This is a genomic window from Mesorhizobium sp. LjNodule214 (genome assembly GCF_964252735.1).
Taxonomy (GTDB): Bacteria; Pseudomonadota; Alphaproteobacteria; order Rhizobiales; family Rhizobiaceae; genus Mesorhizobium.
This window is the reverse complement of record NZ_CAXUPE020000002.1, coordinates 1,401,852-1,846,758: the sequence shown is the minus strand read 5'-3', so window position 1 is coordinate 1,846,758 and position 444,907 is coordinate 1,401,852. Positions and strand designations below refer to the sequence as shown.

Here is a 444,907-nt window from a genome sequence, read left to right as displayed (position 1 = left end):
CAAAGGTCGTGTTGGTGTCGCCGCCGCTCGGCGCTGAGGTGAAGGCGATCGGCGGCGGCGCCGATACGGAAAAGCAATCCAGCAGATTGAGTATGGAGCAGAGCAGGGAACTCGCGGTGATCGTGGCGCCGGCGCTCGACCCGCCCGCCTGCTTGGAGCCGAAGATGTTGATGGCGGGGTTCGGCGTCATCGTTCCCGAGGCGCCGATCATGATCGTGCAGGTGCCGATGATCGCCGAATGCGCCGGAAGGCAGAAGCCGGCAAGCGCAGCCATCGCAAGCAGCGCCCGGTTATTTCTTGTTCTTTTTCCTGCCATTGCCGTTTCCGGTTCTGATGCTCCAGCCTTCGTCGGCCCATCCGGGTGATGTGGCGACGGGGGCGGGGGCCACGCTTGCCGTCTGGCCGTCGGCGCCGAGGCCCATCTTCAGCAGCTTCAGCTCAAGCTGCAGGCGCTCGACCTCGAGCTCGTAGAGCCGCGCTTCGGCGTCCGCCCGATCGGGATCACCACGCGGCCGTAAGTGGCGAGGTCGCTGTTCGACTGGCTGTTGCTGTTGCCTCTGATGACGCCGACGTCGAGATAGGCGCCGCTGCCGGAAACGGCGGAGCGGCAGGTCGTGCCGTCGGACGCATGAACTTCGTCCTGGCCCTGGGGCAAGGTGACGCCGGGCAGAGTGAAGCCCGTCTGGTTCTGGGTTCAGGTTCAGGATATCCTCGGCAAACCCCTGACTTACGATCGCCCAAGCGGGCAGCAAGGAAAGGGTCAGAACCTGCGATGCCCGAAGAACTTTCCGCATATCTGTGCCCTTATTTGCGTCTGCGCGCTTGGAAAGGGGATACTCTCGGTACAGATACGCACTTTACGCTCGGTCGCGCCGTCGAACGGCACGACCACCAGAACCGGTCTTGATGCCTGGCCAGCCAGCAGGAAGGTGCTCGGCGTGATCCTGGCATCGACGGGTTGGAAATTCTGGTCATAGACGTGGACCTCGACGCGTATGCGCTGGTCATACGGATTGCCCGGGAAGACCCTGACGGCGAAGGCGTCGGTGAAGGACCTGACCTCGCCGCGCATCGGCGTCATCGACTGGGTCGACGCGGCAATGGGAACGAGCGCGACAGCCAGCGCCGCCGCCAGAATTCGACCTTGAGTCAAAGCTCCCTCCTTTCGCGAGGGTGTCATTCGCAGCGAAGCGTGACCGTTGCCTGATAGTTGCCGGCGGAGAAGCGGTTGCTGCCGCCTTTGGTGCCGTCGAGATTGACCGCGACGGTCGAAGTACCGGGTGCCGCCAGCGCGGTCGTGGTGCCGGTTTCCGCAATGGTGTGGGCACCGGTGGAGGCGAAGGTCGGTGTCCAGGTGATGGCCGTGACATCAGAGGCCGGCACGGTGGTGGAGGTGACCGGATCGACGCTGAGCGAAAACACCGCCGGTGGGTGTCGAGCTGGACGCTGCCGGCCGAACCGCCGGCATTGTGGGAGCTCAGCGACTGGAGATTGGTGCTGACCGTCATCGTGCCGTTGGAATTCACCGTCAGCGTGCAGGTCGCGGTTATGGTGCCGTTGAACAGGACGTTTCCGGTAGCGGCCGATGCGGTCTGGTCGATACAGGCGACCAGACCAGCTGCACCAATGGCAGCGCGGAAGAACTTCATCGAGACCTCCTATCAAGCCGGACAGCCCGACCTAACACAAAGGTATTCTCGCTTTATCGTGGTTAATTTAGGGTAAAATTAAATAGTAATGCCCTGGTATAACAAAGAAAACCGGCGAAACCACAGGTTGTCATCGTTTGTATCGTTCCTAGTCGGCGGAGAATAATTATAGGAATACTTATCGATACTGTTATATGCGCTTTTGTGCAACAAAAACAGAAAAAATCGACGTTTCAGGACGCGACCTGCCCCGCCTCCCAGCCGAGGATGGCGCGCTTGCGCGTCAGGCCCCAGTGATAGCCGGTGAGCGCTCCAGATTTGCCAAGCGCGCGATGGCACGGCACGACGAAGGACATCGGGTTGGCGCCGACCGCCGCACCCACTGCCCGGCTGGCGTTCGGTGCGCCGATCCTTTCGGCGATCGAGGAGTAGGTGCAGGCCTTGCCCATCGGGATGCGCAACAGGGCTTCCCAGACGCGCAGTTGGAAGTCGGTGCCGATCATCACCACGCGCAGTGGCTGGTCGGGGCGCCACAGCGTCGGATCGAAGATGCGCGCCGCATAGGGCGCGGTCGCGCTCATGTCCTCGACATAGGTGGCGTTCGGCCAGCGGCCGGACATGTCGGCGAAGACTGCCCGCTCGCCGCCCGGATCGTTGAAGGCAAGCCCGGCCAGCCCGCGGTCGGTGACCATGATCAGGGCAATGCCGAAGGGCGAGATGTGATAGCCGTAGCGGATGGTGAGGCCTGCGCCGCGCGTCTTGTAGTCGCCCGGCGACATCGCTTCGTGGGTGACGAAGAGATCGTGCAGCCGGCCGGGTCCTGACATGCCAAGCTCGAACGAGGTTTCCAGCAGCGGCATGCCGGAATCGAGCAGCTTGCGCGCATGGTCGAGAGTGACCGCCTGCAGGAAGGCCTTGGGCGACAGGCCGGCCCAGCGGGTGAACAGCTTTTGCAGGCCGGTCGGGGTCTCGCCGACGTCCTCGGCCAGAACTTCGAGCGAAGGCTGGTCGCGATAGTCGAGACTGATCTTCTCGATGGCGCGGCGGACCACTTCATAGTCGCTGCCTTCGGGCGTGATGTCGTTCTCAAGGATCGCGGTCGGCTTCATCTGGGTATTCATGGTCATCTGGGCGTTCATGGCAATATCTCCTTGACCGCGAATATCGTTCCTCCTGCCCTTTGCCACCACCCGAAACTTGCCTTCCTGCCGCGCTTACCCAGATAGAATTGGCTTCGAACTGAGGACACCATCTTGGCTGGTGAAAAAGGCTGCGCAAGATCGGCAGGCTGCTGCGATATCGTTTCTGACGGAGCGAATTCAACGCGTCTTTGCGGTCGCCAATGCTTGTGAAAAAGCCGTCGCGAAACTCTCGCGGTCGTCGGGATTGAGGAAGCTGCCGATCGAGACGGTTTGTCCCTGCGCCTCCACCGCCATCCTGGTGATGCCGATCTCGGCATGGCGGGCGATCGAGAAACGAGACCAGGACGGATTGAAGCGATGCGCTTCCGATTTGCCTGACGGCGCCGTCTTGCGGATGTCGAGGCTGGTTCGGGAGACCGACACCTCTTCGCGGGCGCGGGCGGCGCGGTAGTTGGCGCGGAAGGCGATGTAGACGCCGATCACGTCGAGGCCGAAGAAGCCGAACACCGGCCATGCGCCGCGCGACAGGAAGAACGCCCCGGTCACCAGCCAGCCGAACAGCAGCGCGCCCATGAGCACGAAAAAGCCGGTGCGGCCGAGCGAGCGGTGCGGTGTCAGCAGGGCGTGGAAGAAGGGCTCGTCGGCCTGGAAAGAGGCGTTTGTGTCGCTCATGCCGGGATATTATAGGAAGGGTATGGCGAGCCCCAAGTCCAAAAAATCTTCGATGCCCAAAAATTCCCCGATGCCCAAAAAAAAGGAATTGCCGCCCGGCCGGCGCGACGGCTCGAACGCAAAGCCGCGACCGAGGCCGGCGCGGTCCCGTTCGCTCTACAGCGCGGCCGAAGTGCACGAGATCTTCCGGCGCTTTTCCGTGCAGCGGCCAGAGCCGAAGGGCGAGCTCGAGCATGTCAACGCCTTCACGCTGCTGGTGGCGGTGGTGCTTTCGGCTCAAGCCACCGATGCCGGCGTCAACAAGGCGACGCGGGCGCTGTTCAAGGTCGCCGACACGCCGCAAAAGATGCTGGCGCTGGGCGAGGCAAAGGTCGGCGATTACATCCGCACGATCGGTCTCTGGCGCAACAAGGCCAGGAACGTCATTGCGCTGTCGCAGGCGCTAATCGCCGACCATGGCGGCGAGGTGCCCGACGACCGCGAGCAACTGGTCAAGCTGCCCGGGGTTGGGCGCAAGACCGCCAATGTCGTGCTCAACATGGCCTTCGGCCAGCACACGATGGCGGTGGACACGCATATACTGCGCATCGGCAACAGGCTCGGCCTGGCGCCCGGCAAGACGCCGGAACAGGTCGAGCAGGGGCTGCTGAAGATCATTCCGGACGAATACATGCGCCACGCGCATCACTGGCTGATCCTGCATGGCCGCTATGTCTGCAAGGCGCGCAAGCCGGATTGTCCGGCCTGCGTCATTGCCGACATCTGCAAGGCGGCGGAGAAGACGACCGACGTGCCGGCGCCTTTGGTGCCGATCGGGCCACTCGGCGCAGCGGACGAAGTGGCTTAATTCTCCTCCACAAACACCTCTTCGCGCTTCTTCTTGACCGCGGGCAGGAAGACGATGACGAGCACGGCGAGCGCAATGAAAAGCAGGCCGGCGCTGATCGGTCTCGTCACGAAGGTGCTCGGGTCGCCGCGCGAGAGAATCATGGCGCGGCGCAGGTTTTCCTCGAGCAGCGGGCCGAGCACGAAGCCGAGCAGCAGTGGCGCAGGTTCGCAGCGCAGTTTGGTCAGGAGGTAGCCGAGGACGCCGAAGAAGGCGACCGCGTAGAGGTCGTAGACGTTGGTGTTGACGCTGTAAACGCCGATCGAGCAGAACGCCATGATGATCGGGAAGAGCACGTAATAGGGGATCGTGAGGAGCTTCACCCAAAGCCCGATCAGCGGCAGGTTCAGGACGATCAGCATCAGATTGCCGATCCACATCGAGGCGATGATGCCCCAAAACAGCGCCGGCTGTTCGGTCGCGACATTGGGGCCGGGTACGATGCCCTGGATGATCATCGCGCCGATCATCAGCGCCATTACCGGGTTGGCCGGAATGCCGAGCGTCAGCATGGGGATGAAGGAGGTCTGGGCGCCGGCATTGTTGGCCGATTCCGGTCCGGCGACGCCTTCGATGGCGCCTTTGCCGAATTCCCCCGGATTTTTCGATACGCGCTTTTCGACCGTGTAGGAGGCAAAGGCTGCAAGGATCGCGCCGCCTCCCGGCAGGATGCCGAGCGCCGAGCCGATGATCGTTCCGCGCACGATGGGCGCCGCCATGCGCCGAAAATCCTCGCGGGTCGGCATCAGGCCGGAGACCTTGCGGATCAGCACGGAGCGCTCATGCTCGTTCTCGAGGTTGCGCAGGATCTCGGCGACGCCGAAGACGCCGACCGCCACCGCGACGAAATTGAGCCCGTCCGCATATTCGGGGATGTTGAGCGTGAAGCGCGGCGTGCCGGTGTAGATGTCGGTGCCGACAATGCCGAGCAGCAGGCCGAGCACGACCATCGCCAGCGCCTTGACGATCGAGCCGTGGGCGAGCGCGACGGACGAGACGAGCCCGACGATCATCAGCGAAAAATACTCGGCCGCGCCGAATTCCAACGCTATCGCCGTCAGCGGTGGGGCAAAAATGGCGACGAGGAAGGTCGACACCGTGCCGGCAAAGAACGAGCCTATCGCCGCGATCGCGAGTGCCGCCCCGGCGCGGCCATTTTTGGCCATCTGATAGCCGTCGATTGCGGTGACTGCCGACGAGGATTCGCCGGGCATATTGATGAGAATGGCGGTGGTGGAGCCGCCATATTGCGCGCCGTAATAGATGCCGGCGAGCATGATGAGGGAGGACACCGGATCGCCGATCTGGAAGGTGATCGGCAAGAGCATGGCGATGGTTGCGGTGGCTCCGATGCCGGGCAGGACGCCGATCAGCGTGCCGAGAAGGACGCCGATCAGGCAGAAACCGAGATTTGTCAGCGATGTGGCCGTCGAAAAGCCGAGCGCCAGATTGGCGAGGAGTTCCATGGTCATCTCCTCACAATGGCAGCCACGGACCAAAGCGCCGGAACGGTAGGCCGAGTGCGTAGCTGAAGACCAGGAACGCAAACAGCGTCAGGCCGGCCGACAGCACGAGCGCGGTCAGCGGCTTCATGCGGCCGCTGGCAAATGATGCGATCAGCGCCGTCAGGAAGATCGACGGGATGAAGCCGAGGCCGCGCACCGTCAGGCCGAAAAAGATCGGAGCGGGAAGGATGAACAGCATGCCACGCCACGCTATGTGGCCGATCGGCTCGCTCTCGAAGCGCACCGCCTGGACGAGGATGACAACGCCAAGCAGGATCAGCACGACCGCCAGGACCAGCGGGAAATAACCCGGCCCCATGCGGAAGGCGGTGCCGATTTCGAGGCCGAGCGACTGAGCTGCGAAAAATGCGCCGAAACCGATGAACAGCGCGGCGCATAGGCCGTTGGTCCTGTCGATTGCGAAAGGTTTCATGACGTTCCTCCCAGGCCCGCGTCTGGAGCGCGACACGATGCAATGCGAAAACGGAGCCGAAGCGAAACGGGGCGCTGGTAGCGCCCCGTTCGAAACCTCAGTCGGCGTACTGGCCGGCGGCTTCGATGATCGGCTTCCAGCGCCCGATCTCGCCTTCCAGCTTTGCCTTCAGCGCCGCCGGCGTCGCGTCGGCCTCGGATGACGGCTTGGTGCCGAGTTCTGCGAAGCGAGCGGCGACGTTCTGGTCCTTCAGCGCGACCTGCAGCGATTTCGACAGCCGTTCGGTGATCTCGGCCGGCGTGCCCTTGGGTGCATAGATGCCGTGCCAGATGCCGACCTGCACCTCGGGAAGGCCGCCTTCCGTCGTCGTGGGGACGTCCGGCAGCACATCGAGGCGTTCCGGCGAGGTCACGGCGTAGGCCTTGATCGTGCCGCCCTTGATCTGCTTCGTGGTATTGGTCGTCTGGTCGCACATGATGTCGACCTGGCCACCGAGAAGGTCGGTCATCGCCGGGCCAGTGCCCTTGTATGGCACGGTGACCAGCGGCGTCTTGATGCCGCTCATGAACAGCATGCCGCACAGATGCGAGGCCGCACCTATGCCGGCATTGGCGACGGTGATGCTGTCCTTGTTGGCCTTGGCGTACTCGACCAGCCCCTTCAAGTCGGTCGGCTCGAGGTCCTTGCGGCCAACGATGGTCATCGGCACCTCGGTGACGAGGCCGACATATTCGAAGGCGTTCAGCGTGTCGTATGCGAGTTTCCGGTATAGCGTCGCGCTGGTCGCCATGCCGATATGATGGAGGAGCAACGTATAGCCGTCCGGCTCCGCCTTCGCGACGCGACCGGCGCCCAGCGTGCCGCCGGCGCCGCCGACATTCTCGACGATGACCTGCTGGCCGAGATCCCTCGACATGGCTTCCGCGACGAGACGCGTGACCGTGTCGGTCGGGCCACCGGCCGCAAACGGCACCACGACAGTGATGGTGCGTTCGGGATAGGTCTGGGCGCCTGCGGCGAACGGATAAAGGGTGATAGCAGCGGCGGCAGCCAGAGCGGCGACAAATCTTCTCATCGTGGTTCCTCCCAGAAATTCTAATCTCCAACCACTGCGCGGAGTTCCTCTCAACACCGGCTGCGGATAGAGCAGTAACTAGTGCAAGCTAGCAGATTGCAATCGGACTGAAACGGCAAACAGCGATTATCCGCAACTGTCCGCACCCAATGGGTGGAAAGTGTTTGGGCCGGGAGATGGGCGCGGGATTCGCAATGGTCGAAATCTGTCGGTCGTGCGTAGGCGAATACTGGTTGCGGACCTCTCGGCCCCTCCTCCGAACTATTCCACTAGCTGTAGCCGCGCGCCGACCACACAAATTTTTATACCGAATAGTTAAAATGCCTTCCTTCGCCGTAGTCGTACAACTGAACGGATCTGCCCAAAATTCGACCGGAAAAGTGCCCCCCACTCTCGTAGTCATATCCGGAAAAATTGGCACCGGTCACGCGAAGGCTGACGTGAGCGCCCAATCCATAGTGATACATGTTGCCTGAATTTACTCCGCTCAAATGGGAGCCACTATCATAGTCGTAGTTACTCGACATATGGCTGTGCCGGGCCTTCTCATAGCTGTAGATTGAACTTGTGGCCTTCTTCAAAGCGCGGGCCGCCGCTGCATAGGCTACTGCGCGTCGGATTTCTTCCTTCATGGCAAGGCTCCGAATGATTCGAAGAACAATTGTAGAACATTCGGTTGCAAATGGCGAGTCGAGGTTCAGCCTCAGTAGCCGTAGCCGCGTGCCATCGCTGCCGCGAAGACCGGGATCAGCAGGAAGATGAACGCCTCGGCGCGCACATAGCTGCGCACGGATGCAAGTTCCGCCGCCGGCACCTGGAAGCCGGGGCTGGCGGCGGCCTGCCTGTTCCAGGAGATGAAGCGGATGGTCGGGATGATCGACAGCAGGCCGACAATGGCGAAGGCCGCCATCTTCGCCCAGAACATCCAGTTGTAGACATAGAATTCCCAGCCTTTCAGGCCATAGAAGACCCGGCCGATGCCGACGACGATGATCAGCGCGGCGATGATGCCGTAGTGACGATCGATGCCGGCGAGCCGCTTGAGCGTCGCGGCGGGCAAGTCGCTGCGGATCAGCACAAATTCGGCGCCGATGATGCCGGCCAGCGAAAACACCAGCAGATGATGGACGATGGCCAGCACGAGGTCGGTGGTATCCATGCTTTCTCCCTTCGATCGGACGCCGCGGCAAGGAGCGCCTGAATCGGCACCGGCCGAAGAGTAGCATCGTCGATCAAAATTCCCAGATACGCCGGTGGTGGACATCTGGCCGTCGGCGCTATTGACGCCATCTGCTGACAGTCCGGTCGTCCTGGAAGATGATCCATGCTGTCGTGGCTCTTGCCCCACGCAAGCCATTTGCTAGGCGCGGGACAACTCAACCGAGGCAAATTCCATGGCCAGTCCAAAGGCAGCCGGCGTACCGGTCATCGAAACGGCGCGCACCATTCTCAGGGCGCACCAGCTGGATGATTTCGACGCCTATGTCGCCATGTGGGCCGATCCCGGCATCACCCGTTTCATCGGCGGCAAGCCGCGGACGCGCGAGGAAAGCTGGATGCGCTTCCTGCGCCATGCCGGCCTGTGGTCGCTTCTGGGCTACGGCTTCTGGGCGATAGAGGACAAAGCCACCGGCCGCTTCATCGGCGAGGCCGGCTTCCACGACCTGAAGCGCGACATCGAGCCGTCGATCGAAGGCGTGCCGGAGGCCGGCTGGGCGCTGGCGCCGCGGGCGCACGGCCAGGGCCTGGCCAGCGAAGTCGTGAGACGGGTTCTCGCTTGGGGCGACGAGACATTCCAGGGTGCAAGAACGGTCTGCATCATCGATCCGGAAAACACCGCTTCGCTGAATGTCGCGGCAAAGTGCGGCTACCAGGAAGTGCTCAGGACCACCTATCACGATGGTGCGACGATCCTCCTGCAGCGGCAGCCTTAGAGCAATTCCAGGAAAGTGCGCAGCGGCCCGTCATCCGGCCTTGCGCAACTTGCGCGTAAGGTCGCTCCACGGGTCGTCGTCGGTGCCCGGTGCCGTGCCAGGTTTCAGCAGGGGCGTCGAAGCGTCGAAAGGTTGCGGCCGGGCAATCGCATAGCCCTGGGCGTAATCGACGCCGATCGCCTTCAGCGCCTCGACGATGCTGTCGTTTTCGACGAACTCGGCAATGGTGCGCTTGCCCATCACCTTGCCGATATGATGGATCATCTCGACCATGGCGCGGTCGATCCGATCCTCCAGCATGTCCTTGACGAAGCTGCCATCGATTTTCAGATAATCGACGGGCAAGTGCTTGAGATAGGCGAAGGACGACATGCCGGAGCCAAAGTCGTCGAGGGCGAAGCGGCAACCCAGTTTGCGCAAGTCGGCAATGAAACGCATGGCGTTGGTGAGGTCGGCAATCGCGCTGGTCTCCGTGATCTCCAGGCAGATCATGCCGGGCGGAATGCCATGGACATCGAATTGTTCACGCAGGAAGCCGAGGAACGTGTCGTCGCCGAAACTTGCTCCCGATAGATTGATCGCGCAGGTGGCGATGGGAGCGGCCTGAGGGTTGGCAAGGCGGACAGCCAGGACGCTGAAAGTGTTGCGCACGACCCAACGGTCGATCGACGGCATCAGGCCGTAGCGCTCGGCTGCCGGAATGAAGCTGGCCGGCGAAACGATGAGGCCATCCTCGTCGGTCAGCCGCAGCAATATTTCGACATGAGCACCGGCCTCGGCCGCGGCGGCGTTGAGCGGCCAGATCTCCTGGACGTGAAGCTTGAAGCGGTTTTCTTCCAGCGCCGCATGCAGGCGCTGGACCCAGGCCATTTCGCTGAAACGTTCGCGCAAGGCCGTGTCGCTGTCGCTGTGCAGCTGCACGCGGTTGCGGCCTTTCTCCTTGGCGATATAGCAGGCGACATCGGCTGCCTGCAGGGTATCCTTGAGCGTGATTTCGGCATCGGTGATCTCGACCATGCCGATGCTGACGCTCATGTTGAAAGGCCTGCCGCTCCAGGCAAAATGCAGGTCCTGAACGGTCGCGCGCAGCCGTTCGGCGATCTCGGACGCGAGATCCGGACCGCAATCGAAGAGCAGGACGCCAAATTCGTCGCCGCCCAGGCGAGCCAGTATGTCGTCGGGCCGCAGCTCGTTGCCGAGCAGCATGGAAACCTGCCGCAACAACTGATCGCCCGCCGCATGACCACAGGTGTCGTTGACGAGCTTGAACTGGTCGAGGTCCAGGAACATCAAGGCATGCTGGCGCGGCCGGTAGTGCAAGTCCGCGATCGTTTTTTGCAGGCTGCTTTCGAATGTGCGCCGGTTGGTGAGCCCAGTCAGCCCGTCATGCGATGCCTGCCATGACAGGCGCTCGATGTAATCCTGTTCGCGCGTCATATCGTGGAAGGCCAGCACCGCGCCGACGACCTGGCCGGAAACCAGCAGCGGCGCGCCTGTCAGCGCGACAGGAACGACGGAGCCATCGGCGCGTCGCAACAATTGCGGCCGTTCATTGGAGTGCAGTGGCTCGCCTGCCAGCAGGCGTTCCATCAGTCGGTGCTCCTCGATGCCGCTGTCCCTGTCGACCAGCTTGAACAGCGACGCGATCGGCTGGCCTCTTGCCTCGCTGAACGGGCGTTCCAGCAGACGCTCCGCGACTGCGTTCATGTAATCCAGCCGTCCATCAGCTCCCGTGCTGATGACAGCCTGGCCAATCGAGGCCAGCGTGATCTGAGCGCGCTCGCGCTCGGCGTTGAGGGCGATCTCGAAAGCCTGTCGCTGCGCCAGGAGTTTGCGGGTGCGCCACACGGCAAGCAGGATGAGCAAGGCGGCGGTGGCAAGGTTCGCCAGTGTCAATGCCATCTTGATGAAGCGGGATCCCTCGCCGAGGCTTTCGGAGAAGGACTTTGACAGCGGTCCGATCTGATGGTTGAGGCTGTGAATCTCCGCCTTCCAGACGGCGATCTGCGCCGCCGTCGGCGGACCCTCTTCATACTTCTGGTGTATCGCGGTGCCGAGGCGGTCGAGCGCGAGGATCATGCCGTCGGCGGCGGTCCAGTGCTGGATGGCGATGTCGAGGTAGCTCACATCACGAAAGTTCTGGAACAGCCAGATCATGCCCGGCACGTCGTCGGGGTGATTTCTGCCGTGCAGGAAGCCGGCGCGCGCCGCGCCGATGTCGGGTTCGGGCTGCTCGAGGGCAAGCCGCGCCGAATGATCGGCGAGCGGGACCGCTATGGCGCCGCGGTATTCATCGAAGAAGTCCTGCCTGCCGGTGTCGGCATAGAGGCTGAGAAAATAGATGGCCTGCTTCTGTCCCTTCGACCAGTGGCTCTCGCCGCCGACATAGGCGCGTACCGCCGACAGACTGTAGAGGCTGCCGCTGGCCAGCAGCGCCTGGACGAGAACCACGAGGACGAACGGCCAGACCAGCCCGAGCAGACGGGGGCTGGTATCTGCCGGTGACAGCCTCATCAAGCTTCCATGGGAATAGCCATGGCCCCCGTGAATTTGCCCTGCCGGCTGATCAGCATGCCGGCCAAGTGTCGCGTACTCCCCCATGCCGCGCTGCAGTCCGCGACTGAAGTTCGACTAGCATACTGGCCTTAACAGCCGATAAACTCTTCGAATATTTTGCCTTGAGTGCCGCGTACTGCTGCAGAAACAGATTACGCCGCCTTATGCATACGACTTTCTGACAAGTTTCATTGCATTCGATTGGTTCCGTATCCTCTTTCACTGTCCGCGTCTGCGATGCGGAAGAGCAGGCAAGGACGAGAACCCGTGGACACGCCGGTGCTTTACGAGTGGGGATCGGCTTTCGATCGGGCGTGTTCGAGCATCGAGGCATCTTCCCCGAAAGCGCGCGTGGCGCGGGCTGCCGCCTCCAGCAGGGATGGCGTCATGCGCTGCAGGAAGGCCGCATCGACACGCGTGCTCGGGCCGGCCAGCGTCAGCGCGCCAAGCAGGGTGCGCCCCGGACCGAACACCGGTGCGGATACGCCGGCCGTCTCGGGGTCGCGGTCGCCCACCGACAGATGATGATAGGTTGCGCGGATGGTTTCGTAGGGTTCGCCCTGTTCACCGGAGAACGCCGCTAGCACGCGACCTCCCGAACCCAGCAGCAGCGGCAGCACATCGCCTTCCCTGATGGTGTAGCGGATCGGATGCTTGGACTCGACGCGGTAGAGGCACGTGCGGACATCGCCCGAGCGGACGTAGAAGGCGACGCTTTCCCAGCTCTGCTCGGCCAGGTCGCGCATGATCGGCAGCAGGATGTCGACCGCCGCCACCGAACGCTGGTAGATCGCACCGAGCCGGAAGGTGGCTGGGCCGACACGGTAACGGCCATCGTCGAGACGCTCCAGCAACTGGCCGCGCAGCAGCGAGCCCGCCAACCTTAGGATCGTGCTCTTGTAGAGACCGGTGCGGGCGGCGATTTCGGCCAGGCTGAGCGACTTGTCAACCGAGGCGAAGGCGTCGAGAATGGCGATGGCGCGATCGAGCGCGGCAACGCCGTCCGCTGGTGCGGATCTGGACCGTATGTCATTCATCGGCTTGACGATTTCGTTTCGGTTCCCGGTTCGGACGAAGACCCCAACCGGGCAAACTATGCCGGATGCCATGCATTCTGTCTAGTAGAATGCTGTTCCTGTTGACAGAACGCGGTAACATCTGCTTGAACTTGATCGCGGTCTGAATTCAGGCCACGTTTCTGGCAGGCACCGGAGGAGGTGTCGCGATTTGGAGGAATCCCATGCTGAACAGACGCAAATTCCTAACGAGCACCGCCGCGGCAGGCGCCGCCGGTTTCGCCGCACTGCACTTCACACCCGCTTTCGCACAGGACGCACCGCAGATCCAGATCTTCGTGCCGGCGGCGCCCGGTGGTGGCTGGGACCAGACGGCGCGCACCATTGATCAGGTGCTGCGTTCTGAAAAACTGATTTCCGGCTCGCAGATCACCAATGTCGGCGGCGCCGGCGGTACGGTCGGCCTGCCGCAGTTCGTCAACCAGTGGAACGGCAAGGGCAATTCACTGATGGTGGCCGGCATGGTCATGGTCGGTGCCATCATCGCCAACAAGTCGGCCAACAACCTCACCGAGGTGACGCCGATCGCGCGCCTCACCGGCGAATTCGAAGCGCTGGTGGTGCCGGCCGCCTCGCCGTTCAAGACGGCCGCCGATTTCGTCGCCGCGCTGAAGGCGGATCCGACCAAGGTGCCAGTGGCCGGCGGTTCCGCCGGTGGCTCGGACCATATCCTCTTCGGCCTGATCGCCAAGACGGCCGGCGTGCCGGCGACCAACCTCTCCTACGTGCCGTTCGCCGGTGGTGGCGAGGCACTTTCGGCACTGCTCGGCAACCAGGTCGCGGCCGGCATTTCCGGCTATGGCGAGTTCGCCGAACAGGTCAAGGCGGGCGCGCTGCGACTGCTCGCGATCTCGGCCGACAAGCGCCAGGATGGCATCGACGCGCCGACGCTGAAGGAGGCCGGCATCGACGTCGAACTGTTCAACTGGCGCGGCGTCTTTGCACCGCCCGGTGTCTCCGACGCCGACAAGGCCGCCATGGTCACCCTGATCGAGACCATGGCCAAGAGCGATGCCTGGGCAATGGAGTGCAAGAACCGCAACTGGACGCAGATCCTGCTGACCGGCGACGACTACGCCAAGTTCCTCACCGAGGACACTGCCCGTATCGCTGCGATCCTCAAGGATCTCGGCCTCGCCTGATGCTTCCGAAGGGGGCGGCCGCGCCGCCCCCTTTTTGGAGGCTCCGCAACCGCATGGACATGCGATCCATCGCGGGTGAGACTGCGGTCAGGGCCGGCCGTGGGAGGCTGGCCATCTTGGGAGGACATTCATGAGCACCAGCGACCAGCAGGCGCCGCCGCGGCACCTTGCAATGCCTGAATTGTTGATCGGCATCGGGCTTCTCGCCTGCGCCGCGGCCGTGGCCTGGCAGACGTTGGCGATCCCGGTATCGCCGCTTTACTCCAAAGTCGGCCCGACCGTCTTTCCCTATCTTACCATGACAGGGATGTTGGTGCTTTCCCTGCTCCTCATCGTCGCCGCGCTGAGGGGCGGTTGGCAGCCGGAGGAGGAAAAGGAAACGCCGACCGACTGGAAGGCGATGGGCTTCGTGGCCGCTGGGCTGGTCGCCAACCTGCTGCTGATCCATCCGCTGGGCTTCACCGCCGCCTCGGTGATCATGTTCGTTCTCATCTGCTACGGGTTCGGCAGCAAGCATCCGTTGCGCGATGCGCTGCTTGGACTGATCCTGGCGCTTGCTGCCTATTTCGGTTTCGCCAGGGCGCTTGGTGTCAACATCGGCGCCGGCTTCATCGAGAACCAGCTGAACGCGGTCATCAACGCGATCATCGGCATGGCGAGGGGCTGAAGCGATGGAAACCCTCAATCAGCTCGCACATGGATTTTCGGTCGCTTTCACGCCAGTCAACCTCATGTGGTGCCTGCTCGGCACGACATTGGGAACGGCGATCGGCGTGCTGCCCGGCCTCGGGCCCGCGCTGACCATCGCTTTGCTTTTGCCGATCACCTACCAGGTGGCGCCGGAAGCCTCCTTCATCCTGTTCGCCGGTATCTACTACGGCGCCATGTATGGCGGCTCGACGACGTCGATCCTGCTCAACACGCCGGGCGAAAGCGCCACCATCGTCACCGCGCTCGAAGGCAACCGCATGGCCCGTTCCGGCCGCGGCGGCGCGGCATTGGCGACGTCGGCGATCGGCTCGTTCGTTGCCGGCACTATCGGCACGCTGGGCGTCGCCTTCCTGGCGCCAATCGTGGTCAAGTTCGCGCTGGCCTTCGGCCCGGCCGAGTATTTCTCGCTGATGGTACTGGCCTTCATCACGGTTTCGGCGGTGCTCGGCTCGTCGTCGGTGCGGGGGCTCACCAGCCTGTTCGCCGGCTTCGTCATCGGCATGATCGGCGTCGACCTGCAGACGGGCCAGCCGCGCTTCACCTTCGGCATGGGCGAACTGCTCGACGGTGTCGACGTCATCATCGTCGCGGTCGGCCTGTTCGCGGTCGGCGAGACGCTCTACATGGCCTCGCGCCGCTACGCCGGCAAGGACGAGATCGTGCCGCTGAAAGGCTCGCTCTACATGACCGCGGCCGAATGGGGACGCTCGTGGAAGGCGTGGCTGCGCGGTGCGGCGATCGGCTTTCCGATCGGCGCCATGCCGGCCGGCGGCGCCGAAATCCCGACCTTCCTGTCCTACGCCATCGAGAAGAAGCTGTCGAAACACAAGGAGGAGTTCGGCACGGTCGGCGCTATCGAAGGCGTTGCCGGTCCGGAAGCCGCCAACAATGCCTCGGCCGCCGGCGTGCTGGTGCCGATGCTTACGCTCGGCCTGCCGACCTCGGCAACGGCGGCGATCATGCTGTCGGCCTTCCAAAGCTACGGCATCAATCCAGGGCCGCTGCTTTTGACGACGCAGGCCAACCTCGTCTGGGGCCTGATCGCCAGCCTGTTCATCGCCAACGTCATCCTGGTTATCCTCAATTTGCCGCTGATCGGGCTCTGGGTGCGGCTGTTGAAGATCCCGGCACCGCAGCTTTATGCCGGCATCTTGGTCTTCGCCACCGTTGGCACCTACGGCATCTCGCAGTCGCCGATCGACCTCGTCATCCTCTATCTGCTGGGTGCCGCCGGTTTCCTGATGCGGCGCTTCGATTTCCCGACCGCGCCTGTGATCATCGGCATGATCCTCGGGCCACTCGCCGAGACGCAGTTCCGTCGGGCGATGACCATCTCGAACGGCGACTGGTCGGTGTTCTACACGCACAAGCTGTCGCTGACGCTGCTGACGCTGGCCTTCATCGGCCTGGCGGGGCCGCATATTTGGGCCTTTATCGAGCATCGCCGGCGGCGCGGGCCGGAGCATGTGCCTGGCGATGCCTGACCTGTCTGGAGCATCATGACCGACCTGCTTTCCGGCATCCGCGTGCTCGACCTGACCAATGTGCTGGCCGGCCCGTACTGCGCCTACCAGCTGGCACTGCTCGGCGCCGACGTGATCAAGGTGGAGGCGCCGCGGGGCGGCGACCTGGCACGCCAGCTCGGTGCTTCGCCCGCGCTCAACCAGGCCGGCATGGGCGCCTCGTTCCTGGCGCAGAACGCCGGCAAACGATCGGTGGTGCTCGATCTCAAGAAAGACGCCGATCGCGAGCGTTTCCTCGATCTGGTCGCCTCCGCCGACGCGCTGGTCGAGAATTTTAGGCCTGGCGTCATGGATCGGCTGGGCCTCGGCTATGAGAGGTTGAAAGAGGTCCGCCCCGGCCTCGTCTATTGCGCGATATCGGGGTTTGGCCAGACCGGGCCGATGCGCGACAATCCGGCCTATGACCAGATCATCCAGGGTCTCTCCGGCATCATGAGCATCACCGGCACGCCGGAGACGGCGCCGCTGCGCGTCGGCTACCCGGTCGCCGATACGCTGGGTGGGTTAGTCGGGGCGTTTGCGATCGCCGCCGCGCTGGTGAAGCAGAAACTGTCCGGCGAGGGGGCCTTCCTCGATGTGTCGATGCTCGAATGCACGCTCTCGGCACTCGGCTGGCCGGTGTCCAACTATCTGACGGCTGATGTCGAGCCGCAGCCGATGGGCAATGAGAATATGACGGCCGCCCCCTCCGGGGCGTTTCGCACCGGGGACGGCCTGCTCAACATCGCCGCCAACAAGCAGGAGCAGTTCGTCACGCTTTGCCAGTTGATCGGGCTGCCGGAGCTGGCGTCGGATCCACGCTTTGCCGAGCGCGAAACGCGCAAGCAGAACCGCGCTGCGCTGAAGGGATTGATCGAGGAGGCCCTGGCGGGCGCCTCGGCGGCCGAATGGGAAGAGAAGCTGAACCGCGCCGGCGTGCCGGCAGGACGGGTGCTGACAATCCCGCAGGTGCTTGGCGAAGCGCAGGTGACAGAGCGCGACATGACCACGCGCTTCGACGGCCTGCCCGGCATGGACAAGCCGCTGACCGTCGTGCGCGGCGGGTTCATGGTCGACGGCGCGGCCCCCTTGCCGACCAGGGCGCCACCGGTGCTGGGCGAGCACATGGACGAGATTTTCGCCGACCTGCCGCCGCGAGCCAAGACAAGGGCGCGGGCATGAGCGGTCCGGAGAAAAAGACCGGCCGCGAGCGTGGCGAGGAGTGGTGGCAGACCGATATCATCGAGATGCGGCCAGGCGTGATCCGGCTGCGCGGCTATGAGATCCAGGACCTGATCGGCCGCATCAGCTTTCCGGCGATGATCTGGCTGATGCTGCGTGGCGAACTGCCAGACGAGGAGCAGGCGACGCTGCTCGGCATTGCGCTGGGCGCCGCCGTCGACCACGGCCCGCAGGCGCCTTCGATCGCTATTGCCCGCATGGCGGCAACCTGCGGCGTCGGTATCAACAGCGCCATGGCCTCGGCCATCAATGTGCTGGGCGACGTGCATGGCGGCGCCGGCGAACAGGCGCTTTCCTTCTATGGCGATATTGCCGCGGCACTGGATCAAGGCACGGCGCTTGCCGATGCCGTGGCGGCACGGCTCGACCGTTTCTTCGCCGAGGAAGAGGGCTATGTGCCGGGCTTCGGCCATCGCTTCCATCCGGTCGATCCGCGCGCGCCGCGCCTCATTGAGGTGACGCGTGATTTTGCCGCGCGCGGGATCATCGGCGGGCGCTTCGCCGACATCGCCGAGGCGATCGAGGCCGAGCTTGCACAGCGCAAGGGCAAAACCATCCCGCTCAACATCGATGGCGCTACCGCCGTGATCTATGGCGAGCTCGGTTTCCCGCCGGCGCTGACGCGCGGCCTGTTCGTCCTGTCGCGCTCGGTCGGCATATTGGCGCATGCGTGGGAGCAATCGCAGCAGAGCGACCGCAACAAGGGGCCGCTGCCGCGCGAATGGCTGTGGGCCTATACCGGGATGCCTGTGCGGCCATTTCCCGGGCGCGACGAGGAAAGCAACTGAGGCGTCGCCTCAGAGTCCGCCGGCGGACTCAGGCTGAGAGAACTTCAAATCCCTGAGCAGCGTCGACAGATCCGGCTCGTCGATGAGCAGCGCCGCGTCTTCCGGCGCCAGCCATGCCCGCTGCCGGCTTTCGGCCTCCTGCCAGTTCGCCAGTTCCTCAGTCGCCTCCAGCAGGTAGACAATGACGTCGACACGGATGAAGCCGTTCTCCAGCCTTTTCCAGTAGGAATAGGTGCCGGCCGGGTCTTTCAATGTCTTGCCGAGAACGCCGGCTTCTTCCTGTGCCTCGATCGTGGCTGCCTTGCGCCCGCTCTTGCCCTTCATCGGCCAGCCCTTGGGCACGATGAAGCGCCTGGTCGTGCGCGACGTCACCAGCATCACCTCGATATCGCCATCCGCGCCCAGCCGAAAGGGAATGGCCGCGACCTGGCGGATCCGTTCACCGTTCTTTGCCTTGCGTACCGCTTTCTTCTTGATCGTCGCCATTTGCTCAAAAACCGGTCGAGACAGCATCTCCGTTGCGCGAGAGAGCTGCCGTCGTGCAAACCCCAAACCCGCCCTCGATGCAATGTGACATTTCCGGCAGATAAGTCGGCTAAATAAATCGAAAATGCCGGCTTGTCAGCGGCAACCCGTCAGAATTGCGTTGCCCAGCACCTGACAAGGCGGCTTGACGACCGGCACCTGCGGTCGAGGCTGCGGCACGATTTGACGATCCTGGGCGCGATATTGCTGCTGCTGTTGCTGGAATTGCTGCCGCTGCAGCCTGTTCTGCAAGGCCTGCAAGTCGTTCTGCTGGATCAGAATATTACGATTTGTTGGAGTAACGGCTTGCGCCAAGGCATACGGGGCTGCAACCGGTAGCATCGCTGTCGCCAGCATGGCCGACATGAAAACCGTCGATAAACGAAGCTGCGGCATCGATCCGCTCCCGCGTGAAAACCTGCCATTTATATAGGGCATTTGACCGGCGGTGCCATGGTCATCTCGCTCAACGGCTTCGGCGGCGCGCTGGCCAGGACGGCGGAGCTGTCGGCCGACTGAGCGATTTCTACGAAACGCTGAGCAGGCGCGCCTGCTCAGTCGACCTCGCGCAAGCGGTATCCCACGCCGGTCTCGGTGGTGATGTAGCGCGGCTGGTCCGGCGTCTTCTCGATCTTCTGCCTGAGCTGGCGAACATAGACCCTGAGATATTGTACGTCGGTGGAATCGCCCCAGACCTGCTTCAGCAGGAAATGGTGGGTCAGCACCTTGCCGGCATGCTGCACAAGGATGCGCAATATGTCGTATTCCTTGGGCGAGAGTTTTACCTCCTTGCCTTCCACCTTGACGATGCGCTTGACCAGGTCGACCATGAGATCGCCGGTGTGGAACACCGGTTTCTCGCCCTGCTGCTGGAACTTGTGGCGCAATGCCACGCGGATGCGCGCGACCAGCTCGTTCATGCCGAACGGCTTGGTGACATAGTCGTCGGCGCCGAGCTCGAGCGCCTGGACGATGCCTGCCTCGTCGGTACGGCTGGACAGGATGACCACGGGAATGTCGAGGCCATCGTCACGCCATTTGCCAAGCAGTTCGTGGCCGCTCATGCCGGGCAGGCCGAGATCGAGCAGGATCAGGTCCGGCTTCTCCGTCTCCACAAGCTCTATCGCCGCCTTCGCGTTCGGCGCCTCCGAGACCGCATAGCCCTGGCTGCCGAGGCCGACGCGCAGCAGTTTGCGGATCGGCGGTTCGTCGTCGACGACCAATATGGTGACGTTCTGATGCGTCATGCTACATCACCGACAGTCTGGTCGTCCGCTTTGGGCTCGTTCACGTCCGGCAGCTCCGTCGGCACCGGCATGCGAATGGTGAAGATCGCGCCTGGGCGATCGGTCCGGTTTGCCGCCGTGATCGTGCCGCCCATCCCTTCGATGAAACCACGGCAAATCGACAGGCCAAGGCCGGTGCCGGCGCGCACCTGGTCGCGCTTGCGCACCCGGTAGAAGGTATCGAAAATCCGCTCCAGATCGGCAGGTGGAATGCCCAGACCCTCGTCCATGATCTGCAGGATGACAAAGCCATTGTCGACCCAGCCCTGCAGCCGGATGGTCGAGCCGGGCGGCGCATATTTCGCGGCGTTGTCGAGGAGATTGAACAGCGCCTGCTCGAACAGGACGGGGTCGAGCCGCAGCATCGGCAGATCGGACGGGATGTCGATCTCGGTCTTGTGCTCCTCGGTGATCTTGCGCGCCCGCCGCAAGGCCGAACCGACGATGTCGCCGACAAAGTGGAAGGCGAAGTTCGGCTCCATCGCGCCGGATTCGATCTTGGTCATGTCGAGCAGATTGGCGATGAAGCGGTTCAGCCGCTCCGATTCATCGAGCACGGTCGACAGCAGTTCGGCCCGGTCTTTCTCGGGCAGCGCCGGCGCGAATTCCCTCAGCGTGCCGGCAGCGCCCATGATGGCGGCGAGTGGCGTTTTCAGGTCATGCGAGATGGACGTCAGCAGCGCCGAGCGCAAACGGTCGGCCTCGGCCGCGAGCTTGGCGCGGTCGACGTCGGCAACAAGCTGGATGCGCTCGATGGCGACCGCCGCCTGGTCGGCGAGCGCATCGAGCAGGCGCTGCTGCTCGGGCGTCAGCAGCGGCCCCTGCTTGTCATTGTCGAGGCCGACGACGCCGACAGCCGTGCGCCCAGTGCGCAGGGGAAGATAAAGGCGTTTTGCGCCGGGCAGCGTGTCGGCGCCGCGCCCGGCGGCGCGGTCGTGCTCCCAGGCCCAACGGGCGGCCGCGATGTCGGCCTCGGCCAGCGTGTCGTCGGGCGGATAGCCGGCCTTGACGGTGATCGTGCCGTTCTCGGGCAGAAGCAGCACGACCCGCAGCTTCAGCATCGAGGCGATCTGGAAGGCGGTGGCCCACAGGACGTCGTCGAGCGTGCCGGCGCCGGCGAGCTTCTTTGAAAAGAGATAGATGTCTTCCGTGGCCCGTGCGCGGGAACGGGCGGCGACCGCCTGGCGCTGCACGCGCGCCGTCAAATTGCTGGCGATGACGGCGACAACGAGGAAGACGGCAAGCGCAACAATGCTTTCCGGGTCCCTGATCGTCAGCGTGTAGCGCGGCTCCAGGAAAAAGAAGTTGAAGGCAAGGGCGCTGACGAAACAGGCGTACAGCGCCGGCCAGAATCCGCCGGTCACCGCCGATGTCAGCACCGCTATGAGAAAAATGATCGCGAGATTGCGGACGTCGAGAAACTGGTCGAGAACCGCGCTGAAGGCGAGCGAGCCCGCGACATAGGCCGTGGCAAACAGATAGGGCCAAACCTCGAACGGCCTCTGCTCGGTCGCCGCCCTGACGTTCCTCGACGTCGCTTCGCTGCCCCGCTCGGTTCCCGAAATGACATGGACGCTGATGTCGCCGGCATTGCGGATGAGATCGTAAGTGAGCGAGCCTTCGATCAGTTCGCGCCAGCGCGATCGGGTCGGCCTGCCGATCACGATATGGGTGAAATTGTTCGCCGTCGCGTGGCGGACGATGTCCTGCGCGATGTTCTGGCCCGGAATGGTCGTCACCTCGGCGCCGAGCTGCTCGGCAAGGCGCAGCAGCGTCGCCAGCCGATCCTTGTCCTCCTCGGACATGGCGGCCGAGCGTGGCGTGTCGACATGAAGCGCCGTCCAGGGGGCGCGGAGCCGGTCGGCCAACCTGCGCGCATAGCGGACGCGGGCCGCCCCGCCGGGACGCGCGTCGACGCAGACGAGCACCCTTTCGCCAGCCGCCCACGGTCCCGGAATGGCATGCGCCTGCATGTGGTTGAGCAGCTGCTCGTCGACGCGCTGGGCTGTGCGCCGCAGCGCAAGTTCCCTGAGCGCCGTCAGATTGCCCGGCGAGAAATAATTCTCGATGGCGCGCTGGGCGGTGTTGGGGAAATAGACCTTGCCTTCCTTCAGCCGCTGGATCAGGTCGTCGGGGGTGAGGTCGATGATCTCGATGTCGTCGGCCTGGTCGATGATGGAGTCGGGGACCGTCTCGCGCACCCTGACATGGGTGATCTGCGCCACGACATCGTTCAGGCTCTCGACATGCTGGATGTTGAGCGTCGTGTAGACGTCTATGCCGTTCGCCAGGATTTCCTGCACGTCGAGATAGCGCTTGGGGTGGCGGCTGCGCGGTGCATTGGTGTGGGCGAGTTCGTCGACGAGAACCAGCTTGGGGCGGCGGGCAAGGATGGCATCGATGTCCATCTCGTCCAGCATGCGCCCCTTGTAGTCGACCTTCTGGCGCGGGATGACCTCGTAGCCTGTCACCAGCGCCAGGGTTTCCTTGCGGCCGTGCGTCTCGACGACGCCGATCACCACATCCATGCCGTCGGCCAGCCTGGCGCGGCCCGCCATCAACATCTCGTAGGTCTTGCCGACGCCGGGTGCGGCGCCGAGGAATATCCTCAGGCGGCCGCGCTCCTCCCGCTCCGCATGCTCGAGCAGCGCGTCCGGAGAGGGTCTGGTATCGTTGCTTCTGTCCTCTGGCATTTGATCCCAGAGCAGTTCAACGTTCACGGAAACGCTGGACCGCTCTATCTCTTTGTTTTCACGCAATTCCGGACGGAAAACCGCTGCGCACTTTTCCTTGAATTACTCTAGATATGGACGGCGCCGGGGAGGCTGTCGACCCCGGCCGGTGCCATTCACTGCTTCGTGGACGCGTCCAGCGCCAGGTTGAGGGCCAGCACGTTGACCACGGGCTCGCCCATGAAGCCGAGCTCGCGGGCCTCGACATGGCTGTCGACAAGCGCCTTGATCTTCGCTTCATCGACGCCCCTGGCCTTGGCCACCCTGGGAACCTGGAAGTAGGCCGCTTCCGGGCTGATATGCGGGTCGAGGCCGCTGCCGGAGGTCGTCACCAGATCCATCGGAACCGGCTGGCTCGGGTTCTCCGCCTTCAGCTTCTCGGCGTCGCCCTTGATGCGGTCGATCAGCTTCTGGTTGGTCGGGCCGAGATTCGAGCCGCTGGAGGCGGTGGCGTTGTAGCCATCGCCGGCGGCCGACGGGCGGCCGTGGAAATAGTGGTCGCTGGCGAAGGCCTGGCCGATCAGTTCGGAACCGACGACCTTGCCGTCCTTCTCGATCAGGCTGCCATTGGCCTGACGCGGAAACAGCGCCTGGGCAATGCCGGTCACGCCGATCGGATAGATGAGGCCGGTCAGCACGGTGAAGAAAACGATCATGATGATCGCGGGTCTGATTTGCGTGAGCATGGACGTGGTTCCTTAGGCAAGGCCGATGGCGGTGATGATCATGTCGATCGCCTTGATGCCGACGAACGGAACGATGATGCCGCCGAGGCCGTAGACGAGAAGGTTGCGGCTGAGCAGCGCGCCGGCGCCGATGGCGCGGTATTTGACGCCCTTCAGCGACAGCGGGATCAGCGCGATGATGATCAGCGCGTTGAAGATGATGGCCGACAGGATGGCGCTTTGCGGCGTTGCCAGATGCATGATGTTGAGCGCCTGCAGCGGCCCGGTGGTCTGCCCCGGTGCGATGTAGAAGACGGCGAACATTGCCGGGATGATGGCGAAGTACTTGGCAACGTCGTTGGCGATCGAGAAGGTCGTCAGCGAACCACGCGTCATCAGCAGCGCCTTGCCGATCTCGACGATCTCGATCAGCTTGGTCGGGTCGCTGTCGAGGTCGACCATGTTGCCGGCTTCGCGCGCGGCGACCGTGCCGGTGTTCATGGCGACGCCGACATCGGCCTGGGCGAGCGCCGGTGCGTCGTTGGTGCCGTCACCGCACATGGCGACCAGCTTGCCCTTGGCCTGTTCGTCGCGGATCAGCTTCAGCTTGTCCTCGGGCGTCGCCTGGGCAAGGAAGTCGTCGACGCCGGCTTCCGCCGCGATCGCCGCCGCCGTCATCGGATTGTCGCCGGTGATCATAACGGTGCGAATGCCCATCTTGCGCAGTTCGGCAAAGCGCTCCCTGATGCCGCCCTTGACGATGTCCTTGAGGTGGACGACGCCGAGCAGGCGGCCGTCGCGCTCGACCGCCAGCGGCGTGCCGCCGGATTTGGCGATCTCGTCGGCGATCGCCTGCAGGTCGCGGACGGCGTCGCTGCCGGGCCGCGTGCCGCTGCTGGCGAGCGTCGACTGACCGACGTGGGCGAGTACGGAATCGACCGCGCCCTTGCGGATCGACGAGCCGTCGATATCGACACCGCTCATGCGGGTCTGCGCGGTGAAAGGCACGAAACTGGCATGCAATGTCGCCATGTCGCGGGCACGGATGGCGTATTTCTCCTTGGCCAGCACGACGATCGAACGGCCTTCCGGCGTTTCGTCGGCAAGCGAGGCGAGCTGTGCCGCATCGGCCAGCTCCTGCTCGGTGACGCCCTTGACTGGGCGGAACTCGGTGGCCTGGCGGTTGCCGAGCGTGATGGTGCCGGTCTTGTCGAGCAGCAGCGTGTCGACGTCGCCCGCCGCCTCGACGGCACGGCCCGACATGGCGAGCACATTGAAGCGCACCAGGCGATCCATGCCGGCGATGCCGATGGCCGACAGCAGCGCGCCGATTGTGGTCGGGATCAGGGTCACGAACAGCGCGACGAGAACGGTCACCGAGATGTAGCCGCCCGAATAGGAGGCGAAGCTCGGGATGGTCGCCGTAGCCAGCACGAAGATCAGCGTCATGCCGACGAGCAGGATGTTGAGTGCGATCTCGTTGGGCGTCTTCTGGCGCGCGGCACCCTCGACCAGCGAGATCATGCGGTCGAGGAAGGTGTGGCCCGATGCAGCGGTGATGCGCACGCGGATCCAGTCGGACAGCACCTGTGTTCCGCCGGTGACAGCCGAACGGTCGCCGCCGGATTCGCGGATGACCGGTGCGGATTCACCAGTGATCGCGGCCTCGTTGACGGAGGCGACGCCTTCGACCACCTCGCCGTCGGACGGGATGATGTCGCCGGCCTCGACCAGCACGATGTCACCGACCTTCAGGCTGGTGCCGGGCACCAGCTTGAACTTGCTGCGACCCTCGCCGTTCAAAAGCTTGGCCTGGGTCTCGGTGCGCGCCTTGCGCAGCGAGTCGGCCTGCGCCTTGCCGCGGCCCTCGGCGACGGCTTCGGCGAAGTTGGCGAACAGCACGGTGAACCACAGCCAGATGATGATCTGCAGCGTGAATCCGAAATCGCCGCCGCCGGTCACCAGGTCCCTGAGGAAGAGGACCGACGTGAGCAGCGACACGATGGCGACGACGAACATCACCGGGTTCTTGACCAAGGTACGCGGGTTCAGTTTCTTGAAGGCCCCGCCTATTGCGGGCCAGAGGATGCGAGCATCCATGATGCTCGCGGATTTGGACTGGCTCATTTGGTGGCTCCAGTATCGATGTTGTTGGCAGGCACCGATCGATCGGATGCCGAAGGAAGATGCGGCGGCCCGTAGACCAGCAACCAGATGACGATCATGACTGCCGCAATGCCGAAGAAGGTGGACAAGGTCGGGAAGGCAGGGGGAGTTGCCTCCCCCTCATTGTCGGCCCGGGGCCGAGCCTTGCGACGCTTGATGTTGAACCAGGACATGACGTTCTCAGAATGTCTGACCATGGATCATCGCCAGATGCTCGACGATCGGTCCGATCGCCAGCGCCGGGAAGAAGGTGAGGCCGACGACGATCAGGATGACGCCGACCAGCAGGCCGACGAACAGCGGACCGTCGGTCGGGAAGGTGCCGGCCGAGGCCGGGACCGACTTCTTCGCCACCAGCGAGCCGGCGATGGCGAGCGCCGGGATGATGACGAGGAAGCGGCCCATCAGCATGCCGATGCCGAGCGTGATGTTGTACCAGGGCGTGTTGCCGGTGAGGCCGCCAAAGGCCGAGCCGTTGTTGGCCGCCGCCGAAGTGTACGCATAGAGCACCTCGGAGAAGCCATGCGGGCCGCCATTGGCCATAGAGGAGACGCCGGTGGGCAGCACGACCGCGATGGCCGTGAAGATCAGCATCGCCAGCGGCAGGCACAGGATGGCGAGCATCGCCATCTTGACCTCCTTGGCCTCGATCTTCTTGCCGAGATATTCGGGCGTGCGCCCGACCATCAGTCCGGCAACGAAGACCGCGACGACGATGAACATCAGGATGCCGTAGAAGCCTGCGCCGACGCCGCCGACGATGACCTCGCCGAGCTGCATGTTGACGATCGGGATCAGGCCGCCGATGGCGGTGAAGCTGTCGTGCATGGCGTTCACCGCGCCGCAGGACGCAGCCGTGGTGATGACGGCGAACAGCGCCGATAGTGCGATGCCGAAGCGGGTTTCTTTGCCTTCCATGTTGCCGCCGTCGATGCCCAGCGCATGGACGAGCGGATTGCCTGATGCTTCGGCCCAGTAGCAGACGGCGACGCCGGCGACGAACAGCACGCCCATCGCGGCCAGGATCGCCCAGCCCTGGCGCTGGTTGCCGACCATGCGGCCGAAGACGTTGGTGAGTGCCGCTCCAAGGGCAAAGATCGTCACCATCTGGATCAGGTTGGAGATTGCGTCGGGGTTTTCGAACGGATGGGCGGCGTTGGCGTTGAAGAAGCCGCCGCCATTGGTGCCGAGCATCTTGATGGCGACCTGCGAGGCGACCGGGCCGAGTGCGATTGTCTGCTTCGCGCCCTCGAGCGTGGTGGCATCGACATAGGGGCCGAGCGTCTGTGGCATGCCGAGCCAGACATAGACGAGGGTCAGCACGATGCAGAGCGGCAAGAGGATGTAGAGGGTGCAGCGGGTCATATCGACCCAGAAATTGCCGATCGATTTCACCGAGGCGCGGGCGAAGCCGCGGATCAGCGCCACCGCAATGGCAATGCCGACCGCAGCCGACATGAAGTTCTGCACGGTGAAGCCGGCCATCTGCACGAGATAGGACATCGTGCTTTCACCACCATAGTTCTGCCAGTTGGTGTTGGTCGGGAAGCTGACGGCGGTGTTGAAGGCGAGCCCGGGTTCGACAGCGGTCATGCCGGCCGGATTGTAGGGCAGGACCCCTTGTGCGCGCTGCAGGACATAGAGCAAGAGGAAACTGGCCAGGCTGAAGAACATGATGCCGGCCGCATAGGTGGTCCAGTGCTGTTCCTCGTTCTCGCTGGTTCCCGAGATGCGGTAGAGGCCACGCTCGATGGGGCCGAGGACAGGCGAGAGAAGCGTGCGCTCGCCGCTGAAAACGCGGTGCATGTAACCGCCGAGCGGCTTCACCAGCAAAACGACGATCCCGCAATAGACGAGGATCTGTATCCATCCGTTGAGAGTCATGAGATTGGCTTTCCGTGCCTGGCGCCAGCAGCGATCAGAAGCGTTCTGGGCGAACGAGGGCGTATGTCAGGTAGGCGAGGAGGAACAAGGTCACACCACCGCCGAGGATATAGTCGAGAAGCATTTTACTGTCCTTCGCTCAGAGAATGTCGCAGGCTTTGATGTAGGCGAAGGACATGGCGAAGAACAAAACCCCTATCCCGAGAACGATGATATCCATTGTATTTTCCTTGCTTGCGCCTTGTGCTTGTGATTGCAGCCGGCAACGTCGAAATCCACGGGGAACGGCACGCGTACCTTGATTGGCGACGACGTCCGGAGCTTCAGCTCGCGATGGAATATGGACCCGATCGCCATAAAGGTTCGAGACGGGGCGGGGAGGAAAGAAATAGGAATCCTATAAAGGTTTTTGCGCGCCCTGAGTTCAGGGCTGGCTTCGAAGGCGCTGCGCTCCGTTTCGCGACGTCGTCGCTTGGATAGCCGTTCGATCGTGTCTGTCAGCCATGAAGTGATCGGAGCTGCAGCGTGACAGATCGCCTCGAACTATCCTATTTTGCGACGAAGCGGCGACCGAGCATTCTGTCGGCGCATCGGGAACAGACGAAGGAAGACAGATGCTCGACATTGCACCATCGCAACAGGCTGCCACCTGGCTCGGCTCCTTTGGCAGGGCACTCGAAGCGGGCGATGTCGACGCCGTGACCAACCTCTTCGTCGAGGATTGCTACTGGCGTGATCTGCTGACCTTCACCTGGAACATCAAGACCATGGAAGGCCAGGCGGCTATCCGCGAGATGCTGGAGGCGACGCTGGCGACCGCGAAGCCGTCTCACTGGCACCTGTCCGGCGAAGCGAGCGCGGACGAGGGCCTTGTCGAGGCCTGGTTCACCTTCGAAACAGCCGTGGCACGCGGCGAGGGCATTCTACGCCTGCAGGACGGCCGCTGCCGGACGCTGTTTACCGCGATGAGCGAATTGAAGGGCTTCGAGGAGCAGAAGGGTCCGGCGCGGCCGCTCGGCATCCGACACAAGGCCGATCCTGATCGCGAGACCTGGGCGGAGGCGCGGGCGCGCGAGGCGCGTGACGTAGGCGTACGCGAGCAGCCCTATTGCCTGGTCATCGGCGGCGGCCAGGGCGGCATCATGCTAGGCGCCCGGCTGAGGCAGCTTGGCGTGCCCTCCCTCATCATCGAGAAGAACGCGCGGCCCGGCGATTCCTGGCGCAACCGCTACCGCTCGCTCGTGCTGCACGATCCGGTCTGGTACGATCATCTGCCCTACATTCCGTTTCCGGAAAACTGGCCGGTGTTCACGCCCAAGGACAAGATGGGCGACTGGCTGGAGATGTACACGCGGGTCATGGAGCTCAATTACTGGGTTGCCACGAAATGCGTCAGCGCCAGCTATGACGAGGCCGAGAAGGTCTGGACGGTCGTGGTCGATCGTGTCGGGCAGCGCATCACGCTGAAGCCAAAGCATATCGTCTTCGCCACCGGCGCCTACGGTCCGCCCCGGCAGATCGCGCTGCCGGGCGCCGAAACCTTCAAGGGCGAATTGCTGCATTCCAGCCAGTACTCCAGCGGAGAGAAATTCCGCGGCAAGAAGGTTGCGGTCATCGGCGCGGCAAGTTCGGGGCACGATGTCAGCGTCGACCTCTGGGAGAGCGGTGCCGAGGTGACCATGGTCCAGCGTTCGCCGACGACGGTGGTCAAATCCGACACGCTGATGGACGTCGGGTTCGAGATTTTCTCCGAGAAGGCGCTGGCGCGCGGCATCTCCACCGACAAGGCCGATATGATCGTCGCCTCGACCCCATTCGCATTGGTGCCGAAAGGCCAGCGGGCGCTCTACGATGTCATCAGGGCGCGTGATGCTGCGTTCTACGACCGCTTGCGAGCCACGGGCTTCGCCATCGATTTCGGCGAGGACGAGACCGGGCTTCTGATGAAGGCCTATCGCACCGGTTCGGGCTTCTACATCGATGTCGGCGCCTGCGAGCTGATCATCAATGGCGAGATCGGCGTGCGCAGCGGTGTCGGAATCAAGTCGCTGACGCCGAGCGGCATTCTCTTCGAAGACGGCACCGAGCTTGCCGCCGACGCGATCATCTCCTGCACCGGCTACCAGTCGATGAACGAGAACGTGGCGGCGATCGTCTCGCGCGAGGTTGCCGACAACGTCGGCCCGTGCTGGGGGCTGGGTTCGGGTGTGAAGGGCGATCCCGGCCCGTGGCAGGGCGAACTGCGCAACATGTGGAAACCGACGGCGCAGGACGCACTGTGGTTCCACGGGGGCAATCTGGCGCTGTCGCGCTTTTATTCGAAATATGTGGCGCTGCAGATCAAGGCGCGGATGGAGGGGATTGCAACGCCGGTCTATGGGGCGCCGGGGCGCTGAAGATTTGCGATCTCCCCCCTCGTGGGGGAGATTGGCTCATCACCGATGCCCGAAATGCCGGGCCGCAACCTCGACATGGGTGTGGTGGGCGTGTGCTTCGAAACGTTCGGTCTCGCTGATATCGCCGGCTGCCTCGTTCGGCCACCAGACACCGCCGATGGCGATGCCATCCGAGACCAGCCGCTGATCGGCGACCAACGAGGCGCCGACGGCGTCGACGAAGGTGAAGCGCCCTGGTACCTGCCTGAGTACCGCGACGTCGCCGACGCCGCCGACCTTCAGCGTGCCGAGGTCGGGCCTTGCGATCGCGTCGGCAGGCCCCTGTGTGGCGGCGCGCAGCACCTCCACCAGCGGCATGCCGAGCGCCAGCAATTTCGACATGCAGACCAGGATGTCGAAGGCTGGGCCGTCGACGCAGTAGAGATGCACGTCGCTGCTGATCACATCTGGCGCCAGCCCGTCCCTCAGCATGGCTCTCGCCACCTCGAAGTCGAACGAACCCATACCGTGGCCGATGTCGAAGATGACGCCGCGCTCGCGCGCCAGCCGCATGTCGGGGCGCACCGCGCCGGAGGCAAAGACCGGCGCGTTGGGGAACGGCCGGAAGCAGTGGGTGAGGATGTCGCCCTTGCGCAGGCGCGGCAGCACTTCGGAGCGGGCGGGCGGCGGCTCGTCGATATGCGCCATCAGCGGCATGCCCGATTTGTCGGCGGCCTCGAGCGCGAGATCGACCGGCGCGATGCCGCTTGTGCCGCCGGCGTGGCGTCCGGAGCGCACCTTGACGCCGACGACCACGTCTGCGTGCTCGCGCACCGCCGCCACGACCTCTCGCGGCTCGCAGAGCCTCAGGTCGCTGCATTCGCCGACAGAGACGGTCTGCGAAAATCCGAATATGCCGGCAAAGGAGATGTTGACGTAAGCGAGGATGCGGACCTTGGAGCGCTCGATGACGTGGCGGCGAAAGCCCAGAAAGTTGCCGGCGCCGGCGCTGCCGGCGTCGACGAAGGTGGTGGTGCCGCTCTTGGCGGCAATGCGGTCGGCGTCGACGCCGAGCGAGGTGCCGCCCCAATAGACATGGCTGTGCAGATCGATCAGGCCGGGCATGACGATGCAATCCCTGGCATCGATGACTTGTCTGGCGTGCTCGGCATCGATGGCGGCGTCGATCGCGGCTATCCTGCCATCGGCGATGGCAAGATCGCGCTGCGCGTCGAGCCCGGAGGCCGGATCGATGACGCGGCCGCCTTTTACCAGGAGATCGAATTGCATCGGCCAGCCTCCGTTGCGTTGCACTGTCCGGTCAGACCGGTCGGTAGGCGACGGCTTCGACCTCGATCTTGATGTCGATCATCAGCCGCGATTCGACCGTGGTGCGGGCCGGCGGATCCTTCGGAAAATGCCGGGCATAGACCGCGTTGAAAGCGCCGAAATCGCGCGCATCCTCAAGCCAGACCGTGGTCTTGACGACGTCGTCCATGGTGCAGCCGGCCAGCGCCAGTGCCGACCTGATGTTCGAAAGCACTTGCTCGGTCTGTTCGGTGATGCCGCCCGTGACGACCACGCCATCGCTGCCGACCGGCACCTGGCCTGAGACATAGACGAAATCGCCGGCGCGCACGGCGGGCGAGAGCGGCACATGGGATGTTCCAAAACACTGCTTGGGCAAGAAAAAACTCCTGTTCAGACATGGCAGTTGGTCGCGCCGTTGCCGACCCTCTACGCCGATCAGCGCAATCCTCATAGAGGCCCGGTTGGAAAGCAACATTTTCGAAATCCCATGTTGCTTTGCTGCAGGCGGCCCAGCATCTTGCGCCGCCGATTGCGATCGCCTTGGTGAATCAAGTCGGTGCGTGCAGACGCGTTTCCAGCCAGGAGAAAGAAAATGACTTTCGACAGGAACCCATTTCCGGCCGGCGACGCCGATCGGCACGCGCTGTGGGAGATGCTGGTGCGGCGCGACATCGACGCGTTCCTTGGCCAGGACTGGTCGATGGTCGAGGATGATTTCGTCGCCGAAAGCTTCTTCGGCATGCATGCGCATTTCCTCAGTGATGCCGACGCCTGGCGGCTGCAGTTCCCGACGCTTGCCGCCTATCGCGATGAATGGCTGCGCCAGGCCAAGGAGACCGCGGCTACAGAATTCGCCGAGCCGCTGCGCGAGGCGCTGTTTCGCGTCACCAACATGCGCGACATCGATGTCGACGGCGACCGGGCCGTGCTGCACAAGAAGTTCAACGGCTCGGTCGCCAAGGCCGACGGCAGCGTCGAGAAACTGAAATGGCAGACCCTCTATTTCTGCACGAAACTCGGCGGCCGCTGGAAGATAGCGGGCTTTGTCGGCTATATGCCGCATCCGCTGGGCAGCTAGCAGCGTCGCCGCCGATCAGCCCTACGATCCCTTGATGCTCTCGGCCAATTCATGCAGCACCTTGCGATCGGTGCCGTGCCGTTTGATGAGTGTCCGGGCCTGCTCCGGCGTGATGCCCGCCTCCTCGGCGAAATGCCGGACCTCATAGTCCTCGTCGCGGGTCATTTGCGAACGGTCGCGGTTGTCGGTCCTGGTCTTGTCATCGGCCATGACTGCGTCCCTCGTTTCAACCGAGAGCATAACGAGCAAGATTTCCAGGAGTTCCCAGGCGCTATCCAAGCAACGCTAGTGTCGGCCTTCGCCGACGAAAACATGCGCCTCCCTGGCGGCAGCAGCGAACGCCCGCTGCGCGGTGCCAACCGCCCGCCGCTGCTCCATCGCATCCATCATCGCTTTCAAGGCCGAGCGGTATTTCGGCCCGCGCTTTGCCTGCGGCCATTTGTCGACCAGCAACGAGGCGGCCTGGACCGTGCCGGTTACCGTCAGGAGCCGTCCTCTTCGTTCACTTTCGATGATGATAGGAACGTCGAATTGTTCATCACGCATTGACGCCACTCCTCGATTCCAGCGAATCGAACGGCGCAACAAGTTATTCGTTCCCGGTTGGAACTGCTTCTCTTCGCTTAACGCAATTCCGGACGGAAAACCGCTTCACACTTTTCCTGGAATTGCTCAGTGGCTTCGGTGATCGAACACCACCCCCATGGTCTTACCAATTGCCGCCATCACGATCAGTTCGACGAGATCGTCGTCGCTGTCCTCGCAGGCCGGGCTGATCCGGCGGATCGCCTCGATTGCCGCCCTGGTCGAAATGGTGTCGCCGGCGCGGAATTTTGAAAGCGCAGAAGAAACAAGTTCTTGCGCCGTCATGTCGATGACAGGCACGTTCAGCACGACGTTCATTGGCCTCCTCCTGCCATGAACCCTCCCGAAAAGGATGATACGCCGAACGGCAATTTCCGCCAGCGAAATGGTGGTCCGACCAGTTGGCAAGGCACGTTGTCGCCTGGCCGAACAAGAGAGGAGGCTGGCGCAATTCTGCGTGTGATAGGGTTCGAGCCGATCCCCATCCAGGACCGTCATTCGAGATGAAACTGTTCTTCAGCCGCAATCCAAATCCTCGCCTCGCGGTCGCGGTGGCGCGCACTCTCGAGGCGAAGGTCGAGTTTGAATTCGCCGCACCCATGGCGCCTGGGCAGGCCGAGCGATTTCGGCCGCTCAATCCGAACCTTACCTTGCCGATATTGGCAGGCTCGGAAGACAGCCTCTGGGAGGCCGACGCCATAGCCTGCCGGCTTTCACGCGACATGCGCTCGGATTTCTGGCGCAGCGGCGACGACGAACCCGACATGATCCGATGGCTGAGTTGGGGCAAGGAGAACTTCGTGAGGGCTTGCGACACCGTGCATTTCGAGCGCGGCACCAAGCAGCGCTATGGGCTTGGCCCGATCGATCCGGAAAAGATCGAGGAGGGGCTGGGAGAGTTTCGCAAGGCGGCTGCGATCCTCGAGGCGGAGCTCTCCCGGCGGCAATGGCTGGTCGGAAATTCCGTTTCCTATGCCGATTTCCGCATGGCGACGTTCCTGCCCTTCAACGATGTCGCCGGATTGCCGCTCGATGATTATCCCTCTGTCCTCAGCTGGTATCGCCAGCTCGAAGACATCGACGCCTGGCGTGATCCCTTCAAGGGGCTGGATGCGCCGCAATTGCCGCCGGTCAAGCCAGCGTGAGGCAGTGCCGAAGAGGGCAAGCCGGCCGGCATCTGGGGTTTGCTGCCCATCTCGGCTGATGGCGATCGCCCAGCTTGTGCGCAACATCGAGCGGCCGACCATGGGCGCTCGACTGGCTGCCATGCGGTTGATAAGCCCGTCTGCGAAGGAGAGCCTTGAGTCGACATGACCGTTGCGATCGAGATGGGACACACGACGGCGGGCGCGCCGGCGGCCCTCGACCTTGAGGAACTGCTGGCAACCCGCCTGCTGGTGCAGGGCAATTCGGGCTCCGGCAAGTCGCATCTGTTGCGCCGGCTGCTGGAGCAGAGTGCGCCCTGGGTGCAGCAGACAATCATCGACCCGGAAGGCGACTTCGTGTCGCTGGGCGAGCGTTTCGGCCATCTGGTGATCGATGCCGAGGAGCATACCGAGCGCGGCCTGCAGAGCGCCGGCGAGCGCGCGCGCATCCATCGCGTCTCCACGGTGCTCAATCTCGAGGGGCTCGACGCCGAGAACCAGATGCGGCGCGCCGCCGCCTTCCTCGGCGGGCTGTTCGAGGTCGCCCGCGACCACTGGTACCCGATGCTGGTGGTTGTGGATGAGGCGCAGCTGTTCGCGCCGGCGGTCGCCGGCGAGGTTTCGGACGAGGCGCGCAAGCTCTCGCTCGGCGCCATGACGAACCTGATGTGCCGTGGCCGCAAACGCGGGCTTGCCGGGATCATCGCCACCCAGCGGCTGGCCAAGCTCGCCAAGAACGTCGCGGCCGAGGCATCCAATTTCCTGATGGGCCGGACTTTCCTCGATATCGACATGGCGCGCGCGGCCGATCTTCTGGGCATGGAGCGGCGCCAGGCGGAGGCGTTTCGCGACCTGGAGCGCGGGCAGTTTATGGCGCTTGGCCCGGCGCTGTCGCGGCGTCCGCTGGGCCTGCGCATCGGCCCGACCGATACAAGCCCTCGCAACGGCACGCCGCGCCTGATGCCACTGCCGGAAGCGGCTCTTGAGGACGCCCGCGCGATCATCCTGGCGGCCCCGCCGCCCGAGCCTGTGCGGCCGCAGCGCCGGGCGGCGTCGCCGGACCTGCTCGACCAGCTGATGGCGGCGAAGTCGGCGGCGCTGGACATCCGTCTCGAACCGGCGGAGCCGCCGATCAGCGCCGAGGATTTGGCGCAGCGCCGCGAGCGGGTGGACCGTGTCCTGCGCGCCGTGCTGGCCGAGCCCGATGCGGGCTTCCGCGTCATCGGCGTGCTCTATCAGGAATTCGTGGTTCGCTGCCGCATCGAGGGCCTCGCATCGGTCGTGCCGGACTTGCCGGCGTTCCGCCGCATGCTAACGCGCGCCCGCGCCGGGCTCGGCTCGGATGTGGCGCAGGATGACGCGTGGCGGGACGTCTCGGTCCGCGCCTCGCTTCTGCCCGAAGAGATGCAGGGCGTGTTCATGATGATCGCGCGGGCGGCGAAGGAGGGCTGGCCGTGCCCGAGCGACGCAGCGATCGCCCGCGCCTATGGCTCGCACTCGCTGCGCCGTGCCCGGCGCCTGCTGACCTATATCGAGGAGCAGGGCCTCATCGTCTGCCAGCTCGACGGTACCGGCCGGCGCACCGTCACGCTGGTCGAACTCGCCTGGGCAACGGCCCCGGGCGACCCCAATGCCGAGGAGGCGGAGCAGGGGAGTTTGGCGCTGTGATCGATGACACGCGCTAAACCAGAAGTGTTTCGCCGATTGGCGCGAGGTCTTTTATGCTAACGCCGCGATGATTCGCAGAACGGCTTTGGCAGGAGAATTGATCCGGTGCGGTTGAGATCTGTTCCGCTGGGCGTCGTCGCTCTCCTCAGCTTGCTCGTCGTCGTCATCGCCCTGACGGCGTCGGCCCGGTCTTTCGGCGCACGATCCGATGTCCCGGCCTGGCTGCAGGCCCATGTCGGCAACGGCGACGGTCAGATCGCGCAAGTGGTGCTGGAGCGGGCCCGCGCGCTTTACCTGAAGAAGGTGGCCCAAGGCGCCGTTAAAAACTCATGCTACTTTGCCATGGACGCGACGCGCCCCGGCGATATGGGCAATGGCGTGCTGGGGCGCCGATACTACGTCATCTGCGAAGCCGAGCAGTCGTTTCGCGCGATTTCGTCGGGTCACGGCAGCGGCCGGAATCTGAAGGGCGTCGTGAATTTCGCGAACGGAAGACGCTGCGCGAAAAACTTTGGCAATGCGTTGGATTCTTCACTGACGGCCGGCGGCGCCTACATGACCGGCGAGGCCAAAACCTCGTTCAAAGGCTATTACCGCGTCGGCGCGAAACAGGACACGGTGTTGCTGCGCACCTTCATACAGTTCGACGGCGAAGGCGAAGCCGCCAACGCCAGGCAGCGGGTGATCGGCGGGCATGCGGCGCAGGTGCTGAGGGGAATGTGCCTTCGCAAAAGTCCGAAAAGCTCCTACGCCGACCATGACGGCTACGTGCCGTTCGGCAAGCTGGTGGATTACGCCGGCGGGCGCAGCAATGGCTGCACCAGCTGGTCGCCGGCGGATGCACGGCAGATGATCGCGATGGTGAAGAACAACCCGACGACGCTCTACATCTATCCGGAATCACGCGACATCGCCGCCGTCGCGAAAGCAGGCGCCTATTGGAATGCGTCGTGCCTGAAGGAGATCGGCACGCCGAAATTCTGGCCGAGAAAAACGCTCGAGCCGATCATCGCCCAGTACAAAAAGGATCATCCGGAACCGCCGCCACAGCCGGTGCCAATCTGCAAGGGGTCGTGATTTTAGCTGTTGCCTGCCGGCATAGCCGACAGGCCGACGGCGCTGCCCTCCTGGTTCGAAATTGCAGTTGATGGCATCGTGTTCCGACGCACTGTCAAGTTGCGCGTGCTATGGAGACGGCAGCGCTAGAGCGGTTCAGCTTTTGATAGAATCGCCGACCCGCTCCAAGTATTGTTTTTACGCAATTCCGGACGGAAACCGCTGCGCACTTTTCCTGGAATTGCTCTAAGCGGAGCAGGAAAACATGACCCTGACCAATCGAGACATTGTCGAGCTGACGGCATGGCGCCGTAGGCTGCACCAGCATCCGGAAATCTCGAATGAGGAAGAGAAGACCGCGAGCGAGGTTGTCGGCTTCCTCGCCGACACAGGGCCGGACAAGGTGCTGACCGGATTGGGTGGCCACGGTGTGGCGGCGGTATATGAAAGCGGCAAAGCCGGACCGACGGTCTTGTTCCGGTCGGAACTCGATGCGCTGCCGATTTACGAGCTTTCAGGCGTTTCTCATTCATCGCTGGTGCCGGGTAAGTCGCATATGTGCGGCCATGACGGACATACCGCGATCCTTGCCGCACTTGGCCGCCAGTTCGGGCGCGAAAGACCGGCGCGCGGCCGCGTCGTGCTGATGTTCCAGCCGGCGGAAGAAACCGGCAATGGCGCGGCCGGCGTCGTCGCCGATCCGCGCTTTGGCGAGATCGCGCCGGATTTCGCCTTCTCGCTGCACAATCTGCCGGGCGTGCCGTTCGGTGAGGTGCGTATCAAACCCGGCGTGGTCAACTGTGCTTCACGCGGCATGCGGATCGTGCTGGAGGGCAAGACCGCGCATTCGTCGATGCCCGAAACGGGCGTCTCGCCAATGATGGCGGTCAGCCAGCTGATGCCGGCACTGCCTGCGCTCGGGCACGGAACCTTTGCCGACGACGACTTCAGCATGGTGACCGTCACCCATGCCCTGATGGGCGAAGCCGTGTTCGGCATTGCGCCGGGAAATGCAGAGGTGTGGGCGACGCTGCGCACAAGGCGCGACGAGCGCATGGCGGACCTGTGCGCCGCCGCGCAAGCGCTGGCCGCAAGGATCGCGGGAGAGCATCGCCTTTCCGCCCACTATGACTATCACGAGATCTTCGTTGCCAGCGTCAACGCGCCGGATGCCGTGGACCATCTGCAGCGCGCGCTGGATGAGGAAGGCGTGCCACGCACGGAGGAAGCCCTGCCGATGCGCGCTTCGGAAGATTTTGGCATCTTTGGCCACAAGGCCGCGTCCGCCATGTTCTTCCTCGGCGCCGGCGAGCGCTACCCGGCGTTGCACAATCCCGACTATGACTTTCCGGACGATCTGATCCCGATCGGATCCAGAATATTCATGCGCACGGCGCGCAACCTTCTGGGCTGAACCCTGACGCAGTACGCTGGTGCTGCTAGCCGTGCAAGGCGAGGTGCTTGGCCGCACCATGCTCGTTTCAGCCGACCTCGCCACAAGCAGGCTGGTGCGGCCTTTCGACCACGCGCTGAAAGCCGTCTCCAGCTTCTGCCTCGTCTACCCCCAGAGGCCATCCGCCAGCGCAAGGTGAGGGCGTTTCGGATTGGCTGTTTTCGGAGATGGCGGTGGGAGCCCAGCGGAAATCGAGGCAGGGGCCGCGTCGCGGGCGAAAGTGATCAGCTACGCGGATAGTGGACGGCGACTGAAAGTCAGGAACGCACCAAAAAGCGGTCATCCGCCGCCAGTTCTCGGATGACCGCAGTGGGCCGAGAACAGACCGGCAGCTTCGGTCTGCGGATCGTCCAGAGCGGACATTTAGCTTGGGCGCGGGCATCGTCGTGACCTGACCCAACGCGGACCTTCGCGGTAACGGAGATGACCGTCCTCCTTTAGGAGCCAAGCGGTCGTTGGACGCTTCCCCAAAGCCACGGCAGCAAATCTCTGGTAAGAATGAAGTCCAGTCTGTCGATCGGATCAAAAGGGAGGAACCGATGTCGAATAGCGTCTACAAGATTATCGAACTGGTTGGCACGAGCACCAAATCCTGGGACGACGCTGCGCGCGCCGCTGTGGAACGCGCCTCGAGTAGCTTGCGTGACCTGCGCATCGCCGAGGTAGTGAAACTCGACCTCCAAATCAAGGACGGGAAGGTCGAGGCCTACCGCGCCAAGGTCAGCGTATCCTTCAAATACGAGGACAAAGCGTAGCGAGACCGCGCCCGCGCGACCTGGCCCGGCTTGTCCGCGGGCGCTCGAAACCGACAGGAGATAAGGCACGCGCCGTAACCCCAGGGCCACCCTCGCTCGAGCAGGCATCTGATCGCCGAGCGCCCCACCGCGGCAGGAGGAAGCCTGTCATGATGAAACGTGTCACGGTAATATTTCTCTCAGCAGCCGTGCTTTCTTACGGTGCCGTTCTACATGCCGGGGAGATTGAGTTTCTGAAATCCATGAACGGTAGTTGGAGAGGGAATGGTACGGTCAAAATCCGCGTCAATTCTCTGCCACTGAACATCTCTTGTAAATTTACCTCGGGCGCTACCGACACTTCGCTTACACTGGCAGGCAAATGTACTGGTTTCATGGGCCTTTCCCGAGCCATTGGTGCAGACATAAGGACGAATGGGTCAACTTACACCGGCTCCTACGTTGGAGCGGGCACGGGCATCGCTGGCGTGAACGGCAAGCGCTCAGGCAATGCCATCAAGCTCGCCATCCGTTGGGCCAAGGATGTCAATGGTGATCGCAGCGCTAGAATGACAATCGAGAAAATCGGAAGCGATGGCATGCGTCTGACCACAGTCGATACCGATCCGAGAACCGGCAAGAGCGTGTCACCAGCCAGATAAATCTGCGCAGAGGCCCCTAGCCGTTTACGCTGACGATATTTGCCCTATCCCGATTCAAGTGGCTACCAGGCCCTGGGCATCCGCCCCCCTTTTGATCCGTGCCAGCACGGCGAGCATGTCGTCGAGCACGCCCATCTCAATCCAGCGGTAATAGCGCCGCTTGGAGCTACTTTCCGATCGACGAGAGGAATGGCAGCATTCCACATCCAAAACAGAAGTTCGTCCGACGGCGGTCGAATTCACAACCGTGACCCAACTCGGACATTCGATCAGCTCACGCCCAATGGTAGCCAATGACCCATAGCAGTCGTCGCGAATACGCTACCTGAACGTCGCGAAAGGATGGGAATGCGGTCGTTTGGCAGCCGGTACCTGCCAGGCCGGCACCTGTAACCCCGGCCGCACCACCGTCTGAAGGTCTAGCTCGCATCCACGGCGCTGTTTCTTCTTTGCAACAGGTCAGCCAATTCCGCGCAGCGGCGCCTCACGGCGTAAGCTTTGTGCTTTGTCTTTTGGATCTATTTGATGGAAATAATACCTGATCTGCAAGCGGGGAGGCGCCAGCATCATGTTTGATGAGGAGCGCCAAAATGAAGATCGAAGAAGCAGTTGCAGCAGCGACAGCCGAAGCGAGCGCGCTGCTGTCTTGCCTCGGCCAGCCTGTTGTCGCCTACCACGTCACGGCAATAATGAGAGAGGCAGACCTAGAACACGCTCGGGAGATGCAGCTCGCGTTGATGCGACGAAGCATTGAGGCTCTAGTCGATGATGGCCTGGAGGACGTCGCTGCCGAACATTTTGCATCTCTGTTCCACGGTCGTGTTGGCTTGACCTGGAGACTTCTGCACCTACCCGACGGCGCGTCGCACTGATATCGACCGAACCGGCCTCGCTCAGGCAGAGACATTTCTAATGTCAGCTTCTGATGCTGTGGACGGCTCTCCGACAACCGTTCAGCCTGTTTGGGCTGAAGAGGATGGAGGAGAGCCATGGAAGCGGCAGTTACGATCGGATTGGAGAACAAGGTATGGCGGTAATGAAGAAAACCTTGGATTGGGTGTCTAGGGTAGCTCCTATGCTAAGGACGCGGGGCCGAGCACCGCTCGAAGCCCTGGATCGTTCTGGCGGAGGCGTTCCTCAATCCATTGCGTCGTCTGGTCGTAAGCGTCCGAAAACAACTCGGAATGCCGACTCCAATCCATGAAGCCGATCGTGCTCGAAACCTGCGGACAGACCAAGACATCCTCGTCGCCGGCGGCAATGTCCTGCGGCCCGTGTGCCAGCATACTCGCGGCAATAACCTGAAGCATGCTTGGAACCTGCGGCAAGCGGGCACGGCCGAAAGGGTTCAGCAGGGCGACCGCCAGTTCCGATCTTCCGGGGAGGCGGTCATAGTCGATGTGGTATTTTTGCGGTTCACTGGACCCAAAGCTTACGATGACATTGGGGCCGGTCTTGAGTTCCCTCATCTGTTCCAGCGGCAAATTGTTCATGATGGCGCCGTCCACCAGCATATCGCCGTCAGCCGTAAAGAACGGCGGCAGGACACCCGGGAGCGAGCCGGATGCCCGAACGGCTTGCCAGAGTTTTCAACGACGGTGGACATGGGGTTGACGGCTGCTCAGATTGGTCGAAAGCGCAAAGAACGGAAGCCAAAGATCTTCGATCAGAACGTCGCCGTATTCCTCCTGAAGGGCACGATCGAAGGCTTTGTGATCTAGAAGCGCGAAACGCGGCAAGGTGGGGCGCCGAAACGCCCGACTCTTGACAAATACGTTGTGCGTGCCGCGGTCGATCTGCTCCGCGTCCAACCCTCTTGCGAAGCCGGCCATCATCGCCGCTCCGGAACTCGTCCCGCCGAGATAGTCGAAGCGCCCGCCCGCCTCGACGAACGCCTTGTAGACGCCCAGATGGGCGCTGCCCAGGGACCCACCCCCGCCGCCACGAAGCCACGTGCCTTGCAGGAAATAAATCGGACCAGGCGCTGGATATCGGACCCGTCCTCCAGCGCAACATGATGATGCTGGCCGACATGGGGACGCTCATCGAGCCACGCAGAGGTGCCGGAGACCGCAGCCGAGCGATTGTCGTGAATTAGGACAAGCCGACCGGTCGATGGTGGATGGACCGATAGCGCCAATTCCTCGGACGTGTTCAAGCGAGGCGAGCAGGACGCGTTCGCTAGCAACAGGACGGTATCGGCCTGGCGAATGCAGACTCGTGTCCATTCATTAGGTTCTTCATCGGCGACGTAGACAACGAATTCAGCTTGCGCCTCCAGTTCGTTCAACCAGTTCAGGACCGGCTGGTCGTCGATCGGACGACCTGCGAACTTCGCGTGGACGTCAAGCCGGGAAACGAACTGAGCGCGCGTGACCGCGCCGAACTCTTGCTGTAGGTGCCCGATGAAAACCGGTGAGATGCGACTTCCGCCGGCTGCAATGATGGCAAGCGTTCGGATCTTGGCAGGTTTCTGGAGACGTGACAAAATTGGAGATTGCGTGGCGAACCGGCGCGCCAGAGATATTGTGACCGCCTCTCTCAGGTTCGGCAAAGCCTCGGCCGCCTTCTCGAAATGATTACGACTGATTTCAAGGACGATCGAATCGCGCGCTGCAAGGACAGTGGCCGTACGGGGCAGCCCTGCAAAGAAACCAATTTCGCCGACTAGTTCGCCCTGTGCGATCTCGGCGACCGAGCCAATCGGATCTCCTTTGTGTACCGTAAAGCGACCGGACAGCACGATGAAAAATGTGTCCGAGGGATCGCCTTCGCGAACCAGAACCTCACCGCGTCTCAGGACCCGACGGTCGGATTCGGCAGCCAAAGCCTCGAGCGCCAGCAACGACGCCCGATCGAACATCAATGTCGCCGACAACAATTTCGCCGCGACAGAATCGGCTGAGGACATCTGAGTCACCACTTCGCTCTCACTGTAACCTTTGCCGATTGTGTTTGCAGCTTCGCGGCGTTTGGCAAACTGTTGCGCATTGCGACCGCCGAACCCGGCTGACGCGAGGTTTGGAGCTCCAATGCGTCGCTTCAACCAGCGGCGTCAGAGTCCGTGTTCCGGTACGGTGAACAGGCTCACAGGGTCAGGGATACCTCGGATGGGGAAGTCGCCCAGTTCCTCGACGGGCTCTCCGATCAATTCAGCAACCTTGTCGGACAGGAGCAAGCGCCGCCCGGTCGTTTTCGATAGCGGTTCGATCCGCGCCGCCAGATTGACAGTGCGCCCAATGGCGGTGAAGTCGAGCCGATCCCTGGAGCCGATATTGCCGAAGAATACGGGACCGCGATGCAGCGCAATTCCCATGCTGAGCGGCCGCCAGGAAAGGTCGCGCGACGGCTCGTCGGACTGAGCCTCGTTCAGGCTGTCCACCGCAACCAAACCGTTCCGAGCAGCGGCGAGTGCCGCAGCGGCGGCGGCCGGTGCCGACTGCGTGCCGAAAATGGGGAAGGCCGCCAGCATGCCGTCACCGACAAATTTCAGGACCTCACCGCCTTGTTCATGCACCGCATCCACGAGACCTTCGAAAAAGGCGTTCAGCAGCCGGATCATCTCGGCGCTATCGATGCGATCCGAGAGGCTGGTGAAGTTGCGCATGTCGGATACCCAGATGACCGCCTCGATGGTCTCGCCAAATCCGCGCCTTATGTCACCGGCGAGGACCCGCTTGCCAATGCGTCGGCCGAGATACGCATCGAGCACGTGCTCCGCAATCTTGCCACGCGAGACGATCTCGACATTGAGCGCCAGAGCCGGGCGCAACGCCTCGACGGCTTCGATGGTGGCGCGAGAAAAGCCCCCTGCTTGCCGTGTGGCAAGCGTCATCAGCGTAAACTGGCGGTCGTCCCGCTTCAGCGCGAAGCCCCAATAGTCCGTGTATCCAGCCGCCGCGAGGGTCTGCATGATCGGGTATGTCGACTGCGCCACTGGATCCTGGGGGTTCACCCGAATTGACCGGCCCTCCTCGATGATCGGCCTGAGGGGGCTGGTCAGGTAGTCGGTTGTTTCGCGGACATGCGCGTTGACTTCCACCTCATCACAGACACCGAGATCTCCGCGCCAGTTCGCCGTGATGCCCAGAAGCTGCGGATGCAGCGTCGACATGAGCAGCGTTGCCCGCTCGATCGGCTGGCCTGCCGCAACCAGTCGGGCGATGACGCCGTCCAGCAGCTCTGCCGGTCCGGCGGATGCTGCCGTCCCCGACATCAGCCAGTCGAGCGCCGTGCCGTCATCTATCGTTAATCGCGAAACAGGCCGGCGCTGAACCAGCCGGACATCAGGCGGGTATTCCAAGCCCACCGGACCAGTCGACAGCGATGCTTCAGCGAGTTCGGATCGTTGAGCCGGCATCATTCCTCGCGGCGTCATTCAAACGACAGATAGGCTTCCGAGGGGCAATCGCCAAGCTCCTATCATACGGCCTTTGAGCCCATCACTGTCTGTACAGGGTCAGGAGCTACGTCAAATCTTCACTATGGAATCTCCCTCCTGATCTACGCGGTAGCAATACGTCTAATCTTCGCGATCGAGGGTTGGACCGTATGGCGGCCTTTCCTCAGTTCGTGGGCTGGCGACCGTTGGGAACACAAAAACGTTCTCGAAACGATCGTCACAATGATGCTGACGTTCATAGTGTTCACCTTTGGCTCGCTTCTCGTGGCCGTTCAGATCGCCGGAGGACAAATGACGCCGCGGATCATGGCGGCCACGCTTCTGCGCGACAACGCGATCCGATTTTCAGTTGGCGCTCGATCAGCTTCAGCGTCTGCTGAGCATGGTCGGCCAGCGGCATCTTCACCGTGAGGAGAACTGAACAAATCCGGCGAGCTGCGGGTGGTTTTCCACACACCGAACTGGAATGATTTTGTGCAAGTGATTTTTAGCGAAATCCGCCTTTATGGCGCGGAGAACTTCCAGATAGCGCGGCGTCTGCGTGCTGTGATTGAGCATCTTGCCCGGACTCTTCCGGAGCGTCGTCGCCCGGCCTTGCACGCAGAGCTTGACCTACTTGATCGCACGATCGTGAAGCTCCATGCCCTCGCAGAAGACATTGCGCTTGCTCGTGTTCCCGATACTCAGGGGCTCGGAGGTTCATCCCCTCGATAGGCGGCTACCAAATCGGACGCCGATGTGAGCACCAGCACGCAGCACTCCACCGCAACTACGAGCAGAGTTTCGAGGTCCCCACGCGTGGGAGGGAGGATCGGCGTCAAGACGACCTGGTAGGGCGATTGGCCGGAGCTGACTGAAGGGCCGCTTCTTCAGCAAGAACCGGTCATTGCCCTCGTATTTCCTGATGGTCCTTTGATGGCGCAACCACGACCTCCACCGTGGTCGCCGGCAACGTCTGCTATCGGGCAACAGCAAAGATCACCTCAACGGCCGACATGCGGCGCAAAGCTGCCGTTCGCGCCGTCGAGGACGTACGTCGGCTTCGGGTCAGAACCAGCACTCACGCCAGCCCCTACCTCTCCTCCACAATCCGCAAATACGCCGCCGTCACGAACAGCACGATCAGCCCGAACAGCATCCGCCTTGCCCCTTCCGGCATTTGCAGGATCGTCAGCAGCGTCGTCAGAACGGTGAGGATCAGGGCGCCGATGATGGTGCCGGTGTAGCCGCCGCGGCCGCCGAAGATGGAGGTGCCGCCGATCACGGCGGCGGCCACCGAAGGCAGCACTAGCGGTTCGGCCAGCGACAGTGACGGCGCCTTGATCAGGCCGATATAGAGCAGGCCGGTGATGCCGGCGAGCAGGCTGGAGATGACGTAAAGCGCGGTGATCACCTGCCAGTAGCGCACGCCCGACAAGCGCGCCGCGCGTTCATTGTCGCCGACGGCGTAGAGCAGGCGGCCGAAGCCGGTGCGGCGCAGCGTGAAGACGATCAGCACCGCCAGCGGCACGAACAGCAGCAGCGCGTTGGGGAAGCCGTAGGTCAGGCCGGTGCCCAGCCAGTTCAGGAAATCCGGGATTTTTGCGCCGGAAGCGATCACGGTGCGCTGGTAGACCTGCAGGCAGCCGGTGCCGATCAGGCTGGTGCCGAGCGTCATGATCAGCGGGTGGACGCGGAAGACGCCGACGCCGATGCCGTTGATCAGGCCGATCAGCAGCGCCGGCATCATCGCCAGCAGGAAGGCCACCGCCGGGTCCTGGTTGACGATCTGCGTCGCCATGATGAAGGCGCTCATCGTCGCCACCGTGCCGACCGAGAGGTCGATGCCGCCGGTCAGCATGGTCATGGTCTGGCAGCCGGCGAGGATTGCCAGCGGGATGGCGAACTTCACCGTGTTGGCGAGCCAGCGCTCGTTGACGATGCCGGGGCGCAGGATCTGCAGGATCACCACCAGGATGACGAGCAGGATCATCAGCGGCACCAGCGGCCGGTCGGCCATGAAGCGCTTGAGGCGGCGGCCGAAGGATACCGGCTGGGGCATTGTCGCGCTGCTGCTCATGGCATTGCTCCTGCCGGGCGGCCTCTTATCGTGATGAAGGCGCCGAACATCACCACGGCGACCATGATGGCGCCCTCGATGATGGCGGTGACGTTGGGATCGATGGCGAGCAGGGTGAGATCGGTGCGCACCAGCCGCAGCACGAAGACGGCGACGATCGGGCCGAGCAGGCCGCCCTTGCCGCCGCCGAGCGCGACACCGCCCAGCACCACGGCCGCGACGCTGGCCAGCAGATAGGGGCCGGGAATGGGGGCGCCGATGCCGGTGCTCATGGTCAGCGCCAGCCCGCCCATGGCAGCGAACAGGCCCGACAGCGCATAGGCGATGATGCGGGTGCGGGCGACCGGCACGCCGCTGCGGAAGGCGGCCAGCTCGCTCGAGCCGATGGCATAGATCGAGAGGCCGAGCTTCGAGCGCCTGAGCGGTATCCAGATGATGCACAGGCACACGACCAGCAGCACCAGCGCCTTCGGCACCCAGGCGTCGATGTTGTCGGGCACGCCGGGTATAGGCAGCGTGCCGACGATACTGGCCTTCAGCCATTCGGCGGCCGCACCGCCCGGCGCGCCGAGCACCAGCAGGGCCGCACCTTGCAGCACGAACAAAGTGGCCAAGGTGACGACGATGTCGGGCACGCGGGTGACGACGATGAGGATGCCGTTCAACGCGCCCAGCACCAGGCCCATGGCAAGCACGAAGGGCACCACGAACAGCGCATATTCCTCGCTGGCGCCGTTCATCATCGCGGCGGCGGTGACGCTGGTCAGCGCCATCATGGCGGCGACCGAAAGGTCGATGCCGCCGGCGATAACGACGATGGTCTGGGCGGCGACCGCGAAGGCGTAGGGCAGCACGGCGCGCACCAGCGAGCCGAAATCGCCGCTGCCATAGCCCGGCTGGATCAGCTTGGTGAGCACGAACAGCAGCACGAAGAGGGCGAACAGGCCGGCGACCCAGCCCTGATTGCGGAAGAAGCGGGTCAAGGGGCTGCCTCCGGGGTCGAAGATTTCGACGTCGGATCGGCCAGGATGCCGACATCGACGCTGACGCCGCGCGGCAGGCCATAGGCAGCGCGCATCAGCGTCGGCTCGTCGGCCTCCTCGACCGGGAAGATGTCGACGACATGCCCGCCGAAGATGACGATGACGCGGTCGCAGACGCGTTGCACCTCTTCGAGTTCGGAGGTGTAGAACAGCACCGACTTGTCCAGGCCGGCGAGTTCGCGCAGCAATTTGTAGATCTCCTGCTTGGTGCCGACATCGATGCCGCGCGTCGGGTCGAAGCACAGGATGGTGCGCGCGTTGGCGGCGATCCAGCGGGCGATCGTCACCTTCTGCTGGTTGCCGCCGGAGAGGCGCTGCACCTCGCCTTGCGCGCGGGTGTCGATCTGCAGGCGGGCGATGGCGCTGGCGACCACCGTACGCTCCTTGTTCACCCGGATCGGACCCCATTTGCGGAGTGCGGCGCTGAAGGGCAGCGCAATGTTCTCGTGCACCGAGCGCTGCATGGCGAGTGCCTCGGTGCGATCGCCCGGCACATAGGCGATCCCGGCGCGAATGGCGTCGCTCGGGTGCGTGAATTTCACCGGCTGGCCGTCAACCTCGATCGAGCCGCCGGAGGGCCGGATGGAGCCGGCGAGCGCGGCAAAGAGTTCGTCCTGGCCTTGTCCTTCAAGCGCGACGACGCCCACGACCTCGCCATTGGCGAGCTCGAAGGAGACGTCTTGGAGCTTGGTGCCGACGCGCAAATTGCGGACGCCAAGGCGCGGGCGGCTCGCCGCGGTCGAAGCGGCCTGACCGGCGGGGCGCGCAGCCATTTGGGTCTTGACGATCCTGGCGCCGAGCATCAGCTCGACGATCTTCTCCTCGACGCCGGGCTCGATGTCGACGACGCCGACGGTCTCGCCGTCGCGCAGCACCGTGGCGCGATCGCACAGCGCCGAGATCTCGACGAAACGGTGCGAAATGAAGATCACCGAGCGGCCGCTGTCGCCTTGCCGGCGCACGACTTCCAGCACTTTTTCGGCGAGGTTGGCGGGGAGCGCTGCCGTCATCTCGTCGAGCAGCAGCACGTCGGGCTCGACGGCCAGCGCCCGCGCCAGGTCGAGCACGCGCAAAACGGCGAGCGGGATGTCGCGCGCGGTGTCGCGCAGGTCGAGGTCGGGAATGCCGAGCTCGCGCACCCAGGCGCGGAACGGCTCGACCGGCGTGCCGGTCAGGCGAAGGTTGGACAGCACGTCGAGATCGGGGATCAGCGACGGCTCCTGGTAGACGGGCAGCAAGCCGGCACGGCGGGCGGCTGCGGGCGAGCGTATGTCGCGCGTTTCGCCGCGGATCAGGACACGGCCGGCGTCCGCGTGGATGGCGCCGGTCAAGATCTTCACCAGCGTCGACTTGCCGGCGCCATTGGCGCCCATCAGCGCATGGACCTCGCCCGGTAGCACCGACAGCGATGCGTTGCGAAGTGCCGCAACCGCACCGTAATTCTTGGCGACGCCGGTGGCGTCCAGCAATGGGCTTTCTGGCAGAGGGTTCGTCGTCAAACGGGCGTTCCCAATCATTCAGCGAGGACGGCAGACCGTTGTCCGCCGTCCTCGTGGTTTAGCTCAGGCAAGATTACTCGCCCGGACCCTTGCAGGCGACGATCTGCTCTTTCGTGTAAGTGGTCCAGTCCGGGATCGAGATCGAGACCGGCCATTCCGGGCTGAGCGACGGGTCGGCGGCGGCCTTGAGCTTGGCCTTGCCTTCCTCGGTGGCGTTCTCCCAGAGCTGCGGCTCGACCAGCACGGTCTGCTGCGCCGGCTTCTTGCCGTTGAGGATCTGCAAGGCCAGTGTGACGCCGGCGCCACCGATCGAGCCGGGGTTGGTGACGGCCGCGCCGACCAGACCCTTGACCGAGCTCAGCTGGCCGACGAAGCCGGCATTGTCGGCGCCGACCACCGGCACCAGCGGCGCCTGCGATTCGACCAGCGCATCGACGATCACGTTGTCGATGCCGGACGTCCAGATGCCGTTGAAGGGCGCTCCCGTGGCGAGGAAGGAGAGGATCTGCTGCTTGCCCTGATCCTGCTGCCAGCCGGTGAAGACCTCCTGCGCCACCTTCACGTCCGGGAATTCGGCAAGCGCCTTCTTGAAGCCCTTGTCGCGATCGCTGTCGGCCGAAGCGCCGGCGGCGCCGCGCATATAGACAACCTCGCCCTTGCCGCCCATCTGCTGGAACAGCCATTTGGCGCCGAGATAGGCGTACTGCTCCTGGTTGTTGGAGATGATGTAGGCGGACGGCTCGGTGACCGCCTGGTCGACGGCGACGACGACGATGCCGGCCTTGGTGGCCTCCTCCAGGCCGGCCTTGATGCCGGCCGGGTCGGCCGGGTTGACGACGATGGCGTTGACCTTGGCGCTGATCAGGTTGCGGATGTCTTCCAACTGGCCGGCCGCGTCGGTGTTGCGGTGGGCGATGTTGAGTTTCGTCACTTCGCCGGAGGCGAGCGCCTGCGCTTTCATCGCGCAGATCATCTCCTCGCGCCAGCCATTGCCCTGCACGGTGTTGGAGATGCCGATCGTGTACTTGCCCTCGGCGGACGAGGCGCCCACCGAGGCCAGGAAGGCCGCGCCGGCAAGTAGCGGGACCATGGTCAGGTATTTCTTCATTTCAGTACTCCTCCACATTGATCTTTAGTTTCAGTCTTAAAGCTGTTTCTCCGTCATTTCACGAACGGGCGCAGCACGTCGCGAGCGAGCAGGAACCCTCGCTTGATGTTGTTATCGCTCCCCTCGAACCGCCGGTCCTCGTGCTCGATGATGACGGATCCGTCGTAGCCGGCCCCGTAGAGGCCGGAGAAGATGATTTTCCAATCGACATCGCCGAGCCCCGGCATGCGCGGCACTTGCCAGCCTATGCCGGCCGAAAGGATTCCGCGCTCATAGAGTCCATCATGATCAATCATCAGATCCTTGGCATGGACATGCAGCATGTAGGGACCGAACTCGCGGATGAAACGCTCCTGGTCGATCATCTGCCAGACAAGGTGCGACGGGTCGAAATTCATGCCGATATCGCCGCCGAAGGCTTCGAGGATGCGGCGCCAGATCTGCGGCGAATAGGCGATGTTGTGCCCGCCCGGCCATTCGTCGTAGCTGAAGATCATCGGACAGTTTTCGAAGGCCAGCCTGACGCCGTTGTCGCGCGCATGGGCGATGATGGCGGGCCAGACCTTGAGCGCCGCTTCCCAATTGACGTCGACCGGCTTGGAGGCATCGCCGCCGCAGAAGGTGTTGACCAGCGAAACGCCCATCCGCCCTGCCAGCACGATCACCTGCTTCAGATGATCGATGACAGCCTCGCGATGGCCGGCATCGGGGTGCAGCGGGTTGGGGTAATAGCCGAGAGCCGAGATCGAGAGTTGCTTCCCGGCGATCGCAGCGGCGATTTCCTTCGCCTGAGATGCTGAGGTCCCAGCGGCATCGATATGGCTGGTGCCGGCGTAGCGGCGACTGTCGCCCGAGGATTTCGGCCAACAGGCGATCTCCAGCGCCTCGAAGCCGGCCGAGCTTGCCCAGTCGGCGACCCCGGCGAGTGGAGTATCCGGAAATGGTGCTGTGAGCAGTCCAAGCTTCATGATGCCTCCCTTGTCGTACTATGCAGATCGTATCGGTCGCTTCAACCGCGTATCTATTGGCTCAGTGCAGGCATGTCTGACAAAGGCCAGCGGATTGTCTGAGAGCAGGCCATCGAGCCCGGCGATGACATTTGCACGGAACATAGTGTTGGCGGCCAGTGACGGATCGAAGATCGCTTCTATCGCAAGAATGGCGTCGGCGAGGCCCTTGGTGTTGGCGCCGATGCGATCGGCGATGGCCGAGATCCTTCCGGCAAAGGGGTCGGACACCTGCCAGCACTTGCCGAAGCGCGGGGCGGCCTTGATCAGATAGGCCATCCAGCCGACGACGGGCACCGACAGCAGCGTGATGCTCCCACCCTGCCGCAACCGGTCGCGGATCGGGTTGAGCAGACGCTGCACGATCTTCTGCGAGCCGTCGGTGGCGATCTGGTGGTTGCGGTGGCGGATCGCGGTGTTGGCGAGACGTGCCAGGCTTTGCTCGACATAGGCAGGCGGTGAAATGCCAGGCACTAGCGCCAGCGTCGGCATCGTCTCCTCGGTCAGCATGCGGCGGACGAACGTGGCGAGCAGCGGATCGGCGATCGCATCCGACGTGTGCTCGAAGCCGCCGAGCACGCCGAGGTAGGCAAGCGTCGTCTGGGCGCCGTTCAGCACCCGCATCTTCAGGTGCTCGAACGGTGTGACGTCGTCGACGAAGCTCGCCCCAACGAGGTCCCAGCGCGGTACGCGGCCGGCGAATTTCTGCTCGATCACCCATTGCCGGAACGGCTCGCTGACCACCACGGCGGCATCGCGATAGCCGAAGCATTGCTCGACGGTGTCGATGTCGGCTTGCGTGGTCGCCGGTGCGATGCGGTCGACCATGGTCGAAGGGAAAGCGACATTGGCGGCGATCCAGTCCGAAAGGCCATTGCCGCGCCGTTCGGCCATCGCCCGCACGACTTTGCCGAGGATGACACCGTTGGTCGGGATGTTGTCGCAGGAAAGCAGTGTCATCGGCCGATCATGCGACGCCATTCGAAGCTCCAGCGCCCGCGCCAGAATGCCCGGCACACTGCGCGGTGTATGCGGGTTGGCGAGATCGTGGACGATGTCAGGGTGGTCGAGGTCGAGCGCGCCGGTGGAGGGGACGTGGCAATAACCCTTCTCGGTGACCGTCAGCGTGACCATTTCGATGTCGGCCGAGGCCAGCATCGCCAACGCCGGCGCGGCGCTGTGCTGGCTGTCGACAACGCGGATGATGCTGCCGATGACGCGCGCCTCGACCTCGTCGTCTTTTCGGATGAGCCGCGTGTACAGGCCGCGCTGGCTGCCGAGCGTTTCGGCTAGCAGGGGCGGGCGGATGTTGATGCCGACCACGCCCCATCGATCGAACTGCCGGGACAAAAGATCGTCGGTGTATTCGGCCTGGTGGCAGCGATGGAAGGCGCCGACACCGAAATGCGCCATGCCAGGCATGAGGGCAGCACGGTCATAGGAAGGTGTGCGGACAGTGGCTGGAAGCCGGCTAAGCAATGCCGGGCCGAGGGTGTCTGGCAATGCGGCAGCGGCGCTCACCGGTTCGCCCCGATCACCGACTGTTCCTGGTCGATCACCGCGCCGGTCATCGGCCCGGCCGCGTCGGAAAGCAGGAAGACGGCGAGGTAGGCGATATCGTTCGGCGTCAGCAGCCGCCCGAATGGCTGCGCGGCGTTGGCGGCGTCGAGCCAGCCCGGGCCGTGGCCCAGCGTTTGCGCCTGCATCACGCGTTCGGCGGGTGTGTCGGTCCAGCCGACATTGATGCCGTTGACGCGGATGCGGTCGAAGCGGTGGGCGTTGGCGGCATTCTTGGTCAGCGTCGACAGCGCGCCTTTGGTGGCGGAATAGACGGCAAGCTCGGGTGAGCCGCAATGGGCGTTGATCGACAGGATGTTGACGATGGCGCCGCCTTGGCCGCGCTTCCTCATGTCGGCGATGGCCGCTTGCATGAGGAAGAAGGGGGCGCGGGCGTTGACGGCAAACAACGCTTCCCAGTCGTCGAGGCCGGCATCGACGAAAGAGGCGCGGTCGGTCAAGCCGGCGGCGTTGACCAGCCCGTCGATGCACTCGAAACGGGAAAGGCATGCCGCGACCAGTTGGGCCGGCGCCTCGGGGTCCCCGAGATCAGCGGCGACGAATTCTGTCGGCGTGCCCATTGCGGAGAGCGACGCCGCCGCGATCTTGCCGCGCGCCGGGTCGCGGCCGGTGATCAGCAGGCCTTCGGCGCCGGAACGCGCCAGCGTCTCGGCGATCGCCAGGCCGATGCCTTGCGTTGCGCCGGTGACCAGCACCACCTTGCCGTCGAGCCGAACCTCCATTCCTCCTCCGTGGAACAAAGTTTCTATTTTTCAAATATGGAACGACAGTTCTCCTCAGTCAATCGTTCCGGTCATTCTGTCCGGCGCGCGACCACGCCGTGGACCAACGCCATGCCGACGGCGAGCGAGGCGGCCAGCGAGCGGAAGCCGGCGAAGTCGGACTCCACCACTTCCAGCCAGGTGTCGGAAAGCTTGATCAGCGGCGAGAAGGTGCTGTCGGTGATGGTGACGATGCGCGCCTTGCGCTCATGCGCGACGGCGACCAGATCCGGCGTGATCGAATTGTAAGGGCTGAAACTCACCGCCAGCACCGCATCGCGCTTGCCGATGCAGCCGACCTGATCGAGCGCGGTGGAACCGACATTGTCGACCAGCACGTTGCGCACGCCTTGCTGCGAAAGCGTCAGCGAGAGATAGGTGGTGACGGGGAAGGCGCGCTTGCTGCCGATGACATAGATCAGGTCGGCGGCGACGAGATGATCGACCATCTTTTCGAAGCTTGCGATGTCGAAGCCGCTGTCGATGCGGCCAAGCGAGGCCTGCGACGCCCCGACCATGCCGTGCAGAAAATGCAAATCGGCGTTGGGTTCGGCCGCCGTCCGCTCCGGGCCACGTCCCTCCGGCCAGGAGCCTTTCATATGGTCCTTGAACAGGCCCTGGAAATCGGAAAAGCCAGCATAGCCGAAAATCTGCGCGAAGCGCACCAGCGTCGAAGGCTGCACGCCGGCCTGCTCTGCCACCTGCGCGATGGTGCCCAGCGCCACATCGCTCGGATGCTGCCACAGGAAGATGGCGACCTGGCGCAGCCGCTTGGGGAAATGCACGGTGCCGGAGGAGAGCACCGCGCGCAATTCCTCATAGGTCTGCGGCTTGGTGTAGCCGAGCGCCGCCAGCGAGCGTCCACGTTTCCTGGTCGCGGCCTCGTCGACACTGGACCGTTCCGATGACATTTGCGCTCCGCTCATGGCTTCACGCTAGCGCGGTACGATCGTTTTACAAAATGGAAATTGGAAATCATGTTCGAAAATGCTAGCGGCATTTCAGGCTATGCACGCTATCGAAAATCCGGGAGGAGTTTGAAAGATCATGGTCTATGCAACATCGGACGGATCGACGCGCAAACGCCTGACGGTCGGTATGGTCGGGGGCGGCCGCAATGCCTTCATCGGCGCGGTGCATCGCCTCGCCATGCGCCTCGACGACCAGATCTCGCTGGTTGCCGGAGCGCTGTCCTCGGATCCCGAAAATGCCGCAGCATCGGCTGCAGAGATCGGCATCGCGCCGGAGCGGAGCTACGCCGATTATCATGCCATGGCAAAGGCGGAAGCGGCACGGCCGGATGGCATCGAAGCCGTGGTCATCGTCACGCCCAACCATCTGCATGCGCCGATCGCCACCGCTTTCCTCGAAGCCGGCATCGACGTCATCTGCGACAAGCCGCTGTCGACGACACTGGCCGATGCCGAAGCGCTGGTTAAGCTGGCGCGGGCGAAGAAGCGCCGGTTCGTCGTCACCCTCAACAACACCGGCTACGCCATGGTCCGCCAGGCGCGTGAGATGGTGGCGGCGGGCGAGCTCGGCAGGATCGTGTCCGTTCACGCCGCCTACATCCAGGACTGGCTGACGCAGCCGATCGACGCGCAAGGGCAGAAGCAAGCGGAATGGCGCACCGACCCGGCGCGCGCAGGGCGGTCGGCGGTGCTCGCCGATATCGGCGTCCATGCCTTCAACCTGGCGAGTTTTATCTCCGGCTGCGAGGCCGAGGCGGTTTCGGCCGATCTGTTCACCGCCGTGCCGGACCGGCGCCTCGACGACAACGCGCATGTGCTGGTGCGCTGGACAGGCGCGGCGCGCGGCACCATCCTCGCCAGCCAGACATCGCCCGGCCACTACAATGATCTCTCGGTGCGCATCTATGGCGACAAGGCCGGGCTCGAATGGTCCGGCACGCGGCCGGAAGAACTGCGCTTCTCGCGCTATGGCGAGGAGACGCGTACACTGGTGCGCGGCGGCCATGGTTCGACCGACGAAAGCCGGCGCGTGTCGCGCATGCCGGCCGCCCACCCGGAAGGCTATATCGAGGCCTTCGCCAACTTTTATCGCGACGCCGCCGACATAATCCGCGCCCATCGCTCGGGCGCCGCGGTCGATCCCGCACGCGCGGCGCAGGTGCCCGATGTCGTCGATGGCGCGCGTGGCGTGAAGTTCGTCGCGGCGGCCGTTGAATCGAACGCCGGCGGTGGGGCGTGGACGCCAGCGCGGTTTGCGTAAATCGAGAGCACCTATCCCTTGATTGCCGTGCTTTGAACGCCTCGAGGCGCACGGTCCTACAGCGTTATCCGATGATCCTTTTTGCATCGCGCATACCGGGCCTTGCCGACCTCGCGGAGCGCCATAATTCCATTCTGGGGTTGGGGTGAATCACCTGCTGGTAGGAGGCGGCCGTGAAACACCAAACACTTGACCAACTGCAAAGCGTTGCCGACGTTCACGCCGAAGCGACGCTTCTGATTGCCACTCGGGGCCAGCGCCTCGAGCGCTGGGCGCAACTTCTGGAGCAAAATCCCGACCGGTGCCTTGGGGCGCTTGCGGGCACCGAATACATAGGCGCGGAGGTCCGTGACAGAATGCGTTCCGCGGGCTCACCCATCACCGTCGCATTCGAGGATCCGATCTTTCGCGCGCAAGGCCTGAAGGAGGATACTTACGGTGAAGCCAAGCGCTTCTTCGAACTGACCGATTGGCAGTTGCACGAAATCGTCTGCCATTGCCATGTCGGCGCGACGATGCCGGCACGATGGGCCGCGACGCGCGTCCGCGCGGCACTGTCCGGGAAGTTCGGTTTCTTCGCCTGGCTGCGGGGAGTACTCATGCTTTGACGAAACAGGTTCTTGCGTAGCGGCAAGGGTTCATATCCGTGAGGCGATGGATACAGTTCACCGCCTCACGGGGCAGACGAGCGAAGCGCAACCGTCAAGGAATATCCGGCACCATCAAGTCCGCGTCGGCGCAAATGGGCGCGATATGGCGAGACCTGGCTTCGACAGTAAGGAATGTATGCGGCGCCTGCTTACGCTCCCGGCGGGCGATACCGGATCGACTTAGCCTTGCCGAGGGCTTCAATCGTTTCCTCGACGTCTAGAAGGACGGTCGTCTCATAAGAACTGAGGGCACCTCCCGCACCGATGGCAAGCACGACAGATGCCATCGAGACGTTATCTGGCGCCTCCCAAAGGTTCCAGCCATCGTGCTCTCCGAAGGCGTACCAGAACCCGTGCAGCTTTCCGCCCACCGACTCGATGTACGAACGGGCCGCCTCGCGTCGATCCTCGGGGTTTTCGATCAAACGCGCCCACGTCTGGGGCGTATAGCTGAACCGCGAGAGATACATAGGCATGGTCACCTCCAGGCCCCACCGATTCACAGCGGCTCGGCGTCGAGGGGTATCGGAGGGGGGCTGGCGCCGAGCCTAGCCGGCTTCGGGGGTAGTTCGCCAGCTGAATTGAATATGCGCCTACGCTAATGGAAGCGCAATCCCGAGGCGGGGCCTGACAGAGCCAGCACCGTTTTGACTCGCAAGACTCCCACGAAACAGTACGTTCCCTTATCCAATGGCCGGAGTTTTCACAGTGCTAGCTGTCATCTCGGAATTATGGCCTCACCCGGATCGGCAGATTGACTACGATACCCTGGCAGCGGAGTTACGTCCGCTGCTGGAATCCATCGATAACACAGGACGGAGTTAAGGCGCAGATCGAGGAAATCACACCGAAGGTGAAGAATCGCTGATGAGCAACCCGGAGGCAGCGGCGGCGAAGAGCGATCACCGGCGAGGCAGCGGCTGCTAATTTAAACATCCTCCAGAATGCCCGCCGATCGGGCCCATCCCGCGAAAGCGAGACGCAAGCAAGAGTTCGTCGCGAGTAATGCCGATGTCGCTGAGCATTTCATCCCGTGACAGGTTCAGTTCGTCCACTGCCATTAACATTGCTCTTCGCTCGTCTCGACGACGTAGCCAATCGATCAAGGAACCGATTGCGACAACAGGACCCTTCACAAGCATCGGAGTTCTCCCTCACCTCTACTGGGACTGGGAACTGGACACTTGAGCTATAACCCTCCGATGCGTCTGTGAGAAAATTCACACTTCTCCCTGCTCTGCGCTGCGACCAATCGATGATGCCGCGTGGGCGGTGTGCATCGCCGCAGGAACAATGTTCGATTCTCGGATGATCTACTAACGCCAATGGCAACGATGACAAACCCCGCTTCGGCGGGTTTTTGTTGGTTATGGCAATCGGAGAAAATGGCCTAAAAACACAATGAAATCAAAGCAGCTGGCGGAGAGAGCGGGATTCGAACCCGCGTTACGGTCTCCCGTAAACACACTTTCCAGGCGTGCGCCTTCAACCACTCGGCCACCTCTCCGTCCTTGCATGGCGCGCCGGCCGGTTTTGCCGCGCGGGTTGGGGACATGCATCCCCTTGGGAGCGGAACCTCCGCGTCGTGGGTGCCGTCAACCATCGGGCAACCCTTCCCCGCACCTGAAGCCGTCGAAGCAACAGGCGCGGGGCTCATCTAGTCGATCCCGCGGCGAATGCCAAGCCATAATGGCGCTTCGCCGGCTTTGCCGCGCACGGATCGTCGGCGATGCCGCCGGCGCGGTGCTTTTCAGCATGCCAGCGGGCAAATGATGTGCACAGGCGGTGCGGCACAGCCTGTCGTTGCTTGACTTCGCCGGCCGTCCCCTGTCGAGTCGAGGCAAGGCTTTGCGGGGGCACTGTCGGCAGATGATTTCCATCAACCAGGAGCCGGCCGGGCGGCCGGACAGCGGTCTGTCCTACGTGCCGGTGGCGTGGCTTTGCATCACCATGGCGCTTTCGGTCTATGGCCTGATCTCGTCATGGCGGGTGATCGGCGGCTACGACCTGCCGGACAGCGTCGCATACTTCGTTTACAGCGGTCTTGCCGGCGGCATCGTCACCATTCTATGGGGCCTTTACCTGCTCGGCCTTGCCTTCAACCGCTCGCCGCGCTTTCCGCGTCACTTCATCATCTGGCAGGTCGTCACCATCGTTTGGTTGGCGGCGAGGCTGGCCTATGTGCTGCTCGCGCCGGATTTCGGCTTTTCAGCGCAGGGACTTGCCCTCAGCCTGGGCGAAATCGCCATCGGCGTGCTCTGCATCTATCTATTGCGCCGCGGCTCGGGCGCTGAGACGGTCTATGCCAATCCGGAAACCCAGAGCCCGTCGGTTCTGGTGTCGGTCGTCGCCGCCTTGCTCGGCATCATCCTCGGTGCCGCACTCGGCGCCTGCGTCGGGTTCGCCGCCGGCTCGCTGATCGCTGAAATTACCGACATGAGCTGTTTCGAGGGTGCCTGCGGCTATTTTACCGTTTTCATCGGCCTGGCCGGGCTGGTTGTCGGCGCCATCGCCGGCGGGCTGTTCGCCGTCTGGCGTGTGAACCGGCGAAAAGCCAAGCCGACTTAAAGCGCATCGCGACTTTCAAATTCGCGTGTCGCGATTGCCGTCAGGGCAGGCGCGTTCTATCTCTCGGTTGGGAAGGGACGATACCCGGGTCCAAGGGAGGGGCCAGGGAGATCCTGGGGAGGAAGTCTGATGTTCCGTTTCATCTTTCGTCTCGCGGCGATGGTCGCGCTTTCGATTTCCGTCATCATGGCGGTGATCGATGCGACGCGCTCGGTGGCGGCCTCGGCGCTTGTCATGACGCCGCTCAATGCAAGCTGGTTGGCGGTCTCCACCGACACCCGCGCGGCCTTCGAAAGCTACGTGCGCGCCAAGGCCAGCCCGCTGCTGTGGGATGGCGTCATCGCCTTTGTGCTCGGCCAGCCCGGCTTTGCCGTGTTCGCGGTGCTGGCCTTCCTGCTCTATGCCGTCGGCTACCGGCGGCAACGGCGCAATGAATTCGCCGCGACCTGACGTTTGCGGACCACCAGCACGAAGAACCTTACGGCAGCTTGGCGAACGCAATGATGCGCGCTGCCGCCCACCCGCGCCATGCTTTTCCAAAAGGTCAAAATTCCGCGTGAATTTTGTTTCGGGCCGTGCCAGATTGGCCCGGAGCGGGAGGGGAGTACACTCCTGCCTGACGTCGCGTGCCTGCCGGAGAACCGGGCAGGACGCGGTGTACAACGGAAAAATAACCGACAGGGTGTGGATCACATGAAACGTATCGTTCTCGGCCTCCTGGCCGCAACTGTAATGGTTCTTCCGGCCTTCGCCGCGGATATCCAGCCAGCCATTCTTTATGATCTTGGCGGCAAATTCGACAAGTCCTTCAACGAGGCGTCCTACAACGGCGCTGAAAAATTCAAGACCGAGACCGGCATTGCCTATGTCGAATTCGAGGTCTCCAACGCCACCCAGCGCGAGCAGGCGCTGCGCCGCTTCGCCGAGGACGGCCGCAATCCGATCGTCATGGCGGGTTTCTCCTGGGCTGACGCGCTGGACAAGATCGCCGTGGAGTTCCCCGACACCAAGTTCGCCATCATCGATATGGTCGTCGATAAGCCCAATGTCCGCTCCGTCGTCTACAAGGAGCAGGAAGGCTCCTATCTGGTCGGCGTGATGGCGGCGATGGCGTCGAAGTCCAAGAAGGTCGGCTTCATCGGCGGCATGGACATTCCGCTGATCCGCAGATTCGGCTGCGGCTATGTCGGTGGCGCCAAGGCGGCAGGGGCGACGGACGTCATCCAGAACATGACGGGTGACACGCCCGCCGCCTGGAACGACCCGGCCAAGGGCGGCGAGATCGCCAAGACCCAGATCGACCAGGGCGCCGACGTGGTCTACGCGGCGGCCGGCGGCACTGGTGTTGGCGTGCTGCAGGCAGCAGCAGACGCCGGCAAGCTCGGCATCGGCGTCGATTCCAACCAGAACGGCCTGCAGCCCGGCAAGGTGCTGACCTCGATGGTCAAGCGCGTCGACGTTGCCGTGTACAACACCTTCATGGACGCCAAGAACGACAAGTTCACCAGCGGCATCAACGACCTCGGCCTCAAGGAAGGCGGCGTCGACTACGCCATGGACGACAACAACAAGGCACTTGTCGACGACGCGATGAAGACGGCCGTCGAAAAGGCCAAGGCCGACATCATCGCCGGCACGGTCAAGGTGCACGACTATATGTCGGACAACGCCTGCCCGTATTGATCGCGACCAATATCACTTGCAAACCGCCGGGCGAAAGCTCGGCGGTTTTGTTTTGGCTGGAACTGGTCGACGGAGCAACGTCGGCTAGGTCGGAACCCGGAGAAACGATGCAGCCGACAATCGGACTCATGGAAGCTCGCGATGTCGAGGCCCTTGCACGGATGCGCCTTGCCGCCTTCTTCGAGGGCTCGGGAAGGACGCTCGAGGAAGACATCGTCGGCCTCGGCAGGCTATCGGCACGCGACAGCTTCGAAGCCGCTTTTGTGGCTCGTGACGGTGACGCCGCGGTCGGTACCTGCCTGCTGGTCCGCAACGAACTGGAACCGGCGCATGATTTGACGCCCTGGCTGGCCGGGCTTGTCGTCGATGCCGGGCATCGGGGCCGGGGGATCGGCACGGCGCTGGTCGGCGCGGTCGAAACGCGTGCAAAGTCGCTCGGCGTCGACATGCTCTATCTCTACACTTGGGAAGCGCGCGACTTCTACGCCAGGCTCGGCTGGATGGCGGTCGAGACGTTCGAACAGGACGGCGGCACGATGCTTTTGATGTCGCGCAAGCTCAGCCTATAGCTGTCCGGCCAGATAGCCGAGCGCAAAGGCCGTGGCCAAGGCAATGGCGATGACGGTTCCGCGCCGCCCGCCGGGGGAATGCAGCCCGACGCCATAGGGTGGGCGCTCCAGCCTGTGGATCACGACGGGCGGTCTGGCCTCAGCCTCGCCAAGGCCGGCCAGCCGCATCTGCGGCAGTTCGGCGATGCGTTGCGAGATCAGCTGCCAGCGATTGTCGGGTGTGCCGTCCGACGGCGCCGCGCGATCGAACACATGCATCCGTTCGGCGAGCCGCAGCACCGTGTCGCGGAAAGCAGGGTCGATCTCCAGGTCGCGCTCGGCGCGCTGGCGGTCCCTGTCGTTCATCAGGCCAAGCACATAGTCGCCGGCACGGGCGATGCGGTCGCTTTCACTGGCCATGACGCTTCTCCCTCCCTCACCAGTGCGGCGGCTTGGTCACCGGCACGTCGGGCGCGGACTGTTCCTCCAGCGCCAGGAACCGGTCGGTCAGCGCATCGAGCTTGCGCTGCATGCGCTCGATCACCTTCCACTGCTCGGCGATCTGGCCGGACAGTTCCTCGATCGTCTTTTCCTGCTCGGTGGCGCGGATTTCCAGCGTCGTTAGCCGGTCGGCAGGCATGATCATTCAAAACCCCGGTAGGTTGCGCGGCTCCGAGGCCGCGTGTCCATATTAGCGAATGTGAAGGTCCCGGACACGTTCGAAATTGACAACCGCGCGGGGATTTGTCGAGAGTGGACAGCACTCCGGCCAATTGGCACGGGCGGGGTGTCATGCTAGGCGTTTTGACCAAGCGATAAAAATAAGAGTGGGACATGGCGCAAGCCGCAATCGAGCTGATCGGCATCAACAAGAGTTTTGGCGCCGTGCGCGCCAATCGCGACATCAATCTGGAAATCGTTCGCGGCACCATCCATGGCATCGTCGGCGAGAATGGCGCTGGCAAGTCGACGCTGATGTCGATCCTCTACGGCTTCTACCAAGCCGACAGCGGCGAGATCCGCGTCGGGGGCCAGCCTGCATCGATCAAGACGCCCAATGACGCGATCACGCTGGGCATCGGCATGGTGCACCAGCACTTCATGCTGGTCGACAATTTCTCGGTGCTGGAAAATGTCATTCTCGGCGCCGAAAGCGACGCGCTTTTGAAGAAGAGCATCGCCAAGGCGCGGTCCGAGCTGGAGCGGCTCGAACGCGAGTATGGGCTCGAGGTCGATCCCGACGCGATCATCGAGGAATTGCCGGTCGGCCTGCAGCAACGGGTCGAAATCCTCAAGGCGCTCTATCGCGGCGCCGAGATCCTGATCCTCGACGAGCCGACCGGCGTTTTGACGCCGGCCGAGGCCGACCACCTGTTCCGCATCCTCAAGCAATTGAAGGAACAGGGAAAAACGGTGGTGCTGATCACCCACAAATTGCGCGAGATCATGGCCATCACCGATACGGTGTCGGTGATGCGCCAGGGTACAATGGTGGCAACCAGGGAAACCAAGAAGACGACGGTCGAGGAACTGGCCGAACTGATGGTCGGGCGGCGCGTGCTGCTCAGGGTCGAGAAGGGCGAAGCGGCGGCCGGCGGCGTCAAGCTCGCGGTCAAGAACCTGACGGTGAAGGATTCGCGCGGCGTCACCATGGTCGACGACGTTTCCTTCGACCTGCGCGCCGGCGAGATCGTCGGCATCGCCGGTGTCGCCGGCAACGGCCAGTCCGAACTGCTCGAGGCGATATCCGGCATAAGGCACGCCGTGTCCGGCTCGGTCATGCTCGACGGCAAGCCGATCGACCTTACCGGCAAGGCAGATCCGGGCGAATTGCGCGATCGTGGCCTAGCCCATGTGCCGGAGGACCGCCATCATGTCGGCCTGGTGCTGGCCTTCGAGGAGAATGAGAACTCGATCCTCGGCTATCACGACGACGAGCGCTATCTGAAGGGGCCGTTGCTCGACATCGACGCCATCCGCAACGATGCCAAGGACAAGATCACCAAATACGACATCCGTCCGGCGGACTGCCGGCTGAAGACCGCCAACTTCTCCGGCGGCAACCAGCAGAAGATCGTGCTGGCGCGGGAGATGGAACAGGATCCGGGCGTGCTGATCGTCGGCCAGCCGACGCGCGGCGTCGATGTCGGCGCCATCGAATTCATCCACAAGCGCCTGATCGCCATGCGCGACCAGGGCAAGGCGGTGCTGGTTGTTTCGGTCGAACTCGACGAGATCCGCTCGCTCTCCGACCGCATCCTGGTGATGTTCGCCGGCCGCATCGTCGGCGAGCGCGGCCCCGAGGCGACGGAAGGCGAACTCGGCCTGCTGATGGCCGGTGTCGAGCAGCGGGAGGCCGCGGAATGAGCACGCCCTACGCCAAGCTGCCGGCCTGGGCCGACTACGGCCTGATCCCGGTGATCAATCTGTTCGTCGCCTTCGTCGTCGCCGGGTTCGTGGTGCTTCTGGTCGGAGAAAATCCGTTCCGCGCCGCGGTCATCCTTGTCGAAGGCGCCTTCGGCAGGGGCACGGGCATTGCGTTTACGCTTTTCTACGCCACCACCTTCATCTTCAGCGGGCTTTCGGTGGCGGTTGCGGCGCATTGCGGCCTGTTCAACATCGGTGGCGAGGGCCAAGGCTACATTGCAGGGCTCGGTATTGGTGTCGTCTGCCTGGCCTTCGACAGCGTGCTGCCGTGGTGGCTCACCTTCCCGCTGGCGATCATTGCATCCGCGGCGATGGGAGCGCTGTGGGCGTTGATCCCGGCCTATCTGCAGGCCAAGCGCGGCTCGCACATCGTCATCACCACCATCATGTTCAACTTCATCGCCGCCAGCGTCATGGTCTATGCACTGGTCGGCTTCCTGAAGCCGGCCAGTTCGATGGCGCCGCAGACGCGCACCTTCCTCGACGGCGCGCAACTGCCGAAGCTCAACTGGGTCATCGAACTGTTCGGCGCCAAGATACGCTCGGCGCCGCTCAACATCAGCTTCCTGCTGGCGCTGGTGATGGCCTATCTGGTCTGGCTGCTGATCTGGCGCACCAAGCTCGGCTACGAGATGCGAACCTACGGCCACAGCCCGAAGGCGGCACGCTATGCCGGCATTTCGGAAACCCGCATCGTCATCGTCGCCATGATGATCTCGGGCGCACTGGCCGGCATGATGGCGCTCAACCCGACAATGGGCGACCAGCACAATGTCGCGCTCGATTTCGTCTCCGGCGCCGGTTTCGTCGGCATTGCGGTGGCGCTGATGGGACGCCTGCACCCGGTCGGCATCGTGCTGGCGGCGATCCTGTTCGGAATGCTCTATCAGGGCGGTGCCGAGCTCGCCTTCGAGATGCCGGCGATTTCCCGCGACATGATCGTCATCATCCAGGGCCTGGTCATCCTTTTCGCCGGCGCGCTCGAACACATGTTCCGGCCCTACATCCAGGCGCTGTTCGCTTCGATCAGCCCGAAAGCGGTCGGCATCGAAGCGGTCAAGGGGAAGGGCGCCTGAGATGGATATCTTCATCGCCATCGTGCAGATACTCGACTCGACCATCCGCCTGTCGGTGCCGCTGCTGCTGGCCTGCCTCGCCGGCCTCTATTCGGAGCGCGCGGGCGTCTTCGACATCGGGCTGGAGGGCAAGATGCTGGTCGGCGCCTTTGCCGGTGCCGCGGCCGCGTCGATCCTGCACTCGGCCTTGCTCGGCCTCGGCACGGCGATCCTGATTTCGGTCGCTTTCGCGCTGATCCACGGCTTCGCCTCGATCACTCATCGCGGCAACCAGATCGTTTCCGGCGTGGCGATCAATTTCATCGCCGCCGGTTCGACCATCATGCTCGGCCAGCACTGGTTCCAGCAGGGCGGGCGCACGCCGGCGCTGGCGCCGGGCGAACGCTTCGAGGCGATCACCTGGCCCGGCGTCGATGCGGTGCGGGGCGTGCCGATCATCGGGCCGATCTATTCGGAGCTGATCTCCGGCCACTCCATACTGGTCTACATCGCCTTCCTGATGGTGCCGTTCACCTGGTGGGTGCTGTTCCGCACCCGCTTTGGGCTGCGGCTGCGCGCCGTCGGCGAGAACCCGGCGGCCGTCGACACGGCCGGCATCTCGGTCGCCTGGCTGCGCTACAGGGCGCTGATCTGCACCGGCATTCTCACAGGCGTTGCCGGCGCCTATCTGTCGATGGTGCAGAATGGCGGCTTCGTGAAGGACATGACCGCCGGCAAGGGCTACATCGCGCTGGCGGCGCTGATCTTCGCCAAATGGAAGCCGGTCAACGCCATGTTCGCCTGTCTTTTGTTCGGCTTCCTCGACGCGCTGTCGATCCGGCTGCAAGGCACGCCGCTGCCTGTCATCGGCAAGGTGCCGGTGCAGTTCATGCAGGCGCTGCCCTATGTGCTGACCGTGATCCTGCTTGCCGGCTTCATCGGCAAGGCGATCCCACCGCGTGCCGGCGGCGTGCCCTATGTCAAGGAACGCTGAGCGATCGCGAAGCGGAAATCGGCATCTGCCAACGAATACCGGCTTTTGAACAAGATCGTGGGAGAGAACAACTGAATGTCGCATGATCTGTTCGAGGCGGCCAAAGCGGCGATGGCCAAGGCCTATGCGCCCTATTCGAAGTTTCCGGTTGGAGCGGCGCTGCGCACCGAGGACGGTCGCGTCTTTGCCGGCGCCAACATCGAGGTGGCGTCCTATCCCGAGGGCTGGTGCGCCGAGACCACGGCGCTCGGCCATTACATCATGGGCGGCGGCGGCAAGATCACTGAAATCGCGGTCATCGCCGAGCGGATGGCGAAATGCTCGCCCTGCGGCGGCTGCCGGCAGAGGCTGGCGGAATTCTGCCGGCCGGAGACAAAACTCTATCTTTGCGACAATGGCGGCGTGGTCGAGACCGTGACGATGGGCGAGATGCTGCCCTACGGCTTCAAGGGCGACATTTTGAAATGAAGAGTTGGCTGAAATGAAGAGCTTGGTTGAAATGAAGAGCTGGCTGAAATGATCGAAAAAGCTCTGGATCATCTCGTCGAAAGGCTGGGCGGGCTGGCACCGGCGATCGCGTTGGTGCTGGGTTCCGGCCTCGGCGGACTTGTCGACCAGGTCGAGGACGCCCGGCGCATCTCCTATGCCGAGTTGCCGGGCTTCCCGAGAAGCGGCGTCAGCGGCCATGCCGGCGAGGTGGTGGCCGGGCATTTTGCCGGCACGCCGGTGCTGATGCTGTCCGGCCGCGCCCATTACTACGAGCACGGCAACGCGGCTGCGATGCGGCCGGCGCTGGAGGTATTGGCCGGCATCGGCATCACGCAATTGATCCTCACCAACGCCGCCGGCTCGATCGATCCGGAGATGGGGCCGGGCTCGGTGATGCTGCTCACCGACCACATCAATTTCTCCGGCTCCAACCCACTGATCGGCGAACCCAGCGACCGCCGCTTCGTCGGCCTCACCGAGGCCTATGATGCCGGTCTGCGCAAGGCGATAGAGAAGGCGGCCAAGGCGACCGGTACAGACTTGCACAAGGGCGTCTATATGTGGTTTTCCGGACCCTGCTTCGAAACGCCGGCCGAAATCCACATGGCGCGCATCATGGGTGCCAATGCCGTCGGCATGTCGACGGTGCCGGAAGTCATTCTCGCCCGCTTCCTTGGCTTGCGCGTCGCCGCCTGCTCGGTCATCACCAACCTTGCCGCTGGGATGACCGGGGCTGAACTTTCGCACCAGGAAACCAAGGACATGGCGCCGCTCGGCGGCGCGCGGCTGGCGACGATCCTCAAGCGCGTGTTCCAGGACGGGCTGCCGGAGAGTAAGGTCTAGGCCCTGATGCTTCCCCAGGAAATCATTCGCCGCAAGCGCGACGGCCACAGACTGTCCGCGCCCGAGATCGCCAGCTTTGTCGACGGGCTGACCGCCGGCAGCGTCACCGAGGGTCAAGTCGGCGCCTTCGCCATGGCGGTGTTCTTCAACGGCATGAGCCGCGAGGAGGCGGTGGCGCTGACGATTGCCATGCGCGATTCCGGCGACGTGCTCGACTGGTCGGACCTGCCCGGCCCGGTCACCGACAAGCATTCGACGGGCGGCGTCGGCGACAATGTCTCGCTGATGCTGGCGCCGATCGTCGCGGCTTGCGGCGCCTATGTGCCGATGATCTCCGGTCGCGGCCTTGGCCACACCGGCGGCACGCTGGACAAGATGGATGCCATCCCAGGCTACGTCAGCCAGCCGGATCTGGCGCTCTTCCGCAAGACTGTGCTCGAAACCGGCTGCGCCATTATCGGCCAGACCGCCGATCTGGCGCCCGCCGACCGCCGTTTCTATGCGATCCGCGACGTGACCGGGACGGTGGAATCGGCGCCGCTGATCACCGCCTCGATCCTGTCGAAGAAGCTCGCCGCCGGACTGGGCTCGCTGGTGCTCGACGTCAAGGTCGGCAATGGCGCCTTCATGGAGAAATCGCGCGATGCGACCGCGCTGGCCAACAGCCTGGTCGAGGTCGCCAATGGCGCCGGGCTCAGGGCCTCGGCTTTGGTCACCGGCATGAACGAGCCGCTGGCGTCCGCCGCCGGCAACGCGGTCGAGGTGCGCAACGCCGTCGATTTCCTCACCGGGCGCTTCCGCGACAAACGGCTTGAGGATGTGACGCTGGCGTTGGCCGCCGAGATGCTGCAGTCGGCCGGGCTGGCTGCGTCCAACCAGGACGGTATCAGGCGCGCAGCCGAAACGCTTGCCGGCGGCCGCGCGGCCGCCGCCTTCCAGCGCATGGTGGCCGCGCTCGGCGGCCCCGTCGATTTCGTCGACAGACCGGAAAAATACTTGCCCAAGGCACCGGTGGAACTGGCCGTGAAGGCGCCAGAAAACGGTTTCGTCACCGGCATCGCAACGCGCGACATCGGGCTTGCCGTCGTCGGCCTCGGTGGCGGGCGCACCCGGCCCGACGACAGGATCGATCATGCGGTCGGCATCACCAGGCTGTTGCCGGTCGGAGCTGAGGTGCCTTCTGGCGAGGCACTGGCGCTGGTCCATGCCCGGACAATGGCGGATGCGGAAGCGGCTGCCGCGGCGGTGCTTGCGGCCTATACGATCGGCGCTTCGAAGCCGGCGGCTGAAAAAACCGTCATGCGGCGGATCCTGCCGCGCAGATAGGGTGTCGTTGTCCTACTGGACAAGCAGCAGCGCGCCGTTTTCGACCTCATACTTCTGCAGTTTCTGCAAAAAGCTCATGCCGATCAGATTGGTGCGCAGCGCCTTGTCGTCGAGCACGACCGCCTGGATGTTGTCGACCGAGATCTTGCCGATCTGCAGGCGGTCAAGAGTGATCACCGCCGCCTTGATGGCGCCGTTGGCGGTGTTGACCTGATGGATGAAATCCGACGGATTGAGCGAGATGCCGATGCGGCGCGCCGTCGAGGTGTTGATGGCGACCAATGTGGCGCCGGTGTCGATTAGGCCGTCGACCTGACGGCCGTTGAGCTTGAAGGTCGAGGTGAAGTGGCCGCGCGCGTCGGCGTTGACCACCACCTTGCGGCCGAGCGGCAGGGGAGCGGCAGGCTTGTCCGGCACCGAGGCGAGGTTTAGGTCCGGCTGCGTCTCGACTGCCGGCTTGGAGGCCACCGCCGATCTCAGCAGTCCGTCCAGCATCTCAGGGTTCGACTGATAGACGATCGGGATCGATGCCGAGGTTCCGGCAAAGACGCCAAGGAAGAGAAGCTTGCGCAGCATGAATGGACCTTCGTGAAGGCCCTATCTCTACGCCGACATGGTGTTTTCAGCTTTAACGCGCGCGGGAACCGCGCCTTTGCGTAAACGATTGGTAAACTGTCGGCGGAAGGCCCAAGTCGCCGTCACTTCGTCCCGTACATGCGGTCGCCGGCATCGCCGAGGCCGGGCATGATATAGCCCTTGTCGTTGAGCTGGCGATCGATGGAGGCGGTGAAGACCGGGACATCCGGATGCGCCTTGATGAAGCGCTCGATGCCTTCGGGGGCCGCCAAGAGGCACAGGAAGCGGATGTTGGTGGCGCCGCGCCCCTTCAGCTTGTCGATCGCCGCAATCGCCGAATTGGCGGTCGCCAGCATCGGGTCGACGACGATCACCAGCCGGTCGGCGAGATCGCTCGGCGCCTTGAAGAAATATTCCACCGCCTCGAGCGTTTCATGGTCGCGGTAAAGCCCGATATGGGCGACGCGCGCCGCCGGCACCAGATCGAGCAGGCCTTCGAGCAGGCCGTTGCCGGCGCGCAGCACCGAGGCGAAGACCAGCTTCTTGCCCTCGAGCGTCGGTGCTTCCATCGTCTCGATCGGTGTCTCGATCTCGGTCGTCGTCAATTCGAGATTGCGGGTGACCTCGTAGCCGAGAAGCAGTGAGATCTCGCGCAGTAACCGCCGGAAGCCGGCTGTCGAGGTCTCCTTCTTGCGCATGATGGTCAGCTTGTGCTGGACAAGCGGATGGTCGACGACGGTGACGCCCTGCATGGTGCTCTCCTGGAATTCCGGCTGCTTGGCCGAACCCTAGCGACAATGTGCCGGCCAAGGAACCGCTTGCCGTCGTCGGGCCACAGCTTTTGCTGGAAATTTGCCAGTGAAGAGATCAGCGCACGGCGCCGTTGAGGCGGGCGAGGAGGGCTGTCCTTGTTTTCCGGTCGACGAAAGCCGCCTCGATCGCCGTCCTGGTGACAGCCGTGAGCGCCTTGTCGTTCATGGCGAAATGCTCGGCGGCGATATCGTATTCGCGCTTCAGCGAGGTCCAGAAATAGGGCGGGTCGTCGGAGTTGAGCGTCACCTTGCAGCCCGCCGCCTTGAGCGCCGGAAAAGGATGGTCGGCAAAACTGTCGAACACCTTGAGCGCGATGTTCGAGCCGGGGCAGCATTCGAGCACCACGCCCTCGTCGGCGATGCGGCGGACGAGGTCGGGATTCTCGATGGCGCGCACACCGTGGCCGATGCGGGACGGGCGGATGTGGTCGAGCGCTGCCTTGACGCTTTCCCAGCCCATCAGTTCGCCGGCATGGATGGTGATGCCGAGCCCTGCCTCGCGCGCGATCTCGAAGGCGCGGACATAGTCCTCGAAGTCTCCCATGCGCTCGTCGCCGGCAACGCCGAAGCCGGTCACCAGCGGGTGCCCGCAACGGGCGGCGAAGCGCGCCGCCTGCTCGATCGATTCGACGCCGACATGGCGCACGCCGGTGACGATCATGCGGCCCTCTATGCCGGTCTTGGCCTTGGCGCGGACCATGCCTTCGCCGAGCGCTTCGGTGTAGGCCTTGGGCGACAAGCCTGCCTTCTTGGCATGGTCGGGCGAGGTGAAGACCTCGGAATAGATGGCGCCGTCGCGGGCGAGGCTGGTCAGGTAGTGGTCGGCGAGGCGCGCATAGTCCTCTTCGGTACGGAACAGGTCGGACGAGAAATCGTAAGCCGCCAGGAAGGACGTAAAATCGTGCCAGACGAAGGAGCCGTCCTGGATGTAGGGCGACGTGTCCTTGCCGTATTTGCGCGCCTGGATGATGACGAGTTCGGGCGCCGCTGCCCCTTCTATGTGGCAGTGCAGTTCCGCTTTCAATGGCATTCAATCATCCCGTCACGTCGGTCCAGGTCGCATAAGCCCACCACCTGGAAGCGCGGCCGAACACCGCGCCTTAAACAATAGCGCCCGCACCATCGATCGGCTATGGTCCCGCCGGTTTTATGACGGATCAAAATAATGTCAGTTGAGAGAACCACGGCCGCGGGCGGCATGGAAACCTCCTATGGTTTCAAGCGGGTAGGGGCAGACGACAAGCAGTCGCTGGTCAACGACGTTTTCCACAAGGTGGCGAACCGCTACGACCTGATGAACGACCTGATGTCGGCCGGGCTGCACCGGCTGTGGAAGGACGCCATGGTGACATGGCTCAATCCGCCGAAACGGCCTGGCTGGAAGGTGCTCGATGTTGCCGGCGGTACCGGCGACATCGCTTTCCGCATCGTCGAGGCGAGCCACGGCAACGCGCACGCGACGGTGCTCGACATCAACGGCTCGATGCTCGCCGTCGGCCGCGATCGCGCCGAGAAAAAGGGCCTCTCCGACAACACCGATTTCGTCGAGGCCAATGCCGAGGAACTGCCTTTCCCCGACGCCACCTTCGACGCCTACACCATCGCTTTCGGCATCCGCAATGTGCCGCGCATCGATGTGGCGCTGGCTGAGGCCTATCGCGTGCTGAAGCCTGGCGGACGCTTGCTTTGCCTGGAATTTTCCGAGGTCGAGATGCCGCTGCTCGACAAGGTCTATGAGGCCTGGTCGTTCAACGCCATCCCGAAGATCGGTCAGGCGGTCACCGGCGACGGTGAGCCCTATTCCTATCTGGTGGAGTCGATCCGCAAATTCCCCAATCAGGTGAATTTTGCTTCCATGATCACCCGCGCGGGCTTCGGTCGCGTCACGTTCCGCAACTATTCGGGCGGCATCGCCGCGCTTCATTCGGGCTGGAAGCTTTGAGGCGAGTGCAGCGATGAGTATAGTCGGCGCCGCCTTTCGGCTCGCACGGGCCGGCTGGGTGCTGGTCCGCGAGGGCGTCATCGCCGCCTTGCCGGGCGAGGAGCTTTCCGGCCTGCCGAAATTCGGCTGGCGCATGGCGCGGCTGTTCACCCGACGCCGCGCGCTTGCCTACAAGCGTGGCGACCGTCTGGCCAAGGCGGTGGTGCGGCTGGGGCCGTCCTACGTCAAGCTCGGCCAGTTCCTGGCGACGCGGCCCGATGTCGTCGGCAACGATATGGCGCTCGATCTGGCTCTGCTGCAGGACAAGATGCATACGTTCCCGCAGGCCGAGGCGATCGCCGCCATCGAGGCCTCGCTGGGACGCAAGATCGGCGAACTCTACGCCGGCTTCGACGGTGCCGTCGCCGCCGCGTCGATCGCCCAGGTGCACAGCGCCGAGACCATCCATGAGGGCGTTTCGTCGAGGGTGGCGGTGAAGGTGATCCGGCCGGGCGTGCGCCGCCGTTTCTTCCACGACCTCGAAAGCTATTTCCTCGCCGCGCGCCTGCAGGAAAAGTACATCCCCTCGTCGCGCCGGCTGCGGCCGGTCGAGGTGACCGAGACGCTGGCGCAGACAACCAAGATCGAGATGGATCTCAGGCTCGAGGCGGCAGCGCTTTCGGAACTCGGCGAGAACACCAGGGACGATCCGGGCTTCCGTGTGCCGTCGGTCGACTGGGAGCGCACCGGCCGCGATGTCCTGACCATGGAATGGGTCGACGGCGTCAAGATGAACGACATTGCCGGCCTCGCCGAGGCAGGCCACGATCTCAAGGCGATCGCCGCCAACCTCATCCAGTCGTTCCTGCGCCAAACGTTGCGCGACGGCTTTTTCCATGCCGACATGCATCCGGGAAACCTGTTCGTCGAGGGGGACGGCACCATCGTTGCCGTCGATCTCGGCATTGCCGGCCGGCTCGGCAAGAAGGAGCGCCGCTTCCTTGCCGAAATCCTCTACGGCTTCATCACCCGTGACTATTTGCGCGTCGCCGAAGTGCATTTCGAGGCCGGCTATGTGCCGCGCCAGCACAATGTCTCGGCCTTCGCACAAGCGATCCGCGCCATCGGCGAGCCGATCCATGGCCAGCCGGCCGAGACCATCTCGATGGCCAAGCTGCTGACGCTGCTGTTCGAGGTGACCGAACTGTTCGACATGGCGACGCGGCCGGAACTCATCCTGCTGCAGAAGACCATGGTGGTGGTCGAAGGCGTCGCCCGCACGCTCGACCCGGCCTTCAACATGTGGAAGACGGCCGAGCCGGTGGTTGGTGACTGGATCGCCGGCAATCTCGGTCCGCGCGGCCTGCTGGTCGATGCGCGCGACGGCGCCAGGGCGATGCTGGCGCTGGCCCGCCAGGCGCCGGACCTTGCTGTCCGCACCGAGCGGCTGTCGCGCGAGATCGACCTGATGGCCGAGCACGGCTTGCGCTTCGACGAAACGACGGCGCGCGCCATCGGCAAGGCCGAAGCGCGCTACACCCGCTCCGGCCGGCTGGCACTGTGGGTGATCGCGCTGACGCTGCTCTATATTGCGTGGCGGATTTTCTAAGGTGTGTTGATATTCAGGTGATGCCGGCCTGCAAATGGCGGTTTCCTGCGCTTCCGGTGCTCACGTACTTTAAGTACGCTCCGCTCCGGTTCTTGGAAACTACCTAGTTTGGTCGGTTCGCGCCCGTCTTCGACTCCGGCCCGGCCTGACCTGAATATCAACACACCTTAGCCGCTTGTTCTGGCATGATTGCATTGCTATCATTGCTTCCAGAAATTTCGAGCAAAGTGCAATCACATGGCCAGCATCACCATTCGCAACCTCGATGACGCGGTCAAGGACCTGCTGCGGAAACTGGCGGCGGAGAACGACCGCTCGATGGAGGAGCAGGCACGGGTTATGATCCGCGCCGCGGTCGAGGGCCAACTCGGCCCGGCCGGCCGCATCGACCAGATCGAACAGACGCTGCGCGAACTGGCGAGTGCACGCAGCCCGGCGGCGCCGATCGCTGCTGCGGCGAGCAAGGTCCTGCCGCGTGGCAGCCTCTTCGGCAAGCGCATCCTGCTCATCATCGGCGGCGGCATCGCCGCCTACAAGGCGCTCGATCTGATCCGCCGGCTGCGCGAGCGAGGGGCCGCGGTGCGCGTGGTGATGACATCAGCAGCGCAGGAATTCATCACGACGCTTTCGGTCGGCGCGCTTTCGGCCGACCATGTCTTCACCGATTTGTTCGACCGCAATGACGAGCACGACGTCGGCCATATCAGGCTGTCGCGCGAGGCCGCTCTGCTGGTCGTGGCGCCGGCCACCGCCGACCTGATGGCGAAGCTCGCCAATGGCCATGCAAATGATCTCGCCTCGACCGTTCTTCTCGCCACCGACAAGCCTGTGTTGATGGCGCCGGCGATGAACCCAAAAATGTGGTCGCATCCGGCGACGCGCCGCAATCGCGCGACGCTGGGCAAGGACGGCATTGCCTTCATCGGACCGGCGAAGGGCGAGATGGCCGAGAGCAAGGAGGCCGGCGAGGGCCGCATGGCCGAGCCGCTGGAGATCGTTGCTGCCATCGAGGCGCTGCTCGACACCAGGCCGAAGCCGCTTACCGGCCGCAGGATCATCGTCACCTCCGGGCCGACGCATGAGCCGATCGACCCGGTGCGCTACATCGCCAACCGCTCGTCCGGCAAGCAGGGCCATGCGATCGCCGCTGCCCTGGCAAGGCTTGGCGCCGACGTGCGCCTCGTCTCCGGGCCGGTCAACATTGCCGATCCGGCCGGTGTCACGACATTGCATGTCGAAACCGCGGCCGAAATGAAGGAGGCGGTCGAACAGCTGCTACCGGCCGATGCCGCGGTGTTCGTCGCCGCGGTCGCCGACTGGCGCACCGCCAATGCCGCAGGGGAAAAGATCAAGAAGGTGGCGGGCGAGGGGCCGCCGGCGCTGCAGATGATCGAAAATCCTGACATCCTTGCCGGCGTCGGCCATCACAAGCAGCGGCCGGGGCTGGTCGTCGGCTTCGCCGCCGAAACGCAGGACCTCGTCAACAATGCCGAGGCCAAGCTTCGGAAGAAGGGCGCCGATTTCATCGTCGCCAATGACGTCTCGCATGAAAGCGGCATCGGTCCCTCGGGCGTTATGGGCGGCGACCGCAACAAGGTGCGGATCGTCTCCAGGACCGGCGTCGAGGAATGGCCGGAGATGGGCAAGGACGAGGTGGCGGCGCGGCTCGCCGCCCTGATCGCCGAACGCCTCAAAACCATTGTGGTCTGAAGCCTCGATCAGCCGGCTGCCTTCTCCAGTCGCGCCTCGGGGAGCGTGATCCTCAAGGCCGCCAGGCATCCGACGATGCCGAGCGGCACGAAGGCGAGGAACAGCCAACTGGCGACGCTGGCCGCCGCCTCACGGTTCAACCCTTCCGAAAAGCCGCTGGCATTGGCAATGATGCCGGCCATGGCGGCGCCCACCGCATAGCCGATGCGCTGCATGGTCGGCACGGCGGCAGAAGCGATGGTCTGCTCGCTGTCGCCGGCCGAGGCGACGATGACGCGGGTCAGGAAAGGCCAGGCGACACCGAAGCCGCCGCCTTGCAGCAGGGCGCACAGCAGGATCAACGGAATGGAACCCGCCGGGATCGTATAGGCGAAGCCGGCAATGCCGCAGGCGATCATCAGCGCGCCGATGACGATGATCGGCCGCTCGCGTTCCTGCGGTGCGTTGGCGACCAGGATCGACAGGATCGACCACGAGATCGACTCGGCGGCGATGATATAACCCGTGGTCAGGATCGGGATGTCGTGCAGGCTGGTCAGCAGCAGCGGTCCGTAGACGCCAAAGGAGATGGTCGCCACCGAAAAGGCGGCGACCATGGTCATGCCGTTGCCGACTGGCGAGCGCCACGAGAACAGCCTGGCCGGGAACAGCCGCGATTGCGGTTTCAGCGCGTCGACGCGGAAGAACAGCGCGAGGCCGATCAAGCCGAAGCCAAGCAGCAGCGACGAGCGCAGCAGGGCAATGTCGACGCCCGCCATGGCGATCAGCACGACGCTCACGGCGAGGCAACCGAGCGCGACATAGGGGAAGGGCGGCGCCGTGCCGCCGGTTGCCTGCGGCCGGGTAGCCTGTGGCGTGTTGAGCACGATGAGGCTCGCAAGCGCGACGGCGATGCCGCCCAGGGTGAAGATGCCGACGGCCCAGCGCCAGGACAAAAGCTCGGTCATGATCGCCCCGATCATCGGCCCGCTGAAAGCGGCGATACCCCAGATCGCCGACAGGATGCCGAAAAGCTGCGGCCAGATGTTGCGCGGAAACAACCGTTCGACCGAGACGAATGCCAGCGACACCAGTGCGCCGCCGCCCAACCCTTCGATCAGCCGCCCGGCGAGAAACTGGGGCATGGACGGGGCGATGGCACTGACCAGGGCGCCAGCCGCATAGAGCAAGGCGGCGACCACCATGTTGGTGCGCAGCGGAACATAGCTGACCAGCCGTCCGGCGGCGGCTCCGGCGACGATGGCGCCAAGCTCGTAGATCGCCAGCGACCAGCCGACCAGCTGCACGCCGTCCAGTTCGCCGACCATGGCCGGCATCACCGTCGCCACCATCGTCTCGTTGGTGGCGTAGAGCAGAATGCCGAGGTTGATGAAGCAGAAGCGCGCCAGATCGCCGCTCGCCCACAGTGCGCGCCAATCGACCTTGTTGCTGGTTTTCATGCTCACATCATTCTCCCGACTTGCCGGCCGTTAAAAGGGTCGGAGCGTGCGTCGAAAACGATGCGCCGTCCGTCGGGAAGCGCTTTTAGAACCTCAACCGCGGTTGAGCTCAAGCGGTTTTTTAAGACGCTTGCGCAGCCAAGCTGCGGACGGTCAGTTCGCGGTACTGCGCAGCTGGAACTGGCTGACGCCGATGGCGATGTTGATGCCGGTCTGCGTCTGCAGGCTGAGCGGCTGCAGCGTGAAGGCTTGCGAGGAGCCACCGACCAGGAGATTGGCGCCGGCGCCGACCGCCGCCGTCACTTCTGCACTGGCGCCGATATAATCGCCGGCCAGTGCTCCGGGCGCATAGATGTTCTTCAGCGGCGTCAGCACCAGCCACTGCATCACGCTCTGCTTGGTGGTGCCGATGTCGAGCCCGTATTTGTTGACGGCGCCGAAATAAGCTTCCGGCGCGAAGGTCTTGTCGGCCGGCGTGAAGGTGCAGCTCAGATCCTTGCTCGAGCCGAAGATGAAGCCGGTGCCGCCGCCGATGGCGCATTCCAGTGTGCCGAGTTCGATGCCTTGGTCCCGGGCGTGAGCCTGTCCTGTAAGCGCTGCCGCGATCGCGGCAACGGCGATGATGGTTTTGTGCAAGGCGTTCCCCCAAAAAGCATGCGGTGCGGAGACAGTAGCCTGTTCCGCGCCGCGCGTAGAGGGATCAAATGCGCTTATTTGAACGAGTGGATCAGCTGGAGCGAGGCCACGGCTACCGCCAGATTGACGCCGGTCTGCGCCTGGACGCTGAGCGGCTCCAGCATGAAGGCGCCGTCCAGCCCGCCGACCAGCAGATTGGCGCCGCCGCCGGTCACGATGCTGGCCTCGGCATTGACGCCGTAATAGCTGCCGGCGAGGTCGCCTTCATCATGGCTGCGGGTGGCTGCCAGAACTGCCCATGCCAACTGGCCCTGATGCGTCTGGCCGATATCGACGCCGAGCTTCGAGATCATCCCGGTGTACTGCTCGGACGGCCCGTGATGATAGGGACGAAATGTGCAGGACACGCCCTTGTTTGACGTGATGACATAGCCGACGCCGCCATCGATGGTGCAATCGAGCGTGCCGAGCCGGAGCGCGCCGGCGCTGACGGGAGAGGCGAGGAGCGTGATGGCCAGCGCTGAGGCACAAACAAGTATCTTGATCATCGGGAAAGGTCCCTTTCGCAAATTTCGCAAACTAGCCCCGATTAACGATCGAGGTACGCGGAGCGTTCCGCCGAAAACTTGGCGCGAACATGGCGAGAGTTAATGTGCCGTTATCGGGGCAAGGGCGACGCGTGGCGAAACGCTGCCTTGAGCCCGTACGGGCTCAAGGTCGGACTGAACAATGATTATTGCCGTTAGCTAGCGGTGGCGCTTGAGGTGCGCGACAGACCGTCCTTGGCCGGCTGGTAGGTCGGATCGAGATGGATCGCCTCGCGGTAGGACTTCGCGGCTCTCACCTTGTCGCCGCGCCGTTCGTAGATCAGCGCCTGGTTGGCCCAGGCCTCGGCGTTCTTGCCGTCGAGCTTGATGGCCATGTTGAAGTCGGAGAAGGCGTTGTCCTCGTCGTTCATGGCGAGATAGGAGAGGCCGCGGCCGTTGTAGGGCTCGGCGGCGTCCGGCGCCAGCGAGATGGCGGTCGAGAAATCCTCGATGGCGAATTTGTGCTGGCCCTGGCTCTGATAGATCAGGCCGCGATTGTGATAGGCGCGCGCATCTGTCGTATCGAGCTGGATCGCCTTCTGGAAATCGTTGAAGGCCTCGGTGGTGCGGCCCGCCTTGCGATAGAGGTTGCCGCGGCCGATATAGGCGGCGTCGTAGTTCGAATTGATCTGGATCGAACGGTTGTAGTCGGCGAGCGCGGCCTCCTGGTTGCCGAGGAAGCGCTGGATCAAGGCACGGTTCGAATAGGCCTGGTAGAAATTCGGATTGAGCTGGATGGCGGTGTCGAAATCCTTCAGCGCCGCCTGGTACTGGCCGCCACGGCCATAGGCCGAGCCGCGCACATTGTAGGCTTCCGGATCCTGGGGGTTGCGCTGGATCACGGCCGACAGCGAGGAGATGTTCTCGGTCGAGCCTTGCGCCTTGTCGATGTTGGTGAATTCGCCGGTCGGGGCCGTCTGGCAGCCGGCAAGCGCCAAGCCGGAAAGCAGGGCTGCCGTCAGGGCGAAGCCGCGCAATGCGGTTCTGCGCTCCACGGAAATTGCGTTCATGTCTGCTCTGTCCTCACTGCCCGCCGCGCCGTCAGGTCCGTTCCCTCTCCGAACCGGGTCGAAATTATCGCAAGTGCTGGAGCGTACCATGTGTGTCCAAGCGGACGCACGTCGCTCTAAATAAAAAGGTGGCGGCGATTCCGCATCGCGCCACCTTGGGTATCCTTCGAAAAGGACGAAAAATTGGCGGTATCAGCGCGGCGGACGCGCTGCACCGGCGGCACCGGCCGCAACCGGGCGCGGCGTCATCGGCAGCAGGCCTTCGCGCTGGGCGCGCTTGCGGGCCAGCTTGCGGGCGCGACGCACGGCCTCGGCCTTTTCACGGGCGCGCTTCTCGGAAGGCTTCTCGTAATGTCCGCGCATCTTCATTTCGCGGAAAATGCCTTCGCGCTGCATCTTTTTCTTCAGCGCGCGAAGCGCCTGATCAACATTGTTGTCGCGGACGAGTACCTGCACGGGCAATCCTGTCTTTCGGGTTTGATATCAACAGGCAAGCGGCCATAGCCACGAGCCTCCGCGGCGAGTTACACCACGAATTGTGGCGGCTGATAGCAGAATCAGGCCGCGCTGTCCACAGCCGAAATGAGGCTGTGCGGCCAAACCGCGACCGGTCGCCGCCAGATTGGGTTTTGACCTTTTGTTTGAGCATGATCTTTTCCGAAAACCGGTTCCCACTTTTCGGGATCATGCTCTAGGCAGTGGCCAGATGAAGCTGCTCGAAACCTTCGAAGAACTCGCCGTAGTCGCAGGTTATCTCTTCGCCAGCCGCGATGTCGCAGGTCGCGGTCGCGCCGCCATAGCGCGAGAAATCCGTGTTCGGCCTTTGCGCATGGTTCATGAAGCGGCCGTTGTCGACTTCATAGACCATGAAGCCCGGACGATCGGGGCTCGGATATCCGTAACGGTCGAGCAATTCCTTGAGGTGGGGCGGTGCCGCCTCGTATTTTTCCGTCGGGATCAGCCGGTCGAAATCCGGATCGAGGCGCCAGATCGAGGCGCCCTTGCGGATCGGCTCGGCGGCGAACACGCCGACGCCTTCGATTGCGCTCTGGGCGACATAGGTTCTGATCAGCAGCATGTTTCCCTGCCCGTTTTCGACAGGGAAACGGAATCGCCAAATCGCGCCGAAAAAGCAAGACCGGAGGGCTGCGTTGCGGCAACGAACATGCCTATTCGCCGGGAAAACTCTTCACGTCCGGTTGATCGAGACGCCGCCATCGGCAAACAGCGCGGTTCCGGTGGTGAAGCTCGACGCGTCGGAGGCGAGATAGAGCGCCGAGCGGGCGATCTCCTTGGGCTCGGCGACGCGCTTCAACGCATGCAGGTTTTCGACGAAGGCCCGCGATTCCGGTGTCTTGAATGTCGCCGCGGGCGTATCGGTGCCGCCCGGCAGCAGCGCGTTGACCCGAATGGCCTTCGGGCCGTATTCGGCGGCAAGCACCTGCGTCAAGCCGATCAGGCCGGCCTTGCTTGCCGCATAGCTGGTCATGCCTGGCATGCCGACAGTGTGGCCGACAAAGGTCGAGGTGAAGATCAGCGAGCCGCTGCCGCGCTCGACCATCGCTGGCACCTGGTATTTCGCGCCGAGAAACGCGCTGGTGAGATTGGTATCGAGCGTCTCGCGCCACCCCTCCAGCGACAGTTCGGAGATCGACCCCATCTGGCCGACCGCGCCGACATTGTTGAAGGCGATGTCGAGGCCACCGAAGCTTTCGACAGCCAGATCGACAAGCGTTTTTGCATAGGCCTCGTCCCTGACGTCGCCGGCAAGCGCGACGGCCGTTCCTCCGGCATCCTCGATCTCATCGACCAAGGCATCGAGCTCTGCCTGCCGGCGAGCCGCGACCACGACCTTGGCGCCTTCCTCGGCAAAGAGTTTTGCGGTGGCGCGGCCGATGCCGGAACTGGCTCCGGTGACGATGGCGACCTTGTTGGCGAGTGCGAACATTTTCTGCATCCTTTTCTTCGCGCCAGCATCGCCGGCAATCGGGACGGTGATCGCAGCCTGCGGCGGCGCGGGCCACCCGATACGTGCGAAGGCATCGGCGAAGATTTCTTGACGCCGGATGGACACCGGGCTACCAAGTCGCCATTCAACCTTGCGGGTGGACGCGCCACCCATTCCAATGACCCCCCAAGACATAATGAGCAAGTTGTTGGCCCCCGGCTTCGAGGGCGACAGCGAGTTGACGTTCGCTCTTCAATCGGAATTTCACAAAGGCTTTCCGCTTGAAAACCTCCGGCCGCTGCTGACGTCCGGCAATCTTCATACGCAGGCTGCCGCCGCTTTTTTGACGGCTGAAGCCAGTTCCCGGATAAGTTACAAGATGAATTGCGTTGTCGCGGAGATCGCCGATCTGCTCGACAACAAAGTTGTGCGGATCAGGTTCGATGCAATCGAGGCGCTTCTGGGATGCACGACGCCGGCAGATGGAGCCATTCTCGGCCGCGTGATGCTCAGGCTGGATGACGAGGCTTTCGGTGTCCGATGGAAGGTAGCGGAGTTCATCCGCCTTGCAGAGCGGTGGCAGCTACGCCTCGCAGTGGAAAATGCCGCCGCACTCTGCCGGGACTCAGCATTCCCGATCCTGGCAAAGGCTCACGGCCAGTACCTCAATGCGACAACCGACACAGTGCGGTGGTTGCTCGATCATCCAAATCTGCTTGTTCGGCGCTTCGGTGCAGCCGTCGCAGTCAGGCCGCGCTATGTGGTCGACGAGCAGTTCCTGGCGATGGCTGAAGCGTCGCATGACGTCGAAGTCAGGGAGATCGCGGCCGCTTCCTATCGCATCCATCTGACACCGATCTATGCCGTTTGGTCTTCTACCTTGTCTAGAAAACGGGCCTCTTCCCCATAGGCTCGTGCGTTGCATGGGTTGCGATACACCGGTCTTTTTCGCCATGGCGCAAAACGGCAAGCGCCGTCGCAAACAGTGCAAGGGTGGCAACGCCTTTTCGCTAGTGATACACCTCGCTCGTCCGGCCGATTGCTGGCCCGGCCGTCCCATCCGCGAGGCTAGAACGTGAAGAAATATTCGGTATTCGCCATCGCCCGTGAGGCCATGCGCGGCCATAAGGGCTGGGAAGAGCAATGGTCTTCGCCCGAGCCGAAGAAGGAATACGACGTCATCATCGTCGGCGCCGGCGGCCATGGCCTGGCCACCGCCTATTATCTCGCCACGGTGCACGGCATCACCAATGTCGCGGTGCTGGAAAAGGGCTGGCTCGGCGGCGGCAACACCGGCCGCAACACCACCATCATCCGCTCCAACTACCTCTATGACGAGAGCGCCGGCATCTACGACCATGCGCTGAAGCTGTGGGACGGGCTCAGCCAGGAGCTCAACTACAACGTCATGTATTCGGCGCGCGGCGTCATGATGCTCGCCCACAATGTGCACGACATCCAGGTGCTGAAGCGCCATGTGCATGCCAACCGGCTGAACGGCATCGACAATGAATGGCTGACGCCCGAGCAGGCGAAGGAATTCTGCCCGCCGCTCAATATCTCCAAGCAGGCGCGCTATCCGGTGGTGGGCGCCGCCTTGCAGCGGCGCGGCGGCACGGCGCGCCACGATGCGGTGGCCTGGGGCTATGCGCGCGGCGCTTCGGCGCGCGGCGTCCACATCATCCAGAATTGCGAGGTCACCGGCGTCAAGCGCGCTGCCAATGGCGCGGTCATGGGCGTCGACACGACGCGCGGCTTCATCGGCGCCAAGAAGGTCGGCGTGGTCGCGGCAGGTCATTCCTCGGTGATCATGAACATGGCCGGCGTGCGCATGCCGCTGGAAAGCTATCCGCTGCAGGCGCTGGTCTCGGAGCCGGTCAAGCCGGTGGTGCCTTGCGTGGTGATGTCGAACACGGTGCATGCCTACATCTCGCAGTCCGACAAGGGCGAGCTGGTGATCGGCGCCGGCACCGACCAGTATGTCTCCTATTCGCAGACCGGCGGCCTGCACATATTGCAGCATACGCTCGACGCCATCTGCGAGATGTTCCCGATCTTCACGCGCATGAAGATGCTGCGTTCCTGGGGCGGCATCGTCGACGTGACGCCCGACCGCTCGCCGATCCTGGCCAAGACGCCGGTGCCCGGCCTCTATGTCAATTGCGGCTGGGGCACGGGCGGCTTCAAGGCGACGCCGGGCTCGGGCCATGTCTTTGCACACACCATCGCCAAGGACGACCCGCACCCGATCAACGCGCCCTTCACCATCGAGCGCTTCCGCACCGGCCGTCTGATCGACGAGGCGGCGGCGGCGGCGGTGGCGCACTGATGATGACCGAGATGGCTGTCGCGGTGCCGCTGGTGCTCGCCAGCGAGCAGGGGATGTTTCATTTTCCGTCGGCTGAAGAAGTGCGCCTGCAGCCGATCAGCCGCGCCGAAAACGAGACCGGTTGGCCGTTTTCCGTCGATGCGGGGGTGCTGGCCTGCGTCTGGAGCGGCGGCCAGAAAGTGGTCAGCTTCCTGGAAAACAGACCGGCCGATCTCGAGGACGGCGAGACATTCCAGCCGCGCCACGTCATCGTGACGACCGATCCGGTACTGCTCACTTTCGGCAACATGGCCGATCGCGAGCTGTTCCGCCCGGCGGCAAGCATTGAGGAACGCATCCGGCAGGTCGCGCCCTTCGCGACCCTGGGCCAGAAGCTTTGCTACCAACCGGCCGGCGCCCATGTCGGCCACGGCGAATTGTAGGAACCAAGCACAATGCTTCTCATCCGCTGCCCCTATTGCGAGGAAGAGCGCCCGGAACTCGAGTTCCGCAACGCCGGCGAGGCGCATATCGCGCGCTCGACCAACATCGCCGGCGAAAGCGACGACGATTTCGAGAAGTTCTTCTTCATCCGCTCGAATCCCAAGGGCGTCATCTACGAGCGCTGGCGGCACATGCATGGCTGCGCGCGCTTTTTCAACGCCGTGCGCGACACCGTCACCGACAAGTTCATCATGACCTACAAGGCCGGCGAGCCGAAGCCGTCGAAGCTGCCTGGAGTTGCCAAATGAGCGGCGCGTTCCGCATTCCCGGCGCCGGGCGCCTCGAGCAGGCGAAGTCGGCCCGCTTCAGCTTCGACGGCCAGGCTTACGCCGGCGTCGAAGGTGACACGCTGGCCTCGGCCTTGCTTGCCAACGGCGTCCATCTCGTCGGCCGTTCGTTCAAGTACCACCGTCCGCGCGGCTTCCTGTCCGCCGGCGCGGAAGAGCCCAATGCGCTTGTCCAGATTGCGCGCGACGATGCGCGCAAGACGCCGAACGTGCGGGCAACCGTGCAGGAGCTCTATGACGGGCTGGCCGCGCAGTCACAGAACCGCTGGCCGTCGCTTGCCTTCGACGTCGGTGCCGTCAACGACATCGCCTCGCCATTCTTTTCGGCCGGCTTCTACTACAAGACCTTCATGTGGCCGAAGGCCGCGTGGAAAAGCCTCTACGAACCGAAGATCCGCGCCGCGGCCGGCCTCGGCGTGTCGCCGGACCGGCCCGATCCCGACCATTATTCGGCGCGCTTCGCGCATTGCGACGTGCTGGTGCTGGGCGGCGGTGCCGCCGGCATCGCCGCAGCGCTTGCTGCAGCCGAAACCGGCGCCAGCGTCATGCTGGCCGACGAGCAGGCGGAGTTCGGTGGCAGCCTGCGTTTCGAGACTGGCGCCAGGATCGACGGCCAGGACGGTTTTGCCTGGGCACAAGGCGCGATCGCCAAGCTGAAGGCGATGGACAATGTCCGCGTGCTCTCGCGCACGACGGCGTTCGGCTACTACGCGCAGAATTTCGTTGGGCTGGTCGAGCGCGTCAGCGACCATCTGCAAAATCCGGGTCGCGACCTGCCGCGCGAGCGGCTGTGGCAGGTTCGCGCCAAACACGTCGTGCTGGCGAGCGGCGCCATCGAGCGCCACATGGTATTTGCCGACAACGACCGTCCCGGCATCATGCTGGCTTCCGCCGCACGCACCTATCTCAACCATTACGGCGTTGCCGTCGGCAAGAATGTCGGCGTCTACACGGCCAATGACTCCGCCTATGCGGCGGCGATCGACCTGAAGAAGGCCGGCGTCAACATCGCGGCCATCGTCGACCTGCGCGACAACCCGACCGGGCCGGTGATCGACGAGGCGAGGGCGCTCGGCATCGAGATCAATTTCGGTCGCGCGGTGGTTCGCGCCGGCGGCAAATTGCGGGTGACCTCGATGACCGTGCAGCCGAAGAATGGCGGCGGCGAGCGCACCATCCCGGTCGACGCGATCCTGATGTCGGCCGGCTGGACGCCGTCGGTGCATCTCTTCTCGCAGTCGCGCGGCAAGGTCGCCTTCAACGACGAGACCAAGCGCTTCGTGCCCGGCACCTACGCGCAGGACTGCGTTTCGGTCGGCGCCTGCAACGGCACCGACGGGCTGTCGGCGACGATCGACGAGGCCTATGCGGCTGGCGCCAAGGCGGCGAAGGACGCAGGCGCCAAAGCCGCCAAGGGTACGAAGCCGAAAGTCGACGCCGGCGAGAGCTGGTCGCGCGGCATGCTGGGTGCGGCTCCCGGCGCCGGGCCGGATACGACGGTCAAGGCTTTCGTCGATTTCCAGAACGACGTCACCGCCAAGGACATCCGCCAGGCGGTGCATGAAGGCATGCATTCGATCGAGCACGTCAAGCGCTTCACCACCAACGGCATGGCGACCGATCAGGGCAAGACCTCCAACATGCATGGCCTGGCGATTGCCGCCGAGACGCTGGGCAAGCCGATCCCTCAGGTTGGCCTCACCACATTCCGCGCGCCCTATACGCCGGTCACCTTCGGCTCGATCGTTGGACACGCGCGGGGTCCGCTCTTCGACCCGACCCGCAGAACCGCGATCCATCCCTGGGCCGAGGCCCAAGGTGCCGTGTTCGAGGATGTCGGCCAGTGGAAGCGTGCCTGGTATTTCCCGAAGGGCGGCGAGGACATGCATGCCGCCGTCGACCGCGAATGCGTCGGCGTGCGCAAGACGGCCGGCCTGTTCGATGCCTCGACGCTGGGCAAGATCGAAGTGGTCGGGCCGGATGCCGCCAAGTTCATGGAGCTGCTCTACACCAATCCGTGGGAGAAGCTGGAGCCCGGCCGCTGCCGCTATGGCATCATGCTGCGCGAAGACGGCTTCATCTATGATGACGGCGTCGTCGGCAGGCTGGCTCCTGATCGCTTCCATGTGACGACGACGACCGGCGGTGCGCCGCGCGTCATGAACCATATGGAGGACTATCTCCAGACCGAGTTCCCGCATCTCAATGTCTGGCTAAGCTCGATCACCGAGCAATGGGCGGTCATCGCCGTGCAGGGACCGAGCTCGCGGAAGATTATCGAACCCTTGGTCGAGGGCATCGACATGTCGGACGAGGCGTTGCCGCATATGTCGGTGCGCGAAGGCAAGATCTGTGGCGTGCCGACCAGGCTGTTCCGCATGTCGTTCACCGGCGAGCGCGGCTTCGAGGTCAATGTGCCGGCGGACTATGGCCAGGCCGTCTGGGAAGCGCTGTGGGCCGAGGGCCAGAAGCATGGCGCGGTCGCCTACGGCACCGAGACCATGCACGTGCTGCGCGCCGAAAAGGGCTACATCATCGTCGGCCAGGACACCGATGGCACGGTGACGCCGAACGATGCCGGCCTCGACTGGGCAGTTGGCAAGAAGAAGACCGACTTTGTCGGCATTCGCGGCTTGGCGCGGCCGGACCTGGTCGCCAAGGGCCGCAAGCAGCTCGTCGGCCTGAAGACCAAGGACCCGAAAGTGGTGCTGGAAGAAGGCGCGCAGATCGTCAGCGACCCGAAGCAGGCGATCCCGATGAAGATGATCGGCCATGTCACGTCGAGCTACTGGTCGGAAAATTGCGGCCGTTCGATCGCGCTGGCGCTGGTCGCCGGCGGTCGCGACCGGATGGGCGAGACGCTGTACGTGCCGATGCCGAACGGGGTGATCGAAGTGGAGGTCACCGGAATGGTGTTCTTCGACGAGAAGGGGGAGCGCCTCAATGGCTAAGGCTGCCGCGAAAACCAATGCATCCGCGATGTCGTCCTCGGCAGAGCGCCGTCCAGCGCTTGCCGGGCGCAGCGTATCGGCAACGGGCGTCAAGCTCGAGGTTATGCCGCCGGCCGAGCGTATCTCGCTGCGCGCGCCGGAGGCTTCCGTGGCAGCGCTTTCGAAGGCGCTTGGCGTGACCTTGCCGACAACGCCGAAGACCTCGGCGACGAAGGCCGGCCGCACGGCGCTGTGGCTTGGGCCGGACGAATGGCTGGTCATCGACGAGGCCGGAAAAGATCCGCTCGCCGATTGCGCCAAGGTTACCGCGCTGCATTCAGCGGTCGGCATCTCGCACCGCAACGTCGCCTTTTCCGTCACCGGGCCGGCCGCCGCCGCGGCGATCAATGGCGGCTGCCCGCAGGATCTGTCGCTCGAAGCCTTTCCGGTGGGTGCTGCCTCGCGCACCATCCTGGGCAAGTCCGAGGTCGTGCTGCTCCGCAGCGGACCAGACGCCTTCCGGGTCGAATGCTGGCGTTCGTTCTCGGATTATGTCTTTACTCTGCTGTCTGAGGCGGCGAGCGACGCGGCGGCCTAACGCAGGTCAGGAACGTTTGCCGCGCAGGGTCGTTCTGCTTCCGCAGGCCGAGGGAGAATGCCGATGCCGACGAAATCCGCGCCAAAGCCGGCCAGGAAGACTGCTGCCGTCCGTTCGCTCGAACGCGAACGAGATCACGAGGTGAGCGCGGAAGAGGAACTCGAGGAAGGCCTCGAGGACACGTTCCCGGCCAGCGATCCGGTGTCGATAATTTCGACCTCCATCTCCGGCGCTCCCGCAAGACCCGGCAAGGCCAAGACGGTGGCCGGGCGAAAGCAGCGCAAGAAATAACTCACCGGCAGTGCGCCCGACATGAAAACGGGCGGTCAGGATCTCCTGCCGCCCTTTGTCTTCATCGGCAAATTCGAGCCGCCGCGGCCTCGTTCTTTGGGGAGAGCGCCGCCCAGCGGTATCAACCTTAGATTAGAACGTGCTGGGCACGATCCAGGGATCGATGTCGATGCCGAGACGCGGGCCCTTGGCGGCGTCGGTCTTGGTCGCGCCGGCCTTTTCGACCGAGCCGGTCGTGCCGCAATCGAGCTTCACATTGGCGTTGGTATGGACGCAGGCCGTAGCCGGCGCTTGCTTGGTCGGCTGGGTGGAGCCGGCGAAGGCCGCACCTGAAAACGCCAACACCGCTGCGAGGGTGAGGATTGTCTTTTTCATGGTTTGTCTCCGGTTCAATTCTTTCGTACATGTACGATACGGCGTACATATACGTCTCGGAGATCGGGACTTCAAGTCAGAAATCGTACACGTACGAACAAATTTTCTTAAAATGCCAAAATGCCGCAAGGCGCGGCAAAGCCTGCTCCATCCTGACGAAATCGCGATGGGCTCTATCTCTTTGTTTGAGCGAGATCTTTTCCGAGCCGAAGGTCGGCGCAGGCAAACGCCGGATCCCGGTTGGGGATCATGTTCCAGACGCCGGCTGGATCAAACGATGTGGGACTGCAGGACTATCAGCAGTTGACCGGCGTCTCGGTCAGCGGCGGCACGTCCTGTGTCGAGAGCGTGGCGAGCGTGAAGTCGCACATCCGCTTCACGAAAGCCTGCGGGTCGCCGAAGGGGTAGAACGGAAAGGTAATCAGCAGCGAGATCGTGCCGTGGCCGACCGCCCACAGCATGGTGGCGATGGCGCGCGGATCGCCCTTGAGCTTGCCGGCGGCAACGCAGGCCTCGACCCTGCTGATCAGCGCCTTCATCGCCGGGTTGCTCTCTTCCATCTCCTGGTAGGACCTGCCTTCTGGCGGCTTGGTCTTTTCGGTCATGAAGACGGTGCGATATTCATTGGGATTGCCGAGGCCGAAGGCGGCGTATTCGGTCATGACCGCCTGCAGCGCTTCGATCGGATCGTCGGAGGGATGCTCCTCGATGCGGCGGGCAAGTGTCTCGAATGCATCCTCGGCCAATGCGAACAGGATGTCCTGCTTGTCGGCGAAATAGGAATAGACCGACATCGGCGCATAGCCGACGCGCTTGGCCAGCTTGCGGATGGTCAGGCCTTCATAGCCTTCTTCCTGCACAAGCTTGTGCGCCGCCTCGACCAGTTCGGAGCGCAGCTCGGCCTTCTGTCTTTCACGGCGGTTCTGGACGCTAAGCGGCAATTCCTGCCTGCCTTTGTTGTTGGTTGCCTGACTAAATTATATACGCTGTACGAAAACGGACAAGGGTGGGGTAAGTTCCCCGCGTCACGTCAGATCGCGCCAATGCCGCCATCGACGGCGAGCGTGTGGCCGGTCATGAAGGAATTGGCTGGGTCGGCGGCGAACAGGATGGCGGTGATGACCTCATCCACTTCCGCGACCCGTTTCATCGGCACGCCCCGCGTCAGCTCGGCCAGCGCTTCGGCCTCGGGCGCGCCGCTGCCGCGGACAAAACCGTCGACCATCGCCGTGCGCGTATGGGCCGGGCAGATGGCGTTGATGCGGATGCCCTTGGTGGCGTATTCGGCGGCCGCAGACCTGGTCAGCCCGACGACGCCATGCTTGGCGGCGGCATAAACCGACAGTTTCGGTGCGCCGCCAAGTCCGGCGACCGAGGCGATGTTGACGATCGTGCCGCCCTTGCCGGTCGCCTTGAATTGCCGCTCCATCAGCGGGATCTGGTGCTTCATCGCAAAGAAGACGCCTAAAAGGTCGACCTCGAGCACCCGGCGCGCATCGTCGGATGCCACTTGCGGCAGGCGCACGAAGCTGTGGACGATGCCGGCATTGTTGACGGCGACATCCAGCCGGCCGAACCGTTTCGTCGCCAGCGTCACCAGGTCTTCCGACAGCTTTTCGTCGGCGATGTTGCCGGCAAGGATCGCCGTCTCGGCCTCCAACGTTTCGGCAAAGGCGGCCAACGCCTTTTCGTCCAGATCCGACAGCACCAGCCGCGCGCCTTCGGCGGCAAAGCCCTTGGCCGCGCCGCGGCCGAGGCCGCCGGCAGCGCCCGTGATCAGCACCGTCGCCCCGTCGAAACGACCCATCGCTCAGCTCTCCCAATTTTCAAGTCTTCTTGTCGATCAATCTCACCGCCAGGCCGGCGAGCAGCTTGACCGCTTCGCCGTAGGTTCTCGCCTTCTCCGGATTGGAGGCGTTGCCGTCCAGCGCGCGCCGGTAGACGCCCTGGCAGATGGCCGCCAGCCGGAAAAAGGAGAAAGCGAGGAAGAAGCTCCAGTTGCCGATGCCGGCAAGATCGCGCCGCCGGCAATAGGCGTCGACATAGGCTTCTTCCGAGGGCAGGCCGAGCGTCGCGCGGTCGATGCCGCCGAGACCACGAAAGCCCGACGCGTGCGGCAGCCGCCATTGCATGCACTGATAGGCGAGGTCGGCGAAGGGGTGGCCGAGCGTCGACAGCTCCCAGTCGAGCACCGCCAGCACCCGCGGCCCGTCCTTGGCGAAGATCATGTTGTCCAGCCGGTAGTCGCCATGCACCAGCGAGACACGGCCGTCATCGGCCGGCATATGCGTCTCGAGCCAGGCGATCAGCCGGTCCATGTCGGCCACCGTGCCGGTTTCGGAGGCGCGGTACTGGCTGGTCCAGCGGGCGAACTGGCGCTCGAAATAATTGCCGGGTTTGCCGAAGTCGCCGAGCCTGGTCGCTTCGACATCAACGCCGTGCAGTGCGGCAAGTGTCGCGTTCATGGCGTCGTAGATCGCCGCGCGCTCTTCGTTGCCGGAGGCTTCCGGCAAGGACGGGTCCCAGAAGATGCGGCCGTCGAGGAACTCCATGACATAGAACATGCGGCCGATCGGGGAGCCCTCACCGGACAGATGCAGCATGGCGGGCACCGGCACGGCTGTTCCGGCAAGCGCCTGCATCACCCTGAATTCGCGGTCGACCTGATGCGCGGATTTCAGCAATTGGCCGGGCGGCTTGGCGCGCAGCACATAGCGGCCGCTTGCCGCCGTCAAAAGATAAGTCGGGTTCGATTGTCCGGATTTGAACTTTTCGATCGCGGAAAGCCCAGCAAAGCGCGGAACATGTGCCTCGAGATAAGGCCCAAGCGCTGCCTGATCGAGCGCAAGCGCCGACTTGTCGAGCGCAAGCGCCGACTTGTCGAGCGTGTTCGAGTCGCTCATGCCGTCTCTGGCTGGCGCTCGATCAGCGTCAGGGTCAGCCAGCGGGCGGTCAGCGCCGGCTTCTTCGAACCCTCGATCTCGATGGTCACGTCATGCGCGGTCTGCACCCAGCCCGAGGGCCTGACCTTGACGTCAGCCAGCACGAAACGGGTGCGGATGCGCGATCCGGTCTTCACCGGCGCCAGGAAGCGCAGCGAATCGAAGCCGTGGTTGACGCCCATCTTGCCGTTTTCGAGCGGCGGCATGGTCTCGAAGGTCATCGCCGAAAGCAGCGACAGCGACAGGAAGCCATGCGCGATGGTGCCGCCGAACGGCGTCTCCAGCCTGGCGCGCTCGGGATCGCAATGGATGAACTGGTGATCGTCGGTGGCGTCGGCGAACTGGTCGATCATGCGCTGCGTGACGATGCGCCACGGTGACACGCCGACTTCCTTGCCGACGCTGGCCAGAAGCACATCGAGACTGATCGGTTCCACGCTGATGTCCTCCACTTCGCCTGCCGGCTTCTCCGGCCGACACATCAATCCTTGAACAATTTCAGCCCGTGCTGCACCGACTGCCCGCCATCGATCGGCAGGATGGCGCCGGTAACATAACTGCCGGCACGGCTGCACAAATAAAGCGTTGCGCCGGCAATGTCATCCGGGGTGCCGATACGGCCGATCGGAACTTGGTTGCCGACATGTTTCGCCTGTTCCTCGGTTCCAGTGGCGAAAGCGGTCATCCGGCTCTGGAAGGGGCCTGGGGCAAAGGCATTGACGGTGATGCGGCGGCCGGCGAGCTCGATCGCCAGCGTGCGTGTCAGATGGTGAACGGCAGCCTTTGAGGCAGTGTAGGAATAGGCGTCGTCGGCAAGCGGCTGGGTGCCCATCACCGAGCCCAGATTGATCACCCTTGCCGGATCGTCGTCTCTGGCGGCGGCGTCGAGCAGTGGCAGCAATTCACGCGTCAGGTGGAAGACGGCGGTGACGTTGACGCCGAGCACCTTGGCCCAGGCTGAATAGGGGAAGCTTTCCAGCGGCGCGCCCCAGGAGATGCCGGCATTGTTGATCAGGATGTGCAGTTTTTCGGTGCGCGCCTTCACCTCGGCGACCAAAGCCGCAATGCCGGCCTCGCTGGAGACATCGCCGGCAAAGCCCTCGGCGCGGCCGGAGGCCCCGAGACCGTTCAGTTCGGCGGCGACCTTGACGCAATCCTCACCCTTGCGCGAGGCGATCATGACGTTGGCGCCGGCCCTGACCAGGGCTGTCGCCGCCATGCGGCCGATACCGGTCGCGGCCCCGGTGACCAGCGCGGTCTTGCCCGCGACCGAAAACAGCTCGTCCAGATAACTCATCGCATTTCCTCCGCCTTGCCCCTGTCTCGCGGCCGGGCGAAAGGGCTCGCGTTGACAAGGCTACCCGAAGTACGGTCATCCTTGCCATGGGTAAAGGGCCTGCTGCGCGAAAGGGCCGGAGATCGATGTCGGACATGAATCTGGGCATGACCGAGCGGCTGAAGCCGATCCACGCACGCGTCGCGGCGATGGTGCGCGACGAGATCATGCTGCTCGGCGAGGAGTTTCTGGCCGAGATCGGCAAGGGCGGTGACCGCTGGGTCTACACTGACCGGCAGACCGAAATCCTCGAAGGACTGAAGAAGACCGCCAGAGAGCGCGGCCTGTGGAATTTCTGGCTGACTGGTTCCGAGCGCGGCTACGGGCTCTCAACCGTCGAGTACGCTTATCTGGCCGAGGAGATGGGCAAGGCGCATCTCGGCGCCGAGACTTTCAATTGCTCGGCGCCCGACACCGGCAATATGGAAGTGCTGGAACGCTACGGCTCGGCCGAGCACAAGCAGCAGTGGCTGGAGCCGCTGCTCGACGGCAAGATACGCTCGGCATATCTGATGACCGAACCGGATGTCGCCTCGTCCGACGCCACCAACATTTCGATGCGCTGCGAGCGGCAGGGCGGCGACTTTGTGCTGAACGGCGAGAAATGGTGGGCCTCGGGCGCCGGCGATCCGCGCTGCGCCATCTTTATCGTCATGGTCAGGACTGGTGGCGACGACGCGCCGCAGCACCGCCGGCATTCGATGATCCTGGTGCCGTCGGACGCGAAAGGCGTGACCAAGGCGCGGCCCATGCAGGTCTATGGCGACGATGATGCGCCGCATGGCCACATGCATCTCAGATTCGACAATGTGCGGGTACCGGCGGGAAACCTCATCCTCGGCGAGGGCAGGGGGTTCGAGATCGCGCAGGGGCGGCTCGGCCCCGGCCGCATCCATCATTGCATGCGGGCCATCGGCCAGGCCGAGATGGCGCTGGAGATGTTGTGCCAGCGATCGGTGCGGCGCGAGGCCTTCGGCCAGCCTCTGGCCAAGCTCGGCGCCAATTTCGACATCATCGCCGAATGCCGCATGGAGATCGAGATGGCGAGGCTGCTCTGCCTCAAGGCAGCGTGGATGATCGACCAGGGCGATGCACGCGCCGCAGCGCCCTGGATCAGCCAGATCAAGGTGATCGCGCCGCGCGTCGCGCTGAAAGTCACCGATGAGGCAGTGCAGATGTTCGGCGCGCAAGGCATCAGCCAGGACACGCCGCTGGCGCGCTCGTGGACGCATCTCAGGACGCTGCGGCTGGCCGACGGGCCGGACGCCGTGCATCGCCGGCAGGTGGCGCGTACAGAGCTGAAGAAGTACACGCAGGAAAAGGTCTGAGCCGCGGCTCGGCCAGTCACCGCTGCGAGACAAGCAAGGAGTTCCCCCGATGGCCATTCCGTCCGAGATGAAGGCGCTGCTGCTCGTTGGCGCCGGCTATACGAGAACGCCGTCCGCCAGCGCGCTGGAGGCGATGGAGCCGTATCTAGAGCAGGGCACAATCGCCGTGCCGACTCCCGGACCGACGCAGGTGCTGATCAAGGTCAGCCTCGCCTCGATCAATCCGTCCGACATCGCCTTCATCAAGGGCCAATATGGCCAGCCGCGCGCCAAGGGCCAGCCGGCCGGCTTCGAGGGGGTTGGCATCGTCGTCGCCTGCGGCGACGAGCCTTATCCCAAAAGCCTGGTCGGCAAGCGCATCGCCTTCGCCACCGGCGTCACCAATTGGGGCTCCTGGGCGGAATATGCCGTCGCCGAGGCCGTGGTCTGCATTCCGCTCCTCGACACGGTGCGCGACGAGGATGGTGCGGCGATGATCGTCAATCCGCTCACCGCGCTCGCCATGTTCGACATCGTCAAGCAGGAGGGCGAGAAGGCCTTCATCATGACCGCCGGCGCCAGCCAGCTCTGCAAGCTGATCGCAGGTCTGGCCAAGGAGGAGGGCTACAGGCCGATCGTCACCGTGCGCCGCGACGAGCAGATCCCGCTTCTGAAGGAGATCGGCGCGGCCCATGTGCTCAACGAGAAGGCGGCTGACTTCAAGGCTGCGCTGCGCGAGGTGATCAAGGCCGAGCAGCCGCGCATCTTCCTCGATGCGGTGACCGGGCCACTGGCCTCGACCATCTTCGACGCCATGCCGAAGCGCTCGCGCTGGATCATCTACGGACGGCTCGATGCCGAGGCGACGGTCATCCGCGAGCCCGGCCAGCTGATCTTCCAGCACAAGCATATCGAGGGTTTTTGGCTGAGCGAATGGATGCGCCAGTTCCGCGACAAGCGCGGCCCGGCGATCCTTGAAGCGCAGAATCGCTTTTCCGATGGGCGCTGGTCGACGGATGTGACTGCGGTGGTGCCGCTGTTCGAGGCGATGGCGAAGGTTCCAGGAGAACTCGCCAAGCCGAATGGCAAGGTGTTCATCAAGCCGTAGGCGCGGCTTCCCTTCGCCCCGTTTACGGGGGGAGGTGGCCCGAAGGGCCGGGCAGCGCTTTCGCTTGCAAGGCTGGCGCTGCCCCTCACCTGCCTGCCGGTATCCTCCCCGTATGGCGACGGGGAGAGTAGAGCTGAACCTACTCCGCCGGCTCGACGTTGGTGTAGGCGGCTTCCTCCAATTCGCGCTTCAGACGCGCTTCCTCATGCGTTTTCGGCGTGACGAAGCGGCCGAGCAGAAGATAGGCGACCGGGGTCAGGAACAGGGTCGAGACGGTGGCGAGGCCGAGGCCGCCGACGATCACCCAGCCGAGCGCGATGCGTGCCTCGGCACCCGCACCGGCGGCCAGCACCAGCGGCACGCCGCCGAGCACGGTACAGATCATTGTCATCATCACCGGGCGCAGGCGGATGATCGAAGCCTGCTCGATCGCCTCGCGCACGCCGAACCCGCGGTCGCGCAACTGGTTGGCGAACTCGACGATCAGGATGCCGTTCTTGGCCATGACGCCGACCAGAAGCACCAGGCCGATCTGGCTGTAGGCGTTGAGGCTGGTGCCTGAGAGCAGAAGCGCGAAGATCGCGCAGGCAAGTCCGAGCGGCACCGTCGCCATGATGATGATGGCGCTGACGAAGCTTTCGAACTGGGCGGCCAGCACCAGCAGGGTGATGACCAGTGCGAAGCCGAAGATGGTGATCATGGCGCTGTTGGTTTCGCCCAGCGTCGCGGCTTCGGCGAGCGGCAGGATGCGGCTGCCGGGCGGCAGCAGCGGCGTGGCGATCTCCTCGGCGCGGGACAGCGCGTCGCCGAGGGCGAAATTGCCCGACAGGTTCGAGGTGATAGCCACTGACGGTTGCTGCTGTTCACGCGTCAGCGACGGCGGCACGGCGCGTTCGGTCAGCGTCGCGATGGTCGACATCGGCACGAAGCGGCCATCGGCCGTCTTCAGGAAGATGTTTTCCAGATCGGTCGGATCGTTGATCGGATTGGTCGTCGAGACCAGCTTCACCCCGTAGCTGCGGTCGGCGATGTAGACATCGACGACGTCATTGCCGTCGAGCATCGCCTGCAAGGTGTTGGCGAGCCCGGTGATGTCGATGCCGAGGTCGGAGGCGCGCTCGCGGTCGATGGCGACCGCTAGCTGCGGCTGCGTCGGGTCGACGGAGAGCCGCGGCGACTGGAAGCCCGGGTCCTTGCGCATTTCGTCGATGACCTTGACCGCCGCCTCGCCCAGCGCCTTGCGGTCATTGCCGACCAGCGCGAATTGCAGGCCGTTGCCGGCGCCGCGAATGCCCAGGCTGTTGGGCTGCACCGGGAAGACGCGCACGCTCGGCACCTGCCGGGTCAGCTGGCTGATCTCGGCCATGATCTCGCGCTGGCTGCGCGTGCGCTCGTCCCACGGCGCCAGCGTCATCACCATGAAGCCGTTGTTGTAGGCGCCGTTCTGGCCGGCATTCTCGAAGGTGGCGCGGATTTCGCCGGAATCGCGCAGCGGCTGGATCAGTTTCTCGATCTTCTGCATCTGCTGTGTCGTGTAGTCGAGACTGACGCCTTGCGGCGCACTGATGCGCAGCAGCACGACGGCGCGGTCCTCGCTCGGCGTCAGCTCCTGGCGGATGGTGCCGAACAGGCTGAAGGCTGTGCCGGCAAACAGGAGCGCCACCAGAACGACGATCCATGGCGCGCCGAGGCAGGCATGCAGGCAGCGCCGGTAGGCAGCGTTCAGCGCGCCGCCGATGCGGGCGCCGATGCCGTTGCCGCCTTCATGGTGGAGCGAGGCGCTGGACAGCATGCGCGAGGCGAGCATCGGGCAGAGCGTCAGCGCCACTACGCAGGACAAAAGCACCGACATGGCAAGCACGAAGCCGAACTCGCGGAACAGGCCGCCGGTCTGGCCGGGCAGGAAGGAGATCGGCACGAAGACGGCGACCAGCGTCAGCGTGGTGGCGATGACGGCAAAGAACACCTCCTGCGCGCCGAGCACGGCGGCGGCGCGGGGCCCCATGCCTTCGTTGCGCCGGCGCACGATGTTTTCGAGTACGACGATGGCATCGTCGACGACGAGGCCGGTGGCCAGCACCAGCGCGAGCAGGGTCAGGATGTTGACCGAGAAACCGGCGAGATAGATCGCGGCGATGGTGCCGATCATGGCCACCGGCATCGACAGACCCGGAATGAGCGTCGCGCGCCAGTCGAGCAGGAAGGCGTAGATGACGATCAACACGATCGAGACCGACAGAGCCAGCGCGATCTCGACCTCATGCACGGCGCCGTTGACGAACACGGCGTCGTCGCTGGTGACCTTGATCGCCATGCCCTGAGGCAGGTTCTGCTGCAGCTTGGCGACGGCGGCCCTGACGCCGGTCGAGATGTCCAGCGTGTTCGATTCCGCCTGGCGGATGATGCCGAGGCCGATGCCGGTCTTGCCGTCCGAACGCAAAGTGGTCTGGCCGATGTCGGGGCCGAGCGTGACGGTGGCGACGTCGCGAATGCGCGTCTTGCCGCCGATGATGATGTTCTCGAACTCGTCGGGCGTGGTCACGTCCGCCGTCGTGCGCACGATCAGGTCCTGGTTGGTGGTGGTGATCGAGCCGGCCGGCGAATCGAAGGCGACCGAGGCCAAAGCTGCCCTGAGGTCAGCGACGGTGAAGCCGTGGCTGGCGAGCTTGTTCTGGTCGACGTCGATACGGAAGATCTTGTCGCGATCACCGGAGACCTGGACATCGGCGACGCCGGGCACGGCGGCAAGCTCATCCTCGATCTGGTCCTGGACAATCACCGTCATGTCCTGCACCGACATGGTGTCGGAGGTGACCGCCAGCCGCATCACCGGTTCGGAATTGGCGTCGGCCTTGACGATGCGCGGCGGGTCGGCGGTGTCCGGCATCTGGTTGGCGACACGGCCGACGGCATCGCGCACATCGGAGGCGGCGACATTGAGGTCGACGCCGTCGTTGAACTCGATGGTGACGCGGCTGGAGCCGAAGGAGGAGGTCGACGAGATCGACTTGACGCCGGAGACGCGGGCGACCGCGCCTTCGATCGTATCGGTCAGCTCGCGGTCGACGGTTTCGGCGGCCGCACCCTCGAAGACCGTGCTGACGGTGATGACAGGGCGGTCGACATCCGGCAATTCACGGATCTCGACACCGTAGAAGGCGGCAAGGCCGGCGACCGCGATCAACGTATTCAGCACCAGGGCCATGACCGGCCTGCGGATGAACAGCGCGGTGAAGCCGGTTTCGCTGGCGGCGTTGGCGGTGCCGGTCATGAGCCGTCAGCGTCGGCGGCGCGCTGCTCCTCGCCGGCGATGCGGACGTCGCCGCCTTCGCTGACGCTCTGGGTGCCCTCGGTCACCACCATGTCGCCGCTGACGATCGGCGCGTCGATCAGTACCGTTTCGGTGTTGCGCTGGATGATGCGCACGGCGACGCGTTTCGCCTTGCCGTCCTGCACCGCCCAGACATAGGCGCCGTCGGAGCCCCACTGGATGGCCAGCGGGCTGACGGCCGGATAGGAGTCGCCGGGAAATTTCATGCTGATCTGGAAGGACATGCCGGCACGCAACGAATCCGCCGGGTTGGCGATCGTTGCCTTGACCAGCAGCGTGCGGCTGTTCTCGTCGATGTGGTTGTCAATGGCTGAAACCGTGCCGGTATAGGCCTGCGCCGGGTTGGCGATCGGCGTCGCCGACAGTTGCGCGCCGACCTTGACGGCGGCGGCGAAGCGCTCCGGCACGAGGAAGTCGACCAGAATGCTGGAGCGATCGTCAAGGGTGGCGATCGCCGACTGATTGGTCACATAGTTGCCGGCCGATATCGGCAGGATGCCGACGGTGCCGGCGATCGGCGCGACGATGGAGCGGCGCTGCAGGGCAAGTTCGGCATCGCGAAGTACTAGTTTGGCGACCGCCAGCACCACTTCGGCATCGGCGACGGCGACCGGGGTCGCGGCGTTGGAAGCGCGCAGCGATATCACCCTGTCGAGCTTGTTTTGCGAGTCCTGTAAGACGAGCTTGGCGCGGTCCTGCGCGATCACCTCGGTGTCGGAATCCAGCGTGGCGATAATCTGCCCCTTTTCGACATGGGTCCCGGAGGCAACCAGAAATTCGGCGAGACGGCCGGAACTGTACGGATTGACCGTCACGGAGGCGTTGGCGCGGCCGGTGCCGATCGCCTGCAGACGGTCGTTGATGGTGGCTGAGGCCGCCGGCAAGGCGACGACGGTTGCGCGCTGGCCGGCGCCGTTGCTGCCGCTTGCCTGCCTTGTCGTGTCGACCGCACCTGTCGTCACATTGGGCGCCGCGGCGTAAGCCCAGTCGATCCCCCAGCGGGCCAGCACCTCCGGCGCGCCCGGAAAGAAGCGAACCCAGGCGGCGGCCGCAGCCACCAGGACCACAAGCGCAATAACGATCTGTTTCCAGGCGGCCATCGGCACTCCGGTTGGCAAACGTCTACCGGTTTTCCCCAAGCATAAAACGCAGCAACGCACCCGGTCTGTGCGAAGCCACAAAAGTATCATGGCTTTATGGCAATTCTGCCGATGCCATGCACATTAAATCTGCGTAACGTTTGGCGGTCCCGCCGCCAGGAATTCTGGACTGTCAGCGCAGGCTTTCCAGCTCACGGATGCGCTTGGCGCCATCGGTCTCGAGCTGCCGCGTGACGGCGCCGATCAGCGTTTCCGCGACGACGAAAAGCGCCGCCGAGGAATCCCAGGCCGAAGGCACGGCGGTGCGACCGGCAATGACATGACGGGCGAAGCGGGCGATCGGCGACAGCCACTGGTCGGTGAACAGCACGATGTGCACGCCGCGCTGATGCGCGGTTTCGGCGAAGCGCACCAAGCTGTCCTGGTAGCGCCTGATGTCGAAGATCACCAGCACGTCCCGCTTGCCCATGTCGATCAGCCGGTCGCGCCAGATGCTTTCCTGGCCGGCGAGGTGGTAGACGTCGGGCTGGACGATGGCGAGGTGGGCGGCCATGTAGCGCGCCAGCGGATCGGTGAAACGGCCGCCGATCAGGAAGGTCTTGCCGCGGCGATGGGCAAGGGTCGCGGCAATGTCGGCAAGCTGTCTGTCGGACAGGTGCCTGAAGGTCTCGCGCATGTTGTCGAGGGTCGCCTCCAGCATCGGCGACACCGCGCCGCCGCCGGGTGAGGCCGGGTTGAGCGTCCTCGTTGCCGGCGACTGCAATTGCGCCGCCAGCTCGTCCTGCAGCGCCGACTGGAATTCGGGATAGTTCTGGAAGCCTAGCCGGGCGACGAAACGCAGGATCGTCGGCGAGGACACACCTGCCGCGGCAGAGAATTCGGCGACCGTCTTCAGGCCGATCAGCGGGTAGTTGGCGATCAGCGTTTGTGCGGCGCGGCGCTCGCTTGCCGGCATCGCGCCTATGCGGTCCGAGATCAGTTCGGCAATGCTGGAAATCATGTTTTCCCCCACTCTTTGTCCGCACCTGTCCGCGCCGGCGCCGCTTTCTCGAAATCGCGTTTGACAAAGCCAGTCAAACTGTATGAAATCATCCACAGGGACGCAATGAGACAAAATACGTAACATACGATACAGCGCTCCCCTGGGGACTGCAGACTATGGAGACAGCACGGCCCGCCAGCCTTGCATCGCCTGAAACCGTAAGGGTAACCAACCCAGGCGGATCGAGCCCGTTCGTCTTCACCTGCGACCACGCCTCCAACTTCCTGCCCGCCGAATTCGGCACGCTCGGCCTCCCCGCCGAGGACCTTTCGCGCCACATCGCCTGGGATCCAGGCGCGCTGCCGGTCGCCCGGCGCATGGCCGAGGCGCTCGATGCGACACTGGTCGAAACCGGCATCTCGCGCCTCGTCATCGACTGCAACCGTCCGCTCGACGCGCCCGACCTGGTGCCGCCGATCAGCGAGACCACGATCATCCCAGGCAATGCCGGCCTGTCGGACAAGCAGCGCGCGGAGCGCGTCGCTTTGTCGTGGCGGCCCTTCCATGGCACGATCGCAGAGATCGTCGACAAAAGGCTGGCGCTGGGGCAGGAGACGCGGCTGGTTTCGGTGCATTCCTTCACGCCGGTTTACAAGGGCAAGAGCCGGCCCTGGCATATCGGCATCATCCATGACGAGGACCGTCGGCTGGCGGCGCCGCTGATATCAGCGCTGCAGCGTCTCGCCGGCGTCACCGTCGGCGTCAACGAACCCTATTCGCCGGCCGACCGCGTCTATTTCACGCTGGAACGTCACGCGCGCTCGCGCGGCCTTGCCTGCGCGATGATCGAAATCCGCAACGACGAGATTTCCGGCGAGACCGGGCAGCGGAAATGGGCGGATATGCTCACGGGTATTTTTCTGGATCTGGAGCCCGAGGAGGCCAAGGGCTCCCGACAACGTGCAGTGGGAAAGTCAGTTCAATCGGCCAGCTAAGAACTTAAAAGGGGACAAAAATGTCATCGCAAGACTATTCGGACGTCGACAAGACGGAGGACCTGAAGGTTCTCCACGGAATGGGCTATGCCCAGGAACTGTCGCGAAGCATGAGCCGCTTCTCGAATTTCGCCATCTCGTTTTCGATCATCTGCATCCTGTCGGGCGGCATCAACTCCTTCGCGCAAGCCACCTCGTCGATCGGCGGCGCGGGCGCCGGCATCGGCTGGATCGTCGGCTGCTGCGTGTCGGGATTTTTTGCCCTCGCCATGGCGCAGATCGCCTCGGCATTCCCGACTGCCGGCGGCCTCTATCACTGGGCATCGATCCTCGGCAACCGCTTCACCGGCTGGCTCACCGCCTGGCTCAACCTACTCGGCCTGATCACGGTGCTTGGCGCGATCAACATCGGCACTGCCTTCTTCTTCGTCGGCACCTTCGGCGGAGCGTTCGGCATTACCGGCACGGCTGGCGAGATCGTCGGATTCGTTGCCTTCATCACCGTGCTGCAGGCGCTGTTCAACCATTTCGGCATCAAGCTGACCGCCATGCTGACGGACGCATCCGGCTTCCTGATTCTCGGAGCAACGGCGGTGCTGATCGTGGCTTGCCTGGTGTTTGCGCCGGCGATCGACGTCACGCGGCTGTGGACGTTCACCAACTATTCGGGTGACGCGGGTGGCGGTGTCTTCCCGCAAACCGACTCCATGTCCTACCTCTTCCTGCTCTGCCTGCTTTTGCCGGTCTACACCATCACCGGATATGACGCGTCGGCGCACACTTCGGAAGAAACGCTCAAGGCGGCGCATTCCGTGCCACGGGCGATCGTTTCGTCCGTGCTCTGGTCTTCGCTGATCGGCTGGGCAATGCTGTGCGCCATCGTTCTGGCGATCCCGGACCTGGCTGCCGGCGCCAAACAGGGCTGGAGCGTGTTCTTCTCGACGATGGATGCAATCCTGCCGGGCTGGCTGAAGCAACTGCTCTACCTGGCAATCCTGATCTCGCAGTTCCTCTGCGGTCTGGCCACGGTGACTTCGGCCTCGCGTATGTTGTTTGCCTTTTCGCGCGACGGCGGCATGCCGGTCGGCTCGGCCGGGCTCGCCAAGGTCAGCCCGACCTGGCGCACGCCGGTCAACGCCATCTGGACTGCAGCGATCCTCGAGATCATCTATGTCTTTCTTGCCCAGTTCATCTCGATCGGCGGCACCAACATCTACACCATTGTGGTCAATTCGACGCTGGTGTTCCTGTTCCTGTCGTTCACCATTCCGATCGTGCTTGGCATGCTGGCTTTCGGGACGGCGAAATGGCCGACTCCCGGGCCATGGAACCTCGGCGCCGGGCTGTTCAAGCTGTTTTGCATCCTGTCGGTTATCGGCATGGCGATCATCTTCTTCATCGCCATCCAGCCGCCGAACGACAAGGTGCTCTACATCACGCTTGCCTTCATCGTGCTGACCGCCGTGCTTTGGTTCGGCTTCGAGAACCGCCGCTTCCAGGGCCCGCCGATCGGCGACCAGATTGCCAAGCGCCAGGCCGCGATCAAGGCAGCGGAACAGGCGGTCGGCGAGACCGGCCACTAACGTCGTCACCTCGACCATGGCCGGCATCGTGCCGGCCATGGTTTCGTTTACCCGTTTCAATCGACAAGCGCTGGAGTGCCACAAGAATGGCCGGAAATTTCTCGTTCGATCAGTTGAAGAAGGCGGTCTCCAGCGGCGAGATCGATACGGTGCTTGCCTGCATCGTCGACCTGCAGGGCCGGCTCGCGGGGAAACGTTTCCTGGCGCAATACTTCGTCGATTCCGCCCATGACGAGACGCATGGCTGCAACTATCTGCTGGCCGCTGACATCGATATGGAGCCGGTGCCCGGCTACAAGGCGGCAAGCTGGTCGAAGGGCTATGGCGACTTCGTCATGAAGCCCGACCTGGCGACGTTGCGGCGCATTCCGTGGCTGGAGAAGACGGCGCTGGTCATCTGCGACGTGCTCGACCACCATACCCATGATGACCTGCCGCATTCGCCGCGCGCCATCCTGAGGAAGCAGGTCAAGCGGCTGAAGGAACGCGGCTATATCGGCTATTTCGCCTCCGAGCTCGAATTCTATCTGTTCAACGAGACCTACGATTCCGCCCGCAAGAAGCACTGGCAGGGCCTCGACACCGCATCGCCCTATATCGGCGACTACCAGATCGGCATCACCACCAAGGAAGAAGGCGTCATGCGCCGGCTCCGCAACGAGATGGATGCGGCTGGCATCCCGATCGAGAACTCCAAGGGCGAGTGGGGACCGGGCCAGGAAGAGATCAATGTGCGCTATGCCGAAGCGCTCGAGATGGCCGACCGCCACGTCATCCTGAAGAACGGCGCCAAGGAAATCGCCGAGTCCGAAGGCAAGGCGATTTCCTTCATGTCCAAGTACAATTATGGGCTCGCCGGCAATTCCAGCCACATCCACAATTCGCTGTGGAGCGCCGACGGCAAGACGCCGCTGTTCTTCGACAAGAAGGCCGATTGGACGCTGTCGACGCTCGGCCAGCAATGGGCGGCGGGCCAGCTCAAATACGCCAAGGAATTCACCTGGTTCCTGGCGCCCTACATCAATTCCTACAAGCGCTTCCAGGCCGGCACATTCGCGCCGACCAAGATCATGTGGAGCGAGGACAACCGCACCGCTGGCTTCCGCCTGTGCGGCGAGGGCACCAAGGGCATCCGTATGGAATGCCGCATCGGCGGCGCCGACCTCAACCCCTATCTCGCCTTCGCGGCACTTATCGCGGCCGGCCTTGCCGGCATCGACGAAAAGCTGGAGCTGCAGAAGCCATTCGTCGGCGACGCCTATCAGGCGTCGCGCCTGCCGGAGATCCCCAAGACGCTGCGCGACGCGACCGAGACGCTGGCCAAGTCGAAGATGCTGAAACAGGCGCTCGGCGAGGACGTGCTCGAACACTATGTCCACACCGCGAAGTGGGAGCAGTTCGAATACGACCGCCGCATTACGGATTGGGAACTGCACAGAGGGTTCGAGCGGTACTAAGGTAGCCGGGATCGCCGGCGCCGCTCCCCACCCTTACCCCGTGAGCAACGGGCGGACGCGTCAGCGCCGGAGCTTCTTCCTTCTCCCCGTCACTCTACGGGGGAAGGTGCCGGCAGGCGGACACCAGCCATATGATTTCGATTGTTAGAACGTGCGAGGACTTAGAAAATGACCGAAACGGTCAAACTCAAATCACCCGTCGATGGCTCGATCTATGCCGAGCGTCCGATCGCCACGGACCAGGCCATCAACGCCGCGGTCGAGCGCGCCAAGGCGGCGCAGGAAAAATGGGCTGAGACGCCGATCGTCGAGCGCGGCAAGTACATGCTTGCCATGCTGGAAGCGCTGGTCGCGATGAGCGACGAGATCGTGCCGGAGATCGCCTGGCAGATGGGGCGCCCGGTTCGCTACGGCGGGGAGTTCGGCGGCGTCAAGGACCGCACCAACTACATGGTCGAGATCGCCGAAGCGGCGCTGAAGCCGGTTCTGGCTTCGAACCCGAAGGATGGGTTTCGCCGCTATGTGAAGAAGGTGCCGCTCGGCGTCGTCATGGTGATCGCGCCGTGGAACTATCCCTATCTTACCGCCGTCAACACCATCGTGCCGGCGCTGATGGCGGGAAGCGCGGTCATCCTCAAGCATGCGGCGCAGACGCTACTGGTCGGCGAACGCTTCCAGCAGGCCTTCGACAAGGCCGGCCTGCCCAAGGGCCTGTTCCAGAACGTCGTGCTGAACCATGCCCAGACCGAGAAGCTGCTCGGCTCCGGCAAGATCGACCATGTCAACTTCACCGGCTCGGTCGGTGGCGGCCGCGCCATCGAAAAGGCCGCGGCCGGCACCTTCATGACGCTCGGCCTCGAGCTCGGCGGCAAGGACCCGGCCTATGTGCTGCCGGATGCCAAGATGGACCATGCGGTGGCCAACCTGGTCGACGGCGCCTTCTACAATTCCGGCCAGTGTTGCTGCGGTATCGAGCGCGTCTACGTGCACGAGAAGGTCTATGACGAATTCGTCGAAGGCTTCATCGCCGAGACGAAGAACTATGTCGTCGGCAATCCGCTCGAACAGGCGACGACGATGGGGCCGATGGCGCAGGCGCGTTTCGCCGACCTGATCCGCGAACAGAAGGCCGAGGCGCTGCGCAAGGGCGCCACCGCGCACATCAACATGAAGGTCGCCGACGACAGAGCCGGCTCGCCCTATCTGGCGCCGGAAGTGCTGACCGGGGTCGACCACCAGATGAGCGTCATGCGCGAGGAAAGTTTTGGTCCGATCGTCGGCATCATGAAGGTGCGCAACGACGAGGAGGCGGTCGCGCTGATGAACGACAGCCCCTACGGGCTGACCGCATCGATCTGGACCGGTGACATCGAGCACGCGGTGGCGATCGGCGACCGCGTCGAGACCGGCACCGTGTTCATGAACCGCTGCGACTATCTCGATCCGGCGCTGGTCTGGACCGGCGTCAAGGACACCGGCAAGGGCGCAGCGCTGTCGGCCATCGGCTACGACAATCTGACGAGGCCGAAGTCCTATCACCTGCGCGAGGCAATTTAACGCGGCTGCGATCAGGAAAGCACACGGTCGCTTGTGGAGGTGCAATGGCGGAGACGCAGCAATCGACGGCCTTGCCGGCCCGTGAGGGGCCTGAGGGTATCGGCGGATGGCTCGTCCTGCCGATGCTCGGGCTGATGCTCACGCCGGTCCTGGGACTGATACTGATGTATGAGGCCGACTATGTTGGCATCGCGAGGAACTGGCAGGCTTACAGTTTTTCTCAAGCTGCGCTGCTTATCGCCGAACTGTTGATCGGGGGCATTCTGAATTTCACCGCCCCAGCCCTGTTGCTGTTCTTCATGTTCAAGCGCTGGGAGATATTTCCCGGCTGGTACATGATGTGGGCAATTGCGGCGCCGCTCTACGCGGTCCTTGATCCATGGGCCGCGCACCTGGTTTTCCCCGACACCTTTCCTACGCTTGAGGACGCATTCGACCGGGAAACGATGCGGACGATTTCCCGGTCGATCTGGGGCGCGGTGATCTGGATCCCATACATGATGCGGTCCGAGCGTGTGGCCAACACCTTTGTCAATTAAGGCATACGAGAATCCAAAGCAGTTAAGAAGGTCGAAATGTCCAAGCTCATCTCCAAATGGAACTACCCCACTACCGTCCGCTTCGGCGCCGGGCGCATCAAGGAACTGCCAGATGTGCTCGCGGCAACCGGCATCAAGCGGCCGCTCTTCGTCACCGATCCGGGGCTGGCCAAGCTGCCGGTCGTCGCCTCGACGCTGAAGATCCTCGACGACGCCAAAGTGCCCTATGGCGTTTTTTCCGAGGTGAAGCCGAACCCGGTGGATTCGAACCTGACCGCCGGCATTGCCGTGTTCAAGAAGGGCAAGCATGACGGCGTCATCGCCTTCGGCGGCGGCTCGGCGCTCGATCTCGGCAAGCTGATCGCCTTCCAGGCCGGCCAGACGCGCCCGGTCTGGGATTTCGAGGATGTCGGCGACTGGTGGACCAGAGCCAATTCGGATGCGATCGCGCCGATCATCGCCGTGCCGACCACTGCCGGTACGGGTTCCGAAGTCGGTCGTGCCGGCGTCATCACCAATGAGGCGACGCACACCAAGAAGGTCATCTTCCATCCGAAACTTTTGCCGGCAATCGTCATTGCCGATCCGGAACTGTCGGTCGGCATGCCGGGCTTCATCACCGCCGGCACCGGCATGGATGCGCTGGCCCACTGCCTCGAGGCCTATTGCGCGCCGGGTTATCACCCGATGGCCGACGGCATCGCGGTGGAAGGCATAAGGCTGGTGTTCGAGAACCTGCCGAAGGCCTTTGCCAACGGCAAGGATATCGTCGCCCGCGCCCACATGATGAGCGCCGCCGCGATGGGTGCGGCCGCCTTCCAGAAGGGGTTGGGGGCCATCCACTCGCTGTCGCATCCGATCGGCGCGCTTTACGACACTCATCACGGCATGACCAACGCCGTGTTCATGCCCTATGTGCTCGCCTTCAACCGTGACGCCATCGATGAGCGCATCGGCCGGCTCGCAGCCTATTGCGGCATCAAGGGCGGCTTCGATGGTTTCGCCAAGGCGATCATCAAGCTGCGCAAGGAGCTCAAGGTGCCGCATGCGCTGCCGGGCCTGATCAAGGGGCTCGACATGGACAAGAAGCGCAAGGGGCTGATCGCCGATATGGCGGTGGTCGATCCGACCGCCGGCGGCAACCCGGTCAAGCTGACCAAGAAGGCTGCGCTGGCGCTGCTCGAAAACGCCATCGCCGGCACGGTATGATGCGGATTTTCGTGCCGGAAGTGATCTGGAAAACGAGGGGAAAGGAAAGGGGAAAGGGCTGCAGGCAGGGCAGAAACTAGTTAGCCGGAAAAATAATCGCGGAGCGATTGCTACAGCCGGTCAAAAAGAGTTTACTTTTTCGCACTGCGGGGTGCCGGTTTCACAAAGCTTTCATCTGGCTGTCACACGAAAACGATACCGCATCGCAGGCGTCCAACGGCGTCAGTTCAACGGAGAGAACACATGTTCAAATTCACGGGGAAAGTGCTTTCCCTTTCGGCCGCGGCGCTTTTCGCGTCGACGGTGATTTCGTCCGCGGATTCGATGGACGATCTCGTCAAGGCCGCCAAGGCCGAGGGCCAGCTCACCACCATCGCGCTGCCGCATGACTGGTGCGGCTATGGCGCCGTCATCGACGGCTTCAAGGCGAAATATCCCGAAATCAAGATCAACGAACTCAACCCCGATGCCGGTTCCGGCGACGAGATCGAGGCGATCAAGGCGAACAAGGACAACAAGGGCCCGCAGGCGCCCGACGTGATCGACGTCGGCCTGTCCTTCGGCCCTTCGGCCAAGGCCGATGGCCTGATCCAGCCCTACAAGGTGTCGACCTGGGACTCGATCCCGGACAGCGCCAAGGATGCCGAAGGCTATTGGACCGGCGACTATTACGGCGTGCTCGCCTTCGAAGTGAACAAGGACCTGGTCAAGGAAGCTCCGGCCGACTGGGCCGATCTGCTGAAGCCGGAATTTGCCAACTCGGTGGCCCTCGCCGGTGATCCGCGCGCTTCGAACCAGGCCATCCAGGGCGTCTATGCCGCCGGACTGTCGACGGGCGCCGCCGCTGGCGAAGCCGCCGGCACCGCCGGTCTCGACTTCTTCAAGAAGCTCAATGCCGCCGGCAATTTCGTGCCAGTTATCGGCAAGGCCGCAACGCTCGCCCAGGGCCAGACGCCGATCCTGATCACCTGGGACTACAACGCGCTTTCCGGCCGTGACACGCTGAAGGGCAACCCGCCGGTCGACGTCGTCGTGCCGAAGACCGGCGTCGTCGCCGGTGTCTACGTGCAGGCAATCAGCGCCTTTGCGCCGCATCCGAATGCAGCCAAGCTCTGGATGGAATATCTCTATTCCGACGAAGGCCAGATCGGCTGGCTGAAGGGCTATTGCCACCCGATCCGCTTCAATGACCTTGCCAAGAACGGCAAGCTCCCGGCGGACGTGATGGCGAAGATGCCGCCGGCCGAGTCCTATGCGGCCGCAGTGTTCCCGACGCTCGATGAGCAGGGTAAGGCCAAGGAAGCCATCACCAAGAACTGGGATGCCGTGGTCGGCGCCAGCGTCAAGTAGGACTTGAAATCCACCGGGCGGTCGCGAGGCCGCCCGGCCTTTACTCGAAGACGGTAGCCGGCGCATGACCGATCTCTCGCTTTCCAATCAGACCATTGCGGGGAAGGCTGCGCCTCCCGCCGAAGCACGCAGCCTCAGGCTGCCGACGCAATGGCTCGGCGTGGCGCCGTTCTTCATCTTCGCCATCATGTTCCTGATCCTGCCCACGCTCTATCTGATGCTGGGCGCATTCCAGAACGATGCCGGCGAATTCACCTTCGAGAACATCGTGGCATTGGCGCAACCGTCCATCGTTGCCGCCTACTGGATCTCGATCAAGGTCAGCCTTGCCTCGGCGCTGATCGGTGCCTTCGCCGGTCTGGCGATCGCCATTGCCATCGTGCGCGGCGGCCTGCCGAACTGGATACGTTCGGCGACACTGACCTTTTCCGGCGTAGCGTCCAATTTCGCGGGCGTGCCGCTGGCCTTCGCCTTCCTCGCCACGCTCGGCCGCCTCGGCCTTGCGACAGTGATCCTGAATACCGTGTTCGGTCTCAACATCTACGCGCATGGCTTCAACATCCTGTCGTTCTGGGGCCTGACGCTGACCTATGTCTATTTCCAGATCCCGCTGATGGTGGTCATCATCACGCCGGCGATCGATGGGCTGAAGAAGGAATGGGGCGAGGCCGCCGCCACGCTCGGCGCGACCACCGCGCAATACTGGCGCATGGTGGTCATACCGGTGATCTGGCCGAGTTTTCTCGGCACCGTCATCCTGCTGTTCGCCAACGCCTTCGGCGCTATCGCCACCGCCTATGCACTGACCGGCTCGTCGCTCAACATCGTGCCGATACTGCTCTATGCGCAGATCCGCGGCGATGTGCTGCACAACGCCCATCTCGGCTATGCGATCGCCTTCGGCATGATCGTCATCACTGGCCTCGCCAACGTCTTCTACATCTGGTTCCGGACCCGTTCCGAGAGGTGGCTCAAATGAAGGGTGGCAGATTCTGGGCCTGGGTCGTCTTCATCCTCGGCGCGGCTTATTTCTTCATTCCGCTGATTGCGACCGTGGAATTCTCCATGCGCATGCGGCGCGGCGTTTATTCCTTCGATGCCTACCAGATCGTGCTGGGCGACGAGCGCTTCCAGGCGACCTTCATGTATTCGGTGATCGCCGCCATCTTCACCATCATTCTCGGCGTGCTGATCGTGGTGCCCGCCGCCTACTGGATCCGGCTGCGCCTGCCGCAGCTGAGACCAATCGTCGAGTTCATCACGCTGTTGCCGCTGGTCATTCCGGCCATTGTCATCGTCTTCGGCTACATCAGAATGTACGGCTCGAATTCGCCGCTGCCGTTCCTGGCCACCGATACCGGCACAAATGCCTTGCTGGTCATCGGCTATGCGACGCTGGCGCTGCCCTACATGTACCGTGCCGTCGACACCGGCCTTCGCACAATCGATGTGCGAACGCTGACCGAAGCGGCGCAGATCCTGGGCGCCGGCTGGGGGACGATCATCACCCGCGTCATCCTGCCCAATGTGCTGATCGCGGTGCTGTCCGGCGCTTTCCTGACCTTCGCCATCGTCATCGGCGAATTCACCATGGCCAGCCTGCTCAACCGTCCGGCCTTTGGCCCTTATCTGCAGAACATCGGCGCCAACCGTGCCTATGAGCCGGCGGCGCTCGCCATCATCGCTTTCGTCATCACCTGGGGCTGCATGTCCCTGATCCAGATCCTGTCGCGCTTCGCGCCGCGATCGGCGAACCGCCCGAACTGAAAGTCAAAGCCATGGCCGAGCCGTTCCTCTCCATCCAGCATGTACGAAAATCCTTCGGCGCCACCACCGTGGTGCAGGATTTCAATCTCGACGTGGAGCCTGGCGAGTTCGTCTCCTTCCTCGGCCCGTCGGGCTGCGGCAAGACGACGGTGCTGCGCATGGTCGCCGGCTTCGAGGAGCCTTCGGCCGGCAAGATCGTCGTCGCCGGCAAGGACATCACAAGGCTGAAGCCCAACCAGCGCAATGTCGGCATGGTGTTTCAGGCCTATGCGCTGTTCCCCAACCTGACGGTAGCGCAGAACATCGCCTTCGGGTTGAAGGTCGCCGGCATGCCGAAGGCCGACGCCGACAGGCGCGTCGCCGAGATGCTCGACATCATCAAGCTGCCGCAGATGGGCGATCGCTATCCTTACCAGCTCTCGGGCGGCCAGCAGCAGCGTATCGCCTTGGCGCGCGCGATTGCGCCGAAGCCGAAGCTGCTTCTGCTCGACGAGCCGCTGTCGGCGCTGGACGCCAAAGTGCGCGTGTCGCTGCGCGAGGAAATCCGCTCGATCCAGAAGAAGCTCGGCATCACCACCATCTTCGTCACCCACGACCAGGAAGAGGCGCTGTCGATCTCCGACCGCATCGCCGTCATGTATGGCGGCAAGGCCGAGCAGGTCGGCACGCCGTTCGAGATCTACAACCGGCCGGCAACCAAATTCGTCGCCAATTTCGTCGGCACGCTGAATGTGCTCGAAGGCACGGTGACCGACGCCGCTTCGGGCACGGTGCGCGTCAATTCGCAAGAGGTAGCGCTCAAGGGCAAGCTCAACGGTTCCAAGTCCGGCGACACGCTGTCGCTGGCGCTGCGGCCCGAGGCAATCTCGCTCGGACGTCAGCCCGGTCGCGATGCCAGCCTTTCGGGTGAGATCGCCGAAGTGCACTTCCTCGGCTCGGTCATCCGGGTCCGCGTCGGCATCGGCGGCAATACGGTGTCGCTGGATACATTCAACAGCCCAGCGACACCGCCGCCAGCGGTTGGCGAAAAGGCCGAGATTTCCTTCTCGTCGAGCGATATGCTGGTGCTGCACTGATCGCTGCGGCCCTCAGGCCGGCGGGATGAAAGGCTGCGAGATCGCCTGGAAGACGGGTAGGGCCTCCATCCGCGCGGCATGAGCCTGCAGTGCCGGAAAGTCGGCCAGCGGAACCAGGTCCGGATGGGCTTCGCCGAGAAAACGCAGCACGGCGGCAACGGCGACATCGGCATGGCCGATACGGTCTGAGAACCAGTAGGCCCCGGGCCTCGCGGCGCGGTCCGCTTCCAATGCGGCAAGGACGCTCTCAATCTGCGTCCGGCAGCGGCCGACCCAAAGGTCGGAGACCTTCTCGTGCAAGCGTTTTTCGTAAAACAGGCTGACGCTCTTGTCGCCGAGCCCGGTGGCCAGGGCAGCGACCCTGAGCGCCTGATGGCGGGCGGGCTCGCTTGTCGGGAACATCCTTCGCTCGACCGCGACCAGGCTGTCGAGATAATCGAGCATCAAATGGCTTTCCGTCAGCACCTCGCCATCGTCCAGCACCAGCGTCGGCACACGCGTCAGTGGGTTGTAGGGCCGGATCTTGTCGACGTCGCCGAAGGCCGACCATGGCCGATGCTCGAAGGGCAGGCCATAGAGCGTCAGCGCGATGCCGACGCGGCGAACGAAAGGCGAGTCATACTGGCCGATGAGGATCATGGCCGTATCCATACCCCGGCGACCCGTCCGGCGCATAGGCCAGGCCGGCCAGGCCGGCTGGACAATCAACAGCATCTAGTCATCTTGTTACTGCCGACAAACTCTGGTTCGTGGCTACGGTAGGATATGGCGCTTTTCGAACTGACCCTGGTCCTGCTCCTGATCGCCGTCGCGCTGACTGCGGTGTCGCGGCGTCTGGAGATACCCTATCCATCCCTGCTGGCTCTGGCAGGCGCCGGGATTGCCTTCGTGCCCGGCGCGCCAACGATCGAGATCGACCCGGAACTGGCACTTGCCCTGTTCATCGCGCCGGTGCTGCTCGACGCGGCCTATGACACGTCGCTGCGCGATCTCAACCGCTACCGGCTGCCGCTCGTGGCTCTGGCGCTCGGCGCCGTCATCTTCACAACCGCAATCGTTGCTTTCGTCGGCTGGAAAATGGCAGGGCTGCCGATAGCCGCGGCGATAGCGCTCGGCGCCATCGTCGCACCGCCGGACGCGGTGGCGGCGAGCGCCGTGCTCGGGCAATTCAAGGTGCCGCACCGCATCACGGCCATCCTGCAGGGCGAGAGCCTGCTCAACGATGCCACCGCGCTGCTGATCTATCGGCTGGCGGTATCGGCGGCGCTCGGCTCGATCATGCTGAGCAACGCCATTCCGACGATCCTGCTGTCAACGATCGGCAGCCTTGTCGCGGGTTATCTGCTCGGCCGCTTCTCGCTGCTGACGCTCACCCGCATCGAGGATGCGGCGAGCAGCACGGTGGTGCAATTCGCCGGAACGTTCGGGGTCTGGATCCTGGCCGACAGGCTGGGCCTTTCGGCCATCATCACCATCGTCGTCTACGCCATGACCATCGCGCGCACCGCGCCGCGCCTGATGTCGGCGAGGAGGCGCGTCAGTACCTATTCGGTCTGGGAGTCGGCGGTCTTCGTGCTCAACGTGCTGGCCTTCGTGCTGATGGGCCTGCAGGCCCGGTCGATCGTCAGCCGGTTGGCCGGGGAAGGGCAGGGCCAAGCATTCGTCTTCGCCGCAGCGGTGCTGGCCGTCGTCATCGTGTCGCGCCTCGTCTGGGTAATGAGCTACGGTGTGATCATTAGATGGCTTGCCCGCTTCGGCAGTGCCGAGCGGCGAAGGGAAGCGCCAACTGTTCGCGGCGGCCTCCTCATCGGCTGGTGCGGCATGCGCGGGCTGGTGACGCTGGTGGCGGCGTTCGCCTTGCCGGCCGACTTTCCAGGCCGCGATCCAATCGTGCTCGCCGCCTTCGCGGTCGTTCTCGGCACACTGGTGCTGCAAGGCATGACCCTGAAGCCGCTGCTGCGCCTGCTCAGCCTCGATCCGGACAGCACGGTCGATCGCGAGGTGGCGCAGGCGCGCGTCGCCATCATGCAGGCCGCATTGGACATATTGAGTGGCAAGACATCGAGCGCCGCGGCCGCGGTGCGCGAGCAATATGCCGCCCAGCGCGCGATCGCTGAAAATCCGGAGGATGCGCAGGCGGCGACCGAGCATGACCGGTTGCGCCTCTATGCCATCAAGAGCCAGCGCGACGCGCTGGAGGAACTGCGCCGCGACGGTACGATCGGCGACGAGGCCTATCACCGTCTGGAAGAGGAGATCGACTGGTCGGAACTGGCGGCCTCACCGGCTGGGCGGTTCCAGCCGCTGACAACGTAGGTGGGGCAAGCAGAGCGCTGCACACATCTGGCCTAGCCCCGGCGTCGGTGCGGTCCATTGCAAGGCTTTCGCCGAACCGCTACTGCCATCACGAAACTGAGCCGGATAAGCAATGAAGCTCGTCAGCTACAACATCCAGTACGGCTTCGGCGGCGATGGCCGCTATGACCTCGCGCGCTGTGCCAAGGTGGTAGCCGGCGCCGACATCATCGCCTTGCAGGAGGTGGAGCGGCACTGGCAGCGCACCAACGAGAACGACCAGCCGGAAATCCTGTCCCGGTTGTTGCCCGACTATCACTGGGTCTATGGCCCGGCCTTCGACATGGATGCCAGCCAGGAACGCGATGGCCGGATCGTCAACCGTCGCAGGCAGTTCGGCACCATGCTGCTGTCGAAGCTGCCGATCGTCTGGTCGCGCCTGCATGCGCTGCCGATGCGCCGCACGCTGCGGCCGCTCAACACCCGCAATGCGGCGCTCGAATGCATGATCCGCACCCCCGCCGGTCCGATGCGGGTGCTGTCGCTGCATCTTGCCCATATCGCCGCCGAGGAGCGGCTGGAGCAGATCGACTATCTGCTGGCCGAACATCGCCGGGCGCCGTCCGATGGCGGCCCGTGGAGCGGCGCCGACGATGAGCCTGATCGCAACTGGAGCAATGGCGAGCCCGAGCCGGAGAACCCGCAGGCGGCAATCTGGCTGGGCGATTTCAACATGGAGCCCGGGAGCGCCGAACACCGGCGCATCGTCGGCAGCACGCCCTACCATCGTGGGGCGGCCTATTTCGACGGCTTCGTCGATGCCGCCGCTTTCGCCGCCGAGCCGGTGGCGGATTTCCACACCCATGTGAAGGCAATCGACGGCAAAGTGACAAAGCGCCGGCTCGATCATTGCTTCGTCGGCGGCATGTTCGCCGGACGCGTACGTTCAGTCAGCGCCGACATTGGCGAGATCGGCTCCGACCATTTTCCGCTGCGGGTCGACATCGACCTCGAGACGCCGCTCGCCGCTGCTGTGGCCGGAGGCGGATGAGGCAGCGATGACCTTGTTCGTCTTCTTCGCGGTGCTTGCCGCCGCCGCCATGCACGCGATCTGGAACGCGCTGGTCAAGGTGCATCTCGACCGCTTCCTGTCGATCACGCTGATGACGCTCGGCATGGGCGCGGCGGCATTGGTGGTGCTGCCTTTTGTCGAGGTGCCCAGGGCCGAAGTGTGGCCCTATATCATCGCCTCGGTGATCTTCCACATGGGCTACCGGACCTTCCTCATCGGCGCCTACAGGGCCGGTGATTTCGCCCAGACCTATCCGCTGGCACGCGGCACCGCGCCGCTGCTCGCCGCACTCGGCGGCATGGTGGTGGTCAAGGAGGTGCCGGCGCCGCTTGCTATCCTGGGTATCTTGCTGTTGTCGGCCGGCACGCTGGTGATGTCGTTTCGCGGCGGTGCGCATCTGGAGCGGCTCAATCTGCGCGCGGTGGGTTTTGCGCTCGGCACATCGATCTTCATCGCCAGCTACACGCTGTCGGACGGCAGTGGCGCACGGCTGGCCGCCACCGCACAGAGTTATGCCGCCTGGCTGTTCATCTGCGACGCTTTTGGAGCGTTGGTGCTGTGCCTCATCTTTCGTGGCCGCCAAGCGCTGCCGGTGCTGGCGCGCGATTGGAAGGCGGGGCTGTTCACCGGCGTGCTCAGCGGTGCCGCCTACTGGATCGTCATGTGGGCGATGACCAAGGCGCCCATCGCCTCGGTGGCCTCGCTGCGCGAGACATCGATCCTGTTCGCGATGCTGATCTCGGTCTTCGCGCTGGGCGAGAAGATGACGGGCTGGCGCGGTGCCGCCGCGCTCAGCATCGTCGCCGGCGTCGTCGCGCTCAGGCTTGGTTAGCCGAGCACCGTCATCACCTGCCCACGCCGCTCCGGGCTGAAGCGGATGGCGACGATGATGCACACCGCGACCACGCCCGCGAAAAGCGCCAGCGCATAGCCGTAGCTGCCGCCCGGAGCCTCAGCGATGCCCGCCTGGTAAGGACCGCCATAGGACGCCGCGAGATTGCCGGCCTGGTAGATGAAGCCGGGCAAGGTCGCCCGCACGGCGCCGGGCGAAAGCTCGTTGAGGTGCACCGGGATGACGCCCCAGGCGCCCTGGACCGCGACCTGCATGACGAAGGCGCCGATGGCCAGCATGAAGGGCGTGGTGCTGTAGGCCCACAGCGGAATCGACGGCAAGGCGATCAGGCACGCCAGGGTGATCGCGTTGACGCGGCCGATCTTCTCGGACAGCGCGCCGAACGCCAGGCCGCCGACGATGGCGCCGATATTGGCGACGATAGTGATCCAGCTCACCGTATGCGGGTCGAAGCCGTGCTGCTTCTTCAGGAAGGTCGGGTAGAGATCCTGCGTGCCGTGGCTGAAGAAGTTGAAGAACATCATCAGCACAACCGCATAGAGGGCGACGCCCCAGTGCTTCTGCAGCGTTTCGAGAAGCCCCGGCCTGGCCGTTTTCTGCGCGTCGACGAAGGCCGGCGATTCCGGCACGTGGGAACGGATGAACAGGACGATCAGCGCCGGCAGGAAGCTGAGCAGGAACATGGACCGCCAGCCGATCGTATAGCCACCGATCGTCTGCTGATAGAGCAGGCCATAGACCACCGCCGCCAGCAGGTAGCCGGCCGGATAGCCGCACTGCAAAATCCCCGAGACCATGCCGCGCGCGCTGGGCGGAATAGACTCCATGGCGAGCGAGCTGCCCAGCCCCCATTCACCGCCCATGGCGATGCCGAACAAGGCGCGCAACGCCAGGAAGATGCCGAGATTGGGCGAGAAGGCGGCCAATGCGCCGATCACCGAATAGCTGACGATGTTGAGCATAAGGATGGGTTTGCGGCCGTATTTATCGGCAAGCATGCCGAAGAAGAATGCGCCGATGAAGCGCGTCGCCAGTGTCAGGAACAGCGCCTTGGAGACTGCCGGCACGTCAGCGTGGAATTCAGTTGCAATATCCGTGAGCAGGAATGTCAGAAGGAAGAAATCAAAGGCGTCGAGGGTCCAGCCCAGAAATGACGCCAGCACGGTTTTCTTCTGCTGCGAGTTAAGGGGCAAATTGTTCCTCCTTCCATCTTCACGGATGCGAGGAACTATCGGCCAGTTTGCGTAGGGCCGGTGGTCACTTTTTCGCGCGGCTCATGTGATCGAACGCCGCCTGGAATGACAGGAAGGCGCGACGAGAGCCGCATTGGTGACCGGTGTCAGCCGTCGGCCGGTTTGGCACGCGGCCTGAGAATTGGTTCTAGATTTCCAGATCGAAGACCATCAGGCCATCCGTGCCGCCTTCGAGCGCCGCGACCAGCCGGGCGCCGGCGCGCTGATGCGAATCGTGCACCAGATAGGCGTCGCGGCAGGCGGCGTCACGGAAGTCGATGGTAAAGCCGTGCGAGAAGCCGCGTGCAAAAGGTTCGGGGCTGACATTGGCGCTGAATTTTACCACGTCCATGCCATCGATCGCCCAGCGCAGCGCTTCGAGATCGGCGTGGATCGCCGCGCGCTCGGCGTCGGCGACATCGCTGCGGAATTTGACGAAGACACAGTGCCTGATCATTCTTTTGTCCCTCCGATCATGCCGCGCGGTTTCCAGAGAAAACAGCCGGCGGCAGCGGCTCGCGGCCAAGGATCAGGTCGGCGCCCTTTTCGCCAATCATGATCGTCGGCGCATTGGTGTTGGAGGAGGGCACGCGCGGCATCACCGACGCATCGCAGACGCGCAAGCCGTCGATGCCGCGCAGCCTGAGGTCGGGTGTCACCACGGCCATCTCGTCATGGCCCATCCGGCAGGTGCCGACCGGATGATGATCGGTCTTGGAGCTGCGGCAGGCATAGTCGAACAGATCGTCGTCGCTTTGCAGGGTAGGGCCGGGCAGCACCTCGCGCAGCACGTAAGGTTGAAGAGCCTTCTGCCGCATGATCTCGCGCGCCAGCCTCAGGCCCCTGATCGACATGTCGCGGTCGTAGGGATCGGACCAGTAGTTCGGGTCGATCAGCGGATGATCGGCCGGGTCGGCGCTCTTCAGCCGCACCGTGCCGCGCGAGCGCGGGCGCAGGAAGGCCGAGTTCAGCGTCACGCCGGGATTCCTGAGCTTCTCCACGCCGGCCTCGATGCCGGAGCCGAGGCCGAGATGGAACTGGATGTCGGGCGAGGCGGCGGTCGGGTCGGCGTACCAGAAGCCGCCGGTCTCGAACAGGCTGGAGGCCACCGGGCCTTTCTTCAGCAGAAGATACTGCAGCCCGGCCCACATCGTACGGTGCAGCTTGGCGTAGTTGTCGTAGGTGTGGTCGCCGGTGCATTCGGCGATGACGAACAGGTCGAGGTGGTCCTGCATGTTGGAGCCGACGCCAGGCAAATCATGCACCGGCGTCACGCCGACCGACTTCAGGTGATCGGCCGGCCCGATGCCCGACTGCATCAGCAGCTTCGGCGAGCCGATGGCACCGGAGGAGACGACCACCTCGCGCTCGGCGCGCAGGATTGTCTTCTCGCCGCCGGGCTTGTCGACGATCTCGACGCCGATGGCACGGCCCTTCTCGACGACGATGCGCGTCACCAGCACATCGGTCCTGACCGTCAGGTTCTTGCGTGCGCGGATCGGCTTCAGATAGGCGACCGAGGCGGATGAGCGCCGCGCATCCTTCTGGGTCAGCTGGTAGTAGCCGACGCCTTCCTGGCTGGTGCCGTTGAAGTCCGGATTGAAGGGGATGCCCATCTCTTGGCCGGCGCGGAAATAGGCCTCGCAGATCGGCAGCGGCGAAATCGGGTTGGACACGCCGAGCGGGCCCTGGTCGCCATGAAAGTCGTTGGCATAGCGCTGGTTGTTCTCGGCCCGCTTGAAATAGGGCAGCACATCGCGATAGCCCCAACCGGCAAGGCCTTCTTCCTTCTCCCAGGCGTCATAGTCGCGGGCGTTGCCGCGCGTGTAGATCTGGGCGTTGATGGAGGAGCCGCCGCCCACCACCTTGGCCTGCGTGTACCAGAAGACACGGTCCTTCATGTTTCTCTGCGGCACGGTCGACCAGCCCCAGGAGGCGATGCCCTTGGTCATCTTGGCGAAGCCCGCCGGCATGTGGATCAGCGGATGCCAGTCCTTGCCACCGGCTTCCAGCAGCAGAACCGAATTCGCCGGATCCTCGCTCAGCCGGTTGGCCAGAACGCAACCGGCCGGGCCGGCGCCAACGATGATGTAGTCGGTCATGGTCTCATCCGTTCAGAGCCTCGGCACCGACAGCGCGCCGTCGACATTGATGATCGAGCCGGTGGAAAAGCCGAGCCTGCCGCCGGCAAGGGCGGCCACCACGGCGCCGATGTCACCTACCTCGCCCCAGCGTTTTGCCGGCACCAGCCCGCCGTCGATTAGCTTGTCGTATTTGGCGGCGACGCCTGCTGTCATGTCGGTACGGATGATGCCGGGACGCAGCTCGAACACGCCGATGTTTTCGGCAGCGAGCCGCAGCGCCAGATTCTTCACCCACATGGAAAGCCCAGCTTTGGAGATGCAGTAGTCGGAACGTTCCGGCGAGGCCATCTCGGCGCTGACCGAGGTGATGGTGATGATCGATTTCGGATGGTCGCCAGGTGCCGCCAGCATCGCCTTGCCAACGGCCTGGCTGAGGAAGACGGTGCCGCGCAGATTGATGCCGAGCACGCGGTCGAAATTCTCCGGCTTCAACTCCAGCAGGTCGCCGCGCACCACGGCGCCGATACCGGCATTGTTGACCAGGCAGTCGATGCGGCCGAAGGCGCGCTTCGCAGCATCGACGACCGTGGCGTGAGCAAAAAGGTCGGCGATGTCGCAGCGGACATAGGCGAACTTCGCGCCACGCGCGGCGATGTTGGCGGTAAGCCCTTCGTCGGCCTCTTCGGCGAGGTCGGCGACGAGGATGTCGAAACCGGCATCGGCAAGCGCTTCGGCGCAGGCCAGCCCAATGCCGCGCGCGCCGCCGGTGACGATGGCCGCCGGGCGGGTCATGCGGCGAGATCCGTCTTGCGGATATGGTCGGCGACGCGCAGCGCCTGCGCGGCGATCGACAGCGCCGGGTTGACGGCCGCCGAGTTGGGCAGGAAGCCGGCGTCGACGACGAACAGATTCCGGTGGTCGAAGGCGCGGCAGAACGGATCGAGCGGCGATGTCGCGGGATCGTTGCCCATCTTCACGGTGCCGCATTGATGCGACGGGGTGCGCTTGTCGAAGGGACGAGACAGGATGATCGGATAGCCGCAGGCGCGGAAATTCTCGCGCATCACCTTGGTCAGGCCTTCCAGCGACTGCATGTTGGAGCGCCGCCACTGCATGACGATGTCCTTGCCGTCGACCATGATGCGGCTTTCGGGATCGGGCAGGTCCTCGCACATCAGATACCAGTCGACGGCGTGGCCGGCCATGAAGTCCAGCGCGAATTTCGGCGCCAGTTTCACGTTCGCCCTGAGCATGTTGCCGTCGATCTTGCCGAGAAGCTGGACGTTGCCGAGCGGCTTGCCGCCCTTGCCGTCGGACAGATAGTAGTCGTTCAGCATCAGCGTCTTTTGGTAGACGGATGTATTCCGGCGGCGCGGATCGATCGCCAGCATGGCGCTCGAATTGTGGTTCATGAAATTGCGGCCGACCTGGTCGGAAGAGTTCGCGAGACCCTTGCCGCCTCCCTTGCCATTGGGCGAGCGCAGCAGGGTGACGGCGGAATTGACCGCGCCGGCCGACAGGATGACCAGCTTCGGCGAAACTTTCTTCTGCGAACCGTTCTGGCGGTAGTGGACAGCGGCGATGGTTTTGCCATCAGCCGAGGCTTCGAGATATTCGACGTAAGCGCCGGTCTCGAGCCGGACGTTGGTGTCCGTCAGCGCCGCCGTCAGCGGGCCGGACTGCGCATCGATCTTGCCCTGGCCGGTATTGGGAAAGGCGTCCCAGCCCGTCTTGCCGTCCTTCAGCCAGGTGTCGATGTCGACGCCGAGCGGCAGCGAGGCGGGATGCAGGCCGAGGCCTTTCAGTTCGGCGCGGGCGCGGGCGATCGGCGCCTCGTCGGGCACAGGCTTGAAGGCGTAAGGGATCGAGTGGAAGGGCTCGGTCGGATCCTCGCCCAGCGTCCCGCGCACGCGAAACAGCTGTTCGGCTTTCGAATACCAGGGCTCGAATTCCTCGTAGGAAAACGGCCAGGCGGGCGAGACGCCGCCGAAATGCTCCATGGCCGAAAAATCTTCCTTGCGGTAGCGGATCAGCACCGCGCCGTAAAATTTCGAATTGCCGCCAACATAGTAGTAGTTGCCCGGATTGAAGGCTGCACCGCCGGCCTCGCGCCACATCTCCTTCGGCCGGTAATGACCGTTGACGAAGATGGCGCGGGTGTCGCGCGTCTCGGGCGTCGCCGGGAGTTTCTCGCCGCGCTCCAGCATCAGGATCGATGCGCCGCTGCCGGCAAGGCCGGAGGCGATCGTGGCGCCGCCGATGCCGGAGCCGATGATGACGATATCGGGGTTTGTCATGGCCGTCAGAGAATGCGCTTCTCGGTCGCCGGATCGAAGAACACTGCCTTGGTCAGGTTGAAGGCGAGGGGCGTCACCGTGCCCGGCTGGATCTTGGCATCGGCGCGTAGCCGCGCCACCACGGCCTTGCCGCCCAGATTGGTGACGGCGAAGGTATCGGAGCCGGCCGGCTCGATCACCTCGATATGGCAATCGGCGGTGGCGATGTTCGAGGCATTGCGCTCGGCGCCTTCCGGATCGGTCAGCGCTTCCGGGCGAACGCCGAAGATGATCGGCTTGTCCTTGAACGCCGACAGGCCAGCCGGCGCACCGGCCATCGGCAGGGAGATCGGCTCACGCCCGTCGCGCTGCAGCACCACCGACAAGGCAGAGCCATTGCCGCCGATCGTCGCCGGGACCAGGTTCATGGCCGGCGAACCCATGAAGTCGGCGACGAAGATGTTGGTCGGGTTGTTGTAGATCTCGGCCGGCGTGCCGAACTGCTGCACCTCGCCGTCGCGCATCACGGCGATCTTGGTGGCCAGCGTCATCGCCTCGATCTGGTCGTGGGTGACGTAGACGATCGTCGTGCCGGTGGTGGCGTGCAGGCGCTTGATCTCGATGCGCATGTCGACGCGCAGCTTGGCGTCGAGGTTGGAGAGCGGCTCGTCGAACAGGAACAGTTTCGGGTCGCGCACCAGCGCCCGGCCCATGGCGACGCGTTGGCGCTGGCCGCCGGAAAGCTGGCTCGGCTTGCGCTGCAACAGGTGGCCGATCTGCAGCACCTTGGCCACCTTGTCGATCGCCTTCTGGCGTTCATCGGCCGGCACGCCGCGCATCTCCATGCCGAAGGAGATGTTCCCTGCCACCGTCATGTTCGGATAGAGCGCATAGCTCTGGAACACCATGGCGATGTCGCGCTTGGACGGGTGGAGATCGTTGATCGCCCGGCCGTCGACGCGGATCTCGCCCTCGGTAATGTTTTCCAGCCCGGCGATGGTGTTGAGCAGCGTGGACTTGCCGCAGCCGGACGGGCCGACCAGCACCAGGAAGCCGCCCTTTTCGAGCTCGACATTGATGCCCTTCAGGATCTCGACCGTCCCGAAACGCTTCCTCAGCCCATCAATTTCCAGAAAAGCCATCAGATTATCCTTTGACCGCGCCGGCCATCAGCCCGCGCACGAAATAGCGGCCGGCGACGACGTAGACGAGCAGGGTGGGAAGGGCGGCGATCATCGCCGCCGCCATGTTGACATTGTATTCGACGACGCCGGTCGAGGTGTTGACGACGTTGTTCAGCGCCACCGTCATCGGCATTGCGTCACCGGTGCCGGCGTAAGCCGAGGCGAACAGGAAGTCGTTCCAGATGTTGGTGAACTGATAGATGACGGTAACGACGAAGATCGGCATCGAGTTCGGCAGCATGATGCGCCGGAAGATCTGGAAGAAGGAGGCGCCGTCGACCTGCGCCGCCTTGATCAGTTCGGTCGGGAAGGCCTCGTAGTAGTTGCGGAAGAACAGCGTGGTGAAACCGAGACCGTAGACGACGTGGACGAAGACGAGATTGACCGTCGGGTTGCCGAGCCCGAACGAGAACCCGGTCGAATTCTGCAGCGTCACGCCGAAACGGCCGAGGCTGCCCAGGATCGTCGCCATCGGCAACAGCACCGACTGGAACGGGATGAAGCAGGCAAACAGCATCAGCCCGAAGACCAGCGTGTGGCCGCGGAAGCGCCATTTGGTCAGCACATAGCCGTTGAGGGCGCCAAGCAGAGTCGAGATCAGCACCGCCGGAACCACCATCTTGATGGAGTTCCAGAAGTAACCCTTGATGCCGGCGCAGGTCAGGCCGACGCAGGTCTCACCCCAGGCCTTGAACCACGGTTCGAGGGTCGGCGATTGCGGCAGCGCCAGCATGTTGCCGTTCTGGATCTCGTCCATGGTCTTGAACGAGGTGACCAGCATGACGAAAAGCGGCATCAGGTAGAACAGCGCGAACAGCGCCAGCAGCCCGTAGATGACGGTGCGGTTGACGGTCCTGGCGCTGATGCCGGTGCTGGCCTCGCGGGCAGGTGAGGTGACGGCGCTCATCGCGGTCTCTCCCTGAGCTCGGAATAGAGATAGGGCACGATGATCGCGGTGATGGTCATCAGCATGATCACGGCGCTGGCCGAGCCGACCGCCATCTCGTTGCGCTTGAAGGTGAACTCATACATGAAGTTCGACGGCAGCCAGGCCGAGCCGCCCGGCCCGCCGCTGGTCAGCGCGACGACCAAATCGTAGGACTTGATGGCGAGGTGCGCGAGCACGATGAAGGCCGAGAGGAACACCGGCCGCAGAAGCGGAATGACGATGCGGCGATAGAGCTGGAAGGTGGTGGCGCCGTCGATCTGCGCCGCCTTCATGATCTCGCCGTCGATGCCGCGCAGGCCGGCCAGGAACATTGCCATGATGAAGCCGGAAGCCTGCCAGACGCCGGCGATGACCACCGTGTAGATGACGAAATCCTTGTTCTTGATCCAGTCGAAATGGAAGCTCGTCCAGCCCCACTGGTGCAGCGTCTGCTCGAGGCCAAGGCCGGGATCGAGGAACCATTTCCAGGCGACGCCGGTGACGATGAAGGACAGCGCCATTGGGTAAAGATAGATCGGCCGCAAGACGCCTTCGCCGCGTATCTTCTGGTCGAGCAGGATGGCCAGGAACAAGCCGAGCGCCAGGCAGATGAAGATGTAGAGAAAGCCGAAAATGCCCATATTGGTGATCGAAGTGTACCAGCTCGACGGCGGGTCGCTTTCGAAGGTCCAGCGCCACAGCCGCTGATAGGCGCGCGGCCCGGTGATGGCGTAGGACGGGAAGGTCTTGGAATTGGTGAAGGACAGATAGATCGTCCACAGGATGAAGCCGTAGACGAAGATGACAGTGGCGGCAAAGCTCGGCGCGAGCACGATCTTCGGCAGCGCGTCCTGCAGCCGCGAGCGGACGGAGGCGCTGGGGCGCGCATTGTGCTCCGGCGTCAGCTTGATCTTGGTTTCGGCAACCGTGCTCATTGGCTCATCCAGTACCGGTTCGTGCGGAGGCTCGCCGGCGCCCAAACGCACCGATCAAAGCAGCCTCAGACCCTGCATCAAGGGGACCTTCCCCGCTTGCGCGGGGAAGGTCCTTTCAAGTGGCAAATGCCTTACTTGGCGTCGTCGATCGCCTTGACCAGCTCGGTCACGGCCTCGTCCGAGGTCTTGATCTGACCGTGGACGAACTTCGAAACGACGTCCTTGTAGGCATTGGCGACGGCCGGCGGTGCGCCATAGCCCTGGGCCAGCGAGCCGAACAGCGTGCCGCCGTCATTGGCAGCCTTCAGGTCGGCCATGCCCTTCTTGCCGCAAGCGTCGAAGTCGGTGTCAGGCACGTCGGTACGGGCCGGGACCGAACCCTTGACGACGTTGAAGGCCGACTGGAAGCTCTTCGACAGCGTGGCGGTGGCCAGCGCGACCTGGGCGGCCTTGCGGTCGTCCGGAACGTTGAACATGCCGAACATGTCGGAGTTGTAGATCACGCTGCCGTCGGTGCCCGGGAAGCGATAGCACAGGAAGTCGGTGCCCGGAGTCTTTTTGGCAGCGTTGAACTCGCCCTTGGCCCAGTCGCCCATGACCTGAACCAGCGCATCGCCCTTGATGACCATGGCGGTGGCGAGGTTCCAGTCACGGCCCGAGAAGTTCGGGTCGACAAAGGTGACCAGCTTGGCGAGGTTGTCGAACGACTTCTTCATCGTGTCGGACTTCAGCGATTCTTCGTCGAGATCGTTGAAGGCTTTCTTGTAGAACTCAGGTCCGCCGGTCGACAGCACGACTGAGTCGAACATGGTGGCTTCCTGCCAGTTCTGGCCTCCGAGCGCGAGCGGGATGACGCCCGCCGCCTTGGCCTTGTCGAGCAATGCCACGAAGTCGTCGAAGGTCTTCGGCTCGGTGCCGCCGATCTTGTCCATCACCGCCTTGTTGATCCACAGCCAGTTGACCGAATGGACGTTGACCGGAGCCGCGACCCACTTGCCATCATAGACCGAGAATTTCTGCAGGGCGGCCGGAACCGACTTGTCCCAACCTTCCTTCTTCGCGGTCTCGGTGAGGTCGCCCATGACGCCGGCGGCAGCATAGTCGAGCACGGTGTAGCCGAGCATCTGCGAGGCGGTCGGGTAATTGCCGGCCGCGACCATCGCCTTCAGCGCGGTCATGGCAGCGTCGCCGCCACCACCGGCCACCGGCACGTCCTTCCAAGCAAAGCCTTCCTTGGACAGATCCTCCTTGAGGACGTTCAGAGCAGCCGCTTCGCCGCCCGACGTCCACCAATGCAGCATCTGCACTTCCTTGACGTCCTCGGCATGCGCCGAGAACACAAAGCTCGACGCAAGAGCCGTTCCGATAAGCAGTTTGCGCAACATGTACTTCCTCCCTTGTTGCATACACATAACCGGCGGATGTCCGCCGGGGTCTCCCAACTCAGCCGACCCACCATCCGGTGCGCTGGCCGCGATGAAACTGGATTGTCTTTTCCTCGGTATAGTCCTCGACGGCGCGTTTGCCGAGTTCGCGTCCGAGACCGGACTGCTTGTAGCCGCCGAAAGGCAGTTCGGGATAACCTTCCATGAACGTGTTCACCCAAACGGTCCCCGAACGCACATTCCGCGCCACCGACATGCAGGTGTCGATGCTGGCACTCCACACGCCTGCCGACAAACCATAGGGCGTGTTGTTGGCGATGTGCAACGCCTTTTCAATCGATTCAAAAGTCAGCACGGAAAGCACTGGGCCGAACACTTCTTCGCGCGCGATCGCCATGTCTTCAGTGACGCCGCGAATGATGGTCGGGTCAAGGTATTGGCCGGCATTGGACGCCAGCTGCTTACCGCCGCTGTAGACGCCGCTGCCTTCGCCCGCTGCCGCCGCTACATAGCCGGCTACCTTTGCCAGATGGTCGGACGAGATCATGGCGCCGACCTTGGTGCGGTCGTCGAGCGGATCGCCGACGGTCAACTTGGCGGTGAGCGCCTTGACCGCCAAGAGGAAGTCATCGGCGATCGCCTGATGCACGATCAGCCGGCTGCCGGCGTTGCAGCATTCGCCGGCGTTGAAGAAGCCGCCGAACACCGCTGCGTCGGCGGCCGCCTCAAGGTCGGCATCCGGGAAGACGATCTGGCCGTTCTTGCCGCCAAGCTCCATCGATACTTTCTTCAGCGAGCTGGCGGCCGAGGCCATGGTCATCTTGCCGACGCGGGTAGAACCGGTGAAGGAGACCATCTCGACCAGCGGATGGCTGACCATCGGCGCGCCGACATCGGCTCCGAGGCCGGCGAGGATGTTGACAACGCCATTTGGCAGGCCGGCCTGCATCAGGATATCGCCGAGCACGAAAGTCGAGGCCGAGGTCATCTCGCTCGGCTTGACCACCGCCGTGCAGCCGGCAGCCAGCGCGAAAGGCAGCTTCTGGCTGACGATGAGGAAGGGGAAATTCCACGGCGTGATGATCGAGACCACGCCGATCGGCTCACGCAGCACCACGCCCAGCATGGCATCGCCGAGATTGGCGTAGCTCTCGCCATGCAGCGTGCGGGCGAGGGAGGCGGCATAGCGCCAGATGTCGACGGCGCCACCGATCTCGCCGCGCGCCTGGGCGATCGGCTTGCCGGATTCCAGCGCGTCGAGCCGGGCGATGTTTTCCAGCTGGGCCTCGATCAGGTCGGCGGCCTTGAGCAGGATCGCGGCACGTTCGGAAGCCTTCATACGCGGCCATGGGCCGGTCTCGAAAGCCTTGTGCGCGGCGATCACTGCCGCCTCGACCTCGGCCTCGCCGGCCTGCGCATAGCGCGAAACGGTGAAGCCATGGCCGGGGCTCTTGCGCTCCAGCGTGCGGCCGTCGCGAGCGTCGATATGCTTGCCGTCGATCAGCAGCCGATAGGCCTTCGGTGCTGCGGATGCCTCGGCGGGCATGGCGATGTTGAGGGGCGCGTTCATCTGCGTTCGGAATCCGTTCTGCTCTAGGATCTTGAAAACACGGGCTTCTGCTTGGTCTTGAAGGCGCCGACGCCGGCCTTGAGGTCGCCGGTCACGGCGATGAAGCCGCTGGCCAGAGCCTCCGTTGCGGCAGCGCTTTCCTCGCCCTCGGCAACCGCGATCATCAGCTTGGCGGCTTCAGTCGCCAGCGGCCCGCGCTCGGCGATTTTTTCCGCCCAGGCCGTCGCTTCGGCGAACGCCTTGCCGGTCTCGACGACGCGATCGACGATACGCATGGCGAGCGCCTCCGAGGCAACAAAAACCTCGCCGCCGAGCGCCATGCGGCGCACCGCCTGCGCGCCGAAACGGCGCACAGCGCGTTGCGTGCCGGACCAGCCGGGAACGACGCCGATCGAGGTTTCCGGAAAGCCCAATTTCACCTGTGTTTCGGCGACGCGAAAGTCGCAGGCCGCGGCCAGTTCCAAGCCGCCGCCCAGCGCGTGGCCGGACAGCACGGCGATGGTCGGCTGCCTGAGCCGCGCCAGCCGGTCGAAGACGCGGTGACCATAGCGCACCCATTGCACCTGGAAATCGGCGGCGCTCATGCCGCCCCAGGCCTCGACGTCGCCGCCGGCGCAAAAGCCCTTGCCTTCGCCGCGGACGAGTACGACACGCACACCGTCGGCCATCTCGGCCTCGTCGAGCGCAGTTTCCAACGCCCGCAGCATCGGGATATCGAGCGCGTTGAACTTTTCAGGCCGACGCAAGGTGATGATGCCGATGGCGCCATCGGTTTCGAATGTAACGAGACGCTCAGCCATGCGCGCCTCCGAGCGAGGCGCCGCCATTGAGCGACAGGCCGATCGGCCGATCCTGATAGAGCGCGGACGGTGTCACCTTGAGGTCGTTGGCGACGCCGAGCGGGATCTCGGCCTGCGCCAGCACATCGCGTTCGAGGTCGATGCCGGGCGCGAGCTCCGTCACCATCAACCCGTCCGGTGTCAGCTTCATCACGCAGCGCTCGGTGACATAGGTGATGTCCTGTCCCTGCGCGACCGCGCGCTTGCCGGAGAAGGAGATGTGCTCGACCTCGCCGACCACCTTCTTGACCTTGCCCTCCTGGTCGATGCGGATGCCGCCATCGGCCAGCGAGAGTTTGGCCCCGGCATTGAAGAAGCCGGAGAAGACGATTTTTTTTGCACGCGCGGTGATGTCGACGAAGCCGCCGGCGCCGGCGGTGACATGCGGCCTTGCCGAGAGCTTCGACACGTTGACCGAGCCGTGGCGGTCGATCTGCAGGAAGGACAGCAGCGAGGCATCGAAGCCACCGGCCTGGAAGTAGATGAACTGGTGCGGCGATGGCATGATCGCCTCGGCATTCGAGGCGCAGCCGAACTTGAAGTCGAGCAGCGGCACGCCGCCGACCGCACCCTGTTCGATCACCCAGGTGACCTTGCCGTGCTGGCCTTCCTCGAGAAGGATGCGCGGCACATTGGCCGAGATGCCGAAGCCGATGTTGACGGCCATGCCGTCGCGCAACTCCATGGCGACGCGGCGCGCAATCACCTTCTGGACGTTCATTTCGGCATTGCGGAAGGTCGATAGCGGCCGGAAGATCTCGCCGGAGATCGCCGGGTCGTAAGGCGTCAGTGTCGTCTGCAACTGGTCGGGCGCGACGACGATGTGGTCGACAAGCACGCCGGGCACACGCACATCATGCGGCTTCAGCGTGCCGTTCTCGACGACGCGCTTGACCTGCGCGATGACGATGCCGCCATTGTTGCGGGCGGCCAGCGCTTGCTCCAGCCCGCCGAGATAGGCGCCCTCATGCTCGTAGGTGAGGTTGCCACGCTCGTCCGCGGTGGTGGCGCGGATGATCGAGACCTGCGGGACGATCGAGCGGAAATAGAGCCATTCCTCGCCGTCGAACTGCTGCACCGAAACGATCGGCTCGCTGGCGGCGGCGTTCATGGCGCAGCCCTGGTGGCGCGGGTCGGCGAAGGTGTCGAGGCCGACCTTGGTCAGCACGCCCGGACGCTTGGCGGCGGCCTCGCGGTGCATGTCGAACAATATGCCTGACGGCACATTGTAGGCGGCGACCGAATTGTCGCCGATCATCTTCCAGATCTGCGGCGGCTCGGACGACGAGGGGCCGGACGGATAGGAGCCGCACAGCGTGCGCTTCAGCAGGCCGGGCTTGGCCAGATGGTCGATACCCTTGATGCCGTACATGTCGCCGGCGGCGATCGGATGCAGCGTGGTGATATTCCTCGGGTGCCCCTCTGCGTCGAAGCGCTCGCCGACCGCGGCAAGCACCGCGTCCGGGCAGCCGAGGCCGCTCGACGACGAGACGGAAACGACCATGCCGTCCTCGATCAGGCTGGCGGCCTGCGCGGCGGAAACGACCTTGCTCACGCGGCGCTCCCAAGTTTCGGGTCGATTGTGACCGCCTTGCCTGATTTCGCGGACTGAAGTGCTGCCTCGGCCGACGTCAGCGACCAGACGCCGTCTTCACCCGTCGCGGATGGCTGGCCCTCGCCACGGATGGCGGCATGGAACTGGCGCAGCGACCTCGTGTAGAGATCCTCGCGGTCGAAGCTCAATTCTTCCTCGCCCTTTGCGGTGCGCAGCAGCACCGAGCCAACCGGCTTCTGCGTCATCACGTTGCTGGCGAAGAGCGAGCCTTCCGAACCATGCACCTCGAAGCCGGTGCCGGCGAATTTGGTCGTGAAGCCCTCATGCGATTGGGCAATGACGCCCGATTTGAAGCGCCAGATGCACATCGCGCCGTCTTCCAGACCACCGCCCGCCATGCCAGCGCTCTGGGTGAAGGCCGAAATCTCGACCGGATCGTCGTTCAGCACGAAGCGAAGCGTGTCGGCGTCGTGCACGGTGATGTCGAGCACCACGCCGCCGCCCGCCTCGGGCTTGCTGATGCGCCAGCCCTGCAGGATCTCGGGCAGGTAGACTGAGTGAAAAACACGGGCGGCGACCGGCTTACCGATGCGGCCGGTGGCGATCGTTTCGCGCATGGCCCGGTGCGCGCCGGCATTGCGCAGATGGTGATTGGTGCCGAGCACGATGCCGGCAGCCTTGGCGGCGGCGACCATCGTGCGCGCATCGGCGCTGGTCAGCGCCAGCGGCTTCTCGCACAGCACATGCTTGCCCGCCTTGATGGCGGCCAGTGCCTGTTCGAGATGCAATTCGTTGGTGGTCGAGATGTAGACGGCATCGACACCGGAACCGAGCAGCGCATCCAGTGTCGAGACGGCGTGCGGAATGTTGTTTTCCCGGGCGTAAGAAGCGCCGCGCTCCTGGTTGGAGCTCATCACGGCAGCGATCTCGCCATCGGTCTGCGCGCGGATGGCGCCGATCATGAATTGCCTGGCGATCGTGCTGGCGCCGATCAGACCCCATCTGACGCTCATGCCGCGTCTCCCAGTCCTGCGCGGCGATCGGGACCGCAACTGTCCCTGACGACGAGATTGACCGCGCCGATATGGTCCTCGGCGCGCGTGGTGCGCGACTGGATCATCTTCAGCATGACATGGGCGGCACGCTCGCCGAGGCCCGCCGAGTCCACCGCGACGCTGGTCAGCGCCGGCATGTAATGCTCGGCCTCGGCCACGTCGTCGAAGCCGACGACGGCAAAATCCGCGCCCGGCTCAAGCCCGCGCTTGCGCAGCGCCAGCATGGCGCCGAAGGCGACCGCGTCGTTGAAGCAGAGTGCCGCCGTCGGCGGCTCGGCCATCGCAAGGGCTGTCTCCATACAGGCGATGCCGCCCTTGCGGCTGGTCTCGCCTTCGAAGATCAGCCTGTCGCTCGTCGCAATGCCGAGCGTCTCGCAGGCCTCACGGAAACCGCCCAATCGTTCGTGATAGACCACCAGGTCGGAGGAGCCGCCGAAGAAGGCCAGCCGGCGATGGCCCTTGCCGATCAGATGGGCGGTGGCGAGCCAAGCGCCGCGATGATTGTCGGGCGCGATCACAGGGATGCGGCTTTCAGGCAAGCGGCGCATGGCGAAGACGACCGGCAGGCCTGCCGTCTCCAGGCGGCGGAAGGCGCCCGGCGTCGTGCCGCGGGCCGGCGACACGATCAGCCCGGCGACGCCCTGTTCCATCAGCGATTTCAGCACTTCCTCCTGGCGCACCGGGTTCTCCGCCGTGTTGGCGATGAAGGGCACGATGCCGGCCGACTGGAAGACACGCTCCATGCCGACCGCCAGTTCGGCGAAAAACGGATTGGTGAGATCGTTGATGACCATGCCGATGACATTGGAGTGGGCCTTGCGCAGATTGGCGGCGCCGCGGTTGTAGACATAGCCGACATCCTCGATCGCCTTGCGCACTTTGACCGCGGTTTCAGGCCGGATCAGCCCGCTGCCCTGGAGCACGAGCGACACCGTCGATTTGGACACGCCCGCCTCGCGGGCAATGTCGAGTATCGTCGCCTTGGCCCGGCTGGCCATCCAGATGCGTCCTCCCGGTGTTTTTGGTTGAATTTATTGGAACGTTCTAATCACTGCCGAGAATGGGAGTCAATCTGGATTTTTCTCGAATGCAAAAAATTGATCGACCGCGCTGAAAAATCTTTCCTCACAAGGGTTCCTGTGTTGCGATGCAGCATCCGGTCGCTCTGGGTATGAGAATCATAAAGGTTCTTGATTTATTGGAACGTTCCATTTATAGGCGCGACAAAGGGAGAGTTTCATGGACATCATTTTGCCCGAAGAGGGCGGTCGCCACTCTGGCTATCGGCTGGTCGGCCAGCCGGTGCAGCCGGTGGCCGGCGCGCGGTTTTCGCGCATCGCCTATGCCGCCGCCCATGTCGTGGCAGATCCTCTGGCCATGACCGATCCGTGGTCGCGACCCGTTGTCGATTGGAACAAGACGATGGCGTTTCGTCATCATCTGTGGGTGCTCGGCTTCCGCATCGCCGAGGCGATGGACACCTCGCAGCGCGGCATGGGCTTCGACTGGGCAAGCGCGAAGGAATTGATCCGCCGTTCGATCGCCGAGGCGAGCACCGTCGAGGGCGCCGACCTCGCTTCCGGCGCCGGTACCGACCATCTGGCGCCATCCACCGCCAGGAGCCTCGATGATGTCATCGCGGCCTATGAGGAACAGTTCGGCTTCATTGAAGGCGAGGGCGGCAAGGCGATCATGATGGCAAGCCGGGCGCTGGCGGCTGTCGCCACGGGGCCCGACGACTATGCTCGGGTCTACGACCGCATCCTCGGCCAGGCCTCTGGCAAGGTCATCCTTCACTGGCTGGGCGACATGTTCGACCCGGCACTCAAGGGGTATTGGGGCAGCAATGATTTCGAGATGGCGCTCGACACGGTCGTCGCCATTATCGAACGCCATGCAAGCAAGGTCGAAGGGATAAAAATCTCGCTGCTCGATGCCGACAAGGAGGTGGCGCTCCGGAACCGGCTGCCCGAGGGCGTCGTCATGTTCACCGGCGACGATTTCAACTATCCCGAACTGATCGCCGGCGACGGCCAGAGACATTCGCACGCGCTGCTCGGCATTTTCGACGCTATCGCGCCGGTCGCCAACGCGGCGCTGGCCAAACTGGCCGACGGCGATCGGGCTGGCTACGACGCGCTGATGGCGCCGACCGTGCCGCTGTCGCGAAAAATCTTCGAGGCGCCGACCGAATATTACAAGGCCGGCATCGTCTTCATGGCCTGGCTCAATGGCCACCAGGACCATTTCTCGATGATCGGCGGCATGCAGTCGGCGCGCGGCATCCTTCACTATGCCGATGTCTTCCGGCACGCCGATCAGGCCGGATTGCTGGCCGATCCGGAGCTTGCCGTCGCCAGGATGAAGCACCTCTGCGCCGTCGTCGGCGTCTGAGCACGCCGGCTTCGTCTCTGCCTCGGGCCGATGTTCGGATTTGCCTTGCCTGGGCAAATCTGTATTCGGTATGGCCCATGGGAGGGTACAGCAGGGCATGGCCGACAAAGTAGCTTTGATCACCGGCGTGACCGGCCAGGACGGCGCCTATCTGGCACAGTTGCTGCTGCAGAAGGGCTATGTTGTCCATGGCGTCAAACGCCGTTCTTCTTCCTTCAATACCGAGCGCGTCGACGACATCTATGTCGATCCGCATGAGCGCGGCGCCCGTTTCTTTCTGCACTATGGCGATCTCACCGACTCGACCAACCTGATCCGCCTGGTGCAGGAGACGAAGCCTAGCGAAATCTACAACCTCGGCGCCCAGAGCCATGTCCAGGTGAGTTTCGAGACACCGGAATATACCGGCAATGCCGATGCGCTCGGCACGCTCAGGCTGCTGGAGGCTATCCGCATCCTTGGCCTCGAAAAGTCGGTGCGTTTCTATCAGGCGTCGACATCGGAGCTATACGGCAAGGCTGCCGAGACCCCGCAAAGCGAGACCACGCCCTTCTATCCGCGCTCGCCCTATGCGGCGGCCAAGCTCTACGCCTACTGGATCACGGTCAACTACCGTGAAGCCTACGGCATGTTTGCCGCCAACGGCATCCTGTTCAACCATGAGAGTCCGACACGCGGCGAAACCTTCGTCACCCGCAAGATCACGCGCGCCGTCGCCGCGATCCATCGCGGGCTGCAGGACACGCTCTATCTCGGCAATATCGACGCCAGACGCGATTGGGGCCATGCTCGCGACTATGTCGAAGGCATGTGGCGCATCCTGCAGCATAGCGAGGCCGACGACTTCGTGCTGGCGACCGGCGAGATGCACTCAGTGCGAGAGTTCGTCGAACTGGCCTTCGCCGAGACCGGACGGACCATTCGCTGGCAAGGCCAAGGTGTCGATGAAGTCGGAGCGGATGCCGGTTCGGGCGCCGTTCTGGTGCGCATCGACCCGCGCTATTTCAGGCCGACGGAGGTCGAGACACTCGTCGGCGACGCATCCAAGGCGAGAGCCAAGCTTGGCTGGTCGCACACAATTGGCTTCAAAGCGCTGGTTGCCGAAATGGTGCAGGCCGACCTGGTGCGTTCGGTCGACGACATCCGGCGCAACAGCCACCAGACATAGGATGCAGCGATGACTTTCGAGCTTCGGGGAAAGCGGGTTTTTGTCGCCGGGCATCGCGGCATGGTCGGCTCGGCAATCGTGCGCCGGCTGGCAAGCGAGGATTGCGAAGTTTTGATCGTGCCGCGTGAGCAACTCGATCTTCTCGACCAGGCCGGCGTGCGGCGCTGGATGGCCGACCACAGGCCGGACGCGGTGGTGATGGCCGCGGCCAAGGTCGGCGGCATCCTGGCCAATGACAGGTTTCCGGTCGATTTCCTGTACGAAAATCTCGTCGTGCAGACCAATGTGATTGAGGCTGCCTATCAGAACGGAGTGGAGAAGCTCCTGTTTCTCGGCTCGTCCTGCATCTATCCGAAGCACGCGCCGCAGCCGATCCCGGAAGAGGCATTGCTGACCGGCCCGCTCGAGCCGACCAATGAATGGTATGCAGTCGCCAAGATCGCCGGGCTGAAACTGTGCCAGGCCTACCGTCGCCAGTATGGTGTCAATTACATTTCGGCGATGCCGACCAATCTTTACGGTCCGGGCGATAATTTCGACCTCTCCAGCAGCCACGTCGTGCCGGCGTTGATGCGCAAGGCCTATGAAGCCAAGCGCAACGGCGGCAAGACCTTGGAGATCTGGGGATCAGGCACGCCGATGCGTGAGTTCCTGCATGTCGATGACGCCGCCAACGCCCTGGTCTGGCTGCTGAAGAATTATGCCGGAGACAGCCATGTCAATGTCGGTTCGGGAGAGGACATCAGCATTGCGGATCTGGCCCGCACCGTCGTATCCGTCGTCGGCGCAGAGGCGGCGATTGCATTCGACTCGACGAAGCCGGACGGCACGCCGCGCAAGCTGATGGATGTGTCGCGCCTGTTTGCCACGGGCTGGCGTCCGGCCTACTCGCTTCGCAGTGGATTGGAACAGACCTATGCGTGGTTTCTCCAGCATGTTGAGAAAGGTGATGTCCGCCTCGGCGCGACCTGAACCTCGATCGACGCTGATCGCCGCGACGAGAGATGACGGTCTGGGTGGCCGTCTCCTGGCCATGGTCAATGCAAAGTCGCTGGCCGATGCGCTTGGCTACCGCTTCGGTTTCACCTGGAACGACAAGGCTATCGTGGACAAGACGTTCCACATTGTCGATGTGGTCGAGGCCATATTCTCTCCCGAGTTCATCGAGAGACATTGGCTGGGCAGAAAAATCAAGGCAGCCGATTTCGGCGTTCTCGACAACCGGGCATTCACGCGCTCCAGCCTGGATATCTCCACACGGCGGGGAAATTACCAGGGCTGGATCTGCAACGAGTTCAACGTCTGGAAATCCTTCCACGGCGAGGGGGCCGATCGTGTCCGGAGATCCGAAACGCTGCGGGCATTCGGGTTCTCCCAAAGCGTAAAACAGGCGATCGGCGCGGCCGACAAGAGCCCTTTTCCCGGTCCTGTGGTCGCTTTGCATCTTCGCAGCGGCGACATCGTCCGCGGCAAATTTCGCGTAAGGCTGGACTTTGGCGACAAGGTGATCCCTTCGACGCTTGCCAAGGCGATCGTGTCGAAACTCTCGTCGCAGGGTTTGACGACCCTTTTGATCGGCCAGGATCGTCCCACGCTCGAATATCTGAAATCGGAAACCGGAGCCTTGCTGACCGACGATTTTGGGGCCGATGAATTCGCGGATCAAACCCTCAAAGCGTTTTTTGAAATGGCGCTCATGGCACGCTGCCAGCAGATCTATGCGGGCAGCAGCGTCTTTGCGACGATCGCTTCGGTGATGGGTGACGTCCCTTGCAACAAGCCGAAGACGTTGTTCAGCAAGCGTCGGGCAGCCGACATCATCCTGGATGAGTTGAAGTCTCACCAGGCGGACTACCATCCGCTCGAAGCCGCCTTCGGCTATCAGGCGGCGTTTCTGTCTTTGGAGGACAAGGTCAGCCCTCGGCAAGCGAGGGAAATCCTGGAGAAGGCCCGCGAGCTTGATCCGGAAAACGACGTCTACGCGCTGAAGATCGCAGCCGCCTATTTTCGCGAAAGGGACTTTTCCTCGGGCGAGGCAGTTCTGAAATCCGTGATGATCAGCCAGTTCCGCGGCTCTGCCGACATGCCGCTGCAAATGATGCGGATTCTGACCGGCTGGACGTGGCGCGGCCATGTCATGTCCAAGGATTTTGAACGGTTCTTCGCGGCCGCGAAGGCGGGTTATCCCCATGCCGCCGCGTGCTCGGCGCATATTTTCCAGGACGCATTGAAGGATGCGGAATCTGCATCGAAAATGGCCGCCCTAGCGCTTGCGGCCGAACCGGAGAATGAGATCTTCAAGAAAATCGGGCGGCAATTGGGACCGCTCACGACAGGGAAATCCGGCGCGCTGTCGAAGCTGCGGTCGCGGCTCTGGAAAGCCGGTCTGAGAATCTGACTGTTTGTTTTTGCGCAATTCCGGACGGAAAACCGCTACGCACTTTTCCTGGAATTGCTTAGGCCTTTCTCCACATCCAGAACGGAGCGATGCGGCCGGCAATTTCGATGCACCCGTCCGCTCGTGCATCGAGAAGAGTTTCGCTGACTATTTTTTCAGTTCCTTTGAACCAACCCATCGCGGGACGCGACCAAGCGCTGCGTAACAACGTGGTTCATCAAGGAGAACGCCCATGTTTATTCGATCAAGAAACGTCTTGCTTGCCGCCATTGCCGTCTCAGTGCTGGCCGGCTGTCAGACGACGGCGCCAAGAGATTGCGACAAGACAAAGCCTGGTGTCACCCACAATGCCAAATGCTGCGGCATCGGCGACGCACCTTGCAAGGAAGGCAAGAACGGCGACAAGCACGACAACAGACCCGATCCGCGGCCGCAGTGAAGTAGGGGAATACGGGAGTAAGGAAATAGGACGAGCGGCGGCAATTGCCCTACGCCCTATTGCCTTACTCCCCACCGGGACGGGCCTCAGGTATGGCGAGATGCGATACGGCTTGTCTGGATGGTGGGCGTGACAGGGATTGAACCTGTGACCCCTGCAATGTCAATGCAGTGCTCTCCCGCTGAGCTACACGCCCATCCGAAGCCGCGCATACACCATTTTTGATCCAGCGCGTCAATAGGTCGAAAAAGGAAAGAAAGGCTCGTTTTGTCGCGCCGTCGAAGGCGCGCCGGGGTCGAGCCGGAAGTGCTTCAGGCGGCCTGCAGCATCTTTTCGACCTCGTTGACGAGGTCGCGCAGGTGGAACGGCTTCGACAGGACCTTGGCGTCCTTCGGGGCCTTGGAATCCGGATTGAGCGCAACGGCGGCGAAACCGGTGATGAACATGACCTTGAGGTCCGGATCGATCTCGGTGGCGCGGCGGGCAAGCTCGATGCCGTCCATCTCGGGCATGACGATATCGGTCAGGAGCAGCGAGAAAGGCTCCTCGCGCAGCCGCTCATAGGCGCTGGCGCCATTGTCGAAATCGCTCACCTGATAACCGGCGCGCTCCAGTGCCTTGACGAGGAACCGGCGCATATCGTCATCGTCTTCCGCCAGCAGAATGCGTGCCATCATATCCCGTCCGAATCACCCGCCCCGACATTGGCGCCGGGCAAGCCCGTTAACCATCCTGTATATGAGGAGGTGACGGTAAACATCAAGTGAACGATGGCAGCATTGTCCCGACTTTTGCCGAGCTGTGAGGGTGCTGAAATGCTGGACATGCGACCGGCGAGATGGCACTTTCAAATCATGATGCAGTGCTGTTTCCGGGTTCGCTCAAATTGAAGACGGCAGCCGAGGATTTTTCGGTCGTTCCACCCTTCGAAATCCGATCGGGCGCCGAGCAGCGCGTTCCCTTCCTCTTCAACTCGCCGCATAGCGGCCGCTACTATCCCGACCGTTTCCTGGCCATGGCGCGGCTCGACCGCAACGCCATCCGCCGGTCCGAGGATTGCTATGTCGAGGAACTGTTCGGCGGCGCAGTGGCGCTTGGCGCGCCGATGCTGGCGGCGAATTTCCCGCGCGCCTATCTCGACGTCAATCGCGAGCCCTGGGAACTCGACCCGCGCATGTTCGCCGAACCGGTGCCGTCTTTCTGCAACATCCGCTCGGCGCGGGTCGCGGGCGGGCTTGGCACCGTGCCGAAGCTGGTGGGCGAGGGGCTCGACATCTATTCCGGCCGTTTGCCGCTGGCCGAGGCCGTGGCGCGTATCGAGACCGTCTACAAGCCCTATCACGAGACGCTGAAGCGGCTTTTGACCAGAACCCATGCGCGGTTCGGCTATGCCGTGCTGATCGACTGCCACTCGATGCCCGCCAGCATCAGGGTCGGCGACAATGGGGTGCGGCCGGACTTCATCATCGGCGACCGGTTCGGCATCTCCGCCGCGGCCGCCTTGACCGAGACGGCGATCGGCCTGCTCACCGGCATGGGCTATACCGTCGCCCACAATAAGCCCTATGCCGGCGGCTTCATCACCGAGCATTACGGGCGGCCGGCGCGCCATCTCCACGCGCTGCAGATCGAGGTCAATCGCGGGCTTTACATGAATGAGCGGACGTTCCAGAAAGCCGCCGGCTTCGATGCGCTTGCCGACGATCTGGCGCGCTTCTCGGCCGACCTGATGGCGATGCCCGATCACCATTTCATCGACCTGCCGCTCGCCGCCGAATAGGTTTGGCGCCCAGGCGGCACAGGTCAACGCCGCGCCGGTGTCGCGGCGAAAAAAAGACCGCATCGTTTGCACGACACGGTCGAAGTCTAGGGAGGAAACGCCCAAGGAGGGCATGGACAGGAAGACCTGTCCGAGAACAAATCTATTGTGCGCTGCACAAATGTCAACCGACTTCGGGCTTTTTTAATTCACTATGAAGTGGAAATTGCGTTTCGATGACGCTTGCGTGACATTCAGGCAACAGTGCTCGTGGCGCCGGAGGGCTCCCAAGCCCTTGCTCCGGCGCGAAATCACCGGCAATGACGAAATGCTGCAACGCGGGAGAATCAGTTGGATATCAGCATCGACTTCATGCGGCGCATCGCCGATGCCGCCGCCGCCGAGACCTTGCCACGCTTCCGCAGCCAAGGAACCGTCGCCAACAAGGAGGCGGGCGGCTTCGACCCGGTCACCGAGGCCGACCGCGAGGCCGAGCGGGTCATCCGGGCGCTGATATCGGCGGAATATCCCGATCACGGCATTTTGGGTGAGGAGCATGGCAGCGAGAACATTTTCAGCAAGCATGTCTGGGTGATCGACCCGATCGATGGCACCCGCGCCTTCATTTCCGGCCTGCCGGTATGGGGAACGCTGGTCGGGTTCACGGTCGACGGTGATGCCGTCGCCGGCCTGATGTCGCAGCCCTTCACCGGCGAGCTGTATTACGCCAACGCCTCCGGCGCCCACTATGAGGGGCCGGGCGGACCGAGAAGGCTTTCGGCGCGCAAGACGACCGAACTCAGCAAAGCGACGCTGTTCACCACCACGCCGGCGCTGTTCAAGGGTGAGGCGCGCACGCGCTACGACCAGTTCGAGAAGCAGGTCCAGCTCGCCCGCTACGGCACAGATTGCTACGCCTTCGCCATGGTCGCGGCGGGAAGCGTCGACATCGTCGCCGATCCCGGGCTGAAGCCCTACGACATCGTGGCGCTGATCCCGATCATCGAGAAGGCCGGCGGCGTCGTCACCACCTTCGACGGCGGACCGGCGGAAAAGGGCGGCGACATACTGGCGGCGGCGACGCCGGAACTGCATGCGGCTGCCATGGCGGCATTGCGCGGCTAGGGTCCGCTGATATTCAGCTGATGCCGGCCTGCGAATGGCGGTTTCCTGCGCTTCCGGTGCTCACGTACCCAAAAGTACGCTCCGCTCCGGTTCTCGGAACCCATCATTCTCGGCTCGGCCTGACCTGAATCTCGACGAACCCTTGGCGCGGCGACAAATAGGCAACTGCCACCCAATCCTCCTGACAGGCAGGTGTCAGGATCCTTCCGCTATAGAAGGATTTCACCTGAGGGGAGGATCAGAGATGCCGACGCAGTCAACAGCCAGCCGTTCCGACAAAGACCCTGCGGACGGCCGCAGCCATTTCGATTTCTTCCACGGACGCTGGGCGGTCAGCCATCGAAGGCTGCGCAAGCGGCTGGCAGACGACACCAACTGGGACATATTTGGCGGAACATGCGACGTGCGCCCGATTCTCGGCGGTCTCGGCAATGTCGACGACAATGTGATTGAATTGCCCGGCGGGAGCTATCGCGCCGCCACGGTGCGGACCTTCGATCCGGCGACGAAACAGTGGTCGATCTGGTGGATCGACGGCCGCAATCCGCTGACCATCGACGTGCCGATGCGCGGGTCGTTCGAGGATGGTGTCGGCACATTTTTGTGCGAAGATGTTTTCGAAGGCCGCCCGATCCGGGTGCGCTTCCTCTGGTCGGGGATCACCGAAAAGTCTGCGCGCTGGGAGCAGGCCTTTTCGCCGGATGGCGGCAAGACCTGGGAAACCAACTGGATCATGGAATTCGCCCGCCAGGCCTGATCTCCGAGGGTCAGCGCCGCAGATTGCTGTCGCTCAGGCGTCGTCGCCGGTGCCCGGGATGAAGGCATCGAAAGCGGCGAGGAACTGCTCGCGATACATGTCAGCCTCCTGCAGGATTTCATGGTGTGCGCCGTCGATCATCAGCAGCGAACCGAGGCGCAGACGCCTTGCATAGGCCTCCACAGCCTTGGTCGAAACGACCTGGTCGGCGCCGGCGGCGATCACCAGCATAGGGACCTGGATCGCGGCGACAAAGTCCGGATCGCTGACGGCTTCGGACGCCTCCGCGGCGGCTTTCAGCCAGCGGATCGTCGGCCCGCCAAGCGCCAGTTGCGGATAGGCTTCGTAGATGCCGGTGTTGCGCCGGTAGCGTTCCGGATCCGATGTCACCTTGTTGACGGCGAAGGGGGTGGTCTGCTTCGGCCGCGGTCCCCATGCGGCATAAAGCCGGCCGAGGCCCAGAAGGCAAAACACCGAGCAGACACGGCGAACCGTCGATATTGAGACCGGAAGGTCCGGCAAGGTCAGGAAGGGCGCGATCAGCACCATGCGCCGCACCCGGTTGACCATGGAAGGCGAGGCAAGCAGGGCGACCACCGCTCCGGCTGAATGGGCCAGGATGTAGTAAGGTCCGCGGCAATCGGGCAGCACGATCTCTTCGAAGAACTGTTCCAGGTCGCTGGTGTAGTCACGAAAACTGCGGACATAGCCGCGCTGCCGGTCGCGGATCAGCCGGTCGGAGCCACCCTGGCCGCGCCAGTCGAGGGTGGCAACGCCAAAGCCTCTGTCGGTAAGGTTGCGGATGGTCTCAAAATATTTCTCGGTGCACTCGTTGCGACCGGTCAGCACCACTACCGTGCCCTTGATCGGGCGGGTTACGGCGCCAAAGAGGCCATAGCGGATCCGCTTGCGGTCGCGGGTGGTGAAATAACCGCCTGCCGCGTTTACCGGTGACGGATTGCCAGGAAATTCGTGGAATAGGTCCGTCATTCGGCGTTTCGTTTTTCGTGTCGCTAGCGAGGCGCAGGCCCGGTGATAGACGCCAACGCGGCAAAAGCAAAGGGCTTCCGGTTGGAAGGGGAAGGCAGGAACTTCCGGCAACGAATGAGGCCGGAAGCAGCCTGCGGCGTGCTTCCGGCCTCTGTCGATCCGGGAGGAAGGGACGTTACACCCGGTTCGGCCTCGTCGCGGCACCTCATCCCGATGCCACCTGTTCTTGATCCTGGCTGCACACTAGCGCTGCCTGGCTGAACGGGCGCCGAAGCGGCGGTTCATCTGCCGTTCATCGAAGCGCGAATTCGCCGTCCGGCAAAAATCTTGAAATGCGCTTTTGCGCTCCCCAAATGTCTGATGCGGTCGCCAATGTCGGGGCCGCTGGCCCATCCGGAACGCCGTCACGGGTTTCGCACCGGCCAAACGCAAACCTTGTTGCTCACAGGAGAACACCTCATGCGTCACGTTGATTTTTCCCCGCTTTATCGCTCGACCGTCGGCTTCGACCGTCTCTTCACCATGCTGGATTCGCTTGCCCAGCCCGAGAGCGCGCAGACCTACCCGCCCTACAACATCGAGCGCACCGGCGAGGACGCCTATCGCATCTCGATGGCGGTTGCCGGTTTCTCGGAAGACGAGATCTCGATCGAGGCCCATCGCAATGTGCTGACCGTGAAAGGTGAGCGCAAGGAAGAGGGCAATGGCGAAGGTTCCGAGCTGCTCTATCGCGGTATCGCCTCGAGGGCCTTCGAGCGCCGCTTCCAGCTTGCCGACCATGTCGATGTCGTCGGCGCCACGCTGAAGAACGGTCTGCTCTTCGTCGACCTCAAGCGCAACATCCCCGAGGAACTGAAGCCGCGCAAGATCGCGATTACCGCGTCCTCGGCCAAGGCCAAGCAGATCGAGGCCAAGACCGCCGCGTAATCGCGGATCTCTCGAACGAACAAGTCCGTCTCCTCCCGAGACGAAAGCGGCGCCGAAAGGCGCCGCTTTTTGTTTGTCTTGATGTCTGTGCCATCCCCAACCAAGGATACTGGCCCTTTCGCGGCAAGCCTCGCTGAACGAGGTTTTCGTCCTACGAACGGATCGAGGGCATGTCTGATTTTTCCCTGGCGCTGACGGGCACAATCGCCATCACCTTTCTGCTGGCCGGCATCGTCAAGGGTGTCACCGGCATGGGTCTGCCGACGCTGGCAATGGGGCTTCTCGGCACCGTCATGCCGCCTGTGACCGCTGCCTCGCTGCTGATCGTCCCGTCCTTCGTCACCAATGTCTGGCAGCTGTTCGCGGGCCCGAGCTTCGCATCGATCCTGCGCCGGCTGTGGCTGATGATGGCCGGCATTCTCATCGGCACGGTCGCCGGGGCAAGGCTGCTGGCCAGCGACAACATAAAATGGACGACCGCGGGCCTGGGTGCAGCGCTGGTGCTCTACGCCGCCTACACGCTGCTGGCACGACAGCTCAGCATTCCGACCAAGGCCGAGCGCTGGTCGTCGCCGACCATCGGCTTCCTCACCGGCCTTGTCACCGGCGGCACAGGCGTGTTCGTCGTGCCGGCGGTGCCCTACATCCAGGCGCTGGGGCTGAGCCGGGACGACCTGATCCAGGCGCTCGGTCTTTCCTTCACGGTGTCGACCATTGCGCTGGCAGTCGGCCTCGCCTCGCATGGCGCATTTCAGATCGAGCATATCGCGATGTCGGCGCTGGCCGTCGCGCCGGCCCTGCTCGGGATGTGGCTCGGCCAGTTGCTCAGGCAGAGGATCAGCCCGGCGACCTTCCGCCGCTGGTTTCTGATCTTCCTGATCATGCTTGGACTGGAGCTGCTGGCGCGGCCCTTTCTGGCCTAGCCGTTTCCTTACCGGGCCAGCAAATGGCCAAGGTGGTCGACCTCTTCCGTGGTCGTGGCGAAGCTGGCGACGAAACGGTAGATCGCTTCATTGTCGCCGAGGTGGCCGTCGAAGCCTTGGGGTACGCCCCATTCGTAGAATTTGGCGCCCGCCGCCTGCAGCCTTTCGGCACTGGCGCGATCGAGGATGGCGAAAACCTCGTTGGCCTGCGGCAGCCAGGCAAGTCGGCCGGCCGGCGCGTCTTCGATCGTCTCGGCCAGCCGCGCGGCCATCGCGTTGCTGTGGCGCGCCATCCTCAGCCAGAGGTCGTCGGTGAAATAGGCTTCGAACTGGGCCGAGATGAAGCGTGCCTTCGAGAAGGTCTGTCCGGCGCGCTGGCGCAGCAGGCGCAGATCATGCCCGATGTCGGGGTTCAGGACCACGACCGCGTCGGCCATCCAGCAGCCGTTCTTGGTGCCGCCGAAGGAGATGAGGTCGACGCCGCTCTTCCAGGTCATTTCCGCAGGCGAAATGTCGGTCGCAGCAACGGCGTTGGCGAAGCGCGCACCGTCCATGTGCAGAGGCAGCTTGTGGCGGCGAGCGACCTCAGACACGGCTTTGACATCGTCGACGGTGTAGATCGTGCCGACCTCGGTCGCCTGGGTGATCGTCACCGCCATCGGCTGGCCGGCGGGAGCGAGGTCTTGCGAATAGCGCGTGATAGCCCGGTCGAGAACCTGCGGATTGATGCGCCCCAATGGCCCGGGGACGGGCGACATGCGCGCTCCGCCGGTATAGAAGCCCGCGGCACCGAATTCATCGACGTTCATATGCGCTTCGGAATGGCAGAAGGCGACGCCGCCGATACGATTGCATGCCGCCATGGAGAGCGCGTTGGCCGCCGTGCCGGTCGCGACGAAGAACACTGCGACCTCCCGCTCGAAGATCTCGCTGAAGCGCCGGTAGACGGCGCGGTCCAGTTCGCCATCGCCATAGGCGGTCGCGATGCCCGCGGCGTGCCGGGAAAGATTGGCCGAGATGTCGGGATGGACGCCCGCCCAGTTGTCGGATGCAAAGAACATTGAGAGGTCCGTATCTGGTTTGAAAAACGGGCGGGACCATGGCTGCTTTGGTGTTTGAGGCGCAAGGGCCAAGCGCTGGAAAACCAGTAAAGCCAGCCGAGCCATGCGGCAGGGGTGGCGATTGAAGGTTACGTTTCTGCACTTCCATGCGCAATTTTCTGTCGTGAAAGGCTCGAGATTTTTGTGAATCGGTCTTGTGCACGCCTGCGATTTCTGTCATAAAAATTTAGGACAGTAGTGCTGTCTTATTTTGTCGCACAAATCAGGCTGGATTGGCGTATCATTTGGGCCTCTCCGGCTGTTGCCGCGAGCGACAGGTAGACGATCCGGCTCTGGCCTGTACGAATACCATATGCGAAGCATGCGGAAAGCCGCTTGCCTCGGCAAGGATTTCGCAAGACGTGCCGCAAGGATGAAGGGGAGGCCATACGCTTCCCGAGGCAAACCAGCGCCCGGAGGGCGCGAATGGAGGACAGGATGATGACGGCAATGACGCCCTCTGCGACGAACGGTCCGGCCGCGCAGACGAAAGCGGCAGCCGTCAAAACTGCGATCCGATCCAATATTGGCCGAACCGGCACCGGCTTTGCCGCGCAGGGTCTCTACGATCCCCGCAACGAGCACGATGCCTGCGGCGTCGGCTTCATCGTCAACATGAAGGGCGTGAAGTCGCACGGGATCGTCAAGGACGGCCTTGCCGTGCTCGAAAACCTGACGCATCGCGGCGCCGTCGGCGCCGATCCGCTGGTGGGCGACGGAGCCGGCGTTCTGGTGCAGATTCCAGACCGTTTCTTCCGCGAGGAGATGGCCGCCCAGGGCATCGACCTGCCGCCGGCGGGTCAGTACGGCGTCGGACACTGGTTCATGCCGCAGGACGCAGCACTGCGCGCCCATATCGAGGACATCATTGCCGAATCGGCGCAGTCCGAGGGGCTTCCGCTGCTCGGGTTCCGTGACGTGCCGGTCGACAATTCGTCCCTGTCGAAGGCTCCGAACATCGTGGCCTCCGAGCCGTTCCACCGGCAGGTCTTCATCGGCCGCACGGCCGACATTACCGACGACGAGGAGTACGAGGCCAGGCTCTATCTGCTGCGCAAGGTCATATCGGGCCGCATCTACGCCGAGAACGACAACAAGGACATCGGTTCCTATTGCGTGTCGCTGTCGGCGCGCACCATCGTCTACAAGGGCATGTTCCTGGCCTATCAGGTCGGGGCCTACTACAAGGACCTCACCGATCCGCGTTTTGAGACGGCGCTGATCCTCGTCCACCAGCGCTTCTCGACCAACACCTTCCCGTCGTGGAAGCTGGCGCATCCCTACCGCATGGTCGCGCACAACGGCGAGATCAACACCGTGCGCGGCAACAACAACTGGATGGCGGCGCGCCAGGCGTCGGTCGATTCCGAGCTGTTCGGCAACAACATCTCGAAGCTTTGGCCGATCTCCTACGAAGGCCAGTCCGACACCGCATGCTTCGACAATGCGCTCGAATTCCTGTTCCAGGGCGGCTACACGCTCAGCCACGCCATGATGATGCTGATCCCGGAAGCCTGGGCCGGCAACAAGCTAATGGATGCCGATCGCAGGGCCTTCTACGAATACCATGCCGCGCTGATGGAGCCGTGGGACGGGCCGGCGGCGGTCGTCTTCACCGATGGCCGCCAGATCGGCGCCACGCTCGACCGCAATGGCTTGCGCCCGGCGCGCTACATCGTCACCGATGACGACCGCGTCATCATGGCCTCGGAAGCCGGCGTGCTGCCGGTGCCGGAGGAGCGGATCGTCAAGAAGTGGCGGCTGCAGCCCGGCCGCATGCTTTTGATCGACCTGGAGAAGGGCCGCATCATCTCCGACGAGGAGATCAAGTCGGAGATCGCGACCAAGCACCCCTACAAGAGCTGGCTCGCCAACACGCAGCTCATCCTGGAAGACCTCAAGCCGGTCGAGCCGCGCGCGCTGCGCAAGGATGTCAGCCTGCTCGATCGCCAGCAGGCGTTCGGCTACAGCCAGGAAGACACCAAGCTGTTGATGTCGCCGATGGCCACCACCGGCCAGGAAGCGGTCGGCTCGATGGGCACCGACACGCCGATCTCGGCGATGTCGGACAAGTCGAAGCTGCTCTACACCTATTTCAAGCAGAATTTCGCTCAAGTCACCAACCCGCCGATCGATCCGATCCGCGAGGAGCTGGTGATGAGCCTGGTGTCCTTCATCGGACCGCGGCCGAACATCTTCGACCTCGTCGGCAACTCGCGCCGCAAGCGCCTGGAAGTGCGCCAGCCGATCCTGACCAATGGCGATCTCGAAAAGATCCGCTCCATCGGCCACACCGAGGACCGTTTCGATACCAAGACGATCGACATCACCTACGCCTCGAACGAGGGCGCGGCCGGCATGCAGGGCGCCATCGACCGGCTCTGCGAGCGCTCGGAAGCGGCAGTCGCCGGCGGCTACAACATCATCATCCTGTCTGACCGTCAGGTCGGACCGGACCGCATCGCCATCCCGGCGCTTCTCGCCACGGCCGCGGTTCACCACCACCTGATCCGCAAGGGGCTACGCACTTCGGTCGGTCTCGTCGTGGAATCCGGCGAGCCGCGCGAGGTGCATCATTTCTGCTGCCTCGCCGGCTATGGCGCCGAAGCGATCAACCCTTATCTCGCCTTCGACACGCTGCTCGACATGCACAAGCGCGGCGAACTGCCGGCCGAGGTCGACGCCTATGAAGTCGTCTCCCGCTACATCAAGTCGATCGGCAAGGGCATCCTGAAGGTGATGTCCAAGATGGGCATCTCGACCTATCAGTCCTATTGCGGCGCGCAGATCTTCGACGCCATCGGCCTGAAGACCGATTTCGTGCAGCAATATTTCACCGGCACCGCGACACTGATCGAAGGCGTCGGGCTGGACGAGATCGCGGCCGAGACGCTCAGCCGCCACAGCGACGGTTTCGGCAACGACCCGGTGCTGCGCAACAGCCTCGAGGTCGGCGGCGAATACATGTTCCGCATGCGTGGTGAGGCGCATATGTGGTCGCCCGATGCGGTTGCCACCTTGCAGCATGCCGTGCGCCAGGGTTCGTGGGATACGTTCAAGGATTATTCGGCCCAGATCGACAGCGAGACCGCGCGGGCGCAGACCATTCGCGGCCTGTTCAAGATCAAGCGCGCCGAAGAGACCGGCCGCAAGAAGGTCGCGCTCGAAGACGTCATGCCGGCGGCCGACATCGTCAAGCGCTTCTCGACTGGCGCGATGTCGTTCGGCTCGATCTCTCGTGAGGCGCACACCACGCTGGCGCGTGCCATGAACGCCATCGGCGGTAAGTCGAACACGGGCGAGGGCGGCGAGGAGTCCGACCGCTATCTGCCGCTGCCCGGTGGCGGCAAGAACCCAGAGCGCTCGGCGATCAAGCAGGTCGCTTCCGGCCGCTTCGGTGTTACGGCGGAGTACCTGGTCAACTCCGACATGATGCAGATCAAGGTCGCGCAGGGCGCCAAGCCCGGCGAGGGCGGCCAGCTGCCCGGCCACAAGGTCGACGCTACCATCGCCAAGGTCCGGCACTCGACGCCAGGCGTCGGCCTGATCTCGCCGCCGCCGCATCACGACATCTATTCGATCGAGGATCTGGCGCAACTGATCTACGATCTGAAGAACGTCAATCCCGCGGCCGATGTCTCGGTCAAGCTGGTGTCGGAGGTCGGTGTCGGCACGGTCGCCGCCGGCGTTGCCAAGGCGCGCGCCGACCACATCACCATCTCGGGCTATGACGGCGGCACCGGCGCGTCGCCGCTGACCTCGCTGAAGCATGCCGGCAGCCCGTGGGAAATGGGCCTGGCCGAAACGCACCAGACGCTGGTGCTGAACGGCTTGCGCTCGCGCGTCGCGCTGCAGGTCGACGGCGGGTTGCGCACCGGCCGCGACGTCATCATCGGCGCGCTGCTCGGCGCCGACGAGTTCGGCTTCTCCACCGCGCCATTGATCGCTGCCGGCTGTATCATGATGCGCAAGTGCCACCTCAACACCTGTCCGGTCGGCGTAGCGACGCAGGACCCGGTGTTGCGCAAGCGCTTCAAGGGCACGCCCGAGCACGTCATCAACTTCTTCTTCTATGTCGCGGAAGAGGTTCGCGGGCTGCTCGCCGAAATGGGCTTCACTCATCTCGACCAGATCATCGGCGATGCCGATCTCCTGGAAAAGCGCGACGTGATCCAGCACTGGAAGGCACGCGGGCTCGATTTCGGCAAGATGTTCTTCAAGCCGGACGCGCCGCATGAGGCCGTGCACTGGACCGAGCGGCAGAAGCATCCGATCGACGATGTGCTCGACCGTAAGCTGATCGAACTGGCGAAGCCGGCGCTGGAAGCCAAGCAGCCGGTGACCATCGAGCTGCCGATCCGCAATGTCGACCGTTCGGCGGGCGCGATGCTGTCGGGCGAAGTGGCCAAGCGCTTCAAGCACAAGGGCCTGCGCGAAGACACGATCTCGGTCAAGCTCACCGGCACCGCCGGCCAGTCCTTCGGCGCCTTCCTGGCGCGCGGCGTCTCGTTCGAGCTGGTCGGCGCCGCCAACGACTATGTCGGCAAAGGTTTGTCGGGCGGGCGCATCGTCATCCGTCCGCCGGAAGAGGCCAAGATCGTCGCTGCTGAGTCCATCATCGTTGGCAACACGGTGCTCTACGGCGCAACCGAGGGCGAGGCCTATTTCGCCGGCGTCGCCGGCGAGCGGTTTGCCGTGCGAAATTCGGGCGTTGCGGCCGTCGTCGAAGGCGTCGGCGACCATGGCTGCGAATACATGACCGGCGGCATCGTCGTCGTCATCGGCAAGACTGGCCGCAACTTCGCCGCCGGCATGTCAGGCGGCGTCGCCTATGTGCTGGACGAGGTAGGCGACTTCGCCGAACGCTGCAACATGGCGATGGTCGAGCTGGAGCCGGTCCCGGAGGAAGACGATCTGATGGAGAAGCTGCTCCATCATGGCGGCGACCTCGACCACAAGGGCCGCGTCGACGTCTCCGGCGACATGACCAGCCACGACGAGGAGCGGCTCTATCAGCTGATCTCGAACCACGTGCACTTCACGGGTTCGGTGCGCGGCCGCGAGATTCTCGACAACTGGACGGCTTTCCGGCCGAAATTCCGGAAAATCATGCCGGTCGAGTATCGCCGCGCGCTGATCGAGATGGAGCGCATGCGCATGAGCGTGGCGGCGGAATAGGCTTTGGGCGTTGCCGGGGAGCAGGGCTTCCCGGCCGACACCTCATCAACAATCCTGACCTCGGACTGAAGGTTGCCATGGCTGCCTTATGAGGTTAACGGGTGCGCCAACGAGCGTGCCTTCGGACAGCAGGGACTGGACTATGGGCAAGGTAACAGGCTTTCTCGAGATCGACCGGCAGGTGCACAAGTACCAGCCGGCCTCCGACCGCATCCGGCATTTCCGCGAATTCACGCTGCCGATGTCGGACAAAGAGGTTGAGAAACAGGCCGCGCGCTGCATGGATTGCGGCATTCCGTTCTGCCACGGGCCGACCGGCTGCCCGATCCACAACCAGATCCCGGACTGGAACGACCTCGTCTATAATGGCGACTGGGACAATGCGATCCGCAACCTGCATTCGACCAACAATTTCCCGGAGTTCACCGGCCGCATCTGTCCGGCACCGTGCGAGGAAGCCTGCACGCTGAACCTCGAGGACATTCCGGTCGCCATCAAGACCGTCGAGCAGGCCATCGCCGACAAGGCTTACGAAACCGGCCACATACGGCCCTATCCGCCGGAGAAGAAGACCGGCAAGCGCGTCGCCGTCATCGGCTCGGGGCCTGCCGGCATGGCGGCCGCGCAGCAGCTCGGCCGTGCAGGTCACGACGTTCATGTCTATGAGCGCGAAAGCCGCCCGGGTGGGCTTATGCGCTACGGCATTCCCGACTTCAAGATCGAGAAGCACTATATCGACCGCCGTATCGAGCAGATGCAGGGCGAAGGCGTGACTTTCTATTGCGGCGTCAATATCGGCGTCGACAAGCCTGTGGCCGACCTGCTCGCCGAGTACGACGCGGTGCTCTATTGCGGCGGTTCGGAAACGCCGCGCGCCGCCAGCATCCCAGGTGACGATCTCGGCGGCGTCTACGACGCGATGCCCTATCTGGTGCAGCAGAACAAGCGCGTCGGCGGCGAGCCGATCCAGTCGGTGGCCTGGCCTTCGCATCCGATCATCGCCAGCGGCCAGCATGTCGTCGTCGTCGGCGGCGGCGATACCGCCTCCGACTGCGTCGGCACGGCCTTTCGCCAGGGCGCGGTTCGCGTCACCCAGCTCGACATCCGGCCGCAGCCGCCGGAGAAGGAAGACAAGCTCGCGGTCTGGCCCTATTGGGCGACGAAGATGCGCACTTCGTCGTCCCAGGCCGAGGGTGCGGAGCGTGAATTCCAGGTGGCGACGCTCGAATTCATCGGCGAAGAGGGCCAGTTGACCGGGGTCAGATGCTGTGAGGTCGACGACAGGCGCAAGCCGATCGCCGGCACCGAATTCGTCATCCGCGCCGATCTTGCATTCATCGCCATCGGCTTTGCCGGACCGGCTGCCGCTGGTGTGGTGGCGGAACTGGACGGGCAGATGAAGATCACCACCGACAGCCGGCGCTCCAGGAATGTCGAGGCCAATGACCACGACTACAGGACCAACGTCGACAGGCTCTATGCGGCGGGCGACGTGCGCCGCGGCCAGTCGCTGGTGGTCTGGGCCATCCGCGAGGGCCGCCAGGCGGCGCGTTCGATCGACGAGGCCCTCATGGGATCGAGCGTTCTGCCCCGCTGAGACCGTTTGAAACCCTACTCCTGCGGCCATCTGGAGGCGTTTTCTGCGCTTCCGGTGCTCGCGTACCCAAACGTACGCTCCGCCCCGGTCCTCGAAAACACCTTCATATGGCTCGCAGGAGCAAGTTTCGAAACGGTCTCCGAGCTTTGCCGTTTATCAAGGATTGATTGCCGTCGTCTTGTCGGTCACAGCGGCAGCCGTGGCGGGCTGGGTCTTCGGCGGCGAGGAAAAATCGTCGGCGCGGCCGGGCGAGGCATCGGGTGCCTTGCCTTCGATGACAAGTTTTTCGCCGGGCAAGTTCGGGTTGCCCTTTACCGGCGGCGCGGCGCCGAGAAGCTCGGAGCCGCCATCGAGTGCCGGATCGCCAAGCAGCATCGGCGGGGTGCGGTCGACCACGATCGGAGCGGCGGCCGGCGCCGGTGCTTCGACCGGTGCGCCAGCGGGGGCGGAGGCTGTCACCGCGCCTCCCGGCGCGGTGATGCCAAGGATCTTCATCAGCGGCTTTTCGGTGTAGAAGGCAAGCTTGCGCTTGCCGGCCTTCGACACGTTGATGCCGTCGTCGGAGCGCAGGCGCACCGGCTGGCCGTTGATGTCGGGACCGCTGGTCACGAAGGCGCCGTTCTCGTCGACGAAACCGTCCCAGACATCGACGAATTCGCCGCCATGCTTTTGCGCCGCCGAGTGGTAGATGTCGTTGAAGGCCAGCATGTCGGAGGTCATTTTCGAGACCCGGAACGCGGGCATGCCGACCCACAGGAACGGCACTTTGGCCGCCGCTATTGCCGTGCCGAGCGCATCGGTGCGGCGTTCATATTCCTTGGTCCAGTTCTCCGATCGCGGCTGCTCGCGCACGTCGCCGACCTTCATCTGCTGGCGGTCGTTGGAGCCGAGCATGACGATTACCGCTGCGGGTTTTTCGGTGTCGATCAGCGATTTGATCTGTTCCGGCCAGTTGTAGAAATCGTCGCGCACGAAACCGGATGAGCCGTTGCTGCGTGCGACGATCCTGACGCCGGGGTTTTCCGCAAAGGCCGTGTCCAGACCTTCGGCGAGACCCGCCGCCATGAAATCGCCGACCACCAGGACGACGCGGGCATCCGGGGTCTTTTCCACGATCGGCGTCGCCGGTTCGGCTGGGAGGCGGGGCCGCGATTTTTTGGCCTTGGGCTTCGGCCTTGCCTTCTGGATGTCGAGCGGTGGTTCGACCCGCTCGCTGCGGCGCGGAAACAAGAGGTCGCGCAGCGACCAGCCGCGATTTTGCTGTTCCTGCGCCAGGGCCGGCGTGTGAAAGGTGCTGGCTGCAGCGACAGCCAGGACGGCGATCGCCAGAATCAGGATCGGCATGCGGCGAAGGATCACCCGTATACGCGCAACCGAAACCAAGTATTCCCCCCGTTTCTAAGGCAGCTCTACTTTTGCCGGAGCCATTTGAGCACTTCCATGCTTGGATAGCCGTCCTGGGTCAAGCCGGTCTTTGCCTGGAAGGCCAGGATCGCGGCTTTCGATCCGTCTCCGATCTTGCCGTCGAACTTGCCGTCATAGTAGCCATGCTCGGAAAGCCGTTGCTGAAGCTCCTGCCTTTCCTCGAAGGTGAGCTTGGTGAAAGGCCGTTTCCAGTCCTGCACCAGACCGCCATAGCCGGCGATTTCGTCGGCAAGAAGGCCGACGGCGAGCGCGTATTTGTCGGCGTTGTTGTAGGCTTTGATGACCGAGAAATTCTTGATCATCAGGAAGGCCGGTCCGCCACGGCCGTCCGGCACCTTTAGCGTCGCCTTGTCGGAGCCGTTCTTGAACGGCTTGCCGTTGGCCCTGGCAACGCCGAGCGCCTGCCATTGCGCCAGCGTCTTGGAGCCGCCGGGAAGTTTGCCGGCCGGCAAGGTGACCTCATAGCCCCAGGTCTTGCCGGCCTGCCAGCCGTTCTTCCTGAGCAGGTTTGCGGCTGTCGCCAAAGCGTCTGGAATCGAATTCCAGATGTCGCGCTTGCCGTTGCCGTCCATGTCGACCGCATAGGCCTGATAGCTGGTCGGGATGAACTGGGTGTGGCCCATCGCACCGGCCCAGGAGCCGCTCAGATGGCTTTCGTCGATATCGCCTCTCTGCAGGATCTTCAGTGCCGCGATCAGCTGGGTGCGGGCGAACTTCGAGCGCCTCGGGTCGGCATAGCCGAGCGTCGCCAGCGAGCGGATGACATTGCGCATGATGTCGTCGCGCTTGAGGATCTCGCCATAATTCGATTCCATCGACCAGATGGCGAGCAATATGTTGCGGTCGACGCCGAATCTGGCCTCGATCCTGTCCAGCCAAGGCTTCCATTTCCTGGCCATCTGCTGGCCGACGGCGACCGACTGGTCATGGACGCGGTTGTCGAAATAGTCCCAGGCGGGAGCGGTGAATTCGGGCTGTGTGCGGGCCTTCTCCAGCACCACGGGGTCGATATCGTTGATGTTCTTGAAGGCCTGGTCGTAAAGCGCTCCGGAAACGCCGCTCTGCACCGCCGTAGCGCGGAAGCTGGCAACCCATTGCCGAAACCCGGCATCGGCGAAAGCGGGCCCAGCGGGCATCAGCAGGGCAAGCGAGAGGCTGGCTGCCGTCACGGCGCTTGCCAGGCGCTTTGCGGTACTGCGAACGGACATCTTTTCCTCCTTCGTCATATCAGGAAGATCATTCATCGCCGAACCCGGTTAGCATTTAGTTTACCATAGGTGGGGTCGGGAACGAAAAGACGCCTCGATGCTTTACGCACTGCAATGTTTAGTCCTGCTATTGTCCAGGTCTCGATTCCGGCGTGAAAATGTCTCAGAACGGGATTGCGGAGCAGGCCCTCAAACGGATAATTGACAGCATGAAGAGAGTTCGCAAGGCAGTCTTCCCGGTCGCCGGCCTCGGCACGCGGTTCCTCCCGGCCACCAAGGCCATCCCGAAGGAAATGCTGACAGTCGTCGACAGGCCGGTCATCCAGTATGTCGTGGACGAGGCGCGCGATGCGGGGATCGAGCACTTCATCTTCGTGACCGGACGCAACAAGGCGGTCATCGAGGACCATTTCGACGTCCAGTTCGAACTCTACGACACGCTTGCGCAGCGCGGCAAGGACGACCAGCTTGCCCGCCTGCAGCGGCTGCAGCCGGCGCCGGGCCAGACCAGCTTCACCCGCCAGCAGGTGCCGATGGGGCTTGGCCATGCCGTCTGGTGCGCGCGCGAGCTTGTCGGCGACGAGCCTTTCGCGCTGCTGTTGCCCGACATGATCATGCAATCGGAAAAGAGCTGCATGAAGGACATGGTCGAACTCTATGCCGAGACCGGCAACAACATCATCGCGGTGCAGGAATGCGATCCGGCCGACGCGCATAAATACGGCATCGTCGGCCGCGGCGAGGATACGCATCACGGCTTCCGCATCACCGGCATGGTCGAGAAGCCGAAGACGGGCACTGCGCCGTCCAACCTGTTCATCAACGGCCGCTACATCCTGCAGCCGGAAATCTTCGGCATCCTCGAAGGCCAGGAGCGCGGCGCGGGCAACGAGATCCAGCTCACCGACGGGATGCTGAAGCTGGAAAAGCAGCAACCCTTCTACGGCTACCACTATCAGGGCCGCACCTTCGATTGCGGTTCGCCGGAAGGCTTCGTCGAGGCCAATGTCGCCTTCGCCCTGTGGCGCAACGACATGAACGAGAACATGCGCGGTGTCATCCGCACGCTGCTCGATGAGATGAAGCCCTCCGAGCGCCGCGGCGCCACCCTCTAGGCATGCTGATCGGCTGTTCTAGCGCTGCACCTTCACGCCGAGGAAGATGCTGTTGGCCTTGTAATCGCGCCCCGGCAAATTGCTCGTCTGTTTTTCGGTTCTGGCGCGGGTGGTGAGACCGACATACCGGTTTAGCCACCATGTCAGTCCGGCCTCGGCGCTCAGAATCAGATCATGCCCATCGGAGCCAGCATAATCGCGCCAGCCTGCGGCAAGAACCGCGTTTCCGGTCAGATTGGCGCGGATTTGCCGCTCGCCCAATAGACTGGCAGCATAAAGGAGGTCGCCGCTCTCGCCGGCGGTCGTCGTGCCCTCGACGGTCGTCAGTGCGAGGAGGCCGATCGTGGTGCCGCGCTCGGGCGACCATTTGAGGCCGGCGTTCAAGGTCGGGCCTGAAATTGGTTGCAGACGGCTGTCGTCGAACGTCTCCGTCAGCCAGCCGGCCGAGAACTCGCCGACAAGTTTCTCTCTCAGGTCGAGTGCGACACCGGCTCGGGCACCAATCCCTTTCGAGGAGCGCTCATAGCCGTTTGTATCGAATTGCTGATCATAGGCTCGGCGACCGACCTGGACTTCGGTGAAGGGCGTGATGGCCGGGGAGATTTCATAGCCAGTGCGCAAGGTCGCCGTATAGAGCGTCGAGTCGCGGTCTTTCTGCGACAGCGAGCCGCCCATCGAGAGCTCGGCGTCGCCATAGATGTCGTGTTCGACCGCACCGGTGAGGCCCAAGCGTAGCTTGCCGACATCCTTCACGAGGGCGAGGCCGCCGTTGACGGTCTGGCGGACCGGCTGTTCGACGGTGCCGACAATGACGACTGGTGAGGAGGCCGATTCCGGCACGGCCTCGTAGCCGAGTGTGGCGATCGCACGCAGTTCGTTGTCAAGATCGACGTTGAGCGTGCCTTCAACGCGGCCTAGCGCGTCGTGAACCTCGTCGCCGGATATGGTGTTGCGAAATATGCCATAGCCGTCGATCGTTGCCGAATTCTCTTGCCAGTCGGAGATGGCGTTGAAGCGTAGCGCCGTTTCCGACAGCAATGCGGGTTTGCCGCCGCTGCTCAAATCGGCGTTCGACGAGGCCGTCAGTCCTTGCTCCAGCGTCGGCCTGATCACGAAGGAGCCGATCTTGATGCCGGTCGCAGCGAACGGGTCGTCCTCGATCTTCCTGTCCAGACCTTCGATGGCCCCGGTGCGCTCGGCGCCGGGGTCCAGCTCCTGACGGTCGGCGCTGTCGATGGTGACGGCACGGGGGTTGGCGCCGTCCTGGTCCTCGTCGGTGGTGCCGGTATCGTCGGTGGCAGCCGTCGTCGCCGTGTCGGCCTGTTGGTTGGCCTTCTTCTTTATCTTGCCCTTTTTGGTCTTGTCCCCGGCGGCGTCGGCGCGCTGTTTCGCGTTCGAGGGCCGGCGCGGCTTGACCGGAGCCGCCTCGTCGCCAAGCGTGTCGTCGGTGGCAGCGGGCTGATCGAAAATGCTGCCGGTCGCGCCTGTCGCGTTGGTGTCGTCAGGCACCGCGCCGGGGCTGGCCGGCTGGTAGGTGTCCGCCGGCGCGTCGTCCGTTGCGGCTGCGTTCGCTTGTGCCTGCTGGTCCTGGGGACTGGCCATGACCAACTGCCTGGCCTTGCGCTGCTGGTCGGACAGGATCGCCGATTCCGAAACCTCGCCGCGCAGCTCGGTTTCCTGGGCGTGGAGCGGTATTGGCCGCAGCAAAGCCAGGACGCTGGCCGCCAGCAGCAGAGTGCTGACGGTTGTGTCCCTGAGACCTCGTTTCGTTCCAGGCTGGGCCCGCGACATCGTCACCACTGCTTGCGCGCCACATGCGCGCCATACTTACCGAACCGTAAATGAGGATGGTTAACCAAGGGTTGAGGCGGCTGCTGTCAGGCCGGTCCGTTGGCGTGATTTCCAGGTCCGCGCGAGTTCGAGATGGGACGTCGGCAGCCATTTCTGTTGGACAGGCGGGCGGCAAAGCGCTAATCGCATCAGCCATGCATGCGGGGTCCCCAGAAAAGAAGCAGCCGGACAGGCAGGCTGCGATCGATTCGGCGCTGAGAACGGTGGCAACCGAGCACGCCGGTGTCGCAGCACTTGCCGCGGCGCTCGAAGACGGGCTGGCCGAGCCATTCGCACGGGCCGTCGACATTGTCTCGCAGATCGACGGCCGCGTCATCGTCACCGGCGTCGGCAAGAGCGGCCATATCGGCTCGAAGATCGCCGCGACGCTTGCCTCGACCGGCACGCCTGCCTTCTTCGTCCATCCGGCCGAGGCCAATCATGGCGATCTCGGCATGATCGCCAAGGACGATGCCATCATCGCCATGTCATGGTCGGGCGAGAGCAAGGAACTGATGGGGATCGTCGCCTATTCCAGGCGCTTTTCGATCCCGCTGATCGCGGTAACATCCGGCGCGACATCGGCGCTGGCGCGCGCGGCTGACGTGGTGCTGCTTTTGCCGCCGGCACCTGAAGCCTGCCCGCACGGGCTTGCGCCGACGACATCGACCCTGCTTCAACTGGTGATGGGCGATGCGCTGGCCATCGCGCTGCTCGAGGCGCGCGGCTTCACGCCGGATCATTTCCGCACCTTCCATCCCGGTGGCCAGCTCGGCGCCAACCTGACGCAGATCCGTGAGATCATGCATGTCGGCGACAGGCTGCCGTTGGTGCCGAGCGGCACCGGAATGCAGGACGCGATCCTCGAATTGTCGCGCAAGGGGTTTGGCTGCGTGGCGATAACAGCAGGGGACGGCGCGCTGATAGGCATCATCACCGACGGCGACATCCGCCGCCATATCGCCAACGATCTCTTGGCAATGAGCGTCGATCAGGTGATGACGAGAAAGCCGAAAACGGCGAGCCCGGACACGCTGGTGGCGACGGCGCTGCAGACCATCAACACCTCGGCCATCACCAGCCTGATGGTGGTCGAGGACGGACGCCCGGTCGGCCTCGTCCACCTGCATGACCTGCTGCGCATCGGAGCAGCCTGAAGGAACTCAGACAGCTTCGACTGTCAGTTCCAGGTCTGTATCGGCAGCACCCGTCACCCGCACCTGCGTGCCGGCCGGCATGTCCGGTCCGGAAACGCGCCACAGCGTGTCGCCGAGCTTGATGCGGCCGCGGCCGTCCTTGATCGGCTCGGCAAGTGTCGCCATCTTGCCGACCATCTGCGCGCCCCGGCGGTTGAGCAGCGGCTGGTCGGTCGGGTCATTGCGACCGCCCACCAGCTTCTTGCCTACATAGGCGGAAACCAGCGACAGGGCGAGGAAGGCCAGCACCTGGATTTGCCAGGTCCAGAAGCTTGCGTCCCAGATCAGCAGCGACACGGCGCCGATGATGAGCGCGGCGATGCCGATCCACAGCATGAAAATGCCGGGCGCGATGACTTCCATCACCAGCAGGGCGAAGCCGAGAACCATCCAGTTCCACGGCCCGAGTTCGGAAATGATGCGGTCGAGCATGCGAATGTGCTCCTACGATCTCAGTTCTCGCTAGGACGAACGACCGGCGGGCGGGCTGCCTGCCGCTGCGCACCGGTGGTGCCTTCGCTGCGGAAGACTTCCTTGGCGATCTCGCCAATGCCGCCGAGCGTGCCGATCAGCGACGAGGCTTCCATCGGCATCAGCACGACCTTGCTGTTGGTGGCCGAGCCGATCCTGGTCAGGGCCTCGGTGTATTTGAGCGCGACGAAGTAGTTGAGCGCCTGCACATCGCCCTTGGAGATCGCTTCGGACACGACCTGTGTGGCGCGCGCCTCGGCTTCGGCCGAGCGTTCGCGTGCCTCGGCGTCGCGGAACGCGGCTTCCTTGCGGCCCTCGGCCTCGAGGATCTGCGACTGCTTGAGACCTTCGGCAGCGAGGATCTGCGCGCGCTTGTTGCGTTCTGCCGTCATCTGCCGACCCATCGATTCGATCAGGTTGGCCGGCGGGTTGATGTCCTTGATCTCGACGCGGGTGATCTTGATGCCCCACGGGTGTGCCGCCTCGTCGACGACGCGCAGCAGGCGCTCGTTGATGGCGTCGCGGTTCGACAGCAGCTCGTCGAGGTCCATCGAACCCATGACGGTACGGATGTTGGTCATCGTCAGGTTGAGGATGGCGTTCTGCAGGCCGGAGACCTGGTAGGCTGCCTGCGCTGCATTGAGGATCTGGAAGAAGGCGATGCCGTCGACGCCGACGATGGCGTTGTCGCGGGTGATGATCTCCTGGCTCGGTACGTCGAGCACCTGCTCCATCATGTTCATCTTGGCGCCGATACGGTCGATGAAGGGGATAATGAAATTGAGGCCTGGGCTCAGTGTCTTAGTGTAGCGGCCGAAGCGCTCGACCGTATAATTGTAACCTTGTGGGATTGTCCTGATGCCTTTGACAAGAAGCACCAATACCAGAAAGGCAAGCGCACCAATCGCGATATCGAAACCGCTGAAGCCCATTTCGTTTCTCCCTCAATAGGCGCCGACTTCACGGAATCACTTAAGTGTGTTTCCACGACGTTACAATCAGGTGATCACGAATATTGGTTAGCGAAGGCTTTTGCGCACCGGTTTCGTGCCGCCGAAGCCCGTCAGACCCAGCCGGCCAGTTCGCGCCGCACCATCGCCTCGATCACCGCCATGCCTTCGGTGCTGTCGTTGAGGCAGGGAATATGGGCGAATTTCTCGCCGCCGGTGTGATGGAAGGTTTCGGCGGCCTCGCGGCCGATCTCGTCCAGCGTCTCGATGCAATCGACCGAAAAGCCCGGATTGACGATGGCAATCGATTTCACGCCATCATGCCCGAGTTTCTCGACCGTCTTGTCGGTATAGGGCTGCAGCCATTCCTGCGCGCCGAAGCGCGACTGGAAGGCGGTGATCAGTCTTTCGTCGCTCCAGCCGAGCTTTTCGCGCAGCAGCCGCGTCGTCTCCAGGCAATGGGCCTGATAGGGATCGCCCTTGTCGGAATAGGGCTTCGGGATGCCGTGATAGGAGGTAATGACCACCTCCGGCTCGAAGTCGAGGCTTGCAAGGTGCCGCTCGATCGAACGGGCGAGCGCCTCGATGTAGACGGGCTCTGCATAGTAGGGCGGCACGCTGCGGATCGCCGGTGCCGCCCGCATCTTCATCAGCGCGCGAAACAGCTGGTCGTTGGCGGTCGCCGTCGTCGTTGCAGAATATTGCGGATAGAGCGGGAAGGACAGGATGCGGTCGCAGCCCTGTTCGACCAGTCTTTGGGCAACGCTCGCGGTCGAGGGATTTCCGTAGCGCATCGCCCAGTCGACGACGATTTCGGGCAGGTCACCGAGCGTCTGGCCAAGCTTCTCGCCCTGGGCGCGGGTGTAGGTGCGCAGCGGCGACTCATTGCGCTCCCGGTTCCAGATCCTGGCGTAGTTGGCGCCGGACTTCTTCGGCCTGGTGGTGAGGACCAGACCATAGAGGATCGGGTACCAGATCGCCTTGTTGAGCTCGATCACCCGCGGATCGGAGAGGAATTCCCTGAGATAACGCCACATCGGCTTGAAGTCGGTGCCGTCGGGCGTGCCGAGATTGATCAGCATGACGCCGATTTTGCCCGCCGGCACATGACCCGCCGGCGGCGGGCCAGGCGCCTTCACGGCTTTCGGATCGGCGGGGCTGGAAAGCGTCATAAAGGTCTCCGGACACTGCGCCAGACCTGCGGTGTCGCGGCGAAACTAACGATGTCGCGCCGGTTTTCAATGCTGCGTCTGGCCGCACCTTACCCCGAAAGCAGAACACCCGCCTGGTTTCCCAGACGGGTGTTGTGCGTTTCTGCGAAAGGACTACTTCGCCGCAGGCGGAATGGTCAGGGTCGCGCCGAGCGGCAGACGCCGCGGCTCGTAGCCCTTGTTGGCTTCGGAAATCACCTTCCACTTGGTGCCGTCGCCATAGGCTTTCTTGGCCAGGTCCCAATAGGTGTCGCCGGCGACGATGACATGGCCGGCTTCGGCTGGCGCGGCCGGGGCTGCCTCTGCCGGCTTGGCGGGTTCCGCGGCCGGGGCCGCAGGTGCGGCCGCTGCCGGAGCCGGTGCTGCTGGCTCGGCTGGCTTGGCCGGTTCGGCCGCGGGAGCCGCCGCAACGGTCGCGGCGATCTCGGTGATGCGGCCGTCGAGCTTCGGCGTATAGGGCCGGTGCGCGCCAAGATAGTCGGCGACCACCTGCTCCAGGCCCGGACCGTAATCATAGGCATTCTGGGCCTTTTCGGCGAAGACCTTGTAGCCGTCGCCGCCCTGGCGGACATAGTTGTTGGTGGCGACCAGATAGTCCTTGTCCGGATTGAGCGGCGTCCAGGCGCCGCCTTCCATGACTTCGACCGACTTGACGCGTCCGGCATTGGGCGCGACCGACTTGTCAAAGGAATATTTCAGGCCGGCGACCTGCGGGAAGCGCCCGGCGCCGTCCTCGATCTGGCTGAGGCCGCTTTCCAGCCCGGCCACGAGATCCTTGCCCGAAATCTTGAATGTCGCCAGCGTGTTCTGGAACGGCAGCACGGTCAGCACTTCGCCCATGGTCACGGTGCCCTGGTCGATCGAGGCGCGCAGGCCGCCGCCATTCGAGATGACGATCTCGATGCCCTGGCCCTTGACGCGGTCAAGGATGGCATCGGAGACGAGATTGCCCATCTCGCATTCGCGGGTTCGGCAATTCTCGCGGCTGCCGTCGATCGGCTTGGTGGTCTCGGCCACCTCCTTGTTCTTCAACTCCTCGATCGGCGCGCCGAGCTCCTTGATGCGGGCAAGCACGGCGGGATCGGGTGTGATCGACTTGTCGAGAAAGATCGGATCGCCGCTGGCTTCCTTGACGACGCCATTGTCGTCGAACACGACCTTGAACTCGCCGAGATATTTCGAATAGGACGCCGCCTGCACCACCGGCACCTTGTAGCCATCCGGATTGTCGACCATCGTCGGATAGGGGCCTGCCGCCTTCGGATCGGTGTTCGACAAAAGCGTATGGCTGTGGCCGCCGACCACCACGTCGATGCCGGGGATCTTGGCGATCACGTCGCGCTCGCGGTTGTAGCCGATATGGGTCACCGCGATGATCTTGTTGACGCCTTCGCCCTTCAGTTTCTCGACCTCTGATGTGATCGACTTGACGTCGTCCTCAATGGTGATGTTGGGGCCGGGGGAAGCGAGTTCCGGCGTGTCGTTGGTGACGGCGCCGATGATGCCGATCTTCTGGCCGCCGACTTCGACCACGATCGAAGGCTTGACGCGGTCGCCGAGTTTGGATTGGGCGTTGGCCTTCACATTGGCGCCCAGCACGGGAAACTTGATCATGTCGAGGAACGGCGCAAGTGCGGTCTCGCCATCGTCGAATTCGTGATTGCCGAGCTCCATGGCGTCGAACTTCATCTCGTTGAGGAACTCGCCTTCGACCTTGCCCTTGTAGGTCGTGTAGAACAGCGAACCCTGGAAATTGTCGCCGGCGCTGAGCAGCAGCACGTTCTGGCCTTCCAGCTTCTTGCGCTCCTGCGCGATTGCGGTAATCAGGCGGCCGGCGCCACCGATGCATTCGCCCTTGGTCTCCTCTTCGGCCGAACAGGTCGACTCGTATTTGTTGTTGCCCTCGATGCGGCTGTGCCAGTCGTTGATATGCAGGATGTTCAGTGTGTAGTCGGCAAAGGATGCGCCGGCCGACAGGCCAAGCGTGGATGCCGAAAGGGCGGCAATGGCGGCAAACTTCTTCATATTCGTCTCCCGGATGGACCTGACCAGAGGCATTTAACGCCCTTGCTTGACTGGGGCATAACAGCCAGCTTTTGCGTCATGTTCACATCGCGTTTTCATCGATGCAAGCGGAAATCAGGACGATGTTTGCCGGCATAAAAAAGACGGCGGCTCGCGCCGCCGTCTTTTGGATGGGATCGATGTCGCACTGGGCTTTTTCAGCCGCATTTCCTACGACGCCAAGTGAATTCACCTGGCTGGAAAATGCTTTAGGCCCGGCGCGTCAGCACGAAATTCTGCCCGGCCGCGCTGGTGCAGTTGAGCTGGCTGGTGGAGACCATCAGGCAGTTGAAGCTGACCGGCGTCTGGCGGATCAGCGAGGTGCCGTGGATCTCGACCGATGTGGCGCCGGTCATGGTGTAGCTGCCCTCGGCGAGCTTCTGGCCGGTATCGGTCGCGACGGTGGCGAAGCTGCCGGCCGCGAAGGTCGACAGACCGGTGCCCTTGGCGTCGATCCAGGAACCTTCGACGCCTTTCGGTCCAGACGCCATCGGCGGCGCCTCGGGGCCGCCCGTCATGCAGCCGGCAAGCATGGTCGCCAGGGCGCCAGCCATGCCCATAGAAAGAACTTTGCGCGCAATCGTCATTTCTAAAAACCCTCTCCTCACGCATAGGCCCGAAAATCGGTTCGATTTTCGGAAAGCACGATGCGAACACCAAAGTGCTAGAGCGTACTTTGTGCGTCCAAGTGGACGCACGTCGCTCTAGGCCGCATCCTTCAATCGCCCGATTTCCGGGCGATTGCAAGGCAGTCGGACATGCTGGTGGAAGCGCTATCGCACCAGGATGTTGCGGAATTGCCACGGGTCGTTCTGGTCGAGATCCTCGGGGAAAAGGCCCGGGCGGTTATCGAGCGGCGTCCAGTCGGTGTAATAGCCCTTGACCGGCCCGAGATAGGGTGACTGCACTTCCAGGCAGCGCTTGTAGTCCATCTCGTCAGCCTCGACGATGCCGGCCTCGGGATTCTCCAGCGCCCAGACCATGCCGGCGAGCACCGCAGACGTGACCTGCATGCCGGTGGCGTTCTGATAGGGCGCCAGCTTGCGCGCCTCGGCCAGCGACAACTGCGAGCCATACCAATAAGCGTTCATGTCGTGGCCGTAGAGCAACACGCCAAGCTCGTCGACGCCGTCGACCAGCTCGTTCTCGTCAAGCACGTGATGCACGGGCTGCGACTTGCCGGCGGCGCCGAACATCTCGTGCAGCGACAGCGCGGCGTCATTGCAGGGATGATAGGCATAGTGGCAGGTCGGGCGGTACTGGACCTTGCCCTTCTTGCCGCGCACGGTGAAGAAATCGGCGATCGAGATCGCCTCGTTGTGCGTCACCAGGAAGCCGTATTGCGGGCCGGGCGTCGGGCACCATGAGCGCACGCGCGTGTTGGCGCCGGGCTGCTCCAGATAGATCGCGGCCTTGGAGCCGTGCTTGTGCTTCTTGCCGTTCTTCGGCATCCATTTCTCATGCGTGCCCCAGCCGAGCTCGGCCGGCTGCAAGCCTTCCGAGATGAAGCCCTCGACCGACCAGGTGTTCCAGAACACGTTCATCGGCTTCGGCTTCTTGGTGCGCTGGGTGTCGCGCTCGGCGACGTGGATGCCCTTGACCCCGGCCTTCTTCATCAGCCTGGCCCAGCCTTCGCGGTCGTCCTGCGCCGGCTCGGAAAATTCGAGGCCGAGATCGGTGGCGAGGTTCAGCAATGCCTGCTTGACGAACCAGGAGACCATGCCGGGATTGGCGCCGCAGGTCGAAATCGCCGTCGCACCGCCGGGCCTCTCATGCTTTTCCTTGATCATCGCTTCGCGCAGCGCGTAGTTGCTGCGGCTGGCATTGTCGGCCTTGGCATCGAAATAGAATCCGAGCCACGGTTCCACGACGGTGTCGATGTAGAGCACGCCGAGCTTGCGGCAGAGCCGCATCAGGTCCACCGAGCCGGTGTCGACCGACAGGTTGACGCAAAAACCCTGGCCACCGCCATTGGTCAGAAGCGGCGTCAAAAGCTTCTTGTAATTCTTCTCGGTCACCGCCTCCTGGACGAAAGCGATGCCGCGCTCGTCGAGCAGCTTGCGGTCGGTGTCGCGCGGGTCGATGACCGTCATGCGCGACTTGTCGAACTTGAAATGGCGTTCGATCAGCGGCAGCGTTCCCCGTCCGATCGAGCCGAAGCCGACCATCACGACCGGGCCGGTGATCTCACCGTAAACGGGCCAGTTTTCATTCGCCATTTTATCGAACACTCCTTCAAAACATAGACAAAGCCGGGCAAAATACGGGGGCAAAGCCCGGCATTTGCGCCGGACGGCCAAGCGCTACACCACAGATCATTGTCATAAACCAGTGAAAAGCGCCAACCGCCGGCCAGGCCGGCTTGGCAGCGTGGTTAAGCCGTGTTGGCCATGTCGTCGAGGAAGGCGACCAGCCGGTTGCGATCGGCCGTCAGTCCCTTGTAGTCGAGCTGGGCCTGGTCAAGCTCCTGAAGCTGCGCGGCGAAAGACACGGCCAGCGCCCGCCTGTCGGGGCGGCTGGCCAGCACCTTGAGCGGATCGAGATGGATGCGGATGGTGAACAACACATCGCGCGAGACCGGCAGCTTCCTGAGCGTCTGCCGCTCGACGCGGATGAAGGCGTGGGCGTCGACGTCGCCGTCAGGGAAGCGCGTGGGGCGGTTGGTGGCGCGGTCGATGCGCTCGATATTGGAGAGCGGATGATAGAGCGCGTCGCCTGCCTGGATCGACCAGTTGTAGCGCTCGACCGCCTGGCCCTGAAGGCCATCAAACATGCGGTTGATGAGATCGGCCGGTCGCGTGCCCGGCCCGAAACCCGGCACCGGCGCATGGATCTGCTGCAGCGGCTTGCCGAATTTTTCGCAGAGCGACCATGACGAAGGAAAACAGAGCGAGCCGGCGACCAGACGCCAGCCGCTTTCGTCGCGCCGCATCAGGATCAGGTCCTCCTGGACCAGCAGCGACGCCGCGACGAGCGGCGCGACGAGCGCATCGCCGGCGGGTCGGGCATTCCTGCCTTCGGCGTCGACCAGCTCGATGCCGGCGCCAGAGCGCCGGTAGAGGTCCGGATGCTTCGCCAGCAGATGCTCGCCGAGCAGGTCGAGCACTTCGCGCTGCGCATCGCGTGTGTCGTCTTCCTCGACAAAGACCTTTGCGGGGATTTCCGCATAGAGCCGGCGCTTCTCGGCGAGATGGGGCAGCAGATGCCCGTCAACCTCTATCCACCTGTGCGGGTCGAGCGGCTTCAGCCCGATGGTGAAGAGTTTCGACGAGCCGTCATAGGGCGTATGGGTGGGCTGGTAAGAGTTCATGCTTCCTTGAATCCAGCCTGCCATCAGCCAAGCCGCGCCGGGATCAATCCGCGCAGCGAATTGCCGACATAGATTGCCCTGGCCGATTTCAGATCGTCATAGCTGTAGATTGCTTCTGCGGCGCGGCCTTCGTCCAGCTGCTCGCCGCGCAATACGCCAGGCAAAAGGCCGCAGTCGAGGCGGGGCGTCACCAGTACGCCGTCGCCGAAGTCGGCGAAGAGATTGGTGATCGTGCCCTCGCAGAGTTCACCGCGCTCGTTGGCTAAGAGCACCTCGTCGGCCTGGGTGACGAGATATTCGGCACGGGCCCGGATGTAGGTCTGTCGGCGGGTGGTCTTGTGGCGCAACAGCGTGTCGCCGGAATCGAGCCGCACCCGCGCCAATTGCAGCCTCCAGACCTTGTCGGCGGCCAGCGGTTCGTAAGGCTGCACCGAGGCCGTTGCCTCGCCATTGCGCGCCAGGACAAGGCGGGTGCGGAGCGCAACCGTTTGCCGGCCAACTGTGTTCATGAGCACTTCGCCCACCCGTTGCGGATCGCAAGCGAAGCCCAGCTCCGCCGCCGAGCCATAGAGCCGCGCGAGATGGCGATCGAAGCGCAGGAAGCCTGAGCTGGGTTCCCAGCGCATGGTCTCGATCAGCTCGAAACCGGCGGCGTTCCCGTCGCGAAGCGTGCTTTCAGCAGACACTCCCGATACTCCTCCTCAGCTGTGGAATCGAAGACGACGCCACCGCCGACATTGTAGACGGCCCCGCCGCTGGAAAAGAGCGAGATGGTGCGGATCGCCACGGAAAAGCGCATCGTGCCGCCGGGCGCGATCCAGCCGATGGCGCCGCAATAGACGTCGCGCGGCACGCCTTCCAATTCGTGCAGTATCTCCATGGCGCGTATTTTCGGCGCGCCGGTGATCGAGCCACAGGGGAAGAGGGCGGAGAAGATCTGCCGGATGCCGACATCCGGCAGCAGCTTCGCCCGCACACGGCTCACCATCTGGTGCACGGTCGGATAGGTCTCGATGCGGAACAGTTCGGGCACCTCCAGCGTGCCGACCTCGCTGATCAGCGAGATGTCGTTACGCAGCAGGTCGACGATCATCCGGTTCTCGGCCTGGTTCTTTTCGTCGTGGCGCAGGAACGCCTTAAGCTTGGCGTCCTCGGCCTTGGTCGCGCCGCGCGGCGCCGTGCCCTTCATCGGATGCGTCTCGATCATGCCGTCGGCGTCGATCTCGAAGAACAGTTCGGGCGAGCGCGACAGCACGATCGGATCGCCGAGCGCAACCAGCGCGCCATACTTTACCGGCTGGCGCTCGGTCAGCGCATCGAAGGCGGCGAGCGGATCGCCCGACCATTGCGCGTTGACCGGAAAGGTCAGGTTGCCCTGATAGCAGTCGCCCTTGCGGATGTGATCGTGCAGCCGCGCGAAGCGCCTTGCGTAATCTTCGGCGGACCAGGCGGCCCTGGCGTCGAAGATCGGACCGTTGGTGGCCGGCGCACCATTCTGGGGCAGGGCCTGCTCGATCGGAGCATCGAAGACGCCGAGGCAGACCAGCGGCGCGCGCCGGCCCTCGGGGAGCAGCGGCACCAGTTTCGGCTCGAGCAGGTAACCCGCTTCGTAGGAAAAATAGCCGGCCAGCCATTTGCCCGCGTCGCTTGCCGCCTGCGCGGCTTCCAGCGCTGGCAGGAAATCCTGCGCCTTATGCGCCGTGATGATTTCGGCCGGACGGTCGAAGACGAGCTGACGCGCGCTCTCGTCGTTGCGGAAGATGGCGGAGGGCAGGGACATTGCGACTCGGGATGCTGCGGTCTGTGACGCCAGCGATCGCTCTATATGGGGGCTCGGCCGCGTGCAATCGAGGGAGCGGCGTCCAAGGACGCAAAGGTGGCAAGTCTGCGAAAACGACGGCGGCACCAGGGCGCCGCCATTGTGTCTTCAGCCCGCGCAGGCTCGAATCGGTCAGGTGTTGCTGGCGGTTCCGGCGGTCGGGAAGCGACGGGCGAATTCCTTCTCGTCGCCGGCGGCCAAAAGCTTCGCCTGGTCGATCCACTGCTCACGCGCGATACGCCCGTCGAAATTCAACACGTCTTCGATCCGCTTGACGTCGGCGGCCGTCCAGGCGGCGATCTCGGCGTAGGTGGTGACCCCCAGGCCCTTGAGCAGCTTTTCGTTGACAGGGCCGATGCCGATCAGGCGACGCAGATTGTCAGGCTTGCCGGCTGCCGCCTTGGCCGACGCCGGTGCTGCTTTCTTCGCCGCGGCTGGCTTGGACGCAGCAGGCTTTGGTGCAGCAGCCTTGGGGGCGGCGGCTTTCGCCGCCGGCTTTGGCGCGGCTGCCGACTTGGCAGCGGCGGGTTTCTTGGCCGCGGCGGCAGGCTTGGCAGCGGCACGCTTGGCAGCGGCTGGCTTGGCAGCGGGCTTGGCGGCGGGTTTGGCCGGAGCAGACTTTGCCGTCGCGGGCGTCGAGATCAGCGCTGCCGGCGCCTGGGCGGAGGCCTTCGGGGTGCCGGATGCGGCGGGCGCTTCGCCCAGGCGGCGCTCGAGATCGGCGCGGGCACGTCCACATGCATCCAGTTCGCCGCTCAGCCGGTCGGCATCGGCACGCAGCTTGTCACGCTCACTGCGCGTGCGATCCAGATCGCCGCGCAAACTGTCGAGCTCGCCGCGCAGGCGACCCCAGAGGAACCAGCCAACCAACACACCTACAACGAACGCCAGGAGCATGTAGAAAAAAGTGCCCATTGTCTCTCTCCACTCCGATCCGTCTGCCGTGGCCGGAGTGATGACCTTGGCGCAAGGACCATTCAAAGGTGGTTCCGCGGTTGACGGAACTGCCGGCTTCAATCGAGCTGTCGGCGATCGGGTTTGCGCGCCCATGGCCAACGGCCGCCATCGCATTCGCCAAGGCGCCACGACCGGCCGATAGTGTCCCTGGCCTGAGCAGTGCGTCCGGCTGAGCTTGAGGCGGGACGCTATCATACGGCCTGCGGAAAGCTAACGGAAAAATTCCACCGAGAGTTGTTCAAGAACAGATATTTAGGACAAGAATAGAATGGTCCCAACATGCGCTTCGGCTAATCTATTTTGATTGAGCCGAGCGTCGAGACCGCCTGTCACTTGTCCAGCGCTTCCAGTTCGTCGATCAGGCCGCCGATCACGCTGAGCCCGATTTGCCAGAAGGCGGGATCGGTGGCGTCGAGGCCGAATGGCGCGAGAAGCTCGGAATGATGCTTGGTGCCGCCGGCGCGCAGCATCTCGAAGTACTTCTCCTGAAAGCCGCGCTCGGCATTCTGGTAGACCGCATAGAGCGAGTTCACCAGGCAATCGCCGAAGGCATAGGCATAGACGTAGAAGGGCGAATGGATGAAGTGCGGGATGTAGGTCCAGAACACTTCGTAGCCGTCGCGCAGCTTGATCGCCGGCCCGAGGCTTTCCGCCTGCACCTCCAGCCAGAACTGGCCGAGCCGGTCGGAGGTCAACTCGCCGTTCTTGCGCTCGGCATGCACCTTGCGCTCGAATTCATAGAACGCGATCTGGCGCACCACGGTGTTGATCATGTCCTCGACCTTCTGGGCGAGCATGGCCTTGCGCTCGCGCCTGTCGGTGGTCTGGTCGAGCAGCGAACGGAAGGTCAGCATCTCGCCGAAGACGGATGCCGTCTCGGCCAGCGTCAGCGGCGTCGAGGCCATCAGCGCGCCCTGGCCACCGGCCAGCACCTGGTGGACGCCGTGGCCAAGCTCATGCGCCAGCGTCATCACATCGCGCGGCTTGCCCATGTAGTTGAGCAGCACATAGGGATGCGCCGACGGCACGGTCGGATGGGCGAAGGCGCCGGGCGACTTGCCCGGCCTGACCGGCGCGTCGATCCAGTTGCGGTCGAAGAAGGTCCGGGCGATTTCCGCCATATCGGGCGAAAAGCGCTGATAGGCCGACAGCACCGTGTCCCTGGCGTCGTCCCAGCGGATGACCGCCTGGGGGGTCTCGGGCAAGGGCGCGTTGCGGTCCCAGTGGTTCATCACCTCCATGCCCAGCCAGCGCGCTTTCATCGCGTAGTAGCGGTGCGACAGGCGCGGATAGGCTTCGCGTACGGCCAGGGCCAGCGCGTCGACCACGCTGCGCTCGACGCGGTTGGCGAGATGGCGTGAATCGGCAATGTCCTCGAAGCCTCGCCAGCGGTCGGAGATTTCCTTGTCCTTGGCCAGCGTGTTGGTGATCAACGTGAAGGTACGCAAATTCTTGCGGAAGGTGGCGGCCAGCGCTTCGGAAGCCTGGCGCCGCACCTCGCCGTCGGCGTCCTGCAGGCGGTTCAGCGCGGGCTCCAGCGCCAGTTCCTCGCCGTCGACGTCAAAGCGCAGATCCGTCATCGTCTCGTCGAACAGCCGGTTCCAGGCGCCGCGCCCGGTGATCGACTTTTCATGGAAGAGCTGCTCGACCCGGTCTTCGAGTTGGAAGGGCTTGTCCTTGCGCAGGTCGAGCACCCAGGGCCGGTAATGGGCGAAGCCAGCGTCGGCTGCGAGTGCGCTCTCGATTATCGCGTCGTCGATCAGGTTCAGCTCGAGCGCGAAGAACAGAAGATGCGCGCTGGCGTCGGTCATCTTCTCCTGGATGTCGCCATAGAGCTTGGCGCGCTGCGGATCGGCCGTGTTGCCGGCATAGACCAGCCCGGCATAGGAGACGATGCGGCCGATCAGTTCCTCCAGTGCCTCATAGGCGCGCAGCGCTTCGCCCAGCTTGCCTGCGCTGCCGCGCCCGGCCTCGGCGGCCAGCGTGCCCTTCCAGCGGCTCTCGAAGGCGGTGGCATCGCTTGCCGCCCTGGCGATGTCGCGCGTCAGCTCGGGAGCCTCCATGCCGGAGTAGAGATCGGCGAGGTTCCATTCCGGCAGATCGCCCAACTCGGACGCGCCGTGACCGATTGCTGGCGCCGCGAGCCGCCGATCGAACATCATGCGCATCAACAATACCTTCCGGAATCAAGGGGAAAGGAGAAGCCGGTCAAATCCTAAGGAATTCGTTCACCGGGTTTTTTGAAACCTTATTTAGAACCCTGTGCCAAGATGATCCATGGGGAATTCTCAGGCGGGCATAAAACACAGTCATGACAGGTTCCATTCTCATAGTCGATGACGATCCCGTGCAGCGCAGGCTGCTCGAGGCGGCGGTGACGAAATTCGGCCACGGCGCGATCGTCGCAGACGGCGGCGAAGCAGGCCTCGCTGTTCTCGACGGCCCCGGTGCGCGCGAGGTCTCGGTGGTCATCCTCGACCTGGTCATGCCGGGCCTCGACGGCATCGGCGTGCTCAAGGCGATGCGCGAGCGCGGCATCCATGTGCCGGTCATCGTGCAGACCGCGCAGGGCGGCATCGAGACCGTCGTTTCGGCGATGCGCCACGGCGCCTTCGACTTCGTCGTCAAGCCGGCCTCGCCCGACAGGCTGCAGACATCGATCGGCAACGCGCTCAAGGTCGAGGCGGTCGAGGACCAGATGAAGCGCACGTCGCGAAGGCGCGGCGGCCATCTCACCTTCAAGGACATGATCACCCACAGTCCGGCGATGGACCGGGTGATCCGTCTCGGCCAGAAGGCGGCGGCATCCAACATCCCGATCCTGATCGAAGGCGAATCGGGCGTCGGCAAGGAACTGGTGGCGCGCGCCATCCAGGGCAGCGGCGACCGCCGCTCGAAGCCTTTCGTCACTGTCAATTGCGGCGCTATTCCCGACAATCTGGTCGAATCGATCCTGTTCGGCCACGAGAAGGGCTCGTTCACCGGCGCCACCGAAAAACACACCGGCAAGTTCGTCGAGGCGCATTCGGGCACGTTGTTCCTCGATGAGATCGGCGACCTGCCGCTCGACGTGCAGGTCAAGCTGCTGCGCGCCGTCCAGGATGGCGAGGTCGATCCGGTCGGTGGACGCTCGACCGTCAGGGTCGACATCAGGCTGATCTCGGCGACGCACCGCAACCTCTTGCAACAGGTCAAGGACGGCAAGTTCCGCGAGGATCTGTTCTACCGGCTGAACGTCTATCCGATCTTCGTGCCACCGCTGCGCGACCGCCGCGACGACATTCCCTATCTGGTCAGGCACTTCATGGAGAAGGTCGCGCCGGCCGATCCGCGCCATCGCCTGCACGGCATTTCGGCCAAGGCGCTTGCCATGCTGCAGGCCTATGACTGGCCGGGCAACATCAGGCAACTGGAAAACGCCGTCTTCAGGGCCTCGGTGCTCGCCGAGGGCGATGTGCTGACGGAAGAGGAATTCCCGCAGATCCGCGCGCAGCTGGAAGGCACGGTCAATCTCGATGCCGAGGTCGCGATGCCCGGTCCCGGCCCGACTTCCGACGATTCGCCACGCGCCAACGGTGCCGCGGCCGCCGATGAAGGATTTGCGGTCGGCGAAGCTGATCCGCCGACCAGGCTGCAGCCGCGTTTCGGTACGCTCAGGGCGCTGGACGAGCGCGGCAATGTGCGCGCGCTGGCCGATGTCGAACTTGAAATGATCAAGCTGGCGATCGATCACTATAACGGCCAGATGAGCGAGGTCGCGCGCCGTCTCGGCATCGGCCGCTCGACGCTCTACAGGAAGCTCAAGGAATATGGCATCGACCCGGAAAGCGGCCGCATCGAACGGCTCGCTTCCTGACGGGCAAGGCCTTGTCCCGCAAGGTCCGGACCAGCTTGCACCCCTAGTTGTCGTGACAAGATCGACGGCTTCGACTGGGCAAGGCGCGGGCCGGGTACGGTGGCGGTTCCGTTCACACATTAAGGCTGGCGGTAACAGATCGTGTTTCGATCGGAGGCGGAATCATGATCTAAACCAGCAGTTTACCAAGAAACCCCGTGCATTATTTTTGACGGGATATCGCCACGGTGTTACCGCATTTCGGCTTCAATAAGCGATGATTAACCATTAGGATCGATATTCGGATGTGATCAACCACGCATCCGTTTGGGCAAATCCGGGGACAAACGGCAGCCTGCAAGGCCTTTTGATTTGAACAAAGTCGAACGACACAAAGACGGGCGGCACTATCACATGAGCGTCTGGCCGAGATGGCTGGCAGCGGTGATCCTTGCTGTTTCGTTCCTGTCCGCAGCCGCGACCGGGGCAAGCGCCGATACACGTTCGCTGAAGCTTTATCACCTCCACACGCACGAAAAGGCCGAGATCGTCTACAAGCGAAATGGCCGCTACGTTCCGGAGGGTTTGCGAAAGATCAACATCATCCTGCGCGACTGGCGCCGCAACGAGCCGACCAAGATGGACCCGCGCCTGCTCGATCTGGTGTGGGAAGCCTATCGGCAGAGTGGTGCCACCGACTATATCCAGGTGGTCTGCGGCTATCGCTCGCCGTCGACGAACTCGATGCTGCGCAGCCGCAGCCGGGGCGTCGCCGAGAAAAGCCAGCACATGCTCGGCAAGGCCATGGACTTCTACATTCCAGGCGTGCCGCTGAAGAAGCTGCGCGACGTCGGCTTGAGGATGCAAGGCGGCGGCGTCGGCTATTATCCGTCGTCCGGCTCGCCCTTCGTGCACATGGATGTCGGCAATGTGCGTCACTGGCCGGGCATCAGCCGCCAGGAACTCGTGAGGGTATTCCCCAACGGCAAGACGCTGCATGTGCCGAGCGATGGCAAGCCGCTGCCCGGCTATGAACAGGCTATGGCCGCCTACAAGGCGCGCAAGGGCTCCGGCTCTCCCGCCATCGAACTGGCCAGCGCCGGCGGCGGTTACAAGAAATCCGGTGGCTTCCTTTCTGCTTTCTTTGGCGGCGGCGACGACGAGGCCGACGACAGTGCCGATGTGGCGAGCGCGGCGCCCGCGCCCAAGCCGAAGACCGCAAAGCCGGCGGCGAGCGCCAAGCCAAGCAATTTGCCTGGCATAGCCATCGTGTCGCCGAAGGATGCGCAGCGCGCCAACATCCCGCAGCTTGCCGACGAGAACGCAGCCGAACCCGAGCAGCAGCAGGATACGCCGGAGACGATCATCGCGGCGCTGCCGGCGCGCGAGATTCCGTTGCCTGATTTTGCGCCGCGCCCGAAGACCGATGTCGGCCCGCTGACGGCAGAGAACGTTCCGTTCGGCATGGCTGACGCCACCGCAACCACCGAGCAGACGGTGGCGACTGCGCATGCGCCGGTCAGTGTTCCATTCGGCATGACCGACCCGGCCAATGCGGCTGCCGCCGATCCGGCGCAGGTCGCGGTCAATAACATTCCGCTGCCGAGCTGGCGTCCGGACCTGCCGGCCGATCTCGCTCCGCAGGACAAGAATGTTCTGCTGGCGCTGGCTGATACGGCCCAGCACAACACGACCGCGACCGACGCGTTCTCGGTCTTGCCGTCCGCGCGTCCGGATGAGGTCAAGCCGGATCAGGTCGGGCAGGACGAGGTCAAAGCGGTTCTCGAACGGGTCAGCGCGACGAGCGATGCAGGTGCTGCGGGCGGCGACTATCAGGTCGCCTCGCTCTCCGGGCCGCGCTCGGCGTTCAACGACCCGGCCGGTGTCGATGCATCGCCGCGCGATGCCATTGTTGCCCGTCCGGCCGGTACCGATCCCGCGCAGGCGATCGGCGCAGGCGTGAAGACGACGCGCAAGGAAGCCAGGGCCACGGCCCGCGATCTGAAGCCAGGCCCGAAGGCAGTGGTGGTTGCCGCCGCGCCGCAGGCGGCGCGCTGGGCGCTGAACAGCAACGAGTATGTCGCCACCGTTTCCAGCCCGACGACGGCGCCGCGCTATGCCTACAACATCGTGCATACGCCGCCGAGCGAGGTCTATACGGCCGGCTTCCAGCCGGACAGCGAGACGGTGGATCCCAACCGGTTCACCGGCAACGCGGTCAAGTTCCTTTCGGTCGCCCGCTTCCAGACCAAGTAGCGGATCGATCAAGCAAACCAAAGCCGCGCTGGGCAACCGCGCGGCTTTTGCTTTTTCGGGATGTGGCCTGTTGTTGCAGACAGGGAGAACGTCACAGCTCCGCGCTGGCTTTCGTTGCATCGGGATGCTAACCAGCAGGCACTATTCCCGCTTCGTCTAATGGTAGGACAGCGCCCTTTGAAGGCGTGAATCGTGGTTCGAGCCCATGAGCGGGAACCAGCCGGCAACGGCATTTATCCAAGCCTGACGCAGCTTCGAGCCGGCAAGACTAGCGTCAGTTCTGGCCCTGGCTGCTGTCTCCGCGGCTGTCGCTCCCACGCAGGCCGAAACGGTGATCATCAAGACCGGCAAGCATCACTGTAGGACCAAGGTGGTCACACATTGGGTGCATCACCGCAAGGTCGTCGAAAAGGTTAAAGTCTGTCACTGATCCTGTTCAAGGCAGGAGATTCTGACCCGGTCGGCGCAAGCCGGCCGGGTTTTGCTTTCGGGAGAAGAGTGCTATCGGCCGAGCTTGCTCGCCGCGCGCGCCAGGGCTTCGATCTCGTCCCACCTGCCGGCCTTGACCAATTCGTCCGGCGCCACCCAGGAACCGCCGACGCAGATGACGTTGGGCAGGCTTAGATACTCGGCGGCGTTCTTGCCGGTGATGCCGCCGGTCGGGCAAAACTTCACGTCGGCGAGCGGCGAGGCGAAGGCTTTCAGCGAAGCGATGCCGCCGGACTGTTCGGCCGGGAAGAATTTCAGGAAGCGCAGGCCGGCTTCGCGCGCGGCCATGATCTCGCCGGGCGTGATGGCGCCGGGCAGCAGCGGAACTGGGCTGTCCTTTGCTGCCGCTAGAAGCTCGCGCGTGATGCCGGGGCTGACGATGAACTTCGAGCCGGCGCTAGCTGCTTCGTCGAATTGTTTTGCATCCAAGATGGTGCCGGCGCCGACAACGGCGCCCTCGACTTCGCCGGCCACGCGGCGGATCGCTTCCAGCGCGTCGGCGGTCCTGAGCGTGATCTCGATTGCCGGCAGGCCGCCGGCGGCCAGCGCCCGGGCCAGTGGCACGGCATCCTTGACGTCGGCGATCTTCAGCACCGGGATGACCGGCTGGCCATCGAGGAGCGACAGGAGCTTTTCGGTCTTGCTGGGCATTCGCTTGTCTCTCCGGTATCGATGATTTCAACCGATTAGCAGAAGGCGGATTCCGAGTCCACGAAACCAGGCGTGTCGCGATGTCACGCGCTCAAACGCCCAAAGCTGTCACGTTCGCCCTGCCTTGAATTGGCTTTCAGCAGAGTTTAGTGGCTTGGCGATGACAAGGTCCACCCACGATCAACCTGTTCGCGTCGCCGCGCTCTACCGTTTTGCCCAGCTCGACGGCTTCGAGGCGCTGCGCGCCCCGCTCGCCGCCTTCTGCTGCGGGCGCGGCATCAAGGGCACGCTGCTGCTGGCGCATGAGGGCATCAATGGCACGGTCGCCGGCAGCGAGGCTGATATAGCGGCGCTGATCGAACATCTGGAATCGATCGAAGGGCTGGCCGGGCTCGAGGTCAAATACAGCAGCGCCGCCGAGATGCCGTTTCACCGCATGAAGGTGCGGCTGAAGCGTGAGATCGTCACCATGGGTGTTGAGGATATCGACCCGGCGGCGAGTGCCGGCACCTATGTCGCGGCGGCCGACTGGAACGCGCTGATCTCGGACGCCGACACCGTCGTCATCGATACGCGCAATGCCTACGAAGTGTCGATCGGCACTTTCAAGGGCGCGGTCGATCCGGCGACGTCGAGTTTTCGCGAGTTCCCGGCCTGGGTGGAAAAACATCGGGCAGAGCTGGAAGGCCGCAAGGTCGCCATGTTCTGCACCGGCGGCATACGCTGCGAGAAGGCGACGGCCTATGTGAAGTCGCTCGGCTTCGAGGAGGTGTTCCACCTCAAGGGCGGCATTCTCAAATATCTCGAAGAGGTGCCGGCGGAGGAAAGCCTCTGGCAAGGCGAATGCTTCGTCTTCGACGAGCGTGTCTCGGTATCGCATGGTCTCACCGAGGGCGAGGCCGAGCTCTGCCGCGCCTGCCGGCATCCGCTGATCGCGGAGGACCTGCTGTCGCCGCGCTATGCCGCCGGCATCTCATGCCCGCATTGTTTCGATGCGCGCTCGGACGAGGATCGCGCCCGCTATGCCGAGCGCCAGCGCCAGGTCGAACTCGCGCAGGTGCGTGGTGATGGTCCGCATATCGGCGGATAGCGCCGGTGTAACAACTGTTGCCAGATTCGGCTGCATCACCACGCAACGGAGTAGCGATCGATAACCCACAGCCATGTGCCGTCGTCCTGCCGGCGGGCGACCTCGGTGGTTATGCTCCCGTCAGGCAGCTTGGTTGACGTCAGCGCCAGGTCGCCATTGATGAGGGCGGGGCGCTGCTCTCCGGCGGCGAATTTCCGGCCCGTCGCGGTGATTTCGGCGAAGAGCGTTCGGATTGCCTCCCGGCCACGCGTCAACCGACCTTCGCCGCTGTCGACAACGGCGTTTGGCTCGAACAGCGCCACCATTCCGTCGATGTCGCCAGCCCATTGGCGGGCAATCAAAAGGCGCTCCAGATCCTGCGGATCGTGCGCCGGCGCGCGGTCTGGTTCAACGGTCACGGCGAACTCCTCCCTCGTCGACAAGGCCGCGACACTAGCCGAAGCCGGGGCCGGTTTCGACACGCCGGTTTCAATTTGCGCCGCTGCCGGCATTTCCAACGAAGCGACCACTCGTCATTGTAATGTCAATGTGCGGGCCCTACCTCTTCGACGTTCGAAACCTGCCCGTTCGGCCGGGTAAATTCTGGAGGCACCGATGTTCGATCCCAAGAAGCTCCTCGACGATCTGCTGGGCTCGCAAATCCCCGGCACGAGCGGCACCGTCCGCGACAAGGCGGGCCAGGCCGTGCAGATGGCCAAGGACAATCCGCTTGCCGCCGGCGCGCTGGCTGCGGTGCTGCTTGGAACCGGCGCCGGCCGGCAGGTCACCGGTACGGCTGTGAAGCTTGGCGGACTGGCCGCCATTGGCGGCCTCGCATACAAGGCCTACCAGAACTACAAGGCCGGCAATGCGCCGGCGCAAACGCCGGCCGCCGGCGAGCCGGAATTGCTGCCGCCGCCCGCCGACACCGCTTTCCATCCGTCACAGGCGCCGCAAGGCGAGGACGAATTCACGCTGACGCTGGTGCGGGCGATGATCTCGGCTGCGAAGGCCGATGGCCATGTCGACGACGAAGAGCGCCAGAAGATCGCCGGCAAGCTCAGCCTGTCCGGCATCGGCACGGAAGCGGAGAAGTTCCTGATGGCCGAACTGGAGAGCCCGCTCGACCTCGATACGCTGGTCGCCGGCGCCAAGACCGATGCGCAGAAGCTCGAACTCTATACAGCCTCGCGCCTCACCATCGATCCCGACACGCGCGCCGAACGCGGCTATCTCGACCTGCTCGCCGGACGTCTCGGCCTGCCGGACGCGCTGGTCGATCATGTCGAGGCGACGGTGTCGGCGGCGAAGGTGCCGGCTGGAACCTCGCCCAATCCGCGCTGGTAGGCTTCAGGCGAGCACTCCGGGCGGCCGAGGTGGACGCCATTGCGTTAGTGCCTCGTTAACCGAGCAAGCGCATCATTCTAAGCAGTCGGACCGGCTTCTCCTCCTCCCAAGCCCGGTTCAGATCAGGGGCGGTCGCCAATGACCGCCCTTTTTGTTGAACCGATCACGAACGGTTCGGCTTGCCATGGGAGCCGTCATTTGCGATGGCACATGTTCTTCCAGCCATGATCAGGGAGGACGGCGATGACAGCCATCACAGAGAAAACCGCCATCGTCACCGGAGCCGGTACGGGCATCGGCAAGAGTGTCGCGACCGCGCTGCTCAAGGCGGGCTGGAACACGGTGTTCTGCGGCCGCCGCAAGGCGGTGCTGGAGGAGGCGATCGCTGAAGCTGGGAAAACGGATGCCAAGGCGCTGGCGGTTGCCTGCGACATCAGCAAGGCCGACCAGGTCGATGATCTTTTCGAGACGGTGCTGGAGGCTTTCGGGCGCGTCGACCTGCTCTTCAACAATGCCGGCATGGGCTACAAGTCGACATTGATCGACGAGATCCCGGTCGAGGTGTGGACCGACATCGTCGGGGTCAATCTCACCGGCTCGTTCTTGTGCGCGCGCGCCGCCTTCGGCGCCATGCGCCGGCAGCAGCCGATGGGGGGCCGCATCATCAACAACGGCTCGGTGTCGGCCTATGCGCCGCGGCCTGGCTCGGTGCCTTACACCGCGACCAAGCACGCCATCACCGGACTGACCAAGACGCTGGCGCTCGACGGCCGGCCCTATGACATCGCCTGCGGCCAGATCGACATCGGCAATGCGCTGACCGACATGGCGCAAGCGATGACGGTCGGCGTGCCGCAGGCCAACGGATCGATCGCCGCCGAAGCGGTGATGGATGTCGAGCGCGTCGCCGATGCCGTGGTCCACATGGCAAGCCTGCCGCTCGACGCCAACGTGCTGTTCATGACCGTGATGGCGACGAAGATGCCGTTCGTCGGGCGCGGGTGAGCAGCCGGTTCGCGTAAGCGAATTCATCGTGCCAGTGGCACGATGAAAGGCCAGCGAACGCCGGGACGCTGCGAAGCAGCGGGGACCCGGCCGGGCGACCTTGGTTACTTCGCCAGGAACGCCTCGATCCGCTCCAGCGCGCGCAGGATGTTCTCCTCGGAATTGGCGTAGGAGAGCCTGATATAGCCTTCACCGAGAATGCCGAAGTCGGGGCCGCCGATCAGCGCCACGCCGGCTTCCTCGAGTAGCGCCGAGGCAAGTTTTTTCGCTTTCCAGCCGGTCTTGGAGACATTCGGGAAGGCGTAGAATGCGCCCTTCGGCGTGATGCAGGAGACGCCGGGCAGAGCGTTTAGCCCCTCGACCACGACCTTCCTGCGGTTGTCGAAGGCGCGCATCATCTTGTCGACGTCGTCCTGCGGTCCGTCGATGGCGGCAATGCCGGCGAACTGGCTCGGCGCGTTGACGCAGGACCAGCAATTGACCGCCAGTTTGCGCACCTTGTCGTGGAGATGGGCGCTCTTGTCGCCATTCGGCCAGATCGACCAGCCCATGCGCCAGCCGGTCATCGCCCAGGTCTTCGACCAGCCATTCAGCACGATCAGCCGGTCGCGGATTTCGGGGAAGGTGAGCAGCGAGCAGTGCGTCTCGCCATCATAGGTCATCACGTCGTAGATCTCGTCGGAGAGGATGGCGACATGCGGGTGGGCTTCCAGCCCTTTCGCGAGTTTCTCGATCTCGGCGCGAGGCGTAACGCCGCCGGTCGGGTTGGCCGGCGAGTTGAGGATCAGGAGCCTGGTCTTCGGCGTGATCAGCGCCAGCGTCTCCTCGGCCGAGAAGGCGAAGCCGTTCTCTTCGCGGATCGGCACCGGAATGGGGGCCGCACCGGTGAATTCGATCATCGAGCGGTAGATTGGAAAGCCGGGATCGGGATAGAGGATTTCCGTCCCCGGTTCGCCGAACATCAGGATCGCGGCGAACATGGTCGGCTTGCCGCCTGGCAGGATCATCACGCTCTCGGGTGAGACTTCGACGCCGGTGGTGGTCAGCGTGCGGCGCACCACCGCTTCGCGCGTCGCCAGCAGGCCGTTGGCCGGCGTGTAGCCATGGTGGCCGTCGCGCAGCGCCTTGATCGCCGCCTCGACGATGTGCTGTGGCGTCCTGAAGTCGGGCTGGCCGATGCCGAGATTGACGATGTCGCGGCCCTGATGGGCAAGCACCGTGGCGCGCGCGAGCACCGCGAAGGCATTTTCCTCGCCGAGACGGTCGAAGGCTGAAATCGTGTGGAGCATTTTTCCCGTCCCTGTGGTTCTTTCTCTCAGCGTGCGTTTTTGTGAGCGTCCGGTCACAAAAGTCAAACGGATTGGAGCCTTACGTGTCGGATAATCTCAAGAATTGGCAGCCGCGTCCGCGGCCCGAACGCAAGGTGCTTGAAGGCCGCACTGTCAGGCTTGAGCCGCTGAGTGCCGAAAAGCATGGCGACGGCCTCTACGAAGCGTCATCGGCGCCTGACGTCGGCGGCCGCTTCGCCTGGCTGCCAGACTATCCGCCAGAAACCCGTGCCGCTTTCCAGCCGTGGCTGGACAAGGTCGAAGCCAGCGAGGATCCGCTGTTCTTCACCGTTATCGACAAGGCCAGCGGCAAGGTCGCCGGGCGCCAGACGCTGATGCGCATCGATCCGGCCTATGGCGTCATCGAGATCGGCAACATCTATTGGGGGCCAATCATCTCGCGCAAGCCGGCGGCGACCGAAGCGCAGTTCCTATTCATGAAGTACATATTCGACGAGCTCGGCTATCGCCGTTACGAATGGAAATGCAACAACCGCAACGAGCCGTCGAAGCGCGCGGCCGAGCGTTTCGGCTTCAAGTTCGAGGGCATTTTCCGCCAGCATCTTGTCGTCAAGGGTGAAAACCGCGATACCGCGTGGTACTCGATCATCGACAAGGAATGGCCTGATCTGCGCAGAGCCTATGAGGCATGGCTCGACCCGGCCAATTTCGATGGTGACGGCCGGCAGAAGCGGCGGCTCGAGGAATTTCGCGCCGAGTTCAGCGCGTAATAGGAGCAGGCAGATGGCGCATAGCCACGATGATCATGGTTCGCATGGGCACGGTTCGCAAGGGCACAGCCACAGCCATGGCGCCGGCCATGTGCACGGCTCGACCGACAAGAAGCGGGTGCTGATCGCCGCCTGCCTGACGGCAGGCTTCATGGTCGCGGAGGCGCTTGGCGGCCTGCTGACGGGGTCGCTGGCGCTGCTGGCGGATGCCGGCCACATGCTCGCCGATTCGATCGCGCTCGGCCTTGCCTGGTATGCCTTCCATCTCGCCGGACGGCCGGCGACTGTCCGGCTGACCTATGGCTTCGGCCGCGTCAAGACTTTAGTCGCCTATACCAACGGCATCGCCATCTTCGCCATCGCATTGTGGATCGTCTACGAGGCCTGGGGACGGCTGATGACGCCGGCGCCGGTGCTCGGCGGACCGATGCTGGTGGTGGCGATCGTCGGCCTGCTGGTGAACATCGGTTCGTTCTTCGTGCTGCATGGCGGCGATCGCGACAACCTCAACATGCGCGGCGCCATCCTGCATGTGCTGGGCGACCTGCTCGGCTCGGCGGCGGCCATCGTGGCCGCGCTGGTCATCCTGGCGACCGGCTGGACGCCCATCGATCCGATCCTGTCGGTGCTGGTCTCGCTGCTGATCCTGTCGACGGCGTGGTCGCTGATGCGCGAAGCCGCCCATGTCCTGCTCGAAGGCGTGCCGGCTAGCCTCGACCGCGATCTCATCGCCAAGGACCTGGAGGGAACGGTGAAGGGCGTACGCGAGGTGCATCACATGCATGTCTGGTCGCTCGACGGCTCAGCCAACATGGCGACGCTGCACGCCTGCCTCAATGACGGGGTCGATGCCCATACCGCGGTCAGCGCCATCAAGAAACGGCTTGCGGCCGAGCACGGCATCAGCCATGCCACTGTCGAACCGGAATTCGGGCACTGCGCCGATGACGAGCATGACCACGACCATGACCATGCACACGGTACGGCGCCGCATCACGGTCACTATCACTGACGCAGGAACTCCTATGACATTGGCAATGAGCCTGATTTTCCGTCGCAGCGGGCGCGCGTGATGGATCGCGATACGCGCAATGCGCTGATCGCGGCGGCATGGATCATGCTGCTGTTCGGCCTCGCCGCCTATTGGCTGCCAACAGTGATGCTGGCGGTCGGCAGCGTCTCGACCGTTCTTGCAGTCATTGTCGCGGCTATCTTCCTGGCGGCGTTGTTCGTCGTGTTCTGGCTGCGCGGCCGCAGCCAACGCAAAAAGGGTCTTTGACAATGCGCATTCTGATCACTGGCGCGGCAGGCATGGTCGGCCGCAAGCTCATTGCCCGGCTGGCGAAAGACCGGACGCTGCGCGGGCAAAGGATCACCGCGCTCGACCTGCACGACATCGTGCCGCCGCAGGCGCCCGCCATCGAAGGCGTCGATGCCTCCATCCATACCGGCGACCTCGCAGCACCCGGCGCGACGGCAAGCCTGGTCGCCTCGCGCCCCGACGTGATCTTTCATCTTGCCGGCATCGTGTCGGGCGAGGCGGAGGCCAATTTCGATCTCGGCTACCGCGTCAATCTCGACGGCACGCGTGCGCTGTTCGATGCCGTCCGGCTGGCGGCGTTCGCGCCACGCCTCGTCTTCACCTCGTCGATCGCCGTGTTCGGCGCGCCGTTTCCGGATGTCATCCCGGACGAGTTCCACCCGACGCCGCTGACGTCCTACGGCACGCAGAAGCTGATGGGCGAGGCGCTGCTTGCCGACTATTCCAGGCGCGGCTTCTTCGACGGCATCGGCATCAGGCTGCCGACCATTTGCGTGCGGCCCGGAAAGCCGAACAAGGCTGCCTCAGGCTTCTTCTCCGGCATCATCCGCGAGCCATTGAGCGGTCAGGAGGCGATTCTGCCGGTGCCGCGCTCGGTCGTGCATACCCATGCCAGCCCGCGCTCGGCGGTGAACTTCCTGATCCATGCGGCCGGGATCGACGGCAGCGCCGTCGGTCCGCGCCGCAACCTGACCATGCCCGGCGTCGCCGTCACGGTCGGCGAGCAGATCGAGGCGCTGGAACGCGTCGCCGGCGCCAGCGCGGTGAAGCTTATCCGCGAGCAGCCCGACGAAACGGTCTGGGCGATCGTCAAGGGCTGGCCGACGCGGTTCGAGGCGCGGCGTTCGAGGGAACTCGGCTTTAGCGCCGAAGAGAGTTTCGACGAGATCATCCACGCCCATATCGAGGATGAGCTGGACGGCAAGGTCGCGGGTTAAACGCTGCCCGTCAGGCTGGCTGACAGAAGCAGCAATCCGAACAGGAAGACGAAGGCCGCGCCGCCGATCTCGACGATCGAGTGGATGCGGTTGCCCATGCGGCCGTCGCCGGCGAAATAGACGGCCCAGTTCTTGGCGGTGACGGCGAGCGTCGCCAGCGCCGAGACCGTGATCGCCGTGCCGAGCGACATCGCCAGGACCGACAGCAAGCCGCCGAGCCATAGACCGTTGAGCAGAGCGAAGCTCAGCACGATCAGCGCGCCGGAACAGGGGCGGATGCCGACGGCGGCCACCGCCGACCACGCCGTGCGCCAGTCGAAGCGGTCGCCCGACAGCAGCGCCGGGTCCGGTGCATGCGAATGGCCGCAGGTCTCGCAGACTTCGCCCGCCGCGTGATCGTGATGGGCATGCGCGCTGTGGTCGTGCGCGCCGTGGCCGTGATGATCGTGGGCATGCGCCCCGTGGTCGTGATCATGCGAATGGTCATGGTCCGTATGATCGTGGTCGTCATGGCTGTGGGCGTGACGCACGTGGGAATGCGCCGAATGGCCATGCGCGGCATGGGAATGGCCCGCATGCGAATGTCCGCCATGCGAATGGGCGTGAGCTGCCGAGAGACTGTAGGCCGGGCCGGTGCCGAACAGGCGCAGGACGGTCGGGCCGAGCTTGCGCCACAGCAGCCAGGCACCGAACAAGGTGACGAAGACAAAGCTCATGATCTCCATGAACCATGCAGCATCGGTCATCGAGACGGTGGTGCCGCGCAGCACGAAATAGGCGAGCAGCATCACGGCGATCGCCGTCAGCCCCTGCAGCAGGGCCGAGACGAAGGACAGCAGGATGCCACGCTTCAGCGCCACTTCGTTGGCCACCATGTAGGACGAGATCACCGCCTTGCCGTGACCGGGGCCAGCGGCGTGGAAAATGCCATAGGCGAAGGACAGGGCTATCAGCAGCCACATCTTGCTGCCGTCCTGGCGCATCGCTTTCATCGCCGTCGCCAGCGCGCGGTAGAACTCCTGCTGTCTGAGATTGATCCACATCAGGATGTGGGCGAAAGGACCGCTGGCGGTGGGGGCCATGCCGTCATTGGTGCCGATGCCGAGCGAGCTCTGGGCATGGGCGGAGCCGAGGAAGTGCGTCATCAGCAGAGCGGCGGCCACGAGGCCGAGCGCCAGGCGCGGGGACGGTTTCATCACCGGATCTATCCTTCTGGCGGGCAGTTCAGTTCGAGCTTGGTGGCGAAGATCTTGCTCATGTCGGTGCCTGTCGGATCGTTGAAGAAGGCTTCCGTCAGGGTCTTCTGGTTCTCGGCTATGGCCTCGTCCGGATCCGGACGGACGACCTTCTTGGTGCATGTCGAGGGAAGGCCTTCGACCGTGATGTTGGAATCCTCGATGAAATCGATCGCCGTGTAGAAGGTCGGGTCGTAGACGCCGATGTCGATCTTGCCGGACAGCTTGATCGGCTGCTTCGGCTCGGACTCGAACAGGATGATGAGCTGGTCGTTCTCGAAATTGGCCATCAGATGCGGCGGCGGCGTCATAGGCACGTCGTTGCCGTCGACGGTGACGAGCTGGAAGTAGTTGAATTCGGCGAGCGAGGCATGAACGGTGTCGGCGACATCCTTCAGCTCCTTGTCGTCAAGCTTCAGGTCGGAATTCTTGTCGAACTCCATCATCACCGTACTCGAAAACAGGTCATCGAAGCGCCAGAGATGACGCAGCGCTTTCACACTTTGGTGATCCGGGCTGAGGATGACGTCAAGGCGGGCCTCGGCGAAGACGTGGGGGTGCGCAGCGGCCGCTCCGACCGCGGCAAATGTCGCCGCCATGGCCGAAGCCATCACAATTGCCTGCCGTTTCAGCTGCATTCTCGGTCGCGATTCCATCGACTTCGGTAGGCGTCGAGAGTTACCAGAAACGGGGCGAAATTGGGACCGCCGGGCCGAGAGCCGTCAGGCGGCGTCGCGCGCCCTGAACCATTGCACCAGGAAATCGACGAAGACGCGGACCTTGGCGGGCAGGTATCGCCGATGCGGATAGACGGCGAAGATGCCGGCGCCCGACAGGATACGGTCGTCCAGCGCGGTCACCAATCGGCCGCTCTCGAGATCAGGCGCGGCGATGAAATCCGGCAGTATGGTGAACCCAAGCCCCGACACGGCGGCAGCCCGTGCCGCCATCGGGCTGTTGACCTCGACCGGACCGGAGACCGAAACGCTCACCGTATCGCTGCCGTCGCCCTTGAACTGCCAGTTGTTCAGCCCGCGACCGTTGGTGTCGACGATGCAGGGAATTCGGGCAAGGTCTTGCGGCCGCGTCGGCATGCCGTGCCTGGCGATGAGTTCCGGAGAGGCGCAGAGCCGCACCGAAAACGGCGCCAGGCGCCTGGCGATGAGCGAGGAATTTTCCAGCCGCGAAATGCGCACCGCGAGATCGAAGCCCTCTTCGACCAGGTCAACGAAGCGGTCGTCGAGCTGGATGTCGAGCACGATGTCGGGGTGCTGCTTGGCGAAGTCGATCAGCGACTGGCCGATCGGCGCGTCGGCGAAAGTGCGCGGCGCCGAAAGCTTGATGCGGCCGCGCACATCGCCGGAGGATTCGCGCACCGCGTCCGCCAGGCTGTCGACCTCGCGTACGATCTCCGAGGCGCGCCGGTAATAGGTATGGCCGGCTTCGGTCATTGAGAACTGCCGCGTGGTGCGGTTCAACAGCAGCGCGCCGAGTTCGTCCTCCAGTTCGCGCACGTATTTCGACAGCAGCGCCTTGGAACGGCCGATCTTGCGCGCGGCCGCCGAAAAGCCTTCGGCTTCGACCACGTCGATGAAGGCGCGCATCCGGGTCAGCGTGTCCATGGCTCAGGCCTTTCGTGCGGCGTCGAGAAGTTTGCGGCCGAGCCGTATCAGGGCGATGTCGCTTCCGGAAGGGCCGAGCAGCGAAAGGCCGAAGGGCGCGCCGTCGACCGATCCGAGCGGCAGCGTGATCTGCGGAAAACCGGACAGTCCCGAAAGGCACAACAGATGCAGCGCCCTTTCGCGATAGGCCTGAAGCTGCTCCGCCGTGCCGTTGACGAGCGGTGCCGGGCCGGGAACCGTCGGCAGGACGAGAAAGCCATGGTTGCCAAGCGATTTGGCGAGCTCGGTGCGGAAGATCAGCCGGCGAGTTGCCTCTGCTTCAGCGGTCCTGGTGTCGACCGCGCGGCCGAAACCGAAGCGCTCGTCGACGCCGGGACCAAGGTGAGGCTCGCCAGCCGCGATCCAGTCGCCATGCACCTGCCAGGCCTCGTAGGCCTGCAGCCGGCGGAAGCACCAATAGAGCTCGTCGGGGAGAGAGGCGAAGCCGTGTTCGACCGGCGCCGGCTCGCCGAAAACGGCTGCCGCCCGCGCTTTCATCTCAGCATATTCGGCGGCCTCGGCTGGCCCGGCGACGAAGGCGTCCAGCCAGCCAATCGAAAGCGGGCGGTTGAGCGCGTGCTGATGCGGGTCACGGCCGAGCAGCAGTTTGCCGACCGCCTCATAGGTCTCGATGTCGTCGGCGAACCAGCCGAAGGTGTCGAGGCTTGGCGCCAGTTTCATGGCGCCCTGCAGTGAGACGCGGCCATGCGTGGTGCGCAGCCCAATCAGCCCGCAGAAGCTGGCCGGAGCGCGGATGGAGCCGCCGGTGTCCGAGCCGACGGCAATGTCGGCAAGCCCACCCGCCACCGCGGCGGCCGAACCGGACGAGGAACCGCCGGTGACACGGTCGGGCGCGGCCGGGTTCACCGGAAACGGGAAATGCGCATTCTGGCCCATCAGCGAGAAGGCAAGCTCGTCAGTCTGGGTCTTGCCGACAAAGCGGGCGCCGGCGTCGAGCATCACCTGCACGGCCTCGGCCGTCTGCGAGGCGGCGTGGGCCTCAGCGAACTTGCGCGGGTTGCCGCAGCCGGTGCGGTAGCCGGCGACGTCGTAGATGTCCTTGACGGCGAGCCTGAGGCCCGCCAACGGGCCCAATTGCGCATGCGCCACCGGCATTTGCCGAAGGTCGAGGAAAGCGTTGAGCGGGCCGTGCGTGCCTGTCATCGTTCAATATCCGGATACGGTCATGCGTAGATTGTTCGGTGCCGGAAATTTTACAACCGGGGGATACGATTTTTATTGATTGTGAATTCCTTCGCTCTTATATCGCGCTTGCCCAAAGTCGCACGTGCCTGTGGGTGTCCGCCGATCCTCGAATGGTGAGGGCAATCGGTAAGGTAACTGGAGCTAACCCCTCCAGTCGGTTTAGCGGCCAACCGCCAGACCGAGGACACCTTGAAGCAACGACGGTGCGGGCCTTTCTGGTGTTCTGCCGGTCGTCCAAAGACCGGGGTTACTGAAGAGGCACACCTTCATTGCCGGCAGTGCGGACGGGTCTCCCATCCAAGCCAAGGCAGACAAAGCGAACCGAGGCCGGGCAAGGCCAAGGTTCACCGCCGCGAGACGGCGCTTCATGGTTCCGGGGTCTCCACCGGCTGGTTCCATGGATTTCCGTCCCGCCTTTGTCCACCGCGTGTTCGCGAGGCCGACAGCCCGCGTCCCGCAGCCTTACTGCGCGCCGCAAGGCGCTGATGGAGAGACCCCGATGGCTACCCAGCGCATCCTTGACTTCCTCGCCACCCGACGTCCGAACGGCCCCTGCCTCGTCGTCGACCTCGATGTCGTGCGCGACAATTTCCGCGCCTTCGAGAAGGCGCTGCCCGATTCGAAAATCTACTATGCGGTGAAAGCAAACCCGGCGCCGGAAATCCTGCGCCTCCTTGCTGCGATGGGCTCGTCCTTCGACACCGCTTCCGTTGCCGAAGTCGAGATGGCGATGGACGCCGGTGCGCCGGCGGACCGCATCTCCTTCGGCAACACCATCAAGAAGGAGCGTGACATCGCACGCGCCTACCAGCTCGGCATCCGGCTGTTCGCGGTCGATTGCGTCGAGGAAGTCGAGAAGATCGCCCGCGTCGCTCCCGGCGCGCGCGTCTTCTGCCGCGTGCTGACCGATGGCGAGGGCGCCGAGTGGCCGCTGTCGCGCAAGTTCGGCTGCGTGCCGGCGATGGCGGTCGACGTGCTGCGCCATGCCAAGGGCCTCGGCCTCGACGCCTACGGCGTGTCGTTCCATGTCGGCTCGCAGCAGACCGACCTGACGGCCTGGGACCGCGCGCTGGGCGATGCCAAAAAGGTGTTCGCGACGCTCGCCGACGAAGGCATCGTACTGAAGATGGTCAATATGGGCGGTGGCTTCCCGACCCGCTACCTGAAGGACGTTCCAGTGGCACAAGCCTATGGCCAGGCGATCTTCTCGGCGCTGCGCAAGCATTTCGGCAATGCGCTGCCCGAGACCATCATCGAGCCGGGCCGTGGCATGGTCGGCAATGCCGGCGTCATCAAGTCGGAAGTCGTGCTGATCTCGAAGAAGGCCGACAACGACAATGTGCGCTGGGTGTTCCTCGACATCGGCAAGTTCGGCGGTCTGGCCGAGACGATGGACGAGGCGATCCGCTACCCGATCGTCACCGCGCATGACGGCACCGAGACCGCGCCTTGCGTGCTCGCCGGGCCGACCTGCGACTCGGCCGACGTGATGTACGAGAAGACGCCGTATCCGCTGCCCTTGTCGCTGACCATCGGCGACGAGGTGCTGATCGAAGGCACCGGCGCCTACACGACGACCTATGCCTCGGTCGCCTTCAACGGCTTCGAGCCGCTCCGATCCTACGTGATCTGACGGTTCGAAAGAACCGATCAGATCATCCCAGGTGGGCGCCCGTCGCCCGCCCGGGCTCGCCTGTGGAACAGATCTCCGCTCGTGAAGGATTGCGGAAATGGAAATGCCAGTTGAAATCGTGGACCACTCGCCGGTCCTTGCCCTCGTCGCCGAAACCACTGCCGATGTCGCGGCGCGTGAAGCGCTGCTCGATCGCGCCATGGGTCCGAAGCGGCGGAAGAAATCGTCGGAGAAGCTGCGCCGTGGGCGCCGCCCCTCCGAAGGCCTCGCCTTTGTCGCACGCGATGCGGCGGGCGCAGTCGCCGGCACCGTGCGGCTGTGGGACGTGACGTTGGGCGAGGGCGGTCCGGCGGCCCTGATGCTCGGCCCGCTCGCTGTCGACCCCGCGCTCAAGAATGCCGGCATCGGCTCGGCGCTGATGCGGCACGCGGTGGCCGAGGCGGCGCGCCTTGGCCACGGCGCCATCCTGCTTGTCGGCGACGCACCCTACTATGGGCGCTTCGGTTTCTCGGCGGCAAAGACCGGCGCGCTTGCCATGCCTGGCCCCTACGAGCGGCACCGGCTGCTGGCGCTGGAACTGACGGACGGCGCGCTTGACGGCGTGCAGGGCACGCTGCGGGCGGCAGGGCGCAAGTTGAAGGCGCTGCCGCTGACTTTCGCAGCGTAAGGACCCAAGGCTGGTAGAAAGCAAAACGCCGCCCGATGGGCGGCGTTTTGTCTTGATTGGAAGCGGATCAGCCGAGCAGCTGGCTGAGCGCCATGGCGACCGTCATGTCGCCCTCGACCTTGATCTTGCCGGACATGAACGCCATGGTTGGGTTGAGGTCGCCTGCGATCAGCGAGTCCAGATCGTCGAGCGAGAGCTTCACGGTGCAATCGGTCGGTGCGTCGGTGGTCGAGACGGTCGCGCCGTCGATGACGATGACGCCGTCGCTGCCCGTGTCGAACTTCACCGAATGCTCGAAACCGGCGCTTGCCACGCGCGACTTGATCCGGTCGGCAATCTCCTGAACGCCCATGGCTGTTCTCCTCGTCTGGTTGCGTTGATGCGCATATAGCTTCGAGTTGACGTTTACGTCAACGCGGCCGAGATGCGTCATCTTGGTTTCGGTCAGGATATGTGGGGTCCGTCAGACTTTCGGTTCGCTCGAACCGAAACACCGCTTGCGGCCAATCTGCCTTGCGGCAGGTCAATGTGCCGCGGGAGCCTTGGGCGGTTCGGTCGCTGTCTCACCGTCATTTTTGCGCCGGCGCATGGCGTTGTCGCGGATCTCGTCCTTGGTCAGGAAGTTGACCTGGTCGATCAGCACATCATGCACCAGTTCCTCGCCGACGCGCGCATTGACGGTTTCGCGGATGGCGTTGCGGAACGCGTCGAGGTCGATCGTTTCCTTCTTGGTAAAGTCGATCTGCGGATTGGCATAGAGGTAGGAATAGACCTGGTCGGTCATCAGCGCGCCGGCCGGGATCGACAGTTTCTTTATCTCGGCGGGTTCGACCGTGTAGACGAGCTTGGTCAGAAAATAGCCGTCGATCCTGGAGTCGCGGATCAGCGGCACCGAGATCATGTCGGTCTTGACGTAATCGAGACCGCCCAGCATCGGCTTGGGTGTCTCGCCGACGCCTTTTTCGCCGGCTGCCTGGAACGAATAGAACACCGCGCCAAGCGTGGCGGCGCAGATCCAGATCGCGGCGGCGATGAATTTGATCACCGGCTGTTTCCTCGCGCGGTTCTTCCGCTCGCTATCACGCTCTCGCCCAGCCGAATTCGCCGGCCGAATAGGTGCCGTCGGCTTCGGCGCGCTGGATAGCGTTCTTCAAAAGGCTGGCGACCTCGTTGACGGCGTTGAGATGAGCGAGGATCGCCGCCTCGTTGCGCGCCAGCTTCTGGCGCAGCCGCGTCAACCCCTCGCGGTGCTGCTCCAGGAATTCGACCTCGTTGCCGCCCTTGATGGCGCGGGTCATTTCATAGAGGTAGCGGCTCTTGCGGGCGTTCGAGGCCTTGAGGTCGAAACCTGTGCCAGTACGGATGCCCGCCGTCTCTTCGTCGACAGCGTCCTCGATGCGGCCGATGATGGCGGCAAGGTTTCCGGGTCGCGCGAAGGGGATGGGCGCGTCAGGCGCGACCGTGCGGGCAGGCAGGTTGGAGAAGTCCGATTTGTCGGCCATGTATATCCCTAGATTTTGATATCTGCTTTTATGGTTGTCTCATCGCCGGTCATCGACCGCGCGGCCTGGCGCTGCAATTCCTGGACCATGGAGGTCGACAGCCGCGTCTGCTGGTCGATCTCGGCCTTGTCCGGGCCGCCCGAAACGGGGCCGACGGGCACCATGCGCTTGCCGTCCATGTAGTGGTCGGCGAGCAGCGATTTGGCGATGCCGATGCCTCCGCGCGCGGCCATGACATCGGCCAGGTGCTCGGCGAGCTGCGATTTCCACATGTCGCCGGCCAAGCCCTTGCCGTACACGCCTTCGGTGTCCTTGGGCATCATGTTCTGGATGAAGGTCTGCAGCACCATCGCCTCGAAGCGCTGGAATTTTTTCGCCGGGTTGGCCGCCCCGGCAGCGTCAGCCGTGGCGCGCGACAGGATCGAGCCGGCATCAGCCGAAGCGGCGGTATCGACCGAAAAGGTCCCGGGATTACCGCCTGCCCGCTTCGCCAGCGCCGTGCGGGCAGCTTCGATGTCCGCCGGTTCGACTGCGCGGGCAACATCCAGAACGATGTCGCTGGGTGGAGAAATGGCCAAGAAGGTCCGCCTTTTGCCCGTTTTCGTGTCAGGACAATGCCCCAACAAGCTTGCGGCAGGCTTGCGAGGGAGGAGGGGCCGAATGCAGCCACGCGGATCGGTCGCCTGCGGGGCGCAAGCTGATCTTCTCCGCCGTCTTGCCGCTTCTTTGCCCGTCTGTCACGATCGCGCTGCCACCGGGAGGGAGGGTCGATGGATAGCTTCTCCGAAAGCTATGCCGAGGCGCGCGGCAAATTCCTCGCCGCCTGCACCGAGGTCGGGGCGCGGGTGACCAGCTATCCGCGCGACGGGCTGTCGGGCGAGGCCGGCGAGCCGCTTGCGACCGACGTCGCCTGCCTCGGACCCGAGGCGTCGGCGCGCGCCGCGATCGTCATCTGCGGCACGCATGGCTCGGAGGCCTTTTCCGCTTCGGCGATCCTGACCCGCTGGCTGCAATCGCGCGATGGCAATGCGCAGGGCGTCCGGCTGGTACTCGTGCACGCCATCAATCCCTGGGCGTTCTCGCACCGCACGCGCACGGACGAGAACAATGTCGACATCAACCGCAACTTCCTGGCCGCCGATGTCGGCCCGGCATCCGAGAACCCAGCCTATGACGCGGTCGTCCACCTCTTGCACGCCGACCCGTCGAACGCGGCGGGCGCGCTTGAGCTGCACCGAACGTACAGGGCCTATTTCGAAGCGCATGGCTGGGCGCTGGAAGGAGAGATATGGCAGGGGCAGTGGCATCGGCCCGAAGGCTTGATGTATGGCGGCCAGGCTCCGAGCTGGTCGAATGTCACATTCCGCCGCATCCTGCGCGAACATCTTTCCCGAGCGACCACGATCGGCTTCCTCGACTGGCACACGGGAATCGGCCAGTTCGGCGAGATCGTGCACCTGATCTTCGACGCGCCCGAAGGCATGGAACACCGCGCGGCAGCCGGCTGGTGGGGGCTCGCGGCGAAGGAGGACGGTGCCTTCAAAACGGGTGCCAAACCGAAATACCGCGGACTGCTCTGCCAGGCGATCCGCCAGGAGCGACCGGATGCACGGATCGCCGGCGGAGTGATCGAGTTCGGCACGGCCGACGACTATCAGATCTTCCGCGGCGATTTGATCGACCGCTGGCTACGCTTCGAGGGGCGCGACCATCCCGATGCAAGGGCGCTTCGCGACGCCCATGTCGACATCTGTTGCCCGCGCGACATCTCCTGGCGCAGGCTGGTGGAGACACGCGGACCGACCCTGATGGACCAGTTGCTGGCCGGAGTTGCGGAATGGTGAGCTGGAGCAGGTTGCAATTCGACTGGGCCGGCCAATGTCCCCAAACTAAGGGTTGCGCAGGAGCATGATCGGTGCCCTGTCGGCAAGCGAACTGTGAAGGAGCTTCCGGGGAAGCCGATCATCTCGGTCCAGTTCACATCTGTTTCCTTGGTTGGGTGAAACGGCCGCGCATTTGTCAGCCGGCGAAGCCGCCTTCATCGAGAAAGCATTGCTCCTCAGGCCGCATGGCGCGGCCGAGGATCGGATTGCGGTGCGGGAAGCGCCCGAACCGCCTGACGATGTCGCGGTGGTGTTCGGCGCGCTCAAGGTTTGGTCCGCCGGTCTCGCCGGCCAGCGCCACCGAGCGATCCTGGTCGGCGAGGCTCTCGGAATGGGCGAAGGGCAACCTCAAGAACAACTGCCACGTCGGGTGCACGTCGTTCTGGAAACCCGCATCGATGGCGTCGGCCGCGACGCGGCGGGCCTTCTCGTCGGTCGCATACATGCGCGGCGAGCCGCGAAAGGCATTGCGTGGAAACTGGTCGAGCAGCACCAGCAGCGCCAGGGCGCCGTATGGCGGCGCCGCCCAGCCGTCGCAGTCGCCGCGCGCCGCCGCCTCGTGCAGCGGCAGGAAACGGTCGCGAAAGACGCGGTCGAACTCCGTGTCCTTGGCGAACCATGCGATGGGGCCCACCAGCCACCAGAAGTCGATGACTTCGGCGGCTTCGTGCGGCACATTTTCGAGCGCGGACGAACCGGCCCGGTCCTGGATCACGATCGCTGCCATGGTCATGCCGCCCTCTCGGTGCCGGCCATCGCCGACCAGTCCTGAGCCTTTGCCCAGTCGGCGAACGAGGTTGGTTTGATCGGCAGCATGCCGATCGTGTCGGCGATCTCGACGGCGAACAGCATCGAGCGCTGCCGGTGCACCCAGGCGTAATTGGCGGCGACCTGTTCGGCCGCTTCCTTGCCCAGCATCGCGGTGAGGCCCGTGGCAAAGTCCGCCAGCGGCACCGGATAGTACTCGATGTGGCGGCCGACAATGTCGGACAGAACATCGCCAATCTGCTGTCCGGTCAGCGCCTCGGGGCCGCCAATGTCGAAACTCGCGCCGGCAAGCTCCGGCCGGCGCATTGCCTCAACCACATAGGCCGCCATGTCTTCCCATGAGATCCAGGAGGTACGAAAGTCCGACGGCATCGGATAGGCGAACACGCCACGGTGGACGATCGCAGGCGCGCTCCAGGGCGCGGCGATGTTGCTCATGTAAAGCGTCGGCTTGAGGACGATCGATGGCAGGCCGGAAGCCTTCAAACGGTCGATGAGTTCGACCTTGGCGTCCATCAGCGCCGTGCCGGAATGCCTGGAAACATGACCGCTGGTGTTGAACACCACAAGCTGACGTCCGCTGCCTGCGCCGCATCGATCATATTGCGGCCGTAGCGGAGAATTTCCTTGGGGCTGGCGTTGAGTGGCAGCGTCAGCGCCACCGCATCGACGCCGAGGCAGGCGAGGCCGACACGGTCGGCATCGGCAGGGTCGCCGCGCACGATGTTGACGCCGTCGCCAAACGGGTCGGGCGAGCCTTTGCGCAAAAGGACGCGCACGGTGGCGCCCGCCACGCGGCAAGCTTGCACGATGGCTGATCCCTGGGCGCCGCCGGCGCAGGTGACCAGAATTGAACTGGGGAAATCAGACATGAGTTTGCTCCTCGGTCGCGAGGTGGTTCCAAGCGGCGGGCGAGCCCGCCGCTTGGAAGTCGGATGTCGACCGTGTCGGCCGACTTTGTTGTCAGCGGCCCCAGATGCCCTGCCCATAACCCGGTGCGGGGATATCGAAGCTCGAATTTCCCTTCTGGGCCGCTGCGCTGTCGGCAGTGCCGATGCTCGCCGTGCCGCTCAGGTCGACCGAGTAGGCGCCTTCGGACGTCATCGAATGGTGACCGGCGTTCGGATAGCTGCCGGCGCCAGGGATGTAGTCCGTGCCATAGTTGTCGCTGCCGGCAAAAGCCATGCCGGAGGCAAACAGGAAGGTGGCAGTGGTAAGAACGATCTTCTTCATTTCAATTCTCCATCCTTGAGAGTTAAACATCAGACCTCAACGCGCCGCCCGCACCGCGTTGACGAGGCCCTCTTTCTTCATGCTCTAGGCGAAACCGACCAATCGCTATCCTTCCTGGATCCGCGTCGGCAGGTTGTTCAGCGCACGCTGTCTTGGTGTTCGTGCGCTGTTCTGAGGGCTGCTTCACAGCAGCCGAAATGGTGGCTGTTGCCGGTCAACCGTCGCGTGGTGGACTTGGCCTCTGGCGTCTCATTGCGGCAAGCGTGTCCACGCGCCGGTCATCGGCGGAAACATGATGCAGGCCTCATGCGCGACAGCCTCGTCGCGCAGGCGGTCGGCAAGGTCGTCGATGCCGATATCCGCCGCAGTGGTGATGCCCATCCTCTCCAGAGCGGGAATGAGGCTTCTGACGGTTTGCGCCATGTACTCATAGCCTGGCGACTCTGCACCGCCTTCGACGCGCGCGCCGGAGATCATCTGCGGAATGGGCAAGCCGGCAGCGAGATAGGTCGAAAACAGTTTGCCGCCCATGTCCGTCTCGAAACCTGTCCGCGCGAAGGCCCGAACGATCCAACTCAACGCCTGCGTGAAAAGTGGCGTTGCCGGAAGGCTTCGTGCGTATGGCATCGACATCTCCTGGAACGCGACAATGCCACCTGGGCGCAAGAAGCCTGCCAGACGGCGCAGCGTCTCAGCCGGTTCGGGCAAATACATCAGGACCAGCCGCCCGATGATCGCGTCGAACTTCCGCTCCGGAACGAAGCTTGCAAGATCGGCCGAGGCGAAGCGCACCCAGTAGCATTGTCCCGCTTCGACGGCGCGCCGTTCGGCGGCCTCGACCGCATCCTGCGACCGGTCGATGCCCAGCACCGACCCGCTCGGGCCAACCAATTGCCCGGCAAGCAGAGAAACGTCGCCAACGCCACAGCCAAGGTCGAGCACGTGCATGCCTTGCTTCAGTCCGGCCCGGCGCAGCACATCCTCGGTCAGGTCACGCACGAAGTCGCCCTGCAGATGCAGCCGTTTGAATTCGCCTTCGGAATAGCCGAGCGTATACTGTCTGGTATCAAGGGTTTCGGTCCGGCCGTCTGGCCGGCGTTCGACAAAGCTGGTGTGCACTGCCCCGTCTCCTCAACAATCGGTTTCGTGCTGAGGGCTGTCGATATCGCTCGGGTCCGTACGACCGGGCGGAGCCTCATGCTCCACCTCGCCCAGAACATGTCCTGGGCCGGTACCGGGTCCGAGTTGCTTTGATATCTGCCGCCCCGCAACGGCACGGGACCAAAAATCCCGCCGACGATCTAACGCGATCAACGTGGTCGCAGGATCAGGGAGCCGCGTTTAAGCGAGCGTGGTAGGCAGCGTGGTAAGAACGACCGCAAATGTGGTATTTTGCGTTGAAAGCAACCGGGGAGCGGGGGTACGCAGCCGGGGGCGTAATGTCATCGCACATTCAGATCTGCCTTCTGGGTGAATTGCGTATCGTCTCGGACGGACGCCAGCTCGCCCTGCCGCCGTCCAAGAAGACGCGCGCGCTGCTGGCCTATCTGGCGCTGACCGGTCGCCCGCACCGGCGCGAGCGATTGTGCGAGATTTTTTGGGAGCTGCCCGACGATCCGCGCGGATCGCTGAGATGGGCGCTGAGCAAGATCCGTGCCCTGGTCGACGTGCCCGGCTCCGCGCAACTGAGCGCCGATCGTGAACGAGTCTCCTTGGTCCAGGACTCGGCGATGGTGGACTATGTCGAAATCGTCCGCCGACTGCAGGCTTCTTCGCCGCCCGCCACACTCGATGAACTGCACGAAATGGGGAAGCTTCTGGCGCTGCCTTTGCTCGACGGGCTCGATCTGCCGCAGCTTGACGCCTACCAGGCCTGGCTCGCGGCCGAGCGCGAGGAGGCCCTGCAACTCCGTCTCGGTCTGCTGGAGCGCATCACGCTTCACCCCGAAACCAGCGACCGCGACGCAATCAAATGGCTGCGCCAGTGGCAAAGCGCGGACCCGACTTCGGAACAGGCCGCCGGCATCCTGGTTCGAACGCTCCGGCGGCTCGGCCGCGGCGACGAAGCCGCCGGGGTGATGAGCAATTACCAGCGCATGGCCAGGGATACCGGGTTGCTGGCGGTCGACGATGTATCGGAAGCGGGTCCCCCGCCCTCCGCGGCGGAGACGGCAACACCGGAGCACAGTTTTCTGAAGCGCCAGTCGATCGGCTTTTGCCAGGCGGCAGATGGAGTACGTATCGCCTACGCCACCGTGGGCTCGGGACCGCCACTGGTCAAAGCCGCCAACTGGCTCAATCACCTCGAACTCGACTGGCAGAGTCTGATTTGGAGCAAGACTTTCCAGGCGCTGTCCGACGGACGTACGTTTATCCGCTATGATGAACGCGGCAACGGCCTTTCCGACTGGGAGGTGGACGACATCAGCTTCGAGGCGTTTGTCCGCGACCTCGAAACCGTCGCCGACGCGTTACGACTGGAGCGTTTCCCGCTGCTCGGCATGTCGCAAGGCTGCGCGGTATCGATCGCCTATGCCGTGCGTCATCCCGAGCGGGTCTCTGCGCTTGTTTTGGTGGGAGGCTACGCTGCAGGCTGGCGCATTGGCTGCTCGGCGGAAGAGCAGGAGCGGCGTCGGGCGGTGATGACCTTGACCAAGCTCGGCTGGGGCACCAACAATCCCGCATATCGCCATATCTTCTCGCAGACTTTCATGCCCGATGGCACCTCGGACGAACTTGCCTGGTTCGACGAATTCCAACGCCAGACCACCTCGCCGGACAACGCCGTTCGGTTCCAGGATGCATTCGGCGATATCGACGTGCGCGACCAGTTGGCGCAGCTGCGCGCGCCTACCCTGGTGCTGCACGCCCGACACGATCAGCGCATAGCGCTCGATCAAGGCCGGGAACTTGCCATCGGCATCCCGAATGCCCGCTTCGTCGTGCTGGAGAGCCGGAGCCACATCATTCTGGGCCACGAACCCGCCTGGCCTGTATTCATGGACGAGGTCCAACGGTTCCTCGCGGAGAGAGTACGGCATAAGAAGGTCAATTTCAGAGCAGATTGGGCAGCTCCGATTTCCGCGTGCCCCTTGCGGCCTCCTTCTGGACGTACTCTGGCTGTCTGCCGATAACCTCAACTCTTATTTTAGAAAGTATTAATCTGTTAACGAGGCTGCCTCGCTTGGGACCAAATTGGGCAGTTTAGAAACCGCTCATTAACTCGCCCCGCTCATCCTGAAATCCACGCACTGGAGACGTTGATTGTGAAACGCGATGTCGCCCTGATCGCATTTTTGCTGTCGTTTGCCTGCCCGTTTGCCGCGCAGGCAGGGACGACCATGGAAACCAAGGGCAAGGCGTTCGCGCCGCCCGCCTTCTATTCGTTCTGCAGCCGCCAACCCGGCCTGTGCAGTACCGCCGGCGGAAAGAAGGTCGTTGAGCTGCAGGCCAAACTCAGCTCGGAATTGAAGCAGGTGAACCAATCGGTCAATTCACGCATCACGGAGCTCAGCGATCGTGTCGCTGTCGGCAAGGACGACGACTGGCGCGTGCCGACCGTCTCTGGCGATTGCGAAGATATCGCGATCCTGAAGAAGCTTGAACTGATGAGGCGCGGCTGGCCGGCTTCGGCGCTCCTGTTGACCGTGGCAAGCTATGGCGGCGATGGGCACACGGTGCTGACGGTGCGCACCAGTGAGGGCGACCTGGTGCTCGACAATCTCACGAACTCCGTCCGTGACTGGTCCAGCACTCCCTACAGCTACTTCGCCCGGCAGGCGCAGGGGAATGGCAAACGCTGGGAGCGGATCGGCGGCGCCAAGCCTATTCGGACGACCGCAACGGGCGGCTGAAAATTTCCCAGGTCGAAGCTTAGCGTTACGGCGGAATTCCGCTGCTATTCGGGTCCTCGCTTCTGCACGATCAAGTCTAAGCGCTCGCGGTCGGAGCGTTCGCGCTCGTCGCGTCGGCGCACGTCCTTGTAGGCGCGCTCGACCATGTTGGTGCGCGCGGTCGCCGTGGCGATCAGCGCGGCCTCCCGTTTGGCGCTCTCCAGGCTCGCCTCCTGGCGAACCAGCGCATTGGCGATGCGGCGATGGTAGAGGTCGGGAAACAGGCCGGCGAGCGACTGGTCGGCGTCGAAACGCTCGACCAGTTCCTTGGCTTCGGCTTCGGCGGCAGCGGCGGCCGTCAGGAATGTCGCGTGACGGGTCTCGTGCAACGCCTTCAGCTGCTCCTGCACCTTGACCAGTTTCCTGAGGCGGTCCTTGCGCGTGGTCATCTGCCTACCGGGCGAGCGTCAGGTCGACAAAACCGTCGACGAACAGCGATAGCATGGTGCCGATGGCGAAATAGAAGATGATCAGCCCGCCGGCGATGACGAAGGGCAGCGAGATGAAATAGACCGGGATCTGCGGCGTCAGCTTGTTGACGAAGCCGATCGTCAGATTGACGAGGATGGCATAGGCGACGAAGGGGCTGCCGAGGCGGATGACCAGGAAGAAAGCGTCCGACACGGTGTCGGTGACATCGACGAGCGCTGCCTGCGGGTTGAAGAAGACATTGACCGGCGCGACCGTGTAGGAGGCGACCAGGGCGCGCACGATCTCGTGGTCGAAATCGAAGACGAACAGCAGGAGCAGCGCCGAGAACGAGATGATGGCGGCAAGGGCCGCCTGTGGCTCCGCCTCCTCGATAGCCGGCCCGCCGGTGCCGCCATAGCCGATCAGCATGGCGATGGCCGCACCCATGAAGCGCAGCGCTTCCATGTAGAGCCTGGTCATGGCGCCGATCAGTCCGCCGACCAGCAATTCCGAGACTATCATCGGCGCCAGGATCTGCGGGCGCGGATCGACGAAGGGATAGATGCGGTCCCAGAGGAAGGCGAGCAGGCCGCCGGTGGCGGCGACCGCCACGAACAGCCGGACCTGGATCGGCACGCGGGCGCTGGACAGGCCGGGCATCAGCATGAAGCAGGCGCCGATGCGGCAGAAGGCGAGGAAGGCGGCGATCACGACGCCTTGCGAGAGCGCGCTCACGATATGGTCCCGAGCACCTTGATCTCGACGCCCTTGGCGATTTCGACGTGGCTCAGCACCGGTAGCGTGGTGAACAGGCGCTCGATGATCATGCGCACATAGGGACGCGCATCCGGCGCGGTGACCAGCACAAAGCGCTCGCCTGCCTCGAGATGCTTGCGGATCGCCTTGGTCGCATCCTGGCCGAATTCCTCGAGCTGGCGCGGGTCGATGTCGAATTCCCGCACCTCGCCCTTGGCGTCGCGCTTGAGGCTCTGGTGGAAGGCGAGGTCCCAGCGGTTGCCGAGCCGCAGCACCTTGAGCACGCCGCCTTCGGAGAGGTCGCCGCAGATCTGCTGCGCCATGCGGATGCGGACATGCTCGACGATCTGCTCGGTGCGGCGCACATGCGGGGCGATCTCGGCGATGGCCTCTATGATCAGGTGCAGATTACGGATCGAGACGCGTTCGGCCAGCAAGAGCTTCAGCACCGCCTGCAGACCCGGATAGGAAATATGCGTGGTGCAGATCTCGTCGGCGAGCTTGCGGTATTCGGGATCCTGGCGTTCGAGCAGCGCCTTCATGTCCTTGTAGGACAGAAGCTGCGGCAGGTTGTTGCGGATGACCTCGGAGAGGTGCGTGAGCAGCACCGACATGTTGTCGGCGAAGGTGTAGTTCTCGCGCTTCAGATCCTCGGCGAAGGTTTCGAGCACCGAGAAGGCGCGCATGCCGAAGGCCGGCTCGCGGATCTCCTCGCCGGGAAGTTCCGGCACGTCGCGGGTGCCGAGCAGCACCATGATCTCGCCGACGCGCATCTGGTATTCGGCGACCACGGTGCCGTGGACCTTGATCTGGTAGCTCTTCGGCGGAATGGCGAAATCGTCGGCGACGCGCACTTCCGGCACGACGAAGCCGTATTGCGTGGCAAACTTCTTGCGCATCTTCCCCATGCGGAAGACCAGCTCCTGATGCGACACCAGCAGCCTTGTCGAAAGCTGCTTGCCGATCAGCAGCTCGATCTCGGCGGTGGCGAGCGATGCCTTGACCGAATTCTTCTCTTCCTCGGCCTTGTTCGCCTTCTCCTGGTTCTTCACCGCCTCGGCGGCGGCGACGGCACGGTTGTGGCGCAGCGGGATGATGTAGCCGAGAGCGGCCATGCCGCCGGCAAGGGCAAAGAACGGGAACAGCGGCAGGCCCGGCATCAGGCCGAGAATGACGAGCAGCGACGCCGCGACGTAGAGCGCGCGCGGATGGGCGCCGAGCTGGCCGAACACCGCCTGGTTGGTCGAACCGCGCGTGCCGCCCTTGGAGACCAGAAGGCCGGCGGCGAGCGAGACGATCAGCGCCGGGATCTGAGTGACGAGGCCGTCGCCGACGGAGAGCTTGATGAACACATCGGCGGCCTGGCCCATGCCCATGTCGTGGCGGATGTAGCCGATGGCAATGCCGCCGACGATGTTGATGGCGGTGATGATGAGGCCGGCGATGGCATCGCCGCGGACGAATTTCGAGGCGCCGTCCATCGAGCCGAAGAAGGAGGATTCCTCCTCCAGTTCGCGGCGGCGCAGCTGCGCCGTCTTTTCGTCGATCATGCCGGCCGAAAGGTCGGCATCGATCGACATCTGCTTGCCGGGAATGGCGTCGAGGGTGAAGCGCGCGCCAACTTCTGCGATACGGGTAGCGCCCTTGGTGATGACGATGAAGTTCACCACGATCAGGATCAGGAAGACGATGAGGCCGATGACGAAATCGCTGGCCATCACCAGTCGGGAGAAACCGGCAATGACATAGCCGGCGGCATGCGTGCCCTCATTGCCGTTCGACAGGATCATGCGCGTGGTGGCGATGTTGAGCGACAGCCTGAGCATGGTGGCGATCAGGAGCACGGTCGGGAAGGAGGAAAAATCGAGCGGGCGCTGGATCCACAGCGCCACCATCAGGATCAGCACCGACAGCGCGATCGAGAAGGCAAGGCCGATATCGATGAGGAAGGCCGGGATCGGCAGGAACAGCACGGCCAGGATGATGACGATGCCGATCGCGAAGAAGACGTCGCGGCCGTTCTTGGCAACGGTGCCGGCTGCAATGCTTTCGCTGATCGCCATAATCGTCCTCAAATCATAAGCCTGCCGCGCGCGACAGCCTTGTGAGCCTAGCTGGCCAAGCTTGCGCGAGGGTGGGAGAATGCGCCCTGAGACAAGGGGGGAATCGCATGCTCCTGATCATTGGCACGGTCCGTTTGCCGCCGGACAAGCTCGCTGAGGCAAGACCGGCCATGCAGCGGATGATCTCCGCCAGCCGCGCCGAGCCCGGCTGCATCGAATATTCCTATGCGCAGGATGTCCTCGACGCAGGGCTCATCCACGTCTCCGAAGTCTGGAGCGATCGGGCCGCGCTCGACGCGCATTTCAGGTCGGCGCACATTGCGGACTGGCGTGCAAGCTGGGCGACGCTCGGTATCGGCGATCGCAATCTGATGCTCTACGAGGCAGGCGATGCCAAGCCGACCTGATCAATCAAAGGCAATTTCGGTGATGCTGGCTCCGCGCTAAGTTCGGGGTGCAAAGGTTGCCGCGCCGGTGCCAAAATGGCGCCACAAGCAGTCGGCATTGCGGTTGCCACGCAGTGTTGCCGGGCGTATCAGGCGGCAGCTTTCCACCTCTTGCTCTACGGCGAGCCGTTCCGGTGCTTTCCAGAAACGAACCTCAAGTCTATGCCCGCCGGCTTCGCGCGGTGCTGATCAGATCGATCCCGCTGCTCGAGGCGCGCGGTATCGTGATCGTCGTCCTGGCGGGTGTCGTGGGCGTGATGGCGGGCGTGCTGGTCACGGCAATGAGCCAGATGGTGCAGGGCATGCATGGGCTGTTGTTCGGGGTCCAGCCGGGCGGCCGGCTGTCGGCGATGTTTTCCTTGTCCGACCCGGTTCAGGCAGCGATACCGGCGATCGGCGGCTTCCTGCTCGGCCTGTCGGTGATCTGGCTGCGAAAGCGAAAGTTCCGCACCCCGGTCGATCCGATCGAGGCCAACGCGCTTTACGGTGTACGCATGTCGCTCACCGACACTTTCATCATTGCCGGGCAGACGATCATCTCGAGCGGCTTCGGCGCTTCGGTAGGGCTGGAGGCCGGCTACACGCAGGTCGGCTCCGGGCTGGCATCGCGGCTGGCGCGCGCCTTGAGGCTGCGTCGCAATGACGTCCGCATCCTGGTCGGCTGCGGCGCGGCAGGCGCGATCGCCGCCGCCTTCGACGCACCGCTGACGGGAGCCTTCTACGGGTTCGAGCTGGTCATCGGCATCTATTCGGTCGCCAATGTCGCGCCGGTGATGACCGCCGCGATCTGCGCTTCGCTGACCGCCGAGGTCTTTGGCGGCGTGCCCTTTCCGCTGGAGCTTGCCGGCCTGCCGGCACTCACCGCCAGCCAGTACCTGCCGTTCCTGCTGCTCGGGCTTTTGGGTGGCGCCGCCTCCATCGCCATCATGCATCTGGTCAGCCTCATCGAGCGCGGCTTTGCCAGGCTCTCGATCGACGCCTCGCTGCGGCCCTTCATCGGCGGCATTCTCGTCGGACTGCTGGGGCTGGTCACGCCGCAGGTCCTGTCGAGCGGTCATGGCGCGCTGCATCGCGAATTCGCGATGAACTACGGCATCGCCGTCGTCGCCAGCGTCTTCGTGCTGAAGCTGGCGGCGTCGGCGATCTCACTGGGATCGGGCTTTCGCGGCGGCCTGTTCTTCGCCTCGCTGTTCCTCGGCGCGCTGCTCGGTAAGATCTTCGCCGGGGTGATGGCCGTCGCCTCACCGGCAACCGGTATCGATCCGGCCGTCGCCGCCGTCGTCGGCATGACCTCGCTTGCGGTCGGCGTCGTCGGTGGGCCTCTGACCATGACGTTCCTGGCGCTGGAATCGACGCGCGACCTGACGCTGACCGGCGTCGTGCTGGCGGCCTCGATCATGGCGGCGATCCTGGTGCGCGAAACCTTCGGCTATTCGTTCTCGACCTGGCGCTTCCATTTGCGCGGCGAGACGATCCGCAGCGCGCACGACGTCGGCTGGATGCGCAGCCTCACCGTCGGCTCGATGATGCGCAAGGATGTGCGGACCATCGACGCTGCGACGACGCTGGCCGACTTCCGCAAGGAAGTGCCGCTTGGCTCGGCGCAGCGCGTCATCGCCGTCGACGAGGGCCGGCACTATGTCGGCGTGCTGATCGTGGCCGAACTGCACAGCGAACTGTCCAACGGCGAGACGCCGGTACGGACGCTTGCCCAGTTCAAGGATGCGGTGCTGGTGCCGACCATGAACGTCCAGTCGGCGGCCGAAACTTTCCAGCGCGCCGGCGCCGAGGAACTGGCCGTGGTCGAGGACTTCGCCGACCGCGTCGTGCTCGGCCTTTTGACCGAAAGCCATCTGATGCGGCGCTATGCCGAAGAACTCGACAAGGCGCGGCGGGATCTGTCGGGCGAGGGGTAGGTCCCGCGCGAACGAGTTTAGTGTTCGATCGGCCCCTTCGCCATCACCAGCGCGGTGCCGGCGGTCGTCGGCCGCTCGATCATGCGCCGGACGTGAGGCGGCTCGCTGCCGCTGTGCAGCGCCCGTATGCGCTCGCCGATGACGGCGTCGGCATGGGTGGCGCGCCTGTTGTGGCGGATGTATTCGAGCCAGGTCGGCGTGTGGTAGTGCTCGATCCAGATCGCCGGGTTTTCGAGGTCGCGCGCCAATGTCCAGTTGCGGGCGCCGTCGCGGCGGCGGATGCGGCCGCGCTCGGCCATGGTGGCGAGGAACTCCGGAACGTCCTCGTCACGGATGATGTACTCGATCATGATGGCGATCGGACCGCTGCGCGGCTTGAGGTCGAGCCCGAGATGCGGCTCCTTGAAGCGGTTGAGCGGGTCGAGATTGAGCACTGCCTGCTGCGGCAAAGGCAGCAGCAGGCCGATGGCGCCGCCCGCCAGCATGGCGACGCTTGCCGCGATCAGCGCGGTCTCGGCGCCATGCGCGTCGGCGACGACGCCCCAGATCCAGCTGCCCAGCGCGATGCCGCCGAAGGTCGCCGTCTGGTAGACCGAGAGCACCCGGCCGACCACCCAGCGCGGCGTCGACATCTGCACCGTGACGTTGAAATGCGACAGCGCGATCACCCAGCAGGCGCCGCCGACGAGCAGTCCGAGCGCGGTCTGCCAGGCGTGGTCGCTGATGGCGGCGTTGAAAGCGCAGACGGCGAAGCCGGCAAAAGCCATGCGCACCATCGTCTCGCTCGACAGCAACTGCCGCAGCCGCACGCTGATCAGTGCCCCGCCAACCGCGCCGATGCCGAAGGCGCCGAGCATGATGCCATAGGTCAGGGCGTCGCCCTTGACGACATCGCGCGCCACCAGCGGCAGCAAGGCGAGCACCGCGCCAGCGCTGAAGCCGAAGGCAAAACCCCTGACCAGGACTTTGCCGATGTTGGGCGACATGGCTACATAGCGCAGGCCGGCGCCCATCGCCGCTCCCAGCGTCTCGCGCGGCAGCGTCGACACCGGCAGATCCGGCTTCCAGCGAAACAGCACGATGATCAGGCCGACATAGCTCAATGCGTTGGCGGCGAAGGCGGCGGCAGCACCCGCCGCGGCGACGATGATGCCGCCAATCGCCGGGCCGACGCTGCGCGTCAGATTGAAGCCCAGTGAGTTCAACGCGACGGCCGCCGGCAGCTTGGCGCGGGGCACCATATCGCCGACCGAGGCCTGCCATGACGGATTGTTCAGCGCCGTGCCGCTGTCGATCAGGAAGGTGAAGGCAAGCAGCGTCCACGGCGTGATCAGGCCGAGGTAAGTGAAGACGGTCAGGAGCACCGAGGCGAGCAGCATGAAGGTCTGGGCGACCAGCATGACCTTGCGACGGTCGAAGCTGTCGGCGATGGCGCCGGCAACCAGCGCAAACAGCATGATCGGCAAGGTGGTCGAGGCCTGGACGAGCGCGACCTGGTAGGACGAGGTGGCGATCGAGGTCATCATCCAGGCGGCACCGACGCCCTGGATCAGGCCACCGAAATTCGACACCAGGCTGGCCGACCATACTGCCCGGAAAATGCCGTGCCGGAAGGGCGCCAGCGCCGAGACGCGTTCGCCGCCCGGCTCGTCATCTATCACCAATGCTGTCCCGCCTGATTACGTCCGTACCCCTCACCGTCATGCCACCCATGGAGGTAGAGCACGGCAGCGCGGGAGGCGAACACCACTTCGAAAAAGACCATGGTCCAACAACAGGATAGCACGGCAAAAATACGTCGGGACGCAACTAATCCAAAGGTCTTGGCGGTCTGGACCAATTTACGCCCGATCCGCGTCCCTGGCCGCTGCGTGCAGTGCCTCGGTGAGGTTGCCCGTCGTCTCACCGCCGGCATGGAGGCGCAGGAAGAGTTCCATGCCGACAAGCCTCAGCCTCGAGGCCACGTCACGCCTGGCCAGCCCGACGAAATCGTCGATGGAAGCGGCAGGCCATTTCATGGCGTCGCGCAAGAATCCGCCACGCAGCAGGCCATGAGTGCCAGCGGTGAAGTGCGGCGAGATCTCGAAGCCGACCTTGGGTGCATGAATGTTTTCGCGCGGGATGTGCTTTTCGGCGACCTTCTTCAAAAGCCATTTTCCGGTCTTGTCGCGATATTTGTGGCGCCTCGGCAGGTGGATCGCATAGTCGATCAACCGGTTTTCGAGGAACGGAACCCTGAGTTCCACCGAGGCCGCCATGCTCAGCCGGTCGTGCCGGTGCAGCAGGTCCTGCAAATGCGAGTACATGTCGAAGAAGCAGCTTCCCAGGAAAGCGCGGTCGGTCAGTGGCGTCACCGGCTGAAGCCGGTCGAAGATTTCAGGCTGCAGGAAATTCAGGTCCGGCGACAAGGCCCGCAGGACCGCATTGTGGCTCCAGCCCCCGCCATGGCCGATCGACCTGCTGAATGGCGCCTGGCGAAGGCGTTGGAATTTCCGCTCCAGCCAGCGCTTCGAGCGAAACAGCCGCGCCGGCCAGGACCACGCGCGCCAGGCTCTCATGCTTGAGGCCTGCCACGCGTAGCCGCCAAAAAGCTCGTCGGAGCCTTCGCCGGTGAGCAGGACCTTGACGCCGTCGGCGTGACACTGTTCGGCCATCGCCAAAAGCCCGACATGGCTTGCATGCCAGCCGTCGCTTTCGAGATGCCAGATCACTTTCGGCCAAAGCTCGAAGAACCGGTTCCTGTCGACCGGCACCCGGCGCAGGCTGATGCCGACATGACGGCCCGTCCGTTCGGCGTTCCCGGCCTCGCTGTGGCCGAGAAGGGGGTCGACGACATAGCCGTGGATTTCCGGCCTGAACCGCTTCGCCAGCGCGGTGATCAGGCCGGAATCGACCCCGCCGCTGCAGGCCGCGGCGATGCTGGTGTCGGCAATGCAATGAAGCTCGACGCTGTCTTCGATCAGCGCCTGGAGCGTTGCCATGTGCTCCGCATCGGAGGCGGTATCGCCGGTGATGCGCGCCGTCTCCAGCGCATCGAGTACATGCCAGAAGCGCCGCCTCTCGATGCCGCCATCGGCGATTTTCCACAGGCCGGCGGGCGGCAGCCGCTCGATGCCCTCGAACAGGCTGTAGCTGGAGTCGCGGCTCTGCCAGGCGAGTCGTAAGGTGATCTCGCGCGCGTCGACGCGGCACGGGAAGCCCTCGCAGGCAAGGATCGCCTTGTCCTCCGACGCAAACAGGATCCGTCCATCCGTCTCGGCAACCGACATCGGCTTGATGCCGAGACGATCGCGGGCAAGCCACAACGCGCCGTCGCGGGCATCGAAATAGGCGAAGGAAAACATGCCGTCGAACAGCGGCACCGCCTTTTCGGGGCTCCAGTGGTGCAGGGCCTGCAGAACCACTTCCGCGTCGGAGACGGTACGAAAAACGCAGCCTTCCGTCTCTAGGACCTGGCGCAGCGTCCGGTAATTGTAGACCTCGCCATTATAGACCAGCACGCCCTGGCCACATGCGGTCAGCATCGGCTCGCGGGCGGCGGGCGAGGGGTCGATGATGGTAAGCCTGCGGTGACCCAAGGCGAGCCGCCCGCAACTCCAGCTGTCGTGGTCGTCCGGACCGCGATGCGCCAGAACCTGCATCATGCGGGCGATGTTAGACAGGTCGGCGGCGCCGATCGGGTCGCGCTTTCGCCAGACGCCGGCTATTCCGCACATGGCCTGCCGGCCGGTCTTGCCTGGTCCATGGTTTTCCGGGGATTCACCAAGACTGAGAACATCGGGGTCGGGCGTAGTCTGACCCGGTTCGCAATCTAGCCGGAACGCAGCACGCCGCAAGCTGTTGCAGGATTTCTGTTCCGAGCAGGAGCCGGGCCTAGTCTAGAAGCCGCTTTCGATGCGCTCGAAGATGACGTTGGTGAAGGCCGATATCTGGCCGCCGATAAACGGGCCCGTCAACGCCACCACCAGCATGATGGCGACGATCTTGGGCACGAAGGTGAGGGTGATTTCCTGGATCTGCGTCAAGGCCTGGATCAGGGCGATGCCGATGCCGACCGCCATCGCCACCAGCACGACGGGAGCGGATGCGGTCAGCACCGTCCACACCGCGTACTGGACGATATCGAGGGCGTCGGCCTCGTTCATGGCACTGGCCCAGCTAGAGTTCGTGACTAGCTGGCGGCTTTGACCGAGACGCCGGAGGTCACGGGAACTTCCGTCCCGTTCTCCAGCACCGCGATAAGACCGCTGCTGGCGAGGCGCACCGAGGCCACCGTGCCGGTTGTGTTGCCGTCGGCAGAGGTTATCGAACGGCCGATCAGGGCATCGGCCTGCGACAACGCCGAGGATTGCATGATCTGGTCGAGCTTGGTGTTGGTCTGCACCGATTGCTCGACCTGCGAGAAGGTGGCGAGCTGGGCGACATATTGCGTCGAATCCATCGGCTTGGTCGGATCCTGGTTCTTCATTTCGGCGATCAGCAGCTTCAGGAACGACTGGTAGTCGACCGCGGTCTTGGAGGTCGACGTGGTGGTCGAATTGGCGCCGGTCGGTATGGTTGTCGTCATGTCAACGGTCATTAGCATCGGGCTCCCACTGCCAGCAGGCGCGGCGCACCCGCAACATCGTCATTGCCGCCAAGCGCGCGGCGTTCGAGCGGATAAAGCGCCCGGATCGCCTTCAGCGCCTCATAGATATGGTCCTCGCCGACCATGCGGTCGATCTGCTTCAGCCCGCTGCAGATCCGTTCGTCCTCGAAACTCGCCAGCAGCATGGGCAGCGAGCGCCGGAACATGTCGCGTGCCTCGGAAGCCGCCTGCGGGTTCATCAGCATGACCTGCAAGATGAAATAGAGCTGCTTGAGCGGCGTCGATGCCTCGTCGGCCTGGATGACATGGCTTTCGAGCAGGAACTGCACGTCGTTCATTAGCTCGATGGCGACCTTGCGGTCGACGCGGATGACGGCGCCGTTGATGTAGATCTTCTCGTTCGGCTTCAGCGATATCTTCAGCGTGTTGGTCATTGAATGCCGTCCCGGATGATCTGGGACACTTCGATCAGGCCTTCGAAATTGTTGGTGCGGCCCTGGCGGATATCCTCGGCTTCGCGCAACAGCCACAGGCCGATGGAGATCAGGTTGGCGCGCAGTTCCTTGGGCAATGCATTGTCGCTCGAGCCGAGATCCTCGACAAAGGTTGTCCATACCCGGTTGGTGAAGTGCAGCGCCTCGGCTGCTTCCATCGAACCATGGCCGACGGCAGCCGCCGCTGCCAGCATGTCGATCGAGCGGGTGAGCAGCTGCCGCTCCCGGTCCTTCGCGTCGGCGACGGAGTCGGTCTGGATGTCGGCGTAGGAGAATTGGTACATCTTGGGAGCTCTGCCGTTCCGGTGGGTGGTTTCAGGTCAGGTAGTTCAACAGGCTGAGTTGCTGCAGGCGTGCCGTCAGTGCAAAGGACGTCTCGATATGCTGCGTCAGGTCGGCGACGCGGGTCGCGGCTTCGGCGGGATCGACGCCTACGAGGTCGATGATATGCTTCTCGAACAGATCGACCTGCGTTTTCATGCGATCGGTGGCGTCGGAGACGCGGTTCTGGGCGAGGCCGGCCTCGGACCGCACCTGGACAAGTCCGCCGATGGCCTCACCGACCAACGTTTGGGCGCGGCTGGTGACCGCAGTCCTCGCCGCCTGACTGATGGTGCTGCTGGAAAGCAGGTTGGTGACCATGGCCGATGCCATGGCGAGCTTGCGGATGCCTTCTTCATTGGCGCTGACTGAGGTTTCGGTGGTTTCGTTGAGCGCGATGCGGCTGGTGATCTGCTCATCGGTGGCGTTCGACCAAGTGCCTTGCCAGCCCGAGCCGAGGAACTGCGGCTCGACGCTGGTGGTGATGAAATCGTCCATCTGGGCAGCGGTGATGCTGGCCGCGGCTGGGTCGTCCTGCGCGAAGCCGAAATAGGCGACGAAGGAAGCGTCGAAGGCAGCTTTGGCCGGGGAGCCGGCCTCCGTGAAATCATCGATCGGCTTGACGTCGGTGTTGGTGCCGGCGAACAAATATTCGCCATTCACGCCGGTGTTGAGGATTCCCGTCATCTGCTGCAGCGCCGAGGCGCCGGCGGACTGCGTGATGCTGGTCGAGGAATCGCCGGATACGGCGCTGGTTAGGGCGGAGAGGAGATCCTGCGCGACATCGGAGAGCTGGCCAAGCGAATCCTGGGTCGATGTCAGCCGGGCGGCGACCAGCGCATTGGAATCGATGATGCCGTTCAGACGGTCGAGATCGCGCTGGAAGGTCACGGCCTGGGTCGTGCGTCCGCCAAGCGCCAGCCCGACATCGGCGACCTGACCGGTCGACGATTCCTTGGTCGCCTTGACGAGGTCGGCCTGCATGCGCATCTGCTGATAGCGCATGGCATTGGACATTGCAGCTGAGGAGACGGAAGTGGCTTTCATGGATTATCCCACGGCATCAAGCAGGGCTGACAGCATGTCGTCGACAGTCTTCATCATGCGCGCCGAGGCCTGATAGGTGTGTTCGAGATCGAGCAGCAGCGACATTTCCTGGTCGACATTGACGCCGGTGTCGTTAGACAGCGCCTCGGCCGTGCGTGTGGCCAGTGCTTCCTTGGCGTCGGCGGTCGTCGAGGCCTGCTGGCGCACGCTTTCGAACCAGCCGATGGCGTTGGCGGCATAGTCGGAGACGCTGGATGTCGTCGTGATGCCGGCGGTGGCATCGAAGGCCATCGGCTGGTCGAGCCTGTCGCCATAGGCGATCAAAAGGTCGGAATAGGATGAGCCGCTGGTGTTGAGGATATAGGCCGCGCCGTTGGCGCCGCCGTCGCGCAGCAGCGCCGGGTCGCCGCCGGCGCTCGGATCCATCGCCGTGTTGACGCTGATCGAGCTGGCAAGGCCATTGACCAGCGTGCCGGCCGCCGGCACGGCGGGCGCGCCGGACCAGGTGAACAGGCCGGCCGCATCGGATTGCGACGGCGCGGTTTCGGCAAAGGCGGTGATGAGACCGCGCGCGGTTTCGTCGAGCTGGCTCTGCATGGTTGCGGCGACGCTGTCGCGCAGCGTGATCAGGCCGGCGAGTTTGCCGACGGCGCTGGTGTTGTCGCCGGTGCCGGCGGAGACCGGCACGTTGTCGATATAGATGGTGTTGCCAGGGATGCCGGCGGTGTAGCCGGCCGATGGCGTGAAGCTCACCCAGCGCGGCACGGTCTCGAACAGCGTCGTGCCGTCGGTGGTGGTGATGACCATGTCGTTGTCGCCGCGCGTAAAGGTCGAGACGGGGACATATTCGGCAATCTTCTTCAGCAGCGCGTCGCGCTGGTCGAGCGCGTCGGACACGTCGGTGCCCGAACGGGTTCCGGAGATGACGGCCTTGTTGGCATCCTGGAACTGGCTGAGCAGCGAGTTGAGGTCATCGACGGCGGTGGCGATCTGGCTGTCGGTCTGGGTGCGGAAATCCTGGATCGCCGTGGTGCCGTCGTTCAGCGAGCGCACGACGTCCTTGGCTGCGTCGATGACGCTGGCGCCAAGATTCTGGTTGGACGGCGTCGTCGCGTAGAGCTGCAGCGCATTCTGCAGATTGGCGATCGCGGTCGAAGGCGAGGACGCGTTGTCGACGCCGTTTACGGCGAGATCCAGCTGGTCCATACCGCTGTAGAGCGCGCTCTGGCCGCTCCATGCCGAGAGCGCGCTGAGGTTCTGGCGAAACAGAAGGTCGTTGGCCGCCCGCTGGACCTCCACGGAACGGGCGCCGGGCGCCGTGCTGGTGATGACCGCGGTGCGGCGGGCGTAGTCCGAATTGGAGGCATCGGCGACGTTACGGGAGACGATGCTGGTCTGTTTCGACGTGGCCAGAAGCGACGACTGGGCGATGCTCAATGCGGAAGACAGCGACATGCGGCTCTTTCACGGGCGGGCGCCCGTCGTTTATCTCTTCAGGTTGACAAGGACGTCCATCAGGTCGGAGCCCGTCTGGAAGACTTTGGAATTGGCGGTGTAGCTGCGCTGCGCCGCGATCATGTTGGTCAGTTCCTCGGCGATATCGACGTTGGAATTCTCGAGTGCGCCGGAGACGATCGAGCCGAGCTTGCCTTCATTGGCGAAGCCGATGCGTACGGCGCCGGAGTCCGAACCCTGCGAATAGACATTGCCCGGCAATGCGGTGAGGCGATCGGGGCTTGTTACGTCAGCCAGCGGGATCTTGTAGAGCGGCTTGGTGGAGCCGTCCTCATATTGCGCGTAGATGACGCCATCCGAGCCGATATCGATCTTCTCGATGGTGCTCGGGGCGTTGCCGTTGACCGTCGCTTCGGAGACAGTGTAGCCGGTGCCGAGCTGGGTGAGCTTGGCCAGATCGAGGTTCATAGCCGCGCCGTTCGGCACGGTGAACGAGACGCTGTCGACGGCGCCGGTGAGCTTGCCGGTGGTGGTGTCGAAGGTCAGGTTGGCCGAGCCCAGCGCGCCACCCGTATAGGGGAACGAGGTGCCGGCGGTGGCCTGGGACTGATCGAAGACCGAGACCTCCCAGGTGCCGGTTCCGGTGTTGGTGAAATAGACGTCGAGCAGCACCTTGTTGCCGAGATTGTCGTAGGCCACCAGCGACGATTTCGAGGTGTATTCGGCCGTCGGGCCGTTGGTGGAGGGCAGGGCGCCGGAGGGCGGGGTGGAGTTCGCCGGCAGATTGCCGGTAAAGGTGCCCTCGGTGCTGGGCGTCGCTGTCATCTCCTGGTCGGAGATCTGCACCGGCACGAGGCCCTCGAAGCCGTTGGCGGTGGCGGCCGGCACGCCGTTGGCGTAGCTGTAGGCCATCAGTTGGTAGCCGGCGGCGTTGACCAGCTTGCCCTCGGCATCCGGAACGAAGGCGCCAGCGCGGGTGAGGAAGGGCGTTCCGCTCGGATCCTGAACGACAAAGAAGCCATCGCCATTGACGGCCAGGTCCGACACCGAGGTGGTGTACTGGAGCACGCCCTGGGCGCTGATCGAGGAGCGGATCGTCGTGGTGACGCCGCCCGAATTGTAGGCGCCGCCCGTGCTCGGCATCACCAGCGTCGAGAATTCGGCGGAGGAGCGCTTGTAGCCGGTGGTGTCTGAATTGGCGATGTTGTCGGCGACGGTGGACAGGCGGTTTGCCTGCGCGTTCATACCGGAAACGCCGGTCCGCATCATTCCGTAGAGGCTCATCGAAACGTCTCCTCAATCCCCGTTAAAGGGGAGCCCATGACAGTGGCTGCGAGCCTATGTGTTGTGTCTTGCGCGAGGCTGGCGCGGGCCGAGTGCGCAGGCATCAGAACACCAGCCGGTAGCCGAGGAAGCGCTTGGAATCGATCGGGTCGTGGCCGAGCTTTTCGCGCAGCTTCTTGCGCAGCTTGCTGATGTGGCTTTCCACCACGTTCTCCTCGACCTCCTCGTCGAAGATGCCGTAGATGGCGTTGAAGACCTGGGTCTTGGTGACGCGCCGTCCGCGATTGCTGGCCAAATATTCGAGGATGCGGCGCTCGCGGCGCGGCAAGGGCAGTGGTTGGCCGTTGATCTCGGGATCGCGGCCGTCCATGAAGATGCGCATCGAGCCGACCTCGGCATAGGGCGCGTCTTCCTGCGCGCGGCGGCGGATGGCGGTGATGCGCGCCAGGATCTCGCGGATGTGAACCGGCTTGCGGATGACGTCGTCGACGCCGCTCTCGAACAGACGCAGCGTGTTTTCGAGCGAGTGCTGCTCGCTTAGCGCAATGACCGGTGCGCCGGTGCGGTCGCGGATCTGGCGTGGAGAAATCGCACCTTCCCGACAGTCGCCGATGAGGAAGGCTCTGACCGAGCGCAGATCGGTATCTGCGGCAGAGCTGACCCACTCGCCGAACTCGCCCGGCGCGAAGCCGGCACTGGCGACGCCTTCGCGATCGAAAAGTGAGTTATAGCCTTCAGTTACGAGCTCACGCTCGTCAACGATCACGATCATCGGCCCGCCCTCCGAATCAGCTCATTTGCCCCGTGGAAAAAGGCGTATCCGGTGGCGGGAATCCTGAACAACCGTCATTTCTTGTAGCTATTTTCTTGGGAGTTTTTTTGGGACGCGTAAATAAGCGCGGTCGCATGGGTGCATCGGCGATGTATCGGCAGCCCGCCTCTTGCGGGGACGCGGCCGCTTCCGGCAGGTCCGAGAAGGCCGGCGAGGCTGCTGCATGATTAGCAACTATGGGTTGCAGAAGTCGCGAGCGTTGGGCGTCCATTTACCGAAGCCGGAGGCGACCATGTTGGCAATGACACGGCAGACATAGATCTTCTGCGCGGGATCGTTGTCGGGCCCGGCATGGTAGCGGGCGACGGCCATCGACCAGGTCACGTGACGGGCGTGGAGACTGGCCAGGAACCGTGCCGCGTAGTCGACATTCTGGCGCGGGTCGAGCATGTCGCCGACGCTGCGGAAATGCGAGGCGTGATAGTGGTGGTTGATCTGCATGCAGCCGAGATCGATCAGCGTCTTGCCTTCGCGGCGGGCATTCTCGAACGTTGCCAGGGCCTCGGCCCGGCTCCTGGGGAAGACAGCTTTTCCTTCTATGTTCAAAGCGTTAGGCTGGAGGCTGCCCTTGTTGCCGGTTTCGGTCAGGCCGACGGCATAGAGGATGCCAGCCGGCACGCCGTAGCGATCGGCGGCGCGCAGGATCTCCGGCTCGCAAGGGTTGCCGGCCGCGTTCGCAGCTCCGGCGGCGACGCTAGATAAACATGCCGTCGCCAGTGCGCTCGCTAGCAGGCGAAACAGCACGGCCGATTTCCTGTGCGTCATTTGGGTAGTTCCTTCCCGGCTGCTGACCACCGGAACCGGCATTGCCGCCGCTCGGGTTGCCGGACTGAAACGAGGGCTGTTCACGCCCCGTCGACATCGGCAGGGAACTGCTTGCATCGGCACGGGCGGTTGTGGGGACTGCCATCGAAGGTTGTAGGATCGCGACCTTGTCGACCTCAAATCCGAGCCCACGCAACGACTTGACGATTGCCTCGCTGTCGGCGGTGAGATGGCGGTATGCCTCGTGGGTTTCGGGCTTCAACTCGATCGAAAGCTGCTCGCCGGCAAGCCGCAGGCTGGCGGTGACCATGCCAAGCTCTGCCGGGTGAAGCTCGATCTTCAGAATATGTGTCGGAACGGCAACAGCGCTGGCTATCTGCGAGCTCGCGGAGGCCGTCGAAAACGCCTGTCGCAAGCCGCCGTCGGAAGCGATCGCGTCGATCAGGGACGATGTCGTCTGGTTCATCGGGCTTTGCGCCGGAGCCGGGAAGCTCTGCTCGGCCACGACGTCGATGCGTACGGTGGAGGGGGCCTGTTTTCCCTGTTCGGAAGGCATTGCCGATCTGATGGCCTCAAGGTTCTTCGACCCAGGCGCGGACCGCTTTGCCGGCGATGTCGGCACGTCTGTCGCCGTCTGATCCTTCGGCGGGATCGTTGTGTCGTCATCTGGACGTGACGGCCCCTTGAGGACGGTACCGACGACGTCCGGCTGCCGCAGCTGTCCTGGAAGGCTCACGCCATTCGCGGTGCGTTCGGAGCTTGAGACGGCGCCGGCATCGCGCGCATCAAGACCGGGCGTCGAGCGAGATTTCTTCAAGGGGGAAAGCGGTTGCTGCACGGATGGTGGCTGGCTGTCGAGTGTCGGCTCGGTTGTCTCCCCGTCGGGCGTGGCCGCGCTTCCTTCCGCCTTGGCTGCCGCCGAGAATTGCCGGATGTCATGCAGGGCCATCAGCAATGGCAGGCGGTCCTGAAGCGGTGCCACATTCGCGCCTTGCGCGGCCGGTACCGCGTCGTCGGCTGCCTTGCCCGGATCGGTGTCGGCATCCTCCTTCGGGATCCTGCTGGCGGGCTGTTTCGACGAAGCGGTCCTGGCTGACGGCTCATGGCCGGGCTGCACCTTGCCCAGGCCAGCCGGCGCATTCTTGGTCCATCGTGCGCCCTGCGCCCTGGTGTCGGTCGGCTGGCTTTCCGGTCCGGCCGGCTTCTCGGCGCCGCGCACCATGTCGTCGAAGCTTGATATCTCGCTGCTGCCGTTCGTCGCCGCCGCCTTCGATGGCACGCGTGTGGAAACAAGTCCCGGAAGGGCCTGGCCGAGGCTGGTGGTCATTTCGGAGCGGCTCCAAGCATCTGGTCGATCAGGTCGAGTTGATGGCGCGTGTTGATCATCGCCGCGTCGGTGGGATCGTGCGGATCGAGGTCGGTAGCCGATGCCGACGCCGGTTGCGGCACTGGGGCATCGGTGGACGCGGACGCCAGGGATGGCGCTTCGGCAGGTGCCAGGCCCTCCTCCGCCGGGGAGGCAGGAGCCGCTGCTGGCGCTTCCAACGGCTTTGCGGCAGGGGCGGTTGCTTCCAACGTCGGCTGCTCGGACATCACGCCTTCGACCGGCGGCAGGCCAGCCTCGTCGGATTTGTCCGCGGCGGCGATATCGGTCTCGGGTCTCGGCACTGCCGCGGCAGTGCCGGGTTCTTCGGCGGGAAGAGCGGCGGGCGGCGCGACCACTTCGCGGGCGATGGCTTGAGCGGCATCGAGCAGGTCGCGGTCGCCTTGCGAAAGCCTGCTGCGGTCGATCTTGCCCAGCTTGGCGCGCACGTCGTCGATTGTGCCCGACGTCACGGTGGACAGGCTGGAGTAGAGCTGGGCGCGCGGATCGTTCTCGTTGTTGTTGCCGTTGCGACCCTGCTCGGCCCTGGCCGCGGCAAAGGTGGAGAGATCCGTCAGTCCGTCGATCGCCGCCCGGCGGGCGATGCGCAGATAGATCACCTTCTCGCGTTCGGGATCCATCATCGAGGTGATGTCGGCGAGCTTGTCCTGGCTGATCGCCATGTGCAGCGTGATGATGCCCGAAACGAAAGCATCCGCGAACTGGCTAGCATAGGGCGAATAGAGATAGCTCGCAACATACTGGGTGGAAGCAAGTGCGAAGCGCGCACCGTCGCCCTGCGCCGCGGCGATGCCGACGGAGCGGCGAAGTGCGGCTTCCTCGACCAGCGTGCCGGGGCTGAGCAGGCGGGCGTCGTCGAGCAGAGCGAGTGCCGCGGCCGGCTCCTCGGTGGCGAGCAGCGAGCCCTTGACCAGTGCAACGAAAGCGCCGAGGTCGCTCGGCAGCGTCATCGGATCGATCGGCTTCAGCGCCTCGATCGCCTTGGCCGGCCGGCCGTTCAGATAGTCGATGATACCCTTGGCGATGGCGCGGCTTTGCGGATCCGCTTCGGCGCGCGACGAGGCTGCCTCGACGGTAACCGGGTTGCCACCGCTCATGCCGTAGACGAGCAAGGCGCGGAAATTCTTCGGCTCCCTGAAATCCTCGGCATCCGCGGCGCGCAGCCGCGCGTCGACCATTTCCAGAAGCTTGGCCTGCATCGGCATCGCCGCATGGTCGCCGGCGGCAATGCGGTCCTGCACGAGTTGCAGCGAGCGCACCAGCTGATAGGGCTGTAAGGCCTCCTCGGCGAAGCCGGTCGAGGGCGACCCGGCGGTCAGCAGCAGCAGGCCGATGGCGCGGCCGATGATGGTCGCACCTCTCATCCGCCGCTCGTCATCAGGATCTCGATGCGGCGGTTCGCGGCCGCCATCGGATCGGCGGGATCTTTCGGCTGACGGTCGGCAAAGCCGGCGACCTCGGTGATGCGACGCTCGTCGACGCCGCCACGCACCAGCATGTAATAGGCGGAATGGGCACGCGCCGTGGACAGCCGCCAATTGTCGTAGGTGTCGCTGCGGAACGGCCGCGCGTCGGTATGGCCGTTGATGCTGATCGTGCCCTTCTGGCCGTTGACGATGCGGCCGATCTTCTCCATCGCCAGCACCAGCTCGCGCCTCGGCATGGCCGAGCCGATCTCGAACATACCGAAATCGAGCTGGTCGGTGATCGAGATCACGACACCCTTGTCGGTTGCTTCGACCGAGACGCCGTCATGCAGCTTGTCGCCCGGCTTGAAGGCCTCGGCCAGCTGCTGCCTGACCTCGGCCGCGGCCTTGACGGTGGCGGCGCTCGGCGCCTTTTCGCCGGCATCGGGCTTTGCGGCCTCCTCGGCCTTGACGGTTTCGACCTTTGCCGCGGCTTCGGTCTTCGGGGCCGGCTCGGACTTCGCCACGGCTTCCGGCTTTGTCGCTTCGGTCTTTGCCGGCGACGCCGGCTTCGGCTCCGTTTTGGACGGCGCGGATTTTGCCAATGGCTCGAGAGGTGCTGCCGTCACGGGCGGCGCCGGCGGCACGGCCTTGACCTTCGCCACCTGACTTTCGGCGACCTTGTCGCCGGCCTTCACCGGATCGCCTTCGATCCTGGTGCGCTCGGCACTCGCCTCGGCGCCGGGCGCGGCCACCTGCTGCGACCAGAAGTCCGGCGCGAAGGGATCGCGGTAGGATTCACCGCCGGAGGCACCGGTCGCCGGGCCGGCATTCTGCACCCCGCCATCGCCCTTCTCGCTGACGTTCTGCATCACGCCGGTGTCGGCGGCGATCTCCGACAGGACCGCGTAGGGGTCGGCAAACATCTGTTCATCGGAGCGGTCCGATGCCTGCGAGGATTCCTCGGTCTGCCTTTTGTCCGAAGACCCGGCGGCGCCCTGGCCGTCCTCGCCGGCCTTGCTGGCCCCGTCCTGCGGGTTGTCGGCCGTCAGCCCGACCTTGCTCGGGCCATCGCCGACATCTTCCAGTCCCTTGCGGCTGGAATTGCGGTCGATCAGCTCGACTGGATTGAAGTAGCTGGCGACGGCCGCCTTGGTCTGCTCGTTGGCGGCGTTGATCAGCCACATGACCAGGAAGAAGCACATCATGGCGGTCATGAAATCGGCAAACGCGATCTTCCAGACGCCGCCATGATGGCCGTCGTCGTGGTCGTCGTGATTGCGCTTGACGATAATGATCTCGTGCCTGGCTTCGCCTGCGTCGACAGCGCTCATGACAGGATCTCGGACAGGGAAGCTGACCATTCGGCGATGCGCGTCTCGAAGACCGTTTCATCGATGGCAACGGTCAGGTCGAAACCGTGGCTCTCGACAAAGTCGAGTTGCGCAGCACGCGGGCCAAGAGAGGTCTTCAGCGTTTCGAACAGCGAAAGCGGGCCGCGCACGGCGATGCGCACCGCCTCGGAGTCGGCGATCGCCTCGCCGATGGTGCGGGCAAGAGCCTCGATCGAGCGCTTCTGCAGTTCGTCGGTGACGATGCCGCCGACGATGCGGCCGACCGTGGCGCCGACAAGCCCGGTCAAGCGTGCCTCCATCGCATCGATGCGCGCGGTGACGGCGGCGCCGAGATCGCCGCCGAAGCTGTCGAGAAAGGCTTTCGCTTCCTCGGCATTGGCTTGGCGCTCGGCGTCGAGCGCGGCCTGGTGGTCGACGGCAAGGCACGCTTCCAATGCTGCTTCGGCCTCGGCGACGGCTTCGGCGATCAGTGTGCCGATATCGGCCTGCGGCGTGGGCGCTTCCGGCTTGCGCTCGGCTTCGCTCGCGGGCTGTGGCGGGCCGGCGCGCTGGGTCCGCGTGCCGAAATCCGGCAGAAGGTCGAAGAGGGCGACTGAGGCCATGGTCTATCCCGCGACTTCCTGGGCGGCCCATTTGCGCAGGATATGCGCGGTGCGCTCCTCGTTGATGTCGACCATGCGGGCAAGACGGTCCTGCGGCGCGGGCCTGATCTTCTGGCGAAGGTCGTCAAGCGGAGTGGAGCCGGGGCGGGCGCCCGGCAGAGCGATCGGAGCGGCCGCCGTTTCGAGAGCGGCGGGCTCGGGCGTCGGCAGCGAGCGCTGGACATCGTCGAAGCTCGGTCCGGCGAGGGCAGGCGTTGCCTTTGCCGTCAGCGCCGTGGCCATCGGCCTCAGACCGAAGAAGGCCACCAGGAACACGACGACGATGAAGGCGCCGGCGTTGATGAGGGTGCCGGCATGCGTTCCGATCGATGCCAGCATGCCGGGCTGTTCGATCGGCTCGCCGTCCAGCCCGTCGATGAACTCGACCGCCGAGACGTCGATGACGTCGCCGCGCTTGTCGTCGAAGCCGGTGGCCGATGCCACCATCTTCTGGATGTCGGCAACGCGCTTGGCGATCTGTTCGGGCGTTGCGTCCTTGCCGAGGATGGTCGCCAGCCGCTGCTGGTTGACGACGACGGCGATCGACATCTTGGTGACCGAATAGCCGTTGGAGACGGTGGCGATCTTCTTCGAATTGATCTCGTAGTTGGTGATCTCCTCCTTGCGGTCGTTCTGGGAGGAGGATTGCGGACCCTCGGTGCTGGTGGTCTGGGTTTCCGGCAGGTTCTGCTCGACGCTGGTCGGGGCCGAGGCCTGCTTCTGGTTGTTGTTCTCGTTGGCTCGGACGGACTGCACGGAACGCTCGACGCGCGACTCCGGATCGAAGATCGTCTCTTCGGTCTGGCGGGTGTCGGTGTTGACGTCGGCCTTGACGCTGGCGCGGAAATTGTCGGGACCGAGATAGGGGGTCAGCGCGCGGCGGATGTTGTCGCCGATCTGCGCCTCCACCGTCTGCTCGACGCCCAGCGTGCGGGCGGCGCTGGTGTTGGAGGGGTCGTCGCCGGCGGCCAGAAGGTTGCCGTTGGAATCGAGCACGGTCACCTTGTCGGCCGAGAGACCGGGAACGGCGGCGGCGACGAGATGGCGGATCGACATGGCGCTCTTTTCGGCGTCGATACCGGAATAGCGGATGACCACCGAGGCGGAGGGCTGCTGCTCGTCGCGGCGGAAATTGGCGCGCTCGGACATGACGATGTGGACGCGTGCCGCCTTGATGCCGGCAATCGACTGGATGGTGCGCGCGATCTCGCCTTCCAGCGCCCGCACCCGGGTGATCTGCTGCATGAAGGATGTCAGGCCGAGCGAGCCGACATTGTCGAACAGCTCGTAACCGGCATTGGCGCTGGTCGGCAGACCCTTCTCGGCGAGCAGCATGCGCGCCTGCGCGGTGGTGCCGGCCGGCACCAGCACGGTGGTGCCGTCGGGGCCGACATCGAAGCCGATGCCGGCTTCGCCCAGCACCATGCCGATCTGGTTCACGTCGGAGCGCTCAAGCCCGACATAGAGCGTCTCGTAGGCCGGCCGGTTGAGATAGACCGAGGCGACGCCGATGACGGCCATGACAAGTGCTGCGATGCCAGCCAGCATTGCGAGGCGCCTGACGCCGAATCCCTGGAGATTCGAGATGATGCTCTGGATCTGTTCCGGCACGATTCAGGCGCTCCCAGCATGGATGTCCGTGGGAACTCTAGACCGCGAAGCTTGTGCGAAGATGATAGGCGGAAACGAAAAGGCCGCGCCCGAAGCGCGGCCTTTCAATCCGAAGAGAAAAGCTTGCCAATCCGAATGGAAAAACTTGCTTGGGCCTAGCTCTTGAACAGCGACAGGATGGACTGCGAGTTGCCGTTGGCGATCGACAGCGCCTGGATACCGAGTTGCTGCTGGACCTGAAGGGCCTGCAGACGGGTCGATTCCTTGTTCATGTCGGCGTCGACCAGCGCGCCAACGCCCTTGTCGATCGAGTCGCTCAGGTTCGACAGGAAGCTCTGCTGGGTGTCGATACGCGACTTGGCGGCGCCGAGATAGGCAGCGCCGGTCGACAGTCTGGCAAGCGCGGTTTCAACGTTGCCGAGTGCAGTGTCGATGGCGGCGTCGGCGACTGCAGCTGCGCTCGGATCGAAGAAGGTCGTGGCGAGCAGGCCACCGACGATGCCGCCGGTGCCGGCCACATCGAGAACCTGCGTGTCGGCAGCCGTGACATCGATCGTGTCGATGGTGACGGTCGCGCCGGAGCGGTTGTAGGAAGCGACGATCTTCAGGTCCGATGCGGCCAAGCCGTCATTCTGCAGAAGGTTCGAGCCGGCATAGCTGGCATTGGTGACCGACGACTTAATCTGGTCCTGGATCGCCTTGATTTCGGTCGCGATCTTCTGCTGGTTGTCCTGGCTCGCGCCACGAGCGGTGACGAGCTTGGCCTTGATCAGGTCGACCTGGTCCTTGATGTCGGTGATGGCGGTGTAGGCGGTGTCGACCTTGCCGGCGCCGAGGCCGAGCGAGTCCTGAACAGCCGAAAGCGCCTTATTGTCGGATTTCATCGAGGTGGCGATCGACCAGTAGGCGGCGTTGTCGCTGGCGGTGGCGACGCGGTAGCCGGTCGAAATGCGGGCCTGCGTCGTTTCAAGCTGCTTGTTGGTGGCGTTGAGACTCTGAAGCGCGGTCAGCGCCGCGGCGTTGGTCATGATGCTTGCCAAGATACACCTCTTCTCAAAGCAGGCATGCCTCGCGCATGCCGGTCAACCTGTTCGGCGGGAGCGTCATGCCTGTCGACCAACTGGTGGTCTGCCCGTCCTAAGTGAATGGTTAACCATGAGTATCGTGATATCGTTAATGGCGCGTTAAAACCATGCTTTGACAACGGAAAACGGTAGCATCTTTACAACGAAAATCGGGCCGCGCTGATGGCGCGGCCCGATGCAGATGACTGGAGTCTGGTAAGCGATCAGCCGCGGAACAGCGACAGGATGGACTGCGAGTTGCCGTTGGCGATCGACAGCGCCTGGATACCGAGCTGCTGCTGGACCTGAAGGGCCTGCAGGCGGGTCGATTCCTTGTTCATGTCGGCATCGACCAGAGCGCCGACGCCCTTGTCGATCGAGTCGCTCAGGTTCGACAGGAAGCTCTTCTGGGTGTCGATACGCGACTTGGCGGCGCCGAGCGAGGCAGCGCCGGTGGACAGTGCGCTGAGCGCCGTTTCAACGCTGCCGAGTGCAGTGTCGATGGCGGTGTCGGCGACTGCAGCAGCGCTCGGATCGAAGAAGGTCGTGGCGAGCAGGCCGCCGACGATGCCGCCCGTGCCGGCGACGTCGAGAACCTGCGTGTCGGCAGCCGCGACATCGATCGTGTCGATGGTGACGGTCGCGCCGGTGCGGTTGTAGGAAGCGACGATCTTCAGGTCCGATGTGGCGGCGCCGTCGGTCTGCAGAAGGTTCGAGCCGGCAAAGTTGGCGTTGGTGACCGACGACTTGATCTGCGCCTGGATGGCATTGATTTCGGTCGCGATCTTCTGCTGGTCTTCCTGGCTGGCGCCACGGGCGGTGACGAGCTTGGACTTGATCAGGTCGACCTGGTCCTTGATGTCATTGATGGCGGTGTAGGCGGTGTCCACCTTGCCGGCGCCGAGGCCGAGCGAGTCCTGAACAGCCGAAAGCGCCTTGTTGTCGGATTTCATCGAGGTGGCGATCGACCAGTAGGCGGCGTTGTCGCTGGCGGTGGCGACGCGGTAGCCGGTCGAAATGCGGGCCTGCGTCATTTCAAGCTGCTTGTTGGTGGAGTTCAGGCTCTGCAGCGCGGTCAGCGCCGAGGCGTTGGTCATGATACTGGACATGGCTACTCGTACCTTGTTTTTACACGTGTTTTTTTGACATACCGGCTTGTCCGGTATGACGGTGCGGCATCATGCCAATGATCGTTAGTTGAGATCACCCGCCATCTGGGGGGACTATGCTGGCAAGTCCCTACCAAAGCGCTAAATCGGACGGTTAACCGAAAATATATTGCGGGAAATTCTTGCAGGCGCCGCGTTTGGGCGGGCCGGTCAGCTGAAAGATCGCACCAGGCTGCCGACAAGCAGGTTCCAGCCGTCGATCAAAACAAAGAACAGGATCTTGAACGGCAGCGACACCACGGTCGGCGGCAGCATCATCATGCCCATGGCCATGGTGATGGTGGCGACGATCAGGTCGATGACGAGGAACGGCAGCACGATCAGGAAGCCGATCTCGAAGCCGCGGCGGATTTCCGAGATCATGAAGGCCGGCACCAGGATGCGCAGGTCGACGGTTTCCTTCGCAACGACCTGGCCGCGCTCGCGGGCAAGGTCGGCGAAGAGGTCGAAATCCTTGTCGCGCACATTGCGCAGCATGAAGGTGCGGAACGGATCCGAAATCTTCTCGAACGCCTCGGTCTGGCTGATCTGGTTGTCCATCAGCGGCTTGACGCCGGTGTTCCAGGCCTGGTCGAAGGTCGGTGCCATGACATAGAAGGTCATGAACAGCGACAGCGAGATAAGGATCAGATTGGCCGGCGTCGATTGCAGGCCGATGCCGGCGCGCAGGATCGAGAAGGCGATGACGAAGCGGGTGAAGCTCGTCACCATGATCAGCAGGCCCGGCGCCACCGACAGCACGGTGAGCAGGCCGAACATCTGGATGATGTAGCCGACAGTGGTGCCGTCAGCCTTGCCGATGCCGCCGAGATCCAGCTGCTGGGCTCCGGCGACGGATGTGGCGACGAACAACAGCGCCGCGGCGACGAGGAATTTTCTCATTCGAGCAGCAATGTCCTGATCAGAACCTGTTTGGCATGACCGCCGCTGCGGATGGCGGCGCGCTCCTCGAGGTCGGCTTTCAGATGCTGATAGCCGCTGGCGCCCTCGATCTGATGCAGCTTCATCGTGCGCATCAGGGCCAGCAGATCCTGGTGGATCTCCTCGGTCATTGCCGGCGGCTGCGGCGCGTCATAGACCACCGATGCCTCGAGCCTTATCCAGATCTCCGACGGCGCGGCGAGGTTGGTGGTGATCGGTGGAAGCGCGACAAGCGCCGGTCCGGCGGCCGCTCCCTCACCCTCGGCGCCAGCAGGCTTGCCGGTGCTGCCCTCGTTTTCCGGGGCCGCCGGCACCGGCACCGGCCCGCCAGCGGCTTTCAGATAGCCGCCGGACATCCAGCCCATGCCGATGGCGGCGCCTGTCATCGCCAGAAGCATGGCGAGCTGGATAACAAGGGAAGGTCCCTTTTTTGGCTCGACCTGTTCGACATTCGCCATGGCTTGGTTTCCGCTACCGGCCCGTCCTAGAAGGGCAGGACTTGATCGAGGATCTGCTGGCCGTAAGCCGGCTGCTGGACCTCGCTGACGCGGCCGCGGCCGCCATAGGAGATGCGCGCCTCGGCGATGCGTTCGTAGGGGATGGTGTTCTCGGCGCCGATGTCGGACGGACGCACCATGCCGGCGATGGTCAGCACCCTGAGCTCGTAGTTGACACGCACTTCCTGCGAGCCCCTGATCATCAGATTGCCGTTGGGCAGGACTTCGGTGACGATGGCGGCGACGTTCAGCTCGAGGTTTTCCGAACGCTTGATTTCGCCGTCTGCGTTGGTTTCGGTGCTGGAGCTCAGGCCGGCATCGCCTTTGCCGCTTGTGCTGTTGCCTTCCCATCCGAGCGTGACGTCATAGCCGAGCTTGCGCGCTGCGGTGCGGCTCCTGTCGTTCTGGTTCTTGAAGTTGGCCTTGTCGTTGAGCTTGATGTTGACGGTCAGGATGTCGCCCTCGCGCAGCGCGCGCGGATCGGTGAACAGCCGGCTCTGGCGATCGTCCCACAGCGAGAATTTCTTCACTGGCGCCGGCGGTGCTTCAGGATAGCTGTAGGGGGCGTTGACGCTGCCTGTGATGCCGGAGCCGACCGGTGACAGCGCCGGTTCCCTGCCGACCTCCTTGAGGTCGGTGCCGCAGGCGGACAGCACGGCGACGCCGAGCAGGATGAGCGTTCTGCGGATCATGACGGATCTACCCTTCGCGCGGCGCTGGCCATGATGCCGGTAAGCGCTGCCGCCGCCTTCTGGTCCATTTCGTTGAGGATGACGCCGGCCTTGCGCGAATCGAGTTTCATCAGGATGGCGGCGGCGAGGTCGACATTGACCATCGCCAGGCGTTCGGCCGCGGCGTCGGGCTTCATGCCAGCATAGATCTTGACGACGCCGTCCTCGGCGCGCGCCAGGAACACTTCGCGCCGCTTCAGCCATTGCTCGTATTCGGCGCGTTTTTCCTCCAGCGCCTTCATGCGCTGGTCGATGCCGGCTTGCAGCTCTTTCAGTTCCTGCGCCTGCAGCGCATAGCGGCGGTCGCGCGCGGCGTCGGCGATGTTGGAGCAGAAGCGCTGGATCTCGCTTTCGTCCGGCGCCTTCTCCTTGGCCAGTTGCTGCGGCGCTACCGGCGCTTGCCCGCCGGGCAGCACCTGGCGCACGGCCTCCTCGGTGCGGGCCGGGCCGCCGGCGAAAAGCACAGCCACGAGAGCGCAAACGGTCAGCGCCGGCGCGGCGGTGCGCGGGTTCGGTTTCGCGGAGAAAGGATCGGTCATCGGCATGGCCTATTGGAGAACCAGGTCGGCCTGCAGGGCGCCGGCCGACTTGATGCCTTGCAGGATGGCAATGATGCCGTCGGGCTTGACGCCGAGACGGTTGAGGCCGGAAACGAGTGTTTCGAGGTTGGGCCCGTCGAGCACGGCGACGCGCGCGTCGGGCCTGGTGGCCTCGATGGCGGTGAAGGGCTCGACCGCGGTCTCGCCCTTGGAGAAGGGCTCGGGCTGAACGACCCTTGGCGCCTCGGTGATGCGCACTGTGAGCGTGCCGTGGCTGATGGCGACCCGCGAGATCTTGACGTCGTTGCCGATGACGATGGTGCCGGTGCGCTCGTCGATGACGACACGGGCCGGTGTGTCCGATTCGACGACCAGATTTTCGATCTCGGCGTAGAAGCGCGCCGCCGAAACGTTCTTCGGCCTTCTGATCTGCACGGTGCGGGCGTCGCGTTCGGCGGCCACGCGCATGCCGAACCGCTGCGCGGTGTAGTCGTTGATCGCGTCGGCGATGCGAATGGCGGTCGAGAAATCGGGATTACGCAGCTGCAGGGTGAGCACCGCCTGGTCGTCGAACTCGGCCTGCACCGAACGCTCGACGATGGCGCCGTTCGGCACCCGTCCGGCGGTAGGCACGCCTTGCGTCAGCTGCTCGGCCTGGCCTTGGGCGGTGAAGCCCGAAACAATGACGGATCCCTGTCCGACGGCATAGATCTCGCCGTCCGCGGCCTTCAGCGGCGTCATGATCAGCGTGCCGCCGGCCAGCGATGTGGCGTCGCCCATCGAGGAGACGTCGATGTCGATCCGGGCCCCCGACTGGACGAAGGCCGGCATGTTGGCGGTGACGATGACGGCGGCGACGTTCTTGGCGCGGGCGCTGCCGCCCTCGGTGGCGATGCCGAGGTTTTCCAGCATGGCGCGGATCGACTGTTCGGTGAAAGGCGAATTGCGCAGGCTGTCGCCCGACCCGGCAAGACCGATGACCAGGCCGTAGCCGACAAGCTGGTTGTCACGCGCGCTCTGCAGTTGGGCGATGTCCTTGATGCGTGACGCCACCTGACCCGGTGGCAGCGAGCTCGGCCCGTTCGACACCCGGAACATGCGGCTGGTGGTGGCGGGGTCGTATTCCGGATCGTTGAAGGCGCCGCCGTTCCTGGCGGCGAGGTCGCGCTTGGCCTTGGGGCTCAGCCCGTCGGCCAGTGCCGGCTGCAGGCCGAGAGCGGCCGCCAGCAGAAAGGCAAGTCCGCGAGTCATGTGGCGCTGACCCTGATGGTCCCGTTGGCCATCACCGTACCGGAAATGATCTTGCCGCTGTCGACGTTGCGGACCTTGACGAGGTCGCCGGCAGCACCTGGCTGCAAGGTGACGCCAGAAGCCGAGATGGTCAGCCCGCCGGCGGTGAAATAGATCTGCACCGCAGCGCCCTGCTCGACCAGCCAGGCGTCGCGGATGGCGGCGGTGGGAATGTAGCGGCCGGGCAGCAGCGTGCGCTTGGCGACCTTGCCCTGGAGTTCCTCGGCCCGTGTGGCGACGGCATCGGGCTGGTGCTTGCCCGGCAGCAGCGTCACCTGCTTCAGGGCGCCGAGCTCGACCGTCTCGCCCGGATAGATGACCCGATTGGGGATCAGCACCACGTCGCTGACGGTCTGATTGCTGGCGATCTGATTGGCCGACTGGTTGGCCGTCTCCTGGGCAACAGCCGGCACGCCGCCGGCCACCAACGCCAGGATCAGCGCGGTGCGGCGGAGTGCGGAGCGGGAGGTCGGCGAGGCCATTATCCGTTACCTGATGTTCTTGGACACCACCGAGGCCATGTCGTCGGCGGCCTGGATGACCTTGGAGTTCATCTCATAGGCGCGCTGCGCCGAGATCAGTTCGGTGATTTCCTTGACCGGGTCGACATTGGACGCCTCGAGATAGCCTTGCTCGACCGTGGCGAAGCCCGGGTCGCCGGGCACGCCGACATTGGCCGGGCCCGAAGCCGCCGTCTCCTGGAACAGATTGTCGCCGAGCGGCGCGAGACCCGCTTCATTGGCGAAGTTGGCGAGCTGCAGCTGGCCGAGAAGCTGGAGATCGGTCTGGCCATCGATGCGGGCGAAGACCTGGCCCGTCTTGTTGACGATGACCTCGACCGCGTCGGCAGGCACGGTGATGGCGGGGACGACATTGGCGCCGTCGACGGTCACCAGCTGGCCGGTGGCGTTGGTGTTGAAGGCGCCGGCGCGGCTGTAGAGCGTGCCGCCGTCGGCGCCCTCGATCTGGAACCAGCCCCTGCCGGTCAGCGCCATGTCGAAGCTGTTGCCGGTGCTGGTCAGCTCGCCCTGGGTGTGGACGTTGCGCACGGCCGTCGTCTTGACGCCGAGACCGATCGAGACGCCTTCCGGTACCAGCGAGGTGTTGGCGCGGTTGGGCACGCCCTGCGTGCGGTCGACCTGATAGAGCAGGTCGGAGAATTCGGCCCGCGCGCGCTTGTAGCCGGTGGTGTTGATGTTGGCGATGTTGTTGGCGATGACTTCCAGATTGGTCTGCTGGGCGTTCATGCCGGTGGCGGCGATGGCGAGTGCTTTCATGATGCGCTCCTAAATGCCCATACGGCTGACTTCGAGGTAGGCCGAGACGACCTTGTCGCGGATCGCGACCGCCGTCTGCAGGGCCTGCTGGGCGCTCATGACGGCGTCGACGACCTGGCGCGTATCGGCGTCGCCGCTGAGCGCCTTGATCGATACCTGCTCGGCATTCTGCAGGGTGTTGACGGTCTTCGATGCAGCCTGGCTCAGCGCCTCGGCAAAGGACGTGCCGACATTCTCCGCGGCCTGCGGCGCCACGATGCCCTGGAACAGCCCCATCGCCCCTTCGGCGCCTTCGGTCACCGGTTTGAGCTGAACTGCGCCGATGTTGCCGATGCCGCTGATCATTACTGGTTCCTCATCAGGTCGATGGTCATGGAAATCAGGTCGCGCGCCTGCTTGATGACCTGAAGATTGGCCTCATAGGAGCGGTTGGCTTCGCTCATGTCGGCCATTTCGATCAGCACGTTGACGTTGGGCATCTTGACGTAGCCCTTGTCGTCGGCGGCTTCGTTGCCGGGCTGGAATTCGATGGGAAAGTCAGAGGGATCGCGGGCGATCGAGTTGACCTCGACGAGCGAACCGCCGGATGAGCGGTCGAGCTCGGAGGCAAAGCTGATGGTCTTGCGGCGATAGGGATCGGCGCCTGGCGTCGTGCCCGTCGACTGGGCGTTGGCGAGGTTTTCCGAGACCACACGCAGACGCTCCGACTGGGCGCCGAGGCCGGATGCGGCGACTTTGAGGGCTGCGGTCAGCGCATCCATATCAGCTCTTCACCGCCATCATCATCATGGAATGGAAAGCCTTGACGATCCCGGTGTTCAGCTCGAAGGAGCGGCGGACTTCACCGGCCTTCATCAACTCGTCTTCCAGCACCACCGTGTTCTTCGACGGCATGATCGACCCGGTGGTTTCCTCCGGCTTGATGGTGAAGCCGGCATTGGTCGCCTCGGTGCCGAGGTGGCCGGCCTGGGTGGCCTGCAGCGACACCGCCGTGCGGTCGAGGACCTTTTCGAAGGGTTCGACATCGCCGGCGGTGTAGCCCGGCGTGTTGGCGTTGGCGATGTTGGAGGCAATGGCGGACTGGCGCACGGCCAGCCACTGCGACTGCTTGGTGGCAAGATCGAAAAGGTTGACGGGCTCCATGGGAATCTCCGGGCGGGTACGCACAAGACTAGGCCGCCAGTCTTGCGCGGACCTTGCGCTGAGCCGGGCGCCGACACGGCGCGGCCCTGCCGCGGCTATTTGGAGAGTTCGATCACCTGGTCGGTGCTGGTGACCATGACCCATTTGCCGCCGCGCTGCTCGATCGACGAGACGCGGCTGGAATCCGGCAGCATCGAGCCGCGCTGGACGATCCACAGGCCGGCATCGTCCTCGATCATGGCGCGGCCGTTGGCGACGTGCACCATGCGGAATTTCGCCGCGTCGGACGGGAAGGGCTGCCGGTCGAGACCCGGCGCCTGGTCGGGATCCTCGGGCCGATCAGGCAATGTGCCGGTGGCGAACAGGTCGACATCGGGGGGGACATCCTTGGCCGTCAGCGGCGCACCTCGATTTTCCAGCTGCGAGCCGCCGCTCACACGGCCCACATTGGTGCCGCTGCCACCGAACTTGATCGCCTGCACGCCGAACTGTTCCTGGTTGAAGAAGATGTACCATGGAAACAGCGCGCAGATCAGGCCGAGCGTGATGCCAAGGGCTGCGACGACGAAATCGCTGCGCCGGTTGGGCTTCTTTCCCAGCCTTGGAAATTCCACCCTTGGCGGCTGTGGCCATTCGGTGCGCGGAAACAGCCCGTCGATGAGCGAGTCGCGGCTGGTTTCCACCGCCTCGGCGGCCTTCGCCTCGGCGATCATTTCGCGCAGGATGCGCTCGGTCTGCTGGAGCTCAGTCTCCGGTGTCGCCATTCTGCTTCCCCTTCAGATGGCGGGCGAGGTCGGCGAACGGATCCGCCGACGCGCGGTCCCTCGGCGATTGCGTCAGCGCCTCGTAGATCAGCGGCACCTGGCGCACGGCGATGTCGAGTTCGGCATCGGCGCCGCCCTGATAGGCGCCGAGCAGACGAATGTCGCGCGTGTCCTCGAAGCGCGAGATCATCGACTTCAGCCGGGTCACCAGCATGCGCTGCTCGGGGCTCCATGCCTTGTCGGCCAGGCGCGAGATCGACGACAGCGGATTGACCGGCGGGTAGCGGCCCTGCTCGGCGATCGCGCGGTCGAGCACGACATGGCCGTCGAGGATGCCGCGCACCGAATCGGCGACCGGGTCGTTGTGGTCGTCGCCGTCGACCAGCACCGAGATGATGGCGGTGATCGACCCCTTGCCTTTGACCCCTGGGCCCTCGGCGCCGGGTCCTGCCCGCTCGAGCAATTTGGGCAGATCGGTGAAAACCGAGGCCGGGTAGCCGCGCGCGACCGGCGGCTCGCCGGTCCCCGTCGCCACCTCGCGCAGCGCATGGGCGAAGCGGGTGATCGAATCCAGCACCAGAAGCACGCGGTGGCCCTGGTCGCGAAAATGCTCGGCGACGCGCATGGCGGTGTCGGGCGCACGTCGGCGCATCATCGCGCTCTCGTCGCTGGTGGCGACGACGGCCACGGTCTTGGCCATGCTTTCGGCGCCGATCGTGTCCTCGAGGAATTCGCGCACCTCACGGCCGCGTTCGCCGATGAGCGCCACGACGACCGTATCGAAGGCATCGGCGCCGGCGAGCATGGCCAGCAGCGTCGACTTGCCGACGCCCGAACCGGCAAAGACGCCGAGGCGCTGGCCGAAGCAGAGCGGGGTGAAGATGTCGATGACCCGCACGCCGGTCATGAAAGCGGTGCCGACGCGCTGCCTGGCCATGGCGCCCGGTGTCGTCGTGCCTTCACCCACGGCGATGCCCGATCTCACCAGCGGTGGACCGCCATCGATGACGCGGGTCAGCGCGTCGATGGCACGTCCGCGCCACGAGGCGTGTGGCGTCACCGTCAGCGGGCCGCGCCGGAACACGGCGTCGCCGATGCCGGCATCGGCGCTGCGTTCGAAAGGCGCCACGACGACCTCGTCGCGACCGATCTTGACGATCTCGCCACGGCGCGTGCCGGCATGGCCGCGCTGCTCGACGACGTCGCCCAGCCTGGCGATGCCCGACAGGCCGCGCACCTTGTAGTGGGTCGGCGAGATTTCGGCGACGCGGCCGCCGCGTCGCAACACCGCATCCGGGTCATCGAACCGGCGCCAGATATGCTCCAGCGCCGCCAGCCGGTCCTGCGGCGCGGTGTCGGGCTGCTTTTCGAGGGTGCGTATCGAGGGAAGGCCGGTCGACATGCCGCTACTTGGAGCCGAGCGTCTTGATCGCGTCGTCGGTGGTCGCATCGGCCTGGCGTATCAGCGCCGCGGTGTTCTCGAAGGCGCGCTGGACCATGATCAGTCGGGTCATTTCCAGCACCGGATTGACGTTGGATTCCTCGAGGAACCCTTGCGCGACACCAACATCGGATCGGTCTGTGACCGGCTCCGGCGTGCGCGCCGGAACGATGCCCGAATTGCCGTAGCGGACAAAGTTCTGTCCGGGGTCGAAATCGTAGAGACCGATGGCGCCGACGAGCTGATCGCCCTGGCGCAGTGAGCCGTCGGCACCGGCCTTGGGTGGGCCGTTGCGCGGGTCGAGCTGGATCGGCGCGCCGCCGCTGTCGAGCACCGGATGGCCCTCGATCGACATCAGTTCGCCGGCATCGTTCATCGAGAAGCGGCCGTCGCGCGTCATCACCGTGCCGACGGGCGTCTCGATGGCGAACCAGGCGTCGCCCTGGATGGCAAAGTCAAAAGGGTTGCCGGTCTCAGTCATCGAGCCGTGCGCATTGGAAAGATAGGTGTTGCCGGAAGAGGCGAAAGAGACGGACTTCGGCCCAGTGCCGGAGACGACGTCCTCGAATTTCACGCCGGTGGCGCGAAAGCCGATCGTCGAGGCGTTGGCGACGTTGTCGGCGATGGTGTCGAGGCGGCGCTCGAGCGCGATCTGCGACGACAGGGCTACGTAGAGGCTGTCCTGCATGGTGTTCTCAGAACCTCAGTTTCTGCATGGCCATCATCAGATCGGTCGATATGCCGACCGTGGTCGGCTGGGCAAAGAGCACGCTGACCGATGTCTGCGCCGTCGAGGTCGGGTTGTTGATCTCCCACATGCTGGTGAAGCGGGTGAGGAACTTGCTCAGTTTTTCGGGGTCGGTGAAATCTGCGATGTCGAGCTTCTGCTCGAACGCCTGCGCCTGTTTGTCGATGTCGGCGGAGGCGAAGGAATCGGGCAGGCCAAGCGCTGTGCGGACCACGCTGGCGAGCGCGGTATCGGCAAGCACGTCGTACCAGTTGGTGATGCTGGACGCCTTACGGTCGAAGTACAGTGCCAGCCGCACGCCTTCATTGGTCTCGCCGGCATTTTCCTCCAGCGTCTGGCGCATGTATTTGTCGACCGTGCCCTGCTGGGCGGCGGGGAACAGCGTGGCGGTCTCGCCATAGGCGACGAAATTGAACGCCTTGACGAATTCGGCGTAGCGCTTGTCGGTCAGCTTGTTGGCGAAGCTGTCCTCGTCCGAGACGCCTCCCTCCAGCGCCTTGACCATGAAGGCCTTGGCGTAGGCCATGTCGCCCAGGCCGTATGCCTTCATGGCATAGGTGAACAGGCGGGTATCCTTGACGAAATCGTCGATGGTTTTGACGTTGGCGATGTTGGCTAGGTAATAGTCGGTGTCGCGCTTCACGACAGGCTGTGCCTCGACCTGGTCGAGTGACTTGGTGATGTCCTTGGTGATGAGCTGGTAGCTCGTATAAGTGTTCAACACGCTGCGCCTCCGGCCGAAGCTATGTCAGGACAATAGCCTCACTTCCTTGCGCGAAGCTGAATCGGTGGGGGGACAGGTCTTGCGACACTCGTACTTCGCAACATTAGGGATTCAAGCCTCACACAAGGCACGGGGATTATCCGTTGATCCTGAAGCGACATGCGGAAGGATCTTGCGTGGGCATTCTGATTGGACTGGTGGTGACGCTCGGCTGCGTTCTTGGCGGCTTCATGGCCATGGGCGGCCATCTTCATGTGCTGATGCAGCCATGGGAAGCGGTGATCATCGGCGGTGCGGCACTTGGCACCTTCCTCGTGGCCAACCCGATGAAGACCGTCAAGGATACCGGCAAAGGCATTATCGAAGCCTTCAAGCAGGCGGTGCCGAAGGAGCGGGACTATCTCGAAACGCTCGGCGTACTGCACAGCCTGATGCGCGAGCTACGGTCCAAGTCACGCAGCGAGGTCGAGGCGCATATCGACAATCCGGAGGAATCCGCGATCTTCCAGGCATTCCCGACGGTGCTGCACAACCATGACCTGACGCATTTCATCTGCGACTACTGCCGCATCATCATCATCGGCAATGCGCGCTCGCATGAGATCGAGGCGCTGATGGACGAGGAGATCCATACCATCAAGGCCGACAAGATGAAGGCCTATCATGCCCTGGTGGCGGTGGGTGACGGCCTGCCTGCGCTTGGCATCGTGGCCGCCGTGCTCGGCGTGGTCAAGGCGATGGGCGCGCTCGACCAGTCGCCGGAGATCCTCGGCGGCCTGATCGGCGCGGCGCTTGTCGGAACCTTCCTCGGCATCTTCCTATCCTATGCCCTGGTCGGGCCGGTCGCCACCAAGATCAAGACCGTGCGCGAGAAGCGGAACCGGCTCTACATCATCGTCAAGCAGACCTTGCTGGCCTATATGAACGGCGCCCTGCCGCAGGTCGCGATCGAGTTCGGGCGCAAGACCATCTCGTCCTACGAGCGGCCGACGATCGACGCCGTCGAGCAGAGCACGATGAACACCGGCACGGCCGAGAAGAAAGCGGCCTGAGCATGCGCAGCGACAGAGGCCGTTCGCCGTCATGACCAGTCCAGGCAGTCCGTCCGAGACCCGTTCCCTGATCATCGAACGTCTGGTCGGCGACAGCGGCGAGGCCGCCCAAGTCATCGGCGCCGGGCGCGGGATGGCCGAGCGCGCCGTGCCGCTGCTGCAGAAAAGCCTTGCCGGTGAGCTTGGCGCTCAAGTCGCCGTCGACCTGCGCGCGGTCGAGGTAAGCCGCGTTCCCGATGCGCGCGCGTATGCCGGCGATACATTCGCCATGACCATCGTTACTTCGCCGACGTCCTCCGACGCCATGACGCTGGTGATCGACGCGCCTGCCATCGCGGTGATGGTCTGTGCGCTGTTCGGGGGTGATCCGGACCAGCCGGTTTCGCCGATCGAGCGTGAGCTGTCGCAGATCGAAACCGATGTGGCGACGACGGTGTTCCAGGAGGTGGCGCAGGCCTTGAACGGATCGGGCAAGCGCTCGCTCGACCTGCGGCTGCCGGTACAGCGCGCAATGTCCGGGCTGGAAGCCAAGCGGCGCGTGCTGCGCGACGGAGCGGCGGTTCGCATGGTCTTCGGCATCTCGACGCCGACCGATAGCGGCACGGTCACGGTGATGATCCCGCAACGCATCCTGCTTGGGACCCGTGGCGGTGCGGCCGGTGCCAATGACGACCAGACGGGGTCCGACTGGCGGGCGCGTTTCTCGGAAGAGGTGATGCGCTCGACAGTGACGCTGGAAGCGACCATGCCGCTCGCGCGGCTGACGCTTGGCGACCTCGCCGGCTTCGAGGTGGGGCAGATCATCGAATTCGAGGAGACCGCGCAATCGCAGGCGCGGCTCAGCGCGCGCGACAAGACGCTGTTCGTTTGCGAGTTCGGCAAGCTCGGCCAGAATTACACCGTCCGCGTCCGCCATCCCTACGATGCCGGGCAGGACTTCATCGATGGGCTGATGCCGGGCTGACGCCGGCAGGCTCGAGTTTTTTGGGAGACGATCAATGGCCAAGACCAAGGTGGAAGCCGAACTCGACCAGCCGGACGAGCAACTCGACCGTGCCATCGAGGAACTGCGCGGCGTTCTCCAGGAAGAGGAGAAGCGCCCGGACGTTGCGTTCCGCACGGCGTCGGGCGCCAATTCGAACGTCATCATGAGCATCCCGGTCGATGTGCAGATCATCCTTGGCAGCACCGAAATGCCGGTGTCCGAGCTGATGGCGCTGCAGAAGGGCTCGACGGTGGCGCTCAACCGCCGCATCGGCGAACCGGTCGACGTGGTGGTCAACGGCCGCAAGATCGCGCGCGGCGAGATCACGGTGCTCGAAAGCGACCCGTCGCGCTTCGGCATCAGGCTGACCGAAATCATCGCGGCCACGAAGAGCGCATAGGACAACCGGCGTGCCGCAGGGACAGACAGCATGACGACGCTTACCACGCTGACGCGCCCGCAGAAGGCCGCCGCCATACTGGTGGCAATGGGCAAGCCCTCGGCCAGCCGGCTGCTGAAATTCTTCAAGCAGGAGGAATTGAAGGCGCTGATCGAGGGGGCGCGGCTGCTGCGCACGATTCCGCAGAGCGACCTCGAACGCATCGTCGCCGAATTCGAGGCCGAGTTCACCGAAGGCGCGGGGCTGCTCGATTCCGCCGACAGGATGGACACCATCCTCAATGAATCGCTGTCGCCGGAAGAAATGAGCGCCATCATGGGCGACAAGAAATTCGAGGTGGCGCCGGAACGGCCGCAGCCGATCTGGCCCGATCTGGAGAAGCTCGAGCCGGCGCGGCTCGGGATCTTCCTCGCCAGCGAGCACGCGCAGACCGCGGCGATGGTGCTGTCGAAGCTTGCCCCGCAAGCGGCGGCGAACGTGCTGTTGACCATGGCAAAGCCGATGCGCGGCGAGATCATCAAGCGCATGGTGACGATGGCGACCATTCCGGACGCGGCCGCGAAGATCGTCGAAAGCCAGTTGCGCTCGAGCTTGCTGTCGCAAGCCGCGACCAAGGACATTTCGGCCGGGCAGGCGCGGGTCGCCAGCGTGCTCAACGAAATGGACAAGCCGCAGCTCGAAGAGGTCATGCAGGATCTGGAGGAGGCCGGCACACCCGACCTCGACGGCGTCAGGTCGCGGCTGTTCGCCTTCGACGACCTGCCGTTGCTCACCCAGAAGGCACGCGTGCTTCTGTTCGACGGGTTGTCGACAGAACTGGTCACGCTGGCGCTGCGCGGCGCGCCGCCGGCGCTGACCGAATCGGTGCTGTCGGCGATCGGCGCACGCTCGCGGCGCATGATCGAATCCGAACTCGGGCAGGGCTCGGAAGGCATCGCCCTTGCCGACATCATGACTGCCCGCAAGACGATTGCGGTGGCGACGATCCGTCTGTCGCGCGAGGGGGCTTTCGAACTGCCCTCGACGCAGAACGCTGCAGCCTGATGGCAACGGGCCGGCTAGTCCAAGATGGCTGAGGCGGTCGACAAGGACTCGAAAACCGAGGAAGCCACAGAAAAGAAGATCCGCGACACGGTCGAACAGGGCAAGCTGCCCCATTCGCGCGAAACCGCCCTCTTCACGTCCTTCGTCGCCATACTGGTGTTCACCGTCTTCTACGCCAAGGACGCCATCGTCGATCTCGGCATGTTCCTGTCGATGTTCCTGGAAAAGCCGGAAGCCTGGCCGATGGACACCGAGACCGATGTCATCGCGCTCTACAAGACCGTCATGTTCGAGATCGGCCGCGCCGTCGTCAGCCTGCTGGTGCTGCTGGTGGTGGCCGGCGTCGGCGCCTCGGTGTTCCAGAACATGCCGCAATTCGTCGGCGAGCGGGTCAGGCCGCAACTGTCGCGCATTTCGATCGCCAAGGGTTGGAGCCGGCTGTTCGGCGCCCAGGGCTTCGTCGAGTTCCTGAAATCGCTGGGCAAGCTTGGCTTTGCCGTCGTCGTGCTTTTCTTCACGCTGTCGGAGGACCATCGCAAGCTGCTCGCCGGGATGATCACCAACCCGGTCGCGTTCGGTCTCGTCATCAGGGGCATCGTCATCGACATCCTGGTGGCGATCGTCTTCGTCATGGGATTGATTGCGACGGTCGACCTGGTCTGGTCACGCTTCCATTGGCGGCGCGACCTGCGCATGAGCAAGCAGGAGGTCAAGGACGAGATGAAGCAGGCGGAAGGCGATCCGATCGTCAAGTCGCGGCTCAGATCGCTGGCGCGCGACCGCGCCCGCAAGCGGATGATGACGGCGGTGCCGCGCGCCACGCTGATCATTGCCAATCCGACCCACTTCTCGATCGCGCTGAAATATGTTCGCGACGAGGATGCGGCGCCGTTGGTGCTGGCCAAGGGCCAGGACCTTGTGGCGCTCAAGATCCGCGAGATCGCCAGGGAGAACAATATCCCGATCTTCGAGGACGTGGCGCTTGCCCGCTCCATGTACAAGCAAGTTTCGGTTGATAGCGTGATCCCGTCGCAATTCTATCAGGCCGTCGCCGAGCTGGTGCGGATCGTCTACTCGAAAAAGGCAGAGCGCAGACTGACCTCATGAACCGGCAACCTTACGCAAAATCCCGCGAGATCATCGTCGCCAGCGCCATCGAGCAGGTTATCGCCGAACTCAGGCTGATCGATGTCGCCGACTACATCGCCTTCATCCGGCTGGAACATTTCGCCTGCCTGTCGGACCTGGTGGATTCGGCCGCCGAGCTTTTCTTCATGGCCGGCACCCTCAGGCTTGGCCATGGCGGCGAGGCGCATGTCGACTGGAGCGGCAGTCCGCGCATCGTGCTCGATCTGGAGCTCAGGCCGCCCGGCGTCACTGTCTATTTCCAGCTGACGCTTAGCGAAGACAAATCGTCGGTGGCGGTCAACTACGTGTCGTTCGAAAAGCCCGGCGAAAACCCCGAGCATAACACCGCCTTGCTGGAGGCGGTGATCGACCAGGCGCGCATCCGCAGGACCGAGCCGCTCGCCTTCTGAGATCAGGCACTTGTTGGTGGGCAGCACGTCGGGTCGCTTCATGCGCCGCGCGCTTGTTGATGTTGCCGCGACGCCGCCGCGCCACCTTCGGTCATTTCCGAGGGCGAATTTCCAGGCCTATTCGATCAACCCCAGCCGCAGCGCCTTGGCCACCGCCTGGTTGCGGTTGACGGCGTTGAGCTTCTGCGTCGACTGGGTCAGATACTGGTTGGCGGTGTGCACCGACAGCTTCAGCAGCTTTGCGATCTCTTCGCTGGTGTTGCCGTTGGCGGTCAGCTTCAGGCATTCGAGTTCGCGCTTGGAGATCGCCCGCATCCTGCCGGCGTCGCTCGGGCGCATGCGGGCGACCGCGGCAAACAGCGTGAAGCTGCGCGCATGGATTTCGTAGAGCGTGTCTTGCGGCAAGGCGATTTCCGACCCCAGGAACACGACCAGCCCGCACTGGCCGCGATCGGCATGGACGGGGAAGGCAATGCCATTGGTGCCTGGCGCCAAAGGTGTTGTCCGTTCCGACCAGGCAAGATCCTTGAAGGTTTCTTGCGAGCTGGCGATGCCGTCGTCAGCCCACCAGCGCGGCGCCGTCGAAATGCGGGTGTGGCGCACCATGTCCTCGCCATTGGCGCCAGAGATGAACTTCGTCGCCACCGCCGTGCTGGGATAGTCGGAATCGAAGCAGGGGACGAGGCGTGCCCGCTCGGCCGAAGGACTGACGAAGAACAGGCCGAAGGCCGAGGCGTTGATGTCGACGGCGATCCAGCGGCAGCGGCGCACGGCATCCGGGATGGTGACGGCGTGATGGGTTTCGGAACCGAGCGAGAAGGCGCCGAACGGGTTGCGCTGCTCGTTGAAAAGGGCTTCGGCCGCTTCCTTGACAAGTGCGTGTTTCAAATGATGCCGCTCCTGATCGCCGTCGCGATGGCCATCGCGCGGTTGCTGGCCGCGAATTTCTGAATGGCATGGGTGATGTAGCTGTTGACGGTGTTCGACGAGACGCCAAGGATGAGCGCGACCTCATCCGTCGTCTTGCCCTCGGACACCCAGAACAGGCATTCACGCTCTCGATCGGACAGCGGATCCTGCATGGCGGCGGCGGCGATCAGCTGCGGGATGGTGGAGAGCGCGTAGCAGCACTTCAACTGGGCCTTCATCAGCGCCGGCTGGTCGATCTTGCCCGGCTCGGCGGCCGAAAACAGCGCGAACAGGCGCTGGCGGCCGACGTTCAGCCTGAGCGAATAGATCTCGGCATGGCCGAGCACGTCGAGCAGGCGGGCCTCCTCACCGCTCAGCAGGGCGCCGGCGTCGGGCGCCTGGGCGGCCACCAGCGGTCTCGGGCGGTTGCCGGGTGCGGCCGTCAGCGGGCCCTGGGCGAGGCCGCCAATCAGCCGTTTGCCGATGAGCTCGATGGCGTCGAAAATCCAGTTTGAGGAGACGATGCGTGCGTCGTTGCGGTCCTGGTCGTGGACGATGGCGACCAGCATGTAGCTGTCGGCGCCGATCTCGGCGGCAAGCTGCATGAAAAAGCTGGTGAGATCGCCGCGAGACGTCAGGCGCGATGGTTCGGATTGGAGAAGCGCGGCGGGACTGCCCATTTTTATGCTTTGGCCGGAATCGATCCATGTGCCCGGTGCTTTGCCAGCGGCCGAACCCGAATACGCATCACTTTGACGAAGACACACTCTGGGCGCGGTCAGCGCCCAACCAGGCCGAATCCATTCAGGGAACGCGAAGCCGTCCGCGTCTGGTGCCGGACGATGCCGGTACTTGAGACTTTGGGTTGGTCGCCGCGCCCCCCAAGGACCGGCTGATTCGGGTCTAATCTACCCGCAGATGAATCCGACATCAAACGCGATTTGACAAAATCGAATCCGATGGACTGAGATCGCGACTCAGCGGCCGTTTCATGCTGCCTTCTGCCGGATTTTCGACGGGAAAAGCAGGGGCCGGTGCGAGCCCGCCATATCGGCGCGCGCCTGATTCCGGTAAGATTCGCAGGAGCGGCAATGGATGGGCGTCCATTGCCGGCGACTTTGTGGGCAACAATGAGCGATTCATTTCGGGAAGTGACATCCGTTTCGTGGTTCGGGCGGATCAAGCGCGCGGTCGGCGGGGTGGTCTTCGGCCTGCTCTTGATCGTGCTGATGGTCATCGGTCTGTTCTGGAACGAGCGCCGCGCCGTCCAGACGGCCCGCTCGCTGGCCGAGGGATCGGGCGCCGTCGTCTCGGTCAGCGCCGACAGTGTCGATGCCGGCAATGACGGCAAGCTCGTGCATGTCACCGGACCGGTGACGGCAGACAGCGGCCTCGCCGATGCGGAGTTCGGCATTGCGGCGCAAGGGCTGCGCCTGTCGCGCAGCGTCGAGATGTATCAATGGAAGGAAGAGCAGAAGTCGGAGACGACGAAGAAGCTCGGCGGCGGCGAGGAGACGGTGACGACCTACAGCTATTCCAGGGTGTGGGACGACAGCCAGATCGACTCGTCGGATTTCAAGAAGCCGGACGGCCATCAGAATCCGTCGATGCTATCCACAGCAGGACCTTCCAGATTCCGGACGGCAAGCTCGGCGCCTTCACGCTCGACACGCCGGTGCTCGATCGCATCGAAGGCGACAAGGAATTTGCGCTGTCGTCCAGCCAGGCGGCCGCGATCAAGGCTGCCTATACCGGGACAAAGCCCATCGCCATCGTCGACGGCGGGATCTACCTCGGCTCCGATGCGACATCGCCGGCGCTGGGCGACTATCGCATCGGCTATGATCTGGCGCCGCTCGGTGTGGTCAGCATCGTCGCGCGCCAGACCGGCAGCCAGTTCGAACCCTACCAGACGGTGGCCGGCGACCAGTTGCTGATGGTCGATACCGGCGACGTCCCCGCGGCAAGGATGTTCGCCGACGCGGTCTCGGAAAACACTTTGATTACCTGGCTGTTGCGTGCCGCCGGTCTGCTGTTGCTGACGATCGGCTTCGCCCTGCTGCTTGGCCCGATCGGTGTCATTCTCGACGTCATTCCGTTCCTCGGCAGCATCGCGCGGATGGGCACCGGCATCATTGCCTTCTTCCTGGCGATCCTGGTTGGCACGACGACGATCGCCATCGCCTGGTTCTGGTACCGGCCGCTGCTGGCGGCAGGCATCCTGGCGGCAGGCCTCATCGCGGCGGCGGCGGTCTACTATCTCGGCCGGTCGCGCAGACCGGCCGCTCCGGCAGCCGCGCCAGGCGTTGGCGCCCCGACCTGATCGCGAAAGCCGGGCGGGGTCGCCGCCCGGTCTTGGCTGTTACCGATCCTCGAAGCCGGTCAGCACGCCGACGGCGTTGATGCCGATCTCCTCGACGGCATAGCCGCCTTCCATGACGAACAGCGTCGGCAGGCCGAGCCCGGCGATGCGGCGGCCGATCTTGGGATAGTCGGCGCTTTTCAGCTTGAACTGGCTGATCGGATCCTTCTCGAAGGTGTCGACGCCGAGCGACACGACGACGACATCGGGCGCATAGGCGGCGAGCTTGGTGCAGGCGTCCTCCAGCGAGGCGTTCCAGGCGTCCCAGCCGGTGCCGAAGGGCATCGGGTAGTTGAGGTTGAAGCCTTCGCCATCGCCCGCGCCGCGCTCGTCGGCATGGCCGAGGAAGAACGGATATTCGGTCATCGGGTCGCCGTGCAGGTTCATCACTTGCACGTCGGCGCGGTCGTAGAAGATTTCCTGCGTGCCGTTGCCGTGGTGGTAGTCGACATCGAGGATCGAGACGCGGCTCGCGCCCTGGTCGAGGAACCATTGCGCTGCGACGGCGGCGTTGTTGATGTAGCAATAGCCGCCCATGAAGGCAGCACCGGCGTGATGGCCGGGCGGGCGGCAGAGCGCGAAGGCGGATCGTTCGCCAGCCTTGACCAGGGCGGCTGCCGTCAGCGCGACGTCGTAGGAGGACTTGATCGCGGCCCAGGTGCCTTCGACGAAGGTGGCGCCGGCGTCGAACGAATAGTAGCCCAGCAAGGCATCGATGCGCTGCGGCGGCACGTCGCCGCGCAGGCCGCGTGTCGGCCAGGTGAAGGCCATGGCCGAGCCCTTGAAGCCGGCGGCCGTCCATTGCGGCCAGACCGTCGGCAGGAAGTCGATATAGTCCTGCCTGTGGATGCGCTTGGCGGCGGCGAGGTCGTGTTCGACCAGTCCGATGATCGGGCCCAGCTTCTCGCTTTCGACCCGTGCCCTGATGAACTCCGCCCGCGAAGGCTTCTCGAAACCCGGCACGATCGCCGCCGTCACCAATTCCATCTGCCCGGCATGGCCGGCGTGGAGAGGGGAGAAAACTGTCTTCATTTTGGGTGTTGGCTCGCTGTTCGAGTTGCGCAGATGCCGCTGACTGACCCCTTTGTGGCAGAGAGTTTCCGCGCCGCCAAGGGGCTTTCCGGAAGGTTGTTTCGCGAGAGAGGAGACGGCTTGCCAGACGCCAATTCTCTGCTAGCCTAAGCTCAAACGGGAGTAAATTATGCCGCCATCGGCCGATCTTATCGTCGAGAATGCCAGCATATTGACGATGGATCCCGATACTCCCCGCGCCGAGGCGATCGCCATCAAAGGCGGCAATATCATTGCGATCGCAGATCGCGTCACGGTTCTGGCGCACAAAGGCCCCGGCACCCGCATCATCGATGCCGGCGGCGGCTCCGTCCTGCCCGGCTTCATCGAAGCGCATATGCATCTTTTCGGCGGCGCGGCCGAACTCGACAATCTTCATCTCGCAGGCGTGCATGGCTTCGATGCCTTGCGCGACGCGATCCGCCCCTATGCGGCGGCGCGACCGAACGCCAAACTGCTGCTCGGCGCCGGGGTGGACTACGCCATCCTGTCCGAGCCGGTCACCCGCCATCATCTCGACCGCATCATCCCGGATCGGCCCTTCGCCATGTCGGCTTCCGACCATCATACGATGTGGGCGAACACCAAGGCGCTGGAGCAGGCGGGCATCCTGCACGGCAGGCAATTAGGTCCGGGCAACGAGATCGTTATGGGTGCCGACGGGCTTGCCGCCGGCGAGTTGCGCGAAGGCGAGGCATTCGGGCCGATCCTGGAACACTTCGGGCAGAACCGCACGCGGCTCGGTCTTACGGGTGGCGAGCCGGAGCCCTATCCATCCGCTGAAGAACTCGTTTCCGACCGCGACCTGATGCACCGTGGACTTCAGTGGTGCGCCCAGCACGGCATCACGTCGATCCAGAACATGGACGGTAACCTTTACCAACTCGAGCTGCTTGCAGGTCTCGAAGCTGAAGGGCGGTTGCTTTGCCGCACCAAGGTCCCGTTCCACTTCAAGAATTTCATGACACTGGACATGCTGGAAAAAGCGTCGCGCATGGCGGCGGCCTACAAATCCGAATGGCTGTCGTCCGGCATGGTCAAAGTCTTCTATGACGGCGTGCTCGATTCATGGACCGCCGTGATGGTCGACGATTATGCCGACCGGCCGGGCTGGCGCGGCGAGCCGCTGTTCACGCCGGAGCATTTCGCGCAAGTGGCGGTGGAGGCTGATCGACGCGGCCTGCAGATCGCCGTGCATTCGATCGGCGACGGCGCGGTGCGGGCAGTGCTCGACGGCTATGAGGCGGCGCAGAAGAAGAACGGCAGGCGCGACAGCCGTCACCGGGTCGAGCACATCGAGGTCACCACCCCCTCGGACGTGCCACGGTTTGCCGAACTCGGCGTCATCGCTTCGATGCAGCCGCCGCATCCGCCCGGCGCCATGAACTTCCCGCTGGAGCCGACGCTTTCGCGCATCGGTCGCGAGAAGTGGCCGCTGAGCTATGCCTGGCGGACGCTGAAGAACGCCGGTGCGCGTGTCGTGTTCGCGTCCGACTGGCCGGTTTCGCCGGTTGATCCGATCCTGGGCATCCAGGCGGCGGTGATGCGCAAACCTTGGGCAGAGGGCCTGCCGGACCAGAGCTTCTCGCTGCAGGAATCGATTGCCGGCTACACAGTGGAAGGGGCCTATTCCGAGTTCATGGAACATCGCAAGGGCCACCTGAAGCCGGGCTACATGGCAGATCTCGTGGTGCTGTCAGCCGATATCGAGAGCACGGCGCCGGAGGCGCTGCACACGGTGCGGCCGGTGACGACGATTTGCGGCGGCAAAGTGACTTATCAAGCATGACGGTGGCATGGGAATTGCATTTCTGAATCGAGGTTCAGCAGCGCAGTTGCCAAGCCGACCGGCATGTGATGACAATCGAACAGGAACAAAATCTGCCGCCAAGAGCAGGCTTCTCTCAATGGGGTAATCGTGCCGGAACAACCGGGTAAGAATGCAATCGAGGTGCGTGGCGTCCGCAAGGTGTTCGGCACCGGAGAGGCGCAAGTCGCAGCGCTGGACACCGTCTCCGTCTCCATCCGCGAAAACGAGTTCTTCACGCTGCTTGGGCCGTCCGGCTGCGGAAAGACGACGCTTCTGAGGCTGATCGCCGGCTTCGACTTTCCGAGCGAAGGCGAGATCCTGCTCTATGGCGAGGACATCGCGCCGCTGCCGCCGTTCAAGCGGCCGGTCAACACGGTGTTCCAGTCCTATGCGCTGTTCCCGCACATGACGGTGGCGCAGAATATCGGTTTCGGCCTGGAAATGCTGGGCAAGCCGAAGGCCGAGATCGAGGCGCGCGTCGCCCAGATGCTGAAGCTGGTCAAGATGGAGGCGCTTGCCGGCCGCCGCACCAGCCAGATCTCCGGTGGCCAGCAGCAGCGCGTGGCGCTGGCCCGCGCTCTTGCACCGCAGCCGAAAGTGCTGCTGCTCGACGAGCCTTTGTCCGCGCTCGACTACAAGCTGCGCAAGGAAATGCAGATCGAGTTGAAGCGGCTGCAGCACGAGACCGGCATCACCTTCATCTTCGTCACCCACGACCAGGAAGAAGCGCTGACCATGTCGGACCGCATCGCGGTGATGTCGTCGGGCAAGATCCTGCAGGTCGGCACGCCGTGGGACATCTACGACAAACCGGCGGAACGCTTCGTCGCCGACTTCATCGGCGAGACCAACTTCTTGACCGCGGCCATCACCGGCATGGGCAACGGCAAAGCGCGAGCGACGCTCAGGTCCGGCACCACGATCGATGCCACCGTGGCCGAAGGCTTCCAGCCGAAGGACAACGCTACCGTTGTCGTCCGGCCGGAACATGCCAAGCTGACCAACAGCAAGAGCGACCTATCGGGGACGGTCGAGAACATCGTCTATTTCGGCACCGACACGCACATCCATGTGCAGTTGGACAGCGGCGAGCCCTTTACCGTGCGCCAACAGAACACCCGCAGCGCCGGCTGCGGCTTCGAGCGCGGCGACAAGGTTGGCATCTCGATCGGCAACGATGCCGCGCAAGTGCTGAGGGACTGATGGCCAGCGCGGAGGAAGTTGCCAGGCAAGCGGAACGCCGCGACGTCCGCGCGCGCTGGCTGTTGTCGGCGCCGGCGCTCATCATCATCCTGCTGGCCGCGACCGGCCCGTTGCTGATCGTGCTTGTCTATTCATTCCTGACGCCCGGCCCCTATGGCGATGTGAAATGGCAATTCTCACCGGAGGCCTGGGTGTCGGTGTTCATGGAACGCGACATCTTCGACGACACGCTTTCGATCGCCGCCGCCCACGTCACCATTTTCTGGCGCTCCATCAAGTTGGCGATGGTGACCACTGTCGCGACTTTGGCGCTTGGTTTCCCGACGGCCTATTTCATGGCGACGCGCAGCGAAAAGACGCGCGATCTCTGGTTGTTCCTGATCACCATACCGTTCTGGACCAACCTTCTCATCCGCACCTTCGCAGTGCTGCAGATCATCCGCAACGAGGGCATCATCAATACGGTACTGCTCAAGCTAGGCATCATCTCGGCGCCGATCCAGATTCTCTACACCGATACCGCGATCCTTGTCGGTATGGCCTATGTCTATCTGCCGCTGATGGTGCTGCCGGTCTATGCCAGCATGGAGAAACTTGATTTCCGATTGGTCGAGGCGGGCTACGACCTCTATGCCAATCGATTCCAGGTGCTGCGTCGCATCATCTTTCCGCTCGTCAAACCGGGCGTGATCGCAGGTTCCATCCTCGTCTTCATACCGGCGATCGGCGCCTATGTGACGCCGAGCGTGCTTGGTGGCGGCAAGAACATGATGCTGTCCAACCTGATCGAATTGCAATTCGGCCAGGGCCGCAACTGGCCGCTTGGCTCGGCGCTGTCGATCACCGTCATGATCATCGTCATGGTGGCGCTGCTTGCCTATGTGCGCAATGCCGGACAGTCGGGGGTGCGCCATGGCTAGCAGCTTCTCCATCAAGCATCAGCCGGGGTTCACCGCCATCGCCGCGACCTGTTTCGTCGTGCTCTATCTGCCGATCGTCGTGCTGATCGTCTATGCCTTCAACGCTGCGACATCGACATCCGAATGGGGCGGGCTCTCGCTTAGGTGGTTCCAATCGGCATGGCAGAATACGCAGGTGATCGATGCCACGCTGCGGTCGTTCCAGATCGGAGCCGTCGCGGCAGTTCTTGCGACCATCGCCGCAACCATGGCGGCGCTCGCAACGACGCGCACGGCGGCCTATCCAGGCCTGACGTTCAAATATGCGGCGATCAATCAGCCATTGATGGTGCCTGAGATCGTTACCGGCGTGGCGTTGTTGATCTTCTTCTCGCGCATAAAGATATTCACCGGCTATTCCGGTCTCGGTTACCTGATTGCCGCGCACACGGCTTTCTGCATCCCGTTCGCCTATCTGCCGATCCGGGCGCGGCTGGAAAACATGGACCTGACCCTGGAGCGCGCCGCCGCCGATCTCTACGCCACGCCGTGGCGGACCTTTCGGCGCATCACATTGCCGCTGCTCTGGCCCGGCATCCTGGCTGGACTGATGCTGGCTTTCGTCATCTCGCTCGACGATGTCGTCATCACCGAGTTCGTCAAATCGGGCGGCCAGGATACGTTGCCGACTTATATGCTCGGCCAGATACGCCGGGGAATAACCCCTGAGATCAACGCGATTTCGACCGTGTTCCTGCTGTTGTCGGTCGCCATCGTGACGTTGTTTTTCTTGATCAGCAGGAAACGGGACTGAACCTACAAATGGGAGTTGGACCATGAACTGGAAGACCACGGCGACCGCCATTGGGTTGGCGCTGCTCGCTTCTACAAGCGGCGCTTTCGCCGACGGCGAACTGAACATCTACAATTGGGGCAACTACACCAGCCCCGACGTGATCAAGAAGTTCGAAGCCAAGTACAACGTCAAGGTGACCATCACCGACTACGATTCGAACGACACGGCGCTGGCCAAGGTGCGCCAGGGCGGCACCGGCTTCGATATTGCGGTGCCTTCGCAGACTTATGTTCCGATCTGGATCAAGGAAGGCCTCGTCCAGGAAACGGATCCGGGCAAGATGGAGAATTTCAAGAACGTGGCGCCGGAGTGGGCCAATCCCGAATTCGACCCGGGCCGCAAATATTCGGTGCCGTGGGCGCTCGGCACCGTCGGCGTTGTCGTCAACACCGACGTGTACAAGGGGCCGGCCGACACCTGGGGCATCATCTTCAACACGCCGGACGAACTCAAGGGCAAGGTCAATGTCGTTCCCGAGATGGGCGACGTGATGTTCGCCGCCACCAAATATGTCGGCGGGCAGCAGTGCACCGACGACAAGGAAGTGCTGAAGAAGGTGCGCGACCTGCTTGTCGCGGCTAAGCCGAACTGGATCGCCATGGAATACAATACCATCGAGAAGATGGGCGCCGGCGATTTCAAGGCGACCAGCGACTGGAATGGCTCGGCGCTGCGGCAGCGGCTGGCGAACCCCGCCATCCACTACTTCTATCCAAAGGAAGGCTATGGCCTGTGGAGCGACAATCTGGTCGTTCTCAAGGAAGCCAAGAATGTCGAAAACGCCAAGCTGTTCCAGAACTTCATCATGGATCCTGAGAACGCCGCCGGCCTGTCGGCTTTCCACCGCTATGCCAATGCCATCACCGGCTCCGATAAATACATGCCGGCCGACATGAAGGATGCGCCGGAAGTGGTCATTCCGGAGGCCGACAAGCCGCATGCCGAGCTGCAGCTGATGTGCCCGCCAGAGGTCCAGGAACTCTATACCAAGATCTGGACCGAACTGCAGAAGTGATAGCATCGCGAAGGGGCCCGGCGGCAAATGCCGTCGGGTCCGTTTTTCATGGACGCACCTCATGACATCGTACCGCAACTCCGATCCTCGGCCGCCGATCATGCAGGGCTCGCCGCCAGCCATGGTGCCGCCGCGGCTCGATTGGGACAGGGGGCCTTGGAACCGCTGGGCATTCCAGCACATCCGCGAATTCCTGCCGACCGCCGAGGTCTGGCGCGGGCACGGCCATCGCCGCCGGCTCGAACTGGCCGAGGTCGATCTCGACGCGCTGCCGGTGGAGGACAGCACAGGCTCGGCAACGACACTAGCCGGGCTGCTCGACGAGACCTATACGGACGGCTTCCTCGTGCTCAAGGACGGCAGAATAGCCTATGAGCGCTATTTCAACGGCATGGACGAGCGCACGCTGCATCTGTCGCAGTCGATGGCAAAGTCGGTCACTGCTTCGGTGTTCGGCATACTGGTCGGGCGCGGGCTGATCGACCCGGCGGCGCCCGTGACCAGCTACCTTCCGGAACTGAGCGGGACCGGCTGGGCCGGCGCCAGTGTGCAGCATGTGCTCGACATGACCACAGGCGTGCGTTTTTCGGAGGAATACACCGATCCCTATTCCGAGATCGGCCAGGTCGATGTCGCCACCGGCTGGAAGCCGGTGCCGCCGGACAGCGACCCGGCGTTCCAATGGCCGTCGCATATGTTCGAGCTGATCCTGGGACTGAAGGAGAAAACCCGACCGCACGGCGAGGCCTTCGAGTACCGCTCGATCGAGACCGACGTGCTCGCCTTCATGATGGAGCGGGTGACCGGCAAGCGGCTGCCGCAGCTGGTTTCCGAAGAACTCTGGCAAAAGCTCGGCGCGGACGAGAGCGCCTGCTTCACCGTCGACAGTGTCGGCTATGCGGTGGCCGATGGTGGCTTCAATGCGACGCTGCGCGACTATGGCCGCTTCGGCCAGCTGATCCTCGACAATGGCGGCGGCGTGGTGCCGGCCGACTGGATCGAGGCGACGCGCAATGGCAAGCATGCGCCGGATTTCAATCCCAGCCTGCCGGAAGGCAGTTATCGCAACCAGTTCTGGATCGAGGATCCGCGCTCGCGCGCGCTGATGTGCCGGGGTGTTTTCGGGCAGATGATCCACATCGACTGGGACACGAGGATGGTGGTGGTGAAGCTTTCGACCTATCCGGATTTCACCAACATCGCCTATTCGGTGGCGACGCTGAAGGCCGTGCACGCCATCTCCGCGGCGCTGGCCTGAATCTCCAGGAATAAAGATCCGGAAGGAAATGCCATGACCGGCAAGACCGCGTTCGAGACCAGATATGGCTTTGCCCGCAGTGCGGTGCTGCTTTCCAACTGGCGCGAAAACCCGTTCAACCGCTGGTCGTTCCAGAATGTCGGCGAGTTGGTGCCAAGCGCGCCTGTCGCGGCGTCAGGCGGCACAGAGCCGCCTCGGCAAGAACTCGGAAGCTTGCTTGGCGAAAAAGTCAGCCTGGCGAATGGGCCGGAAACGGTGGCGGCCTTCCTCGCGCGTTCCGACACCGACGCGCTGACGATCATGAAGGCCGGTTCGATCGTTGGCGACTGGTTCGCGCCGCATATGGATTTCGGCGGACGCCACATCATCTTCTCGATCAGCAAATCGTTCACCGCCATTCTCGCCGGCATATTGGAAGGCGAGGGGGTGTTCGACCCGGAAGCACCTGTCATCAGCTACATTCCGGAAGCCAAGGGCTCGGCCTATGGCGATGCGAGCGCACGGCACGTGCTCGACATGAGCGTCAGCCTCGACTTCGAAGAGGCCTATCTCGATCCGGAAAGCGCCTTTGCCCGCTATCGCCGCGCCACGCTGTGGAACCCGGGCGGCGGCACGGAAAGCCTGCGCGAATTCATCCTGACGCTGCAGCGGCTGGCCGAACCACATGGCCAGACATTCCGCTATCGCTCGCCCAATTCCGACCTGCTCGGCATGCTGGTCGAGCGCGCCTCCGGCCAGCGACTGACCGATCTGCTGCGCGAGAAATTGTGGCTGCCGCTCGGTGCGGCGAGCGAAGCTTCGATTACGGTCGACATGGAAGGCACGGCGCGCACTGCCGGTGGTATTTCGGTGACGCCGCGCGATCTGGCGCGTGTCGGCGAGATGATGCGGCAAGGCGGCACGGCCAGTGGCCGCCGCATCGTGCCGGAGGCCTGGGTACGCGACACGGTCGAAACAGGCGGCAGTTCCGAAGCCTGGCGGCGCGGCACAATGGCCTTCCTGTTTCCCGAAGGGCGCTACCGCAACAAATGGTACCAGACGGGGGCGCAAAGCGGCGCCTTCTGCGGCATCGGCATCCATGGCCAGTGGCTGTACGTCAATCCCAAGGCAGAAGTGGTGATCGCAAAGATGTCGTCGCAGCCGGTGCCGGTCGACGACCAGCTCGATGTCGAGGCCGTCGCCTTTTTCGAGGCGCTGAGCCGGATGGTCTGACCAGATCCCGGCAGCCCGCGAGACAGCAGCTTTCCTGTGGACCCGCTGGTCGGCAGAAAACAGCGCGGTTGGCGGCGCGGAGATCCCGGCCTATGGTCGCCGCTCTTTTTCGACAAGGCATGAGACCAGCATGGCATCCGACATCAAGCGCATCGCGGCAATCATCGCGGCCGAGATCGGCGCGCGGCCCGAACAGGCCGCGGCGGCGATCGGCCTGCTGGACGAGGGTGCAACGGTGCCGTTCGTGGCGCGCTACCGCAAGGAGGTCACCGGCGGGCTGGACGATACGCAGTTGCGCGACCTTGCCGAGCGACTGGCCTATCTGCGCGAACTCGATGCGCGCCGCGACACCATCCTCGGTTCGATCCGCGAGCAGGGCAAGCTGACCGAGGAGCTTGAAGCCAAGATCGCCGCGGCTGCCACCAAGGCCGAACTCGAGGACATTTATCTGCCCTACAAGCCGAAGCGGAGGACCAAAGCCGAGATTGCCAAGGAGCGTGGGCTGGGGCCGCTGGCCGAAGCCATTCTTGCCGACCGCTCGGCGGTGCCCGCCGAACTGGCGCTCGCCTACGTCACCGAAGAGGTGGCGGACGCCAAGGCGGCGCTCGACGGCGCGCGCGACATCCTGTCGGAACAGTTCGCCGAGAATGCCGATCTGGTCGGCAAGCTGCGCACCTACATGAAGGAACGCGCCTTCCTGCGTGCCCGCGTGGTCGACGGCAAGCAGGAGGCCGGAGCGAAATTCTCCGACTATTTTGACCATGTTGAGCGCTGGACGAACGTGCCGAGTCATCGCGCGCTGGCAATGCTGCGCGGCCGCAACGAAGAGGTGCTGTCGCTCGACATCGAGGTCGATGCCGACGATGCGTCTGCAGTGAAGCCGGTCGAGCGGATGATCGCCAATGCCTATGCCATCGGCGGCAGCCTGCCGGGTGATCGCTGGCTGATGGAAGTCGCCGGCTGGACTTGGCGGATCAAACTGTCGCTGCACCTGACGCTCGATCTGATGCGCGACCTGCGCGAGCGGGCGGAAGAGGACGCGATCCATGTCTTCGCCCGCAATCTGAAGGATCTGCTGCTTGCGGCCCCTGCCGGATCGCGGCCGACAATGGGGCTCGACCCGGGCATCCGCACCGGTGTCAAGGTCGCGGTGGTCGACGGTACCGGCAAGCTGCTGGCGACGACGACGGTCTATCCGTTCCCACCGAGGAACGATGTGCGCGGCACGCAGGCCGAACTGGCGAAGCTTGTCCGCCTGTACAAGGTCGAGCTGATTTCGATCGGCAACGGCACCGGCAGCCGCGAGACCGAGAAGCTGGTTGCCGACATGCTGGCCGATATGCCGGCGGATGGCGGGCCGAAGCCGCTCAAGGTGATCGTCAGCGAGGCGGGTGCCTCGGTCTATTCCGCCTCGGCAACGGCGGCGGCGGAGTTTCCCGGCCTCGACGTGTCGCTGCGCGGCGCGGTGTCGATCGCCCGGCGCCTGCAGGACCCGCTCGCCGAACTGGTCAAGATCGAACCGAAGTCGATCGGCGTCGGCCAGTACCAGCATGATGTCGACCAGTACCGGCTCGGCCGCTCGCTGGAAGCGGTGGTCGAGGACGCGGTCAATGCCGTCGGTGTCGATCTCAACACGGCGTCGGCGCCGCTCTTGGCGCGGGTTTCAGGCCTTGGCGCGTCGCTCGCCGACGCCATCGTCGCGCATCGTGACGCCACCGGCCCCTTCGTAAGCCGGAAGGATCTGCTCAAAGTCTCCCGCCTTGGACCTCGCGCGTTCGAGCAATGCGCCGGCTTCTTGCGCATTCCGAACGGCAGCGAGCCGCTCGATGCTTCCTCCGTGCATCCGGAAGCCTATGGCGTGGCAAAGAAGATCGTCGCCGCCTGCGGCCGGGATCTGCGCTCGCTGATGGGTGACAGCGCGGCGTTGAAGGCGCTCGATCCGCGTGTCTTCGTCGACGAGCGGTTCGGCCTGCCGACGGTGCGCGACATATTGGCGGAGCTGGAAAAGCCCGGCCGCGATCCACGCCCCGGTTTCAAGACCGCGATCTTCGCCGACGGCGTCGACGACATCAAGGATCTGAAGCCCGGCATGCTGCTCGAAGGCACCGTCACCAATGTCGCGGCCTTCGGCGCTTTCGTCGATATCGGTGTGCATCAGGACGGCCTGGTGCACGTCTCGCAACTGGCGGACCGCTTCGTCAAGGACGCGCATGAGGTGGTCAAGGCCGGCGATGTGGTGAAGGTGCGCGTCGTCGAGGTCGACATCAAGCGCAAGCGCATTGGCCTCTCGATGCGCAAGGACGGCGACGGCGGTGCATCGCGGGGTGGGCCGCGCGACGCCGGCGGCGGCAAGCCGGCGCCGCGTTCGCCGGCGCCGCAGCGCCAGCCGGAACGGCCGGCGCAGCAAGGTGCGTTCGGCGCGGCGCTGGCGGATGCGCTGAAGCGGAAGTAGTTATTTCTCCACCGGGAGATGACCCAGAAGCCAGTCGCGAAAACTGGCGACCGGCGGATGGCCGCGCTTGTCGTGCGGCACGACCAGATAGTAGGCGCTGCGGCTCTGCATCGGCCGGCCCGGTGCCGGCACCAGCTGGCCGCGCTGCAATTCGCCTGATATCAGGATCTGCGGCAGCAGCGCTACGCCAAGCCCGGCCATGCAGGCCTGGGCGGCGGTGCCGAACTGTTCGAACTGCATGCCGGGTCCTGTCGGCGCGCTCAGCCCCTGATGCTCGAACCACTCGGTCCAGGCGCCGGGGCGCGTCGCCATGTGCAGCAGCGGCAGGCGGCCGATATCGGCCGCCGTCGCGATGGCGCGACCGGCGATAAACCCGGGCGCCACCACCGGCGCCACCGTCTCGCGCATCAGCAGCGTGGAGTCGGCCTCCGGCCAATCGGGCAGGCCGTAATGGATGGCGGCATCCAGCCTTTCCCGGGCGAAGTCGAAACGGCCGATGCGAGTGACGAAGTTGATGGTGATGTCGGGGTTGCTTGCGACGAAATCCGGGATCAGCGGCATCAGCCAGCGGGTGCCGAAGGTCGGCAGGATCGCCAGGTTCAGGATGCCACTATGCCGATTGCTCATCAATCCAAGAGCCGCGTCGCGCAACTGGCCAAGCGCGGAGCGCACCGCCTCGGCGTAGATTTCGCCTGCGCTCGACAGCCGGACATTGCGGCTGTCGCGCTCGAGCAGCCGGCGGCCGAACTGGTCTTCCAAAAGGCTGATCTGTCGACTGACGGCGCCTTGGGTCAAATCGAGTTCGCGGGCGGCGGCGGTGAAAGAACCGAGGCGCGCCACCGCCTCGAAGGCAGCAAGGGCGCTGATGTTGGGCAAAAGGCGGCGCTGAACGTTCATGATTCATTACTAACGCTCATTGATTGGTGATGCAATTTCGTTTGATTTTTTTGAGGCGGAGGCGGATAAGCCGGGCACTTCAAGATTTTTTGTTTATGCATGTCGTTGTCCCAAAACCGCTGAACACTTTTGGGCGACATGCATTGGGAGACCGAGAGCCATGGCCGCCGACAAGAACGCGTTCGTCTGGGAAGACCCTTTCCTGATCGAGAACCAGCTTTCGGAAGACGAGCGCATGGTGCGCGACGGCGCGGCAGCGTTTGCCGCCGACAAGCTCGCGCCGCGGATCGAGGAGGCCTACCTCGAGGAAAAGACCGATGCCGGCATCTTCCGCGAGATGGGCGAAGCCGGCCTGCTCGGCATCACCATCCCCGAGGAATACGGCGGGCTTGGCGCCAACTATGTGACCTATGGCCTAGTGGCGCGGGAAGTCGAGCGCGTCGATTCCGGCTACCGCTCGATGATGAGCGTGCAATCGTCGCTGGTGATGTATCCGATCCATGCCTATGGATCGGAAGCGCAGCGCAAGAAGTACCTGCCGAAGCTGGCCTCGGGAGAATGGATCGGCTGCTTCGGCCTGACCGAACCGGATGCCGGCTCCGATCCGGGCGGCATGAAGACGCGGGCCGAAAAAACGGCGAACGGCTACAAGCTCAGTGGCTCGAAGATGTGGATCTCCAACGCACCGATCGCCGACGTGTTTGTCGTCTGGGCGAAGTTAAAGGGCGAGAACGGCAAGGACGAGATCCGCGGTTTCGTGCTGGAAAAGGGCATGAAGGGGCTTTCGGCGCCGAAGATCGGCGGCAAGCTCAGCCTGCGCGCGTCGATCACCGGCGAAGTGGTGATGGAAGGCGTCGAAGTCGGCGAAGACGCGTTGCTGCCCAATGTTTCGGGGCTGAAGGGGCCGTTCGGCTGCCTCAACCGGGCGCGCTATGGCATCTCCTGGGGCGCGATGGGCGCGGCCGAGGATTGCTGGCACCGGGCCCGCCAATACGGCCTCGACCGCAAGCAGTTCGGCAAGCCGCTGGCTGGCACGCAGCTGTTCCAGAAGAAGCTCGCCGACATGCAGACCGAGATCGCGCTCGGCTTGCAGGGCTCGCTGCGGGTCGGGCGGCTGATGGACGAGGGCAAGATGGCGCCGGAGATGATCTCGATCGTCAAGCGCAACAATTGCGGCAAGGCGCTCGACATCGCCCGCCAGGCCCGCGACATGCATGGCGGCAACGGCATCCAGATCGGCTACCACATCATGCGCCACGCGCAGAACCTGGAGACGGTCAACACCTATGAAGGCACGCATGACGTGCATGCCTTGATCCTCGGCAGGGCGCAGACGGGTATCCAGGCGTTCTTCTAGCCGACCTTAGCCGGCAACGCTGCTTAAATTAGGTGCAGCGCAACATCTCTGCTTGGAGAATGACCGCCAGATGTGTCAGGGTTCGGCGAATTCGTTTGAAACGCCGATTTCCGGGGCACCATGGCAATTCTGGCAGCCGTCTACCACCTGACCCACTACAAATACGACCGGCCGGTGGTTCTCGGCCCGCAGGTTATCAGGCTGCAGCCGGCGCCGCATTCCCGCACCAAGGTCTTGAGCCATTCGCTGAAGGTCGAGCCCAAGAACCACTTCGTCAATCTGCAGCAGGACCCCTACGGCAATTTCCTCGCCCGCTTCGTCTTTCCGGAGCCGGTCACGGAGTTGAAGATCGAGGTCGACCTTGTTGCCGACATGACGGTCTACAATCCGTTCGATTTCTTCGTCGAGCCGTCAGCCGAAACCTTTCCGTTCGACTACCCTGAAGAGATCAGGGACGACCTCGCCATCTACCGGACGCCTGAGCCGGCCGGGCCGCTGCTGTCGGCCTTCCTCGGGACGATCGACCGCAGTCCCAAAAATACCGTCGATTTCCTTGTCGACCTCAATGCGCGGCTGCAGCGCGAGATCGCCTACATCGTGCGCATGGAAACCGGTGTCTTCTCACCAGAGGAGACGCTGGCCGCCGCCAAGGGGTCGTGCCGGGATTCCAGCTGGCTGCTGGTGCAGATCCTGAGGAACCTCGGTATCGCCGCGCGTTTCGTCTCCGGCTATTTGGTCCAGCTCAAGCCCGATTTGGTCGCGCTTGATGGACCGCCCGGCACGGCGGTCGACTTCACCGATCTGCATGCCTGGTGCGAAGTTTATATTCCGGGCGCCGGCTGGATCGGCTTCGACCCGACTTCCGGCCTGCTCACCGGCGAAAGCCATGTGCCGCTGGCGGCGACGCCGCATTTCCGCAATGCCGCGCCCATCTCCGGCATGGCGAGCTTCGCCAATGTCGAATTCGGCTTCGACATGCGGGTCGACCGTATCGCCGAGCATCCGCGCATCACCAAGCCGTTTTCGGACGAGAGCTGGCAGGCGCTCGACGCGCTGGGCAACAAGGTCGATGCCGCGCTCCAGGCCGGCGACGTGCGGCTGACCATGGGCGGCGAGCCGACCTTCGTGTCGATCGACGACTTCGAGTCGGCCGAATGGAATACCGCCGCCGTCGGTCCGACCAAGCGCGAAAAGGCCGACGCGCTGATCAGAAAACTGCGCGAACGCTTCGCGCCGGGCGGTTTCCTGCATTATGGGCAGGGCAAATGGTACCCCGGCGAGAGCCTGCCGCGCTGGACCTTCTCGCTCTACTGGCGCACCGACGGCGAGCCGGTGTGGAGCGACCCGTCGCTGATCGCGCGCGAAAAGAGCAGCGCCGATATCGGGCCGCAGCAGGCAGAAAGCCTGCTGACGGCGATCGCTGGCGAACTCGGCATCGACAAGGAGATGGTCAGTGAGGCCTATGAGGATCCGGCCGAATGGCTGCTGAAGGAAGGCAAGCTGCCTGACAATGTCGATCCGTCCAACTCGAAGCTGGAAGACCCCGAGGAACGCAGCCGCATGGTGCGGGTGTTCGAACGCGGCCTGACCAAGCCGTCAGGCTATGTGCTGCCGGTTCAGCGCTGGAACAGCGAGGCTTCCGGGCACCGCTGGCGTTCGGAGAAATGGAAGACGCGGCGCGGTCGCCTGTTCCTGGTGCCTGGCGATTCACCGGTCGGCTACCGCTTGCCGCTTGGCACGCTGCCCTATGTGCCGCCGGCGCAATTCCCTTACATCGTGCCGGTCGATCCGTCGCTGCCGCGCGGTCCGCTGCCGGCGCGTGGGGCCATCTTGCCCGCAGCGGCGCCGGCCGAGCTCGAAGGTGCCGACGAAATGGCGCGCCGCCAGCAGGCGGTGTCCTTCACGGCCGCGACCGGCCAGCAGGACCGTGTCGAGCAGGAGATCACCGAAATCGGCGGCGCGGTGCGCACCGCACTCTCGGTCGAGCCGCGTGACGGGCGGCTCTGCGTGTTCATGCCGCCGGTCGAGGCGCTGGAAGATTATCTTGAACTGGTCGCGGCGGCCGAGAACGCGGCCAAGGCGATCGGCCTGCCAGTGCATATCGAGGGCTATGGTCCGCCGCACGACCCACGCCTCAACGTCATAAGGGTGGCTCCCGATCCGGGCGTCATTGAGGTCAACATCCACCCGGCCGCGAATTGGCAGGATTGCGTGGCGACGACCACGGCGATCTACGACGAGGCACGGCAGACGCGGCTCGGCGCCGACAAGTTCATGATCGACGGCCGCCATACCGGCACCGGCGGCGGCAACCATGTCGTGGTCGGCGGCGCGACGCCCGACGATAGCCCGTTCCTGCGCCGCCCCGATTTGCTGAAGAGCCTGGTGCTGCAATGGCAGCGTCATCCGTCGCTTTCCTATCTGTTTTCGGGCCTGTTCATCGGTCCGACCAGCCAGGCGCCGCGCTTCGACGAGGCGCGCCACGATTCGCTCTACGAGCTCGAGATCGCGATGGCGCAGGTGCCGCATCCGGACAAGGGCGCAGCACCCTTGCCGTGGCTGGTCGATCGGTTGTTCCGCAATCTCCTGACCGACGTCACCGGCAACACGCATCGCTCGGAAATCTGCATCGACAAACTGTTCTCGCCGGATGGGCCGACCGGCCGACTCGGACTGGTCGAGTTCCGTGGCTTCGAGATGCCGCCCAATGCACGCATGTCGCTCGCGCAGCAATTGCTGGTGCGCGCCATCATCGCGCGCGCCTGGAAGAACCCACTCGACGGCCGCTTCGTGCGCTGGGGCACGTCGCTGCATGACCGTTTCATGCTGCCGCACCATGTCTGGGCGGATTTCCTCGACGTGCTCGACGATCTCAAGCTCAACGGCTTCGAGTTCCGTCCCGAATGGTTCAACGCACAGCTCGAATTCCGCTTTCCCTTCTGCGGCGAGGTCCAGCATGGGGGCATCAAGCTGGAATTGCGGCAAGCGCTGGAGCCCTGGCACGTGATGGGCGAACAAGGCGCCATCGGCGGCACCGTGCGTTTCGTTGATTCCTCCGTCGAGCGGCTGCAGGTCAAGACCGAAGGCCTCAACCCGGAGCGCCATGCTGTCGTCTGCAACGGCCGCGTCGTGCCGATGAAGGTGACCGACAACAGGGACGTCGCGGTGGCGGGCGTCCGCTTCAAGGCGTGGCAGCCGGCATCGGGCCTGCACCCGGCGCTGCCGGTCAACACGCCGCTGATCTTCGACATCTATGACCGCTGGTCGGGCCGGGCGGTGGGTGGCTGCGTCTACCATGTCGCGCATCCCGGCGGGCGCAGCTACGACACCTTCCCGGTCAATGGCAACGAGGCCGAGGCACGGCGGCTCGCCCGCTTCGAGCCGCGCGGCCATACGCCGTCCGGCTATGTTCTGCGCGACGAAGAAGCTTCTGAAGATTTCCCGATGACCCTTGACCTCAGGCGGCCACCAAGACTCTGATCAACGATGGCAAAGGGGAATCAGAAAAAGATACGCGGCAAGCCGCTGACGCACAGTCTGCTGGAGCACTACCAGCCGATCGACGGCGTCGTCGACGAGATGGTCGATGCATCGGGCAATCCGCGTCCGGTCTGGCAGAACTTCATCGATGCGCTGGAGGAGCTTGGGCCGGAAAAGCTCGGCCAGCGTTTCGCCCGCGCCGACCAGTATCTGCGCGACGCCGGCGTCTATTACCGCGTCTACGACAAGGCCGGCGCCAATGAGCGGGAATGGCCGCTGGCGCATGTCCCGCTGCTGATTGAGGAAAAGGAGTGGGCCGACATCAGCGTCGGCCTCGTCCAGCGCGCCGATCTTTTCGAAGAGATATTGGCCGACATTTACGGGCCGAACCGGCTGGTCGACAACGGCACTCTGCCGGCCGGCCTGATCGCGGCGAGCCCCGAATATTTGCGGCCCGTCGTCGGCACCAGGCCGGCCAGCGGCCATTTCCTCCACATGCTCGCCTTCGAACTCGGCCGCGGGCCTGATGGACGCTGGTGGGTGCTTGGCGACCGCACGCAGGCGCCGTCTGGGGCGGGTTTTGCGCTGGAGAACCGCGTCGCCACGACGCGCGCGCTGTCCGACATCTATGGCGAGATGCATGTGCATCGGCTTGCCGGCTTCTTCCGTCGCTTTCGCGATGCGCTGATCGGCATGGCCAAGGTATCAGGCGGCCGCGTCGCCATCCTGACGCCGGGCCCGCTCAACGAAACCTACTACGAGCACGCCTATATCGCCCGCTATCTCGGCATCATGCTGCTCGAGGGCGAGGACCTGACGGTCTCGGGCGGCAGGCTGATGGTGCGCACGGTCTCGGGGCTGAAGCCGGTCGGCGTGCTGTGGCGGCGGCTCGACGCCGCCTTCGCCGATCCGCTGGAGCTCAGGCCGGACTCGCAGATCGGCACGCCGGGGCTGGTCGAGGCGATCCGCCAGGGCGCGGTTTCGGCCGTCAACGCGCTTGGTTCCGGCCTGCTGGAAACGCGGGCGCTGCTGTCGTTCCTGCCGAGGATTGCACGCGAATTGCGGGGCGAGGAGCTTCTCTTGCCCAGCGTCGCGACTTGGTGGTGCGGACAGGAGAGCGAGCGCCGGCATGTGCTCGCCAATCTCGACCGCATGGTTGTCGGTCCGGCGCTGTCGACGCGGCTTGCCTTCGAGGACGACGATTCGACCCGGCTCGGGTCGACACTGTCCGACGAGGAACGGGCCGAACTGGTCGCCCGGATCGAGCGCGATGGCGGCGGTTTCGTCGGCCAGGAAGCGGTGACGCTGTCGACCACGCCGGTCTATGTCGGCGGCTGGCTGGAGCCGCGGCCGGCAAGCCTGCGCGTCTATCTGGCGCGGACGCCGGAAGGCTGGACGGTCATGCCGGGCGGTTTTGCCCGCGTCGGCTTCTCTCTCGATCCGACGGCGATCGCCATGCAGCGTGGCGGGCAGGCAGCGGATGTTTGGGTGGTCAGCGACCGGCCGGTGGAGCGCGAGACGCTGCTGCCGCAGGAGCACGACAGCTTCACCCGCACCATGCCGGGCAGCCTGCCCAGCCGCGCGGCGGAGAACCTGACATGGCTCGGCCGCTACATCGAGCGATCGGAAGACACGGTGCGCATCCTGCGCGCCTATCACGTGCGGCTGGCCGAGACCTCCGACCCCGAGATGCCGCTGCTTGCCGATATCAGGGATTATCTCGAACCGTTCGGCATCGACGTCGGATCGGCGATCCCGCTCGGTCTGATCAGCACTCTGGACAGCGCCGTCTACAGCGCCGGGCAGATCCGCGACCGGTTTTCGCCCGATGGCTGGCTGGCGCTGAAGGATCTGTCGAAAACCATCCATCAATTTGCGAGAACCGTGGCGCCGGGCGACGACGCGACACGAGCGATGACGGTGATCCTGCGCAAGCTCGCCGGGTTCTCGGGCCTGCTGCATGAGAATATGTACCGCTTCACCGGCTGGCGGTTCCTGGAAATCGGCCGGCGGCTGGAGCGCGGCATCCAGATCGCCCGCACGCTGGCCTGCCTGACCAGGACCGGAGCGCCGGACGGGGCGCTCGACATGATGCTGGAGATCGGCGACAGCGTCATGACCCACCGGCGGCAATATCCTGTGCAGGCCGGGCGGCGCACGGTGATCGATCTCCTGGCGCTCGATCCGCTCAATCCGCGCTCCATCCTGTTCCAGCTCGAGCGGCTGAAGGCCGAAATCGGGCTGTTGCCCACGGTCGGCGGCGAGGGGCACATGTCGCCGGCGGCGAAAGAGATCCTGCAGCTCAACACGGCGATCGCCGTGATGGAGCCTTCGGACATGACGGCGGATGCACTCGACGATCTCGCCGGCGAGATCGGCGGCCTCTACAACAGCCTCGCCAAGGCCTATTTCGGATAAGACCAAGGCAGCCATGCTCTACGACATCAGGCTTCATCTGAGCTACGACTACGATGCCGCGGCCGGCGGCGGCCGCCATCAGGTACGCGTGCTGCCGCCGACCATCTCAGGTGTGCAGCGGGTGGTTGCCGCGTCTCTGTCCTTCGCGCCGGCGCCCAGCGAACGCGGGGATTTTTCCGACTTTTTCGGCAACAATGTCACCTCGATCGCCGTTCGCGATGCCCATGATGCCTTGGATATCCGGATGAGCGCGCGCGTGTCGGTGTCGCGCCCGGAGGCCGGGCTCGACGTGTCGCCCGGCATAGACCGGCTGAGAGAGGAGCTCGGCGCGGTGCGCTCGCTGGCGCCCGATGCGCCGCATCACTTTCTCGCCGCCAGCGATCATGCCGGCATCGATGCGGCAATCACAGCATACGCGCAAGAGAGCATCGCCGGCTCGACCGCCGGCACGGTCATGGACCTCTGCAACCGCATTCATCGCGATTTCACCTATGACGGCAAGGCGACCACCGTCCAGACCCGCGCCAGCGATGCCTTCGGCCTGAAGCGGGGCGTCTGCCAGGATTTTTCGCACATCATGATCGCCGGCCTGCGCGGCCTAGGCATTCCGGCCGGCTATGTCAGCGGCTTCCTGCGCACCATTCCGCCTAAAGGCAAACCCCGGCTGGAGGGCGCCGACGCCATGCATGCCTGGGTGAAGGCATGGTGCGGCCGCGATGCCGGCTGGCAGGAATTCGATCCGACCAATGGGATGCGGGCGAGCAACGACCACATCACCGTCGGTTACGGCCGCGACTATTCCGATGTGGCGCCGATCGTCGGCGTGCTGAAGACCACGGGTGGACAGGTCGGCGAGCAAGCGGTCGACGTCATTCCGGTGGCCCTCGAGAAAGTCTGACCGGTTCAGGCTGTTCGTAAATCTTCGGGCGAGCAAAGACTGCTTCTCAAACGCCGATGCTGCCGTTATCTTAGGCACAGGGGGTCGCCGGACGCATGCGCCGGCGCGGAGTTTGCCATTGAAATCGGTCAGCGTCATCATTCCGGCACATAATGCGGCGGCCACGATTGCTGGCACGCTGGCGTCGCTTCGTTCAGAGGCGGCGGTCATCGGCGAGGTGCTGCTGGTCGACGATGCGTCCTCGGACGGCACGGCTGCGGTGGCTGAGGACGTCGCCGCGCGGCTGGCCTTGCCGCTGCGCGTGATCGCGTCGAGTTGCCGGGACGCCGGCGGTGCCCGCAACCTGGCCCTGGCGCAGGCGGACTGCCCGTGGATATACATGATCGATGCCGATGATCTGCATGTGGAAGGCGGCCTGAGATCGCTGCTTTCGCGAAGCGACGCGCAACCGAGAGCCGAGATGGTGGTCGGCGCCTTTCGCCGGCGCACCAAGGGCGAGCATCACCAGTTCAAATTGCCGTACGGCTATACGGCTACCGGCATCGCCAACGCCTCGGCCTATCTGGAAGGCCAGGTTCGCTCGATCGCGGTCGGCAGTGCGCTGGTGTCTCGGCGCGCGGTCGGCGAGACGCGGTTCCCGATCGCGCTCGCTTATGACGAGGACACGCTGTTCTGGGCGCGGCTGATGTGCCAGGCTCCGCTTGCCGTCATTACACAGCCCGTCATGACCTACTTCGTCTCGGCGGAGCGCTCCGACGACCGTTTCACGATCAAGCCGGCACAACGTTCCTCGCCTGGCGCCACGCCCTGCGTCAACTTGCCGACTGCGGCATCGCCAAGTCGACACTGAAAACGAGGGAAGGCCTGGTCGCGCTCAAGATCGCCCGCGTCCACTATGCGCGCGGCGACTTTGCCACGGCAGCGCGGTTCCTTGCCGTGGCCAAGGCCGCGCCCAAGGTCCCCTCGGACATATGGCGCTGCATGCGCTACCAGTTCAAGCTCGCAGTGCGGCGCCGTTTCTCCATTCCGCACGTCCAGCTGCAAAGTGCCTGATGGACGTTTCGGCATCGGCCGTTCCCCCAGAACAGGAATCCGCATCGCGATTGCAAGCCGCCCATGTCTTCCATGGTGGCTTGTCTGCGGCCGGCCGATCGCCGTCGCCGATGAGGCCCCAAACGGGTCAAGCGGAACCTGCAGGCCCGTCCAGCGCTTATCTACGGAAGATTCCGTGGAGGGAGCATGTTCGACAATTCCGGGTCGCCGCGCGCCGGACAGGGCGCATCGAAGAACGGTGCGCAAGGTGCCGCCATCCAGGCCTCGCTGAACTACGTCACCGACGCCGAGCCCGGTATCCGCCGCCTCGGAGCCGGCAAGCGCTTCTCCTACAAAGGACCAAATGGCCGCGTCGTGAGCGGATCCATTCGCGCGCGCATCAAGGCGCTCGCCATACCGCCGGCCTGGACCGATGTGTGGATCTCGCCCGATCCGGACGGCCACATCCAGGCGACCGGCCGCGACCAGCGCGGACGCAAGCAGTATCGCTACCATTCCGCATGGGCCGAGGAGCGCGACGGGACCAAATATTCTAGCCTGGTCGCCTTTGCTGAAAGCCTGCCTGAACTGCGCCGCCGGATCGATGCCGATCTGCGCCGCCATGGCCTGCCGGCGGAGCGCGTCGTCGCGGCGGTCGTCTGGCTGCTCGACAACACCATGATCCGCGTCGGCAATGCCGCCTATGCGCGCGACAACAAGAGTTTCGGACTGACGACGCTACGCGACCGTCATGTCGACATCAGCGGCTCCAGCCTGCGCTTTGCCTTCAAGGGCAAGTCTGGCGAAGAATGGAAATTGAAGCTGGTCGATCGCCGGATCGCCAGGATCGTGCGCGGCGCCCAGGACCTGCCGGGGCAGAAGCTGTTCCAGTATCTCGACGAGGACGGCAACAGGCATCCCGTGCGTTCCGACGACGTCAACCGCTATATCCGCGATGCGGCCGGCGCGGATTTCAGCTCCAAGCACTTCCGCACCTGGGGCGGCACGATCCATGCCGCCTCGTTCCCGACAGTCAGGCGCTTACGAAGCGGGTGATGAACGGCGTCATCGACAAGGTGGCCGAGCGGCTCGGCAATACGCGCGCCGTCTGCCGCAAATGCTACATTCATCCCACGGTCTTCGAGGCCTGGTCGCAAGGGCGACTGCTCGGTGAAATGGCGCAAGCGAACAAACGCAAGCGATCGATATCGGGGCTCGATGAAGAGGAGACGCTAATCCTGCGATGGCTGAAGATGCAGGAGAGCTGATGCGGGCGGGCGGGTTCCCGGCGCGCCATCGCAAGCCCGAATTTTTTTATCGACCTTATGTCGGGAACGGTCCTACTGTCTCGTCCTTTGACAGAGAAAAGGACCGATCATGCTCTACGCTATCCTCTGCTATGCTTCCGAAGACGTCGTTTGCTCCTGGAGCAAGGAGCAGGACGATGAGGTCATGGCCAATCTCCTCAACGTCCAGGAAAAATACGCCCAGGCCGGCCGGCTTGGCCCGGTGGCGCGGCTGTTGCCGACGACCGCCGCGACAACGCTGCGCAAGGTCAAGGGCGAAGCGGTGGTCATCGATGGCCCGTTTGCCGAAACCAAGGAACAGTTCCTCGGCTTCTACACGCTCGAATGCGCCGATCTCGACGAGGCCGTGGAGTTCGCCCGCGAACTCTCCGAGGTCAACCCCAGCGGCGGCTCTTACGAAATAAGGCCGGTTTCCGTCTTCAACCCGAGCAAGGCTGCCGCATGACCGAGCTTGCCTGGATCAGCAATGCGATCAGCACCGCCCGTCCGCCGGCGATGGGCGCGCTGCTGCGCTACTTCCGCGACCTCGACGCCGCGGAAGAGGCTTTCCAGGATGCATGCCTCAGGGCACTGAAGAACTGGTCGAAAAACGGCCCGCCGCGCGATCCCGCCGCCTGGCTGATCTTCGTCGGCCGCAACAGCGGCATCGACGCGGTGCGCAAGCGGTCCAAGCAGGCGCCGCTGCCGGAAGAGGATCAGATCTCCGACCTCGATGACGCCGAAAGCGATATCGCCGAGCGGCTGGACGGCGCGCATTACCGCGACGACATTTTGCGGCTGCTGTTCATCTGCTGCCACCCGGACTTGCCGGCGACGCAGCAGATCGCGGTGGCGTTGCGCATCGTCTCCGGCATCACCGTCAAGCAGATCGCGCGTGCCTTCCTGGTCGGCGAAAGCGCCATGGAGCAGCGTATCACCCGTGCCAAGGCGCGCATTGCGGACGCCGGCGTGCCGTTCGAGACGCCGGGCGCGGTCGAGCGCTCGGAGCGGCTCGCCGCCGTCGCCGCCATGGTCTATCTGATTTTCAACGAAGGCTATTCGACCAACAGCGGCGAGGCGCCGGCCCGTGCGCCGCTCTGCGAGGAGGCGATCCGGCTGGCGCGTCTGCTGCTCCGGCTGTTCCAGACCGAGCCGGAGATCATGGGCCTGACGGCGCTGCTTTTGCTCCAGCATGCGCGGGCGCCGGCTCGTTTCGACGAAAACGGAGAGATCGTGCTGCTCGAAGACCAGGACCGCAGCCTGTGGAGCCGCAAGATGATCGACGAGGGGCTGGCGCTGGTCGACAAGGCGCTGCGCCATCAGAAGCCCGGACCTTATCAGGTGCAGGCGGCGATCGCCGCCCTGCATGCGCGCGCGGAAAAATCCGAGGATACCGACTGGACCGAGATCGACCTGCTCTACAGCCTGCTCGAGCAGATGCAGCCGTCGCCGGTGATAACGCTGAACCGCGCCGTCGCGGTGGCCAAGGTGCGAGGGCCGGAGGCGGCACTTGCCATGATCGAGCCGCTCGAACAGAGGCTGTCCGGCTATTTCCACTTTTTCGGCCTCAAGGGCGGCCTGCTGATGCAGCTTGGCCGCGGCGAGGAGGCACGTGTCGCCTTCGACCGCGCCATTGCGCTGGCCAATACGGCCGCGGAAGCCGCCCATATCCGCATGCATATCGACCGGCTGATCAAGGATGGCGCCACGAAGGCCGCCGCAAAGACAGCGCGCTGAAGCCTTTTCCCGTCTGGCTCAATCGTGTGGTCCGGGCTTAGACCATGCCGGGGTGGCGGTTTTTCCCTGAAACGAGTAATGCCACGCCATGACAGCGCCCGATGGCACGATGGTGCGTGGCGCAAGGTTTGACCTCCGTCCCAAGAGCGACGGGATCTGAAAGGGACAAAAATGACGATAGCGAAGGAAACGGCCGAACTGCTGGCGAAACTGGGCGTTGCCAAGGATGCGCTTGTCGGTGGTGACCTCATCGTGCGCAGCCCGGTGACGGGCGAGCAGATCGCGGCGCTGAAGACGATCTCACCGGCCGACGCGGCAAAGACCATCGAGGCCGCGCACAAGGCGTTCCAGGCCTGGCGGCTGGTGCCGGGGCCGAAGCGCGGCGAGCTGGTGCGCCTGCTCGGCGAGGAGTTGCGGGCGCACAAGGCCGAGCTTGGCCGGCTGGTGTCGATCGAGGTCGGCAAGATCCCGTCCGAAGGCCTTGGCGAAGTGCAGGAGATGATCGACATCTGCGATTTCGCCGTCGGTCTTTCCCGCCAGCTCTACGGCTTGACCATCGCCACCGAGCGCCCCGGCCATCGCATGATGGAGACCTGGCATCCGCTCGGCGTCGTCGGCGTCATTTCGGCCTTCAACTTCCCGGTAGCGGTGTGGTCGTGGAACGCAGCCCTTGCCCTGGTTTGCGGCGATGCCGTGGTGTGGAAGCCGTCGGAAAAGACGCCGCTCACCGCACTCGCCTGCGAGGCGATTTTTGCGCGCGCGGTCAAGCGGTTCGGCGCGGATGCGCCGCAGGGGCTGGCGCCGGTGCTGATCGGCGACCGCGCCGTCGGCGAGATCCTGGTCGACCATCCGAAGGTGCCGCTGGTTTCGGCCACCGGTTCGACCCGCATGGGCCGCGATGTCGGCCCGCGGCTGGCCAAGCGCTTCGCGCGCGCCGTGCTGGAGCTCGGCGGCAACAATGCCGGGATCGTCTGCCCGACGGCCGATCTCGACATGGCGCTGCGCGCCATCGCCTTCGGCGCCATGGGCACGGCCGGCCAGCGCTGCACGACGCTGCGGCGCCTGTTCGTGCATGACAGCGTCTACGACGCCCTGCTGCCGCGCCTGAAAAAGGCCTATCAGAGCGTTTCGGTCGGCAATCCGCTGGAGACTTCGTCGCTGGTCGGCCCGCTGATCGACAAGGCCGCCTTCGACAACATGCAGAAGGCGCTGAAGGAGGCTACCGCACATGGCGGCAAGGTGACCGGCGGCACGCGCGTCGAGAACGGCCACCCGGATGCCTATTACGTTCATCCGGCGCTGGTCGAAATGCCCAGGCAGGTCTCTCCGGTGACGGAAGAGACCTTCGCGCCGATCCTCTATGTGATGAAATATTCCGATTTCGACACCGTGCTCGACGAGCACAATGCGGTCGGCGCCGGACTATCGTCGTCGATCTTTACCCGCGACCTGCAGGAGTCCGAGCGCTTCCTCGGCGTCGACGGTTCGGATTGCGGCATCGCCAACGTCAACATCGGCACGTCGGGCGCCGAGATCGGCGGCGCCTTCGGCGGCGAGAAGGAGACCGGCGGCGGTCGCGAGAGCGGGTCCGATGCCTGGAAGGCCTATATGCGCCGCGCCACCAACACGGTGAACTATTCCAAGGCACTGCCGCTGGCGCAGGGCGTGTCCTTCGACATCGACTGAGTATTCGAATCCGTTTCGGCCGCCGCGACCGTCGAACTGTCAAACAAAGAACCGACAACGCCCCGAGGCGTTGTCGGTTTTTGCATTTAGACGGCTATTTCGAAGGCTTTGCCGGTCGCCGGATCGAACAGGCGCAGCGCGTCTTCGTCGAAGGTGAAGGCGCATGGTTCGCCCTTGGCGACGCGGGCGCGTGGCGGCAGGCAAGCCGTCAGCCGTTGGTTGCCGATGCGGGCGGTGGTGACCAGTTCCGGGCCGGTGAGTTCGACCACTTCGATCTCGACCGGCAACGAAAATTCTGGACTTGTTCCGGCCGCCAGGCGAAGCGCCTCGGGCCTGATGCCGACAACGACCGGCGCGCCGTTCGGTGCCGAATTCCTGAAGCAGGCGGGCAGCGGCAACCGCACGTCCGAGCCGGTAATTGCCAACTGTCCATTCTCGACGGTTGCCTGCAGCATGTTCATCGACGGCGCGCCGACGAAGCCCGCCACGTAGAGCGTCGCCGGCTGGTTGTAGATGTCCTCGGGTGCGCCAAGTTGCTCGATCCTGCCGTCGCGCATGACGGCGATGCGTGTTGCCAGTGTCATCGCCTCGATCTGGTCGTGGGTGACGTAGACGACGGTGGTCTGCAGCATCTGGTGCAGGCGCTTCAACTCGGTGCGCATTTCCAGGCGCAGCTTGGCGTCGAGATTTGAGAGCGGCTCGTCGAAGAGAAAAACCTGCGGCTTGCGCACCAGCGCCCTGCCGATGGCGACGCGCTGGCGCTGGCCGCCGGAAAGCTGGCCGGGCTTGCGGTCGAGCAGGGGTTCGATCTGCAGCAGTTTCGCCGCGTCGCGTACCGCCTTGTCGCGCTCGGCGACAGGCACCTTGCGCATCTCTAGCCCGAAACCGATGTTGCGGTGAACGGTGAGGTTCGGATAGAGCGCGTAGGACTGGAAGACCATGGCGATGTCGCGGTTCTTGGGATGGACGCCGAGCACCGAGCGGCCGCCGATCAGCACTTCGCCGCTGGTCGCTTCGGCGAGGCCGGCGATGATGTTGAGCAGCGTCGACTTCCCGCAGCCGGACGAGCCGAGCAACACCAGGAACTCGCCGCTTTCCAGCGCGATGTCGATGCCTTTCAGCGTCTCGACGGCGCCATAGTTCTTACGGATGTCGCGGATTTCAAGCGCGCTCATGGCTGGCGTCCTCGAATTGCAGGGCTCCGCCATAGTTGCGGGGCAAAGTGGAGATGGCGCGGGAGGCCACCTGTGTCGCGAAGGAGAGGCACGCGGCCAGAGATTGATCCCGTGCCTGTGCCGCCAGGAAGGCGGCATTGAAGACGTCGCCGGCGCCGATCGTATCGACGACCTTCACGTCGGGCGCCGGCGCTTCGACGAGGGCGCCATCCGGCCCGACGGCAAGGGCGCCTTGCGGTCCGCGCTTGACCACGACCACAGCGCCTTTCTTCATGCCGAACCTGATCTCGCGCGCGGCATCGACGGGGTCTTCCAATGCGGCAAGGGTAAGCGTCTCGACCTCGTTGAACAGCGCCAGCTCGCAGCGCGACAGCCAGGCGCGTGCGGCTGCGCAGTTCGCCGGCGTCCAGCCATCCATCGGCCAGCCGGTGTCGAGCGCCACGGCAATGCCATGCCTGTCCGCCCAGTCGAAGAACGCGTCATAGTCGCGGGTGAGATCGTCGGTCAGGAAGGAGCCGCAGAGCAGTGCGTAACCGCCGGACAGCCGCTTGCCGTCGAGACCGGAGATGACGTCGGCGAGGCCCAAGCGCGGCAAGTGGCCGCGCGTGGTGAAGAAGGTGCGCTCGCCGTCAGGATGGGTCATGCCGACGGACAGTGTCGTGCCTTCGGGGCACACCGGCCATCTTTCGGCGCGGTGGCCGAAGGCTTCACGCAGCCAGCGGCCGAACTGGTCGTCGCCGACATTGGCGGCGATGTCGAAGTCGACGTCCAGCGCCTGCCAGGCGAGTGCCGTGTTTCCTGCCTGTCCGCCGACACGCAACTCGTCATGGTCGACGACGGTCTCGGTCCCCGCTTTGGGCCACGGTGCGACCGGCCCGACGATCAGGTCGACATTGACGTTGCCGATCACTGCAAGCGGCCGCATTCATTCGCTCCTGGTGATCTTGGTGGAGCGGACCGGCGTGCCGGCATTGTCGACGCGGGCGTCGGCGAAGGCGATCATCAGGCGCTGCGCCACCGGCAGCATGGCCAGGATCGCCGCAAGCCCCGAAGCCGGCTTGAAGGCGAGCGTCACGGCTCCAGCGACCGGCGCCTGTCCGGAGGAATCGAAGATGACGAGCGGCGCGCCGGCCTCGACCACGGAGATGGCCATGGCGGTCACCAGCTCCGCCGTCGGGTCGTCGCCGCGAAACAGGATGATTCCGGTGCGCTGGCCAAGCATCTCCATCGGCCCATGGCGAAGCTGGCCGCCTTCGAGGGAAAAACACGGCAGCCGCGACAGTTCGGCGAGGCCAAGCGCCAGCGCCTCGGCAAGGCCCTGCAGGCGACGGCCGGAGGTGACGATGGTCGTTGCACCGCTCAAGGCGGCAAGCGCGTTGTCGATGTCGGCGTCTTCAGGAGCTTCCAGCGCTGCCAGTGCGGCGGCGGGATCGTCGCCGAGAGCCGAGAGGATGGCCAGATGCAAAGCGAAGCTGACGGTCAGGCTGCGGGTCGCGGCGAAGGCGAGTTCAGTGCCGCCGGCACCGACCAGGCAGGGCACGGTCCGGGCAAGGAAAGATGCGTTCTCCAGCGTCAGGCCGAAGGTATTGGACGCCCTGCTGGATTCCGCGAACCATCTGACGACTTCGGCGCTTTCGCCGGACTGCGAGGTGACGAGCACGGTCCTGCCGGCAAGCGGCAGCGGCTGTCCCAACTGCTCGGAGAGCGGCAGAGCGAGGGCGTCGATGCCGTGCGCCCGGTAGAGCGGTTCGACGGCGCGCCCGACCGCATGCGAGCCGCCCATGCCGAGCAGGAGCAAACGGCCGCTCTGCCGCATCGCGGCTGCGACCTTTGCCGCGATAGTCGCGTTCTGCCTGAACGAGGCGATGGCGTCCGCATGCTGGCGCGCCATTTCGCGGTCGATCGCGAGAAGGCCAGTCGGGCGGGGTTTTCCTGCAGTCATCATCATCCTTTCACGCCGCCGCTGGTGAGGCCGGAAATCAGTGCGCGCTGCATGACCAGGCCGATCAGCACAGGCGGCAGGGCGGCGAGCACGCCGGCGGTGGCGATCAGCCCGTAGTCGGAGACGCGGCCGCCGGCGAGATCGGCGATGGCGACAGTCAGCGTCTTGGCGCGTTGGTCCGAGGTGAACAGCAAGGCGTAGAAGAACTCGTCCCAGGCAAGCAGCACCGCAAACAGCGCCGACGTCGCCACCACGGGTGCCGCCAGCGGCAGTGTGATGATGCGCAGCGTCTGGAACAGGCCGGCGCCGTCGATCATCGCCGCCGCCTCGATCTCGCGCGGTATGGCGTCGAAACCCGATTTCATCAGCCAGGTGGTGAAGGGTGCCAATATGGTCAGGTAGACCACCGCCAGGCCGAAGACATTGTTGAGCAGGCCGAGATAGGAAAGGCCCATGTAAAGCGGCACGGCGAGCGCCACCGGCGGCAGCATGTAGGTGGCGATCACCATCGACAGCGACCAGCCGATCGACGGTGTGCGCGAGACCGCCCAGCCGGCGGGGATAGCGAGCAGCAGTGCGGCAAGCGTCGCCATGCCGGCGATTTCTAGGCTGTTGCGCAGCGATGCGGTGAAGGCGGCTCCGGCGCTGTTTTCGGCCGTCGACAGCAATTGCTGGTAGCGGGAGAAGTCGGCGCCCTGCGGCCACCAGCGCAAAGGCTTGGCGGCGAGGTCGGCGGCCGGCGAAATGCTCATGACGAACAGCCAGGCAATCGGAGCGACGATGACGACGGCGAGCAAGACCGCGCAGACGTAGATGAAGGCGGTGAAGGCGGGGCTCTTGCGTTCCATCAGGTGGCACTCCCGGCGGTCTTCTTCACCAGTGCGGCATAGGCGAGCGCCAGCACGGTGACGAGCAAGGTGACGATCAGCGCCAGCGAAGCGCCGGAACCGGCGCGCTGGAAGGAGAAGGCCTCCTGGTAGACGAGGATCGACAGCGTGCGCGTGCTGTTGGCCGGGCCGCCGCGCGTCATCACCCAGATGATGTCGAAGACCTTGAAGGCCTCGATGGTGCGCAGCACCAGCGCCACCATCAGCGGTCCGGCGAGGTATGGCAGGATGACGAAGCGGAAGCGCGCGAGCGGCCCGGCGCCGTCGACCAGCGAAGCGGCGGTGATGTCGCGCGGCACGGCCTGCAGGGCGGCGAGCGCGATCAGGGCGACCAGCGGAAAGTTTTTCCAGCAATCGGCGATGATCAGCGCCGCCAGTGCCGTACCCGGTTCGCCGAGCCAGGAGCGATAGGCATCGATGAGGTGCAACTGCGTCAGCGCTGCGTTCAGCGCGCCATATTCGGGATTGTAGATCAGCCGCCAGAGCGTGGCGTTGACTACGGTCGGCAGCGCCCAGGGCAGGATCATCAGCGCCCGCAAGAAGGTGCGGCCGCGAAATTCCTGGTTCAGCAAAAGTGCTGCCAGAACGCCGATCACCATTTCTATGGCGACGGACGCGACTGCAAACCAGGTCGTGGTGACCAGCGTGCGCGAAAAGTTCGAGCTGGACAGCATCTTGGTGTAGTTGTCGATGCCGACGAAATTGCCCGCCGTGCCGACCAGCTTGGCGTCGGTGAAGGAAAGCCCGACCGTGTCGACGAGCGGCCAGCCGATGACAGCGACCATGACCACGAGAAGCGGCAGCATCAGCAGCCACGCACGGGTCGTCATCCAGGTGCCTGACATAGGAGGCGCCTCTTCTTGTTCTCAGAAAATGCAGGCTCTGAATAACACGGGCGGCCAAAAGCCGCCCGCGATTCAAGGAATGATGGCTCAGAGGCCGCTGTTTTCCGCAGCCGTCTTCAAGGCATCTTCAGGCGAAGCCGATCCGAGCAGCGCTTCCTGGATCGCCTGCTGCAGGGCGGTCGACATCTCCTGGTATTTCGGCGTCGTCGGGCGCGGATACATGGCGGCAAGCCCGACCTTCGCCGTGGCGATCAGTTCTTCTTGGCCCTTGGTGACGGCCGGGTCATCGTAGGACGACGCCCAGATCGGCAAGCTGAGCTTGGCGTACTGGTTCTGCGTCGCCTGCGAGGTCATGAACTCGATGTACTTCCAGGCTTCGTCCGGATGCTTGGAGACCGCGGTGACGCCAAGACCCATCGAGCCGTTGACGGCCGAGACCTCGCTCTTGCCGGCAATGCCCGGCGCCGGCACGACGCCGACCTTGCCCGCGACCTTGCTGTCCTTCGGATTGTTGGCCATGTTGTACATGTAGGTCCAGTTGAGCGCGAAGGCGGCGTCGCCGTTCTCGAACACCTTGCGGACGTCCTCTTCGAGGAATTCCTTGGAATTCGGATTGGTGACGCCCGACTTGTAGCTGGCGACCATGTATTTCAGCGCGTCGAGCCCGCCGCCATTCTGGAAGTCCGGCTTGCCGTCCTTGAGGAAATCGCCGCCATAGGCGCTGACCAGCATGGCGTAGTCGCAGATCACGGCTTCGGCCTGCGACCAGCTCCAGGCGATCGGCGTCGCCAGCAGGCCCTTGTCCTTGATGATCTTGGCCTGTTCGCTCAGCTCGTCCCAGGTCTTGGGCGGGCTCTTGATGCCGGCCTTCTCCAGGATTTCCTTGTTGTAGAACAGGTACTTGGTGTCGAGGATCCAGGGCATGCCATAGTATTTGCCGTCATACTCGACGGTGGTCCAGGCGCCCGGCAGCACGCCCTTCTTCATGTCTTCGGTGATCTTCGACGAGACGTCGACCAGCACCTTGTTGGTGGCATATTCGGCCGGCCAGATGACGTCGAACAGCACGACGTCGTAGCCGCCGCCCGAGCCCTGCGCGAGCACCGTCTTGTCGTGCAGACCCTCATAGGGAACGAATTCGAGATTGACCTTGATGTCCGGGTTGGCTTTGGCGAAGGCATCCGTCATGGCACGGACGTCGGCCTCGCTGTAGGCGGCCTGCGCCATGAAAAGCGCGTTCAGCGTTGTTTCGGCGAAAGCGTGGGGAACTAGCAATCCTCCGACGAAGACCGCGCCCAGAAGCGTCTTACCGATCGATTTCAGCATTTGTCATCTCCCATTTCCGGCGTTGGCGAGTCGGCGTTGCGTCGCCTTCCCGAATTGATGTCGCGGTGACCTGGGCTTGCTCGAGCGATCGGAGGCGATAGGCATGGAGCCTTGGCCGTCTTCTTATTGGAGCGCTCGGCTTCGCTATTAAGTCAATCCGCTTGACTTAATTAGTCGATCAATCCTTTAATGGTGTCAAGAGGGAAACGCCGGTGAACGAAAACAGCTCGATCCGCGCCAAAAGCGGCACCAACCAGGAAGGCACCAGCGCGCATAACCGCCGCGTCATGATCGAGGCGCTGCGGCTCAACGGCGCGCTGTCCAGAGCCGACCTGGCGCGGGCGACGCAGCTGACCAAACAGGCGGTTTCGAACATCATCGAGGATCTCGAGCGCGACGGGCTGGTCGTCGCCCTCGATACGGTGCGCAAGGGCAGGGGGCAGCCCTCGACCCCCTACAGGCTGGTCCCGGAGGGCGCCTTCGCCATCGGGCTGCAGATCGACCGGCACCTGACTCGAGCGGTCGTCGTCGATCTGGTCGGCAGCGTGCTGACGCGGGCCGAGGCGAACCTGCCGCTCGACGAACCGTCGGAAGGCGTCAAGGTCATCCTCGGTCTCATCGATGGCGTTCGGCGTGAACTTGCCGGCATTTCCAGCCAGTCCGAAAGCCGGCTGGTCGGCCTCGGCGTCGCCATGCCCGGCCCGTTCGGGCTGAAGAATTCCGATGACAAATGGATGATGCCAGCCTGGCAGAAGTTCCCGCTGCTGGAAACGCTGGCGGCAGGCACCGGATTGAACGTCGGGTTGCAGAACGACGCCGCTGCCTGCGCGACGGCGGAGCGCATCGTCGGCGCCGCGCATGGGGTCGACCACGCGGTCTGCCTCTATGTCGGCTACGGTATCGCCGCAGGTCTGATCCTGAATGGCGAACTCTACACCGGCGGCAACGGCAATGCCGGCGAGATCGGCAGGGCGCTGCTGTCGCCGGCCGGCCCGGGCTCGACGCCGCTCGAACATCGCGCCTCGCTCGCCTCGCTCTACCAGCATCTCGGACTGGATGCCGCCGACGCGCATCTCTATGAGCGGATGGACGCGCTGGCGCTGGCAGAGGATCCGAAGGTCATGAACTGGATCAAGGGGGCGGCGCATGATTTGCGCTGGAGCGTGCATCTCATCGAAACGATCTTCGATCCGCAGACCGTGATCCTGACCAGCGGTGCGCCCGAGACGCTGGCACGCCGCCTGCTGGAGGCGATGCAGCCGCTGCTGCCGTCGATCGCCGATCGGCCCGGACGGTCATTGCCGCGCCTGCAGCTCGGCATCACCGATCCGTGGTCGATCGCGCTGGGCGCAGCCGCCGAGCCGATCAGCCGCGCCTTCGACCCGCGCTTCTCGGCGATCCTGAAGACGCGGTCCGGCGGGCTCTGAGGCGATCAGCCGTCCACTAATGCGGGAAAGCACGCCTCGAAGGCAGCATCGATGATGGCGAGCTTGACGGCCTGGGCGGTCATGTATTCGCGGTAGAAGTCGTTCGACACCCACATCACCGAATTGCCGCGCTGGCCGAGCCAGCCGACGCTGCCGAGTTCCTCGGCGTCGCGCAATTTGCGCCCGAGATGCGTGCGCGACAGCTTCAGCCATCTGGCGAAGTCGCCGATCGAAACGACGCCGGTCGGGATATGGTCCAGGCCGGCGTGATCGGGGTCGACGCCCGAGATCAGCCAGTCCATGACGACGCCGCCATTGTTGAGCCAGGTGAACAGCGAAAAGGTCTGCCTGGGTTCGCGCACCGATTTGGATGAAAGCAGGCCGTCCGCCACCAGCGGCTGCAATCTGGCCAGCATTGCGGGCTGCTCAAGGAACCGGGTCAACCGAGCCCCGTCGTCGAGGCTATCCAGCGTCTGCAGATGGGCAAGCACCCAGCCCGCAACCGTCTCCAAAGTGAGCTGTGTTGGTTGCAGGGGCAGAATGCGCCCATCCTCGCTCGCCGGCACAAGCTGGATGAAATTGTAGTGCAGCATCTCCTTGACGAAGGCGTCAGCAGTGTTGCGGCTGGCCACCTCATGCTGGCGGATCACGTCGATGAAACGGGCGGTCGTCAGCTCCTTGCGGTAGTCGCGCGGATCGCGCCTGAAGTGCAAAGCGAGCCCGATATGTGCCATCAGCCAGCGCTGCTGGCTGGCAAAGACGGAGGCAAGGCGTGGTTTCGCCTCATAGGCCAGGAGCAATGCCAGCGCCTGCGCCCGGACACAGCGGTGCAATGCCGGATGACCGGAAATCTTTTCAGCGTTCAGCGCCATCCCCCCAGATCCCGCTCACGTCCCGCAACGACCAGACGGCGATAGCAGTTTCAGCCGGCGACCGCCAGACTGCGGACCGGCGATGCCGAAGACATGATCAGGTGTGCGCGGGAAAGCCGCTGCGCGTTGGCGCTCAGCCATCGCCCGCTGGCGGAAAACAAGCTTCGAAGGCGGCATCGACGATGGCCAGCTTGGCCGCCTGGACAGCCATGTATTCCTGGTAGAATCCCTTCGAGACCCACATCAGCGAATGTCCGCGCTGGCCGGCCCAGCCGATGCTGCCGAGTTCCTCGGCGTCGTGCAGTTTGCGGGCGAGGTGGGTGCGCGACAGCTTCAGCCATTTGGCGAACTCGCCGATCGACACCACGCTGGTCGGTATCTGGTCGAGCCCGGCATTCTCGGGATCGATGCCGGACATCAGCCAGTCCATGACGATGCCGCCATTGTTGAGCCAGATGAACAGGGAAAAGGTCTGCTTGGGCTCGCGCACCGGTACCGAAGCCAAAAGGCCGTCGGCCACCAGCGGCTGCAATTTGGCGAGCTGTTCGGGGTGCTCGAGGAAGGTGGACAAGCGGCTGCCGCCGTCGAGGCTGTCCAGGGTTTGCAGATGGGCAAGGACCCAGCCGGTGAATGTCTGCACAGTGGCCGCCGTCGGCTGCATGGGATGAGCCCGCCCGTCCTCGCTCGTCGAAAGGTACTCGGCGATCTTGTAGTGCAGCATCTCCTTGAGGAAGGCTTCGGCGGTGTTGCGGCTGGCGACCGAATCCCGGCGTATGGCCTCGAGGAAACGCGCCGTCGTCAGCGCGGTATGGCGGTCGCGCGGATCGCGCCTGAAATGCAGCGCAAGGCCGACATGGCCCATCAGCCAGCGCTGCTGGGTGGCGAAGACGGCGGCGAGCCGCGGGCTCGTTTCAAAGATCTCTATCAACGCCCGCGACTGTGCCTGAACGGCGCGGTGCAACGCCGGATGGCCGGCAATATCTTCGGCTTTCAGCGCCATCCTCCAAGTGCTCCGATTCAGCCCCCCGAACCGTGAAACACACATCACATTTTCAGCCTTAACCGTCTGTGTCCAGCGCCGAAAACCCGGCAAAAAGTCCAATTTGATTGCGGTCGGGCCAGGCAGCCTCTTGCTAACTCTTGCAGCCGTTTGGAAACCCCTGCCTTTGGCTTCGGCGAGCGCCTTTGCGCGACCACCAGCACGCTGCGGGTCAGCGGTGGGATATCAGAACTCGAGCGCCTGCCTAAGCGCCGGGCCGCTTCTGACACGGAGGTCCAGATCGGCCTCGATATGGTCGATGTGGTGCAGCATCAGCGCACTGGCGCGTTCGGCATTGCCGGTCTCCAGCGCTTCGAGGATCTGCAAATGTTCGTTGTGGCCGCAGCTCGAAATGCCGGAGCGGCCGTAGAGCGCGATCACCAGTGAGGAGCGCGCGACCAGTTCCTCCATGAAGCGCTGGAGGATGACGTTGCCGGCCACCGATGCCAGCAGCAAATGGAAATCGCCCGACGCCTTGATTTCCGATCGCCTTGCGGTCGGTCCGCGTTCGGCAATGAAGCGGCCCTCTTCCTCGAGCTGGGTCTTGAAGGCGGCGACGTGAGCCGATGTCATGCGGCCGGCCGCGGCGATGGCGATGCCGGGTTCGATGAGCCGGCGCGAGGCAAAGACCTGACGGGCTTCCTCCGGCGACGGGTTGGCGACGAAGGCGCCGCGATTGCGCTCGGTCCGCACCAGGCCCTCGAAGGAAAGCATCTGGAGTGCCGCGCGCGCAACCGTGCGGCTGACGTCGAACAGCGTGCCGACCTCGCCCTCCGACAGTTTGGTTCCGGGCGCCAGCCGTCGGTCGACGATGGCGTCACGCAGCTGGTCGCGGATCGCCTGGGCGCGATCCTCGTTGGCACCGTCGACAGCAGGGAATGTCTGGTCGGCTATGTTCATGGCGGCAAGGTCCCAAAACCCTTCTAGCCTGAATCGGGTGGTCTGCACGAGAGCCAAAGTGAACGCGATCTCGGAAAAGATTGCATACGATTTCTGCTTGCATCGCTAACAATCGCCCATAATTTGTGCACTGCACAAGGATGCCGTTTCAGCAGGCAACCGACCCGAGAACTGATTATTCCTAGGATTCAAACGCTTAAAGCCCGTACCGGCCAACTGGCACGCATGATGCTTTGGTTCATGCGACCAAAGCGAGGAACGGAATGTCCAAAGCCGCCGAAATCGACATCGTGTCCGTTTCGAAAGTCTATGGAACGACGACCGCCGTCGAGGCCATCAGCCTGAAAATCCCGGCCGGAACCTATTGCTGCCTGCTCGGTCCGTCCGGCTGCGGCAAGACGTCGACGCTGCGCATGATCGCCGGGCACGAGAGCATATCGAGCGGTGACGTTCGCCTCGGCAATACCGTCGTCACCGACCTGCCGCCGGCCAAGCGGGGCACGGCGATGATGTTCCAGTCCTATGCACTGTTCCCGCATCTAGACCTCATCGACAACGTCGCCTTCAGCCTGAAGATGAAGGGCCTCGGCAAGGAGGAGCGCCGCGCCAAGGCGCTCGACATGCTGAAGCTGATGCAGATGGAGGCCTATGCGACGCGCCGTCCGGCGCAGCTTTCGGGTGGCCAACAGCAGCGCGTGGCGCTGGCCCGCGCGCTGATCACCGACCCCGAGGCGCTGCTGCTCGACGAGCCGCTGTCGGCGCTCGACCCGTTCCTGAAGATCCGCATGCGCGCCGAGTTGAAGAAGCTGCAGACCTCGCTCGGCATCACCTTCGTCCACGTCACTCACAGCCAGGAGGAGGCGATGGCGCTCGCCGACCTGATCGTGGTGATGAATGACGGGCGCATCGAACAGGCGGCGCATCCACGCACCGTGTTCGAGCGGCCGGCGACGGCCTTCGTCGCGCGCTTCATGGGCGACCATAACGTCGTCTCGGGCCGCGTCACCGGCAGCCGCGACGGCATGGTGCTCTTCGACGTGCCGGGCGGTGGCTCGCTTGCCGCCAGCGGGCAGGGCAGGGAGGCCGGCGAGCCGATCGATATCGCCATCCGCACCGACCATGTGCGCATCGGTGAGCCGCCAGCCAAGGGGCTCGGCTTCACCGGCATCGCTGCCAACGTCGAATACCGCGGCTCGACCGTGAAGCTCTCGGTCAATGGCGCCGGCATCGAGGATTTCACGGTGATCGTCGACGACACCGACTTCTTCGCCAAGCCGGTTGCCGTCGGTGACGCGGTGCCGATCGCCTGGGACGCCGAGGACGCGATCGTTCTCGGCCGTCTCGATTCCTGAACCAGCATAACCAACCAGAACAGGGGAACTGACCATGACCAACACCACAGACACGAAGACAGGAATCTCCCGCCGCTCGCTGCTGAAGACAGGTGCCGCTGCGGTCGGCTTTGCCGCCGGCACCGGCGCCATCACCGGCTTCCCGACCATCTGGGCGCAGTCGAACATCACGCTGCGCCAATTCGGCACCGGCGTGTCGAACCTCAACGCCATCGCCGACAAGTGCAAGGCCGATCTCGGCATCACGCTGGAGATGACGGCGACCGATTCCGACGCCGCTGCCCAGCGCGCCGTGACGCAGCCTGACAGCTACGACATCGCCGACATCGAATACTGGATCTGCAAGAAGGTGTTCCCCACCGGCGTGCTGCAGCCGATGGATGTCAGCAAGCTGAAATATTATGACGAGCTGGTGCCGCTGTTCAAAACCGGCAAGCTGACGCCGGATAGCGTCATTGCCCAGGGCACGGCGCCGCACACGGTCGGCTATGTCGAGGCGCAGGACAGCAAGGTCTTCGCCAAGGCGCCGACCAACTGGTTCACCATGGTGCCGACCATCTACAATGCCGATACGCTCGGCATCCGCCCCGACCTCGTCGGCCGCGACATCACCACATGGGCCGACATCATGGACCCGGCCTTCAAGGGCAAGACCGCTATCCTCAATATCCCGTCGATCGGCATCATGGACGCGGCGATGATCATGGAAGCCATGGGCAACATCAAATATGCCGACAAGGGCAACATGACCAAGGAAGAGATCGACAAGACCATCGACTTCCTGATCAAGGCCAAGCAGGACGGCCAGTTCCGCGCCTTCTGGAAATCCTTCGACGAGAGCGTCAACCTGATGGCGTCGGGCGAAGTGGTGATCCAGTCGATGTGGTCGCCGGCGGTGGCCGCCGTGCGCTCCAAGGGCATCCCCTGCCGCTTCCAGCCGCTCAAGGAAGGGTATCGCTCATGGGGCGGCGGCCTTGGCCTGGCGGCGCATCTGAAGGGCGCCGAGCTCGATGCGGCCTACGAATACATCAACTGGTACACGTCCGGCTGGGTCGGCGGCTATCTCAACCGACAGGGCTACTATTCGGCCAACATGGTCTCGGCCAAGAAGTTCATGTCCGAGGACGAGTGGGGCTACTGGATCGAGGGCAAGCCGGCCAAGGGCGAGATCAAGGCGCCCGACGGCACCGTCATGGAAAAGGCCGGTGCGGTTCGCGACGGCGGCTCTTTCGAAGAGCGCATGGGCAGGGTCGCCTGCTGGAACTCGGTCATGGACGAGGACCGCTATATGGTGAAGCGCTGGAACGAGTTCATCGCGGCGTAAAGCGGACGCGTTCACTGTGATGTTGCGATCCTTCGCGCCCCCCTCTGTCCTGCCGGACATCTCCCCCACAAGGGGGGAGATTGGCAGCTTCATAGCCGGCTTAGCAACGTTGGAGATTGGCGAAGGCAGTTGTGAGAGTTCAATCTCCCCCCTCTTGGGGGAGATGTCCGGCAGGACAGAGGGGGGCGCGAAGGATCACAGCCTGTCGGATTGTTGGCCTTCCGTCACACGCCAAGGCTGTTCCCCATGACCGTGGCTCTCGACCAGCCTGCGGCCACGACGGTGGCCAAGCCCGCCAAGCGTCGCCGCTTTTCGCTCGGCGCCGTCGCGCCCTATCTGCAGTCGGCGCCGCTGGCGCTGATCCTTGGCGCGTTCCTGCTTTTGCCCATCATCATGATCGTCGTCGTCTCCTTCTGGGACTACGACTTCGCGGCCATGTATCCGGATTTCCTGACCACCAACTATTCCGATGTGCTGGGTTCCTGGGTCACCTGGAAGACCTATCTTAACACCATCAAATTCGCCGTCATCGTCTGGGCGCTGACCTTGTTCATCGGCTTCTGGGTCGCCTATTTCCTCGCTTTCCATATCCGCACCACGGCCATGCAGATGGTGCTGTTCCTGGTCTGCACCGTGCCGTTCCTGACCTCCAACATCATCCGCATGATCTCGTGGATCCCGGTGCTTGGCCGCAACGGGCTGATCAACTCGACGCTGGTGCATATGGGACTGGTGCCGAAGCCGATCGAATGGCTGCTCTATTCCGAATTCGCCGTCGTGCTGGCCATGGTGCATCTCTACACGCTGTTCATGGTGACGCCGATCTTCAACACGCTGATGCGCATCGACTGCTCGCTGTTCGAGGCCGCGCGCGATGCCGGCGCTTCCGGCTGGCAGGTGCTGTGGAACGTCGTCATCCCGCTGGCCAAGCCCGGCATGGCGATCGGCACGATCTTCGTCGTCACGCTCGTGATGGCGGATTTCTCGACAGTGCAGGTGATGTCGGGCGGGCAGAGCGCCTCGGTCGCGCTGATGATGAAGAACCAGATGTCGCTGCTGCAGTATCCGGCCGCGGCCGCCAACGCGGTCGTGCTGCTGGTGCTGGTGCTGCTGATGGTCGCCGGCATCCTGCGCATCGTCGACATCCGCAAGGAGCTCTGACGTGAGCCACGAGAAGCGCACCCTCGAATTCTATGTGCTGGCGGCGTTCTTCGCCCTCTTCGTGCTGTTCCTCTATGGCCCGCTTTCGGCGATCCTCATCCTGTCCTTCCAGGGCGAGAATGGCGGCCTGACCTTCCCGCTCAATGGCGTGTCGCTGCACTGGTTCGCCAATCTGTTCGAGCGCCAGGCGGTCGGCGATTTCGGCGGCAGTTTCAGGCGATCCCTGGTTTTGGGGGTGATGGTGATGGTCGTCACCGTGGTGGTGTCGCTGCTGGCTGGCCTCGCCTTTCGCCGCAGGTTTCGTGGCTCGACGGCGCTGTTCTATCTGGCTGTCGCCAGCCTCGTCGTGCCGTCGATCATCATCAGCCTCGGCATCGGCGTCGTCTTCCAGCAGATTGGCTTCCGCCCGGCCTGGTACACATCGGCTTTCGGCGCGCATCTGACCTGGACCTTGCCTTTCGGCGTGCTGATCATGTTCGCCGTCTTCAACCGCTTCTCGCCGGCCTATGAGGAAGCCGCGCGCGATCTCGGCGCGTCTTCCTGGCAGACCTTCGCGCATGTCGTGCTGCCGATGATCGCGCCCAGCCTGATAGGCGTCGGCCTGTTCGGCTTCACGCTGTCCTATGACGAGTTCGCGCGCACGCTGATGAGCTCGGGCACGTTCAACACGCTGCCGCTCGAAATCTACGGCATGACGACGAATGTGACGACGCCAGTGCTCTATGCGCTGGGCACGGTGACGACCGTGTTCTCCTTCCTGGTGATCCTGCTGACGCTCGGCGCCATCCTCTATGTCGGCCGCCGCCGGGCAAGGGCTTGAGAACCGCAGTGCAGATCCTTGTCGTCAATCCGAACACCACGGCCAGCATGACCGAAACGATCGGTGCCGCCGCGCGATCTGTCGCCGGGGCGCGGACAGAAATCGTCGCCGTCACCTCGTCGATGGGGCCGGTGTCGATCGAAGGCTATTATGACGAGGCGCTTGCCGTGCCGGGCCTGCTGGTGGAAATCGCCGCCGGCGAGCGTTCGGGCGCGCAGGCGGCGGTCATCGCCTGTTTCGACGACACCGGGCTGGATGCCACGCGCGCCATGGCCAACATCCCGGTCGTCGGCATTTGCGAGGCGGCATTTAGCATGGCTTCCTTCATCGCCCAGCGGTTTACCGTGGTGACGACGACCAAACGGTCGTGGGTTCCCGTCGAGGCGCTGGTGCTGCGCTACGGCATGGCGGGCCGAGCGCGAGTCCGGGCCGCCGACATTCCGGTATTAGCGCTCGAGGATCCGGCTTCGGGCGCGGGCGAGAAACTGCGCGGCGAGATCGCGCGCGCGCTCGACGAGGATCGCGCCGAGGCGATCGTGCTCGGCTGTGCCGGCATGGCCGACCTCGCGGCAGAGCTGCAGCGGGAGTTCGGCGTTCCGGTGATCGATGGCGTCGGCGCCGCCGTCAAACAGGCAGAGGCGCTGATTGCACTTGGCCTGTCGACATCCAAACGCGGCGCCTATGCAAACCCGCTGGTAAAGCCCTATCGTGGCGCATTGGAATCCTTTGCCCCTGGTGCCGTCGCCGCCGAGTGATCGCAATGCCCCGAACGATCCGGACCCTGACCTCAACCGAGGTTGAAACCCTTGTCGACTGGGCGGCGGGCGAGGGCTGGAATCCCGGTTTCGACGATGCTGCCGTGTTCCAGGCAGCCGATCCAGAAGGTTTCATCGGCGCCTTTGTCGACGGCGAGATGGTGGCGGGCATTTCGGCCGTCGCCTATGGCGCCGGCTTCGGCTTCATCGGCCTCTATATCTGCCGCCCGGACAGGCGCGGCGAGGGGCATGGCAAGGCGGTCTGGGACGCCGGCATGGCGCGGCTCGGCAATCGCAGCGTCGGGCTCGACGGCGTCGCCGAGCAGCGGGCCAACTACCGGCGCATGGGGTTCGTGCCAGCCTATGAGACCGTCCGCTACAGCGGGTGCGTCGCCGGCCTCGCCGGCGGCGGTAGCATCAGACCTGTGGCAGCCGAGCACACAGCCGACATCCTGGCTTACGACCGCAAATGTTTCCCGGCGCCACGGCAAGCTTTCCTCAGCGGTTGGCTGCAGCCGCCGCGCATTGCGCTCGTGGCGATGAATTCAGCAGGCGTTTCCGGCTATGGCGTGGCGCGACAGTGCAGGGAGGGGTTCAAGGTCGGACCGCTCTTGGCCGACGATACGCACGTCGCGTTGCAATTGCTGGGGGCGCTGGCAGCGCCGATGGCGGGGGATGCGCTTCACATCGACGTGCCGGCGGCCAGTAGCGGTTTCATCGCCGCGCTTCAGGCGGGCGGCTTGTCACCTGGCTTCACGACGACCCGCATGTACCGGGGAGGCGTGCCCCGGATTGCCTCGTCAAAGGTGTTCGGGATCACGACCCTGGAATTGGGCTGATCCCAACCAGCCATGCGTTTACAGCGACGCAGGGCGGCAGGGACCAGCCGGTGTCATTGGTGGCGAATGTCAGGCCGCCCGGACCCCGCGTGCCTTGCGCGCCCAGGCGGGCAACCAGTCGCCATGCGTCGCGAGCAGTTCATCCACCAGCGACCATATCTGGTCGAGGTCGAGCTCGGCCGCCGTGTGCGGGTCCATCATCGCCGCGTGGTAGATATGTTCGCGGTTTTCCGTCATCAGCGCCTCGACCGTCAGTTCCTGCACGTTGATGTTGGTGCGGATCAGCGCCGTCAACTGCGGCGGCAACGCGCCGATGAAGGTTGGCTGGATGCCGGAGGCATCGACGAGGCACGGCACCTCGGCCGCGCAATTTTCGGGCAATGAGGTGATGCAGCCATTGTTGCGGACGTTGCCGTAGATCACCGACGGCTCGCCCGTCCACACCGAATTCATGATCGAGGAGGCGTATTCCTTCGACTGCTCGACCTCGATCTTGTCGGCTGAGCGGTAGGCTTCCGCTTGCCCTTTCCAACGCTCGATCTGTTCGATGCAGCGCTTCGGATATTCATCGAGCGGGATGCCGAATTTCTCGATCAGATCCTCGCGCCCTTCCTTGATGAAGTAGGGCGTGTACTCGGCGAAATGTTCCGAGCTTTCGGTGACGAAATAGCCGAGCCGCGTCAGCATCTCGTAGCGCACCTTGTTTGGGCAGCGCGGGTTCCAGCCGGGCTTCGGCGCACGGCCTTCGTGGTAGGCGCGCACGAGATCCGGATAGAGGTTGCGATAGGAGCCGTCCGGCTGACGATGCTCGAACTGCAAATAGAACGCCATGTGGTTGATGCCGGCCGAGCGGTAGCGGATTTCCTCGTAGGGGATGTCGAGGTCATGCGCGAGCTCCATCGCCGTGCCCTGCACGGAATGGCAGAGGCCGACCTGCTTGATGTCAGGATATTTCTCGGCGATCGCCCAGGTGTTGATCGCCATCGGGTTCACATATTGCAGCATGATCGCCTGCGGGCAGACGGCGAGCATGTCCTCGCAGATCTTCCACAGGTGCGGCACGGTTCTGAGGCCCCGCATGATACCGCCGACGCCGAGCGTGTCGGCGATGGTCTGGCGCAGGCCGTATTTCTTTGGGACTTCAAAGTCGGTGACCGTGCAGGGCACGTAGCCGCCGATCTGGAAGGCGACGACGACGAAATCCGCACCCGCCAGCGCCTTGCGCTGGTCGGTATAGGTTTCGGCCCTGGCCTTTACCCCGAGCGTCGAGATCAGCTTGTTGACGACGATGGCGCTTTCTTCGAGGCGCTGCGGGTTGAGGTCCATCAGCGCGATCGTTGCACCGGACAATGACGGACGCTGCAGCACGTCGCCGACGATGTTCTTCATGAAAACGGTGGAGCCAGCTCCGATGAATGCGATCTTGGGATTTCTTGCCATAACAGTCTCCGGCATATGCGATCAGGCTACCTCGAAAGCGGCTTTGACGAGCCGTTCCGTGTAAGCGGTTTTGGGATTGGACAGAACTTCGTTGACGGGACCCTCTTCCATGATCTTGCCGTGCTGCATGACGATCACGCGGTGGCATAGCGCCCGCACGACCTTGAGATCGTGCGAGATGAAGAGGTAGCTGAGGCCCCGTTCGCGCTGCAGCTTGCGCAGCAGTTCGATGATCTGCGCCTGGACCGAGAGATCCAGCGCCGATGTCGGCTCGTCGAGCACGATGAATTCGGGCTCCAGCGCAATGGCGCGGGCAATGGCGATGCGCTGGCGCTGGCCGCCGGAAAACTCGTGCGGGAAGCGCGACAGGATATTGCCCGGCATGCCGGCGCTGACCAGTGCATCGCGTACCCGTTCGATGCGATCGTTCTTGGTGGCGCCGATGCTGTTGACGATCAGCCCTTCCTCGATGATCTGGCCGATCGTCATGCGCGGGTTGAGCGATGAGAACGGATCCTGGAAGACGACCTGCATGCGCGAGCGCAATGGCCGCATCTGCGATCGCGACCGGCCGTGGATGGGCTGGCCGTCGAAATGGATCTCGCCGCTGGTGGCATTGTTGAGCCTGAGCAGCGCCTCGCCGAAAGTCGTCTTGCCGGATCCGGATTCGCCGACCAGGCCCAGCGTCTCGTGGCGGCGAAGGGTGAGGTCGAGACTGTCGACGGCGACGAGCTCGCGCCAGTCGGGCTTGAAGAAGGTGCCATGCCGCAGCATGAAGGAAACGCGGACACTCTTGGCATCGAGAATGATGCCGGATCCTTCCGGCAGCGGATTGGCCTGGCCGCGCGGCTCGGACCCAAGCAGGTGCTGTGTGTATGGATGCTGCGGATTGGCGAAAAGCCTCTCCGTCACATTGTGCTCGCACATCGCCCCGTGCTGCATGACGTAGACATAGTCGGAGAACTTGCGCACCACGGTCAGGTCGTGGGTGATCAGGATCACCGCCATCCGCAATTTCTGCTGCAGGTTGCGAATGAGGTTGAGGATCTGTGCCTGGACAGTGACGTCGAGCGCGGTCGTCGGCTCGTCGGCGATCAGCACGTCCGGATCGTTGGCCAAAGCCATGGCGATCATCACACGCTGGCGCTGGCCGCCGGAAAGCTGGTGCGGATATTGTTTCAGCCTTGCCGCGGGGTCGGGGATCTGCACCTGCTGCAGAAGTTCGAGCGCGCGTGCCTCGGCTTGCCTGCGGCTCGTTTTGCGATGCACTCGGATTGCTTCGACGATCTGGCTGCCGATCGTGTAGATCGGATTGAGCGAGCTCATCGGTTCCTGGAAGATCATCGAAATGCGGTCGCCACGCAGCTTGCGCCGGGCCCGCTCGGAGAACTTCAGGATGTTTTGCCCGTCATATTCGACGGTGGATTTCGACGACACGACCGCGCGCTTCGACAACAGGCCCATGACGGTGCGCGCCGTCACCGATTTGCCCGACCCGGATTCGCCGACGATGGCGATCGTCTCGCCGCGATAGAGCTGGAAGGAGATGTCCTTGACGGCCTGGACCATGCCGTCCTCGACCTTGAAGTCGACGGCGATGCTGCGGGCATCGATGACAGGGTTTTCCGAACGCCCGGCATGGTCGAGCCGGACAGGCGGTGCGAAGGAATTGACGAGCGCGACAACCATCACATCCCCTCAATACGGATCGACTGCATCGCGCAGCCCATCACCAAGCGCGTTGAAGGCGAACACGGTGACAAGCACGAAGCCGACGGGGGCCAGGATCCAGGGGTAGGTGCCGATGACCGAGTAGGTCGCGGTGTCCTGCAGCATGAGACCCCATGAGATCAGCGGCGGTTTTACGGCGAAACCGAGAAAACCCAGGAACGATTCAAGCAGGACCACACTCGGGATCGCCAGGGTGACGGCGACGATGACGTGGCTCATCACGTTCGGGAAAATATGCTGCATGATGATGCGGCGATCGGTGGCGCCGACCGCCATCGCCGCGCGTACATAGTCGATGCGGGCCAGCGCCAGCGTCTTGCCGCGGACTTCGCGCGACATCTGCGCCCACCCGAGTGCCGACATGATGACGATCACGAAGGCGAGGAAGACGTTGGTCGGCGCCGTCACCGGGACAAGCGATGTCAGCGCGAGATAGAGCGGCAATTGCGGGAAGGCGAGCACCAGTTCGACGAAGCGCTGCACCCAGACATCGAACGTACCGCCGAAATAGCCCGACACCATACCGACGGTCGTGCCGATCACGGTGACGATGAAGACCACGGTCAGCGCGATCATCAAGGAGATGCGCGACCCGTAGATGGCGCGGGCCAGCACATCGCGGCCGAATTTGTCGGTGCCGAGGAAATGCACCGGCTGGCCGTCGGTCGAGCCGAAGAAGTGCCGGTTCGCGGGGATCAGGCCAAGCAGCCTGTAGTCCGCGCCCCTGACGAAGAAGCCGAGCAGGCGCGGATGGTCATAGTCCGCCCCGACGACCGGCTGGAAGGTGACGGGGTCAAGTTCCTCGGAATCCGCCAGTGCATAGACGCGCGGCTGGAAAACGAAATTGCCGTCCTTGTCGTGGAAGCTCATCATCTGCGGCGGGGCGAAACCGATGTCGGTGATCTTGGGGTCCATGGGTACGAAGAAATCGGCAAACACCGCCATCAGCACCAGCAGCACGACCAGGATGAGCCCGGCCATACCGGTCCAGGATCGCTTCAGGCGACGCCAGACGAGCGCGAGATAGCTCTCATTGCCGTGTGGCCGTTTCTCATTCTCGACCGATACTTCGGGCGGTGGCGGCAGCGAGGGCTCGCGCGCAAGCATCTCAGGCCCCTCCGTATTGGCGGACGCGGGGGTCGAGCAGGGCGAGCAGCATGTCGGCGATGATGTTGCCGACGATCAGCGTCGCCGACAGCACCATCATGAAGGTCGCGGTGACATAGACGTCGCCGACCGCCATCGAGCCGACGATCGCCGGACCGACGGTCGGCAGGGCGAAGATGATCGCGGTCTCGATCTCACCGGTGAGCATGTAGGGCAGCACCACGCCCTGATACATGACCAGAGGATGCAGCGCATTGGGCACCGCATGGCGCATGACCACCGCACTGCCGCTCAGGCCCTTGGCTCGGGCGGTTTCGACATATTGCGCGTTCAGCGTGTCGAGCAGATTGCCGCGCATGACGCGCATGTTGTAGGCGAGCCCGCCGAAAGTGGCGATCGCGACGACCGGCCAGACATGTTTGACGAGGTCGACGAACTTCGCCCAAGACCACGGCGCACCGCCATATTGCGGCGAAAAGAAGCTGCCGATCTCGGACACGTTGAACTGGAAGACCAGCAGATAGACGATGATCAGCGCCATCAGAAAGCGAGGCACCGTCATGCCGAGGAAGGAGACAGCCGACAGCGCGCTGTCGATCCAGCTGTACTGCCGGGTCGCCGCCCAGATGCCGAATGTGATGCCCAGCACCGAAGCGAGCAGGTGGCAGACCAGCGCCAGCAGCAGCGTGCGCGGCAGCCTTTCGCCGACCACGTCGGCGACCGGCTTGTTGTAATAGAGGCTGTAGCCGAAATCGCCGCGGGTGACGATGCCGGTGATCCAGTTGAAATACTGGACCGGCATCGGCTTATCGAGACCGTGCTCGATCCGGTACGCCTGCGCCTGCGCGTCCGCCTCGGCGAAGGAGGCGCCGCCCTGGTTGATGAGCTGCGAGCGGATGTAGTCGGCGTAGTCGCCCGGCGGCGCCTGGATGATGGCGAAGGTGACCAGGCTCAGGATGGCGAGAACTGGTATCGCGGATGCTATGCGTATCATCAGGAATCGCAGCATCGGACCGTTTCTCCTCCTTGCAATCGGGTTTAGGTATCCTTGACCCCGGCCGCGCCGCGGCGCGGCCGGGGAACTTCGCAGTCAGGGAGGAAACTCAGTTCGTCGTACCCTTGTCCCCGGGCTTTCCGGGCAATTGCTCGGGGAACAGTTCGTATTTCTGCTGCTTGTCGGCGGCGACAAAGACGCGCTCGCGGACGATTGTGTCCTCAGCCCAGTTGAACATGAAGATCGGCGTTCCCTGCGGGATGTTCGAGAAGCGCTTGTTGATGATGAGCGCACCCGGATATTCGGTCAGGCCGACCGTGTAGACATGTTCCGTTGAGATCTTCTGGAACTGCTTCATCAGGCTGGCGCGCTCGTCATTGTCGTCGGACGCGACGAACTTGTTGACGATGTCGACGAGATCCTTCTCGAACGGCATCAGGTCGACCTCGCCGCTTTCCGGCGCCCGGTGGTTCCAGCTGGTCTTCGGGCCGACGGGAGCAAGCTGCTCGGTGTTCTGCACCACAGACGTCAGCTCCTGGTCGTTGCGCCTCACCAGCCAGTCGAAGCGGCCGGAATATTGCGAGGCGTCGCGCTGGGTGCCGTTCAGACCATTCAGCACCACCCGAAGCCCGAGCTTTTCCATCTGGCCGACGACACCTTCGGCAAGGCTCTTGTCGGTGGTGTAGTCGTTGTTGACCAACATGACGATCTCGACATTCTTGCCGCCGGCGGTGCCAGCCGGGAAGTTGACGAACCCGTCGCCATCCGTGTCCTTCAGGCCTGCCTTGGCCAGTTCCGCCTTGGCGCCTTCGAGATCGAATGGATAGTAGACGGTCGAATTGCGGTCATAAAAGCTGGTGCCCGAGGAGAAGCCGCCGGGATAGATCGCCGTGAACGGACCCTTGACCAGCGAGTCGCCGAGGGCCTTGCGGTCGAGCGCCATGGTGACGGCCTTGCGGAAGTCCTCGTTGCGGTTCAGCTCGCGGACAGCCTGGCCGCGTTCGTCCGGGTTGCCCCAGCCATTGGCCGAGAAATTCATGCGCAGATTGTAGCCGATCAGGCGCGGGCCGAAGGCAAGGCGAGCCGGCGCATCCTTATCCGCCGCACGCTTCAGTGAAGCGACGAAGTTCTCCGGTTGTTCGAGGTTGGAGAAGTCGCCTGAGCCCGCAACCGCTTGAACGTCGCGGTCGGCCCAAGTCGACAGCTTGTAATGCAGTTCGTTGAGATAAGGGAGCTGGTTGCCCTTCTCGTCGACCTTCCAATAGTAGGGATTGCGGCGCATGACGACGATGTCGTCAGGGCGGTACTCAACCGGCACCCAGGCGCCCATCACGGGTATGTTCATGTATTCCGGCGGGAAGGCGTTCTTGAACTGCTCGTAGGTGTTCTTCGAGTATTTCGGATGCTGCGGCTTCAGGATGTGCGCCGGGCCGGGGCAGAAGGTGCCGTAGGCCATGGCGTAGAGGTACTGCTTCGGAAAGGCATCCTTGAAGGTCCATTCGACGGTGTAGTCATCGATCTTCTTCAAGGTCGTGCCGACGCCGAAGGTTTCCTGGGTGGCGCCGTTCAGCGGCGAGACATTGGGGTCGACGACCTCGTCGTCCCAGTAGAACATGAGGTCGTCGGCGTTGAAGGGAACGCCGTCAGACCACTTCGCGCCTTCGATCAGATGCATGGTCAACTTGTGGCCGTCCTTCGACCAGTCCCAGCTCCTGGCTAGGTTCGGCAGCGGTTCGGTGTCCTTGGCCTCGACCTGGAACAGCGGTGCGGTGCGGGTCAGGCATTCGGACAGGCCGATATCGATGCCGCCCCAGCCTTGCGTCTGGCCGGCGCCATAGTTCCAGCCTTCCGGCCGGCCGCCGATGACATGGCGCATGGTATCGCCATAGACGCCGATGCCGTCAGGCATGTTGCCGGTCTTGAAGACCAGCGGTTCCTTCGGCAGCCGATCCTTGACCGGCGGCAGCTTGCCGGCCTTGACGTATTTCTCGGTGACCCAGTCGGGTTCGTGGTACTCGGGCAGCGCCTTGAACTCCAGGATGGAGTCGCGCGCGACATATTTGATTTTCCCTTCGGCGGGGAATTGCGCCGGCGCCGGCTGCACGGTCGGTTCGGATGCGTAGGCATTCAACGCCATGGCGGATACGCTCAGCGCCAGCCCTGCTAAAATGCTGATGTTGCGGAAATTCCTCATCGTCTTCCTCCCATTTGTTGGGAGCGTGCTTTACGCCGCTCCATTTCTCCTCGAACGATTTGCATGCGGTGCGGCTGCGGTCTTCCTCCCGGAAATTTGCCGCTATGCTCGTGAAACTCAGACGGCCTGTTTCAGCGCCGCCTTTTCGGCGCGCAATTCCTCGATCGAGCGGACGTCGCGCCGCGCGGCACCCGCCCAATCCCTGGTCCGGACCTTGGACTTCGATAGCCGCTCCTTGGCGGCCGGAATTGCATCGGCGTATTGCGGCAGCCAACGGGCCTGGGCGACGACCATCTCGTCCACCATCTGCCAGACTTCCTCCGGCGTCGACACGGCACCGACCAGCGGATCATGCAGCACGGCGAGCTTGAGCAGGTCGATGTCGCCGCTGATCGCCGCATGCACCGACATGCGCTGCACGTTGATCGAGGAAATGCAGGTGGCGGCGCAGGCTTCCGGCAGCGTGATGCCAGAGGTCATGTTGATGCCGAAGCGATCGACGAAGCCGGGCGACTCGATGATCGCATCCTGCGGCAGGTTGGTGATGACGCCATTGTTCTTGACGTTGAAATGGCCGCGATAGACGCGGTTCGTCTCCAGCGCCTCCAGAATGTGGCTGGCATGCTCGTTGGAGCGTTTGGCGGGGTCGATCGGCTTCGATGCCGCCTCGAGAAACTGCGGGAATTCCGTCTCGAACCAGTTGCGCGTTTCGGTCGAGTAGCGAAGGTAGCCGCCGGTTTCGCCATGGATCCAGTCGGACATGTCGATCCAGCGGGTGATTTCGTCCGGCCGCTTGCGATACCAGGGCAGGTATTCGGACAGGTGGCCGTTGCTTTCGGTCGAATAGACGCCAAAGCGCTTCAGGACGTCGATGCGCAGCTTTTCCTGTTGCGAAAAGACCGGATGCGCCTCGAAAGCGGCGACCAGCTCGTCCTTGCCGATCTTGTGGCCGTTGAGGCGCAGATCGATGAACCAGGTCTGGTGGTTGATGCCGGAGCAGACATAGTCGAGTTCGCCATGGGATTTGGCGCCGAGCACTTCGGCGATCTGTTCGGCGCCGTGCTGGACACCGTGGCAGAGGCCAACCGTATCGACCTTGCCATATTCGATCGCCGCCCAGGTGTTCATGGCCATCGGGTTGGCATAGTTCAGGAATTTGGCGCCGGGCTCGGCAAGCTCGCGAATGTCCTTGCAGAAGTCGAGGATGACCGGAATGTTGCGCTGGCCGTAGAGGATGCCGCCGGCGCAGATCGTGTCGCCGACGCATTGGTCGATGCCATATTTCAAGGGAATGCGGATATCGTCGGCATAGGCTTCGAGCCCGCCGACCCGCACGCAGCTGATCACATAGCGCGCGCCTTCGAGCGCCTTGCGACGGTCGGTGGTTGCCGTGACCTTTGTGGGCAGTCCGTTGGCCGCGACGATCCGGTCGAGGATCGCCTTGATCATCTGGAGGTTGTGGTCGCTAAGGTCGGTCAGCGCGAATTCGATATCCTGGAATTCGGGAACGCACAGGATGTCGGTGAAGAGCTTCTTGGTGAAGCCGACGCTTCCCGCGCCGATGATAGCGATCTTGAAACTCATCTGCCTGGCCTCGACCTGATCGACATATTGGGCAAAGAGCGGTGAAAAGAGATCCGATCCACATGCCAGGGCATGTGGCCAAGACAAGCCGGAATCCGGCGCCTCCTCCTGTCCGTTCCTCGACCGCTATTTGTTTTGCACTGCGGTTTGTTTTGCTTTTCGTAGCGCATTATGCGCCTAATCGAGAAAGCGACCAGAGAAGGATTATGCTTTCAGGGGTAATTTTGTGCTGCGAAACCTGATCGACTCCGGGCCGTCGGCCAGGACAGTCTCGCTGCCGCGCGGCCGCCAGCGGCTGCACACCATGCCGACAAGCACCGGCTATGAAGTGCGCGAGAACGAGATCTACGACTGGGACGGGCGCAAGCGCGGCCAGACGCCGTTTACCGTGCTCCAGCATACGATCAGCGGCACGGGCCGGCTTCGCTATGAGAACCGTAACTACCGCCTGCAAAAGGGCGATACGCTGCTGGTGCTGGTGCCGCACAACCACCGCTATTGGCTCGCCAAGGGCGAACGCTGGGAATATTTCTGGATCTCGATGAACGGCGAGGAGGCGCTGCGCATCCACAAGTCGATCCTTTCCGCTGTTGGGCCGGTGCTGCGGCTGCAGCCGTCGACGATCGATCATCTCGCCGATTGCAGCGTGCGCCTGATCACGGGAGCGGTCACGCCTGGGGCGGCGTCGGCGGTGGCCTACGAGGCGGCGATGGCGCTCTATGACGATGTCTTCGGCTCGCATGCCTTCACCGACGAGGAGAGCGCCATGCAGCCGGTGGTCGACCACATCAAGGCAAATCTCGACAGGCCGCTCCGCGTTGCGGACCTCGCCGAGATCAGCGGCCTGAGCCGCGCGCATTTCTCGCGCTGCTTTGCCGAGAGCGAAGGCATTCCGCCCGCCGAATTCGTGCTGCAGCAGCGGCTGCAGCGCGCGGCGAAGCTGCTGACGAAAGCCGATTTCCTGCCGGTCAAGGAGGTGGCCATCATGTGCGGCTTCGAAGACGCCAACTACTTCTCGAAAGTCTTCCGCCGCCTGTACGGCACCAACCCGACGCAATTCCGCACCACCGGCATGTATGCCAGCATGGGAAACCACCGTTAGATGTTATTTCACCATCCACGCCGCAGCCGCGACGCACAGATTGCGACGACTCGTGACCAAAAAAAGTGCTGGCGGCCCAATCCTTATGCATTGAGGCAATGAGAGCGCTTCGGACAGCCTGCGTGTTAAGTTGTTGGTAACTCTCCCAAGTCGAAGACCAAAAAAAGCATTGGCTTCTCGTGCCCTCCATAGATGCTAGGGCCGGCATCGATGCGAGACGAGGAGACCAGAATGGCCACCGTCCTGAACGCCAAGGGCGTTCCACTTCCCTACAGCGGGTCCTCGACAAAGTGGTACTCGGCGGCGAATTCCGGCCCGGCACTCTATGGCAGCACATACAATGACTCGATCTACGGCGACGCTAGCGTCAGCGTCACGATGTATGGCGGCAAGGGCGATGACATTTACTATCTGTATTCCACCAAGAACAAGGCGGTCGAACTGGCGAATGAGGGTGTCGACACCATCTCGACCTGGATGAGTTACAGGCTGCCAGCGAATTTCGAGAACCTGACGGTCACGGGCGACAAACACTATGCGTTCGGAAACGCGGCGAACAACATCATTACCGGCGGCTCCGGCCAACAGACGCTCGACGGCTTGAAAGGCGATGACGTTCTCAAGGGTGGATCCGGGGCGGATATTTTCGTCGTGGCCCCCGGCAACGGCAGTGACCTGATCCTGGACTTTGGCGCCACGGATACTGTGCGCGTCGGGAGCTACGGCTTCAACTCGTTCGAGCAGGTGCAGGCCAGCATGGTCCAGTCGGGAGCGAACGTCCGGCTTAGCCTGTCGGACACCGAGTTTCTCGTCTTCGCCAACAAGACCGTCGACCAGTTCACCGCAAGCCAGTTCGATCTGGCCCTGGACAGGTCGCATCTGGAACTCACCTTCGCGGACGAGTTCAACACGCTGAGTCTGTGGAACGGCTCGAGCGGCACCTGGGACTCGAACTTCTGGTGGGGGGGCGCGAACGGCAGCTCGCTCACGGGCAACAACGAGCTTCAATGGTATATCGATACCAGCTACGCCCCGACGAGTTCCGTCAACCCGTTCAGCGTCGAGGACGGTGTTCTCACGATTACCGCTGCCCGTGCTTCCGAAGCGATCAAGCCTTATATAAACAACTACCAATACACCTCAGGCTTGCTGACGACCTACGAATCCTTCGCACAAACCTACGGCTATTTCGAAATTCGGGCCGACATGCCCGAAAAACAAGGCGCATGGCCGGCCTTCTGGCTTCTGCCTGAGGACGGCTCCTGGCCACCGGAACTGGATGTCATAGAGATGACCGGTCAGGATCCAAACAAGCTCCTTTTGACAAGCCACTCGAACGAGACGGGAACCCAGACGACAGTGGCCTCGACGGCCTTTGCCGCGGATACCAGTGGGTTCCACACATACGGGGTGCTGTGGACGGAAGACGAACTCGTCTGGTATTTCGACGACGTTGAAGTTGCCCGTGCCGCAACGCCCGCCGACATGCACGACCCGATGTACATGCTGGTCGATCTGGCGGTTGGCGGCATCGCGGGGACGCCCGCCGACGGGCTAGCGACGCCTGCGGAAATGCAGATCGACTATATCCATGCCTACGCGCTGAGCGATTGGTTTGTCTAATTTAGCCGCGCTTCCGACCGACGCTGCGAACATCCCGGTGATCGACCGTTGGCGTTACCTCAAGCATGCGGCTCTAGAGCGGTTCAGCTTTTGATAGAATCGCCGACCCGCTCTAAACATTTGTTTTTACGCAATTCCGGACGGAAAACCGCTCCGCACTTTTCCTGGAATTGCTCTAGTGGGCCAATGATGCCCGAGGCTCGTCGGCGCGGACGGTGTCCGTACCGACATCCAGCAGTTCCTCGGTCGATCCATCCATTTCACCATTGAGAACCTTATGTGCCCGAACGCGGTCGATATCGCCTCCCCATGCAGCGATGACGACGGTCGCAACGCAGTTGCCGATGAGATTGCCAAGCGCGCGGGCCATGCCCATGAACCAGTCAACGGACAGCACGAGAACCAGGCCGATCGCCGGGATCACGGGCACGGCCGATAGTGTTGCGGCCAGAACCACGATTGCCGAACCGGGCACGCCGTGGGCGCCCTTGGATGTAAGCAGCGCGATGCCGAGAACGACCAGAAGATCGGAAGTCGAAAGTGGTGTGTTCATCGCCTGGGCGATGAACACGGCGGCCAGGGTAAGGTAGATCGAGAAGGCGTCGAGATTGAAGGAATATCCGGTCGGGATGACGAGACCTACGGTCGAGTCCTTGATGCCCATTTTCTCCAGCTTGCGCATCACCTGCGGCAGGACACTGTCTGACGATGCCGTACCCAATACGATGGTCAGTTCTTCGCGCAGATAGGCAAGGAACTTGATGAGGCTGAATCCGGCCATCCTCATGATCAGGCCCAGTATGCCGAAGACGAATATAATGACGCTGGCGTAGAACAGGGCAACAAGATAGCCGAGCTGCTGCAGCGAACCGATCCCATATTTCCCGACCGTGAAGGCAATGGCGCCGAAGACGCCGATGGGCGCGAGTTTGACGATAAAGCCTATGACCTTGAACAGAACGTCGGTGATGATCTCGATGATATTGACGACCGGCCGTCCGAAAATGGTCGTCGGGATGATGCGCATGAGGACGTCCACGGTGCTCGTGACTTGTCCGACCTTGTCGGTATAGGAGCCGAGGGCGCCTGCATCGAGCTTCGAGGGATCGATGTTCATGCCGGCGCCGGGCGCGAAGAAATGAGCAATGAGGAGGCCCATGACCAGAGCCACGGTCGTGACCGCCTCGAAATAGAGGATGGCCTTTACACCGACGCGGCCGACTTTCCGCAGGTCGCCCGCGCCGACGACACCATGGACGACGACGCCGAAACGTCCACACGTCGCATCGCGGTGGAGTTTCAACTTCCGCCGACCAATGGTTTTGCTCGACCTGCAGATCGCTTGTCTCGCGAATCCGATTAGAATAGCCCTTTCAAAGGCAGGCACGTATTGGCACACAGGACAATTCAAGAGGTAGTGAACTCAATGACCGAACGGGATGCTTGGAAAGTGACGCGTGAACTGCGCGACGCGATCTTGCGGCTGGAGCTGCGTCCTGGTCGAAGCCTCGACGAGGCAGCACTTGCCGAGGCATTGTCGGTCTCACGCACGCCGGTACGTGAAGCCATCATCCAGCTGATCGCCGACGGTCTGGTTGTGCGCGAAGGGCGTTCTGCGAAGGTGGCGCCCCTCGATTTCGATGATTTGCCCAAGCTCTATGACGCGTTGCTGATCGCCAGCCGCATGGTGCACCGCCTCGCGGCCCAAAACCGCACGGATGAGGATTTGAAGCGGATCACCGAGCAGATGGAACTGTTCAAGGACGCGGTGGCCTCCGGCGACGGCGTCGGTCGCTCCGAAACCAATTTCTCGTTTCACATGGCGATCGCCAAGGCCGCGGACAACCGACATTTCTCCGGCTTCTATGAACAGACGTTGATCGGTTCCATCCGAATTGCGCGCGCCTGCTTCGTCAGCGCTGCCAATGAAGACGAAAATGACGTTCGACTGCACCTCGCCGAAACCGTGCGCCAGCATGATCTGATATTCGACGCCATAAAGGCGCATGACGCCGAGCGCGCCGACGAATACGCCACGCTTCATCACAACCTGACCAAACAGCGCATCAAACGGATAATGTTTTCGGGCGCGCCGGTGTTGAACGGAAAGCTAGATCTCACTGTGGAATGGAACCTCCCCTGACAGCCATTGCAGGAACAACGTCGCGGACCGCGAGAGCCGGCGCTGTTGATTGGGGACCACATGCAGGGCAACCGGCAGGATTTCCCCCGCGCCGAATGGCGCTACCAGCCGCCCCGAGGTGAGGTAGGCCGCCGCATAAGTCGACATGACGGCCGTGATGCCGCCGGCGCACGCTGCAATCTCCAATGCCGCGGCCGCATTGTCGGCCTTGATCGGCGCCTTTTGTGGCACGACGACCATGTTTTCCTGCTTCGCCCAAAGATCCAGCAACTGCATCCTGCCCTGCACATAGATGAGCCGGGCGGCGTTGAACCAGTCTGCACTGGGTTGCGCACCGGCCTGGCGAGCGGTCTCGGGGTCGCAGAGAAGCACCAGTCGCTCTTCTCCCAGTCGAACGGCGCCCGATAGCGGCTGCAACGGGTCGAGGGCCAGAATGCTCAGATCCGCGAGTTCCACATTGGGGTCGGTCCAGATCGTGCTGTTCAGCCGCACCTCGATCCGCGGATGGGCGGCGGAAAAACGACCCAGATGCCGTGCGAGCCACAGTGTGACGAAGCTGAGCGGGGCTGAAACCGTCACGCTGGTCTGCGCCTGGGCGCCCAGCAGTCCTTCGGTCGCCGCCTCGGCCCGATCCAGAGCCTCGGCTATTCCCGGCAGATAGGCCGTGCCGACTTCGGTCAACTCCAAACCGTTGCTGCGGCGGTGGAAGAGTGGCCTGGCGAAGAATTGCTCCAGCGCCCGAACCCGCTGGCTGATCGCCCCTTGGGTGCAATTCAGCTCCTCGGCGGCCCGGGTGAAGCTCAGATGCCGGGCTGCCGCTTCAAAGGCTTCCAGATAGATGAGATGCGGCAGGTTTCGCATGATAGAGGCCCTCTTGAGGTTTTCCATGCATTACGAAAACGAGGTCACTGGGTAAAGAACGATTTCTTGCGCCAGGCCGGCCTCGCAGGTTTTCTAAGGCTCGATCCCCAGCTGCTGAACCGCAGGAAACCATGCCTCTCTCCTTGCTGAAATACGGCCTGCGCGCCAGGCACGTTGCCTTTCGCGACATCCCTCTGACGCCCGAGCTGAAGCGATCCTACGACGTGGTGATCATCGGCGGCGGCGGTCACGGTCTTGCGGCGGCTTACTACCTGTCCAATGTGCATGGCATTCGCAACATCGCCGTGCTGGAAAAGGGCTATCTCGCCGGCGGCAATACGGCGCGCAACACCACCACGATCCGCTCGAACTACATGACCGAGGAATCGATCCGCTTCTACAAGGAAGGGGTCGAGCTCTTCGAGACGATGTCGCGCGATCTCGGCTTCAACGTCATGTTTTCGCAGCGCGGGCAACTGACGCTCGCGCATTCCGAGGCGACGCTGCGCAGTTTCCATCTGCGTGCCGAGATGGGCAAGCATGTGGGCACCCGGATCGAAGTGGTCGATGTCCAGACGGTGCAGGAGCTTTGCCCGCATCTGAACCTCGATCTCGGCGGCCAGCACGAGGTGATGGGCGGTCTCTGGCATGCCGACGGCGGCACTGCCCGACATGATGCCGTGGCATGGGGTTACGCCAAGCACGCCAGCGAGCGTGGCGTGGAGATTCACCAGCGCACCGAGGTGACCGGCTTCGAGCGCGCGGGCGATCGGGTCACCCACGTCAAGACGAACCGCGGCACGATTGCCGCCGGGCAGGTGCTGCAGGCGGTGGGCGGACTCAACGGCCGGGTCGCCGCCATGGCGGGCATCCAGCTGCCGATACGCTGCTTCCCGCTGCAGGCAATGGTGACGCAGCCGTTGAAGCCATTCCTGCACATACTTGTCTCGTCCGCCAACCTGCACACCTATTTGGTGCAATCCTCCCGTGGCGAGGTCGTCATCGGGGGCGGCTCCGACCCCTACCAGCTGGCGTCGACCCGCTCCACGCTGGACCAGAAGGAACATCTCGCCGAAGGCGCGCTGCACCTCTTCCCCTTCCTGCACAAGGTCAAGCTGCTGCGGCAATGGGCTGGCATCACCGACATGACGCCGGATTACAGCCCGATCATGGGGGCCTCACCGCTGCAGAACTACTGGCTCGACTGCGGATGGGGAACGTGGGGCTTCAAGGCGACGCCCGTGGCCGGCAAGCGCATGGCCGAGACCATCGCCAGCGGGCGCGTGCCCGATGTCCTGAAACCATTCGACCTGCGCCGGTTCGACAGCTTTGCGTTGCTGAACGAAATGGGCGCCACGGCCGCAAGCCATTGACGAGGCTTCCATGAAACTTCTGACCTGCCCGGTGAATGGGCCTCGCAACATTACCGAGTTCCAGTATCTAGGACCGGTTCGCGCGGCGAGCGCCGACCAGCCCGAGCAGTTGATCGAGTCCTTGTTCTACGCCGAGAACCCGCTCGGCGTGATGCGCGAGTGGTGGCGGCACACCCCATCCAACACCGTGTTCTTAGCCGAACGCCATACCGTCAGCGACCAGATCCTTGCCACCTATCTTCCGAGCCGAAAGCCCGCCTGACATGACCGAACGGTTGCCGCCTCCCTGGGGATCGCGTCTCGATCGCACCCGCAAGATCCGTTTCGCCTTCGATGGCCAAGCGCTCGAAGGTTTTGCCGGCGACTGCATCGCCTCCGCCATGGCCGGCACCGGCCGCTGGATCCTGTCGCGCTCGTTCAAATACCACCGTCCGCGCGGAATTCTCACCATGGCCGGGCAGGACGCCAACACGCTGGTGCAACTGCCGGATGAGCCGAATGTCCGGGCCGATCTGCGCCCCATTACTGCCGGATTGCAGGTCACCGCCCAGAACGTCAGCGGGACGGCCGAGCGCGACCGCGGCGCGGTGCTCGACAGGTTGGGGCGCTTCATGCCCGTCGGGTTCTACTATCGCAGTTTCTTTCGCCCCGGCGCGAAGAGCTGGTTGAAATTCTGGGAGCCGATGATCCGCAAGTCGGCCGGCCTCGGCAAGGTCGATCCGGGCGCCGGTCACGGCCACTACATCAAGGAAAACCTGCACACCGACGTGCTGGTCGTGGGCGCAGGCCCGGCCGGCCTTTCGGCCGCCATCAAGGCCGCCGAGGCGGGAGCGCAGGTGCTGCTGGTCGATTTGAACCCGGAACTCGGCGGCGCCTTGACCTATGCGCGTTTCGGGCTCGAGACAGCGGAGGGGGAGGCGATCCTGAAGTCGCTGCGCGAAGCGGCCGGAAATCTGGGCAATCTGCGGGTGCTGACCGGTGCCACATGCAATGGCTGGTTTGCCGACAACTGGCTTCCGGTGTTGCAGGGCGAGGTGCTCTATCGAGTTCGCGCCAAGCAGGTCGTGGTGGCCGCGGGTTCGCATGAACAGCCATTGGTATTTCGCAACAACGACCTGCCGGGCATCGTCTTGTCGTCCGCGGCACAGAGATTGATGCGCCACTATGCGGTTCGTCCTGGCCAGCGCGCCGTGGTCTTTGCCGGCAACCGGGATGGATATCTCACAGCTCTCGACCTTCTCGATGCGGGCGTATCGCTGGTCGCCGTTCTCGATCCCGCCGCCGATGCGTCCGAAAAAATCCTCGCACAACGCCTCATTGAGCGCGGCGTTCGGATCATCCCCAATGCCACCGTCACGGAAGCATTGGGGAGCGGAGGCAATCGCCATATCAGAGCCATCCGCTTCAGCACGCCCGAGCGTGGCACGGAACTGTTGGACTGCGATCACCTGGTGGTCGCCGCGGGCTACACGCCGTGCTATCAGCTGCCGCTGCATGCCGGCGCAAAGCTGGGCTTTGACGAGACCAGCCGGCAATTCGTGCTGAGCAATCTGCCGGAAGCGTTGCATGTCGCCGGATCGGCGGCAGGATATTTCGACCTCAAATCGGTGCTGCGGAGCGGCGAGGTCGCGGGCGCGGCCGCGGCGCAGGGCGCCGGCCATGCTTGCGTCCACCCGGACATCATCCCGGATGCCAGCGCGCAAGAGATGAACTGTCTCCAGGAACTATCCCCCCATCCCAAAGGGCGGGATTTCGTGGATTTCGACGAGGATCTGCAGATCAAGGATATCAAGAATGCCGTCAGCGACGGCTATCGCGAGCTTGAGCTGGTGAAGCGCTATTCGACCGTCGGCATGGGGCCGTCGCAGGGCCGGCATTCCGCCCTGGCAACCGCCCGGATCGTCGCTCGGGAGACCGGGCGCAAGGTGGGTGAGGTGGGGATCACCACCTCGCGTCCGCCTTTCGGCCCTGAGAAACTCGGCCTGCTCGCAGGTCCGAACCATGTGCCCTACCGCCATACCGCCATGCATGCTGACCATGTCTCCGGCGGAGCGAAAATGGCACCTGTCGGGGCATGGTGGCGGCCGCTGCATTACGCCGGAAATCGCGACGTCAAGAAGGCGATCTGGGACGAGGTTATGCTTGTGCGCAATCAGGTCGGCATGCTCGATGTCTCGACCTTGGGCAAGTTGGCGATCCGTGGTCCGGATGCCGGCGCTTTCCTCGACCGGATCTACACGATGGCCCATGCCAGGCAGCCGGTGGGGCGCGTCCGCTACTGCCTGATGCTGAATGATATGGGATCGGTTATCGACGACGGGGTGGCTTTCCGCCTGTCCGAGACCGAATTCTACGTGACCGCCACCACCGGCGCCGTCGCTCGCGTCTTTACCGACATGCTGTTCCTGAACACGCAATGGGGCATGCAGGTCGATATCCAGAACGTCACCGCCGCGTTCGCCGCGATCAACGTCACCGGCCCCTCAGCACGCAAGGTTCTCGAGGCCCTGGGGGGTGACATCGATCTCTCCCCGGACGGCTTCCCCTATCTCAATGGCCGCAGCGGTGTGATCGGCGGGTGCCCGGCTCGCATCATGCGTATCGGGTTTACTGGCGAGCTGAGCTACGAGCTTCACGTGCCACAATCCTTCGGAGCGGCACTCTGGCGGAAGCTGCTGGAGGTAGGGGCACTCTACGGTCTGCAGCCCTATGGGCTGGAAGCCTCGCGTATCCTGCGTCTGGAAAAAGGCCATATCATCATCGGGCAGGATACCGATGCGCTCTCGACGCCGGATGAACTGGCCATGGGGTGGGCGCTGTCGAAGGCCAAGGCGCGATATGTCGGCAAGACGGGCGTCGAGGCACGCGGCAGGCTGGGCCCGAAGCGCAGGCTCTGCGGCTTCGAACTGCCCGAAGGGCACGGCATCCGGCTGGCGGAATCCTGCCTCGTGTTGCGGGACGGACGCCCGGTGGGCTTTGTCACCTCGACCTGCTTGTCGCCAACCCTGAACAAATGGATCGGGCTGGCCTATGCCGACCCGCGTGATGCGACGCCGGGATCCAGTCTCCGCATACGGGGCCTGTGTGGCAAGGAACTGGAGGCCAGAGTGGTGCCTACCCCATTCTATGATCCCGAGAACCAACGGCAGGAGATGTAAGATGCTTCCGCGCCACCATCCTGGGATCTCGGTCGGCATTGACCCGAGCTTGCGCCACAGCGCCTTGACACAACGCCTTGCGCGAAGAGATGCGCCCCCCGGAGCGCATGAGAACGTCGTTTTCGATTGCACGCAGACGGAGCGTTTTGGGCTGCGCGGCCCAGGTACGATGGACTGGCTCGGTGAAGCGGGTCTATCCGCACCCGAGGCGGTGAATACTACGCTTACCCTGCCTTGCGGCACGTCCGTGCTGCGGCTGGGCCAGCAGGAGGTGCTGCTGACGGCGCCCCCCGGTGGCAGCGGCGCGCGGTTGCGTGAGCTGCGCAACGCTTGGCACGACAGTGAACTCCCGGCCAAAGGCTACGAAGCCTATCGCGACGAGGGCTGGGCGTGGTTCGTGATATCGGGTCCTGCAGCACCCGCGTTGATGCGGCGGATCTCGATGGCCGATCTGAGGCCGGAAAGCCTGAAACCGGCTGATCTCGCCCAGACCCGCGCCTTGCATCTGGATGCGGTTGTGGCCCGTTTCGACCGTTTCGGCGCGGTGTCCTACGACATCTTCATCGACATCGCCTCGGCGGCGTTTGCGCTGGATGTCCTGACCGAGACCGCGGCGGGAACGAATGCCGGCTTTCAAATGGCGGCTCTTCATCTCGCCGAATAGTTCGGCTCTCGCCTGGTTCCTTGCCCGCAGCAGCCGGAGCGCGCCGGTCGATTGGTCACGTGACGAAAACAGCGTCTCATGGATTGGAAAGCTTGGAAGATGCAGGCTTGGCGTCGCCGCCCGCCTATACCGCCGCGACCAGTTGCACTTCCACGGGCGCATTGCCCGGCAGCGTCGCGACGCCGACGGCGGCGCGGCTGCCTATTCCGCGCTCGCCAAGTCTGGATTTCAGAAACTCGGATGCGAAATCCGCCAGCTTAGAGTGCGCCGTGAAGCCGGGCTCGGCCGCGATATAGACCGTCAGGGTCAGGATTGCGGAAAGGCCTTCGCCCTCTGCCAGCTGTGCTTCGGCCGCCGCCAGAGCGTTGCTACAGGCCAGGATCGTCGCGTCCTTGTGCAGGGCAGGGTCGGCATCGGCCGGCACCGGTCCGGTAAATTGCAGCACCCCATTCCTGCGTGGCATGGTGGAGAGATAAAGCTCGCCCGGGCCGCGGCACGCGCGAATATTCCCGTCTGCATCTCGACGCAGTCGGTGACCACCATCGAAGAGGTGCGCGACGGGGCGCCCGGCGCCTTGCTCTGGTTCCAGCTCTACATGTGGAAAGACCGCAATCTCTCCCGGCAGCTTCTGGAGCGGGTGGCCGCGAGCGGCGTGACCTCAGTCGTCCTCACCGTCGATACACCGGTTGTCCCGCGGCGCGAATACAACGTCCGCAACGGCTTTTCGATTCCATTGCAATACACGGTTCGCGCCGGTGTCGACGTGATGATGCATCCCCGGTGGATGTTCGGCGTGCTCCGCTATCTGACGACCACCGGCATGCCGACCTATGGCCACTACCCGAAGGAATTTCGCGGCGCGATTACCAGGCCTTCGGTCTCTGACGCCGTGAAGCTCGAAAACCTGCTGAACTGGGATGATGTGCGCCAGCTCCGGCAATGGTGGAAGGGCGAACTCGTCATCAAAGGAATTCTCTGTGTCGAGGATGCCCGCAAATCTCATGAGATTGGAGCGGACGGTATCGTCGTGTCCGCGCATGGCGGTCGAAATATCGATAGCGCACCGACCCCCGCCAAGGTTCTTCCGGGCATCGTGGATGCGGTCGGCCAGAAAATCGAAATCCTGGCGGATAGCGGTGTTATGCGCGGCAGCGACGTTCTAAAATATGTCTCGCTTGGTGCGAAGTCGGTGATGTTGGGCCGTCTTCCTTTGTGGGGACTGGCATCCGCCGGTGAACCCGGAGCGGACGCCGTGCTCGAGATGATGAGAACCGAAATCGATATCAGTCTCGCCATGCTTGGCGCTCAAACGCCGCGGGAGCTGCAGTCTTGAAGGTCCGGTCCATCGAGCAATGGAAGGCGAGGGCGCCAAGGACATCAAACAGCGTGCACTGGAGCATGCGCGACGGCTCTTGGCGGAGTACGAGGAGCCAAAGCGAGGAACTGCGCGCCTACATCGATCGACGTTCGCGCGAGATTCCGGCTGTCGACGCACTCAATGAGGACCACTGATCAAAATGCGCATTCGCTCCATCAACGTATACCGGGCGCTCCTGCCGGTCAAAGGCGGCGCGTATCGCATGGCGAGCGATACGGTTCAGAATCTCGATAGCACCCTTGTTGAGGTAACCACTGAAGATGGACTGACTGGCTGGGGAGAGACCTGCCCCGTCGGGCCGGTCTATCAACCACACCACGCCTTGGGAGCCCGCGCCGCAATAGCCGAGATCGCCCCCGGCCTGATTGGCGAGCAGACCCAGTCGGTGCGTCATCTCGCCAAGCGAATGGATGAGCGTCTAACCGGCCATGGCTACGCCAAGGCGGCGCTCGACATAGCCTTGCTCGACGTCATTGGCCAACGCCTGGGCGTTCCGGTTTCGACTCTGCTGGGCGGCGCGCTTACTGACCGGGTGCCCTCCTACTACTCCACCATTGTCGGCTCTCCCGATGAGACTGCGCGTATCGCGGCCGACAAGGTCAAGGCGGGTTACCCGCGTCTCCAGATCAAGATCGGTGGCCACAATCTCGAACAGGACGTCGCAACCGTGCATAAGGTATGGGAGGCTGTTGGCTTCAAGGCCCGCTTGGCGGTGGACGGCAATCGCGGTTTGACCGTAACGTCGGCCCTTCACTTCGACCGGCTCTGCCAATCCATTCCGTTCGTGTTCGAGCAGCCATGCAACAGCATGGAAGAGATCGCAACTCTCAAAGGCAGGCTTATCCATCCGGTCTATCTGGACGAGAACACCGAAGACCTGAATGCGGTGTTGCGGGCCATCTCAACGGGTATCGCGGACGGTTTTGGCCTCAAAGTCACGCGCCTCGGCGGTCTGACTAAAATGATGACCGCTCGCGACATGTGTTCCATCCGATCGTTGCCGCACAGCTGCGACGACGCATGGGGTGGTGACATTATCGCAGCGGCCTGCGCACATCTTGCTTCTACGGTCGAGCCACGTCGCTTCGAAGGCGCCTGGATCGCGCAAGAATATATCGATGGGCACTACGACAATACGAACCCCGTGGTCATAGAAAACGGTCATATCGCCGTGCCGCAGCGACCGGGCCTCGGGGTCAAGCCAGAAGCCGGCGTCTTCGGCGCCCCGGTAGCGAGCTATGGTTGCTGATGAATGCTCCTGCCCGCAATTTGCGAAACCAGCAGCCCTGTCCACCCTGACGCTGCGCTTCAGGTGTCGGGCAAGCCGCATGACATTGCCGTGCTCGTGTTGCCTGGATTTTCGCATCCGGCGCTTCACGCCTACATCGAACCTTTCCGAATAGCCAACGCGGTTTCCCGGCCTGGTGCGCGCGAGTGTTCAAGGCGGTTGACGGTAGCGGCGCTTAACTTATTGATCCTATTTACCAAAATGGTAGCGGGAGAGCGCTACCGCCTTTCCCCACACTCATCGAACTGCCAGTTCAGGCTTCACTGTCGTGGCTTAGCGAAGCAAGCAATCCGCACCCGGCCGCCTCGCAATGCAAGCGCGTATCCGGTGCGTCGCGGCCTGGTCCATCTAAGGCGATAGCATCAATGCTTCGTCATAGAATGCTCGGTTGTTAACGCGCCCGACGGCAGGGCCCCCAGAGCTCGATTTACCGACACTGAAGCGAACAAAGCAGCGCGCGAGCATCTGCGATCGACTCAAAACATGCCGTTTGGATTGTTCGCGCTCTCGGGCACTGGCTGCAGCACATCCCAGTGTTCAAGAATCTTGCCGTCGGCATCGAAGCGGAAAATATCGACGCCCGCGGTTTCCTTGCCGCCCCAATCCAGATACCGCACATGGATGAACGCCAAATCGCCGTCGATGGCGACACGCTTGACCTCGCAGGGCACTTTCTTGACCTGTTTGAGGAAGTTGACGATGAAATCGGTGCCGTCCGGGAACATCGGGTTGTGCTGGATGTACGGGCCGGTCACCAGACCGGGCAGCAAGTCACCTCGACCCTCGTTGAAGACTTTGCCGTAGACGGTGTCGATGGCGGTTTTCATCTTGTCGCGTTGCATGAAGTGCGCTCCCTCGTGTGTGTCGTTGGCCCGCCGAACGAGCCAATTCCTCACGGCCACTGAACCGCCAATCGGCTCGACGATGAATGCCAATTGATCGCTATTTCATATCTATTCGTCTCACGGCGCGGCGCCGTGTCATCGGGTCAGCGGAATCGAGAAACACTGAAGCCGTCTCGCAAGAGGCGCGACTGCATCGCAATTCGTCTCTCTTTGCCAGCGCTCGGCGTTCCGTTCCATTCAACCTGAATTTGATGCGGTACGACGATGATGAATCGGCGAGACACCACGAACCGATTTGAAAGCGCGACTGAACGAAAATTCTGACTGGTAGCCGACACGCGAAGCGATCTCGGCCAGCCTTAGATTGGTTTCCTCGAGCAACTGCGCTGCAATACCCATGCGCCATCGTGTTAGGTAAGTGTGTGGTGGCTCGCCTATTAAGGTACTGAAATGACGGGCAAAAGCAGCGCGTGACAAGCCGGCTTCTCGTGCGAGCTCTTCTAACGTCCAAGCGTAATTGGGCGATTCATGCATGCGTGTGAGGACGTGCGCAAGTGACGGCGAACGCATGGCCGAGAACCAGTCGCCTGCTCTAGATGATGATGCCTCACTCCACTCGCGCACGAAGTAGACGAACAAGGACGAAATGAGGTTACGAACCACGATCTGATTGCCAAAATTGGGCGCCTCAACTTCGTCGCTAAGCATGCGCAGCGTGTTTCTCAATGGTGAATGTCCGGGCTCGATCCCGGCGTGGAGTGATATGGCTGGTGGCATCGCGCGTAGGGCCGGAAGTGCGAGGTGCTGATCCAGATTGTACTGACCACAGATCAGCGTGCTTGCTTTTGCATCGTTATCAACAACGCCATCCCACCTGGCCAAAAAAATATCCAGCGGCATCGCCTTGCCATGCTCGGAATGCGCCACTTCATGTGCGCTGCCGCGCGGAAACAAAACTAGCTCACCGGAACGCAATTCCACTGTCTCAGCGTCAGGCCGACGCACAAAGGCGCGTCCCTGCGCAACGAAATGAAACACCACGGCATTGCGCGGCGGAACCGAGAATCCCCACGGGGCCGCGACGCGCGTGCGCACCAATACCACACCCTCGGCCCGAATTGCTCTTATCCAGTCGTTCAGTGGGTCCATGGGCTACGACTCATGTGAGACGATCCGTTATGATATTGCCCCATATGCGCATGGTCAATCTTTCCTGGTAATGCTTCTATGGGTTGCCGCCAAGCCCAATGAACGAGTCAGGGCGAGAAGCGGCAACGAGTATTTTCAGGCGAGAAACGGACATGGATCACGATCTTCCCGATGTTGGGACAGTAGAGTTCGCCGTGATTGACGACCTGCGCATTCGCTATGCCCGATCGGGGGTGAACCAGGGCGTTCCGGTACTGCTGACCAGTCCATGGCCTGAAAGCATCTACGCCTTTCGCGACGTGCTTCCCGTGCTTGGGTGTTGAAATCCGTTGATCGCACTTGATCTTCCGGGCTTCGGAGTCTCCGACAGTCGCCCTGAGGTGCTGTCCCCTGAAGGTATGGCCGCTTTCATCCTTCAGACAGCCGCACATTTCGGCATCAGTCGTATGCATGCGATTGGTCCCGATGTGGGTACATCTTCCTTGCTACTCGCGGCGGCGCGCAAGCCCGAACTGTTTGAGAGCCTTGTGGTTGGCGGCGGTGCCGCCAACGCAGACCTCGCCGCCGGACAGTTGAAGGATTTGATCGCTTCTGAACCCGGAGCATTTGCCGCGATCGATGGAGGTCCGATCGGCGCTGGATTCGTCTCGCAATCGGCGCGGGTTGAACCCCCTCCAGCAGTCCTCGAGGATTACCGGCAGGCTTCCGCAGGACGGCGTTTCGAAGATGCCACCAATTTCGTGCGCGCCTATCCTCGCGATTTACCGCGCCTTGAGCGGGTCTTGGGTGAAATCGAAACACCGATTCTAATCCTGGTCGGCCGAGACGATCCGATCGTACCGCCGGAGAACGGTCGACTACTCGCGGCTCGTCTCCCTCGTAACCGCTATATCGAGTTGGATGGCGGCCACCTTCTGTGGGAAGACATACCGGAGATTTATGCCGCAGAAATCGAACGCTGGCTCGCGAGCGGTTATCGAGTTCTCTGATCGTCGATTGTGATTGTTCCCACTAATCGACGGAGCTTCGGTAAGTTTTGCGATCTCTCAGTAAAGCCTTCGATTTCGCCGGCGATGCTTGCGCCCGCGATGTTCGCGCGGCGCCGATCCCTGTCGACCTGCCCAGTGGCTGGAACCGCTTTCTCGGCGGCCGACATCACTGCCGTAGTGACCGTCGATTTCGCAACGGCAGCAATGAAGATGCCTATCCCCGATAGCTCCCGCGCATTGCGGAGTGGTACGAGACAGTGGCCGCACGTCCCAATGCCAGTGCTTAGACGCCGATCTGCCAATCAACGATATTACCGGCAAATGTCTGCTGTCCGCACCGGAGCCCGTGCCCGTCTATGGTGCGCTATCGGCGTCAGCAAGAGTGCTCAGTGTGGCTGGCGGTAGCGGATGTCCACGTAACCGATTGATCTTATTGACCAAATTGTAGAGGGAGAGGAACCGGGACCCAACCTTCTCTACGGAGCCGCGCCATGACGGCAACTGAAATGCGCCTCGGATACGTTGATGACGACCGGCCTCGCCGGAACCGCGCTTAGGTCGGCTCCCCAAACTCCGCCTCGCTCCGTGCAGATGGGCGTCTCTTATAGTCGACGGGCGACAAATAGCATGACCGCCGTCTCGGCACGGCCCGCCCGCTATTCAAGAGGGGCGAACTGCGGCCAGCCACTGCACCTAATGGGCGGTGTAAGCTCCGTCCACCAGATGGTAGCTTCCAGTGATAAAGCTAGCCTGGTCGGACAAGAGGAAGCACACAAGAGCCGCTACCTCTTCCGGTCTCCCGCGCCTGCCCATAGGCTGAAGCCCCGCCATGCGCCGGATGGCTGCCGTCTCCATTTGCTCCGACAAAAGTGGCGTTTCGATCCAGCCAGGGGCGACGACATTGATTCGGATGCCCATTTTAGCATATTCCATCGCCGCAACCTTGGTCAGTCCAACGACCCCATGTTTCGCTGCCGTGTATGCGGAGGCAGTTGGCAATCCGACGGAACCGAGAACGGAAGACATGTTGACGATAGCGCCTCCGCCCCGATCCAGCATGGCGGCGATCTCGTACTTCATGCAGTAGAAAATGCCATTTAAATTGACGTTTATCAGCTTGTGCCAGTTGTCGAGCGGATAGTCTGCCGTTGCTTTTCGAACGCCGTCGATACCTGCATTGTTTACCGCCATGTCCAGGCCGCCGCATTTCTGGACAGCGAACTCGACCAGCTTTTCCACAGCTGCCGCATCAGTGACATCGACCGCAAAGTCGTGGGCCCTGCCTCCTTGCGAGCGTATCTCGGCGGCTTTGCTGTGTGCCGCCTCAGCATCAAGGTCGGCAACAACAACCTCGGCTCCTTCTTGTGCGAGTTGCCGTGAAACAGCCGCTCCTATTCCGGAGCCTGCGCCGGTCACAACCGCGATCTTATCTTGGAAGTCATGCTTCATCTCTATCCTTTTGCCCACAGCGACAGACCGAATGGAGCCAGATGATTGTCGCAAGAGGCTTCGTTCATAGCAGATTTCGGCAGCCAAGGCCTCTTTCTGTCCTGTGAACTCTCCTGGCGCCCGACGACGTCAGCCAACCTGCGGGGCGCCCAAATGAAAGGTTACACCAAGCAGCCGGCCTGACTGGATTTTAAGGCATCACACCAGTGAAGCGGTTTGGCGAGCATGGCCGGTCGGCAACGCAACAACGCCTGGTTCCGGTTGTTCCAGGTCAGTTCAGAAGGCGCGAGACTTGGCCAGCGGGCCTTGGAGTGTTAGAGACGACGGCGGTAGGGCTGACCATTTTCTCAGCAGGTAGAAATGGACAAAAACCACATTGCGCGCCGGGGGCTCGTGCTGGGTAGTCTGGCTCTGATGGCCTCCGGATGTACGTCAGCGTTACGACAGGCGGCGGAGCCGATTTCATCCGCGTTCGCACCAAGGCGTGGCCTGGATCCTCGTTACCGACGGCAGCATGTGCGGTATTACGGAAATGAGCCGGCTGGAACGATCGTGGTCGATACTTCGCAACGTTTCCTCTATGCCGTCGAGAGGGACGGGTGGGCGACGCGCTATGGCGTCGGCGTCGGCGAGCAGGGACTTTCGTTCAAGGGCACAGCCACCGTCGGCCGCAAGGCGGACTGGCCGTCGTGGACGCCCACCGACAACATGATGAGGCGCAAGCCGCGCCTAGTGCAATACGCAGGCGGGGTCCCCGGCGGACCAAACAATCCGCTTGGTGCGCGGGCCCTTTATCTCTATCGCGACGGACGCGACACGCACTTCCGGGTGCATGGCACAAACGAGCCGTGGACGATAGGCACAGCGGTATCGAACGGGTGCATCCGTTTGATAAATGACGACATCATTGACCTCTACGACCGTACCCCTCTGGGCACGACGGTGCTGGTTATTTGATGGTCTGAGATGCGCCGCACGCTTGATCTCCGTCGGATGGTGAACGCTGCCAGCACGTCACCGTAAACGGGCCGCGGGGCACCGGGTGCCAATTATGTCATTTCCGCACTAGGCCTTGGCCTAGTTTGCAGCTAATTTAGCGGGGCTGCATTATTTTTTGTGGCGCTTCCATAGGCTATTCCGCCCCCGGGGAAAGGATTGCTTGATGAGCAGGATCTTGATTGCAATGGTTGCTATGCTCGCCGTTGCCAGCCTGAGCGGCTGCGCGAACGATTGGATCGGCAAAGGAAAGGGGAAGGCTCCTCCGCCGGAACCCGCTCCGGTAGAGCAGCCCGTAATTAAATAAGGACCGGCTTTCGGTGAGTATGGGAAGGGCCGCCAGGCCCTTCCCCGTCGATACGCAGGGGCCAAGGCCGACTTCATAGCCTACGGCGCGGTTGGCGGGCATAGGCTGGTCCTGGGCCTGCGCCTCATGAAGTTCGAGAACGCGGCGATGACGCTTGTAAATGGCCGTCTCTTGCTTGTGGCCCTGCTGCCGCTCGCGGCAGCGGCATGTCAGACGAAAGACCTGCCGGCCCAGCCGAATTTCGTTTCTTTTGCCGATGGCGGAACTGCCTCTCAAGATAAGGACGAGCGGTTCTTCATCGAGTTCCGCTCCCGCTACGCCCTCAGCTACGGCCACACTTACGCAGTTTTTGGGCGCTTGAACCAAGCCGGGAGAATGGTCGATCCCCAAGTCGCGGGCCTTCACCCGGCTTCGAATAGTGCAGTTCCCTACGTTCTGGGCCATTTCGTGCCGGTGCCAGCCGAAACCGGCTGGAGTGACGGTGATCTGGAAGAACAATACAGATCCGCAAGCTGGCGAGTCATGCTGACTCGGGACGAGTACAACAAAGTCGTTGCCTACATCCGGAAGCTGCAGGCGAAGTCCCATGTCTGGCAGGCAACAGTCTTGAACTGCAACAGCTTCGTGGCGGACATCGCGCGCTCCATGGGGTATAGGACTCCCGCTATTCAGCTTCGGCCGCAACAATTCATCACCAAACTTCGGGAAATGAATACATAGCCAAGTTTCGAGGAATGGATGGGGCCGAATGCGATCGGTACTGCCCCTCCGGCTGTCGCATTAGCGGATCACTGCGCATGAAGGTCGGCCGGTGACGAAATCGAGGGGATGGGTGAAGTGGTACAGTCCCAGATCGCAGAAAGGGCGGCGGTGGCCTGAAATGAGCATTGCAGTAGCCTCAGTTGGCGAGATCATATGGGTGGTCGGCGTCATTGCTTGGTATGTGATCCGGTATCCTTTCGAGCGCCGGGCGAGGCGTGTGCGAATTGTAAGTGGCGGCCGCTCACGTTCCGACACCGTCGGACTTGCATCGGCTCTTTTTGGCCTAGCTATCCTGCCTGCCTTCTATGTCGCCACCGGCATCCCCGGAGGGGCTGACCATCCGGCCAGCGCCTGGGCGGTGGCTCTAGGCACCATCATCTTCTGCTCCGCGTTGTGGATTTTTCGCATATCCCACAAGGAACTTGGCCGTAACTGGTCGATTACGCTTGAGATTCGCGAACGCCATGAACTGGTCTGCGCCGGGCCATACGCTTTAGTCCGCCATCCGATGTACACCTCGTTCCTGCTCATGGGGCTCGGCCAGGTCTTTCTGCTGTCGAACTGGGTTGCGGGCATTTCGGGTTTGATTGGTTTCGCAGTCCTTTTTCTGCTGAGAGTGGATAAGGAAGAGCGTATGATGCTGGAGAATTTCGGCTCGCAATACCGTGCCTATATGGAAAAAACCAAGCGCATAGTCCCTTATCTCTATTAGAGGTCGTTGATGCGAGGCCGAGCCCTCAAGCTTTCGATGCCCCGGCGCCTTGTTGGTGATCTGATGAGGTTTTCGATCGGCGTGCCACGGGTTGCAGTGCAGCGTCACATGAACCTCGGCCCACTCGTAGCGGCTAGAATGGCGCAGCAGGCCAGGCCCTCTTGGACCGCGATCTTCCTGAAGGGATACGCGCTTCTCGCCCGAGAGATGCCGGAGCTACGGCGCGCCTATGTCAAGTTGCCCTGGCCGCAGCTTTACGAGTATCCGGTAAGCGTAGCCTCGATTGCCCACGAGCGCGAGTATGACGGTGAGCCGGCCGTTCTGTTAAGCTGCATCAAGTGCCCGGAGCGCTATTCCATCACGGAACTTGAGGCATCGATCCACGCGGCGCGGTCACGGCCGATTCTTGAGGTCACGGAGTTCCGGCGTGCCTTGCGGATGGCACGTGCGCCCGCGCCACTCAGGTGGCTGCTCATGTGGCTAGGCCTGAATATCGCCCGGCAAAGGGCAAATTACTTCGGTACCTTCCAACTGTCCGTCTATTCGGGTCTCGGCGCGGAATCACTCAACCCGCTTACACCATTGACCACGCTTCTGAACTACGGTCCGATCGGCGAAGACGGATCGGTGAATGTCCGCATCCACTACGATCACCGGGTAATGGATGGAGCGAACGTCGCACGAGCACTAGAGAGATTCGAAAAGATTCTGAACGGCGCTGTCGCCAATGAAGTGGTGCTGCTCGGTCAAAGTGTTGCCGCTTCTGCAAGGCAGAGGCACGCGACATGATTTCGCACTGTGAATTCCGGCCAGCGGTCGTCGTGATTGGCGGGTCGGGTGGAATTGGACGGGCAATTGCGCGCGTCGCTGCACGTGAGCGCGGTGCGGTTGTGCTCGTTGCCCGCTCGCCCGAGGGTTTGGCCGCCGCGGCGGCTGAGGTTCGGGAGGGGGGTGGCGAGGCATTCACGCTCGAGTTGGATCTCGTGGCTGGCGATGCGCCAACGCGCCTAGAGGACTTTCTGTCCGCACACGGCCTGGTCTGTGATGTCCTGGTCAACAGCGCAGGCTATGGCCTACGGGGCGCGGCGACGGCGCTCCCTATTGATGGCCAGCTCGGCATCATCGATCTAAACATACATTCCCTCAGTGAATTGACCCTCCATTTTCTGCCGGGAATGGTGGCGCGCGGGCGGGGCGGGGTGCTCAATCTCAGTTCCGTGGCCGGGTTCCTTCCTGGGCCTTATATGGCTTTGTACTTCGCCAGCAAAGGTTTCGTGCGCTTCTTCTCAGAGGCGCTTCATCAGGAGTTGCGCCGAACTGGCGTGACTGTCACATGCGTGGCACCAGGACCGGTGTCGACGGAGTTTCTCGAAAGGTCCCGCGCCTATCAGACGCCGCTCTTCAGTATCTTGCCCAAGCTGGATCCGGAGGATGTGGCCGAACGTGCGTGGCGAGGGTTCAAATCCGGTCGTCGCCTCGTCGTACCGGGAATCTCGGCCAAGTTGGCTGCCCTAGCGGCAGCGCTCCTGCCTTCCGCAGCGATGCTGCCCCTGGTCGGCCGGTTGCAACGCGGCGGCAATGATCCATGTCCTTGCGGTTCAGGTGTAAAGTTCAAGAAATGCTGCGGTACCCGCCAGTTCCAGCTACGCCGGGGCCCTCGGGGAATTATCCCCTGATCGGACCAGCACGCCACTCGTCCCTCTGGCGATCGCCCTCAGCCTGCGTGCCGACCGGCTTGTGAAGTATCCGGCCCTTGCGATCGGCGCGGCGATCGCGGGGAGCCTCATATATGCGCTTGTGCCCATCTAATTGAGGGCGCAGGGGTCGGATCCCTGCACTGATGAGCGCCGGCATGCCGGAGTTTCCCTAGGCTTTCTGCCCGTCTAGCTGGCGCTCGTTTCTGTCGGCTACGCTGGTGCTCTCGCTAGAATAGCGATCGGACAAGTTCATCGTACATCTTGAGAGCCGAACTCCGCTTCACAGATTGAAGCATGCTCTGCTCTCGCGCCGCCCTTTTGAACGCTTGAAAGGCAACCTCAGGCTTGCAACCTCCCTCCCTCGCAGCAGCGAGGAGGCGAGCTGCCTCCTTGAATGTACGTTTTTCCTTGTTCTCCCATCGCCCGCCCAGGGCTTTCTCGGCGTCACAGATCGAGGAGACCAGCATCAAGCGCCCATCTGCAAATCGAATTCTGATTGGAAGAAAAGCGCTCATCGGTGGGGGCATTCTCCGCGACGAACGGCAGAACGCGAGCGTAGCCAAATGGTTGCAAGTAGGCTTCGGCAATCCGGGTGATGGAGGCGCCGCTTCGCAGATGGAGCGGTGGGGCTTTTTGCATTTCAGCTATTAACCTTCAGCGGCTCATTGCTGGATCTGCATGGTGCATCAACCTCGCACCAGGTTGCGCATGCGGCCGTTGATCGGCGGTCCTAGATCGGAAAGTTTGGTCATTGTGCCGGCAACAGCTTCGCGGCCTTGGTCAGGGTTGCCCGATTGTTGCCGTGCTTGCGGATCAGCTCGTGCAGCTGCGCTGGCGTGATGTTGTTCGTCAGCGCGAAATAGTCCATCTCGTACTCATCGTCGGGAGAGAGCCGCTTGCGGTCGCGAGAGTCGGGTCTGGTTTTGTCGTCTGCCACCTCGCACCTCCGGAATCTTGTCATGTTCGGTAGGGCCGACCGGCGTACCGTCCGGGACGACCTTTTCAGAAAGAGCGCGTTTCAAATCGTCGGCGCTTAGGGTGCCGGTTTCGAACAGGTGCATCACTCTTCGGCCGAGCTGTTCTCTGCCGGGGTCGCCGTTCGCCAAGCCCAACTCACGGCATCGATCGTCAAGAGCCTTGGTCAGCAAGGCTAGATCTTCGGGGCATGCGGTGCCTTGAAGTGACATTGCATCTCTCCCAAAAATGGGCGAAGCGATTGTAATCATCAGGCATCCGCTCGCCGAGCAAATGTGGAATGACGGCGAGATAAATAGCGCCCCATTTTTTTTGCGCCAATGTTCGAAACGTACCAAGAAAACAGTTCAAGAACGCACTGAGCTTTCTTCGAGACTCCAACTCCTGGCGAAGTGCATGGTGCGGGCAGGGAGAAGACCAATGCGTAAACTGCCCAGGAGCATTGACGCAGACGTTTTGATTGAAATCAGCAGGTACCTAGAGGACCGCCCGAAATCGACGCCGGTGCCGGTCCACAAGCTTGCTTCGATGATTCGGCATAGGGTCAGGACTGGGCTGCCGCTAGAATCCATTGAAGAGTTGGTTGTCGAGATGGCCACGTCGCGGCAACTGCCGATGCTCTTCGATTTGCCGGACGTGGTTGAGGATAACGTCATATCGCTCGCGCTCGCGCGCGCATCCTGACCAGCGGCTCAAGAGCAGCAGCTCGGCGTCGCCGCTATCGTCCCGCAAAATGCCGGGAAAAGATGGGGCGACCAACGTTGGGGTGTGGGGTGGTGGGGCCGTCGGTCACCCATAGGACAGGGGGCCATCAATCAAGAAAAATGCATAGGCCCTTATGCCATCATGCCACAACTGCTCTCCCAATGGAACAGGCCTAGAAACGGCATAGACGACTCAGAGCCTTCATCTCATTGGAGCCGATTACACCAGGCTCACCTTCAGAGAGATTGGTTAGCGACGGCCCTCCAGGTGTAAAGACAACACCGGCTCCCCTCCAGCGCTTGTCGTATGCGGGTGAGTGTGCCGGGATTCGGAATTCTGCGACCGATCTCAAACTCGCGGATCGTATCTTCGCTAAGATTGGACTTGGCGCCCAGCCGAACACGGGACCAGTTTAATAGCTCCCGTGCTGCTCGCGACTGCTCTGCCGTCAAGTCTCGCAAATGACATCTCCAGTCCAGGGATCCCTTCAGGAATCGAGGTTAAGTGGCGCGTGCCCTGGTTGTTCATGCCAGATCACCTGTCGTAGGTCGCGCCAGTCGACGGCTTGCGCGCAGGCCGGGCACCGGTGAAAATGTTCGCCCTCATTCACGGGCTCACCCTGTCGCGTGCCGACGATAGGCGGCCCGAGGTCTGAGAGCTTGGTCATCCCGGCAAAGCCTGCGCGGGCCTTGGTCAGGATAGTCCTGCTATTGCCGTGCCGGCGGATCAGCTCGCGCACCTGTTCCGGCGTCATGTTGTTTTGCATAGCAAAAAATTTGACCTCATAATCGTCATCCGCAAAAAGCCACTTACGGTCACTCAAGTCGCCTTTGCGCCTGTCCTCTGCCATTTCGGCCGCTCCTTAAAATTTGCAGAAAATTGTTATCTACGCTCTGGCTAATATACGCTGGCGATCTAGACTCGGTTCCATCATGCGTAGGCGGGCAGGCGCCGGCTCCGGTCGGCTACATCCAGACACGTTCCGGCAGGCGGTCGGCGGCTACAGTTCGGTCCTGCGCAACCGGGTGCTGGTCGGCTATGCGGCGGCCGTTGGGTTCTTCTATGTCGGGGTGTTCGCCAACATCGCCGGCGGCGCCTTTGCCTACATCGCCTACCATGGGCTCAGCCCCGAGCTTTACGGGCTGGTGTTCTCCTCAGGCGTACTGGGGCTGATGGCCGCCAACTTCGCCAATGCGCGCCTCGTCATTCGCCTTGGCAGCGATCGGATGCTCTTTGCCGGAGCGTTGGAGCGGCCGTTTTCGGCACTGCACTGGCCATTGTCACGATAACCGGCCTAGGCGGCGTTGCCGGGCTCATCGCTACGCAGTTTCTGTTTACGGCAATGAACGGCTAATCCTTGCCAACGCGGTAGCTGGGGCGCTTTCAAGCGTACAGCAACGTGCCGGCGCGGCGTCAGCAGTGGTAGGCGCCATCCAGTATGGCAGCGGCATGGTAGGCTCGGCGCTGGTCGGGGTCTTCGCTAACGGAACGCCGGCGCCGATGGGGATCGTCATGGCAGTGGCGGGCATAGGCTGCCTAGCCAGCGTCGTGATGGCGCGGCGCCCGCATCGCCGCAGCAGGTCGCTGAGGGAAAGCCGTGCTGCATTGAAATTATTGAAGAATTTTGTCCGAGAGCGCCACCGCAGGCGAATTATTTGCTAGTTATTTCAATAACTTAGCAGATTTTGGTAGCGGGAGAGGGACTTGAACCCCCGACCCCAGGATTATGATTCCCGTGCTCTAACCAACTGAGCTACCCCGCCAGGGCGGCGAAAGGCCCGAAATCCACCTTAAATCGCAAGGCATGTCGAGGCGTTCACCAAGGTCGCGCGGATATAAGGTTGGGATGGCAAGCCTGTCAAGCTTCGAAGCAGCCTGCGTGCCGGCATAATCTCGCCATCGAAAAGCTTTGCCTGGCAGGCAATCGAAAAGGGGTGCGGGGTTGAGTTCGACCGGGCACGTCGCTATGTCTCGGCCACGATTTTTAGAGTTTGAAAACAATGAAGCCGCGCATTGCAGTCCTCGGTTGCGGATACTGGGGCAGCAACCACATCCGCACCCTCAAGGCGCTCGGCGCCTTGTACGCGGTTTCGGACGACAACCGCGCCCGCGCGGAAGGCTTTGCCAGCGAGCAGGATTGCCTGGCGATCGAGCCGGAGCAATTGTTCGTTCGCGACGACATCGACGCCATCGTCATGGCGCTGCCGCCGCAGTTCCACGCCGACATGGCGGTGCGTGCCGTCGAGGGCGGCAAGGACGTGCTGGTGGAAAAGCCGATCGCGCTGACGGTGACCGATGCCGAGCGCGCGGTGCAGGCGGCGAAGGACAATGGCCGCGTCTTCATGGTTGGCCATGTGCTGCGTTTCCACCCGGCCTTCGAGACGCTGAAGGCGCTGATCGACAAGGGCGAGCTCGGTGAAGTCCGCTACATCCACTCGCACCGGCTCGGGCTCGGCAAGTTCCACACCGAGAACGACGCGCTATGGGATCTGGCACCGCATGATCTGTCGATGATGCTGGCGATCACCGGCACCGAACCGATCGAGGTCAGGGGCGAGGGGGCAGCACTGCTCGACAATCTCAGCGACTTCGCGCATCTGCACATGCGCTTTCCCAACGGTCTGCGCGGCCATCTCTTCGCCTCGCGGCTCAATCCCTATCGCGAGCGGCGGCTGACCGTGGTCGGCACCAAGGCGATGGCGGTGTTCGACGATGTCGAGCCATGGGAGCGCAAGCTTGCCGTCTACCGCCACGCGGTATGGCAGGACAGCGGCCAGTGGGCCTTCACCGCCAATGAGCCGTCCTATGTGGCGGTCGGCGAAGGCATGCCGCTGACGCGCGAGCTGGCGCATTTCATCCAGTGCATCGAAACGCGGGCCGAACCGCGCACCAGCGGCGAGGAAGCGATCAGGGTTCTGCGCATCCTGACGGCGGGCACCGTGACCCACTCCGGGTCCGATTCCTGACAGCCAGTCTTCTTCGTAGAGGAGGTTGCGGCGGCGTCTCTACTCGGCGGGGATATGTGCCGGGCGGGCGGCAAGCCGGCTCAGCATGGCCTCGGCCTCGGCGCCGCGCTCGGAGCGCTCGATGAAGCCGCCGCCGAACACGCGGGCCTCGTTGCCGTCGTCGGAATAGAGCACGCAGGCCTGTCCCGGCGCGATACCAGACTCGCCGTCGACCAGCTCCACCGAGGTGACGCCGTCGCGGTGATGCAGCACGGCCGGGCGCGGCGGGCGCGTCGAGCGGACCTTGGCGAACAGCTCGAGGCCGCCAGCGGGAACGTCGGACAGCGGCCCATCACCCAGCCAGTTCATGTTGCGCAGATAGATCTTGTGCGTCTCCAGCGCCTCGCGCGGACCGACGACGACGCGCGCCCGGTCGGCGTCGAGATGCACGACATAGAGCGGCTCGCCCGAGGCGATACCGATGCCGCGGCGCTGGCCGATGGTGTAGCGCAAGATGCCTTCATGGCGGCCGAGTACACGGCCGTCTATATGGACGATGTCGCCCGGATTGGCGGCGGCCGGCTTCAGCTTGGCGATGATGTCGGAATATTTGCCCTGCGGCACGAAGCAGATGTCCTGGCTGTCCTGCTTGGCGGCAACGGTCAGCCCCATCTCCTCGGCAATGGCGCGAACCTCGGGCTTGGAAAGCCCGCCGAGCGGAAAGCGCAGATAGTCGATCTGCGCCTGCGTGGTGGCGAACAGGAAATAGCTCTGGTCGCGATCGGCGTCGACCGGCCTGTACAGTGCGCGGTGCGCGCCGTTGGCGCCGGAGCGGATGTAGTGGCCGGTGGCCAGCGCGTCGGCGCCAAGCTCCTTGGCGGTCGCCAAAAGGTCGGCGAACTTCACCGTCTGATTGCACGACACGCAAGGGATCGGAGTCTCGCCGGCGACATAAGAGTCGGCGAAGGGATCGATGACCGCCTTGCGGAAGCGCTCCTCGTAGTCGAGCACGTAGTGCGGAATGCCGAGCGTCTCGGAGACGTGGCGGGCATCGTCGATGTCCTGGCCGGCGCAGCAGGAACCGGCGCGGTGCGTTGCCGCGCCATGGTCGTAGAGCTGCAGCGTGACGCCGACGACGTCATAGCCCTCGCGTTTCAACAGGCCGGCAACGACCGATGAATCGACGCCGCCCGACATGGCGACGACGACTCGGGTGGTTTCGGGGCGTCCTGGAAGGTCGAGGCTGTTCATGGTTCTTTCGTTCTGCGTGGCGCCTGAATGCCAATGACCGGAATATAGGTCAAGCACCTGCGCGGCGCCAGCATCTCGCGCCCGGGCGATTTTTGCCAGCGAATTCAGTGTCTGGTGGCTGATATCTCAAATGCCGACGAAAAGACTAACGCGGCGTTCATGATCCTTACCTAGCTATTAGGGTTCGCTTAGGCAATTTTTAAAGCTGTGGCGGTACTGTGGCGGGGATTGGGTCTTTGAGTTTTTTGTAGAGAGTACGATGACCGATCTAGTTAGACCGCGAGTCAAATATGTTATCGGGCCTGACGGCAGCCCTCTCACGATTGCCGATCTGCCGCCGACGAACACACGGCGCTGGGTTATTCGGCGCAAGGCGGAAGTGGTGGCTGCTGTACGCGGCGGCCTTTTGAGCCTTGAAGAGGCATGTCAGCGCTACAAGCTCACCACCGAGGAATTCCTGTCCTGGCAGGCGTCGATCGATGAATACGGCCTTGCCGGGCTGCGCACGACGCGCATCCAGCAATACCGGCACTAGACAAGGCCGGGTCAAAGATAGAGGGCGCGGCCTTGCCGCGCCCTTTTGTTTGCCGCAACGATCCTGCGTGGCTCAGACCGTCAGCACCACCTTGCCGATCGGCTTGGTGGCGAGAAAGGCATGGGCGGCGCCGGCTTCTTCCAGCGGCAGAGCCTTTGCCACGTGGACGGCGAGTTCTTTCGCATCGATCAGTCCGCCAAGCTCGGCAAGGCCGGCGCGATCGGGTACCACGGACATGCGCTCGACACGGATATTGCGGGCGCCGGCGTCTGCTTTGGTGGTGTCACTGACATCGAGTAGCGACACCAGCACGCCGCCGTCCCTGAGCACCTTCAGCGAACGCTGTGCATGGTCGCCGCCGATCGGGTCCAGCACCAGGTCGATATCGCCGACCTTGCTGGTGAAATCACCTGCGGTGTAGTCGATAACCTCGTCGGCGCCGAGCGAGCGGACGAAGTCGAGCTTTTCCGGGCTGGCGGTGGCGATGACATAGGCGCCGCGCGCCTTGGCGATCTGCACAGCCAGATGCCCGACTCCGCCGGCCGCAGCGTGGATCAGCACGCGCTGGCCCTGTTTCAGGCCGCCATGGCGCACCAGACCTTGCCAGGCCGTCAGCCCGGCCAGCGGCAGCGCGGCGGCTTGAATGTGGTCGATGCCTTCGGGCTTCGGCGCGATTTCGTCCGCCGGCGCGACCGCCAGTTCGGCATAGGCGGCCGCTTGCCTCGGAAAGCGCGGCATGCCGAACACCGCGTCGCCGATCTTGAGGCCGGTCACGTCAGGGCCTAGCGCCTCGACGGTTCCCGAGATGTCCCAGCCGAGGATGAAGGGCGGTTCGCCAAGCAGCGGGAAATAGCCGGCACGAACGGCGCCATCGACGGGGTTGATGCCTGCGGCCTTGACGCGGACAAGCACCTCGCCGGCCTTTGGCGAGGGGTCGGGCCGATCGGCAATGACGAGGACGTCGGGTCCGCCGACGGAGTTCTGGATAATGGCACGCATGGAAATCTCCTGCTGGTTGGTGTGCCACTATCATTTGGATAGTAATATTCTCTTGTCTAGTATGTACCTTTTCTATATATAGGTACCTCATGGATAGTGAAGACAACTCCTCGTTCGGCTACGACGCCTTCCGGCGGACTTGCCCCTCGCACACCGTGCTCGAGACGCTGGCCAACAAATGGGTCTATCTGGTCGTTTGTGCATTGCGCCGCGGCCGGCTGCGCAATGGCGAACTGGCGCGCAAGCTCGAAGGCATCACGCCGAAGATGCTGACGCAGACGCTGCGCATCCTCGAACGCGACGGCATCGTGCGGCGCGAGATCTTTCCGGTCATTCCGCCGCGAGTCGAATACGAGCTGACCGAACTTGGCCAGAACCTGGCGGGGCTGCTCAATCAGATCAGGTCCTGGTCGGAGCAGCATGTGCCCGACATCAAGGATGCCCGCGCGCGGGCATCGATGGACTCTCGAGAGGATTCGATGGCGCGGGGCTGAGGCCGGCACCGGGCCTGTTCAGGGTCCGGTCGCGGCAGATCGATGGCGTTCCGGGAACGCCGATTGGGCTGGTTTCAGCCGATCATGGCGCTGCGGCCACCCAGTTCGGCATCGCGGATCTTGGTGTCGCGCGATTCGAGCATCTCGGCCTTGGAAAGCTCCGCTTCAGCTTCGCCGAGTAATGATTCGGCAACGCTTCGCTGCTGGGCGAGGTCGCTTTGGGAATTTCTGAGGTTGTCGCGGCGCAAGCGCGCCGCCTTGGCGAAGGTCGGATAGGCAAAATGGTTGATGTCGGTGATGCCGGCTTTCTTCTCTTCAGCGGTGATCTGAAGCTCCAGTTCGACAGCCATGCGTTCGAACTCGGCAATCATCATGTCGAGTTGCAGCAGCTGCCGCCGCTTCTCATTCACCTGAAACTGCTTCAGCCGAACGAGGTTTTCACGTGACTTCATGATTCGGTACTCCCGGAAACGCACACCCGCACATATCGTCCAAACCGCCTGAAAAGGCCCAGGCGTCACCCGTTTCCCCCGGCTTTCCCCGAACTATGGGAAACAAACTCCTAAAGTTTTTTGCCGTTGGTAACCATTCGTTTACGGGCATTGTTAATCATACGGGCGAGGACTTAAGGCCGGGTAAAAATTCCGGTTTTCGGCGGAAAGCCAACCGGCGAGTCCCTGGAGTCACTTAGGCTGGCTTATTAATGTGGTGCATTAGCGGTTTGGGTCTGTGATTCGTTATTAGATTCAAGAGGGTGTAGAAAGGGGTTAAAAAATCTGGTATCGTCCTCGGCACGAAATTAGGTTTTGTTAACCATTCGGTGGCACCTTCTGTTCAGGCAATCACTGCTCCGGTCCGGGACGGGTCGTGACATGGACCGGCAGCAGAAAAGGGGAATGAAATGCGTGTTCTGCTGATTGAAGATGACAGTGCAACCGCACAAAGCATCGAATTGATGCTGAAATCCGAAAGCTTTAACGTTTATACGACCGATCTTGGCGAAGAGGGCGTCGATCTCGGAAAGCTCTACGACTATGACATCATCCTTCTCGATCTCAATCTTCCCGACATGTCGGGTTACGAAGTCTTGAGAACACTTCGCCTCTCCAAGGTGAAGACACCGATCCTGATCCTGTCCGGTATGGCCGGCATCGAGGACAAGGTGCGCGGCCTCGGCTTCGGCGCCGACGACTATATGACCAAGCCGTTCCACAAGGACGAGCTGGTGGCGCGCATCCATGCCATCGTGCGGCGCTCCAAGGGCCATGCCCAGTCGGTCATCACCACCGGCGACCTGGTGGTCAATCTCGACGCCAAGACCGTCGAAGTCGGCGGCCAGCGCGTCCACCTGACCGGCAAGGAATATCAGATGCTGGAGCTGCTCTCGCTGCGCAAGGGCACCACGCTGACCAAGGAAATGTTCCTCAACCACCTTTATGGCGGCATGGACGAACCGGAACTGAAGATCATCGACGTCTTCATCTGCAAGCTGCGCAAGAAGCTCGACGCCGCGTCCGGTGGCCAGAATTACATCGAGACGGTCTGGGGCCGCGGCTATGTGCTGCGCGAACCGGAAGACATTCGCGTCAGCGCCTGAGCGAAACCTTCGTTTGATTTTCCAATAAAAAACCCGGCTTCGGCCGGGTTTTTGCATGCTGGGCGTTGAAGCCGCCCGCATCTCCGATACTGGCGAATCAGGCGGCGATTTTCAGGGCACGGAAACGCTCGAGCAATTGCGGCCGGTTGAACGGCTTCAGCAGATAGCCCTGGGCGCCGGCGCGCTTTGCCTTCATGATCGAGGCGACGTCGACCTCGACCAGCGAAACCAGGATCTGCGGCTTGACCACGCTCTCCATGGCGCGGATGCGGCGGATGAGGTCCACGGCCTGCACATCCGCCAAGGCGCCGTCGATCACGATGACGTCGGGCATGTCGGCGGCGCACATCTCGATGGCGTCGAGCCCCGTGGCCGCTTCGATTACGGTCAAATCGGAGCCGCCGAGGATGCGCTTTGCAACTTTCCTGATGACGCTCGAATCGTCGACGAACAGGCAGCGTTTCATTTCCGGGTCCTCTCAGCCATCTGGCGAACCGGCAATCTGCGGCCAACCACGAGGCATACTAGAGCAATCTGGTAAAGAAGCCGAAAAGCCGTTAGGTAAAGTTTTTGCAAAGATACGCCGTGCGCGTCTTTTTCGTCGCGAATGCCGCGAGACCAAGCCAGCAAAACTTGCTCTGCCTGAATTATCGCCGAATTAACAAATATTAGCAGAAATAAATACTTTGGCTGTTCTTGCCGACTGGGCGAAGGTTTCAGGCCGCCGAAAGCACGATCTCCTCGGCGGTCGCGTGGATTGAGATCGTCATGTTGGCCTCCCGCGCCAGGAGCAGCGTGTAATATGGCTGCACCGAATGGGCGTCGATCGGCTCCTCGGGCTTGTGGCCGGAATGAAGCTCCAGGAATTTCGGCGGCACGCGCAGCATCGGGCCGGCGGCCGACAGCGCAAAACGCGGCTCGGTGTCCAGATTCTCCAGCGTGACCACAAGCTTGCCGCCGCGCGGGATCGCCGCGTTGGCGACGAGAAGGAGGTTGAGCAGCAGTTTGACCTTGTTCTTGGGCAGCAGCGCGCGGGGCCCGTTCCAGGAGAGTTCCGGCTTTTCGTTTTTGAGGAAGGCGATGGCGACGGCTTCGGCATCGCCGGTGTCGATCATCATGCCGGCCGAGCCGGCGGCGCCGAAGGCGATGCGGGCAAATTGCAGGCGGGCCGAAGCGTTCCTGGCGCTCTGGCGGATCAGCTTCATGGCGTCCTCGTCGGCGCCGCCCTCATCGAGCAGTTCGAGGCCGTTGTTGATCGCGCCGACCGGCGAAATGATGTCATGACAGACCCGGCTGCAAAGAAGCGCTGCAAGATCCGGTGCTGAAAGGGCGAACAGTTCGGCCATGGGCGAAGTCCCTGATAAAATCCACGTACTCATGGCCGAGCGATCAATTGTCGCGCCTGCCCACACGAATCACGCCCTCTCCCCAGGTCATCTGAATACACAGCGCCTGTGCGTGCGGCAACAAATCCAAAATTGTCGTTAGCGAAAATGGTGAGTTCACGCAGGATTCCCGGCCTGCGCAGGCGGTTCGAAGCCGGTGTGTGAGGGACGCCGGCCTTCGAACTGCCATCTTCATGTGGAAGCTTAATGGTTGAAAAAGGATTACGGCATAGTTTGCCTGTGACAGTTACCCCTAGCGGCCGCCAAGAGCCGCATGGGTGCGAGGCGTCGGCGAAAGTGCTCCCTGACGGAGATTGGAAGCATGTTTTCCCGATTCTACGACCGGAGTTTTTTCCGAGTCATCTCAATGACGATTGCCCTGATGGGCGTTCTCGTCTTTTCGACCTCCGCGCTGCGGGCCCAGGAGTATACCGCTCAGGAGATCGTCGATTCCGGCCATAAATTCTTCGGCGCCACGTCGGGCGGGCTTGCCACCGTCGTCGAGAAGATTTTCGCTTCCTATGGCCTGCCCAACGGCTATCTGCTCGGCGAAGAGGGCTCCGGCGCGCTGATCGGCGGCCTGACCTATGGCGAGGGAACGCTCTACACCAAGAACGCTGGCGACCATAAGGTCTTCTGGCAAGGTCCGTCGCTCGGCTGGGATTTCGGCGGCGAGGGCTCGCGCGTGATGATGCTGGTCTACAATCTCGACGATGTGAACAGCCTCTACAACCGCTTCGGCGGCGTTGCCGGTTCGGCCTATGTGGTGGCCGGCGTCGGCTTCAACGTGCTGCAGAACAACAGGGTGCTGCTGGTGCCGATCCGCACCGGAGTCGGCGCCAGGCTTGGCATCAATCTCGGCTATCTGAAGCTCACCCAGCGGCCGACCTGGAATCCGTTCTGATCGGGCATGTCGGTATTCAGGTGATGCCGGCCTGACCTGAATCTCGACATGCCCTCAACCCGCGATCATGCCATCGAGCGGATTTTGTGAGGTCACAGGCTGAACGTGGCCGCGGCACACTCTTGCCGCGGCGCTGGATTTCCGTCATGCGAAGATGGCAAAGTCGAGCTTTGGCGGTTGTTGCCATCATAGCGGATAGTCACCTTGATCCAGTCGATCCTGTTTTTCGCCCTCGGCTTTCTCTGCGCCGGCTTTCTGGCTTTGCTGGTCGCCCCGGCCATCTGGCGGCGGGCCGTTGCGCTGACGCGCAAGCGGTTCGAGGCGTCCATGCCGTTGACGTCGGTCGAAATCCAGGCCGACAAGGACCGGATCAGGGCCGAGTTCGCGATGTCGGCGCGCCGGCTGGAGATGAGCGTCAAGGCATTGCGGGAAAAGGCGGCCGAACAGCTGGTCGAGATCGGTCGCGGCCGTGAGGCCCTCAAGGGGCTGGCGGTCGAGCGGAAGGACAAGCAGCAGGCGCTTTCCGAACTGGAGGCGAGGACCGCAGAGCTTCATCAGCGCGAGGAACAGTTGCAGCACCTTTCGGACAAGCTCGCGCAAAGCGAGCGCATGCTGGAGAAGCGCGCGCTCGAGCTCGAAAAGCTGGAGCAAATGTATGACGACGCCAGCTTCTCCTCCAGCAACCGGCAGATCGAACTGGTGGCACGCGAATCCGAATTGGAGAGCCTTGCCAACGACATCGCCGTGCTGCGCAGCCAGCGCAAGGAGGCGGACAGGCGCAATCAGGAAACCGCGGCCGAAAGCAAGGCTGCGCGCGAGGCCTTGAAGGTGGAGAAGAAGAGAACCGTCGAGCTCGACAAGAAGGTCGAGCGCCTGCTCGCCACGCTTGCCGATCGTGAGGAGAAGCTCGACCGCCACGAGAAGGAAATGGCGCGATTGCGCGAACGATCGAAGGGCGAGGCCGAGGCTAACGCTCCGGCGGCGCTGCTTGCCGGCGGAGGCGACAGCCTGACTGCCGTCAGGAGCGACGACATCGACAAGGCGATCGCCAAGCTCGATGGCGACCGCGAGCGGCTGGAGGCGCGGCTGACGACGCTGGCCCGCGAGAACAAGCGGTTGAAGGCGGATCTCGGCGCGCTGGCTGTGTCCAGCCCCGTGAATGGCAGCGCCGCACTGCGCGAGCAGATGAATGAACTGGCGGCGGAGGTCGTTCACCTGACGGCCAAGCTCGAAGGGCCCGATTCGCCGATCGCCAAGGCATTGGCAGCACCGTCGGATGCCAGATCCGGCAACCGCAGTCTTGCGGACCGTGTGCGGGCGCTGCAGAAGGCGGATTCGCCGACCTGAAAGTGGGGACACCACCAACCGCTTGCGCCTATGGCAGGGTATCACCATGTCTAACGGCATGATCCTCTATGCCGCTCTCGCGATTACCCTGCTGGCTGCCTGGCATTTTCATCCGGTGCCCTTTGCACTGCTCGACGCTGCAACGTCGCTGGTCAGTGCGACGGAAATCGCTCGCGATGCGCGATCGAAGGCCACCGGCGCTCCGGTGCCGTTGGCCGATGATATGGAGACCTTCAGGATGGATGTCGCGCCGAGCGAGACCGGGACGACGCGCGTTGTCGGTGACGGGTTCGTGCGATCAGCAGCGCGAAAAATGATGCAGCGCGATGGCTGAGGCGGCGGCGACGTTCAGGCTGTCGAAGCCTTGCGCCATGCCGATCCGCACCGTTTTCAGGCGGGCGAGCAGGCTTTCGGGCAAGCCTTCGCCTTCCGTGCCGAGATAGAGCGCCAGCCTGTCCGTCCTCTTTGCGTCGCGAATGTCGGCCTCGCCACGCGGCGACAGCGCGACCTGGCTGAAACCCAGCCGGTCGAGCATGGCGATGAAGCTGGTTGTATCGTCAAAGGAGGCGAAGGGCACCTTCAGCGCCGCGCCGACCGAGACGCGGATTGCCTTGCGGTATAGCGGATCGCAACAGGTCGCGTCGAGCAGCACGGCATTGGCGCCAAAGGCGGCGGCGTTGCGGAAGATCGACCCCATATTGTCGTGATTGGCGATGCCGACGAGAATGACGACCAGCGCATTGGCAGGCAAGGTTTCCAGCAAGGCCTCGGCCGGCTGCAAGGCGCCCCTGCTGCCGATCGCCAAGATGCCGCGGTGCATGTGAAATCCGGCGATCCGGTCGATGATCTCGCCGCTGGCGACATAGACCGGAAGGTCCGCCGGCGCCTTGCGCAAGGTCTCGTCGAGGCCGGCCAGCCGGTTTTCGAGAACCAGTATCGATTCGGCAGCAAAGCGACCGGCCGACAGCAGGATTTCGAGCACGACCTTGCCTTCGGCAACGAAACGGCCGTGCCGGCCAACGAGGTCGCGCTCGCGTATGTCGAGATAGGCGGCGACACGCGGGTCTTGCGGATCATCGATGTGGATCAGGTCCATGCATTGCCTCAGCCTGCTCACATCGCCCGAACGATGGATTTTCGGAAAGCGATGCGCGGATACGACATGGAGAGCGGCGTACATCCGGATGGACGCACGCGGCTCGAAAGTCGTCAGCGAGATAACGATCGGACTTGCCGGTCAAGTCCCGGCGCGGCGCAGGCGATGGGCCATCTGCGACAAGTCGCCATCGCCGAAGATGCCGTCCAGCATGCGAAGCAGCTCACGCGCGGCTTCGGATTTGCAAGCATAGTAGATCATCTGCCGGTCACGGCGGGTCTCGACAAGGTCGAGCGCCCGAAGCTTGGCCAGATGCTGCGACAGAGCGGATTGGCTCAACTGGACCTTGTCGGCGATGGCACCAACCGACATTTCACCGTCCATCAGGTAGCTCATGATCAACAGCCGTTTCTCGTTGCCCATAAGCGTGAGGAACGTGGCTGCTGATTCGGCGTTGGCGAGTAGCTTGCTCGAGATCATCGATGCCCCATGTTTTTGAGCTCATCCTGACGCTATGGGGGCAATAGCGTCAGATTCCATAAATTCACGTGTGGATGCACGCTGCTGAATCAGCGTCATGTGCGAGGGTAGAACATTTCCTCCAAATCTCAAGACTTGCTTTTGATTCAAGGCGATTAACTATCGATCTTGTGAATAGCCGGCTGCGCGTCCGGCCTTGGCCATATCGACCAGGACCGGCCGCAACTCGCGGGCCGTCTTCAGGGGTTCGGGGAAGAAAACCCGGCATATGGCGTCGCCCGAGGCCAGATCCATGCCGTCGGCGTCGAAGCCGGTGGCAATCCAGCCATCGCCCTCGGCATTGGCATAATGGCGGGCATAGACGGCGATCGCGTCGAGGTGGTCGGCATTCATGTGGTCGAGAGCCGATTGTTCGCCGGCAGCCAGCTCGTCGACGACCGGCCCGGTGGTGACCAGGTCGCCATGATCGAGCAGATAGGCCTTGCCGAAGCCGCCATTGAGACTGGCGCGCTCGGGCTCGAGCCGGAAGATCGAGAAATCACCAAGCCCGGCATAGAGCCGCGCCTTGGGATTGCGGTTGAGATAGCGCCGCTCCGCGCGGGCATGCTCGTCCGATCCTCGCTCGAGCCGTCGTGCCCGGCAGACCAAAGTGACACGCGGATGCGCCAGCGGATCGCCCTTGCCCGGTTCGCCGACAAGCAGCGAGCAGCGCGGGTCGGCGAGGATAGCACCTGTATGCGCGGACAGCATCGACACCAGGATCAGCGGCGCACCGTCAACGTCGGTGGCAACGCCGACCCTGCTCGCCAATGGCGATCCGGTCGCGGGCTCGATGACGGCCAGCGCGCCGAAACGGGCGCCGCGGATCAGCGTCCTTGCCAGCCGGATCGCTTCGGCGTCGGTCTCGCGTATGACGTCCTTGTTGCGATCAACCAAAAGTGTTCACCGTCATAAGTTGATTTTCCTTCTCCACTTATCAGCCGATCACGCCCGATTTGACAAGGGCCTCGACCTCGCTTTGCGCAAAACCGAAGCGCCTCAGCACCATCACAGGCTGGAGATCGTGTTCGGCCGGCTTGCTGGCAAGCGTCGACGGCGTTTGCGAGAAGCGCGGCGCCGGGGCAGGGCGATCGAGCCTGCCTGCTTTTACAAAGGCGCCGCGGGCACGATTGTGCGGATGGTTTTTGGCTTCCTGCAGCGACAGCACCGGCGCGACGCAGGCGTCGGTTTCCGCAAACAGGGCGGCCCAGTCGTCGCGCGTCTTCTGCTTCATCCGCCGGGCAATGGCGCAGCGCATATCCGGCCACAGCGCCTTGTCGAACTGATCGCGCACGAAACGCTCGTCGATCGGGAGCAGCCTGGCGAATTCGGCGAAGAAGCGCGGTTCGAGGCAGCCGACGGCGACATGCCGCCCATCAGCCGTCTCGTAAGTGTCGTAGAAGGGCGCGCCGGAATCGAGCAGGTTTACGCCGCGTGCATCCCGCCAAACGCCGGCCGCCATCAGGGCATGGACTGGCGCTGCCAGCATCGAGGCGCCCTCGACCATGGCGGCGTCGATCACTTGGCCCTTGCCGGAACGCGAGCGCTGAAACAGCGCGGCGAGTGCGCCGGTAATCAGCATCATGGCACCGCCGCCATAGTCGGCGACGAGGTTGAGCGGCGGCACCGGTTTGCCTCCCTCGCTGCCTATGGCGTGCAGCACGCCGCAATAGGCAAGATAGGTGATGTCGTGGCCGGCGCGGCCCGATAGTGGCCCGCTCTGGCCGAAGCCGGTCATGCGGCCGTAGATCAGCGCCGGGTTGCGCTCCAGCATCGCGTCCGGTCCGAGGCCAAGCCGCTCCATGACGCCAGGACGAAACCCTTCGACCAGCATGTCGGCCTTTTCGGCAAGGCTGAGCAGCAGTTCGGTGCCTTCCGGGCGCTTCAGGTCGATGCGCAGGATGGAGCGGCCATGACGGTCGAGGTCGTAGTCCTCCGGCAGCGGCAGCAAAGGCTGACCGGAGCCCGCCCGCTCGATGCGCAGCACGTCGGCGCCCATTTCCGACAACATCAGGCCAGCCAGCGGCACCGGTCCGAGGCCGGCCATCTCGATCACGAGCAGACCGCTGAGCGGGCCGCTCCTTGCCGGGATGGTGGCGCTCATGGCCGGCTATTTCGGCGCCATGCGGATGGCGCCGTCGAGACGGATGGTCTCGCCGTTCAGCATCTGGTTCTCGACGATGTGGAGCGCAAGTGCCGCATATTCGGAAGGCTCACCCAGCCGGGACGGAAAGGGCACCGCCGCACCCAGCGAATCCTGCACGTCCTGCGGCATGCCGGCCATCATCGGCGTCCTGAAGATGCCCGGTGCAATCGTGCAGACGCGGATGCCGAAACGCGCGAGGTCGCGGGCCACCGGCAGCGTCATGCCGACGACGCCGCCCTTGGACGCGGAATAGGCGGCCTGGCCGATCTGGCCGTCATAGGCAGCGACGGAAGCTGTGTTGACGATGACACCACGCTCGCCGCCTGCAAGCGGCTCGAGCTTCGCTGCCCGGTCGGCGAACAGGCGGATCATGTTGAAGGTGCCGATCAGGTTGATCTCGATCACCTTGCGGTATTGCTCGAGCGGATGCGGACCATCTTTGCCGATCGTCTTCACGCCGATGGCGATGCCGGCGCAATTGACCAGGACGCGCGGTTCACCGAGCCGCTCCGCCACTTCGGCGAAGGCGGCCACACCGCTGTCGCTGCTGCTGACGTCGCACTGAACGGCAATGCCGCCAATATCGGCCGCCACCGTCCTGGCACGGTCGATGCCGACATCAAGGATGGCGACGCGCGCGCCTTTGGCGGCAAGCGCTCGGGCTGTCGCCTCGCCGAGGCCGGAGCCGCCGCCGGTGACGATCGCAATCTGGCCATTGGGGTTCATGCCGGCGTCCTCCACACATTTCGGATGATGCTACGAAGCTCGCAGCGCAGGCGCAACCGGCAGGATAGCCTCAAGCCATGACCGGGACGGGATCGGAAACCCGCGCCACGTCCGCATGGCAGACCTCGCCCGACAGCCGGGCCACGGCGCCCGGCACGATCTCGTGCGACAGAAGCCGGTCGAGGTCGACCGGGCGCGGCATGGAGATCTGCCCGCGCGGGATCCTCTTGAAGCCGAGCGGGCCGTAGTAGGGCTCGTCGCCGACCAGCATCACCGCCGGCATGCCGGCCTTGGTGGCGGCCTCCAGCGCGATTGCCACCAGCCGGCGGCCGATGCCGAGATTCTTGAAGGCAGGCCGCACCGCGAGCGGCCCGAGCATCAGCGCACGGCCGGCGCCGGCCGCGATGCGCGTCATCCGCACCGAGGCGACGACAATAACGCCGTCGACGGCGACGAAGGACAAAGCGCGCTCATGCCCTCCGGCTTCGCGGATCTTGTAGGCGGCAAGCACGAACCGACCAGGCCCGAAGGCCTCGTCGTTGATGGCTTCGATTTCGGTATCGTGCGCCGGGGTTTCCGGCAGGTATTTCACGTCGGCAAGGCTCATGGTCTTTGCGTTCCGGTAGAGGAGGAAAAGGTTTGCTGCAAACGGCAGCGTTCGCCAGTCAGCGCTTCATCAAGCGCGGGCGCCCTTTCGTCGTCGGTCAAACCGGATCATGGCAAAGTCGAACATGCGGATTGTCCGCTAGCATCAAATTCCGGCCGCTGCAATCGGCCGTTTTCGTCCGCCGTTGCGGCCGAGTGACGGTCTGTTCAGCACATGACGACTTCGGCAGGGCAACCTTGCGTCTACATTGAGCAGAAGACGCAAGGAGATTTGCATGGGATTGCTGGTCGAAGGCAGGTGGCAGGATCGCTGGTACGATACGGCGGACAGCGGCGGCAGGTTCGTGCGGGCGCAGGCGCAATGGCGCGACTGGATCACCGCTGACGGGGCGCCGGGAGAGGGCCGAAAGCGCGGCTTCAAGGCCGAGCCCGGGCGTTACCACCTCTATGTCTCGCTTGCCTGCCCCTGGGCGCACCGGACGCTGATCCTGCGCGTGCTGAAGAAGCTGGAAGGCATCATCTCCGTCTCGGTCGTGCATCATTTCATGGGTGCGGACGGCTGGACGTTCCTGGCCGAGGACGGCGCCACCGGCGATACGCTTTATGGCCTCGATTTCCTGCACCAGATCTATGCCAAGGCCGACCCCGCCTATTCGGGCCGGGTGACGGTGCCGGTGCTGTGGGACAGAAAGGAACAGACGATCGTCTCCAACGAGTCTTCCGAGATTATCCGGATGCTCAATTCAGCGTTCGACGAATGGGGCGATACGAGCCTCGACTTCTATCCCGAGGAGTTGCGTGGCGAGATCGACCGCATCAACGCACTGGTCTATCCCGCCATCAACAACGGCGTCTATCGGGCCGGCTTCGCCACCACGCAACGCGCCTATGAAGAGGCGTTCGGGGAATTGTTCGCCGCACTGGATACGCTGGAGGAACGGCTGTCAAAGCAGCGCTATCTCGTCGGCGATCGCATCACCGAGGCCGACTGGCGGCTGTTCACCACGCTGGTGCGCTTCGACCCGGTCTATGTCGGCCACTTCAAATGCAATCTGCGCCGCATCGCCGACTATCCGAACCTGTCGAACTATCTGCGCGATCTCTACCAGGTGCCCGGCATCGCCGGCACGGTCAACCTGCACCACATCAAGGCGCACTACTACGCCAGCCACCGGACGATCAATCCGACCGGGATCGTGCCGGTCGGCCCGGAACTCGACTATGCCGCGCCGCATGACCGGGCGCGGTTCGGGAAAGCCGCATGATCTACCAGTAGGGCGAGGGCTTTTCGCCGTGAAAAACCTCGGCGATCCGGCGCAGCGTCGCCGGGGTGGTTGCTTCCGGCAAGCGGTCGAGCGGGAAGAAGGCGGCTTCGGCGATCTCGTGGTCCGGCAGCTTCGGCGCCGTCTGGCTGAAGGCTTCGATTAGATAGAGGCCGACATGGTCGCGCTTGCTGGAGCGGCGGTTGAAATGCATCGACTTCAGCACCGGCGGCGCGGTCAGAGCGATGTTGCCCTCCTCGGCAAGCTCGCGCGCCAACGCCTCGACCAGAGTCTCGCCGGTTTCGACGCCGCCACCCGGCAGTTGCCAGCCCGGAACATAGGTGTGGCGGATCAAAAAGACGCTGTTGGAGCCGCGGTCGTGAATGAGGCCGCGCACGCCGAGCGTCATCGGCCGCCGCAGCAGGAAATAGAGATGGAACAGCCTCGACCTCAGGCCCGGCCAGCCGGTCTGGCGCAAGGCCAGTTCCGGGTCTGACGTTGCCGTCATCCGTGAAACCATGAGTGGAAAGCGGGGGCCGCGTCGCTTATGAATGAAGGATGTTCAGGCTCGCGCATATTTCCGATATCCATCTGGGACCGCTCCCCGGTGTAACCTATCGCGAACTCGCCTCCAAGCGCGTGGTCGGCTACGTCAACTGGCAACGCAACCGCCGCCGCCACATGCACGACGCGGTCATCGACACACTGCTTGCCGATATGAAGGCCAGCGCTCCCGATCACCTTGCGGTGACGGGCGATTTGGTCAATCTGGCGCTCGACGGCGAGATCGAAATGGCCAGGCACTGGCTGGAGACGCTGGGTTCGCCGCATGACGTGTCGGTCGTTCCGGGCAATCACGATGCCTATGTGCCGGGCGCCTTCGACAAGTCCTGCCGTTCCTGGGCGGCGTGGATGACCGGCGACGACGTCAACACACCGGTCGACCGCCATTCCTTTCCCTATTTGCGGGTACGCGACAACATCGCGCTGATCGGCGTTTCGACGGCGCGCGCCACCGCCCCATTCATGGCCAACGGCTTCTTCAGGGAGGGCCAGGCGCAAAGGCTCGGCCGAATGCTCGATGCGACGGCCGAGCGCGGCCTGTTCCGGGTCATCATGATCCACCATCCGCCGGTGCGCGGTGCCGTTTCGCAGTACAAGCGGCTGTTCGGCATCGCGCTCTTCCAGAAGATCGTTCGCCGGCATGGAGCCGAACTTATCCTGCACGGCCATTCGCACAATCCGAGCCTGTTCTTCATCGGTGGCCGTGGTGCCAAGATCCCGGCCGTCGGTGTCGCAGCCGCCGGACAAGGGCTTGGCGGCAGGCACCCGGCCGCGCAGTACAATCTGATCGATATCGACGGCGACAAGGGCAACTGGCGGATCCGCTTGACGCGACGCGGCCTGACCGGGCCAGCGCTTCCGCCTTCGGAGCTGCAGGTGCTCGAACTTGGCGCCGATGCCGAGGCATCGCGCCAACTGGTCAGAAGCTGATCTTCATCGCCACGAGGCGGTCCCAGAACAGCACGATCGACACAGCCAGCCCAACCAGCGCGCCGGCAAAGATCAGACCGAGGCCGGACAGGATGGCCGACCCGGCCTTGCCGCGCTGAGCAACCTGCAATGGCGGCTCGGCTTCGGCCACCGTGGTGCGCTGCATGCCGGACACAGCGTGCTCGACCCCGCCTTCCATCATCCTTTGACGTTCGACGACACGCTCGGCCACATAGCGCGTCACCTGGTCGGCGACGATTTTCATGTCGGTCGATTCGGCGAGAACCACGCGGCCGATGCGGGTATCCCTGAGGAACCGGTAGGTGCGGCGATCCCGCCCCATGGCGACATGGCTGACGGCATCGATCCACAGGCGCGGCTGCAGGCCGGACGATACGGCGAAGTCGAAATTGTCCATATCGGCGGGCACATCGGCAAAGACGGGCGCAAGTTCGGCGGCAAGCAATTCGAGCCGCATGCGGTGCGCTTCGCGCAAGTCGACGACCACGTCGTCGCGGTCGGCAAAGGCGTTCTTCACATCGCGAATGGCGTCGGACAGGTTTCGCGACGGATCGATCGGGGTGATTTTCTCGCCTGTGTCCTTCATCGGCGTTGCCTCGCGGTTGGTTAACAGCGAGTTAACATAGTCGTCGGCAAAATGCACCCGCGAGATGATGGCTGCGGATCAGCTCGCCGCTGCGTCAAGACTCGGCTGAAAACGCCTGCTGCGGCGGTTCATGTTGCGGCGCACCGCCGTGGCGACAAGGTCAGGCGCTTCCTCGGCCAGCATGTGGCCGGCCTCCAGAACATGGTGCAGATGAAAATTCACCGGCATGTCGTCGGCCTGACAAACCGGCAGCACGGCGTCGTCCGTTCCCCAGACCGCCATCACCGGCATTTTCAGCGTTTCGAGCTGTTCGCGCGGGATGGCACCCTGCCGGTCATCCCTGGTCATGGACGCGGCGATCTCGACAAGCTTTTGCAACTGACCCGGGCGTCTGCGCATCTCGTCAAGCACGTCCACGATATGTTCCGGAGGCTGGCTCAGTGGCCCGGACATGGCGGCGAGACAGGTACGGATCTCACTTTTGCCGGTGGCGGCCGCATAGCGGCGCAGCAAGGGGCCATTGATTTCCGGGCCAAAGCCACCCGGCGCCAAAAGCGTCAGCGAGGCAACCCTTTCGGGCTCGGCCAAAGCCATCAGCACAGCCACCGCACCGCCCATCGAATGGCCGACCAGGTGCACCCTTTTCATGCCACGCGCGGCGAGGTCCGCCAGAGCGGCCCGAGCTGCCGTCCTGGCCGAACCGCCGCCGGGGAAATCGAGAGAAAGCCCATGCCCGGGAAGGTCGTAGGCGAGAGCCCGCATGTCGGGCGCAAGCATCGACGTCACGTCGCGCCAGACGTCATGGCAGCCACCGAAGCCGTGCAGGAAGGCGACAGCCTTCGGACCGGTACCGCGTTCGGCAGCGTGGAGGGATGAACTCATGAAAACTGATGATTATTGCAAGACCGGACGGATAGCGAATTCCAGACTGTGGCTGGATTGCTCCCAGTCCAGGTCGATGGCCAGTAAAATTTTCGCGATCCGGGGCGTGCTAGGCACGGATCAACTGGCGTTGCCGAGGCCCGCCGCGCGCAGCGCCCCGACCAGCCGGTCAGTCAGGTCGGCAGGGTATTTCCTGTCGACGAAGGTTGAGCGCGGATTGGCGGCGAACTTCGGAAACTTGGCGATCAGTTCGTTGGTCAACTGGCTCGCCAGTTGATCGCGGGCGGCCAGCTTGGCGCCGATAAGGCGCGCCGCCAGGTAGTGCGATTTGGTCGCCGTCGTCCGCAACGACTCGCTGGCGATGGCGGCCCTCTTCGTGTCGCCCAGCATGAATGCACCGACAAAAAGCCCGTAGTCCCACCAGGTCGCGTGGCCGCTGAAGGTTTCGACGGCGTGGGCCAGGATCGGGGTTCCTTCGCTGTATTTGCCGGCGAAAATCAGTCCATAGCCGTAAGCGGCCGCCATGCCGAGGTCATAAGGATTGAGCTCATGGGCCTTGCGCATCCAGCGGATCGATTCGTCCGTATTGCCGAGGCGCGAGTTGAGATAGCCATAGGCGCGATGCGCGTAGGGGCTGGTCGGCCCCATCTGAACAGCGCGATGGGCAAACGACATCGCCTGTTCGATCGTCGCGCCGGGCGGATAGGAATAGTGATCGGTGACAGCCTCGAGATGCAGGGAGGCGAGTTCCGAATAGACGAGCGACGATTTCGCGCCCTGGCTGGCCAGGGTTTCCAGGCAGCGATAGGCAGCTTCGTGTGCCTTGGCGCTCTGGTCGAGATAGTAGCTGTCGTTGAGCACCAGACAGCGGGTCAGGCCGGTCTCGATGCCGCTCTGTTCGATGTAGGTGTAGATCGGCCCGTAGGCGGGAATGGTCGAGGTCAGTACGTTGGCGATACTGTCTTCAATCGCGCCCGGCGCGCTGTCGACGGCCGACAGGTTGCGTGACAACAGCACCCGGCCGGTCGCGACATTCTGCAGTTCGAGCGTCACGTCACCCGCCGCGGGTCCCGGCAGGATATCGAATACGAAGCTGGTGGCGTCGGCGGCCGGATCGCGGGTGCCGTCGGCATCACGTCCGATGAAGTCTATGGTGTCGAAACCGGCGAGGCCGGCGCGCAGCGAAGCAGCCACACGGGCTGCTTCCGGGCCATTGGCCTTCACGGCGATGTAGACCAGCGGCAAGGTTTCCACCGGTGGGGACGCGACGCTGCTCGTCGCCACCGCGGTCTCTATGGCCGAGGCGGAACCGCTGCTGCCGAGCAGGACATCGCTGCCCTGGCGAAGGATCAGCACCCCAAGCATGGCGATGACCACGGCAATCGCGCCCCAGAATAACTGCAGGTGGCGGGTAAGCGACCGCCCAGGTTCGGGCGCAGCAGGGGGCGACATCAAGGCCGCGGCAGGGGCAATGTCGAGGTCGGGTAGTTCCGTCGGGGCGATCGTCGGCGCGGTGCCTTCCGCCGGCTCCAACTCGGCCGGCAGGCGAATTGCATTCAGTTCATAGGAAGGAACGTAGCCGCCACGCGGAATGGCGATGCGCACCGGTTCGGCAACGCCTTCATTGGCGAAGTAGTTTTGCAGAAGCTCGCGCAGCCTGCCAGCCTGGACCCGAACCACGGCATCGGTAGACGGGTCGAAATCGCCGTCCTTGCCGAAGACGTCCATGGCGATCGAGAAGCCCTTGAGCCGGTCAGCCTCGCCGGCTTGCTCGCGTTCGACCAGATAGCGCAGCAGTTTTCGCGCACGCTCGGACCGTCCGAACGTTTCGCTGGCTAGCAGTCGCTCCAATGTCTCGCGCACTGCGGGGGCGGCAGGCGTGGCATGCTGCAAGTGTCGATCCTCTCGAAGTCGGCACAGGTTGAGGCGCGATCATATAGCGCTGGCACTGCCGCACAAGCATGGTTGTATTATGCTATCGCGTAAGCCACCGGATAATTGCCCATGGTTAACGCGTGAGCCGGCTCGCAGGCAGGCCCTGGAGCGCCGCGGATGCGGCGCGCCAGGGGTATGGAAGATCAGCCGGCCTTGCGGCCGACGATGCGGTTGGCGGCCGAAACCACTGCTTCCAGCGAGGCGGCGACGATGTTGGTGTTGATGCCGGCGCCGAACAGCTTGCCGCCGGGATATTCCATCTCGACATAGGAAATCGCCGAGGCGTTCGAGCCACGCTGCATCGAATGCTCGGAATAGTCGAGCACCGACATCTCCACGCCGACATGGCGCGACAGCGCGTCGACGAAACCGTCGATCGGACCGGTGCCCGAACCGGTGATGGTCATTTCCTTGCCGTTGTCGAGGATGACGGCCTCGACCACGCGGCGGCCCTTGGTCTCGGTGTCCGGGTAGGTATGGTGGTCGAGGAACTTCAGCCGCGCAGCCGGCTGGTCGACATAGGTTTCGAGGAATTCCTCGTGGATACGCCTGGCGGCCACTTCCTTGCCTTCGGCGTCGGTGATCGCCTGGATGTGCTGGCTGAACTCGATCTGCAGATTGCGTGGCAAATTGAGGCCGTAGTCGGCCTGCAGCACATAGGCGATGCCACCCTTGCCGGACTGCGAGTTGATGCGGATGATCGCCTCGTAGTTGCGGCCGACATCGGCCGGGTCGATCGGCAGATAGGGCACTTCCCAGTGCGGCGTGTTGGCCTTGCGCAGTGCCTTCATGCCCTTGTTGATGGCGTCCTGGTGCGAACCGGAAAAGGCCGTATAGACGAGCTCGCCGACGTAAGGGTGGCGTTCCGGGATCTTCAGCTGGTTCGAATACTCGTAGACGTCCTTCATCCGGTTGATGTCAGAGCAGTCGAGCTCGGGATCGACGCCTTGCGTGTACATGTTGAGCGCCAGCGTGACGATGTCGACATTGCCGGTGCGCTCGCCATTGCCGAACAGCGTGCCTTCGACACGGTCGGCCCCAGCCATCAGGCCGAGTTCGGTGGTGGCGATGCCGGTGCCGCGGTCATTGTGCGGATGCAGCGAAATCAGCAGGTTCTCGCGGTTGTCGAGGTTGCGGCACATCCATTCGATGCGGTCGGCATAGATGTTGGGCGTCGACATCTCGACGGTCGACGGCAGGTTGATGATCAGCTTGTTGTCAGCCGTGGGGTTCACGATCTCGATGACCGCGTTGCAGATCTCCAGCGCCACTTCGAGTTCGGTCCCGGTGAAGCTTTCCGGCGAATATTCGAAGCGAAAACCGCCGCCGGCCTTGGCCGCCATGTCGGTGATCATCTTGGCCGCATCGGTGGCGATGCGCTTGATGCCGGCGACATCCTTCTCGAAGACGACGCGGCGCTGCAGTTCGCTGGTCGAGTTGTAGAAATGCACGATCGGGTTGGAGGCACCTTGCAGCGCCTCGAAGGTGCGGGTGATGAGTTCGGGACGGCACTGCACCAGCACCTGCAGCGAGACATCGGCGGGCACATTGCCCTCCTCGATGCACCAGCGGGCGAAGTCAAAATCGGTCTGCGAGGCCGACGGGAAACCGATCTCGATCTCCTTGAAGCCCATGTCGAGCAACAGCGCGAACATGCGCGCCTTGCGCTCGTGGCCCATCGGGTCGATCAGCGCCTGGTTGCCGTCGCGCAGGTCGACCGAGCACCAGATCGGCGCCTTGTCGATAACCTTCGAAGGCCAGGTGCGGTCGGTGAGGCCGACGGTCGGATAGGGTTGATACTTGCGAGGGGCGTCCGGCATGCCCTGGGCGGACTTTGTCATGCCCGTTGCTGCGTTGCCGTCATTCGGACGGATGTCTTCTCGTGCGTTCATCGTCGTGTCTCCCGGCGGCTCGCCGACCCCGCCTTCAGGCGGATTGGTGCCGAGCGGCGCCTTTACCAATGTTTCGTTCGCTTGATGTGACTTGCCAATTTGGCCAAGGAGCGTGCGCGTAAGCGGCGGTTCGACCGCCGGGCGCTCCTTCAGCGAACCCGGCGATCGCCGATAAGGCCGAGAAGAAGCAGCGTCGAAGCAAGCGCGCGCACGGTCTCGCCGGCGAAGCCGGTCGGACGGGAAGCGACGGAAGAGGCGCGCGTGTTCATGGCGGTTCTCATACAGGAGCAGGCTGTGGGAGGCAAGTGGGGCCGCCTCCCGGCAAGACACGCAAGCTCTTCCCCATATGGGGCAAATACGCCAAACTCGTTATGTTTCTGTGCGTGTCGTTGACCCAAAACCGCTTCGTACTTTTGGGCGGCATGCATTGGACGAGGCCATTTTGCCGGGAGGTCGTCCATGAATTTCGTTTTCTTCTCGCCGCATTTTCCGGCCAACGGCGCCGATTTCTGCGACCGGCTGAAGAAGGCCGGCGCCACGGTGCTCGGCATCGGCGATGCGCCCTATGAGGCGCTGAACGGAAAACTGCAGACAGCGCTGTCGGAATATTACCGCGTCGCCGACATGGAGGACTATGAACCGGTGTTCCGGGCGATGGGCCATTTCATCCACAAATGGGGCCGCATCGACCGCTTCGAGTCGCTCAACGAGCACTGGCTGGAACTCGAGGCCAACATCCGCACCGACTTCAACATCTTCGGTACCAAGCTCGATTTCGTGAAGAATTTGAAGCGCAAGAGTCGCATGCGCGCCTTCTTTCGCAAGAGCGGCGTCGAGACCATTCCGCAGCGCAAATGCTCCGATCGCGCCGGCGCCATGACCTTCATCCGCCGCGTCGGCTATCCGGTGGTGGTGAAGCCGGATTCCGGCTCCGGCGCTTCGAACACCTTCAAGATCTCCAATGCGAAGGAGCTCGACCAGTTCTTCAGGGACAAGCCCGAGGGTGTGAGTTTCGTCATGGAGCAGTTCATCGAAGGGCTGGTGGTCACCTTCGACGGGCTGGTCAACCGCGACGGCGAGGTGGTGCTGGCGGCCAGCCACCGCTACGACCAGAGCGTCATGGAGGTGGTCAACCGCGACCGCCACATGAGCTACACCTGCTTTCCCGAAATCAGCCCGGCAGTGGAGGAGGCGGGCCGGAAGATCCTTGGGGCGTTCGACGTGCGCGAGCGCTTCTTCCACATCGAGCTGTTCGAGACCAAGGACAGCCGCGTCATCGCGCTCGAGGTCAACATGCGTCCGCCGGGTGCCTGGATGACCGATGCGATCAACTACACGTTCGACATCGACGTCTACGCGGCCTGGGCCGAGATGGTGGTCAAGGACGCCGCCGGCGGGCCTTATGAAGGCAAGTATTTCACCGCCTATGCCAGCCGCAAACGCCACCTCGCCTATTTGCACAGCCATGCGGACGTGCTAGCCGCGCACGGCGACAAGGTCGTCCATCACCAGGCAATAGAAGAGGTTTTCAGCCGCGCCATGGGACACTACGCGTATCAGATGCGGTCTAAGGATGCCAAAGCGCTGCGCCAGGCGGTCGACTATATTCACGCGGAAAAGGTGTGAGGCAATGGACGTCTCCTACCACAAGGGATTTGCCCGCAACCTCGGCCGCGACATGGAATACAAGCGCTACGGTCATGCCGGCCGGCCGGTGGTGGTGTTCCCGACCTCGCAGGGGCGGTTCTACCAGTTCGAGGATTCCGGCGGCGTCGGGGCACTCTCGGAATTCATCGATACCGGCCGCATCCAGCTGTTCACGCTCGACGGCATCGATTCGGAATCCTTCTTCGACAAGCATGCCGACCCGGCCGACCGTATCGCCCGCCACGAAGCCTATTTCCGCTATGTGCGCGAAGAGGCGCTGCCGGAATTGCTGGCAACCGCGGCAAAAGCCAATGGCGGGCGCGAACTGAAGCCGCTGTTTTCAGGCTGTTCGATGGGCGGCTACCACGCGTCGAATTTCGTCTTCCGCTTTCCGGAACTGACCAGCGGCGTGATTGCGCTGTCGGGCGTCTACTCGACCCGCGATTTCTTCGGCGGCGCGCTCGACGGCAATATCTTCTTCAACTCGCCGCTCGACTATCTGCCTGGGATCGTCGACCAGAAACTGCTTGGCCGGCTGAAGGCGCTCAGGCTGATCTTCTGTTGCGGGCAGGGCGCCTGGGAAGAGCGGATGCTGGTCGAAACGCGAGCGCTGGAGCAGGTGCTGCGCGACAAGTCAATTCCTGCCTGGGTCGACTATTGGGGCGGCGACGTCAGCCACGACTGGCCGTGGTGGCACAAACAGCTGGTCTATTTCTTCGGCCGCTGGCTGGATGACGACTTGATGCATCGCCTGGACTGATGGTTGCCAGTTTCCGGTTACATCACCGATTTTCCAGCCTGGTGATCGCCTAAAGCGCGTCGCATTCAAACGGCTTCATGCGACGCGCTTTAGTTCTTTGTTTTTATGCATGTCGTTGTCGCAAGACCGCTGCGCACTTTTGCGCGACATGCGCTGGGAACCGCGTTGCATTCTTGAGGTTCAATCGCTCAAGAAAATATGACTTCTTTCATCATGTTTCTGTGGAAACGGCGCCGCCGCTGTGGCATGCCGATGATGACGGCGCCTTGGGCGGCGTCGCTTCAACCGGTATTCGAAAGGCTGCAGCCATGGAGCAACTGAGCGCGCAAACCCGGATCGTGGATGGTGCCATCCGCTCCGTCATGGACAGGCTGCGCGCCGAGCACGGCGAAACCGAGATCGACACCGGCATTGCCGACCAGTGGGAATTCCGCATGCATTACGGCTCGTTGAACGCCACGCTTGACGACGGCAGCGTGCTGATCCGGGTTGCTGCGGAGGACGAAACCTGCCTGTCCTACATGAAGATGACGGTCGCCGGTCATGTCGCCGAACATCTCGGCACGACGAAGGGCATAAGTTGGCAGGGCCACGGCAGCGACGCCGGCACGCCGGTCTTCTTCCGCGAGATCAAGGTTGTGTCGGCGACACGGATTTCCCCGCATATGCAGCGTGTCCGTTTCTCGGGCCATGATCTCAGCCGATTTGCGCATGGCGGCCTGCATGTGCGGCTGCTGCTGCCGCCGCGCGGCCGGCAGCCGGTCTGGCCGTCGATGGGTGCCGATGGCCTGCTGGTGTGGCCTTCGGGCGAGGATGCGCTGGTCGTGCGGGTCTACACGATCCGGGCGCTGGACGCCGCCGGCGGCTGGCTCGATGTCGACTTCGTGCTGCATCCCGGCCAAGACACGCCGGCCGCCGCCTTCGCCGAGAACGCGCAAGCCGGCGATATTATCGGCATGATCGGACCTGGCGGAGGCGGAGCGCCCGATGCGGAGACGCTGCTTCTGGTCGGCGACGATACGGCACTTCCAGCCATTGGCAGGATCCTCGAGGAGCTTGCGCCATCAGCCCACGCCGAGGTGCTTATCGAAGTCGATGGCCCGGAGGACCGGATGCCGCTGGCCGACGGCCAGAATATTGCCGTCACCTGGCTTTACCGGCAAGGCGTTGAACCCGGCACCGCCGCTCTGTTGCCGGCGGCGCTGAGGGCACGTGATCAAGCTGCGCTCTCTGACGAGCTCTATGTCTGGGCGGCGTGCGAATTCGCCGATTTCCGCGAGATCCGCAAGATCGTGCGCAAGGAATGGGGCCTGCCGCGCGGCCGGCACCTGGTCACCGCCTATTGGCGCCGGGGCGCCGAGGGCGGTGACGAGCGCGAGGAATAGCGCCGCGCCGCCGCTTGGCGGCAGCGCGGATGACGTCGTCGGTCAGAAGCGGTAGCGCAGGCTGGCTAACAGCGAACGGCCTTCGTCGCGGTAGCAATAGCCGGCCGAGCAGATGGTCTTCTGGGTGTCGAACAGGTTCTTGGCGTTGACCTGGAGCTTCACGCCTTCAAGCTTCGGATTGCGGTAGCCGAAATCGTAGGAGAGCGAGGCGTCGACGAAAGCGCGCGCCTCATTCTTGAAGGTGTTGGTGTCGTCGCCATAGCTCGAGCCGGCGACGCGCACGCCCGTTCCCAGCCCCAGCCCTTCCAGCGTGCCGTTCTCGAACTGGTAGTGGCCCCAGAGCGACAGGATATGGTTCGGCGTCGCCGACAGTTCCTTGCCGGCGGTGAACTGGGCGCCGCGTTCGATCTTGACGCGCAGATAGGTGTAGGAGGCTATGAAGCTGAAGCCGTTGTCCAAAGAGGCATTGGCTTCCAGCTCGATGCCGCGCGAATTGAGGTCGAGCTGGCGCTGCTTGTTGATGCCAGTCGATGCGTCGAACACGACGCCGTCCTTCTGGTCAATGTCGAACAGCGCGGCGCTGACGATCGCGTTGTAATCCGGGATCTCGTATTTGACGCCGATCTCTTTCTGCGTCGCGATGGTCGGGCGAGCGACGCGGCCGACGGTGCTGGTGACGTCGTCAAAGACGAAGCCGATGTTGGGCGAGAACGAGGTGGAATAGTTGACATAGGGCGTGATGCCCCATTCGGTCTGGTAGGACAGGCCGAGCCGGCCGGAGAAGGCGCTGTCCTTCTGCTTTGAGGTGCTGAAGTCGGCAGCGGTGGAGGTGGTGTCGACCCAGTCGTAGCGGCCGCTGGTAAACAGGGTGAAATCGTTCCACTCCATCTGGTCGTGCAGGTAGACGCCGAACTGGTTCATCTCCTGCCCGCCATAGTGCGGAACCGCGGCCGATTTGATGTCGTCGACCGAGACATAGGAGATTCCGCTGCCGGCATCATAATCCGACCAGGCGTAGTCGATGCCGCCGACCGCGGTGTGCCTGACCGGGCCGGTGTCGAACTCGAACTGCGCCATGTTGTCGACGACGAAGTTCTTCATGTTCTCGGTGTAGTGGCCCCAATAGCGCTGCAACGGCTGATCGGCGCCGATCGAATAGTGGCCGCTGTATTCGATGTCGCTGTCTACTGCGTTGTAGCGCAGGTGCTGGCGCACCGTCAGCACGTCGTTGAAACGATGCTCGAATTCGTAGCCGATGCGGCCTTGCGTCTGGTCGAAATCGTTCCAGGCCGGATCGCCCTCATAGACGTTGGACAGCACGCCGTAGGCCGAGTTGTAGAAGGCGGCGGTGCCACCAGTGACGGATTTCGAGTACTCGCCGAGGATGGTGAGCTTGGTGTCCTCATCGGGCTTGAAGGTGACCGCCGGTGCCAGATAGAGTTTGCCGTCTGGATAGCCAGGCAGATCGGTTTCGCTCAGGCGACCGATGCTGGTGAAGCGGTAGAGAATGCTGCCGTCGGCGTTGACCGGTCCGGAGGCGTCGAGCGCCGCCTGGAAGCGGTTGTGCTCGCCGGCCAGCAATTCGATCTCGTGGAAAGGTTCGTCCTTGGGACGCTTGGTGACGACATTGACGATGCCGCCCGGACCGCTGATGCCGTAGAGCGAGGATGCCGGGCCCTTCAGAATGGTGATGCCCTCGATGCCGTAGGGCTCGGTCTTGAACCAGGCCGAGGGGCCGTTGTACTGGCGCAGCCCATCACGGAACATGCCGTTGTAGAAGGCTTGGAAGCCGCGCAGGAAGAAGGCGTCGTAGCGGGTATCGAAGCCGAAGCTGTTGGGGTTGGCGCTGGCCGTGTAGCCGAGCGATTCGTTCAGCGTGCGCGGCTTCTGGTCCTCGATCTGCTTTTGCGTGACGACCGAAACGGCCTGTGGGATCTTGGCGATCGGCGTGTCGAGCTTGGTGCCGATGCGATCCTTCTTGGCGACATAGCCGTCCTGGACCAGGATCTCGTCGCTCTCGGCGCTGACTTCGATCTTGCCGAGGACGGTGGCGTCCCCACTCTCCTGCGCGCCGGCCGGCAAGGCGTGGCCGAGCAAGGCGGTACCGGCCAACAACGATAGTCTCCAGCACCATATCGCCGTCCGCGTCCGCATCAACTCGTCTCCACTGTCTCATGTCTGATTGCGATCCCGCGCTCTCAAATATGAGTATATGAGTCAAGTAATTTCTCGTGTTTGCGCAACGACTTGTCCGGACTGTTGCCCGGCAGCAAAAAATCACCCGGTTCTGGTGAAGCCGGGCTCAGGTCAAGGGGCGGAAAATGCTTATGGTTTCACGCTTCTTGCCACCAGGCGCGCGACGCTCGGCCCGATCAAGAGCACGACGAGGAAGCGGGCCGATTGCAGCGCCATGACGAAGGAGATGTCGACGTTTTGCGCCGCGGCGGCGATGATGGCGACGCTGTCCATGCCGCCTGGGCTGGTAGCCAGATAGGCGGTCAGCGGATCGATGCCGAGCAGATGGCTGATCAGGAAGGCGAGGCCGCCGCAAAAGGCGATCAGCGCGACGATCGAGCCGATGATCTGCGGCAAAGCGCGCGCAGCGTGGCGCAGGATCGGTCGGGTGAAATTCAGCCCGATCGACCAACCGATCAAGGCATAGCTGACCGCGAGCAGCCATTGCGGCAGCTGCATCGGCACGCCGAAGCCGAGATGGATGATGGAGCCGAAGATGAAGGTGCCGAGGAAGAACGGCGAAGGCAGCCGGCATAACTTGCCGAGCAGGCCGCCCACGAGCGCGATGCCGATGGTGGCGGCGAAGGCCTGCGGATCGATCGGCGGAAACCAGACGATGGCCGGGACTTCGATACCTGACGTATCGACCCACATCCTGGCGATCAGCGCCGCCGTCATCGAGACGAAGATGACGCGCAGATACTGCATGAAGGCGACGAGGCGCTGGTCGGCGCCGAAAGCGCCTGCCATCAGCACCATGGCAGTAGCGGCCCCCGGTGACGAGCCCCAGACCGCCGTGGTGCCGGGCAGGATGCGCCAGCGGCTGATCAGCCAGCCGAGCAGGCTCGAAGCCGCGACGGTCGCCACCACGACGCCGAGGAATAGCGGCCACTCCTGGTAGAAGACGGGAAAGATATCGGTGGAGATCGAAGCGGCGACGAGGCAGCCGACGACCGCCTGTGCCGAACCGAACAGCGGCTTCGGTATGCGCACCGTGGCGCCGTTGGTGCCGGCGAGGATCGCCGCCAGCATCGGACCGATCAGCAGCGCCGCGGGCAGTGCGGCAATTTCGAGCGCGCCGGCGAACAGGAGCGAGAAAACCAGCAGGACCAGCCATTGCCAGCGCCTGTGCAACTGCGCCATGCGCTCGACGGGGGGCTGGTCTGGCGAGGAGTCCATATCCGCGTCTTAGACCGGACGAGTCAAAATGCGAACCCCTGTCTGCCGGAGAAAATCAGCCGCTGCCTGAGGCGTCAGCCGGGCCCAGCCTTCGGCAACCCGAAGCCGCCGACCGGCTGGGTTTCGACCTGGAATTCGAAGCCGGCGATGAAAGGGCGCGCCTTGGCGATCGCCGCCTGGACTTCGGGCAGTTGCAGCGATGCCTTGTGGCTTGCCTGATCGGTCCACACTTCGGTCACCCAGATTGCGTCAGCGTCGACCGGGTCGATGGCGATGACGTAGCTCAGGCAGCCGGGCAGGGCGCCTGTGGTCTCACGCAGCACGTCCATGACCGCGTCGCGCTGGCCGCGCGCCGCCCGCATCTTGCCGATCAGTCCGTACATTCCCTTGTCTCCCTTCAGGGTTGCGCGAACGGAGTATGCAGGTCTCGGCTCAAGGCATCAACTGGCCGCCATTCACCTCGATCACCTGTCCGGTGATATAGCCGCTCAAAAGGTCGGAGGAGAGGAACAGATAGGTGCCGACACAATCCTCGGCGGTGCCGGCGCGCCCTTGAGGAATGGTGGCGACCATGCCCTTCATCTGCTCTTCGGTCGAATAGCGTTCGTGGAAAGGTGTACGAATAGTGCCCGGCGCCACCGCGTTGACGCGGATGCCGAAGCCGATCAGTTCCTTGGCCATGCCGCGTGTCACATTGGAGACAAAGGCCTTGGCCGAGCCGTAGAGCCCTGCGCCGCCGCCGGCGCCGTTGCGGGCGGCGATCGAGGAGGTGTTGACGATGAAGCCGCCCTGGCGCTTCAACCAGGGAATGGCCTTGCGCGAGGCGGTGAGCACGGAACGGGCGTTGAGGTCCATCACCGCGTCGTAATGCGCCTCGGTTTGCTCTGCATAAGGCACGCGGCCAAGCATGCCGCCGGCATTGTTGACCAGGCCGTCGAGCCGGCCGAACTTTTCCGCGCTCTCCTCGACGACGCGCTCGACATCGGCCGGCACGGAGAAGTCGCCTTGCGTGAGGAAGACCTCGCCGCCGCTGTCGCGAATGGTCCCGGCCAGTTTCTCGGCCGCATCGCGGCTTGAATTGTAGTGCAGCGCAACGCGGCATTTCTGCGCGGCATAGGCCAGCGCCAGTGCCGCGCCGATACCGGTCGAGGCGCCGGTGACCAGCACCGCTTTGCCGGCGAGATCTGGGATGACAAGGGTGGGGGCGGTCATGGGCACTTTCCTCTGGGATGTACTGCTCTCCCTTCGTAGGCTCCCACCGCCCTCACGTTCAAGTCCGTGGCGCCTCAGGGCCTGAGATAGGCATAGCCCTGACGCTGCAGTTCGGCGAGCTTGACGACGCCGCCCTCGTCGACGGCATGGAAGCCGTCGAGCAGGTCGGCGAGCGTGATCTCCATGCCGTGCATGGTGTTGCCGCAAGCATGTGGACTGAGGCCCTGCTCGACAAGGCCGGCAAAGCGGCCGGAAATCGCCGCCGATATGCCTTTCGACTTGAAGGCGGCAAGGGCCGGACCGTGCACGACCAGCGCAATGTCGACATTGCCGCCGGTGCCTTCATAGTGGTTCTTGATGTTGCCGAGCACGAAATTGACCTTGTCGACGTCGCTCAGATGATAGGCGACCTTTAGCCTTTCCTCGGCGGCCGCGGCCTTGACCTGGCGCAGCCCGAAAAGGCCGGCGGCCCCGGCAAGACCGGCGCGGAACATATCGCGGCGTTGCATCGCTTCCTCCTGATCCGCCAGTTTTTCATGGCCCCGGCTTCGCTCCTAGACTAGCATAAATTGCAGGCACGTCCTGTCGGTGCGAGGAGGGATCACATGACGTCGAGGACCGTGGTTGGCGCTGGGCTTGGTGCCGTCTTGTTTGCGGCGCTTGCCGGCACGGCTTTTGCCGACGACACACCCAAACTCACCGAACTCAGTCCGAACGGCGCCGATGCCTGTTTCGGGCGGGTCTACGATGCAGCCCATCTAAAGGCGCATCCGAAGCAGAAGGTGGCGCGGATCTTCTTCTACTACGGCCACGATCCGGTCAGCCGGCCAAACGAGGAGCCGAGCGCGGGGGCCGACAGCTCCTACAACTCCTTCATCGCCACCACCGTGCGTGGCGCCAAGGCGCCGGAATGGGCCGGCGGCTGGTGCAATCACGAGTCCGAGGATGGCAAGAGCGGGCCGATCCATTGCGGCATGGACTGCGACCGCACCCTGGCTTCGCTGAAGGTCGATGAAAAGGGCCGGCTGATCGTCACGGACGTGCAGCCCGACCTCTATCTCGATGCAGGGGCTGAAGATGAGCTTGGCAAGGCTGAATATGACAGGCAGGCGCTTGGCAAGGAGGATGACAATTTCCGGCTCGACCCGATGCCTGCGGCGACCTGCAAGGCGGAATTCGCGCGCATCGATCCGATCGATCCGGCACTCGGTCCGCCGCTGCGCGAGCGGCTGAAGCCGGATCAACCCTTCTGCTACGGACGCGACTATGATGCCGCGCATCTAGGCTCGCACCCGGACCAGGTAACGCAATCGATCCGCGTGTTTCGCGGGTCGGTGGAGCTGGCGTCCTTTGCTGCTGGCGGCGATACGGTCAACTGGCCCGATGGAGCCGACATCGCTATTTCGGTCACGACGCGGCAGAAGTCGGGCAAGGTCACGCAGACCTATTCCTGCCAGGGCGAGGCCGACCAATGGCGCTGTGTGGCGAGCGCGAAGATGAGCGACTTTTCCTGCGACATCACGCAGAAGGAGATCTTCCTGCGCCGCGGCGCCAACGGCACGATGATGCTGGCCAACCCGAACAGCAGCCTGCCGATCGTCGACATGTGCTCGAAGGCTGCCGAGGGCAAGACCGCGTCGGACGACAAGGTTTATCGGCTGAACCCGATGCCGCAATCGGCCTGCTCGCCGTAGTTTAGAGGGACCTAGGCGAATGGCACCGCCGTGGTGCCCTTCGGCAACTTCGCCTCGTCATCCGGTTCGACATGGATGGTGACGCGGACCGAGGGGATTTCCGCCTTCAGCGCGTCCTCGATGCGGTCGCAGATGACGTGGCTGTCGCCCACCGTCATGTCGGCGTCGACGACCATGTGGAACTCGATGAAGGTGGCACGGCCGGCGATGCGCGTCTTAAGGTCGTGGACTTCCAGCGCGCCCTTCGAATTGGCCGAGATGACGTCACGGATGCGCATGTGCTCCTGTGTATCCACGGCACGGTCCATGAGGCCGCTCAGCGATTCTCCGGTCAGCTTCCAGCCCTGGTAGAGAATGTTCAGCGCCACCAGCAGTGCAAGCAGTGGGTCGAGGATATGCCAGCCGGTCATCACCGCGCCGACAAGCCCGACGATGACACCAACGGAAGTCAACACATCGGTCATGATGTGCTGGCCGTCGGCGACCAGTGCCGGCGATCGTTCGGCGCGGCCGTTGCGGATCAGCACCAAGGCCCAAACCGCGTTCGCGAAGGCCGCGCCGGCATTGATCATCAAACCCTGCCAAGGCTGTTCGAGCACTGGGGGGTCCTGCAGTGACTGCCATACCTTGGCGATGATCAGCATCGCCGCCACGACGATCAGCACGCCCTCGAGGACCGCAGAAAAGTATTCAGCCTTGTGGTGACCGAACGGATGGTCGCTGTCGGCCGGTTTGTGGCTGATGCGGATCGCCCACAGCGCAGCGGCCGCGGTGATGACGTTGACGATGGATTCCAGCGCATCGGAATAGAGGGCGACCGAGCCGGTGATGCGCCAGGCCACAAACTTCAGCCCCATCACCAGGAAGGCGATGACGATCGACCAGAAGGCGAGGCTGGCAATCTTGCGCTTGGCAGCGGCTTTTGCCGCGACCGCCGTCATGTCTTCCGCTGCGGCCATCGTTGCTAGGCAGCCTTTTCCTTGGCCTTGCGCGGCAGGTGCGCAACGATGTTCTCGATGATGCGCATGCCGGCATTGTGGCCGAGCGTCATGATCGACTCAGGGTGGAACTGCACGGCGGCGATCGGCTCCTTGCGGTGCTCGAAGGCCATGATGACGCCGTCCTCGGTCTCGGCCGTGACGATGAAATCGTCGGGCAGGCGCACCGGATCGGCAAAGATCGAGTGGTAGCGGCCGACGGTCACTTCCTTGGGCAGGCCGGAGAAGATGATGCCCGGCTTGGAGACGCGGATGCGCGACGGCTTGCCATGCATCGGCACGTGCAGCTGCCTCAGTTCGCCGCCATAAGCCTCGGCCAGCGCCTGCAGGCCAAGGCAGACGCCGAAGATCGGCAGGTCGCGGGCTCGCGCTTTCTTGATGGTCGCGGCGCAGTCGAAATCCTTCGGCGTGCCTGGTCCGGGCGAGAGCACGACGAGATCCGGCTTCAGCCGCTCGAAGACTTCCTCCGGCACCGGCGTGCGCACGGTGGAGACATTGGCGCCGGTCTGGCGGAAGTAATTGGCCAGCGTGTGGACGAATGAGTCCTCGTGGTCGACCAGAAGGATGTTGACGCCGTCGCCGACGCGAGCGGTGGTGCGTTCGGCACCGGCGGCATTGCCGGTCTTGGCGTCGCGGATGGCGGAGAGCATGGCGGATGCTTTCAGTTCGGTTTCGGCTTCTTCTTCCTCGGGAATGCTGTCGAAGAGCAGCGTGGCGCCAGCGCGCACCTCGGCGATGCCGTCCTTGATGCGGATGGTGCGAAGCGTCAGGCCGGTGTTCATGTCGCCGTTGAAATTGACCATGCCGATCGCCCCGCCATACCAGGCGCGCGGGCTCTTCTCGTTCTGCTCGATGAAGCGCATGGCCCACAGTTTCGGCGCGCCGGTGACGGTCACCGCCCAGGCGTGAGAGAGGAAGGCGTCGAAAGCGTCCATGCCTTCGCGCAGCCGGCCTTCAATGTGGTCGACGGTGTGGATCAGGCGCGAATACATCTCGATCTGGCGGCGGCCGATGACACGCACCGAGCCAGGCTCGCAGACGCGTGACTTGTCGTTGCGGTCGACGTCCGAACACATGGTGAGCTCGGATTCGTCCTTCTTCGAGTTGAGCAGCTTCAGGATCTGCTCCGAGTCGGAAATCGCATCGTCGCCGCGCTTGATGGTGCCGGAGATCGGGCAGGTCTCGACGCGGCGGCCATTGACGCGCACGAACATTTCGGGCGAGGCGCCGATCAGGTATTCGCCTTCGCCGAGATTGATGAAGAAGGAATAGGGCGAGGGGTTGATCGCCTTCAGCTTGCGGGAAATCTCGGAGGGCTCTGTCTCGCAGCGCTCGTAGAACATCTGCCCGGGCACGACCTCGAACAGGTCGCCGCGCTTGAAGGAGTCCATCGCCTTGCGCACCAGGTTCGCATATTCGCCTGGCTCATGGTCGCCGCGCGGCGGGATGCGGTCGGCGGTCTTGAACGGCTCCACAGCCGCGTCGCGCGACAGTCCTTCGGTCGAAAACCCTTCGCCGGAATAATCGTAGCGGTCGGTCCAGGCCTTGGTCGAATAGTGGTCGACGACCAGAATCTCGTCGGGCAGGAACAGCACGAGATCGCGCTGGCTCTCCTTGCGTTGGAGCTTGTAGTCGACCGGATCGAACTGGAAGGCGAGGTCGTAACCGAAGGCGCCGTAGAGACCGAGATTGGCGTCTTCCTCGGTCTTGAACAGAGCGGTGATGGCGCGCAGCACGGTGAACACGGACGGGACGCGGCTGCGTTCCTCTTCGGTGAACACACGGCCGGGCTTGGTCACCTCGAGGCGGATGAGCTTTTTCGATGCCTCGGCGATCGTGACCTCGGCAAGGCCGGCCAGCGCCGTGCCGATCACCGGCAGCAGCACCTCGCCACGACCGTTCAGCGCCTCGATGCGGACAGTGCGGCCGCGTGCCGAGATGACCAGCGGCGGATCGATGATGGCGGTATCCCAGCGCGTGTAGCGGCCCGGATATTCGTAATTCGAGGAAAACACCGCGCCCCGGCGCGAATTCAGCCCGTCGACATAGGCGTCGATGGCGCCCTCATAAGGCTGCTCGTGACGCTCGCGCGTGATCGTTACGCCACCCGCGGTGACGAAGCGCTCCGCCCCGGTTTCCAGAATGATCGTCGTCATTGCCGTCTCCATCTTGGGGCAACGGACCCGGGAATGGCGTAAAAAACAAATGGCCGCCCGGACATTCCGTTGCGGCCACCCTGTCTTTTCACGCGTACGCGTTCGAACAGGCCGCTGTCAGCGAGCCCACCACCAAATGGTCTTGTTCGAACGCATGTTCATGGCGGATTCCCATAGCGGCGATTGACCGGCCGCGCAACTGGATTCAATGAAGGCGGTAAAGCCGGGACCCTCAGTCCTCAAGCGTCCCCGACCTTGCATCGGCGCTCTTCCTGTCGCCGACCAGTTTCAGAAGATCCTCGCCGGAACGGATGATGCGCCGCGAACGCCGGGTCAGGATAAGGCCGGCCTGCGGCGCGAACACCTCCGTGCGACCGCCGGTTTCGCCCGGCGCGTGGACGATTGTTGCGAGCCGTGCACCCTTGGCGACGCGGTCGCCGGGCTTGACGTCATAGAGGATCGCGCCGGCCCGGGGTGCCGGCATCATGTCGATGTTCTCCAGCGGTGCGACGGCGCCCGTGAACGCGCCGGGTGCGGGCAGGGCCGGATCGGCAATCACGCCACGTGCCACCAGCAGCCGGTAGAGGCCTTCGGCATCGGAACTGGCCAGCGCGCCATCGACATCGAGCATGCCGCGATATTCGACCGTTGTGGCGACGCGCCGGTCGAAGCGTGCGACATCGGCGGGAACGTTCTGGTAGGGCATGATCGAGGCGCCCTCGAACGTGCCGTCGCTGTCTTCGCTCCACAGCACCACCGCATCGACGCCCATGGCGGCGGCGCAATCGGCCATCGCCGGCCACAGACTGGTGTGGACGTAGAGATAGGCAAGGCCTTCGTCGTCGCAGTGCAGGTCGAGCACGATGTCGTGGCCGAGCGAGAGTTGCAGCAGCCGCGCCTTCAGCTGCTGGTCGGGCGTGCCATGCGCCGGAAAGAGCGCGGTGTCGGGCGCGGCGAGCAGCGGAAAGCCGCGGTTGAAGTTGGTGCGCGTGCCGAGGTGGAAGCGGCCCTGGTGCTCGCCGAAATGATACTGCGCGCGGCCGATCGGGTTGGCCCACGGCACGATGGTGATCGCGCCCTTGATGCGGCCTTCGCTCTCGGCCTTGGCCAGCATGGGCATCAGCGCGTCGATGGCGACGACACCCGGCAATTCGCCGGCATGAAGTGCCGCCTGCAGATAGGCTGAAGGCGCCGCCTTGTCTGCTCCTTCGAAGCGGAAGACCGGGAATTCGTAGGAAACGCCTTCGCTGTCGCCGGCGATGCGTTCGATCGATTTCTGCATGGGAGGCCTCCGGGAAGAGGCGCAACACATGCACTTTTGCGACTGGGCTGTCGATTGGTCCAGCCCGAGCCGCTATGGGCGCAATCAGGTTATCCGGCGGGAGCCCGAAGGGTCAGCCGGCGCCCGGCGGTCGAATGCCTGCTAGGCCAACGGCTTCAAGTCCTGGGCAATGGTCGGCAGAAGTTCCGAGACATTGGGATGGATGTGGGTTGCCCGCGCCAGCGTGCTGATCGGCGCCTTGGCATACATCAGGTCGAGCACGCAGTGCACCGCTTCGTCGCCGCCGGGGCCGAGCACCGAGCAGCCGAGGATTTCCCCGGTGTCGGCATCGGCCAGGATCTTCATGAACCCTTGCGTCTCGCCCTTTTCAACAGCGCGGCCGACGCGGGTCATTGGCCGCTGGCCGACCAGCGCGCGGCGGCTGGATTTCTTCACCGCCGCCTCGGTCATGCCGCAGCGGCCGAGCGGCGGGTCGATGTAAAGAGCATAGGCCTCGATGCGGTCGCTGACCTTGCGCGGGTCGTTGTCGAGCAGATTGGCGGCGACGATCTCGTAGTCGTTGTAGGAGGTGTGGGTGAAGGCGCCCTTGCCGTTGCAGTCGCCCATCGCCCAGATGCCGGGCACGCTGGTGCGCAGTTGGTCGTCGACGACGACGAAGCCGCGCTTGTCGACTTCGACGCCGGCCTTGTCGAGGCCGAGATCGTCGGTGTTGGGGGTGCGGCCGAGCGCCAGCAGCACATGCGAGCCGATCGCCGGCGCCTTGCCGGCGGAGAAGGTCACGGCAATGTCGCCGCCCTGCCTGGCGAAGCCGATATCGTCGGCGCCGGTATGGACTGTGATGCCTTCATTCTCGAGGATCGACAGGATGGCGGCCGAGACGTCCTCGTCCTCGCGGCCGGTCAGGCGCGGGCTCTTTTCGATGACGGTGACTTCTGCGCCGAAGCGGCGGAACATCTGCGCGAATTCGAGCGAGATGTAGCTGCCGCCGACGACGACGAGATGGCGCGGCAATACGTCGAGATCCATCATCGACGAGTTGGTCAGATAGTCGATGTCGTGGATGCCGGGCAGGTCGGGCACCGAGGCGCGGCCGCCGGTGTTGAGGAAGATTTTCTCGGCGGTCAAAAGGTCATCGCCGACGCGCACCGTCTTGGTGGATTCGAAGCGTGCATGGCCGCGATAGAGCGTGCATTTGTCCATGTCGGCGATCCAGGTCTCCAGCCCGGTGCGGGAAGCGCCCGACACCTTGTCCTTGCGCGCCTTGATCGCTTTATAATCGACGCCGACGGGACCGCCGAGCGTCACGCCATAGTCGGCAGCGCGGCGGGCGAGATGCGCCGCATAGGCGCTGGCGACCATGGTCTTGGTCGGAATGCAGCCGGTGTTGACGCAGGTGCCGCCGACCAGCTTGCGCTCGATCAGCGCCACGCTCATGCCGGCCGCGTTCAGCCGGCCGGCGAGCGGAGTGCCGGCCTGTCCGGCGCCGATGATGATGGCGTCGAAGGTCTTTGCCGTCATGCCACGGCCGCCACGATGAGCAGGCCGCCGACGATCGCCACCGCGTCCTCGATGAAGGCGGCGGGCGGATCCTTGCCGAACGCAGCGGCCAGCCGGCCGCGCACTTCGGCGCCGCCATACGTGCCGATCACTGCGCCGATGGCGCCGGCGATGAGCCCGCCGATGGTGGCGCCGCCGGTCGCCCCGATCACCGCTCCGGTGAAGGCGCCAGCGATGATGCGCGCGCCGAACTGCTGCGGCACTTTCCGGCTCGGCGTCGACGGCAACTGGTCGGTGATCAACTCGACGACGGCCAGGATGGTGAAAATGCCGACGGCGGCCCAGTGGCTCATGAAGCTCGCCCAGGTGCCGGCGACCGGCAGCCAGCCGAGATAGGCACCCCAGGCAACGGCGGCGGGCGCGGTCATGGCGCGCAGCCCGGCGATGACGCCGATCAGCAATGCAAGCAGATAGAGCATGATTGACCCCTCGATGTCAGGACCGGGACAGCCCTGCCGGCGCAAGCTAGCATAGGTCGAACATTTGACCAGAGTCAGTGCCGGCGCTTCTCGCATCGGGGCGGTCTGTACTTTAGTAATGACAACGAAACACGACGCAGAGACAGGAGACGCCGCCATGGCCGGAAGCGAGCGCACGAAAATGGCGGCGGGCGAATGGTATACGTGCCTGGATGACGAACTGGAGGCATTGCGCGTCATCGCGCGCGACGCTCTGTTCGAGCACAATTCGCTTCCGCCGGGGCAACGTGGAAACCTCGGGCCAAGCTTGAAGGCGCTGCTTGGAAGCGCAGGTGAGGGCGCGCGGATCGAGGCGCCGTTCCACTGCGCCTACGGCTTCAACATCTTTCTCGGCGACGGCGCGTTCCTCAACGCCGGCTGCACCATCCTCGATACGGCGCCGGTTCGCATCGGTGAGCGGACGCTGCTCGGCCCCAACGTGCAGATCTATTGCGCCGAACACCATAAGGAGGCGGCCGGGCGACAGGCTGGGCTGGAGATCGCCAAGCCGGTCGCCATCGGCGACAATGCCTGGATCGGCGGCAGCGCCATTATCCTCGGCGGTGTCAGCATCGGCGAGGGCGCCATTGTCGGCGCGGGTGCCGTGGTGACACGCGACGTGCCTGCGAACACCACGGTCGTCGGCAATCCGGCGCGGTCGATCAAGCAACGCTGAGCGGTTTCTGGCGACTGCCGCTCAGAGCGCTGAGGCGTAAGCCCCGCCCTGAGCGCTCTTTGAAAATTCGCGCCTGTACTGCATCGGTGAGGTTCTGAGCCGCGCCGCGAAATGCTGGCGCAGCGAGGTGGCGCTGCCGAAACCGGCCTCGAAGGCCACCATATCCATCGATTTGTCGGTCGCCTCCAGCAGCCTTTGCGCCAGCGCCACACGCTGGTCGGTCAGCCAGTCGCCGAAGCTGGTGCCGTTCGATTTTTGAAAGCGGCGCGTGAACGTCCGGCGGGTGAGGCCGGCGGCATTGGCGACGCTGTCGAGGCTATGCGTTTTGCCCAGCGTTGCCTGTACCTTGTCCAAGGTCTGCGCAAACCGGTCGGCGGTCGGCGTTTTCGCGACCGGGCGTTCGATGAACTGCGCCTGCCCACCTTGCCGGTGCGGTGACAGGACGATGTGGCGGGCGAGCCGCAGCGCTATCTCCGCGCCATAGCGGGCGCGCACGATGTGGAGGCAGCAATCCAACCCGGCGGCGACGCCGGCCGATGTCACGATGTCGCCGTCGTCGACATAGAGCACGTCCGCGTCGAGGATGATGTCTGGATGAAGCGCCTGCAACTGGTCGGTATAGGCCCAGTGCGTCGTCGCCCGCCGTCCCGCAAGCAGCCCGGCGGCCGCGATGGCGAAGGTGCCGAGGCACAGCCCGACGATCAGCGCTCCGCGCCGGTGCGCGCGGGTGAGCGCGTCCGTCAGTACAGCCGGAAGCGGCGCTTCGAGATCCTTCCAGCTTGGAACGATGACGATGTCGGCATCATCGAGGGCGGAGAGCCCGTGCGGAACCGAGATGCTCAGCCCGGCATCGGTGCGGATTGTCCCTTCTTCGACAGCGCAGACGCGGAAGTCGAAGCGCGGCAGGCCAAGCCTGGTGCGGTCGGCGCCGAACACCAGGCACGGCACGGAGAGGTGGAATGGACTGATGCCATCGAACGCGATGGTGGCGATGATCGGGTCGGCCATGGGACACCTTTTGGCTAGAAAGCGATTTGTCCCAATTCTTTCGAATGATGTCAATCGGGACACTTTTGGGCGATCGGCGGCACGCCTATCCTTGCCCAATCAGATCCAAGCCCGAAGGAGAACACCATGTCTGCAGCAGTCAACAGCAAGGCACCGCGCCGCGCGCTTATCGTCGTCGATGTCCAGAACGACTATGACGGCGGCAACCTCGCCATCCAGCATCCGCCGTTTCGCGACAGCGTTGTCAACGTGGCACGCGCCATGGACGCGGCCGCCGAGGCCGGCGTGAAGGTGGTTGTGGTCAAGCAGATGGCGCCGGAGACGTCGCCGATTTTCGCCAAGGGCAGCCATGGTGGCGAACTGCATCCGGAGATCGCCGGACGAAGCCGCGACCATTATGTGGAAAAGACCTTGCCGAGCGCCTTCACCGGCACGGACCTCGAGGAATGGCTGCGCGCCAACGCGATCGATACGATCGTCGTTGTCGGCTACATGACGCACAATTGCGATCTCTCGACCATCATCCACGCCGTGCATATGGGTTTTGCCGTCGAGTTCCTCTCCGACGCCACCGGCTCGGTGCCCTATTCCAACAGCGCCGGCTATGCCTCGGCCGAGGACATCCATCGCGTGGTGAGCATCATCCTGCAGTCGCGCTTCGCGGCGGTGCTCAAGACCGCCGAATGGATCGACTGCCTGACGTCAGGCGCGCTGCCGGAGCGCGACACGATCTATGCGTCCAACCAGCGCGCGCTGGCACGCAACGCCGCGTAGGGATCGGCTCGGGAAACAAAGGGCGCCGCAGCGATGCGGCGCCCTTTTTGTTTCACGCCTATGGATGTCATCCAGGCCGGTCCACGATCTGTCTTGCTCGCTGCAAATCTCTTTTTCGGGCCCAATTCGCTGTTCAAAATAATCCACCGATCGAGCGCGGATTCCACCGCCACTCCAAAGCAAAGGAAACTACGCAACGCGTGATGTATTTCACAGACGCCAGCCTCGACTTTCCAGAGGGTGAAGTTTGGATCTAATCCAAGTGCGATTGGTAGGCTGTGGGGCTAGCAATTGAAAGCGCGCGTTACACGGACCGCAGTTGCTGCCGCGTTTGTTGGTGTCGCGGCAATTCTACCGTGGCCTGCTTTCGCCCAGGTTCCCCCACACGCGCCAGGTACAATTTGTTATACTCCGAATTTCTGGTGTTGGGCGCAGCCGCCAGGCCCGCCGGGAACGCCCTGTGGATGCCCAAGCCCCTACGGCTTTGTGCCTGGGTGGCTGGGCTGAGGAGGGAACTTGGCGCAGCCGACAGAATCCGCAAGCGTCGAGGATCTGCTCTTGGAAGCGGGCCAGCTTGTCGCGGAAGCCTCGAGGAAGGGGAAGCCGCGAAACGAGAAAGTTATTTCTGCGCGAGCGAAGGTCGCGATGCTTCCGGTAGAGCAAAGGAAAATGGATCAGACCGAAGTTGTTGCGCTGAAGGCCGAAATCGAACCTGCTCGCCTGCTGTTGAAGAGCAGCAACAATGATCGTGTCTCCCGCGGCATGGTCTATACTTGTATTTTCCTGTCAATGTTGCTGATGTTTCTGGTCGGCTCTCTGTCCCTGGTATATAACAGAGGTGTCGCGTTGCTGTCGGAGATCCAGACTTTGGCGGCGCAGCAGCCGGATCGTCGTTTCGGTCAATTGGAACGGCAACTGCTGATAGCTCAAGATGAGTTGTTTTCTCCAGATCAGGTACAACTCGCAAACCTTCCCGTTGAATTGGGCGGGAAGCCAGAAGACGCCAAGGTTCAAACAAAACGGCCAATCGACGAGCTGGCTCGTGAATCGTCCTATCTTACTTTGCACGAACTTCGTGATCTCAACTTCAAACTGAAATCCCTGGAAACAAGAGTGGGCGACTTCGAGAATTTGTCGGACTCGCCTTTTCCGGGAGTACTGAAACTCGAAACCTTCGTTACGACGGCGATGGCCAGCGGTCGGGATCTGGTCGGCGCATTCAAGACCGCGGATGTCACCATGTCGGGCTCCCCAGCGCCCGGGACGAAGCCGGATGGTGCCGGCGACACAGAGGCCGCCAAACAACCGCCGGCCGGAAGCGACACCATGAACTTCTTTTGTCAGGCCCATCCGGCGGCGAGACCGGAAGTCCTAGACGGCAAAGTCACAGGCGGCGCCACGACACAACCGATCTCCGCGGATGAACTTGCTGCACAAGCCTCCAGTTCTCAGGTTCTTGGGATGGACATGAGAAGAATTGTTGGTCAGGCCTGTAAGTATTCGCTGAACTACGTTTCGATGACGGTGCCATCGGTGGATTCGTGGGCTCTAAGGATAAAGGACGCTATCGATCCCTATGCTGTATGGATTCTGCCGTGCCTTTATGCAGCCTTGGGTTCGATGATCTATTACATGAGACTTATACTGGATACGACACAGCCGAACCCGCCAGTCTATCGCATCGCGCATCGTATGGCGCTGGCCGCATTGGCTGGAATGATCCTGGCCTGGTTTTGGGGGCCAACCTTCGGCAACAACAGCGAATTCAAGTCTGTCGGTTTCGGTCTCTTCACCTTCGCCTTTGTGGTCGGGTTCAGCATAGACGTCTTCTTTGCGCTGCTCGACCGACTGGTTTTCATTTCCACAAATGCAATCAGCAAATTCGGCGCGAATTAGAGGCCAGTGAACTGCAAGGATTGGCTGAGCACCAATCCTTGCTTTCACAGGAAACGCAGCTTTGTCGGCACGCAAAAACGTCTGCGCGACTGAACCACTCTAACCTTTGTTTTTACGCAATTCCGGACGGAAAGCCGCTACGCACTTTTCCTGGAATTACTCTGGATCTCAGAACAGGCCTTCGATCTGGCCGGCCTCGTTGAGGAAAATCTTCTCAGAGGACGGCGCCTTGGGCAGGCCGGGCATGGTCATGACCTCACCGCAGATGATGACGACGAAGCCGGCGCCGGCCGACAGCCTGACCTCGCGCACCGGCACGGTGTGGCCGGTTGGCGCGCCGCGCAGGTTCGGGTCGGTCGAGAAGGAATACTGCGTCTTGGCCATGCAGACCGGCAGGTTGCCGTAGCCGGCCTGTTCCCAGGCGTGCAGCTGGTCGCGGATCGACTTGTCGGCGATCGCCTCGTCGCCGCGGTAGATGCGCTTGACGATGGTGTTGATCTTCTCGAACAGCGGCATGTCGTCGGGGTAGAGCGGCGAGAACTGCGAGGCGCCGGATTCGGCGATCTCGACGATTTTGCGGGCCAGATCCTCGATGCCGGCCGAGCCCTGGGCCCAGTGCTTGCACAGGATCGCCTGGGCGCCGAGCGAGGCGACGAAATCCTTCATCGCCTGGATTTCGGTGTCGGTGTCGGTGGTGAAGTGATTGATCGCCACAACCGCGGGCACGCCGAACTGCTTCACGTTCTCGATGTGGCGGCCGAGATTGAGGCAGCCCTTCTTGACCGCCTCGATGTTCTCCTTGCCGAGGTCTTCCTTCTTGACGCCGCCATTCATCTTCATGGCGCGCACGGTGGCGACGATGACGGCCGCCGCCGGCTTCAGGCCGGCCTTGCGGCACTTGATGTCGAAGAACTTTTCAGCGCCGAGATCGGCGCCGAAACCGGCTTCGGTGACGACATAGTCGGCGAGCTTGAGCGCCGTCGTGGTGGCGACGACGGAGTTGCAGCCATGCGCGATGTTGGCGAAGGGGCCGCCATGCACGAAGGCCGGGTTGTTCTCCAGCGTCTGCACGAGGTTGGGCTGCATGGCGTCCTTCAGGAGAACGGCCATGGCGCCGTCGGCCTTGAGGTCACGGGCATAGACCGGCGACTTGTCGCGGCGATAGGCGACGATGATGTCGCCGAGGCGCTTCTCGAGGTCCTTGAGGTCGGTGGCGAGGCACAGGATCGCCATGACTTCCGAAGCGACGGTGATGTCGAAGCCGCCCTGGCGCGGAAACCCGTTGGCGACGCCGCCGAGCGAGCAGATCATCTCGCGCAGCGCCCGGTCGTTCATGTCCATGACGCGGCGCCAGACAACGCGGCGGGTGTCGATGCCGAGCTCGTTGCCCCAGTAGATGTGGTTGTCGATCAGCGCCGAAAGCAGATTGTGCGCGGTGGTGATGGCGTGGAAATCGCCGGTGAAGTGGAGGTTCATGTCCTCCATCGGCACGACCTGCGCGTAGCCGCCGCCGGCGGCACCGCCCTTGACGCCGAAATTCGGCCCGAGCGAGGCTTCGCGGATGCAGACGATGGCCTTCTTGCCGATGCGGTTGAGACCGTCACCGAGCCCGACCGTCGTCGTTGTCTTGCCTTCGCCGGCCGGCGTCGGGTTGATGGCGGTGACCAGGATCAGCTTGCCGTCCTTGTTGCCCTTCACCGATTTGATGAACTCGGCGGAGATCTTCGCCTTGTCGTGGCCGTAAGGCAAAAGGTGCTCGGTCGGAATGCCGATCTTCTGGCCGATCTCCTGGATCTGCTTCTTCTTGGCGGCGCGCGCGATCTCGATGTCGGACTTCACTTCGGCCATGACGGCTTTCCTCTGGATTGGACGATGGAGGGGACGGGTTTGATCAGTTTGGTCGCAAGCAAGCTCGAAACGGCCCGGCACTGCAGGCGCGGGCATGTTCTACCCTTGTCGCGGCCATGGCGTCAACTTTCATGCAACTATGTTTCCTATGGAGAAAAGTTCTTGTCGACCTGTCTCGGGTCTTCGCGCCCGGTTGTCGCGCCGTATAAAAGCCAGAGCAGGCGCTGATGCGCCGTCTCAAAACAGCCGCACAATGCACGGAATGCGACAGGGGCGACGACGCAAATCAACAAGCGCCGCCCATGCCGACAAAACCGCTACTGCGTCAGCACGTTGCTGATCTCGACCATGTTGGAACGGACTCTCAGCACATAAAAACCCATCGTCGTCAGATGCGTCGGCAGTAGCCAGCCGTCCTCGCGGCCGTTGGCGATGATGAAGGGCTGGATGCGCAGTGCCGAGACGAATTGCGAGTCCATCGTATCCCACAGGTTCTGCAGGTGCTTTTCCTTGATCACGTCGTCAAAGTCGGCCTGGGCGCCCTTCATCAGTCCGTAGTAGCCATAGAGCTGGCCATAGGCGAACCAGAAGCGATCGTCAGCACGGAAGTCGAACCAGCCGTCATTGTGGTTTTCGGCGCGCTCCTTGAGGATCGCGGAGGTCGAGCCGATGTCGGATGAGATGCGGTCGATATACTGCTTGAGATTGTCGGCGCGGGCGTCGAACGTCGCCTGGCAGGTGGCCAGCCGGGCGTTGAACGACCGGAGCTTGCGTACCGCGTCGCGATAATAGCTTGGTGTTGGCGTCTTCGGGCCGAACGGGTTCAGGCCGAAATACCAAGTCTCCTCGTCGAACTGCAGATTGCCGCGCGCATCCTGGAGGTCGGCATCGATCTGCGATGTCGTGCGGACGCGGCCGAGATTGTCGGCCAGTTCCGTCGCCGTGCGCCGCACCGCCTGATTGATGCCGCGCTGGAACGACGCCTTGTTGTCCATCCACGGCGTGTGATCCCAGTCGATACCGAACAGGCCGAGCTTGTATAGGATCATCGACGAGATCCAGGCATTCTGGTTGACGTTGAAGTCCGTCAAGTCGGCCGCCACCTGGGCGATGCCTGAGTTGCCGCAGGTCTTGGCCGTATCGGTGCCGGCGCCGGCCGAAACCTGCTCGCCGGCGGAAATGTTGCGCTTCTCGAACGTGTAGGTGTCCGGATAGTTGGGGTTGAAATTGTTCCACCACTGGGTGGCGTAAAAGAAATTGGCGTAGAGGCCGACCAGCACCAGCAAAGCCAGCCCGACCACCGCCTTCAGGATCCAGCCGCGCTGCGTGTACCAGCGGCCTGCCCACATGAACGGCCACAGGATCGCGCCGATGGCGAGGCCGATGCCGCGGCCGATCCACTGGAAAATCCGGGTGAAGAAATTCACGATCGGATCAAGCATGGCAATGACACCCCCATCAGTCAGTTAGGCCGTAGAGGCGTGTGCGAAACGCCACCTTGTCCTTCAAATATGTGGTTTTCAGAACGTCCACAACATGCGATCGCCAGGCGTCGCTGTAGCCGTCGAAGTCCCTGTAGAAGCCGGGCTTGTTGAAGACGTAGCGCGACACGAAGTCCTGCGGCACGAAATCCGAGATCAGCTGGTTGGTCAGCCAGGCATCGGGATGGTCGGGCTTGGCCCGGATCACCAGGAAGCGCTGCTGCGGGAACACGTCCTCGATCTTGAGATGGCCAAGCTGGGCGATCTCGCGCTTGGCGGCGTTGAGGAAGGGGAAATTGCCGTCCCTGGTGATCAAATCCGCATGGCCATGGATCCAGGTCTGCAGCCAGACCTTGTCGACGTCGGTCAGGTTGCGGTCGGGTTCAGTGTCGCGGAACAGCGCGCGCACCACCATCTCGGCGCGGTGCTCAAGATAGCCGGAGGCCTCGATCCATGAAGCGCGCGGCAATTCGATACGGCCGGTCGCGGCGAGGAACCTGAACACCTTGTCGGCGTCGTTGATCGACAAATAGCTCACCTGCCAGGGCCGCGATCGGCGGAAGCCGGGCGCCGCCGGGTCGCTGATGACAGTCGTCATATCCGGATCGACGAACACGTAGAGGCCGCCGAAATGGCTGGTCCAGTAGGCGTTGTGGCGGAAGATCACCTGATCCGGCACCAGCGCGTTCTCGCGGATGTCGCCGCAGATCTTGGCGAGTTCGACCATGCGCTCCAGCATGGCACTGTCGCGCCAGGCGTCGGGCTCCTGCTTCAGCCGGTCGACAAGCTTGCCGAGCTCGGCCGCCTTGCCCAGCACGTCCTCGGCCGACAGCACCTTGAACTCGACCTGGTTGATCGACAGCAGATCCTCGATGTCGTTGACCGTAGGGACTGAGTCCTCGATCTCGCCATAGATCACGTCCTTGATGGTCAGCGCATCGATGGCGCGCTGGTTCTTCGACATGAACTCGAACATCAGCTGCGAGGTGTTGGAGAAGGCGGTGTGGACCACCGGCAGGTCGATCTGCGACGGCGTCAGGATGATGAAGCGGCGGTTGACCTCGTTGGGGTCGAGATAGTCGTAGTCGCCGCATTCGTCGGCGATCTCAGGCGAAAAGCCGGTGCGGTCGATCTGGAAGCTCTTCAGTTTGGTGGCTTCGAGCCCGAAGGCTACCATCGCCTTGTTGTAGCGCTCGATCAGGTGCGGCTCGTCAACTGTCAGCAGCCGTCCGTAAATCAGCTCGTTGTCGCGCAGCAGATCGGGTTTCTTGGCGGGTTTCATTGCACGCCCTTACGCATTCCAATTTCCCTTGGCCTTCATCTCCTCGATTTCGCGCACGGCGCGGTCGCGCAGCCTCGTGTCGCGGATGATCTTGGTCACTGCCGCATCGTCGGACTTGTCAGAGTAGCGGAATTCCGAGTCGGCATAGCGGTTGATCTCCTGCATGACCATGTCCATAGAGAACGGGCCGCGCAGTTCCTCGATCATCGCCTTCTTCTCATCGTAGCCCTTGTGCATGAAGGCTTCCGGCTTTTCGAACCACTCGTCGGGAAGCTCGATGTCCATGGCGCGCATCTTGATGGCGTCGGTGACGTTCTTGATGGCGCGGCCGGTGAAACGCGGTTCGGCGTCCTTGATCATGTGCAGATAGGTGCCGATGTCGGCCATCGACTTCGGCGCGCCACTCTCCTTCATGTAGCGCTCGTAGACCTTCATCAGCCCGTCTTCCTGCGGCTTTTCATGCTCCTCATAGGCTTCCGTCACCGCACGCTGGATCTCCTGCGCGGCATAGAGCTTGTGGTCGCCAAGCGGAATCTTGTGGTTCTTGCCAGCGAGCAGGACGAAGATGTCGATGTAGTCGTCGCGGCTCTGCGGCCCGTCGACCATCCAGCGGGCGCCGGCGCGCTGGCGCAGCGCGTCGTCGACATTTTCGGGGTAGTTGGAGAACATGCCGAAGGAGCAGTTGCCGCGCACCACGGTGCCGGCGCCGGCGAAGGCGTCCATCAGGACGCCAGTGATCTCCTGTTGACCGGCCGAGGCGCGGTCGTCGGAGCGGCGGGCCGCCACCTGGTCGATATCGTCGACAGTGCCGAAGCCGATAACGCGCGGATTGAGCACGTTGTTGATGAACTGGCGGCAGTTCTGGCCGGATTTGCCCTGGTAGGAAGAGATCTGGTCGACGCCGAAATTCTCATAGGCGAAGGGATAGCCTGCGACCTGGCAGTAGCCGTTGACGAGGCCGGCGATCATCTGGATCAACGTCGTCTTGCCGGTGCCCGGCGCGCCGTCGCCGATGAAGGTGAACAGGAAACCGCCGAGCTCGACGAACGGGTTCATCTCGCGCTCGAAATCATAGGCCATCAGCATCTTGGCGAGCTTGACCGACTGGTATTTGGCGATGTGGTTGCCGACGACCTCTTCCGGTTTCTTGAAGGTCATCACCAGCGGCTTGGAGCGCTTGCCGGGCGCGACGTCGAAGCCGTCGAGGGTGAAGTCGTCGACGTCGATACGGATATGGGCATTCTCGAACGGACCGATGCCGTCGAAACGGCCCTTTCGCGCCAGCAGTCCATCGATCGCAACACGGGCAAAGGCGCGCGCCCGGGTCATCAGATCGGCGTCGTCCTTCGAGCCGGCGATTGCCTTGTCGAGGCCGGCGACGATCGACTTCACCGCATCCTGCTGGGTGTCGAACAGGAAATCCGGTTCCGCAACATCGTTCGGCGCCTCGCCGTCACTGTCGACCAGCTGGAACAGATAGGAGGCGAGGCTGAAGGCGGAGATATAGGCCGAGGCCGACAGGAGCTTCTTGAAGGTGGCGGCCTCGTCGCCCTCGAGCGGGGCGCGGGCGTTCTTGGCCTGCAGGCTTTCGAGGTCGGAGCCTTCGGCAAACACATCCGATATGGCCAGTGCGATCGCCAGCCCGCGCCGGGCGCGAAACAAAAGCGTATGCTGCTGGATGGTCATCAGCTGGTCGTCGGGATGGATGGCGGCGACAGTTTTCGACAGCTCGACCTCGCGGGTGCGGCGCACCGAGCCGACCGAGACGGTCGAGACGAATCGGCGGTTGGTGCCGGCAAGCGCCGTGCCGGATTCGCGCGAGGGATCCTCCAGCACGACGATGCGAGTGATGAAGCTCTGCGCGGTGGCGCGGTGCTTTTCGATCGCGGCTTCCGAAATCGTGGTCAGGCCGGTGTCCATGAAGGATGCTCCGTGGGTTGACGGTCAGACGTCGCTGATGACCTGTCCGTTGGACAGGATGTGGACCTTGTAGCCGGAAAAGATCTTCTGCGCCTCGCCGGCGGCGTAGAGCGCCTGGTAGGCCTCGTGCGGGATCAGTGCATGGTTCTCGTAGCTCGACACGCCCTGGCGCGCGGCCTCGAGGTCGTCAGTATTGATGAAGAATTCCTGCGTCGTCTTCTCGCTCGAAAACAGCCCCTTGCGGCCCGGCTTTTCGGCTTTCGAATAGACCTCCTGGATGGTCCAGGTAAGCAGCCAGGCGTTCTCGGGTTTGCGCACCTTGGCCAGCACTTCCGTGACTGTCGTGTTGTTGTCGGTGATGCCCGCCGAATAGAACGGGCCGAGCACGACGCGGCGCAGCTGCTTGGGATGCAGCGGCTCGAAATCCTTGTCGAGGTTGACGGCAATGGTCGCCGGCGACAGCGTGTAGGCGGAGTTCTTCTCGGTGAAATCGTCGAAGCGGTGGGCGAGTTCGGGATTGAGCAGGCCGTCCACCGGCAGCGGAATATCGACCCTGTCATTCAGTTTGCCGCTGCTGTCGACAAGCTGCCGGATCATGTCCTCGGAAGAGTCCTCCACGGTTACCATATAGATCAGCGGCAGGTTGGCGCTGCCGTCGAAACTGGCCCAGTGGACCAGATAGTAGGGCCGCTGCGTCTTCGGGTTGACGGAGACCTTTGCAGTCTGCGCCAGCGTGAACGGGCCGAAGGTCGATCCGCTCTTGACGTCCTCCAGATAGAGCCGCTCGGCCATCGACTTCTGCAGCGCTTGCGGGAACTCCTTGTGGCGCAGGATGAAGTCCGCCATCTCCTCGCGCAGTTCGCCGGCCATCGGGATGTTGGCCAGCCGGGCATCGGCCTGGCGGCGGTCGTTTTCCAGTTCCAGCAGGTTCTGGAACACCGGATAGCCGCTGTCGGCGCGCGAGATGCGGAACGTGTCCATGAAGCCGAGACGGTTGCGCCAGCAGGAAAACGACTTGTCCAGCCGGGCAATGTATTCGGCAACGATCTTGGCGACGATGCCGTGCCGGTAGAGCGGCGAGCGGTCGTCACGCATGAACACTTCCAGCCCGCTCAGCGCCGCCGTGATGGCGGAGAAATAGCGCGCCGCCGCCTCGTTTTCGGGGGTCATGCCGTCAACCTTATGGAGCAGTACGCGTGCGGCAATTACGACTGCACGTAATTGGCCGAATTGTGCTTCTTCATCACCTCGTCGAAGCGGCGGGCGAAGGCATCGTCGGCGAGCTTCTTACGGCGCTGGATGTCGGCGGTGGCCACCATGTTCTTCTCGTGCATTTCGAGGAGATCGCCGATGTGTTTCTGCGAGGCAGCACCAATGCCGGCCATGGTCTCCTCGGCGGTGTTGTCGACCTGGCTGCCCAGCGTGTTGATCTTGTGGGCGACGTCCTGCTGGGCGGCGGTCTTCAGCGAGTCTTCCAGGGCCTTGTAGAGCACGATGCGCTGTTCGGTATCGATCGTCAGCTTGTTGATCAGCGTCGACTGCGCGGCGATCTGGTTGTTGAGCGAATCGACGAAGGTCTGGAACATCGAGGTGTAGCGCTCCAGCGTCTGGCTTTCGGCCAGCAATTCCTGCTCCTTGGCCTGCTTCTCATTGTATTCGGTGGCCAGCTTCGAACGCTCGCCCTCGAGCTGCGTGCGTTCCTTCTGGCTGGTCGAGGCAGCGATCTTGTTCTCGATGTCGAGCAGCAACGGATTGACCTCTTCGATGCGTTTCTGCACCGCTTCGAGGTTCGACATGGTGGTCTTGCGGCGCTCGATAACCTGCGACAGGCTGGTCTCGGAGGTCTTGTAACGCTGGTCGAGAATCTCCTTCTGCGCCTTGAGAATACCGACGATGGTGTCGGACTTGGCCAGAAGCTCCTGGAGATTGCCGGCCAGCGACATGTTGCGCACGCGGTCGGTGCGCATGCGCTGCTTGCTCTGGGCCGAGAACATGCCGATGAAATTTTCCCAGCCGGTATAGTTCTTCATGCTCTCGAATTCGGCGCCGAAGACGTTGGTGGCGTCCTCCAGCCCGATGATCAGATCGGCGATGTTGCCTTCCATCACCTTCTGCTGCTTCAGCACATCCTCGATGCGGGCGTTCTCGATTTCGAAATTGGCATCGCCGATCTTCTTGTCGGCCTGGGCCAGTGTGTCGAGCACGGTGCCGGACTGCTCGATCTTGGAGCGCATGTCCTGCACAACCTGCTTGGTCTTGGCAATTTCGGCATCGAAATTCTGCAATGTCGCCATAGGGGCCTCCCGCATCGGCATCGGTTTCGTGTCGGCGCGAATATATGTGGAGCATCCGGGGATTGAAAGACGCAAGACAAGAGGAGCTGCGAAAACAAAAGGTTTCGATCCTCCCTTGAAAGATAAACGAACCATTCTCATGGGTTGACTACCTTGCCAGCCATGCGCGGTTCACCTGCCGCTGGACTTTTGGACGGAAGCGGCGGCAAAAGGCACTCGATTCCCACTGGGCTGCCTGCCTCGATATTCGGCAAATGATTGCAACACGGTTCGGCGACAGCGGCGAACACGCCAGACCTTCAGCGAAGCCGGCCTGGGCCGCCGGCGGGGGCTCAGGGCTTCGGGTCAGCCTTCAGATAGGCAATGACGTTGGCGATGTCGGCGTCGTTGCTCAGCCCGGCAAAGGCCATCTTGTTGCCGGGAACCTTCAGCTTGGGCGCTTGCAGATAGACAGCAAGGTTCGCCTCGTCCCAGACCAGGCCAGCGGCGCCAGCATCCTTCATGGCCTGCGAATAATGGCCAAGGAAGCTTTCGGCCGTTCCGGCGGTGCGGCCGACGACGCCCAGCAGATGCGGGCCGACCTTGTCGCGGTCGGTCGCTGCCTCGTGGCAGGCGATGCACCGGTTGAAGACCTTCCTGCCGAGTGCCGCGTCGCCGTCGGCATGGGCGGCAAGAACACCGGCGAGGAAGAGGACAGCGGTGGACGAAACGGCTCGAAGCATTGGCTGACCTCGGAGAGTTCTGGCTGAGGGGTTTATAGGACCGAGGCCCTAACAAAACAAAAGCATCGCGGCGGGGATTGGGTGCCCGATCCGGCCGCAGCAGGTCCGGCTGCCGAGGCCGCCGCGCCGGTCAGGCCTTGGTGAAGCCGATGAAATCGTCGGGCGCCGCCCTGCCCATTTCCTCTTCCCAATGGCGGCGGCAGAGCGAGACATAGACGTCCTTGCCGATCGCCACCTGCTCGCCCTGTCTTGCCACCTTGCCGTCCGGGCCGAGGCGCACCACCATCGTAGCCTTGCGGCCGCAGCGGCAGATGGTTCGCACCTCGCGCAGATCGTCGGCAATCGCCAGAAGCGCGCGCGAGCCGGAGAACAGCTTGCCCTGGAAATCGGTGCGCAGGCCGTAGCACATGACCGGGATATTCAGCCGGTCGGCGATGCGGGCGAGTTGCCAGACCTGCTCTTCCTCGAGGAACTGCGCCTCGTCGACGAAAACGCAATGCACGGTCGTGTGGTCGTGATGCTCGGCGACGCGGGCGTAGAGGTCGTCGCCGTCACGGAACATCTCGGCCTCGGTCTCCAGGCCGATGCGGGATGAGATCAGCCCGGTGTCGCCCTTGCGGTAGTGGCCGGCGACGAACAGCATCGTCGTCATGCCGCGTTCGCGATAATTGTAGGACGCCTGCAGCAGCATCGTCGTCTTGCCGGCATTCATCGTCGCATAGTTGAAGTAAAGCTTGGCCATGCCGCCCTTTTAGGGTGTGTCGAGGTTCAGGTGAGGCCGGCCTGCAAACGGCGGCTTTCTGCGCTTCCGGTGCTCACGGACTCAATGTCCGCTGCGCTCCGGTTCTCGAAACCACCGTTTCCAGCTCGGCCTGACCTGAATCTCGGCACACCTTAAGCCGAGATATCCCGGCGCGGGGAGGGGGCGCTGGCTCATTCCCCTGAAAAAGCCGCCTGCCATCAAAAAAGCGGCATGGGTGTCGCTGATCGGCCAGTCGGCGCCGTTCATCGTGATTGCCTTAGTGCTTGAAACCGCACCAGAATGGTGTTTGGCTGACGAAACAAGGCGGAGATGAAAACCGTTACTTCGCTTCGCCAAAAGAATCGCAATGGGAGAATATCTATGTCGCGTATGAATTCCTACGTCGCCGGCCTCGGTCTGGCGGCTTTCCTGTCCACGAGCGCTGCCTTCGCCGGAGATCCGGAAAGCTGCAAGGCGGTGCGTCTTTCCGATGTCGGCTGGACCGACATCCAGGCGACGACCGGTGTCGCCTCGGTGCTGCTCACCGCACTCGGCTACGAGCCGCAGGTGATCCAGCTGTCGGTTCCGGTCACCATGGCGTCGCTGAAGAACAAGGACCTCGACGTCTTCCTCGGCAATTGGATGCCGTCGATGACCAACGACATCAAGGACTACACCGCCGACGGCTCGGTCGAAACCATCAGTGAGAACCTCAGCGGTGCTGGCTACGGCATCGTCGTGCCGACCTATGTCGCGGACGCCGGCGTCAAGACGCTGACCGACCTGGGCAAGTTCAAGGACAAGTTCGACGGCAAGATCTACGGCATCGAGGCCGGCAATGACGGCAACCGCATCATCCTCGACATGATCAAGAACCCGAAGGACAATCTCGAAGGCTTCGAACTGGTCGAGTCCTCGGAAGCCGGCATGCTCACCCAGGCCGAGCAGTCGATGAAGAACAACGAATGGATCGCCTTCCTCGGCTGGACGCCGCATCCGGTGATGGGCGCCATGAAGATCACCTATCTCGACGGTATGGGCGATAGCGGCTTCGGCGCGGCCACTGTGCATACCAATGTGCGCAAGGGCTACACCACCGAGTGCCCGAATGCCGGCAAGTTCATCGCCAATTTGAAGTTCAACCTCGACATGGAAGGCGAGATGATGGACGCGATCCTCAAGGGCGGCGACGCCAACACGGTCGCGACCGACTGGCTGAAGAAGCATCCGGACGCGGTTGCGCCCTGGATCGCCGGCGTGACCACCTTCGACGGCGGCGATGCCGCCGCGGCGGTCAAGACCGCACTCGGAGGCTGAGCCGACCTTGAATCCGGCATGACCGGAACAGGGCAGCCATCGTGGAAAAGGCTGCCCTTTTTCATATCCTGTGACAAGATGACCGTCCGGCAAGGATGGCGCAGCCATAGAGGGGCAAGATGGATCCGATTTCGAAATTCCTGGTCGCCTACAAGATCCCCATAGGTCCGTGGGGGAAGGCCTTCTTCGGCTTTCTTACAGACAATTTCGATACCGTCTTCAGGACTTTTTCCAACAGCCTCAATTTCCTGCTCGACGGGATAGTCGACGGACTTCTGCTGTTGCCGCCCGTCCTTCTCATCGCGCTGATTGCCGTGCTCGCCTATTTCCTGCAGCGCTCCAGGGGCCTGGCCATCGCCGTCTTCCTCGGGCTGCTGTTCATCCTGAACCAGAACCTCTGGAAACAGACTGTGGAGACGCTGGTGCTGGTGGTTGCCGCCGCCGCCGCCTCGATGGCGATAGGCGTGCCGCTCGGCATCTGGGCCGCGCACAAGCCGAAAGTCTACCGCATCATGCTGCCGGTGCTCGACCTGATGCAGACGCTGCCGACCTTCGTCTACCTGATCCCTGTGCTGACCCTGTTCGGCCTTGGCAACGCGCCCGGCCTCATCGTTACCATCATCTTCGTCATCCCGACTTCGGTTCGTCTCACCCATCTCGGCGTCACTTCGGTACCGAAGTCGATCGTCGAGGCCGGCGAGGCGTTCGGCGCCACCAAAAGACAACTCCTATGGAAAGTCGAGCTGCCCTCGGCGCTACCGACCATCATGGCCGGGCTGACACAATCGATCATGCTGTCGCTGTCGATGGTGGTGTTCGCGGCCCTCATCGGCGCCGGCGGACTCGGCACCGAGATCAACCGGGCGCTCGGCTCGCGCAGGATCGACTTAGGGCTTGAAGCCGGTCTGGCAATCGTCGTGCTCGCCATCGTGCTCGACCGAATGACCCGTATTGGCGTTGGAGGCAAGAAATGACCGTCGCCGTTGATTTCAAGAACGTCGACATCGTCTTCGGCGCCGACCAGGCCGGTTCGCTGGCGCTGATCGACAGCGGCGCCACCCGCGCCGAGATCCTTGAGAAGACCGGCAATGTGCTGGGTTGCGCCGGCGCCAGCCTGACCGTGCACGAGGGCGAGATTTCCGTCCTGATGGGCCTTTCGGGCTCGGGCAAGTCGACCCTGCTCAGGGCCGTCAACCGCCTGAACGTGGTTTCACGCGGCCAGGTTCTGGTCAAGGACGGCGCCGGCACGGTCGATGTCGTCACCTGCGATGAGGCGACCCTTCGGCGGCTGCGGCAAAAGCAGGTGGCGATGGTGTTCCAGCAGTTCGGCCTATTGCCGTGGCGCACGGTGGAGGAAAATGTCGGCCTCGGCCTTGAGCTCGCCGGCATGCCCGACGCCGAGCGCAAAGAACGTGTGCATCGCCAGCTGAAGCTGGTCAATCTCGACCAGTGGTCGAAGAAATACGCCCACGAACTCTCGGGCGGCATGCAGCAGCGCGTCGGCCTGGCGCGCGCCTTTGCCACCGAGGCGCCAATCCTATTGATGGACGAGCCGTTTTCGGCGCTCGATCCGCTGATCCGGACCAAGCTGCAGGACGAGTTGCTGCAGCTGCAGGCCGAGCTGAAGAAGACCATCATCTTCGTCAGCCACGATCTCGAGGAGGCGCTCAAGATCGGCACTCATATTACCATCATGGAAGGCGGGCGCATCGTGCAGACCGGCGCGCCGGAGGACATCGTGCTCAGGCCCGCCAACGACTATGTCCGCGACTTCATCGCCAATGTTAACCCATTGTCGGTGCTGACCGCCTGGAACGTGATGCGCGACCGCCGCGACCTGGAAGAGAGCACAGACGACTGGGTCTGGCTCGACCGGCGCAAGACGACGCGTTTCAAGATCGACGAGCACGGGTTGGTGACGGCGGCCGAGCGCGACGGCAAGCCGGCGGTGTGGGTGTCCTGCACCGACATCGAAGCCCAGCCGGAGGAGACCGCTCAGGTGTTCTGGGCCACGCCCGGCACTTCGCTGAAGACGGTGATGCTGGCCATGCACCGTTCGCAGACGGCGCCAGTGGCGTTGTTCGACGACCAGTCGCGCTTTGTCGGCGCAATCGGTGTCAGGGACGTGCTGAGCGCTGTGCTGCGGCGGTAGGATCGCCCGCCCGCCGGCGACTGCTGGCGGGCCCCGGGAGCTTGCTCTAGAATGGCGCTGTGGCCGCGAGCGGAGGCATCGCGGGCGGCGAAAGGACAAGGGAGCGCGTAGCGGGATGATCTTCCGACAGCTCTTCGATTCCGTATCGGGGACCTATTCCTACCTGCTTGCCAGCCGCCGCGGCGGCGAGGCGCTGATCATCGATCCCGTGCTGGAGAAGGTCGACCGCTATCTGCAGCTCGTCGGCGAACTCGACCTCAGGCTGGTCAAGGCGGTGGACACGCATCTGCATGCAGACCACATCACCGGCCTCGGCGCGCTGCGCGACAAGACGCATTGCGTCACCGTGATGGGCGAGCAGACCAAGGCCGACGTGGTGTCGATGCGGCTTGCCGACGGCGACAAGCTCGCCATCGAGGGGCTGGCGCTCGACGTGATCTACACGCCTGGCCATACCGACGATTCCTACAGCTTCATCCTGCCGGACCGGGTGTTCACCGGCGACACGCTGCTCATCCGCGGCACCGGTCGCACCGACTTCCAGAACGGCGATCCGCGCCAGCAGTATGAATCGATCTTCGGCCGCCTGCTCAAGCTGCCCGACGAGACGCTGATCTATCCGGCGCATGACTACAAGGGCGAGACCGTCTCGACCATCGGCGAGGAGAAGGCATTCAACCCGCGCCTGCAGGTGAAGTCGATGGATGAGTATGTCGAGATCATGAACAATCTGAAGCTCTCTAACCCCAAGATGATGGACGTCGCCGTACCAGCCAACATGAAGGTCGGGCTGCATCAGGACGATATTGCCGGGCGCGGCTGGTCGGTCACCGCCGAGGCCGCGCTTGAGCTGGTCGGCAGGCCCGACGTCGCGCTGATCGACCTGCGCGAGAATTCCGAGCGCGAACGGCATGGCGTCATCCCCGGCGCCATCCATCTGCCCTATCCCCGGCTGCAGGAAAACATCGCCGCCGGCGGCATGCTGCACGAGCTCGCCAGGTCGACCGGCAAGCGGCTTTTGTTCTACTGCGCCTTCGGCGAACGCTCGGCGATGGCGGTTCAGGCCGCCCAGGACGCCGGGATTGCCAGCGCCCGCCACATCCACGGCGGCATCGACGCTTGGAAGAAGGCGGACGGACCGCTCGTCCATTAGAGCAATTCAAGGAAAAGTGCGTAGCGGTTTTCCGTCCGGAATTGCGTAAAAACAAATACTTAGAGCGGGGCAGCCCTCATCAGCTCTGGAAGTTCAATTCAATCCGATAAGCCTGGCGCCATTCCGGAAAAGGGCCTCCCCCTCAGAATCGAAACGGAAGGTGGCGATGAAATCGTCGGCGCGGTAGTCCGGCAGCGTCTTGCGGATGGCGGCGGCGAAGTTTCGTGCCTCGTCCTGCCGGCCCGCCAGCGCCAGGCAGTGCGCCGCGATCGACAAGATGATGGTGTGGGCGTTGGGCCGCGCGGCCGCTTTCAAGGCCCATTCAGCCGCTTCGTCGAACTGGCCGAGCCGGGCAAGCGCCATGGCCCGCGACCCCATCATCCCGAACAGCAGCGGATCGAAGGGGCTGAGATGGCGCGAATGATCGGATGAGCCGATCGCGGATCTCGGGTCGCCCGACTGGGAATGCACGAAGGACAGCGCGTAGTGGCCGAGCGCGAAGTTCGGGCTGAGGTCGACGGCTCTTTCCAGTTCGAGCAATGACCCGTCCCGTTCGCCACGCAGCCATAGTGCGCGCCCCATGGCCCAGTGGGCGGCGGGGTTGTGGTCGTCCACCAGCAGGCTCTGGCCGGCGCTTTCGAAGGCAAGCGCGGTTTCCTGATCGCGATCGCCCCAGCGCTGGAAGGCGTTCTGCCAATGGGTGAAGGAGAGGCCGGCATAGGCGCGGGCGAAGGTCGGATCCTGCTTCAAGGCCATGCCGAAGAACTGCTGGGCCAGTTCGTTCTCCGTGCGGGTGAAGCGGTACATGTGCCAGAGGCCGCGGTGATAGGCTTCCCAGGCATTGAGCGAGTTGGGTGCCTTCAGCATGGCGCGGTTGCGTTCGACCATGGCGATCTCGGCCGCGATCGAGGAGACGATGCTGTTGCCGATATCGTCGAGCACGATGAAGATGTCGTCCGGCTTGCGCTCGAAGGTCTCTGCCCAGACGATCCTCGCGGTGCGCACCTCGATGAGTTCGACCGAGACGATGACGCGGCCCGCCAGGCTGCGAACGGTTTCGGTGGCCACGTAATCGACGTTCAGCCGGCGCCCTGCATCCTCCGGCGCAATGTTTTTCTCGGCCAGCGCGAACATCGACCCGCGCGCGATGACGAAGAAATCCCTGAGCTTGGCGAGGCGGGTGATGATGTCGTGGGTCATGCCGTCGGCCAGCCCGCCGCGACCGCCATCCGCTGCGGGGTCCTCGACAAATGGCATCACCGCAAGCGAGGCCCGGCGCGATGCGGCGGCATCCGGTTCGGCAAGCGCAATCGGAACCTGGGGCGCGAAGGCAATCGCCGGCTGCGCGCCCGGCGTCGCATCCGACTGCCGGTCCTTGATCGCCCGCCATGCCGCGCGCACGGGTGCGAATTCCAGCTCTTCCGACTGAAACAGCTGTGCGGCGACAACAAGGTGTTCCTCGCACTGGCCGATCTGGCCCCGCCTGGCCAGGTTCTCCAGCAAGGCCACATGCGCGCGCACGTCGAAGGGCGCGAGTTCCAGCCATTTGTCGAGATAGGGAGAAGCGTCGGTGCCCGACGGCAGGATGTTGACCAGATGCTCCAGGATGGCGATGTGGCACGAGGTGAACCGGCGGCGTTGCGCAACCAGCCAGCTGTCGAAATGCGGACAGCGGTCCAGCTCCAGCCCATCGAGGAAATCGCCGGCGAACAGGTCCGACAGTGCCCGCAGTCGTTCTGGAGCAAGTGTTCCTATTCCCGCCGCCGCGGCAGCAGCGATCTCGACGGCATCGACCGACACGCCTTCCAGCCGCAGCCCGACCGCGTCGCCCTGCGTTTCGACCCTGCTGACATCAGGGTCGTCGAGAACGCCGCGCAGCTTGCTGAGGCACCAGCGAAGCTCGCCCCGCGGGTCGTTCGGCACATCCCACAGAAGCTCGCACAGGCGACTGCGCCCAACGGCATGCGGTGTGAGCGTGAGATAGGCCAGCAACGCACGCAGCTTGCGCGATGCCGGCAATGCTATCGCGACGCCGCCGCGGAGTATGGTCAGTGGCCCGAGCAGGCGCACGGAAAGGCCGGCCGCGACCTCGCCGTCCAGACTCTCTCGGGTGGATTCCACGGACAATTCCACGCTGGCTCCCACGCTGGCCACTCGGCCTCTGTTCTATCACCGAAGGCGACAAGGTGCATCCGGCAGCGAATTTCGGCGCCGGATGTCGCCATTGCCGCACTGTCGGCAAGTCGGGAACCGTAACGCGGCAAGGTCTCGAAATCGCGCCGCCCAAACCGCCGGCCTGTAACCGGCTCGTGACGACAGCTTGAGGAGAGCGGACATGTTGCATCAGTCAAAGATCAGGACCACGGCCGGCCGCGGCCGCCTGTTCGACAGCATTCTCGACACGGTCGGCGATACGCCGGTGATCCGGATCAACAATCTCAGCCCCGCGCACGCGACCATCTATGTCAAGGCCGAGTTCTTCAACCCGGCTGCCTCGGTCAAGGACCGGCTGGCGCTCAACATCATCGAGGCGGCCGAACGCAGCGGTGCGTTGCGGCCTGGGCAGACCATCGTCGAGGCGACCAGCGGCAACACCGGCATCGGGCTTGCCATGGTCTGCGCGCAAAAGGGCTATCCGCTGGTGGTGACGATGGCCGACAGCTTTTCCGTCGAGCGCCGCAAGCTGATGCGCATGCTGGGCGCCAAGGTGGTGCTGACGCCGCGCGCCCAAAAGGGTTTCGGCATGTACAAGAAGGCGGTGGAACTCGCCGAGGCCAATGGCTGGTTCCTGGCCCGGCAGTTTGAGACCGAGGCCAATGCGGCCATTCACGAAGCGACCACGGCGCGCGAGATCGTCAATGATTTCGCCGGCTCCAGGCTCGACTGCTTCGTCACCGGCTATGGCACCGGCGGCACCGTCGCCGGCGTGGCGCGCGTGCTGCGCCGCGAGCGGCCGGAGACCCGCATCGTGCTCACCGAGCCGGCCAACGCGCAGCTTGTCGGCAGCGGCAAGCCGCAGGAGCGTGCCAAAAATGGCGCACCGGCCGCCAGCCATCCGGCCTTCGAGCCGCATCCGATCCAGGGCTGGACGCCGGATTTCATTCCCAATGTGCTGCAGGAAGCGATCGACAAGCGCTACTATGACGAGGTGATGCCGATCGCCGGGCCCGAGGGCATCAAATGGGCCAAGGCGCTGGCGCAGCAGGAGGGGATCTTCACCGGCATCTCCGGCGGCTCCACCTTCGCTGTGGCACGCCAGATCGCCGGGACATCGCCGGCCGGCTCGGTGATCCTGTGCATGCTGCCCGACACTGGCGAGCGCTACATGACGACGCCGCTGTTCGACGGCATCGAGGCGGAGATGGATGCGGAAGAGATCACGCTTTCGCGTTCGACGCCCAGCTGCCAATTCGACGCCTGACAGCGGATCGCGGGGGACACCACAATGGACGCGATGCCGCAAACCTCGAGCGCGACAGCAGATGAAACGCTCGATCCCCTGGACTGGGCCGATATGCGGGCCCTGTCGCACCGGATCGTCGACGATGCCGTCGGCTATCTGCGCGACGTTCGCGACCGCCCGGTGTGGCGGGAGATGCCGGCCGAGGTGAGGGCGTTCTTCGACGCGCCCTTGCCGCGCTCGCCGGCGCCGCTCGCCGAAATTTATGGCGAGGTTGCCGACAACGTGATGGCTTACCCGATGGGCAACATTCATCCGCGCTTCTGGTCCTGGTATATGGGCTCCAGCAACTTCACCGGCGCGCTCGGCGATTTCCTGGCGGCGATCCAGGGTTCCAATCTGGGCGGCGGCAACCATGCCGCCGGCCTGATGGACAGCCAGGTGGTCGACTGGTGCAAGCAGATGGTTGGCTTTCCCGCCTCGGCCAGCGGCACGCTGGTCAGCGGCGGCTCGATGGCGAACATCATCGGGCTGACCGTGGCGCGCAACACCAAAGCAGGCATCGACGTGCGCGAACATGGCGTTGGCGCCATCGCGCAGCCCTTGCGTTTCTACGGCTCGGATCAGACCCACTTTTGCCACCGCAAGGCGATGGAGGTGCTCGGCCTCGGCAACCGGACGCTTCGCCGCATCCCGAGCGATTCCGCATTTCGCATCGACATCGCCGCCTTGCGGGCGGCGATCGCGGAAGATCGAAAGGCGGGCTTCAAGCCGGCCTGCGTCATCGGCAACGCCGGCACCGTCAACACCGGCGCGATCGACGATCTCAAGGCGCTTGCGAGGCTGGCGGCGGAAGAAGATCTCTGGTTCCACGTCGACGGCTGCATCGGCGCACTGATCGCGATTGCGCCGGAGAATGCAGCGCTCGTTGCCGGCGTCGAACAAGCCCATTCGCTTGCGCTCGATCCGCACAAATGGCTGCACGCGCCGTTCGAGGCGGGCTGCGCGCTGGTCCGAAATGCCGAGGCGCATCGCGGCGCCTTTGCCGTCATACCGGAATATCTGGAATCGACGTCGCGCGGCATCGCGTCTGGAAAATGGCTGCACGACTACGGGCTGCAAACCTCACGCGGCTTTCGCGCGCTCAAGGTGTGGATGGCCCTGAAAGAGCACGGCATGGAAAAATTCGGCCGGCTGATCGACCAGAACATCGCTCAAACCAGGTATCTGGCCGGCCTGATCGAGGCCGAGCCGGCGCTGGAGCTGATGGCGCCGGCGAGCATCAACATCGTCTGCTTTCGCCACCGCGCCAATGGGCTGTCCGGTGAGAGCCTGAAGGCGTTCAACACCGAGATTATGCTGCGACTCCAGGAAGAAGGCATCGCGGCCCTTTCGGATACCACCGTGCACGGCCAGCATTGCCTGCGGGTGGCGATCGCCAATCACCGCACCCGGTACGAGGATCTCGATCTGCTGGTCGCGGAAATCCTGCGTCTCGGCGCAGAACTTGCCGCGTGAGCGGCGCAGCACAGGGAGGGACGCATGTCGTCCATGGACTATGCGATCGACTATGCGGAAGAAGGCTCGGGACCGACCGTGCTGTTCATCCCGGGATCCTTCAGCACGTATGCGGCCTGGCGGCCGATGCAGAGATGGCTATCGCCTGACTACCGGATGATCGGCACCAGCCTTTGCGGATATGGCGCGACTGCGGAGACCCGCTCGCGCAATGATTTCGGCATGCCGCACGAACTCCGGATCATCGAGCAGGCGGCACGTCGTGCCGGAGGACCCGTGCATCTGGTCGGGCATTCCTTCGGCGGGACCGTTGCCCTCGCCGCGGCCCTGCAAAACTCCATCGACGTGGCGAGCCTGTCGCTCTTCGAGGCAAATCCCCTCGCGCTCCTCAACAGACAGCCGAGGCAAGGTCTCTATCAGGACGTTGTGAGGCTGAGCCGGGAGTTCAGCGCGGCGGTCGATGCCGGCGACGCCGATGCAGCCGGGATCATCATCGACTTCTGGGGCGGTCGAGGCACGTTTGCTGCGCTTCCCGAAATCGTGAGAACCCACTGCCGGCAGACAGCTCCGGCAAATGTGATCGACTGGCTGACGGATTTCAGTTTCGAGGCCGCCCTGGACGACTACAGCGCCCTCGACATCCCGGTTCTTCTCGTCAGAGGCGGGGTCGCCAACCCGGCCATGGTGGCGATGACCGACATGCTGCAACAGGCTTTGCCGCATGTGCATAGCGCGGTTGTCGAGGACGCCGGCCACTTCCTCATTGCGACCCATGCGCAAAAATGTGCCGCGCTGCTGACACGGTTCCTGACGATTGCAGACGTGGCTCTGCCGGAAGCCGCGATGGTTGCCTAATCCTGACCTGCGGGAAGCGGCGCGCCAGGGAGATAAAGCATGATCGGGCGGATTTCGTAGACGGCAGTGGGATTGACGCGTCTGAGATCGCGCGCTGTTGCAATCGCCTCTTCCTGGCTGGCGCAGTCAAGGACGTAGAGGCCCAGCAACTGCTCCTTGGTTTCGGCAAAGGGACCGTCGATCACCATGCCGTCGCCTGGGCCGCGCAGCGTGGCGGCCTCGGCGGTCGCGCCCAGCCTTGCCGCCGGCCCGAGTTTTCCCTCGCGGGTCAGCCTGGCGTTGACCTCGAGCAGGTCGTCCATCAGTGCCGCATCCTCGTCAGGCGTCCAGGACTGGACGGTCTGTTCGACGTGGTAGGCCAGAATCGCATAGAACATGGGACGGTCTCCTCAAATCAAGGTTCTACAGCGTCCTTTGCGCGTCCAAGAGGGCGCGCGGCGCTGTAGTGCCGGATCGGGCGGCACTATCACAAGGATGGCGGGACTGATCCAGCCCTGGCGTCGATCAGCCGACCGCCTCCTGACTCAACCTGCCAGCGGCAGGCGCAGTTCCGTCAGCAGGCCGCCACCGGGATGGTTGGAGAGGCTGATTTCGCCGCCGGCGGCACGCGCAATGTTGCGGGCAATGGTCAGGCCGAGGCCGAGGCCGCCGGTCTGGCGGTTGCGCGACTGCTCGATGCGAACGAAAGAACCGAACACCGTGTCGAGCTGGGCCTGCGGGATGCCGGGACCCTCGTCGCGGATGGCGAGCGTGATCGTGTCCTGCGACCGCTCCAGGCTGAGATGTGCCTTCTTGCCGTAGGTCGCGGCATTCTGGACGAGGTTGGTGACGCAGCGCTTCAGCGCCACCGGCCGGGCGATGCAGATCAGGCCGCGCGGCCGCGTGCCGTCATGGTCGAACGAAACCTCCTCGAATCCGTCGGCGATCGATTCCACCAGCGACCAGAAATCGATACGTTCGGCTTTCTCCTCGGTCACCTCGAACTTGGCGAAATCGATGACCGAGCTGGCGATGCTCTCGATATCGGCGAGATCATGCGCCAATGCCGCGCGGGCCGGCGATTTGCGCAACAGTTCGAGGCGCAGCCGCATCCGTGTCAGCGGCGTGCGCAGATCGTGCGCAAGTGCTGCCGCAAGGTGCTCGCGGTCCTCGACATAGTCGCGCAGCCTGACTTGCATGGCGTTGACCGCCTTGGCCGCGGCACGAATCTCGCGGCTGCCCGACTCGGCGATCGGCGGGCTCTTCAAATCGTGGCCGATGCGCTTCACGGCGGTTTCCATCATCCGATATGGCGCTGTCAGCCGGCGCAGCGACCAGATCGACATCACCACCACCAGCCCGGCGATCAGGGCATAGAGCGGCAGGCTGTCGAAGCTCAATATCGGGCCTACCGGCGTGATCGGCTCGGTGAAGTTCAGCCACTGCCCGTCGGCGAAGCGGAGCGAGGCCGTCAGCTTGTCGCTTTGGGCGAAGTCCGCCGCCAGCACCAGAAGGTCGCGCTCCACCTGGCCGACATCCTTGTTCATGATCGCGCCGCCGGGAGCATCCGACTCGCGCGTCGCCGGATCGCGCCGCACGCGCGCGTCGGTGATGCCGAATTTGGTCAGGCGCCCGACCAGAATGTCCTCCAGCTCGGCGAGTTCGTCGTCGCCGGCGATCGAGGAGGTGACGGCCGGCGTGTCCGAAACGGTCAGCGCGTAGGTGGCGTTGAACAGGCCGGATGCGGTCGCCTTGCGTTCCTCGGGCGTCGCATCGTGCATCAGCTGCACCAGCGAGAAGGCGCGGTCGTTGAGCCGGTAGAGATCGACCACGTCGTTGGCGGCGGCGCGGTCGCGCGAGACGATGTAGAGCGTCGCGACCTGGCTGATCAGCAGGCCGGCAATGACGATGAGCAGCACCCAGACAGGCAGGGTCTGCGGCAGGAAGCGTCTCATTCGGAGGTCGTTTCGGGCAGGAACTGATAGCCGCCGCTGCGCACGGTCAGGATCAGTTTCGGCGTCTTGGGATCGTCTTCCATCTTGCGCCGCAGCCGGCTGACCAGGATGTCGACGCTGCGGTCGAAGCTGTAGCCGGTGTCGCCGCCCGAGAGCTCGATGAGCTGGTCGCGGGTGAGCACGCGCTGCGCGCTCTTGACGAAGGTCTGCAGCAGGTTGAACTCCGCCATCGTCAGCTCGACCCTGACATCGCCGGGCGCCGTCAGCCGGCGGCGCGAGCAATCCATCGTCCAGCCGGCGAAGTGGTAGATCTGCTTGGTTGTCGGACGGCGCGGCTCGGCGGCACCGTTGCGCCTCAGCACGGCGCGGATGCGGGCCAGGAGCTCGTGCGGATCGAAGGGTTTCGGCACATAGTCGTCGGCGCCCGTCTCAAGGCCGACGACGCGGTCGGTCGTCTCGGTGACGGCCGTCAGCATGATGATCGGCGTCGTGTGGTTGGCGCGCAGTTCGCGGCAAAGCTCCAGCCCGCTTTTGCCGGGCAGCATCACGTCGAGAACGATCAGATCGACCTGCATGCGGCGCAGGATAGCTTCCATCTCGACGCCGTCGGCGGCAACGGTCGTGTGCAGGCCCCGCTTCTGGAAGAACTCCTGAAGCAGGTCGCGTATGCCCTTGTCGTCGTCGACGATCAGTATGTGTGCGTCGGATTTCACGGGAACCCTGTCATTGCTGGTGGCCAAGCCGTCATTCGATCATCTCCCACACGATAGAATTCGGGCCATATGTTGGCCAGTGGCGATCGTACAGCCCAAGGCAGATGCGACAGAAACAATCCAGAAACAAAATTCTACAGTCCGGAAAAACTCACGAAAAAATTCAAGGGCATAACGGTGTCGTGGCGGTCAGGTCATCGGCTGCGACGCTAGTCTCCGGAGTAACGGACAAGACCAATGCATAGGTTCTCGATCAGCTTGATGGGTGCGTTGCTCGGCATTTCGCTCGTCACGGCCGCGGTCGGAGCCTCCGATGCAAAGGTGGCGCCGATCACCCGGGCCGAGCGCTGCAGCGACCTCAACCGTCAGGTTGACGAAGCCCTCGAAACCCATGCCGCGGCAACGCAGGTCACCGCGGCGAAAGCACTGCAAAGAAAGGGAAACCGGTTCTGCGCCAACAAGAAACAGGCACAGGGAATCCGGATGCTCGCAAACGCTTTGAAGCTGCTTGGAGTGACACCGAACGACCCGGTTCAGTGACGCTCAATCCCCGACCCGCATAAAAAGGAAATGAAGCCATGAACAAGTCCCTCCTCTCCGCCCTTGGTCTCGCTGTTGCTCTCGCCTTCTCGATGCCGGCTCTTGGCAACGCGGCTGCGACCACGACCGCTGCTCCCGCTGCTTCGACGACGACCGCTCCGGCTGCTGCGCCTGCCAAGGCCGCTCCGAAGAAAGTTGCAGCCAAGAAGACCGTCAAGGCCTGCAAGGTGACCAAGACGCACAAGTGCCCGGTCAAGAAGGCGCCGAAGAAGGCCGCCAAGAAGTCCTGATCCAGGCCTGGCAATAGCCAGCTTACCTGACAAGGCCGCTCCAGCCGGAATTCGGCTGGAGCGGCCTTGGATCAAGCCGGAGCGCCGGCGGCGTCAAGCCCGGCATGCCAAACTGGTTCAACGGCCGGCGATCCTTAACCCGATCGCAATGCCGGCCCTGTAGGACAATCCGCATGAAGCGGCTTTCGTCCATTCTGCGCTCGATGGTCATCGGTGGCCTGGTGGTCAGCGGAGTGGCCAAGGTGTTGATCCTGCTCTCCGCCAGCCCGGTGCCGGACCCGGCCAGCGGACGAACCGAGCCGTCACTGTTCGCGCCGAAAATATCCACCGACTGGGACTACATCACGCCCGGGCAAACCTGGCTGCTCATCGTGCTGACCGGCACGGTGCTGATCTGCTTCATCGCCTGGCCGGTGGCGGCCTGGATGGAGCGCCGGGTCGATGCGCCCGATACGAGATCCCGTCCCGAATCACCACCTGTCGCGACGGTGCGGCAGATCCCGCCGCGGCGCATGTTCGGCCGCCATGGCCGTTGAACAGCCGTAGTCAGTGACCCACATAGATTTGTCAGAGATCGCGCTGCTGCTTAGCCGATCGAAAATGGATGACCGCTTTCGCCCGTGACAAAGTCGAGGCGAATTTTCCGCTTGCAGTTGCCAGGTTTCCAATGCCTGAAACCACCACCACACCGCGCACCAAGACGCAGCCCAAGACCGAACGGCCGAAGCTCTACAAGGTCATCCTCATCAACGACGATTTCACCCCGCGCGAGTTCGTGGTGACGGTGCTCAAGGGCGAGTTCAAGCTGAGCGAAGACCAGGCGCAACGGGTTATGATCACCGCGCACCGGCGCGGCGTCTGCGTCGTCGCGGTCTTCACCAGGGACGTCGCCGAGACCAAGGCGACGCGGGCGACCGACGCCGGCAAGGCCAAGGGCTACCCGCTGCTTTTCACGACCGAACCGGAGGAGTGAGGAGCGGTCGCCCGTAGGGCGATCAATCGACAACGATTTGTCGATTGAAGCGACGAACGCCCGGAGCCATAGCGGAGGGCAGGGGCCGGTCCGCCAGGCTGAGGAGCGCCAGCGGCAGCGACCAATTTGAAGGCAGCATCGCAGCGTGCGCGCCGCCCCTCATCCGCCCTTCGGGCACCTTCTCCCCGTAAACGGGGAGAAGGAAAAGGAAGGCTCACCGCCCCTCGCGGTACCACATCGAGCCCATCGCCAGAAGCAGCAGGCCGAGGCCGAGGAAGCCGCCGAACAGCGGCACGCGAGAGACGGCCTTCAGGACGCTATCGTCGGTGGTGCGCAGCCCAATCCAGTCGTTGCCGGACGCCGCACCCGTGGAGCGGACCGGGACGATCGAAGGCAGCGTCACCCCGCCGGCGAGGTTGCCGAGCGTGGATGAGGGCGCCAGCCGGCGCACACTGCCGCCGGTCGCCTCCGCCGGCGCCTTCAGCCGGTCCTCGGTGGAGATGACGTCGGTGAACTCCGGCGCGTTGATCGGACCGACATGGGCAAGCGCGGTGAGATCGCCATTGCCGACCTGGTAGAGGCCGATCTCGCTGGTCTGGACGGTGCCGAGGAAAATGCCGGGCTCGGATTTTTCGAGCCTGACGATCAGCGCCTTGCCCGACGGCGTGATCACCTGCGCCGGGCCAGGGTCGTCGCTCATCGTCTGGCGGCGGATCTCCAGTGTCATGCCACGCCCGTCGGCGGTCAGGCGTTCCTCTTCGAGCTCGGGCTCCTTCATCAGCCAATGGGCGATGCGGCGATAGAGCTGGACATGCGGGCCGCCGCCCTCGAAGCCGCGTGCCCACAGCCAGCCCTGGTCGGACAGAAGCATGCCGACGCGGCCTTCGCCCTTGCGGTCGAGCAGCAGCAGCGGCCGGTTGTCGGCGCCCTTCATCACTACCTCGCCCTCGGGGTTCTCGACGCCGATGGTGCGGAACCAGCGGCTCCAGTGCGGCGGATCGGTGGCCGAGCCATCCAGCCCGCGCGTCACCGGATGACGCTGGCCGAGCTCGGTGAGGCGCGGGTAGAAGGCCTTGTCGACGACCTCGCCGGTCGGCATCGCCGGCAGCGCCGACATCAGCGGCGTGCGGGCGATCGAGCTTTCGCCGGCATATTCGGGTCCGGCGGCGATCAGCAGCGCGCCGCCCTTTTCGACATATTCGGAGATGTAGTCGTAATAGAGGATCGGCAGCACGTCGCGGTGCTGGTAGCGGTCGAAGATGATCAGGTCGAAATCCTTGATCTTCTCGACGAACAGTTCGCGCGTCGGAAAGGCAATCAGCGACAATTCGTTGATCGGCGTGCCGTCCTGCTTTTCCGGGGGGCGCAGAATGGTGAAATGGACGAGATCGACCGAAGCGTCCGACTTCAAGAGGTTGCGCCATGTGCGTTCGCCGGCATGCGGCTCGCCGGAAACGAGCAGCACGCGCAAATTCTCGCGGATACCGTCGATCAGCGCGATGGCGCGGTTGTTGGCGTCGGTCAGCTCACCCGGCACGGGGTCGATGGCGAGCTCGACGATGTTGCGGCCGGCGCTCGGGATGGTCACCTGCAGCGGCATCGCCTGGCCGATGGTGGCGTGTTCGACCGAGACCTGTTCGCCGTTGACCGAGACGCGGACATCGACCGGGCCGGCCTGATTGTCGGTGGCGATGACGCGGTAGCTCATGTCGAGCGGCTTGCCGACCAGGCCGAAACGCGGCGCATTCTCGAAGCGAATGCGGCGATCCTTCTCGTGCTCGTTGCCGGTGATTAAAGCGTGCAGCGGCGCATGGAAGTCGGGTGCGGCGGGCGGCGCATCATGCACCTCGCCATCGGTGATCATGATGGCGCCGCCGATGCGCGACGGCGGCACGTCGCGGAACGCGCCTTCGAGCGCGCCGAACAGCCTGGTATCGGTGCGCTCCTCGGCCGCCTCGGACCTGCCGGCCTCGACGACGCGCACGTCGAACTGCTTGAAACGGCCGAGGCGCTGCTGAAGCCCGGCCAGCGCTTCGTCGGTCTGTTTGGTGCGCTCGCCGATATCCTGGCTCTGGCTGCGGTCGACGACGATGGCGACGACGCTTTTCAAGGCCTCGCGTTCCTCATCGAGGAAGACAGGATTGAGCAGGGCAGCACCCAGCGCAAGCAGGGCGGCGAACCGGAAGATCGAGCCGCGCTGGCGAAACCACAGGCCGACCAGCGCCAGCAGGACCAGCGGCACCAGCACGGCGGCGAGCAGCGGCCAGGACAGAAGCGGTTCGAAGTTGATCGACCAGTTCATGGCTTACTGCCCCAGCCGTTCGAGCAGGACGGGCACGTGCACCTGGTCGGATTTGTAGTTGCCGGTCAGCATGTACATCATGATGTTGACGCCGGCGCGCAGCGCATAGATGCGCTGCATCGGGTCCGCCGGCACGGTCGGCAGAAGCGGGTCGCCGTTCTCGTCGACGGCCCAGGCGCCGGCAAAATCATTGGCGGTGATCAGGATCGGCGAGACGCCGTCACCGACGCGCACGGGGCGATTCTCGGTGTTGCTGGCATCGAGCGAGGCCTCGACCCAGAGCGGGCTGCCGGCGAAGCGGCCGGGAAACTCGGGCAGGATGAAGAAGGACTTGGTCAGCACATGGTCCGATGGCACCGGTTCCAGCGGCGGCACGTTGAGATCGCCGAGAATGTCGCGCAACCGCTCGGTCGCCTGGCTGGTCGAATCGGCGCCGATGCCGTTGGCGAACTGGTCGCGGGTGTCGAACAGGACCGTGCCGCCCTGCTGCATATAGGCATCGACGCGTGCGATCGCCGCTTGGCTCGGCATCGGCGCTGCAGGGTCGATCGGCCAGTAGATCAGTGGGTAGAAGGACAGTTCGTCCTTCGCGATGTCGACGCCGGCCGGCGCTCCGGGTTCGAGCGCGGTCTTCTCGATCAGGAAGCGGGTCAGGCCTTCGAGACCAGCGCGGCTGATTGAATCGACGCCAGGCTCGCCGGTCAGCACATAGGCGATGCGGGTCTTCGCGATGTCCTCGATCGCCTGGGCATCGCCCGGCTTCGCGTCGTCGGCGCGGGCGAGGTCGGCATGGCCAAGGAGCGCGCCTAGCGCGATCAGCACTGCGGCCGCCGTTGCCGCCGCGCGGCGCGGCCGCCGCGACAGCAGCCCGCCCATCCAGAACACCGCCAGCGTGTCGAGCACCATCAGCACCAGGGCGGCGGCGACCAGCGCCCCTTTCAGATTGCGCGACTCGTCGAAGGCGTACTGGACGGGGGTGACCGGCAACGAAACTTGAGGCCGGTCCAGCAGCGCAAAGGTGCTGTCGGCCTCGAGCAAATTGTGGGCGAAGACGCCGGTCTCGGAGCCGTAGAGGCCGGGCGGGTTCTCGAACGTCACTGGCAGCGGGCCGGCGCCGGGCACCAGTGGCCGCGCATCAGGCGTCGGCGGCACCAGCTCGCCGTCGGCGGCAATCATCCGGTAGGGCGCCAGCGAGGTGGCGGCGGCTTCGGCGTTGGCGATCGCCGCACCCTGGTTGCGCGACAGCTGCACGATGCGGCGCAGCATCTCGACGAAACTGCCCGATATGGGCAGGTTCGACCAGGTTGCCTCGGGCGTGACGTGGAACAGGACGAGCGTGCCCTTGCCCTTCTTCAGCCCGGTCACCAGCGGCGTGCCGTCGGCAAGAGTTGCCCAGGTGCGCTCGACGATGTCGGGTGTCGGCTCGGCCAATACTTGCCTGGTGACGGTGACTTCGGCCGGCGGGGCGAGATCGGCAAAGGGACCGGCTTTTGGAAACTCGGTGACCGGCTGCGGCGTCGTCCACGACAAGGCGCCGCCCATCGAGCGCTCTCCGGTACGCAGCCTGACCGGCAGCAGATCATCATCATTGCCGGCGGCGGCCAGTCGCGAACCGGCAAAGCGCACCAGCGTGCCGCCCTTGTCGACCCAGTCGACCAGCCGCTGCTTAACCTGTTCCGGAATGGTGCCGACATCGGCCATGACGATCATCGCCGGCTTCTGGTCGAGAAGCTGCGGGATGGCGTCGGCAAGGTCGACGCTCGACGGCTCGACCAGATCGGCGAAAGGCTGCAGGGCGCGGCGGATATAGTAGAGCGGCGACAAAAGCGGCTGGGCCTGGTCGGCCTCGGCTTGCGACAACAGCCCGACACGGCGGCGCTTGGAGCTCTCGTCGAGCACCCGCACGGCGCCGGCCTGATGCTCGCCGTCAAGCGCGATCGAGGCGAAGTCGTTGCGCAACTCGAACGGCACCGCCATCGTTCCGGTGGCGGTGGATTCGCCCGGCGAGAAGGTCAAAGTCGCGTCGGCGATACGGCGGCCCTTGTCGTCGAAGGCGCCGGCGGTGACCTGAGCCGGCGCCGGATCGCCCGGTGCGCGGATGGCGGTGAGCGCGAACCCGTCGACCTGGTTGTCGGCGACAGTAAGGCCGGTCAGCGACAGCCTGTCGGACGTCGCCCAGACGAGGCGCGCCGCGTTCTTCGACAGCAGCGTGTTGAAGGCGGATTCGTCGCCTTGTGCGGCCAGTCCGTCGGCGAGCACGGCGACGCTGGCGCCCGGCAGGCGCTCCAGGGCGGCCGCGACGCGTGCATAGATGGCCGGGCGGTCGGTCGGGATCGGCCGCGGCTTTGCCGCGCGCAGCCGGTCGAGCGCTGTGGCGGCATCGAAGGGACCGATCTCGGCATTGGGCTTCTCGGCGGTGAAGGCGATGACGACGGGCACGCCATTCGAGCTCGCGTCGGCGATCAGCCGTTGCGCGGTGGCGACGCGCTTACCCCAGTCGGCTGCACTTGCCCAGTCATTGTCGATGACAAGTGCCAGGGCCGAGCCCTCGGCGGGTAACTTTTCGCGCGGATTGAAGACGGGTTCGGCGAGCGCGGCGATGACAAGGGCGGCCATCAGCAACCTCAGCAGCGTCAGCCACCACGGGCTCTGATGCGGCGTCTCCTCGCGCTTCAGCACGCGCGCCAGTATCTTCAGCGGCGGAAACACTTCCGTCTGCGGCTTGGGCGGGGTGAGCCGCAACAGCCACCAGATCACCGGCAGCGCCAGCAGGCCCCACAACACCATGGGCGCACCGAAGGAAAGCGGCAGCCAGCTCACGCGCTGATCTTTCCAGCATAACTGCTTTCAGCGGTCATCGCCATGTGGATGCGCACCAGCGCCTCGGAAGCCAGCCGATCGGTGTGGTTGACGGTAAAGCTCCAGCCGAGCCGCTTGCACCAGCCGGCCAGCTCCTGGCGGCGGGCGGTGTAAAGCAGGCGGTAGTCGTCGCCCAGCATTTCGGCACGGCCGGCGGTCAGCTTGTCGCCGGTCTCGGGGTCGGTGAATTCGGTGCGGCCGGCATAGGGGAAGGTTTCCTCGGCCGGGTCGGCGACCTCGATCAGATGGGCGCGCACGCCGTGGCGGGCGAGCACGTCGAGCCAGGCCATCGTCTCTTCCACCGGGTCGAGGAAATCGCTGACGATGACAATGTCGCAGAAGCGGCGGATGCCGGAGAGATCAGGCTTTGCCGGCAGCGCGCCGGCATGGGTGAGCTGGGCCGCGATGCGCTCGGCGCCGTTGCGGGCCGTGAACGGATCGGTCAGGCCCGGCCAGGCGATGCGTTCGCCGCTGCGCGACAAGAGCTCCGCCATGGCGAGCGCCAGCACCAGCGCGCGCGATTCCTTCGAAACGCTGGCGCCGGCGGATTTGTAGAGCATGGACGGCGAGGGGTCGGCCCAAAGCCATACCGTGTGCGCCGCCTCCCATTCGCGATCGCGTACATAAGTGTGGTCGTCGCGGGCCGATCGGCGCCAGTCGATGCGCGAGGAATCGCCCTCGACATAGGGGCGGAACTGCCAGAAATTCTCGCCAATGCCGCGCTTGCGGCGGCCATGCCAGCCGGCGATCACGGTGTTGACGATGCGGCGCGCCTCGACCAGGAGGTCCGGCACCAGCGAGGCCCGCAACCGGCCACGGGCGAGCGCGTCGCGCGTCGCTACCGGTGCCTGGACCTCGCCTATGCGCGCCATCAGATGCCTTTTGCCAGTTTCGCCACCACGTCGCGCACCGAGGTGCCTTCGGCGCGAGCGGCGAAGGTCAGCGCCATGCGGTGCTGCAGCACCGGCTCGGCCAGCGCACGGATATCGTCGACCGAAGGTGCCAGCCGCCCATCATACAACGCGCGAGCGCGGGCGCACAGTGTCAGCGCCTGACTGGCGCGCGGGCCCGGACCCCAGGCGACAAGCTTGTCGGTTTCGGCATGGCCATGGCCGGGACGGGCCGAACGCACCAGCTTGAGGATCGCCTCGACGACACTTTCCGGAACCGGCATGCGGCGGATCAGCATCTGGATCTCCTTCAGCCGTGCCGGCTGCAGCACGTTCGCGGCCTTGGCATCCTCGACGCCGGTGGTTTCCAGCAGGATACGGCGCTCCGCCTCGATTTCCGGATAGAGGATGTCGACCTGCATCAGGAAGCGGTCGAGCTGGGCCTCGGGCAGCGGATAAGTGCCCTCCTGCTCCAGCGGGTTCTGTGTCGCCAGCACGTGGAACGGCGCCGGCAGATCGTGGCGGGCGCCGGCGATAGTGACGTGATATTCCTGCATCGCCTGCAGCAGCGCCGACTGGGTGCGCGGCGAGGCGCGGTTGATCTCGTCGGCCATCAGCAGTTGCGCGAAGATCGGCCCGGAAATGAAGCGGAACGAGCGCTTGCCGAATTCGTCCTGTTCCATCACCTCGGAGCCGAGAATGTCCGACGGCATCAGGTCGGGGGTGAACTGGATACGGCGGGAATCGAGGCCGAGTACGACGCCCAGCGTCTCGACCAGCTTGGTCTTGGCGAGACCGGGCACACCGACCAGCAGCGCGTGGCCGCCGGCCAAGAGCGCCACCAGCGTGCGTTCGACGACCGCTTCCTGGCCGAAGATGACGCGCCCGACGCCGTCGCGGACCCTGGAGATGTCGGCCAATGCCTTCTCCGCCTCGGCGATCATGTCTTTTTCGCTGATCGGGCTTTCCTTGATCATCACGCTCATGGCCGCATCGATCCTTGTGTTGGAAATACCGGCTTGCACTTGTCTGTGCCGCAGAATGCCGCGATTCGGCCTCGCATGGCGCCTGCGTTTGAATTTAAATCACAGACTTAGGCTGACAAGCGGAACAACAGTGACTATTTCGTGACCATGACGGAACGCTCCGAACATGCTGAAGAGAGTCTGACGGCCGCCAGGGAAGCGCGCGGACTGGAAGCACTGATCTCGCGGGCGACGCGCGCCGGCAAGGGTCCGGCGCCGGTGGAGCGCTGGAATCCCGACTTCTGCGGCGATCTCGACATGGAGATCAAAGCCGACGGCACCTGGTTCTATCTGGGTACGCCGATCGGGCGCATGCCGCTGGTGCAGCTCTTTTCCACGGTTTTGCGCAAGGACGCAGACGGCAAGACCTATCTGGTGACGCCGGTGGAAAGGGTGGGTATCCGTGTCGCCGACGCGCCCTTCGTGGCCGTCGAGATGGACGTGTCCGGCGCCGGCGACGACCAGGTCATCACCTTCCGCACCAATGTCGGCGACGTTGTCGAGGCCGGGCCCGACCATCCGCTTCGCTTCGTCGACGAGGACGCCACCGGCGGCCTGAAGCCTTACGTTCTGGTGCGCGGGCGGCTGGAGGCGCTGGTGGCGCGGCCGGTGATGTACGAGCTGGTCGAGCATGGCGAGGAAATCGACCTCGGCGGCCGGACGATGTTTGCCGTCCGCTCGAAAGGCGAGGTCTATCCGATCATGCCGGCGGAAAAATTGAAGCGGCTGAGCGCGTGATGGACCAGGTGACGCCGGCGCCGTTTTCCACCGCTGATTTTCGCGCGCGCTTCGCCGCGCAGCCGGATGCGCATGCCGGTGACGATCTTGGCGATCATCGCTTCAATCCCGGCCATCCACGCCTGACACAAGCCAAGCCACTGCGCGACGCCGCGGTGTTGATCCCGGTGGTCGATCATCAAGGCGATGCGACAGTCTTGCTGACAAAACGGGCCGAGAAGCTGCGCAGCCATTCAGGGCAGGTGGCTTTCCCCGGCGGCACGATCGATGCGACCGATCCCAGCCCGGAGGCGGCGGCGCTGCGCGAGACCTTCGAGGAGATCGGGCTTGGCGAGGATCGCATCGAGATCATCGGCCGCATGCCTGACTATGTCGCGGGAAGCGGCTATCGCATCGCGCCGGTCCTGGGCATCGTGCGGCCGGGTTTCCAGCTGACGCTGAATTCCGAGGAGGTCGATGCCGCCTTCGAGGTGCCGCTGCGCTTTCTGATGGACTCGGCCAACCACAAGCGGGACAGCCGCATGTGGAACGATCTCGAATGGTTCTTCTACGATATGCCTTATGACGACCGGCGTATCTGGGGCGTCACCGCCGGCATCATCCGGACGCTCTATGAAAGGCTCTATGCGTGAGTGCTCCGGTCTCGCTTGCGGGCAGGGCCGACTGGCTCGGCGAAAAGCAGCTGCAGCGCCTGCTTGCCGCCTTAACGGACGGCGGCGAAGAGGCGCGCATTGCCGGCGGCGCGGTGCGCAACGCGCTGATCGGCCAGCCCGTCGCCGACATCGACATCGCGACCACTTGCGTGCCGACGGAAACCATCCGCCGCGCCGAAGCGGCGGGGTTCAAGACGGTGCCGACCGGCATCGAGCACGGCACCATCACCGCGGTCGCCGGCGGCAAGGCCTATGAGGTCACCACGCTGCGCGCCGACATCGAAACCGACGGGCGGCGGGCAAAAGTGTCGTTCGGGCGCGACTGGAAGCCTGACGCCGAGCGGCGCGACTTCACCATCAACGCGCTCTATGCCGAGGCCGACGGCACCGTGGTCGACCTGGTTGGCGGCATCGCCGACATCGAAGCGCGCCGGCTGCGCTTCATCGGCGATCCGGAAGCGCGCATCCGCGAGGACTATTTGCGCATCCTGCGCTTCTTCCGGTTCTTCGCCTGGTATGGTGATGGCCGACCCGACGCCGAGGGGCTGAAGGCCTGCGCGCGGCTCAAGGACGGGCTCGGCCAGCTTTCGGCTGAGCGCGTCTGGTCCGAGCTGAAGAAGCTTTTGTCTGCGCCCGATCCGTCACGCGCCCTTTTGTGGATGCGCCAGGCCGGCGTTCTCACCAGCGTTCTACCGGAGAGCGAGAAGTGGGGCATCGACGCCATTCACGGGCTGACCAGGACCGAAAAGGAGCTGGGTTGGACGCCGGACCCACTGCTCAGGCTTGAGGCGATGGTGCCACCCGATGCGGGGCGGATAAAAACGCTTGCCGAGAGGCTGAAGTTCTCGACCGGTGAGGCGGATCGCTTGCGCCACTGGGCGCTGACGGCGGCCGTCGAGCCCAAGGCAACCGAAGGCGAACTGGCGAAAAAGCTCTATCGCGGCGATCGCCGGGGCTTTGTCGACCGGCTGCGGCTTGCGCTGGCCTCCGCGCGGGCGCGGGCTGTCGAGAACAATGAAGCCCTGCTCGACGCCGGCGGCTTTTCGCGCCAGCTTGGTTTCGCGCTGAAATGGCAAAGGCCCGACTTTCCGGTCAAGGGCGCCGATCTGACAGAACTTGGCGCAACGCCGGGACCTAAGCTCGGCGCCATCCTGAAAAACCTGGAAAGGGAGTGGGTCGAGTCCGGCTTTGCGCTCGATCGCGGCGCGCTGCTCGAGCGCGCCGCTGAAGCCTTGAAAGCCAGCTGAGATCAGGCCGCGTCGCGGGCTTTCTCGATGCGCGAGCGGATCGCTTCGATCATCGTCTCGCGGATCACTGTCTCGCCGTGCGTCTCGCGCATATGCTCGACGGCGCGGCGCATGACTTCGGCCTCCTCGTCGGCCCGCGTATGCCAGTCACAACCGGGGACGAGCGAGCCGCAGTGGAATTCCTTCATCGGATTCTCCTTTTTCCTCCCTGGAGCGCGCGGCAGCTGAGACACGGACGCTCCAGCACTTTGATCGTTGCATGATCCCTTTCGAACCGGTTCCGGTCTTGCTGCGCTGACCTTCGGTCCAGGACATGCACGGGGGAGCAAGCATAACACAAATGCCTGGTTTTGGTTGCCGGCCGGCAACAAAAAGGCGGAGCATCGCTGCTCCGCCCTCTTACGCTACCCCGGAACAAGACCAGACAAAAGCTGGTCTTGCTCTGGCGAGCAGGCCATCACTTCACGATCTTGACTGCCTCGGCAACTTTGTTCTTGCCGCTCATGTCCCAGGAAACGCGGACCTTTTCGCCGGCCTTCAGGCCAGGATCCTTGAAGGTCTTGGGAAGCGTAAAAGATGATCCATCCTCGAGAACCAGGCTCATGGCCGTTGCGTCAAAGGCCTTGACCGTCCCGGTGGTGTGCTTGACGGCGGCAAAGGCAACCGAGCCGGAGGCGAGAAGGGCGGCCGCGGCGGCCGACACAATGATTTTGCGCATTGCAAAGTACTCCTGGGAAAAGCGGACATCCTTGTTGAGAGGATGGTCCGCGTCGTCTTGGGCCGTCCGGTTGCGTCGAGTCGCGGTTTCGCGGGCGAACCGCCGGCGCTTCCCGACCCGGAAACGACAAATAACCCAGTTTTTTCAAATGGATATTAGACGAAAAAGAAATCTGTGGCGCCACATTCCGTGCCAGAATTCGGCGAATGGGACGTCATTGCGGCTCACATTCCGCTCACCGATTTTTTACGGCCATCTTACCTCCGGCGGCAGGCTGGACAGGATTGAGGCGACATTGCCGCCAGTCTTCAGGCCGAAGATGGTGCCGCGATCGTGAAGAAGGTTGAATTCGACGTAACGGCCGCGCCGGATCAGCTGTTCGTCGCGGTCGCCGTCGGTCCAGTTCTCGTTGAAATTGGCCCGGACCAGATGTCCGTAGACGACGAGAAAAGAGCGCCCGACATCCTGGACGAAGTTGAAATCGGCATCCCAACCACCCTTGTCCTCGTCCGAATGCAACCAGTCGAAGAAGATGCCGCCGGTGCCGCGCGGCTCGTTGCGGTGCGGCAGGAAGAAGTATTCGTCGCACCAGGCCTTGAATTTTGGGTGATCGGCGACACCGGCGTTCTTCTCGCAGGCAAACTGCATGGCGCGGTGGAAGGCTAAGGTATCGGGATCATCCTGGACGCGGCGGCGGTCGAGCACCGGCGTCAAATCGGCGCCGCCGCCGAACCATTGGTGCGAGGTGACGACCATGCGCGTGTTCATGTGCACGGCCGGCACGTTGGGGTTCCATGGGTGGGCGATGAGCGAGATGCCGCTCGCCCAGAAGCGCGGGTCTTCCTCGGCGCCCGGCATCTGCTTGCGGAATTCCGGCGAGAACTCGCCATAGACGGTCGAGGTGTGGACGCCGACCTTCTCGAAGACGCGGCCATACATCATCGACATGGTGCCGCCGCCGCCCTTGCCGTCGTCGCGCTCCCACGGTGTCTTCTCGAAGCGGCCGGGCGACCATGAAACCAGCGGTCCCTGAAGGTCCTGCTCGATCTGCTCGAAGGCGGCGCAGATGCGCTCGCGCAGCGCCTCGAACCAAAGCCTGGCCTTCATCTTCTTCTGTTCGATGTCGTCCGGCAGCCCCACGGGTATTTCAGGTCGTTCCAAATGCGTCTCCCGTCGCAGCCGACAAATGACTCGTCTTTTCCGGGCGCGATCCCTAATCTCTTAAGGGCAAGGGTCAAGTGTCATTAAGGTGCAAGGAGTTGTTTCGTGCGCACCCCGGCAAGACCGAAGCTGGATGGGCTGAAGAAAAGGCTCGATCGTTCGCGCGCCGAGCGCGAGCGCATGCCGCGCGACGGCTTCCTGCGCGAGACCTTCGTCCTGCCGCGTTCCGACGCGCGCCTCAAGGCCAAGGAGTGGTTCGAACGGTTTCCCAAACAGGCCTACTGGACCGAGATCGAAAGCTGGTTCGAACGGCCGGGGGATGTCATCGAATTCACGATCAGGCGGCTGCCGGCTGCTGACTAGTTCTCGACCACCAGCCTTCTTGCCCCCGTTCCTTGCTTTGCCAAACGGTCGCCCTTGTTCCTGAGCGGGCATTTGTCGATCGACATGCAGCCGCAGCCGATGCAGTCGGTGAGCCCGTCGCGCAGCTTCTTCAACTGGCTGATCTTCTGGTCAAGCTCGTCGCGCCAGGCCGTCGACAGCAGGTTCCAGTCCTCGCGCGTCGGCGTGCGGCCCTCAGGTAAGGATCCAAGTGCCGCCGCGATCTCTGCCAGCGAGATGCCGACCTCCTGGGCGACCCGGATGATCGCCACCCGCCGCAGCACGTCACGGCCGTAGCGCCGCTGGTTGCCTGATGTGCGGTGGCTGCGGATCAAGCCGCGCGCCTCGTAGAAATGCAGCGCCGATACCGCCACACCGCTGCGCATCGCCACCTGGCCGACCGTCAATTCCGTTACCGGAGCCATCTCGCACTTTCCGCTTGACCTCAAGTTAAGTTGAGCTTGTAGCGAAGAGATCCAGACAAGGCAAATCAGGAGAAAGGCGATGTGCGCCTGGGTGAAAATGACGGAAGCAGCTGAGGTCAACGACAGGGACGGCTTTGCCGCCGGACTGGAGGCTCTATCGCAGCTGACGGATCGCTTCGCCCGCGATCATGGCGACCGAAAGCGCGACATTGATGCTGCGCGTGCCCGGCTGCATCGGGATCACCAGTCGCGCATCCGCCGCCTCGTGGACCGGATCCGGCACGCCTGCGGATTCGCGGCCGAACAGAAGGACATCGCCCTCGGCGAAGGCAAAGTCGGTGTAGGCAGTCGCGGCCTTGGTCGACAGCAGCACCAGGCGCCGCGTGCCGCCGCTGCGCCATTGCTCGAAGGCGTGCCAGTCGACATGCCGGGTCAACGCCGCCATTTCGAGATAGTCCATGCCGGCCCGTTTCAGCGTGCGGTCGGAGAGCGGGAAGCCGGCCGGTTCGATGATGTCGACGCCGAGACCGAGGCACGCGGCAAAGCGCAGGATCGTTCCGGTGTTGCCGGCGATGTCAGGCTGGTAGAGCGCGATGCGGAGACGATCGTTCATTTCCGCGTCTTTCTAATAAGTGGCAGATCGGCCACAGGGATTTGCCGGTTTCGGAGATTGCTGGACTGGCGGGTGGCCATTTTCTGCGAAGTCGAGTATACGCCTCTCATTGTCAACCCGAACCGATGGAGGGGGAATTCATGATGACCATGCACATCCAGCACCTCTCCTGGGGCCATGTGGGCCCGACGGCGGTTTCGGTACGACGATTCTCCTGACTCTCTAAGACTTGATCGCACCGATTCCCGCCGAACCCAGTTTTCGGCTCTCGAAGGAATCTTGCGATGTTTTTCAAACTGTCAAAGGGGCTGAACGCCCCACCTGAACACGCCACGACTGATGTCATTCGTGCCACGGGCCGAATGCCTGCGGCCGGCGTTGATTCACGGCTTTATCTGCATTTTCACATGGAGGATGGACCGATGTTCGATCCCTTTAAGATACCTGGCTCGAGAAACCTGCACGAGCGCAAGATGGCGACCTGGGCGCTGCTGATCGGCGAGACCTACTCGTCGGCGGTTCATGCCGAGACCCGCCGGCGTCCGCATCGCGGCATGCTGCCGGATGTCGATTTCTCGCGCGCCGTTCCCGACCCCAGCCGGCCGTCGCTGGTGCGCCGGATCATCGGGATGATCCGGCCGGGTACGAGAGACCGAGCAGGCGTCACCATGCCGTCAGGATCGTCAGGTGAACCCGTCGGCGAAAAGCCTGCGACGCCCTATATTGCGCGAAGCAGGACCGACGGCCCGGGTGATTCCGAGCCGTCGGTCCTTGACGCCACGCGGTCGGGAGACGCCACGCGCTCCAAGGATTTCGTCCGTTCCCGTGCCGCGTGAGCGGAAAAGAGACTTATGAGCATGATAATGTTTAGCTGGTTTGAGAAAAGGCTCGATCCGTTCCCGGCAGCCGAACCGGTCGAGCCGCCGAAGACGCTGGTCGGCTTCTGCATGCATTATACGCGCGGGGCCTGGCCCTGCATCATCCTGGACGCGATCCTGGTGGCGGCGATTGCCTTTGCCGAGGTGTGGATGTTCGGCTTCCTCGGCCACATCGTCGACTGGCTGTCGGGGCAGAACCGCGAAACCTTCCTGCAGACCGAGGGCTGGAAGCTCGCCGGCATGGCCTTCATCGTGCTGTTCGCGCTGCCGGGCACGGTATGGCTGCATTCGCTGCTCAACCAGCAGACGCTGATGGGCAACTACCCGATGCGCATCCGCTGGCAGGTGCATCGCTACCTGCTGAAGCAGTCGATGGCCTTCTACCAGGACGAGTTCGCCGGACGCATCGCGACCAAGCTGATGCAGACGGCGCTCGCGGTGCGTGAATGCGTCATCAAGCTGATCGACGTGCTCAACTACATCATCGTCTATTTCCTTGGCGTGCTGTTCATCGTCGGCTCCGCCGACTGGCGGCTGGCCACGCCGCTGGTCGCCTGGCTTATCGGCTATATCGGGCTGCTGCGCTTTTTCATTCCGCGGCTGGGCAAGGTCGGCGAGGAGCAGGCCAATGCGCGCTCGACCATGACCGGCCGTGTCGTCGACAGCTACAGCAACATCCAGACGGTCAAGCTGTTCAGCCACGCGCGCCGCGAGGCCTCCTTCGCCAAGGAAGGCATGGCCGGCTTTCTCGATACGGTCTACCGGTCGATGCGGCTGGTGACGGAGCTCTATGGCCTGCTCTACATCCTGAACGCGCTGCTGTTGTTCTCCGTCACCGCGCTGTCGCTGTGGCTGTGGCTCGGCCAGGCGGTGACGATCGGCGCCGTCGCCGTGGTCATCGGCCTCGTGCTCAGGATGTGGGGCATGTCGCAATGGATCATGTGGGAGATGTCGAGCCTGTTCGAGAACATCGGCACGGTGCAGGACGGCATCGCCTCAATCTCGCTGCCACGCCTTGTCGAGGACAGGCCGGGTGCGAAGGACATTACTGTTCCCAAGGGTGAGATCCGTTTCGAGGACATCCGCTTCCACTATGGCAAGCAGAAGGGCGTCATCGAGAACCTGACACTGACGGTGAAGCCGGGCGAAAAGGTCGGCATCGTCGGCCGTTCCGGCGCCGGCAAGTCGACGCTGGTAAACTTGCTGCTGCGTTTCTACGACCTCGAAGCCGGCCGGATCCTGATCGACGGCCAGGAGATCGCTTCGGTGACGCAGGATTCGCTGCGTGCCCAGATCGGCATGGTGACGCAGGACACCTCACTGCTGCACCGTTCGGTGCGCGAGAACATCCTCTATGGCCGGCCTGACGCTACCCATGAGATGCTGGTCGAGGCGGCGGGGCGGGCCGAGGCCCTCGACTTCATCGGCGGACTCATCGACGCCAGCGGCCGTAAGGGCTTCGACGCCCATGTCGGCGACCGCGGCGTCAAATTGTCCGGCGGCCAGCGGCAACGCATCGCCATTGCCCGCGTTATGCTGAAGGACGCGCCGATCCTCATTCTCGACGAGGCAACGTCGGCGCTCGATTCGGAGGCCGAGGCGGCCATCCAGGAGAACCTCTACAGACTGATGCAAGGCAAGACCGTCATCGCCATCGCGCACCGGCTGTCGACCATCGCGGCGATGGACAGGCTCGTCGTCATGGACAAGGGCCATGTCATCGAGGAAGGTTCGCACGAGAAACTTGTCGCCAGCGGCGGGCTCTACGCACAGCTCTGGCAACGCCAGTCGGGCGGCTTCCTGCTCGATGACGGTCCGGCCGAGGCCGCCAACGACGCTGTTGCCAACGACATTGGCGCCAAGGGTGAAGCCGCCGAATGATGACTGCCGTCTATCGCTGGTTCGAGAACTGGGTCTATCCGTTCCGGGAGCCGGCGAATCTCCGGCCGCCCGCCAGCGTCGGCGGCTTTCTTTGGCACTATGTCGGGCAGGCGAAGTTCGCCTTCTTCGCGATGCTGGTCATTGGTGGCATCGCGCCGCTGGTCGAGGCCGGACTGTTCTATTTTGTCGGGCGGCTGGTCGACATTCTCGACCAGCTTCCCAGCGAACGCAGCTGGCACGCTCTGTGGACCGCCGCCGGCCCCGAACTTGTCTTCATGGCCGCGGTGGTGCTGGTCATCCGCACCCTCGTCGTCGCCCTGTCGGCGCTGGTCGACGAGCAGACGATCACGCCGGGCTTCTACAATCTGGTGCGCTGGCAGGGGCATCGCCACGTCTCGCGCCAGTCCTACACCTTCTTCCAGAACGATTTCGCCGGCCGCATCGCCACAAAAGTCTGGCAGGCCGGGCAAGCCACCGGAGACCTGATGGAGAGCTTCATCGAGGTCGTCTGGTTCATGATCGTCTACACGGTGACGACGCTGGCGCTGGTCGCCGGGCTGGATCTCAGGCTGGCGGTGCTGGTGGTGATCTGGATCACCGCCTTCGGCTTTCTGGCCAAGTTCTATCTGCCGGCGATCCGCAAACATGCCGAGGCAACCGCCGAGGCGGGCTCGATGATCACCGGCCGCTTCGTCGATTCCTATTCGAACGTGCAGACGCTCAAGCTGTTCTCGGCCGATGGCGACGACCGCTACATCCGCAACGGCTTCGACATCTATCTCGACGCGCTGCGGCCGTTCACCCGCAGGCTGACCGGCGTGCGCATGGCGCTGACGACGCTGTCGGGCATCATGATCACCGCGATCGCCGGCTTTGCCATCCATCTCTGGGTCGAGGGCTCGATCACCGTCGGCGCCGTTGCCTTCACGCTTTCGCTGGTGTTGCGGCTCAACATGCTGCTTGGTCGGCTGATGATGCAGCTCAACAGCATACTCAGGAATCTCGGCGTGCTGGAGAACTCCAAGGCGCTGATTTCGCAACCGCTCGGCCTGACCGATGCGCCGGATGCCGGCGAACTGGTCGTGGGCGGCGGCCGCATCGAGGTGAAAGACGTCACCTTCCACTACGGCAAGGGGTTCGGCGTGCTCGACGGCATCGATCTCGTCGTGCGCCCGGGCGAGAAGGTCGGGCTGGTCGGGCCGTCGGGCGCCGGCAAGACGACATTGGCCAATCTGATCCTGCGCCTCTACGACCTCGAGGGCGGCAAGATCCTGATCGACGGGCAGGACATATCAGGGGTGACGCAGAACTCGCTGCGCGCCAATATCGGCGTCGTCAGCCAGGACACGGCACTTTTCCATCGTTCACTGCGTGACAACATCAAGCTCGGCATGCCGGATGCGACCGAGGCGCAAGTGGTCGCGGCGGCCAGGAAGGCCGAGGCGCACGAGTTCATCCTCGGCCTGCGCGACAACAGAGACCGCCAGGGCTACGAAGCCTATGTCGGCGAGCGCGGCGTGAAGCTGTCCGGCGGCCAACGCCAGCGCGTCGCTATCGCCCGCGTCTTCCTCAAGGACGCACCGATCCTGATCCTCGACGAGGCGACCTCGGCGCTCGATTCCGACATCGAGGCCGCGATCCAGGAAAATCTGGCGCGGCTGATGGAGAACAAGACGGTGATCGCCATCGCGCACCGGCTGTCGACGATCGCGGCCCTTGACCGGCTGGTGGTGCTCGACGGTGGCCGCATCGTCGAACAAGGCACGCATGACGAACTGGTGGCGCTGGACGGGCTCTATGCGCGGCTGTGGAGGCGTCAGTCCGGCGGCTTCCTGTTCAACGAGGAAAGCGTGCTGGAAGAGACGCGTCCGGCGGAGTAAGGCATGGGCGGATCGATGGTAACCGGCTATGTGCTGAAACGGCTACGGCCGGCGACGCCAGCCTTCCAGACGCTGATGGAAGAGAGCCGCCTGGAGGGCTACTGGATGCTGGTGCGCCTCGCGGATGGCTGGGCAAGCCGCCGGAACAGATTCCTCAAGCGCGGCGAGGCGCTGTTCGGCGCCTGGCATGGCCGCGAACTCGTTGGTGTCTGCGGGCTGAACATCGATCCCTATTTCGACGGCAGGGAGCAGGGCCGGGTCCGTCACCTGTTCGTCAGCGCGCTGCATCGTCGCAACGGCGTCGACAGAATGCTGGTCGAGACGGTTGTCGACAGGGCACGTCAACATTTCGCCGCGCTGAACACAAGGGCGCCGCAGGAAGCCTTCGCTTTCTATGAGGGACTTGGCTTCGAGCCGGTCGAGGGCGAAGAATTCGTCACCCATCGCATGACGTTCGACACAAAGTCTGCGGTCGGCAGGAAAGGAGACTGAGATGTCGTTGCGCCCGCCGTCTGCCGGCACCTTGGCCGCGGAAGCCGCCTTCGACGCGCTCGGCCATGAAATCCTGGCCGAAAAGGCGGCAGCGCTCGGACGCGCCGGGCAGCGCGTCGAGGAGACGCTGGCCAAGCTGCGTGAGAATGGAGACGACAAGGAGCAGCGGCCCAGGCTCCTCAAGGAAGCGGCCGAAGCCGTGCACGGCTACTTCATCCAGCGCGAACTCTGCGGCCTGCGCAAGCACGACGCGGTGATCCGTGAGTACGATATCCCAAGGGCCGTGCTCGTCAGGCTGGGCGCGAAGTAGCGTTATCTTTTTGTTTGACCATGATCTTTTCCGAAAACCGGCCTCCACTGTTTGTTACGCTGACCTTCGGTTCGGGATCATGGTCTACTCCAGCCATTTGGTGATGAAGCTGCCGTTCTCGTGGATATCGGTGGTCTCGAGCGGACCTGGGCCGAGATTGGTGAACTTGTGCGGCGTGTCCGGCGGCACGATGACGATCTGGCCGGCGGACGCCTCGATCTGCCGGTCGCCGACCGTGAACAGCCCGGTGCCCTGACGGATGATGAAGATCTCCGCGTAGGGATGGCTGTGCAGGCGCGGGCCGCCGCCGATGTCGGGCAGAAAGTTGAAGATCAGGCAGCTTTTGGAGCCCCAGGCGCCGCATTGCAGTTCGCCTTGCCAGCGGTCGGGCGCCTCGGCCCATGTGTCGCGGTCGATGACGTGCGCCATGGGCGGAGGATAGAACGAGCCCGTGTCTGCTGTCGAGGCAAACGCAAGTGGTAAATTGCCGTTGATATCCGGTCGGTTCGCCGAAGCTGACAAGCCTCTGGTGGCATGCTGCCCAGTGCCGGATCCTGTCCCCGCGACAATCTGCCCTTGTGCCTCCACCCCGCTGGACAAAAACGGGCTTCACGCATAAACCGAAGTCCAAATGCCGGAGGAATTCGCTAGCCTGTTCGCCATGCGCTGTCGGGTTGGCGTGAATGAGCGGGGAACAGGCTCGACCACCGGCACGGACGAGGCGAAAGGATCAGGCACCCGTGAGCGCAACCGACACCCAGGATCCCAACCGTCGTGATTTTCTCTACGTCGCCACCGGCATGGCCACTGTGGTTGGCGCGGGCGCCGTCGCATGGCCGTTCATCGACCAGATGCGCCCCGATGCCTCGACGCTGGCGCTGGCCTCGGTCGAGGTCGATGTCGCCTCGCTGACGCCGGGCATGTCGCTGATCGTCAAATGGCGCGGCAAGCCGGTCGTGGTGCGCAACCGCACCGAGCAGGAGATGAAGGACGGCGAGGCCGTCAACCTCGCCGAGCTCAAGGACCCGATCGCCCGCAACGCCAATCTGCCGGCCGATGCCCCGGCGACCGATGCCAACCGTACCACGCCCGGCAAGGAGGCCTGGATGGTGATGGTGCAGGTCTGCACCCATCTGGGCTGCATCCCGCTCGGCCAGGAAGGCGATTTCGGCGGCTGGTTCTGCCCGTGCCACGGTTCGGTGTACGACACCGCCGGCCGTATCCGCCAAGGTCCGGCGCCTGAGAACATGGCGGTGCCGGTATTCAAGTTCATTTCCGATACCAAGATCCTTATCGGTTGAGGCAGGGGATATTTCGATGAGCGAGGGACACTCGACCTATACGCCCAAGACCGGTATCGAACGCTGGTTCGACGCCCGCATGCCGCTGCCGCGGCTGATCCATGATTCTTTTGTCTCCTATCCGGTGCCGCGCAACCTCAACTATGCGTGGACCTTTGGCGGCATCCTGTCGATCATGCTGGTCTCGCAGATCCTGACCGGTATCGTGCTGGCCATGCACTATACGGCCGACACGACCCTCGCCTTCGACTCGGTCGAAAAGATCATGCGCGACGTGAATTCGGGATGGCTGTTACGCTATCTGCATTCCAACGGCGCCTCGTTCTTCTTCGTCGCCGTCTACATCCATATCTTCCGCGGCCTCTACTACGGCTCCTACAAGGCGCCGCGCGAGCTTTTGTGGATCCTCGGCTGCATCATCTACCTCCTGATGATGGCGACCGGCTTCATGGGTTACGTGCTGCCGTGGGGACAGATGAGCTTCTGGGGCGCCACCGTCATCACCGGCTTCTTCAGCGCCATCCCGCTGGTCGGCAATTGGATCCAGGAGCTGTTGCTTGGCGGGTTTGCCGTCGACAATCCGACGCTCAACCGCTTCTTCGCGCTGCATTATCTGCTGCCGTTCATGATCGCCGGCGTCGTCGTGCTGCACGTCTGGGCGCTGCATGTCGTCGGCCAGTCGAACCCGACCGGCATCGAGGTCAAGTCGAAGACCGATACCGTCGCCTTCACGCCCTACGCAACCATCAAGGACGCGTTCGGCATGATCGTGTTCCTGTTCTTCTTCGCCTATTTCGTCTTCTACCTGCCGAACTTTCTCGGCCATCCGGACAACTATACGATCGCCGACCCGCTGAAGACGCCCGCCCATATCGTGCCGGAATGGTACTTCCTGCCGTTCTACGCGATCCTGCGCGCCATCACCTTCAACATCGGTCCGATCAACTCCAAGCTTGGTGGCGTGCTGTGCATGTTCGGCGCCATCGTCATGCTGTTCCTGGTGCCGTGGCTCGACACCTCGAAGGTGCGTTCGGCGGTCTACAGGCCCTGGTACAAGCTGTTCTTCTGGCTGTTCGTCGCCGATGCCGTCCTGCTCGGCTGGCTCGGCTCGCAGCCGGCGGAGGGCAGCTATGTGTTTATGGCGCAGATGGCGACGCTGTTCTACTTCGCTTTCTTCCTGGTCGCGCTGCCGGTTCTGGGCCTGATCGAGACGCCGCGCAGGCTGCCGAATTCGATCACCGAGGCGGTGCTCGAGAAGAACAAGGGTGGTGGCCATCATCCTGCGGGGGCTACGGCCGCGCCGGAAACCAAGGGCTGAGCGGCAGAGAATCTAAGGGGATTTGGCATGAAGAAGATTCTCACCTCGCTGGCGCTGCTTGGCCTCGTGATGGCTGGCACCGGGGCGATCGCCGCCGAGGAAGCGCACAACGCGGCCGCGCCGACGCATTTCCCGATCGATGAGCCCAAGGAGATGGACTGGAGCTTCGCAGGGCCGTTCGGCACCTACGACAAGGCGCAGCTGCAGCGCGGCCTGAAGGTCTACAAGGAAGTCTGCGCGGCCTGCCACTCGATGAACCTGGTGGCGTTCCGTACGCTGGAAGGGCTCGGCTATTCGGAAGGGCAGGTGAAGACGCTTGCCGCTGAATACACCATCCATGACGGCCCCAACGACGCCGGCGACATGTTCGACCGTCCCGGCAAGCTGTCCGACTACTTCCCGGCGCCGTTCGCCAACGAGCAGGCCGCCGCTGCCTCCAATGGCGGCGCTGCTCCGCCCGACATGTCGCTGCTGGCCAAGGCGCGCGGCGTCGAGCGCGGCTTCCCGCGCTTCGTCTTCGACATCTTCACGCAGTATGCGCAGGGTGGCCCCGACTACATCCATTCGCTGCTGACCGGCTACGACGAGACGCCGCCGGCCGGCATGGTGATCCCCGAGGGCACGCACTACAATCCATACTTCCTGTCCGGCGTGTCGCTGAAGATGCCCAAGCCGCTCTCCGACGGCCAGGTGACCTATGACGACGGCGCGCCGCAGACGGTCGACCAGTATTCACGCGACGTGTCGGCATTCCTGATGTGGGCGGCCGAACCGCATATGGAAGACCGCAAGAAGACCGGTTTTCGCGTGCTGGTGTTCCTGCTGCTGTTCGGCGCCCTAGTCTATCTGACCAAGCGCAAGGTGTGGGAAGGCGTGGCGCACTAAGCCGCGATGCCGCGAGTTTCGAAGGGCGCCGCAAGGCGCCCTTTTGCATTTCAAGACGGGCTGTGCTTCACGATCGAGGGGTGCCTTCCAGTCGAACAAGTTCGTTGGCACGCTGCCAGGTGATTGGTATGCCACGCAGGAACTTTGACGGAAGGATTGTCGACGACATGGCGGCTGGAATTCGGTGATGCGGCTCAAGGACTGTCACAATTTTTCCGATTTCCGGCGCATGGCGCAACGGCGGCTGCCGGGGCCGATCTTCAACTACATTGACGGTGCGGCCGACGACGAGGTCACCTATCGCCGCAACACCGAAAGCTTCGAGACATGCGACCTCGTTCCCAACGTGCTGCGTGGGGTGAGCGAGATCGACATGTCGGTAACGGTCATGGGCCAGAAGCTGGCCATGCCCGTCTATTGCTCGCCGACCGCCTTGCAGCGGCTGTTCCACCATCAGGGCGAGCGTGCGGTGGCCAAGGCCGCGGCCAAATACGGCACGATGTTCGGCGTCTCCTCGCTCGGCACCGTCAGCCTCGAGGAGGCGCGCAAGATCAGCAGCGGGCCGCAGGTCTACCAGTTCTATTTCCACCGGGATCGCGGCCTGAACCGGGCGATGATGCAGCGTGCCAGGGACATTGGCGTCGAGGTGATGATGCTGACCGTGGACAGCATCACCGGAGGAAACCGCGAACGCGACAAGCGCACGGGCTTTGCCATCCCCTTCAAGCTCAACCTCGCCGGCATGCTGCAGTTCGCCGTCAAGCCGGCCTGGGCCTTCAACTATTTCACCCACGAGGGGTTCAAGCTGCCGCAGCTCGACGAGCATGTCGACATGGGTGGCGGCACCATGTCGATCAGCCGCTACTTCACCGAGATGCTCGATCCGTCGATGACGTGGGACGACGTCGCCGAGATGGTCCGGCTGTGGTCGGGTCCGTTCTGCCTCAAGGGCGTCATGTCGGTGGAAGATGCCAGGCGCGCCGTCGAGATCGGCTGCAGCGGCATTGTCCTGTCGAACCATGGCGGCCGGCAACTGGACGGCTCGCGGGCGGCGTTCGACCAGCTTGCCGAGATCGTCGATGCCGTCGGCGACCGGATCGACGTCATCATGGATGGCGGCGTGCAGCGCGGCACGCATGTGCTCAAGGCGCTTTCGCTCGGCGCCAAGGCCGTCGGCGTCGGCCGCTACTATCTGTTCCCGCTGGCAGCGGCCGGGCAGGCGGGCGTCGAACGGGCGCTCGAACAGATGCGGGTCGAGATCGAACGCGGCATGAAGCTCATGGGCTGCACCTCGATCGAACAATTGACGCGCGAAAATCTGCGTTTCAGGTAATCTCGCGCGAAATGGGCGGACGCCCGATTAAGCCAATGGGTCTCGCTCTTCGCGGCAGACAGCAAACACGCCAGTGTGGAGTGCGAACCATGAAATCCTCCCTCGAAGAGACGCTGCTCTCGGCGATCCGCACCATTCCCGACTACCCAAAGCCCGGCATTTTGTTTCGCGACATCACCACGCTGCTCGGCAATGCGCGCGCCTTTCGCCGCGCCATCGACGAATTGGTGCATCCCTATGCCGGGCTGAAGATCGACAAGATCGCCGGCATCGAGGCGCGCGGCTTCATCCTCGGCGGGGCCGTCGCCCACCAGCTTTCGGCCGGCTTCGTGCCGATCCGCAAGAAGGGCAAGCTGCCTTACGAGACGGTACGTGTCGCCTACAGCCTTGAGTACGGGCTGGACGAGATGGAGATGCACAAGGACGGCGTTTCCGAGGGCGAGAAGGTGATCCTGGTCGACGATTTGATCGCCACCGGCGGCACGGCGGAGGCAGCGGTGAAGCTGCTCAGGCAGATCGGCGCCGACATCCTTGCCGCTTGCTTCGTCATCGACCTGCCGGATCTCGGCGGCCGCAAGAAGCTTGAGTCGCTCGGAGTGCCGGTGAGGACCCTGATCGGGTTCGAGGGGCATTGAGAAGGGCGAGCTACTCGACCTTCACCAGTACAGCGCTGTCGAACTCGATGACCTTGTCGCCGGTCGAGTCGGAGGCCTCGCAGCTGAGCGTCAGCAAATGCCAGCCGGGGCGGGCGGCGAGCGGGCGATGGGCGAGTGCGGTGCGCGTGAAGGTCACGGTCTCGCCGGCATAGACGGGCTTCAGCCATTTCAGATTCCTGAAGCCCGGGGAGGGGCCGAATTCCGGCTGCGGGCCTGGACCCGTCCAGCGCACGCCCTCCGTCTCCATGCGCTTTTCGAGATTGTACTTCATCCAGGTGGCGGCGGTGTGCCAACCTGAGGCGCAGAGGCCGCCAAGCACGCTCTTCTTCGCCGCCTCCTCATCGACATGGAAGACCTGTGGATCGTATTTGCGGGCGAATGCCTTGATGTCATCCGGTTCGAATGTGTGCGAACCGAGCGTGACGGTGACGCCGATCAGGAAGAACTCGTCGAGGGTCACGCGGCGGCCTCGCGGGTCAGGAACATGCCGGTGTTTTCGAGTTCGAAGACGCTTTCGCCGCGTTGGTTGAACAGTTCGCTGCGCAGGGTGATCAAGCCAAGCTGAGGCCGCGACCTGGACTGGCGCTTGGCAAGCACGGTGACCGTACCGCTCAACGTATCGCCGGCCAGAACCGGCTTCTTCCATTTGACGTGTTCAATGCCCGGTGAGCCCTGCGAGGTCGAGTCGAGCAGGAAGGCATCGCACAGCATGCGCATGAACATCGCGCAGGTGTGCCAGCCCGAAGCCGACAAGCCGCCCAGGATGCTTGCTTTGCCGGCCTCCTCGTCGAGGTGCATCGGCTGGGCGTCGAATTCACTGGCGAATTCGATGATCTCGGCGGCGCTCACCTGCTTCACGCCGAGGTCGAGCGAGGCCCCCTCGACGAAATCCTCATAGGCCCAAGTCTTTCCGGTCATGTCCAGGTCTTTCCGGTCATGGTCTAAATCCGGTTGCGGAACACCGATCGGGACGGATCGGGGTTTCCCGGATGAAGGCCGCACGGGTTTTGGTCAAGCAATTTCTGGTGCGCCAGCATCGACGGCGCGCGGGTTTTCGGCGCCTAAAGCCAGCCGCGGCGGCGGAAATACCAGAAGGGCAGGATCGCCGACAGCACCATCATGGCGATGGCGAAGGGATAGCCGAACTGCCATTTGAGCTCGGGGATGATGTCGAAATTCATGCCGTAGATCGAAGCGACCAAAGTCGGCGGCAGGAAGATGACGGCGGCGACGGAGAAGATCTTGATGATGGCGTTCTGCTCGATCGAGATCATGCCGAGCGTGGCGTCGAGCAAGAAGGAGATCTTCTGCGACAGGAAGGTGGCATGGTCGGCGAGCGACAGCACGTCGCGCGACAGCGTCTTGATGCGCGCCTTCGTATCCTTGCTCATCTTGGTGCGGGTGGAGGCATGGGCGAAGAAGCCAGCCAGGCGCTGCAGCGAGATCAGGCTGTCGCGGATCGAGGAGGTGAGATCTTCCTTGCGGCCGATGGCTTTCAAGAGTTCCTGGAAGTCGCGGTTGCGCTTGGACACTTTGGTCGAGGTCGCCTGAAAGATGTCGCGCGAGATCGCCTCGACGTCGCGGCCGGCGCGCTCCAGAATATCGGCGAGGCGGTCGACGATCGCCTCCAGCAGGCCGATGAGGATGGTGTCGCCGCTGGTGCAGCCGGTCGCCACCTTCTCGGCGCGCTGCGGAAAGGTCTTGAAGGCTTTCGGCTCGTGATAGCGGACGGTGATCAGCCTGGTGCCGGCAAGCACGAAGGTGACCGGCGACATCAGGGGATCGTCGATCTCGGTCTGGGCCGGCAGCGTGGCGGTCATGAAATAGGCGCCGTCCTCGACATAGAGGCGGCTCGAAATCTCGATCTCCTCCATCTCCTCGCGGGTCGGAATGGCGACGCCGAGCCAGCTCTCGATGGCGGCCTCTTCCTCCTTTGTCGGGCTCAAGAGGTCGGCCCAGACGACATTGTCGTCGAGGTTTTCGGTGACGCGCAGGCGATCATTATCCACGACGAAGGCCTTGATCATCGCCGGGTCTCCCTTGCTCGTGTGACGAATCCGAAATTCGCGTTGCCTTGGAGCGCCGCCGCGAGGCGGCCTGCCCGCAGGTCAGGTGTTGAACTTGAACAGCATGATGTCGCCGTCCTGGACGACGTATTCCTTGCCTTCGTCGCGCGCCTTGCCGGCTTCCTTGGCCGCCACTTCGCCGCCAAGCGCGACGAAGTCGTTGTAGGCGATGGTCTGGGCACGGATGAAGCCGCGCTCGAAATCGGTGTGGATGACGCCGGCCGCCTGCGGCGCCTTGGCGCCCTTGTGCACGGTCCAGGCGCGCGCTTCCTTCGGCCCGACGGTGAAATAGGTGATCAGCTGCAAAAGTTCGTAGCCGGCGCGAATGACCTTGTTCAGGCCTGGCTCGTCCAGCCCCAGCGAGGCCAGGAATTCCATTTCCTCCTCGTCGCTGAGCTGGGCGACCTCGGCCTCGATCGCGGCCGAGATGACGACCGTGCTGGCGCCCTGCGCCGCGGCCATCTTCTCCACCGCCCTGGTGTGCTCGTTGCCGGTCGCGGCATCGGCCTCGGCGACGTTGCAGACATAGAGCACCGGATGCGAGGTCAACAGGTTCAGCCCCTGCAGGATGCGCAAATCTTCCGGCGAGATGCCGTTGAGCAGGATGCGGGTCGGCTTGCCGGCCTGTAGAAGCTCGAGTGCCGCTTCCATCGTCGGCAGCACGATCATCGCTTCCTTGTCCTTGCCGGAGGCGCGCTTGCGGAACTGCGCGATGCGGCGTTCGAGGCTCTCCAGGTCGGCGAGCATCAGCTCGGTCTCGACGGTCTCGGCGTCGGCGACCGGATCGATGCGGCCCTCGACATGGGTGATGTCGTCATCCTCGAAGCAGCGCAGCACGTGCACGATGGCGTCGACCTCGCGGATGTTGGCGAGGAACTGGTTGCCCAGCCCTTCGCCCTTGGAGGCGCCGCGCACCAGGCCGGCGATGTCGACGAAGGAAATGCGGGTCGGGATGATCTCCTTCGACTTGCCGATCGCGGCGATCTTTTGCAGGCGCGGGTCGGGCACCGCCACCTCGCCGGTGTTCGGTTCGATGGTGCAGAACGGATAGTTGGCGGCCTGCGCCGCCGCCGTCCTGGTCAACGCGTTGAAAAGCGTCGACTTGCCGACGTTGGGCAAGCCAACGATGCCGCATTTGAAACCCATTTTGTCCGGTCCTATCGGGAAAGCGAAATTTGATCAGGGCTATGGGCGAAAGCGCCAAGGATCGTCAAGCCCTCCGGCCGCGATCGCGTCCCGGTTCAGCCCTTGCCGCCGAACAGCTTCTTCAGCATGGCGGCCATCGGGCCGGTTTCGGGCAGCTTGGCCGGCGCCTGCTGCGGCCGTGCCTGGCGAATATGGCTCTGAGCCTTTGGCGCCTTGGGCGGCGGGCGGTCGTCGTCGCCGGTCGGCGTCAGTCTGTCGCGCAAGGCGAGCGTCACCCGGTTCATGAAGGAGTTGTCGTCGCCCTTGGCCAGCAATCCGGCGTCGTCGGCGATGGTGTCAAGCAGCACAGCCAGCCACTCGCGGTCGGCCTTGGCGAAGTCGCCAAGCACATGGCCGTGCACCATTTCCCTCACGCCCGGATGGCCGACGCCAATGCGCACGCGGCGAAAACCCTTGCCGACATGGTCGTCAAGCGAGCGGATGCCGTTGTGGCCGCCCGAACCGCCGCCGACCTTGACCCGAACCTTGCCGGCGGCAAGGTCGATCTCGTCATAGAAGACGGTGAGGGCGGATGGTTCGAGCTTGTAGAAGCGCAGTGCCTCGCCGACGGACTGGCCGGACAGGTTCATGAAGGTCTGCGGCTTGATCAGGATGATCTTTTCGCCGTCGATCGTGCCTTCGGCGATCAGGCCCTGGAATTTCTTCGACCAGGGCGAAAAGGAATGGCGGCGGGCGATTGCGTCCGCCGCCATGAAGCCGACATTGTGCCGGTTGTTGGTGTACTTCGCGCCCGGATTGCCGAGGCCTGCAAAGACAAGCATCGTCGTTCTCCGGGCGGGAAGGGATTATTTCTCTTCGGCGGCAGGTGCCACTTCGGTGGCAGCCGCCTCGGTCGTCTCTTCGACCTCCGGCTTCATCGCCGAGGAGCCGGCAATGGTCGCGATGGTGAAGTCGCGATCGGAGATCACCGGCTTGACGCCGGCCGGCAGGCTAACCGCCGAGATGTGGATCGAGTCGCCGATGTCGGCGCCGGTGAGATCGACGGTGATGAATTCCGGGATCGCATTGGCCGGGCAGTGGAACTCGACTTCGTGACGCACGATGTTGAGCACGCCGCCGCGCTTGATGCCGGGCGACTTGTCCTCGTTGATGAAGTGGACAGGCACGTCGACATTAACTTCGGTGTCCTTGCCGATGCGCAGGAAGTCGACATGGACAGGGAAATCCTGGACCGGGTCGAGCTGGAAGTCCTTCGGCAGGACCTGGATCTTCTTGCCGTCGACATCGATCGTGGCGATCGTGGTCAGGAACCCGCCGCCATGGATCTTGTAGTAGATGTCCTTGTAGGTGAGCGCGATCGCCAGGGGAGGCTGCTTGTCACCGTAAATTACTGCAGGCACTTTACCGTTGCGGCGAACTGCACGGGCGGACCCCTTACCGACCTGTTCGCGCGCTTCGGCCTTGAGCTCGTAAGTATCGTGGCTCATGGCATTTCCTTTCGCGTGTTATGGAGCGTTTGCGGAGGGCAAATTGCCTGGACCGTAAACGTCGAAAGCCGCCGAGCCTGGATGTCCGAATGCTGGAAGCCGCTTACGCGGACCTTTGTTCGGGATCACAAGGGAAGGCAGCCTTCCGCCGCGTTGCCTCCAAGGGTGTCTACGCGGGTGGCGGCTCTATAGCGGAAGGCGCGAATGGGTGCAAGCCGTGGCGGGCATGGGCGTTCGGTGCCTGTTGAAGTTCTAATAAGTCAGGTCGAGCGCGAGGTCGGCCCTGTCACTCATTGGCCTGATCGACCATCTTCTTCATTTCATCCATCCCTCGAGCGGGACTTGCCGTCCCCAAGCTTCATAAAATGGAGCAAACTGAGCAGCGTGCCGCGCAGGCGCAGCGCATCTTTGATGATCGCCTCTCGTCGCTGCCCATCGCAGCTCTCCTCGGCTTGCAAGCAACCGCCCCATCTCAAGACGAATAGGAACGCATTCCTCGCTGAGCCGATTCACTCTTGACTTTTGTTCCCTATTTGTTCATAATCCAAATGAACCACTTTGGAGTCATGGCTATGGATCACATTGTGACGCTGGACGGCTACCAGGAGGCAGCCCCTTCAGGTCACGGTGGAAAATTAACGGTTTCGTTCGGCAGCCAGCAGAGCGCCGGGCCGGCGGCCAGTGGTGGTAATCTGACGCTTGGTACCCGACGCGAAAGACCTATTCGGACACTCTCGGACCTACCTTCGATGTGGTCCTACGGCAGACCCTGACCCTAGAAGGGTTGTTCCAGCGCTCGGCACGCTTCTAGTGACATGGCTAAAACAGGCCATCGGCTCCAGAAGGGGCCGGAAAAACGATGGAGCCCACGATCGACGCCCCCGGAAAGTTTTTAGTTTCGAATGAGACAAGCCTCCGGCTCAAGGCATTAAAGGAGGACGGCGACGTGTTCCAGGAATAGCGTCATGGCCAGCGTCGAGACGGTGTATGAGCGCGGTGCTTTTCGAAACAAACCGAAGCTCACGGATGTCGGACCGCGTGCAGTTCGCGGGTTCGGTCAAACAGAATGCCGACAAACAATGGAGACACACCTTGAAAGAAACACAGCTGCCCGCCGTGCCGGACGCCAAGTCCCCTGCTGGGGCAGACATCCGCTTCATAATGGACGGCACAACGGGCAACATGATTCACAGCACGGTTCCGCCAGGACAGATCAACCGCGCGACCGTCCACTCCACAGTGAGTGAGTTTTGGTATGTGCTCGAAGGCAATGGTCAAATCTGGCGCAAGGATGGGACCGAAGAGCGAGTGACTTCACTTGTCCCTGGCGTTTCCATCGACATTCCAGTGGGCACGGCATTTCAGTACAGGAACATCGGCAGCCAACCGTTGAAGTTCATCTGCATAACAATGCCGCCCTGGCCCGGCGATCACGAGGCGGCGCCTCAGGACGGCGCGTGGGTGCCCACCGTCTGATGGCGAGGCGCGGATGGTCGGGATTAACCATGCTGGAATGGCAATGGGTTAGCGTCTTGCCAAGGCGGTGGGCCCCCGAGTCCGGTACCAAGCGTCAGATTTGTACCACTAGGTCTGCGGTTTCATCCAACGGATCCTTGATGAGAACGCCGTCATGCGACAGGTGCCCGGCTTGGCCGGCCCAAACGACATGGTGCAGATTCTTATCCAGGCGGCTCCGTGGCTGACAATCTATGCATTGGGAAAGCCATTTTTGGACTCCATGCTTAAAGAAGCGGGCAAAGACGCGTGGGACAAAATCAAGTCGCTTTGCAAGAAGCCGATCCCTACCGATTTGAAGGAAGACGATGTCGGATGGTTAAGGGTGGTGTTCGACACTCTCAAACAGGCACGCAAGGATGGGAACTACGTCGTTCTAGGCTTTCCCGTGGAAGAGACAAGCTTTAGAGGCCGGAGCATCGGCATTGAACTCGACGAGGTCACACCGGAAAGCTTAGTCCGAACTTCTGCAATTCTTGCGAACATAGGACAAGAGATCGAGACCGCCCTCCAACAGTACGATCGCAAGTTTGCTCATTCGGAGAACCGCGACTGTAGCTGTGCGATCACCATAAACGCTGACGGCACAACTGAATGCTCATTCAATGTAGGGGCGGAGAATGGAGAACTTGTCGTGTTGCGATTCGATGCTTCCGGCAAGCGAATGTAACTCGGCGCTGTGCCGTACACAGTGCTTGGCACCGGGGCCAAGCACGATTGGCTTACAATCCGCCGCGATCCTTCTTAAGCTGCTCGACACGGTCCAAATAAGTCTGAACGTCAGGTGAATTCACGAGGTCAAAAACTATAGTCATATATGTGTAGAACGTTGCATCCCTCCCTAATACGGTATTGCCTGACGATATAAAATCAAGTTGCTCGTATTTTTCCCGGTGTTCTTTGCTTACACAAGATTTTCCTGAATGAGACCCGCCTCTGGTATTTGCTATGTAGTTGATAATTGTCCTGCGACCCAATTTGATCGAATTGCTTATGATTACGGCCTGGTTCCAAAATTCGTCGATCTTGCCTACCCACGGGACAACCGGCATGAGTCCGGCTCCCATTACCCAATTCGCATCAAGATTACCGCCGATCGCAAAGAACTGAAGGGCCGTCACTTCGGAAGCAAGTTTCTCCTTTTCGTTACGCACAATCGCAACTGGGAAATCGCTATGTGACCTTTGACCTTCATCTGGAAGAAAGGCCCCTCCAAGAAGAGCAAACTCGGCTGTAAACGCGTCATCAAATCGTTCAGCCTTAATGGTCGGTTGACCTTCCAAACCTGCGAAATGCCATGCGTCACGAAATGCCCCTCCGGCAAACTCACGCATTCTAGTTGAAGTATATCTTAGGTTGTGTTGAGTGGCCGCAACACCACTGTTGGCAGCAAAGAACCTTAAGTCTTCAGCGGCGTTTTCAACAAGTTCCCAATGCTGACGAGAAAGTGGCTTGGACGTTTCATTTTTCACGGCACGTATCCTAGCTCGACTACGACCAAACTGGCGCAAGCGATGTATGATTCTGAAGGGCGCCAAGTGATATATCGTAGCGCTAGCCCACGGGTCACACCGTCGAGCCCGTGCCCCCTAAATATTCTCGCGGGTGTAGATCTCGAAAGGCAGGATGGTGGTGAAGTTGCTGCTTTCGTTCGGGGCGGAGACTGCGTGGACCATGCCGGCCAGTGCCTTCTCCGCGACCTGGGCCAAGGGGTGCGAGATAACGAAGGTAAGCGTGCCGTCGAGCAGCGCGGGGCGGGTCGACTCCATCAGCTCGTAGCCGACGACGACGAGGCTGCCGGCCCGGCCGGTGGAGCGCAGCGCGGCAATGGCGCCGGTGATGCCGCCGCCGGCGACATAGAGGCCGCAGAGACCCGGATTTTCGTTGAGCAGCTTTTCGGTCATCTCCTGCGCGATGGCACTGGATTCGAAGGTCAGCAGCGGCTCGAGCAGGGTGAAGCCCGGCGCGTGCTCGCGGAAATAGGAGCGAAAGCCGCTCTCGTTCATTTCCTGGCAGCGGTAGCGGTGATTGCCAACGAGGATGCCGAGCTTGCCGGGCGCGCGGCAGACATGCTCGAATACCCAGGCCGCGGTGCGCCCGACCTTCCAGTTGTCCAGCCCGATATAGCGAACGTGCCCGGTCGCCGAGATCTGCGAGATCAGCGCAAACACCGGCACGTTGCGGGCATTGAGCGTGTCGACCGCCTGGGTGACGAGTGGATGGACCGCCGCGACGACACCGACGGCGTCGCATTCGGCGCCCAGGGCCAGCATCCGCGAGGCGACGTTCTGCGGCGACAGATCGTCCAGAAACTCCGTGCGCAGCTCTATTTCGCATTCGGGCATCGTTGGCACCGCCGCACGCAGCGCCTCGGCTATGTTGCGGTAGAAGGCGCGGCTGGGCTGGTGCAGCAGGAAGCCGAACCGGTAGCGCGGCCGGGCGGCAGCTATGCGACTGCGCAGCACGCCCATGCCGTAAAAGCCGATCAGCTCCGCCGCGAGCTTGACGCGCTCGCGCGTGCCTTGGCGGACGGCGCCCGAGCCGCTCAGCACCCGGTTGACGGTGGCCACCGAAACCTTCGCCTCGGCGGCTACATCCCTGATCGTTGGCCGCTTGTTCTGATCCATTTTATCTCATCAGCCTGCGGAAATTGACACAAAGATATCATTCATCATGCAGTTCTGACACAAATGATACAATCAGCTTGGAAGAAACATTCTATTCTTGATTCATTTTGGATCAAGATGTTTATCTCGGGAAAGCAAGCAAGGCGCAAGCACCGCCAGCCCAGGGATAGCAGCAGCACAGCGCAGACACGTTCTGGCCCACCGCGCTTCAGGCGGTGTGAGGCAGCGTGCGCGTGCGGGCCACCTCGGGCGTTGCGGGTGGAGGATTTGCATGGACGATCTCGAATACGGCGTGCGCGACAAGCGTGGCGACTGGAAGCCGAACGGGCGCATCGAGGCCGTGCCGTTGTGGAGCTGGCCACCCAGGCTGCCGAAAATCCTGGCGTGGCTGCCCGGCTATATCTGGCCATGGAATGCCTTCCACATGGCCACCGCCCTCATCTACTGGTTTTATGTCGTCCCCGACGTCGAGACGATGAAGACCATCGACTGGGGCTGGGCGCTGTGGCTCTACGCCGTCAACGGCGCGGCGATCCTCGTGTTCTACGGCATCTTCGAGCTGCGCTATTACATCAAGCGCGTCCAGGCGACGCGCTTCAAATACAACCACAAATTCCCCAGCGACATGCCTTCGGACGTGTTCTGGTTCCAGAGCCAGAACCTCGACAACTTCCTGCGCTCGTTCTTCGTCACCATCCCGCTATGGACCGTGGTCGAAGTCATCTTCCTGTGGTGCTTTGCCAAGGGCTACGTGCCGTGGCTCGGCTGGCAGGATCACCCGGTCTACCTTGCCGCCCTGGTGCTGATCGCGCCGGCCATCCACGAAGTGCACTTCTTCTTCATCCACCGCCTGATCCACTGGGGGCCGCTCTATCGCTGGATCCACTCTGTCCACCACAATTCGATCAACCCGTCGCCCTGGTCGTCGCTGTCGATGCATCCGGTGGAAGGGTTCCTCTATCATGCGGTCGCCTTCTGGCACCTGGTCATCCCGTCCAACCCGATTGTCGCGCTGTTCCAGCTGCATGTTGCCGGCTTCGGCGCTGTCAATGGTCATCTTGGTTTCGACAAGCTGGAGGTGACCGAGGACACGGCCGTCGATAGCCATGCCTACGCGCACTACCTGCACCACAAATATTTCGAGGTGAACTACGGCGGCGACGGGCTGATCCCGCTCGATCGGTGGTTCGGCACCTGGCATGACGGCACCAAGCAGGGCGACGCCATGATGGACGCCCGCTTCCAGAAGAAGAGGGAGCGCATGAACGCCGGGGCGTGAGCAACGCCCGGGCGAACCATCGATCACGGCGCGTAACCGGAGAGGAGTGCGCGCGGAGATGAATTCACTGTTTTTCTAAACCCGTCTGAAGACGGCAACTGGGAGGAAATGAAATGAACCATATCACGAAGCTTTTGACGGCGATGATGACGGCCGCCGTGGTGGCGACATCCGCCACAGCCGCAATGGCCGATGGGGCGAAGATCTTCGTCATCGGCGGCAAGGCGGACGACCCGTTCTGGTCGAAGGTCAAGAAAGGCGCCGACGACGCCGGCAAGGTCGCCGAACTGACGGGCGGCTCTGTGACCTGGCTCGGGCCGCAGAACTACGACAATCTCGGCCCGGACGCCGCCAAGCTGATCCGCACCGCGCTCAGCCAGAAGCCGAGCGCCATCGTTGGCCCGGACTGGGTGCCCGAGGCCATGGATGACGCCTTCAAGGAAGTCGTTGCCGCAGGCGTACCGCTCATCATCTACAATTCCGGCGGCATGGATGCAGCCAAGCGGCTCGGCGCCATGAACTATGTCGGCAACGAGGAATACGCGGCCGGTCTCGGTGGCGGCACATATTTTGGCGGCCATGGCGCCAAGAACGTGCTTTGCGTCAACACCTTGCCGGGCTCCACCAACACGGAAGACCGCTGCAAGGGCATCGCCGATGCCATCGCCAAGAGCGGCGGCAAATCCACCCAGTTGCCGCTGCCCTCGTCCAGCTTTGGCAACCCGACCGCGGTCGCCGAGGCGATCAAGGCGGCCGTGCTGAAAGACAACACCCTCGACGGTCTCATCACCATCAGCGCCGGGGACGCCAACAGTGCGGCCAACGCCATCAGCCAGGCCAATGTCGGCGACAAGGTCAAGCTTGCTTCGTTCGACATGGACGAGACCGGCCTGCAGCGCATCAAGGACGGTACGCAGATGTTCTCGATCGACCAGCAGCCTTACCTGCAGGGCTATCTTGCGGTGTCGCTGCTCAACGGCTTCGTCAACTATGGGCTCGACCTGCCGACCAAACCGGTACTGACCGGACCGGGGATCGTCGACGCCGCCAACGTCGACGCGACGTTGGCTGGTGCGGCGGCCGGCGCCCGCTAGCGTCGAAGACCGAGTGTCCGGCCCATCCAAGGGCCGGACATCACCGGCCCAGCGCCGCCGACGAAAGGCCGCGCCAGGCTCCCCATTGTTCAAGCCAGGGACACTTCGATGACATCCCAAGCCCATGACCAACCCGCCGTGGTAGCAACCGCGCCACCCGCCCCGCATTCCTCGATGCCCTCGATCGGCAGCCTCGTGCGGCGCCCCGAGGTCGGCTCGCTGATCGGTATGATCGCCGTGCTGGTCTTCTTCTCGATCTTCGGTGGCGCCAATTTCATGTCGGCCGGCGGTGCCGCCAGCTGGCTCAACGTCGCCTCTGAACTCGGCATCATCGCCCTCCCGGTGGGGCTGTTGATGATCGCCGGACACCTCGATCTTTCCGTCGGGTCGATGGTCCCCGCCAGTTCGATGACCATCGCCATCCTCTCGGGCCACTACGACCTGCCGATCATCGTCGGCATCCTAGCGTCGCTCGGCCTTGGCCTTGCCGTCGGCTTCGTCAACGGCGTCCTGGTGATCCGCACCAAGGTGCCGTCCTTCGTAGTCACCCTGGCAACGCTGTTCGCGCTGGCCGGCCTGACGCTCGGGCTTTCGATCATCCTGTCCGGCAGCACGAGTGTCGCGCTAAAGAGCGGACCGATCGCCAAGCTTGTGTTCGGCGACTATCTCGGCGGCAAGTTTCAGGTGACCCTGTTCTGGTGGATCGCCATCGTCCTGATCGTCGGCTTCATTCTGAATTTCTCGCGTTTCGGCAACTGGATCCTGGCCATGGGCGGTGATGCCGTCAGCGCCCGCAATGCCGGCATCCCGACGGACCGGGTCACCATCGCACTGTTCATGAGCAGCAGCCTGTGCGCAGCCTTCGTCGGCATGTCGCAGGCGATCCTCTACAACAGCGCCCAGGTGGCCGCCGGGCAGTCCTTCATCTTCAACTCGATCATTGCGGTGGTCATCGGCGGCGTGCTGCTCACCGGTGGTTACGGCTCGGTTGTCGGCATCGTGTTGGGCACGCTGACCTTCGCAATCGTCAACCAGGGTATCTTCTACACCGGCTTCGACGCCAACTGGGCGAGCCTGATCATCGGCGTCCTGCTGCTCGCCGCCGTGCTGATGAACAACACCTTCCGCACCATGGCGCTGACCTATTCGCCGCGCACCAAGACGAGGGCCCGCTGATGACAACGCCCCTGCTCAAGCTGACCGGGATCAACAAGTCGTTCGGTCCCATCGACGTGCTCCATGACATTTCCCTCGAGGTCAACAAAGGCGAAGTTTTGTGCCTGCTGGGTGACAATGGCGCCGGCAAGTCGACGCTGATCAAGATCCTCTCCGGTGTCCACAAGCCGACATCGGGCAGGATGGAAATGGACGGCAAGGCCGTCGAATTCGGCAGCCCGCGCGACGCCAGCGACCATGGCATCGCGACGGTCCACCAGTTCGGCGGGACGTTCCCCCTGATGAGCATCGGCCGCTCCTTCTTCGTCGGCGCCGAGCCGACACGGCGCTGGGGGCCGCTCACCATCTACGACCGCAAGCGGGCCAACGAGATCGCCGTCACCGAAATGCGCCAGCTCGGCATCACCCGCATCGATGATGGCGATCGGCTTGTCGGTGGGCTGTCCGGTGGCGAGCGGCAAGCGTTGGCCATCGCCCGTGCCGTCCATTTCGGTGCCAGCGTGCTGATCCTCGACGAGCCGACCGCAGCCCTTGGCGTCAAGGAGGCGGCGCACGTATTGCGCATCGTGCTGCAGGCGCGCCGCAAGGGCATTGCGGTCATCTTCATCACGCACAATGTCGTCCATGCGCTGACCGTCGGCGATCATTTCGCCGTCCTCATCAGAGGTTCCAAGGCCGCCGATTTCCGCAAGGGTGAGAAAAGCCGCGAGGCCATTACCGACCTCATGGCCGGCGGCGAGCAGATGGCTGAACTCGAAGCCGAGATCGAGAGCTTCTCGGCGACCAACGATGCGCCGCGCGACGGAGCACATGCGTAACCCAGTGAGGATGCCTTCCACACGGGCATCTTCCCTCCCGGGGCGGCCGGCGGACATGTGTTCCGCCGGCCGACTTTTCGACCAACCGAGGACCAAGGCTGCAGGGCGACAATGGCAAAATGGATTGATGCGTGTGCAACGGACGATATCGAAGAAGAGGATGTCATCCGCTTCGATCACGATGGCCGGACATTCGCCATCTACCGCAGTCCCGACGATGCGTTCTTCTGTACCGACGGCCTGTGCACGCATGAGAAGGTGCATCTGAGCGACGGGCTGGTCATGGAATACAGGATCGAATGCCCGAAGCACAACGGCGTGTTCGATTACCGGACCGGCGAAGCGATGCGCGCACCGGTCTGCGTGAACCTTAAAACCTACACCACCAAGGTCGAAGACGGCCGCGTGTACATCGAGGTCTGACATGTCCGACACCTTCACCCTTGCGGCCTGCGCCGAGATGCTGTGGCGCGACCGGCCGATGGAGTTCCGCGTCAGGCGCCTCACCGAAATGGGCTTCCAAGTCGGCCTCTGGAACTGGCCCGAGCATGATCTCGCTATGCTGGAGCAATCCGGCGCCACCTTCTCGATCATGAACGGCTATCTGCGCGGCCGGCTTGCCGATGACGAGGGCGCTGCCGAACTGCTGAAGACCGCGAAGGAGACGGCGGCCGTCGGCAAACGCCTCGGCGTCGCGCGGCTCAATCTGCATGGAACCGGACTGGGCGAAGGCGGCCTGCCGGTCACGCCTTGCGAGACGGTCACCGGCGCGATGTGGCTCAAGGCGCGCGACACGCTGAACCGCATCGCCGACCTCGCCGAGGCCGAAGGCGTGACCTTCACGCTGGAGAATTTGAACCTTCCGGTCGACCATCCCGGCGTGCCGTTTGGGCGCGCGGAAGACACGTTGGCGCTCGTATCGAGCATCAACCGGCCCGGCCTGCGCCTCAACCTCGACCTCTACCATGCGCAGATCGGCGAGGGGAATTTGATCGAGCTCTGCCGCGCCTGCCTGCCGTGGATCGGCGAGGTCCAGGTGGCCGACGTGCCTGGACGGATGGAGCCCGGCACCGGCGAGATCAACTACCGGGGCATCGCCCGCGCGCTGAAAGACATGGGCTACCGGGGGCCGGTTGGCATGGAGGCGTTTGCCTCCGGCGATCCCGAGGCGGCACTGCAGGCCTTCCGCGACGCTTTCACCATCTGAGGGAACAAGAATGGTCACCAAGAACGCCCGGCCTACCGTCGCCGACATCCGCGCCATGAAGGCACGCGGACAAAAGATTTCGATGCTCTACGTCACCGCGCTCGAAGAGGCGGCGGCAGCGGACGCGGCCGGTGTCGACATGCTGTCGATCGAGGGCCGCTTCTTCACGCCCGAGATGCGCGAGGCGGCCGGCCGATGCTTCGTGCAGGTCGGGCTGCCCTATGGCCCCGCCGGCAATCTGGTGACGGCCGAGGACTATCTCAAAGCCGCCTATCACTTCATGCGCTTGGGCGGCGACTGCTTCTACTGCGCCGCCTCGCTCGATATCCAGAAGGCGCTCTGCGACAACGCAGTGCCTGTGGTCGCCCATGTCGGCCTGATCCCCTCGCAATGCACCTGGACCGGTGGGTTCAAGGCCGTCGGCAGGACGGCCGCGAGCGCGCGTGCGGTCTGGGATCATGTGAAGCGCCTGGAAGCAATAGGCTGCTTCGGGGCGGAGCTGGAGGTGGTACCCGACCGGATCGGCGAATTGATCACCGCGAATACGCCGATGATCATGCTTGGCATGGGCGCGGGTCCGCACGCCGACGCGCAATACCTGTTCAGCGAGGACGTGCTCGGCCACACCTCCGGCCACAAACCTCGCCACGCCAAGACCTATCGCAACTTCGCCGCCGAGCATGAACGGCTGCAGCGCGAGCGCATCGCTGCCTATCGCGAGTTCATCTCCGACGTGCAGACGGGTGCCTATCCCGAACCGCAGCACGTTGTGCCGATCACGGATGAGGAGTTCTCGACCTTCAGGACTGCTCTCGGCCTTTAGCGGCCTCCGTCTAGACCCTTCTCGCTTCCTTCATGTTCGGCAGGAACACGGTCAGCAGGCCGAGCAGCGGCAGGTAGGAACAGATCTGGTAGACGAAGTCGATGCCCTTCATGTCGGCGACGACGCCGAGCACGGCGGCGGCAATGCCACCCATGCCGAAGGCGAAGCCGAAGAAGATGCCGGCGATCATGCCGACCCGTCCGGGCACCAACTCCTGCGCGAAGACGACAATGTTGGAGAAGGCCGAGGACAGGATCAGGCCGATCAGCACGGTCAGCACCATCGTCCATTCGAAATTGGCATAGGGCAAAGCCAGCGTGAACGGCAGCACGCCAACGATCGAGAACCAGATCATCGCCTTTTGTCCGTAGCGGTCGCCGAACGGGCCGCCGAGCAGGATGCCCAGCGCCGAGGCGCCGAGGAACAGGAACAGCATGACCTGTGACATCTGCACCGAAACGCCGAACTTATGGATGGCGTAGAAGGTGTAGTAGCTGGAGATCGAGGCGATGTAGGCGTTCTTGGTCAGCACCAGCAAGGTCAGCACCGCAAGTGCCGCCATCACCTTGCGGCGCGGGAAGGGCGAGACGAAGCTTGCCACCTTGCGGTTGGCGAGCGTGGCGCGCAGCCGGCTGTACCAGCCGCCAACCCGCCACAGAACGATGATGCCGATCAGCGAGCCGATGGCGAACCAGGAAATGCTGGTCTGGCCGAACGGCACGACGATGAAGGCGGCGAGCAGCGGCCCCATTGCCTGGCCGAAATTGCCGCCGACCTGGAACAGCGATTGCGCCAGGCCGAAGCGGCCGCCGGAGGCAAAGCGGGCGATGCGCGAGGATTCCGGATGGAAGATGGCCGAGCCGATGCCGATCAGCGAGGCGCCGATCAACAGCAGCCAATAATGGCCGGCATGGGCGAGCACGATCAGGCCGATCAGCGACGAGGCCATGCCGTAGGGCAGCGAATAGGGCATCGGCCGCTTGTCGGTGACCGCGCCGATCAACGGCTGCAGCAAGGATGCCGTCACCTGGAAGGTGAAAGTCAAAAGGCCGATCTGCCAGAAATCGAGACCGTAATTCTCCTTCAGCAACGGATAGATGGCCGACAGCAGCGACTGCATGATGTCGTTGATGCAGTGGCAGAAGCTCACCGCAAGGATGACGGTGAAGGCCGTCGCTTGCGCCGAAGTGTGGCTGGCCGTCGCAGGTGTGGCGACGGCGGTGGCTGTCGTATCGGTCAAGGCATGCTCCGTGGTCTTCCAGCGGGCCGTAGGCGGCCCTATAGGTCGGTTGCCTTATAATCCGGTTGATCGGCGACTTCTTTCGTGGTTTGGTCCAATAGTTTCGCAAGTGGGCCATAGCCGATGCCGCATGGCAGGGAGATATTCAGGGGCGACGCCGCCGAATTGGGGCGCCTGCACCAGAGCCGCTGGCAGTGGCTGGAGCAGGCCGTCGGCCCAGCGGTTGCCTTGCCGACCGAGTATCCCGACGGCTATCGCGTGCCACAGCATTCCCACAGCCGCAGCCAGCTGCTGCATGCGCTGGTCGGCGTTGTGCTGGTGACGACGAGGCATGGGCGCTGGATGGTGCCGCCCGACCATGCCATGTGGATCCCGGCCGGCATCGAGCATTCCGTCGAGATGCTGGGCGATGTCAGCATGCGCTCGGTCTATGTCATGCCCGACGCCATCGCCGGGCTGCCGGACGGCCTGCGCGTCGTCGGCATCACCGATTTGATGCACAGCCTGATCGTGGAATCGGAAAAGCTGCCGCAAGGTGCGGAGCTGGAAGGGCGCGGCGGACTGATCATGGACCTGTTGCTGCACGAGATCCCGAACCTGCCGGAACGGCCGCTCGGCCTGCCTTTTCCCTCGGATCCGAAACTGGCCGCACTTTGCCGGCGCTTCGTCGCGGCACCCTCGCCGCATGCGACGATCGACGAATGGGCCGACATCGTCGGCATGAGCCGGCGCTCCTTTACCCGCGCCTTCCATCGCCAGACCGGGCTGTCGCTGTCGACCTGGCGCCAGCAGGCCTGCCTGTTCGCGGCGCTGCCGCGGCTCGCCGACGGCGAGCCGATCACCAGGGTGGCGCTCGATCTCGGCTATGACAGCGTGCCGGCCTTCATCACCATGTTCAAGCGCATGCTGGGCGCCTCGCCGCGCGGCTACATGCGCGGCGCGCGCGATGCCGGCGATGGCGTGAAACGGCTAAGCGGTCCGGCCAAGCCGGAGAGTGCGACGGTTTAGTCGAACAGGCTCGACACCGATTCCTCGGTCGCCGTGCGCGAGATCGCTTCGCCCATCAGGTCGGCGATCGAGATGACGCGGATGTTGGGTGCGTCGAGCACGCCTTGCGTCGGCTGGATGGAATCGGTGATCACCAGTTCCTGCAGCTTCGAGCCGCTGATGCGGGCGACGGCGCCGCCGGACAGCACGCCATGGGTGATGTAGGCGGTGACGCTGGTGGCGCCGTTGGCCAGCAGCGCGTCGGCGGCATTGCACAGAGTGCCGCCGGAATCGACGATGTCGTCGATCAACAGGCAATCCTTGCCGGCGACCGCGCCGATGATGTTCATGACCTCGGATTCACCGGGGCGCTCGCGGCGCTTGTCGACGATGGCCAGCTGGGCATCGAAACGCTTGGCCAGCGCGCGGGCCCGCACCACGCCGCCAATGTCGGGCGACACGACGACGACATTGGCGAGCTGCTTGTATTTCGCCTTCACGTCGCGGGCCATCACCGGCACCGAGAACAGATTGTCGGTCGGGATGTCGAAGAACCCCTGGATCTGACCGGCATGGAGATCGAGCGTCAAGACGCGGTCGACGCCAGCGCGGGTGATCATGTTGGCGACCAGCTTAGCCGAGATCGGCGTGCGGCCGGAAGCGCGGCGGTCCTGCCTGGCGTAGCCAAAATAGGGGATGACCGCCGTGATGCGCTTGGCTGAGGAGCGCATGAAGGCATCGATCATGATGAGCAGTTCCATCAAATGATCGTTGGTCGGGAAGGAGGTGGACTGCAGGATGAAGACATCCTCGCCGCGCACGTTCTCCTGGATCTCGACGAAGATTTCCTGATCGGCGAAGCGCCTGACGCTGGCCTTGCCCAGCGGGATGTTGAGATAGCGAGCGACCGCTTCGGCCAGCACCCTGTTGGAATTGCCCGCGAAGAGCTTCATGCACCGTTCCTGGCGAAGGATGGAGAGACCCGACAGACTCTCATGAGCCTCTTAAGCGGGCTTTTAGCGGCCCGTGCCGGTATTGCAAGTCTCGTGATCGGGAATCTGCCGGCTAATCTCAAGAAAGACCTGCCCCCGAGGAAAGCCTGCAACGGCTCACCCGGCTTGCCCGCCGAGCCACGCGGCGAACTGGTCGATGGTCTGGTCGGCGATCCCCTGCATGGTCGCCGGGGTCACTGCCGCCCAGCCTTCGCCACCCTTGACCGAGGGCGCCTTCTGCTGGCCGTTGATGCGATGCAGCCGGTTGCCGGCGGGATCATAGACGTCCCAGACATAGATGACAGTGGTGTCGCTGCCTTCCGACATTGTCGAGAAGTAGCCCTTCAACACGTGCGTGGCGGTCTGGTCGGTGCTGCCGGCGAGCGTGATGCCGCGCTGCCTTGCGCGCGCCTGAAGCTCCGCCGTCAGCGGCGTCGCGGCCTCGACGGAGGCGCCGACGATTGGTGCGACTTGTAGCCGCGTCTTCGACAGGGCGGCGCTCTGGGCCGGCGAGACAGGTGACGATCCAGCCGGAGCAGCCGGAGTTGACGAAGGTGGGGCAGGGGCGGCGGCCGCGGTGCTGCCCGATGTGGCCGGCCCCGATGTGGCTGGCAGCGTCTGCGCCGATGTCGTCGGTGGGGTGATGGCCGAGGGTTCGAGCACGTCCTTGGCATTGGTGCAGGCAGACAGCGCCAACGCCAAAAGCAATGACACGGTCGTCACATGCGATCGTCTCATTTGCCTGACAACTCCTTGGCGACGTATGCCCTGATGAACGCGCCCCCTCTCATTATGGATTCACTGTACGATCAAGTCGAGATCATGGCGGGAAAGCGCCTTCGGCTGGGATTCGGTGGTCAGGTAGGTGCGGCCAAGGGTCATCGCCGTCTCGGTTTCGGAGTCCATGATGATGATGTGGGAAAACAGCGTCATGTTGGGCGCGATCGGCTCGGGATTGCCCTGGTAGAACATCGGCATGTCCATCCAGGACGGCGTGAAGCGGGCGCCGACGGAGTAGCCGCAAGCGTTCAGCCGGTGCTTGGTCAGGTTGTGGGCTTCCAGCGTGCGGGCGTGCGCGTCGAAGACGTCGCCGAAGGTGTTGCCGGGCGTCATTGCCTTCTCCACCGCCAGAAGTGCCGCATGCGCGGCATCGAACAGCTCCTGATGGCGCTTCGACACCTTGCCGGTCAGCACGGTGCGCATCATCGGGGCATGGTAGTGGTGGAAGACGCCGGCCCATTCGAGCGTCAGCTGATCGTTCTTGGTCAGCTTGCGGCGCCCGGACTTGTAGCGGCAGAGCAGCGCATCGATACCCGAGCCGATGATGAACTCATTGGCCGGATAATCGCCACCGCCGGCAAAGATCGCGCCTTGCATGGCGGCGAGGATCAGCGCCTCGTCGCCGCCCTGCTTGATCAGCGGCAGGGCCGCATCCAGCGCGTCGTCGGAGAGGTTCGCGGCCTTTTCCGCCTTGGCGATTTCAGCCGGGCTCTTGAATAGGCGGAGCCGGCTGACGATGCCGGATGCGTCGGCGATCTGGCCGAAGGTCTGCAGCTGCTCGTCGAGGCGCCGGCCGTTGTAGGCGGTCAGGCCATGGGTGTCGTATTCGACGCCGATGCGGGCACCGAGCAGGTCGAGTTCGTTGAGCAGGTTGCGCAGGTCGATCGCCGGATTGGCGCCGTCGCGGTCGGTCCACAGCACGATGTTGTCGATGATCGAGGTGTGGCGCGCCTGGCGCAGGTCGGCCGAGCGCGTGAGCAGCACCATGGAGCCGTCGGCCTTCACCACCAGGCACTGGAAGAAGCAGAAGCCGAACGTGTCGTAACCGGTCAGCCAGTACATGCTTTCCTGCGCGAACAAGAGCACGGCGTCGAGCTTCTTCTCGGCGAGCTCGATCATCAGCCGGTCGCGCCGGGCGTCAAATTCCGAGCGTTCGAAATGCAACGCCATCACTCTTTCTCCAAAACGATTGCTGAAACCTGTCGTCCGTAATCCGCTTCCTTGCGGTGCGTGGTGCGCCGATAGGAGTAGAAAAGATCTTCCTCGGCGTAGGTGCAGCGGCCAAGCCCCTCGGCCTGCACGCCGGCTTTGGTGAGCCGGTCGACCGTGTAGAGGTTGAGGTCGAACATCGCATGGCCAGTCGTTGCCGAGGGCGCAAAATAGCGCGCATTGCCGGCGTTCGCTTCGACAAAGCGGGCGACGAATTCCGGCCCGACCTCGTAGTTTTCCGGCCCGATGGAGGGGCCGAGAACGGCTACGATGCGCTCGCGGCGGGCCCCTAAGTCCTCCATCGCGGAAATCGTGTTCTCAAGCACGCCGGTGAGTGCACCTTTCCAGCCGGCATGCGCGGCGCCGATGACGCGCGCTTCGGCGTCGGCGAACAGCACCGGCCCGCAATCGGCCGTCGAAGCGCCGACGGCGATGCCCGGTTGGTCGGTGACGACGGCATCCGCCTTGGGCCGCTCGCCGGGGAAGGGCTCCCTGGCGATGACGACATCGGGCGAGTGGATCTGATGCGCGGTCAAGAGATGGTTCGCCGGCACGCCCATCCAGTGAGCGACGCGACGGCGGTTTTCGCGAACCAGCGCCTGGTCGTCATTCGAGCCGGTGCCGATGTTAAGGCCGCGATAGATGCCCGCGGAGACACCGCCAACGCGGGTGAAATAGCCGTGGCGGATGCCCTGCGCTCTCGCCTCGTCAAGCAAGGGCGACCGAACGGGATCCGGGTTGGTCTGATTCAGCATGGATGGGTTTGTTGTCCGCGCGGGCGATTTCGTCAAGGCGAAGTTCGGACAGGTGGCGCGACCCTGATGTCGGCTATGAGTCGCATCCTGGTCAGAAGGCGCTCGTTTTCGGCTGGATTTTCAATACTTTGAACAGCCCGCCCATCGCATCTGGCCCTGCCAGGCGTTCGACGGCATCGGAAATGGCCTGCCGCGCCTTCTCATCGGCCTTGGCGCCAAGCTGGCCGGCGCGCTCGATAAGGCCCAAGCCGAGCAGGAAGTCGCCCTGTGTCGTCATCTGCACGTCGAGGCCGTGCGCCCGAATCGTCGCGGCAAGGGCGGCGAAATCGACATGCGCGGTGAGGTCGGCCTCGCCCGGATTGGCCAGCACATTGTCGTGATCATGCTTGCGCAACGCCTGCAGCGTGTCGCCGACGCCGGGATGAAGATGGCCATAATCCATGAACAAGCCGGCGCCGCCCTGTCCGGCGATTCTTTCGGCAATGGCCGCCATCAGCGCGCTGCGGGCCGGCGCCATCTCGATAACAGATCCGTCCGGCGCATCGGCGGCGCCATCCGGCAGCAAGGACGGATCGATGGAGCCGGCGCCGGCGAAGAAGCGCAAAGCGTTCGCCTCGTCGAGGCCGACCATCCGTTCGCGCCAGGCAGCACCTGTGCGGATGAACTGTCGGATCGGCACCGCATCGAACAGTTCATTACCGACGATGAGCAGCGGCGCCTTCGGCAGCGTGTCGATGGTTTCGTGCCAATCGAGCCTCACCGATTGGCCTGAAAGCGTCTGCTTCTGGATGCCGGTCAGGCGCGGGCTGATTTCGATCATGGCGAAGGAGGTGCCTGCTGTGAGCGCCGCATCGAGCCGCGAAAAGGCCCGCAACATGTCCTTCATCAGCGTGCCGCGGCCGGGGCCGATTTCAGCGATGGTGACCGGCATTGGCCGGCCTATCGACTGCCAGGCCTGGTAGAGCCAGACAGCGACCAGTTCGCCGAACATCTGGCTGATCTCCGGCGCGGTGACGAAGTCGCCGCCCGCACCGAAAGGTTCGCGCGTCGTGTAATAGCCGTCCTGCGGATCGAACAGGCAAAGCGCCATGTATTCGTTGACGGGGATCGGCCCTACCGCGCCGATCAGGTCGACGATGCGGGCTTTCAGCCGCGTCATGCCGGCTGCGGCTGCGTCACCGGCTTCGCGGTCGCCATCGCCCAAATGCCGGCCAACACCATGGGCGTGGAGAGGATCATGCCCATGGTCAGCCAGTTGGTGCCTAGGAGATAGCCGAGCTGCTGGTCCGGCTCGCGGAAGAGCTCGACGAAGGTGCGCGACAGGCCGTAACCGCAGATGAAGGCGCCGCCGACGAAGCGCGGCGTCTTCAGCTTGAGGCGCGAATGGGTGAGGATGCGCAGCACGAGGAACAGCACCAGGCCTTCGAGTACCGCCTCGTAGAGCTGGCTCGGATGACGGGGTTCCAGGCCGGCCACACAACCCGCCGTCGACTGCAGGAGACGCTCGTTGCAGAAGACGACGCCCCATGACACATCGGTAACGCGACCCCACAGTTCGGCATTGATGAAGTTGGCAATGCGGACAAGGCCAAGGCCGACCGGCACGCCGGCCGCCACGACGTCGAACAGCGACCAGGTGCGGATGCCGCGCTTAATGGAAAACAGCGTCATGGCGAGGATGACGCCGAGCAGGCCGCCATGGAACGACATGCCGCCTTGCCAGACCGCAAAGACGTCGAGCGGGTGGGCGATGTAGCGCGCCAAGTCGTAAAACAGCACATAGCCGGTGCGGCCGCCAAGCACGACACCGATGGCCGCCCAGACAATGAAATCGTCGAGATCCTCAGGCTTCATCGGCAAGACGCCGTCCGGCCACAGCCTGGCGTTGGTGATGAGCCTCTTGGCGTACCACCAGGCGAAGAGGATGCCGACGATATAGCCGACGCCATACCAGTGCACCGCCAGCGGTCCGATCTGGACGATGATCGGATTGATGTTGGGAAAGGGCAGCGAAGCCATTGGCAGCAGGAAATAGTCGTTCAACAGAGTCTCCCGGAAGGGCTCGCGTTCGGGCGCGGACCATGCGGCAGGGTTTTGGCGGGGTCAAGGCAAGGTGGTGGTTGCCTGATCGTCGCAGATGGCGGGCTCAACCCTGAGACTTGCCGACGACCATTTGCCTTAGGGCGTCGTTGATCCTGTCCTGCCAGCCAGGACCATCTTCCTGAAAATGGTCCAGCACGGCCCGGTCGATCCTGATCGAAACAAGCTCTCTGACATTCGGTGCGGTCGCGGGCTCGCGGATCGGGGCTGCCGGCTTCTTGATCGGCTTGAATGCAGCTTCTGCGGCAGCCATCGGATTTGTCGGTCGGCGCGGGGGCGTTGCCATTGGTTGATCCTGACTGAGAGCGGCTCGTTGCTTGACGCAAGTCGACTTGAAAGCACTACAATAGGCGACGTGGCGCCATCGCGTACAGCCAGCTTATCGAGGTGCAATGCCGCACCAGCTTCAACGTTCTTGCATTCCACGCCGCACGCCACTACGTCAAACCAAGCAAGCGAGGATTTGCCATGTCGACCGGACCGAACCGCATTCTCGATGAATTCGCCAAGCTGATGACCGACGCCGCCGGTGCCGCACAAGGCGTGCGGCGCGAAATGGAGACCGCCTTCAAGGGGCAGGCCGAGCGCATCCTGAACTCGATGGATGTGGTGCAGCGCGAGGAATTCGAAGCCGCGCGCGAGATGGCCGCGAAGGCAAGGGAAGAGAACACCCGCCTTGCGGCGCGCATCGAAGCACTCGAGGCGAAGCTTGCCGAACTGACCGGGCAGGCCGCACCGGCGGTGGCGGCAAAGCCCAAATCAAAAAAATAATCTTAAACTTTTCCACAAAGCACGATCCGAAAAAGCGCTTTGCCGTGAATCGCTTACCGGCATTGCATGAAACTTTGTGACAGCGCCTTTCCACATGCGAATGACGCAGTGCGAAAAATTGGGCTGTTCACGCGACTCCTGATCAATAGACTGAATTTGTTGCATGATTCGGAGCAGGGTCATGCGCCGGGCGGTGGGGTCCGGTCTGGGTCTTTGCGTTTGAGAAGTTCCTGGCCGTCCGAGTTCTAGACAAGATTGTTCGTCGTGTGTGCCCCGCGGAGCGTGTGGCGCTCCCCTGAACACAGGAAGCATTCCATGGAACTTCTCGAACTCGAATTCTCCCGCGAAATCCACCCGGTGGACGTCATCGAGCAGGTGGCCCACAACAATGACTGGTCCTTCGAAAGGGCAGGCGACGACGAGATTTCGATTTCGGTGGCCGGCAGCTGGACCGACTATCATGTTTCATTCTCCTGGATGGAGGATTTCGAGGCGCTGCATCTGGCCTGCGCCTTCGATATCAAGGTGCCGGAGGCGCGCGCGCTCGAGGTGATGCGGCTGTTGTCGCTGATCAACGAGCAGATGCTGTTCGGCCATTTCGACCTCTGGGAGCAGGAAGGCGCGATCATGTTCCGCCAGTCGCTGCTGCTGGCCGGCGGAGTCGAGCCGTCGAGCCAGCAGGTCGAAGTGCTTTTGTCGTCGGCGCTGGAAGCCTGCGAATGCTATTTCCAGGCGTTCCAGTTCGTCGTCTGGTCGGGAACTTCGGCCAAGGACGCGCTCGCCGGTGTGTTGTTCGAGACCTACGGAAACGCCTGAACCTAGGAATCGTGAAGTCAGGATCCTCGATGAGCTCGAGCAGTGGGCGCAAGCCCGAGATCAGCTTTGCCGATTTCGACCGTGTCGACATCCGCGCCGGCACCATCATCGAGGCCGAGCCGTTTCCCGAAGCGCGCAAGCCGGCGTTCAAGCTGAAGGTCGATTTCGGCCCAGAGATCGGCGTGAAGAAATCCTCGGCGCAGATCACCAAATACTATGCGCCGGAGACGCTGATCGGCCGGCAGGTCTTCGCCGTGGTCAATTTTCCACCGCGCCAGATCGGCCCGTTCATGTCCGAGGTGCTGACGCTCGGCTTTCCCGACGAGGAGGGCGCGGTGGTGCTTGGCGCCATCGAGCGCAAGGTGCCGGACGGCGGCAGATTGTTTTAGGGCGGGTGAAGGTCACCCGCGCTTCGCCCGTGGATGACGAAGGTAGTGTCAGGCAGCCAGCTTGCGCGGTGCTCCCAGCGCTTCCTCTACAGTGTCGAGAAACATCTCCGCGCAGGCCTTCCAACTGTAGCGCATGGCGCGCTGACGCGCCTCGGCGCGGTCGACATTGAGGGCGGCGAGCGCCGCCTCGCGCAGGTCTTGTGAGACCGCGCCGCCGACGCCATCGCCGACGATGTCGATTGGCCCGGTGACCGGATAGGCGGCGACCGGCGTGCCGCTGGCCAGCGCTTCGATGATGACATTGCCGAACGTGTCGGTGCGGCTTGGAAAGACGAAGACATCGGCGGAGGCATAGATCTCCGCCAGCTCGTCGTTCGGGCGGTGGCCGAGGAAATGGGCGCTGGGGTAGCGCGCCTTGAGCTTGGCCAGTTCCGGCCCCTCGCCGACGACGACCTTGCTGCCGGGCAGTTCAAGATCGAGGAAGGCCGTCAGGTTCTTTTCGATGGCGACACGGCCGACGCAGAGGAACACCGGGCCGGGAAAGCCGAGATCCTTGCGCTTTTCCGGCCGGAAATGGTCGGTGTCGACGCCGCGCGTCCAGGGTCTCAGCTTGTTGAAGCCGCGCGCCGCGAGATCGTCCGCCAGCGACTGGGTGGCGACCAGCGTGCCTTGTCCGGAATTGTGGAAATCGCGTAGCCAGCGATAGGCCCAACTTTCCGGGACAGGCAGCCGGGCGCTGAGATATTCGGGAAAGCGCGTGTGATAGCTGGTGGTGAAGGGACGGCCGGCATTGCGGCAATAGCGCCGCGCCATGATGCCCAGCGGACCTTCGGTGACGATGTGGATGTGATCGGCCTTGCGCGCCTCGATCAGGCGCGCGACGTGGCCCGGCGTCGTCAGCGCCAGCCTGATGTCGGGATAGGTCGGCAGTGGCAAGGTACGGAAGATGTTCGGGGTCAGGAAGCTGACCTCGACGTCGAAGGATTTCAACGTTTCGGTGAGCCGCTCCAGGGTGTGGACGACGCCGTTGACTTGCGGACGCCAAGCGTCGGTAACCATCACTATGCGCATGGCGGCCCTTTGCTGGAAAGGTCGTCTTTTGCCTTGATACGATGCCGGAACGGCGACCATGCGGCCGCCCTCGCTTCGCTCCAGCGCACCCGGGCGGGCACGGGGTCGAAGTGAGGCGTCAGAGCCGAATCAATTGAAATCGCGCGCTTCATGCGCGCTCTTCACCATGGTTTCATGACGGGCGGATGAAGCCCAGTTTCCCAGCCGATTATGCGGGAACCGTTATGATGGCGCGCAGACCGCCGAGCGGACTGTCGTCCAGCACGATGTCGCCGCCATGGCTGCGGGCAATGTCGCGGGCGATGGACAGACCGAGGCCGGTGCCACTGGCGTCGAGATTGCGCGCGGCGTCGAGCCGCAGGAAAGGCTTGAACACCTCCTCGCGCTTGTCTGGCGGAATGCCCGGCCCATTGTCGTCGATGGTGACGACCAGCGAACCGCGACCATGGTTGGCATTGATCTCGACGGTCTTGGCGTAGCGGAAGGCGTTGCCGATGACGTTGGACAGCAGGCGGGCGAAGGCATTGGGCCGCACATGGACGTCGGGATCGCCGACAAGCGTGGTCGACAGCTTGCATTTGCGCAGCGCGGCCTCCTCGCCGAGCTTCTGGAAATAGGCATCGAGATCGAAACGGCCGGCGTCTTCCGACGCTTCGCCGCGGGCAAAGGCGAGATAGCCCTCGAGCATCGACTGCATGTCGTCGATGTCCTGGTCGAGCGCCGCCTTGGTTTCGGCCTTGCCGCCGGTCAGAGCAAGCTGCAGTTTGAAGCGGGTCAGGATGGTTCTGAGATCGTGGCTGACGCCGGTCAGCATGGCGGTGCGCTGCTCGATCTGGCGTTCGATGCGCTCGCGCATCTGGATGAAGGCAAAGCCGGCGCGGCGGACCTCCTCGGCGCCGCGCGGGCGGAAATCGCGCGGCATCGGCCGGCCCTTGCCGAAGCTTTCGGCGGCCTCCGCCAGCGTCAGGATTGGCCGGATCTGGTTGCGCAGGAAGGGAATGGCGATCATCAGCAGCACCAGCGAGGTGCCGACCATCCAGATCAGGAAAATGTGGGTGTTCGACGCATAGGCCTGGCTGCGGCGCACGAAGACACGCAGCACCCTGCCTTCGAGCTGGATGCGGACTTCGACGATGTTGGAATTGCCGACGGTGTCGATCCAGTACGGACGGTTGATCTGCCGTGTGATCTCGGCCGAGAGGATCTCGTCGAGGATCGAGAAGAACGGTTTCGGGCCAGGCGGCGGCAGCGGGTCGGGCGGCAGCAGGTCGACCTTCAACTGCATCCTGTCCTGGGCGATGCGGATGATGTTGGCGTAGTCGGCATCATGCGGATAGGTTTCCATCATGTCGATGATGGCGGCGATGTCGCGCACGGTCGCCTGCGACAGGCGCTGCGTCACGGTCTGCCAGTGGCGCTCCATGAAGACGAAGGCGACGACCGATTGCAAAAGGATCATCGGCGCGATGACGATGATCAGCGAGCGGGCATAGAGCCGCTTCGGCATGTAAAGGGCAACGAGGCGCCAGAACCGGGTCCAGGCGCGCGACATGGCTTTCAGTTTTCGCATCAAGCGATCACTCAAGCCGCCATTTCCCGGCCTGTCCAGCTGCGTAGTCGCCATTCGCCCTTTTCACTCGTCCGCAGCCATTCGGGCCGCTGGCGGCACTCTATTCTACACTGAGCCGTTCTGGAACAGCCGTTTGCGATCAAGTGGTTAGGCTGTCAAACGCCGCCTTTCTTGCCATTGATAACAAACGGTTTATTCCTGAATTGTCAAACTCCGTCAGGCTCGCTTGGTTTGTGCTTTGCAGCGATCGCCCGAGAGATATTGAGGCTTATATAGGCCATCTTCTCCGGCTCGCTAGGGCGCTTTCTGCAGTTCCAAACGCGACCGGGATAGAGATGTCTCTCTCACTATGCTGCTTTCTGTGCGACCTGCACGCCGGCGTTTCCTCCAACTCCTGTCCGACCGCTCGGATCACTTCGACCACCCAAAGCTGGCCGGAAACGTCACCAGGCCGCTGCATAATTCGCTGACTTCCCACGGCTCGAGGTGATGAACCGCTATATCGCAGCTAGCTGCTCGCACGGAGCGGCCAGAACGCGGGTATTCCCCCTGCTCAAAGGAGATCGATCTTGGCCTACAATCCGGCGAAACTAGCGGACCGTCTGCAGGAACTCGCCATTGCCCGGAGCTTAATACCGCCGAAATTTCTTACTGGCGAGCCCAAACTCCTCACCAAAAAGTGGTTTGACTACCGTTTCCTGTCCCCGCTGGAAGCCACTCTTCAATTTGGTGCGGCCTACAGGGAGGGAGTCCGAAATTACGTCCACAAAAATCTCGATCGTGATCTCGCCCAACGGGTAGAGGGCGTGAGCGTCGCTTTGCCGTCCGCACCCACCAGCACGTTTACGCAGCTATGGGCCGCCAGGCAGCGAGCGGACGAGTTCTGCATCCCATATGAGGAGTTCATCGAGTTCTCATTTGCGTTTGCGGCGGGGAGAAAAAGGCAGATGGCTCCTACGCCAATACAGTTGCACGCAAATCCAACAACCGAATATGCGTGGCATGCCGAGTTCGAAAAGTTCAGAGCAAACAGGCCTTCGTTTGCGCTGAATCCGGGCACTGATTTGCCTCAGTATCATATCGAGCACGATCGCAGCCTGGCGGCGCAAACCGACTTTCGCCACGCTCTGGCGTCAGCAGTAAGCGACAACCCAGGCAGATGGTCCGACGTCATCGTGCGCTACCACCTGCTAGAGCCACAGCTTTCAAGATCGATGGTTTCGGATCTGGTGCCCGAGGACGTTCGTGAGCAGGAATTTGAGAATGCTGAGTCCGAGTATGACGCTGGGAAATGGGGCAGCCGCACAAGCGTCACGTTGGACGATACAGACTTCTTTCAAAGCTGCTTCGGGATGCAGGAGGCGCAGGCAGAAGCGAGTGACCAATGCTCCCTCTGCCCGCACCGAGAGGAATGCCATTTTCACACGCTGATGGTCGACACCATCACTGACCGGAACTTCGGGTCGGTTTCTCCTGTAGCTGTAGCTCGCCGTGCAGTTGGTGCCGCCAGAGTAGCAAAGCATCGTGCTAAGAAGGCGGCGCTCGCATCGACCGGAGGGTATATATAAGAAAATCAATCGCTTAGCAGACATTGCCGGGCAGGCTGCATTGTAACGCTTCTCTAATCTTTCTTTCTTTTCTTTCTTACTTCCTTATAGAGAGGCGTTACATGACGGATTGTGTCTTCCGGCCAGGAAGCAAAACCGGGGCATATAAAGAGACGTGTGAGCCGCTAGGCAACGGCACTGTCATTGATCTCACGAATCTTCGAAAAGAGCTGCGCCACATGGACCTCGTCGAAGACCTGCTCCGGTCCAGTGGGCGCGACGTCGGTGAAGGGTGGATCGTAGAGCAGGCTCGGGTCCATGCTGCCTTGGTGGGTCAGGTGCTCGATGATCATGTCGATGAACTCGATTTGGGCGGCCGATGCTGTTCCGGTCGACAGGAATTCGCCGAACGCCTCTGAAACTGCTGCACGGTCCAATCCAACCAGAGAACGCACGAAACGACCGAACCCATGGCTTGTCTCGCGGGCTTGCTCGATATCGGCGGCGTCGCCTACGCCTGCATCAAGCAGCATCTTCTCGAGCTCAGCCAGGTCGACGGCAGTAAGAGGCTTGCCTTGCCGCAATTTATGAAGGACGAGATGATCCTCGTGCTTTTTGAGGAAGTGCCGTGCCTTCTGTTTGAAACGCGCGAAATCGGCCTCGCCAACCTGCGGTAGGTCGATCTCCTCACCGGTCCCAATCTCGTCGGCGAAGTTGGAATAGACGATGGCCTTGCGACCCTTCTCGATGTGCTGGATCAGATTGCGCAGGCGCAGCCGGACCAGTTCCAGCAGAGGAACGCTTACGCCTTCCCACCACTCAGAGGTCTGAATCTCCTCGATGAGCACGGCCTGCGCAGCAATGCCCGGAATGGCAGTCTGGTCCTCGAGCGCGGATGCGATTTCGAGGAGCTGTTTCTTCAACGTGTCATAGCGTTTCGAGCCTTTCAGCAATGCAAGCTCTAGCTGGAACATCAGCAGATCGAAGCGCTTCGCTTCCTCGGTCCCGAGTTCACGCGACGACGGAAGCGGCGCAATGTTGCTCACCAGTTCGTCGCGTGCCTCGTCGTCGATCCTATTCCAAGCCTGGTCGGCCTGATATTTCTCGACCGTGCGACGCTTCTGGCGCACGATGAAGTTCTCGAGGTTCAGACCAGCGACGGTCTCGCGTAGGACGGCTCGCGCGCTCGCGCGCACCTCTTCCTCGCTCGGCGGGTCCGCCCGATTGCCGGGCGCCTCGTAAGGTTGCTGCTCGGGCGCGACAAAGCCGCCGGTCTTGCCGTCCTTCTCATCCAATGCACGCACAAGATCGAGCCGGGCAGCGAACAGGCGGGCCGAAAGGGACTTGGCCGCACTCGCTTCCTTGATCTCCGGGTTGGCGCCGAAAAATTCGAGGTTCTGGCAATAGTCGAAGACGCGGAAGAACTCTTTGTCCCGGCCGGGACCGAACAGGTCGGGGCAGAGCCGCGTGCCGCGCCCCATCATCTGCCAGAACTTCGTCTTCGACCGAACCTGCTTGAAGAAGACCAGGTTCACCACTTCCGGCACGTCGATGCCTGTATCCAGCATGTCGACCGAGATGGCGATGTGCGGGGCCTTCTCCTTCTTGGAGAAGTCGTCGATCAGCGTCTGCGCGTATGCGCCGCTCTCATAGGTGATGACGCGGGCGAAATGGCCGG

Annotated in this window: 433 protein-coding genes, 4 tRNA genes and 5 pseudogenes (2 of these 442 only partly in view); 194 read left to right on the top strand and 248 right to left on the bottom strand. The window is 63.5% G+C overall.

Annotated features, from left to right (window positions below; genetic code table 11):
- The 4 genes and pseudogenes from ACSQ3Z_RS22730 to ACSQ3Z_RS22715 all read right to left on the bottom strand — a co-directional run.
- On the bottom strand, positions 1 to 316 hold the 5' portion of the coding sequence (locus tag ACSQ3Z_RS22730; protein ID WP_436173502.1) for a hypothetical protein. 167 nt of this gene lie to the left of the window's left edge; only the first 316 of its 483 coding nucleotides appear in the window; the start codon lies at positions 314 to 316; the stop codon falls past the left edge of the window.
- Positions 291 to 794 (bottom strand): annotated as a pseudogene (locus ACSQ3Z_RS22725) (hypothetical protein). The gene ACSQ3Z_RS22730 and the pseudogene ACSQ3Z_RS22725 overlap by 26 nt, the downstream one beginning before the upstream one ends.
- Complete coding sequence (locus tag ACSQ3Z_RS22720) at positions 761 to 1,153, bottom strand: hypothetical protein (RefSeq protein WP_436173501.1); 393 nt, start codon at positions 1,151 to 1,153, stop codon at positions 761 to 763. Before ACSQ3Z_RS22720 ends, ACSQ3Z_RS22725 begins: the two are co-directional and overlap by 34 nt.
- Before the next feature lie 23 nt (positions 1,154 to 1,176).
- Positions 1,177 to 1,422 (bottom strand): hypothetical protein, encoded by a 246-nt coding sequence (locus ACSQ3Z_RS22715; RefSeq protein WP_436173500.1) that lies wholly within the window; start codon positions 1,420 to 1,422, stop codon positions 1,177 to 1,179.
- Positions 1,423 to 1,494: 72 nt separating this feature from the next.
- Here ACSQ3Z_RS22715 and ACSQ3Z_RS22710 point away from each other — a divergent pair, with 72 nt between their 5' ends.
- The gene (locus tag ACSQ3Z_RS22710) at positions 1,495 to 1,725 is read left to right on the top strand and encodes a hypothetical protein (RefSeq protein ID WP_436173499.1); all 231 of its coding nucleotides are present in this window, start codon (positions 1,495 to 1,497) and stop codon (positions 1,723 to 1,725) included.
- 157 nt (positions 1,726 to 1,882) lie between these two features.
- Here ACSQ3Z_RS22710 and ACSQ3Z_RS22705 read toward each other — a convergent pair whose 3' ends face one another.
- Both ACSQ3Z_RS22705 and ACSQ3Z_RS22700 read right to left on the bottom strand, forming a co-directional pair.
- Positions 1,883 to 2,788 (bottom strand): methylated-DNA--[protein]-cysteine S-methyltransferase, encoded by a 906-nt coding sequence (locus ACSQ3Z_RS22705; RefSeq protein ID WP_436173498.1) that lies wholly within the window; start codon positions 2,786 to 2,788, stop codon positions 1,883 to 1,885.
- A 180-nt stretch (positions 2,789 to 2,968) separates the two neighbouring features.
- Positions 2,969 to 3,463 carry a DUF2244 domain-containing protein gene (locus tag ACSQ3Z_RS22700; RefSeq protein ID WP_436173497.1) on the bottom strand — a complete coding sequence of 165 codons (495 nt, stop codon included), beginning with the start codon at positions 3,461 to 3,463 and terminating at the stop codon, positions 2,969 to 2,971.
- 22 nt (positions 3,464 to 3,485) lie between these two features.
- Between ACSQ3Z_RS22700 and nth the strand changes: the two genes are divergently transcribed.
- Positions 3,486 to 4,310, top strand: coding sequence for an endonuclease III (gene nth / locus ACSQ3Z_RS22695; protein WP_436173496.1), 825 nt, complete (start codon positions 3,486 to 3,488; stop codon positions 4,308 to 4,310).
- Here nth and ACSQ3Z_RS22690 read toward each other — a convergent pair.
- The 5 genes from ACSQ3Z_RS22690 to ACSQ3Z_RS22670 form a co-directional block, all read right to left on the bottom strand.
- Complete coding sequence (locus tag ACSQ3Z_RS22690; protein WP_436173495.1) at positions 4,307 to 5,815, bottom strand: tripartite tricarboxylate transporter permease; 1,509 nt, start codon at positions 5,813 to 5,815, stop codon at positions 4,307 to 4,309. The genes nth and ACSQ3Z_RS22690 overlap by 4 nt on opposite strands.
- A gap of 10 nt (positions 5,816 to 5,825) precedes the next feature.
- Complete coding sequence (locus tag ACSQ3Z_RS22685; RefSeq protein ID WP_436173494.1) at positions 5,826 to 6,287, bottom strand: tripartite tricarboxylate transporter TctB family protein; 462 nt, start codon at positions 6,285 to 6,287, stop codon at positions 5,826 to 5,828.
- 97 nt (positions 6,288 to 6,384) lie between these two features.
- Complete coding sequence (locus tag ACSQ3Z_RS22680; RefSeq protein WP_436173493.1) at positions 6,385 to 7,362, bottom strand: tripartite tricarboxylate transporter substrate-binding protein; 978 nt, start codon at positions 7,360 to 7,362, stop codon at positions 6,385 to 6,387.
- 302 nt (positions 7,363 to 7,664) lie between these two features.
- Positions 7,665 to 7,994, bottom strand: coding sequence for a hypothetical protein (locus ACSQ3Z_RS22675; protein ID WP_436173492.1), 330 nt, complete (start codon positions 7,992 to 7,994; stop codon positions 7,665 to 7,667).
- Between the two features lie 71 nt (positions 7,995 to 8,065).
- Entirely contained in the window at positions 8,066 to 8,521 is a 456-nt protein-coding gene (locus ACSQ3Z_RS22670) for a DUF2214 family protein (protein WP_436173491.1), read from the bottom strand.
- Positions 8,522 to 8,756: 235 nt separating this feature from the next.
- Here ACSQ3Z_RS22670 and ACSQ3Z_RS22665 point away from each other — a divergent pair, with 235 nt between their 5' ends.
- Positions 8,757 to 9,296 carry a GNAT family N-acetyltransferase gene (locus tag ACSQ3Z_RS22665; protein WP_436173490.1) on the top strand — a complete coding sequence of 180 codons (540 nt, stop codon included), beginning with the start codon at positions 8,757 to 8,759 and terminating at the stop codon, positions 9,294 to 9,296.
- A gap of 30 nt (positions 9,297 to 9,326) precedes the next feature.
- Here the strand turns inward: ACSQ3Z_RS22665 and ACSQ3Z_RS22660 are convergent, their stop codons facing one another.
- Both ACSQ3Z_RS22660 and ACSQ3Z_RS22655 read right to left on the bottom strand, forming a co-directional pair.
- Entirely contained in the window at positions 9,327 to 11,810 is a 2,484-nt protein-coding gene (locus tag ACSQ3Z_RS22660) for an EAL domain-containing protein (protein ID WP_436173489.1), read from the bottom strand.
- Between the two features lie 326 nt (positions 11,811 to 12,136).
- On the bottom strand, positions 12,137 to 12,889 hold the full coding sequence (locus tag ACSQ3Z_RS22655) for an IclR family transcriptional regulator (RefSeq protein ID WP_436173488.1): 753 nt from the start codon (positions 12,887 to 12,889) through the stop codon (positions 12,137 to 12,139).
- A gap of 203 nt (positions 12,890 to 13,092) precedes the next feature.
- Here ACSQ3Z_RS22655 and ACSQ3Z_RS22650 point away from each other — a divergent pair, with 203 nt between their 5' ends.
- From ACSQ3Z_RS22650 to ACSQ3Z_RS22630, 5 genes are all read left to right on the top strand, one after another.
- Positions 13,093 to 14,070, top strand: coding sequence for a Bug family tripartite tricarboxylate transporter substrate binding protein (locus tag ACSQ3Z_RS22650; RefSeq protein ID WP_436173487.1), 978 nt, complete (start codon positions 13,093 to 13,095; stop codon positions 14,068 to 14,070).
- Positions 14,071 to 14,200: 130 nt separating this feature from the next.
- Positions 14,201 to 14,737: a tripartite tricarboxylate transporter TctB family protein gene (locus tag ACSQ3Z_RS22645; protein ID WP_436173486.1), complete on the top strand. Its 537-nt coding sequence runs from the start codon at positions 14,201 to 14,203 to the stop codon at positions 14,735 to 14,737.
- Between the two features lie 4 nt (positions 14,738 to 14,741).
- Positions 14,742 to 16,265: a tripartite tricarboxylate transporter permease gene (locus ACSQ3Z_RS22640; RefSeq protein ID WP_436173485.1), complete on the top strand. Its 1,524-nt coding sequence runs from the start codon at positions 14,742 to 14,744 to the stop codon at positions 16,263 to 16,265.
- 15 nt (positions 16,266 to 16,280) lie between these two features.
- A complete protein-coding gene (locus ACSQ3Z_RS22635; RefSeq protein ID WP_436173484.1) occupies positions 16,281 to 17,465 on the top strand; it encodes a CaiB/BaiF CoA transferase family protein in 1,185 nt (394 codons plus the stop codon).
- Positions 17,462 to 18,313 (top strand): citryl-CoA lyase, encoded by an 852-nt coding sequence (locus ACSQ3Z_RS22630; RefSeq protein ID WP_436173483.1) that lies wholly within the window; start codon positions 17,462 to 17,464, stop codon positions 18,311 to 18,313. The genes ACSQ3Z_RS22635 and ACSQ3Z_RS22630 overlap by 4 nt, the downstream gene beginning before the upstream one ends.
- Positions 18,314 to 18,322: 9 nt before the next feature.
- On the opposite strand, the gene ACSQ3Z_RS22625 is transcribed toward ACSQ3Z_RS22630, so the two are convergent.
- The 8 genes from ACSQ3Z_RS22625 to kdpA form a co-directional block, all read right to left on the bottom strand.
- A complete protein-coding gene (locus ACSQ3Z_RS22625; RefSeq protein ID WP_436173482.1) occupies positions 18,323 to 18,799 on the bottom strand; it encodes an NUDIX hydrolase in 477 nt (158 codons plus the stop codon).
- 135 nt (positions 18,800 to 18,934) lie between these two features.
- Positions 18,935 to 19,234, bottom strand: coding sequence for a hypothetical protein (locus tag ACSQ3Z_RS22620; RefSeq protein ID WP_436173481.1), 300 nt, complete (start codon positions 19,232 to 19,234; stop codon positions 18,935 to 18,937).
- A 158-nt stretch (positions 19,235 to 19,392) separates the two neighbouring features.
- Positions 19,393 to 20,085 (bottom strand): response regulator transcription factor, encoded by a 693-nt coding sequence (locus tag ACSQ3Z_RS22615; RefSeq protein ID WP_436173480.1) that lies wholly within the window; start codon positions 20,083 to 20,085, stop codon positions 19,393 to 19,395.
- On the bottom strand, positions 20,082 to 22,817 hold the full coding sequence (locus tag ACSQ3Z_RS22610; RefSeq protein ID WP_436173479.1) for a DUF4118 domain-containing protein: 2,736 nt from the start codon (positions 22,815 to 22,817) through the stop codon (positions 20,082 to 20,084). Before ACSQ3Z_RS22610 ends, ACSQ3Z_RS22615 begins: the two co-directional genes overlap by 4 nt.
- Before the next feature lie 155 nt (positions 22,818 to 22,972).
- Positions 22,973 to 23,542 (bottom strand): potassium-transporting ATPase subunit KdpC, encoded by a 570-nt coding sequence (gene kdpC, locus ACSQ3Z_RS22605; protein ID WP_436173478.1) that lies wholly within the window; start codon positions 23,540 to 23,542, stop codon positions 22,973 to 22,975.
- Positions 23,543 to 23,554: 12 nt separating this feature from the next.
- Entirely contained in the window at positions 23,555 to 25,648 is a 2,094-nt protein-coding gene (kdpB, locus tag ACSQ3Z_RS22600) for a potassium-transporting ATPase subunit KdpB (RefSeq protein ID WP_436173477.1), read from the bottom strand.
- Entirely contained in the window at positions 25,645 to 25,884 is a 240-nt protein-coding gene (locus ACSQ3Z_RS22595) for a hypothetical protein (RefSeq protein WP_436173476.1), read from the bottom strand. Before ACSQ3Z_RS22595 ends, kdpB begins: the two co-directional genes overlap by 4 nt.
- Complete coding sequence (gene kdpA, locus ACSQ3Z_RS22590; RefSeq protein ID WP_436173475.1) at positions 25,868 to 27,571, bottom strand: potassium-transporting ATPase subunit KdpA; 1,704 nt, start codon at positions 27,569 to 27,571, stop codon at positions 25,868 to 25,870. Before kdpA ends, ACSQ3Z_RS22595 begins: the two co-directional genes overlap by 17 nt.
- Between kdpA and ACSQ3Z_RS22585 the strand changes: the two genes are divergently transcribed.
- Both ACSQ3Z_RS22585 and ACSQ3Z_RS22580 read left to right on the top strand, forming a co-directional pair.
- Positions 27,570 to 27,824, top strand: a complete 255-nt coding sequence (locus ACSQ3Z_RS22585) for a hypothetical protein (RefSeq protein WP_436173474.1) — start codon at positions 27,570 to 27,572, stop codon at positions 27,822 to 27,824. The genes kdpA and ACSQ3Z_RS22585 overlap by 2 nt on opposite strands.
- 361 nt (positions 27,825 to 28,185) lie before the next feature.
- On the top strand, positions 28,186 to 29,967 hold the full coding sequence (locus tag ACSQ3Z_RS22580) for an NAD(P)/FAD-dependent oxidoreductase (RefSeq protein WP_436173473.1): 1,782 nt from the start codon (positions 28,186 to 28,188) through the stop codon (positions 29,965 to 29,967).
- A gap of 39 nt (positions 29,968 to 30,006) precedes the next feature.
- Here the strand turns inward: ACSQ3Z_RS22580 and ACSQ3Z_RS22575 are convergent, their stop codons facing one another.
- The gene (locus tag ACSQ3Z_RS22575) at positions 30,007 to 31,236 is read right to left on the bottom strand and encodes an amidohydrolase/deacetylase family metallohydrolase (protein WP_436173472.1); all 1,230 of its coding nucleotides are present in this window, start codon (positions 31,234 to 31,236) and stop codon (positions 30,007 to 30,009) included.
- A gap of 31 nt (positions 31,237 to 31,267) precedes the next feature.
- Positions 31,268 to 31,633 (bottom strand): RidA family protein, encoded by a 366-nt coding sequence (locus ACSQ3Z_RS22570; protein WP_436173471.1) that lies wholly within the window; start codon positions 31,631 to 31,633, stop codon positions 31,268 to 31,270.
- Positions 31,634 to 31,849: 216 nt separating this feature from the next.
- Between ACSQ3Z_RS22570 and ACSQ3Z_RS22565 the strand changes: the two genes are divergently transcribed.
- A complete protein-coding gene (locus tag ACSQ3Z_RS22565) occupies positions 31,850 to 32,335 on the top strand; it encodes a hypothetical protein (RefSeq protein WP_436173470.1) in 486 nt (161 codons plus the stop codon).
- A gap of 21 nt (positions 32,336 to 32,356) precedes the next feature.
- Here the strand turns inward: ACSQ3Z_RS22565 and ACSQ3Z_RS22560 are convergent, their stop codons facing one another.
- The 3 genes from ACSQ3Z_RS22560 to ACSQ3Z_RS22550 all read right to left on the bottom strand — a co-directional run bounded on the left by ACSQ3Z_RS22560 (position 32,357) and on the right by ACSQ3Z_RS22550 (position 33,238).
- Positions 32,357 to 32,545 carry a DUF3606 domain-containing protein gene (locus ACSQ3Z_RS22560; protein ID WP_436173469.1) on the bottom strand — a complete coding sequence of 63 codons (189 nt, stop codon included), beginning with the start codon at positions 32,543 to 32,545 and terminating at the stop codon, positions 32,357 to 32,359.
- Positions 32,546 to 32,620: 75 nt separating this feature from the next.
- Entirely contained in the window at positions 32,621 to 32,881 is a 261-nt protein-coding gene (locus ACSQ3Z_RS22555; RefSeq protein ID WP_436173468.1) for a DUF982 domain-containing protein, read from the bottom strand.
- Positions 32,882 to 33,007: 126 nt separating this feature from the next.
- Complete coding sequence (locus ACSQ3Z_RS22550) at positions 33,008 to 33,238, bottom strand: hypothetical protein (RefSeq protein ID WP_436173467.1); 231 nt, start codon at positions 33,236 to 33,238, stop codon at positions 33,008 to 33,010.
- Positions 33,239 to 33,423: 185 nt separating this feature from the next.
- Between ACSQ3Z_RS22550 and ACSQ3Z_RS22545 the strand changes: the two genes are divergently transcribed.
- The 7 genes from ACSQ3Z_RS22545 to ACSQ3Z_RS22515 all read left to right on the top strand — a co-directional run bounded on the left by ACSQ3Z_RS22545 (position 33,424) and on the right by ACSQ3Z_RS22515 (position 39,638).
- Positions 33,424 to 34,065 (top strand): glutathione S-transferase family protein, encoded by a 642-nt coding sequence (locus ACSQ3Z_RS22545; protein WP_436173466.1) that lies wholly within the window; start codon positions 33,424 to 33,426, stop codon positions 34,063 to 34,065.
- Between the two features lie 165 nt (positions 34,066 to 34,230).
- The gene (locus ACSQ3Z_RS22540) at positions 34,231 to 35,733 is read left to right on the top strand and encodes a helicase HerA domain-containing protein (RefSeq protein ID WP_436173465.1); all 1,503 of its coding nucleotides are present in this window, start codon (positions 34,231 to 34,233) and stop codon (positions 35,731 to 35,733) included.
- Positions 35,734 to 35,838: 105 nt separating this feature from the next.
- Positions 35,839 to 36,810 (top strand): hypothetical protein, encoded by a 972-nt coding sequence (locus ACSQ3Z_RS22535; RefSeq protein ID WP_436173464.1) that lies wholly within the window; start codon positions 35,839 to 35,841, stop codon positions 36,808 to 36,810.
- Between the two features lie 244 nt (positions 36,811 to 37,054).
- Entirely contained in the window at positions 37,055 to 38,203 is a 1,149-nt protein-coding gene (locus tag ACSQ3Z_RS22530) for an amidohydrolase (RefSeq protein ID WP_436173463.1), read from the top strand.
- A gap of 19 nt (positions 38,204 to 38,222) precedes the next feature.
- On the top strand, positions 38,223 to 38,381 hold the full coding sequence (locus ACSQ3Z_RS22525) for a hypothetical protein (protein WP_436173462.1): 159 nt from the start codon (positions 38,223 to 38,225) through the stop codon (positions 38,379 to 38,381).
- Between the two features lie 400 nt (positions 38,382 to 38,781).
- Entirely contained in the window at positions 38,782 to 38,997 is a 216-nt protein-coding gene (locus ACSQ3Z_RS22520) for a dodecin family protein (protein WP_258122659.1), read from the top strand.
- A gap of 149 nt (positions 38,998 to 39,146) precedes the next feature.
- Positions 39,147 to 39,638, top strand: coding sequence for a hypothetical protein (locus ACSQ3Z_RS22515; RefSeq protein ID WP_436173461.1), 492 nt, complete (start codon positions 39,147 to 39,149; stop codon positions 39,636 to 39,638).
- A 66-nt stretch (positions 39,639 to 39,704) separates the two neighbouring features.
- Here the strand turns inward: ACSQ3Z_RS22515 and ACSQ3Z_RS22510 are convergent.
- Positions 39,705 to 39,800: pseudogene (locus tag ACSQ3Z_RS22510) on the bottom strand (IS5/IS1182 family transposase); the annotation flags it as partial.
- Between the two features lie 428 nt (positions 39,801 to 40,228).
- On the opposite strand from ACSQ3Z_RS22510, the gene ACSQ3Z_RS22505 reads away from it, so the two are divergent.
- The gene (locus ACSQ3Z_RS22505; RefSeq protein ID WP_436173460.1) at positions 40,229 to 40,510 is read left to right on the top strand and encodes a hypothetical protein; all 282 of its coding nucleotides are present in this window, start codon (positions 40,229 to 40,231) and stop codon (positions 40,508 to 40,510) included.
- Positions 40,511 to 40,711: 201 nt separating this feature from the next.
- On the opposite strand, the gene ACSQ3Z_RS22500 is transcribed toward ACSQ3Z_RS22505, so the two are convergent.
- The 4 genes and pseudogenes from ACSQ3Z_RS22500 to ACSQ3Z_RS22485 form a co-directional block, all read right to left on the bottom strand.
- On the bottom strand, positions 40,712 to 41,152 hold the full coding sequence (locus ACSQ3Z_RS22500) for a hypothetical protein (RefSeq protein ID WP_436173990.1): 441 nt from the start codon (positions 41,150 to 41,152) through the stop codon (positions 40,712 to 40,714).
- A gap of 18 nt (positions 41,153 to 41,170) precedes the next feature.
- Positions 41,171 to 41,548, bottom strand: a pseudogene (locus tag ACSQ3Z_RS22495) (patatin-like phospholipase family protein); the annotation flags it as partial.
- A complete protein-coding gene (locus ACSQ3Z_RS22490) occupies positions 41,470 to 42,684 on the bottom strand; it encodes a cyclic nucleotide-binding domain-containing protein (RefSeq protein ID WP_436173459.1) in 1,215 nt (404 codons plus the stop codon). The pseudogene ACSQ3Z_RS22495 and the gene ACSQ3Z_RS22490, both read right to left, overlap by 79 nt.
- A 9-nt stretch (positions 42,685 to 42,693) precedes the next feature.
- Positions 42,694 to 44,001 carry an adenylate/guanylate cyclase domain-containing protein gene (locus tag ACSQ3Z_RS22485; RefSeq protein ID WP_436173458.1) on the bottom strand — a complete coding sequence of 436 codons (1,308 nt, stop codon included), beginning with the start codon at positions 43,999 to 44,001 and terminating at the stop codon, positions 42,694 to 42,696.
- Positions 44,002 to 44,262: 261 nt separating this feature from the next.
- Between ACSQ3Z_RS22485 and ACSQ3Z_RS22480 the strand changes: the two genes are divergently transcribed.
- Positions 44,263 to 44,451, top strand: coding sequence for a hypothetical protein (locus ACSQ3Z_RS22480; protein WP_436173457.1), 189 nt, complete (start codon positions 44,263 to 44,265; stop codon positions 44,449 to 44,451).
- A gap of 661 nt (positions 44,452 to 45,112) precedes the next feature.
- Here the strand turns inward: ACSQ3Z_RS22480 and ACSQ3Z_RS22475 are convergent.
- From ACSQ3Z_RS22475 to ACSQ3Z_RS22440, 8 genes are all read right to left on the bottom strand, one after another.
- Positions 45,113 to 46,099, bottom strand: coding sequence for an ABC transporter permease (locus ACSQ3Z_RS22475; RefSeq protein ID WP_436173456.1), 987 nt, complete (start codon positions 46,097 to 46,099; stop codon positions 45,113 to 45,115).
- Positions 46,096 to 47,082, bottom strand: a complete 987-nt coding sequence (locus ACSQ3Z_RS22470) for an ABC transporter permease (RefSeq protein ID WP_436173455.1) — start codon at positions 47,080 to 47,082, stop codon at positions 46,096 to 46,098. Before ACSQ3Z_RS22470 ends, ACSQ3Z_RS22475 begins: the two co-directional genes overlap by 4 nt.
- Complete coding sequence (locus ACSQ3Z_RS22465) at positions 47,079 to 48,626, bottom strand: sugar ABC transporter ATP-binding protein (protein ID WP_436173964.1); 1,548 nt, start codon at positions 48,624 to 48,626, stop codon at positions 47,079 to 47,081. Before ACSQ3Z_RS22465 ends, ACSQ3Z_RS22470 begins: the two co-directional genes overlap by 4 nt.
- An 88-nt stretch (positions 48,627 to 48,714) precedes the next feature.
- Positions 48,715 to 49,749: an ABC transporter substrate-binding protein gene (locus ACSQ3Z_RS22460; RefSeq protein WP_436173454.1), complete on the bottom strand. Its 1,035-nt coding sequence runs from the start codon at positions 49,747 to 49,749 to the stop codon at positions 48,715 to 48,717.
- A 53-nt stretch (positions 49,750 to 49,802) separates the two neighbouring features.
- Complete coding sequence (locus ACSQ3Z_RS22455) at positions 49,803 to 50,717, bottom strand: sugar phosphate isomerase/epimerase family protein (RefSeq protein WP_436173453.1); 915 nt, start codon at positions 50,715 to 50,717, stop codon at positions 49,803 to 49,805.
- An 18-nt stretch (positions 50,718 to 50,735) separates the two neighbouring features.
- The gene (locus ACSQ3Z_RS22450) at positions 50,736 to 52,277 is read right to left on the bottom strand and encodes a mannitol dehydrogenase family protein (protein ID WP_436173452.1); all 1,542 of its coding nucleotides are present in this window, start codon (positions 52,275 to 52,277) and stop codon (positions 50,736 to 50,738) included.
- Positions 52,274 to 53,056: an SDR family oxidoreductase gene (locus ACSQ3Z_RS22445; RefSeq protein WP_436173451.1), complete on the bottom strand. Its 783-nt coding sequence runs from the start codon at positions 53,054 to 53,056 to the stop codon at positions 52,274 to 52,276. The genes ACSQ3Z_RS22450 and ACSQ3Z_RS22445 overlap by 4 nt, the downstream gene beginning before the upstream one ends.
- Before the next feature lie 71 nt (positions 53,057 to 53,127).
- Entirely contained in the window at positions 53,128 to 54,021 is an 894-nt protein-coding gene (locus ACSQ3Z_RS22440; protein WP_436173450.1) for a MurR/RpiR family transcriptional regulator, read from the bottom strand.
- A gap of 121 nt (positions 54,022 to 54,142) precedes the next feature.
- On the opposite strand from ACSQ3Z_RS22440, the gene ACSQ3Z_RS22435 reads away from it, so the two are divergent.
- Together ACSQ3Z_RS22435 and ACSQ3Z_RS22430 are read left to right on the top strand one after the other, a co-directional pair.
- Entirely contained in the window at positions 54,143 to 55,327 is a 1,185-nt protein-coding gene (locus ACSQ3Z_RS22435) for a Gfo/Idh/MocA family protein (RefSeq protein WP_436173449.1), read from the top strand.
- Between the two features lie 173 nt (positions 55,328 to 55,500).
- On the top strand, positions 55,501 to 55,935 hold the full coding sequence (locus ACSQ3Z_RS22430) for a hypothetical protein (RefSeq protein WP_436173448.1): 435 nt from the start codon (positions 55,501 to 55,503) through the stop codon (positions 55,933 to 55,935).
- 191 nt (positions 55,936 to 56,126) lie between these two features.
- Here ACSQ3Z_RS22430 and ACSQ3Z_RS22425 read toward each other — a convergent pair whose 3' ends face one another.
- From ACSQ3Z_RS22425 to ACSQ3Z_RS22415, 3 genes are all read right to left on the bottom strand, one after another.
- A complete protein-coding gene (locus ACSQ3Z_RS22425; RefSeq protein ID WP_120014089.1) occupies positions 56,127 to 56,453 on the bottom strand; it encodes a GYD domain-containing protein in 327 nt (108 codons plus the stop codon).
- A 447-nt stretch (positions 56,454 to 56,900) separates the two neighbouring features.
- Positions 56,901 to 57,119, bottom strand: coding sequence for a hypothetical protein (locus tag ACSQ3Z_RS22420; RefSeq protein WP_436173447.1), 219 nt, complete (start codon positions 57,117 to 57,119; stop codon positions 56,901 to 56,903).
- 275 nt (positions 57,120 to 57,394) lie between these two features.
- Positions 57,395 to 57,484: transfer RNA gene (locus ACSQ3Z_RS22415), tRNA-Ser, on the bottom strand.
- A gap of 362 nt (positions 57,485 to 57,846) precedes the next feature.
- Here ACSQ3Z_RS22415 and ACSQ3Z_RS22410 point away from each other — a divergent pair.
- From ACSQ3Z_RS22410 to ACSQ3Z_RS22395, 4 genes are all read left to right on the top strand, one after another.
- Positions 57,847 to 58,545: a hypothetical protein gene (locus ACSQ3Z_RS22410; protein WP_436173446.1), complete on the top strand. Its 699-nt coding sequence runs from the start codon at positions 57,847 to 57,849 to the stop codon at positions 58,543 to 58,545.
- Between the two features lie 129 nt (positions 58,546 to 58,674).
- A complete protein-coding gene (locus ACSQ3Z_RS22405) occupies positions 58,675 to 58,995 on the top strand; it encodes a hypothetical protein (protein ID WP_436173445.1) in 321 nt (106 codons plus the stop codon).
- A gap of 243 nt (positions 58,996 to 59,238) precedes the next feature.
- The gene (locus tag ACSQ3Z_RS22400; protein WP_436173444.1) at positions 59,239 to 60,228 is read left to right on the top strand and encodes a BMP family lipoprotein; all 990 of its coding nucleotides are present in this window, start codon (positions 59,239 to 59,241) and stop codon (positions 60,226 to 60,228) included.
- A 107-nt stretch (positions 60,229 to 60,335) separates the two neighbouring features.
- Positions 60,336 to 60,797, top strand: coding sequence for a GNAT family N-acetyltransferase (locus ACSQ3Z_RS22395; protein WP_436173443.1), 462 nt, complete (start codon positions 60,336 to 60,338; stop codon positions 60,795 to 60,797).
- On the opposite strand, the gene ACSQ3Z_RS22390 is transcribed toward ACSQ3Z_RS22395, so the two are convergent.
- Both ACSQ3Z_RS22390 and ACSQ3Z_RS22385 read right to left on the bottom strand, forming a co-directional pair.
- Complete coding sequence (locus ACSQ3Z_RS22390; protein ID WP_436173442.1) at positions 60,792 to 61,196, bottom strand: hypothetical protein; 405 nt, start codon at positions 61,194 to 61,196, stop codon at positions 60,792 to 60,794. The two genes, ACSQ3Z_RS22395 and ACSQ3Z_RS22390, sit on opposite strands and share 6 nt — an antisense overlap.
- Before the next feature lie 16 nt (positions 61,197 to 61,212).
- Entirely contained in the window at positions 61,213 to 61,419 is a 207-nt protein-coding gene (locus tag ACSQ3Z_RS22385) for a SlyX family protein (RefSeq protein WP_436173963.1), read from the bottom strand.
- Between the two features lie 191 nt (positions 61,420 to 61,610).
- Between ACSQ3Z_RS22385 and ACSQ3Z_RS22380 the strand changes: the two genes are divergently transcribed.
- The 6 genes from ACSQ3Z_RS22380 to deoA all read left to right on the top strand — a co-directional run bounded on the left by ACSQ3Z_RS22380 (position 61,611) and on the right by deoA (position 67,910).
- Complete coding sequence (locus ACSQ3Z_RS22380) at positions 61,611 to 63,143, top strand: ABC transporter ATP-binding protein (protein ID WP_436173441.1); 1,533 nt, start codon at positions 61,611 to 61,613, stop codon at positions 63,141 to 63,143.
- Positions 63,140 to 64,279, top strand: coding sequence for an ABC transporter permease (locus tag ACSQ3Z_RS22375; protein WP_436173440.1), 1,140 nt, complete (start codon positions 63,140 to 63,142; stop codon positions 64,277 to 64,279). Before ACSQ3Z_RS22380 ends, ACSQ3Z_RS22375 begins: the two co-directional genes overlap by 4 nt.
- 1 nt (position 64,280) lies before the next feature.
- Entirely contained in the window at positions 64,281 to 65,252 is a 972-nt protein-coding gene (locus ACSQ3Z_RS22370) for an ABC transporter permease (RefSeq protein ID WP_436173439.1), read from the top strand.
- 75 nt (positions 65,253 to 65,327) lie between these two features.
- Positions 65,328 to 65,720 (top strand): cytidine deaminase, encoded by a 393-nt coding sequence (cdd, locus tag ACSQ3Z_RS22365; RefSeq protein ID WP_006203166.1) that lies wholly within the window; start codon positions 65,328 to 65,330, stop codon positions 65,718 to 65,720.
- Between the two features lie 48 nt (positions 65,721 to 65,768).
- Positions 65,769 to 66,584, top strand: a complete 816-nt coding sequence (locus ACSQ3Z_RS22360; protein ID WP_436173438.1) for a purine-nucleoside phosphorylase — start codon at positions 65,769 to 65,771, stop codon at positions 66,582 to 66,584.
- A 6-nt stretch (positions 66,585 to 66,590) separates the two neighbouring features.
- On the top strand, positions 66,591 to 67,910 hold the full coding sequence (gene deoA / locus ACSQ3Z_RS22355) for a thymidine phosphorylase (protein WP_436173437.1): 1,320 nt from the start codon (positions 66,591 to 66,593) through the stop codon (positions 67,908 to 67,910).
- A gap of 12 nt (positions 67,911 to 67,922) precedes the next feature.
- On the opposite strand, the gene ACSQ3Z_RS22350 is transcribed toward deoA, so the two are convergent.
- The 3 genes from ACSQ3Z_RS22350 to ACSQ3Z_RS22340 form a co-directional block, all read right to left on the bottom strand.
- Positions 67,923 to 68,486 (bottom strand): TIGR02281 family clan AA aspartic protease, encoded by a 564-nt coding sequence (locus ACSQ3Z_RS22350; RefSeq protein ID WP_436173436.1) that lies wholly within the window; start codon positions 68,484 to 68,486, stop codon positions 67,923 to 67,925.
- A gap of 122 nt (positions 68,487 to 68,608) precedes the next feature.
- The gene (upp, locus tag ACSQ3Z_RS22345) at positions 68,609 to 69,238 is read right to left on the bottom strand and encodes a uracil phosphoribosyltransferase (protein WP_006203161.1); all 630 of its coding nucleotides are present in this window, start codon (positions 69,236 to 69,238) and stop codon (positions 68,609 to 68,611) included.
- A 115-nt stretch (positions 69,239 to 69,353) separates the two neighbouring features.
- Positions 69,354 to 70,328, bottom strand: coding sequence for an adenosine deaminase (locus ACSQ3Z_RS22340; RefSeq protein ID WP_436173435.1), 975 nt, complete (start codon positions 70,326 to 70,328; stop codon positions 69,354 to 69,356).
- Between the two features lie 135 nt (positions 70,329 to 70,463).
- On the opposite strand from ACSQ3Z_RS22340, the gene ubiE reads away from it, so the two are divergent.
- The 3 genes from ubiE to coaBC all read left to right on the top strand — a co-directional run bounded on the left by ubiE (position 70,464) and on the right by coaBC (position 74,538).
- The gene (gene ubiE / locus ACSQ3Z_RS22335; protein ID WP_436173434.1) at positions 70,464 to 71,240 is read left to right on the top strand and encodes a bifunctional demethylmenaquinone methyltransferase/2-methoxy-6-polyprenyl-1,4-benzoquinol methylase UbiE; all 777 of its coding nucleotides are present in this window, start codon (positions 70,464 to 70,466) and stop codon (positions 71,238 to 71,240) included.
- 13 nt (positions 71,241 to 71,253) lie between these two features.
- Positions 71,254 to 72,828: a 2-polyprenylphenol 6-hydroxylase gene (ubiB, locus tag ACSQ3Z_RS22330; protein ID WP_436173433.1), complete on the top strand. Its 1,575-nt coding sequence runs from the start codon at positions 71,254 to 71,256 to the stop codon at positions 72,826 to 72,828.
- Between the two features lie 237 nt (positions 72,829 to 73,065).
- Positions 73,066 to 74,538 (top strand): bifunctional phosphopantothenoylcysteine decarboxylase/phosphopantothenate--cysteine ligase CoaBC, encoded by a 1,473-nt coding sequence (gene coaBC / locus ACSQ3Z_RS22325; protein WP_436173432.1) that lies wholly within the window; start codon positions 73,066 to 73,068, stop codon positions 74,536 to 74,538.
- 8 nt (positions 74,539 to 74,546) lie between these two features.
- On the opposite strand, the gene ACSQ3Z_RS22320 is transcribed toward coaBC, so the two are convergent.
- The 7 genes from ACSQ3Z_RS22320 to ACSQ3Z_RS22290 form a co-directional block, all read right to left on the bottom strand.
- A complete protein-coding gene (locus ACSQ3Z_RS22320; protein WP_436173431.1) occupies positions 74,547 to 75,983 on the bottom strand; it encodes an MFS transporter in 1,437 nt (478 codons plus the stop codon).
- 147 nt (positions 75,984 to 76,130) lie between these two features.
- Positions 76,131 to 76,613, bottom strand: a complete 483-nt coding sequence (locus tag ACSQ3Z_RS22315) for a DUF992 domain-containing protein (RefSeq protein ID WP_436173430.1) — start codon at positions 76,611 to 76,613, stop codon at positions 76,131 to 76,133.
- 74 nt (positions 76,614 to 76,687) lie between these two features.
- Positions 76,688 to 77,161, bottom strand: a complete 474-nt coding sequence (locus ACSQ3Z_RS22310; protein ID WP_436173429.1) for a DUF992 domain-containing protein — start codon at positions 77,159 to 77,161, stop codon at positions 76,688 to 76,690.
- Positions 77,162 to 77,355: 194 nt separating this feature from the next.
- Entirely contained in the window at positions 77,356 to 78,210 is an 855-nt protein-coding gene (locus ACSQ3Z_RS22305; RefSeq protein WP_436173428.1) for a tetratricopeptide repeat protein, read from the bottom strand.
- Between the two features lie 192 nt (positions 78,211 to 78,402).
- Complete coding sequence (gene rpsU, locus ACSQ3Z_RS22300; protein WP_008874389.1) at positions 78,403 to 78,666, bottom strand: 30S ribosomal protein S21; 264 nt, start codon at positions 78,664 to 78,666, stop codon at positions 78,403 to 78,405.
- Between the two features lie 235 nt (positions 78,667 to 78,901).
- Entirely contained in the window at positions 78,902 to 79,288 is a 387-nt protein-coding gene (locus ACSQ3Z_RS22295; protein ID WP_436173427.1) for an SET domain-containing protein, read from the bottom strand.
- Between the two features lie 111 nt (positions 79,289 to 79,399).
- On the bottom strand, positions 79,400 to 80,158 hold the full coding sequence (locus ACSQ3Z_RS22290; RefSeq protein WP_436173426.1) for an SDR family oxidoreductase: 759 nt from the start codon (positions 80,156 to 80,158) through the stop codon (positions 79,400 to 79,402).
- A gap of 208 nt (positions 80,159 to 80,366) precedes the next feature.
- Between ACSQ3Z_RS22290 and ACSQ3Z_RS22285 the strand changes: the two genes are divergently transcribed.
- The 7 genes from ACSQ3Z_RS22285 to ACSQ3Z_RS22255 all read left to right on the top strand — a co-directional run bounded on the left by ACSQ3Z_RS22285 (position 80,367) and on the right by ACSQ3Z_RS22255 (position 87,076).
- Positions 80,367 to 81,068, top strand: coding sequence for a hypothetical protein (locus ACSQ3Z_RS22285; protein WP_436173425.1), 702 nt, complete (start codon positions 80,367 to 80,369; stop codon positions 81,066 to 81,068).
- A gap of 165 nt (positions 81,069 to 81,233) precedes the next feature.
- A complete protein-coding gene (locus ACSQ3Z_RS22280) occupies positions 81,234 to 82,487 on the top strand; it encodes a sarcosine oxidase subunit beta (RefSeq protein WP_436173424.1) in 1,254 nt (417 codons plus the stop codon).
- Complete coding sequence (locus ACSQ3Z_RS22275; RefSeq protein ID WP_436173423.1) at positions 82,487 to 82,909, top strand: hypothetical protein; 423 nt, start codon at positions 82,487 to 82,489, stop codon at positions 82,907 to 82,909. The genes ACSQ3Z_RS22280 and ACSQ3Z_RS22275 overlap by 1 nt, the downstream gene beginning before the upstream one ends.
- Before the next feature lie 12 nt (positions 82,910 to 82,921).
- Positions 82,922 to 83,218, top strand: coding sequence for a sarcosine oxidase subunit delta (locus ACSQ3Z_RS22270; protein WP_436173422.1), 297 nt, complete (start codon positions 82,922 to 82,924; stop codon positions 83,216 to 83,218).
- A complete protein-coding gene (locus ACSQ3Z_RS22265; protein WP_436173421.1) occupies positions 83,215 to 86,208 on the top strand; it encodes a sarcosine oxidase subunit alpha in 2,994 nt (997 codons plus the stop codon). Before ACSQ3Z_RS22270 ends, ACSQ3Z_RS22265 begins: the two co-directional genes overlap by 4 nt.
- On the top strand, positions 86,201 to 86,785 hold the full coding sequence (locus tag ACSQ3Z_RS22260; protein WP_436173420.1) for a sarcosine oxidase subunit gamma: 585 nt from the start codon (positions 86,201 to 86,203) through the stop codon (positions 86,783 to 86,785). Before ACSQ3Z_RS22265 ends, ACSQ3Z_RS22260 begins: the two co-directional genes overlap by 8 nt.
- Before the next feature lie 63 nt (positions 86,786 to 86,848).
- Entirely contained in the window at positions 86,849 to 87,076 is a 228-nt protein-coding gene (locus ACSQ3Z_RS22255; protein ID WP_436173419.1) for a hypothetical protein, read from the top strand.
- Positions 87,077 to 87,208: 132 nt separating this feature from the next.
- Here the strand turns inward: ACSQ3Z_RS22255 and ACSQ3Z_RS22250 are convergent, their stop codons facing one another.
- The 6 genes from ACSQ3Z_RS22250 to ACSQ3Z_RS22225 all read right to left on the bottom strand — a co-directional run bounded on the left by ACSQ3Z_RS22250 (position 87,209) and on the right by ACSQ3Z_RS22225 (position 91,690).
- Positions 87,209 to 87,451 (bottom strand): DUF680 domain-containing protein, encoded by a 243-nt coding sequence (locus tag ACSQ3Z_RS22250; protein WP_436173418.1) that lies wholly within the window; start codon positions 87,449 to 87,451, stop codon positions 87,209 to 87,211.
- Positions 87,452 to 87,747: 296 nt separating this feature from the next.
- Positions 87,748 to 88,392 carry a TetR/AcrR family transcriptional regulator gene (locus ACSQ3Z_RS22245; protein ID WP_436173417.1) on the bottom strand — a complete coding sequence of 215 codons (645 nt, stop codon included), beginning with the start codon at positions 88,390 to 88,392 and terminating at the stop codon, positions 87,748 to 87,750.
- A gap of 89 nt (positions 88,393 to 88,481) precedes the next feature.
- A complete protein-coding gene (locus ACSQ3Z_RS22240) occupies positions 88,482 to 89,258 on the bottom strand; it encodes an SDR family NAD(P)-dependent oxidoreductase (protein ID WP_436173416.1) in 777 nt (258 codons plus the stop codon).
- Positions 89,259 to 89,277: 19 nt separating this feature from the next.
- On the bottom strand, positions 89,278 to 90,354 hold the full coding sequence (locus ACSQ3Z_RS22235; RefSeq protein WP_436173415.1) for a phosphotransferase family protein: 1,077 nt from the start codon (positions 90,352 to 90,354) through the stop codon (positions 89,278 to 89,280).
- Positions 90,351 to 90,875, bottom strand: coding sequence for a MaoC family dehydratase (locus ACSQ3Z_RS22230; RefSeq protein ID WP_436173414.1), 525 nt, complete (start codon positions 90,873 to 90,875; stop codon positions 90,351 to 90,353). Before ACSQ3Z_RS22230 ends, ACSQ3Z_RS22235 begins: the two co-directional genes overlap by 4 nt.
- The gene (locus ACSQ3Z_RS22225; RefSeq protein ID WP_436173413.1) at positions 90,875 to 91,690 is read right to left on the bottom strand and encodes an SDR family oxidoreductase; all 816 of its coding nucleotides are present in this window, start codon (positions 91,688 to 91,690) and stop codon (positions 90,875 to 90,877) included. The genes ACSQ3Z_RS22230 and ACSQ3Z_RS22225 overlap by 1 nt, the downstream gene beginning before the upstream one ends.
- Positions 91,691 to 91,815: 125 nt before the next feature.
- Between ACSQ3Z_RS22225 and ACSQ3Z_RS22220 the strand changes: the two genes are divergently transcribed.
- Both ACSQ3Z_RS22220 and ACSQ3Z_RS22215 read left to right on the top strand, forming a co-directional pair.
- Positions 91,816 to 93,057, top strand: a complete 1,242-nt coding sequence (locus tag ACSQ3Z_RS22220; RefSeq protein WP_436173412.1) for an acyl-CoA dehydrogenase family protein — start codon at positions 91,816 to 91,818, stop codon at positions 93,055 to 93,057.
- Positions 93,058 to 93,106: 49 nt separating this feature from the next.
- Entirely contained in the window at positions 93,107 to 94,144 is a 1,038-nt protein-coding gene (locus ACSQ3Z_RS22215; protein ID WP_436173411.1) for a zinc-binding dehydrogenase, read from the top strand.
- Between the two features lie 139 nt (positions 94,145 to 94,283).
- Here ACSQ3Z_RS22215 and ACSQ3Z_RS22210 read toward each other — a convergent pair whose 3' ends face one another.
- The 3 genes from ACSQ3Z_RS22210 to ACSQ3Z_RS22200 all read right to left on the bottom strand — a co-directional run bounded on the left by ACSQ3Z_RS22210 (position 94,284) and on the right by ACSQ3Z_RS22200 (position 99,575).
- On the bottom strand, positions 94,284 to 97,415 hold the full coding sequence (locus ACSQ3Z_RS22210; protein ID WP_436173410.1) for an efflux RND transporter permease subunit: 3,132 nt from the start codon (positions 97,413 to 97,415) through the stop codon (positions 94,284 to 94,286).
- Complete coding sequence (locus ACSQ3Z_RS22205) at positions 97,412 to 98,575, bottom strand: efflux RND transporter periplasmic adaptor subunit (RefSeq protein ID WP_436173409.1); 1,164 nt, start codon at positions 98,573 to 98,575, stop codon at positions 97,412 to 97,414. Before ACSQ3Z_RS22205 ends, ACSQ3Z_RS22210 begins: the two co-directional genes overlap by 4 nt.
- Before the next feature lie 172 nt (positions 98,576 to 98,747).
- Positions 98,748 to 99,575, bottom strand: a complete 828-nt coding sequence (locus ACSQ3Z_RS22200; protein WP_436173408.1) for a MurR/RpiR family transcriptional regulator — start codon at positions 99,573 to 99,575, stop codon at positions 98,748 to 98,750.
- Positions 99,576 to 99,733: 158 nt separating this feature from the next.
- Here ACSQ3Z_RS22200 and ACSQ3Z_RS22195 point away from each other — a divergent pair, with 158 nt between their 5' ends.
- From ACSQ3Z_RS22195 to ACSQ3Z_RS22150, 10 genes are all read left to right on the top strand, one after another.
- Positions 99,734 to 100,552 (top strand): N-formylglutamate amidohydrolase, encoded by an 819-nt coding sequence (locus tag ACSQ3Z_RS22195; RefSeq protein ID WP_436173407.1) that lies wholly within the window; start codon positions 99,734 to 99,736, stop codon positions 100,550 to 100,552.
- Positions 100,553 to 100,572: 20 nt separating this feature from the next.
- Positions 100,573 to 102,135 (top strand): amino acid permease, encoded by a 1,563-nt coding sequence (locus ACSQ3Z_RS22190; RefSeq protein ID WP_436173406.1) that lies wholly within the window; start codon positions 100,573 to 100,575, stop codon positions 102,133 to 102,135.
- Between the two features lie 86 nt (positions 102,136 to 102,221).
- Positions 102,222 to 103,592 carry a glutamine synthetase family protein gene (locus ACSQ3Z_RS22185; protein ID WP_006206238.1) on the top strand — a complete coding sequence of 457 codons (1,371 nt, stop codon included), beginning with the start codon at positions 102,222 to 102,224 and terminating at the stop codon, positions 103,590 to 103,592.
- Between the two features lie 168 nt (positions 103,593 to 103,760).
- A complete protein-coding gene (locus ACSQ3Z_RS22180; RefSeq protein WP_436173405.1) occupies positions 103,761 to 105,149 on the top strand; it encodes an aldehyde dehydrogenase family protein in 1,389 nt (462 codons plus the stop codon).
- 44 nt (positions 105,150 to 105,193) lie between these two features.
- Positions 105,194 to 105,688 carry a DUF2569 domain-containing protein gene (locus ACSQ3Z_RS22175; RefSeq protein WP_436173404.1) on the top strand — a complete coding sequence of 165 codons (495 nt, stop codon included), beginning with the start codon at positions 105,194 to 105,196 and terminating at the stop codon, positions 105,686 to 105,688.
- Between the two features lie 36 nt (positions 105,689 to 105,724).
- Positions 105,725 to 106,897, top strand: coding sequence for an iron-containing alcohol dehydrogenase (locus ACSQ3Z_RS22170; RefSeq protein ID WP_436173403.1), 1,173 nt, complete (start codon positions 105,725 to 105,727; stop codon positions 106,895 to 106,897).
- 243 nt (positions 106,898 to 107,140) lie between these two features.
- A complete protein-coding gene (locus ACSQ3Z_RS22165) occupies positions 107,141 to 108,247 on the top strand; it encodes an ABC transporter substrate-binding protein (RefSeq protein WP_436173402.1) in 1,107 nt (368 codons plus the stop codon).
- Positions 108,248 to 108,311: 64 nt separating this feature from the next.
- Positions 108,312 to 109,226, top strand: a complete 915-nt coding sequence (locus tag ACSQ3Z_RS22160; protein ID WP_436173401.1) for an ABC transporter permease — start codon at positions 108,312 to 108,314, stop codon at positions 109,224 to 109,226.
- Complete coding sequence (locus ACSQ3Z_RS22155) at positions 109,223 to 110,014, top strand: ABC transporter permease (RefSeq protein WP_436173400.1); 792 nt, start codon at positions 109,223 to 109,225, stop codon at positions 110,012 to 110,014. Before ACSQ3Z_RS22160 ends, ACSQ3Z_RS22155 begins: the two co-directional genes overlap by 4 nt.
- A gap of 11 nt (positions 110,015 to 110,025) precedes the next feature.
- The gene (locus ACSQ3Z_RS22150; protein ID WP_436173399.1) at positions 110,026 to 111,090 is read left to right on the top strand and encodes an ABC transporter ATP-binding protein; all 1,065 of its coding nucleotides are present in this window, start codon (positions 110,026 to 110,028) and stop codon (positions 111,088 to 111,090) included.
- Between the two features lie 12 nt (positions 111,091 to 111,102).
- Here the strand turns inward: ACSQ3Z_RS22150 and ACSQ3Z_RS22145 are convergent, their stop codons facing one another.
- Positions 111,103 to 111,729, bottom strand: a complete 627-nt coding sequence (locus tag ACSQ3Z_RS22145; RefSeq protein ID WP_436173398.1) for a glutathione S-transferase family protein — start codon at positions 111,727 to 111,729, stop codon at positions 111,103 to 111,105.
- Between the two features lie 126 nt (positions 111,730 to 111,855).
- Here ACSQ3Z_RS22145 and ACSQ3Z_RS22140 point away from each other — a divergent pair, with 126 nt between their 5' ends.
- From ACSQ3Z_RS22140 to ACSQ3Z_RS22130, 3 genes are all read left to right on the top strand, one after another.
- Positions 111,856 to 113,406 (top strand): cation:proton antiporter, encoded by a 1,551-nt coding sequence (locus ACSQ3Z_RS22140; RefSeq protein WP_436173397.1) that lies wholly within the window; start codon positions 111,856 to 111,858, stop codon positions 113,404 to 113,406.
- 112 nt (positions 113,407 to 113,518) lie between these two features.
- Positions 113,519 to 114,436: an endonuclease/exonuclease/phosphatase family protein gene (locus ACSQ3Z_RS22135; RefSeq protein WP_436173396.1), complete on the top strand. Its 918-nt coding sequence runs from the start codon at positions 113,519 to 113,521 to the stop codon at positions 114,434 to 114,436.
- Between the two features lie 7 nt (positions 114,437 to 114,443).
- Positions 114,444 to 115,289 carry an EamA family transporter gene (locus ACSQ3Z_RS22130; protein ID WP_436173395.1) on the top strand — a complete coding sequence of 282 codons (846 nt, stop codon included), beginning with the start codon at positions 114,444 to 114,446 and terminating at the stop codon, positions 115,287 to 115,289.
- On the opposite strand, the gene ACSQ3Z_RS22125 is transcribed toward ACSQ3Z_RS22130, so the two are convergent.
- From ACSQ3Z_RS22125 to ACSQ3Z_RS22060, 14 genes are all read right to left on the bottom strand, one after another.
- Positions 115,286 to 116,503, bottom strand: a complete 1,218-nt coding sequence (locus ACSQ3Z_RS22125) for an MFS transporter (protein ID WP_436173394.1) — start codon at positions 116,501 to 116,503, stop codon at positions 115,286 to 115,288. The two genes, ACSQ3Z_RS22130 and ACSQ3Z_RS22125, sit on opposite strands and share 4 nt — an antisense overlap.
- A 187-nt stretch (positions 116,504 to 116,690) precedes the next feature.
- Positions 116,691 to 116,999: a Dabb family protein gene (locus ACSQ3Z_RS22120; RefSeq protein ID WP_436173393.1), complete on the bottom strand. Its 309-nt coding sequence runs from the start codon at positions 116,997 to 116,999 to the stop codon at positions 116,691 to 116,693.
- 16 nt (positions 117,000 to 117,015) lie between these two features.
- Positions 117,016 to 118,644 carry a GMC family oxidoreductase gene (locus tag ACSQ3Z_RS22115; protein WP_436173392.1) on the bottom strand — a complete coding sequence of 543 codons (1,629 nt, stop codon included), beginning with the start codon at positions 118,642 to 118,644 and terminating at the stop codon, positions 117,016 to 117,018.
- 12 nt (positions 118,645 to 118,656) lie between these two features.
- Positions 118,657 to 119,418 (bottom strand): 3-ketoacyl-ACP reductase, encoded by a 762-nt coding sequence (locus tag ACSQ3Z_RS22110; RefSeq protein ID WP_436173391.1) that lies wholly within the window; start codon positions 119,416 to 119,418, stop codon positions 118,657 to 118,659.
- Complete coding sequence (locus tag ACSQ3Z_RS22105; RefSeq protein ID WP_436173390.1) at positions 119,415 to 120,923, bottom strand: GMC oxidoreductase; 1,509 nt, start codon at positions 120,921 to 120,923, stop codon at positions 119,415 to 119,417. The genes ACSQ3Z_RS22110 and ACSQ3Z_RS22105 overlap by 4 nt, the downstream gene beginning before the upstream one ends.
- Positions 120,924 to 120,928: 5 nt before the next feature.
- Positions 120,929 to 122,044 (bottom strand): ABC transporter ATP-binding protein, encoded by a 1,116-nt coding sequence (locus ACSQ3Z_RS22100; RefSeq protein ID WP_436173389.1) that lies wholly within the window; start codon positions 122,042 to 122,044, stop codon positions 120,929 to 120,931.
- A gap of 4 nt (positions 122,045 to 122,048) precedes the next feature.
- The gene (locus ACSQ3Z_RS22095; RefSeq protein WP_436173388.1) at positions 122,049 to 122,993 is read right to left on the bottom strand and encodes a carbohydrate ABC transporter permease; all 945 of its coding nucleotides are present in this window, start codon (positions 122,991 to 122,993) and stop codon (positions 122,049 to 122,051) included.
- Complete coding sequence (locus ACSQ3Z_RS22090; RefSeq protein WP_006199491.1) at positions 122,990 to 123,949, bottom strand: carbohydrate ABC transporter permease; 960 nt, start codon at positions 123,947 to 123,949, stop codon at positions 122,990 to 122,992. The genes ACSQ3Z_RS22095 and ACSQ3Z_RS22090 overlap by 4 nt, the downstream gene beginning before the upstream one ends.
- 131 nt (positions 123,950 to 124,080) lie before the next feature.
- Positions 124,081 to 125,334 carry an ABC transporter substrate-binding protein gene (locus tag ACSQ3Z_RS22085; RefSeq protein ID WP_436173387.1) on the bottom strand — a complete coding sequence of 418 codons (1,254 nt, stop codon included), beginning with the start codon at positions 125,332 to 125,334 and terminating at the stop codon, positions 124,081 to 124,083.
- A gap of 58 nt (positions 125,335 to 125,392) precedes the next feature.
- Positions 125,393 to 126,904 (bottom strand): aldehyde dehydrogenase family protein, encoded by a 1,512-nt coding sequence (locus tag ACSQ3Z_RS22080; RefSeq protein ID WP_436173386.1) that lies wholly within the window; start codon positions 126,902 to 126,904, stop codon positions 125,393 to 125,395.
- 23 nt (positions 126,905 to 126,927) lie between these two features.
- Positions 126,928 to 127,704, bottom strand: a complete 777-nt coding sequence (locus tag ACSQ3Z_RS22075) for an enoyl-CoA hydratase/isomerase family protein (RefSeq protein ID WP_436173385.1) — start codon at positions 127,702 to 127,704, stop codon at positions 126,928 to 126,930.
- The gene (locus tag ACSQ3Z_RS22070; protein WP_436173384.1) at positions 127,697 to 129,298 is read right to left on the bottom strand and encodes an acyl CoA:acetate/3-ketoacid CoA transferase; all 1,602 of its coding nucleotides are present in this window, start codon (positions 129,296 to 129,298) and stop codon (positions 127,697 to 127,699) included. Before ACSQ3Z_RS22070 ends, ACSQ3Z_RS22075 begins: the two co-directional genes overlap by 8 nt.
- A complete protein-coding gene (locus tag ACSQ3Z_RS22065; protein ID WP_436173383.1) occupies positions 129,295 to 130,311 on the bottom strand; it encodes a Gfo/Idh/MocA family protein in 1,017 nt (338 codons plus the stop codon). Before ACSQ3Z_RS22065 ends, ACSQ3Z_RS22070 begins: the two co-directional genes overlap by 4 nt.
- On the bottom strand, positions 130,308 to 131,351 hold the full coding sequence (locus ACSQ3Z_RS22060) for a LacI family DNA-binding transcriptional regulator (protein ID WP_436173382.1): 1,044 nt from the start codon (positions 131,349 to 131,351) through the stop codon (positions 130,308 to 130,310). Before ACSQ3Z_RS22060 ends, ACSQ3Z_RS22065 begins: the two co-directional genes overlap by 4 nt.
- A 241-nt stretch (positions 131,352 to 131,592) precedes the next feature.
- Between ACSQ3Z_RS22060 and ACSQ3Z_RS22055 the strand changes: the two genes are divergently transcribed.
- The 5 genes from ACSQ3Z_RS22055 (at position 131,593) to ACSQ3Z_RS22035 (ending at position 136,752) form a co-directional block, all read left to right on the top strand.
- Positions 131,593 to 132,747 carry a dihydrodipicolinate synthase family protein gene (locus tag ACSQ3Z_RS22055; protein WP_436173381.1) on the top strand — a complete coding sequence of 385 codons (1,155 nt, stop codon included), beginning with the start codon at positions 131,593 to 131,595 and terminating at the stop codon, positions 132,745 to 132,747.
- Positions 132,748 to 132,844: 97 nt separating this feature from the next.
- Positions 132,845 to 133,915 carry a GDP-mannose 4,6-dehydratase gene (gmd, locus tag ACSQ3Z_RS22050; protein WP_436173380.1) on the top strand — a complete coding sequence of 357 codons (1,071 nt, stop codon included), beginning with the start codon at positions 132,845 to 132,847 and terminating at the stop codon, positions 133,913 to 133,915.
- A gap of 9 nt (positions 133,916 to 133,924) precedes the next feature.
- Positions 133,925 to 134,887: a GDP-L-fucose synthase gene (fcl, locus tag ACSQ3Z_RS22045; RefSeq protein WP_436173379.1), complete on the top strand. Its 963-nt coding sequence runs from the start codon at positions 133,925 to 133,927 to the stop codon at positions 134,885 to 134,887.
- 133 nt (positions 134,888 to 135,020) lie between these two features.
- Complete coding sequence (locus ACSQ3Z_RS22040; protein ID WP_436173378.1) at positions 135,021 to 136,313, top strand: tetratricopeptide repeat protein; 1,293 nt, start codon at positions 135,021 to 135,023, stop codon at positions 136,311 to 136,313.
- Positions 136,314 to 136,545: 232 nt separating this feature from the next.
- Positions 136,546 to 136,752, top strand: a complete 207-nt coding sequence (locus ACSQ3Z_RS22035) for a hypothetical protein (RefSeq protein ID WP_436173377.1) — start codon at positions 136,546 to 136,548, stop codon at positions 136,750 to 136,752.
- A gap of 121 nt (positions 136,753 to 136,873) precedes the next feature.
- On the opposite strand, the gene ACSQ3Z_RS22030 is transcribed toward ACSQ3Z_RS22035, so the two are convergent.
- A tRNA-Val gene (locus tag ACSQ3Z_RS22030) sits at positions 136,874 to 136,948 on the bottom strand.
- A 115-nt stretch (positions 136,949 to 137,063) separates the two neighbouring features.
- Entirely contained in the window at positions 137,064 to 137,426 is a 363-nt protein-coding gene (gene cpdR, locus ACSQ3Z_RS22025) for a cell cycle two-component system response regulator CpdR (RefSeq protein ID WP_006199474.1), read from the bottom strand.
- Between the two features lie 164 nt (positions 137,427 to 137,590).
- On the opposite strand from cpdR, the gene ACSQ3Z_RS22020 reads away from it, so the two are divergent.
- From ACSQ3Z_RS22020 to ACSQ3Z_RS22010, 3 genes are all read left to right on the top strand, one after another.
- On the top strand, positions 137,591 to 138,532 hold the full coding sequence (locus ACSQ3Z_RS22020) for an N-formylglutamate amidohydrolase (RefSeq protein ID WP_436173376.1): 942 nt from the start codon (positions 137,591 to 137,593) through the stop codon (positions 138,530 to 138,532).
- Between the two features lie 330 nt (positions 138,533 to 138,862).
- Positions 138,863 to 139,636 carry a histidinol-phosphatase gene (hisN, locus tag ACSQ3Z_RS22015; RefSeq protein WP_436173375.1) on the top strand — a complete coding sequence of 258 codons (774 nt, stop codon included), beginning with the start codon at positions 138,863 to 138,865 and terminating at the stop codon, positions 139,634 to 139,636.
- 244 nt (positions 139,637 to 139,880) lie between these two features.
- On the top strand, positions 139,881 to 140,393 hold the full coding sequence (locus tag ACSQ3Z_RS22010) for a DUF1579 domain-containing protein (protein WP_436173374.1): 513 nt from the start codon (positions 139,881 to 139,883) through the stop codon (positions 140,391 to 140,393).
- Positions 140,394 to 140,426: 33 nt separating this feature from the next.
- Here ACSQ3Z_RS22010 and ACSQ3Z_RS22005 read toward each other — a convergent pair whose 3' ends face one another.
- Positions 140,427 to 141,383 carry an alpha/beta fold hydrolase gene (locus ACSQ3Z_RS22005; protein ID WP_436173373.1) on the bottom strand — a complete coding sequence of 319 codons (957 nt, stop codon included), beginning with the start codon at positions 141,381 to 141,383 and terminating at the stop codon, positions 140,427 to 140,429.
- A gap of 459 nt (positions 141,384 to 141,842) precedes the next feature.
- Here ACSQ3Z_RS22005 and ACSQ3Z_RS22000 point away from each other — a divergent pair, with 459 nt between their 5' ends.
- Positions 141,843 to 142,310 carry an Hsp20 family protein gene (locus ACSQ3Z_RS22000; RefSeq protein WP_436173372.1) on the top strand — a complete coding sequence of 156 codons (468 nt, stop codon included), beginning with the start codon at positions 141,843 to 141,845 and terminating at the stop codon, positions 142,308 to 142,310.
- A 170-nt stretch (positions 142,311 to 142,480) separates the two neighbouring features.
- Positions 142,481 to 143,233, top strand: a complete 753-nt coding sequence (locus tag ACSQ3Z_RS21995) for a sulfite exporter TauE/SafE family protein (RefSeq protein WP_436173371.1) — start codon at positions 142,481 to 142,483, stop codon at positions 143,231 to 143,233.
- 8 nt (positions 143,234 to 143,241) lie between these two features.
- Here ACSQ3Z_RS21995 and ACSQ3Z_RS21990 read toward each other — a convergent pair whose 3' ends face one another.
- Positions 143,242 to 144,294, bottom strand: a complete 1,053-nt coding sequence (locus tag ACSQ3Z_RS21990) for a threonine aldolase family protein (RefSeq protein ID WP_436173370.1) — start codon at positions 144,292 to 144,294, stop codon at positions 143,242 to 143,244.
- A gap of 480 nt (positions 144,295 to 144,774) precedes the next feature.
- Here ACSQ3Z_RS21990 and gltB point away from each other — a divergent pair, with 480 nt between their 5' ends.
- Both gltB and ACSQ3Z_RS21980 read left to right on the top strand, forming a co-directional pair.
- Positions 144,775 to 149,511, top strand: a complete 4,737-nt coding sequence (gene gltB, locus ACSQ3Z_RS21985; protein ID WP_436173962.1) for a glutamate synthase large subunit — start codon at positions 144,775 to 144,777, stop codon at positions 149,509 to 149,511.
- A 142-nt stretch (positions 149,512 to 149,653) separates the two neighbouring features.
- Positions 149,654 to 151,108: a glutamate synthase subunit beta gene (locus tag ACSQ3Z_RS21980; RefSeq protein WP_436173369.1), complete on the top strand. Its 1,455-nt coding sequence runs from the start codon at positions 149,654 to 149,656 to the stop codon at positions 151,106 to 151,108.
- A 156-nt stretch (positions 151,109 to 151,264) separates the two neighbouring features.
- Here ACSQ3Z_RS21980 and ACSQ3Z_RS21975 read toward each other — a convergent pair whose 3' ends face one another.
- Both ACSQ3Z_RS21975 and ACSQ3Z_RS21970 read right to left on the bottom strand, forming a co-directional pair.
- A complete protein-coding gene (locus tag ACSQ3Z_RS21975; protein WP_436173368.1) occupies positions 151,265 to 152,491 on the bottom strand; it encodes an SGNH/GDSL hydrolase family protein in 1,227 nt (408 codons plus the stop codon).
- A 26-nt stretch (positions 152,492 to 152,517) separates the two neighbouring features.
- Positions 152,518 to 153,741, bottom strand: coding sequence for a lytic murein transglycosylase (locus ACSQ3Z_RS21970; RefSeq protein ID WP_436173367.1), 1,224 nt, complete (start codon positions 153,739 to 153,741; stop codon positions 152,518 to 152,520).
- 209 nt (positions 153,742 to 153,950) lie between these two features.
- Here ACSQ3Z_RS21970 and galU point away from each other — a divergent pair, with 209 nt between their 5' ends.
- On the top strand, positions 153,951 to 154,856 hold the full coding sequence (gene galU / locus ACSQ3Z_RS21965; RefSeq protein WP_436173366.1) for a UTP--glucose-1-phosphate uridylyltransferase GalU: 906 nt from the start codon (positions 153,951 to 153,953) through the stop codon (positions 154,854 to 154,856).
- A gap of 18 nt (positions 154,857 to 154,874) precedes the next feature.
- Here galU and ACSQ3Z_RS21960 read toward each other — a convergent pair whose 3' ends face one another.
- Positions 154,875 to 156,647 carry an outer membrane beta-barrel protein gene (locus ACSQ3Z_RS21960; protein WP_436173365.1) on the bottom strand — a complete coding sequence of 591 codons (1,773 nt, stop codon included), beginning with the start codon at positions 156,645 to 156,647 and terminating at the stop codon, positions 154,875 to 154,877.
- 194 nt (positions 156,648 to 156,841) lie between these two features.
- Here ACSQ3Z_RS21960 and ACSQ3Z_RS21955 point away from each other — a divergent pair, with 194 nt between their 5' ends.
- Complete coding sequence (locus ACSQ3Z_RS21955) at positions 156,842 to 157,843, top strand: KpsF/GutQ family sugar-phosphate isomerase (protein ID WP_436173364.1); 1,002 nt, start codon at positions 156,842 to 156,844, stop codon at positions 157,841 to 157,843.
- Positions 157,844 to 157,849: 6 nt separating this feature from the next.
- On the opposite strand, the gene ACSQ3Z_RS21950 is transcribed toward ACSQ3Z_RS21955, so the two are convergent.
- The 12 genes from ACSQ3Z_RS21950 to ACSQ3Z_RS21895 form a co-directional block, all read right to left on the bottom strand.
- On the bottom strand, positions 157,850 to 158,314 hold the full coding sequence (locus ACSQ3Z_RS21950) for an NfeD family protein (RefSeq protein WP_436173363.1): 465 nt from the start codon (positions 158,312 to 158,314) through the stop codon (positions 157,850 to 157,852).
- A gap of 20 nt (positions 158,315 to 158,334) precedes the next feature.
- Positions 158,335 to 159,285 carry an SPFH domain-containing protein gene (locus tag ACSQ3Z_RS21945; RefSeq protein ID WP_436173362.1) on the bottom strand — a complete coding sequence of 317 codons (951 nt, stop codon included), beginning with the start codon at positions 159,283 to 159,285 and terminating at the stop codon, positions 158,335 to 158,337.
- A 131-nt stretch (positions 159,286 to 159,416) separates the two neighbouring features.
- Positions 159,417 to 160,475 (bottom strand): ferrochelatase, encoded by a 1,059-nt coding sequence (gene hemH, locus ACSQ3Z_RS21940; protein ID WP_436173361.1) that lies wholly within the window; start codon positions 160,473 to 160,475, stop codon positions 159,417 to 159,419.
- A 153-nt stretch (positions 160,476 to 160,628) separates the two neighbouring features.
- On the bottom strand, positions 160,629 to 162,539 hold the full coding sequence (locus ACSQ3Z_RS21935) for a 5'-nucleotidase C-terminal domain-containing protein (RefSeq protein ID WP_436173360.1): 1,911 nt from the start codon (positions 162,537 to 162,539) through the stop codon (positions 160,629 to 160,631).
- A gap of 82 nt (positions 162,540 to 162,621) precedes the next feature.
- The gene (locus ACSQ3Z_RS21930; RefSeq protein WP_436173359.1) at positions 162,622 to 162,771 is read right to left on the bottom strand and encodes a hypothetical protein; all 150 of its coding nucleotides are present in this window, start codon (positions 162,769 to 162,771) and stop codon (positions 162,622 to 162,624) included.
- Positions 162,772 to 162,787: 16 nt separating this feature from the next.
- A complete protein-coding gene (locus ACSQ3Z_RS21925) occupies positions 162,788 to 163,165 on the bottom strand; it encodes a hypothetical protein (RefSeq protein WP_436173358.1) in 378 nt (125 codons plus the stop codon).
- A 186-nt stretch (positions 163,166 to 163,351) separates the two neighbouring features.
- The gene (locus tag ACSQ3Z_RS21920) at positions 163,352 to 164,797 is read right to left on the bottom strand and encodes a homospermidine synthase (protein ID WP_436173357.1); all 1,446 of its coding nucleotides are present in this window, start codon (positions 164,795 to 164,797) and stop codon (positions 163,352 to 163,354) included.
- Between the two features lie 155 nt (positions 164,798 to 164,952).
- The gene (locus ACSQ3Z_RS21915) at positions 164,953 to 165,888 is read right to left on the bottom strand and encodes a heme-dependent oxidative N-demethylase family protein (RefSeq protein ID WP_436173356.1); all 936 of its coding nucleotides are present in this window, start codon (positions 165,886 to 165,888) and stop codon (positions 164,953 to 164,955) included.
- 23 nt (positions 165,889 to 165,911) lie between these two features.
- Positions 165,912 to 166,574 (bottom strand): aminotransferase class IV family protein, encoded by a 663-nt coding sequence (locus ACSQ3Z_RS21910; protein ID WP_436173355.1) that lies wholly within the window; start codon positions 166,572 to 166,574, stop codon positions 165,912 to 165,914.
- Complete coding sequence (locus ACSQ3Z_RS21905) at positions 166,523 to 167,668, bottom strand: aminodeoxychorismate synthase component I (protein ID WP_436173354.1); 1,146 nt, start codon at positions 167,666 to 167,668, stop codon at positions 166,523 to 166,525. Before ACSQ3Z_RS21905 ends, ACSQ3Z_RS21910 begins: the two co-directional genes overlap by 52 nt.
- A 171-nt stretch (positions 167,669 to 167,839) precedes the next feature.
- Complete coding sequence (locus tag ACSQ3Z_RS21900; RefSeq protein ID WP_436173353.1) at positions 167,840 to 168,622, bottom strand: proton-conducting membrane transporter; 783 nt, start codon at positions 168,620 to 168,622, stop codon at positions 167,840 to 167,842.
- Between the two features lie 371 nt (positions 168,623 to 168,993).
- A complete protein-coding gene (locus tag ACSQ3Z_RS21895; RefSeq protein ID WP_436173352.1) occupies positions 168,994 to 170,832 on the bottom strand; it encodes a M3 family oligoendopeptidase in 1,839 nt (612 codons plus the stop codon).
- A gap of 143 nt (positions 170,833 to 170,975) precedes the next feature.
- Between ACSQ3Z_RS21895 and ACSQ3Z_RS21890 the strand changes: the two genes are divergently transcribed.
- The 3 genes from ACSQ3Z_RS21890 to ACSQ3Z_RS21880 all read left to right on the top strand — a co-directional run bounded on the left by ACSQ3Z_RS21890 (position 170,976) and on the right by ACSQ3Z_RS21880 (position 174,974).
- A complete protein-coding gene (locus ACSQ3Z_RS21890; RefSeq protein ID WP_436173351.1) occupies positions 170,976 to 172,520 on the top strand; it encodes a sigma-54-dependent transcriptional regulator in 1,545 nt (514 codons plus the stop codon).
- Between the two features lie 393 nt (positions 172,521 to 172,913).
- Entirely contained in the window at positions 172,914 to 174,755 is a 1,842-nt protein-coding gene (locus tag ACSQ3Z_RS21885) for a DUF882 domain-containing protein (protein WP_436173350.1), read from the top strand.
- A 145-nt stretch (positions 174,756 to 174,900) separates the two neighbouring features.
- Positions 174,901 to 174,974, top strand: a tRNA-Gln gene (locus tag ACSQ3Z_RS21880).
- A gap of 282 nt (positions 174,975 to 175,256) precedes the next feature.
- On the opposite strand, the gene ACSQ3Z_RS21875 is transcribed toward ACSQ3Z_RS21880, so the two are convergent.
- A complete protein-coding gene (locus tag ACSQ3Z_RS21875; RefSeq protein ID WP_436173349.1) occupies positions 175,257 to 175,895 on the bottom strand; it encodes a 2-dehydro-3-deoxy-phosphogluconate aldolase in 639 nt (212 codons plus the stop codon).
- A 160-nt stretch (positions 175,896 to 176,055) separates the two neighbouring features.
- Here ACSQ3Z_RS21875 and trhO point away from each other — a divergent pair, with 160 nt between their 5' ends.
- Positions 176,056 to 176,985: an oxygen-dependent tRNA uridine(34) hydroxylase TrhO gene (gene trhO, locus ACSQ3Z_RS21870; RefSeq protein ID WP_436173348.1), complete on the top strand. Its 930-nt coding sequence runs from the start codon at positions 176,056 to 176,058 to the stop codon at positions 176,983 to 176,985.
- A gap of 35 nt (positions 176,986 to 177,020) precedes the next feature.
- Here trhO and ACSQ3Z_RS21865 read toward each other — a convergent pair whose 3' ends face one another.
- Complete coding sequence (locus tag ACSQ3Z_RS21865; RefSeq protein WP_436173347.1) at positions 177,021 to 177,482, bottom strand: YybH family protein; 462 nt, start codon at positions 177,480 to 177,482, stop codon at positions 177,021 to 177,023.
- A gap of 97 nt (positions 177,483 to 177,579) precedes the next feature.
- Between ACSQ3Z_RS21865 and ACSQ3Z_RS21860 the strand changes: the two genes are divergently transcribed.
- Together ACSQ3Z_RS21860 and ACSQ3Z_RS21855 are read left to right on the top strand one after the other, a co-directional pair.
- Positions 177,580 to 178,311 carry a tellurite resistance TerB family protein gene (locus ACSQ3Z_RS21860; protein WP_436173346.1) on the top strand — a complete coding sequence of 244 codons (732 nt, stop codon included), beginning with the start codon at positions 177,580 to 177,582 and terminating at the stop codon, positions 178,309 to 178,311.
- A 243-nt stretch (positions 178,312 to 178,554) separates the two neighbouring features.
- On the top strand, positions 178,555 to 179,316 hold the full coding sequence (locus ACSQ3Z_RS21855) for an SDR family oxidoreductase (protein ID WP_436173345.1): 762 nt from the start codon (positions 178,555 to 178,557) through the stop codon (positions 179,314 to 179,316).
- 104 nt (positions 179,317 to 179,420) lie between these two features.
- On the opposite strand, the gene ACSQ3Z_RS21850 is transcribed toward ACSQ3Z_RS21855, so the two are convergent.
- The gene (locus tag ACSQ3Z_RS21850; protein WP_436173344.1) at positions 179,421 to 180,605 is read right to left on the bottom strand and encodes a pyridoxal phosphate-dependent aminotransferase; all 1,185 of its coding nucleotides are present in this window, start codon (positions 180,603 to 180,605) and stop codon (positions 179,421 to 179,423) included.
- Between the two features lie 83 nt (positions 180,606 to 180,688).
- On the opposite strand from ACSQ3Z_RS21850, the gene ACSQ3Z_RS21845 reads away from it, so the two are divergent.
- The 4 genes from ACSQ3Z_RS21845 to denD are packed head-to-tail and all read left to right on the top strand — an operon-like array spanning position 180,689 to position 183,634.
- Positions 180,689 to 181,375 (top strand): GNAT family N-acetyltransferase, encoded by a 687-nt coding sequence (locus ACSQ3Z_RS21845; protein WP_436173343.1) that lies wholly within the window; start codon positions 180,689 to 180,691, stop codon positions 181,373 to 181,375.
- A 13-nt stretch (positions 181,376 to 181,388) separates the two neighbouring features.
- On the top strand, positions 181,389 to 182,387 hold the full coding sequence (locus ACSQ3Z_RS21840; RefSeq protein WP_436173342.1) for a cation diffusion facilitator family transporter: 999 nt from the start codon (positions 181,389 to 181,391) through the stop codon (positions 182,385 to 182,387).
- 60 nt (positions 182,388 to 182,447) lie between these two features.
- Positions 182,448 to 182,654 carry a hypothetical protein gene (locus ACSQ3Z_RS21835; RefSeq protein ID WP_436173341.1) on the top strand — a complete coding sequence of 69 codons (207 nt, stop codon included), beginning with the start codon at positions 182,448 to 182,450 and terminating at the stop codon, positions 182,652 to 182,654.
- 2 nt (positions 182,655 to 182,656) lie between these two features.
- Positions 182,657 to 183,634: a D-erythronate dehydrogenase gene (denD, locus tag ACSQ3Z_RS21830; protein ID WP_436173340.1), complete on the top strand. Its 978-nt coding sequence runs from the start codon at positions 182,657 to 182,659 to the stop codon at positions 183,632 to 183,634.
- On the opposite strand, the gene ACSQ3Z_RS21825 is transcribed toward denD, so the two are convergent.
- The 4 genes from ACSQ3Z_RS21825 to ACSQ3Z_RS21810 form a co-directional block, all read right to left on the bottom strand.
- Positions 183,631 to 184,830 carry a nickel/cobalt transporter gene (locus ACSQ3Z_RS21825; RefSeq protein ID WP_436173961.1) on the bottom strand — a complete coding sequence of 400 codons (1,200 nt, stop codon included), beginning with the start codon at positions 184,828 to 184,830 and terminating at the stop codon, positions 183,631 to 183,633. The two genes, denD and ACSQ3Z_RS21825, sit on opposite strands and share 4 nt — an antisense overlap.
- 8 nt (positions 184,831 to 184,838) lie before the next feature.
- Positions 184,839 to 185,507 carry a DUF1007 family protein gene (locus ACSQ3Z_RS21820; protein ID WP_436173339.1) on the bottom strand — a complete coding sequence of 223 codons (669 nt, stop codon included), beginning with the start codon at positions 185,505 to 185,507 and terminating at the stop codon, positions 184,839 to 184,841.
- Positions 185,508 to 185,591: 84 nt separating this feature from the next.
- On the bottom strand, positions 185,592 to 186,491 hold the full coding sequence (locus ACSQ3Z_RS21815) for a LysR family transcriptional regulator (RefSeq protein WP_436173338.1): 900 nt from the start codon (positions 186,489 to 186,491) through the stop codon (positions 185,592 to 185,594).
- A 3-nt stretch (positions 186,492 to 186,494) separates the two neighbouring features.
- Complete coding sequence (locus ACSQ3Z_RS21810; protein WP_436173337.1) at positions 186,495 to 187,694, bottom strand: amidase; 1,200 nt, start codon at positions 187,692 to 187,694, stop codon at positions 186,495 to 186,497.
- A gap of 541 nt (positions 187,695 to 188,235) precedes the next feature.
- Between ACSQ3Z_RS21810 and odc2 the strand changes: the two genes are divergently transcribed.
- Together odc2 and ACSQ3Z_RS21800 are read left to right on the top strand one after the other, a co-directional pair.
- Entirely contained in the window at positions 188,236 to 189,369 is a 1,134-nt protein-coding gene (gene odc2 / locus ACSQ3Z_RS21805; protein ID WP_436173336.1) for an ornithine/lysine decarboxylase, read from the top strand.
- A 97-nt stretch (positions 189,370 to 189,466) separates the two neighbouring features.
- Entirely contained in the window at positions 189,467 to 190,036 is a 570-nt protein-coding gene (locus ACSQ3Z_RS21800) for a GNAT family N-acetyltransferase (RefSeq protein WP_436173335.1), read from the top strand.
- Positions 190,037 to 190,103: 67 nt separating this feature from the next.
- On the opposite strand, the gene ACSQ3Z_RS21795 is transcribed toward ACSQ3Z_RS21800, so the two are convergent.
- The 4 genes from ACSQ3Z_RS21795 to ACSQ3Z_RS21780 form a co-directional block, all read right to left on the bottom strand.
- Entirely contained in the window at positions 190,104 to 190,388 is a 285-nt protein-coding gene (locus ACSQ3Z_RS21795) for an SCP2 sterol-binding domain-containing protein (RefSeq protein ID WP_006199422.1), read from the bottom strand.
- A 171-nt stretch (positions 190,389 to 190,559) separates the two neighbouring features.
- Positions 190,560 to 191,081 carry a hypothetical protein gene (locus ACSQ3Z_RS21790; RefSeq protein ID WP_436173334.1) on the bottom strand — a complete coding sequence of 174 codons (522 nt, stop codon included), beginning with the start codon at positions 191,079 to 191,081 and terminating at the stop codon, positions 190,560 to 190,562.
- A gap of 34 nt (positions 191,082 to 191,115) precedes the next feature.
- Positions 191,116 to 191,538, bottom strand: a complete 423-nt coding sequence (locus ACSQ3Z_RS21785) for a hypothetical protein (protein WP_436173333.1) — start codon at positions 191,536 to 191,538, stop codon at positions 191,116 to 191,118.
- Between the two features lie 8 nt (positions 191,539 to 191,546).
- Complete coding sequence (locus ACSQ3Z_RS21780; RefSeq protein ID WP_436173332.1) at positions 191,547 to 192,116, bottom strand: rod-binding protein; 570 nt, start codon at positions 192,114 to 192,116, stop codon at positions 191,547 to 191,549.
- Positions 192,117 to 192,308: 192 nt separating this feature from the next.
- Between ACSQ3Z_RS21780 and ACSQ3Z_RS21775 the strand changes: the two genes are divergently transcribed.
- Positions 192,309 to 193,382, top strand: coding sequence for a DUF2817 domain-containing protein (locus ACSQ3Z_RS21775; protein ID WP_436173331.1), 1,074 nt, complete (start codon positions 192,309 to 192,311; stop codon positions 193,380 to 193,382).
- Positions 193,383 to 193,557: 175 nt separating this feature from the next.
- Here the strand turns inward: ACSQ3Z_RS21775 and ACSQ3Z_RS21770 are convergent, their stop codons facing one another.
- The 5 genes from ACSQ3Z_RS21770 to ACSQ3Z_RS21750 form a co-directional block, all read right to left on the bottom strand.
- The gene (locus ACSQ3Z_RS21770) at positions 193,558 to 194,154 is read right to left on the bottom strand and encodes a DUF924 family protein (protein ID WP_436173330.1); all 597 of its coding nucleotides are present in this window, start codon (positions 194,152 to 194,154) and stop codon (positions 193,558 to 193,560) included.
- Positions 194,151 to 194,753 (bottom strand): SDR family oxidoreductase, encoded by a 603-nt coding sequence (locus ACSQ3Z_RS21765; RefSeq protein ID WP_436173329.1) that lies wholly within the window; start codon positions 194,751 to 194,753, stop codon positions 194,151 to 194,153. Before ACSQ3Z_RS21765 ends, ACSQ3Z_RS21770 begins: the two co-directional genes overlap by 4 nt.
- A complete protein-coding gene (locus tag ACSQ3Z_RS21760) occupies positions 194,705 to 195,061 on the bottom strand; it encodes an NmrA family NAD(P)-binding protein (RefSeq protein WP_436173328.1) in 357 nt (118 codons plus the stop codon). Before ACSQ3Z_RS21760 ends, ACSQ3Z_RS21765 begins: the two co-directional genes overlap by 49 nt.
- A gap of 91 nt (positions 195,062 to 195,152) precedes the next feature.
- Positions 195,153 to 195,422: a hypothetical protein gene (locus tag ACSQ3Z_RS21755; protein ID WP_436173327.1), complete on the bottom strand. Its 270-nt coding sequence runs from the start codon at positions 195,420 to 195,422 to the stop codon at positions 195,153 to 195,155.
- Positions 195,423 to 195,671: 249 nt separating this feature from the next.
- Positions 195,672 to 196,541 (bottom strand): class I SAM-dependent methyltransferase, encoded by an 870-nt coding sequence (locus tag ACSQ3Z_RS21750; RefSeq protein ID WP_436173326.1) that lies wholly within the window; start codon positions 196,539 to 196,541, stop codon positions 195,672 to 195,674.
- 320 nt (positions 196,542 to 196,861) lie between these two features.
- On the opposite strand from ACSQ3Z_RS21750, the gene ACSQ3Z_RS21745 reads away from it, so the two are divergent.
- Positions 196,862 to 198,556 carry an alpha/beta fold hydrolase gene (locus ACSQ3Z_RS21745; RefSeq protein ID WP_436173325.1) on the top strand — a complete coding sequence of 565 codons (1,695 nt, stop codon included), beginning with the start codon at positions 196,862 to 196,864 and terminating at the stop codon, positions 198,554 to 198,556.
- 108 nt (positions 198,557 to 198,664) lie between these two features.
- Positions 198,665 to 199,276 carry a transglutaminase-like cysteine peptidase gene (locus tag ACSQ3Z_RS21740; RefSeq protein WP_436173960.1) on the top strand — a complete coding sequence of 204 codons (612 nt, stop codon included), beginning with the start codon at positions 198,665 to 198,667 and terminating at the stop codon, positions 199,274 to 199,276.
- Positions 199,277 to 199,320: 44 nt separating this feature from the next.
- Here the strand turns inward: ACSQ3Z_RS21740 and ACSQ3Z_RS21735 are convergent, their stop codons facing one another.
- Genes ACSQ3Z_RS21735 through flhA form a run of 3 tightly spaced genes read right to left on the bottom strand, consistent with a single transcriptional unit; the run spans position 199,321 to position 202,545 of the window.
- Complete coding sequence (locus ACSQ3Z_RS21735) at positions 199,321 to 199,704, bottom strand: hypothetical protein (protein ID WP_436173324.1); 384 nt, start codon at positions 199,702 to 199,704, stop codon at positions 199,321 to 199,323.
- A gap of 4 nt (positions 199,705 to 199,708) precedes the next feature.
- Positions 199,709 to 200,461 carry a flagellar biosynthetic protein FliR gene (gene fliR, locus ACSQ3Z_RS21730; protein WP_436173323.1) on the bottom strand — a complete coding sequence of 251 codons (753 nt, stop codon included), beginning with the start codon at positions 200,459 to 200,461 and terminating at the stop codon, positions 199,709 to 199,711.
- Positions 200,458 to 202,545, bottom strand: coding sequence for a flagellar biosynthesis protein FlhA (gene flhA, locus ACSQ3Z_RS21725; RefSeq protein ID WP_436173322.1), 2,088 nt, complete (start codon positions 202,543 to 202,545; stop codon positions 200,458 to 200,460). The genes fliR and flhA overlap by 4 nt, the downstream gene beginning before the upstream one ends.
- Positions 202,546 to 202,652: 107 nt before the next feature.
- Here flhA and ACSQ3Z_RS21720 point away from each other — a divergent pair, with 107 nt between their 5' ends.
- Both ACSQ3Z_RS21720 and ACSQ3Z_RS21715 read left to right on the top strand, forming a co-directional pair.
- The gene (locus ACSQ3Z_RS21720) at positions 202,653 to 202,952 is read left to right on the top strand and encodes a putative quinol monooxygenase (RefSeq protein ID WP_436173321.1); all 300 of its coding nucleotides are present in this window, start codon (positions 202,653 to 202,655) and stop codon (positions 202,950 to 202,952) included.
- Positions 202,953 to 203,125: 173 nt separating this feature from the next.
- Complete coding sequence (locus tag ACSQ3Z_RS21715) at positions 203,126 to 204,907, top strand: chloride channel protein (RefSeq protein ID WP_436173320.1); 1,782 nt, start codon at positions 203,126 to 203,128, stop codon at positions 204,905 to 204,907.
- Positions 204,908 to 204,924: 17 nt separating this feature from the next.
- Here the strand turns inward: ACSQ3Z_RS21715 and ACSQ3Z_RS21710 are convergent, their stop codons facing one another.
- The 32 genes from ACSQ3Z_RS21710 to ACSQ3Z_RS21555 all read right to left on the bottom strand — a co-directional run bounded on the left by ACSQ3Z_RS21710 (position 204,925) and on the right by ACSQ3Z_RS21555 (position 234,398).
- Positions 204,925 to 206,568, bottom strand: coding sequence for an MFS transporter (locus ACSQ3Z_RS21710; RefSeq protein ID WP_436173319.1), 1,644 nt, complete (start codon positions 206,566 to 206,568; stop codon positions 204,925 to 204,927).
- A gap of 180 nt (positions 206,569 to 206,748) precedes the next feature.
- Positions 206,749 to 208,623 carry an asparagine synthase (glutamine-hydrolyzing) gene (gene asnB / locus ACSQ3Z_RS21705; RefSeq protein ID WP_436173318.1) on the bottom strand — a complete coding sequence of 625 codons (1,875 nt, stop codon included), beginning with the start codon at positions 208,621 to 208,623 and terminating at the stop codon, positions 206,749 to 206,751.
- A 162-nt stretch (positions 208,624 to 208,785) separates the two neighbouring features.
- Positions 208,786 to 209,052, bottom strand: a complete 267-nt coding sequence (gene fliQ / locus ACSQ3Z_RS21700; RefSeq protein WP_006204067.1) for a flagellar biosynthesis protein FliQ — start codon at positions 209,050 to 209,052, stop codon at positions 208,786 to 208,788.
- Between the two features lie 26 nt (positions 209,053 to 209,078).
- Positions 209,079 to 209,486 carry a flagellar hook assembly protein FlgD gene (flgD, locus tag ACSQ3Z_RS21695; protein WP_436173317.1) on the bottom strand — a complete coding sequence of 136 codons (408 nt, stop codon included), beginning with the start codon at positions 209,484 to 209,486 and terminating at the stop codon, positions 209,079 to 209,081.
- Positions 209,486 to 209,929 (bottom strand): flagellar biosynthesis repressor FlbT, encoded by a 444-nt coding sequence (flbT, locus tag ACSQ3Z_RS21690; RefSeq protein ID WP_436173316.1) that lies wholly within the window; start codon positions 209,927 to 209,929, stop codon positions 209,486 to 209,488. The genes flgD and flbT overlap by 1 nt, the downstream gene beginning before the upstream one ends.
- The gene (flaF, locus tag ACSQ3Z_RS21685) at positions 209,926 to 210,273 is read right to left on the bottom strand and encodes a flagellar biosynthesis regulator FlaF (RefSeq protein WP_006204070.1); all 348 of its coding nucleotides are present in this window, start codon (positions 210,271 to 210,273) and stop codon (positions 209,926 to 209,928) included. Before flaF ends, flbT begins: the two co-directional genes overlap by 4 nt.
- A 31-nt stretch (positions 210,274 to 210,304) precedes the next feature.
- A complete protein-coding gene (locus tag ACSQ3Z_RS21680) occupies positions 210,305 to 211,357 on the bottom strand; it encodes a flagellar hook-associated family protein (protein WP_436173315.1) in 1,053 nt (350 codons plus the stop codon).
- A gap of 3 nt (positions 211,358 to 211,360) precedes the next feature.
- Positions 211,361 to 212,812, bottom strand: a complete 1,452-nt coding sequence (gene flgK / locus ACSQ3Z_RS21675; protein ID WP_436173314.1) for a flagellar hook-associated protein FlgK — start codon at positions 212,810 to 212,812, stop codon at positions 211,361 to 211,363.
- 30 nt (positions 212,813 to 212,842) lie between these two features.
- Complete coding sequence (locus ACSQ3Z_RS21670; protein ID WP_436173313.1) at positions 212,843 to 214,096, bottom strand: flagellar hook protein FlgE; 1,254 nt, start codon at positions 214,094 to 214,096, stop codon at positions 212,843 to 212,845.
- 103 nt (positions 214,097 to 214,199) lie between these two features.
- Positions 214,200 to 214,868, bottom strand: coding sequence for a response regulator transcription factor (locus ACSQ3Z_RS21665; RefSeq protein WP_436173312.1), 669 nt, complete (start codon positions 214,866 to 214,868; stop codon positions 214,200 to 214,202).
- Positions 214,869 to 215,102: 234 nt separating this feature from the next.
- Positions 215,103 to 215,693, bottom strand: coding sequence for a transglycosylase SLT domain-containing protein (locus ACSQ3Z_RS21660; protein WP_436173311.1), 591 nt, complete (start codon positions 215,691 to 215,693; stop codon positions 215,103 to 215,105).
- Entirely contained in the window at positions 215,623 to 217,020 is a 1,398-nt protein-coding gene (gene fliK / locus ACSQ3Z_RS21655; RefSeq protein ID WP_436173310.1) for a flagellar hook-length control protein FliK, read from the bottom strand. Before fliK ends, ACSQ3Z_RS21660 begins: the two co-directional genes overlap by 71 nt.
- Positions 217,017 to 218,441, bottom strand: a complete 1,425-nt coding sequence (locus ACSQ3Z_RS21650; protein ID WP_436173309.1) for a chemotaxis protein MotC — start codon at positions 218,439 to 218,441, stop codon at positions 217,017 to 217,019. The genes fliK and ACSQ3Z_RS21650 overlap by 4 nt, the downstream gene beginning before the upstream one ends.
- Positions 218,438 to 219,817 carry a MotB family protein gene (locus ACSQ3Z_RS21645; RefSeq protein ID WP_436173308.1) on the bottom strand — a complete coding sequence of 460 codons (1,380 nt, stop codon included), beginning with the start codon at positions 219,815 to 219,817 and terminating at the stop codon, positions 218,438 to 218,440. Before ACSQ3Z_RS21645 ends, ACSQ3Z_RS21650 begins: the two co-directional genes overlap by 4 nt.
- The gene (locus ACSQ3Z_RS21640; protein ID WP_436173307.1) at positions 219,814 to 220,440 is read right to left on the bottom strand and encodes a hypothetical protein; all 627 of its coding nucleotides are present in this window, start codon (positions 220,438 to 220,440) and stop codon (positions 219,814 to 219,816) included. The genes ACSQ3Z_RS21645 and ACSQ3Z_RS21640 overlap by 4 nt, the downstream gene beginning before the upstream one ends.
- A 3-nt stretch (positions 220,441 to 220,443) precedes the next feature.
- Positions 220,444 to 222,090 (bottom strand): flagellar basal-body MS-ring/collar protein FliF, encoded by a 1,647-nt coding sequence (fliF, locus tag ACSQ3Z_RS21635; RefSeq protein ID WP_436173306.1) that lies wholly within the window; start codon positions 222,088 to 222,090, stop codon positions 220,444 to 220,446.
- 155 nt (positions 222,091 to 222,245) lie between these two features.
- The gene (locus tag ACSQ3Z_RS21630; RefSeq protein ID WP_436173305.1) at positions 222,246 to 223,130 is read right to left on the bottom strand and encodes a flagellin; all 885 of its coding nucleotides are present in this window, start codon (positions 223,128 to 223,130) and stop codon (positions 222,246 to 222,248) included.
- 248 nt (positions 223,131 to 223,378) lie between these two features.
- On the bottom strand, positions 223,379 to 224,263 hold the full coding sequence (locus tag ACSQ3Z_RS21625) for a flagellin (RefSeq protein ID WP_436173304.1): 885 nt from the start codon (positions 224,261 to 224,263) through the stop codon (positions 223,379 to 223,381).
- A gap of 210 nt (positions 224,264 to 224,473) precedes the next feature.
- Positions 224,474 to 225,205, bottom strand: a complete 732-nt coding sequence (fliP, locus tag ACSQ3Z_RS21620) for a flagellar type III secretion system pore protein FliP (RefSeq protein WP_436173303.1) — start codon at positions 225,203 to 225,205, stop codon at positions 224,474 to 224,476.
- On the bottom strand, positions 225,202 to 225,702 hold the full coding sequence (locus tag ACSQ3Z_RS21615; RefSeq protein WP_436173302.1) for a flagellar basal body-associated FliL family protein: 501 nt from the start codon (positions 225,700 to 225,702) through the stop codon (positions 225,202 to 225,204). Before ACSQ3Z_RS21615 ends, fliP begins: the two co-directional genes overlap by 4 nt.
- Positions 225,703 to 225,728: 26 nt before the next feature.
- Positions 225,729 to 226,433, bottom strand: a complete 705-nt coding sequence (gene flgH / locus ACSQ3Z_RS21610; RefSeq protein WP_436173301.1) for a flagellar basal body L-ring protein FlgH — start codon at positions 226,431 to 226,433, stop codon at positions 225,729 to 225,731.
- Complete coding sequence (locus tag ACSQ3Z_RS21605; RefSeq protein ID WP_436173300.1) at positions 226,430 to 227,011, bottom strand: MotE family protein; 582 nt, start codon at positions 227,009 to 227,011, stop codon at positions 226,430 to 226,432. Before ACSQ3Z_RS21605 ends, flgH begins: the two co-directional genes overlap by 4 nt.
- A gap of 9 nt (positions 227,012 to 227,020) precedes the next feature.
- On the bottom strand, positions 227,021 to 228,262 hold the full coding sequence (locus ACSQ3Z_RS21600; protein ID WP_436173299.1) for a flagellar basal body P-ring protein FlgI: 1,242 nt from the start codon (positions 228,260 to 228,262) through the stop codon (positions 227,021 to 227,023).
- Positions 228,259 to 228,783 carry a flagellar basal body P-ring formation chaperone FlgA gene (flgA, locus tag ACSQ3Z_RS21595; RefSeq protein ID WP_436173298.1) on the bottom strand — a complete coding sequence of 175 codons (525 nt, stop codon included), beginning with the start codon at positions 228,781 to 228,783 and terminating at the stop codon, positions 228,259 to 228,261. Before flgA ends, ACSQ3Z_RS21600 begins: the two co-directional genes overlap by 4 nt.
- Before the next feature lie 6 nt (positions 228,784 to 228,789).
- On the bottom strand, positions 228,790 to 229,578 hold the full coding sequence (flgG, locus tag ACSQ3Z_RS21590) for a flagellar basal-body rod protein FlgG (protein ID WP_006204090.1): 789 nt from the start codon (positions 229,576 to 229,578) through the stop codon (positions 228,790 to 228,792).
- A gap of 9 nt (positions 229,579 to 229,587) precedes the next feature.
- On the bottom strand, positions 229,588 to 229,923 hold the full coding sequence (locus ACSQ3Z_RS21585) for a flagellar hook-basal body complex protein FliE (RefSeq protein ID WP_436173297.1): 336 nt from the start codon (positions 229,921 to 229,923) through the stop codon (positions 229,588 to 229,590).
- Complete coding sequence (gene flgC, locus ACSQ3Z_RS21580; RefSeq protein WP_436173296.1) at positions 229,923 to 230,339, bottom strand: flagellar basal body rod protein FlgC; 417 nt, start codon at positions 230,337 to 230,339, stop codon at positions 229,923 to 229,925. The genes ACSQ3Z_RS21585 and flgC overlap by 1 nt, the downstream gene beginning before the upstream one ends.
- A gap of 1 nt (position 230,340) precedes the next feature.
- Positions 230,341 to 230,721: a flagellar basal body rod protein FlgB gene (flgB, locus tag ACSQ3Z_RS21575; RefSeq protein WP_436173295.1), complete on the bottom strand. Its 381-nt coding sequence runs from the start codon at positions 230,719 to 230,721 to the stop codon at positions 230,341 to 230,343.
- Positions 230,722 to 230,816: 95 nt separating this feature from the next.
- Complete coding sequence (locus ACSQ3Z_RS21570; protein WP_436173294.1) at positions 230,817 to 231,485, bottom strand: hypothetical protein; 669 nt, start codon at positions 231,483 to 231,485, stop codon at positions 230,817 to 230,819.
- Positions 231,466 to 232,887, bottom strand: a complete 1,422-nt coding sequence (gene fliI, locus ACSQ3Z_RS21565) for a flagellar protein export ATPase FliI (RefSeq protein ID WP_436173293.1) — start codon at positions 232,885 to 232,887, stop codon at positions 231,466 to 231,468. The genes ACSQ3Z_RS21570 and fliI overlap by 20 nt, the downstream gene beginning before the upstream one ends.
- A 4-nt stretch (positions 232,888 to 232,891) precedes the next feature.
- The gene (gene flgF, locus ACSQ3Z_RS21560; RefSeq protein ID WP_436173292.1) at positions 232,892 to 233,614 is read right to left on the bottom strand and encodes a flagellar basal-body rod protein FlgF; all 723 of its coding nucleotides are present in this window, start codon (positions 233,612 to 233,614) and stop codon (positions 232,892 to 232,894) included.
- 7 nt (positions 233,615 to 233,621) lie between these two features.
- Positions 233,622 to 234,398: a DUF1217 domain-containing protein gene (locus tag ACSQ3Z_RS21555; protein ID WP_436173291.1), complete on the bottom strand. Its 777-nt coding sequence runs from the start codon at positions 234,396 to 234,398 to the stop codon at positions 233,622 to 233,624.
- A 176-nt stretch (positions 234,399 to 234,574) separates the two neighbouring features.
- Here ACSQ3Z_RS21555 and motA point away from each other — a divergent pair, with 176 nt between their 5' ends.
- Genes motA through ACSQ3Z_RS21525 form a run of 6 tightly spaced genes read left to right on the top strand, consistent with a single transcriptional unit; the run spans position 234,575 to position 239,417 of the window.
- Positions 234,575 to 235,450 (top strand): flagellar motor stator protein MotA, encoded by an 876-nt coding sequence (gene motA / locus ACSQ3Z_RS21550; protein WP_436173290.1) that lies wholly within the window; start codon positions 234,575 to 234,577, stop codon positions 235,448 to 235,450.
- Between the two features lie 31 nt (positions 235,451 to 235,481).
- A complete protein-coding gene (locus ACSQ3Z_RS21545; protein ID WP_436173289.1) occupies positions 235,482 to 236,414 on the top strand; it encodes a FliM/FliN family flagellar motor switch protein in 933 nt (310 codons plus the stop codon).
- A gap of 34 nt (positions 236,415 to 236,448) precedes the next feature.
- On the top strand, positions 236,449 to 236,835 hold the full coding sequence (gene fliN / locus ACSQ3Z_RS21540) for a flagellar motor switch protein FliN (RefSeq protein ID WP_436173288.1): 387 nt from the start codon (positions 236,449 to 236,451) through the stop codon (positions 236,833 to 236,835).
- Between the two features lie 30 nt (positions 236,836 to 236,865).
- Positions 236,866 to 237,879, top strand: a complete 1,014-nt coding sequence (locus ACSQ3Z_RS21535; protein ID WP_436173287.1) for a flagellar motor switch protein FliG — start codon at positions 236,866 to 236,868, stop codon at positions 237,877 to 237,879.
- A 24-nt stretch (positions 237,880 to 237,903) separates the two neighbouring features.
- Positions 237,904 to 238,986 (top strand): flagellar biosynthesis protein FlhB, encoded by a 1,083-nt coding sequence (flhB, locus tag ACSQ3Z_RS21530; RefSeq protein ID WP_436173286.1) that lies wholly within the window; start codon positions 237,904 to 237,906, stop codon positions 238,984 to 238,986.
- Positions 238,983 to 239,417: a hypothetical protein gene (locus ACSQ3Z_RS21525; protein ID WP_120014923.1), complete on the top strand. Its 435-nt coding sequence runs from the start codon at positions 238,983 to 238,985 to the stop codon at positions 239,415 to 239,417. The genes flhB and ACSQ3Z_RS21525 overlap by 4 nt, the downstream gene beginning before the upstream one ends.
- Before the next feature lie 117 nt (positions 239,418 to 239,534).
- Here ACSQ3Z_RS21525 and ACSQ3Z_RS21520 read toward each other — a convergent pair whose 3' ends face one another.
- The 3 genes from ACSQ3Z_RS21520 to ACSQ3Z_RS21510 all read right to left on the bottom strand — a co-directional run bounded on the left by ACSQ3Z_RS21520 (position 239,535) and on the right by ACSQ3Z_RS21510 (position 241,750).
- Positions 239,535 to 240,305, bottom strand: a complete 771-nt coding sequence (locus tag ACSQ3Z_RS21520) for a response regulator transcription factor (RefSeq protein WP_436173285.1) — start codon at positions 240,303 to 240,305, stop codon at positions 239,535 to 239,537.
- Positions 240,302 to 241,006, bottom strand: a complete 705-nt coding sequence (locus ACSQ3Z_RS21515) for a helix-turn-helix transcriptional regulator (RefSeq protein ID WP_436173284.1) — start codon at positions 241,004 to 241,006, stop codon at positions 240,302 to 240,304. The genes ACSQ3Z_RS21520 and ACSQ3Z_RS21515 overlap by 4 nt, the downstream gene beginning before the upstream one ends.
- A gap of 459 nt (positions 241,007 to 241,465) precedes the next feature.
- The gene (locus ACSQ3Z_RS21510; RefSeq protein WP_436173989.1) at positions 241,466 to 241,750 is read right to left on the bottom strand and encodes a hypothetical protein; all 285 of its coding nucleotides are present in this window, start codon (positions 241,748 to 241,750) and stop codon (positions 241,466 to 241,468) included.
- A gap of 27 nt (positions 241,751 to 241,777) precedes the next feature.
- Here ACSQ3Z_RS21510 and ACSQ3Z_RS21505 point away from each other — a divergent pair.
- Positions 241,778 to 242,649: pseudogene (locus ACSQ3Z_RS21505) on the top strand (TMEM43 family protein).
- Positions 242,650 to 242,688: 39 nt separating this feature from the next.
- Here the strand turns inward: ACSQ3Z_RS21505 and ACSQ3Z_RS21500 are convergent.
- Positions 242,689 to 243,720 (bottom strand): histone deacetylase family protein, encoded by a 1,032-nt coding sequence (locus tag ACSQ3Z_RS21500; RefSeq protein ID WP_436173283.1) that lies wholly within the window; start codon positions 243,718 to 243,720, stop codon positions 242,689 to 242,691.
- 169 nt (positions 243,721 to 243,889) lie between these two features.
- Here ACSQ3Z_RS21500 and ACSQ3Z_RS21495 point away from each other — a divergent pair, with 169 nt between their 5' ends.
- From ACSQ3Z_RS21495 to ACSQ3Z_RS21460, 8 genes are all read left to right on the top strand, one after another.
- Positions 243,890 to 245,548 carry an amidohydrolase gene (locus tag ACSQ3Z_RS21495; RefSeq protein WP_436173282.1) on the top strand — a complete coding sequence of 553 codons (1,659 nt, stop codon included), beginning with the start codon at positions 243,890 to 243,892 and terminating at the stop codon, positions 245,546 to 245,548.
- 129 nt (positions 245,549 to 245,677) lie between these two features.
- Positions 245,678 to 246,772, top strand: a complete 1,095-nt coding sequence (locus ACSQ3Z_RS21490) for an ABC transporter ATP-binding protein (protein WP_436173281.1) — start codon at positions 245,678 to 245,680, stop codon at positions 246,770 to 246,772.
- Positions 246,772 to 247,692 (top strand): ABC transporter permease, encoded by a 921-nt coding sequence (locus ACSQ3Z_RS21485; protein WP_436173280.1) that lies wholly within the window; start codon positions 246,772 to 246,774, stop codon positions 247,690 to 247,692. The genes ACSQ3Z_RS21490 and ACSQ3Z_RS21485 overlap by 1 nt, the downstream gene beginning before the upstream one ends.
- Positions 247,685 to 248,485, top strand: a complete 801-nt coding sequence (locus ACSQ3Z_RS21480) for an ABC transporter permease (RefSeq protein ID WP_436173279.1) — start codon at positions 247,685 to 247,687, stop codon at positions 248,483 to 248,485. Before ACSQ3Z_RS21485 ends, ACSQ3Z_RS21480 begins: the two co-directional genes overlap by 8 nt.
- A gap of 22 nt (positions 248,486 to 248,507) precedes the next feature.
- Positions 248,508 to 249,542 (top strand): extracellular solute-binding protein, encoded by a 1,035-nt coding sequence (locus ACSQ3Z_RS21475; RefSeq protein WP_436173278.1) that lies wholly within the window; start codon positions 248,508 to 248,510, stop codon positions 249,540 to 249,542.
- A gap of 61 nt (positions 249,543 to 249,603) precedes the next feature.
- Complete coding sequence (locus ACSQ3Z_RS21470) at positions 249,604 to 250,800, top strand: serine hydrolase domain-containing protein (RefSeq protein WP_436173277.1); 1,197 nt, start codon at positions 249,604 to 249,606, stop codon at positions 250,798 to 250,800.
- A gap of 33 nt (positions 250,801 to 250,833) precedes the next feature.
- A complete protein-coding gene (locus ACSQ3Z_RS21465) occupies positions 250,834 to 252,012 on the top strand; it encodes a serine hydrolase domain-containing protein (RefSeq protein WP_436173276.1) in 1,179 nt (392 codons plus the stop codon).
- 130 nt (positions 252,013 to 252,142) lie between these two features.
- Positions 252,143 to 254,464 carry a Tex family protein gene (locus ACSQ3Z_RS21460; RefSeq protein WP_436173275.1) on the top strand — a complete coding sequence of 774 codons (2,322 nt, stop codon included), beginning with the start codon at positions 252,143 to 252,145 and terminating at the stop codon, positions 254,462 to 254,464.
- Here the strand turns inward: ACSQ3Z_RS21460 and ACSQ3Z_RS21455 are convergent, their stop codons facing one another.
- Complete coding sequence (locus ACSQ3Z_RS21455) at positions 254,465 to 255,361, bottom strand: LysR family transcriptional regulator (RefSeq protein ID WP_436173274.1); 897 nt, start codon at positions 255,359 to 255,361, stop codon at positions 254,465 to 254,467.
- A 160-nt stretch (positions 255,362 to 255,521) separates the two neighbouring features.
- Between ACSQ3Z_RS21455 and ACSQ3Z_RS21450 the strand changes: the two genes are divergently transcribed.
- The 9 genes and pseudogenes from ACSQ3Z_RS21450 (at position 255,522) to amaB (ending at position 269,255) form a co-directional block, all read left to right on the top strand.
- Positions 255,522 to 256,718 carry an acyl-CoA dehydrogenase gene (locus ACSQ3Z_RS21450; RefSeq protein ID WP_436173273.1) on the top strand — a complete coding sequence of 399 codons (1,197 nt, stop codon included), beginning with the start codon at positions 255,522 to 255,524 and terminating at the stop codon, positions 256,716 to 256,718.
- 120 nt (positions 256,719 to 256,838) lie between these two features.
- Positions 256,839 to 260,198: a DUF2126 domain-containing protein gene (locus ACSQ3Z_RS21445; protein ID WP_436173272.1), complete on the top strand. Its 3,360-nt coding sequence runs from the start codon at positions 256,839 to 256,841 to the stop codon at positions 260,196 to 260,198.
- Positions 260,199 to 260,204: 6 nt separating this feature from the next.
- Entirely contained in the window at positions 260,205 to 262,616 is a 2,412-nt protein-coding gene (locus tag ACSQ3Z_RS21440) for a circularly permuted type 2 ATP-grasp protein (protein WP_436173271.1), read from the top strand.
- A gap of 13 nt (positions 262,617 to 262,629) precedes the next feature.
- On the top strand, positions 262,630 to 263,514 hold the full coding sequence (locus ACSQ3Z_RS21435) for a transglutaminase family protein (RefSeq protein WP_436173270.1): 885 nt from the start codon (positions 262,630 to 262,632) through the stop codon (positions 263,512 to 263,514).
- A gap of 118 nt (positions 263,515 to 263,632) precedes the next feature.
- Positions 263,633 to 264,364 (top strand): glycosyltransferase family 2 protein, encoded by a 732-nt coding sequence (locus tag ACSQ3Z_RS21430; RefSeq protein WP_436173269.1) that lies wholly within the window; start codon positions 263,633 to 263,635, stop codon positions 264,362 to 264,364.
- A 389-nt stretch (positions 264,365 to 264,753) separates the two neighbouring features.
- Positions 264,754 to 265,814: pseudogene (locus ACSQ3Z_RS21425) on the top strand (DNA topoisomerase IB).
- A gap of 109 nt (positions 265,815 to 265,923) precedes the next feature.
- A complete protein-coding gene (locus ACSQ3Z_RS21420; protein WP_436173268.1) occupies positions 265,924 to 266,298 on the top strand; it encodes a YciI family protein in 375 nt (124 codons plus the stop codon).
- A complete protein-coding gene (locus ACSQ3Z_RS21415) occupies positions 266,295 to 267,569 on the top strand; it encodes an RNA polymerase sigma factor (protein ID WP_436173267.1) in 1,275 nt (424 codons plus the stop codon). The genes ACSQ3Z_RS21420 and ACSQ3Z_RS21415 overlap by 4 nt, the downstream gene beginning before the upstream one ends.
- 171 nt (positions 267,570 to 267,740) lie before the next feature.
- Complete coding sequence (gene amaB / locus ACSQ3Z_RS21410) at positions 267,741 to 269,255, top strand: L-piperidine-6-carboxylate dehydrogenase (protein ID WP_436173266.1); 1,515 nt, start codon at positions 267,741 to 267,743, stop codon at positions 269,253 to 269,255.
- An 86-nt stretch (positions 269,256 to 269,341) separates the two neighbouring features.
- Here amaB and ACSQ3Z_RS21405 read toward each other — a convergent pair whose 3' ends face one another.
- The 6 genes from ACSQ3Z_RS21405 to ACSQ3Z_RS21380 form a co-directional block, all read right to left on the bottom strand.
- Entirely contained in the window at positions 269,342 to 270,430 is a 1,089-nt protein-coding gene (locus ACSQ3Z_RS21405; protein ID WP_436173265.1) for an ABC transporter ATP-binding protein, read from the bottom strand.
- Positions 270,417 to 271,355: a PfkB family carbohydrate kinase gene (locus ACSQ3Z_RS21400; RefSeq protein ID WP_436173264.1), complete on the bottom strand. Its 939-nt coding sequence runs from the start codon at positions 271,353 to 271,355 to the stop codon at positions 270,417 to 270,419. The genes ACSQ3Z_RS21405 and ACSQ3Z_RS21400 overlap by 14 nt, the downstream gene beginning before the upstream one ends.
- The gene (locus tag ACSQ3Z_RS21395) at positions 271,356 to 272,378 is read right to left on the bottom strand and encodes an SIS domain-containing protein (protein ID WP_436173263.1); all 1,023 of its coding nucleotides are present in this window, start codon (positions 272,376 to 272,378) and stop codon (positions 271,356 to 271,358) included.
- A complete protein-coding gene (locus ACSQ3Z_RS21390; RefSeq protein WP_436173262.1) occupies positions 272,375 to 273,220 on the bottom strand; it encodes a carbohydrate ABC transporter permease in 846 nt (281 codons plus the stop codon). Before ACSQ3Z_RS21390 ends, ACSQ3Z_RS21395 begins: the two co-directional genes overlap by 4 nt.
- Positions 273,220 to 274,104: a carbohydrate ABC transporter permease gene (locus tag ACSQ3Z_RS21385; protein ID WP_436173261.1), complete on the bottom strand. Its 885-nt coding sequence runs from the start codon at positions 274,102 to 274,104 to the stop codon at positions 273,220 to 273,222. The genes ACSQ3Z_RS21390 and ACSQ3Z_RS21385 overlap by 1 nt, the downstream gene beginning before the upstream one ends.
- Positions 274,105 to 274,191: 87 nt before the next feature.
- Positions 274,192 to 275,430, bottom strand: a complete 1,239-nt coding sequence (locus ACSQ3Z_RS21380; RefSeq protein ID WP_436173260.1) for an extracellular solute-binding protein — start codon at positions 275,428 to 275,430, stop codon at positions 274,192 to 274,194.
- A 212-nt stretch (positions 275,431 to 275,642) separates the two neighbouring features.
- Here ACSQ3Z_RS21380 and ACSQ3Z_RS21375 point away from each other — a divergent pair, with 212 nt between their 5' ends.
- A complete protein-coding gene (locus ACSQ3Z_RS21375) occupies positions 275,643 to 276,857 on the top strand; it encodes an ROK family protein (RefSeq protein WP_436173259.1) in 1,215 nt (404 codons plus the stop codon).
- Between the two features lie 5 nt (positions 276,858 to 276,862).
- Here ACSQ3Z_RS21375 and ACSQ3Z_RS21370 read toward each other — a convergent pair whose 3' ends face one another.
- The 3 genes from ACSQ3Z_RS21370 to ACSQ3Z_RS21360 all read right to left on the bottom strand — a co-directional run bounded on the left by ACSQ3Z_RS21370 (position 276,863) and on the right by ACSQ3Z_RS21360 (position 279,668).
- Positions 276,863 to 277,729, bottom strand: a complete 867-nt coding sequence (locus tag ACSQ3Z_RS21370) for a hypothetical protein (RefSeq protein WP_436173258.1) — start codon at positions 277,727 to 277,729, stop codon at positions 276,863 to 276,865.
- Between the two features lie 133 nt (positions 277,730 to 277,862).
- Complete coding sequence (locus ACSQ3Z_RS21365) at positions 277,863 to 278,729, bottom strand: hypothetical protein (protein ID WP_436173257.1); 867 nt, start codon at positions 278,727 to 278,729, stop codon at positions 277,863 to 277,865.
- 225 nt (positions 278,730 to 278,954) lie between these two features.
- Positions 278,955 to 279,668 (bottom strand): GntR family transcriptional regulator, encoded by a 714-nt coding sequence (locus tag ACSQ3Z_RS21360; RefSeq protein ID WP_436173256.1) that lies wholly within the window; start codon positions 279,666 to 279,668, stop codon positions 278,955 to 278,957.
- A 263-nt stretch (positions 279,669 to 279,931) separates the two neighbouring features.
- Between ACSQ3Z_RS21360 and ACSQ3Z_RS21355 the strand changes: the two genes are divergently transcribed.
- The 6 genes from ACSQ3Z_RS21355 (at position 279,932) to ACSQ3Z_RS21330 (ending at position 285,919) form a co-directional block, all read left to right on the top strand.
- Positions 279,932 to 281,020 carry an ABC transporter ATP-binding protein gene (locus tag ACSQ3Z_RS21355; protein ID WP_436173255.1) on the top strand — a complete coding sequence of 363 codons (1,089 nt, stop codon included), beginning with the start codon at positions 279,932 to 279,934 and terminating at the stop codon, positions 281,018 to 281,020.
- Positions 281,021 to 281,054: 34 nt separating this feature from the next.
- Positions 281,055 to 282,344 (top strand): ABC transporter substrate-binding protein, encoded by a 1,290-nt coding sequence (locus ACSQ3Z_RS21350; protein ID WP_436173254.1) that lies wholly within the window; start codon positions 281,055 to 281,057, stop codon positions 282,342 to 282,344.
- A 246-nt stretch (positions 282,345 to 282,590) separates the two neighbouring features.
- Positions 282,591 to 283,505 (top strand): ABC transporter permease, encoded by a 915-nt coding sequence (locus ACSQ3Z_RS21345; RefSeq protein ID WP_436173253.1) that lies wholly within the window; start codon positions 282,591 to 282,593, stop codon positions 283,503 to 283,505.
- Between the two features lies 1 nt (position 283,506).
- On the top strand, positions 283,507 to 284,325 hold the full coding sequence (locus tag ACSQ3Z_RS21340) for an ABC transporter permease (RefSeq protein WP_436173252.1): 819 nt from the start codon (positions 283,507 to 283,509) through the stop codon (positions 284,323 to 284,325).
- Between the two features lie 8 nt (positions 284,326 to 284,333).
- Positions 284,334 to 285,080, top strand: a complete 747-nt coding sequence (locus tag ACSQ3Z_RS21335) for an aspartate/glutamate racemase family protein (RefSeq protein WP_436173251.1) — start codon at positions 284,334 to 284,336, stop codon at positions 285,078 to 285,080.
- 5 nt (positions 285,081 to 285,085) lie between these two features.
- Positions 285,086 to 285,919 (top strand): GNAT family N-acetyltransferase, encoded by an 834-nt coding sequence (locus tag ACSQ3Z_RS21330; protein ID WP_436173250.1) that lies wholly within the window; start codon positions 285,086 to 285,088, stop codon positions 285,917 to 285,919.
- 69 nt (positions 285,920 to 285,988) lie between these two features.
- Here ACSQ3Z_RS21330 and ACSQ3Z_RS21325 read toward each other — a convergent pair whose 3' ends face one another.
- The 6 genes from ACSQ3Z_RS21325 to ACSQ3Z_RS21300 form a co-directional block, all read right to left on the bottom strand.
- Entirely contained in the window at positions 285,989 to 287,359 is a 1,371-nt protein-coding gene (locus ACSQ3Z_RS21325) for an alpha-glucosidase/alpha-galactosidase (RefSeq protein WP_436173249.1), read from the bottom strand.
- A 21-nt stretch (positions 287,360 to 287,380) separates the two neighbouring features.
- The gene (locus ACSQ3Z_RS21320; RefSeq protein ID WP_436173248.1) at positions 287,381 to 289,048 is read right to left on the bottom strand and encodes an ABC transporter ATP-binding protein; all 1,668 of its coding nucleotides are present in this window, start codon (positions 289,046 to 289,048) and stop codon (positions 287,381 to 287,383) included.
- Positions 289,049 to 289,057: 9 nt separating this feature from the next.
- Positions 289,058 to 290,197, bottom strand: a complete 1,140-nt coding sequence (locus ACSQ3Z_RS21315) for an ABC transporter permease (protein WP_436173247.1) — start codon at positions 290,195 to 290,197, stop codon at positions 289,058 to 289,060.
- Position 290,198: 1 nt separating this feature from the next.
- Positions 290,199 to 291,206, bottom strand: a complete 1,008-nt coding sequence (locus ACSQ3Z_RS21310; RefSeq protein ID WP_436173246.1) for an ABC transporter permease — start codon at positions 291,204 to 291,206, stop codon at positions 290,199 to 290,201.
- A 94-nt stretch (positions 291,207 to 291,300) separates the two neighbouring features.
- Positions 291,301 to 293,385: an ABC transporter substrate-binding protein gene (locus ACSQ3Z_RS21305; RefSeq protein WP_436173245.1), complete on the bottom strand. Its 2,085-nt coding sequence runs from the start codon at positions 293,383 to 293,385 to the stop codon at positions 291,301 to 291,303.
- A 117-nt stretch (positions 293,386 to 293,502) separates the two neighbouring features.
- Positions 293,503 to 294,969, bottom strand: a complete 1,467-nt coding sequence (locus ACSQ3Z_RS21300) for an alpha-glucosidase/alpha-galactosidase (RefSeq protein ID WP_436173244.1) — start codon at positions 294,967 to 294,969, stop codon at positions 293,503 to 293,505.
- 304 nt (positions 294,970 to 295,273) lie between these two features.
- Here ACSQ3Z_RS21300 and ACSQ3Z_RS21295 point away from each other — a divergent pair, with 304 nt between their 5' ends.
- Positions 295,274 to 296,071, top strand: a complete 798-nt coding sequence (locus tag ACSQ3Z_RS21295) for an AraC family ligand binding domain-containing protein (RefSeq protein ID WP_436173959.1) — start codon at positions 295,274 to 295,276, stop codon at positions 296,069 to 296,071.
- A gap of 231 nt (positions 296,072 to 296,302) precedes the next feature.
- Positions 296,303 to 297,694, top strand: a complete 1,392-nt coding sequence (locus tag ACSQ3Z_RS21290) for a family 16 glycosylhydrolase (RefSeq protein ID WP_436173243.1) — start codon at positions 296,303 to 296,305, stop codon at positions 297,692 to 297,694.
- Between the two features lie 175 nt (positions 297,695 to 297,869).
- On the opposite strand, the gene ACSQ3Z_RS21285 is transcribed toward ACSQ3Z_RS21290, so the two are convergent.
- Positions 297,870 to 299,105, bottom strand: a complete 1,236-nt coding sequence (locus ACSQ3Z_RS21285) for a cation:dicarboxylate symporter family transporter (protein WP_436173242.1) — start codon at positions 299,103 to 299,105, stop codon at positions 297,870 to 297,872.
- Here ACSQ3Z_RS21285 and ACSQ3Z_RS21280 point away from each other — a divergent pair.
- Positions 299,085 to 299,837, top strand: coding sequence for a GntR family transcriptional regulator (locus ACSQ3Z_RS21280; RefSeq protein ID WP_436173241.1), 753 nt, complete (start codon positions 299,085 to 299,087; stop codon positions 299,835 to 299,837). The genes ACSQ3Z_RS21285 and ACSQ3Z_RS21280 overlap by 21 nt on opposite strands.
- Here the strand turns inward: ACSQ3Z_RS21280 and ACSQ3Z_RS21275 are convergent.
- The gene (locus ACSQ3Z_RS21275) at positions 299,805 to 300,698 is read right to left on the bottom strand and encodes a LysR family transcriptional regulator (RefSeq protein WP_436173240.1); all 894 of its coding nucleotides are present in this window, start codon (positions 300,696 to 300,698) and stop codon (positions 299,805 to 299,807) included. The genes ACSQ3Z_RS21280 and ACSQ3Z_RS21275 overlap by 33 nt on opposite strands.
- Positions 300,699 to 300,829: 131 nt before the next feature.
- Between ACSQ3Z_RS21275 and ACSQ3Z_RS21270 the strand changes: the two genes are divergently transcribed.
- From ACSQ3Z_RS21270 to ACSQ3Z_RS21255, 4 genes are read left to right on the top strand one after another with little or no spacing between them, the layout of a single operon-like run.
- Complete coding sequence (locus ACSQ3Z_RS21270) at positions 300,830 to 302,071, top strand: FAD-dependent oxidoreductase (RefSeq protein WP_436173239.1); 1,242 nt, start codon at positions 300,830 to 300,832, stop codon at positions 302,069 to 302,071.
- 10 nt (positions 302,072 to 302,081) lie between these two features.
- On the top strand, positions 302,082 to 302,333 hold the full coding sequence (locus ACSQ3Z_RS21265; protein WP_436173238.1) for a sarcosine oxidase subunit delta: 252 nt from the start codon (positions 302,082 to 302,084) through the stop codon (positions 302,331 to 302,333).
- Position 302,334: 1 nt separating this feature from the next.
- Positions 302,335 to 305,229 carry a 2Fe-2S iron-sulfur cluster-binding protein gene (locus ACSQ3Z_RS21260; protein ID WP_436173237.1) on the top strand — a complete coding sequence of 965 codons (2,895 nt, stop codon included), beginning with the start codon at positions 302,335 to 302,337 and terminating at the stop codon, positions 305,227 to 305,229.
- Position 305,230: 1 nt separating this feature from the next.
- Positions 305,231 to 305,893 carry a hypothetical protein gene (locus ACSQ3Z_RS21255; protein WP_436173236.1) on the top strand — a complete coding sequence of 221 codons (663 nt, stop codon included), beginning with the start codon at positions 305,231 to 305,233 and terminating at the stop codon, positions 305,891 to 305,893.
- Positions 305,894 to 306,017: 124 nt separating this feature from the next.
- Here ACSQ3Z_RS21255 and ACSQ3Z_RS21250 read toward each other — a convergent pair whose 3' ends face one another.
- Positions 306,018 to 306,356: a RidA family protein gene (locus tag ACSQ3Z_RS21250; RefSeq protein ID WP_436173235.1), complete on the bottom strand. Its 339-nt coding sequence runs from the start codon at positions 306,354 to 306,356 to the stop codon at positions 306,018 to 306,020.
- On the opposite strand from ACSQ3Z_RS21250, the gene ACSQ3Z_RS21245 reads away from it, so the two are divergent.
- Together ACSQ3Z_RS21245 and ACSQ3Z_RS21240 are read left to right on the top strand one after the other, a co-directional pair.
- A complete protein-coding gene (locus ACSQ3Z_RS21245; RefSeq protein WP_436173234.1) occupies positions 306,288 to 307,226 on the top strand; it encodes an alpha-hydroxy acid oxidase in 939 nt (312 codons plus the stop codon). The two genes, ACSQ3Z_RS21250 and ACSQ3Z_RS21245, sit on opposite strands and share 69 nt — an antisense overlap.
- Before the next feature lie 184 nt (positions 307,227 to 307,410).
- Positions 307,411 to 308,520 (top strand): mandelate racemase/muconate lactonizing enzyme family protein, encoded by a 1,110-nt coding sequence (locus ACSQ3Z_RS21240; RefSeq protein ID WP_436173233.1) that lies wholly within the window; start codon positions 307,411 to 307,413, stop codon positions 308,518 to 308,520.
- Positions 308,521 to 309,035: 515 nt separating this feature from the next.
- Here ACSQ3Z_RS21240 and ACSQ3Z_RS21235 read toward each other — a convergent pair.
- Entirely contained in the window at positions 309,036 to 309,401 is a 366-nt protein-coding gene (locus ACSQ3Z_RS21235) for a nuclear transport factor 2 family protein (RefSeq protein ID WP_436173232.1), read from the bottom strand.
- A gap of 240 nt (positions 309,402 to 309,641) precedes the next feature.
- The gene (locus ACSQ3Z_RS21230; RefSeq protein WP_436173231.1) at positions 309,642 to 310,553 is read right to left on the bottom strand and encodes an AraC family transcriptional regulator; all 912 of its coding nucleotides are present in this window, start codon (positions 310,551 to 310,553) and stop codon (positions 309,642 to 309,644) included.
- A gap of 152 nt (positions 310,554 to 310,705) precedes the next feature.
- Here ACSQ3Z_RS21230 and ACSQ3Z_RS21225 point away from each other — a divergent pair, with 152 nt between their 5' ends.
- Together ACSQ3Z_RS21225 and ACSQ3Z_RS21220 are read left to right on the top strand one after the other, a co-directional pair.
- On the top strand, positions 310,706 to 310,876 hold the full coding sequence (locus ACSQ3Z_RS21225; protein ID WP_436173230.1) for a hypothetical protein: 171 nt from the start codon (positions 310,706 to 310,708) through the stop codon (positions 310,874 to 310,876).
- 6 nt (positions 310,877 to 310,882) lie between these two features.
- The gene (locus ACSQ3Z_RS21220) at positions 310,883 to 311,542 is read left to right on the top strand and encodes an alpha/beta fold hydrolase (RefSeq protein ID WP_436173229.1); all 660 of its coding nucleotides are present in this window, start codon (positions 310,883 to 310,885) and stop codon (positions 311,540 to 311,542) included.
- Between the two features lie 693 nt (positions 311,543 to 312,235).
- Here ACSQ3Z_RS21220 and ACSQ3Z_RS21215 read toward each other — a convergent pair.
- Positions 312,236 to 312,991, bottom strand: a complete 756-nt coding sequence (locus ACSQ3Z_RS21215) for an SDR family NAD(P)-dependent oxidoreductase (RefSeq protein ID WP_436173228.1) — start codon at positions 312,989 to 312,991, stop codon at positions 312,236 to 312,238.
- 360 nt (positions 312,992 to 313,351) lie between these two features.
- On the opposite strand from ACSQ3Z_RS21215, the gene ACSQ3Z_RS21210 reads away from it, so the two are divergent.
- The 6 genes from ACSQ3Z_RS21210 (at position 313,352) to ACSQ3Z_RS21185 (ending at position 317,444) form a co-directional block, all read left to right on the top strand.
- Positions 313,352 to 313,948, top strand: a complete 597-nt coding sequence (locus ACSQ3Z_RS21210) for a L,D-transpeptidase (RefSeq protein WP_436173227.1) — start codon at positions 313,352 to 313,354, stop codon at positions 313,946 to 313,948.
- Between the two features lie 205 nt (positions 313,949 to 314,153).
- Entirely contained in the window at positions 314,154 to 314,294 is a 141-nt protein-coding gene (locus tag ACSQ3Z_RS21205; protein ID WP_120019056.1) for an ABC transporter, read from the top strand.
- A 147-nt stretch (positions 314,295 to 314,441) separates the two neighbouring features.
- Positions 314,442 to 315,014 carry a hypothetical protein gene (locus ACSQ3Z_RS21200; RefSeq protein ID WP_436173958.1) on the top strand — a complete coding sequence of 191 codons (573 nt, stop codon included), beginning with the start codon at positions 314,442 to 314,444 and terminating at the stop codon, positions 315,012 to 315,014.
- Between the two features lie 166 nt (positions 315,015 to 315,180).
- On the top strand, positions 315,181 to 315,768 hold the full coding sequence (locus tag ACSQ3Z_RS21195) for a protein-S-isoprenylcysteine O-methyltransferase (RefSeq protein WP_436173957.1): 588 nt from the start codon (positions 315,181 to 315,183) through the stop codon (positions 315,766 to 315,768).
- Positions 315,769 to 315,777: 9 nt separating this feature from the next.
- Positions 315,778 to 316,557, top strand: a complete 780-nt coding sequence (locus ACSQ3Z_RS21190) for a hypothetical protein (RefSeq protein WP_436173226.1) — start codon at positions 315,778 to 315,780, stop codon at positions 316,555 to 316,557.
- A complete protein-coding gene (locus tag ACSQ3Z_RS21185) occupies positions 316,554 to 317,444 on the top strand; it encodes an SDR family NAD(P)-dependent oxidoreductase (RefSeq protein ID WP_436173225.1) in 891 nt (296 codons plus the stop codon). Before ACSQ3Z_RS21190 ends, ACSQ3Z_RS21185 begins: the two co-directional genes overlap by 4 nt.
- Positions 317,445 to 317,692: 248 nt before the next feature.
- Here the strand turns inward: ACSQ3Z_RS21185 and ACSQ3Z_RS21180 are convergent, their stop codons facing one another.
- Positions 317,693 to 317,932: a DUF982 domain-containing protein gene (locus ACSQ3Z_RS21180; protein WP_436173956.1), complete on the bottom strand. Its 240-nt coding sequence runs from the start codon at positions 317,930 to 317,932 to the stop codon at positions 317,693 to 317,695.
- Here ACSQ3Z_RS21180 and ACSQ3Z_RS21175 point away from each other — a divergent pair.
- Entirely contained in the window at positions 317,856 to 318,116 is a 261-nt protein-coding gene (locus ACSQ3Z_RS21175; protein ID WP_436173988.1) for a hypothetical protein, read from the top strand. The genes ACSQ3Z_RS21180 and ACSQ3Z_RS21175 overlap by 77 nt on opposite strands.
- Before the next feature lie 97 nt (positions 318,117 to 318,213).
- Here ACSQ3Z_RS21175 and ACSQ3Z_RS21170 read toward each other — a convergent pair whose 3' ends face one another.
- Positions 318,214 to 318,402: a DUF3606 domain-containing protein gene (locus tag ACSQ3Z_RS21170; protein ID WP_436173224.1), complete on the bottom strand. Its 189-nt coding sequence runs from the start codon at positions 318,400 to 318,402 to the stop codon at positions 318,214 to 318,216.
- A gap of 458 nt (positions 318,403 to 318,860) precedes the next feature.
- On the opposite strand from ACSQ3Z_RS21170, the gene ACSQ3Z_RS21165 reads away from it, so the two are divergent.
- Positions 318,861 to 319,124 carry a hypothetical protein gene (locus ACSQ3Z_RS21165; protein ID WP_436173223.1) on the top strand — a complete coding sequence of 88 codons (264 nt, stop codon included), beginning with the start codon at positions 318,861 to 318,863 and terminating at the stop codon, positions 319,122 to 319,124.
- Positions 319,125 to 319,381: 257 nt separating this feature from the next.
- Here the strand turns inward: ACSQ3Z_RS21165 and ACSQ3Z_RS21160 are convergent, their stop codons facing one another.
- A complete protein-coding gene (locus tag ACSQ3Z_RS21160; protein WP_436173955.1) occupies positions 319,382 to 319,597 on the bottom strand; it encodes a helix-turn-helix domain-containing protein in 216 nt (71 codons plus the stop codon).
- Positions 319,598 to 319,632: 35 nt separating this feature from the next.
- Positions 319,633 to 319,995 (bottom strand): hypothetical protein, encoded by a 363-nt coding sequence (locus ACSQ3Z_RS21155; protein WP_436173222.1) that lies wholly within the window; start codon positions 319,993 to 319,995, stop codon positions 319,633 to 319,635.
- Between the two features lie 82 nt (positions 319,996 to 320,077).
- On the opposite strand from ACSQ3Z_RS21155, the gene ACSQ3Z_RS21150 reads away from it, so the two are divergent.
- Positions 320,078 to 320,434 (top strand): hypothetical protein, encoded by a 357-nt coding sequence (locus ACSQ3Z_RS21150; protein ID WP_436173221.1) that lies wholly within the window; start codon positions 320,078 to 320,080, stop codon positions 320,432 to 320,434.
- Between the two features lie 397 nt (positions 320,435 to 320,831).
- Here the strand turns inward: ACSQ3Z_RS21150 and ACSQ3Z_RS21145 are convergent.
- Positions 320,832 to 320,908: transfer RNA gene (locus ACSQ3Z_RS21145), tRNA-Met, on the bottom strand.
- 237 nt (positions 320,909 to 321,145) lie between these two features.
- On the opposite strand from ACSQ3Z_RS21145, the gene ACSQ3Z_RS21140 reads away from it, so the two are divergent.
- Positions 321,146 to 322,111, top strand: a complete 966-nt coding sequence (locus tag ACSQ3Z_RS21140; RefSeq protein ID WP_436173220.1) for a Gfo/Idh/MocA family protein — start codon at positions 321,146 to 321,148, stop codon at positions 322,109 to 322,111.
- Positions 322,112 to 322,150: 39 nt separating this feature from the next.
- Here the strand turns inward: ACSQ3Z_RS21140 and mnmA are convergent, their stop codons facing one another.
- Entirely contained in the window at positions 322,151 to 323,341 is a 1,191-nt protein-coding gene (gene mnmA / locus ACSQ3Z_RS21135) for a tRNA 2-thiouridine(34) synthase MnmA (protein ID WP_436173219.1), read from the bottom strand.
- Positions 323,342 to 323,600: 259 nt separating this feature from the next.
- On the opposite strand from mnmA, the gene sciP reads away from it, so the two are divergent.
- Positions 323,601 to 323,876 (top strand): CtrA inhibitor SciP, encoded by a 276-nt coding sequence (sciP, locus tag ACSQ3Z_RS21130; protein WP_006203587.1) that lies wholly within the window; start codon positions 323,601 to 323,603, stop codon positions 323,874 to 323,876.
- Between the two features lie 72 nt (positions 323,877 to 323,948).
- On the opposite strand, the gene ACSQ3Z_RS21125 is transcribed toward sciP, so the two are convergent.
- Entirely contained in the window at positions 323,949 to 324,875 is a 927-nt protein-coding gene (locus ACSQ3Z_RS21125) for an NADP-dependent oxidoreductase (protein WP_436173218.1), read from the bottom strand.
- An 89-nt stretch (positions 324,876 to 324,964) separates the two neighbouring features.
- On the opposite strand from ACSQ3Z_RS21125, the gene ACSQ3Z_RS21120 reads away from it, so the two are divergent.
- Positions 324,965 to 325,369 (top strand): winged helix-turn-helix transcriptional regulator, encoded by a 405-nt coding sequence (locus ACSQ3Z_RS21120; RefSeq protein WP_436173217.1) that lies wholly within the window; start codon positions 324,965 to 324,967, stop codon positions 325,367 to 325,369.
- Positions 325,370 to 325,443: 74 nt separating this feature from the next.
- Here ACSQ3Z_RS21120 and ACSQ3Z_RS21115 read toward each other — a convergent pair whose 3' ends face one another.
- Complete coding sequence (locus ACSQ3Z_RS21115) at positions 325,444 to 325,821, bottom strand: flagellar export protein FliJ (RefSeq protein ID WP_436173954.1); 378 nt, start codon at positions 325,819 to 325,821, stop codon at positions 325,444 to 325,446.
- 449 nt (positions 325,822 to 326,270) lie between these two features.
- Here ACSQ3Z_RS21115 and ctrA point away from each other — a divergent pair, with 449 nt between their 5' ends.
- Positions 326,271 to 326,966 (top strand): response regulator transcription factor CtrA, encoded by a 696-nt coding sequence (gene ctrA / locus ACSQ3Z_RS21110; RefSeq protein ID WP_006203583.1) that lies wholly within the window; start codon positions 326,271 to 326,273, stop codon positions 326,964 to 326,966.
- Positions 326,967 to 327,063: 97 nt separating this feature from the next.
- Here the strand turns inward: ctrA and ACSQ3Z_RS21105 are convergent, their stop codons facing one another.
- Both ACSQ3Z_RS21105 and chpT read right to left on the bottom strand, forming a co-directional pair.
- The gene (locus tag ACSQ3Z_RS21105) at positions 327,064 to 327,432 is read right to left on the bottom strand and encodes a response regulator (RefSeq protein ID WP_436173216.1); all 369 of its coding nucleotides are present in this window, start codon (positions 327,430 to 327,432) and stop codon (positions 327,064 to 327,066) included.
- A 250-nt stretch (positions 327,433 to 327,682) separates the two neighbouring features.
- Positions 327,683 to 328,312: a histidine phosphotransferase ChpT gene (gene chpT, locus ACSQ3Z_RS21100; RefSeq protein WP_436173215.1), complete on the bottom strand. Its 630-nt coding sequence runs from the start codon at positions 328,310 to 328,312 to the stop codon at positions 327,683 to 327,685.
- A gap of 361 nt (positions 328,313 to 328,673) precedes the next feature.
- On the opposite strand from chpT, the gene ACSQ3Z_RS21095 reads away from it, so the two are divergent.
- The 3 genes from ACSQ3Z_RS21095 (at position 328,674) to ACSQ3Z_RS21085 (ending at position 330,936) form a co-directional block, all read left to right on the top strand.
- The gene (locus ACSQ3Z_RS21095; protein ID WP_404280508.1) at positions 328,674 to 329,255 is read left to right on the top strand and encodes a DUF1134 domain-containing protein; all 582 of its coding nucleotides are present in this window, start codon (positions 328,674 to 328,676) and stop codon (positions 329,253 to 329,255) included.
- Between the two features lie 204 nt (positions 329,256 to 329,459).
- A complete protein-coding gene (locus ACSQ3Z_RS21090) occupies positions 329,460 to 330,602 on the top strand; it encodes a hypothetical protein (protein ID WP_436173214.1) in 1,143 nt (380 codons plus the stop codon).
- A 58-nt stretch (positions 330,603 to 330,660) separates the two neighbouring features.
- The gene (locus ACSQ3Z_RS21085; protein ID WP_436173213.1) at positions 330,661 to 330,936 is read left to right on the top strand and encodes a hypothetical protein; all 276 of its coding nucleotides are present in this window, start codon (positions 330,661 to 330,663) and stop codon (positions 330,934 to 330,936) included.
- Here the strand turns inward: ACSQ3Z_RS21085 and ACSQ3Z_RS21080 are convergent.
- The 6 genes from ACSQ3Z_RS21080 to ACSQ3Z_RS21055 all read right to left on the bottom strand — a co-directional run bounded on the left by ACSQ3Z_RS21080 (position 330,901) and on the right by ACSQ3Z_RS21055 (position 335,696).
- A complete protein-coding gene (locus tag ACSQ3Z_RS21080) occupies positions 330,901 to 331,698 on the bottom strand; it encodes a TrmH family RNA methyltransferase (protein ID WP_436173212.1) in 798 nt (265 codons plus the stop codon). The genes ACSQ3Z_RS21085 and ACSQ3Z_RS21080 overlap by 36 nt on opposite strands.
- A gap of 141 nt (positions 331,699 to 331,839) precedes the next feature.
- Complete coding sequence (locus ACSQ3Z_RS21075) at positions 331,840 to 332,178, bottom strand: ArsR/SmtB family transcription factor (RefSeq protein WP_436173211.1); 339 nt, start codon at positions 332,176 to 332,178, stop codon at positions 331,840 to 331,842.
- 159 nt (positions 332,179 to 332,337) lie between these two features.
- On the bottom strand, positions 332,338 to 333,114 hold the full coding sequence (locus tag ACSQ3Z_RS21070) for a HugZ family protein (RefSeq protein WP_436173210.1): 777 nt from the start codon (positions 333,112 to 333,114) through the stop codon (positions 332,338 to 332,340).
- Positions 333,115 to 333,154: 40 nt separating this feature from the next.
- Positions 333,155 to 334,321 carry a CaiB/BaiF CoA transferase family protein gene (locus tag ACSQ3Z_RS21065; protein WP_436173209.1) on the bottom strand — a complete coding sequence of 389 codons (1,167 nt, stop codon included), beginning with the start codon at positions 334,319 to 334,321 and terminating at the stop codon, positions 333,155 to 333,157.
- Between the two features lie 6 nt (positions 334,322 to 334,327).
- Complete coding sequence (locus ACSQ3Z_RS21060) at positions 334,328 to 335,089, bottom strand: 3-hydroxyacyl-CoA dehydrogenase (RefSeq protein WP_436173208.1); 762 nt, start codon at positions 335,087 to 335,089, stop codon at positions 334,328 to 334,330.
- 70 nt (positions 335,090 to 335,159) lie between these two features.
- Positions 335,160 to 335,696, bottom strand: a complete 537-nt coding sequence (locus tag ACSQ3Z_RS21055; protein ID WP_436173207.1) for a GNAT family N-acetyltransferase — start codon at positions 335,694 to 335,696, stop codon at positions 335,160 to 335,162.
- A gap of 274 nt (positions 335,697 to 335,970) precedes the next feature.
- On the opposite strand from ACSQ3Z_RS21055, the gene ACSQ3Z_RS21050 reads away from it, so the two are divergent.
- Complete coding sequence (locus ACSQ3Z_RS21050) at positions 335,971 to 336,960, top strand: glutathione S-transferase family protein (RefSeq protein WP_436173206.1); 990 nt, start codon at positions 335,971 to 335,973, stop codon at positions 336,958 to 336,960.
- A 1-nt stretch (position 336,961) separates the two neighbouring features.
- Here ACSQ3Z_RS21050 and ACSQ3Z_RS21045 read toward each other — a convergent pair whose 3' ends face one another.
- Positions 336,962 to 337,465: an NUDIX domain-containing protein gene (locus ACSQ3Z_RS21045; protein ID WP_436173205.1), complete on the bottom strand. Its 504-nt coding sequence runs from the start codon at positions 337,463 to 337,465 to the stop codon at positions 336,962 to 336,964.
- Positions 337,466 to 337,515: 50 nt separating this feature from the next.
- On the opposite strand from ACSQ3Z_RS21045, the gene ACSQ3Z_RS21040 reads away from it, so the two are divergent.
- Entirely contained in the window at positions 337,516 to 338,451 is a 936-nt protein-coding gene (locus ACSQ3Z_RS21040; RefSeq protein WP_436173204.1) for a metallophosphoesterase family protein, read from the top strand.
- Here the strand turns inward: ACSQ3Z_RS21040 and ACSQ3Z_RS21035 are convergent.
- The 4 genes from ACSQ3Z_RS21035 to leuA all read right to left on the bottom strand — a co-directional run bounded on the left by ACSQ3Z_RS21035 (position 338,441) and on the right by leuA (position 343,767).
- On the bottom strand, positions 338,441 to 339,058 hold the full coding sequence (locus ACSQ3Z_RS21035) for a hypothetical protein (RefSeq protein WP_436173203.1): 618 nt from the start codon (positions 339,056 to 339,058) through the stop codon (positions 338,441 to 338,443). The genes ACSQ3Z_RS21040 and ACSQ3Z_RS21035 overlap by 11 nt on opposite strands.
- A 78-nt stretch (positions 339,059 to 339,136) precedes the next feature.
- Positions 339,137 to 339,940: an alpha/beta fold hydrolase gene (locus ACSQ3Z_RS21030; protein ID WP_436173202.1), complete on the bottom strand. Its 804-nt coding sequence runs from the start codon at positions 339,938 to 339,940 to the stop codon at positions 339,137 to 339,139.
- A 120-nt stretch (positions 339,941 to 340,060) separates the two neighbouring features.
- A complete protein-coding gene (locus ACSQ3Z_RS21025) occupies positions 340,061 to 341,833 on the bottom strand; it encodes a tetratricopeptide repeat protein (RefSeq protein ID WP_436173201.1) in 1,773 nt (590 codons plus the stop codon).
- Positions 341,834 to 342,018: 185 nt separating this feature from the next.
- Complete coding sequence (gene leuA / locus ACSQ3Z_RS21020) at positions 342,019 to 343,767, bottom strand: 2-isopropylmalate synthase (RefSeq protein ID WP_436173200.1); 1,749 nt, start codon at positions 343,765 to 343,767, stop codon at positions 342,019 to 342,021.
- Positions 343,768 to 344,226: 459 nt separating this feature from the next.
- On the opposite strand from leuA, the gene ACSQ3Z_RS21015 reads away from it, so the two are divergent.
- The 3 genes from ACSQ3Z_RS21015 (at position 344,227) to ACSQ3Z_RS21005 (ending at position 347,559) form a co-directional block, all read left to right on the top strand.
- Positions 344,227 to 345,393 carry an ATP-grasp domain-containing protein gene (locus ACSQ3Z_RS21015; protein ID WP_436173199.1) on the top strand — a complete coding sequence of 389 codons (1,167 nt, stop codon included), beginning with the start codon at positions 344,227 to 344,229 and terminating at the stop codon, positions 345,391 to 345,393.
- A 4-nt stretch (positions 345,394 to 345,397) separates the two neighbouring features.
- Complete coding sequence (locus ACSQ3Z_RS21010; protein WP_436173198.1) at positions 345,398 to 346,174, top strand: esterase family protein; 777 nt, start codon at positions 345,398 to 345,400, stop codon at positions 346,172 to 346,174.
- Between the two features lie 308 nt (positions 346,175 to 346,482).
- Entirely contained in the window at positions 346,483 to 347,559 is a 1,077-nt protein-coding gene (locus ACSQ3Z_RS21005) for an SIP domain-containing protein (RefSeq protein WP_436173197.1), read from the top strand.
- Between the two features lie 42 nt (positions 347,560 to 347,601).
- On the opposite strand, the gene ACSQ3Z_RS21000 is transcribed toward ACSQ3Z_RS21005, so the two are convergent.
- From ACSQ3Z_RS21000 to ACSQ3Z_RS20980, 5 genes are all read right to left on the bottom strand, one after another.
- The gene (locus ACSQ3Z_RS21000) at positions 347,602 to 349,713 is read right to left on the bottom strand and encodes a TonB-dependent siderophore receptor (protein WP_436173196.1); all 2,112 of its coding nucleotides are present in this window, start codon (positions 349,711 to 349,713) and stop codon (positions 347,602 to 347,604) included.
- A 171-nt stretch (positions 349,714 to 349,884) separates the two neighbouring features.
- Positions 349,885 to 350,973: an AbrB family transcriptional regulator gene (locus tag ACSQ3Z_RS20995; protein ID WP_436173195.1), complete on the bottom strand. Its 1,089-nt coding sequence runs from the start codon at positions 350,971 to 350,973 to the stop codon at positions 349,885 to 349,887.
- Between the two features lie 74 nt (positions 350,974 to 351,047).
- Entirely contained in the window at positions 351,048 to 351,356 is a 309-nt protein-coding gene (locus ACSQ3Z_RS20990) for a putative quinol monooxygenase (protein ID WP_436173194.1), read from the bottom strand.
- A 49-nt stretch (positions 351,357 to 351,405) separates the two neighbouring features.
- Complete coding sequence (locus ACSQ3Z_RS20985; RefSeq protein ID WP_436173193.1) at positions 351,406 to 352,185, bottom strand: SDR family NAD(P)-dependent oxidoreductase; 780 nt, start codon at positions 352,183 to 352,185, stop codon at positions 351,406 to 351,408.
- A gap of 74 nt (positions 352,186 to 352,259) precedes the next feature.
- Positions 352,260 to 352,694 (bottom strand): DsrE family protein, encoded by a 435-nt coding sequence (locus tag ACSQ3Z_RS20980; RefSeq protein WP_436173192.1) that lies wholly within the window; start codon positions 352,692 to 352,694, stop codon positions 352,260 to 352,262.
- A gap of 96 nt (positions 352,695 to 352,790) precedes the next feature.
- Here ACSQ3Z_RS20980 and ACSQ3Z_RS20975 point away from each other — a divergent pair, with 96 nt between their 5' ends.
- Positions 352,791 to 353,879: a hypothetical protein gene (locus ACSQ3Z_RS20975; RefSeq protein ID WP_436173191.1), complete on the top strand. Its 1,089-nt coding sequence runs from the start codon at positions 352,791 to 352,793 to the stop codon at positions 353,877 to 353,879.
- An 11-nt stretch (positions 353,880 to 353,890) separates the two neighbouring features.
- On the opposite strand, the gene ACSQ3Z_RS20970 is transcribed toward ACSQ3Z_RS20975, so the two are convergent.
- The 5 genes from ACSQ3Z_RS20970 to ACSQ3Z_RS20950 all read right to left on the bottom strand — a co-directional run bounded on the left by ACSQ3Z_RS20970 (position 353,891) and on the right by ACSQ3Z_RS20950 (position 360,291).
- Positions 353,891 to 354,838 (bottom strand): cation diffusion facilitator family transporter, encoded by a 948-nt coding sequence (locus ACSQ3Z_RS20970; RefSeq protein WP_436173190.1) that lies wholly within the window; start codon positions 354,836 to 354,838, stop codon positions 353,891 to 353,893.
- Positions 354,839 to 354,843: 5 nt separating this feature from the next.
- On the bottom strand, positions 354,844 to 357,033 hold the full coding sequence (locus ACSQ3Z_RS20965) for an anthranilate synthase (protein WP_436173189.1): 2,190 nt from the start codon (positions 357,031 to 357,033) through the stop codon (positions 354,844 to 354,846).
- A 232-nt stretch (positions 357,034 to 357,265) separates the two neighbouring features.
- A complete protein-coding gene (locus ACSQ3Z_RS20960) occupies positions 357,266 to 358,315 on the bottom strand; it encodes a peptidase M14 (RefSeq protein WP_436173188.1) in 1,050 nt (349 codons plus the stop codon).
- A gap of 141 nt (positions 358,316 to 358,456) precedes the next feature.
- On the bottom strand, positions 358,457 to 359,833 hold the full coding sequence (locus tag ACSQ3Z_RS20955; protein WP_436173187.1) for an FAD-containing oxidoreductase: 1,377 nt from the start codon (positions 359,831 to 359,833) through the stop codon (positions 358,457 to 358,459).
- Complete coding sequence (locus tag ACSQ3Z_RS20950; protein ID WP_436173186.1) at positions 359,830 to 360,291, bottom strand: DUF4126 domain-containing protein; 462 nt, start codon at positions 360,289 to 360,291, stop codon at positions 359,830 to 359,832. The genes ACSQ3Z_RS20955 and ACSQ3Z_RS20950 overlap by 4 nt, the downstream gene beginning before the upstream one ends.
- Before the next feature lie 157 nt (positions 360,292 to 360,448).
- Between ACSQ3Z_RS20950 and ACSQ3Z_RS20945 the strand changes: the two genes are divergently transcribed.
- Complete coding sequence (locus ACSQ3Z_RS20945) at positions 360,449 to 361,006, top strand: sugar O-acetyltransferase (protein WP_436173185.1); 558 nt, start codon at positions 360,449 to 360,451, stop codon at positions 361,004 to 361,006.
- Positions 361,007 to 361,027: 21 nt separating this feature from the next.
- On the opposite strand, the gene ACSQ3Z_RS20940 is transcribed toward ACSQ3Z_RS20945, so the two are convergent.
- Positions 361,028 to 362,014 (bottom strand): helix-turn-helix domain-containing protein, encoded by a 987-nt coding sequence (locus ACSQ3Z_RS20940; RefSeq protein WP_436173184.1) that lies wholly within the window; start codon positions 362,012 to 362,014, stop codon positions 361,028 to 361,030.
- Between the two features lie 126 nt (positions 362,015 to 362,140).
- On the opposite strand from ACSQ3Z_RS20940, the gene ACSQ3Z_RS20935 reads away from it, so the two are divergent.
- Positions 362,141 to 362,788, top strand: a complete 648-nt coding sequence (locus ACSQ3Z_RS20935; protein WP_436173183.1) for a cysteine hydrolase family protein — start codon at positions 362,141 to 362,143, stop codon at positions 362,786 to 362,788.
- Positions 362,789 to 363,304: 516 nt separating this feature from the next.
- Positions 363,305 to 364,684 carry a hypothetical protein gene (locus tag ACSQ3Z_RS20930; RefSeq protein WP_436173182.1) on the top strand — a complete coding sequence of 460 codons (1,380 nt, stop codon included), beginning with the start codon at positions 363,305 to 363,307 and terminating at the stop codon, positions 364,682 to 364,684.
- 168 nt (positions 364,685 to 364,852) lie between these two features.
- Here ACSQ3Z_RS20930 and ACSQ3Z_RS20925 read toward each other — a convergent pair whose 3' ends face one another.
- From ACSQ3Z_RS20925 to ACSQ3Z_RS20885, 9 genes are all read right to left on the bottom strand, one after another.
- On the bottom strand, positions 364,853 to 366,532 hold the full coding sequence (locus tag ACSQ3Z_RS20925) for a formate--tetrahydrofolate ligase (RefSeq protein ID WP_436173181.1): 1,680 nt from the start codon (positions 366,530 to 366,532) through the stop codon (positions 364,853 to 364,855).
- Between the two features lie 317 nt (positions 366,533 to 366,849).
- Positions 366,850 to 367,974, bottom strand: a complete 1,125-nt coding sequence (locus ACSQ3Z_RS20920; RefSeq protein ID WP_436173180.1) for a DUF2333 family protein — start codon at positions 367,972 to 367,974, stop codon at positions 366,850 to 366,852.
- 16 nt (positions 367,975 to 367,990) lie between these two features.
- Positions 367,991 to 369,295: a DUF6638 family protein gene (locus ACSQ3Z_RS20915; RefSeq protein WP_436173179.1), complete on the bottom strand. Its 1,305-nt coding sequence runs from the start codon at positions 369,293 to 369,295 to the stop codon at positions 367,991 to 367,993.
- A gap of 9 nt (positions 369,296 to 369,304) precedes the next feature.
- The gene (locus ACSQ3Z_RS20910; protein WP_436173178.1) at positions 369,305 to 371,215 is read right to left on the bottom strand and encodes an AAA family ATPase; all 1,911 of its coding nucleotides are present in this window, start codon (positions 371,213 to 371,215) and stop codon (positions 369,305 to 369,307) included.
- 24 nt (positions 371,216 to 371,239) lie between these two features.
- A complete protein-coding gene (locus tag ACSQ3Z_RS20905; RefSeq protein WP_436173177.1) occupies positions 371,240 to 372,385 on the bottom strand; it encodes a hypothetical protein in 1,146 nt (381 codons plus the stop codon).
- A gap of 35 nt (positions 372,386 to 372,420) precedes the next feature.
- Positions 372,421 to 373,509, bottom strand: a complete 1,089-nt coding sequence (locus ACSQ3Z_RS20900; protein ID WP_436173176.1) for a hypothetical protein — start codon at positions 373,507 to 373,509, stop codon at positions 372,421 to 372,423.
- A gap of 332 nt (positions 373,510 to 373,841) precedes the next feature.
- On the bottom strand, positions 373,842 to 374,231 hold the full coding sequence (locus ACSQ3Z_RS20895) for a c-type cytochrome (protein ID WP_436173175.1): 390 nt from the start codon (positions 374,229 to 374,231) through the stop codon (positions 373,842 to 373,844).
- Between the two features lie 130 nt (positions 374,232 to 374,361).
- On the bottom strand, positions 374,362 to 374,973 hold the full coding sequence (locus ACSQ3Z_RS20890; RefSeq protein ID WP_436173174.1) for a thymidine kinase: 612 nt from the start codon (positions 374,971 to 374,973) through the stop codon (positions 374,362 to 374,364).
- 81 nt (positions 374,974 to 375,054) lie between these two features.
- The gene (locus ACSQ3Z_RS20885) at positions 375,055 to 375,240 is read right to left on the bottom strand and encodes a hypothetical protein (RefSeq protein ID WP_436173173.1); all 186 of its coding nucleotides are present in this window, start codon (positions 375,238 to 375,240) and stop codon (positions 375,055 to 375,057) included.
- Between the two features lie 114 nt (positions 375,241 to 375,354).
- Here ACSQ3Z_RS20885 and ACSQ3Z_RS20880 point away from each other — a divergent pair, with 114 nt between their 5' ends.
- From ACSQ3Z_RS20880 to ACSQ3Z_RS20865, 4 genes are all read left to right on the top strand, one after another.
- Positions 375,355 to 376,290, top strand: a complete 936-nt coding sequence (locus tag ACSQ3Z_RS20880; RefSeq protein ID WP_006203526.1) for a choline ABC transporter substrate-binding protein — start codon at positions 375,355 to 375,357, stop codon at positions 376,288 to 376,290.
- 119 nt (positions 376,291 to 376,409) lie between these two features.
- Complete coding sequence (gene choW / locus ACSQ3Z_RS20875; protein WP_436173172.1) at positions 376,410 to 377,264, top strand: choline ABC transporter permease subunit; 855 nt, start codon at positions 376,410 to 376,412, stop codon at positions 377,262 to 377,264.
- The gene (gene choV / locus ACSQ3Z_RS20870; RefSeq protein ID WP_436173171.1) at positions 377,261 to 378,442 is read left to right on the top strand and encodes a choline ABC transporter ATP-binding protein; all 1,182 of its coding nucleotides are present in this window, start codon (positions 377,261 to 377,263) and stop codon (positions 378,440 to 378,442) included. Before choW ends, choV begins: the two co-directional genes overlap by 4 nt.
- Before the next feature lie 115 nt (positions 378,443 to 378,557).
- Entirely contained in the window at positions 378,558 to 379,595 is a 1,038-nt protein-coding gene (locus tag ACSQ3Z_RS20865; protein WP_436173170.1) for an MBL fold metallo-hydrolase, read from the top strand.
- A 93-nt stretch (positions 379,596 to 379,688) separates the two neighbouring features.
- Here the strand turns inward: ACSQ3Z_RS20865 and ACSQ3Z_RS20860 are convergent, their stop codons facing one another.
- Positions 379,689 to 381,716: a transcriptional regulator gene (locus tag ACSQ3Z_RS20860; RefSeq protein WP_436173169.1), complete on the bottom strand. Its 2,028-nt coding sequence runs from the start codon at positions 381,714 to 381,716 to the stop codon at positions 379,689 to 379,691.
- Between the two features lie 214 nt (positions 381,717 to 381,930).
- Here ACSQ3Z_RS20860 and ACSQ3Z_RS20855 point away from each other — a divergent pair, with 214 nt between their 5' ends.
- Genes ACSQ3Z_RS20855 through ACSQ3Z_RS20845 form a run of 3 tightly spaced genes read left to right on the top strand, consistent with a single transcriptional unit; the run spans position 381,931 to position 385,368 of the window.
- Positions 381,931 to 383,016, top strand: coding sequence for a PLP-dependent cysteine synthase family protein (locus tag ACSQ3Z_RS20855; RefSeq protein WP_436173168.1), 1,086 nt, complete (start codon positions 381,931 to 381,933; stop codon positions 383,014 to 383,016).
- Between the two features lie 24 nt (positions 383,017 to 383,040).
- Positions 383,041 to 384,513 carry a pyridoxal phosphate-dependent decarboxylase family protein gene (locus ACSQ3Z_RS20850; RefSeq protein WP_436173167.1) on the top strand — a complete coding sequence of 491 codons (1,473 nt, stop codon included), beginning with the start codon at positions 383,041 to 383,043 and terminating at the stop codon, positions 384,511 to 384,513.
- A gap of 24 nt (positions 384,514 to 384,537) precedes the next feature.
- Positions 384,538 to 385,368, top strand: a complete 831-nt coding sequence (locus ACSQ3Z_RS20845; protein ID WP_436173166.1) for an alpha/beta fold hydrolase — start codon at positions 384,538 to 384,540, stop codon at positions 385,366 to 385,368.
- Here ACSQ3Z_RS20845 and ACSQ3Z_RS20840 read toward each other — a convergent pair.
- From ACSQ3Z_RS20840 to ACSQ3Z_RS20830, 3 genes are all read right to left on the bottom strand, one after another.
- Entirely contained in the window at positions 385,365 to 385,745 is a 381-nt protein-coding gene (locus tag ACSQ3Z_RS20840) for a YciI family protein (RefSeq protein ID WP_436173165.1), read from the bottom strand. The two genes, ACSQ3Z_RS20845 and ACSQ3Z_RS20840, sit on opposite strands and share 4 nt — an antisense overlap.
- A 147-nt stretch (positions 385,746 to 385,892) precedes the next feature.
- Positions 385,893 to 387,302 carry an ATP-binding protein gene (locus ACSQ3Z_RS20835; protein WP_436173164.1) on the bottom strand — a complete coding sequence of 470 codons (1,410 nt, stop codon included), beginning with the start codon at positions 387,300 to 387,302 and terminating at the stop codon, positions 385,893 to 385,895.
- Positions 387,299 to 388,015 carry a response regulator gene (locus tag ACSQ3Z_RS20830; protein WP_436173163.1) on the bottom strand — a complete coding sequence of 239 codons (717 nt, stop codon included), beginning with the start codon at positions 388,013 to 388,015 and terminating at the stop codon, positions 387,299 to 387,301. Before ACSQ3Z_RS20830 ends, ACSQ3Z_RS20835 begins: the two co-directional genes overlap by 4 nt.
- Before the next feature lie 237 nt (positions 388,016 to 388,252).
- On the opposite strand from ACSQ3Z_RS20830, the gene ACSQ3Z_RS20825 reads away from it, so the two are divergent.
- The 4 genes from ACSQ3Z_RS20825 (at position 388,253) to clpS (ending at position 389,818) form a co-directional block, all read left to right on the top strand.
- Positions 388,253 to 388,555 carry a hypothetical protein gene (locus tag ACSQ3Z_RS20825; RefSeq protein WP_436173162.1) on the top strand — a complete coding sequence of 101 codons (303 nt, stop codon included), beginning with the start codon at positions 388,253 to 388,255 and terminating at the stop codon, positions 388,553 to 388,555.
- 38 nt (positions 388,556 to 388,593) lie between these two features.
- Positions 388,594 to 388,845 (top strand): hypothetical protein, encoded by a 252-nt coding sequence (locus ACSQ3Z_RS20820; protein WP_436173161.1) that lies wholly within the window; start codon positions 388,594 to 388,596, stop codon positions 388,843 to 388,845.
- A 173-nt stretch (positions 388,846 to 389,018) separates the two neighbouring features.
- A complete protein-coding gene (locus tag ACSQ3Z_RS20815) occupies positions 389,019 to 389,381 on the top strand; it encodes a hypothetical protein (RefSeq protein WP_436173160.1) in 363 nt (120 codons plus the stop codon).
- Positions 389,382 to 389,512: 131 nt separating this feature from the next.
- Entirely contained in the window at positions 389,513 to 389,818 is a 306-nt protein-coding gene (gene clpS / locus ACSQ3Z_RS20810; RefSeq protein ID WP_120014723.1) for an ATP-dependent Clp protease adapter ClpS, read from the top strand.
- Positions 389,819 to 390,032: 214 nt separating this feature from the next.
- Here clpS and ACSQ3Z_RS20805 read toward each other — a convergent pair whose 3' ends face one another.
- From ACSQ3Z_RS20805 to ACSQ3Z_RS20790, 4 genes are read right to left on the bottom strand one after another with little or no spacing between them, the layout of a single operon-like run.
- A complete protein-coding gene (locus ACSQ3Z_RS20805; RefSeq protein WP_436173159.1) occupies positions 390,033 to 392,120 on the bottom strand; it encodes a hypothetical protein in 2,088 nt (695 codons plus the stop codon).
- 3 nt (positions 392,121 to 392,123) lie between these two features.
- A complete protein-coding gene (locus tag ACSQ3Z_RS20800; protein ID WP_436173158.1) occupies positions 392,124 to 394,940 on the bottom strand; it encodes a DUF4159 domain-containing protein in 2,817 nt (938 codons plus the stop codon).
- Entirely contained in the window at positions 394,937 to 395,851 is a 915-nt protein-coding gene (locus ACSQ3Z_RS20795; protein ID WP_436173157.1) for a DUF58 domain-containing protein, read from the bottom strand. Before ACSQ3Z_RS20795 ends, ACSQ3Z_RS20800 begins: the two co-directional genes overlap by 4 nt.
- Entirely contained in the window at positions 395,851 to 396,855 is a 1,005-nt protein-coding gene (locus tag ACSQ3Z_RS20790; RefSeq protein ID WP_436173156.1) for an AAA family ATPase, read from the bottom strand. Before ACSQ3Z_RS20790 ends, ACSQ3Z_RS20795 begins: the two co-directional genes overlap by 1 nt.
- A 147-nt stretch (positions 396,856 to 397,002) precedes the next feature.
- On the opposite strand from ACSQ3Z_RS20790, the gene ACSQ3Z_RS20785 reads away from it, so the two are divergent.
- The 3 genes from ACSQ3Z_RS20785 to ACSQ3Z_RS20775 are packed head-to-tail and all read left to right on the top strand — an operon-like array spanning position 397,003 to position 399,532.
- Complete coding sequence (locus ACSQ3Z_RS20785; RefSeq protein ID WP_436173953.1) at positions 397,003 to 397,632, top strand: DUF1285 domain-containing protein; 630 nt, start codon at positions 397,003 to 397,005, stop codon at positions 397,630 to 397,632.
- Positions 397,632 to 398,264: a CoA pyrophosphatase gene (locus tag ACSQ3Z_RS20780; protein WP_436173155.1), complete on the top strand. Its 633-nt coding sequence runs from the start codon at positions 397,632 to 397,634 to the stop codon at positions 398,262 to 398,264. Before ACSQ3Z_RS20785 ends, ACSQ3Z_RS20780 begins: the two co-directional genes overlap by 1 nt.
- Positions 398,261 to 399,532, top strand: a complete 1,272-nt coding sequence (locus ACSQ3Z_RS20775; protein WP_436173154.1) for a CCA tRNA nucleotidyltransferase — start codon at positions 398,261 to 398,263, stop codon at positions 399,530 to 399,532. The genes ACSQ3Z_RS20780 and ACSQ3Z_RS20775 overlap by 4 nt, the downstream gene beginning before the upstream one ends.
- A gap of 2 nt (positions 399,533 to 399,534) precedes the next feature.
- Here ACSQ3Z_RS20775 and ACSQ3Z_RS20770 read toward each other — a convergent pair whose 3' ends face one another.
- From ACSQ3Z_RS20770 to hemF, 3 genes are all read right to left on the bottom strand, one after another.
- Complete coding sequence (locus ACSQ3Z_RS20770; protein ID WP_109659722.1) at positions 399,535 to 399,720, bottom strand: DUF1059 domain-containing protein; 186 nt, start codon at positions 399,718 to 399,720, stop codon at positions 399,535 to 399,537.
- Between the two features lie 269 nt (positions 399,721 to 399,989).
- Positions 399,990 to 400,250 carry a DUF1344 domain-containing protein gene (locus ACSQ3Z_RS20765; protein WP_192183871.1) on the bottom strand — a complete coding sequence of 87 codons (261 nt, stop codon included), beginning with the start codon at positions 400,248 to 400,250 and terminating at the stop codon, positions 399,990 to 399,992.
- A gap of 246 nt (positions 400,251 to 400,496) precedes the next feature.
- On the bottom strand, positions 400,497 to 401,411 hold the full coding sequence (gene hemF, locus ACSQ3Z_RS20760) for an oxygen-dependent coproporphyrinogen oxidase (RefSeq protein WP_436173153.1): 915 nt from the start codon (positions 401,409 to 401,411) through the stop codon (positions 400,497 to 400,499).
- 105 nt (positions 401,412 to 401,516) lie between these two features.
- Between hemF and ACSQ3Z_RS20755 the strand changes: the two genes are divergently transcribed.
- The gene (locus tag ACSQ3Z_RS20755; RefSeq protein WP_120014714.1) at positions 401,517 to 401,774 is read left to right on the top strand and encodes a hypothetical protein; all 258 of its coding nucleotides are present in this window, start codon (positions 401,517 to 401,519) and stop codon (positions 401,772 to 401,774) included.
- Here the strand turns inward: ACSQ3Z_RS20755 and soxR are convergent.
- Positions 401,771 to 402,217, bottom strand: a complete 447-nt coding sequence (gene soxR / locus ACSQ3Z_RS20750; protein WP_436173152.1) for a redox-sensitive transcriptional activator SoxR — start codon at positions 402,215 to 402,217, stop codon at positions 401,771 to 401,773. The two genes, ACSQ3Z_RS20755 and soxR, sit on opposite strands and share 4 nt — an antisense overlap.
- Before the next feature lie 154 nt (positions 402,218 to 402,371).
- Positions 402,372 to 402,830, bottom strand: coding sequence for a tRNA (cytidine(34)-2'-O)-methyltransferase (locus ACSQ3Z_RS20745; protein WP_436173151.1), 459 nt, complete (start codon positions 402,828 to 402,830; stop codon positions 402,372 to 402,374).
- A gap of 422 nt (positions 402,831 to 403,252) precedes the next feature.
- Between ACSQ3Z_RS20745 and ACSQ3Z_RS20740 the strand changes: the two genes are divergently transcribed.
- The 5 genes from ACSQ3Z_RS20740 to ACSQ3Z_RS20720 are packed head-to-tail and all read left to right on the top strand — an operon-like array spanning position 403,253 to position 408,271.
- Positions 403,253 to 403,666 (top strand): hypothetical protein, encoded by a 414-nt coding sequence (locus ACSQ3Z_RS20740; protein WP_436173150.1) that lies wholly within the window; start codon positions 403,253 to 403,255, stop codon positions 403,664 to 403,666.
- A 21-nt stretch (positions 403,667 to 403,687) separates the two neighbouring features.
- Positions 403,688 to 405,589, top strand: a complete 1,902-nt coding sequence (locus tag ACSQ3Z_RS20735) for an ABC transporter ATP-binding protein (protein WP_436173952.1) — start codon at positions 403,688 to 403,690, stop codon at positions 405,587 to 405,589.
- The gene (locus tag ACSQ3Z_RS20730) at positions 405,586 to 407,469 is read left to right on the top strand and encodes an ABC transporter ATP-binding protein (RefSeq protein WP_436173149.1); all 1,884 of its coding nucleotides are present in this window, start codon (positions 405,586 to 405,588) and stop codon (positions 407,467 to 407,469) included. Before ACSQ3Z_RS20735 ends, ACSQ3Z_RS20730 begins: the two co-directional genes overlap by 4 nt.
- Before the next feature lie 3 nt (positions 407,470 to 407,472).
- Entirely contained in the window at positions 407,473 to 407,961 is a 489-nt protein-coding gene (locus ACSQ3Z_RS20725) for a GNAT family N-acetyltransferase (RefSeq protein ID WP_436173148.1), read from the top strand.
- Between the two features lies 1 nt (position 407,962).
- Positions 407,963 to 408,271 (top strand): DUF6665 family protein, encoded by a 309-nt coding sequence (locus ACSQ3Z_RS20720; RefSeq protein ID WP_436173147.1) that lies wholly within the window; start codon positions 407,963 to 407,965, stop codon positions 408,269 to 408,271.
- Positions 408,272 to 408,355: 84 nt separating this feature from the next.
- On the opposite strand, the gene ACSQ3Z_RS20715 is transcribed toward ACSQ3Z_RS20720, so the two are convergent.
- Entirely contained in the window at positions 408,356 to 408,700 is a 345-nt protein-coding gene (locus ACSQ3Z_RS20715) for a cupin domain-containing protein (RefSeq protein ID WP_436173146.1), read from the bottom strand.
- 311 nt (positions 408,701 to 409,011) lie between these two features.
- Between ACSQ3Z_RS20715 and petA the strand changes: the two genes are divergently transcribed.
- The 5 genes from petA (at position 409,012) to ACSQ3Z_RS20690 (ending at position 413,743) form a co-directional block, all read left to right on the top strand.
- The gene (petA, locus tag ACSQ3Z_RS20710) at positions 409,012 to 409,572 is read left to right on the top strand and encodes a ubiquinol-cytochrome c reductase iron-sulfur subunit (protein WP_436173145.1); all 561 of its coding nucleotides are present in this window, start codon (positions 409,012 to 409,014) and stop codon (positions 409,570 to 409,572) included.
- A gap of 16 nt (positions 409,573 to 409,588) precedes the next feature.
- On the top strand, positions 409,589 to 410,890 hold the full coding sequence (locus tag ACSQ3Z_RS20705; protein WP_436173144.1) for a cytochrome b: 1,302 nt from the start codon (positions 409,589 to 409,591) through the stop codon (positions 410,888 to 410,890).
- Positions 410,891 to 410,917: 27 nt separating this feature from the next.
- Positions 410,918 to 411,775 (top strand): cytochrome c1, encoded by an 858-nt coding sequence (locus tag ACSQ3Z_RS20700; RefSeq protein WP_436173143.1) that lies wholly within the window; start codon positions 410,918 to 410,920, stop codon positions 411,773 to 411,775.
- 187 nt (positions 411,776 to 411,962) lie between these two features.
- Positions 411,963 to 413,108 (top strand): alpha-hydroxy acid oxidase, encoded by a 1,146-nt coding sequence (locus ACSQ3Z_RS20695; protein WP_436173142.1) that lies wholly within the window; start codon positions 411,963 to 411,965, stop codon positions 413,106 to 413,108.
- Positions 413,109 to 413,197: 89 nt separating this feature from the next.
- Positions 413,198 to 413,743, top strand: a complete 546-nt coding sequence (locus tag ACSQ3Z_RS20690; RefSeq protein ID WP_436173141.1) for an adenine phosphoribosyltransferase — start codon at positions 413,198 to 413,200, stop codon at positions 413,741 to 413,743.
- A 10-nt stretch (positions 413,744 to 413,753) separates the two neighbouring features.
- Here ACSQ3Z_RS20690 and ACSQ3Z_RS20685 read toward each other — a convergent pair whose 3' ends face one another.
- The 6 genes from ACSQ3Z_RS20685 to ACSQ3Z_RS20660 all read right to left on the bottom strand — a co-directional run bounded on the left by ACSQ3Z_RS20685 (position 413,754) and on the right by ACSQ3Z_RS20660 (position 418,463).
- Positions 413,754 to 414,224, bottom strand: coding sequence for a MaoC family dehydratase (locus ACSQ3Z_RS20685; protein ID WP_436173140.1), 471 nt, complete (start codon positions 414,222 to 414,224; stop codon positions 413,754 to 413,756).
- Positions 414,221 to 414,682 (bottom strand): MaoC family dehydratase, encoded by a 462-nt coding sequence (locus ACSQ3Z_RS20680; RefSeq protein WP_436173139.1) that lies wholly within the window; start codon positions 414,680 to 414,682, stop codon positions 414,221 to 414,223. The genes ACSQ3Z_RS20685 and ACSQ3Z_RS20680 overlap by 4 nt, the downstream gene beginning before the upstream one ends.
- A 143-nt stretch (positions 414,683 to 414,825) precedes the next feature.
- On the bottom strand, positions 414,826 to 415,791 hold the full coding sequence (gene corA / locus ACSQ3Z_RS20675; RefSeq protein WP_436173138.1) for a magnesium/cobalt transporter CorA: 966 nt from the start codon (positions 415,789 to 415,791) through the stop codon (positions 414,826 to 414,828).
- An 81-nt stretch (positions 415,792 to 415,872) separates the two neighbouring features.
- Positions 415,873 to 416,976 carry a redox-regulated ATPase YchF gene (ychF, locus tag ACSQ3Z_RS20670; protein ID WP_436173137.1) on the bottom strand — a complete coding sequence of 368 codons (1,104 nt, stop codon included), beginning with the start codon at positions 416,974 to 416,976 and terminating at the stop codon, positions 415,873 to 415,875.
- Between the two features lie 95 nt (positions 416,977 to 417,071).
- Positions 417,072 to 417,797 (bottom strand): aminoacyl-tRNA hydrolase, encoded by a 726-nt coding sequence (gene pth / locus ACSQ3Z_RS20665; protein ID WP_436173136.1) that lies wholly within the window; start codon positions 417,795 to 417,797, stop codon positions 417,072 to 417,074.
- Between the two features lie 24 nt (positions 417,798 to 417,821).
- Positions 417,822 to 418,463, bottom strand: a complete 642-nt coding sequence (locus ACSQ3Z_RS20660) for a 50S ribosomal protein L25/general stress protein Ctc (protein WP_436173135.1) — start codon at positions 418,461 to 418,463, stop codon at positions 417,822 to 417,824.
- Between the two features lie 987 nt (positions 418,464 to 419,450).
- Between ACSQ3Z_RS20660 and ACSQ3Z_RS20655 the strand changes: the two genes are divergently transcribed.
- Both ACSQ3Z_RS20655 and ACSQ3Z_RS20650 read left to right on the top strand, forming a co-directional pair.
- Positions 419,451 to 419,939 carry a cupin domain-containing protein gene (locus ACSQ3Z_RS20655; RefSeq protein ID WP_436173134.1) on the top strand — a complete coding sequence of 163 codons (489 nt, stop codon included), beginning with the start codon at positions 419,451 to 419,453 and terminating at the stop codon, positions 419,937 to 419,939.
- Positions 419,940 to 420,093: 154 nt separating this feature from the next.
- Entirely contained in the window at positions 420,094 to 420,648 is a 555-nt protein-coding gene (locus tag ACSQ3Z_RS20650; RefSeq protein ID WP_436173133.1) for a hypothetical protein, read from the top strand.
- A 52-nt stretch (positions 420,649 to 420,700) separates the two neighbouring features.
- Here ACSQ3Z_RS20650 and ACSQ3Z_RS20645 read toward each other — a convergent pair whose 3' ends face one another.
- Positions 420,701 to 421,450: a hypothetical protein gene (locus ACSQ3Z_RS20645; RefSeq protein ID WP_436173132.1), complete on the bottom strand. Its 750-nt coding sequence runs from the start codon at positions 421,448 to 421,450 to the stop codon at positions 420,701 to 420,703.
- Between the two features lie 117 nt (positions 421,451 to 421,567).
- Positions 421,568 to 422,605 (bottom strand): LacI family DNA-binding transcriptional regulator, encoded by a 1,038-nt coding sequence (locus tag ACSQ3Z_RS20640; RefSeq protein WP_436173131.1) that lies wholly within the window; start codon positions 422,603 to 422,605, stop codon positions 421,568 to 421,570.
- Positions 422,606 to 422,876: 271 nt separating this feature from the next.
- Here ACSQ3Z_RS20640 and ACSQ3Z_RS20635 point away from each other — a divergent pair, with 271 nt between their 5' ends.
- The 7 genes from ACSQ3Z_RS20635 (at position 422,877) to ACSQ3Z_RS20605 (ending at position 429,002) form a co-directional block, all read left to right on the top strand.
- Positions 422,877 to 423,884, top strand: a complete 1,008-nt coding sequence (locus tag ACSQ3Z_RS20635) for a sterol desaturase family protein (RefSeq protein ID WP_436173130.1) — start codon at positions 422,877 to 422,879, stop codon at positions 423,882 to 423,884.
- A gap of 113 nt (positions 423,885 to 423,997) precedes the next feature.
- The gene (locus ACSQ3Z_RS20630) at positions 423,998 to 424,978 is read left to right on the top strand and encodes a sugar ABC transporter substrate-binding protein (protein ID WP_436173129.1); all 981 of its coding nucleotides are present in this window, start codon (positions 423,998 to 424,000) and stop codon (positions 424,976 to 424,978) included.
- 174 nt (positions 424,979 to 425,152) lie between these two features.
- Positions 425,153 to 426,154: an ABC transporter permease gene (locus ACSQ3Z_RS20625; RefSeq protein ID WP_436173951.1), complete on the top strand. Its 1,002-nt coding sequence runs from the start codon at positions 425,153 to 425,155 to the stop codon at positions 426,152 to 426,154.
- Positions 426,154 to 426,972: an ATP-binding cassette domain-containing protein gene (locus ACSQ3Z_RS20620; RefSeq protein ID WP_436173128.1), complete on the top strand. Its 819-nt coding sequence runs from the start codon at positions 426,154 to 426,156 to the stop codon at positions 426,970 to 426,972. The genes ACSQ3Z_RS20625 and ACSQ3Z_RS20620 overlap by 1 nt, the downstream gene beginning before the upstream one ends.
- 111 nt (positions 426,973 to 427,083) lie before the next feature.
- Positions 427,084 to 427,395, top strand: a complete 312-nt coding sequence (locus tag ACSQ3Z_RS20615) for a MocE family 2Fe-2S type ferredoxin (protein ID WP_436173127.1) — start codon at positions 427,084 to 427,086, stop codon at positions 427,393 to 427,395.
- 1 nt (position 427,396) lies between these two features.
- Complete coding sequence (locus tag ACSQ3Z_RS20610) at positions 427,397 to 428,179, top strand: TIM barrel protein (protein ID WP_436173126.1); 783 nt, start codon at positions 427,397 to 427,399, stop codon at positions 428,177 to 428,179.
- Between the two features lie 10 nt (positions 428,180 to 428,189).
- Positions 428,190 to 429,002, top strand: coding sequence for a 3-methyl-2-oxobutanoate hydroxymethyltransferase (locus ACSQ3Z_RS20605; protein ID WP_436173125.1), 813 nt, complete (start codon positions 428,190 to 428,192; stop codon positions 429,000 to 429,002).
- A 10-nt stretch (positions 429,003 to 429,012) separates the two neighbouring features.
- On the opposite strand, the gene ACSQ3Z_RS20600 is transcribed toward ACSQ3Z_RS20605, so the two are convergent.
- Positions 429,013 to 430,242 (bottom strand): MFS transporter, encoded by a 1,230-nt coding sequence (locus ACSQ3Z_RS20600; protein WP_436173124.1) that lies wholly within the window; start codon positions 430,240 to 430,242, stop codon positions 429,013 to 429,015.
- Positions 430,243 to 430,365: 123 nt separating this feature from the next.
- On the opposite strand from ACSQ3Z_RS20600, the gene ACSQ3Z_RS20595 reads away from it, so the two are divergent.
- Positions 430,366 to 431,250 carry an AraC family transcriptional regulator gene (locus ACSQ3Z_RS20595; RefSeq protein WP_436173123.1) on the top strand — a complete coding sequence of 295 codons (885 nt, stop codon included), beginning with the start codon at positions 430,366 to 430,368 and terminating at the stop codon, positions 431,248 to 431,250.
- Here ACSQ3Z_RS20595 and ACSQ3Z_RS20590 read toward each other — a convergent pair.
- The 7 genes from ACSQ3Z_RS20590 to ACSQ3Z_RS20560 all read right to left on the bottom strand — a co-directional run bounded on the left by ACSQ3Z_RS20590 (position 431,247) and on the right by ACSQ3Z_RS20560 (position 437,351).
- Complete coding sequence (locus tag ACSQ3Z_RS20590) at positions 431,247 to 432,182, bottom strand: ribose-phosphate pyrophosphokinase (protein ID WP_006202540.1); 936 nt, start codon at positions 432,180 to 432,182, stop codon at positions 431,247 to 431,249. The two genes, ACSQ3Z_RS20595 and ACSQ3Z_RS20590, sit on opposite strands and share 4 nt — an antisense overlap.
- A gap of 156 nt (positions 432,183 to 432,338) precedes the next feature.
- Complete coding sequence (locus tag ACSQ3Z_RS20585) at positions 432,339 to 432,959, bottom strand: hypothetical protein (RefSeq protein WP_436173122.1); 621 nt, start codon at positions 432,957 to 432,959, stop codon at positions 432,339 to 432,341.
- A 60-nt stretch (positions 432,960 to 433,019) separates the two neighbouring features.
- Positions 433,020 to 434,171 carry a M24 family metallopeptidase gene (locus ACSQ3Z_RS20580; protein WP_436173121.1) on the bottom strand — a complete coding sequence of 384 codons (1,152 nt, stop codon included), beginning with the start codon at positions 434,169 to 434,171 and terminating at the stop codon, positions 433,020 to 433,022.
- The gene (gene pgeF, locus ACSQ3Z_RS20575) at positions 434,171 to 434,965 is read right to left on the bottom strand and encodes a peptidoglycan editing factor PgeF (RefSeq protein ID WP_436173120.1); all 795 of its coding nucleotides are present in this window, start codon (positions 434,963 to 434,965) and stop codon (positions 434,171 to 434,173) included. The genes ACSQ3Z_RS20580 and pgeF overlap by 1 nt, the downstream gene beginning before the upstream one ends.
- A 91-nt stretch (positions 434,966 to 435,056) precedes the next feature.
- The gene (locus tag ACSQ3Z_RS20570; protein ID WP_436173119.1) at positions 435,057 to 436,124 is read right to left on the bottom strand and encodes a class I SAM-dependent methyltransferase; all 1,068 of its coding nucleotides are present in this window, start codon (positions 436,122 to 436,124) and stop codon (positions 435,057 to 435,059) included.
- Positions 436,121 to 437,008, bottom strand: coding sequence for a prolipoprotein diacylglyceryl transferase (gene lgt / locus ACSQ3Z_RS20565; RefSeq protein WP_436173118.1), 888 nt, complete (start codon positions 437,006 to 437,008; stop codon positions 436,121 to 436,123). Before lgt ends, ACSQ3Z_RS20570 begins: the two co-directional genes overlap by 4 nt.
- A 103-nt stretch (positions 437,009 to 437,111) precedes the next feature.
- On the bottom strand, positions 437,112 to 437,351 hold the full coding sequence (locus ACSQ3Z_RS20560; RefSeq protein ID WP_436173117.1) for a BrnA antitoxin family protein: 240 nt from the start codon (positions 437,349 to 437,351) through the stop codon (positions 437,112 to 437,114).
- A gap of 182 nt (positions 437,352 to 437,533) precedes the next feature.
- Here ACSQ3Z_RS20560 and ACSQ3Z_RS20555 point away from each other — a divergent pair, with 182 nt between their 5' ends.
- The 3 genes from ACSQ3Z_RS20555 (at position 437,534) to ACSQ3Z_RS20545 (ending at position 439,041) form a co-directional block, all read left to right on the top strand.
- Positions 437,534 to 437,836: an accessory factor UbiK family protein gene (locus ACSQ3Z_RS20555; RefSeq protein WP_436173116.1), complete on the top strand. Its 303-nt coding sequence runs from the start codon at positions 437,534 to 437,536 to the stop codon at positions 437,834 to 437,836.
- A gap of 315 nt (positions 437,837 to 438,151) precedes the next feature.
- On the top strand, positions 438,152 to 438,652 hold the full coding sequence (locus tag ACSQ3Z_RS20550) for a YbjN domain-containing protein (RefSeq protein ID WP_006202532.1): 501 nt from the start codon (positions 438,152 to 438,154) through the stop codon (positions 438,650 to 438,652).
- 29 nt (positions 438,653 to 438,681) lie between these two features.
- Entirely contained in the window at positions 438,682 to 439,041 is a 360-nt protein-coding gene (locus ACSQ3Z_RS20545; protein WP_436173115.1) for a tRNA-binding protein, read from the top strand.
- A 48-nt stretch (positions 439,042 to 439,089) separates the two neighbouring features.
- Here ACSQ3Z_RS20545 and ACSQ3Z_RS20540 read toward each other — a convergent pair whose 3' ends face one another.
- Both ACSQ3Z_RS20540 and ACSQ3Z_RS20535 read right to left on the bottom strand, forming a co-directional pair.
- Entirely contained in the window at positions 439,090 to 440,112 is a 1,023-nt protein-coding gene (locus ACSQ3Z_RS20540; protein ID WP_436173114.1) for a glycosyltransferase family 4 protein, read from the bottom strand.
- 208 nt (positions 440,113 to 440,320) lie between these two features.
- Entirely contained in the window at positions 440,321 to 441,736 is a 1,416-nt protein-coding gene (locus ACSQ3Z_RS20535) for an ATP-binding protein (protein ID WP_436173113.1), read from the bottom strand.
- Positions 441,737 to 442,251: 515 nt separating this feature from the next.
- On the opposite strand from ACSQ3Z_RS20535, the gene ACSQ3Z_RS20530 reads away from it, so the two are divergent.
- Positions 442,252 to 443,250: a hypothetical protein gene (locus tag ACSQ3Z_RS20530; protein WP_436173112.1), complete on the top strand. Its 999-nt coding sequence runs from the start codon at positions 442,252 to 442,254 to the stop codon at positions 443,248 to 443,250.
- Between the two features lie 164 nt (positions 443,251 to 443,414).
- On the opposite strand, the gene ACSQ3Z_RS20525 is transcribed toward ACSQ3Z_RS20530, so the two are convergent.
- Positions 443,415 to 444,907, bottom strand: the final stretch of a protein-coding gene (locus ACSQ3Z_RS20525; RefSeq protein ID WP_436173111.1) for a DEAD/DEAH box helicase family protein. 1,936 nt of this gene lie beyond the right edge of the window; 1,493 of the gene's 3,429 nt are visible here — the last part of the coding sequence; its start codon lies beyond the right edge, outside the window — the gene reads right to left on this strand; it ends in the stop codon at positions 443,415 to 443,417.

Coding starts and splice junctions, on each gene's coding strand:
- ACSQ3Z_RS22705 (WP_436173498.1), bottom strand. CDS start 2,788: ATGAACGCCCAGATGACCATGAATACCCAGATGAAGCCGACCGCGATC.
- ACSQ3Z_RS22700 (WP_436173497.1), bottom strand. CDS start 3,463: ATGAGCGACACAAACGCCTCTTTCCAGGCCGACGAGCCCTTCTTCCAC.
- nth (WP_436173496.1), top strand. CDS start 3,486: ATGGCGAGCCCCAAGTCCAAAAAATCTTCGATGCCCAAAAATTCCCCG.
- ACSQ3Z_RS22690 (WP_436173495.1), bottom strand. CDS start 5,815: ATGGAACTCCTCGCCAATCTGGCGCTCGGCTTTTCGACGGCCACATCG.
- ACSQ3Z_RS22685 (WP_436173494.1), bottom strand. CDS start 6,287: ATGAAACCTTTCGCAATCGACAGGACCAACGGCCTATGCGCCGCGCTG.
- ACSQ3Z_RS22680 (WP_436173493.1), bottom strand. CDS start 7,362: ATGAGAAGATTTGTCGCCGCTCTGGCTGCCGCCGCTGCTATCACCCTT.
- ACSQ3Z_RS22675 (WP_436173492.1), bottom strand. CDS start 7,994: ATGAAGGAAGAAATCCGACGCGCAGTAGCCTATGCAGCGGCGGCCCGC.
- ACSQ3Z_RS22670 (WP_436173491.1), bottom strand. CDS start 8,521: ATGGATACCACCGACCTCGTGCTGGCCATCGTCCATCATCTGCTGGTG.
- ACSQ3Z_RS22665 (WP_436173490.1), top strand. CDS start 8,757: ATGGCCAGTCCAAAGGCAGCCGGCGTACCGGTCATCGAAACGGCGCGC.
- ACSQ3Z_RS22660 (WP_436173489.1), bottom strand. CDS start 11,810: ATGAGGCTGTCACCGGCAGATACCAGCCCCCGTCTGCTCGGGCTGGTC.
- ACSQ3Z_RS22655 (WP_436173488.1), bottom strand. CDS start 12,889: ATGAATGACATACGGTCCAGATCCGCACCAGCGGACGGCGTTGCCGCG.
- ACSQ3Z_RS22650 (WP_436173487.1), top strand. CDS start 13,093: ATGCTGAACAGACGCAAATTCCTAACGAGCACCGCCGCGGCAGGCGCC.
- ACSQ3Z_RS22645 (WP_436173486.1), top strand. CDS start 14,201: ATGAGCACCAGCGACCAGCAGGCGCCGCCGCGGCACCTTGCAATGCCT.
- ACSQ3Z_RS22640 (WP_436173485.1), top strand. CDS start 14,742: ATGGAAACCCTCAATCAGCTCGCACATGGATTTTCGGTCGCTTTCACG.
- ACSQ3Z_RS22635 (WP_436173484.1), top strand. CDS start 16,281: ATGACCGACCTGCTTTCCGGCATCCGCGTGCTCGACCTGACCAATGTG.
- ACSQ3Z_RS22630 (WP_436173483.1), top strand. CDS start 17,462: ATGAGCGGTCCGGAGAAAAAGACCGGCCGCGAGCGTGGCGAGGAGTGG.
- ACSQ3Z_RS22625 (WP_436173482.1), bottom strand. CDS start 18,799: ATGGCGACGATCAAGAAGAAAGCGGTACGCAAGGCAAAGAACGGTGAA.
- ACSQ3Z_RS22620 (WP_436173481.1), bottom strand. CDS start 19,234: ATGCCGCAGCTTCGTTTATCGACGGTTTTCATGTCGGCCATGCTGGCG.
- ACSQ3Z_RS22615 (WP_436173480.1), bottom strand. CDS start 20,085: ATGACGCATCAGAACGTCACCATATTGGTCGTCGACGACGAACCGCCG.
- ACSQ3Z_RS22610 (WP_436173479.1), bottom strand. CDS start 22,817: ATGCCAGAGGACAGAAGCAACGATACCAGACCCTCTCCGGACGCGCTG.
- kdpC (WP_436173478.1), bottom strand. CDS start 23,542: ATGCTCACGCAAATCAGACCCGCGATCATCATGATCGTTTTCTTCACC.
- kdpB (WP_436173477.1), bottom strand. CDS start 25,648: ATGAGCCAGTCCAAATCCGCGAGCATCATGGATGCTCGCATCCTCTGG.
- ACSQ3Z_RS22595 (WP_436173476.1), bottom strand. CDS start 25,884: ATGGTCAGACATTCTGAGAACGTCATGTCCTGGTTCAACATCAAGCGT.
- ACSQ3Z_RS22585 (WP_436173474.1), top strand. CDS start 27,570: ATGAGATTGGCTTTCCGTGCCTGGCGCCAGCAGCGATCAGAAGCGTTC.
- kdpA (WP_436173475.1), bottom strand. CDS start 27,571: ATGACTCTCAACGGATGGATACAGATCCTCGTCTATTGCGGGATCGTC.
- ACSQ3Z_RS22580 (WP_436173473.1), top strand. CDS start 28,186: ATGCTCGACATTGCACCATCGCAACAGGCTGCCACCTGGCTCGGCTCC.
- ACSQ3Z_RS22575 (WP_436173472.1), bottom strand. CDS start 31,236: ATGCAATTCGATCTCCTGGTAAAAGGCGGCCGCGTCATCGATCCGGCC.
- ACSQ3Z_RS22565 (WP_436173470.1), top strand. CDS start 31,850: ATGACTTTCGACAGGAACCCATTTCCGGCCGGCGACGCCGATCGGCAC.
- ACSQ3Z_RS22560 (WP_436173469.1), bottom strand. CDS start 32,545: ATGGCCGATGACAAGACCAGGACCGACAACCGCGACCGTTCGCAAATG.
- ACSQ3Z_RS22555 (WP_436173468.1), bottom strand. CDS start 32,881: ATGCGTGATGAACAATTCGACGTTCCTATCATCATCGAAAGTGAACGA.
- ACSQ3Z_RS22550 (WP_436173467.1), bottom strand. CDS start 33,238: ATGAACGTCGTGCTGAACGTGCCTGTCATCGACATGACGGCGCAAGAA.
- ACSQ3Z_RS22545 (WP_436173466.1), top strand. CDS start 33,424: ATGAAACTGTTCTTCAGCCGCAATCCAAATCCTCGCCTCGCGGTCGCG.
- ACSQ3Z_RS22540 (WP_436173465.1), top strand. CDS start 34,231: ATGACCGTTGCGATCGAGATGGGACACACGACGGCGGGCGCGCCGGCG.
- ACSQ3Z_RS22530 (WP_436173463.1), top strand. CDS start 37,055: ATGACCCTGACCAATCGAGACATTGTCGAGCTGACGGCATGGCGCCGT.
- ACSQ3Z_RS22520 (WP_258122659.1), top strand. CDS start 38,782: ATGTCGAATAGCGTCTACAAGATTATCGAACTGGTTGGCACGAGCACC.
- ACSQ3Z_RS22515 (WP_436173461.1), top strand. CDS start 39,147: ATGATGAAACGTGTCACGGTAATATTTCTCTCAGCAGCCGTGCTTTCT.
- ACSQ3Z_RS22505 (WP_436173460.1), top strand. CDS start 40,229: ATGAAGATCGAAGAAGCAGTTGCAGCAGCGACAGCCGAAGCGAGCGCG.
- ACSQ3Z_RS22500 (WP_436173990.1), bottom strand. CDS start 41,152: ATGCTGGTGGACGGCGCCATCATGAACAATTTGCCGCTGGAACAGATG.
- ACSQ3Z_RS22485 (WP_436173458.1), bottom strand. CDS start 44,001: ATGATGCCGGCTCAACGATCCGAACTCGCTGAAGCATCGCTGTCGACT.
- ACSQ3Z_RS22480 (WP_436173457.1), top strand. CDS start 44,263: ATGATGCTGACGTTCATAGTGTTCACCTTTGGCTCGCTTCTCGTGGCC.
- ACSQ3Z_RS22475 (WP_436173456.1), bottom strand. CDS start 46,099: ATGAGCAGCAGCGCGACAATGCCCCAGCCGGTATCCTTCGGCCGCCGC.
- ACSQ3Z_RS22460 (WP_436173454.1), bottom strand. CDS start 49,749: ATGAAGAAATACCTGACCATGGTCCCGCTACTTGCCGGCGCGGCCTTC.
- ACSQ3Z_RS22455 (WP_436173453.1), bottom strand. CDS start 50,717: ATGAAGCTTGGACTGCTCACAGCACCATTTCCGGATACTCCACTCGCC.
- ACSQ3Z_RS22445 (WP_436173451.1), bottom strand. CDS start 53,056: ATGGAGGTTCGGCTCGACGGCAAGGTGGTGCTGGTCACCGGCGCAACG.
- ACSQ3Z_RS22440 (WP_436173450.1), bottom strand. CDS start 54,021: ATGAGCGGAGCGCAAATGTCATCGGAACGGTCCAGTGTCGACGAGGCC.
- ACSQ3Z_RS22435 (WP_436173449.1), top strand. CDS start 54,143: ATGGTCTATGCAACATCGGACGGATCGACGCGCAAACGCCTGACGGTC.
- ACSQ3Z_RS22425 (WP_120014089.1), bottom strand. CDS start 56,453: ATGCCTATGTATCTCTCGCGGTTCAGCTATACGCCCCAGACGTGGGCG.
- ACSQ3Z_RS22420 (WP_436173447.1), bottom strand. CDS start 57,119: ATGCTTGTGAAGGGTCCTGTTGTCGCAATCGGTTCCTTGATCGATTGG.
- ACSQ3Z_RS22410 (WP_436173446.1), top strand. CDS start 57,847: ATGATTTCCATCAACCAGGAGCCGGCCGGGCGGCCGGACAGCGGTCTG.
- ACSQ3Z_RS22405 (WP_436173445.1), top strand. CDS start 58,675: ATGTTCCGTTTCATCTTTCGTCTCGCGGCGATGGTCGCGCTTTCGATT.
- ACSQ3Z_RS22400 (WP_436173444.1), top strand. CDS start 59,239: ATGAAACGTATCGTTCTCGGCCTCCTGGCCGCAACTGTAATGGTTCTT.
- ACSQ3Z_RS22395 (WP_436173443.1), top strand. CDS start 60,336: ATGCAGCCGACAATCGGACTCATGGAAGCTCGCGATGTCGAGGCCCTT.
- ACSQ3Z_RS22390 (WP_436173442.1), bottom strand. CDS start 61,196: ATGGCCAGTGAAAGCGACCGCATCGCCCGTGCCGGCGACTATGTGCTT.
- ACSQ3Z_RS22380 (WP_436173441.1), top strand. CDS start 61,611: ATGGCGCAAGCCGCAATCGAGCTGATCGGCATCAACAAGAGTTTTGGC.
- ACSQ3Z_RS22375 (WP_436173440.1), top strand. CDS start 63,140: ATGAGCACGCCCTACGCCAAGCTGCCGGCCTGGGCCGACTACGGCCTG.
- ACSQ3Z_RS22370 (WP_436173439.1), top strand. CDS start 64,281: ATGGATATCTTCATCGCCATCGTGCAGATACTCGACTCGACCATCCGC.
- cdd (WP_006203166.1), top strand. CDS start 65,328: ATGTCGCATGATCTGTTCGAGGCGGCCAAAGCGGCGATGGCCAAGGCC.
- ACSQ3Z_RS22360 (WP_436173438.1), top strand. CDS start 65,769: ATGATCGAAAAAGCTCTGGATCATCTCGTCGAAAGGCTGGGCGGGCTG.
- deoA (WP_436173437.1), top strand. CDS start 66,591: ATGCTTCCCCAGGAAATCATTCGCCGCAAGCGCGACGGCCACAGACTG.
- ACSQ3Z_RS22350 (WP_436173436.1), bottom strand. CDS start 68,486: ATGCTGCGCAAGCTTCTCTTCCTTGGCGTCTTTGCCGGAACCTCGGCA.
- upp (WP_006203161.1), bottom strand. CDS start 69,238: ATGCAGGGCGTCACCGTCGTCGACCATCCGCTTGTCCAGCACAAGCTG.
- ACSQ3Z_RS22340 (WP_436173435.1), bottom strand. CDS start 70,328: ATGCCATTGAAAGCGGAACTGCACTGCCACATAGAAGGGGCAGCGGCG.
- ubiE (WP_436173434.1), top strand. CDS start 70,464: ATGTCAGTTGAGAGAACCACGGCCGCGGGCGGCATGGAAACCTCCTAT.
- ubiB (WP_436173433.1), top strand. CDS start 71,254: ATGAGTATAGTCGGCGCCGCCTTTCGGCTCGCACGGGCCGGCTGGGTG.
- coaBC (WP_436173432.1), top strand. CDS start 73,066: ATGGCCAGCATCACCATTCGCAACCTCGATGACGCGGTCAAGGACCTG.
- ACSQ3Z_RS22310 (WP_436173429.1), bottom strand. CDS start 77,161: ATGATCAAGATACTTGTTTGTGCCTCAGCGCTGGCCATCACGCTCCTC.
- ACSQ3Z_RS22305 (WP_436173428.1), bottom strand. CDS start 78,210: ATGAACGCAATTTCCGTGGAGCGCAGAACCGCATTGCGCGGCTTCGCC.
- ACSQ3Z_RS22295 (WP_436173427.1), bottom strand. CDS start 79,288: ATGCTGCTGATCAGAACCTATGTCGCCCAGAGCGCAATCGAAGGCGTC.
- ACSQ3Z_RS22290 (WP_436173426.1), bottom strand. CDS start 80,158: ATGTTCGCACTCGCCAACAAGGTCGCCATCGTCACCGGAGCCAGTTCC.
- ACSQ3Z_RS22275 (WP_436173423.1), top strand. CDS start 82,487: ATGATGACCGAGATGGCTGTCGCGGTGCCGCTGGTGCTCGCCAGCGAG.
- ACSQ3Z_RS22270 (WP_436173422.1), top strand. CDS start 82,922: ATGCTTCTCATCCGCTGCCCCTATTGCGAGGAAGAGCGCCCGGAACTC.
- ACSQ3Z_RS22265 (WP_436173421.1), top strand. CDS start 83,215: ATGAGCGGCGCGTTCCGCATTCCCGGCGCCGGGCGCCTCGAGCAGGCG.
- ACSQ3Z_RS22260 (WP_436173420.1), top strand. CDS start 86,201: ATGGCTAAGGCTGCCGCGAAAACCAATGCATCCGCGATGTCGTCCTCG.
- ACSQ3Z_RS22255 (WP_436173419.1), top strand. CDS start 86,849: ATGCCGACGAAATCCGCGCCAAAGCCGGCCAGGAAGACTGCTGCCGTC.
- ACSQ3Z_RS22250 (WP_436173418.1), bottom strand. CDS start 87,451: ATGAAAAAGACAATCCTCACCCTCGCAGCGGTGTTGGCGTTTTCAGGT.
- ACSQ3Z_RS22240 (WP_436173416.1), bottom strand. CDS start 89,258: ATGGGTCGTTTCGACGGGGCGACGGTGCTGATCACGGGCGCTGCCGGC.
- ACSQ3Z_RS22235 (WP_436173415.1), bottom strand. CDS start 90,354: ATGAGCGACTCGAACACGCTCGACAAGTCGGCGCTTGCGCTCGACAAG.
- ACSQ3Z_RS22230 (WP_436173414.1), bottom strand. CDS start 90,875: ATGTGTCGGCCGGAGAAGCCGGCAGGCGAAGTGGAGGACATCAGCGTG.
- ACSQ3Z_RS22225 (WP_436173413.1), bottom strand. CDS start 91,690: ATGAGTTATCTGGACGAGCTGTTTTCGGTCGCGGGCAAGACCGCGCTG.
- ACSQ3Z_RS22220 (WP_436173412.1), top strand. CDS start 91,816: ATGTCGGACATGAATCTGGGCATGACCGAGCGGCTGAAGCCGATCCAC.
- ACSQ3Z_RS22215 (WP_436173411.1), top strand. CDS start 93,107: ATGGCCATTCCGTCCGAGATGAAGGCGCTGCTGCTCGTTGGCGCCGGC.
- ACSQ3Z_RS22210 (WP_436173410.1), bottom strand. CDS start 97,415: ATGACCGGCACCGCCAACGCCGCCAGCGAAACCGGCTTCACCGCGCTG.
- ACSQ3Z_RS22205 (WP_436173409.1), bottom strand. CDS start 98,575: ATGGCCGCCTGGAAACAGATCGTTATTGCGCTTGTGGTCCTGGTGGCT.
- ACSQ3Z_RS22200 (WP_436173408.1), bottom strand. CDS start 99,575: ATGATTTCCAGCATTGCCGAACTGATCTCGGACCGCATAGGCGCGATG.
- ACSQ3Z_RS22195 (WP_436173407.1), top strand. CDS start 99,734: ATGGAGACAGCACGGCCCGCCAGCCTTGCATCGCCTGAAACCGTAAGG.
- ACSQ3Z_RS22190 (WP_436173406.1), top strand. CDS start 100,573: ATGTCATCGCAAGACTATTCGGACGTCGACAAGACGGAGGACCTGAAG.
- ACSQ3Z_RS22185 (WP_006206238.1), top strand. CDS start 102,222: ATGGCCGGAAATTTCTCGTTCGATCAGTTGAAGAAGGCGGTCTCCAGC.
- ACSQ3Z_RS22180 (WP_436173405.1), top strand. CDS start 103,761: ATGACCGAAACGGTCAAACTCAAATCACCCGTCGATGGCTCGATCTAT.
- ACSQ3Z_RS22175 (WP_436173404.1), top strand. CDS start 105,194: ATGGCGGAGACGCAGCAATCGACGGCCTTGCCGGCCCGTGAGGGGCCT.
- ACSQ3Z_RS22170 (WP_436173403.1), top strand. CDS start 105,725: ATGTCCAAGCTCATCTCCAAATGGAACTACCCCACTACCGTCCGCTTC.
- ACSQ3Z_RS22165 (WP_436173402.1), top strand. CDS start 107,141: ATGTTCAAATTCACGGGGAAAGTGCTTTCCCTTTCGGCCGCGGCGCTT.
- ACSQ3Z_RS22160 (WP_436173401.1), top strand. CDS start 108,312: ATGACCGATCTCTCGCTTTCCAATCAGACCATTGCGGGGAAGGCTGCG.
- ACSQ3Z_RS22155 (WP_436173400.1), top strand. CDS start 109,223: ATGAAGGGTGGCAGATTCTGGGCCTGGGTCGTCTTCATCCTCGGCGCG.
- ACSQ3Z_RS22150 (WP_436173399.1), top strand. CDS start 110,026: ATGGCCGAGCCGTTCCTCTCCATCCAGCATGTACGAAAATCCTTCGGC.
- ACSQ3Z_RS22145 (WP_436173398.1), bottom strand. CDS start 111,729: ATGATCCTCATCGGCCAGTATGACTCGCCTTTCGTTCGCCGCGTCGGC.
- ACSQ3Z_RS22140 (WP_436173397.1), top strand. CDS start 111,856: ATGGCGCTTTTCGAACTGACCCTGGTCCTGCTCCTGATCGCCGTCGCG.
- ACSQ3Z_RS22135 (WP_436173396.1), top strand. CDS start 113,519: ATGAAGCTCGTCAGCTACAACATCCAGTACGGCTTCGGCGGCGATGGC.
- ACSQ3Z_RS22130 (WP_436173395.1), top strand. CDS start 114,444: ATGACCTTGTTCGTCTTCTTCGCGGTGCTTGCCGCCGCCGCCATGCAC.
- ACSQ3Z_RS22120 (WP_436173393.1), bottom strand. CDS start 116,999: ATGATCAGGCACTGTGTCTTCGTCAAATTCCGCAGCGATGTCGCCGAC.
- ACSQ3Z_RS22115 (WP_436173392.1), bottom strand. CDS start 118,644: ATGACCGACTACATCATCGTTGGCGCCGGCCCGGCCGGTTGCGTTCTG.
- ACSQ3Z_RS22110 (WP_436173391.1), bottom strand. CDS start 119,418: ATGACCCGCCCGGCGGCCATCGTCACCGGCGGCGCGCGCGGCATTGGG.
- ACSQ3Z_RS22105 (WP_436173390.1), bottom strand. CDS start 120,923: ATGACAAACCCCGATATCGTCATCATCGGCTCCGGCATCGGCGGCGCC.
- ACSQ3Z_RS22100 (WP_436173389.1), bottom strand. CDS start 122,044: ATGGCTTTTCTGGAAATTGATGGGCTGAGGAAGCGTTTCGGGACGGTC.
- ACSQ3Z_RS22095 (WP_436173388.1), bottom strand. CDS start 122,993: ATGAGCGCCGTCACCTCACCTGCCCGCGAGGCCAGCACCGGCATCAGC.
- ACSQ3Z_RS22090 (WP_006199491.1), bottom strand. CDS start 123,949: ATGAGCACGGTTGCCGAAACCAAGATCAAGCTGACGCCGGAGCACAAT.
- ACSQ3Z_RS22085 (WP_436173387.1), bottom strand. CDS start 125,334: ATGTTGCGCAAACTGCTTATCGGAACGGCTCTTGCGTCGAGCTTTGTG.
- ACSQ3Z_RS22080 (WP_436173386.1), bottom strand. CDS start 126,904: ATGAACGCGCCCCTCAACATCGCCATGCCCGCCGAGGCATCCGCAGCA.
- ACSQ3Z_RS22075 (WP_436173385.1), bottom strand. CDS start 127,704: ATGGCTGAGCGTCTCGTTACATTCGAAACCGATGGCGCCATCGGCATC.
- ACSQ3Z_RS22065 (WP_436173383.1), bottom strand. CDS start 130,311: ATGAGCGTCAGATGGGGTCTGATCGGCGCCAGCACGATCGCCAGGCAA.
- ACSQ3Z_RS22060 (WP_436173382.1), bottom strand. CDS start 131,351: ATGGCCAGCCGGGCCAAGGCGACGATACTCGACATTGCCCGCGAGGCG.
- ACSQ3Z_RS22055 (WP_436173381.1), top strand. CDS start 131,593: ATGGACATCATTTTGCCCGAAGAGGGCGGTCGCCACTCTGGCTATCGG.
- gmd (WP_436173380.1), top strand. CDS start 132,845: ATGGCCGACAAAGTAGCTTTGATCACCGGCGTGACCGGCCAGGACGGC.
- fcl (WP_436173379.1), top strand. CDS start 133,925: ATGACTTTCGAGCTTCGGGGAAAGCGGGTTTTTGTCGCCGGGCATCGC.
- ACSQ3Z_RS22035 (WP_436173377.1), top strand. CDS start 136,546: ATGTTTATTCGATCAAGAAACGTCTTGCTTGCCGCCATTGCCGTCTCA.
- cpdR (WP_006199474.1), bottom strand. CDS start 137,426: ATGGCACGCATTCTGCTGGCGGAAGACGATGACGATATGCGCCGGTTC.
- ACSQ3Z_RS22020 (WP_436173376.1), top strand. CDS start 137,591: ATGGCACTTTCAAATCATGATGCAGTGCTGTTTCCGGGTTCGCTCAAA.
- ACSQ3Z_RS22010 (WP_436173374.1), top strand. CDS start 139,881: ATGCCGACGCAGTCAACAGCCAGCCGTTCCGACAAAGACCCTGCGGAC.
- ACSQ3Z_RS22005 (WP_436173373.1), bottom strand. CDS start 141,383: ATGACGGACCTATTCCACGAATTTCCTGGCAATCCGTCACCGGTAAAC.
- ACSQ3Z_RS22000 (WP_436173372.1), top strand. CDS start 141,843: ATGCGTCACGTTGATTTTTCCCCGCTTTATCGCTCGACCGTCGGCTTC.
- ACSQ3Z_RS21995 (WP_436173371.1), top strand. CDS start 142,481: ATGTCTGATTTTTCCCTGGCGCTGACGGGCACAATCGCCATCACCTTT.
- ACSQ3Z_RS21990 (WP_436173370.1), bottom strand. CDS start 144,294: ATGTTCTTTGCATCCGACAACTGGGCGGGCGTCCATCCCGACATCTCG.
- gltB (WP_436173962.1), top strand. CDS start 144,775: ATGACGGCAATGACGCCCTCTGCGACGAACGGTCCGGCCGCGCAGACG.
- ACSQ3Z_RS21980 (WP_436173369.1), top strand. CDS start 149,654: ATGGGCAAGGTAACAGGCTTTCTCGAGATCGACCGGCAGGTGCACAAG.
- ACSQ3Z_RS21970 (WP_436173367.1), bottom strand. CDS start 153,741: ATGTCCGTTCGCAGTACCGCAAAGCGCCTGGCAAGCGCCGTGACGGCA.
- galU (WP_436173366.1), top strand. CDS start 153,951: ATGAAGAGAGTTCGCAAGGCAGTCTTCCCGGTCGCCGGCCTCGGCACG.
- ACSQ3Z_RS21960 (WP_436173365.1), bottom strand. CDS start 156,647: ATGTCGCGGGCCCAGCCTGGAACGAAACGAGGTCTCAGGGACACAACC.
- ACSQ3Z_RS21955 (WP_436173364.1), top strand. CDS start 156,842: ATGCATGCGGGGTCCCCAGAAAAGAAGCAGCCGGACAGGCAGGCTGCG.
- ACSQ3Z_RS21950 (WP_436173363.1), bottom strand. CDS start 158,314: ATGCTCGACCGCATCATTTCCGAACTCGGGCCGTGGAACTGGATGGTT.
- ACSQ3Z_RS21945 (WP_436173362.1), bottom strand. CDS start 159,285: ATGGGCTTCAGCGGTTTCGATATCGCGATTGGTGCGCTTGCCTTTCTG.
- hemH (WP_436173361.1), bottom strand. CDS start 160,475: ATGACGCTTTCCAGCCCCGCCGATCCGAAAGCCGTGAAGGCGCCTGGC.
- ACSQ3Z_RS21935 (WP_436173360.1), bottom strand. CDS start 162,539: ATGAAGAAGTTTGCCGCCATTGCCGCCCTTTCGGCATCCACGCTTGGC.
- ACSQ3Z_RS21925 (WP_436173358.1), bottom strand. CDS start 163,165: ATGACGATTGCGCGCAAAGTTCTTTCTATGGGCATGGCTGGCGCCCTG.
- ACSQ3Z_RS21920 (WP_436173357.1), bottom strand. CDS start 164,797: ATGGCGAATGAAAACTGGCCCGTTTACGGTGAGATCACCGGCCCGGTC.
- ACSQ3Z_RS21915 (WP_436173356.1), bottom strand. CDS start 165,888: ATGAACTCTTACCAGCCCACCCATACGCCCTATGACGGCTCGTCGAAA.
- ACSQ3Z_RS21905 (WP_436173354.1), bottom strand. CDS start 167,668: ATGTCCCTGCCCTCCGCCATCTTCCGCAACGACGAGAGCGCGCGTCAG.
- ACSQ3Z_RS21900 (WP_436173353.1), bottom strand. CDS start 168,622: ATGGGCACTTTTTTCTACATGCTCCTGGCGTTCGTTGTAGGTGTGTTG.
- ACSQ3Z_RS21895 (WP_436173352.1), bottom strand. CDS start 170,832: ATGCGCATGATGTTCGATCGGCGGCTCGCGGCGCCAGCAATCGGTCAC.
- ACSQ3Z_RS21890 (WP_436173351.1), top strand. CDS start 170,976: ATGACAGGTTCCATTCTCATAGTCGATGACGATCCCGTGCAGCGCAGG.
- ACSQ3Z_RS21885 (WP_436173350.1), top strand. CDS start 172,914: ATGAGCGTCTGGCCGAGATGGCTGGCAGCGGTGATCCTTGCTGTTTCG.
- ACSQ3Z_RS21875 (WP_436173349.1), bottom strand. CDS start 175,895: ATGCCCAGCAAGACCGAAAAGCTCCTGTCGCTCCTCGATGGCCAGCCG.
- trhO (WP_436173348.1), top strand. CDS start 176,056: ATGACAAGGTCCACCCACGATCAACCTGTTCGCGTCGCCGCGCTCTAC.
- ACSQ3Z_RS21860 (WP_436173346.1), top strand. CDS start 177,580: ATGTTCGATCCCAAGAAGCTCCTCGACGATCTGCTGGGCTCGCAAATC.
- ACSQ3Z_RS21855 (WP_436173345.1), top strand. CDS start 178,555: ATGACAGCCATCACAGAGAAAACCGCCATCGTCACCGGAGCCGGTACG.
- ACSQ3Z_RS21850 (WP_436173344.1), bottom strand. CDS start 180,605: ATGCTCCACACGATTTCAGCCTTCGACCGTCTCGGCGAGGAAAATGCC.
- ACSQ3Z_RS21840 (WP_436173342.1), top strand. CDS start 181,389: ATGGCGCATAGCCACGATGATCATGGTTCGCATGGGCACGGTTCGCAA.
- ACSQ3Z_RS21835 (WP_436173341.1), top strand. CDS start 182,448: ATGGATCGCGATACGCGCAATGCGCTGATCGCGGCGGCATGGATCATG.
- denD (WP_436173340.1), top strand. CDS start 182,657: ATGCGCATTCTGATCACTGGCGCGGCAGGCATGGTCGGCCGCAAGCTC.
- ACSQ3Z_RS21825 (WP_436173961.1), bottom strand. CDS start 184,830: ATGAAACCGTCCCCGCGCCTGGCGCTCGGCCTCGTGGCCGCCGCTCTG.
- ACSQ3Z_RS21820 (WP_436173339.1), bottom strand. CDS start 185,507: ATGCAGCTGAAACGGCAGGCAATTGTGATGGCTTCGGCCATGGCGGCG.
- ACSQ3Z_RS21815 (WP_436173338.1), bottom strand. CDS start 186,491: ATGGACACGCTGACCCGGATGCGCGCCTTCATCGACGTGGTCGAAGCC.
- ACSQ3Z_RS21810 (WP_436173337.1), bottom strand. CDS start 187,694: ATGACAGGCACGCACGGCCCGCTCAACGCTTTCCTCGACCTTCGGCAA.
- odc2 (WP_436173336.1), top strand. CDS start 188,236: ATGGCTACCCAGCGCATCCTTGACTTCCTCGCCACCCGACGTCCGAAC.
- ACSQ3Z_RS21800 (WP_436173335.1), top strand. CDS start 189,467: ATGGAAATGCCAGTTGAAATCGTGGACCACTCGCCGGTCCTTGCCCTC.
- ACSQ3Z_RS21795 (WP_006199422.1), bottom strand. CDS start 190,388: ATGGGCGTTCAGGAGATTGCCGACCGGATCAAGTCGCGCGTGGCAAGC.
- ACSQ3Z_RS21785 (WP_436173333.1), bottom strand. CDS start 191,538: ATGGCCGACAAATCGGACTTCTCCAACCTGCCTGCCCGCACGGTCGCG.
- ACSQ3Z_RS21775 (WP_436173331.1), top strand. CDS start 192,309: ATGGATAGCTTCTCCGAAAGCTATGCCGAGGCGCGCGGCAAATTCCTC.
- ACSQ3Z_RS21770 (WP_436173330.1), bottom strand. CDS start 194,154: ATGACCATGGCAGCGATCGTGATCCAGGACCGGGCCGGTTCGTCCGCG.
- ACSQ3Z_RS21760 (WP_436173328.1), bottom strand. CDS start 195,061: ATGTCTGATTTCCCCAGTTCAATTCTGGTCACCTGCGCCGGCGGCGCC.
- ACSQ3Z_RS21755 (WP_436173327.1), bottom strand. CDS start 195,422: ATGAAGAAGATCGTTCTTACCACTGCCACCTTCCTGTTTGCCTCCGGC.
- ACSQ3Z_RS21745 (WP_436173325.1), top strand. CDS start 196,862: ATGTCATCGCACATTCAGATCTGCCTTCTGGGTGAATTGCGTATCGTC.
- ACSQ3Z_RS21735 (WP_436173324.1), bottom strand. CDS start 199,704: ATGACCACGCGCAAGGACCGCCTCAGGAAACTGGTCAAGGTGCAGGAG.
- flhA (WP_436173322.1), bottom strand. CDS start 202,545: ATGGCGATCAGCGAAAGCATTGCAGCCGGCACCGTTGCCAAGAACGGC.
- ACSQ3Z_RS21720 (WP_436173321.1), top strand. CDS start 202,653: ATGCTCCTGATCATTGGCACGGTCCGTTTGCCGCCGGACAAGCTCGCT.
- asnB (WP_436173318.1), bottom strand. CDS start 208,623: ATGTGCGGAATAGCCGGCGTCTGGCGAAAGCGCGACCCGATCGGCGCC.
- fliQ (WP_006204067.1), bottom strand. CDS start 209,052: ATGAACGAGGCCGACGCCCTCGATATCGTCCAGTACGCGGTGTGGACG.
- flgD (WP_436173317.1), bottom strand. CDS start 209,486: ATGACCGTTGACATGACGACAACCATACCGACCGGCGCCAATTCGACC.
- flbT (WP_436173316.1), bottom strand. CDS start 209,929: ATGACCAACACGCTGAAGATATCGCTGAAGCCGAACGAGAAGATCTAC.
- flaF (WP_006204070.1), bottom strand. CDS start 210,273: ATGTACCAATTCTCCTACGCCGACATCCAGACCGACTCCGTCGCCGAC.
- ACSQ3Z_RS21680 (WP_436173315.1), bottom strand. CDS start 211,357: ATGAAAGCCACTTCCGTCTCCTCAGCTGCAATGTCCAATGCCATGCGC.
- flgK (WP_436173314.1), bottom strand. CDS start 212,812: ATGTCGCTGTCTTCCGCATTGAGCATCGCCCAGTCGTCGCTTCTGGCC.
- ACSQ3Z_RS21670 (WP_436173313.1), bottom strand. CDS start 214,096: ATGAGCCTCTACGGAATGATGCGGACCGGCGTTTCCGGTATGAACGCG.
- ACSQ3Z_RS21665 (WP_436173312.1), bottom strand. CDS start 214,868: ATGATCGTGATCGTTGACGAGCGTGAGCTCGTAACTGAAGGCTATAAC.
- ACSQ3Z_RS21660 (WP_436173311.1), bottom strand. CDS start 215,693: ATGACGCACAGGAAATCGGCCGTGCTGTTTCGCCTGCTAGCGAGCGCA.
- fliK (WP_436173310.1), bottom strand. CDS start 217,020: ATGACCACCAGCCTCGGCCAGGCCCTTCCGGGACTTGTTTCCACACGC.
- ACSQ3Z_RS21650 (WP_436173309.1), bottom strand. CDS start 218,441: ATGAGAGGTGCGACCATCATCGGCCGCGCCATCGGCCTGCTGCTGCTG.
- ACSQ3Z_RS21645 (WP_436173308.1), bottom strand. CDS start 219,817: ATGAGCGCTGTCGACGCAGGCGAAGCCAGGCACGAGATCATTATCGTC.
- ACSQ3Z_RS21640 (WP_436173307.1), bottom strand. CDS start 220,440: ATGGCCTCAGTCGCCCTCTTCGACCTTCTGCCGGATTTCGGCACGCGG.
- ACSQ3Z_RS21625 (WP_436173304.1), bottom strand. CDS start 224,263: ATGTCCAGTATCATGACCAACGCCTCGGCGCTGACCGCGCTGCAGAGC.
- fliP (WP_436173303.1), bottom strand. CDS start 225,205: ATGAGAAAATTCCTCGTCGCCGCGGCGCTGTTGTTCGTCGCCACATCC.
- ACSQ3Z_RS21615 (WP_436173302.1), bottom strand. CDS start 225,702: ATGGCGAATGTCGAACAGGTCGAGCCAAAAAAGGGACCTTCCCTTGTT.
- flgH (WP_436173301.1), bottom strand. CDS start 226,433: ATGATCCGCAGAACGCTCATCCTGCTCGGCGTCGCCGTGCTGTCCGCC.
- ACSQ3Z_RS21605 (WP_436173300.1), bottom strand. CDS start 227,011: ATGACCGATCCTTTCTCCGCGAAACCGAACCCGCGCACCGCCGCGCCG.
- ACSQ3Z_RS21600 (WP_436173299.1), bottom strand. CDS start 228,262: ATGACTCGCGGACTTGCCTTTCTGCTGGCGGCCGCTCTCGGCCTGCAG.
- flgA (WP_436173298.1), bottom strand. CDS start 228,783: ATGGCCTCGCCGACCTCCCGCTCCGCACTCCGCCGCACCGCGCTGATC.
- flgG (WP_006204090.1), bottom strand. CDS start 229,578: ATGAAAGCACTCGCCATCGCCGCCACCGGCATGAACGCCCAGCAGACC.
- ACSQ3Z_RS21585 (WP_436173297.1), bottom strand. CDS start 229,923: ATGATCAGCGGCATCGGCAACATCGGCGCAGTTCAGCTCAAACCGGTG.
- flgC (WP_436173296.1), bottom strand. CDS start 230,339: ATGGATGCGCTGACCGCAGCCCTCAAAGTCGCCGCATCCGGCCTCGGC.
- flgB (WP_436173295.1), bottom strand. CDS start 230,721: ATGGAGCCCGTCAACCTTTTCGATCTTGCCACCAAGCAGTCGCAGTGG.
- ACSQ3Z_RS21570 (WP_436173294.1), bottom strand. CDS start 231,485: ATGGCGACACCGGAGACTGAGCTCCAGCAGACCGAGCGCATCCTGCGC.
- fliI (WP_436173293.1), bottom strand. CDS start 232,887: ATGTCGACCGGCCTTCCCTCGATACGCACCCTCGAAAAGCAGCCCGAC.
- flgF (WP_436173292.1), bottom strand. CDS start 233,614: ATGCAGGACAGCCTCTACGTAGCCCTGTCGTCGCAGATCGCGCTCGAG.
- ACSQ3Z_RS21545 (WP_436173289.1), top strand. CDS start 235,482: ATGACCAGTCCAGGCAGTCCGTCCGAGACCCGTTCCCTGATCATCGAA.
- fliN (WP_436173288.1), top strand. CDS start 236,449: ATGGCCAAGACCAAGGTGGAAGCCGAACTCGACCAGCCGGACGAGCAA.
- ACSQ3Z_RS21535 (WP_436173287.1), top strand. CDS start 236,866: ATGACGACGCTTACCACGCTGACGCGCCCGCAGAAGGCCGCCGCCATA.
- flhB (WP_436173286.1), top strand. CDS start 237,904: ATGGCTGAGGCGGTCGACAAGGACTCGAAAACCGAGGAAGCCACAGAA.
- ACSQ3Z_RS21525 (WP_120014923.1), top strand. CDS start 238,983: ATGAACCGGCAACCTTACGCAAAATCCCGCGAGATCATCGTCGCCAGC.
- ACSQ3Z_RS21515 (WP_436173284.1), bottom strand. CDS start 241,006: ATGGGCAGTCCCGCCGCGCTTCTCCAATCCGAACCATCGCGCCTGACG.
- ACSQ3Z_RS21500 (WP_436173283.1), bottom strand. CDS start 243,720: ATGAAGACAGTTTTCTCCCCTCTCCACGCCGGCCATGCCGGGCAGATG.
- ACSQ3Z_RS21495 (WP_436173282.1), top strand. CDS start 243,890: ATGCCGCCATCGGCCGATCTTATCGTCGAGAATGCCAGCATATTGACG.
- ACSQ3Z_RS21485 (WP_436173280.1), top strand. CDS start 246,772: ATGGCCAGCGCGGAGGAAGTTGCCAGGCAAGCGGAACGCCGCGACGTC.
- ACSQ3Z_RS21480 (WP_436173279.1), top strand. CDS start 247,685: ATGGCTAGCAGCTTCTCCATCAAGCATCAGCCGGGGTTCACCGCCATC.
- ACSQ3Z_RS21475 (WP_436173278.1), top strand. CDS start 248,508: ATGAACTGGAAGACCACGGCGACCGCCATTGGGTTGGCGCTGCTCGCT.
- ACSQ3Z_RS21470 (WP_436173277.1), top strand. CDS start 249,604: ATGACATCGTACCGCAACTCCGATCCTCGGCCGCCGATCATGCAGGGC.
- ACSQ3Z_RS21465 (WP_436173276.1), top strand. CDS start 250,834: ATGACCGGCAAGACCGCGTTCGAGACCAGATATGGCTTTGCCCGCAGT.
- ACSQ3Z_RS21460 (WP_436173275.1), top strand. CDS start 252,143: ATGGCATCCGACATCAAGCGCATCGCGGCAATCATCGCGGCCGAGATC.
- ACSQ3Z_RS21455 (WP_436173274.1), bottom strand. CDS start 255,361: ATGAACGTTCAGCGCCGCCTTTTGCCCAACATCAGCGCCCTTGCTGCC.
- ACSQ3Z_RS21450 (WP_436173273.1), top strand. CDS start 255,522: ATGGCCGCCGACAAGAACGCGTTCGTCTGGGAAGACCCTTTCCTGATC.
- ACSQ3Z_RS21445 (WP_436173272.1), top strand. CDS start 256,839: ATGGCAATTCTGGCAGCCGTCTACCACCTGACCCACTACAAATACGAC.
- ACSQ3Z_RS21440 (WP_436173271.1), top strand. CDS start 260,205: ATGGCAAAGGGGAATCAGAAAAAGATACGCGGCAAGCCGCTGACGCAC.
- ACSQ3Z_RS21435 (WP_436173270.1), top strand. CDS start 262,630: ATGCTCTACGACATCAGGCTTCATCTGAGCTACGACTACGATGCCGCG.
- ACSQ3Z_RS21420 (WP_436173268.1), top strand. CDS start 265,924: ATGCTCTACGCTATCCTCTGCTATGCTTCCGAAGACGTCGTTTGCTCC.
- ACSQ3Z_RS21415 (WP_436173267.1), top strand. CDS start 266,295: ATGACCGAGCTTGCCTGGATCAGCAATGCGATCAGCACCGCCCGTCCG.
- amaB (WP_436173266.1), top strand. CDS start 267,741: ATGACGATAGCGAAGGAAACGGCCGAACTGCTGGCGAAACTGGGCGTT.
- ACSQ3Z_RS21405 (WP_436173265.1), bottom strand. CDS start 270,430: ATGAGCGCGCTTGAAATCCGCGACATCCGTAAGAACTATGGCGCCGTC.
- ACSQ3Z_RS21400 (WP_436173264.1), bottom strand. CDS start 271,355: ATGCGGCCGCTTGCAGTGATCGGCAACGTCAATGTCGACCTGATCGTC.
- ACSQ3Z_RS21395 (WP_436173263.1), bottom strand. CDS start 272,378: ATGATGATGACTGCAGGAAAACCCCGCCCGACTGGCCTTCTCGCGATC.
- ACSQ3Z_RS21390 (WP_436173262.1), bottom strand. CDS start 273,220: ATGGAACGCAAGAGCCCCGCCTTCACCGCCTTCATCTACGTCTGCGCG.
- ACSQ3Z_RS21385 (WP_436173261.1), bottom strand. CDS start 274,104: ATGTCAGGCACCTGGATGACGACCCGTGCGTGGCTGCTGATGCTGCCG.
- ACSQ3Z_RS21380 (WP_436173260.1), bottom strand. CDS start 275,430: ATGCTGAAATCGATCGGTAAGACGCTTCTGGGCGCGGTCTTCGTCGGA.
- ACSQ3Z_RS21370 (WP_436173258.1), bottom strand. CDS start 277,729: ATGGCGCTGAACGCTGAAAAGATTTCCGGTCATCCGGCATTGCACCGC.
- ACSQ3Z_RS21365 (WP_436173257.1), bottom strand. CDS start 278,729: ATGGCGCTGAAAGCCGAAGATATTGCCGGCCATCCGGCGTTGCACCGC.
- ACSQ3Z_RS21360 (WP_436173256.1), bottom strand. CDS start 279,668: ATGAACATAGCCGACCAGACATTCCCTGCTGTCGACGGTGCCAACGAG.
- ACSQ3Z_RS21355 (WP_436173255.1), top strand. CDS start 279,932: ATGTCCAAAGCCGCCGAAATCGACATCGTGTCCGTTTCGAAAGTCTAT.
- ACSQ3Z_RS21350 (WP_436173254.1), top strand. CDS start 281,055: ATGACCAACACCACAGACACGAAGACAGGAATCTCCCGCCGCTCGCTG.
- ACSQ3Z_RS21345 (WP_436173253.1), top strand. CDS start 282,591: ATGACCGTGGCTCTCGACCAGCCTGCGGCCACGACGGTGGCCAAGCCC.
- ACSQ3Z_RS21330 (WP_436173250.1), top strand. CDS start 285,086: ATGCCCCGAACGATCCGGACCCTGACCTCAACCGAGGTTGAAACCCTT.
- ACSQ3Z_RS21325 (WP_436173249.1), bottom strand. CDS start 287,359: ATGGCAAGAAATCCCAAGATCGCATTCATCGGAGCTGGCTCCACCGTT.
- ACSQ3Z_RS21320 (WP_436173248.1), bottom strand. CDS start 289,048: ATGGTTGTCGCGCTCGTCAATTCCTTCGCACCGCCTGTCCGGCTCGAC.
- ACSQ3Z_RS21315 (WP_436173247.1), bottom strand. CDS start 290,197: ATGCTTGCGCGCGAGCCCTCGCTGCCGCCACCGCCCGAAGTATCGGTC.
- ACSQ3Z_RS21310 (WP_436173246.1), bottom strand. CDS start 291,206: ATGCTGCGATTCCTGATGATACGCATAGCATCCGCGATACCAGTTCTC.
- ACSQ3Z_RS21305 (WP_436173245.1), bottom strand. CDS start 293,385: ATGAGGAATTTCCGCAACATCAGCATTTTAGCAGGGCTGGCGCTGAGC.
- ACSQ3Z_RS21300 (WP_436173244.1), bottom strand. CDS start 294,969: ATGAGTTTCAAGATCGCTATCATCGGCGCGGGAAGCGTCGGCTTCACC.
- ACSQ3Z_RS21295 (WP_436173959.1), top strand. CDS start 295,274: ATGCCGACAAGCACCGGCTATGAAGTGCGCGAGAACGAGATCTACGAC.
- ACSQ3Z_RS21290 (WP_436173243.1), top strand. CDS start 296,303: ATGGCCACCGTCCTGAACGCCAAGGGCGTTCCACTTCCCTACAGCGGG.
- ACSQ3Z_RS21275 (WP_436173240.1), bottom strand. CDS start 300,698: ATGCGAAACCTGCCGCATCTCATCTATCTGGAAGCCTTTGAAGCGGCA.
- ACSQ3Z_RS21270 (WP_436173239.1), top strand. CDS start 300,830: ATGCCTCTCTCCTTGCTGAAATACGGCCTGCGCGCCAGGCACGTTGCC.
- ACSQ3Z_RS21265 (WP_436173238.1), top strand. CDS start 302,082: ATGAAACTTCTGACCTGCCCGGTGAATGGGCCTCGCAACATTACCGAG.
- ACSQ3Z_RS21260 (WP_436173237.1), top strand. CDS start 302,335: ATGACCGAACGGTTGCCGCCTCCCTGGGGATCGCGTCTCGATCGCACC.
- ACSQ3Z_RS21255 (WP_436173236.1), top strand. CDS start 305,231: ATGCTTCCGCGCCACCATCCTGGGATCTCGGTCGGCATTGACCCGAGC.
- ACSQ3Z_RS21250 (WP_436173235.1), bottom strand. CDS start 306,356: ATGCCACGCAGGAATGGGGTGCTGCAATTTACCGGACCGGTGCCGGCC.
- ACSQ3Z_RS21240 (WP_436173233.1), top strand. CDS start 307,411: ATGCGCATTCGCTCCATCAACGTATACCGGGCGCTCCTGCCGGTCAAA.
- ACSQ3Z_RS21235 (WP_436173232.1), bottom strand. CDS start 309,401: ATGCAACGCGACAAGATGAAAACCGCCATCGACACCGTCTACGGCAAA.
- ACSQ3Z_RS21230 (WP_436173231.1), bottom strand. CDS start 310,553: ATGGACCCACTGAACGACTGGATAAGAGCAATTCGGGCCGAGGGTGTG.
- ACSQ3Z_RS21225 (WP_436173230.1), top strand. CDS start 310,706: ATGGATCACGATCTTCCCGATGTTGGGACAGTAGAGTTCGCCGTGATT.
- ACSQ3Z_RS21215 (WP_436173228.1), bottom strand. CDS start 312,991: ATGAAGCATGACTTCCAAGATAAGATCGCGGTTGTGACCGGCGCAGGC.
- ACSQ3Z_RS21210 (WP_436173227.1), top strand. CDS start 313,352: ATGGACAAAAACCACATTGCGCGCCGGGGGCTCGTGCTGGGTAGTCTG.
- ACSQ3Z_RS21205 (WP_120019056.1), top strand. CDS start 314,154: ATGAGCAGGATCTTGATTGCAATGGTTGCTATGCTCGCCGTTGCCAGC.
- ACSQ3Z_RS21200 (WP_436173958.1), top strand. CDS start 314,442: ATGACGCTTGTAAATGGCCGTCTCTTGCTTGTGGCCCTGCTGCCGCTC.
- ACSQ3Z_RS21190 (WP_436173226.1), top strand. CDS start 315,778: ATGCGAGGCCGAGCCCTCAAGCTTTCGATGCCCCGGCGCCTTGTTGGT.
- ACSQ3Z_RS21185 (WP_436173225.1), top strand. CDS start 316,554: ATGATTTCGCACTGTGAATTCCGGCCAGCGGTCGTCGTGATTGGCGGG.
- ACSQ3Z_RS21180 (WP_436173956.1), bottom strand. CDS start 317,932: ATGCTGGTCTCCTCGATCTGTGACGCCGAGAAAGCCCTGGGCGGGCGA.
- ACSQ3Z_RS21165 (WP_436173223.1), top strand. CDS start 318,861: ATGCGTAAACTGCCCAGGAGCATTGACGCAGACGTTTTGATTGAAATC.
- ACSQ3Z_RS21155 (WP_436173222.1), bottom strand. CDS start 319,995: ATGGCAGAGGACAGGCGCAAAGGCGACTTGAGTGACCGTAAGTGGCTT.
- ACSQ3Z_RS21150 (WP_436173221.1), top strand. CDS start 320,078: ATGCGTAGGCGGGCAGGCGCCGGCTCCGGTCGGCTACATCCAGACACG.
- ACSQ3Z_RS21140 (WP_436173220.1), top strand. CDS start 321,146: ATGAAGCCGCGCATTGCAGTCCTCGGTTGCGGATACTGGGGCAGCAAC.
- mnmA (WP_436173219.1), bottom strand. CDS start 323,341: ATGAACAGCCTCGACCTTCCAGGACGCCCCGAAACCACCCGAGTCGTC.
- sciP (WP_006203587.1), top strand. CDS start 323,601: ATGACCGATCTAGTTAGACCGCGAGTCAAATATGTTATCGGGCCTGAC.
- ACSQ3Z_RS21125 (WP_436173218.1), bottom strand. CDS start 324,875: ATGCGTGCCATTATCCAGAACTCCGTCGGCGGACCCGACGTCCTCGTC.
- ACSQ3Z_RS21120 (WP_436173217.1), top strand. CDS start 324,965: ATGGATAGTGAAGACAACTCCTCGTTCGGCTACGACGCCTTCCGGCGG.
- ACSQ3Z_RS21115 (WP_436173954.1), bottom strand. CDS start 325,821: ATGAAGTCACGTGAAAACCTCGTTCGGCTGAAGCAGTTTCAGGTGAAT.
- ctrA (WP_006203583.1), top strand. CDS start 326,271: ATGCGTGTTCTGCTGATTGAAGATGACAGTGCAACCGCACAAAGCATC.
- ACSQ3Z_RS21105 (WP_436173216.1), bottom strand. CDS start 327,432: ATGAAACGCTGCCTGTTCGTCGACGATTCGAGCGTCATCAGGAAAGTT.
- chpT (WP_436173215.1), bottom strand. CDS start 328,312: ATGGCCGAACTGTTCGCCCTTTCAGCACCGGATCTTGCAGCGCTTCTT.
- ACSQ3Z_RS21095 (WP_404280508.1), top strand. CDS start 328,674: ATGTTTTCCCGATTCTACGACCGGAGTTTTTTCCGAGTCATCTCAATG.
- ACSQ3Z_RS21085 (WP_436173213.1), top strand. CDS start 330,661: ATGATCCTCTATGCCGCTCTCGCGATTACCCTGCTGGCTGCCTGGCAT.
- ACSQ3Z_RS21080 (WP_436173212.1), bottom strand. CDS start 331,698: ATGGACCTGATCCACATCGATGATCCGCAAGACCCGCGTGTCGCCGCC.
- ACSQ3Z_RS21075 (WP_436173211.1), bottom strand. CDS start 332,178: ATGATCTCGAGCAAGCTACTCGCCAACGCCGAATCAGCAGCCACGTTC.
- ACSQ3Z_RS21065 (WP_436173209.1), bottom strand. CDS start 334,321: ATGAGCGCCACCATCCCGGCAAGGAGCGGCCCGCTCAGCGGTCTGCTC.
- ACSQ3Z_RS21060 (WP_436173208.1), bottom strand. CDS start 335,089: ATGAACCCCAATGGCCAGATTGCGATCGTCACCGGCGGCGGCTCCGGC.
- ACSQ3Z_RS21055 (WP_436173207.1), bottom strand. CDS start 335,696: ATGAGCCTTGCCGACGTGAAATACCTGCCGGAAACCCCGGCGCACGAT.
- ACSQ3Z_RS21050 (WP_436173206.1), top strand. CDS start 335,971: ATGGGATTGCTGGTCGAAGGCAGGTGGCAGGATCGCTGGTACGATACG.
- ACSQ3Z_RS21045 (WP_436173205.1), bottom strand. CDS start 337,465: ATGACGGCAACGTCAGACCCGGAACTGGCCTTGCGCCAGACCGGCTGG.
- ACSQ3Z_RS21040 (WP_436173204.1), top strand. CDS start 337,516: ATGTTCAGGCTCGCGCATATTTCCGATATCCATCTGGGACCGCTCCCC.
- ACSQ3Z_RS21035 (WP_436173203.1), bottom strand. CDS start 339,058: ATGAAGGACACAGGCGAGAAAATCACCCCGATCGATCCGTCGCGAAAC.
- ACSQ3Z_RS21030 (WP_436173202.1), bottom strand. CDS start 339,940: ATGAGTTCATCCCTCCACGCTGCCGAACGCGGTACCGGTCCGAAGGCT.
- leuA (WP_436173200.1), bottom strand. CDS start 343,767: ATGAACGCACGAGAAGACATCCGTCCGAATGACGGCAACGCAGCAACG.
- ACSQ3Z_RS21015 (WP_436173199.1), top strand. CDS start 344,227: ATGAATTTCGTTTTCTTCTCGCCGCATTTTCCGGCCAACGGCGCCGAT.
- ACSQ3Z_RS21010 (WP_436173198.1), top strand. CDS start 345,398: ATGGACGTCTCCTACCACAAGGGATTTGCCCGCAACCTCGGCCGCGAC.
- ACSQ3Z_RS21005 (WP_436173197.1), top strand. CDS start 346,483: ATGGAGCAACTGAGCGCGCAAACCCGGATCGTGGATGGTGCCATCCGC.
- ACSQ3Z_RS21000 (WP_436173196.1), bottom strand. CDS start 349,713: ATGCGGACGCGGACGGCGATATGGTGCTGGAGACTATCGTTGTTGGCC.
- ACSQ3Z_RS20995 (WP_436173195.1), bottom strand. CDS start 350,973: ATGGACTCCTCGCCAGACCAGCCCCCCGTCGAGCGCATGGCGCAGTTG.
- ACSQ3Z_RS20990 (WP_436173194.1), bottom strand. CDS start 351,356: ATGTACGGACTGATCGGCAAGATGCGGGCGGCGCGCGGCCAGCGCGAC.
- ACSQ3Z_RS20985 (WP_436173193.1), bottom strand. CDS start 352,185: ATGACCGCCCCCACCCTTGTCATCCCAGATCTCGCCGGCAAAGCGGTG.
- ACSQ3Z_RS20980 (WP_436173192.1), bottom strand. CDS start 352,694: ATGCAACGCCGCGATATGTTCCGCGCCGGTCTTGCCGGGGCCGCCGGC.
- ACSQ3Z_RS20975 (WP_436173191.1), top strand. CDS start 352,791: ATGACGTCGAGGACCGTGGTTGGCGCTGGGCTTGGTGCCGTCTTGTTT.
- ACSQ3Z_RS20970 (WP_436173190.1), bottom strand. CDS start 354,838: ATGGCCGCAGCGGAAGACATGACGGCGGTCGCGGCAAAAGCCGCTGCC.
- ACSQ3Z_RS20965 (WP_436173189.1), bottom strand. CDS start 357,033: ATGACGACGATCATTCTGGAAACCGGGGCGGAGCGCTTCGTCACCGCG.
- ACSQ3Z_RS20960 (WP_436173188.1), bottom strand. CDS start 358,315: ATGCAGAAATCGATCGAACGCATCGCCGGCGACAGCGAAGGCGTTTCC.
- ACSQ3Z_RS20955 (WP_436173187.1), bottom strand. CDS start 359,833: ATGACGGCAAAGACCTTCGACGCCATCATCATCGGCGCCGGACAGGCC.
- ACSQ3Z_RS20950 (WP_436173186.1), bottom strand. CDS start 360,291: ATGCTCTATCTGCTTGCATTGCTGATCGGCGTCATCGCCGGGCTGCGC.
- ACSQ3Z_RS20945 (WP_436173185.1), top strand. CDS start 360,449: ATGGCCGGAAGCGAGCGCACGAAAATGGCGGCGGGCGAATGGTATACG.
- ACSQ3Z_RS20940 (WP_436173184.1), bottom strand. CDS start 362,014: ATGGCCGACCCGATCATCGCCACCATCGCGTTCGATGGCATCAGTCCA.
- ACSQ3Z_RS20935 (WP_436173183.1), top strand. CDS start 362,141: ATGTCTGCAGCAGTCAACAGCAAGGCACCGCGCCGCGCGCTTATCGTC.
- ACSQ3Z_RS20925 (WP_436173181.1), bottom strand. CDS start 366,532: ATGGCCGAAGTGAAGTCCGACATCGAGATCGCGCGCGCCGCCAAGAAG.
- ACSQ3Z_RS20920 (WP_436173180.1), bottom strand. CDS start 367,974: ATGCTTGATCCGATCGTGAATTTCTTCACCCGGATTTTCCAGTGGATC.
- ACSQ3Z_RS20915 (WP_436173179.1), bottom strand. CDS start 369,295: ATGAAACCCGCCAAGAAACCCGATCTGCTGCGCGACAACGAGCTGATT.
- ACSQ3Z_RS20910 (WP_436173178.1), bottom strand. CDS start 371,215: ATGGACACCGGCCTGACCACGATTTCGGAAGCCGCGATCGAAAAGCAC.
- ACSQ3Z_RS20905 (WP_436173177.1), bottom strand. CDS start 372,385: ATGACCCCCGAAAACGAGGCGGCGGCGCGCTATTTCTCCGCCATCACG.
- ACSQ3Z_RS20900 (WP_436173176.1), bottom strand. CDS start 373,509: ATGGCGACATTGCAGAATTTCGATGCCGAAATTGCCAAGACCAAGCAG.
- ACSQ3Z_RS20895 (WP_436173175.1), bottom strand. CDS start 374,231: ATGCTTCGAGCCGTTTCGTCCACCGCTGTCCTCTTCCTCGCCGGTGTT.
- ACSQ3Z_RS20890 (WP_436173174.1), bottom strand. CDS start 374,973: ATGGCCAAGCTTTACTTCAACTATGCGACGATGAATGCCGGCAAGACG.
- ACSQ3Z_RS20885 (WP_436173173.1), bottom strand. CDS start 375,240: ATGAACGGCGCCGACTGGCCGATCAGCGACACCCATGCCGCTTTTTTG.
- ACSQ3Z_RS20880 (WP_006203526.1), top strand. CDS start 375,355: ATGTCGCGTATGAATTCCTACGTCGCCGGCCTCGGTCTGGCGGCTTTC.
- choW (WP_436173172.1), top strand. CDS start 376,410: ATGGATCCGATTTCGAAATTCCTGGTCGCCTACAAGATCCCCATAGGT.
- choV (WP_436173171.1), top strand. CDS start 377,261: ATGACCGTCGCCGTTGATTTCAAGAACGTCGACATCGTCTTCGGCGCC.
- ACSQ3Z_RS20865 (WP_436173170.1), top strand. CDS start 378,558: ATGATCTTCCGACAGCTCTTCGATTCCGTATCGGGGACCTATTCCTAC.
- ACSQ3Z_RS20855 (WP_436173168.1), top strand. CDS start 381,931: ATGTTGCATCAGTCAAAGATCAGGACCACGGCCGGCCGCGGCCGCCTG.
- ACSQ3Z_RS20850 (WP_436173167.1), top strand. CDS start 383,041: ATGGACGCGATGCCGCAAACCTCGAGCGCGACAGCAGATGAAACGCTC.
- ACSQ3Z_RS20845 (WP_436173166.1), top strand. CDS start 384,538: ATGTCGTCCATGGACTATGCGATCGACTATGCGGAAGAAGGCTCGGGA.
- ACSQ3Z_RS20840 (WP_436173165.1), bottom strand. CDS start 385,745: ATGTTCTATGCGATTCTGGCCTACCACGTCGAACAGACCGTCCAGTCC.
- ACSQ3Z_RS20835 (WP_436173164.1), bottom strand. CDS start 387,302: ATGAGACGCTTCCTGCCGCAGACCCTGCCTGTCTGGGTGCTGCTCATC.
- ACSQ3Z_RS20825 (WP_436173162.1), top strand. CDS start 388,253: ATGCATAGGTTCTCGATCAGCTTGATGGGTGCGTTGCTCGGCATTTCG.
- ACSQ3Z_RS20820 (WP_436173161.1), top strand. CDS start 388,594: ATGAACAAGTCCCTCCTCTCCGCCCTTGGTCTCGCTGTTGCTCTCGCC.
- ACSQ3Z_RS20815 (WP_436173160.1), top strand. CDS start 389,019: ATGAAGCGGCTTTCGTCCATTCTGCGCTCGATGGTCATCGGTGGCCTG.
- clpS (WP_120014723.1), top strand. CDS start 389,513: ATGCCTGAAACCACCACCACACCGCGCACCAAGACGCAGCCCAAGACC.
- ACSQ3Z_RS20805 (WP_436173159.1), bottom strand. CDS start 392,120: ATGAACTGGTCGATCAACTTCGAACCGCTTCTGTCCTGGCCGCTGCTC.
- ACSQ3Z_RS20795 (WP_436173157.1), bottom strand. CDS start 395,851: ATGGCGCGCATAGGCGAGGTCCAGGCACCGGTAGCGACGCGCGACGCG.
- ACSQ3Z_RS20790 (WP_436173156.1), bottom strand. CDS start 396,855: ATGAGCGTGATGATCAAGGAAAGCCCGATCAGCGAAAAAGACATGATC.
- ACSQ3Z_RS20785 (WP_436173953.1), top strand. CDS start 397,003: ATGACGGAACGCTCCGAACATGCTGAAGAGAGTCTGACGGCCGCCAGG.
- ACSQ3Z_RS20780 (WP_436173155.1), top strand. CDS start 397,632: ATGGACCAGGTGACGCCGGCGCCGTTTTCCACCGCTGATTTTCGCGCG.
- ACSQ3Z_RS20770 (WP_109659722.1), bottom strand. CDS start 399,720: ATGAAGGAATTCCACTGCGGCTCGCTCGTCCCCGGTTGTGACTGGCAT.
- ACSQ3Z_RS20765 (WP_192183871.1), bottom strand. CDS start 400,250: ATGCGCAAAATCATTGTGTCGGCCGCCGCGGCCGCCCTTCTCGCCTCC.
- soxR (WP_436173152.1), bottom strand. CDS start 402,217: ATGGCTCCGGTAACGGAATTGACGGTCGGCCAGGTGGCGATGCGCAGC.
- ACSQ3Z_RS20745 (WP_436173151.1), bottom strand. CDS start 402,830: ATGAACGATCGTCTCCGCATCGCGCTCTACCAGCCTGACATCGCCGGC.
- ACSQ3Z_RS20740 (WP_436173150.1), top strand. CDS start 403,253: ATGTTCGATCCCTTTAAGATACCTGGCTCGAGAAACCTGCACGAGCGC.
- ACSQ3Z_RS20735 (WP_436173952.1), top strand. CDS start 403,688: ATGATAATGTTTAGCTGGTTTGAGAAAAGGCTCGATCCGTTCCCGGCA.
- ACSQ3Z_RS20730 (WP_436173149.1), top strand. CDS start 405,586: ATGATGACTGCCGTCTATCGCTGGTTCGAGAACTGGGTCTATCCGTTC.
- ACSQ3Z_RS20725 (WP_436173148.1), top strand. CDS start 407,473: ATGGGCGGATCGATGGTAACCGGCTATGTGCTGAAACGGCTACGGCCG.
- ACSQ3Z_RS20720 (WP_436173147.1), top strand. CDS start 407,963: ATGTCGTTGCGCCCGCCGTCTGCCGGCACCTTGGCCGCGGAAGCCGCC.
- ACSQ3Z_RS20715 (WP_436173146.1), bottom strand. CDS start 408,700: ATGGCGCACGTCATCGACCGCGACACATGGGCCGAGGCGCCCGACCGC.
- ACSQ3Z_RS20705 (WP_436173144.1), top strand. CDS start 409,589: ATGAGCGAGGGACACTCGACCTATACGCCCAAGACCGGTATCGAACGC.
- ACSQ3Z_RS20700 (WP_436173143.1), top strand. CDS start 410,918: ATGAAGAAGATTCTCACCTCGCTGGCGCTGCTTGGCCTCGTGATGGCT.
- ACSQ3Z_RS20695 (WP_436173142.1), top strand. CDS start 411,963: ATGCGGCTCAAGGACTGTCACAATTTTTCCGATTTCCGGCGCATGGCG.
- ACSQ3Z_RS20690 (WP_436173141.1), top strand. CDS start 413,198: ATGAAATCCTCCCTCGAAGAGACGCTGCTCTCGGCGATCCGCACCATT.
- ACSQ3Z_RS20680 (WP_436173139.1), bottom strand. CDS start 414,682: ATGACCGGAAAGACTTGGGCCTATGAGGATTTCGTCGAGGGGGCCTCG.
- corA (WP_436173138.1), bottom strand. CDS start 415,791: ATGATCAAGGCCTTCGTCGTGGATAATGATCGCCTGCGCGTCACCGAA.
- ychF (WP_436173137.1), bottom strand. CDS start 416,976: ATGGGTTTCAAATGCGGCATCGTTGGCTTGCCCAACGTCGGCAAGTCG.
- pth (WP_436173136.1), bottom strand. CDS start 417,797: ATGCTTGTCTTTGCAGGCCTCGGCAATCCGGGCGCGAAGTACACCAAC.
- ACSQ3Z_RS20660 (WP_436173135.1), bottom strand. CDS start 418,463: ATGAGCCACGATACTTACGAGCTCAAGGCCGAAGCGCGCGAACAGGTC.
- ACSQ3Z_RS20655 (WP_436173134.1), top strand. CDS start 419,451: ATGAGCGCGGTGCTTTTCGAAACAAACCGAAGCTCACGGATGTCGGAC.
- ACSQ3Z_RS20650 (WP_436173133.1), top strand. CDS start 420,094: ATGCGACAGGTGCCCGGCTTGGCCGGCCCAAACGACATGGTGCAGATT.
- ACSQ3Z_RS20640 (WP_436173131.1), bottom strand. CDS start 422,605: ATGGATCAGAACAAGCGGCCAACGATCAGGGATGTAGCCGCCGAGGCG.
- ACSQ3Z_RS20635 (WP_436173130.1), top strand. CDS start 422,877: ATGGACGATCTCGAATACGGCGTGCGCGACAAGCGTGGCGACTGGAAG.
- ACSQ3Z_RS20630 (WP_436173129.1), top strand. CDS start 423,998: ATGAACCATATCACGAAGCTTTTGACGGCGATGATGACGGCCGCCGTG.
- ACSQ3Z_RS20625 (WP_436173951.1), top strand. CDS start 425,153: ATGCCCTCGATCGGCAGCCTCGTGCGGCGCCCCGAGGTCGGCTCGCTG.
- ACSQ3Z_RS20620 (WP_436173128.1), top strand. CDS start 426,154: ATGACAACGCCCCTGCTCAAGCTGACCGGGATCAACAAGTCGTTCGGT.
- ACSQ3Z_RS20615 (WP_436173127.1), top strand. CDS start 427,084: ATGGCAAAATGGATTGATGCGTGTGCAACGGACGATATCGAAGAAGAG.
- ACSQ3Z_RS20610 (WP_436173126.1), top strand. CDS start 427,397: ATGTCCGACACCTTCACCCTTGCGGCCTGCGCCGAGATGCTGTGGCGC.
- ACSQ3Z_RS20605 (WP_436173125.1), top strand. CDS start 428,190: ATGGTCACCAAGAACGCCCGGCCTACCGTCGCCGACATCCGCGCCATG.
- ACSQ3Z_RS20595 (WP_436173123.1), top strand. CDS start 430,366: ATGCCGCATGGCAGGGAGATATTCAGGGGCGACGCCGCCGAATTGGGG.
- ACSQ3Z_RS20590 (WP_006202540.1), bottom strand. CDS start 432,182: ATGAAGCTCTTCGCGGGCAATTCCAACAGGGTGCTGGCCGAAGCGGTC.
- ACSQ3Z_RS20585 (WP_436173122.1), bottom strand. CDS start 432,959: ATGAGACGATCGCATGTGACGACCGTGTCATTGCTTTTGGCGTTGGCG.
- ACSQ3Z_RS20580 (WP_436173121.1), bottom strand. CDS start 434,171: ATGGCGTTGCATTTCGAACGCTCGGAATTTGACGCCCGGCGCGACCGG.
- pgeF (WP_436173120.1), bottom strand. CDS start 434,965: ATGCTGAATCAGACCAACCCGGATCCCGTTCGGTCGCCCTTGCTTGAC.
- ACSQ3Z_RS20570 (WP_436173119.1), bottom strand. CDS start 436,124: ATGACGCGGCTGAAAGCCCGCATCGTCGACCTGATCGGCGCGGTAGGG.
- ACSQ3Z_RS20560 (WP_436173117.1), bottom strand. CDS start 437,351: ATGGCAACGCCCCCGCGCCGACCGACAAATCCGATGGCTGCCGCAGAA.
- ACSQ3Z_RS20555 (WP_436173116.1), top strand. CDS start 437,534: ATGTCGACCGGACCGAACCGCATTCTCGATGAATTCGCCAAGCTGATG.
- ACSQ3Z_RS20550 (WP_006202532.1), top strand. CDS start 438,152: ATGGAACTTCTCGAACTCGAATTCTCCCGCGAAATCCACCCGGTGGAC.
- ACSQ3Z_RS20545 (WP_436173115.1), top strand. CDS start 438,682: ATGAGCTCGAGCAGTGGGCGCAAGCCCGAGATCAGCTTTGCCGATTTC.
- ACSQ3Z_RS20540 (WP_436173114.1), bottom strand. CDS start 440,112: ATGCGCATAGTGATGGTTACCGACGCTTGGCGTCCGCAAGTCAACGGC.
- ACSQ3Z_RS20535 (WP_436173113.1), bottom strand. CDS start 441,736: ATGGCGACTACGCAGCTGGACAGGCCGGGAAATGGCGGCTTGAGTGAT.